General features: G+C 47.6%; 426 protein-coding genes, 10 tRNA genes, 3 rRNA genes, 1 other RNA gene and 4 pseudogenes (2 of these 444 cut by a window edge). 261 read left to right on the plus strand and 183 right to left on the minus strand.

The annotated features are described in order from the left end of the window. From ABXJ76_RS03075 to ABXJ76_RS03085, 3 genes are all read right to left on the minus strand, one after another. Window positions 1-1151: the beginning of a DEAD/DEAH box helicase family protein gene (locus tag ABXJ76_RS03075; protein WP_432743991.1), read on the minus strand. The gene continues 1594 nt to the left of window position 1, outside the view; only the first 1151 of its 2745 coding nucleotides appear in the window; it begins with the start codon at window positions 1149-1151; its stop codon lies off the left edge, out of view. A gap of 43 nt (window positions 1152-1194) precedes the next feature. Beyond that, window positions 1195-1650 (minus strand): DNA polymerase III subunit chi, encoded by a 456-nt coding sequence (locus ABXJ76_RS03080; RefSeq protein WP_432743993.1) that lies wholly within the window; start codon window positions 1648-1650, stop codon window positions 1195-1197. A 128-nt stretch (window positions 1651-1778) separates the two neighbouring features. Then, a complete protein-coding gene (locus tag ABXJ76_RS03085; RefSeq protein ID WP_432743995.1) occupies window positions 1779-3275 on the minus strand; it encodes a leucyl aminopeptidase in 1497 nt (498 codons plus the stop codon). A gap of 616 nt (window positions 3276-3891) precedes the next feature. On the opposite strand from ABXJ76_RS03085, the gene lptF reads away from it, so the two are divergent. From lptF to ABXJ76_RS03100, 3 genes are all read left to right on the plus strand, one after another. Beyond that, window positions 3892-4959 carry an LPS export ABC transporter permease LptF gene (lptF, locus tag ABXJ76_RS03090; protein WP_432746424.1) on the plus strand — a complete coding sequence of 356 codons (1068 nt, stop codon included), beginning with the start codon at window positions 3892-3894 and terminating at the stop codon, window positions 4957-4959. After that, the gene (gene lptG, locus ABXJ76_RS03095; protein ID WP_432743996.1) at window positions 4956-6026 is read left to right on the plus strand and encodes an LPS export ABC transporter permease LptG; all 1071 of its coding nucleotides are present in this window, start codon (window positions 4956-4958) and stop codon (window positions 6024-6026) included. The genes lptF and lptG overlap by 4 nt, the downstream gene beginning before the upstream one ends. Window positions 6027-6200: 174 nt before the next feature. Beyond that, the gene (locus ABXJ76_RS03100) at window positions 6201-6731 is read left to right on the plus strand and encodes a gamma carbonic anhydrase family protein (protein ID WP_432743998.1); all 531 of its coding nucleotides are present in this window, start codon (window positions 6201-6203) and stop codon (window positions 6729-6731) included. Window positions 6732-6754: 23 nt separating this feature from the next. On the opposite strand, the gene aroE is transcribed toward ABXJ76_RS03100, so the two are convergent. Genes aroE through hemB form a run of 3 tightly spaced genes read right to left on the minus strand, consistent with a single transcriptional unit; the run spans window position 6755 to window position 9124 of the window. Further along, window positions 6755-7588 (minus strand): shikimate dehydrogenase, encoded by an 834-nt coding sequence (gene aroE, locus ABXJ76_RS03105; RefSeq protein WP_432744000.1) that lies wholly within the window; start codon window positions 7586-7588, stop codon window positions 6755-6757. Beyond that, complete coding sequence (locus ABXJ76_RS03110) at window positions 7585-8118, minus strand: hypothetical protein (protein WP_432744002.1); 534 nt, start codon at window positions 8116-8118, stop codon at window positions 7585-7587. Before ABXJ76_RS03110 ends, aroE begins: the two co-directional genes overlap by 4 nt. A 46-nt stretch (window positions 8119-8164) precedes the next feature. Next, complete coding sequence (hemB, locus tag ABXJ76_RS03115; RefSeq protein WP_432746425.1) at window positions 8165-9124, minus strand: porphobilinogen synthase; 960 nt, start codon at window positions 9122-9124, stop codon at window positions 8165-8167. A gap of 187 nt (window positions 9125-9311) precedes the next feature. On the opposite strand from hemB, the gene ABXJ76_RS03120 reads away from it, so the two are divergent. From ABXJ76_RS03120 to cmoB, 3 genes are all read left to right on the plus strand, one after another. Next, window positions 9312-9956, plus strand: coding sequence for an MlaC/ttg2D family ABC transporter substrate-binding protein (locus ABXJ76_RS03120; RefSeq protein WP_432744003.1), 645 nt, complete (start codon window positions 9312-9314; stop codon window positions 9954-9956). A gap of 276 nt (window positions 9957-10232) precedes the next feature. Continuing rightward, window positions 10233-10964, plus strand: a complete 732-nt coding sequence (cmoA, locus tag ABXJ76_RS03125; RefSeq protein WP_432744006.1) for a carboxy-S-adenosyl-L-methionine synthase CmoA — start codon at window positions 10233-10235, stop codon at window positions 10962-10964. Continuing rightward, window positions 10961-11968 carry a tRNA 5-methoxyuridine(34)/uridine 5-oxyacetic acid(34) synthase CmoB gene (gene cmoB / locus ABXJ76_RS03130; protein ID WP_432744008.1) on the plus strand — a complete coding sequence of 336 codons (1008 nt, stop codon included), beginning with the start codon at window positions 10961-10963 and terminating at the stop codon, window positions 11966-11968. Before cmoA ends, cmoB begins: the two co-directional genes overlap by 4 nt. Before the next feature lie 369 nt (window positions 11969-12337). Here cmoB and ABXJ76_RS03135 read toward each other — a convergent pair whose 3' ends face one another. From ABXJ76_RS03135 to hslV, 15 genes are all read right to left on the minus strand, one after another. Continuing rightward, a complete protein-coding gene (locus ABXJ76_RS03135; protein ID WP_432744010.1) occupies window positions 12338-15415 on the minus strand; it encodes a PAS domain-containing sensor histidine kinase in 3078 nt (1025 codons plus the stop codon). A 983-nt stretch (window positions 15416-16398) separates the two neighbouring features. Continuing rightward, window positions 16399-17082: a chorismate--pyruvate lyase family protein gene (locus ABXJ76_RS03140; protein WP_432744012.1), complete on the minus strand. Its 684-nt coding sequence runs from the start codon at window positions 17080-17082 to the stop codon at window positions 16399-16401. 5 nt (window positions 17083-17087) lie between these two features. Further along, entirely contained in the window at window positions 17088-19184 is a 2097-nt protein-coding gene (gene recG / locus ABXJ76_RS03145) for an ATP-dependent DNA helicase RecG (protein WP_432744014.1), read from the minus strand. Between the two features lie 23 nt (window positions 19185-19207). Further along, window positions 19208-19612 (minus strand): RidA family protein, encoded by a 405-nt coding sequence (locus tag ABXJ76_RS03150; RefSeq protein WP_432744016.1) that lies wholly within the window; start codon window positions 19610-19612, stop codon window positions 19208-19210. 10 nt (window positions 19613-19622) lie between these two features. Further along, a complete protein-coding gene (locus ABXJ76_RS03155; protein ID WP_432744018.1) occupies window positions 19623-21791 on the minus strand; it encodes a RelA/SpoT family protein in 2169 nt (722 codons plus the stop codon). 12 nt (window positions 21792-21803) lie between these two features. Then, complete coding sequence (rpoZ, locus tag ABXJ76_RS03160) at window positions 21804-22046, minus strand: DNA-directed RNA polymerase subunit omega (RefSeq protein WP_432744020.1); 243 nt, start codon at window positions 22044-22046, stop codon at window positions 21804-21806. A gap of 97 nt (window positions 22047-22143) precedes the next feature. Then, window positions 22144-23316, minus strand: coding sequence for a phosphoglycerate kinase (locus ABXJ76_RS03165; protein WP_432744022.1), 1173 nt, complete (start codon window positions 23314-23316; stop codon window positions 22144-22146). 41 nt (window positions 23317-23357) lie between these two features. Beyond that, the gene (locus tag ABXJ76_RS03170) at window positions 23358-23915 is read right to left on the minus strand and encodes a thioredoxin family protein (RefSeq protein WP_432744024.1); all 558 of its coding nucleotides are present in this window, start codon (window positions 23913-23915) and stop codon (window positions 23358-23360) included. 276 nt (window positions 23916-24191) lie between these two features. After that, window positions 24192-25742 (minus strand): ubiquinone biosynthesis regulatory protein kinase UbiB, encoded by a 1551-nt coding sequence (ubiB, locus tag ABXJ76_RS03175; protein ID WP_432744027.1) that lies wholly within the window; start codon window positions 25740-25742, stop codon window positions 24192-24194. 52 nt (window positions 25743-25794) lie between these two features. Then, window positions 25795-26046, minus strand: a complete 252-nt coding sequence (locus ABXJ76_RS03180; RefSeq protein ID WP_432744030.1) for a DUF1640 domain-containing protein — start codon at window positions 26044-26046, stop codon at window positions 25795-25797. A gap of 52 nt (window positions 26047-26098) precedes the next feature. Next, window positions 26099-26728 carry a ubiquinone biosynthesis accessory factor UbiJ gene (locus ABXJ76_RS03185; RefSeq protein WP_432744031.1) on the minus strand — a complete coding sequence of 210 codons (630 nt, stop codon included), beginning with the start codon at window positions 26726-26728 and terminating at the stop codon, window positions 26099-26101. Between the two features lies 1 nt (window position 26729). After that, window positions 26730-27473: a bifunctional demethylmenaquinone methyltransferase/2-methoxy-6-polyprenyl-1,4-benzoquinol methylase UbiE gene (gene ubiE, locus ABXJ76_RS03190; RefSeq protein ID WP_432744032.1), complete on the minus strand. Its 744-nt coding sequence runs from the start codon at window positions 27471-27473 to the stop codon at window positions 26730-26732. Between the two features lie 99 nt (window positions 27474-27572). Further along, the gene (locus ABXJ76_RS03195) at window positions 27573-27947 is read right to left on the minus strand and encodes a gamma-butyrobetaine hydroxylase-like domain-containing protein (RefSeq protein WP_432744034.1); all 375 of its coding nucleotides are present in this window, start codon (window positions 27945-27947) and stop codon (window positions 27573-27575) included. A gap of 90 nt (window positions 27948-28037) precedes the next feature. Continuing rightward, window positions 28038-29357: an ATP-dependent protease ATPase subunit HslU gene (hslU, locus tag ABXJ76_RS03200; RefSeq protein WP_432744036.1), complete on the minus strand. Its 1320-nt coding sequence runs from the start codon at window positions 29355-29357 to the stop codon at window positions 28038-28040. A gap of 5 nt (window positions 29358-29362) precedes the next feature. Next, the gene (gene hslV, locus ABXJ76_RS03205) at window positions 29363-29911 is read right to left on the minus strand and encodes an ATP-dependent protease subunit HslV (protein WP_432744038.1); all 549 of its coding nucleotides are present in this window, start codon (window positions 29909-29911) and stop codon (window positions 29363-29365) included. 167 nt (window positions 29912-30078) lie between these two features. Between hslV and ABXJ76_RS03210 the strand changes: the two genes are divergently transcribed. From ABXJ76_RS03210 to ABXJ76_RS03225, 4 genes are all read left to right on the plus strand, one after another. Next, complete coding sequence (locus ABXJ76_RS03210) at window positions 30079-30717, plus strand: DUF4126 domain-containing protein (RefSeq protein WP_432744039.1); 639 nt, start codon at window positions 30079-30081, stop codon at window positions 30715-30717. Between the two features lie 61 nt (window positions 30718-30778). Beyond that, window positions 30779-30854: transfer RNA gene (locus ABXJ76_RS03215), tRNA-Phe, on the plus strand. A gap of 29 nt (window positions 30855-30883) precedes the next feature. Then, a tRNA-Phe gene (locus tag ABXJ76_RS03220) sits at window positions 30884-30959 on the plus strand. Window positions 30960-31442: 483 nt separating this feature from the next. After that, window positions 31443-31574, plus strand: a complete 132-nt coding sequence (locus tag ABXJ76_RS03225) for a hypothetical protein (RefSeq protein ID WP_432744041.1) — start codon at window positions 31443-31445, stop codon at window positions 31572-31574. Window positions 31575-31947: 373 nt separating this feature from the next. Here the strand turns inward: ABXJ76_RS03225 and ABXJ76_RS03230 are convergent, their stop codons facing one another. The 3 genes from ABXJ76_RS03230 to ABXJ76_RS03240 all read right to left on the minus strand — a co-directional run bounded on the left by ABXJ76_RS03230 (window position 31948) and on the right by ABXJ76_RS03240 (window position 33866). Continuing rightward, entirely contained in the window at window positions 31948-32832 is an 885-nt protein-coding gene (locus ABXJ76_RS03230) for a poly(3-hydroxybutyrate) depolymerase (RefSeq protein WP_432744042.1), read from the minus strand. After that, window positions 32825-33430 (minus strand): hypothetical protein, encoded by a 606-nt coding sequence (locus ABXJ76_RS03235; protein WP_432744044.1) that lies wholly within the window; start codon window positions 33428-33430, stop codon window positions 32825-32827. The genes ABXJ76_RS03230 and ABXJ76_RS03235 overlap by 8 nt, the downstream gene beginning before the upstream one ends. A 109-nt stretch (window positions 33431-33539) precedes the next feature. Beyond that, window positions 33540-33866, minus strand: coding sequence for an EthD family reductase (locus ABXJ76_RS03240; protein ID WP_432744047.1), 327 nt, complete (start codon window positions 33864-33866; stop codon window positions 33540-33542). A 116-nt stretch (window positions 33867-33982) separates the two neighbouring features. Between ABXJ76_RS03240 and ABXJ76_RS03245 the strand changes: the two genes are divergently transcribed. Continuing rightward, a complete protein-coding gene (locus tag ABXJ76_RS03245; protein WP_432744049.1) occupies window positions 33983-34855 on the plus strand; it encodes a LysR family transcriptional regulator in 873 nt (290 codons plus the stop codon). A gap of 105 nt (window positions 34856-34960) precedes the next feature. On the opposite strand, the gene ABXJ76_RS03250 is transcribed toward ABXJ76_RS03245, so the two are convergent. After that, the gene (locus ABXJ76_RS03250; RefSeq protein ID WP_432744051.1) at window positions 34961-35191 is read right to left on the minus strand and encodes a hypothetical protein; all 231 of its coding nucleotides are present in this window, start codon (window positions 35189-35191) and stop codon (window positions 34961-34963) included. A gap of 113 nt (window positions 35192-35304) precedes the next feature. Between ABXJ76_RS03250 and ABXJ76_RS03255 the strand changes: the two genes are divergently transcribed. From ABXJ76_RS03255 to rluB, 5 genes are all read left to right on the plus strand, one after another. Further along, complete coding sequence (locus ABXJ76_RS03255) at window positions 35305-35925, plus strand: L-threonylcarbamoyladenylate synthase (RefSeq protein ID WP_432744053.1); 621 nt, start codon at window positions 35305-35307, stop codon at window positions 35923-35925. A 13-nt stretch (window positions 35926-35938) separates the two neighbouring features. Beyond that, window positions 35939-36598 carry a site-2 protease family protein gene (locus ABXJ76_RS03260; protein ID WP_432744055.1) on the plus strand — a complete coding sequence of 220 codons (660 nt, stop codon included), beginning with the start codon at window positions 35939-35941 and terminating at the stop codon, window positions 36596-36598. Between the two features lie 140 nt (window positions 36599-36738). Continuing rightward, window positions 36739-37593 (plus strand): segregation and condensation protein A, encoded by an 855-nt coding sequence (locus tag ABXJ76_RS03265; RefSeq protein WP_432744057.1) that lies wholly within the window; start codon window positions 36739-36741, stop codon window positions 37591-37593. 94 nt (window positions 37594-37687) lie between these two features. Next, window positions 37688-38362, plus strand: a complete 675-nt coding sequence (gene scpB / locus ABXJ76_RS03270) for an SMC-Scp complex subunit ScpB (protein WP_432744059.1) — start codon at window positions 37688-37690, stop codon at window positions 38360-38362. 67 nt (window positions 38363-38429) lie between these two features. Beyond that, a complete protein-coding gene (gene rluB, locus ABXJ76_RS03275; RefSeq protein WP_432746427.1) occupies window positions 38430-39215 on the plus strand; it encodes a 23S rRNA pseudouridine(2605) synthase RluB in 786 nt (261 codons plus the stop codon). Between the two features lie 245 nt (window positions 39216-39460). On the opposite strand, the gene ABXJ76_RS03280 is transcribed toward rluB, so the two are convergent. Further along, on the minus strand, window positions 39461-40345 hold the full coding sequence (locus ABXJ76_RS03280) for a GGDEF domain-containing protein (protein WP_432744061.1): 885 nt from the start codon (window positions 40343-40345) through the stop codon (window positions 39461-39463). Window positions 40346-40782: 437 nt separating this feature from the next. Beyond that, window positions 40783-40869, minus strand: a tRNA-Leu gene (locus tag ABXJ76_RS03285). A gap of 243 nt (window positions 40870-41112) precedes the next feature. Here ABXJ76_RS03285 and rnr point away from each other — a divergent pair. The 16 genes from rnr to ABXJ76_RS03365 all read left to right on the plus strand — a co-directional run bounded on the left by rnr (window position 41113) and on the right by ABXJ76_RS03365 (window position 56011). Continuing rightward, window positions 41113-43353 carry a ribonuclease R gene (gene rnr, locus ABXJ76_RS03290; protein WP_432744063.1) on the plus strand — a complete coding sequence of 747 codons (2241 nt, stop codon included), beginning with the start codon at window positions 41113-41115 and terminating at the stop codon, window positions 43351-43353. After that, a complete protein-coding gene (gene rlmB / locus ABXJ76_RS03295) occupies window positions 43350-44096 on the plus strand; it encodes a 23S rRNA (guanosine(2251)-2'-O)-methyltransferase RlmB (RefSeq protein ID WP_432744065.1) in 747 nt (248 codons plus the stop codon). The genes rnr and rlmB overlap by 4 nt, the downstream gene beginning before the upstream one ends. 3 nt (window positions 44097-44099) lie before the next feature. After that, complete coding sequence (gene ccmA, locus ABXJ76_RS03300; RefSeq protein ID WP_432744067.1) at window positions 44100-44723, plus strand: cytochrome c biogenesis heme-transporting ATPase CcmA; 624 nt, start codon at window positions 44100-44102, stop codon at window positions 44721-44723. Then, window positions 44723-45397 (plus strand): heme exporter protein CcmB, encoded by a 675-nt coding sequence (gene ccmB, locus ABXJ76_RS03305; RefSeq protein ID WP_432744069.1) that lies wholly within the window; start codon window positions 44723-44725, stop codon window positions 45395-45397. Before ccmA ends, ccmB begins: the two co-directional genes overlap by 1 nt. 50 nt (window positions 45398-45447) lie before the next feature. Then, window positions 45448-46341 (plus strand): hypothetical protein, encoded by an 894-nt coding sequence (locus ABXJ76_RS03310; protein WP_432744071.1) that lies wholly within the window; start codon window positions 45448-45450, stop codon window positions 46339-46341. 49 nt (window positions 46342-46390) lie between these two features. Further along, a complete protein-coding gene (locus ABXJ76_RS03315; RefSeq protein WP_432744073.1) occupies window positions 46391-47152 on the plus strand; it encodes a heme ABC transporter permease in 762 nt (253 codons plus the stop codon). Further along, window positions 47152-47310: a heme exporter protein CcmD gene (ccmD, locus tag ABXJ76_RS03320; protein WP_432744075.1), complete on the plus strand. Its 159-nt coding sequence runs from the start codon at window positions 47152-47154 to the stop codon at window positions 47308-47310. Before ABXJ76_RS03315 ends, ccmD begins: the two co-directional genes overlap by 1 nt. Window positions 47311-47313: 3 nt before the next feature. Next, window positions 47314-47763: a cytochrome c maturation protein CcmE gene (gene ccmE / locus ABXJ76_RS03325; RefSeq protein ID WP_432744077.1), complete on the plus strand. Its 450-nt coding sequence runs from the start codon at window positions 47314-47316 to the stop codon at window positions 47761-47763. Further along, window positions 47763-49700, plus strand: coding sequence for a heme lyase CcmF/NrfE family subunit (locus ABXJ76_RS03330; protein ID WP_432744079.1), 1938 nt, complete (start codon window positions 47763-47765; stop codon window positions 49698-49700). Before ccmE ends, ABXJ76_RS03330 begins: the two co-directional genes overlap by 1 nt. A 172-nt stretch (window positions 49701-49872) precedes the next feature. After that, window positions 49873-51264, plus strand: coding sequence for an AAA family ATPase (locus tag ABXJ76_RS03335; RefSeq protein ID WP_432744081.1), 1392 nt, complete (start codon window positions 49873-49875; stop codon window positions 51262-51264). After that, entirely contained in the window at window positions 51261-52049 is a 789-nt protein-coding gene (locus tag ABXJ76_RS03340) for a retron system putative HNH endonuclease (RefSeq protein ID WP_432744083.1), read from the plus strand. The genes ABXJ76_RS03335 and ABXJ76_RS03340 overlap by 4 nt, the downstream gene beginning before the upstream one ends. Before the next feature lie 72 nt (window positions 52050-52121). Then, window positions 52122-52652, plus strand: coding sequence for a DsbE family thiol:disulfide interchange protein (locus tag ABXJ76_RS03345; RefSeq protein WP_432744086.1), 531 nt, complete (start codon window positions 52122-52124; stop codon window positions 52650-52652). After that, on the plus strand, window positions 52652-53131 hold the full coding sequence (locus ABXJ76_RS03350) for a cytochrome c-type biogenesis protein (protein ID WP_432744088.1): 480 nt from the start codon (window positions 52652-52654) through the stop codon (window positions 53129-53131). Before ABXJ76_RS03345 ends, ABXJ76_RS03350 begins: the two co-directional genes overlap by 1 nt. Continuing rightward, the gene (ccmI, locus tag ABXJ76_RS03355; RefSeq protein ID WP_432744089.1) at window positions 53128-54417 is read left to right on the plus strand and encodes a c-type cytochrome biogenesis protein CcmI; all 1290 of its coding nucleotides are present in this window, start codon (window positions 53128-53130) and stop codon (window positions 54415-54417) included. The genes ABXJ76_RS03350 and ccmI overlap by 4 nt, the downstream gene beginning before the upstream one ends. Further along, entirely contained in the window at window positions 54417-55796 is a 1380-nt protein-coding gene (gene hemN / locus ABXJ76_RS03360) for an oxygen-independent coproporphyrinogen III oxidase (RefSeq protein WP_432746429.1), read from the plus strand. The genes ccmI and hemN overlap by 1 nt, the downstream gene beginning before the upstream one ends. Before the next feature lie 8 nt (window positions 55797-55804). Continuing rightward, entirely contained in the window at window positions 55805-56011 is a 207-nt protein-coding gene (locus tag ABXJ76_RS03365) for a SlyX family protein (RefSeq protein WP_432744091.1), read from the plus strand. Window positions 56012-56074: 63 nt separating this feature from the next. On the opposite strand, the gene ABXJ76_RS03370 is transcribed toward ABXJ76_RS03365, so the two are convergent. Beyond that, entirely contained in the window at window positions 56075-56626 is a 552-nt protein-coding gene (locus ABXJ76_RS03370; RefSeq protein ID WP_432744093.1) for a Smr/MutS family protein, read from the minus strand. 74 nt (window positions 56627-56700) lie between these two features. Between ABXJ76_RS03370 and surE the strand changes: the two genes are divergently transcribed. The 3 genes from surE to ABXJ76_RS03385 are packed head-to-tail and all read left to right on the plus strand — an operon-like array spanning window position 56701 to window position 58702. Further along, on the plus strand, window positions 56701-57456 hold the full coding sequence (surE, locus tag ABXJ76_RS03375; RefSeq protein ID WP_432744095.1) for a 5'/3'-nucleotidase SurE: 756 nt from the start codon (window positions 56701-56703) through the stop codon (window positions 57454-57456). Then, window positions 57453-58115 (plus strand): protein-L-isoaspartate(D-aspartate) O-methyltransferase, encoded by a 663-nt coding sequence (locus tag ABXJ76_RS03380; protein WP_432744097.1) that lies wholly within the window; start codon window positions 57453-57455, stop codon window positions 58113-58115. The genes surE and ABXJ76_RS03380 overlap by 4 nt, the downstream gene beginning before the upstream one ends. Before the next feature lie 2 nt (window positions 58116-58117). Further along, on the plus strand, window positions 58118-58702 hold the full coding sequence (locus ABXJ76_RS03385) for a YqaA family protein (RefSeq protein ID WP_432744098.1): 585 nt from the start codon (window positions 58118-58120) through the stop codon (window positions 58700-58702). 7 nt (window positions 58703-58709) lie between these two features. On the opposite strand, the gene ABXJ76_RS03390 is transcribed toward ABXJ76_RS03385, so the two are convergent. Both ABXJ76_RS03390 and ABXJ76_RS03395 read right to left on the minus strand, forming a co-directional pair. Then, window positions 58710-60614: a sensor histidine kinase gene (locus tag ABXJ76_RS03390; RefSeq protein ID WP_432744100.1), complete on the minus strand. Its 1905-nt coding sequence runs from the start codon at window positions 60612-60614 to the stop codon at window positions 58710-58712. 2 nt (window positions 60615-60616) lie between these two features. Continuing rightward, window positions 60617-61378: a response regulator transcription factor gene (locus ABXJ76_RS03395; RefSeq protein WP_432744102.1), complete on the minus strand. Its 762-nt coding sequence runs from the start codon at window positions 61376-61378 to the stop codon at window positions 60617-60619. 398 nt (window positions 61379-61776) lie between these two features. On the opposite strand from ABXJ76_RS03395, the gene ABXJ76_RS03400 reads away from it, so the two are divergent. The 16 genes from ABXJ76_RS03400 to ABXJ76_RS03475 are packed head-to-tail and all read left to right on the plus strand — an operon-like array spanning window position 61777 to window position 80823. Next, entirely contained in the window at window positions 61777-62586 is an 810-nt protein-coding gene (locus tag ABXJ76_RS03400) for a type II secretion system protein (RefSeq protein WP_432744104.1), read from the plus strand. A gap of 13 nt (window positions 62587-62599) precedes the next feature. Further along, the gene (locus ABXJ76_RS03405) at window positions 62600-63418 is read left to right on the plus strand and encodes a type II secretion system protein (RefSeq protein WP_432744105.1); all 819 of its coding nucleotides are present in this window, start codon (window positions 62600-62602) and stop codon (window positions 63416-63418) included. 5 nt (window positions 63419-63423) lie between these two features. After that, entirely contained in the window at window positions 63424-63942 is a 519-nt protein-coding gene (locus ABXJ76_RS03410) for a hypothetical protein (RefSeq protein ID WP_432744107.1), read from the plus strand. Then, a complete protein-coding gene (locus tag ABXJ76_RS03415; protein WP_432744109.1) occupies window positions 63942-65252 on the plus strand; it encodes a hypothetical protein in 1311 nt (436 codons plus the stop codon). Before ABXJ76_RS03410 ends, ABXJ76_RS03415 begins: the two co-directional genes overlap by 1 nt. Next, window positions 65237-66055: a hypothetical protein gene (locus ABXJ76_RS03420; protein ID WP_432744111.1), complete on the plus strand. Its 819-nt coding sequence runs from the start codon at window positions 65237-65239 to the stop codon at window positions 66053-66055. The genes ABXJ76_RS03415 and ABXJ76_RS03420 overlap by 16 nt, the downstream gene beginning before the upstream one ends. Before the next feature lie 12 nt (window positions 66056-66067). Continuing rightward, window positions 66068-66727, plus strand: a complete 660-nt coding sequence (locus tag ABXJ76_RS03425) for a hypothetical protein (RefSeq protein ID WP_432744113.1) — start codon at window positions 66068-66070, stop codon at window positions 66725-66727. Between the two features lie 9 nt (window positions 66728-66736). Continuing rightward, window positions 66737-67510, plus strand: coding sequence for a type II secretion system protein (locus ABXJ76_RS03430; protein WP_432744114.1), 774 nt, complete (start codon window positions 66737-66739; stop codon window positions 67508-67510). Window positions 67511-67563: 53 nt separating this feature from the next. Further along, window positions 67564-69396: a pilus (MSHA type) biogenesis protein MshL gene (gene mshL, locus ABXJ76_RS03435; RefSeq protein ID WP_432744116.1), complete on the plus strand. Its 1833-nt coding sequence runs from the start codon at window positions 67564-67566 to the stop codon at window positions 69394-69396. Beyond that, window positions 69393-70592 carry a tetratricopeptide repeat protein gene (locus ABXJ76_RS03440; protein WP_432744118.1) on the plus strand — a complete coding sequence of 400 codons (1200 nt, stop codon included), beginning with the start codon at window positions 69393-69395 and terminating at the stop codon, window positions 70590-70592. The genes mshL and ABXJ76_RS03440 overlap by 4 nt, the downstream gene beginning before the upstream one ends. Before the next feature lies 1 nt (window position 70593). Next, window positions 70594-72039 (plus strand): AAA family ATPase, encoded by a 1446-nt coding sequence (locus tag ABXJ76_RS03445; protein ID WP_432744120.1) that lies wholly within the window; start codon window positions 70594-70596, stop codon window positions 72037-72039. Continuing rightward, on the plus strand, window positions 72036-73691 hold the full coding sequence (locus ABXJ76_RS03450) for a GspE/PulE family protein (RefSeq protein WP_432744121.1): 1656 nt from the start codon (window positions 72036-72038) through the stop codon (window positions 73689-73691). The genes ABXJ76_RS03445 and ABXJ76_RS03450 overlap by 4 nt, the downstream gene beginning before the upstream one ends. Window positions 73692-73709: 18 nt before the next feature. Further along, entirely contained in the window at window positions 73710-74969 is a 1260-nt protein-coding gene (locus ABXJ76_RS03455) for a type II secretion system F family protein (RefSeq protein WP_432744123.1), read from the plus strand. Next, window positions 74966-77656 carry a type II secretion system protein gene (locus tag ABXJ76_RS03460; protein WP_432744125.1) on the plus strand — a complete coding sequence of 897 codons (2691 nt, stop codon included), beginning with the start codon at window positions 74966-74968 and terminating at the stop codon, window positions 77654-77656. The genes ABXJ76_RS03455 and ABXJ76_RS03460 overlap by 4 nt, the downstream gene beginning before the upstream one ends. Then, complete coding sequence (locus tag ABXJ76_RS03465) at window positions 77653-78924, plus strand: type II secretion system protein (protein WP_432744127.1); 1272 nt, start codon at window positions 77653-77655, stop codon at window positions 78922-78924. Before ABXJ76_RS03460 ends, ABXJ76_RS03465 begins: the two co-directional genes overlap by 4 nt. Continuing rightward, the gene (locus ABXJ76_RS03470; RefSeq protein WP_432744129.1) at window positions 78921-80114 is read left to right on the plus strand and encodes a hypothetical protein; all 1194 of its coding nucleotides are present in this window, start codon (window positions 78921-78923) and stop codon (window positions 80112-80114) included. Before ABXJ76_RS03465 ends, ABXJ76_RS03470 begins: the two co-directional genes overlap by 4 nt. Before the next feature lie 16 nt (window positions 80115-80130). Continuing rightward, a complete protein-coding gene (locus ABXJ76_RS03475) occupies window positions 80131-80823 on the plus strand; it encodes a type II secretion system protein (protein WP_432744131.1) in 693 nt (230 codons plus the stop codon). A gap of 410 nt (window positions 80824-81233) precedes the next feature. Here ABXJ76_RS03475 and fusA read toward each other — a convergent pair whose 3' ends face one another. After that, the gene (gene fusA / locus ABXJ76_RS03480) at window positions 81234-83318 is read right to left on the minus strand and encodes an elongation factor G (protein ID WP_432744133.1); all 2085 of its coding nucleotides are present in this window, start codon (window positions 83316-83318) and stop codon (window positions 81234-81236) included. A gap of 425 nt (window positions 83319-83743) precedes the next feature. On the opposite strand from fusA, the gene ABXJ76_RS03485 reads away from it, so the two are divergent. Together ABXJ76_RS03485 and ABXJ76_RS03490 are read left to right on the plus strand one after the other, a co-directional pair. Continuing rightward, on the plus strand, window positions 83744-83989 hold the full coding sequence (locus tag ABXJ76_RS03485) for a CBS domain-containing protein (protein ID WP_432744134.1): 246 nt from the start codon (window positions 83744-83746) through the stop codon (window positions 83987-83989). A gap of 220 nt (window positions 83990-84209) precedes the next feature. After that, window positions 84210-85580 carry an HDOD domain-containing protein gene (locus tag ABXJ76_RS03490; protein ID WP_432744136.1) on the plus strand — a complete coding sequence of 457 codons (1371 nt, stop codon included), beginning with the start codon at window positions 84210-84212 and terminating at the stop codon, window positions 85578-85580. Between the two features lie 10 nt (window positions 85581-85590). Here ABXJ76_RS03490 and aat read toward each other — a convergent pair whose 3' ends face one another. Beyond that, entirely contained in the window at window positions 85591-86286 is a 696-nt protein-coding gene (aat, locus tag ABXJ76_RS03495) for a leucyl/phenylalanyl-tRNA--protein transferase (RefSeq protein ID WP_432744137.1), read from the minus strand. 81 nt (window positions 86287-86367) lie between these two features. Further along, complete coding sequence (gene trxB / locus ABXJ76_RS03500) at window positions 86368-87321, minus strand: thioredoxin-disulfide reductase (protein ID WP_432744139.1); 954 nt, start codon at window positions 87319-87321, stop codon at window positions 86368-86370. Window positions 87322-87714: 393 nt separating this feature from the next. On the opposite strand from trxB, the gene ABXJ76_RS03505 reads away from it, so the two are divergent. After that, window positions 87715-89985, plus strand: a complete 2271-nt coding sequence (locus tag ABXJ76_RS03505; protein WP_432744141.1) for a DNA translocase FtsK — start codon at window positions 87715-87717, stop codon at window positions 89983-89985. Window positions 89986-90179: 194 nt separating this feature from the next. Here the strand turns inward: ABXJ76_RS03505 and ABXJ76_RS03510 are convergent, their stop codons facing one another. The 3 genes from ABXJ76_RS03510 to ABXJ76_RS03520 all read right to left on the minus strand — a co-directional run bounded on the left by ABXJ76_RS03510 (window position 90180) and on the right by ABXJ76_RS03520 (window position 96280). Further along, a complete protein-coding gene (locus tag ABXJ76_RS03510; RefSeq protein ID WP_432744143.1) occupies window positions 90180-93881 on the minus strand; it encodes a pyridine nucleotide-disulfide oxidoreductase in 3702 nt (1233 codons plus the stop codon). A 271-nt stretch (window positions 93882-94152) separates the two neighbouring features. Next, the gene (gene rsgA, locus ABXJ76_RS03515; protein ID WP_432744144.1) at window positions 94153-95040 is read right to left on the minus strand and encodes a ribosome small subunit-dependent GTPase A; all 888 of its coding nucleotides are present in this window, start codon (window positions 95038-95040) and stop codon (window positions 94153-94155) included. Beyond that, a complete protein-coding gene (locus ABXJ76_RS03520; RefSeq protein ID WP_432744146.1) occupies window positions 95033-96280 on the minus strand; it encodes a M48 family metallopeptidase in 1248 nt (415 codons plus the stop codon). The genes rsgA and ABXJ76_RS03520 overlap by 8 nt, the downstream gene beginning before the upstream one ends. Window positions 96281-96369: 89 nt before the next feature. Here ABXJ76_RS03520 and orn point away from each other — a divergent pair, with 89 nt between their 5' ends. The 3 genes from orn to serS all read left to right on the plus strand — a co-directional run bounded on the left by orn (window position 96370) and on the right by serS (window position 99008). Then, on the plus strand, window positions 96370-96915 hold the full coding sequence (gene orn, locus ABXJ76_RS03525) for an oligoribonuclease (RefSeq protein ID WP_432744148.1): 546 nt from the start codon (window positions 96370-96372) through the stop codon (window positions 96913-96915). Between the two features lie 3 nt (window positions 96916-96918). After that, window positions 96919-97626 (plus strand): fluoride efflux transporter CrcB, encoded by a 708-nt coding sequence (gene crcB, locus ABXJ76_RS03530; protein WP_432744150.1) that lies wholly within the window; start codon window positions 96919-96921, stop codon window positions 97624-97626. 107 nt (window positions 97627-97733) lie between these two features. Next, window positions 97734-99008: a serine--tRNA ligase gene (gene serS, locus ABXJ76_RS03535; RefSeq protein WP_432744152.1), complete on the plus strand. Its 1275-nt coding sequence runs from the start codon at window positions 97734-97736 to the stop codon at window positions 99006-99008. A gap of 102 nt (window positions 99009-99110) precedes the next feature. On the opposite strand, the gene ABXJ76_RS03540 is transcribed toward serS, so the two are convergent. The 22 genes from ABXJ76_RS03540 to ABXJ76_RS03645 form a co-directional block, all read right to left on the minus strand. Further along, on the minus strand, window positions 99111-99617 hold the full coding sequence (locus ABXJ76_RS03540; RefSeq protein ID WP_432744154.1) for a hypothetical protein: 507 nt from the start codon (window positions 99615-99617) through the stop codon (window positions 99111-99113). Continuing rightward, window positions 99614-99907: a hypothetical protein gene (locus tag ABXJ76_RS03545; RefSeq protein ID WP_432744156.1), complete on the minus strand. Its 294-nt coding sequence runs from the start codon at window positions 99905-99907 to the stop codon at window positions 99614-99616. Before ABXJ76_RS03545 ends, ABXJ76_RS03540 begins: the two co-directional genes overlap by 4 nt. A gap of 374 nt (window positions 99908-100281) precedes the next feature. Further along, window positions 100282-100839 carry a Sua5/YciO/YrdC/YwlC family protein gene (locus tag ABXJ76_RS03550; RefSeq protein WP_432744158.1) on the minus strand — a complete coding sequence of 186 codons (558 nt, stop codon included), beginning with the start codon at window positions 100837-100839 and terminating at the stop codon, window positions 100282-100284. Window positions 100840-101031: 192 nt separating this feature from the next. After that, on the minus strand, window positions 101032-103359 hold the full coding sequence (gene topA, locus ABXJ76_RS03555) for a type I DNA topoisomerase (protein WP_432744160.1): 2328 nt from the start codon (window positions 103357-103359) through the stop codon (window positions 101032-101034). A 99-nt stretch (window positions 103360-103458) separates the two neighbouring features. Next, the gene (locus tag ABXJ76_RS03560; protein WP_432744161.1) at window positions 103459-103926 is read right to left on the minus strand and encodes a DUF494 family protein; all 468 of its coding nucleotides are present in this window, start codon (window positions 103924-103926) and stop codon (window positions 103459-103461) included. Between the two features lie 14 nt (window positions 103927-103940). Next, window positions 103941-104993 (minus strand): DNA-processing protein DprA, encoded by a 1053-nt coding sequence (dprA, locus tag ABXJ76_RS03565; protein WP_432744163.1) that lies wholly within the window; start codon window positions 104991-104993, stop codon window positions 103941-103943. Between the two features lie 38 nt (window positions 104994-105031). After that, on the minus strand, window positions 105032-106144 hold the full coding sequence (locus ABXJ76_RS03570; protein WP_432744165.1) for a LysM peptidoglycan-binding domain-containing protein: 1113 nt from the start codon (window positions 106142-106144) through the stop codon (window positions 105032-105034). A 1293-nt stretch (window positions 106145-107437) separates the two neighbouring features. Then, window positions 107438-108004 carry a c-type cytochrome gene (locus ABXJ76_RS03575; protein ID WP_432744167.1) on the minus strand — a complete coding sequence of 189 codons (567 nt, stop codon included), beginning with the start codon at window positions 108002-108004 and terminating at the stop codon, window positions 107438-107440. Window positions 108005-108288: 284 nt separating this feature from the next. After that, a complete protein-coding gene (locus tag ABXJ76_RS03580) occupies window positions 108289-108672 on the minus strand; it encodes a ClpXP protease specificity-enhancing factor (protein ID WP_432744168.1) in 384 nt (127 codons plus the stop codon). An 11-nt stretch (window positions 108673-108683) separates the two neighbouring features. Then, the gene (locus ABXJ76_RS03585; protein ID WP_432744170.1) at window positions 108684-109259 is read right to left on the minus strand and encodes a glutathione S-transferase N-terminal domain-containing protein; all 576 of its coding nucleotides are present in this window, start codon (window positions 109257-109259) and stop codon (window positions 108684-108686) included. A gap of 259 nt (window positions 109260-109518) precedes the next feature. Further along, window positions 109519-110241, minus strand: a complete 723-nt coding sequence (locus ABXJ76_RS03590; RefSeq protein WP_432744171.1) for a cytochrome c1 — start codon at window positions 110239-110241, stop codon at window positions 109519-109521. Window position 110242: 1 nt separating this feature from the next. Further along, window positions 110243-111649 carry a cytochrome b gene (locus tag ABXJ76_RS03595; protein ID WP_432744173.1) on the minus strand — a complete coding sequence of 469 codons (1407 nt, stop codon included), beginning with the start codon at window positions 111647-111649 and terminating at the stop codon, window positions 110243-110245. After that, entirely contained in the window at window positions 111646-112245 is a 600-nt protein-coding gene (gene petA / locus ABXJ76_RS03600) for a ubiquinol-cytochrome c reductase iron-sulfur subunit (RefSeq protein WP_432744174.1), read from the minus strand. The genes ABXJ76_RS03595 and petA overlap by 4 nt, the downstream gene beginning before the upstream one ends. A 219-nt stretch (window positions 112246-112464) precedes the next feature. Next, window positions 112465-113553 carry a histidinol-phosphate transaminase gene (hisC, locus tag ABXJ76_RS03605; protein WP_432744176.1) on the minus strand — a complete coding sequence of 363 codons (1089 nt, stop codon included), beginning with the start codon at window positions 113551-113553 and terminating at the stop codon, window positions 112465-112467. 77 nt (window positions 113554-113630) lie between these two features. Further along, the gene (hisD, locus tag ABXJ76_RS03610; RefSeq protein ID WP_432744177.1) at window positions 113631-114935 is read right to left on the minus strand and encodes a histidinol dehydrogenase; all 1305 of its coding nucleotides are present in this window, start codon (window positions 114933-114935) and stop codon (window positions 113631-113633) included. Between the two features lie 73 nt (window positions 114936-115008). Then, window positions 115009-115341: a hypothetical protein gene (locus tag ABXJ76_RS03615; RefSeq protein ID WP_432744179.1), complete on the minus strand. Its 333-nt coding sequence runs from the start codon at window positions 115339-115341 to the stop codon at window positions 115009-115011. 35 nt (window positions 115342-115376) lie between these two features. After that, complete coding sequence (gene hisG / locus ABXJ76_RS03620) at window positions 115377-116015, minus strand: ATP phosphoribosyltransferase (protein ID WP_432744181.1); 639 nt, start codon at window positions 116013-116015, stop codon at window positions 115377-115379. 12 nt (window positions 116016-116027) lie between these two features. Further along, window positions 116028-117293, minus strand: a complete 1266-nt coding sequence (murA, locus tag ABXJ76_RS03625; RefSeq protein WP_432744183.1) for a UDP-N-acetylglucosamine 1-carboxyvinyltransferase — start codon at window positions 117291-117293, stop codon at window positions 116028-116030. Window positions 117294-117349: 56 nt separating this feature from the next. After that, window positions 117350-117697 (minus strand): STAS domain-containing protein, encoded by a 348-nt coding sequence (locus tag ABXJ76_RS03630; RefSeq protein ID WP_432744185.1) that lies wholly within the window; start codon window positions 117695-117697, stop codon window positions 117350-117352. Next, window positions 117694-118161, minus strand: a complete 468-nt coding sequence (gene mlaD, locus ABXJ76_RS03635) for an outer membrane lipid asymmetry maintenance protein MlaD (protein ID WP_432744187.1) — start codon at window positions 118159-118161, stop codon at window positions 117694-117696. Before mlaD ends, ABXJ76_RS03630 begins: the two co-directional genes overlap by 4 nt. A gap of 1 nt (window position 118162) precedes the next feature. Then, complete coding sequence (mlaE, locus tag ABXJ76_RS03640; RefSeq protein WP_432744189.1) at window positions 118163-118945, minus strand: lipid asymmetry maintenance ABC transporter permease subunit MlaE; 783 nt, start codon at window positions 118943-118945, stop codon at window positions 118163-118165. 53 nt (window positions 118946-118998) lie between these two features. After that, on the minus strand, window positions 118999-119826 hold the full coding sequence (locus tag ABXJ76_RS03645; RefSeq protein ID WP_432744191.1) for an ABC transporter ATP-binding protein: 828 nt from the start codon (window positions 119824-119826) through the stop codon (window positions 118999-119001). Window positions 119827-120259: 433 nt separating this feature from the next. On the opposite strand from ABXJ76_RS03645, the gene ABXJ76_RS03650 reads away from it, so the two are divergent. Genes ABXJ76_RS03650 through ABXJ76_RS03660 form a run of 3 tightly spaced genes read left to right on the plus strand, consistent with a single transcriptional unit; the run spans window position 120260 to window position 123669 of the window. Next, window positions 120260-123088, plus strand: coding sequence for an Hsp70 family protein (locus ABXJ76_RS03650; protein WP_432744193.1), 2829 nt, complete (start codon window positions 120260-120262; stop codon window positions 123086-123088). 18 nt (window positions 123089-123106) lie between these two features. Continuing rightward, window positions 123107-123466, plus strand: coding sequence for a hypothetical protein (locus tag ABXJ76_RS03655; RefSeq protein WP_432744195.1), 360 nt, complete (start codon window positions 123107-123109; stop codon window positions 123464-123466). A gap of 50 nt (window positions 123467-123516) precedes the next feature. Then, entirely contained in the window at window positions 123517-123669 is a 153-nt protein-coding gene (locus ABXJ76_RS03660; RefSeq protein ID WP_432744197.1) for a hypothetical protein, read from the plus strand. On the opposite strand, the gene ABXJ76_RS03665 is transcribed toward ABXJ76_RS03660, so the two are convergent. Then, a complete protein-coding gene (locus tag ABXJ76_RS03665; protein ID WP_432744199.1) occupies window positions 123666-123992 on the minus strand; it encodes an EthD family reductase in 327 nt (108 codons plus the stop codon). The genes ABXJ76_RS03660 and ABXJ76_RS03665 overlap by 4 nt on opposite strands. Window positions 123993-124106: 114 nt before the next feature. Between ABXJ76_RS03665 and ABXJ76_RS03670 the strand changes: the two genes are divergently transcribed. Continuing rightward, window positions 124107-124982, plus strand: a complete 876-nt coding sequence (locus ABXJ76_RS03670) for a LysR family transcriptional regulator (RefSeq protein ID WP_432744201.1) — start codon at window positions 124107-124109, stop codon at window positions 124980-124982. Between the two features lie 66 nt (window positions 124983-125048). On the opposite strand, the gene ftsH is transcribed toward ABXJ76_RS03670, so the two are convergent. The 5 genes from ftsH to ABXJ76_RS03695 form a co-directional block, all read right to left on the minus strand. Further along, window positions 125049-127001 carry an ATP-dependent zinc metalloprotease FtsH gene (ftsH, locus tag ABXJ76_RS03675; RefSeq protein WP_432744203.1) on the minus strand — a complete coding sequence of 651 codons (1953 nt, stop codon included), beginning with the start codon at window positions 126999-127001 and terminating at the stop codon, window positions 125049-125051. Continuing rightward, window positions 126994-127728 (minus strand): hypothetical protein, encoded by a 735-nt coding sequence (locus ABXJ76_RS03680; RefSeq protein ID WP_432746431.1) that lies wholly within the window; start codon window positions 127726-127728, stop codon window positions 126994-126996. The genes ftsH and ABXJ76_RS03680 overlap by 8 nt, the downstream gene beginning before the upstream one ends. Window positions 127729-127774: 46 nt before the next feature. After that, window positions 127775-127969: a DUF2934 domain-containing protein gene (locus tag ABXJ76_RS03685; RefSeq protein WP_432744205.1), complete on the minus strand. Its 195-nt coding sequence runs from the start codon at window positions 127967-127969 to the stop codon at window positions 127775-127777. 279 nt (window positions 127970-128248) lie between these two features. Then, window positions 128249-130363 carry a sensor domain-containing protein gene (locus ABXJ76_RS03690; RefSeq protein WP_432744207.1) on the minus strand — a complete coding sequence of 705 codons (2115 nt, stop codon included), beginning with the start codon at window positions 130361-130363 and terminating at the stop codon, window positions 128249-128251. Between the two features lie 319 nt (window positions 130364-130682). Further along, window positions 130683-130871, minus strand: a complete 189-nt coding sequence (locus ABXJ76_RS03695) for a hypothetical protein (RefSeq protein ID WP_432744209.1) — start codon at window positions 130869-130871, stop codon at window positions 130683-130685. Between the two features lie 419 nt (window positions 130872-131290). Here ABXJ76_RS03695 and ABXJ76_RS03700 point away from each other — a divergent pair, with 419 nt between their 5' ends. Together ABXJ76_RS03700 and ABXJ76_RS03705 are read left to right on the plus strand one after the other, a co-directional pair. Then, window positions 131291-133207, plus strand: coding sequence for a PAS domain-containing sensor histidine kinase (locus ABXJ76_RS03700; protein ID WP_432744211.1), 1917 nt, complete (start codon window positions 131291-131293; stop codon window positions 133205-133207). Next, window positions 133194-133844, plus strand: a complete 651-nt coding sequence (locus ABXJ76_RS03705) for a response regulator transcription factor (RefSeq protein WP_432744213.1) — start codon at window positions 133194-133196, stop codon at window positions 133842-133844. Before ABXJ76_RS03700 ends, ABXJ76_RS03705 begins: the two co-directional genes overlap by 14 nt. Before the next feature lie 126 nt (window positions 133845-133970). On the opposite strand, the gene ABXJ76_RS03710 is transcribed toward ABXJ76_RS03705, so the two are convergent. Further along, complete coding sequence (locus ABXJ76_RS03710) at window positions 133971-134723, minus strand: zinc ribbon domain-containing protein (protein WP_432744215.1); 753 nt, start codon at window positions 134721-134723, stop codon at window positions 133971-133973. A 150-nt stretch (window positions 134724-134873) separates the two neighbouring features. On the opposite strand from ABXJ76_RS03710, the gene ABXJ76_RS03715 reads away from it, so the two are divergent. After that, on the plus strand, window positions 134874-135311 hold the full coding sequence (locus ABXJ76_RS03715) for an NUDIX domain-containing protein (RefSeq protein WP_432744217.1): 438 nt from the start codon (window positions 134874-134876) through the stop codon (window positions 135309-135311). Window positions 135312-135359: 48 nt separating this feature from the next. Here the strand turns inward: ABXJ76_RS03715 and ABXJ76_RS03720 are convergent, their stop codons facing one another. From ABXJ76_RS03720 to gcvT, 3 genes are all read right to left on the minus strand, one after another. Next, window positions 135360-135974 (minus strand): Uma2 family endonuclease, encoded by a 615-nt coding sequence (locus ABXJ76_RS03720; RefSeq protein WP_432744219.1) that lies wholly within the window; start codon window positions 135972-135974, stop codon window positions 135360-135362. Between the two features lie 112 nt (window positions 135975-136086). Beyond that, a complete protein-coding gene (gene gcvP / locus ABXJ76_RS03725; protein ID WP_432744220.1) occupies window positions 136087-138978 on the minus strand; it encodes an aminomethyl-transferring glycine dehydrogenase in 2892 nt (963 codons plus the stop codon). Between the two features lie 129 nt (window positions 138979-139107). Then, the gene (gcvT, locus tag ABXJ76_RS03730) at window positions 139108-140190 is read right to left on the minus strand and encodes a glycine cleavage system aminomethyltransferase GcvT (RefSeq protein ID WP_432744222.1); all 1083 of its coding nucleotides are present in this window, start codon (window positions 140188-140190) and stop codon (window positions 139108-139110) included. 258 nt (window positions 140191-140448) lie between these two features. Between gcvT and ychF the strand changes: the two genes are divergently transcribed. From ychF to ABXJ76_RS03745, 3 genes are all read left to right on the plus strand, one after another. Continuing rightward, a complete protein-coding gene (gene ychF, locus ABXJ76_RS03735; protein WP_432744224.1) occupies window positions 140449-141540 on the plus strand; it encodes a redox-regulated ATPase YchF in 1092 nt (363 codons plus the stop codon). 53 nt (window positions 141541-141593) lie between these two features. Beyond that, a tRNA-Met gene (locus tag ABXJ76_RS03740) sits at window positions 141594-141670 on the plus strand. A gap of 362 nt (window positions 141671-142032) precedes the next feature. Next, complete coding sequence (locus ABXJ76_RS03745) at window positions 142033-142797, plus strand: hypothetical protein (protein ID WP_432744226.1); 765 nt, start codon at window positions 142033-142035, stop codon at window positions 142795-142797. A gap of 27 nt (window positions 142798-142824) precedes the next feature. Here the strand turns inward: ABXJ76_RS03745 and ABXJ76_RS03750 are convergent, their stop codons facing one another. Further along, a complete protein-coding gene (locus ABXJ76_RS03750; protein ID WP_432744228.1) occupies window positions 142825-143907 on the minus strand; it encodes a hypothetical protein in 1083 nt (360 codons plus the stop codon). A gap of 160 nt (window positions 143908-144067) precedes the next feature. Between ABXJ76_RS03750 and ABXJ76_RS03755 the strand changes: the two genes are divergently transcribed. Genes ABXJ76_RS03755 through ABXJ76_RS03775 form a run of 5 tightly spaced genes read left to right on the plus strand, consistent with a single transcriptional unit; the run spans window position 144068 to window position 152057 of the window. After that, on the plus strand, window positions 144068-146056 hold the full coding sequence (locus ABXJ76_RS03755) for an N-6 DNA methylase (RefSeq protein WP_432744230.1): 1989 nt from the start codon (window positions 144068-144070) through the stop codon (window positions 146054-146056). Beyond that, entirely contained in the window at window positions 146053-147309 is a 1257-nt protein-coding gene (locus ABXJ76_RS03760; RefSeq protein WP_432744232.1) for a restriction endonuclease subunit S, read from the plus strand. Before ABXJ76_RS03755 ends, ABXJ76_RS03760 begins: the two co-directional genes overlap by 4 nt. Further along, window positions 147309-150485, plus strand: a complete 3177-nt coding sequence (locus ABXJ76_RS03765; protein ID WP_432744234.1) for a type I restriction endonuclease subunit R — start codon at window positions 147309-147311, stop codon at window positions 150483-150485. The genes ABXJ76_RS03760 and ABXJ76_RS03765 overlap by 1 nt, the downstream gene beginning before the upstream one ends. A 34-nt stretch (window positions 150486-150519) precedes the next feature. Beyond that, on the plus strand, window positions 150520-151248 hold the full coding sequence (locus tag ABXJ76_RS03770; RefSeq protein WP_432744236.1) for a HipA family kinase: 729 nt from the start codon (window positions 150520-150522) through the stop codon (window positions 151246-151248). Continuing rightward, window positions 151245-152057: a DUF3037 domain-containing protein gene (locus ABXJ76_RS03775; RefSeq protein ID WP_432744238.1), complete on the plus strand. Its 813-nt coding sequence runs from the start codon at window positions 151245-151247 to the stop codon at window positions 152055-152057. The genes ABXJ76_RS03770 and ABXJ76_RS03775 overlap by 4 nt, the downstream gene beginning before the upstream one ends. Window positions 152058-152156: 99 nt before the next feature. On the opposite strand, the gene ABXJ76_RS03780 is transcribed toward ABXJ76_RS03775, so the two are convergent. The 3 genes from ABXJ76_RS03780 to ABXJ76_RS03790 are packed head-to-tail and all read right to left on the minus strand — an operon-like array spanning window position 152157 to window position 153858. Then, window positions 152157-152987 carry a hypothetical protein gene (locus ABXJ76_RS03780; RefSeq protein WP_432744242.1) on the minus strand — a complete coding sequence of 277 codons (831 nt, stop codon included), beginning with the start codon at window positions 152985-152987 and terminating at the stop codon, window positions 152157-152159. Continuing rightward, window positions 152984-153190 carry a hypothetical protein gene (locus ABXJ76_RS03785; protein WP_432744244.1) on the minus strand — a complete coding sequence of 69 codons (207 nt, stop codon included), beginning with the start codon at window positions 153188-153190 and terminating at the stop codon, window positions 152984-152986. Before ABXJ76_RS03785 ends, ABXJ76_RS03780 begins: the two co-directional genes overlap by 4 nt. Beyond that, on the minus strand, window positions 153187-153858 hold the full coding sequence (locus ABXJ76_RS03790) for a recombinase family protein (RefSeq protein ID WP_432744246.1): 672 nt from the start codon (window positions 153856-153858) through the stop codon (window positions 153187-153189). Before ABXJ76_RS03790 ends, ABXJ76_RS03785 begins: the two co-directional genes overlap by 4 nt. Before the next feature lie 176 nt (window positions 153859-154034). Here ABXJ76_RS03790 and ABXJ76_RS03795 point away from each other — a divergent pair, with 176 nt between their 5' ends. Next, a complete protein-coding gene (locus tag ABXJ76_RS03795) occupies window positions 154035-154511 on the plus strand; it encodes a hypothetical protein (RefSeq protein WP_432744248.1) in 477 nt (158 codons plus the stop codon). On the opposite strand, the gene ABXJ76_RS03800 is transcribed toward ABXJ76_RS03795, so the two are convergent. From ABXJ76_RS03800 to ABXJ76_RS03840, 9 genes are all read right to left on the minus strand, one after another. Next, the gene (locus tag ABXJ76_RS03800) at window positions 154508-155101 is read right to left on the minus strand and encodes a hypothetical protein (protein ID WP_432744250.1); all 594 of its coding nucleotides are present in this window, start codon (window positions 155099-155101) and stop codon (window positions 154508-154510) included. The genes ABXJ76_RS03795 and ABXJ76_RS03800 overlap by 4 nt on opposite strands. Window positions 155102-155428: 327 nt before the next feature. Then, window positions 155429-156544 carry an ISAs1 family transposase gene (locus ABXJ76_RS03805; RefSeq protein ID WP_432744252.1) on the minus strand — a complete coding sequence of 372 codons (1116 nt, stop codon included), beginning with the start codon at window positions 156542-156544 and terminating at the stop codon, window positions 155429-155431. Window positions 156545-157098: 554 nt separating this feature from the next. Then, complete coding sequence (locus ABXJ76_RS03810; RefSeq protein ID WP_432744254.1) at window positions 157099-157350, minus strand: hypothetical protein; 252 nt, start codon at window positions 157348-157350, stop codon at window positions 157099-157101. A gap of 117 nt (window positions 157351-157467) precedes the next feature. After that, complete coding sequence (locus ABXJ76_RS03815) at window positions 157468-158730, minus strand: replicative DNA helicase (protein WP_432744256.1); 1263 nt, start codon at window positions 158728-158730, stop codon at window positions 157468-157470. Continuing rightward, complete coding sequence (locus tag ABXJ76_RS03820) at window positions 158730-159494, minus strand: YdaU family protein (RefSeq protein ID WP_432746433.1); 765 nt, start codon at window positions 159492-159494, stop codon at window positions 158730-158732. The genes ABXJ76_RS03815 and ABXJ76_RS03820 overlap by 1 nt, the downstream gene beginning before the upstream one ends. Continuing rightward, entirely contained in the window at window positions 159421-159624 is a 204-nt protein-coding gene (locus ABXJ76_RS03825) for a hypothetical protein (RefSeq protein ID WP_432746588.1), read from the minus strand. Before ABXJ76_RS03825 ends, ABXJ76_RS03820 begins: the two co-directional genes overlap by 74 nt. Beyond that, complete coding sequence (locus tag ABXJ76_RS03830) at window positions 159624-159875, minus strand: hypothetical protein (protein WP_432744258.1); 252 nt, start codon at window positions 159873-159875, stop codon at window positions 159624-159626. The genes ABXJ76_RS03825 and ABXJ76_RS03830 overlap by 1 nt, the downstream gene beginning before the upstream one ends. A gap of 163 nt (window positions 159876-160038) precedes the next feature. After that, the gene (locus ABXJ76_RS03835; RefSeq protein WP_432744260.1) at window positions 160039-160887 is read right to left on the minus strand and encodes a hypothetical protein; all 849 of its coding nucleotides are present in this window, start codon (window positions 160885-160887) and stop codon (window positions 160039-160041) included. Next, on the minus strand, window positions 160884-161948 hold the full coding sequence (locus tag ABXJ76_RS03840; RefSeq protein ID WP_432744262.1) for a tyrosine-type recombinase/integrase: 1065 nt from the start codon (window positions 161946-161948) through the stop codon (window positions 160884-160886). The genes ABXJ76_RS03835 and ABXJ76_RS03840 overlap by 4 nt, the downstream gene beginning before the upstream one ends. Window positions 161949-162558: 610 nt before the next feature. On the opposite strand from ABXJ76_RS03840, the gene ABXJ76_RS03845 reads away from it, so the two are divergent. Further along, window positions 162559-163746 carry a hypothetical protein gene (locus tag ABXJ76_RS03845; protein WP_432744264.1) on the plus strand — a complete coding sequence of 396 codons (1188 nt, stop codon included), beginning with the start codon at window positions 162559-162561 and terminating at the stop codon, window positions 163744-163746. 117 nt (window positions 163747-163863) lie between these two features. Here the strand turns inward: ABXJ76_RS03845 and ABXJ76_RS03850 are convergent, their stop codons facing one another. From ABXJ76_RS03850 to acs, 7 genes are all read right to left on the minus strand, one after another. Continuing rightward, window positions 163864-165042 carry an NAD(P)/FAD-dependent oxidoreductase gene (locus tag ABXJ76_RS03850; RefSeq protein WP_432744266.1) on the minus strand — a complete coding sequence of 393 codons (1179 nt, stop codon included), beginning with the start codon at window positions 165040-165042 and terminating at the stop codon, window positions 163864-163866. 685 nt (window positions 165043-165727) lie between these two features. Further along, complete coding sequence (locus ABXJ76_RS03855; RefSeq protein WP_432744268.1) at window positions 165728-166132, minus strand: hypothetical protein; 405 nt, start codon at window positions 166130-166132, stop codon at window positions 165728-165730. Between the two features lie 177 nt (window positions 166133-166309). Further along, the gene (locus tag ABXJ76_RS03860) at window positions 166310-166987 is read right to left on the minus strand and encodes an NrdJb (RefSeq protein WP_432744270.1); all 678 of its coding nucleotides are present in this window, start codon (window positions 166985-166987) and stop codon (window positions 166310-166312) included. Window positions 166988-167084: 97 nt separating this feature from the next. Further along, window positions 167085-168077: a fatty acid desaturase family protein gene (locus ABXJ76_RS03865; RefSeq protein ID WP_432744272.1), complete on the minus strand. Its 993-nt coding sequence runs from the start codon at window positions 168075-168077 to the stop codon at window positions 167085-167087. 258 nt (window positions 168078-168335) lie between these two features. After that, window positions 168336-171617 (minus strand): LAGLIDADG family homing endonuclease, encoded by a 3282-nt coding sequence (locus ABXJ76_RS03870; RefSeq protein WP_432744274.1) that lies wholly within the window; start codon window positions 171615-171617, stop codon window positions 168336-168338. A 146-nt stretch (window positions 171618-171763) separates the two neighbouring features. Next, entirely contained in the window at window positions 171764-173518 is a 1755-nt protein-coding gene (locus ABXJ76_RS03875; RefSeq protein ID WP_432744276.1) for an ABC transporter ATP-binding protein, read from the minus strand. Window positions 173519-173659: 141 nt separating this feature from the next. Further along, on the minus strand, window positions 173660-175597 hold the full coding sequence (gene acs / locus ABXJ76_RS03880; RefSeq protein ID WP_432744277.1) for an acetate--CoA ligase: 1938 nt from the start codon (window positions 175595-175597) through the stop codon (window positions 173660-173662). 171 nt (window positions 175598-175768) lie between these two features. Between acs and ABXJ76_RS03885 the strand changes: the two genes are divergently transcribed. The 15 genes and pseudogenes from ABXJ76_RS03885 to ABXJ76_RS03955 all read left to right on the plus strand — a co-directional run. Then, window positions 175769-176047 (plus strand): type II toxin-antitoxin system Phd/YefM family antitoxin, encoded by a 279-nt coding sequence (locus ABXJ76_RS03885; RefSeq protein WP_432744279.1) that lies wholly within the window; start codon window positions 175769-175771, stop codon window positions 176045-176047. Between the two features lie 104 nt (window positions 176048-176151). Further along, complete coding sequence (locus ABXJ76_RS03890) at window positions 176152-176412, plus strand: hypothetical protein (RefSeq protein ID WP_432744281.1); 261 nt, start codon at window positions 176152-176154, stop codon at window positions 176410-176412. Between the two features lie 63 nt (window positions 176413-176475). Continuing rightward, window positions 176476-177843, plus strand: coding sequence for a M16 family metallopeptidase (locus ABXJ76_RS03895; RefSeq protein WP_432744283.1), 1368 nt, complete (start codon window positions 176476-176478; stop codon window positions 177841-177843). Further along, window positions 177843-179156 (plus strand): M16 family metallopeptidase, encoded by a 1314-nt coding sequence (locus ABXJ76_RS03900; protein ID WP_432744285.1) that lies wholly within the window; start codon window positions 177843-177845, stop codon window positions 179154-179156. The genes ABXJ76_RS03895 and ABXJ76_RS03900 overlap by 1 nt, the downstream gene beginning before the upstream one ends. Further along, window positions 179146-179703, plus strand: a complete 558-nt coding sequence (rsmD, locus tag ABXJ76_RS03905; RefSeq protein ID WP_432744287.1) for a 16S rRNA (guanine(966)-N(2))-methyltransferase RsmD — start codon at window positions 179146-179148, stop codon at window positions 179701-179703. The genes ABXJ76_RS03900 and rsmD overlap by 11 nt, the downstream gene beginning before the upstream one ends. 136 nt (window positions 179704-179839) lie before the next feature. After that, a complete protein-coding gene (coaD, locus tag ABXJ76_RS03910; protein WP_432744289.1) occupies window positions 179840-180325 on the plus strand; it encodes a pantetheine-phosphate adenylyltransferase in 486 nt (161 codons plus the stop codon). A 3-nt stretch (window positions 180326-180328) separates the two neighbouring features. Further along, window positions 180329-180559 carry a 4Fe-4S binding protein gene (locus ABXJ76_RS03915; RefSeq protein WP_432744291.1) on the plus strand — a complete coding sequence of 77 codons (231 nt, stop codon included), beginning with the start codon at window positions 180329-180331 and terminating at the stop codon, window positions 180557-180559. A 44-nt stretch (window positions 180560-180603) separates the two neighbouring features. After that, on the plus strand, window positions 180604-180849 hold the full coding sequence (locus tag ABXJ76_RS03920; protein WP_027149348.1) for a YfhL family 4Fe-4S dicluster ferredoxin: 246 nt from the start codon (window positions 180604-180606) through the stop codon (window positions 180847-180849). A gap of 183 nt (window positions 180850-181032) precedes the next feature. Beyond that, window positions 181033-182281 (plus strand): annotated as a pseudogene (locus tag ABXJ76_RS03925) (IS3 family transposase). Window positions 182282-182378: 97 nt separating this feature from the next. Then, complete coding sequence (locus ABXJ76_RS03930) at window positions 182379-182882, plus strand: DUF1566 domain-containing protein (protein ID WP_432744293.1); 504 nt, start codon at window positions 182379-182381, stop codon at window positions 182880-182882. Between the two features lie 803 nt (window positions 182883-183685). Next, window positions 183686-184120, plus strand: coding sequence for a hypothetical protein (locus ABXJ76_RS03935; RefSeq protein WP_432744295.1), 435 nt, complete (start codon window positions 183686-183688; stop codon window positions 184118-184120). A gap of 174 nt (window positions 184121-184294) precedes the next feature. After that, complete coding sequence (locus ABXJ76_RS03940; RefSeq protein WP_432740348.1) at window positions 184295-184825, plus strand: helix-turn-helix domain-containing protein; 531 nt, start codon at window positions 184295-184297, stop codon at window positions 184823-184825. A 10-nt stretch (window positions 184826-184835) separates the two neighbouring features. Further along, on the plus strand, window positions 184836-185414 hold the full coding sequence (locus ABXJ76_RS03945) for a transposase (protein WP_432740349.1): 579 nt from the start codon (window positions 184836-184838) through the stop codon (window positions 185412-185414). Window positions 185415-185443: 29 nt separating this feature from the next. After that, the gene (locus ABXJ76_RS03950; RefSeq protein ID WP_432744296.1) at window positions 185444-185749 is read left to right on the plus strand and encodes a hypothetical protein; all 306 of its coding nucleotides are present in this window, start codon (window positions 185444-185446) and stop codon (window positions 185747-185749) included. Between the two features lie 72 nt (window positions 185750-185821). Next, a pseudogene (locus tag ABXJ76_RS03955) lies at window positions 185822-186058 on the plus strand (hypothetical protein); the annotation flags it as partial. Between the two features lie 523 nt (window positions 186059-186581). On the opposite strand, the gene ABXJ76_RS03960 reads toward ABXJ76_RS03955, so the two are convergent. The 3 genes from ABXJ76_RS03960 to ABXJ76_RS03970 form a co-directional block, all read right to left on the minus strand. Next, window positions 186582-187073: a helix-turn-helix transcriptional regulator gene (locus tag ABXJ76_RS03960; protein WP_432744298.1), complete on the minus strand. Its 492-nt coding sequence runs from the start codon at window positions 187071-187073 to the stop codon at window positions 186582-186584. Between the two features lie 3 nt (window positions 187074-187076). Then, window positions 187077-187331, minus strand: coding sequence for a hypothetical protein (locus ABXJ76_RS03965; RefSeq protein ID WP_432744300.1), 255 nt, complete (start codon window positions 187329-187331; stop codon window positions 187077-187079). A 100-nt stretch (window positions 187332-187431) separates the two neighbouring features. After that, window positions 187432-187986, minus strand: a complete 555-nt coding sequence (locus tag ABXJ76_RS03970; RefSeq protein WP_432744301.1) for a recombinase family protein — start codon at window positions 187984-187986, stop codon at window positions 187432-187434. 328 nt (window positions 187987-188314) lie between these two features. On the opposite strand from ABXJ76_RS03970, the gene ABXJ76_RS03975 reads away from it, so the two are divergent. From ABXJ76_RS03975 to ABXJ76_RS03985, 3 genes are read left to right on the plus strand one after another with little or no spacing between them, the layout of a single operon-like run. Continuing rightward, entirely contained in the window at window positions 188315-188461 is a 147-nt protein-coding gene (locus tag ABXJ76_RS03975) for a hypothetical protein (RefSeq protein WP_432744302.1), read from the plus strand. An 18-nt stretch (window positions 188462-188479) separates the two neighbouring features. Continuing rightward, complete coding sequence (locus ABXJ76_RS03980) at window positions 188480-188638, plus strand: type II toxin-antitoxin system RelE/ParE family toxin (protein WP_432744304.1); 159 nt, start codon at window positions 188480-188482, stop codon at window positions 188636-188638. A gap of 4 nt (window positions 188639-188642) precedes the next feature. Then, window positions 188643-188924, plus strand: a complete 282-nt coding sequence (locus tag ABXJ76_RS03985) for a helix-turn-helix domain-containing protein (RefSeq protein WP_432744306.1) — start codon at window positions 188643-188645, stop codon at window positions 188922-188924. 248 nt (window positions 188925-189172) lie between these two features. Here ABXJ76_RS03985 and ABXJ76_RS03990 read toward each other — a convergent pair whose 3' ends face one another. Both ABXJ76_RS03990 and ABXJ76_RS03995 read right to left on the minus strand, forming a co-directional pair. Then, complete coding sequence (locus tag ABXJ76_RS03990; protein ID WP_432744308.1) at window positions 189173-189943, minus strand: hydroxypyruvate isomerase family protein; 771 nt, start codon at window positions 189941-189943, stop codon at window positions 189173-189175. Next, window positions 189936-190820, minus strand: coding sequence for an NAD(P)-dependent oxidoreductase (locus tag ABXJ76_RS03995; RefSeq protein WP_432744309.1), 885 nt, complete (start codon window positions 190818-190820; stop codon window positions 189936-189938). Before ABXJ76_RS03995 ends, ABXJ76_RS03990 begins: the two co-directional genes overlap by 8 nt. A gap of 358 nt (window positions 190821-191178) precedes the next feature. Here ABXJ76_RS03995 and efpL point away from each other — a divergent pair, with 358 nt between their 5' ends. The 3 genes from efpL (at window position 191179) to glgX (ending at window position 195621) form a co-directional block, all read left to right on the plus strand. Beyond that, the gene (gene efpL / locus ABXJ76_RS04000) at window positions 191179-191745 is read left to right on the plus strand and encodes an elongation factor P-like protein EfpL (protein ID WP_432744310.1); all 567 of its coding nucleotides are present in this window, start codon (window positions 191179-191181) and stop codon (window positions 191743-191745) included. 5 nt (window positions 191746-191750) lie between these two features. After that, window positions 191751-192890, plus strand: coding sequence for a methyltransferase (locus ABXJ76_RS04005; RefSeq protein WP_432744312.1), 1140 nt, complete (start codon window positions 191751-191753; stop codon window positions 192888-192890). A gap of 640 nt (window positions 192891-193530) precedes the next feature. Continuing rightward, window positions 193531-195621, plus strand: a complete 2091-nt coding sequence (gene glgX / locus ABXJ76_RS04010) for a glycogen debranching protein GlgX (RefSeq protein WP_432744314.1) — start codon at window positions 193531-193533, stop codon at window positions 195619-195621. A gap of 54 nt (window positions 195622-195675) precedes the next feature. Here glgX and ABXJ76_RS04015 read toward each other — a convergent pair whose 3' ends face one another. The 4 genes from ABXJ76_RS04015 to ABXJ76_RS04030 form a co-directional block, all read right to left on the minus strand. Continuing rightward, window positions 195676-196548 carry a universal stress protein gene (locus ABXJ76_RS04015; RefSeq protein ID WP_432744315.1) on the minus strand — a complete coding sequence of 291 codons (873 nt, stop codon included), beginning with the start codon at window positions 196546-196548 and terminating at the stop codon, window positions 195676-195678. Then, a complete protein-coding gene (locus tag ABXJ76_RS04020; RefSeq protein ID WP_432744317.1) occupies window positions 196548-198041 on the minus strand; it encodes a SulP family inorganic anion transporter in 1494 nt (497 codons plus the stop codon). The genes ABXJ76_RS04015 and ABXJ76_RS04020 overlap by 1 nt, the downstream gene beginning before the upstream one ends. 381 nt (window positions 198042-198422) lie before the next feature. Further along, a complete protein-coding gene (locus ABXJ76_RS04025; RefSeq protein ID WP_432744319.1) occupies window positions 198423-198845 on the minus strand; it encodes a MarR family winged helix-turn-helix transcriptional regulator in 423 nt (140 codons plus the stop codon). A gap of 498 nt (window positions 198846-199343) precedes the next feature. Then, window positions 199344-200399, minus strand: coding sequence for an IS701 family transposase (locus ABXJ76_RS04030; protein WP_432742714.1), 1056 nt, complete (start codon window positions 200397-200399; stop codon window positions 199344-199346). Between the two features lie 45 nt (window positions 200400-200444). Here ABXJ76_RS04030 and ABXJ76_RS04035 point away from each other — a divergent pair, with 45 nt between their 5' ends. Next, window positions 200445-201299: an ion transporter gene (locus ABXJ76_RS04035; protein ID WP_432744320.1), complete on the plus strand. Its 855-nt coding sequence runs from the start codon at window positions 200445-200447 to the stop codon at window positions 201297-201299. Here the strand turns inward: ABXJ76_RS04035 and ABXJ76_RS04040 are convergent. Further along, window positions 201291-201629, minus strand: a complete 339-nt coding sequence (locus ABXJ76_RS04040; protein ID WP_432744322.1) for a hypothetical protein — start codon at window positions 201627-201629, stop codon at window positions 201291-201293. The two genes, ABXJ76_RS04035 and ABXJ76_RS04040, sit on opposite strands and share 9 nt — an antisense overlap. A 174-nt stretch (window positions 201630-201803) precedes the next feature. Between ABXJ76_RS04040 and ABXJ76_RS04045 the strand changes: the two genes are divergently transcribed. The 5 genes from ABXJ76_RS04045 to ABXJ76_RS04065 all read left to right on the plus strand — a co-directional run bounded on the left by ABXJ76_RS04045 (window position 201804) and on the right by ABXJ76_RS04065 (window position 208996). Continuing rightward, on the plus strand, window positions 201804-202385 hold the full coding sequence (locus ABXJ76_RS04045) for a DUF4912 domain-containing protein (RefSeq protein WP_432744323.1): 582 nt from the start codon (window positions 201804-201806) through the stop codon (window positions 202383-202385). After that, entirely contained in the window at window positions 202382-204034 is a 1653-nt protein-coding gene (locus tag ABXJ76_RS04050; protein ID WP_432744325.1) for a glycoside hydrolase family 57 protein, read from the plus strand. Before ABXJ76_RS04045 ends, ABXJ76_RS04050 begins: the two co-directional genes overlap by 4 nt. Window positions 204035-204254: 220 nt before the next feature. Further along, window positions 204255-205763, plus strand: coding sequence for an endonuclease/exonuclease/phosphatase family protein (locus tag ABXJ76_RS04055; protein ID WP_432744328.1), 1509 nt, complete (start codon window positions 204255-204257; stop codon window positions 205761-205763). A 166-nt stretch (window positions 205764-205929) separates the two neighbouring features. Continuing rightward, window positions 205930-207522, plus strand: coding sequence for a phospholipase D-like domain-containing protein (locus ABXJ76_RS04060; protein ID WP_432744330.1), 1593 nt, complete (start codon window positions 205930-205932; stop codon window positions 207520-207522). A gap of 142 nt (window positions 207523-207664) precedes the next feature. Continuing rightward, window positions 207665-208996 carry a hemolysin family protein gene (locus ABXJ76_RS04065; RefSeq protein WP_432744332.1) on the plus strand — a complete coding sequence of 444 codons (1332 nt, stop codon included), beginning with the start codon at window positions 207665-207667 and terminating at the stop codon, window positions 208994-208996. A gap of 93 nt (window positions 208997-209089) precedes the next feature. Here ABXJ76_RS04065 and ABXJ76_RS04070 read toward each other — a convergent pair whose 3' ends face one another. From ABXJ76_RS04070 to glgB, 3 genes are all read right to left on the minus strand, one after another. Beyond that, entirely contained in the window at window positions 209090-209860 is a 771-nt protein-coding gene (locus ABXJ76_RS04070; protein ID WP_432744334.1) for a polysaccharide deacetylase family protein, read from the minus strand. A gap of 98 nt (window positions 209861-209958) precedes the next feature. Further along, window positions 209959-211392 (minus strand): glycogen synthase GlgA, encoded by a 1434-nt coding sequence (glgA, locus tag ABXJ76_RS04075; RefSeq protein WP_432744336.1) that lies wholly within the window; start codon window positions 211390-211392, stop codon window positions 209959-209961. 308 nt (window positions 211393-211700) lie between these two features. Continuing rightward, a complete protein-coding gene (gene glgB / locus ABXJ76_RS04080; RefSeq protein WP_432746435.1) occupies window positions 211701-213887 on the minus strand; it encodes a 1,4-alpha-glucan branching protein GlgB in 2187 nt (728 codons plus the stop codon). Between the two features lie 188 nt (window positions 213888-214075). Here glgB and glgC point away from each other — a divergent pair, with 188 nt between their 5' ends. The 3 genes from glgC to malQ are packed head-to-tail and all read left to right on the plus strand — an operon-like array spanning window position 214076 to window position 218635. Continuing rightward, window positions 214076-215356 carry a glucose-1-phosphate adenylyltransferase gene (glgC, locus tag ABXJ76_RS04085; protein ID WP_432744339.1) on the plus strand — a complete coding sequence of 427 codons (1281 nt, stop codon included), beginning with the start codon at window positions 214076-214078 and terminating at the stop codon, window positions 215354-215356. 54 nt (window positions 215357-215410) lie between these two features. Further along, entirely contained in the window at window positions 215411-217111 is a 1701-nt protein-coding gene (locus ABXJ76_RS04090; protein ID WP_432744341.1) for a glycoside hydrolase, read from the plus strand. Between the two features lie 54 nt (window positions 217112-217165). Continuing rightward, complete coding sequence (malQ, locus tag ABXJ76_RS04095; protein ID WP_432744344.1) at window positions 217166-218635, plus strand: 4-alpha-glucanotransferase; 1470 nt, start codon at window positions 217166-217168, stop codon at window positions 218633-218635. Between the two features lie 167 nt (window positions 218636-218802). Here the strand turns inward: malQ and ABXJ76_RS04100 are convergent, their stop codons facing one another. The 4 genes from ABXJ76_RS04100 to ABXJ76_RS04115 form a co-directional block, all read right to left on the minus strand. Beyond that, window positions 218803-219672 carry a quinoprotein dehydrogenase-associated putative ABC transporter substrate-binding protein gene (locus tag ABXJ76_RS04100; RefSeq protein ID WP_432744347.1) on the minus strand — a complete coding sequence of 290 codons (870 nt, stop codon included), beginning with the start codon at window positions 219670-219672 and terminating at the stop codon, window positions 218803-218805. A 171-nt stretch (window positions 219673-219843) separates the two neighbouring features. Beyond that, window positions 219844-221700, minus strand: a complete 1857-nt coding sequence (locus tag ABXJ76_RS04105) for a methanol/ethanol family PQQ-dependent dehydrogenase (protein ID WP_432746437.1) — start codon at window positions 221698-221700, stop codon at window positions 219844-219846. A 285-nt stretch (window positions 221701-221985) separates the two neighbouring features. After that, window positions 221986-222711, minus strand: coding sequence for a UDP-2,3-diacylglucosamine diphosphatase (locus ABXJ76_RS04110; protein ID WP_432744350.1), 726 nt, complete (start codon window positions 222709-222711; stop codon window positions 221986-221988). An 89-nt stretch (window positions 222712-222800) separates the two neighbouring features. Continuing rightward, window positions 222801-223313, minus strand: a complete 513-nt coding sequence (locus ABXJ76_RS04115) for a peptidylprolyl isomerase (protein ID WP_432744353.1) — start codon at window positions 223311-223313, stop codon at window positions 222801-222803. A 227-nt stretch (window positions 223314-223540) separates the two neighbouring features. Here ABXJ76_RS04115 and cysS point away from each other — a divergent pair, with 227 nt between their 5' ends. After that, the gene (gene cysS, locus ABXJ76_RS04120; protein WP_432744355.1) at window positions 223541-224926 is read left to right on the plus strand and encodes a cysteine--tRNA ligase; all 1386 of its coding nucleotides are present in this window, start codon (window positions 223541-223543) and stop codon (window positions 224924-224926) included. Between the two features lie 244 nt (window positions 224927-225170). Next, window positions 225171-225830: a DUF2959 domain-containing protein gene (locus ABXJ76_RS04125; protein WP_432744358.1), complete on the plus strand. Its 660-nt coding sequence runs from the start codon at window positions 225171-225173 to the stop codon at window positions 225828-225830. A 2-nt stretch (window positions 225831-225832) separates the two neighbouring features. Here the strand turns inward: ABXJ76_RS04125 and ABXJ76_RS04130 are convergent, their stop codons facing one another. Further along, window positions 225833-226261: a hypothetical protein gene (locus ABXJ76_RS04130; protein ID WP_432744361.1), complete on the minus strand. Its 429-nt coding sequence runs from the start codon at window positions 226259-226261 to the stop codon at window positions 225833-225835. 124 nt (window positions 226262-226385) lie between these two features. On the opposite strand from ABXJ76_RS04130, the gene ABXJ76_RS04135 reads away from it, so the two are divergent. The 18 genes from ABXJ76_RS04135 (at window position 226386) to ABXJ76_RS04220 (ending at window position 240337) form a co-directional block, all read left to right on the plus strand. Further along, window positions 226386-228134 carry a GTPase gene (locus ABXJ76_RS04135; RefSeq protein WP_432744364.1) on the plus strand — a complete coding sequence of 583 codons (1749 nt, stop codon included), beginning with the start codon at window positions 226386-226388 and terminating at the stop codon, window positions 228132-228134. Then, window positions 228115-229737, plus strand: a complete 1623-nt coding sequence (locus ABXJ76_RS04140) for a GTPase (RefSeq protein WP_432744367.1) — start codon at window positions 228115-228117, stop codon at window positions 229735-229737. Before ABXJ76_RS04135 ends, ABXJ76_RS04140 begins: the two co-directional genes overlap by 20 nt. 177 nt (window positions 229738-229914) lie before the next feature. Beyond that, window positions 229915-230355, plus strand: a transfer-messenger RNA (tmRNA) gene (ssrA, locus tag ABXJ76_RS04145). 506 nt (window positions 230356-230861) lie between these two features. Beyond that, a complete protein-coding gene (locus ABXJ76_RS04150) occupies window positions 230862-232058 on the plus strand; it encodes a tyrosine-type recombinase/integrase (RefSeq protein ID WP_432744370.1) in 1197 nt (398 codons plus the stop codon). Window positions 232059-232107: 49 nt separating this feature from the next. Next, window positions 232108-232659, plus strand: coding sequence for a hypothetical protein (locus ABXJ76_RS04155; RefSeq protein ID WP_432744372.1), 552 nt, complete (start codon window positions 232108-232110; stop codon window positions 232657-232659). Between the two features lie 141 nt (window positions 232660-232800). Next, window positions 232801-233007, plus strand: coding sequence for a helix-turn-helix domain-containing protein (locus ABXJ76_RS04160; protein ID WP_432744375.1), 207 nt, complete (start codon window positions 232801-232803; stop codon window positions 233005-233007). Between the two features lie 461 nt (window positions 233008-233468). Further along, window positions 233469-233684: a hypothetical protein gene (locus ABXJ76_RS04165; protein ID WP_432744378.1), complete on the plus strand. Its 216-nt coding sequence runs from the start codon at window positions 233469-233471 to the stop codon at window positions 233682-233684. An 84-nt stretch (window positions 233685-233768) separates the two neighbouring features. Next, window positions 233769-236651, plus strand: a complete 2883-nt coding sequence (locus ABXJ76_RS04170) for a primase-helicase family protein (protein ID WP_432744380.1) — start codon at window positions 233769-233771, stop codon at window positions 236649-236651. A gap of 354 nt (window positions 236652-237005) precedes the next feature. Next, complete coding sequence (locus ABXJ76_RS04175; RefSeq protein WP_432744382.1) at window positions 237006-237383, plus strand: hypothetical protein; 378 nt, start codon at window positions 237006-237008, stop codon at window positions 237381-237383. Then, a complete protein-coding gene (locus ABXJ76_RS04180) occupies window positions 237376-237615 on the plus strand; it encodes a hypothetical protein (RefSeq protein ID WP_432744384.1) in 240 nt (79 codons plus the stop codon). Before ABXJ76_RS04175 ends, ABXJ76_RS04180 begins: the two co-directional genes overlap by 8 nt. 110 nt (window positions 237616-237725) lie before the next feature. Then, window positions 237726-237923, plus strand: a complete 198-nt coding sequence (locus ABXJ76_RS04185; protein ID WP_432744386.1) for a hypothetical protein — start codon at window positions 237726-237728, stop codon at window positions 237921-237923. Beyond that, window positions 237920-238177 (plus strand): hypothetical protein, encoded by a 258-nt coding sequence (locus tag ABXJ76_RS04190; RefSeq protein ID WP_432744389.1) that lies wholly within the window; start codon window positions 237920-237922, stop codon window positions 238175-238177. The genes ABXJ76_RS04185 and ABXJ76_RS04190 overlap by 4 nt, the downstream gene beginning before the upstream one ends. Before the next feature lie 98 nt (window positions 238178-238275). Then, window positions 238276-238689: a DUF5681 domain-containing protein gene (locus ABXJ76_RS04195; protein ID WP_432744391.1), complete on the plus strand. Its 414-nt coding sequence runs from the start codon at window positions 238276-238278 to the stop codon at window positions 238687-238689. Next, window positions 238682-238939 (plus strand): hypothetical protein, encoded by a 258-nt coding sequence (locus ABXJ76_RS04200; RefSeq protein WP_432744394.1) that lies wholly within the window; start codon window positions 238682-238684, stop codon window positions 238937-238939. Before ABXJ76_RS04195 ends, ABXJ76_RS04200 begins: the two co-directional genes overlap by 8 nt. A gap of 156 nt (window positions 238940-239095) precedes the next feature. Then, window positions 239096-239344, plus strand: a complete 249-nt coding sequence (locus tag ABXJ76_RS04205; RefSeq protein ID WP_432744396.1) for a hypothetical protein — start codon at window positions 239096-239098, stop codon at window positions 239342-239344. Further along, window positions 239334-239522 (plus strand): hypothetical protein, encoded by a 189-nt coding sequence (locus ABXJ76_RS04210; protein WP_432744399.1) that lies wholly within the window; start codon window positions 239334-239336, stop codon window positions 239520-239522. The genes ABXJ76_RS04205 and ABXJ76_RS04210 overlap by 11 nt, the downstream gene beginning before the upstream one ends. Further along, window positions 239515-239817: a DUF4326 domain-containing protein gene (locus ABXJ76_RS04215; protein ID WP_432744401.1), complete on the plus strand. Its 303-nt coding sequence runs from the start codon at window positions 239515-239517 to the stop codon at window positions 239815-239817. The genes ABXJ76_RS04210 and ABXJ76_RS04215 overlap by 8 nt, the downstream gene beginning before the upstream one ends. A gap of 187 nt (window positions 239818-240004) precedes the next feature. Then, the gene (locus ABXJ76_RS04220) at window positions 240005-240337 is read left to right on the plus strand and encodes a superinfection immunity protein (protein ID WP_432744404.1); all 333 of its coding nucleotides are present in this window, start codon (window positions 240005-240007) and stop codon (window positions 240335-240337) included. Between the two features lie 586 nt (window positions 240338-240923). Here ABXJ76_RS04220 and ABXJ76_RS04225 read toward each other — a convergent pair. The 12 genes from ABXJ76_RS04225 to ABXJ76_RS04280 all read right to left on the minus strand — a co-directional run bounded on the left by ABXJ76_RS04225 (window position 240924) and on the right by ABXJ76_RS04280 (window position 253187). Next, window positions 240924-241448, minus strand: a complete 525-nt coding sequence (locus tag ABXJ76_RS04225; RefSeq protein WP_432744405.1) for a Panacea domain-containing protein — start codon at window positions 241446-241448, stop codon at window positions 240924-240926. Between the two features lie 272 nt (window positions 241449-241720). Beyond that, complete coding sequence (locus ABXJ76_RS04230) at window positions 241721-241945, minus strand: hypothetical protein (protein WP_432744407.1); 225 nt, start codon at window positions 241943-241945, stop codon at window positions 241721-241723. A gap of 196 nt (window positions 241946-242141) precedes the next feature. Next, window positions 242142-242217: transfer RNA gene (locus ABXJ76_RS04235), tRNA-Thr, on the minus strand. A 46-nt stretch (window positions 242218-242263) separates the two neighbouring features. Beyond that, window positions 242264-244435 carry a YgiQ family radical SAM protein gene (locus ABXJ76_RS04240; protein WP_432744409.1) on the minus strand — a complete coding sequence of 724 codons (2172 nt, stop codon included), beginning with the start codon at window positions 244433-244435 and terminating at the stop codon, window positions 242264-242266. Further along, window positions 244435-245244 carry a spermine synthase gene (locus ABXJ76_RS04245; RefSeq protein WP_432744412.1) on the minus strand — a complete coding sequence of 270 codons (810 nt, stop codon included), beginning with the start codon at window positions 245242-245244 and terminating at the stop codon, window positions 244435-244437. The genes ABXJ76_RS04240 and ABXJ76_RS04245 overlap by 1 nt, the downstream gene beginning before the upstream one ends. Before the next feature lie 314 nt (window positions 245245-245558). Further along, the gene (locus ABXJ76_RS04250; RefSeq protein WP_432744414.1) at window positions 245559-247232 is read right to left on the minus strand and encodes a formate--tetrahydrofolate ligase; all 1674 of its coding nucleotides are present in this window, start codon (window positions 247230-247232) and stop codon (window positions 245559-245561) included. 36 nt (window positions 247233-247268) lie between these two features. Next, window positions 247269-247607, minus strand: coding sequence for a type II toxin-antitoxin system PemK/MazF family toxin (locus tag ABXJ76_RS04255; RefSeq protein ID WP_432744417.1), 339 nt, complete (start codon window positions 247605-247607; stop codon window positions 247269-247271). Next, a complete protein-coding gene (locus tag ABXJ76_RS04260) occupies window positions 247589-247801 on the minus strand; it encodes a DUF2281 domain-containing protein (RefSeq protein WP_432744419.1) in 213 nt (70 codons plus the stop codon). Before ABXJ76_RS04260 ends, ABXJ76_RS04255 begins: the two co-directional genes overlap by 19 nt. An 81-nt stretch (window positions 247802-247882) precedes the next feature. Next, window positions 247883-249571, minus strand: a complete 1689-nt coding sequence (locus tag ABXJ76_RS04265; protein ID WP_432744421.1) for an AIPR family protein — start codon at window positions 249569-249571, stop codon at window positions 247883-247885. Window positions 249572-249676: 105 nt separating this feature from the next. Then, window positions 249677-250930: a serine hydroxymethyltransferase gene (gene glyA / locus ABXJ76_RS04270; protein ID WP_432744424.1), complete on the minus strand. Its 1254-nt coding sequence runs from the start codon at window positions 250928-250930 to the stop codon at window positions 249677-249679. 28 nt (window positions 250931-250958) lie between these two features. Then, the gene (locus tag ABXJ76_RS04275; protein ID WP_432744426.1) at window positions 250959-252311 is read right to left on the minus strand and encodes a glycerate kinase type-2 family protein; all 1353 of its coding nucleotides are present in this window, start codon (window positions 252309-252311) and stop codon (window positions 250959-250961) included. 18 nt (window positions 252312-252329) lie between these two features. Beyond that, the gene (locus tag ABXJ76_RS04280) at window positions 252330-253187 is read right to left on the minus strand and encodes an NADP-dependent methylenetetrahydromethanopterin/methylenetetrahydrofolate dehydrogenase (RefSeq protein ID WP_432744428.1); all 858 of its coding nucleotides are present in this window, start codon (window positions 253185-253187) and stop codon (window positions 252330-252332) included. A 356-nt stretch (window positions 253188-253543) separates the two neighbouring features. Here ABXJ76_RS04280 and ABXJ76_RS04285 point away from each other — a divergent pair, with 356 nt between their 5' ends. The 7 genes from ABXJ76_RS04285 to ABXJ76_RS04315 all read left to right on the plus strand — a co-directional run bounded on the left by ABXJ76_RS04285 (window position 253544) and on the right by ABXJ76_RS04315 (window position 261319). After that, a complete protein-coding gene (locus tag ABXJ76_RS04285) occupies window positions 253544-254524 on the plus strand; it encodes a malate dehydrogenase (protein ID WP_432744430.1) in 981 nt (326 codons plus the stop codon). 169 nt (window positions 254525-254693) lie between these two features. Beyond that, window positions 254694-255815 (plus strand): heat-inducible transcriptional repressor HrcA, encoded by a 1122-nt coding sequence (gene hrcA / locus ABXJ76_RS04290; protein ID WP_432744432.1) that lies wholly within the window; start codon window positions 254694-254696, stop codon window positions 255813-255815. Window positions 255816-255878: 63 nt separating this feature from the next. Further along, the gene (gene grpE / locus ABXJ76_RS04295) at window positions 255879-256487 is read left to right on the plus strand and encodes a nucleotide exchange factor GrpE (protein WP_432744434.1); all 609 of its coding nucleotides are present in this window, start codon (window positions 255879-255881) and stop codon (window positions 256485-256487) included. A gap of 70 nt (window positions 256488-256557) precedes the next feature. Then, window positions 256558-258486, plus strand: a complete 1929-nt coding sequence (gene dnaK / locus ABXJ76_RS04300; RefSeq protein ID WP_432744437.1) for a molecular chaperone DnaK — start codon at window positions 256558-256560, stop codon at window positions 258484-258486. Between the two features lie 210 nt (window positions 258487-258696). Beyond that, window positions 258697-259830 (plus strand): molecular chaperone DnaJ, encoded by a 1134-nt coding sequence (gene dnaJ / locus ABXJ76_RS04305; RefSeq protein ID WP_432744440.1) that lies wholly within the window; start codon window positions 258697-258699, stop codon window positions 259828-259830. A 3-nt stretch (window positions 259831-259833) separates the two neighbouring features. Next, window positions 259834-260637: a 4-hydroxy-tetrahydrodipicolinate reductase gene (dapB, locus tag ABXJ76_RS04310; protein ID WP_432744442.1), complete on the plus strand. Its 804-nt coding sequence runs from the start codon at window positions 259834-259836 to the stop codon at window positions 260635-260637. A 22-nt stretch (window positions 260638-260659) separates the two neighbouring features. Beyond that, a complete protein-coding gene (locus ABXJ76_RS04315) occupies window positions 260660-261319 on the plus strand; it encodes a hypothetical protein (RefSeq protein WP_432744445.1) in 660 nt (219 codons plus the stop codon). A 115-nt stretch (window positions 261320-261434) separates the two neighbouring features. Here the strand turns inward: ABXJ76_RS04315 and lnt are convergent, their stop codons facing one another. The 3 genes from lnt to ABXJ76_RS04330 form a co-directional block, all read right to left on the minus strand. Then, window positions 261435-262997, minus strand: coding sequence for an apolipoprotein N-acyltransferase (lnt, locus tag ABXJ76_RS04320; RefSeq protein ID WP_432744447.1), 1563 nt, complete (start codon window positions 262995-262997; stop codon window positions 261435-261437). Between the two features lie 232 nt (window positions 262998-263229). Further along, window positions 263230-264012 (minus strand): ParA family protein, encoded by a 783-nt coding sequence (locus tag ABXJ76_RS04325; protein ID WP_432744449.1) that lies wholly within the window; start codon window positions 264010-264012, stop codon window positions 263230-263232. A 58-nt stretch (window positions 264013-264070) separates the two neighbouring features. After that, window positions 264071-264556 carry a zinc ribbon-containing protein gene (locus tag ABXJ76_RS04330; protein WP_432744451.1) on the minus strand — a complete coding sequence of 162 codons (486 nt, stop codon included), beginning with the start codon at window positions 264554-264556 and terminating at the stop codon, window positions 264071-264073. 84 nt (window positions 264557-264640) lie between these two features. Here ABXJ76_RS04330 and leuS point away from each other — a divergent pair, with 84 nt between their 5' ends. The 3 genes from leuS to holA all read left to right on the plus strand — a co-directional run bounded on the left by leuS (window position 264641) and on the right by holA (window position 268752). Beyond that, window positions 264641-267094: a leucine--tRNA ligase gene (gene leuS, locus ABXJ76_RS04335; RefSeq protein WP_432744453.1), complete on the plus strand. Its 2454-nt coding sequence runs from the start codon at window positions 264641-264643 to the stop codon at window positions 267092-267094. A 151-nt stretch (window positions 267095-267245) separates the two neighbouring features. Continuing rightward, window positions 267246-267743 carry an LPS assembly lipoprotein LptE gene (lptE, locus tag ABXJ76_RS04340; protein ID WP_432744455.1) on the plus strand — a complete coding sequence of 166 codons (498 nt, stop codon included), beginning with the start codon at window positions 267246-267248 and terminating at the stop codon, window positions 267741-267743. Between the two features lies 1 nt (window position 267744). After that, window positions 267745-268752 carry a DNA polymerase III subunit delta gene (gene holA / locus ABXJ76_RS04345; protein WP_432744456.1) on the plus strand — a complete coding sequence of 336 codons (1008 nt, stop codon included), beginning with the start codon at window positions 267745-267747 and terminating at the stop codon, window positions 268750-268752. A gap of 89 nt (window positions 268753-268841) precedes the next feature. Here holA and ABXJ76_RS04350 read toward each other — a convergent pair whose 3' ends face one another. Further along, window positions 268842-269528: a sensor histidine kinase gene (locus ABXJ76_RS04350; RefSeq protein ID WP_432744458.1), complete on the minus strand. Its 687-nt coding sequence runs from the start codon at window positions 269526-269528 to the stop codon at window positions 268842-268844. Window positions 269529-269537: 9 nt separating this feature from the next. Then, entirely contained in the window at window positions 269538-271160 is a 1623-nt protein-coding gene (locus ABXJ76_RS04355) for a response regulator (protein ID WP_432744461.1), read from the minus strand. Between the two features lie 94 nt (window positions 271161-271254). Between ABXJ76_RS04355 and htpG the strand changes: the two genes are divergently transcribed. Beyond that, the gene (gene htpG, locus ABXJ76_RS04360; RefSeq protein ID WP_432744462.1) at window positions 271255-273189 is read left to right on the plus strand and encodes a molecular chaperone HtpG; all 1935 of its coding nucleotides are present in this window, start codon (window positions 271255-271257) and stop codon (window positions 273187-273189) included. 84 nt (window positions 273190-273273) lie between these two features. Here the strand turns inward: htpG and ABXJ76_RS04365 are convergent, their stop codons facing one another. Next, a complete protein-coding gene (locus ABXJ76_RS04365; protein ID WP_432744465.1) occupies window positions 273274-273870 on the minus strand; it encodes a DUF938 domain-containing protein in 597 nt (198 codons plus the stop codon). Window positions 273871-273922: 52 nt separating this feature from the next. On the opposite strand from ABXJ76_RS04365, the gene ABXJ76_RS04370 reads away from it, so the two are divergent. The 15 genes from ABXJ76_RS04370 to tpx all read left to right on the plus strand — a co-directional run bounded on the left by ABXJ76_RS04370 (window position 273923) and on the right by tpx (window position 290314). Continuing rightward, window positions 273923-275056, plus strand: coding sequence for a GNAT family N-acetyltransferase (locus ABXJ76_RS04370; protein ID WP_432744468.1), 1134 nt, complete (start codon window positions 273923-273925; stop codon window positions 275054-275056). 445 nt (window positions 275057-275501) lie between these two features. Continuing rightward, window positions 275502-276617: a tRNA guanosine(34) transglycosylase Tgt gene (tgt, locus tag ABXJ76_RS04375; protein ID WP_432744470.1), complete on the plus strand. Its 1116-nt coding sequence runs from the start codon at window positions 275502-275504 to the stop codon at window positions 276615-276617. A gap of 52 nt (window positions 276618-276669) precedes the next feature. Then, window positions 276670-277020 (plus strand): preprotein translocase subunit YajC, encoded by a 351-nt coding sequence (yajC, locus tag ABXJ76_RS04380; RefSeq protein ID WP_432744473.1) that lies wholly within the window; start codon window positions 276670-276672, stop codon window positions 277018-277020. A gap of 99 nt (window positions 277021-277119) precedes the next feature. Next, complete coding sequence (gene secD, locus ABXJ76_RS04385; RefSeq protein WP_432744476.1) at window positions 277120-278967, plus strand: protein translocase subunit SecD; 1848 nt, start codon at window positions 277120-277122, stop codon at window positions 278965-278967. 91 nt (window positions 278968-279058) lie between these two features. Continuing rightward, window positions 279059-279961: a protein translocase subunit SecF gene (secF, locus tag ABXJ76_RS04390; protein WP_432744478.1), complete on the plus strand. Its 903-nt coding sequence runs from the start codon at window positions 279059-279061 to the stop codon at window positions 279959-279961. A gap of 86 nt (window positions 279962-280047) precedes the next feature. Beyond that, window positions 280048-280479 (plus strand): nucleoside-diphosphate kinase, encoded by a 432-nt coding sequence (ndk, locus tag ABXJ76_RS04395; protein ID WP_432744481.1) that lies wholly within the window; start codon window positions 280048-280050, stop codon window positions 280477-280479. Beyond that, window positions 280454-281572, plus strand: coding sequence for a 23S rRNA (adenine(2503)-C(2))-methyltransferase RlmN (gene rlmN, locus ABXJ76_RS04400; RefSeq protein ID WP_432744484.1), 1119 nt, complete (start codon window positions 280454-280456; stop codon window positions 281570-281572). The genes ndk and rlmN overlap by 26 nt, the downstream gene beginning before the upstream one ends. Before the next feature lie 13 nt (window positions 281573-281585). Further along, window positions 281586-282323, plus strand: a complete 738-nt coding sequence (gene pilW, locus ABXJ76_RS04405; protein ID WP_432744487.1) for a type IV pilus biogenesis/stability protein PilW — start codon at window positions 281586-281588, stop codon at window positions 282321-282323. Between the two features lie 132 nt (window positions 282324-282455). Next, window positions 282456-283730 (plus strand): histidine--tRNA ligase, encoded by a 1275-nt coding sequence (gene hisS, locus ABXJ76_RS04410; protein WP_432744490.1) that lies wholly within the window; start codon window positions 282456-282458, stop codon window positions 283728-283730. A 107-nt stretch (window positions 283731-283837) separates the two neighbouring features. After that, window positions 283838-284467, plus strand: a complete 630-nt coding sequence (locus ABXJ76_RS04415) for a YfgM family protein (RefSeq protein WP_432746439.1) — start codon at window positions 283838-283840, stop codon at window positions 284465-284467. Window positions 284468-284478: 11 nt separating this feature from the next. Then, window positions 284479-285738: an outer membrane protein assembly factor BamB gene (gene bamB / locus ABXJ76_RS04420; RefSeq protein ID WP_432744492.1), complete on the plus strand. Its 1260-nt coding sequence runs from the start codon at window positions 284479-284481 to the stop codon at window positions 285736-285738. Window positions 285739-285931: 193 nt separating this feature from the next. Further along, a complete protein-coding gene (der, locus tag ABXJ76_RS04425; RefSeq protein WP_432744495.1) occupies window positions 285932-287329 on the plus strand; it encodes a ribosome biogenesis GTPase Der in 1398 nt (465 codons plus the stop codon). Between the two features lie 167 nt (window positions 287330-287496). Then, window positions 287497-288552 carry an IS701 family transposase gene (locus tag ABXJ76_RS04430; RefSeq protein ID WP_432744497.1) on the plus strand — a complete coding sequence of 352 codons (1056 nt, stop codon included), beginning with the start codon at window positions 287497-287499 and terminating at the stop codon, window positions 288550-288552. A 28-nt stretch (window positions 288553-288580) separates the two neighbouring features. Next, complete coding sequence (locus tag ABXJ76_RS04435; RefSeq protein ID WP_432744499.1) at window positions 288581-289771, plus strand: RNA-guided endonuclease InsQ/TnpB family protein; 1191 nt, start codon at window positions 288581-288583, stop codon at window positions 289769-289771. 48 nt (window positions 289772-289819) lie between these two features. After that, window positions 289820-290314, plus strand: a complete 495-nt coding sequence (gene tpx / locus ABXJ76_RS04440; protein ID WP_432744501.1) for a thiol peroxidase — start codon at window positions 289820-289822, stop codon at window positions 290312-290314. A 55-nt stretch (window positions 290315-290369) separates the two neighbouring features. On the opposite strand, the gene ABXJ76_RS04445 is transcribed toward tpx, so the two are convergent. Next, window positions 290370-291197, minus strand: a complete 828-nt coding sequence (locus tag ABXJ76_RS04445; RefSeq protein WP_432744503.1) for an undecaprenyl-diphosphate phosphatase — start codon at window positions 291195-291197, stop codon at window positions 290370-290372. A 330-nt stretch (window positions 291198-291527) separates the two neighbouring features. Here ABXJ76_RS04445 and aceE point away from each other — a divergent pair, with 330 nt between their 5' ends. From aceE to ABXJ76_RS04465, 4 genes are all read left to right on the plus strand, one after another. Further along, window positions 291528-294257 (plus strand): pyruvate dehydrogenase (acetyl-transferring), homodimeric type, encoded by a 2730-nt coding sequence (gene aceE, locus ABXJ76_RS04450; RefSeq protein WP_432744505.1) that lies wholly within the window; start codon window positions 291528-291530, stop codon window positions 294255-294257. 15 nt (window positions 294258-294272) lie between these two features. Continuing rightward, window positions 294273-295559, plus strand: a complete 1287-nt coding sequence (gene aceF / locus ABXJ76_RS04455; protein WP_432744508.1) for a dihydrolipoyllysine-residue acetyltransferase — start codon at window positions 294273-294275, stop codon at window positions 295557-295559. Between the two features lie 21 nt (window positions 295560-295580). Then, window positions 295581-297065 carry a dihydrolipoyl dehydrogenase gene (gene lpdA / locus ABXJ76_RS04460; RefSeq protein ID WP_432744510.1) on the plus strand — a complete coding sequence of 495 codons (1485 nt, stop codon included), beginning with the start codon at window positions 295581-295583 and terminating at the stop codon, window positions 297063-297065. A 118-nt stretch (window positions 297066-297183) separates the two neighbouring features. Then, the gene (locus ABXJ76_RS04465) at window positions 297184-299814 is read left to right on the plus strand and encodes a glycosyltransferase family 2 protein (RefSeq protein ID WP_432744513.1); all 2631 of its coding nucleotides are present in this window, start codon (window positions 297184-297186) and stop codon (window positions 299812-299814) included. 51 nt (window positions 299815-299865) lie between these two features. On the opposite strand, the gene ABXJ76_RS04470 is transcribed toward ABXJ76_RS04465, so the two are convergent. Continuing rightward, a complete protein-coding gene (locus ABXJ76_RS04470) occupies window positions 299866-300519 on the minus strand; it encodes an SOS response-associated peptidase (RefSeq protein WP_432744515.1) in 654 nt (217 codons plus the stop codon). A gap of 2 nt (window positions 300520-300521) precedes the next feature. On the opposite strand from ABXJ76_RS04470, the gene ABXJ76_RS04475 reads away from it, so the two are divergent. The 5 genes from ABXJ76_RS04475 (at window position 300522) to infA (ending at window position 304458) form a co-directional block, all read left to right on the plus strand. After that, window positions 300522-300788, plus strand: coding sequence for a hypothetical protein (locus tag ABXJ76_RS04475; protein ID WP_432744517.1), 267 nt, complete (start codon window positions 300522-300524; stop codon window positions 300786-300788). Then, window positions 300782-301420, plus strand: coding sequence for a 1-aminocyclopropane-1-carboxylate deaminase/D-cysteine desulfhydrase (locus ABXJ76_RS04480; RefSeq protein ID WP_432744520.1), 639 nt, complete (start codon window positions 300782-300784; stop codon window positions 301418-301420). The genes ABXJ76_RS04475 and ABXJ76_RS04480 overlap by 7 nt, the downstream gene beginning before the upstream one ends. Window positions 301421-301536: 116 nt before the next feature. Next, the gene (gene ppk1 / locus ABXJ76_RS04485) at window positions 301537-303624 is read left to right on the plus strand and encodes a polyphosphate kinase 1 (protein ID WP_432744522.1); all 2088 of its coding nucleotides are present in this window, start codon (window positions 301537-301539) and stop codon (window positions 303622-303624) included. Continuing rightward, on the plus strand, window positions 303621-304154 hold the full coding sequence (gene def / locus ABXJ76_RS04490) for a peptide deformylase (RefSeq protein ID WP_432744524.1): 534 nt from the start codon (window positions 303621-303623) through the stop codon (window positions 304152-304154). Before ppk1 ends, def begins: the two co-directional genes overlap by 4 nt. Before the next feature lie 85 nt (window positions 304155-304239). Continuing rightward, window positions 304240-304458: a translation initiation factor IF-1 gene (infA, locus tag ABXJ76_RS04495; RefSeq protein ID WP_243219304.1), complete on the plus strand. Its 219-nt coding sequence runs from the start codon at window positions 304240-304242 to the stop codon at window positions 304456-304458. 153 nt (window positions 304459-304611) lie between these two features. On the opposite strand, the gene clpA is transcribed toward infA, so the two are convergent. Continuing rightward, on the minus strand, window positions 304612-306885 hold the full coding sequence (gene clpA / locus ABXJ76_RS04500; protein ID WP_432744527.1) for an ATP-dependent Clp protease ATP-binding subunit ClpA: 2274 nt from the start codon (window positions 306883-306885) through the stop codon (window positions 304612-304614). 12 nt (window positions 306886-306897) lie between these two features. Beyond that, complete coding sequence (clpS, locus tag ABXJ76_RS04505; protein ID WP_432744529.1) at window positions 306898-307221, minus strand: ATP-dependent Clp protease adapter ClpS; 324 nt, start codon at window positions 307219-307221, stop codon at window positions 306898-306900. A 189-nt stretch (window positions 307222-307410) separates the two neighbouring features. On the opposite strand from clpS, the gene ABXJ76_RS04510 reads away from it, so the two are divergent. From ABXJ76_RS04510 to ABXJ76_RS04530, 5 genes are all read left to right on the plus strand, one after another. After that, window positions 307411-307872: an NUDIX hydrolase gene (locus ABXJ76_RS04510; RefSeq protein WP_432744531.1), complete on the plus strand. Its 462-nt coding sequence runs from the start codon at window positions 307411-307413 to the stop codon at window positions 307870-307872. Beyond that, window positions 307865-308956 carry a tRNA 2-thiouridine(34) synthase MnmA gene (gene mnmA / locus ABXJ76_RS04515; protein WP_432744533.1) on the plus strand — a complete coding sequence of 364 codons (1092 nt, stop codon included), beginning with the start codon at window positions 307865-307867 and terminating at the stop codon, window positions 308954-308956. Before ABXJ76_RS04510 ends, mnmA begins: the two co-directional genes overlap by 8 nt. 30 nt (window positions 308957-308986) lie before the next feature. Next, entirely contained in the window at window positions 308987-310351 is a 1365-nt protein-coding gene (purB, locus tag ABXJ76_RS04520) for an adenylosuccinate lyase (RefSeq protein WP_432744535.1), read from the plus strand. Window positions 310352-310673: 322 nt separating this feature from the next. Further along, a complete protein-coding gene (locus tag ABXJ76_RS04525) occupies window positions 310674-311513 on the plus strand; it encodes a RibD family protein (RefSeq protein ID WP_432744537.1) in 840 nt (279 codons plus the stop codon). A gap of 28 nt (window positions 311514-311541) precedes the next feature. After that, window positions 311542-311913 carry a thiol-disulfide oxidoreductase DCC family protein gene (locus tag ABXJ76_RS04530; protein WP_432744540.1) on the plus strand — a complete coding sequence of 124 codons (372 nt, stop codon included), beginning with the start codon at window positions 311542-311544 and terminating at the stop codon, window positions 311911-311913. On the opposite strand, the gene acnA is transcribed toward ABXJ76_RS04530, so the two are convergent. The 4 genes from acnA to ABXJ76_RS04550 form a co-directional block, all read right to left on the minus strand. Beyond that, window positions 311914-314610, minus strand: coding sequence for an aconitate hydratase AcnA (acnA, locus tag ABXJ76_RS04535; protein WP_432744542.1), 2697 nt, complete (start codon window positions 314608-314610; stop codon window positions 311914-311916). A 444-nt stretch (window positions 314611-315054) separates the two neighbouring features. Continuing rightward, entirely contained in the window at window positions 315055-315411 is a 357-nt protein-coding gene (locus ABXJ76_RS04540; RefSeq protein ID WP_432744544.1) for a DUF5615 family PIN-like protein, read from the minus strand. Next, window positions 315408-315629 (minus strand): DUF433 domain-containing protein, encoded by a 222-nt coding sequence (locus tag ABXJ76_RS04545; RefSeq protein ID WP_432744545.1) that lies wholly within the window; start codon window positions 315627-315629, stop codon window positions 315408-315410. The genes ABXJ76_RS04540 and ABXJ76_RS04545 overlap by 4 nt, the downstream gene beginning before the upstream one ends. Window positions 315630-315916: 287 nt before the next feature. Then, on the minus strand, window positions 315917-316099 hold the full coding sequence (locus tag ABXJ76_RS04550) for a hypothetical protein (RefSeq protein WP_432744547.1): 183 nt from the start codon (window positions 316097-316099) through the stop codon (window positions 315917-315919). On the opposite strand from ABXJ76_RS04550, the gene ABXJ76_RS04555 reads away from it, so the two are divergent. From ABXJ76_RS04555 to ABXJ76_RS04600, 10 genes are all read left to right on the plus strand, one after another. After that, entirely contained in the window at window positions 316086-316382 is a 297-nt protein-coding gene (locus ABXJ76_RS04555; protein WP_432744549.1) for a hypothetical protein, read from the plus strand. The genes ABXJ76_RS04550 and ABXJ76_RS04555 overlap by 14 nt on opposite strands. A gap of 58 nt (window positions 316383-316440) precedes the next feature. Beyond that, a complete protein-coding gene (locus tag ABXJ76_RS04560; RefSeq protein WP_432744551.1) occupies window positions 316441-317073 on the plus strand; it encodes a hypothetical protein in 633 nt (210 codons plus the stop codon). 167 nt (window positions 317074-317240) lie between these two features. Continuing rightward, window positions 317241-319616, plus strand: coding sequence for a hypothetical protein (locus ABXJ76_RS04565; protein ID WP_432744554.1), 2376 nt, complete (start codon window positions 317241-317243; stop codon window positions 319614-319616). Then, window positions 319613-320962: a hypothetical protein gene (locus tag ABXJ76_RS04570; protein WP_432744557.1), complete on the plus strand. Its 1350-nt coding sequence runs from the start codon at window positions 319613-319615 to the stop codon at window positions 320960-320962. Before ABXJ76_RS04565 ends, ABXJ76_RS04570 begins: the two co-directional genes overlap by 4 nt. Window positions 320963-320966: 4 nt before the next feature. Continuing rightward, complete coding sequence (locus ABXJ76_RS04575; RefSeq protein WP_432744560.1) at window positions 320967-321176, plus strand: hypothetical protein; 210 nt, start codon at window positions 320967-320969, stop codon at window positions 321174-321176. A 3-nt stretch (window positions 321177-321179) separates the two neighbouring features. Beyond that, a complete protein-coding gene (locus ABXJ76_RS04580; RefSeq protein WP_432744563.1) occupies window positions 321180-321473 on the plus strand; it encodes a type II toxin-antitoxin system HigB family toxin in 294 nt (97 codons plus the stop codon). Next, window positions 321470-321823, plus strand: coding sequence for a helix-turn-helix domain-containing protein (locus ABXJ76_RS04585; RefSeq protein ID WP_432744565.1), 354 nt, complete (start codon window positions 321470-321472; stop codon window positions 321821-321823). The genes ABXJ76_RS04580 and ABXJ76_RS04585 overlap by 4 nt, the downstream gene beginning before the upstream one ends. Before the next feature lie 2 nt (window positions 321824-321825). After that, complete coding sequence (locus ABXJ76_RS04590; RefSeq protein ID WP_432744568.1) at window positions 321826-323514, plus strand: NUDIX domain-containing protein; 1689 nt, start codon at window positions 321826-321828, stop codon at window positions 323512-323514. Window positions 323515-323641: 127 nt separating this feature from the next. Beyond that, complete coding sequence (fumC, locus tag ABXJ76_RS04595) at window positions 323642-325045, plus strand: class II fumarate hydratase (RefSeq protein ID WP_432744569.1); 1404 nt, start codon at window positions 323642-323644, stop codon at window positions 325043-325045. Window positions 325046-325100: 55 nt separating this feature from the next. Continuing rightward, window positions 325101-325535 carry a GlcG/HbpS family heme-binding protein gene (locus tag ABXJ76_RS04600; RefSeq protein WP_432744572.1) on the plus strand — a complete coding sequence of 145 codons (435 nt, stop codon included), beginning with the start codon at window positions 325101-325103 and terminating at the stop codon, window positions 325533-325535. A 169-nt stretch (window positions 325536-325704) separates the two neighbouring features. Here ABXJ76_RS04600 and ABXJ76_RS04605 read toward each other — a convergent pair whose 3' ends face one another. From ABXJ76_RS04605 to ABXJ76_RS04620, 4 genes are all read right to left on the minus strand, one after another. After that, complete coding sequence (locus ABXJ76_RS04605) at window positions 325705-325911, minus strand: DUF6494 family protein (RefSeq protein WP_432744573.1); 207 nt, start codon at window positions 325909-325911, stop codon at window positions 325705-325707. Between the two features lie 143 nt (window positions 325912-326054). Further along, a complete protein-coding gene (locus ABXJ76_RS04610; protein ID WP_432744575.1) occupies window positions 326055-326798 on the minus strand; it encodes a cytochrome b/b6 domain-containing protein in 744 nt (247 codons plus the stop codon). A 167-nt stretch (window positions 326799-326965) separates the two neighbouring features. Further along, window positions 326966-327058 (minus strand): hypothetical protein, encoded by a 93-nt coding sequence (locus tag ABXJ76_RS04615; protein ID WP_432746441.1) that lies wholly within the window; start codon window positions 327056-327058, stop codon window positions 326966-326968. Between the two features lie 22 nt (window positions 327059-327080). After that, window positions 327081-327836, minus strand: a complete 756-nt coding sequence (locus ABXJ76_RS04620) for an IS5 family transposase (RefSeq protein ID WP_432744577.1) — start codon at window positions 327834-327836, stop codon at window positions 327081-327083. 316 nt (window positions 327837-328152) lie between these two features. On the opposite strand from ABXJ76_RS04620, the gene ABXJ76_RS04625 reads away from it, so the two are divergent. The 6 genes from ABXJ76_RS04625 to ABXJ76_RS04650 all read left to right on the plus strand — a co-directional run bounded on the left by ABXJ76_RS04625 (window position 328153) and on the right by ABXJ76_RS04650 (window position 332237). After that, complete coding sequence (locus tag ABXJ76_RS04625; protein WP_432744578.1) at window positions 328153-328386, plus strand: hypothetical protein; 234 nt, start codon at window positions 328153-328155, stop codon at window positions 328384-328386. 18 nt (window positions 328387-328404) lie between these two features. Beyond that, window positions 328405-328569 carry a hypothetical protein gene (locus ABXJ76_RS04630; protein WP_432744580.1) on the plus strand — a complete coding sequence of 55 codons (165 nt, stop codon included), beginning with the start codon at window positions 328405-328407 and terminating at the stop codon, window positions 328567-328569. 61 nt (window positions 328570-328630) lie between these two features. Beyond that, window positions 328631-330577, plus strand: coding sequence for a heavy metal translocating P-type ATPase (locus tag ABXJ76_RS04635; protein ID WP_432744582.1), 1947 nt, complete (start codon window positions 328631-328633; stop codon window positions 330575-330577). 13 nt (window positions 330578-330590) lie between these two features. Further along, a complete protein-coding gene (locus ABXJ76_RS04640; RefSeq protein ID WP_432744584.1) occupies window positions 330591-331286 on the plus strand; it encodes a VIT1/CCC1 transporter family protein in 696 nt (231 codons plus the stop codon). A gap of 4 nt (window positions 331287-331290) precedes the next feature. Continuing rightward, the gene (locus ABXJ76_RS04645) at window positions 331291-331563 is read left to right on the plus strand and encodes a GIY-YIG nuclease family protein (RefSeq protein WP_432744586.1); all 273 of its coding nucleotides are present in this window, start codon (window positions 331291-331293) and stop codon (window positions 331561-331563) included. 35 nt (window positions 331564-331598) lie between these two features. Beyond that, on the plus strand, window positions 331599-332237 hold the full coding sequence (locus ABXJ76_RS04650; protein ID WP_432744588.1) for a uracil-DNA glycosylase: 639 nt from the start codon (window positions 331599-331601) through the stop codon (window positions 332235-332237). Window positions 332238-332287: 50 nt separating this feature from the next. Here the strand turns inward: ABXJ76_RS04650 and ABXJ76_RS04655 are convergent, their stop codons facing one another. From ABXJ76_RS04655 to ABXJ76_RS04690, 8 genes are all read right to left on the minus strand, one after another. Beyond that, complete coding sequence (locus ABXJ76_RS04655) at window positions 332288-333853, minus strand: alpha-isopropylmalate synthase regulatory domain-containing protein (protein ID WP_432744590.1); 1566 nt, start codon at window positions 333851-333853, stop codon at window positions 332288-332290. A 95-nt stretch (window positions 333854-333948) separates the two neighbouring features. Beyond that, complete coding sequence (locus tag ABXJ76_RS04660) at window positions 333949-334536, minus strand: Fic/DOC family protein (RefSeq protein WP_432744593.1); 588 nt, start codon at window positions 334534-334536, stop codon at window positions 333949-333951. A 1-nt stretch (window position 334537) separates the two neighbouring features. Next, complete coding sequence (locus ABXJ76_RS04665; RefSeq protein ID WP_432744595.1) at window positions 334538-335056, minus strand: YhfG family protein; 519 nt, start codon at window positions 335054-335056, stop codon at window positions 334538-334540. A gap of 88 nt (window positions 335057-335144) precedes the next feature. Continuing rightward, window positions 335145-335756: a 3-isopropylmalate dehydratase small subunit gene (gene leuD, locus ABXJ76_RS04670; protein ID WP_432744597.1), complete on the minus strand. Its 612-nt coding sequence runs from the start codon at window positions 335754-335756 to the stop codon at window positions 335145-335147. Between the two features lie 17 nt (window positions 335757-335773). Further along, complete coding sequence (gene leuC, locus ABXJ76_RS04675; protein WP_432744598.1) at window positions 335774-337171, minus strand: 3-isopropylmalate dehydratase large subunit; 1398 nt, start codon at window positions 337169-337171, stop codon at window positions 335774-335776. Between the two features lie 970 nt (window positions 337172-338141). After that, window positions 338142-338330: a hypothetical protein gene (locus ABXJ76_RS04680; RefSeq protein ID WP_432744600.1), complete on the minus strand. Its 189-nt coding sequence runs from the start codon at window positions 338328-338330 to the stop codon at window positions 338142-338144. A gap of 485 nt (window positions 338331-338815) precedes the next feature. Next, window positions 338816-340225 (minus strand): glutamate--ammonia ligase, encoded by a 1410-nt coding sequence (gene glnA, locus ABXJ76_RS04685; RefSeq protein WP_432744602.1) that lies wholly within the window; start codon window positions 340223-340225, stop codon window positions 338816-338818. A gap of 183 nt (window positions 340226-340408) precedes the next feature. Continuing rightward, on the minus strand, window positions 340409-341611 hold the full coding sequence (locus tag ABXJ76_RS04690; protein ID WP_432744604.1) for a porin: 1203 nt from the start codon (window positions 341609-341611) through the stop codon (window positions 340409-340411). Window positions 341612-342199: 588 nt separating this feature from the next. Between ABXJ76_RS04690 and glnK (ABXJ76_RS04695) the strand changes: the two genes are divergently transcribed. The 8 genes from glnK (ABXJ76_RS04695) to ABXJ76_RS04730 all read left to right on the plus strand — a co-directional run bounded on the left by glnK (ABXJ76_RS04695) (window position 342200) and on the right by ABXJ76_RS04730 (window position 354449). Next, complete coding sequence (gene glnK / locus ABXJ76_RS04695) at window positions 342200-342538, plus strand: P-II family nitrogen regulator (RefSeq protein WP_432744605.1); 339 nt, start codon at window positions 342200-342202, stop codon at window positions 342536-342538. A 15-nt stretch (window positions 342539-342553) separates the two neighbouring features. Then, window positions 342554-344029 (plus strand): ammonium transporter, encoded by a 1476-nt coding sequence (locus tag ABXJ76_RS04700; RefSeq protein WP_432744607.1) that lies wholly within the window; start codon window positions 342554-342556, stop codon window positions 344027-344029. A 207-nt stretch (window positions 344030-344236) separates the two neighbouring features. Beyond that, a complete protein-coding gene (gene glnK / locus ABXJ76_RS04705) occupies window positions 344237-344575 on the plus strand; it encodes a P-II family nitrogen regulator (protein ID WP_432744609.1) in 339 nt (112 codons plus the stop codon). Window positions 344576-344635: 60 nt separating this feature from the next. Further along, window positions 344636-345886: an ammonium transporter gene (locus ABXJ76_RS04710; protein WP_432744611.1), complete on the plus strand. Its 1251-nt coding sequence runs from the start codon at window positions 344636-344638 to the stop codon at window positions 345884-345886. 110 nt (window positions 345887-345996) lie between these two features. Continuing rightward, window positions 345997-349089 (plus strand): DUF748 domain-containing protein, encoded by a 3093-nt coding sequence (locus tag ABXJ76_RS04715; RefSeq protein ID WP_432744613.1) that lies wholly within the window; start codon window positions 345997-345999, stop codon window positions 349087-349089. A gap of 57 nt (window positions 349090-349146) precedes the next feature. Next, the gene (locus tag ABXJ76_RS04720) at window positions 349147-352344 is read left to right on the plus strand and encodes a PAS domain S-box protein (RefSeq protein ID WP_432744615.1); all 3198 of its coding nucleotides are present in this window, start codon (window positions 349147-349149) and stop codon (window positions 352342-352344) included. 120 nt (window positions 352345-352464) lie between these two features. Beyond that, window positions 352465-353673, plus strand: coding sequence for an EAL domain-containing response regulator (locus ABXJ76_RS04725; protein WP_432744617.1), 1209 nt, complete (start codon window positions 352465-352467; stop codon window positions 353671-353673). An 86-nt stretch (window positions 353674-353759) separates the two neighbouring features. After that, window positions 353760-354449 (plus strand): response regulator, encoded by a 690-nt coding sequence (locus tag ABXJ76_RS04730; protein WP_432744619.1) that lies wholly within the window; start codon window positions 353760-353762, stop codon window positions 354447-354449. 305 nt (window positions 354450-354754) lie between these two features. On the opposite strand, the gene ABXJ76_RS04735 is transcribed toward ABXJ76_RS04730, so the two are convergent. Further along, on the minus strand, window positions 354755-354964 hold the full coding sequence (locus ABXJ76_RS04735) for a hypothetical protein (RefSeq protein WP_432744621.1): 210 nt from the start codon (window positions 354962-354964) through the stop codon (window positions 354755-354757). Next, window positions 354952-355509: an IS5 family transposase gene (locus ABXJ76_RS04740; protein ID WP_432744623.1), complete on the minus strand. Its 558-nt coding sequence runs from the start codon at window positions 355507-355509 to the stop codon at window positions 354952-354954. The genes ABXJ76_RS04735 and ABXJ76_RS04740 overlap by 13 nt, the downstream gene beginning before the upstream one ends. Before the next feature lie 127 nt (window positions 355510-355636). Here ABXJ76_RS04740 and ABXJ76_RS04745 point away from each other — a divergent pair, with 127 nt between their 5' ends. The 3 genes from ABXJ76_RS04745 (at window position 355637) to ABXJ76_RS04755 (ending at window position 359061) form a co-directional block, all read left to right on the plus strand. Then, window positions 355637-356353 carry a YebC/PmpR family DNA-binding transcriptional regulator gene (locus ABXJ76_RS04745; protein WP_432744625.1) on the plus strand — a complete coding sequence of 239 codons (717 nt, stop codon included), beginning with the start codon at window positions 355637-355639 and terminating at the stop codon, window positions 356351-356353. A gap of 179 nt (window positions 356354-356532) precedes the next feature. Then, window positions 356533-357042, plus strand: coding sequence for a putative lipoprotein (locus tag ABXJ76_RS04750; protein WP_432744627.1), 510 nt, complete (start codon window positions 356533-356535; stop codon window positions 357040-357042). Between the two features lie 51 nt (window positions 357043-357093). Continuing rightward, window positions 357094-359061 carry a hypothetical protein gene (locus ABXJ76_RS04755; RefSeq protein ID WP_432744630.1) on the plus strand — a complete coding sequence of 656 codons (1968 nt, stop codon included), beginning with the start codon at window positions 357094-357096 and terminating at the stop codon, window positions 359059-359061. Window positions 359062-359832: 771 nt separating this feature from the next. On the opposite strand, the gene nirJ is transcribed toward ABXJ76_RS04755, so the two are convergent. The 12 genes from nirJ to ABXJ76_RS04815 all read right to left on the minus strand — a co-directional run bounded on the left by nirJ (window position 359833) and on the right by ABXJ76_RS04815 (window position 368389). Next, entirely contained in the window at window positions 359833-360969 is a 1137-nt protein-coding gene (nirJ, locus tag ABXJ76_RS04760) for a heme d1 biosynthesis radical SAM protein NirJ (RefSeq protein ID WP_432744632.1), read from the minus strand. Between the two features lie 10 nt (window positions 360970-360979). Further along, on the minus strand, window positions 360980-361483 hold the full coding sequence (ahbB, locus tag ABXJ76_RS04765) for a siroheme decarboxylase subunit beta (RefSeq protein WP_432744634.1): 504 nt from the start codon (window positions 361481-361483) through the stop codon (window positions 360980-360982). Window positions 361484-361485: 2 nt separating this feature from the next. Next, complete coding sequence (locus ABXJ76_RS04770) at window positions 361486-361929, minus strand: Lrp/AsnC family transcriptional regulator (protein ID WP_432744636.1); 444 nt, start codon at window positions 361927-361929, stop codon at window positions 361486-361488. Continuing rightward, window positions 361922-362413: a siroheme decarboxylase subunit beta gene (ahbB, locus tag ABXJ76_RS04775; protein ID WP_432744639.1), complete on the minus strand. Its 492-nt coding sequence runs from the start codon at window positions 362411-362413 to the stop codon at window positions 361922-361924. Before ahbB (ABXJ76_RS04775) ends, ABXJ76_RS04770 begins: the two co-directional genes overlap by 8 nt. Continuing rightward, window positions 362406-362864, minus strand: coding sequence for an Lrp/AsnC family transcriptional regulator (locus ABXJ76_RS04780; RefSeq protein ID WP_432744641.1), 459 nt, complete (start codon window positions 362862-362864; stop codon window positions 362406-362408). Before ABXJ76_RS04780 ends, ahbB (ABXJ76_RS04775) begins: the two co-directional genes overlap by 8 nt. 4 nt (window positions 362865-362868) lie before the next feature. Further along, a complete protein-coding gene (locus ABXJ76_RS04785) occupies window positions 362869-364032 on the minus strand; it encodes a cytochrome D1 domain-containing protein (RefSeq protein WP_432744643.1) in 1164 nt (387 codons plus the stop codon). Between the two features lie 84 nt (window positions 364033-364116). Next, window positions 364117-364836 carry an HNH endonuclease gene (locus ABXJ76_RS04790; RefSeq protein ID WP_432744645.1) on the minus strand — a complete coding sequence of 240 codons (720 nt, stop codon included), beginning with the start codon at window positions 364834-364836 and terminating at the stop codon, window positions 364117-364119. Window positions 364837-364857: 21 nt separating this feature from the next. Beyond that, window positions 364858-365184 (minus strand): c-type cytochrome, encoded by a 327-nt coding sequence (locus ABXJ76_RS04795; protein ID WP_432744647.1) that lies wholly within the window; start codon window positions 365182-365184, stop codon window positions 364858-364860. Between the two features lie 5 nt (window positions 365185-365189). Continuing rightward, window positions 365190-365501, minus strand: coding sequence for a c-type cytochrome (locus tag ABXJ76_RS04800; RefSeq protein ID WP_432744649.1), 312 nt, complete (start codon window positions 365499-365501; stop codon window positions 365190-365192). Beyond that, window positions 365501-367081, minus strand: a complete 1581-nt coding sequence (locus ABXJ76_RS04805; RefSeq protein ID WP_432744650.1) for a cytochrome D1 domain-containing protein — start codon at window positions 367079-367081, stop codon at window positions 365501-365503. Before ABXJ76_RS04805 ends, ABXJ76_RS04800 begins: the two co-directional genes overlap by 1 nt. A gap of 195 nt (window positions 367082-367276) precedes the next feature. Then, window positions 367277-367432: a hypothetical protein gene (locus ABXJ76_RS04810; protein ID WP_432744652.1), complete on the minus strand. Its 156-nt coding sequence runs from the start codon at window positions 367430-367432 to the stop codon at window positions 367277-367279. Between the two features lie 12 nt (window positions 367433-367444). Next, window positions 367445-368389, minus strand: coding sequence for an IS1595 family transposase (locus ABXJ76_RS04815; protein WP_432740442.1), 945 nt, complete (start codon window positions 368387-368389; stop codon window positions 367445-367447). Between the two features lie 250 nt (window positions 368390-368639). Here ABXJ76_RS04815 and ABXJ76_RS04820 point away from each other — a divergent pair, with 250 nt between their 5' ends. Further along, entirely contained in the window at window positions 368640-369584 is a 945-nt protein-coding gene (locus ABXJ76_RS04820; RefSeq protein WP_432741523.1) for an IS1595 family transposase, read from the plus strand. A gap of 152 nt (window positions 369585-369736) precedes the next feature. On the opposite strand, the gene ABXJ76_RS04825 is transcribed toward ABXJ76_RS04820, so the two are convergent. The 4 genes from ABXJ76_RS04825 to ABXJ76_RS04840 form a co-directional block, all read right to left on the minus strand. Further along, entirely contained in the window at window positions 369737-369979 is a 243-nt protein-coding gene (locus ABXJ76_RS04825) for an ISAs1 family transposase (RefSeq protein WP_432746443.1), read from the minus strand. Window positions 369980-370009: 30 nt separating this feature from the next. After that, entirely contained in the window at window positions 370010-370189 is a 180-nt protein-coding gene (locus ABXJ76_RS04830) for a hypothetical protein (protein WP_432744655.1), read from the minus strand. Continuing rightward, entirely contained in the window at window positions 370149-370262 is a 114-nt protein-coding gene (locus ABXJ76_RS04835; protein ID WP_432744657.1) for a hypothetical protein, read from the minus strand. The genes ABXJ76_RS04830 and ABXJ76_RS04835 overlap by 41 nt, the downstream gene beginning before the upstream one ends. 104 nt (window positions 370263-370366) lie before the next feature. After that, window positions 370367-370774 carry an ISAs1 family transposase gene (locus tag ABXJ76_RS04840; protein ID WP_432744659.1) on the minus strand — a complete coding sequence of 136 codons (408 nt, stop codon included), beginning with the start codon at window positions 370772-370774 and terminating at the stop codon, window positions 370367-370369. A 484-nt stretch (window positions 370775-371258) separates the two neighbouring features. On the opposite strand from ABXJ76_RS04840, the gene ABXJ76_RS04845 reads away from it, so the two are divergent. The 5 genes from ABXJ76_RS04845 (at window position 371259) to rrf (ending at window position 376627) form a co-directional block, all read left to right on the plus strand. After that, a 16S ribosomal RNA gene (locus ABXJ76_RS04845) occupies window positions 371259-372793 on the plus strand. Between the two features lie 69 nt (window positions 372794-372862). Continuing rightward, window positions 372863-372939, plus strand: a tRNA-Ile gene (locus tag ABXJ76_RS04850). Window positions 372940-372989: 50 nt separating this feature from the next. Beyond that, window positions 372990-373065, plus strand: a tRNA-Ala gene (locus ABXJ76_RS04855). A 366-nt stretch (window positions 373066-373431) separates the two neighbouring features. Further along, window positions 373432-376324, plus strand: a 23S ribosomal RNA gene (locus ABXJ76_RS04860). 187 nt (window positions 376325-376511) lie between these two features. Next, a 5S ribosomal RNA gene (rrf, locus tag ABXJ76_RS04865) occupies window positions 376512-376627 on the plus strand. Together the 16S, 23S and 5S rRNA genes with 2 tRNA genes alongside form the textbook arrangement of a ribosomal RNA operon. 531 nt (window positions 376628-377158) lie before the next feature. Here rrf and ABXJ76_RS04870 read toward each other — a convergent pair. Beyond that, entirely contained in the window at window positions 377159-377437 is a 279-nt protein-coding gene (locus ABXJ76_RS04870) for an IS30 family transposase (protein ID WP_432744661.1), read from the minus strand. Between the two features lie 539 nt (window positions 377438-377976). Here ABXJ76_RS04870 and ABXJ76_RS04875 point away from each other — a divergent pair. The 7 genes from ABXJ76_RS04875 (at window position 377977) to ABXJ76_RS04905 (ending at window position 382800) form a co-directional block, all read left to right on the plus strand. Continuing rightward, window positions 377977-378597, plus strand: coding sequence for a nucleotidyltransferase family protein (locus ABXJ76_RS04875; protein ID WP_432744664.1), 621 nt, complete (start codon window positions 377977-377979; stop codon window positions 378595-378597). Next, a complete protein-coding gene (locus ABXJ76_RS04880) occupies window positions 378578-379369 on the plus strand; it encodes an XdhC family protein (protein WP_432744666.1) in 792 nt (263 codons plus the stop codon). The genes ABXJ76_RS04875 and ABXJ76_RS04880 overlap by 20 nt, the downstream gene beginning before the upstream one ends. A gap of 148 nt (window positions 379370-379517) precedes the next feature. Beyond that, on the plus strand, window positions 379518-379985 hold the full coding sequence (locus ABXJ76_RS04885; protein WP_432744669.1) for a (2Fe-2S)-binding protein: 468 nt from the start codon (window positions 379518-379520) through the stop codon (window positions 379983-379985). Then, window positions 379982-382342: a molybdopterin cofactor-binding domain-containing protein gene (locus tag ABXJ76_RS04890; RefSeq protein WP_432744671.1), complete on the plus strand. Its 2361-nt coding sequence runs from the start codon at window positions 379982-379984 to the stop codon at window positions 382340-382342. Before ABXJ76_RS04885 ends, ABXJ76_RS04890 begins: the two co-directional genes overlap by 4 nt. A gap of 188 nt (window positions 382343-382530) precedes the next feature. Then, window positions 382531-382607 (plus strand) — tRNA-Pro (locus tag ABXJ76_RS04895). 6 nt (window positions 382608-382613) lie between these two features. Further along, window positions 382614-382690 (plus strand) — tRNA-Arg (locus ABXJ76_RS04900). 34 nt (window positions 382691-382724) lie between these two features. Beyond that, window positions 382725-382800 (plus strand) — tRNA-His (locus ABXJ76_RS04905). 197 nt (window positions 382801-382997) lie between these two features. Here the strand turns inward: ABXJ76_RS04905 and ABXJ76_RS04910 are convergent. The 4 genes from ABXJ76_RS04910 to ABXJ76_RS04925 are packed head-to-tail and all read right to left on the minus strand — an operon-like array spanning window position 382998 to window position 388113. Then, window positions 382998-384155 carry an HlyD family efflux transporter periplasmic adaptor subunit gene (locus tag ABXJ76_RS04910; protein WP_432744672.1) on the minus strand — a complete coding sequence of 386 codons (1158 nt, stop codon included), beginning with the start codon at window positions 384153-384155 and terminating at the stop codon, window positions 382998-383000. 7 nt (window positions 384156-384162) lie between these two features. Further along, window positions 384163-385626, minus strand: a complete 1464-nt coding sequence (locus ABXJ76_RS04915; RefSeq protein WP_432744674.1) for an efflux transporter outer membrane subunit — start codon at window positions 385624-385626, stop codon at window positions 384163-384165. Then, window positions 385626-387206 (minus strand): DHA2 family efflux MFS transporter permease subunit, encoded by a 1581-nt coding sequence (locus ABXJ76_RS04920; protein WP_432744675.1) that lies wholly within the window; start codon window positions 387204-387206, stop codon window positions 385626-385628. Before ABXJ76_RS04920 ends, ABXJ76_RS04915 begins: the two co-directional genes overlap by 1 nt. A gap of 46 nt (window positions 387207-387252) precedes the next feature. Continuing rightward, window positions 387253-388113 (minus strand): hypothetical protein, encoded by an 861-nt coding sequence (locus ABXJ76_RS04925; protein WP_432744676.1) that lies wholly within the window; start codon window positions 388111-388113, stop codon window positions 387253-387255. A gap of 139 nt (window positions 388114-388252) precedes the next feature. Here ABXJ76_RS04925 and ABXJ76_RS04930 point away from each other — a divergent pair, with 139 nt between their 5' ends. The 7 genes from ABXJ76_RS04930 to ABXJ76_RS04960 all read left to right on the plus strand — a co-directional run bounded on the left by ABXJ76_RS04930 (window position 388253) and on the right by ABXJ76_RS04960 (window position 392801). Continuing rightward, the gene (locus ABXJ76_RS04930) at window positions 388253-389110 is read left to right on the plus strand and encodes a LysR family transcriptional regulator (RefSeq protein ID WP_432744677.1); all 858 of its coding nucleotides are present in this window, start codon (window positions 388253-388255) and stop codon (window positions 389108-389110) included. A gap of 583 nt (window positions 389111-389693) precedes the next feature. Next, on the plus strand, window positions 389694-389894 hold the full coding sequence (locus tag ABXJ76_RS04935) for a CsbD family protein (RefSeq protein WP_432744678.1): 201 nt from the start codon (window positions 389694-389696) through the stop codon (window positions 389892-389894). Between the two features lie 279 nt (window positions 389895-390173). Then, entirely contained in the window at window positions 390174-390452 is a 279-nt protein-coding gene (locus ABXJ76_RS04940; protein ID WP_432744680.1) for a CsbD family protein, read from the plus strand. Window positions 390453-390589: 137 nt separating this feature from the next. Continuing rightward, window positions 390590-390997, plus strand: a complete 408-nt coding sequence (locus ABXJ76_RS04945) for a BON domain-containing protein (RefSeq protein WP_432744682.1) — start codon at window positions 390590-390592, stop codon at window positions 390995-390997. Between the two features lie 17 nt (window positions 390998-391014). Then, window positions 391015-391530: a hypothetical protein gene (locus ABXJ76_RS04950; RefSeq protein ID WP_432744684.1), complete on the plus strand. Its 516-nt coding sequence runs from the start codon at window positions 391015-391017 to the stop codon at window positions 391528-391530. A 347-nt stretch (window positions 391531-391877) separates the two neighbouring features. Beyond that, entirely contained in the window at window positions 391878-392066 is a 189-nt protein-coding gene (locus tag ABXJ76_RS04955) for a hypothetical protein (RefSeq protein WP_432744686.1), read from the plus strand. A gap of 522 nt (window positions 392067-392588) precedes the next feature. Next, a complete protein-coding gene (locus ABXJ76_RS04960) occupies window positions 392589-392801 on the plus strand; it encodes a cold-shock protein (RefSeq protein ID WP_340122123.1) in 213 nt (70 codons plus the stop codon). 177 nt (window positions 392802-392978) lie between these two features. On the opposite strand, the pseudogene ABXJ76_RS04965 reads toward ABXJ76_RS04960, so the two are convergent. Next, window positions 392979-394226 (minus strand): annotated as a pseudogene (locus ABXJ76_RS04965) (IS3 family transposase). A gap of 990 nt (window positions 394227-395216) precedes the next feature. Here ABXJ76_RS04965 and ABXJ76_RS04970 point away from each other — a divergent pair. From ABXJ76_RS04970 to ABXJ76_RS05085, 24 genes are all read left to right on the plus strand, one after another. Continuing rightward, window positions 395217-395696 carry a hypothetical protein gene (locus ABXJ76_RS04970; RefSeq protein ID WP_432744688.1) on the plus strand — a complete coding sequence of 160 codons (480 nt, stop codon included), beginning with the start codon at window positions 395217-395219 and terminating at the stop codon, window positions 395694-395696. 104 nt (window positions 395697-395800) lie between these two features. Continuing rightward, window positions 395801-397876 (plus strand): sodium-translocating pyrophosphatase, encoded by a 2076-nt coding sequence (locus tag ABXJ76_RS04975; RefSeq protein ID WP_432744690.1) that lies wholly within the window; start codon window positions 395801-395803, stop codon window positions 397874-397876. 161 nt (window positions 397877-398037) lie between these two features. Further along, the gene (locus ABXJ76_RS04980) at window positions 398038-398643 is read left to right on the plus strand and encodes a LemA family protein (protein WP_432744692.1); all 606 of its coding nucleotides are present in this window, start codon (window positions 398038-398040) and stop codon (window positions 398641-398643) included. 52 nt (window positions 398644-398695) lie between these two features. Next, on the plus strand, window positions 398696-399490 hold the full coding sequence (locus tag ABXJ76_RS04985; RefSeq protein WP_432744693.1) for a TPM domain-containing protein: 795 nt from the start codon (window positions 398696-398698) through the stop codon (window positions 399488-399490). Between the two features lie 50 nt (window positions 399491-399540). Next, window positions 399541-399987, plus strand: a complete 447-nt coding sequence (locus ABXJ76_RS04990) for a TPM domain-containing protein (protein ID WP_432744695.1) — start codon at window positions 399541-399543, stop codon at window positions 399985-399987. Between the two features lie 61 nt (window positions 399988-400048). Continuing rightward, on the plus strand, window positions 400049-400576 hold the full coding sequence (locus ABXJ76_RS04995) for a YceD family protein (RefSeq protein WP_432744697.1): 528 nt from the start codon (window positions 400049-400051) through the stop codon (window positions 400574-400576). Continuing rightward, a complete protein-coding gene (rpmF, locus tag ABXJ76_RS05000) occupies window positions 400576-400758 on the plus strand; it encodes a 50S ribosomal protein L32 (protein ID WP_432744699.1) in 183 nt (60 codons plus the stop codon). The genes ABXJ76_RS04995 and rpmF overlap by 1 nt, the downstream gene beginning before the upstream one ends. A 118-nt stretch (window positions 400759-400876) precedes the next feature. Continuing rightward, complete coding sequence (plsX, locus tag ABXJ76_RS05005) at window positions 400877-401878, plus strand: phosphate acyltransferase PlsX (protein ID WP_432746445.1); 1002 nt, start codon at window positions 400877-400879, stop codon at window positions 401876-401878. Further along, on the plus strand, window positions 401875-402843 hold the full coding sequence (locus ABXJ76_RS05010; RefSeq protein WP_432744701.1) for a beta-ketoacyl-ACP synthase III: 969 nt from the start codon (window positions 401875-401877) through the stop codon (window positions 402841-402843). The genes plsX and ABXJ76_RS05010 overlap by 4 nt, the downstream gene beginning before the upstream one ends. A gap of 12 nt (window positions 402844-402855) precedes the next feature. Further along, window positions 402856-403806: an ACP S-malonyltransferase gene (gene fabD, locus ABXJ76_RS05015; RefSeq protein ID WP_432744704.1), complete on the plus strand. Its 951-nt coding sequence runs from the start codon at window positions 402856-402858 to the stop codon at window positions 403804-403806. Continuing rightward, window positions 403799-404527: a 3-oxoacyl-ACP reductase FabG gene (gene fabG, locus ABXJ76_RS05020; protein ID WP_432744706.1), complete on the plus strand. Its 729-nt coding sequence runs from the start codon at window positions 403799-403801 to the stop codon at window positions 404525-404527. The genes fabD and fabG overlap by 8 nt, the downstream gene beginning before the upstream one ends. A 187-nt stretch (window positions 404528-404714) precedes the next feature. Continuing rightward, window positions 404715-404948, plus strand: a complete 234-nt coding sequence (gene acpP, locus ABXJ76_RS05025; protein WP_340121722.1) for an acyl carrier protein — start codon at window positions 404715-404717, stop codon at window positions 404946-404948. A gap of 72 nt (window positions 404949-405020) precedes the next feature. Beyond that, window positions 405021-405164 (plus strand): hypothetical protein, encoded by a 144-nt coding sequence (locus ABXJ76_RS05030; protein WP_432744708.1) that lies wholly within the window; start codon window positions 405021-405023, stop codon window positions 405162-405164. 6 nt (window positions 405165-405170) lie between these two features. Continuing rightward, entirely contained in the window at window positions 405171-406415 is a 1245-nt protein-coding gene (fabF, locus tag ABXJ76_RS05035; protein WP_432744711.1) for a beta-ketoacyl-ACP synthase II, read from the plus strand. Window positions 406416-406419: 4 nt separating this feature from the next. Continuing rightward, window positions 406420-407283, plus strand: coding sequence for an aminodeoxychorismate lyase (gene pabC, locus ABXJ76_RS05040; protein WP_432744713.1), 864 nt, complete (start codon window positions 406420-406422; stop codon window positions 407281-407283). Next, on the plus strand, window positions 407273-408280 hold the full coding sequence (gene mltG / locus ABXJ76_RS05045) for an endolytic transglycosylase MltG (protein WP_432744716.1): 1008 nt from the start codon (window positions 407273-407275) through the stop codon (window positions 408278-408280). Before pabC ends, mltG begins: the two co-directional genes overlap by 11 nt. Then, window positions 408277-408948 (plus strand): dTMP kinase, encoded by a 672-nt coding sequence (gene tmk, locus ABXJ76_RS05050; RefSeq protein ID WP_432744719.1) that lies wholly within the window; start codon window positions 408277-408279, stop codon window positions 408946-408948. Before mltG ends, tmk begins: the two co-directional genes overlap by 4 nt. Continuing rightward, entirely contained in the window at window positions 408945-409952 is a 1008-nt protein-coding gene (locus tag ABXJ76_RS05055) for a DNA polymerase III subunit delta' (protein WP_432744722.1), read from the plus strand. Before tmk ends, ABXJ76_RS05055 begins: the two co-directional genes overlap by 4 nt. Before the next feature lies 1 nt (window position 409953). Continuing rightward, window positions 409954-410304, plus strand: a complete 351-nt coding sequence (locus ABXJ76_RS05060) for a PilZ domain-containing protein (RefSeq protein WP_432744725.1) — start codon at window positions 409954-409956, stop codon at window positions 410302-410304. A 93-nt stretch (window positions 410305-410397) separates the two neighbouring features. Further along, window positions 410398-411171 carry a TatD family hydrolase gene (locus tag ABXJ76_RS05065; protein ID WP_432744727.1) on the plus strand — a complete coding sequence of 258 codons (774 nt, stop codon included), beginning with the start codon at window positions 410398-410400 and terminating at the stop codon, window positions 411169-411171. Window positions 411172-411209: 38 nt separating this feature from the next. Then, window positions 411210-411716, plus strand: coding sequence for a L,D-transpeptidase family protein (locus ABXJ76_RS05070; RefSeq protein WP_432744730.1), 507 nt, complete (start codon window positions 411210-411212; stop codon window positions 411714-411716). A 48-nt stretch (window positions 411717-411764) separates the two neighbouring features. Then, a complete protein-coding gene (gene truA / locus ABXJ76_RS05075) occupies window positions 411765-412568 on the plus strand; it encodes a tRNA pseudouridine(38-40) synthase TruA (RefSeq protein ID WP_432744732.1) in 804 nt (267 codons plus the stop codon). Between the two features lie 351 nt (window positions 412569-412919). After that, on the plus strand, window positions 412920-414371 hold the full coding sequence (locus ABXJ76_RS05080; protein ID WP_432744734.1) for a sensor histidine kinase: 1452 nt from the start codon (window positions 412920-412922) through the stop codon (window positions 414369-414371). After that, the gene (locus tag ABXJ76_RS05085) at window positions 414368-415894 is read left to right on the plus strand and encodes a sigma-54-dependent transcriptional regulator (RefSeq protein ID WP_432744737.1); all 1527 of its coding nucleotides are present in this window, start codon (window positions 414368-414370) and stop codon (window positions 415892-415894) included. Before ABXJ76_RS05080 ends, ABXJ76_RS05085 begins: the two co-directional genes overlap by 4 nt. A gap of 677 nt (window positions 415895-416571) precedes the next feature. On the opposite strand, the gene ABXJ76_RS05090 is transcribed toward ABXJ76_RS05085, so the two are convergent. Further along, window positions 416572-417255, minus strand: a complete 684-nt coding sequence (locus tag ABXJ76_RS05090; RefSeq protein ID WP_432744740.1) for a J domain-containing protein — start codon at window positions 417253-417255, stop codon at window positions 416572-416574. A 278-nt stretch (window positions 417256-417533) separates the two neighbouring features. After that, the gene (locus tag ABXJ76_RS05095) at window positions 417534-418646 is read right to left on the minus strand and encodes a TIGR00266 family protein (protein ID WP_432744743.1); all 1113 of its coding nucleotides are present in this window, start codon (window positions 418644-418646) and stop codon (window positions 417534-417536) included. A gap of 511 nt (window positions 418647-419157) precedes the next feature. On the opposite strand from ABXJ76_RS05095, the gene ABXJ76_RS05100 reads away from it, so the two are divergent. The 8 genes from ABXJ76_RS05100 (at window position 419158) to ABXJ76_RS05135 (ending at window position 425374) form a co-directional block, all read left to right on the plus strand. Then, the gene (locus ABXJ76_RS05100; protein WP_432744746.1) at window positions 419158-420462 is read left to right on the plus strand and encodes a DUF3422 family protein; all 1305 of its coding nucleotides are present in this window, start codon (window positions 419158-419160) and stop codon (window positions 420460-420462) included. A 235-nt stretch (window positions 420463-420697) separates the two neighbouring features. Next, window positions 420698-421135, plus strand: a complete 438-nt coding sequence (locus ABXJ76_RS05105) for a hypothetical protein (RefSeq protein ID WP_432744748.1) — start codon at window positions 420698-420700, stop codon at window positions 421133-421135. Window positions 421136-421146: 11 nt separating this feature from the next. Then, complete coding sequence (locus tag ABXJ76_RS05110; RefSeq protein WP_432744750.1) at window positions 421147-421704, plus strand: glycine zipper family protein; 558 nt, start codon at window positions 421147-421149, stop codon at window positions 421702-421704. A gap of 375 nt (window positions 421705-422079) precedes the next feature. Continuing rightward, a complete protein-coding gene (locus tag ABXJ76_RS05115; RefSeq protein ID WP_432744753.1) occupies window positions 422080-422457 on the plus strand; it encodes a hypothetical protein in 378 nt (125 codons plus the stop codon). Next, entirely contained in the window at window positions 422454-424145 is a 1692-nt protein-coding gene (locus ABXJ76_RS05120) for a SulP family inorganic anion transporter (protein WP_432744755.1), read from the plus strand. Before ABXJ76_RS05115 ends, ABXJ76_RS05120 begins: the two co-directional genes overlap by 4 nt. Window positions 424146-424160: 15 nt before the next feature. Beyond that, window positions 424161-424697: a hypothetical protein gene (locus ABXJ76_RS05125; protein WP_432744758.1), complete on the plus strand. Its 537-nt coding sequence runs from the start codon at window positions 424161-424163 to the stop codon at window positions 424695-424697. A 53-nt stretch (window positions 424698-424750) separates the two neighbouring features. Further along, on the plus strand, window positions 424751-425203 hold the full coding sequence (locus tag ABXJ76_RS05130) for a DUF1003 domain-containing protein (RefSeq protein ID WP_432744760.1): 453 nt from the start codon (window positions 424751-424753) through the stop codon (window positions 425201-425203). A 33-nt stretch (window positions 425204-425236) separates the two neighbouring features. After that, window positions 425237-425374, plus strand: coding sequence for a hypothetical protein (locus ABXJ76_RS05135; protein ID WP_432744763.1), 138 nt, complete (start codon window positions 425237-425239; stop codon window positions 425372-425374). A gap of 97 nt (window positions 425375-425471) precedes the next feature. On the opposite strand, the gene ABXJ76_RS05140 is transcribed toward ABXJ76_RS05135, so the two are convergent. Further along, complete coding sequence (locus ABXJ76_RS05140; RefSeq protein WP_432744766.1) at window positions 425472-426053, minus strand: DUF2490 domain-containing protein; 582 nt, start codon at window positions 426051-426053, stop codon at window positions 425472-425474. 816 nt (window positions 426054-426869) lie between these two features. On the opposite strand from ABXJ76_RS05140, the gene ABXJ76_RS05145 reads away from it, so the two are divergent. The 8 genes from ABXJ76_RS05145 to ABXJ76_RS05180 all read left to right on the plus strand — a co-directional run bounded on the left by ABXJ76_RS05145 (window position 426870) and on the right by ABXJ76_RS05180 (window position 437320). Next, window positions 426870-427319 carry a hypothetical protein gene (locus tag ABXJ76_RS05145; protein ID WP_432744769.1) on the plus strand — a complete coding sequence of 150 codons (450 nt, stop codon included), beginning with the start codon at window positions 426870-426872 and terminating at the stop codon, window positions 427317-427319. Between the two features lie 96 nt (window positions 427320-427415). Beyond that, window positions 427416-428753, plus strand: a complete 1338-nt coding sequence (locus ABXJ76_RS05150) for a TolC family protein (RefSeq protein ID WP_432744771.1) — start codon at window positions 427416-427418, stop codon at window positions 428751-428753. Next, window positions 428750-430237, plus strand: a complete 1488-nt coding sequence (locus ABXJ76_RS05155) for an efflux RND transporter periplasmic adaptor subunit (protein ID WP_432744774.1) — start codon at window positions 428750-428752, stop codon at window positions 430235-430237. The genes ABXJ76_RS05150 and ABXJ76_RS05155 overlap by 4 nt, the downstream gene beginning before the upstream one ends. A gap of 8 nt (window positions 430238-430245) precedes the next feature. Next, window positions 430246-433386 carry an efflux RND transporter permease subunit gene (locus tag ABXJ76_RS05160; protein ID WP_432744777.1) on the plus strand — a complete coding sequence of 1047 codons (3141 nt, stop codon included), beginning with the start codon at window positions 430246-430248 and terminating at the stop codon, window positions 433384-433386. 21 nt (window positions 433387-433407) lie between these two features. Beyond that, window positions 433408-433728 carry a hypothetical protein gene (locus ABXJ76_RS05165; RefSeq protein ID WP_432744780.1) on the plus strand — a complete coding sequence of 107 codons (321 nt, stop codon included), beginning with the start codon at window positions 433408-433410 and terminating at the stop codon, window positions 433726-433728. A gap of 112 nt (window positions 433729-433840) precedes the next feature. Continuing rightward, window positions 433841-434161, plus strand: a complete 321-nt coding sequence (locus ABXJ76_RS05170; protein ID WP_432744783.1) for a DsrE family protein — start codon at window positions 433841-433843, stop codon at window positions 434159-434161. Window positions 434162-434171: 10 nt separating this feature from the next. Beyond that, on the plus strand, window positions 434172-434786 hold the full coding sequence (locus tag ABXJ76_RS05175) for a class I SAM-dependent methyltransferase (protein WP_432744785.1): 615 nt from the start codon (window positions 434172-434174) through the stop codon (window positions 434784-434786). A 209-nt stretch (window positions 434787-434995) separates the two neighbouring features. Further along, window positions 434996-437320 carry a heavy metal translocating P-type ATPase gene (locus ABXJ76_RS05180; protein WP_432744787.1) on the plus strand — a complete coding sequence of 775 codons (2325 nt, stop codon included), beginning with the start codon at window positions 434996-434998 and terminating at the stop codon, window positions 437318-437320. 125 nt (window positions 437321-437445) lie between these two features. On the opposite strand, the pseudogene ABXJ76_RS05185 reads toward ABXJ76_RS05180, so the two are convergent. Next, window positions 437446-438701, minus strand: a pseudogene (locus tag ABXJ76_RS05185) (IS3 family transposase). Between the two features lie 211 nt (window positions 438702-438912). On the opposite strand from ABXJ76_RS05185, the gene ABXJ76_RS05190 reads away from it, so the two are divergent. From ABXJ76_RS05190 to ABXJ76_RS05220, 7 genes are all read left to right on the plus strand, one after another. Further along, entirely contained in the window at window positions 438913-440655 is a 1743-nt protein-coding gene (locus ABXJ76_RS05190) for a sensor histidine kinase (RefSeq protein ID WP_432744790.1), read from the plus strand. Beyond that, a complete protein-coding gene (locus tag ABXJ76_RS05195; protein ID WP_432744791.1) occupies window positions 440649-442028 on the plus strand; it encodes a sigma-54-dependent transcriptional regulator in 1380 nt (459 codons plus the stop codon). Before ABXJ76_RS05190 ends, ABXJ76_RS05195 begins: the two co-directional genes overlap by 7 nt. Before the next feature lie 118 nt (window positions 442029-442146). Continuing rightward, a complete protein-coding gene (locus ABXJ76_RS05200; RefSeq protein ID WP_432744793.1) occupies window positions 442147-443181 on the plus strand; it encodes a hypothetical protein in 1035 nt (344 codons plus the stop codon). Continuing rightward, window positions 443181-443624: a hypothetical protein gene (locus ABXJ76_RS05205; protein ID WP_432744795.1), complete on the plus strand. Its 444-nt coding sequence runs from the start codon at window positions 443181-443183 to the stop codon at window positions 443622-443624. Before ABXJ76_RS05200 ends, ABXJ76_RS05205 begins: the two co-directional genes overlap by 1 nt. 204 nt (window positions 443625-443828) lie before the next feature. Continuing rightward, on the plus strand, window positions 443829-444440 hold the full coding sequence (locus ABXJ76_RS05210) for a hypothetical protein (protein ID WP_432744797.1): 612 nt from the start codon (window positions 443829-443831) through the stop codon (window positions 444438-444440). A gap of 95 nt (window positions 444441-444535) precedes the next feature. Continuing rightward, entirely contained in the window at window positions 444536-445186 is a 651-nt protein-coding gene (locus ABXJ76_RS05215; protein ID WP_432744799.1) for a hypothetical protein, read from the plus strand. Between the two features lie 224 nt (window positions 445187-445410). Next, window positions 445411-445590, plus strand: coding sequence for a transposase (locus ABXJ76_RS05220; RefSeq protein ID WP_432746447.1), 180 nt, complete (start codon window positions 445411-445413; stop codon window positions 445588-445590). On the opposite strand, the gene ABXJ76_RS05225 is transcribed toward ABXJ76_RS05220, so the two are convergent. Continuing rightward, window positions 445515-445814 carry a hypothetical protein gene (locus ABXJ76_RS05225; protein ID WP_432746590.1) on the minus strand — a complete coding sequence of 100 codons (300 nt, stop codon included), beginning with the start codon at window positions 445812-445814 and terminating at the stop codon, window positions 445515-445517. The genes ABXJ76_RS05220 and ABXJ76_RS05225 overlap by 76 nt on opposite strands. A 22-nt stretch (window positions 445815-445836) precedes the next feature. On the opposite strand from ABXJ76_RS05225, the gene ABXJ76_RS05230 reads away from it, so the two are divergent. After that, entirely contained in the window at window positions 445837-446613 is a 777-nt protein-coding gene (locus ABXJ76_RS05230) for a pentapeptide repeat-containing protein (RefSeq protein ID WP_432744801.1), read from the plus strand. A 24-nt stretch (window positions 446614-446637) separates the two neighbouring features. Here the strand turns inward: ABXJ76_RS05230 and ABXJ76_RS05235 are convergent, their stop codons facing one another. From ABXJ76_RS05235 to ABXJ76_RS05250, 4 genes are all read right to left on the minus strand, one after another. Next, complete coding sequence (locus ABXJ76_RS05235) at window positions 446638-448635, minus strand: putative bifunctional diguanylate cyclase/phosphodiesterase (RefSeq protein WP_432744803.1); 1998 nt, start codon at window positions 448633-448635, stop codon at window positions 446638-446640. Between the two features lie 78 nt (window positions 448636-448713). Further along, window positions 448714-450612: a TonB-dependent receptor gene (locus tag ABXJ76_RS05240; protein WP_432744806.1), complete on the minus strand. Its 1899-nt coding sequence runs from the start codon at window positions 450610-450612 to the stop codon at window positions 448714-448716. 3 nt (window positions 450613-450615) lie between these two features. Further along, a complete protein-coding gene (locus ABXJ76_RS05245; RefSeq protein ID WP_432744808.1) occupies window positions 450616-451716 on the minus strand; it encodes a hypothetical protein in 1101 nt (366 codons plus the stop codon). A gap of 63 nt (window positions 451717-451779) precedes the next feature. Next, window positions 451780-453711 carry an LTA synthase family protein gene (locus tag ABXJ76_RS05250; RefSeq protein WP_432744810.1) on the minus strand — a complete coding sequence of 644 codons (1932 nt, stop codon included), beginning with the start codon at window positions 453709-453711 and terminating at the stop codon, window positions 451780-451782. Between the two features lie 83 nt (window positions 453712-453794). Here ABXJ76_RS05250 and fae point away from each other — a divergent pair, with 83 nt between their 5' ends. Both fae and ABXJ76_RS05260 read left to right on the plus strand, forming a co-directional pair. After that, entirely contained in the window at window positions 453795-454346 is a 552-nt protein-coding gene (fae, locus tag ABXJ76_RS05255) for a formaldehyde-activating enzyme (protein ID WP_432744812.1), read from the plus strand. Window positions 454347-454425: 79 nt separating this feature from the next. Then, a complete protein-coding gene (locus tag ABXJ76_RS05260) occupies window positions 454426-454938 on the plus strand; it encodes a hypothetical protein (RefSeq protein WP_432744814.1) in 513 nt (170 codons plus the stop codon). 234 nt (window positions 454939-455172) lie between these two features. On the opposite strand, the gene ABXJ76_RS05265 is transcribed toward ABXJ76_RS05260, so the two are convergent. The 6 genes from ABXJ76_RS05265 to cysD all read right to left on the minus strand — a co-directional run. Beyond that, window positions 455173-456441 carry a hypothetical protein gene (locus tag ABXJ76_RS05265; RefSeq protein ID WP_432744817.1) on the minus strand — a complete coding sequence of 423 codons (1269 nt, stop codon included), beginning with the start codon at window positions 456439-456441 and terminating at the stop codon, window positions 455173-455175. Then, window positions 456434-457693, minus strand: coding sequence for a hypothetical protein (locus ABXJ76_RS05270; protein ID WP_432744819.1), 1260 nt, complete (start codon window positions 457691-457693; stop codon window positions 456434-456436). The genes ABXJ76_RS05265 and ABXJ76_RS05270 overlap by 8 nt, the downstream gene beginning before the upstream one ends. 273 nt (window positions 457694-457966) lie before the next feature. Further along, window positions 457967-459592 (minus strand): sulfate adenylyltransferase subunit CysN, encoded by a 1626-nt coding sequence (cysN, locus tag ABXJ76_RS05275; protein WP_432744821.1) that lies wholly within the window; start codon window positions 459590-459592, stop codon window positions 457967-457969. Window positions 459593-459705: 113 nt separating this feature from the next. Continuing rightward, on the minus strand, window positions 459706-460053 hold the full coding sequence (locus tag ABXJ76_RS05280) for a hypothetical protein (protein WP_432744822.1): 348 nt from the start codon (window positions 460051-460053) through the stop codon (window positions 459706-459708). Between the two features lie 3 nt (window positions 460054-460056). Then, the gene (locus tag ABXJ76_RS05285; RefSeq protein WP_432744824.1) at window positions 460057-460542 is read right to left on the minus strand and encodes an ImmA/IrrE family metallo-endopeptidase; all 486 of its coding nucleotides are present in this window, start codon (window positions 460540-460542) and stop codon (window positions 460057-460059) included. 61 nt (window positions 460543-460603) lie between these two features. Beyond that, window positions 460604-461373: the 3' portion of a sulfate adenylyltransferase subunit CysD gene (cysD, locus tag ABXJ76_RS05290; protein WP_432744826.1), read on the minus strand. 139 nt of this gene lie beyond the right edge of the window; only the last 770 of its 909 coding nucleotides appear in the window; its start codon lies off the right edge, out of view — the gene reads right to left on this strand; the stop codon is at window positions 460604-460606.

Here is a 461373-nt window from a genome sequence, read left to right on the forward strand (position 1 = left end):
TTATCAAAATGACTGCTGATTAACCAGTACAGTTGCTGGCGGAATATGCCGCCAATATCGCCCTGACGCTGGTTTTGTTCTATTTCCACGCCGTTGCTGAAATGGATTTTCCAGTGCTTATCTCGCAAGCCTTTGTAGATGCGTTCTACGGTAAAATCCTGATAGCTGATATTGTTGGTGATTGCGCCCAAATTATCGCCGACTTTCAGCCATTTGCTGGGTTTAAGCGAAAAGCCGGTTTTGAGATTGTGCCAGAGCTTGAGCTTGGCTTTTGGGTCTTGTCCTGCCTGGGCTTGAATCTCCTGCAACTCTATTTTAAGGGTGGCTTCATCGTTGATTTCTGCCACCGACAACACTTCAATTTTTTTCACCAGACCTTCGGCGTAAGCATCGTAAGGCGTTAAACGATACAGCCGGTTGATGATGCGTTTATGGGTGGCAGAGTAACGAAACATAAACAGCGGCGTCAAGGTAGTCAGGCGTTTTTGTGCCAGTTCGGTATCCATGCCTTCTTGCGGCTCGTCCATGATAATGATGGGCCGGGTTTGTCCCAGGGCTTCCAGATAGCTAAAGCCGCCGATGCTGTCATCCCGGCCGGTTTGGTTGAGGATGCGGTCTTCGGCGGTGAATGCCTGAACGGTGGTCAGCATGATTTGCGGCTGATCGTCGTTGATAAAATGTTTGAGTTGATTCAGGCGTTTGCTGTCGTATTCAAACCAGTGGATGTTGTGTTGATAATAGTCTTTAAGCTGTTCGGCAAAGCTCTCCAGCGTGTTGATGATGCCTTCTTTCACCGCTATGGAAGGCACGAGTATGATGAATTTGGTGTAACCGTATTCTCGATAGAGTTCGTACAAGGTGCGAATATAAACCAGTGTTTTGCCGGTTCCGGTTTCCATTTCGATGCAGATTTGCGGTTCTTCGCTTAAGGCGGCTTCATTTTCTGCAAGGGTATTTAGTTGCAGGATACTAAGTTTATTTTTGTGTAGTTGTTCCAGGCTTAGTAAGCACAGGTTTGGGGCAATATCGGATGCATTAGTTTGTGATAGTAACGGACGTTCAGAGACATTTTTGCTTTGACCGTTGAAAAGCTGAACTGCGCTTTGTATGGCTTTGTTTTGATAGAGCAGGTCTTCAAGCTGAAGTTGCATCGTGTTCCTTGTTTTGCGGTAAGTGTTGAAGATGCGTGCTTGGCTACCAATCTTTATGCGTAGTAATGGTCATGCCTGACTGCTGATAGCGGCGGTAACGGTTTCTGCCGGCTTCTTTGGTCGTTTCGCTATTATCCAGTATTTCAAGAATGCGCTCGGTTTGCGCTCCAAAGTTAGGATAATGCGAAGACAGGTTGAATAAGACTTTTTGCCAGTGTTCCGGCGCGTCCAGCGAGCCGATCAGGATGACTTTTTCTGCGGCATACATGCCATCCTTGGCGATATCGGGCTGTTCGCCGGTATATATCCGGTGCGGGATAAAACTGCCCGCCCTGAAAGTCCAGAGCAGGTCGTCCATAACTTGGCTTTGTTCGGCCGAATCGGCCAGCACATAGCAAAAACACCCGCTGCGATAGGCTTTTTCGATCAGTTTGCAGGCAAACAGATACCGATCTTCTAGCGATTCTGTCGGCAGTATGTAAAAGCTGACTTCAGCCACTTAGGTGATTTCCACTAATGAATCGACTAAAAAAATCGTCCACGAAAAATACGAAAATTCTGATAACACGGTTGCTGTGACTGCTTTTTTCGTGTCTTTCGTGGATAGGGTTTTTTCTGCGGATCACCTTATGCCTTGGGCTGTTGGGCGCGGTCAATCAGGTACTGGCTTAATAACGATACCGGGCGGCCGGTTGCGCCTTTGGTTGGGCCGGTGCGCCAGGCGGTGCCGGCAATATCCAGATGCGCCCAGCGGAATTTTTCGGCAAAACGCGACAGAAAACAGGCGGCAGTGATGGTGCCGGCATCTTTGCCGCCGACATTGGCCATGTCGGCGAAATTGGATTTAAGTTGTTCCTGATATTCTTCCCATAGCGGTAAACGCCAAACGCTGTCGTTGGCGGTTTCGCCGGCCGCGCTCAGGTCATTGCACAAGGCGTCGTCGTTGCCGAGCAGGCCGCTGGTTACGCGGCCTAAAGCGACCAGGCAGGCGCCGGTCAGGGTGGCCAAATCGATCACTACCTCGGGATTGAAACGTTCGGCATACGTTAACGCGTCGCACAGCAGCAGGCGGCCTTCGGCATCGGTATTCAGCACTTCAATGGTTTTGCCGGACATGCTGGTCAAAATATCGCCCGGTTTATTGGCGTCGCCATCCGGCATGTTTTCTGACGAGGGAATCAGGCCGATAATATTCAGCGGCAGCCGCAGCTGCGCCACGGCAAGCAAGGTACCCAGAACAGACGCGCCGCCGCACATGTCGTATTTCATTTCATCCATGCCCGCAGGCTGTTTTAATGAAATGCCGCCGGCATCGAAAGTGAGGCCTTTGCCGATCAGCACGATAGGCTTGGCGTCTTTATCGCCACATTGATAGCTTAGGGTAATGAATTTTGCCGGTTGACGACTGCCGCGCGAGACCGATAGCAAAGCGCCCATGCCCAGTGCAGTCATATCGGATTCTTCCAGGACGTTAACATCCAGGCTGGCGTATTTTTTACTCAGCTCTATCGCTTGTTCGGCAAGATAGGTCGGCGTGCAGATGTTGCCCGGCAAATCGCTCAGGTGTTTGGTCAATTCCATGCCTTCGGCAATAGCTTTGCCTTGCAGCATCCCTGAATGCGCCAAATCCCGTTCGGTTTCGGTGGCGGCGATGCTGATTTTTTGAATCTGGCTTTCTGTTTCTTTATCGGATTTTGTGTGGGTAAATTGATAGGCGGCATCGTTAAAGACTTCGATGATGTGCCGGGATTTCCATTGCCGGTCACGGCCTGCAACATCGCATTCCGCCAGACAGCAGACTACCGATTTTATTTGCGGCTTTTTCACGCTGTTGACGGCGGCGAGCAGCGCTTTTTTGTAGTCTTTGCCGGATAATGGCTTATTTTCGCCCAGTCCGACCAGCAAGATGCGTTCAATCTTGCTGTCTGGAACGGCGTTGATTAACACGGTTTCGCCGTTTTTTCCGCCCAGGTCGCCACGGCTGACGATGGTGTTAATGAGTCCGTGGGTGCTGTTGTTAAGCGCGGTTGCTGACGGACTGAGTTGTTGGTCTTGATAAACGCCGACAATAATACAATCACATTGCAGGTCTTCTAATGGCGCGGTTTCTATTGAATAATCCATAACTTAACTCGTTGATGTGTAAGAGAGCATTATCTTGAACAGGCAGGAGAAATTGTCGCAAGATGAGCCGTTTAGACGCAATTATACAACATAAATATCGATTTTTGATTGAGCTGGTACGGTTGGCGGTAAATTGGATGGTTTAGATTCATCAAATTTCTTCGCTGGTCTGAAACCTACCCCTTCAGGGGGATTATTTGAGTTTGACAACGATGCACTGGCATCGTTATCTTTTTTGGTAACCTCTTCGTTTACGGGGAGGAACAATCCGCCGACCTCTAGCCGTCGGCGGTTGTCACTCGACGGATGAGGTCGGGTGTGGATTGAAACATCATCGAAAACATCAAGACCGGGGCTGCCAGCTTAAGGGCGGACAAGTACCACGGCTTAACTTTTAGGCTGCCCTCATTTAAGTTGGTAGCCAAAACCGGCGTTGTTTCTATAAAATGGCTGATAATTTACCCGTTCAAGGCAGGAGACAGTGCTCTTTTGACCTTGTATCGCGGACTTTCGTTGTACAACACATACGTTTTTGATGGGGAGAATACGCTTGGAAGCAGCTTGGACTAAAGGCTATAAAACGGGGCGGCGCAAGATGGTCACCGTTCTGGATAAAATGGTTGCTTTGGATTTGTTAAGGACGTTGCTGGCGGTTTGGTCGGTGATTGTCGTGATTATCGTCAGTCGGCAGTTTATCAGGATTCTTGATAAGGCCATTGAGGGGCAAGTATCCAATCAAACCCTGATGACCGTTCTAGGTTTGAAAACGATTATTGCCAGCGCGACTTTTTTGCCTGCGGCCTTGTTTATGGCGGTGTTAATGGTACTGGGCAGAATGTACCGGGATCAGGAAATGTCGGCCGTGGCCTCGGCAGGAGGCGGTGCCGGAACGGTCTATCGAGCTATATTCTTGCTGATTTTTCCTGTCACGGTGCTGTCAGTCGGCTTGTCATTTTATGCCTCTCCCTGGGCCGAGGCCATGATGGAGGAGTTGATGCATCAGGATAAGGAATCCGCCGATCTTAGGGGTATTGCCGCCGGAAAATTTAGTGAATACAGCCAGGGAGATCTGGTTTTTTACGTGGAAAATATTGATGCCGATAAAGAAATGCATCAGGTTTTTGTCCAGCACAGACAGGGAAATCGTTTGGCGATTATCAATGCGGAAACAGGTCGGTTGAAAGATTTGCCGGACGGGCGCTATGTTATTCTGGAAAACGGTGAGCGCATACAAGGACAACCGGGGGCGTTAAATTTTGTGCTTGAACAGTTCACTGAATATGCGGTCAGAATAGAGAATAAAGAATCCGTTGCTAGTTTTGGCAAGGAGTCGATTGCCAGTGAGGCCTTAGTGACTTCCGGCCAAATAGCCGATATTGCCGAGTTGCAGCGCCGACTGTCTATTCCTATGGGAATAATATTGCTGAGTTTTATTGCGGTGCCTTTAGCGCAAATGTCGCCTCGCGGAGGTGTATACGGGAATATGCTGGTTGGCTTTATCATTTATTTTAGCTATGGAAATCTTATTCGGGTCAGTGATAGCTGGGTAATGAATCAAACCATTCCCGCCTGGCTCGGTATTGTTGGCGTCAATACCTTATTATTGTTGGTAGGCGGGGTTTTGTTGGCACGGTTATTTGGCTGGCAGTGGTTGCTGATGAAGCTTAGGGAGGTCAATAAGTGAATGTATTAACAGGCTACATCGTCAGGGAAATAATAAAGGGCTCTTTTATTGCCATTTTATTATTATTGACCTTATTTAATTTATTTACTTTTAGCGACCAGCTAAAGGACCTGGGCAAAGGGAGCTACGGTTTAACAGAGATTTTTTATTATCTTGCGCTGACCTCGCCGACCGTTTTTTATGAATTGATGCCTGCCTCGGCATTATTAGGCAGCCTGTTTATATTGGGTGCGATGGGTAATAACCGCGAACTGATTGCGATGCAAGCTGCCGGCTTATCTGTTATGGGAATTATCAGAGCGGTGATGCTGGCGGGTGCTATTTTAGTTTTTATTGCCATATTGGTCGGTGAATTTGTGGCCCCGGTAACCGAACGGACAGCTCGGGTATTGAAAGTTACCGCCCAGAATGAACAGGTTGTTATGGGCGGCGATTACGGACTGTGGCTGCGCGAGGGCAAGAAATTCATTAATGTACGCAAAATACAAGATGACGGAAGCTTAGCCGACATCAGTATTTATGAACTGGACGATCAGCGCCATTTGAGGCAGTCAACGCATGCAGAGAAAGCCTCTTTTCAAGGCAATAAGCAGTGGAAACTAGAGCAAATCAAGCAGTCGGATATTTCAATACAGCAGGTGACGGCAAGCAGTCAAAATGAGCAAGTATGGCAATCGTCTGTTGCCCCGGATTTGTTAAAAATTGTTGTGGTCAATCCGAATAATCTGTCCATGTATGATCTGGCTATGTACATTGATTTTTTAAAGGACAATCATCAAAAATCGCATAGTTTTGAACTGGCTTTCTGGGGGCGGGTGGTGAATCCTCTGATTGTTTTTGTGATGTTGCTGGTGTCTGCACCCTTTGTTATCGGCGTTAAACGCGGGGTTAATGTAGGCGCAAGGATGATGATAGGCATTGTCATTGGCATGGGATTTAATATCGTCGATAAAATAGTCGGGCATATCGGCTTGATTTATGAGATTAATCCGCCGTTAATGGCATTTGCCCCCAGTTTAGCTGTTTTGGCGGTAGCGTTATTTGCTTTGAAACGGGTGCAAGGCTAATTCGACGCGGTGCACGCGGCGTCAAGGGATGAAAATTAACTATACCTTGGATGCTTAAGCTTTCCGTTTTTGCAAGTCATCAAGTCCATGCGGGGCGACTTTAGTCGCCCCGCAATTTGCCGGGTGTTCAACTTATTTGGATTCCATTCCTAACGTGTGTCAACCGAGGTTAGTGTGACCATTAGAAAATTTAACGATAAACAGCCTAAAATCGGCAAATCGGTGTTTATAGACGATAGCGCCGTGGTGATCGGCGACGTTACCTTGGGTGATGATGTCTCTATCTGGCCGACGACGGTGGTCAGAGGCGATGTTGAAACTATCACTATCGGCGATGGCACCAATGTTCAGGACGGTTCTGTATTGCATGTATCGCATTTTGGCAAATTCACCGATAAAGGCCATCCTTTAACCCTAGGAAAGGGCGTCACTATCGGGCATAGAGCGGTGGTTCATGCCTGCACTGTGGGCGATTATTGTCTGATCGGCATAGGGGCGATTATTATGGATGATGCCGTTCTTGAAGATTATGTGATGCTGGGCGCGGGTGCGTTGGTTCCACCGGGCAAAAAACTGGAAAGCGGCTATCTTTATGTCGGCTCGCCCGCCAAACAGGTACGGGCATTAACAGAGACCGAAAAAGAGTTTCTGGAATACTCGTCTCAACATTACATTCAGTTGAAAAATAAATATTTGAAGGTGTAGGGGTGACCGGCGGGTCGCCCATTTCAAGGTTTTCGCTCTGAATTCAACAGCTCAATAACAGGCCGAGTCTTCGGACGAACGCCTCGCCAGATAAAAAAAGCCTCTGCCGCTTGTTCAACCAGCATACCCAGGCCATCCAGGCTTTTTAGCGCATGGTTTTCCTGCCCCCAACGCACAAAAGCGGTTGGCTCGTTGCCGTAGGCGAGATCGTAACACACGCCATTTTTAGCCAGTAAACCGGTCGGCAGTGGCGGCAACTGGCCGCTTAAACTGGCGGATGTCGCGTTTAAAATCAAGTCGAATTGCCGGTTTTTTAAGGCCTCAAAGCCGCAGCCGGCGATTGAGTTGTCGTTGTCAAATTCGGCGGCCAGCTTGACGGCTTTATCAACGGTACGGTTGGCGATAACAAGGGTGTGCGGGGATTGCTCAAGAATCGGGGCTATGATGCCGCGACTGGCGCCGCCTGCGCCCAGAATCAATAGTCGGCTGCCCGATAAGACGATGGCATGATTGGCGATCAAGTCGGTTACCAGGCCGATGCCGTCGGTGTTGTCGCCTAACAGAGAGCCGTCCGCTTGCAGTGCGAGCGTGTTGACGGCTTTGCTCAGTTGAGCGCGTTCGGTTTTACGGTCGGCGCAGTTCCAGGCGAGTTCTTTGAGCGGTACCGTGCAATTTAGGCCTTTGCCGCCTCCAGCAAAAAACGAGTTAACGGCGCTCTGAAATTGTTCAGCGGGAACATCTTGAGTTGTGTATTCCAGTGTTTGTCCGGTTTGTTCGGCAAAAAGTCGATGAATACGGGGTGATTTGCTGTGCTTGATAGGGTGGCCAAATACAGCGTAGCGATCTAGTCGTGTCATGATTGCGCTTTTTTTTCCATGCGTAATTCCCAGAAAACAGTCGCCGTAACGATCAAAATAGCGATACCCAACTCTACCCAGAGAAAGTGCGCCGTATAAACGGAAACAACCGCAGCAACGCCCAGAAAAAGTCCGACCAGACTGAAGCGCCAGCCTACGCGCAGGCCGTCGAGCATGGTTGAAAGCGACAAGATAAGCAGGATAATCAGTCCTGCATCTTCTTCGGCTATCCGTCCGGAATGATGAATTATAAATGCACCGCCAACCACCAGCAACGATGTCGCCCAATGTATGGACTGCTCTCGGAGGATAATCAAAACATCGTCGCTACGATGTTTTGATTGCAGCCAGCCGATAATCATCGCAAACAGGCAAAAGACAAAAACCAAAATCAGCCAGTAAAAATAGCCGTCGGCGGGGGAAAAGTCCATGATGCCGATACCGACCAGCGACAGGATCAGCAGCAAAACCAAAATGGCTTCCTCAATATGGAATCTTCTTTTTTCGGTGATTAAGATATCTTCTGACATGAAACAGGCTCCGCTTTAATGGTAGATTAATAATTATGCGTTCGAATTACTCCTGTAGCCACTGGGCTACAGATTTGGCGTAATAGGTCAAAATGGCATCGCTACCGGCGCGCTTGAAGGCCATTAAAGATTCCAGTACGACGGCTTTTTCATCCAGCCAGCCGTTTAGGGCTGCGGCCTTGAGCATCGCGTATTCGCCGCTGACCTGATAGGCGAAGGTCGGTACGCCATAGTCGTCTTTTACCCGGCGGATAATATCCAGATAGGGCATTCCGGGCTTGATCATGATCATATCTGCGCCTTCTTGCAAATCCAATTGAATTTCGCGCAGGGCTTCATCGGAATTGGCCGGATCCATTTGATAGCTGAATTTATTACTTTTGCCTAAGGTTCCGGCGGAACCGACCGCATCCCTGAAAGGGCCGTAAAAGCTGGAGGCATATTTCGCAGAATAAGCGAGTATCAAGGTATTGATATGATTTTCCGCTTCCAGTGCTTGTCTTATTGCGCCGATGCGACCATCCATCATATCCGACGGCGCCACAATATCGGCCCCGGCTTCAGCATGGGAGAGCGCCTGTCGGGTCAATACGTCGATGGTTTCATCATTCATCACGTAGCCGTCGGCATTGATCAGTCCATCCTGTCCATGCGTGGTAAAGGGATCTAATGCGACATCGGTAATAATGCCCAATTCAGGAATGGCTTTTTTTAAGGCTCTTACGCTGCGCTGAATCAGTCCGTCAGGATTATAGGCCTCGCTCGCCTGCTCCGATTTTTTATCGGCAGACGTCACCGGAAACAGTGCTATCGCGGGAATGCCCAGCTTATAAAGCTGATGCGCTTCTTCAACTAATAAGTCCAGCGAGAGTCTTTCTACTCCGGGCATCGATGAGACGGATGCCCGTTGATTTGAGCCTTCAGTGACAAACATCGGGTAAATCAGGTCGTCGACAGATAGGCTGTTTTCGCGCATTAAACGACGGGAAAAATCGTTGTAACGCATTCTTCTCATGCGTGTTTGAGGGAAGTTGATGTTATTATATGTCATCTTATCTTTAGGCTCTGAGGGTTTGGAAAGATCTTAAATTTCTGTAGAGACTCTACGTACAGAAGATTTATTGTATCAGGGAAATTGCCTCTCTGATATTTGAACAGTGAATGTATTTGTCAGTTTGATTTTTGAGGGTTTTATGAAAGCTAAGCAAGTTTCAATAGTGGGTTTACTCGTGGCATTACTCGGTTTAATGCCTGTCACTAACGTTATCGCAGCTGAGTTATTGCCGCCGCAACAGGCGATCAACGTAGCTTCGATGCAATTGCAGGAAAGGATGCAGGATAAGTCGTTTACCACCGATTTTGCCAAGATTACAGAATTCGTTAACAAGGCCATTTATCCGCATACCGATTTTGACAGGATTGCGGCATTAGTACTCGGAAAGCTCTGGAAAACCGCGACTAATGACGAACGTGAACGTTTTAAACATGAATTCCAAACGCTGTTGGTAAGAACCTATTCCCGTGCTTTTGTGGAATTTAAGGATTGGTCGGTTCGTTTCCTGCCTCTTGACATGGAAGGCGACGCAACAAAAGTGATTGTAAAAACAGAAGTGTTGCAGCCCGGTATCCAACCTATCGGCGTCAATTACCGGATGCTGCTAAGCAACGGCGAATGGAAAGCCTACGATATTATGATTGAAGGTGTGAGCCTGGTGACCAACTATCGCACCACCTTCACCAATGAAGTTCAAAGCAAAGGTTCATTAAACGCCGTTATTGATAGCCTGGCTAAGCGTAATGCTGAAGCATTGGCGGTAAGATCTAAAGTAAGATCCTAACTTTAATAGGAAGTTTGCCCTTCGTAAGGGCGACCGGTTGGTCGCTCTTATTCATTCTCCAGTTATTCCGCCCTGTGCGATTTTCTTGTTAAATTCATGTTTCAATCCACGCCCAACCTCATCCGTCGAATGACACCCGCCGACAGTTAGAGGTCGGTGGATTGTTCCTCTCCGTAAATGAAGAGGTTACCAAAAAGGATAACGATGCCGGTGTATCGATGTCAAATTCACATAATCCCCCTGAAGAGGGAGGTTTCAGACCAGCAAGGAAATTTGATGAATTCCCTCAAAGACTCCATCTATGCCAGTCCCGTTGGCGAAGTCGGCGCTTTTAAGTTTGACGAAACAGTAGCGGGGGTTTTTCCGGACATGATCCAGCGATCCGTTCCCGGTTATAACGCCATTATTTCCGCGATAGGTCTTTTGGCTGGGCGTTTTGCTCGCGAACATAGTGTTTGTTACGACCTGGGCTGCTCTTTAGGTGCGGCGACCTTATCGATGCGCCATCAGATTGAAGCTAAAGGTTGCCGCATTATAGCTGTCGATAATTCTCCGGCGATGGTGACAGGCTTTCAGCAAGCATTGCAAAAAGATCAGGCCACGGTTGCAGTCGATGTCGTGTGCGCCGATATTCGAGAGCTTGCGATAGAAAATGCCTCGGTGGTTGTCTTAAACTTTACCTTGCAGTTTATTCCGCTTGAAGATCGGCTCGATTTTTTGCAAAAAATCTACCGGGGACTATTGCCCGGCGGCATATTAATCTTGTCGGAAAAGCTCAAATTCGATGATGATAGGCAGCAGGAATTGCAGACCCAAATGCATCACGCCTTTAAAAAAGCGCAAGGTTACAGCGACCTGGAAATCAGCCGGAAACGCACCGCGCTGGAAAATGTGCTGATTGCTGAAACCTTTATTCAGCATCAAAACCGCTTGCTCCAAGTCGGATTCAGCAGCGCCGAAGTCTGGTTCCAATATTTCAATTTTGCCTCAATGATTGCCTTGAAATGATCGACTACCAACCCTTATATGATGCATTGATCGACGCCAAGGCCGAGGCTTGGGCAAAAATGCTGCCGCAACAGCTTGAACAGGGCCTTGATCAAAGCAAGCATGGCGATTTGGCGCAGTGGCAGGCTTTAGTCGATAGCGTGCCGCACATACCGACCGCACATCGGGTGCTTGATGCCGATGCAGTGCAAATAGGCCGTTCGGATGAACTGCCGGACGAGTATTGTGGGGGCGACTTTAGTCGCCCTGGGCGACTAAAGTCGCCCCTACAAAGCCAGTTAAAAGCCCTGCGTCCCTGGCGTAAAGGCCCTTACAACCTCTTCGGCATCGATATAGACACCGAATGGCGTTCGGACTGGAAGTGGGATCGGCTAAAAGACCATATCGCGCCGTTAGAGCATCGTTTGGTGCTGGATGTCGGTTGCGGCAACGGCTACCACTGCTGGCGTATGCTGGGCGCCGGAGCAAAAATGGTGGTCGGCATCGACCCCATGCTGCTCAATGTGATGCAATTCCATCTGGTTAGAAAACTGTACGGCGAAGCGCCGGTTTACGTTTTGCCATTGGGCATAGAAGACCTGCCTTATGGTTTGAAGGCATTCGACACGGTATTTTCGATGGGGGTGCTCTACCATCGCCGATCGCCTATCGATCATCTGCTGGAATTAAGAGACTGCCTGAAATCCGGCGGCGAACTGGTACTGGAAACGCTGGTTATTGATGGCGGTTTGGGTGAGGTTTTACTGCCGGAAGATCGTTATGCCAGAATGCGCAACGTCTGGTTCCTGCCCAGCTGCGACACCCTGATCAGCTGGTTAAAACGCTGCGGCTTTAAAAATATCCGCCTGGTCGATGTCACCGTAACCAGCATTGAAGAGCAGCGGACTACGGAATGGATGACCTTCCATTCGCTGAAAGATTTTTTGGATGCAGAAACCCCGCAACTGACTAGCGAAGGCTTGCCCGCCCCGAAACGGGCTATTGTTATTGCAAATTCAGCCTAAATATTGGGTTGCCTGTGGATGCCTAAATTCCGTGGTTATCCGATTTCAAGGATTGACCGTCACCCCGTTTTTTTATTTTCCTTCAATGACAGAACATAAGCGTAATAACTGGCAGTCCTGCGAATCCCGGCAAGGAGGCGAATATTTTTGCCCGTAAAATCCAAAAAAACGAAGCCTATCAGGTTATCGTCGGGTCTTCTAAGAACAAAATGGGAATGAAAGCTGCCGCAAAATAACATCAAAATGGATTTGAAATGGCGAGCCGTTAAAGTCCCGTTTAACTTCGTTGAATGAGGGCGGATTGATAGTCTTTGAGAACGGTTATGGAGATATATACAGCGTGTCGAAATTTGACTCGCGATGGGTATATTAACGCCCATCAGATTTTCTCTGTATGGGTAGAGTGAAATAAAAAGTGGTACCTTTTCCAAAGTGGCTATTGAAATGAAAAGTTCCTTCATGGGCTTCGATAAGTGAGCGAGTGATGGATAGTCCCATGCCCATTCCATCTGCCTTGGTGGTGTAAAAAGGCATCAATATTTTTTGTTGCTGGTCTTCATCAAGCCCCGTTCCATTGTCCTTCACCCTGACCTGTATGCCATTATTGAGAGTCAATTGGCTATGGAGGGTTAACTGGCGTTGCTGTTTTGCGGGTAAGTTTTTTAGGGCATCAACGCTATTTCGGATCAGGTTTATGATGATCTGTTCAATTTGTATCTGATCGACATAGACAGGCGGCAGATTGTTTTCCAGTTCAAACTTTAGCTTTATGCCGTTTTGTTTAAGTTCAGCAGTGCACAGGCCGACAGCTTCCTGAATCAACGTATTAACATCGGCGGTTGAACGATGTTTTGCCTGAGATTTAACAAATTCCCTCATGCGATGAATTATTCGTCCCGCTCTTAAAGCCTGTTGCTGAGTTTTGTATAAGATCTCGGTGAGCTTTACCAGATCAGGATCTTCAGTGTTAATAAGGTTTAAGCAGACTTGCGTATAGCTGGAAATCGCAGATAGGGGTTGGTTGACTTCATGAGCAATACCTGAAGCCATTTCGCCCATCAGTCCCAGGCGAGTGACATGGGCGAGTTCGTCCAGATGTTTCTTGTCTTGCTGCTCTCGGTATTTACGCAAACTCACATCACGTACAATAGCGGTAAAATAGTGCGCATTATCGATTGAATACTCCGCTATGGACAGATCCAGGGGCATCACGGAACCATTTTTGTGAATGCCTCCAATCTCCCGAATTTGACCGTCAAAATGGACTGCCTGGGGGGGCAAGCTATAGCTTGGCGATGACGGCATAAGTGTGCAAACATTGCAACCCACCAGCTCTTCCGGTTTATAGCCAAAAATAGTTTCTACTGCGGCATTAGCGGATACGATGATGTCGGACATGTCATAAGTGATAATACCTTCCACTGACGCATTAAAAATAGCATTGAGTTTAGCTTCAATTTGTTTGCGTTGAGTAATATCGTACAATATCACCAATCGTACCCCCGCAAAATCGTGATAAAACGCAGCGGCAGTCCCCAGCACGGTTTTAATGCTGTTGTTCTTACAGCGAATAGTCAGCTCCAAAGGTGGAATGTCGGTCTGTTCATTTTTTTTGACTTTTTCCAGTGTCGTTTGCCAAGTAGCCTCGATCCACTTCCGATAGTCTGGATCAGGGTAAGCTTTTAGCCGCCAGTCTGCCAGAGTGGGAATATCATCGATGTTGTAACCGAAGGCTTGCACAAACGCCGGATTCAAATAGGTAATGTTCATCTGTTCGTCATGCAACACCAACGGTACGGGGCAAACCTCAATGATCGAACGGAATTTTGCCTCACTGGCTTTTAACTCATCTTCCATGAGTTTGCGCTCGGTGATGTTTTCATGACTGACCACAACCCCGCGGCGAGAACCTTGCAATGGCAATACTGTCATATGAAACCAGCGTTGCTGATTGGGCGAGTGACATGGGTACTCTAAATGGAATATTTTCTGCTGCCCCGCCAGCACCTCCGCAATACCCATTTGAGCAGCGTTTGCCTCATCGCCATAAGGTGGTTGATTAGAGGCAGTTTTACACGTGTCCAGATAGTTAACCCCCAACAAATTCTGACTGGATTCCGGTAAACCATTTTCTTTTGCAAATCGCCGCCATGCGGTGTTGACGGCAATAATAATGCCCTGTGCATCCAGCACGGCGATGTGCGCGGTCAGCGAGTTAAGTATGCTGACATTAAAAGCATCACTGTCGCGCAGTTTTTCCTCCATCTGCTTGCGCTCGGTGATGTCCAATGCCACGCCATGCAGCCCTATAATGGCGCCACTGCTCTCCCGTATCGCTTCCCCGCCTGCCAATATCCGACCGTGCGTCCCGTCTGCCCTGACCATCTCAAGCTCTAGTTCGCAGGGAATCCCCGTTTCCTGTATGAGGGTAAGAGAGGAACTCAACCGTTCCCAGCTCTCAGCAGTGAACAACCGGAAGTGCTCGGTGCAATCAGGCGGTGACAACTCCGGGTTTAAACCCAATATGCGGTAAAGTTCCTCCGACCACACGACATGATTGGTCGTCATATCCACTTGCCAACTGCCCACATGCGCGATTCGCTGTGCTTCTTGCAGATCCTTCTGGCTTTGTCGTAGTGCCTCTTCCGCTTGTTTGCGCGCCGAAATATCTTGATGTGTGCCGATCATGCGCAAGGGCTTGCCGTCTTCGTTACGGCTGACCGCCATGCCTCGGGCCAGAATCCATTTGTAGCTCCCGTCTTTGCAGCGCAAGCGGTATTCAACGACATAAGTTGCCGTTTTTCCAGTCAGGTATGCTTGTGCTACTCCTGCAACATGTGCCTGATCATCGGGATGAATACGATTTATCCATTCTTGGAGATTAGGCAGAAAATCGTTTTCATCATACCCGAGCATCGCCTTCCAGAGATTGGAATACGAGGTCTCATCGGTCTGGATGTCCCAGTCCCATACGCCGTCGCCGGAACCCTCAATGGCAAATTTCCAGCGATATTCGCTTTCCCGCAATGCATCTTCTACTATTTTTCTTTGTTTTATCTCAGCTTGCAGTTGTGCGGCACTGGGTAACGACAAGGCGCGGGGAATAACCCATAGCATAACCATGGCGGTGGCGACCGAAATAATTGCCGTAATGGCTTTAAGCAAGCCGTCCAGCCAATATAAAGGTATCCAGATGGTGATAACCGACAGTAAATGCGTGGTACCGCAAGCGACAATAAATCCGGAAAACATGACAGCCAGCCACGGATAGGGAAAATCTTTACGCTTCCGAATAAAATATATGAAAATCAGTGGGATGGAGTAATAGGCGAGAGTGATCAGCAGATCTGAGATAACGTGTAGCCAAAGTAATACCGGACTCCACGACAGGCAATAGCCATGCGGGATGAAATCGTTAATGCCAAAAAAATCAATGAGTGGCTGCATTTGTCAGGTATAGGATCAATGTGTAAAGGAGTGCCAATCTTAGAATGGCTTAAAACGCCTTTCGTTCCGGGTGAGGTCAAAAAAACGGGAGCCCCAAATGTTTGAGAGTCAATATCCTACCGATCGGCCAGTTTATAATTCCAGATTTCTAGCAGGTCTAAGGTTGCCAGTATTAAAAAAGCCAGAAATGTCCATCTAGGTATACTGAAGCCAAACATTGTCCAGATCCACATTGACGCAATCCACGGTAACAGTGAGTGTTATACCGTCTTTAGGGTAGGTGAGCGTCTTTTTGCTCATACGTATCGATTTAAGGTATAAAATTACGAAGAACACGTAGTTCACGAACGACTTGAACGGAAAGATATTTAGTGCTCGCACACCGCACGCTACTCCTGCGTTGCTCTACTATACGCCATTCATGGCGTTATGCAGATCTGCGTACGTCACATCCATGAAGATTATGCAGGAGAGAACTACACATGGAGCGGAGCGGTTGCAGAGATCACCAAAAGTAGGTGCGTGTTGCAGGAGCAATTGTCGAGAAAAGCCAAGGTAAAAACTTCGTGAGCTGGGTGTTCTTCGTGGCTTATTAAGCCTAAAAAGGTTTGTTTCACAAGTGCCTATAGGATAGAGAGTTCAACTTATTCAATCAATCAGTATTATTACCTAATAGGTGGCTCCGTTATTGAGCTCAATACCTTATATAGCCGGTGTTGCCATCCACAGGTTTTCGGCAAATGCTCCTGCCTTGCTCTACCTCCTGCATAATCCACATGGATGTGGTGAATGCAGATATTGCAGGAGCAAATATCTGTCCATGCAGTCGTGGATCTCGGCAATCCTTGCCGAGATGACGAGTTTTGTAGATACTTATGCTCCTTGACTCTGGATTCCGATTTCCCTGCCGGAATGACGAACTTTCTGTCACTGGTTGAAACATCTTGCTAATCAGGTAAGTTGAAGCATATAAGGCCGCTAACCTAAAAAATCTCCAAAACTTCCGGTAAAAAAAATTCACTCACCAGCATTTGTCGTTGCGCAATGGCGTAGACGGTTCTTCTGCCCCATATCGGCTGGTTGATATTGACTTCATCAATCGCCGACTGTGTCCATGTCGGTAACTGCTCCATGCGTCGCCTAAAGCGCCTGCTTTGGGTGTCTATCTCTTGCATAACCCACAGGGATGGGGGGGGTGCAGATTTTGCATGGAGCGAAATATCTGCCCATGCAGTCGTCGACGGGTCGATCAAGGTGACATCCATTTCGATGCGTTCGAGTTTCGGATAGGAAAAAATCACTTCTCCCAGCGGACGACTGCCTAGGTGAGCCAAGTTGCTTTTAGCAACTTTGATGGTGCTTGCCGGGATGATGGTTCTGGCTAAAATCAGCGGCTTGCCATCGGCATGGAGCAACACTTCACGGATCAAGCTGTACTTGTTTTCGTGTAATTTGAGCAGTCTGCGTTCAGTTAAAAAGGGCACATTCCATTGTTGCAGCAGGATTTTAACGCCAATTGCATCACCGTAATAATCACGCAGACGTTGAGTTAGCGATCCCGGTTCATAGACCCATGACTGGACATTTTCCGGCAGGGTATGACGGGTGCATGACCGGTTTTCAACCCATAAGGGTTCCCGATTAAATAAAAAGCTTTTGCGAGCCAACTGGATTAAACCTCGGAATATTCTGTAGATGCGCCCAGCCAGCGATCACACAAGGGTTGTATGGCCTGGGGCGAGTGGGTGAAAAAGCTGTCGCCGACTTGTTGAACAATATCCAGCGCATCGGAATCCCTGGCCAAATCGGCAATCTTAAAATGCATTTGCCCGGTCTGCCGGGTACCCATGACTTCGCCGGGGCCGCGCAACTCAAGATCTTTTTCGGCGATCACAAAGCCGTCGTTACTGTCCCGTAAAACCCCCAGGCGATGGCGGGCGGTATCGGACAACGGCGCTTGGTACATCAGCAGGCAATAACTGTCGTCATTGCCGCGACCGACCCGGCCGCGCAATTGATGCAGCTGGGACAGGCCTAAGCGTTCCGGGTTTTCGATGATCATTAAACCGGCATTGGGTACGTCGACGCCGACTTCTATGACGGTCGTGGCGACCAGCAAATCAATCCGCTGATTTTTAAAGGCCTGCATGACGGCGTCTTTATCGGCGGACTTCATGCGTCCGTGTATCAGTGCAATGCGCACATGCGGCAAGGCTTCAGTCAGGCGTTCAGCGGTTTTTTCAGCCGCTTCGCATTGCAAAACTTCCGACTCTTCAATCAGCGTACAGACCCAATAGACCTGTTTTTTTTTGGCTACCCAGCCGTTAATCCGGTCGATCACATCGGCGCGGCGTTCGGCGGGAATCACGCTGGTGACAATGGGTTTTCTGCCCGGCGGCAGCTCATCGATAATCGATATGTCCAAGTCGGAATATTGCAGCATGGCCAGGGTGCGGGGAATCGGCGTGGCGGTCATCACTAATTGGTGCGGCCTGATACTGCCCTGTTGGCCTTTTTCCCTTAGCGCCAGCCGCTGGTGTACGCCGAAGCGGTGTTGTTCATCAATAATAATCAGGCCGAGGCGATGAAAGTTTACGCTGTCCTGAAACAAGGCATGAGTGCCGATGATGATTCCGACGGTACCGTCTTCCAGCGCTTCTAAAACGGCTTTCCTGGCGTTGCCTTTAAGTTGTCCGGTTAAGTAGGCTACCTGGGTCTGAAAGCCTTCAAACCAGATGCTGAAGTTGCGCTTATGCTGTTCGGCCAGTAACTCGGTCGGAGCCATTACCGCAACCTGATAGCCTGCGGTTAATGCCAGCAATGCTGCGTAGGCGGAGACCACGGTTTTACCGGAGCCGACATCGCCTTGTACCAGACGCATCATCGGATGTTGTGATTGGCAATCGGCTTCAATTTCTGCAATCACCCGTTGCTGCGCGCCGGTCAGTTTAAACGGCAGCGAGCGGATGAAGTGGTCGGTGGCGATTTTTCCGGTCGCAGTTTCTGAAAATGAGGGCGCTTGCCAGGCTTTGGATTTATTCCGAGTGATTCTCAGACTTAAGTAATGCGCCAGCAATTCTTCAAAAGCCAGCCGTTTTAGCGCAGGTACGCTGCCGTTTTGCAAAGCTTCAATCGACACTGATTCGTCCGGCGCATGTAGGGTCTGGATTGCCTCGGCGAGGCTAGGGTAATGATATTGCGTTAGGATCGATTCGGGTATCCAGTCGGTCAGCAGTTCGGGAAACTGGTTGCACAACTCTAAAGCCTGTTTGACCACCTTGCGTATGACATTCTGGCTGAGGCCTTCGGTCAGCGGATAAACGGGGGTCAAGCGGGTTTCGGTAATGCAATCGTTTGGATTGCCGATGATTTTGTATTCGGGATGAACCATTTCCAGCCCGGCATAGCCATAACGCACTTCGGCAAAACAGCTGATCGTTGTGCCGGGTTTCAGCGTGTTGTGCTGGCTGGCGCTAAAATGGAAAAACTTCAGGTTGATAAAGCCGGTAGGGTCGCCGATTCGGCAGATCAGGCTTTTTCGGCCTCGGGGCGAAACGTCGATAAATTCAACGGTGCCGCTGATCAACGCGGTCATGCCGGGTCTTAGCGAGCCGATAGGATAAACGCGGGTTCGATCTTCGTAACGCAGGGGCAGGTGAAAAATCAAATCCTGAATAACGCAAAGGCCGAGTTTTTGCAATCGGTTTGCGGTTTGAGTCCCTATCCCAGTTAATAGGGCGACGGGTTGATTCAGGATATGAGGGGTCATTAGCGGGCTGTATTAGCCGGCAATCAGGAGGCCGGATATTCCTGCGGCTTTAACACCATGATCGCATCCATTTCCACATCGGCGGCTTTGGGCAAGGCAGTAACACCGACAGCGGCGCGTGCGGGATAGGGTTCTTGGAAATAACGCCCCATGATTTCGTTGACTATCGGAAAGTGCGCCAAATCGGTCAAAAAAACAGTCAATTTGACGATATCCGAAAAATCGCCACCCGCAGCTTCAGCAACGGCTTTTAAGTTTTCGAACACCTGAGTTGTTTGTGCGGAAATGTCGCCCTCAATAAGGACCATGGTTTCAGGTACCAAAGGGATTTGTCCTGAAAGATAAACCGTGCGATCCACTTTAATGGCTTGCGAATAAGTGCCGATGGCTTGCGGCGCTTTATCAGTCTGGATGATGTATTTGGACATGGTTGATCCTTTAGGCTTTAACGCGAGTCAGTTTTAATACGATGGATAGTTCTTTCAAGCGGCGCATGATTTTGGCTAAATGCACGCGATCTTTGACGGTTAAGGTGACTAAGTCGACGCAAATACGATCATCCTGATCGACGACGGTGACGTTTTCAATGTTGGAGTTCAGTTCGGAAATAGTCGAGGCGATGGTCGCCAGCGAGCCGCGTTGATTGAGTATTTCTATGCGAATTTCAACGGGGAAATCGCCGACTGCATCCTCGCTCCATTCAACATCCAACCAGTTGGTTTGTTTTTTTCTGACGATATTGCTGTTACGACATTCGTGATGATGTATGACGATGCCTTTACCGGGATTAAAATAGCCTATGATCGAATCGCCTGGAATTGGCCTGCAACATTTTGCCAGGGTAATGACCATGTCTTCCGTGCCTTTTATCACTAGCGGCCTTTTGTGGGCTTGGTCATTGCCGTCCAATTTGATAGTGGCATGAATATCATCCTGAGTAATGCGCTTGGCGACCAAAAACGGCATTTTATTGCCCAGTCCGATATCTTCAAGCAATTCATCCAGTGATTGTTTAGCGGTGATCTGAAGCAAGGCTTGTATTTTGGTTTCGTCAATATCTTCCAGATGTAAATGCATGACTTGCAGTTCTTTTTCCAGTAAACGACGCCCAAGATCGATGGCTTCCTGCTGTTTAAAATGTTTAAGATAGTTGCGGATACCGGAGCGGGCTTTGGCGGTGATCACATAATTGAGCCAAAGTGGATTGGGTCTGGCCCACAATGCGGTAATAACTTCGACGGTGGAGCCGTTTTCCAGTTGGGTTTGTAGCGGTACCAGTTGTTTGTCGACTCTGGCGGAAACGCAAGCATTGCCCACATCGGTATGCACTGCGTAGGCAAAATCGATAATGGTCGCGCCGTGAGGCATTTTAAGAATCTCGCCCTGTGGCGTGAATACAAATACTTCCTGAGGGAACAAATCCACCTTCAGGTTGTCGATAAATTCCAGCGAATCACCGGCAGATTTTTGGATTTCGAGCAAATCCCTCAGCCACTCGTTGGCGCGATCCTGGAACTTTTTAGTTTTATCGTCATCGGATTTATACAGCCAGTGCGCGGCGATGCCGGATTCAGACATGCGGTGCATTTCATGGGTTCTGATCTGGACCTCAATCGGCACAGTGTAGGGCCCCATTAATATTGAATGCAGGGATTGATAGCCATTAGCCTTGGGCAAGGCGATATAATCTTTGAAACGCCCGGGAATCGGCTTGTATAGGTTATGCATAACGCCCAGGACGCGGTAGCAGGTATCAACGTCATCACAAAAAATCCGGAAGGCATAGACATCAAAAACATCGGCCAGGGAGATTTTTTTGTTGAGCATTTTTTTATAAATGCTGTAAAGATTTTTTTCTCGTCCGGCAACGTCACAGTTTATGCCGACTTCTTGCAAACGATTTTTTATCGTGCTTTCGATGATGTCGACAATTTTACGACGGTTGCCCCGCGCTTTTTTTACCGCATTATTTAACACATTATGCCGCATCGGGTACATCGCTTCAAAACTCAGTGCCTCGAGTTTTTGCCGGATATTGTTCATGCCCAGACGATTGGCAATCGGCGCGTAAATGTCCAAAGTTTCACGGGCAATACGGCGCTTTTTTGCCGCCGGCATGATACCGAGAGTCTGCATGTTGTGCAGTCGGTCTGCGAGTTTGACGATGATGACGCGTAAATCTATAGCCATGGCCAGAAACATTTTGCGGACATTTTCCGCTTGCGTTTCTGCGTGTGATTTATTGTCGATTTTGGTTAATTTGGTAACTCCGTCAACCAATTCTGCGACTTGTGTACCGAACTTGTCAGCCAGTTCTTCTTTGCTGATAGGCGTGTCTTCGATAACATCATGCAGTATGGCTGCCATGATGCCGTTGGCATCCATGCGCATTTCAGCCAGCGTAATGGCGACAGAGATAGGATGGCAAATATAGGCTTCGCCGGTTTTACGAAATTGACCGGAATGGGCGGCTGCGCCAACTTCATAAGCTTGGATACATTGATCGATTTGGGTTTGATCCAGATAGCCGGACAAGGTCGTGCATAAACGCCGAATCAGTTTGTCTTGAGGGCGTTCCCGCTCGATCGTGTCCGCTATTTCCAGCATAGGCTTTATAAATTAGAACATTGGATTATGGTGATCATGGACTTCGCCGACACGATGCAGCAGATCGACATTTTCAGCGGTGACATGGCCTGCCGCAATTTCGCGCAAGGCGACAACCGTATCTTTATCTTTACCGCGCGGGACAAATTCAGTCGCGCCGTGGCTCAGTTGGCGCGCTCTGGTGCTGGCTAATAAAACCAGTTTGAAACGGTTTTCAACATGTTCTAAACAATCTTCGATAGTGACTCTGGCCATTTTTAATCCTGATTTAGTGGGGTAACGACGAAAGGCAAAAGGCAAAAGACACCGGGCAAGAGACTTTTTGTCTTTTGCCCGGTGTCTTTCGCCTTCCTTATGATCGTGATTTTAACACAGAAACAGCGGGAAGTTCTTTACCTTCAAGAAATTCAAGGAATGCGCCGCCGCCGGTCGAGGTGTAAGACACGTCATCGTTAATGCCGTATTTGTCGATGGCTGCCAAGGTATCGCCGCCGCCCGCAATCGAAAAAGCTTTGCTTTCGGCAATCGCTGTCGCCAATGATTTAGTGCCGTTACCGAACTGGTCGATTTCAAAGACGCCGACCGGGCCGTTCCAGACGATGGTGCCGGCGGTTTTTATGATCTCGGCATACTGCTTTGCGGTATCGGGGCCTATATCCAGAATCAAATCATCGTCTTCGACATCGGCCACTTTTTTAACCGTAGCGACGGCGGTTTCTGAAAATTCTTTAGCGCAAACCACGTCGACAGGGATCGGAATGTCAGAGCCGTTGCTTTTGGCTGCTGCAATCAGTCGTCTGGCTTCATCCAGCAGATCGGCTTCGTAGAGCGATTTGCCGACCGGATAGCCTGCAGCCGCAATAAAAGTGTTGGCGATACCGCCGCCGACGATTAACTGATCGACTTTTTCCGACAGGGATTTTAATACCGTTAATTTGGTCGACACTTTAGATCCGCCGACAATGGCAACTAAGGGTTTGGCCGGTGTTTCCAGGGCCTTGCCCAGTGCGTCCAGTTCGCTGGCTAACAATGGCCCGGCGCAAGCAATCGGTGCAAATTTGGCTACGCTGTGGGTTGAAGACTGCGCTCTGTGCGCGGTACCGAAAGCATCCATGACAAACACGTCGCAAAGCGCTGCCATTTTTTTGCCCAGTGCATCGTCATTTTTTTCTTCGCCGATATTAAAACGCACGTTTTCGCAGAGCACGACTTCGCCCGGCGCTATAGTGATGCCGTCGATCCAGTCTTTTTCCAGTCTGACCGGCTTGCCCAATAAGCTGGACAGGCGTTCGGCGACCGGCTTCAACGAAGACTCTTCGTCGTATTGACCTTCAACAGGGCGACCCAGATGCGACATGACCATGACCGCAGCGCCTGCAGCCAAGGCTTTTTCAATAGTGGGGACGCTGGCCTGGATACGAATATCGCTGGTCACTTGGCCGTTTTTTACCGGTACGTTCAGATCCTGACGGATTAATACCCGTTTGCCTGCCAAGTCCAAATCTACCATTTTCTTAATTGACATATTACGCTCTCATAGTGTGGGTTAAAATGCTGAGTTTAGGGTTAATCCTGCTTCCATTTGATCGAGCAACCGATACTGTTGATTTGCTCCTTGGGGCCGTGGCCGGTTTCCGCAACTAGTTTCATCGCCTCAAATAATTCCCGCTTGGCGCCTTCCGGTGCAGTTTCCTTGCGACTGGCATCCAGCCGTCCGCGGTATTGCAGTCCGTAGTCGGCATTATAGCCAAAAAAGTCCGGTGTACAGATAGCGCCGTAAGCCTTGGCGACTTGCTGCGATTCATCAAGCAAATAAGGGAAACTAAAACCTAACTGCTCGGACAATTTTTTCATGTTATCGAATGAATCGGCGGGGTATTCAGCGGTATCGTTGGACATGATTGCCACCGATTCTACGCCCAGCGCTTTAAGTTCCCGCGTATCCCGGATAATCCGATCCTGTACGGCTTTGACATACGGACAATGATTGCAGATAAACATCACCAACAGGCCGTTTTTACCCATGCACTGCTGGAGCGACCAGGTGCGTCCGTCAACGCCGGGCAATTCAAAATCGATCGCTTTTTTGCCGAAATCACAGATAGGGGTTTCCAAAGTTACCATTTTTGCACCTCAACTTTATATGAAAAAACGTAGGGATTATTTACCACGATAGGCGTAGGCCGGAATAAGACCATCCAAGCGCGTAGCGTGAGGTGGCGTTTCCGGCTTACCGGATGGTGATTGCCGGAGAAGCTTTCGCTCCTCGGCAATTGCTCCTGCATGGCTCTACCTCCTGCATCCATGACAGTCGTGCTTACGCCCCTTACCTACATCCATGTAGGTAACGCCGATTCTCGCTCCCGCTCGAACCGGCTTATTCCGGCCTACAAAATTAAACTATTGAAACAACAGCGCCGCACTGATGGCCGCCGCACTGACCAGCATCGCCCAGACCGTTTTGCGGTGATTGTTGTCCATTTGTTGGCGTAACAGCATCAATTCCCTGTTTTGCGTTTCTGCATGTTGCTTTGCGTGAGCGGCATTGTCCAGCGCTTTATAAATCAACGAGGGAATTTCAGGGAATTGCTCGGCAAAGTCGGGAAACTGTTTGATGAGCTTGTCTATTTTGGCTTTGGGGCCGACGCGTTCATGAAACCACTTTTCAAGAAAAGGTTTGGCGGTTTGCCACAAGTCCAGATCGGGATAAAGCTGTCGCCCCAATCCTTCAATGTTGAGCAGGGTTTTTTGCAGCAACACCAGTTGCGGCTGAACGTGCATATCAAAACGCCGCGCAGTCTGGAATAAGCGCAGCAGCAATTGGCCGAAAGAAATGTCTTTCAGCGGTTTTTCAAAGATCGGCTCGCAAACGCTGCGTATCGCCGATTCAAACTCTTCAATTCGGGTTGACCCGGAAACCCAGCCGGATTCAACATGCATTTCGGCTACTTTGCGATAGTCGCGATTGAAAAAAGCCAGAAAATTTTCCGCCAGATAGTGCTGATCCGACAATGACAAGGTGCCGACGATGCCGAAATCGACAGCGATATATTTGGCCGGCAAATCGACGAAAATATTGCCTGGATGCATGTCGGCATGAAAAAAGTTATCCCTGAATACCTGGGTAAAAAAGATTTCCACGCCGCGTTCGGCAAGCAGTTTGAAATCGGCGCCGCCCGCCCTAAGCTCATCGATATTGCCTACCGGTATGCCGTGAATCCGTTCCATAACCATCACTTTCTGGCGCGTTAACGGCCAGTGGATTTCCGGGATGTAGATGATGTCGGAGTTTTCGAAGTTGCGGCGCAATTTGGCGGCATTGGCGGCTTCCCTGACCAGATCGAGTTCATCGAGCGTGGTTCTTTCGAATTCGGCAACGACATCAACAGGGCGTAACCGTCTTGCGTCGGCCCAGAAGCGTTCGGCAAAACGCGCCAGTTCATAAAGCAGTCCTATGTCCGAGCGTATACGGCTTTCTATGTCGGGACGCAGCACTTTAACGACGACACTTTCGCCGCTGTGCAGAACGGCGGTATGAACCTGTGCGACGGATGCCGAGGCCAGCGGTTCGGCATCGAATTCGGCGAACGCCTCGCTGATTGACATGCCGAGCTCTTTTTCAATAATACTGCGGGCAATTTCATTGGCAAAGGGCGGGACTCTGTCTTGTAGTTTGACCAGTTCGTCGGCGATGTCATCGGGCAGCAAATCTTTGCGCGTAGACAAGGCTTGGCCGAATTTGACATAAATAGGCCCCAAATCTTCCAGTGCGCGCCGGATTCTGACGCCACGCGGTTCCTGTTGGCGTTTGAGCCAGTAATTGGGAGAGAAAACCGCTAAATAACGAATGGGTCGGAATAAATGCGTTTTTAAAACGATTTCGTCCAGGCCGTGAAAGACCAGAACCCAGTTGATATGGATCAGGCGCAATAATAATTTAGGGCGGATCACGAGTTACCTTTGTTGTAGAGTTGGTGTGACTTTGGGTGTCTGCCCTATTGGACTATAGTGGGAAAAATGCTTTAAGGATTAACGTTAATACGCCGCCCAATAAGATACCCAGCATCCATTTAATTAAATTAATATCCGCTCGTATAGGGGCAAGTTCAATTTGCAAATCTTTTTTTGAAACCAGATCAGCTTCCCCGGAAGCATCACGAAATGCCTCGGATATGGCCTTGGCTTGTTCATCAGGAATGCCGCCCGCTTTGAGTTTTTCAACAAATTTTAATGTATCAAAAGTGATTGTTGCCATAACTCTGCCCGGTAAATTTTTAAGGTGTCAACAGTATAACAAAGCCGACAGGCTAAAGCTTTTTTAGTCTTGCGCCTAAAATATTTTCCAGCCGCTCAATCTTGCTTTGCAATCGGTCAAAGTCGCTACGTAATTCATCAACCTGGGCAAAATAAATATCCACCTCAGGCGCTGACGGCAAATCGCGGGTTTCTTCCTGCAAAAATTCTGCGGCATTCAGTTGAAAGGTTTCAAGCGACTCTTTGCTCCAATTTTGACCTGCACGGAAAAAATTAGCCACGTTGTGCGCGATAATATCGCCGGTGAATCGCGACAGTTTTTCTTCCAGATCGATGTCCAGTTTGGCGAACAACTCCTGGAATTTGCGGCCGGTTTGCATATCGCCTTCGATTTTCACCTCGCCTGAAAAAACAGAACGCATCGGCGTAGAGCTAAGTCCCATCAAACCCAGTGCCCAAATCGAACCGGTCAAACGGGTGTCCGCTGGCTCAGGGAACTGATCCAGGCATTGAATGGAATCGGTAGTTGGGCATAGGTAAATAGTTTCATCAAACGGTTGAATCGTAACGGCGATGACTTTACCGGCCAGTGGCGTTAAAAAATAGCCGCTGTCCTGATCCAAGGCAAGATATTGATTCAGCGTCGCTTCCAGCGCGCCAATCAGCAAGGGTTTGATGAGCATACTAGATTTTATAACCTCTGTGAACGGCGACGATACCTTGTGACATGTTGAAGTATTCGCAACGTTCAAGGCCTGCGTTTTCCATCATTTTTTTCAGTTCATCCTGCTTGGGGTGCATGCGTATCGATTCGGCAAGATAACGGTAACTGTCTTCATCTTTGGCGACAAATTTGCCGATCTTGGGCAGCAGCTTGAACGAATAAAAATCGTAGACTTTTTCGGTGATTTTATCGACCGGATGCGAAAATTCCAGCACGATAACGCGGCCGCCGGGCTTAAGGACGCGGTACATGGAGCGTAGCGCGGCATCTTTATCGGTGACGTTACGCAAGCCGAAGGCAATGCAGACGCAATCGAAAGTATTGTCTTCAAAAGGCAGGCATTCGGCGTTGACTTGCGCATAACGGATATTGCCGACTAAGCCTCTGTCGATCAGACGATCTCGCCCGGTGCGCAGCATTTCCGAATTAATATCGGCCAACACTATTTGGCCTTCCGGGCCGACGCGTTTTTCGAACAGCGTGGTTAAATCACCGGTGCCGCCGGCCAGATCAAGCACTTGCTCGCCTTTGCGCACATTGCTCAGCTGCACGGCAACGCGTTTCCAGATGCGGTGGATACCCAGCGACATCAGATCATTCATGATGTCGTATTGTCCGGCAACGGAATCGAATACGCCGCGCACCAGATTGACTTTGTCTTCTGTGGCGACTTGTTTAAAGCCGAAATGAGTGGTGTTAGTCATTGGTTGTACCTGTAAGTGGCCATTCCCACGCTCTGCGTGGGAATGCATCTTGCAGCGCTGCAGCGTTGCGTAGTAATAATAAAGTTAGTTTTGTAGCGGTTATTTGCGTTTATGTCCGGCAGCATCCAGTTTATGCAGATAATTAGCCCATAAAGTTTGATATTCGGCACCCAATTTATACAGAAAATCCCAGGTATAAATGCCGCTGTTATGGCCGTCGCTAAATACCGGAGCTATCGCATAATTGCCTATCGGTTTAATTTCCTTAATGGCGACATCTTCCTTGCCGACTTGTAGGACTTCCTGTCCAGGTGCGTGACCTACGGCTTCTGCCGAAGGGGTGCATACGCGCAAATATTCACAGGGCAACTTAAATACACTGCCGTCATCAAAACTGATTTCAATTATGTTGGAAACTTGATGCAGCTTGATTTCAGTTGGGTGGCTGTTGGTAGGTTTTGCAGTTAGACGCATAAACAATATAAAGCGAAAGGCTAAGGACGAAAAGCTGAGGGCGCAAGGTAGAGAGGCAGATTTTTTTGTCTTTAACCTTGCGCCGTGCAGCTACAAAATATAACGACTCAAATCCTCATCTTCTACAAACTCGGCCAAATGGTCATTAACATAAGCCGCATCGATAAGGATGTCTTTTCCACTAAGATCAGGGGCGTTAAAGGAGATGTCTTCGAGTAACCGCTCCAGAACAGTGTGCAATCTTCTGGCGCCGATATTTTCGGTAGTTTCATTCACCTGCCAACCAAATTCTGCAATGCGCTTGATGCCGTCAGTAGAAAACGACAGCGATACGCCTTCGGTGGCCAATAACGCAATATATTGCTCGGTTAATGACGCATCAGGTTCGGTCAGAATACGCACAAAGTCATCGGCCGAAAGTGCGTCCAGTTCAACGCGGATAGGGAATCGGCCTTGCAGTTCGGGGATTAAGTCCGATGGTTTGGACAAATGGAATGCGCCCGATGCGATAAACAAAATATGGTCGGTTTTAATCGCGCCGTATTTGGTGCTGACGGTAGTGCCTTCAACCAACGGTAACAAATCGCGCTGCACGCCCTCGCGGGAGACTTCGCCGCCGCCCAGCTCGGAACGCTTGCAGATCTTGTCGATTTCGTCCAGAAACACGATGCCGTTCTGCTCGACAGATTCTACCGCGCGCAAGCGGATGTCATCTTCATTGACCAGTTTGGCGGCTTCTTCATCCTGTAGGACTTTCAGGGCTTTGTTGATTTTCATTTTGCGGGAGCGGGTTTTGCCCGAGCCTAAATTTTGAAACATGCCTTGTAACTGGTTGGTCATTTCTTCCATGCCGGGAGGTGCCATGATTTCAACGCCCACCGGTGCCAGATGCACATCAATTTCAATTTCCTTGTCATCCAAGTCGCCCTCTCGTAACTTCTTGCGCATTTTTTGACGGGTCGCTTCTTCGGTGTCGGACAGCATGCCGCCATTCGCTCGGGGCAACAGAATATCCAGAATCCGGTCTTCGGCGGCATCGAACGCCTTGTTTTCAACCTTATCCATCTCCGTCGTGCGGGTCAGTTTGACGGCGGTATCGACTAAATCACGGATAATGGAGTCGACATCACGGCCGACGTAGCCGACTTCGGTAAATTTGGTGGCTTCAATTTTAATGAAAGGCGCATTGGCCAGACGTGCCAAGCGACGGGCGATTTCGGTCTTGCCGACGCCGGTAGGGCCGATCATTAAAATATTTTTAGGGGTGATTTCTTCACGCAGAGCAGGGTCAACCTGTTGACGGCGCCAGCGGTCGCGTAGTGCGATCGCGACGGAACGCTTGGCATTGGCTTGACCAACAATATGCTTGTCCAGTTCGCTTACAATTTCTTTTGGAGTCAATTGAGTCATGGTGTTTACTCGTTAGGTTCAGCGTCGAGTTCTTCTATACGCAAGTTGTGGTTGGTATAAATGCAAATGTCAGCGGCTATATTCAAGGACCTTTCGACAATTTCGCGGGCGCTAAGGTTGGTGTTTTCCAGCAATGCACGGGCAGCAGCTTGGGCAAAAGCCCCGCCGGAGCCTATCGCCATTAAATCGAATTCAGGTTCGATCACATCGCCGGTACCTGAAATAATCAACGAGGTTCTTGAATCGGCAATGGTCAGCAACGCTTCCAGTTTGCGCAAAGCGCGGTCGGTACGCCAGTCTTTAGCCATTTCTACGGCAGCACGGGTTAAGTTGCCCCGGTGTTTTTCCAGCTTGCCTTCAAAATGCTCAAATAAAGTGAATGCGTCCGCCGTTGCTCCGGCAAAACCGGCGATAACTTTATCGTGATATAAACGGCGCACCTTGCGGGCATTGCCTTTCATCACCGTATTGCCCAATGTGACCTGTCCATCGCCGCCGATCACAACTTTGTCGCCCCGGCGAACAGAAAGTATTGTTGTTCCTCTAAAACTCACTTCAGCACCCTAAAATTACCAATATAGGGTGCTAATTTTACATGGTATGAATTTAAATGTGCGAAAAAATGAGGGTAGGGACATTATTAATGTAGCGAGTTCGATTTAGTTCAGGTTCAGAAAAATATGCTACGCTGGGCAAAATAGTGAAAAGAGAGGCATTCTAAATGGACGCACTGGACCAAATAACAACAACCCTGGCATTATCAATGGGACTGGCGTGGGCTAGCGGCATAAACCTGTACGCGACACTGTTCACGCTGGGTTATCTTGCCAATACCGGCAATATCGATCTGCCGCCGGATTTGCAAATAGTCGCTAACCCGATGGTCATGGGTGCGGCGGGACTGATGTATTGTGTCGAGTTTTTTGCCGATAAAACGCCGGGCATAGATACCGGTTGGGATGCCATCCACACCTTTATCCGCATTCCGGCAGGAGCGATGCTGGCGGCCGGAGCGATTGGCGATTTGAATCCCGCGGTTGAATTGGCCGCAGCCATCATGGGCGGTAGCCTGGCGGCAGGGTCGCACGCGACTAAGGCAGGGAGCCGGGTGATGATTAACGCCTCGCCGGAACCCTTTAGTAATTGGGTGGCATCGATCAGCGAGGATGTCGCGGTAATCACCGGCGTCTGGGCGTGCATTAATCATCCGGTGCTGTTTTTAATCGCGTTGGCGGGATTTATCGTGTTGATGACCTGGCTGCTGCCGAAAATATGGGTAGGCGTGAAACGGGTATTCGGTTTTATTCTTAACTTATTCAGAGCAGATAATCCGGCGACAGATCAAAGTCCGCCTCAATAAAAAACATTAGGTATTGACTGGCGGCAGATAATCGAGTCTAATGGCGCTCTTTTGTAGTTCCGCCCAGGTAGCTCAGTCGGTAGAGCAGAGGACTGAAAATCCTCGTGTCGACGGTTCGATTCCGCCCCTGGGCACCACTGCAAAAAAAACGCAACACCTCAAAAATGCCCAGGTAGCTCAGTCGGTAGAGCAGAGGACTGAAAATCCTCGTGTCGACGGTTCGATTCCGCCCCTGGGCACCATGAATATTTTTAAAAAAGCCGACCCATGGGTCGGCTTTTTTATGCCCGAAGGTTTTTAGTTCAGTGTCCGGGTTATTTCCTGTACGTAAGGTTAATTGATGTACATCATGTCATAGAGCTGTAATAAACAGGCATGGTTAGTTGTGGTAGGCTGCCTAGACGTAAGAAATCTGTGAAACGCCCTAAATGGATAATGACATCTTAATAAACCAAGCGAGACGTCTTTATGCTGCATTACAGGTTGAGCAACACACGCGAGGCATAGAACAGTTTGATCGTCTTGACCACCTCGTAATGCGTGCTTATTGCCGTTATCAGCGTCGGTTAAATCGCTGTGTTTTATGCTATCAGACTCGGGTAGCTGAATGCGATCGGGAAATTTTAGGGAAGTTTTGTCCTCACAAACATTCGAATACGCCTTCCGCGATTGATGCACTTCACTCTGTATTATTAGAGCAACAACTTGGAAGAAATCCTTAACCGATGAAAATACTCGTCGTCCCGCTGTTAATGCAGCAAGAGGATGACCGGTTCTGGATGATGCGTTATATCGAATCTACTCGAAAAATAGAACCGGATCAGGTGTTTAGGGTTGAGAATATGGGGCGGTATTAACAACAACGGAAAAATAGATCTTATTGCATGATCAACTGAGTATGGCATTAATAAAACAATCCCATTCCCTATTTACGTTAGGGAATGGGATTGTTTAACTTTGTACTTTTACATTTTTTACTATTTTTTAACTATTATCTGATAGTTTTTTAACAAACTTTGCTTGGTCGCCGGACTGAAAATCCTTGTGTCGACGGTTCGATTTCGCCCCTGGGCACCATGAATATCCTTAAAAAAAGCCGACCATTGAGTCGGTTTTTTTATGCCTGAAGGTTTTTAATCTTGTGTCCTGGTTAGAGGTAAAAGCATTAAGCCGTCATGTCGGTAGCGCCATAATCGTCAAAACTTCATCCAGACACTGAGATCGTGACGCTTAACGACCCACTGAAACCAAAAATTCCAGCAAGGTATCATTAATGCCGGGCCACTGCGCATGGAGTTTATCGCCTTCGCAATACCAGGTTTTTACACCTTTAGCGCAACCGGAATATGCCATACAGCCATTGCCAATCTTTTCAGGTATAGGCTCGCATTGATTGCACGCCGCCCACCAGCCGGAAGTCTGCTGACCGTACTTCGGGAATAAATGATCATTCGCGCTGTGCATGATCATCACGGGAATCGGCTCCGGACATTTGTGATCACGTAAATCCTGGTAATCGATTCCTGCGGCGCTGGGTGCAATTGCTTTGGGAATCTGTTTGGTGCCTGACATAAACGCCAAGGCCATTGCAGCAGTGCCACCGTCGGAATGCCCGGTAACAAAAACGCGTTTTTCATCAATACACCATTGCTTAGCCATCAAGCCGGGAATAGTCCCCAATTCGATGGTAGAAGTAGGCGATAAATCAGGATGATCTGCATAAGCGATTATAAATCCGGCGGTCGTCGCTTTCAGCGTGAGGGCCGTGGTTTTCTCGGTTTTTGCCCGGTTTGATCCTGCCGGTGAGTAGACCATCAGCAACGGATGGGCGACAGTGGGATCATAATTCAACGGCGTGCGTACATTGTATTTAATGCCTTCAAGCGTTGATTCGCCATTGAGGGCACCCGATTCCCCGCTGCGCATACCGACAGCGCATTGCTGACTAGCGCTTTGTGCGCCATAAGACGCGCTGCCTATTTGAGCGTGCTCGTCATTATCTTCGCTAAAAAAAACTATCAGCATTATCAAAATAGGCAGCAGGAACAGTAATTTAAAAACGGTGCTCCAGAAAGGCGTAGCCGTTTTTAGTTTATCCAGATAGTCTTCAAACATCGGATGGCCTCGCTGACTGTTTGCCGGCGGCGCGTTTCATTAAGTAAACAACTGCTGCGATAAGCGACACGACGAATAGAGATTTTATCGGCAAATTGTCTGAAGCTTCTGGTCCAAGACCGATCGAAAGCGGAATATGGCTATCGATGCTTTTGTCTTTATGCACTATCGCGACATGGGCCAGATAATTACCTGCACCGAATTTACTGAAATCAACCACGCCATTCACGGTGCCCGATTTTACTTTCGTCGGTTCCAGATAGAAAACCCGTGTACCTTCCGGTTCTTTGGTGACTTCAAATTCGACGGTTAAATTACGCAGGCTTTTGCCTTCATAATCGAATACGAGATTGGTGGAACCCAGGTGCGGAATCGTCTGGCAATACTCTTTGTCATTGCTCAATGCCGGCGTATAAGCGGTAAAGTGTACCCGCTCATGCCCCACCAGGATATTGCAGGCATCGACTTCATTGCTTGCCCCGCGATGCGCATAGACGGCTGACGGCAAAGCGACGGTCAATAACCCGAATAAACCTAAAGCACGACAACCGCAGGCTATCGTATTAATTAATGCGGGCAACAGCATGTTTTTTTTCATGTTCAAAACCTCTCTTTAACTTTGAAAGCAGAGTTATCAACGCACCCTCCGGTACGGGAATTTTTCCAGCATGCAGGATAAGGTATTAATATCCGGATTTGACGGCGTATTAAAAATCAAAACTTTCAACTTCTGCGATTAAAAATAACGGCGCACCACCGGTCGAAATATCAACGGCATGTTGAGCGGTTTCCTGTCCTCCGGGAGAATTTAAACAAGCCTCCAAATCCTGCATAGACGGAAAATAAACTTCGGCAATGCGATGGAACGGCGCTTGTTCCTGACCTACGCTGCTCGTGATCAGCGATGCGACAAAGCGGGTTTTTCCGGCCAGTTTTTCTACCGCCATCGGTACATGCTCCTGCGCATAGCGTTGTTCAAATATTTCGACATCGGCAGGCGTTGGATACATTACAATCAGTTTTGCTGCTTTCATAGCTTTCTCATATGGATTTTCTAAAAGACAGGTAATCGTATAGTGAAAGTTAAGCATTTGGATAATACTGACTTTCTATGGAACAATAGGTTTTTTCTATATCAGGGGTAGCTCTCATGGAAATGCAGCAAATCCGCTATTTTTTGGCAGTCTGCGATCAGGGCACCATCACGCACGCGGCGCAACTCACTTATGTCTCGCAACCGTCTTTGACACAGGCGATAAAAAAACTGGAAGAGGAAATGGGCGGGGCATTGTTTACGCGGACTCGCTCCGGCTGTCAGTTAACGCCGTTAGGTCGTATGGTTGAAATTAATCTGCGCAAGATTTATAAAGACTTACAGGCAACCAAAGCCGAAGCAATTCGTTTTACCCGGTTAAACACCATTCCCTTGCGCATGGGCCTGATGACCACGATAGGTGCGCAACGCCTAAGCCCTTGTCTTGCCTGGTATCAGCAAGAATACCCGAATATCGAATTGGAATTAATCGTTGATAGCGAAGCGGAGTTATTGAAGCAACTGGATTCTGGATTACTGGATTTGGTGATCAGCGCCCCGGCACACGCACCAGCACCACCGTATCAATCGACCTTGCTTTACGAAGAACGCTATGTGGTCGCATTCAGTACTAGCCATCGTTTTAATCAATTGCAAAAAGTCGATTTGAAAGCGATACAGTCAGAGCCTTATTTAGACCGGCTAAACTGTGAATTAAGAGAGGATCTGAAATGCATTTGTCAAAAACAGGAAATCAATCTTTATGCTGCTTACCGCAGTAACAGCGAAGAATGGATTTTGCAGATGGTTAAGGCCGGTATCGGTGTAGCATTAATGCCTGAATATACCCTGTCCAAACAGGCAGCCGACATCAGTTATCGCTATCTGTACGAGCCTGAAATCAGCCGTCAGGTTTATGCGATTCATACGCATCAGGCGTCAACAAAGTCTGAATTGCAGGCATTGATAGCCCATTTGAGCAGTACATAATTGTCAATCAGTATCGAAAAATTTCCAGTAGGCCTTGGCCGATTCAGCGACGTGCCGTATTTCAGCGAAATATTCGCCATCTTTACGGCTATCAGGTTATAAAGTTCAGTATCGGCCATATAGCAGGTTGGCTGCATGTTCATCAGTGCTTTCATCGCCGCTTTGTGCAGCACTGGAGTCGTTTGCGGTGTGTCCAGCATTCCGTCCACGCAGATTTATTCCGGCTTCTGCAAGTTCGACATCCAGCACCTCTTTTACATCATGTGTCGGCAAATCAAAGCCCTGCATCTCCATGGCTTTGCGTCCCGAAGCTATGTCTTTTTGGTATTCTGCCAAGCTCTGAGGTTTAAATGGGCTAAAGCGATCAGGCTGTCCTGATCTTTTCAACTGCAAGCTTAGGTGGATGTACGGTATAATTGCCACAAATCCCACAGCTCAACACTTAATAAATGGCCCAATTTTTTGAAATACACCCGGAAAGTCCACAGTTGCGCTTGATACATCGCGCCGTGGAAATACTTCGCAAGGGTGGTGTTATCGTTTACCCGACCGATTCCTCTTATGCGATTGCCTGTCTGATAGGCGATAAGCAGGCGATGGATAAAATCCGTCGTATCAGGCAGTTGGACGATAAACACGATTTTACGCTGGTGTGCAAAGATCTGGCCCAAGTGTCTATGTTTACCAAAATCAGTAATGATGCTTACCGCTTGATTAAGGCATTAACGCCAGGAGCTTTTACCTTTATTTTGGAAGCTACCCGTGAAGTGCCTCGTCGGATGCAACACCCGAAGAAAAAAACCATCGGTATTCGTATCCCCGATCACCCTATTACCCAATTGCTGGTTCAGGAATTGGGTGAGCCCTTGTTTAGTTCTACGTTGATATTGCCGGGCGAGAACGAGGCCTTGACCGATCCTTATGAGATCAGGGATAAGCTCGAACGCGAACTGGATTTGGTGATTGACGGCGGTATTATCGAGTTTGAACAAACGACTATTATCGAATTTTCCGATAATGGCACTGAGATTATCAGGCAGGGCAAGGGTCTGGCTCCGATGTTGGATTGATGAGGATGTCACTATGATGGATGAATTGACGCTGCTGCAACGTATAGTGGTTTGGATATTGCCGGTGATTTTTGCAATTACTGTGCATGAAGTGGCGCATGGCTGGGTAGCCAAAAAATACGGCGATAACACCGCCGCGATGTTGGGTCGGTTAACCTTAAATCCGATTAAGCATATCGATTTGTTCGGAACCCTTATTATCCCCGGCTTGTTATTGCTCTCTGGTACCGGTTTTATTTTCGGCTGGGCAAAACCGGTGCCTGTCGACGCGCGGAATTTTAAGAATCCACTGCGCGATATGGCGATAGTCGCTTTAGCCGGTCCTGTTGCTAATCTGTTGATGGCTGTCGGTTGGGCATTAATAGCCCGGTTAGGCGTATCGATGCATTCTCAATCAGAAGCTATTGCCTTGCCGCTGATTTATACCGGGATTGCCGGGATTTCTATTAATCTGGTGTTGGCATTGCTTAATTTATTGCCTATTCCGCCGTTGGACGGCAGCCGCATTTTGACGGGTATATTGCCGCGTTATTGGGCGTGGCAATATAATCGCCTGGAGCGCTTCGGCTTTATTATTTTATTGGTGCTGTTATACACGCGTGTTTTAAATTTGATTTTGGAATATCCTTTGTATTTTGCACAGCAAGTGTTTTTTTCAATTGCCGGTTTATAGCTTGTTTTTTGCCCTGGTTTTGGCTGCCGACTTAAGACAGTGCCGTGTTAATAGGCTGCGACAGGCGGAGTGGAAGCTTTGCTTGCAAACAGGCGAAGCCTGTACTCCGGACTTGCCCCGGCTTAAATTTTGTAGCCCTGATGAATCAAAATACGGCTGAAATTTTAGAGCCATCGCCAGTCCTCGCGATGGTTAACGGCGCACCGTTTAATAAGCTGCCGGACGATCTTTATATTCCTCCCGATGCGCTGGAAGTGCTGCTGGACACCTTTGAAGGGCCACTGGATTTATTGCTGTATTTGATACGCAGGCAGAATCTGGATGTGGTTAACATACCGATAGCCAAGATTACCCATCAATATATCGCCTATATTCAGATAATGGGGGTATTGAATCTGGAGTTGGCCGCAGAATATCTGGTGATGGCCGCGCTGCTGGCGGAAATCAAGTCAAGAATGCTGTTGCCCAGGCAGTCGGATATTGAAGCGGACGAGGAAGATCCGCGAGCAACCTTGATTCGCCGGTTGCAGGAATATGAGCTGATTAAAAATGCGGCTGAAGAAATTGATCAGTTGCCTAGAATTGAACGCGATATATTTGAAATCAGCGTCGATGTTTCGGCGCTAAAAAATGTCGAACAAAACTTGCCGGATATCCAGTTAAAAGAAATGCTGCTGGCATTTCAGGATGTACTTAAAAGAGTTGAGCAGCTCAGTCATCATCAAATTACCAAGGAGCCCTTATCTGTCCGTGAACGCATGTCAGCCATTTTGGAAAACCTTAGCGGAGCGGATAGTCTCCTTTTCTCGCAACTATTTAGCCGAAAAGAAGGTCGACACGGAGTCGTTGTCTCGTTTTTGGCCATACTCGAACTCAGCAAAGAACGACTCATCGATATTATCCAGTCAGAACCCTTTGCCGAAATCCGAGTTAGAACCGCCGAAGCCTTTAGCGAAACCTGCACCGACGAAACCCAAGCCAAAGCCAATAGTTGAACCTACGTCACCCTTTTCCGTCACTGAACAACCTGAAATTAACGTGGAAATTAAACGTGTAGTTGAAGCAATTTTATTTGCTGCAAATCGTCCTATGACCTGTAAACAGGTGCAACAGGTTTTCCCTGAAATTGAGCAGCCGGACATACAGGAAATACAGGCGGCAATTGATGCGGTCACAGAAGATTACCGCTTCAGGCCGGTTGAACTAAAACAGGTAGCCAGCGGTTATCGTTTTCAAGTGAGGAAGGAGCTATCGCGCTGGGTATCGCGGTTGTTTGAAGAAAAGCCGCCAAAATATTCCCGAGCATTATTGGAAACGCTGGCCATTATTGCCTATCGTCAACCGGCAACACGCGGCGATATTGAGGATATTCGAGGGGTTGGCGTCAGTTCAAGCATCATTCATACGTTACTTGAACGTGAGTGGATTCGAGTGGTGGCGCACAAAGAGGTGCCGGGCAGACCAGCTTTATACGGTACGACCAAACAATTTTTGGATTATTTTAATATTACATCATTAAGTGAGTTGCCGACATTGCAAGAGATTCAGGAGCTTGGCATATCATTAGATGATCCTTTGTTAGATAATCCGTTGTTAGAAACACAGCAACAACCTATGCAGGCAAAGAGTGAAGATCAAAAAACAATCGAACAGCAAGAAACCACCGAAGACTGCAAGGACGCAGGAGGTAAAGCAACGCAGGGCGCCGAAACTATCGGGCAGGCCACTAAAACCATCGCAAGGATCAGCACAACAACCGAATAATCCTGCGAAGCAATCCCTTCCTGCGCAAAAGGGCTTTGCCGGGAGTCAATCAGCCGATGGCGAGCGCATTCAGAAAGTGCTGGCGCGCGGCGGTGTCGGTTCAAGGCGCGAAATTGAGCGTTGGATAGACGAGGGGCGCTTGAAGATTAACGGTAAGCCTGTCGGCTTGGGTGATCGTCTGAAAGATGGGGATCACCTGCTGATCAATGATCGAGTGGTGCATTGGGAAAAGTTTGTCGAGCAGCCTACTCAAGTGCTGCTTTATCATAAACCTGTCGGTGAAGTGGTTACGCGTCGTGATCCGCAAGGTCGTCCGGTGGTGTTTGCCCAATTACCGAAACTGGCTATTAGTCGCTGGATAGCGGTTGGTCGTCTGGACATCAATACGTCGGGGTTATTATTGGTCACCAATAATGGTGAGCTGGCTAATCGATTAATGCATCCGTCTACGCAAGTCGAGCGCGAATATGCAGTACGTATTTTAGGTGAGGTTTCTGATGCTACCCTGGCAAAACTCAAGCAGGGTGTAGAACTGGAAGACGGCAAAGCCAAGTTTGACGAGATTAAATTTTTCGGCGGTGAAGGCGCCAATAAGTGGTACAACGTTATCGTTGCCGAAGGTCGCAACAGGCTGGTAAGACGTTTGTGGGAATCGCAGGAAGTGACCGTCAGCCGCTTAATGCGGGTGCGCTATGGACCTGTGGTGTTGCCGGAGCGTTTGAAAGCCGGTTCGTTTTATGAGTTGACCGATAAAGAACTGGAATTGCTGTTTGAATTTGCGGGGATGCCAGGCGAAAAACCGGTGTACATCAACAAGCCCGAATTTAAGGCCTATAAATCTGGAAAGCGTTAGCAAAGGCGGTCGGGCCTTCCGCAAAGCTTATGCGTATTGCGCACCAACAATAAGCTCTTTATGACTGCATGGACAGATATTTGCTCCTCGGTAATTGCTCCTGCATGACTCTACTGCACGCCATCCATGGCGTTATGCAAGAGGTACGACCCCAAGGATGGGGGAGGTAGAGCAACGCATGGAGCGGTTGCCGAGAGCGATGCAGAAGCAATTGCCGAGGCGGCCCGACATTGCCGTTGATTTAGTTAGCCGAGACAAACCTGGTTTCTGCCGTTGTGTTTGGCGGTGTACATGGCTTCATCAGCGCGTTTGACGAAAGATTCGCGAGTATCGTTGTCACCTAAGGTGCTAACGCCAAGGCTTGCGGTGATCTTGATGGTGTCCATGCCGTAGGCTATGGTGTGCCGCTCAATTGAGGCGCGAATCCGTTCTGCCAGCAATCTTGCACCGTTGGTGTCTGTGTCGCTTAATAAAATGACGAATTCTTCGCCGCCATAACGAAAAATAATATCACTGTCTCTTAGGCTTTCTTTAATCCATTTTGCACTAGAAGCCAAGGTGATGTCGCCGCAATCGTGACCGTAGGTATCATTGATGGCTTTAAAGTGATCGATGTCAAAGAAAATGAGTGATAATTTTTTGGCATTGCGCGTAGCAAGACTTATTTCCCTATTTATGCAATCATTAAATGACGATCTGTTGTTGGCTTGGGTGAGTGGATCGGTATAAGCCATTTTTAAAGCTTGGTGAAATAAGGTTGCATTTCTCAAGGGATAAATCAAACAGCAAAGCATCGCTTCCAGTAACTGGAGGTCGGCATCGCTGAACCTATGGTTGCTCATCAGTTTTAATTCACCCAGTTGTTGCTGCTCAACTTTAAGTGCATAATTACAGGAATGCCGGGTAAACACCCCGCTTTTTACTTCCAGATCGAATTCTTTATTAATATAAACATAAGCGCTATGAGGAATCTTATTGGCGATTTTGCTACAGAAAATTGCGATCAGCTCAGTAAACTTCAATGTTGTTTGTAAAGCGCTGCTGATGTCATAATTATGAAGGTTAACGGCTTTTGTTGCTTCAAAAGTGTGATTGTTGATAACCGCTAAGTTTGCTGATTTGCCGGCCATGATCGCTTCCTCGTGGATTGAGACTGTTGCTTTGCAATAACTAAAGCGAGGAATGTGCCAATTCATAAAAATAGCCCATAATCAGTATGATGGTAAGGATATTTTATTTTTGGCTCATTGCTGTTATAAGATTGACATGACAAGGTGGCAAGAGATTGCCGGTGGATGGGCTTTTGTTGCCGTTAATTGTCGAAAAGATAGGCAATGGCGTTTTCGGATTTATCCTATAGAAGCGAAATCCGGTAAAATCAAAATTGGATTGGGATGTTGCTTTTTAACGGTTTTGTACGTGCGACTGGCTTGATTGGCAGTCATAATAATAGTATCGAAAAAGCGCTTTTCATGTAAACTGCAGGCAGTTTTTTTTGAAATTTTCCCGATGAATCAAAGGTGTGGAATGATGTCTAGCAAGAATTGCTATATTTTGTGATCACTGATGGTGCCGAGGAGAGGACTTGAACCTCCATGGGGTTGCCCCCACCAGCACCTGAAGCTGGCGTGTCTACCAATTTCACCACCTCGGCAGAGGCTAGCTGTAAAAGCTAAAGTGAGCGCGCACTATACCCATCCATTTTGATTTTGTCAATTAGGTGTGACGTTTTATCCTAAAGTAAGTCAGACAGGATGACGTTACTTTAAACCCGCGGAGAAAAAAGTTTTTTTGCATAAAGGCCAAAAACTTTTCTCTTTCAATTCTAATCGATATACTAAACCTATATACTTAAGATTATGTTTATCGTATCCACCTTTTTTATTTTATTATTTAAATGACATTGAAGTCTAAAAAAGACGTTGATTTTAATTCAACAAAAGATCCATATGCTCAGCGTGAAGCTGAGAAATATGAGAATCCCATTCCCAGCCGCGAATTAATTCTTCAATTCATCGAGCATGCTGGCAAACCTTTGCGTCGTGAAGAACTCGCCGAAGCGTTTACCCTTGAAACCGAAGACCAGCTAGAGGCTTTACGCCGCCGTTTACGGGCAATGGAAAGGGACGGGCAATTATTATTTAATCGGGGCAAGAAATATTGCCTGGTTAATAATGAGGATTTAATTGCCGGGCGCATTATCGGTCATGCGGACGGATTTGGCTTTATTAAGCCGGATGATGGCTCGGACGACCTGTTCTTATCGCCACGAGAAATGAATCCTTTACTGCACAATGATCGGGCGCTGGTACGTATTGCCGGGGTCGATAAAAAAGGCCGCAGGGAAGGGGCTGTTGTTGAAATTCTTCAGAGAAATACGCACCATGTTGTTGGGCGTCTCTATAAAGAAGACGGTTTTACTTACGTGGTGCCGGACAATAAAAATATAGCGCAAACCATTCTGGTTCAAAAAGACGGCACCGGCAAGGCAAAACAAGGACAGATTGTCGTTGCCGAAATCGTTGAGCAGCCGACTAAGCTTCGGCAGCCTATTGGGCGCATTGTTGAGGTCATGGGCGAACACATGGCGCCGGGAATGGAAATCGAAATGGCGATTCGTTCCCATGAGCTGCCTAATCAATGGCCTGATGAATTGCTGGAAGCAATTAAACCGCTTAGCAAGGATGTGCCGGAGTCGGCAAAAGAAGGCCGGGTTGATTTAAGGGACATTCCCTTGGTCACGATTGATGGTGAAGATGCCCGTGATTTTGACGATGCGGTTTATTGCCAGAAAACCCCTAAGGGTTGGAAGTTATTGGTTGCGATCGCCGATGTTTCGCATTATGTGCAGATTAATTCGGAATTAGACAAGGAAGCTCAAAAACGCAGTACGTCGGTCTATTTTCCTGAACAGGTCATACCGATGTTGCCGGAGATTTTGTCCAATGGCTTGTGTTCGCTTAATCCCCATGTGGACCGCCTATGTATGGTGTGCGAGCTATACATAGACCAACAGGGCCAGGTTGTTCGGTCACGTTTTTTTGACGCGGTGATGAGTTCTCATGCCCGACTGACCTACAATGAAGTCGCAGCAATGCTGGTTGATGGCGATGTTGCCTTAGCCGAAAAATATAAAGCCGTGATGCCGCATTTACAGGAGCTATACGCGCTGTACAAGGTGATGCGGGTGAGCCGAGAACAGCGCGGCGCAATGGATTTCGACACGCAGGAAACCCGGATTGTTTTCGGTGCAGAACGTAAAATTGAAAAAATAGTGCCGGTGGTGCGTAACGATGCACACAAATTGATCGAAGAATTTATGATCACCGCGAACATGGCGGCGGCGCGGTTTTTAAATAGTAAAAAAATGCCCAAGTTGTTGCGGATACACGAAGGTCCAAGTGCCGATAAGCTGCTTAATCTGAAAACCTTTATTGGCGAACTGGGCTTGAGTTTAGGCGGCGGGGATAAGCCAACGCCGCTGGATTATATGCATCTGATGGAGTCAATCAAAGATAGGCCTGATGCGCATTTGATTCAGACCGTATTGTTGCGTTCGATGTCGCAGGCGGTCTACAGTCCCGAGTTAAAAGGCCATTTCGGTCTGGCGCTGGAGGCTTACGCGCATTTTACCTCGCCTATTCGCCGTTATCCCGATTTGTTGGTGCATCGTGCAATCAGGCATTGTTTGCAGGGCAAGCCGGTGGAAAGCTTTTTCTATGGCGTTCCCGATATGGTTGTTTTGGGCGAACAATGTTCAGCCCATGAGCGCCGCGCCGATGATGCCACGCGGGATGTGGTGAGCTGGCTCAAATGCGAATATATGATGGATAAGGTTGGCGAGGAATTCCCCGGTATTATTTCAGCGGTCACCTCGTTTGGTTTTTTTGTCGAGCTTGCCGAAATTTATGTTGAAGGCTTGGTTCATATCAGCAATCTGGCTCAGGATTATTTTCATTTCGATGCGACCAGTCACCAGTTAAGAGGCGAACGTACCGGCATTAATTACCGGCTGGGCGATAGTGTCAATATCAGGGTCGTCCGTGTTGATCTGGACGAAAAGAAGATGGATTTTGAACTGGCGGAAAAACAAGTCGTGATGGATACCAAACCTAAAAAAAGACGTCGTAAAAAATGAAATTAAGCAAAATATACGGCATACATTCGGTACAGTCGGCTTTAGATTATTCCCCTAAAAAAATCGGTAAAGCTTGGGTTGACAGCCAACGGCAAGACAAGCGTTTGACGCAGCTGATTGATGATTTATTGGATCTGGGCATAGAGCCGGAAAAAGTCGATCGGAAAAAGCTGGATAAACTGGCCGATAGCAATAATCATCAAAGTATCGTTATCGAAGTTGAAATGCCCGGCGAGTTATCGGAAACCGATCTAAAGGATGCGGTATTAACCTTATCAGGAACGCCTTTATTCCTGGTGCTGGATAATGTGCAGGATCCGCATAATTTCGGCGCATGCCTTAGAACTGCCGACGCTACCGGTGTGCATGGCGTCATTATTACCAAAGATAACGCTACCGGGATTACTCCGACGGTCTGTAAAGTGGCTAGCGGGGCTGCTGAAACGGTGCCGGTTTATCAGGTGACCAATTTGGCCAGAACCTTGCGCTGGCTTAAAGATCAGGGGATATGGGTCATGGGCGCGGCGGGAGAAGCCACTCAAACGGCCTATCAAACCGATTTCACCGTGCCGTTGGCTGTGGTCGTGGGTGCCGAGGGTAAAGGCTTAAGACGCTTGACCAAAGAGCAATGCGATATATTAGTTAAGTTGCCGATGCTGGGGCAGGTAGACAGTCTTAATTTGTCGGTAGCGACCGGTGTGCTGCTTTATGAAGCTGTGCGGCAGCGGTTAGTTGCTGTTTGATCAATGCGAATAACATCAACATACTCTCTCGAAGGCACGGGTTTAAGCTGCATTCGCGATGACCGGGTGTTATTCGAAGAACTGGCTTTTGAGCTGGTTTCAGGACAGATTCTATTGCTGGAAGGCAAAAACGGCAGCGGTAAGACTTCGTTATTGCGTATTTTATGCGGATTCCGGGAGCCCGATTCCGGTAAGATTTGCTGGTGCGGCGACCACGTAAAAGACAGCCAGTTTCATGCGCAGATGGCCTATGTCGGCCACTTGGACGGCATTAAAAAAGAACTGACCGTATTGGAAAACTTAAGAATGTCGGTAGCCTTAAGCAATTCCGGCCGGTATTCCATTCATCAGGCTTTAAGCAAAGTTCATCTGCAAGGTTATGATGATATTCTGGCTCAGGCTTTATCGGCAGGTCAGAAAAGACGGCTGTCGCTAGCCCGGTTGCTGATTACCGAAAATGTGTTGTGGATTCTGGATGAGCCTTTCACCTCATTAGACAAGCAGGGTATTGCCCTGATTGAAACCTTAATGACCGAACATTGCGTTAACGGCGGCATGATTGTCCTCACCTCGCATCATGACATAGACTTGCCTGATGTCGATGTTCTGCGTATTCATTTATCCTGATGTCTTTATCCCGCGCATTTTTTGCCGTTATTCGCCGCGATTTGGTTCTGGCTTTGCGGCGTCGTTCCGAAATAGCCAATCCGCTGCTGTTTTTTATCCTGGTGATAACCCTGTTCCCGTTGGGCATCGGTGCGCAGCCGCATTTATTGCAAGCCATCGCACCGGGTATCATCTGGGTTTCCGCATTGCTGGCGGCCATGCTGTCTCTGGACAGCCTGTTTCGTTCGGATTTTGATGACGGCTCACTGGAACAGATGCTATTAAGCCCCCACCCGACCACGGTGTTAGTCCTGGCTAAGATTATCGCCCACTGGTTGGTGACCGGCTTGCCGCTGCTGATTGTAGCGCCGCTGCTGGCGGTTTTTTTAGGCATGCCCAATCATTCTCTGGGAGCCTTGTTGCTGACCTTGCTGCTGGGAACGCCGGTGTTAAGTCTGATTGGCGCTGTTGGTGTGGCGCTAACCGTAGGACTGCGTCGGGGCGGCATGATTTTGTCGCTGCTGGTTTTACCCTTGTATGTTCCGGTGTTGATATTTGCCGGTAACGCGGTGCAGATGGCCGGCAGCGGCTTGCCGGTTGACGCGCAAATTAATATATTGATTGCCATTTTATTGATGGCTTTAGTATTGGCGCCTTTGCCGGTAGCGGCGGCATTAAAAATGAGTATTCATTGATAATATCTCGTAGAATAATCAATCATATTGACGCTCAGGAATAAATGATTATGGTATCAACTAAATATTTGTCTGTTTTTTCACCGGCTACCGAGCAACAACGAAAAGAAAATTTTGCTAGTTACTGGGAGTTTACCCAGCAGCATGGCGGGAAGTTGTTGGAACAGGACAAGGATTTAGCTAAAAAACGCGATCGACTGAAGCATTTTCAGGATAACCCGGTTAAATTACGGAAGCCACTGGCTGATCCTGACGCTTTTTATCGTAATTATGTCGACATGCAAGATGACCCTAAATCGCTGGATCGCATGACCTTGATGCTGACAGGTATGTACAAGTTTGCCCGACATGAATGGGTAGGTATTAAAGGCGCTTGGGATGCGGTGCCCGATATGGCCAATTCGCATACCGTGGAAGACAAGATCAGTCGCGTGCATTTGGCTGAAGAATTTTGCCATGTGCGCCTGTTTGATGAAATGCTGAAAACTTGCGGTTTGGACAAAGTGGAGTGGGTGCCTTTAGGTCCGGTTAAAGAAAAAATCTACGAGCAGTTTCCCAAGTTACCCGGTTTTTTAATGGACACGCCGGCTTTTGTAACAGAGTTGATGGGGGTGACTTTTTATTGTCATTTATATCGCCTGTTTGATGACGTGCTGGCCGATGAGCCGGAAGTATGCGCCCGTTTAAAAGAGTTGCTGGATGAAATTACCATTGATGAAGTGGCGCATGTCGGGCAGCGAAGGAATTTTATCGGTCCGATAGGCATGAAAGTTTCAAAAGCGCTGGTTAAGCCGTTCTATACGTTGTTCTTTAAGGATATTCCTGAAGTCGGGCAATTGTTTAATGTTGAGCAGATGATTAAAGACGGCATCGCTTTTGATTTTAATGAATTGCCTGAGTATATGCTTGAACGCAGCTGGGTTCCTTCATACTGCAAAGCTTAAAAACAGATCGTTCCTGCATGTTAGTTTTAAACCATTTTTCTGATTGCCTATGTTGTTAATTCCAGATCCCGTCGTTCGCTTCTTCCACCGCATGGCCTCCCCGCCGCATTTTTACGCTTTTACCGGGCGATTGATGCCGTGGCTGGTGGTTATTTTTCTACTGGTAACCGCAGTCGGACTATACGGCGGCCTGTATCTGGCGCCAGCCGATTATCAGCAGGGCGACAGCTATCGCATTATCTATATCCATGTGCCCAGCGCCTGGATGTCGTTATTCATTTATGTGGTCATGGCGGTTGCCGGCGCCATAGGCTTGATTTGGCGGATCAAACTGGCGGAGATAGTGGCGATCAGCAGTGCGCCGATCGGTGCCAGCTTTACCTTTATCGCACTGGTGACCGGTTCCTTGTGGGGCAAGCCGATGTGGGGGACTTGGTGGGTCTGGGATGCGCGTTTAACATCCGAATTGATATTGCTGTTTTTGTATCTTGGCGTTATCGGACTTTACGGCGCGATAGACGATAAGCGTACCGCGTCAAGAGCCGTGGCTATTTTGGCTCTGGTCGGCGTGGTCAATATCCCGATCATTCATTACTCCGTCGAGTGGTGGAACACGCTGCATCAAGGGCCGACCGTCACCAAAATGGATAAACCGTCCATTCATGTCAGCATGTTGATACCGCTGTTACTGATGGCGGTATCGTTTAAATTTTATTATCTGATTGCGATGTTGCAGCGGGCGCGTACTGAATTGTTACTACGTGAACGCAACGCGCAATGGGTTAAGAACATGGTCTCGGAGTCGAAGTAATGACGATGCAGGAATTTTTCGCCATGGGCGGCTATGGCTTTTATGTCTGGACTTCTTACGGCCTGACCTTAATCGTGCTGCTGGCCAATATTATTATCCCGGTGGTGCAGCGCAGACAGTTTTTACGCGCCCTGGCGCTCAAACAAAAACGGCAATAAATCATGAAACCAGCTAGAAAACAGCGTTTAATGCTTATCGGCCTAATGGTTATCGGAGCCGGGCTTGCCACCGCATTCGCGCTTAAGTCCTTTAATGAAAATTTGATGTACTTTTTTTCGACCACCGACGTTATCGAAGGCAAGGCGCCCAAAGACACTTTATTCCGCCTGGGCGGCATGGTGATTAAAGGCTCCGTAGAAAGACCGAATGACGGCTTGATGGTGCGTTTTAAACTGACCGATTACAGCAAAAATGTGACGGTTGAATACACCGGCATCCTGCCGGATTTGTTCAGAGAAGGGCAGGGCATTGTTGCGCACGGTAAGTTAAATGCACAGGGCGTATTTATCGCCGAAGAAGTGTTAGCCAAACATGATGAAAATTATATGCCGCCGGAAGTAAAAGATAGCTTGAAAAATCAGCCGGCACCACTCGTTACAGGTCAAAAATAATGATTGCAGAACTGGGGCATTTTTCGCTGATACTGGCCTTGTGCATGGCTGTTGTTTTAGGAATGCTGCCGATTATCGGCGCCTCCCGATCCATATCCGGCTGGACTAGCGTCGCAAGACCCGCCGCGTATGGCCAATTGTTATTCATGGTCTTGTCTTACGCTTGCCTGACTTATGGCTTTTTGACCCATGATTTTTCGGTCAAATACATTGCCACTAATTCCAATACCGCATTGCCGACTTTGTATTTGGTTTCCGGTGTCTGGGGTGCGCATGAAGGTTCCTTATTATTATGGGGCTTGGTGTTGTCGGTGTGGACGGCTTTAGTGGCACAGTTTAGCAAAACTATTCCTGAGGCTACCGTCGCTCGCGTTTTAGGGGTGATGGGGCTGGTCTCTATCGGTTTTATCCTGTTTTTATTGCTGACGTCCAATCCGTTTGAACGCCTGTTTCCGGCGCCTCTGGAAGGGCGAGACTTAAACCCGTTGTTGCAGGATCTTGGTTTGGCAATACATCCGCCGATGCTGTATATGGGCTATGTCGGCTTTTCGGTCGCCTTTGCTTTTGCCATTGCCGCGTTGCTTGAAGGCCGGGTCGATGCTGCCTGGGCGCGATGGTCAAGACCTTGGACCAATATCGCCTGGATGTTTTTAACCATCGGCATTGCCTTGGGCAGTTGGTGGGCCTATTACGAACTGGGCTGGGGCGGCTGGTGGTTTTGGGACCCTGTCGAAAACGCCTCATTCATGCCCTGGCTGGTCGGCACGGCGCTGATTCATTCTTTGGCCGCCACCGAAAAACGCGGCGTATTTAAAACCTGGACGGTATTGCTGGCGATTTTTGCATTTTCCTTAAGCTTGCTCGGCACATTTCTGGTGCGTTCCGGGGTATTAACCTCGGTACATGCGTTTGCCAGCGATCCGGCAAGAGGCCTGTTCATCCTGATTTTCTTAGCCGTTGTGGTAGGCGGGTCATTATTGCTGTATGCGATAAGAGCGCCTTACGTCAAAAGCAGCGCGACCTTTGAACTGGTGTCCAAAGAGTCGGCGATATTGCTGAACAATGTGCTGTTAGTGGTGACCGCTTCCAGTATCTTGCTGGGCACCTTGTATCCCTTGGTCATTGACGCGCTGGGTTTAGGCAAGATTTCAGTCGGCCCTCCGTATTTTAACGCGGTGTTCATTCCGCTGATGGCGCCGCTGGCGATTGCGGTAGGCTTGGGCATGCTGTTGCGCTGGAAAAGAGACAATATCAACGTGATTGCCTTGCGGGTGCGCTGGATTGTTTTGGCTTGCGTCGCGATCGGTTTGCTGATTCCGTTGGCTATGCCGTTTTATTCCTGGGCTGCAGTATTGGGATTAACCTTGGCGTTGTGGACGGTTGCGATTACTGCGCTGTCTTTTATTGACCGGATGGGGCCGCAGGGATTTTCACTGCAACGACTGCACACCGTACCGGCCGGTTTTTACGGCATGACCGTGGCTCATCTGGGCATTGCCGTGTTCGTGGTCGGCATTACCCTGACCTCGGTTTACAGCGTCGAAAAAGATGTCCGTATGGCGCCCGGCGATGCTTTGGATATGTCCGGCTATATTTTTGAATTTCACGGCGTCAAGCAAACCCAAGGGCCTAACTATATTGCAGAGCAGGCTTTTGTCACCGTCAGTCATAACGGCAAAGAGGTCGCCAAGCTCGAACCGCAAAAACGGGTTTATCAGGTGCAAAAAATGCCGATGACCGAAGCGGCTATCGATGCCGGTTTGTTCCGGGATTTGTTTGTGGCGATAGGCGAACCGCTGGGCGATCAAGGCGCGTGGAGCATGAGGGTTTATTACAAGTCGTTCATTCGCTGGATTTGGCTGGGCGCTTTGTTCATGGCGGCAGGCGGCTTAATCGCGGCTTGCGATAGACGGTATCGCGTTGCAAAATTTGCATAGGGCGTGCCATGCGCGCCTTAGCTACTGATCCGAAGGAAAAAATATGATCCACGAAAATCACGAAAGACCCGAAAAAAAATCGAAAGAATTTTGTAGTAGGATTTTTCGTGCTTTTCGTGGACGATTCTTTGGGTAGATTTATTATTGGAAATCACCTTAAGTAACAGCGACAATGAAACTAAAAAAACTTGAGATAACCAATTTTCGTTGCTTTGAATCATTATCTATTGATTTAGATGAACAATTGGCCGTGCTTGTGGCGAAAAACGGGCAAGGGAAATCGTTAGTCCTGGATGCTATTCGCATCGGTTTGTGGTCTTTTGTTGGTGGTTTTGATTTGGCGCACACTGGATATAACGATCCAGCTAATGCTATTAGTGTTGATGATGTGCGAATGTTAAGAAAGCCAGATAGACAAATGGTGCGCCAGCTTCCTTGCAAAATTACTTTGCAAGGTGATGTGGATACCAGTTTGATAGAGCGACAAAATCCTATGCAAGCGCGGACATGGACGCGCTTTCGTGAAAGTGAAGCACCTCGCACAAAAACCAAAGATGATGGGGCTTCTAAAAAAATAAACATCTTGGCATCTATTGTCCAAGATCGAATTAGAGATTCTGAAAGTTCTGATGTTGATTTACCTGTTATAGGTTATTACGGTACGGGACGGCTTTGGAGCCAAAAACGTTTAACAGAAAGGAAAATTAACCAGGGTGCCGATTTCTATATGCGCTTATTTGCTTATCGAGATTGTCTTGATCCTGCTTCTTCATATAAGCATTTTGCAGATTGGTTCACCTGGATTTTTGAAAGTTATAGAGAGGATCAAATTAAACAAACAGAAAAAGGTTTGTCATCTGCGATGAATTCTAAATGGAAAGACACTATTTTTGTGGTTCAACAAGCGATTAACGATGTTCTGCAAGAAGAAACAGGCTGGCATAATTTAGAATACAGTGTGAGTGATGAAAAATCATTAATCCTTAATCATGATAGACATGGAAAACTAAAAGTCGGGCAATTAAGCGACGGTATTCGCGGTGTATTGGCAATGGTGGGCGATATTGCATATCGCTGTATCAAACTAAATCCGCATTTGAGTTTGAATGCTGCGAAAGAATCCAGCGGTATAGTGATGATTGATGAAGTTGAAATGCACCTGCATCCTGCGTGGCAACAGACGATCTTGAGTAACTTGATTAAAGCCTTCCCTAAAATACAGTTTATAGTTACTACTCATAGTCCGCAGGTTATATCAACCGTACCTAGTCATCAAATTAGAATATTGGCGGATAATCGAGTTACTTCAGCCGAAGCCGGAACTCAAGGAGCAGAAGCTTCTCGTATATTAAATGAAGTATTTGGCGTTGAATTACGTGCGCAAAACTTGGAAATAGTTCAAAAACTGAACCGTTATCTTGAGTTAATCGATGATGATAAATGGGATATGGAAGAGGCATTAACATTACGTCAGGCGCTTGATGAATGGAGTCGCGGAAATGAGCCGGAATTAGTAAAGGCAGATATAGACATTCGTATGAAGGAGTTTCAACGGCAATTATGAAAGCGTGTTTAAAAGGAACGATTCCCGCTTTACTTGAGCAATATCAAACTGATAATCCAAGCGCTAACTGGGAGCAATTTAAAAACGAATGCCAACAAGGATACAAAGATGTTCAAGACCAATTGCAATTAGATCAAGGTAACCTTTGTTGCTATTGTGAAATTGATACAAAGCAGGGCTTGGGCATTGGAATAGACGACTTTCGTGTTGAGCATTTTCACCCTAAAAAATCAGATACCGGCAATTCTAGCTATAACTGGGCATTAGATTGGCAGAATATGTTGGGGTGCTGTCATGGTGGATCGGAAAAATATGTAACGGATAATGAAATCCGGTTTGTCCCGAAGCATGCTGAAAGACATTCGGATGTATTAAAAAGTGAGTTTGTTTGGGAAGATGAAATTTTAAATCCGCTTGAAACTCCAGCATTTCCAATACTCTTTCAAGCGAACCGCAGGGATGGAAGTTTATCCGTACACGAAGATCATTGTCGTGATGCTGGGGTTGATATAGAAAAAGCTAACAACTGTTTGCATCCTGAAAAGCTCAATTTAAATTCAGCTCGATTAAATTCCTTAAGAAAAGCTACATTGGACGCGCTTAATGAACAAATTGAAGCGACACTTTCGGCAGGACTAACAATCGAAGAAGCTATATTAAACCTTGCTAAAGCCGAGTTACGAAAAGACAATAGAGAACATTGGCCGCGTTTCTTTACTACGATTAGAAGCTACCTTGGAAAAACCGCTGAAGATTATTTAATCAACATTAATTACACAGGCTGAGAAGCATAAAAGCCAATAATTAAAGTCTGTTATCCTGAATTTAAAAGATAAAATACATTAAAAATTATCATAATGCTTAAATACATTCTCCCCTTAGTATTATTTAGCGTTCTCGCGGTGTTTCTGGCTCTGGGTTTAAATCTTCATCCCAGCGAGATTCCGTCGCCGTTGATAGGCAAACCGGCTCCGGCATTTTCTGCGCCCAAGTTGCAATTACCCGAAGAAAAATTATCGCCAGCCGATTTAAAAGGCCAAGTTTGGCTGTTTAATGTGTGGGCATCCTGGTGTGCCTCGTGCCGCTCCGAGCATCCGATACTGAACCAATTGGCCCGACAAAAAACTGCCATTATCGTCGGCTTGAATTACAAGGACGAACCGGAGGCTGCAAAAGCCTGGCTGGCGCAATTGGGCAATCCTTACGATGTCAGCATCATGGATCAGGATGGCCGCATCGGCATCGACTGGGGCGTTTACGGCGTGCCGGAAACTTTCGTCATCGATAAGCAGGGCGTAGTCCGCTACAAACATACCGGCCCCGTTACGCTGGAAGATGTGCAACAAGTATTCCTGCCTTTGATCACTAAGTTACAAGCTGAAAATTAATGAAGTATTTATCGATTATCTTCCTACTGGGGCTGTCCGGCATCGCTTATGCGGCTGGCGTATCTCCGCAGTTTGCCAACCCTGAGCAACAGGAAGCTTACGAAACCCTGACGTCGGAATTGCGCTGTCTGGTTTGTCAAAACCAGACCATCGCCGATTCCAATGCAGAACTGGCCGCAGATTTGCGCAGGCAAGTGTATGAAATGCTGCAACAGGGAAAATCAAAACAGGACATAGCCCAGTTTATGACCGACCGATACGGCGACTTTGTTTTATACAATCCGCCGTTTAAGCTTAAAACCGGCGTGTTGTGGCTAGGGCCGGTCGCGTTCTTATTGATCGGTTTGGTTATCGTGTTTTTATTTGTGCGGCGTAAAAAGGCTGAAGCAACGATGCCTGCTCACGCAGAACATGGAAACGAAAATGCTGAAAAATTGGCAAAAATCCGCAGCTTGTTAGAAAAAGGTGACCCCTCTTGAATATGCTATTTTTGCTGATCGTCAGCGTAATGACCTTGGCTGCTTTTCTGATTGTGCTGCCGCCATTGTGGCGAAAACATCCGGTTGCAGCAGCGGATCAAGATCAACGCAATATCGCCATAGCCCGTCAACGATTGACTGAGCTTAAAGAGCAGCTGCAAAATGGTGCATTGGGGCAGGCACTTTATGAGGAGCAGCTTGCCGAGCTTGAACAGGCTTTAAGCGATGATCTCGATATACACAGCCATGTAAAAATATCATCGTCGCTCGGCAACCGCTCCCTGCGTTGCTCTACCTCCTGCATCCATGCAGTCGAAGGTAGGTGGATGGCGTGGGTGCTGATGTTGGCAATTCCTTTGGTGGCGGGCTTGCTTTATTGGACATTGGGTAACTATCAGTCATTAAGCCAAGTTGAACAGACAGCGGCAGCGCCAGAGCTGGAACAAATGACCAAAATGGTTGCAGGATTGGCCGAGCGCCTAGAAAAACAACCGGATGATGCGCTGGGCTGGACGATGTTAGGCCGATCCTACAAATACTTGCAGCAAAATGATAAAGCGGTCGACGCCTTTGGACGCGCTTACAAATTGCTAGGCGATCAGCCGGAGATCATGCTGCTTTATGCCGATGCCTTGGCCTTTGCCAACAATGAACAAATGGCCGGAAAGTCCGCGGAGTTGGTATTTAAAGCCTTGGCGATGGAGCCGGATAACCTGACCGGCTTATGGCTCGGCGGCATGGCAAAAGCGCAAACAGGCGATTTTACCGCAGCAATGGATTTGTGGAAAAAACTTGAAGCTTTGTTGCCACCGGGATCGGAAGCCCAGCAGGAAATACAAGTTCTGCTGGCTAAGCTGGCAACCCAAATACCGGAAGGCGCGGCGCAGGCGGAATCAAAACCAGTGCAAGCCAAAGCAACGCCTGCGCCACCGGCTAATGCGGTCGGCATTAATATCCAGGTGAGTTTGGCGCCGGAATTGCAAAAATCGGCGAGTCCAACTGACACCGTATTTATTTACGCTCAGGCCTTATCCGGTCCAAAAATGCCGCTGGCTATCGTGCGTAAACAGGTTGCCGATTTACCGCTAACCGTCGAGTTAACCGATGCGATGGCGATGATGCCAACCATGAAGTTATCGAATTTCGAGCAGGTTAAACTGCTGGCGCGCATTTCCAAATCCGGCGATGCGATGCAACAGTCCGGTGATTTGATCGGCGTTATCGAGCAGGCAACATTAGCCGATAAAAGCCTTAAAAAAATAGTCGTCAACAGTTCAATAAAATGATGGATCAATCGATAAAATTCGATGTAGGCCTGATCAACCGTTACGATAAGGCCGGTCCGCGTTATACCTCTTACCCGACCGCCCTGGAGTTGCACGAAGGTTTCGGCGACAAGGAATATCGTGCGCATATCGCCAAATCGAATGCCGCAGGCGGGCCGCTGTCGCTGTATTTTCATATCCCGTTTTGCGATACCGTCTGTTTTTATTGCGCCTGCAATAAAATCGTCACCAAAAACCGCAAACATGCGGAGCCGTATTTGGCGAACCTGTATAAAGAAATTGCAATGCAGGGTGATTTGTTCGACTCCAGCCGGGTCGTCAATCAGTTGCACTGGGGCGGGGGCACGCCGACGTTCTTAAGTTACGAGCAAATGAAAACCTTGATGGACGTGACCCGCGAGCATTTTCGGTTAAGGGATGACGACCAGGGCGAATATTCGATAGAAGTCGATCCCCGGGAAACCAACGGCCAGACCATGAAACAACTGCGCGCACTGGGTTTTAACCGGGTCAGTTTAGGCTTGCAGGATTTTGATCCTGCGGTACAAAAAGCCGTCAATCGCCTGCAAAGCGAAGAGCAGACTTTCAGCGTTTTAGCCGCCGCCCGTGCCGAGGGTTTTCGCTCGACCAATATTGATTTGATTTACGGCTTGCCGCTGCAAACGGTCGAGTCTTTTGCTCTTACCTTGGATAAAATTCTGGCAGTAGCGCCGGATCGGTTCTCGATTTTTAATTACGCGCACATGCCGGCACGCTTTAAAACCCAGCGCCAGATTAACGATGTCGAACTACCGACGCCCGAGGTGAAGCTGGCCATTTTGCAAATGGTAGGGCAGCGGCTTACCGAAGCGGGTTATGTCTATATCGGCATGGATCATTTCGCCAAGCCCGATGACGAGCTTGCCGTCGCGCAGCGCGAGGGGCATTTGTATCGCAATTTTCAAGGCTACTCCACGCATTCGGATTGCGACCTGGTGGGCTTGGGTATTACTTCCATCGGTAGGGTAGGCGATGCCTATATCCAGAATGTCAAAGAGCTGGACGAGTACGACCGGCTGATCAATCAGGGAAAATTGCCGGTATTTAAAGGCGTAGAACTGGATGATGACGACAAACTACGCCGTGCGGTGATTACTCAACTGATTTGTCATTTTGATTTGAGCTTTGCCGTCATTGAAAAGCAATTTTCGATTCACTTTGCCGATTATTTTGCGCTGGAACTCCAAGCTTTGGTGCCGATGCAAGCCGATGGTTTGCTGCTTTTATCTGTTGACGGCATCAGGGTATTATCCGCTGGCCGTTTATTGATCCGCAATATCTGCATGGTATTCGACAAGTATCTGGCGCAAAAACAACGGCAGTTTTCAAAAGTAATTTAGAGTACCTTATGAATGATGATCGAATAATCGAATTAGAAATAAAAACGGCTTATCAGGAAGATTTGCTGCAAGCGTTGAATCAAATAGTCGGGCAGCAGCAGCAGCAGATAGACCGCTTGGAAGCGACTTGCGGCATACTCAATGAGCGCATTAAAAGTCTGTCTTCGGAAAGTGGCGGCGGCGAAAGCATTGAGGAAGTGCCGCCGCATTATTAGCCGTTGCGTGCCCGGCTAAATATTGCCGGATTGCTATGACAGAAGCCCCGCCTGTGTGAGTCTTTATGCATTATATTTTTCAGACAATTGCAATAATACAAAAACCGCTCCGGTCCCGCCGTCTTTAGGCGGCGTAGAACAAAAGGCCTGAACGTCCTGGTGTTGTCTCAGCCATAAGTTGAGGTTGTTTTTGAGCACGGGATGGTTGTCGGCCGAACGATAGCCTTTGCCATGGACGATGTGTACGCAGCGGCAGCCTTGTTCTACACTGCCGTGCAGGAAATGCAGCAACTGTTGCTTTGCATCGTTGCTATTCAGTCCGTGCAGGTCAATTTCCGCATCCAGCCCAAAATGTCCTTTGCGCAGTTTTTTTAGCACATTATGCTGTAGCCCAGGTGCCGTAAAGCTTAGCGAGTCTTCGATGCCTACTTTTTCAATATCAAAATCAGTTTTGGCGCTTAAATGCTCGTCCACGTTAACGGTCTGAGTTTTTGGATAGGGTTTGGGTTTGTTACCCTCCTTTAATAGCACTTTATCGCTTTTCACGGCGTGTACTTTACCGATAGATTGACGAAACAAATTACTGTCTTCGGAAGTGAGGTTTTTTTTTGCCACGAAAGCTGATTTTGTTGGGTATTGTTGCTAATATGGTTGATTTTATAGCTTAATCGGCTTCAGGGCGATTGATAATGCATATTTTGTTGAGTAATGATGATGGCTACTTGGCTGAAGGGCTGATTGCATTGGCCAAAGCATTGAGCTTGCATGCCGAAATATCGGTGGTGGCTCCGGATAGAAACCGCAGTGCGGCGAGTAATTCTTTAACGCTGGAAATGCCGTTACGCGCGTATGCCATGGACAACGGCTTTATTAAAGTTGATGGCACACCTACAGATTGCGTGCATTTGGCCATAACCGGGTTGCTGGTAAAAGAGCCGGATATGGTTTTTGCCGGGATTAATCATGGCTCCAATTTAGGCGATGATGTACTTTATTCCGGTACGGTCGCTGCGGCAACCGAAGGGCGTTTTTTAGGTTTGCCCGCTGTCGCGATTTCATTAGTGGGCAGTAATCCCATTCATTTTGACACCGCTGCGCATGTCGCAGTGACGTTGTTGCAGCAATTGATTAACAAGCCGTTACCGCAAGATACCATTCTGAATGTCAATGTGCCGGATGTCGCTATTAAGGACTTAAAAGGTTATCGGGCAACCCGACTTGGGCAGCGGCATAAATCGGAGCCGGTCATTAAGAGTAAAGATCCGCGCGGACGCATTATCTATTGGGTAGGGCCGCCGGGAGCGGAACAGGATGCCGGTCCCGGTACTGATTTTTATGCCATCAATACCGGTTTTGTGTCGGTGACCCCGTTACAAGTCGATTTGACCCGGTATGACCGGATCAATGATTTAAACGATTGGCTGCCCAGGGAGTGCGATTTATGATTCAAAGCCTGCAAGGAATAGGCATGACCTCGGCGCGCACCCGTGAGCGGATGATCAACCGGTTAATACAACAGGGTATTTGCAGTCATAAAATTCTGGATGTGATGCGCAATACGCCCCGGCATATTTTTATGGATGAGGCCTTGGCCCATCGGGCTTATGAAGATACAGCCCTGCCGATTGGTTACAACCAGACCATTTCCCAGCCTTATATTGTCGCAAAAATGACCGAACTGCTGTTGGCGGCATCGGCTCGATTAACCTGCGTGTTGGAGATAGGGACAGGTTGCGGTTATCAGACGGCAATTTTGGCGCAGCTGGCCGATCATGTCTATTCTGTTGAAAGAATCGCGCCGTTGCAGAAAAAAGCCAAAGATCGTCTATGGGATTTAAAGCTTAAAAATGTCAGTTATTTGCACAGTGATGGCGGTTGGGGTTGGTCGGATCATGCGCCGTACGATGGTATTTTAGTGGCGGCCGCACCGCCTGAAATACCGGAAATGTTGTTGCAACAAATGGCAGTCGGCGGCGTGATGCTGATCCCGATCGGCAAGGACGACAAACAACAATTACAGAGAGTAACGCGTACAGAAAGCGGCTATGACGTTGAAAAACTTGAGCCGGTTGTTTTTGTGCCTTTTTTATCAGGAAGGAAATAAACATGTTTCAAAAGTTGTATGACAAAGCTTTGCAGTGGTCTAAACACCGGCATGCGGCTAAATATTTGTGTGCGCTAAGTTTTGCCGAATCCTCATTTTTTCCGATACCGCCGGATGTGATGCTGGCACCGATGGCCTTGTCCCAGCCCGATAAAGCCATGCGCTTTGCGCTATTGACCACCGTGGCCTCGGTCTTGGGCGGGATGCTGGGTTATTTGATCGGCTTTTTTATGTTTGACAGTATTTCGCCGTGGCTACAGACCACCCATTTTTGGGAAAATTACTTAATAGCAAAAAGCTGGTTTGAACAATGGGGCTTTTTGGCGGTGTTTGTGGCCGGTTTTTCGCCGATTCCTTACAAGGTTTTTACCATTGCCGCCGGTGCGCTGAGTATGGCGTTTTTGCCTTTTGTGTTAGCCTCCATCATTGGTCGGGGCGGACGGTTTTTTCTGGTGGCTATGTTACTCGCTGCCGGCGGGGAAAAGCTCGAAGCGAAATTGCGCGAATATATGGATAGACTGGGCTGGGCAACCGTAGCCTTAGTCGTTATTGGTGCCGGTATTTATAAGTTCTTGCACCAAGGCTGATTGAATACTAGCTTTCCGTATTGGATTCAAGTTTCGGTAGTAATACTTGGACGGTAAATTCACCGCTTAGACAGTTAAAAGGCGTTAAAGTACCGCCATGCGCCCTTATGATTTCTCGAGAAAAATGAAAACCAAGCCCTACGCCTTTTGTTTCAACTGAGGTGCTGGCCCTAAAATAAGGGGTTCCCAGAAGAGCCAGTTCTTCTTCGCTCAGCGCTTTAGTTTGATTGCTAACGCGCAAGTCAAGTGTATCTGCGGCGATGGTAACCGCAAGACCGACTTTTGTTTTGTTAGTAGAGTACTTCAGTGCGTTGGCAACAAGGTTGCAGATGGCGATATTGATAAGCTTTTTGTCCAACTCAAATGCACCCGCAGGCGGTGTTACTGTTAAATCCACCCGCGCTTTGGCTTCGTAGCCCAGACTGGTGATGATCTCCAGCATAAATGGTTTTACCGGGCAGAGTTCGCGATTTGGCGTTAGAGCTTTATGATCTAACGCTTCCGACAATAAGAAACTATTAACAAACGAGGTTAAATGGGTCACTGAAGCTCGGATATCGGCCAATCTCGCGGCTTCTTGTTGCGATAATGACGAATATTTCGCCTGCAGCAGATTTGCGGTGCGGTCTATTGCGGCCAAGGGGGTAGCAAATTCGTGGGAAAGCATCGCCACAAAGCCCCGTTGCTCGATGGAGCGTTGTTTAAGGATTACCGACTGATGCACAGCGACGTTTTTTTGCTGTTTCAGTTGATATATCCGCCAAGTCAGTCCGAGGCTCATTATTACGATATGAACGAGTGAAGCCGCCTGGTAAATATTGCTGGTAACAAGATTTTGCGGCAACCAGCCGATAGTGATTGAAATTTGTGCGATAGCGCCAAAGGTAGCAATCACACAAGCCAGTAAATAAAACAATAATTCCGTCTGTTTGTATTTCAACCACAGCACTATCAGCAAGCTTAAACTCAAAAAACTGACCGCTAAGCCGAATTGAGATAAAACCAGAATTAATATTTGGTAAAACGGGGTCGTCACCCAGAGTAAGGCGCTTGCTGTGATTAGGCCGCTAGCCAGGTAAAATTGATGAATCCGAGGGAAATGCTGTTTTAGCCGCAGCAGTTGATCCCACATGAATACAGTAGAACATGCTGAGCCAATGGTGCCAATGCCGGTTATCGCATCATTTATCCAGATGGCTTTTGGCGTCACTAATATCGCGCCATAACCGTTTATCCCCAGATACAGAGCCAGCAATGCGGCGATATAGCCGGCATAAGCCAGCATAGCGGTTTGCCCCAGCCAAAGACCGAAACAGACATGAATAAAAATAACAGTGATCAGCACGCCAAAATACAGGCCATGAAATAAATTATACTGAGCCTGATTGACCCAAAAAGCATCCTGTTGCCATAGGGCGGCGTTGAAAACCAGGGAGCTGATGGAGTGTATGCGCACATAGACCTGTACCGGCCGGTCATCGGTTAAGGCAACGGGCAGTGCATTGAGGCGCGAGGGCAAGGGACGCTGCAAAAAAGGCGTATGATCGCCTAATTGATAGTGCTCAAAATGCCCGTCAGCTTGTTCCAGCCAGACTTGTACGTCATCCAAAAAAGGCGCGCCCAGGGCCAGTATCCAATCGCTTGGCGTATTCCCGGTTCCGACCAAGGTAAAATAATACCAGTGCGCATCAGGGGAATAAATGCCTCCAGGAAACCCATCTACCGGTTGATAGTCGGCTAGTCTGGCTTGCTCAAAGGTTGCCGCAGCACTTTTATCGTTATAAAAGTGTAGATGTCCGGCCAGTGACAAATGCTGCGCATTCATATTGACCGGCAAGGGAGGATTTTGCTCTGCATAAGCTGCGGTCATCAGCATCGACAACAGGAAAACCGCTACCGATTGTTTCAGCATGACTACTGATGATCGATGATGCTGCTATTGCCTGCAAAGAGATAGCCAACCGCGTAATTCGTACGAATCGGAATTTCTAAAGCAGATAAGTGCAAAATCTTTTTGCGTAGGCGACTGATGCAGTTATCCAAATTACGCAGGTTTGACAGCGTATCAGGCTTGCCGATGCGCACTAATAAGTTGGCACGGCTAACCGGCGTACTGGTAAATTGAAATAATGTTTCAAGAAAAATCATTTCAGTTTGGTTAACCGACAGTTGATAACCGTTAGGTGTTTCCAGATGCCAGGTTGTCTTGTGTAACAGCCAGGCTTGCGATTTTAATTCCGATAGTCGAATAGGTTCGGCAATCGGAATGAGTTCTAAATTGGGTTTTATCCTGCGCAGAACGCCGTGGCAGGTTGCTTCAATAATTTCCAAGGTAGCGTTCTTGGTTAAATAAGCATCTGCGCCTGCATTCAGGCAAGTAAGCTGGGTGTCGTTATCGGTTAACGCCGTTATGATGATCATACCGGCTTGACTGCGGGTACGCAGCCAAGTCATCACTTCAATGCCGCTCTCGTCCGGTAGGGTAATGTCCAATAAAAATAAATCGAAGTTAGTGTCTAAGAGCGCCTGATAAAGCTTGGCAGCAGAGTTAAAGCCTTGAGCTGAGAAGTTGCGCAGATTGAGAAATTCAACAAGATCGTTACATAAGCGCAGGTCGTCTTCGACTACGGCAATATGGATGTTTTTCGTCGCCATAGAGTCAGGCTGTAATTTCATGATGGGTTTTATCGTGTTTAGGCGTTGCGTAATGACAGGCAGGTTTATATAAAAAAATCCTATGCTTAGCTATATATTCCTGCAAAAGTCTTGCTGTGTTTTTTTAAAAATCGTTAATCTTGGTCTTGTCTGCATACTCAAGTGGCTGATTTAATAGAAAAAATATAAAAATAAAGGGGTAAGTCCTTAAGTCCTATTGTTTAGGGTCGTCGTTTCTGGACATGGCATCGGTGTAGTATTTAACAGAATTCGATAGAAATTAATGTGCGCTTAATCACAAATATCTCGTTTATAGTATTACGTAGAAATACCTAGTACTCAACATAAATGTAGTCGTTGGTTTTTTATCGGTCGTCAATGGCTTTAGCGCTTTGCAATGCTTTACACAGGAGATTTAAGTGAATCAACTCATAAATAAAAAGTCGCAAACAGGTTTTACCCTGGTGGAAATGTCGGTGGTATTGGTCGTTATTGGCCTGATCTTAGGAGCGGTGTCGATCGGTAAAGATGTGCAGCGGAATGCCGAATATACCAAACTCAAGCAGAAGTTTATCGATCAGTGGGCGACTGCCTACAACGAAGCTTATGCCCGAGCCGGCGTGGTATTGGGGGATAGTCAGACAGCGCCCAGGTTTATGGTGAACGGTACTGCTTACGCGGCTACTCCTGGTCTAGCTATTTCAGGACAGAACATGAGCGGAATTACTTCCCCTGGGTTAATTTGTCAAGCAGACAAAAGGGCTAATATGGCCGGAGCGGTAGGAACAACTAATGGCCTTATATTGCATTCCCTGATGGATCGACTGGGCATACGCATGCCGCCCGGACGTGCCGAAGGCTCTGAAGACCGTTATCTTTATCTGGACAGCAACGGCAACCCGCAGGAAGTTCAGGTTTGTTTCCAATGGAATCCACCAACGACAGGTTCCGGTTCCGGTAATGTGATGGTGATTGGCGGGTTAACGCCCGAATTGGCCCGAGAACTGGATCAAATGATCGACGGCAAACCCGATGCCCGGGAAGGGATGTTTAGGCAGGAAGGTATCACTGAAGCAACGCCAGGTGTACCGGGCGTTGAATGGGGGGCAAATAATACTGAAATTTATACCGCAACACCTTTAGTTGCGGGCGGTGGTACCACAGCCGGCGCTAACCTGGATGAAAATCAAGTTATCACCGTAGTTGCCCACTACAAAATGAATCAGTAACCGGAGCAGGCTTATGAGCAAGCGCTTTTTATCCTCTCAGCACGGCTATAGTCTGGTTGAAATATCCATAGTACTGGCGGTTATGGGCTTGCTGGTAGGTTCGGTTTCGGTGGGTAAGGACGTGATTCAGCAGGCTGAGCACTATAAGCTGACAGAGAAATTTGTGATGCCGTGGAAGCAGGCCTACGACCAGTACTATCAACGTACCGGGGTCATGCTCGGCGACAATCAGGTCGCCCCTACTTACATGGTTGCCGGAGCCGAAGCCTATTTAAGTTATGACGACGGTTCGGTTGCCGGTATACCGCAAAATTATTTGCAGACCGGTCGACGCATTTGTCATGGTCAAGGCTATCCGCAAGGCTCTGTAGGTATTGGCGATAGAACCTTGGCTAATCAGGATTTGCATTGGTTGCTTGATCGGGTTGGCATCAGAATGCCTCCAGGGCGAGCCGAAGATAAAGAAGATCGCTACGTTTATGAAGACAGCAATGGCAATCCGGCGGAGATGCAGATTTGTTTCCAGTGGAATCCCGATCGTACTGTCAGCGGTTCCGGCAATGTCATGGTATTGCGCGGATTGACGCCGGATATGGCGCGGATGCTGGATCAGTTTGTTGACGGCAAGCCCGATGCATTAGAAGGTCGGTTCCGGCAGCAGAATAATGACAATAACGACAGGGAGCAAAGCCGGCAAAGACCCGGTCATGAATGGTTGGCAAACAACACTTATGCCATGGGCAATCAAGTGCCTACTGCGTTTAGCCTGGGTGAAAGCCAGGATGAAAATCGCGTCATATTGTTGACTGCGCACTGGATCATGGACCAATAAGCCCTATGCGAGCTCAGGTTCAACAACAGTTTGTCTTGTCATGCCAAAAAACCGCCAGGCAGCGTCTAGCGGTTTTTTCTGTCGGCGTATGCAGTGCGGTGTTATTTCCGCTGCTATGGGTGTCGCTTAATCAAAGCCATCAGCAGCAAGCCGAGCGGGAAAAAACCCTTAACGCGATACAGCTCAGTTTAAGTCAACTGGTTGATGTTGAACGGCTGTACTCGGTTTTTGTCGAGCATAACGCCGAACTGAAGCAGTTATCCTCAGACATTGAGCAGCGTGGTTTAGTACCCGCAGATTGGACTATGCGCCAGATCAAATTAAGCAAACTGGAAGCCACGCGTGCCGAAGCTGAGGTGTACTTGGACAGTATTGCGCAATCACCTACCGTGTATTTCATCCCGGAACGCTTTGAAGCTAAAGTGGCCGATTCGAAAGATGATTTATTCCGCTGGCGACAAGGAAGCAGAGATGCTGTTTTTGTCACCATTCTAGGCCGTTATTACGCCAGGAAGCCGCAGTAATGTATATCAGGCTGCTTGATTTAAATGGTGAATTGTCAACATTGACTGATGTCGGCGCCTTAGTCTTGCCTGGTCTGGATGATGTTCCTGCTCCGGTACGCATGATTACCGATTATGCCGGTAGCGCTTTTGGGGTTGAGGCTTTAAACGCGAGCGTAGACCAGGTCAGCATCGTTCTGGAAAAAAAGTTGCGTGAAAATGGACTGATTGATGGTTTTAGCGAGGTCATCATTCATCAGGTGAGCCGCATTGCCGGACTCAGCGTCGCCTTATATACGGCGGTGTCGGTCGATACTTTTTTGACTTATGGCCGGAGTTGTCAAGCGCATAAAGAACCTTGTCACCCGATTGCATTGGCGCACTGTTTATATCGTTATGCGTTGTCGATAACCGGCGAAAGCACTGCGGTAGTGCTGCAACATGGACGCTGCGTCGATTTTGTTTTGGTCAATAACGGTAATGCCGTGGCTGCGGAACGTCTGCTGGTTTACGCCAGAGACGACGATGGCGACAAAATGGTCGTGCAATTGCTGCAAGCCTTTGCCGCCGTGGAAAAACGCGGTGCAGAGTTACCGGCAAAGGTAGTCTGGCTGGTGCATGATTCAGCCTCTAGCGAGGCTGAATCATGGTTTGCTGAATTCAAACACCGCGCAACCTTTTGTTCGGCGGAACTCGCGGCCGATCTGCCCTTTTATGGTAACGAAACGGTAGGGATAAGTTCGGGCGATCAGCTGTTTAACGCGCTGACAGTCAAGGATGTACTCAGCAATAAAACCGATCAGCGCCTGACCCTGATAGCCGACAGCGTTATGCCCTGGCTGGCAGGATTGGCGGCAACCGCTTGCGCCGTATTATTGGTATGGAATGTAGCGGCTTATTTTCAACTCAGTTCGGTAAAACAAACCGTGAGTCAATTAGAAAGCAGTGCTGAATTTACCAAGATCGGACAATTGCACCAGGCCATGCTTACCGCTGAGGCGGAGCGCTCACCGATGATTACAGAGTCTGCCAAGTTTGCTGCTGAGTTGCAGAAAACCCGAGTTCGGGATGTGCGCCGGGTGATGATGGATATCAGGGCGTCTTTGTCCGACCTGGTCATGATCAGGCGTGTTGAAGTGATCAACAGCGAAGGCGAAAGCCCCTCCATTCTTGTCGAGGGTAAAGGCGTTGAGTTTCCCGGCGCGGTGCGTGGCGAAGAGTTATTAAGCGAGGCCTTGCGCAGTAAAGGTTATGAAGTGAATAAGCGGAGCCTTGAAATTAAAAAAAATGATAACGCTTTCAGCTTCTTATTGAAATGGCGGGAAAATTGATGAAGGCGCTGGGCACTATTATGGCGTTGCTGTTTGTGTTTTCAGCCGTTGTCGCATGGCGATTGAGCGCAACAATGAACACTAAGACAAGCCTTCAGCGTAGCGCAGTCGGCACCGAGTTATTTAACTTACAGTCGCGTCTCAATAATGCTAATCAGACGGCAATGACTGAGCAACAAAGCATTCATTGGCTATTGGCGCAAGTTCCCCGGTATCAGGAAAGTCAGGATGCCAAAGCCGGACTTCCCGGAAAATTTATTATTGACCCCTCGCCTCAGCAAGTGAACACGCAACGGGTTGTTGCAACGCTCACCAATGCACAGGTACAGCCGGTTTTCAGTCAGCAGTCTGACAACAATACGGCTAATGCCCAGCCGCAAGGGGCTTTCAGTCAGCCGCAAAATATAAAAATTAAGGCTGACACTTGGCCGGATTTCGAGTTGCAACGCTGCGACAGCCTGCCTAAAGACAGCGCCGGACAAAGCATTGTTGCCGAGTGTAATAACGTACCGCCCCCTGAAGTCGTGCAAGTGCCCAAGCCTAGACCTAAAAAAAGCCGCGTTAAAGTCGATCCGAACTGGTGGCAGGATTATGTGTTAACGATGGTGTTTCATGGGCCTGGAGCCAAACGTGCCGTTATTAACGGAGCCTTCGTTGTTGAGGGTTACGGCTTAGGCGACGGGATCAGTGTCTATCGAATCAGTGAATCATCGGTGTTTTTGCGCAAGGCAAAAAGCTTGCACCAACTTACCTTAAATAAATACGGCAAAGACGGCGCTTTAACGCCTGTTGTTAATCACTAATCAGGATCGGGCATGAGATTAATTTATGTGGCTTTAGCGGCGGCGGCCATTGCCGCGCTGACCTTTATGTTGCTTTGGGCGCAATCCGAATCGGAAAAAGCGCAATTGCTGAATCAATACGACATGATGCGGGATATTGCGCGGCAGCAACCAACGCCCGCGCCAACAAAAAATGAGTCTGCGCCCCCGTCTAAACATACTAGCGGTGAGTACACTGACAGTGATGCTATCGAAAGCAGTCCAAGCCAAATCGAGTTAAATGCCAAACCGATGCAAGCGCCTGCAAGCCAAGCGCTGCCTAAGCCGCAGATTCAAACGCCGCCCTTGCCGGCCAACTTGCAACCGGAGAATGTAAAAAAACTTCAAGACATTCAACAGCGCTTGCTGGGACTGATGGCAACCGGTAAAGCAGCCAATATAGACGAAGTCGCCAAACTATTGGCTGAATTACAAGGCATGGAGCAAAGCGGGGTTAATTTTCAGGGAATGGATTTTTCGATAGCGCAAAAAAATCTTGAGGTGGCTAAACAGCTTCAAACCGTCAGTGAGGAAATTCAAGCGCTGAGCAAGCACAGCCCGGTCGACAGCAAAAAGCTGAATGCGGCGCTTGACCGGCTCAATAAATTACAGGCACAGATAAAGTCGCCGGTCGGTGTCATTCCGCCTCATTGAGATAGGACGATGCAAGCATTCCGGCGCGAACGCGGTTATTCAATGGTAGAAATGGCGGTTGTGGTTGTCACTACCGGCATCATTACCGCATCAGCGATGTCGGCTTATCGTCCCACCGTCGGCGCTAGCGATGCGGCTTCAAAAACCGGAGAAATGATCAAAGTAAACCAGGCGATTATTGCCTTTGCCCAACGTAACCACCGTTTGCCTTGCGCTGACGATAATGCCGACGGTATTGAAGGCAATGCCGGGGTTTGCACGGCCGGTAGTTATGTGTCGGGCGGCGTGCCTTATGTCACTTTGGGCGTGACGCCACCGGCGGTATTGGGTACCGGCGCCGGCGCTGATCTTGTTTATGCGGTGTATCGCAATAGTGCAGCGAGCCCCAATGCAGACTTGGCTAGCCTGATCGAAAGAAATGATGATGCACCGGCGGCTAACCATTATCGGAATAGCGACGATTTAATGATTGCCTTGGTTTCAGCGGCATCGGCAGCGGTCAGTTCATCTTATTTGAATATGACCGGCGATGGCGCGGCGACTGGCGTCAGCAATTGTGCGACTAACACGGTCGCGAATGTCGCGTTTGCGCTAATTTCCGGAGGCAGTGTTGATATGGATAAAAACAATTCGATTTTTGACGGCCCTCATAACGGTGTGAGCTTGCCGACCGGCAGCAGTGTTAAATGTTTTGCTCCGCCGACCTTGTCGGCGTCGTCGAACTACGATGATAAGGTCATTGTAACGACCTTTGAACAATTGATTTCTTTCCTGAAACAATAGCTAAAAATTCAGATCAACCCGCGTTTTAACCTTTTTATAGCAGACAAAAAATAATGATGAAACCACCTTTTTCAAAAAAATTTCAAGGCTTATTTAAGGTTGCCATGATGGGTTCGCTTGCTGTTTCTTGCAGCCTTGATCCTTCACTGCCTAATAAACGCAACATTGAACAAACCAACCAACAGTCGCTGCCTCTTATCGGTAAAAGCGTTGCCGCTGAATCGAATAAATACGCAGAGGAACAGGATGAGTTAAGCCGTCGAGTGGAAAAAATAAACCCGGCTGCCGAATTAATGCCAATGGAGCCTTCTTTTGATCCTTTGGAAGCAATTACTGTATCCGTTGATGTCGATAACGAAGATGCGCAGAATATTTTTTATGTGATTGCCGATCAGGCCAAAATGAATGTCATTCTTGCGCCTGAGTTAGCTGAAATGAAGCAAAGAATTACCCTGCATCTAAAAGATCTGCCGGCCAATCAGGTGTTTTATCAAGTGCTGCGCATGCTCGATATGGACGGTGAAATCAAAGACAATGTGATGATGGTGCGACCGCTGAAAGAACAGGTGTTCGATCTTGAGTTTCTACAAACCATGACCTCGGTTGACTTTAGAGCGGGTGGCGACGTTTTTGGCTCCGGTATGAGCGCTTCCGGCAGTGGCGGCGGCGGTACGGGTGGCGGCGGTACGGGTGGCGGCGGCGGTATGGGCGGTGGCGGCATGGGTGGCGGCGGCGGTATGGGCGGCGGTGGCGGTAGCTCCAATAACGGTATGCAAAGCGCCTTTAATTTGAAAGGTAAAAATATCAGCGAAGATGACCCGTATAAAGAAATCGAGGAGATGTTTAAAACCATCACCGGAGGGGATCATCTTAAAGTAGAGACGGGCTCTGAAAAAACAGCATCGAGCGAGACCACGGATAGCGAAACTGGCCAGAACAAAAAAACAGACAAAATTTCAGCCAATCCTGTTTATGTGCTTAATAAATCGACGGGTACCTTATTTGTTCGCGCCAGACCCTCTCAGATGACGGTGATCAGTCAACTGGTTGAGCACTATAAGGAAGTACAAGAGCGACAAGTGATCATTGAAGCGCAGATTATCGATATTCAGCTGAATGATGATTTTCAACTCGGAGTTGACTGGACTTTGCTGAAAAATCGCCTGGCGGCCTCAAGTGGCAGCGGCGTAGGTCTGGACTTGTCGTCAGGCAACACCACGTTTCCCGGCTCCAGTTTTGACGGTGGACGCACATTAACCATCCCCGCTGCCGCACTGGGTGGACCGATCGGTTTAGGCGCTGCTTATGTAGCGGGTCCTGTAGCGGCTGCAGTTGACATCATGAAAACATTCGGCACGATCAAAGTGCTGTCGAATCCGTCAATACGGGTGAAAAACTCACAACCGGCTATCGTCAGCGTGGGTCGAACTGAACGCTATATATCGCAAACCATGTCCAACGTCTCCAACGCTGGCGGCGGTCAATCGACGGTATCGTCTAACGTGATAACCGGCAATATCTTTGATGGTATTGTCCTGGGCGTCATTCCGTTTGTGACCAATCATAAAACGATCAATTTAACGATTAATCCGATGCAAACTAAGGTGCTGCCCGGCAGTACCACCCCGATCAATGTAGGTGGCAGTGAAAATCCTATTTTGGTGTCCCTGCCCAAAACTGACTTTAAAGGTTTAACAACATCGTTAAGTATCGGTGATGGCGACGTAGTGATATTAGGGGGGCTGATTAGCGAAAGTTATGGCGACAGTGGTCATGGCATTCCACTTTTATCGGATATTCCGTACTTGGGCGCTTTATTTGGCGGGCGCGGACATACGGCGCATGCGCGTGAATTTGTCTTGATATTGCGGGTGCGTCAAATATGAGTCTAGTCTATAAAGCCTTAGAAAATGCCAAAAGCAAAAATGCGCAATTGGCGGTTAAAGAATCGGGACGCGAAGGTCATACTGAAGAGCAAGGCCCGTCTCGGCTTAACGCCAAGATGAAATGGATCTGGGGCATCACCGCATTAACCGTCGGTGGCGGCTTAATGCTGGTAAACGCAGGGCAATTTGGCATAAATGAGCGTGTTGCGTCTAGCCAAGCCAATGTTAAGGTAAAACCGGTACCCACACCGGCGGCTATGTCGGCAGTGATTGATGGCGCTGCCGCAGAGGCGACAGCGCCGCCTGTTTTAGCGGTTGCGCCAAGCGTCGCTGAGATTAAGGTGCCGGTAGTAGCCAGCGTTGCCGTTGAAAAACCGTTTGAGCCAACCTTTTCGTCTAAAGCCTTAGCCCGCCCCACTGAAGTTGTCGCCATTATGCCGGTCACCGTTGCTCAGATCGATAAGCCTGCAGTATCCCAGCTTAATGACACGGTCATCATGTCCAATCCATCGGAAATTTTACCGATCGATACGCCTGCAAGGTCCCAGCTTAATGATAAGGCGGCAGCTAAATCGCCTAAAATCACGTTCGCTGTCCCTTTGGCGGAAGCAAAAATAGTCCAGTTGCCGACGACTGCGGTGTTAACCGCAACGCCGCGCGAGCAGGTCACGATTGATACCCGGGTGCAGTCCGAAAATCAGCCTAAACGATTTGCCAAAACCATCGTTGCAAGCGACAGGCGGTCGCAACGATCACAAGCTGCTATACACACCAAACAGCCGTATGACGTTAATTTATCCGACAATAGTGGCTCGGTTAGCGCCAATAAACCCCAGAGACATGCTGCTCTTGAGCATATTATCTCAAGCGCAAAGCAGGCTATTCGAAGCAAGGATTTCACCACGGCTGAAATAAAATTACAGTCGCTCGGCGATATTGCCGGTACTGAAAGCATGGTTTACAAAAGATTATCCGCTTATTACTTAAGCGTAATAGGCGATAAGGAAGCCGCCGCTACCGCTTACAAAAATATTATCGCAATGGCGCCCAACGATTTGGAAGCGGGTTATAACCTGGCCTTACTTGAATCTCAGTTGGGTCGCTTGGAACAGGCGAAAAATCGGGTACGTTTTTTAAAAGAGCAATTCCCTCAGTCAGGCGCTGTTGATAAATTAGCAAAATCAATCAATAAATGACATGGCTATTGCAGTAACATCTCGTTATCAACCGCTGTATATGGAGTCACTCGGATTCGATAAAATTCCGTTTCCAGTCACGCCAAACCCGGAGCGTTATTACGCCCCGCTACGATTGTTAGCGCATGTTGACGAGATTTTGCATTTCCTTGAAATCCGCAAGGGTTTTTTGCTGGTCACCGGTGATGTCGGTATCGGTAAGACCACGTTAGTACGAAAAATAATCAAAGAGTTGGATCATAGTAAAGTCAGCATAGCTTTATTGTTTAATACGTTTTTACAGGGTTCGGCATTGATTGAAAGCATCAATCAAGACTTGGGTATCCAGTCAAAAAAACCCGGTTTGATTCATCAGCTGGAAGCGCTGAATCATTTTTTGTTGGCGGAGTTTTCCAAGGGCAAAAATTGCATCATTATCATTGATGACGCGCAAAACCTTTCCATTGAGAGTCTCGAGTTAGTACGTCAGCTTTCTAACCTCGAAACCAACGAGGATAAGCTGATACAAATTCTTCTGGTGGCTCAGCCCGAAATTTTAACCACCTTGGCAAGACCCGAAATCAGGCAATTAAGAAGTCGAATTGCCTTGCACTGCAAATTAAAGCCTTTCTCTCAGCAGGAAGTCAGTGACTATATTGATCGTTGTTTAACGGTTACCGGCCAACCGGTTGGTATTCAATTAACCGGTGCCGCTCTTCGTCTGATTACCCAATACAGCGGCGGCTATCCGCGTATTATCAATCTATTGATGGATCGCTGTTTGTATGGCTTGTTAGCCTACAAGCGCAGAACTATCAGTGCCAGTCTGGTCCGGGAAGCGGCTAAAGACCTGAGTTTATTGCCCCAAAAGAAGCGCAATAGAGTAAAGATCACCTCGGTTATCGCGCTCTGCGGGCTGTTATTAGGCGGTTATCTTTTGATGCCGACCTTATCAACGATGTTAGCTAAGCGCGTTCTTATCACCGCCGTTGCCGAACCTGCTCCTGCTCCGAGTCAAAAATGGCAGCTGTTTCTCGCCGCTTACGGATTGGATCATTATCTGCAGGCATTTCCGCTACCCAATGTCGATGCCATCAACCGGTTGCGCTATACCTTATTACAAGAAACAGACATCAAGCTGGCTTTGATCAGTACGGCTGCAACAACAACTTGTGCCGGTCTGCCGGTTTTTGAATGGCGCGATGGCCTGAAGCTGGTGCTCTATCGTTCTCCTATCAGTGGAACCCCATTACCCTTTTCCACGCCATCCGAAGACACCCGTATCGTTCAGCATATTTTGGTCACTCAAGGCTTACTGGCAGCAACGGCTGCCGATGGCATCATGGGTCAATGGACGCAGCAGGCGCTAAGTGCGTTTCAACAACGCTCAGGCCGGGTGATGACCGGCCAGATGGACGACGGTACGGCTTATGATTTGTCGTGCGCAATCAGGCCGGATGATTTATGAGTCATAAATTGCGCTTGGGCGATCATTTGCTGGCATCCAAAGTGATTACCCGTTTGCAGCTTGATTATGCCTTGCAAAAACAAAAAGTCACCCAGGAGCATTTAGGTGAATTATTGATCCGTTTGGGTGTGGTTTCTGAGGCAATCATTGCTCAGGCGCTGGCCGATCATCACGGCATTGACTATCATCGCTCAGGTCTTGAGCTAAGTCCTGATCCGGAGGTGCTGGCTCAATTTAGCCATGACCTGTGCCGCCGGCAAGCGTTTTTGCCGTTACGTCGGAACGGCCATTATATTGAAGCGCTGGTTGGCAATGCCAACCACGGACTGGTCAGAAAAACCATACACCGTAGCTGCGGACTTGAGCTGATGCCTATTCAAGCCGAGTTCAGCGCTGTGCTCGATGAGATCAGCAGCGCATACAGTCATGAACCTATACAGCTTGAGGCCTTGCTGGACAAGGAAATTCAAAAACTCAGCGCAGACACCGATCAGGTTTTATCCAATGATGAGTTGCTGCGTTGCATTCTGATGTTGGCGATCTCGGAAAGAGCAACCGACGTTCATTTACAGCCTGACCACAAAACCATACATATCAGTTTTCGCGTCGATAGCGTCTTGCGCCCGGTTTTGGCCTTAGAAAAACAATTACGCCGCCTGATAGTGTCCATCAAAGTTCGTTCCAATATGGATATTTCCGACAATCTCAGGCCTCAGGATGGCCGTTTTTCGTTACAGTTGCAGCAAGCCCAATACGATATTCGGGTATCCACCACCATCACCCGGTTCGGCGAAAATGTAGTGATGCGGCTGTTGCCCAGCGGTTCGCATGTTAAATCATTTCTGGAACTCGGTTTTTTGGCAGAAGACCTGGACAAATTGAATTACTTTTTTGCCCAGCCTCACGGCATTGTTTTGTTTGTCGGCCCGACCGGCTCAGGCAAAACCACCAGCATGTTTGCCGGTATTAAGAAACAGGCTTTAGGCGGCAAAAATATTTTATCGATAGAAGACCCGATAGAGTATGAAATGCCGGTTATCGTACAAACACAGGTCAACCGCAAGGCTGACTTTCAGTTCGATAAAGCCATCATCCACTTTTTGCGGCACGATCCCGATGTCATTTTAGTCGGCGAAATACGCGATTCCGAAACGGCAAGGGCAGCGATTCAAGCCGCCGAAACCGGGCATCTGGTATTGTCCACGCTGCACGCGAACAGCGCTTTTGGTGTGCTGCCAAGGCTTAATGGCCTGGAGGTGTCGTCGCGCATCATTGCGGGAGCGTTAATCGGCGTGATCAATCAGCGTTTGGTGCGCACCGTGTGTACCCAGTGCAAACAACCCGACGATACCGAGATAGACCTGCCGCAATGGCTGGACATCACCGAAGGCATCACTTTTTACCGGGGTGCCGGTTGCCGGCACTGCCGTTGGACGGGTTACCACGGTCGCGTGCCTATCTACGAAATACTGCTGGTTGATAGCAGTTTTGCCGATGCCATCGCTCGGGAGGGTACCTTGAGCGAATTGACAGCGGCGGCCCGCGAATGCGGTTATGTCGCGATGGAAGATGTTGCCAAAAAGCGTTTAATTCACGGCGAAACCACCGTTGCTGAACTGGTGCGGGTCATGGGCCACGGTTCTTGGCGCTAAGGCAATGGAGACTAACTGATGGCAACGGCTAAGCCGGTGATGAATTTGTTTTACTACAGCGCCATAGAAAATGCGCGCAGGCATGGCCGTGCCTTTATCAAGCTACCTTATGAAAGCAAATATTCAGCGCGCGCTTATCTTGAACAACGTTTTACCGGCGCGGCTATTGAGGTCACCCAGTTGCCCTTGTGGATACTCTATCTGTACAACGCTATCGAATGGATCAGAGGTCGGCAACTGCAAGATGAAGACCTTGCCGAACTGTTGCACAGTTTAGGGCTCATGTTAAAAAGCGGCTTGCCCATTATCGAAGCATTGACCGAACTGGCAGACGATGGCGGTTTGAATGCAGGCAGCCTTTTAGCCCTGGATTTACGCGACTCTATCCGTTCCGGCATGAGCGTAACCGAAGCGATAGACCGGTACGGTAAAAATATTCCGCCTACGGTGCGTTATTTAATCAAAATTGGCGAAAGCTCCGGCACGCTGGATCGCACCCTGTTGGACTCGGCGGCGCACTTAAAGCGTATCGTGCTGCTAAAGCAGGATACTTATAAAGTGATGATCTATCCGGCATTTATTATCGCCACTACCGCCGCTACCGCCTGGTTTTGGGCGGTGTATGTGTTGCCCAATGTGTTTGATATGTTCCGGCAGATGCATGTCCAATTGCCGGCAACTACCGTCGCGGTGATGAAGGCAATACACGCCTATAACCAACATGCAGTGCTGTACACCGAGTTAATTCTTTTTATCGTCTTGCTAACCGTGCTGACGGTCAGACAAAGCGAATGGTTGCGTTACAACCTGTACCGCTTGGCCTACCATGCGCCGGTAACCAAAATCCTGGTTCGCGCCTCGGCCATGGCATTTATCACCGAATATTTGAGCTTGCTGATCGCGTCCGGCATTAATCTGGCGGAGTGCCTGGAGATCATGGCGCAATCACTGGAAAACCGGATGTACCGGCAAAAAATAAAAGACATTCGTGCCGGGGTACTGCGCGGCAACACCCTAAGCAATGGTTTGCGTGAATCCGGCGTGTTCCCCGGTCTGGTGGTGCGCCTAGTCAAAGTCGGCGAGCAAAGCGGTAACCTGGATTATCAATTACGGGTACTCGCTGAAGAATTCGGCAGACGCTTTAATTACACTATCAGCACCATTACTGAAATCGTCAAACCGCTGGTGATTTTGATTGCCGGTGCATTTTTTATTTTTATGGTGGTGGTGTTTTTACTGCCGATTTACGATTTAATTAAGCAGGTCTCAGCCCGATGAAACAACCACCGCTGACAACCAAACAACAGGGTTTCTCCTTGTTTGAACTGGCCATAGTGCTAACCGTGGCAGCGGGCTTAGGCGTTGCCTTGTTCTCAGTAACCACCAACCATTTTACGCAGCTTCAACAGCAAAGAAATGCCGATGCCCTGGCCGTTGCCGATCGCCAGCTGTTGCATTATGCCGCTATTCACGGGCGCCTGCCTTGTCCCGATAGCACTAACGATGGCGTGGAAGATTGTGGCGGCAGCGCCAAAGGCAGTTTGCCTTATCTGACTATCGGCTTGATTGCCAAAGCGTATGCGGCCGGAGAAATCCCGTTGCGTTATGGCGTGTATCGTAAAGCCGATGCCGTATTAAGCAACGATGCCGATTTGGCCGCACCGGACAATAAAAATCGCTTCGAGCCGACCAGCAGCGATAACTGTTCCTACGATACCAATAAGGACAATGTTGTCGTCACTGATAGCGCCGCTCCGGTGTGTCCCGGGGTGACATTAAATAACCATCAAGACGCGGGTTTATTGAGGCACGGCACGCTGGATTTATGTCTGGCGTTAAAAAACGGCAGCACCCACGCGGCAAGCGCGTCGTACACTTTTACCCAGCCGCCTGCCGGTGCCGACAATCCGGTCGCCTACGCGCTGGCGGCAGCGGGAGCGAACGGTGTGTTTGACGATGTAAACAATTCCTCTTCGTTCGGTTTCAACAGTCCTGCCACGCCTGCGCAAACCACCTATGATGACCAGACCCTGGCGCGCAGTTTTGCCGAGGTGTATCAGCATTTGCGTTGCGAAGTCGCCATGCAGAGTTTGCATATATTGGCCGACACGGTTGCGGTAGACGATGAAGTCAAGGCGCAGCAGCAGGCCATGAAAGATCAAGCTGAGCAGGCGGTACAAGACTCCATTATGGGCGCCATCTCGGCCGGTCTTTCAGTGGCGCTGGCCATTGCCGCCGTGGTTGAGGCCACGGAATTGTCAACCGCCGCCTCCGTGGCGCTTGCTCTGCATACCGGTCTTTGCGCTGCGACCCTGGGGTTGAATGTAGTGTCTTGCGCGGCGATTCCGCTTGCGGCCGCAGCGCTTGGTTCGGCGGGCACCGCCTTAGGTTTGGCTTATGCTGCCGTGGCACTGAATACAGCGGCGATGGCGGCGCAAATTGCAGCGGCTATTTTATTTGACCAAGTTGCCCAAAAGGCCGGGGCGGCAATCGGTGCACCTAGCCCTGATTTAATTGCATCTCAACAGCAACAGTTGGCCAGTGCGGTTGACAACAGAGATGACTCTTACCAAGGCTATTTAACTGAACTGATTGCAGCGAATGCCGCGCGTATCGAAGCAAATGCTTTGATAAATCAAGCGACAGTGGCTTATAACACGGCCATAACTACGACCGGTGATGCGGTCAGAACCGCGATTATTAACGCGGCCAATGCCACCATAGCGTCAATGGCAACTATAACGGGTTCATCGAACAGCACAATTCCGGGCACCACGGTAACGGCGGCACAAATTACTGCCATTACCAATGCCAATAACGCGATTATTACGGCTAATAATGACAGTATTGCCGCTTATTCCGGTATTGCTACGCCCAATAAAGCAACTATTACCATGGCCAACAACAATATAACGGCGAAGACAGCGGCGATTGCCGGTTTTATAAATGACTTGAGTTCACCAACACCATCGGTAGTAAGTACCGCTATCAGCAATATTAATGCCGCCAATAGCGCCATTACTGGTTATGCGGCTTCCGCCACTGCGGCGGCCAATGCGGATATTACCGGGGCTAATGCAACTTTTACGACCGCCAAAGCCGCTCTGGATACAGCGATAAGCGCTCTAGGCAGCTATGAAAGTGCTTATGCAAATTGGGCAAGCCTGCAAACGGCGGCGGATGCCAAAAAATTAGAATGCAGCCAAGATACGGCTTGCGCCACTACGCAAACGACGACGCCTTACGCAATCAGCTACACAACATCAAATGTAAAATACATTGCCTGGCAAAGCGCCCAAACGACAGCCGATAATACGCTAACATCGCTGAATACCGTGAAGACCACTACGGTCAATCAATGGGCTGCTGCGGTTCAGGCAGGAAAGGACTGGGATGTCGCTACTTACGGCGGTAATGATGCAGCCACGTGTACTTCAAACCCGGCTATAAATCTTATCGGTTCGGCTAGTTTGTTATATTGGTGGCCGACTTACACCATCGATCCTGATTGTACCTTGGCCGGGCAATTCCAGAATGCACTAATGCTTAAACAACAGCAGCTGGCAAAAGAACGCGAGGCGAGCCGATTGGAATCGTCGGCCATCCAAAAATTCAGTAACTGGAAAAGTGCAGCCGCTATGGTCGAGCAAACCGTATGCGGCCAGCAAAAAAAGACCTATGGCGCGGCAGCGGGTGGCGACCCTAGCGATATACGTTTGGCGGTGGTGCCCGAATGGCCGACGGTTTCCCCGCCATTAATACTGAATAAGATTGCGGCCACGGCACCGGAAACGGGAACGGTGCCGGCCAATCCGGCTACTTATACGCGTGCCGGTTCTGGCGCGGCTTACAGCTGGTGGGGCAGTTGCTCAGATATTCCCGGTGGCAGCGGCACATTGATTAGCATTACTCCCGGTGCGCGACCTATTCTCAATCAGGCGGATCAATTGGGGCTTACGCAATGAGTCCTTCATCTAAACAGCATGTTCGTGGCTTTAGCTTAACCGAGCTGGCGGTATCGCTGGCGGTCTTGGGCGTATTGGTGTTTGCCTTGCCTCCGCTGATACCGCAGGTCAGGCAGATGCTGTCAGGCCAGCAAAGCTTGAGCGCAGAGGATGCCGGCGAGGCGTTAATGGGCTTTGTGGTGGCGCATAATCGCTTGCCCTGTCCTGATACCGGTACCGATGGACAGGAAGACTGCGGCGTGAGCAATGATATAGGCTTACTGCCCTGGCGCACCATGGGGCTTTCAGCGCCGTTGCGCAATACTCACGGTCTGGATTTCCGTTACGGCGTGTACCGGAACAGCCATGTTACTCTCAAGCTGGATGCTGACTTGGCGGTGCTTGCCAATCGTTTTGAACCGTATTTGCCGCCTGCGGTGAAAGGCTCTGTCACCCATACCAAGCCCTCTGCGCCTGATATTTACAATCTGACCAGTATGACTATGCCGGTATTGCCGCCCACGCCCGCTGCACTGACCAGTCCCAATACGGAAGCTTTAGCAGGCCACAGTAACGGTCTGGATTTTTGTCTTGCGTTGCGCAACGCCACGCAAGCTGCAGTTGGGTCGACAAAAGTCAATACAGGCTTAAATGCGGCCTTTGTTGTTGTCGATCCCGGCGTGGCTGATAAAGATCAGGACGGCAACCTGTTCGACGGGCAAAACTCCCCCTTGACCCAGACATTCGCCTCGCCAGACATTCCGTTGTCGGATCGCTACGATGACCAAGTGTTGGCCATGGGCTTTGCCGAGCTGGCCGGTGCCTTAGGCTGTCCGGCAGCAGTGGCTAATGTTAATGCGGCGGCACGCGATGCCTGGGCCGCTTACGACGAGTATCGGGTGGCGGTTTTTTATGCCTATTTACGCGATTTTATGTACGTTGTCAGGCAGACTAATGTGCAAATCAATGAGTTTCAATTTGTGTTCAGCACCATCAGCTTGGCCATTACCGCCGGCCAATTGGCGACCGACTTGGCGCTGGCAGCGGGCAGTTTCTCCGGGATTGGTGCCTCAACTGTTATTGGTATTACGATTGGCGTCTACAGCACAGTGACGGCTGTTCAGCAATTGCAAGCCGCTAATGAGGCAAAAACATTACTCGGAAAACAATTAGAGGCTTCCTGGATACAGGTACAAAACGCCGTGAGCAGAGAGGAATCGATACGCGTATTTACCCAAACGCAATTAACAACGGCCATTGCCAGCGATAACCGGGGGTGGTTTCAATGAGTATTCAACGACAATCTCAATTGGGTTACTCTTTTCCTGAACTTGCTTTGGTGATTGTGGTACTGGGTTTATTGGTCATTGCCGCCACCACGGTGATCCGCGACACCCAAAAAGTGACCGATAGCGTAGAAGCGCAAGCCTTGTTTCAGCGTGCCGATAACGCCTTAAGTGGGTTTATTTATGCCAATGGGCGCTTGCCTTGTCCGGCAGCGGCAGGCGGAGCGGGTGTTGAAAATTGCAGCTTAACCAATGGCGTGTTGCCTTATCAAACTTTGGGTAGGGCGGCACAGCTGCGTAATCAGGAAGGCCTGGAATTTCGTTATGCGGTGTTTGCTAAAACCGGAGCGACAACGCTAGATGCGCAATTAAATAAAAAATTAGATCGTATCCAGCCTTTTTATACGACTGCCGCGCCTTTATCGTCAGCATCGCAAAACTTGGCGAATGCCAGCGATATGGACTTGTGCCGGGCGCTGTCGAATGGCTGGGATGCTACGGCGAATTCGACTTATGCACATACTACCGATGGCACCACTTTGCACCATATCGCTTACGTTCTGGCGGATCCCGGCGCAATTGATGCCGATCAGGATGGCAATCTGTTTGATGGTTATAATGTGGCGGGCGTTAAGTTTGGATTGCCGAATCGCGGAATTTCCGCCAACTACGACGATCAGGTTCACGCGGTGTATTTTGATGAAATATGGGAGTGGATGAGCTGTAGCGGTATCTTGTCTGCTGTCGTTCATGCGCATCCGAATGCGAAAAGTACCACGGCCATTTATCGGCAGGCATTGGTGGACTATAAAGTGCAATTAGAACTGGCCGTTGAGTTTGCCGAGGCCGGCAGGGCAACTGCAGCAGCGCAGCTATTGCAGGCTTCGGCAGGGCTGGCGACTGCGGCGTCGTTGATTCCAGCAGGCACGGCGACAACGTTGTTAATACCCCCGGTGGGGCCTTATGTGACGGGACCTGTGGCCGTGGGCTTGGCGGTTGCGGCGGTTGCTGTGAATGTGTTGGGGGTGACGGCTGCCACTTTAGGGCTATCTTATTTAGAGGTGAATTTAATTCCACTGACTAAAAAAATGGTTAGCTTAATCGATACGGTGAGTCCTATTTTAACGACACTGGATGCTTCAGTGGAAACCAATGTCAAGGCAGCTGATCAGGCGGGTATTTATGAACGATAAACAACGGAATAAATGTATGTCTACTCCTTTAAAACAACAGGGCTTTAGTCTGTTAGAACTGACGCTGGTCATTATCGCCATCGGCATTCTGATCTCGGCAACCAGCGTTGGCAGCAATTTGCAACGTAGCGCGTCTTATCAAAAGCTTGCGTCATCGTTTGTGCGGGCCTGGGAACTGGCTTATCTGGCTCATTTTAACGGTACCGGCATTGTGATTCGCGATAGCTCAACAACCCCGACGACCAAAGTTAATCAGGGAGGCGCTGCTGTATGTGATACTGAGCTGCGTACCGCGATGATGGCGGCCGGGGTTCAAATGCCCAATGGTCGGGCCAACGGCTACGAAACGCATTATTCCTATTTGGATAGCAATGGCAACCCTCAGGATAGCTCGGTCTGTTTTCAGAACGTGAGCTGGACTGTCAACGGTGCCGCGCCGGGTGTTTATGTGCAGCAACTGAAGAACGTGATGATTATTGATCGGCTGACGCCTGATTTAGCGAGGATGCTGGATAGCATGATAGACGGCAGTTCTGATGCAAGTTTTGGCTCATTTCGACAATCTACCATCGCCGCAGCAGCGAGTCCTGTAGCGGCGGAATGGAGTAAAGACAATACCTGGCAATATGGTAGTGGCGCCGCTACCAATCCGCCCTTAGACGAATCTCAGGTAGACGTAGTCACCGCCTACTGGCTGATGAATCCTTGATATGCTCCGCGCCCTAAAGGCATGGGTATCTATATAATAAGCTTGACAGTTTTCCATCGTTACGACTTATTGCAACGGGAGTGCAAGCTTTGCTTGCGCTTGGACGCCACCCGCGAGGGTACGAGGAAATGTTTTTTTCTTAAATGGGTGCGTGGGCAGCCAGTCCAGCCAGGATGTAGTGACTTGTGTAGATAGCTATGCCTGAAGGAAGGGGCTTTACGCGTTTTTCTGCTAAAGAAGAGAGTTTGTGATCTGAACGAAGGTACTGCAGTCGATACGAACACGATGTGTATGCACGAGAGGGGATAGGGCAGGGTATGGAGCCGCTGTTGTTGAGCGAGCCGCTAGACAATCGTCTGTCAATGGGTTGGGTTGCCAAAACAGGCAACCCAACCTACCGGATTTACAGCTTATTTCTTTTTGTTGCGTTCGTTCACTTCTTTGATAACTTCATCCGCCACGTTTTTCGGGCACGGTAAATAGTGCGAGAATTCCATGGAGAACTGGCCGCGACCGGAGGTCATGGTGCGCAAGTCGCCGATGTAACCGAACATTTCGCTCAGCGGTACATCTGACTTGATACGAACGCCTGTTGCCGCAGCGTCTTGAGACTTGATCATGCCGCGACGACGGTTAAGGTCGCCGATAACATCACCGACATGGTCGGATGGCGTGAACGTATCCACTTTCATGATCGGTTCGATCAGTTGCGGCCCTGCTTTGGGAATCGATTGGCGGAACGCCGCTTTTGCAGCAATTTCGAATGCAATCGCAGAGGAGTCAACCGCGTGGAAACCGCCGTCAGTCAGAATAACTTTAAAGTCCAGGCAAGGGAATCCGGCCAGAACGCCTTTATCCAGCATGCTTTTAAAGCCTTTTTCAACCGCAGGCCAGTATTCGCGGGGTACGTTACCGCCGGTAACCGCTGATTGAAAGACAAAGCCGGAACCTGGCTCGCCTGGCTCGATGATGTAGTTGATCTTGCCGTATTGGCCTGATCCGCCTGATTGCTTTTTGTGGGTATATTCGTCTTCAACCGATTTGGTAATGGTTTCGCGGTAGGCCACTTGGGGTTTACCGACGACAACGTCAACGCCATGAGTACGTCTTAAGATGTCGACTTTAATGTCAAGATGCAACTCGCCCATGCCTTTAAGAATGGTTTCGCCACTGTCTTCATCAGTCTCAACGTGGAAAGAGGGATCTTCCTGGATCATTTTACCCAGCGCGATACCCATTTTTTCGGAAGCGGCTTTATCTTTCGGTGAAATCGCGAGTGAGATAACGGGATCAGGGAAAACCATCGGCTCCAATGTGGCCGGGAATTTCGGGTCGCATAGGGTATGGCCGGTTTGCACGTTCTTCATGCCCAGTACCGCAACAATATCACCCGCTTGGGCAGAATCAAGCTCTGCACGCATGTCGGCATGCATTTCCACGATACGGCCGATACGCTCGGTTTTGCCGGTGAAGGTATTCAGTACCGACGTGCCTTTTTCCAGTTTGCCGGAGTAGATGCGCAGGAAGGTCAACGCGCCAAAACGGTCATCCATGATTTTGAATGCCAGTGCGCGTAACGGCTTGTTCTCATCGACGATAGCAAAGGTGCCGGTTGGAACGCCTTCCAGATCGACTTCAGGCTGTGGTTTAACTTCTGTTGGGCAAGGCAGGTAATCGATAACGCCGTCCAGTACCAACTGTACGCCTTTGTTTTTGAAAGACGAACCGCAGAAAGTCGGGAAGAAATCCAGATTAATTGTACCCTTACGGATACAACGTTTGATGGTGTCGATATCGGGTTCTTCGCCTTCAAGATATTTTTCCATCACGTCGTCATACTGATCGGCAACTTCGTCGATCAATTTTTCACGCCATTTTTCGGTATCAGCGACCATGTCGGCAGGAATGTCTTGGATAGTGTAGTTTAATGGGTCGCCAGACTCATCCCATATCCATGCCTTGCGCGTTAACACGTCTACTACGCCGGAGAACTGGTCTTCGGTACCGATAGGCAAAGTCATGACCAGTGGGTGAGCGCCCAGTACTTCTTCAACCTGCTTAACCACGCGGTAGAAGTCAGCGCCGATGCGATCCAACTTGTTGATATAGATAACTCGGGCAACTTCAGAGTCATTCGCATAACGCCAGTTGGTTTCCGATTGGGGCTCTACACCGCCTGAGCCGCAGAAAACACCGATACCGCCATCAAGAACTTTCAGTGAACGATAAACTTCGATAGTAAAGTCAACGTGTCCTGGGGTGTCGATAATATTAAAACGATAGTCTTTCCAGAAACAGGTCGTTGCCGCAGACTGAATGGTGATACCGCGCTCCTGCTCCTGTTCCATGAAGTCTGTGGTTGCCGCGCCATCGTGAACTTCACCGATTTTGTGGATTTTACCGGTAAGCTTTAAAATCCGCTCGGTAGTCGTTGTTTTACCGGCATCGACGTGAGCGAAGATGCCGATGTTTCTGTAATGCGCTAAATCTGTCATGTTTTTACTCTAAAGTTGGGCATAAAAAACTTTTTTGGTGACCTCACTCAATAAGCATTCAAAATATTGAGTGCTTATTGAGTGCTCGTACCGGGGCGGTGGACTACATGCCATAACCGCAGTCACTCAGCCTAAAGACTGCGGTGGCTATAGCCATCGGAGTGGATGAAATGCGTCGGATACAGGCAGGTAGCTCAAAGCCGAGTGGGGTGCGTTTATTTGGGTCACCATCGCTACTCACTCGTCCCGCTTCGAAAGTCGGCTATTTTAACCTAAAAACTTTGTAAAAACATAGAAAACCCATGCGTTATTTGTAGTAACGCTAAAATGGCTTAATCTATTGCGTCATTTGGCGTTGGTATAGTGAATAAGGCCAAGCCTTGAGTCGTAAAAAGCCGCTATATTGACTGACCTGTTGGGGTAATATGTGCGATTCAAAACCGGGAGAGTTTCAGATTATGATTGTCGCTGATATTATGAGCGCCAATCCCGTTACGATTAACATGGATACGGCGCTATGGTTGATAAAGGAAATTTTCGATCACGTCTATTTTCATCATTTGTTGGTTGAAGGCGAATCCGACAAAATTTTTGTCGGGGTCATTTCAGATCGTGGCTTATTCAAAGTTTTAAATTCAGCGTCATCTGCGGTTGATTTTTCTAACGGCTGAGTAGTGACGAATATCCTTTATAGTAAAACATGATTTGCGCGAGATGCCCGCAAAGATAGATGCTTTGGCAAGACCTACGGTATGACAGGTAAAAAATTAAATGACATCGAAAAACGAGCTTCTTAGTCTCAATATAATGGAAATGGAAGTTGCCTCTCCTAAAATCATAGCGGAGCCGCTTTCTCTTAATGGATGGACATATGTGCTATGTAATGAGGAAATGCCGATATTTTCTAATACGGCATTAAGTATTCATGATATTTTGAGCGATGATAGAAAAGGCGCTATGGAGTTGGCCGCTGTTATTTTGCAGGATCCGAATCTGACGGTTAAATTATTAAAAATCAGCAACACCCCCCATTACAATCCCTCTCGCCAGAAAATGGTTACGGTGTCGCGGGCCATTATTATGATTGGTTCTGAGGTTATTCGTGAATTAACGCTGGTTTGCTCTTTTTTGGAAAGTATTTTATCTTCGACCAACAAACAACAGGCTAATGAAGAAATAGCTCAAGCCATTCACGCCGCAGTACACGCAAAAGCCATAGCGATTGCGATCAATGATGCATCGCCGGAAGAAGTGTTTATTGCCACGTTACTTAACCATATTGGCAGTATTTCTTTTTGGTGTTTTTGCGGTGAACAGGGAGAGCGCATTCAAGCACTGATAAAAGATGAAAATTACAGTCGCGAAGACGCCGAGAAAAAAGTGCTGGGCTTTAAGTTAATAGACTTGGGCGCTTCTTTAAGCAAAGCTTGGAAATTAGGCAATTTGGTTGAAGAATCGATCAAGCCAAAGGCATTGAACAAAAATCCCCGTGTCGGCTTGGTTCAATTAGGTTATGAAATTACCGAGGCGTTAAAAGAAGGTACCGGTTCAAAAAAATATGAGGCTTGTATCAGAAAAATTGAAGTGCTTACCCATCAATCGCAAAAAGTTATTACTGAAAAGCTTCGAGATAATACCAGTACTGCGTTCGATATTGCCTGCCAATTTGGGGCCACTGACGCGGCAATGCTTATTCAAAGTCGCCTCAATCACTCTATCGATTTTGAAGAATTGTTGCCGGCTTTTGATAAAAAACAACTGCAATTTCAGATTTCACAGGATATAACGTCAATAATAAGTGATCGGTTTGATATTAACTTGTTACTGGAGACGGTGCTTGAGGGGATTCATCGGGGTGTCGGTATGGATCGAACCATTTTTTCCCTGTTAGTTGCAGATAAGCAGTCCCTTAAAGAAAAACTGTCATTGGGCTGGCGCAAAGACAGCTATGAGCACAAGGTCATTTTTCATGTCATGGAAACACCTGCCAATATTTTTTTTCACACGTTGTCTGGCACCCAAGCTTTCTGGGCTAAACCTTCGGTTAATGTCAAGATGTACACGCTACGGGATATTAATGCGGTTGGAAAAAACGAATGTTTTATGATGCCTATTTTTTTCAATAAAATACCGATTGGTTTGATTTATGCGGATCGCGGGTTGAGTAGAGAACCGTTAAACGACGAAGATTTCACTGGCTTTAAATATTTTACTCAACAGGCAAACATAGGTCTGACACTTTATCGATTACAGCGCGGTTAATGGTGCACAGTTATTGAGCTTGCCAGGCCGATGACAGGACAGGGGCATCACAGTGCTGATCGAGTAATGTGGTAAAAGAATCTCGACTAATTTCCTCGGCACCCAAGCTTTCCAAATGATTGGTGCGCACTTGACAGTCTATCAACTGGTAGCCCCAGGCGTTAAGCTGTTTAACCAGGCTGGCGAAGGCCACTTTGGAGGCATCGGTTCTGGTGCGAAACATCGACTCGCCGAAAAAAACCTGCCCGATAGCGACGCCGTATAATCCTCCAACCAGTTCATCGTCTAGCCAGGCTTCAACCGAATGGGCAAATCCGGCTTGGTGCAGTTGATTGTACGCTGCATTGATTTCGTCTGTTATCCAGGTGCCGGCAGCGTCTTTACGGGGATCTGCGCAGGCCGCAATAACGTCATTAAAAGCTCGGTCAAAGGTGACTGAAAAGATATTTTTACGCAGGGTTTTGTGCAAACTGCGAGAAATAACCAGTTTATCGGGAAATAAAACTAAGCGCGGGTCAGGCGACCACCACAGGATAGGTTCGCCGGGGTTATACCAGGGGAATATGCCATGCCGGTAGGCGGTTAACAGTCGATGTTGGGACAGGCAGCCACCGACTGCAAGCAAGCCGTCCGGTTCTTGGAGGGCTTTGCTTACCAAGGGAAAATCCTGGTCAGGGTTGTTGGGGTCGAGAACAGTTAGTCGCATTTAGGAATGGGGATATGGCTAAAGCCAGCTTGATTTAGCGGCTGGTCTTTGCGCCGTGGGCCTTTTGTTTTTTGCCAGATTTTAAGCCAATTCATCAAGGAATTTTTCTGCGTCCAGCGCTGCCATACAGCCTGCACCAGCTGAAGTAATAGCCTGTTTATAAACGGAATCCATCACATCGCCTGCAGCAAATACGCCTTCAACGCTGGTTGCGGTGGCGTTTCCGTGGATGCCGCTTTTGACTTTAATATAGCCGTGATCCATATCCAGTTGACCCTCAAAAATACCGGTGTTGGGGGTGTGACCGATGGCTATGAATACGCCATGCGCCTCCAAATCTTTGGTCGAGCCGTCCAGGGTATTTTTAATTCTAAGACCGGTAACGCCCATGTCGTCGCCCAGTACCTCATCAAGCTGATAATTCCATTCGATAATGACATTGCCGTTTTTCGACTTTTCAATCAGCTTGTCAGAGAGGATTTTTTCGGAGCGAAATTTGTCGCGGCGGTGTACCACAATGACCTTGGATGCAATATTGGCTAAATAAAGCGCCTCTTCAACGGCGGTACTGCCGCCGCCAATGACCGCAACAGGTTTGTTTTTGTAGAAAAAACCGTCGCAGGTGGCGCAAGCGGAAACACCTTTGCCTTTGAAGGCTTCTTCAGATTCCAGGCCCAAATATCGCGCTGAAGCACCGGTCGAAATAATCAGCGCATCACAGGTGTAAGTGCCGGAATCGCCGGTTAAGGTAAAAGGTCTGGCGGATAAGTCAGCCGTGTGTATGTGATCGAAAATAATCTCAGTAGCAAAGCGTTCGGCGTGTTTAAGCATTCTTTCCATCAGTTCCGGCCCTTGCAAGCCTTCAACGTCGCCCGGCCAGTTATCAACTTCGGTTGTCGTCGTTAACTGACCGCCTTGTTGCATGCCCGTAATGATAACCGGCTTCAGGTTGGCGCGTGCGGCATAGATTGCAGCGGTATAACCGGCGGGGCCGGAGCCGAGAATCAAAAGGCGGTAATGTTTGGAATCACTCATTAAAAATCCTGTGCAGGGGAAAGGCGGGAAAAAAATTAATTATGTTTCAATCCACACCCGACCTCATCCGTCGAGTGACGACCGCCGACGGATAGAGGTCGGCGGATTTTCCTACCCGTGAACGAGGAGGATGCCAAAAAGGATAACGATGCAATGCATCGTTGTCAAACTCAAATAATCCCCCTGAAGGGCGAGGTTTCAGATCAGCGAAGAAATTTGATGAAGACGAAAGCGTGTTTCATAAACTGTTTTATCGGCATGGCCGGTGAATGATTGTAGGCGTGTGTGCCGGAGTTTATCTGGGGCATTATTAATGTGAAACATCTCATTATTGATCTATAATTATGTTTTGTTAGTAATTTATGTGACGAGTTATTGAATATGGCTGCAGTAATGGAAGAGAAAACTTTTCGTGGTTTACGTGAAATCGCTTTATTAGGTTTCATCGCAGTCGCATTATTTTTTTTAATTTCGTTGATCACCTTTAGTAACGAAGATGCGGGTTGGACGCATAGCGGGTCAGTGCAAACCATCTCTAACGCTTGCGGTATTTTTGGTGCGTGGCTCTCTGATATCATGCTTAGCTGTTTTGGTTTGGTTGCTTATTTATTCCCCGTTATTATTTTCTGGCAAGGTTATTTGCTCTACACTCGCGGCAGACATGACCGCGAAAAAATGATTATCGCGCTGCAATGGATAGGATCAATAGCGACCATTATTTCGAGCGCTGCGCTATTGAATTTGTATCTGCTAAGAATAGGTATTGAATTGCCCAGCAATACCGGAGGTATTTTAGGTCAGGAAACCGGCAATGTATTGTTGCGAATGCTAGGCAATTCGGGAGCGACATTGCTGTTGTTAGTGGTTTTATTGGCCGGGGTTACCTTGGTTACCGGATTGTCGTGGGTAGCGTTGCTGGATTTTATCGGTAAATATACCGTGTCTATTTGTCGATTTCTTAGAAGCAGTATTCTGACTTTGTTGCAGGGACATTCGGTTAAACCCATTGAAACGCTGGTTAATAATCCCGAAAAGTCGGTGTTTAAAAGAAAAGTCAGTGCTAAAGCTATACCTATAGCCAATATCGAAAAGCCTGTAGAAAATCCGGCAAAAAACAGTCGTCCACTCAAAAAACAGTCGGCTATTAAATATGATTCCAGCAAAGGTGTTTTACCGTCTCTGGATTTGCTCGATCTTCGTGATACCCGCGTTATCGGTTATTCGCAAACCGATTTGGAAGAAATGTCGCGCTTGGTAGAAGATATTCTGGCCGATTTTAACGTTGCCGTTACCGTGGTCGGCTTTCACCCTGGTCCGGTTATTACTCGTTTTGAGTTACAACCTGCAGCAGGCGTTAAGGTCAGTCGTATCAGCACCCTGTCCAAGGATTTGGCCAGAGCGTTGTCGGTTACCAGTGTTCGTATCGTTGAAATTATCCCCGGTAAATCGGTAGTCGGTCTTGAAATTCCCAATCGGGAACGGGAAATGGTGACCTTGCGCGAGTTATTGGTGTCAGCGCCGTTCGAGAAATCCAAATCCATGTTGACCCTGGCGATGGGCAAGGATATTTCCGGCACACCGATGGTTGCCGATCTGGGCAAAATGCCTCATGCACTGGTCGCAGGCACTACCGGCTCCGGTAAGTCGGTTGCCATCAATACCATGATTCTCAGTCTGCTTTATAAGGCCACGCCGGAGCAGGTGCGCTTGATCATGATCGATCCGAAGATGTTGGAATTATCGGTTTATGAAGGCATTCCGCATTTATTGACCCCGGTCGTTACCGATATGAAAGAAGCCAGCAACGCACTACGCTGGGCGGTTGCTGAAATGGAAAGGCGCTATAAGTTAATGTCCAAAATGGGCGTCAGAAATCTCGCCGGATTTAATCAGCTGATAGAAGACGCGACGGCAAGAGGCGAGAGCGTCAGGGATCCGATGTTTCAAATGATCAACCCGCTGGAAGAAGGCGAAGACTATCCCAGCTTAAATACCTTGCCCAGCATCGTCATTGTTATCGATGAATTAGCCGATATGATGATGATCGTCGGTAAAAAAGTCGAAGAACTGATCGCCCGTCTGGCGCAAAAAGCCCGAGCGGCCGGTATCCATTTAGTCCTGGCCACGCAGCGTCCCTCGGTAGACGTATTGACCGGCCTGATCAAAGCCAACGTACCGACCCGGATTTCATTCCAGGTGTCATCACGCATCGATTCGCGCACTATACTCGATCAAGGCGGTGCGGAAACCTTGCTAGGCAATGGCGATATGCTGTTTTTACCCTCAGGCACCAGTATTCCGATACGTGCTCACGGTGCATTTGTCGATGATCACGAAGTGCATCGCGTAGTTGAATTTTTAAAACAAACCGCGCCGCCCAATTATCTGGAAGACATCACCCGGGAATCGTCTGATTCAAATGATGGCTATAGCATGAGCGGTGGCAATGGCGGCGATTCCGAAAGCGATGCCTTATATGATGACGCAGTGCAATTTGTCACAGAAACGCGCAAAGCCTCAATATCCAGCGTGCAAAGACGCTTTAAAGTCGGCTATAACCGTGCCGCAACCATGATTGAAGATATGGAAGCGGCCGGCGTTGTCAGTTCGCCAGAAAGCAATGGTTCAAGAGTCGTGCTGGCGCCTGCACCGGTAAGAGATTAATAACGAATCGGAGTCGCTATGGCTCTGATTGCGACTCTGGGCAGTTGCTTATATGTGTATTCTTACTTTTCCCTACGTTTTTTCTTGTCATCGGGCGATGACTCGACTTCCACCCATTAGCTGACTACCCTACCAGGCGCACCGCGCCGGACGGTGCCTATAATGCCCGTCCGGCTTTGGGTGGTATATTGTCTTTACTTCTGCTGCTGTTTTTCTAACAAATAATCCAGCCAAAGATTAGACAGTTTTTCCTGCACGGTATTTTGTCGCAACCTGGCATTCAAGTGAGGGAAATCAACCTTGTCCAAATCCTGATCCTGGTTGTAGCAGGAATACACAAAGTACTCCTTGCCGGTATCGGCATCGATATGTTTGCACAAGCACTGGGCGCAAATGCCTTTCATCATGCACTGCATCGGCGAATTAATGGAGCCGATGGCGTGATGCGCTTTGTTTAAATAAGGCTTCAACACATCGAAGCGCGCGCTTTTTACCGCCGCCATCATGCGATCCGAGCCGATTACGATCAGATGGTCGACATCGCTAAGCGAAATCGGCTGTTCACCTAATTCGCCTTGGGCGTAAGCCAGCATACATTCCAGGATATTGCCGACAAAGGTCTTGTCTTGAGGGCGTGTTGGGGTAAAGGCTTCAACACCTTCGCCTTTGTCGACCGACCAGATGATAATGTCGGCGGCGGCTTCAACATCCTCGACTTTAAAGCGGTCTTGCGCGTATTTGTAGCCGGCAAAATAAATCACCTTGTTGCCCGCCGCTCTTAAGGCCTTGCCGATGGAGAACAGCACCGCATTGCCCAAGCCGCCGCCGAGCAACAACACGGTTTTTCCGGTCGGTATGTCGGTCGGGGTGCCGGTTACGCCCATGATCACCAGCGGGTCGCCGACTTTCCAGGTGGCGCACAGACGCGATGATGAACCCATTTCCAGCGCAATCAGCGAAATCGTGCCGTTTTCCTTATCGACTTCGGCGCCGGTCAGCGCTAAGCCTTCGGCAGCCAGCACCGTGCCTTCGACCACAGGCGCAAAGGCTTCGTAGTTTTGCACGCGATAGAATTGTCCGGGATGGAATTTTTCCGCCGCCATCGGCGCTTTGACCACGACTTCGATAATCGTGGGTGTCAGGCGGTTAATGGCTACGATAGTGGCTTTAAACGACTCATCCAGCTGGGCAAACAAGGCTTTTAATGCCGCATCGCGTTTCGGCTGTTGGGCAGGATTTAATTCTGCCAATTCCTGCTCGAACAGTTTGACCACGTAAGGATAACCATTTTTTGCACTGGCCATGGCTTTAACCACGTTGCCTGCGTAAACGGGATGGTTGTCGCCGTAAAAACTGATAAATTTGCCGTCTTTTTGATAAGACGTCAGCGGCGCGGGTTTGCCGAGCTTGGGCATGGTGTCATCGCTCATCGGCACCAATTCGACCGAGTCATTGGTCCATTCAGGCTGATAACGCTGGAAAAACCATTTGTCCATCACAAAGGTGTCGGGATATTCGCTTTGGTAAATAGTGTTCGGCGAGGTGCCGGCGGCAACGTATAAGCTGCGCAACGGCACCTTGACTGACTGCCCCGAGTTGTTCCAGCGACCCTCTTCCAGCACCAGTTTGTCAAACTCAACCGCGTTTAAATGTCCGTATTGGTCGGCAAGGGCGGCGATTGGACTCATGCCTTCAGCCAAGGCAATGCCTTCTTCCAGCGCTTTGGCGATTTCTTCGTGATTTTGGCGGTACGCGGGCGCATCGCTTATGCCTTTGCGATAAAACAGGGTGACGCCGCCCCACGATTCGACCAGTGGTTGAAAATCTGGCAGTTCTTCCTCTGCTTCGGCGCGTTGGCGTTCGGCGACGATGGCTTTGCCGTGCCCCAGGAATTCATCGAGGATGATGGTTTCTTCCTGATCGTAACGACCGCGAACGCTTTGCTCGCTATAGACGTTAACCAGCGTTTGATAGCGGTGCAGGGTTTTTTCCACCTGCACCGGATAATACGCCATCAATTCGGTTGCGGTATCCATCGCGGTCAAGCCGCCGCCGATAACGCCTGCCGGTAAACGCACCTGCAAATTTGCCAGCGAAGAAGCCTTGGCGGCTCCGGTCAATTGCAAGGCCATCAGGAAATCAGAGGCCTTGCGTATGCCGCGCATCAGGTTGTTCTTCATGTCGATAACCGTCGGTTTACCGGCACCCGAGGCGATGCAAATATGGTCAAAGCCCATAGTCCACGCGTCTTCAATAGTGATGGTGCCGCCAAAACGCACGCCGCCGTAAGCGCGAAACGCCTCGCGTCGTTGCAAGGTCAGGTAAATGACTTTCAGGAAGTTCTTGTCCCAGCGCACGGTGATGCCGTATTCGGCGACGCCGCCGAAACCGGCCAGGATACGCTGGTCCAGATCTTCGTACAGGTCTTGGAAATGCTCAATCGGCGCAGGCAGGTTGTCGCTGTCGCCGGTCAATGCCACCGGCAACGGCTCCAGTTTTAAGCCGTCGATTCCGGCGACACCGAAACCTTCATTCAATAAATAATGGCTCATCGTATAACCGGCGGGGCCTAAACCCACGACCAGCGCGTTTTTGCCGTTGTAAGGCAGCATATACGGACGCTTGACGTTTAGCGGATTCCAGCGGGTCAGTAAGCTGTATATCTCAAAGCCGTAAGGCATGAACAAGACATCGGTCAGTACATTGGTTTCAATTTGCGGAATATCGACCGGATCGGTTTTTTGGTAGATACAGCCTTTCATGCACTCGTTGCAAATACGATGCCCGGTGCCCGGACACATTGGGTTGTCGATGATAATCATCGCCAGTGCGCCGATATTGTCGCCGCCGCGTTTAACCAGATGCATTTCCGATATTTTTTCATCCAGCGGGCAGCCGATGGTGGTCACGCCCAATGGATCAACCTTGAAGGTATTGGTTTTTTTGTTGCGCATGCCCTTGGAGCAGGAATCGGTGTCGCGCTCGTGGCAGTAAATGCAGTGATTGACTTCGGACAATACCTGGCGTTGATTAAAGCGCGAGTCGGTTAGCTTGAAACCGTCCCGGCGGCGGCGGTGTTCCTGCTCGCCCATCCAGGCTTTAAATTCGCCGCGATCAACCAGTTCATGGGCAACCAGGTTATCGAAATCGCGTTTTTGCGGAAGTTTAAAACTCGGCCAGTTCGCAACCACATCGTTATCTTGTTGGGCGACAAAACTCCAGCGCTGAACGATGTCTATCAGGCCGTTGATAAATTCAGCGGGATCTTGCAGGCTGAGGATGTCGTTAAATTCGGTTGCCGCTTCGTCATGTGCGGCGAGTTTGGCGCGCAGAGCCTCGGCGACCCAATCGGCATTTTCGTAATCGCTGTCTTTGCCTTTGGCAATCAGCTTGTAATGGCTGCACAGCAGTCCGATAGCCGCGCCGACTCGTGCTATGCGGTGTTCGGGATCATTATCCTGATTGGCCTCGGGAAAACCCGCGTCGATCAGCAGGTCAAAGCGGTTCAGGATGGCGGGAATTGCCCAATCGCTGGCATCCTGTCCTTTAAAGGTGAAAGCCAGCTTGTCGACTATTTCATTTTTATAGGTAAAAATGCTGTCGATCTCGTCCTTGATGGTTGCGGACTGAGCTTGATGCTGTTCGGAAACATTAAAAATCTTGGCGACAAACTGACCGACATAAGGCCCCATGCGCACCAGCAGATCGGAAACCGTTTCAGGTGACAAATCTATACCCTGATTCTGGCGGTAAGCCTTGAATTCATTATGCAGCTGCGAATCATGACGTTCAACCGACGCATCAAACACCTCCAGCAGCTCTTTCAGACGCGCAGAATCGTATAAATCGGGGTAGTTAAAGCCGGGAATGCCAAGTGTAAGGTTGTTCTGTTCCATAGTTCTCGTGTTTGATTAGTTCGATTGTTCATACCGCCAGCATAAAAAGCAGGCTTTATCTGCGCTTACATGGTTACCGACAAATTCGTCTGGAGCGAATTTGCACAGTCAACGGCTGGCTCGAAGGGTGACATACTGGGATGTATTTCATAAAAGACAAAATTCAACCGCGTATTGTAAGTAGATATGACTTTGTTTGCCACCGATAATCTTTGTTATGGCGAGCCGTAACAAGTTCAGAGTCTGCCAGTCACTTTTTGCTAATGACGCTTCAGACATAGGTTGTTGGCATTTTTTCTCTCAGTTTTAAAAACCGCTGATACCGGGTCATTGAAATATCGCCGTTTTCGGCAGCTGGACGCACTGCGCAACCCTTATCAACCAGATGACGGCAGTTCTTAAACTGGCATTGTTCAATCAACGGCTGAAATTCACGGTAACCGTAAGCCAATTGTTGCTCGGATAGACCGGCCAGCCCGAAAATGGCAACGCCGGGGCTGTCGATTAAATCGCCGCCTTCATCCATGTGGTACAGCGTTGCGGCAGTGGTGGTATGCCGCCCATGTTTGGTGGTTGCCGAGACGGTGTTGGTTTTCAGTTCCTTATCGGGAATGATCGCATTGGTTAACGATGACTTACCGACGCCGGATTGCCCCGCTAAAATACTGACTTGATCTTTTAGCGCCAGTTTGAGTTCATCCAGACCCGACGCCGCTGTGGCACTGACCCGGTACAGCGCATAGCCTAGATCTTTGTAGGCCATCAGTTCTTTTTCAATGTCGGCAGATTGCGGCAGATCGGTTTTATTCAACACCAGTGCCGCATCGATATTGCGATTCTCGCAAATCGCCAGATACTGGTCTATCAGCAAAAAATCGCAGAAAGGCTCGATCGCAAAGACCACAAACACGGTGTCGATATTGGCCGCAACCGGACGGGTTTTGCCGTTTCTGGACGGACGCATCAATAACGAACGCCGGGGCAGGATTTCTTCTATGCGGCCTTGATCGGGCGAGGATTGCGTCCATAAAACCCGGTCGCCCACGGCGACGGTTTCAAGCTTCCTCAGAGTTTGGCACAGCATAATCTTGCCGTCATGTTCAACTGCAATACCCTGACCTAAATGGGAAATAACCAGGCCTTCAAGTAACTCAGACACGTATTTTAGATTCCAAATTGGCAATACGAATAGCCGCCGGCGGGTGGCTGTAATGGAACGCTGAATACAAAGGGTCTGGCGTCAAAGTGCTGGCGTTTTCTTCGTATAACTTAACCAGCGAGCTGATCAGTTTTTCGGCCTTGGCATGGCTGGAGGCAAAATCATCGGCTTCGAATTCAAATTTGCGTTGAAAATAGGCGCTGATCGGCTGCATAAAAAAGGTAAACGACGATGACACCAGCATGAATAACAACAGGGCGGCGGCATGCGACGGCTGTGCTACGCCGAGTCCGTTGTAGAACCATGGCTGATCGATCAGCCAGCCTAAAATAGCAAAACTGATCAGGCTCATAATCGCAGTGGCAACCATCATTTTGATCGTGTGTTTGCACTTGAAATGTCCCAGTTCGTGGGCCAGTATCGCTTCCAGTTCTTCATCGTCCAACGAGCTGATCAAAGTGTCGAAAAAGACGATGCGCTTGTTGTTGCCAAGGCCGGTGAAATAGGCGTTGCCGTGACCCGAGCGCTTGGAGCCGTCCATAATGAAGATGCCGTTGCTGTTAAAGCCGCAACGGCTAAGCAAGCCCTGAATCCGGTCTTTTAACGAGCCGTCTTCCATCGGAGTGAATTTATTGAATAACGGCGCGATCACGGTAGGAAATAGCCAGCTCATCAGCAGCGAAAAACTGATCAGTATGCCCCAGGCCCATAACCACCACAGCGAACCTATGCTGTCCATGACCCATAGGATTAAAGCCAGTAACGGCATGCCGATAGCGGCAACTAGAGCCAGTTGCAACAGTTGATCCTTGATGAAGCGTTGCGGGGTGCTTTTGTTAAAGCCAAACTTTTCTTCAATCACAAAGGTTTGGTAGACACTGGTAGGGATTTCAACCAGGGTCATAAACAGAAAAACGCTGGCTACTGCGGCCAATCCCGCTAGCAATGGGTTGGCAATGGAGGATGCCCAAAATTCGAAAGCTAAATTAATGCCGCCGCCGAGGGTCAGCAGCAATAGAAAAATAATGCCGACGATGCTGTCTATATTGCCCAGCTTGCTCTTTTCCAGCGTGTAGTCAGCCGCTTTTTGGTGAGCTTCCAGCGAGACGGTATTTTTAAAGGCTTCAGGCACGGCAAAGCGGTGCTTAGCAACGTAAGCGGCGTGCCGTTGAGCCAGCCAAAACTGCACTGAAAAAGAAAGCGTTAGCGCGATTAAAAAGACGATGGTAAAGCTATTCATAAGCGGAATTTCTTCAAAGTTTAAGAGTTAGACGTACAGATTAGCCAATGCTACACTAACCGCCCCCTTCTATACAACGGAATCAATAAATGGCGCAGGACTCCACGCATCTTATCTGGATAGATCTTGAAATGACCGGACTTAATCCTGACAGTGATTCGATTATTGAGATTGCTACGATTGTTACCGATCAAAATTTGAATATTCTGGCGCAAGGCCCTGTGCTTGCTGTACATCAATCCGATGCGGCATTGGCAGCCATGGACGACTGGAATCAGCACCATCACGGGCAATCCGGCTTGATCGAGCGCGTCAAGGCTTCCGCTATCGATACAGCGGAAGCCGAACGGCAAACGCTAGCATTTTTAAAGCAGTGGGTGCCGGAAAATACCTCACCGATTTGCGGCAACAGCATCGGCCAGGACAGGCGCTTTTTGTATCGCTATATGCCCAAACTGGAAGCGTATTTTCATTATCGCAATATCGATGTATCAACGCTAAAAGAGCTGGCGGCCAGATGGGCGCCCGAAGTCAAAGACGGCTTTAAAAAACAGTCCACGCATCAGGCTTTGGCCGATATTGTCGAATCTATCGAAGAATTGCGTTATTACCGCGAGCACTTCATCAGGTTCTAGCTTATGAATCAAATTCTTGCAATTGCGCTGGGCGGATCATTCGGTGCGGTGGTGCGGTTTCTGGTGTCATCGGGTGTTGCTCAATGGCTGGGGCGCGGATTTCCTTATGGGACTTTGGTCGTCAACGTGATCGGTTCGTTTATGATCGGTTTGCTGGCCGAAACGCTGATTCTGCAACGCGTCACTATCACCTTTGAATACAGGGCGGCCATTTTGGTCGGCTTTATAGGCTCCCTGACAACCTTCTCCACTTTTTCCCTGGATACTTTTTATCTGATAGAGCAGGGCAATTTAAGCAAAGCGGCGGTGAATATATTCGCCAGCATTACGACCTGTGTCTTTGCCGTCTGGATTGGCTTGCTGTGCGGCAGAGGCCTGTTTTATTATTCGAACGGTGTCATTCAGTGGTCGGGAGGCGTGATTCCTTATGCGTTGATGAGCATTAACGCGATAGGCGCTTTTCTGATCAGCATCATCGCGACTATTTTGTTGCAGAAAGTGGCGCTGTCCGAGGAATACCGAGTCGTACTGACGGTGATCATGGTCGGTGTTTTTCTGACTCTGTCCGGTTTATATTTACTGTTGTATTTGGTAGAGCATGGTTATTCATTCGACACCCATTTGAATTTAATGCTCGGTACATTTGTCGGCAATGGCCTGATCTGTATCTTGGTGATTTGGATGGGCTTGCTGGTTGGCAGGCAGGTTTGATAGACAAAAGGCGAAAGGCGAAGAGTGAAGGAATCATGCTTTTTTTGCCCTTAGCCTTTAGCCTTTTGTCTCATATATATTTTTAATTTTAAGGTAATCATTTAATCATGTTAGATCCCCGCTTATTCAGAACCGAGTTAGCTTTTGTTAAGGAACAGCTCAACAGGCGCTCATTCGATTTTAATCCGGAGTATTACTCCGAGCTGGAAGTCCGGCGCAAAGACATCCAGGTTAAAACCCAGGAATTGCAGAATGCACGTAACAGCAGCTCAAAAGCTATCGGCATCGCCAAAGCCAAAGGCGAAGACGTGCAACCGCTGTTGGATCAGGTTCAGCATCTGGGCGACGAGCTGAAAGCGGCGGAAACCGAATTGTCCGACATTCAGGAAAAAATGACCGCCTTGATGGAAGGCATCCCCAACCTGCTTGATGAGTCCGTGCCGAACGGCAAGAGCGAAGACGACAATCTCGAAATCAGCCGCTGGGGCGACATTCCGACTTTTGATTTTGAGCCCAAAGACCATGTCGATTTAGGCGCAATCAACAAAGGCATGGATTTCGAGCTGGGTGCAAAAATCGCCAGCGCCCGCTTTGTGGTATTAAACGGGCCGCTGGCACGCCTGCAACGGGCCATTATTCAGCTGATGCTCGACACCCATACCACCGAACACGGTTACAGTGAAACTTACGTGCCGTTTTTAGTCAATGCCGACAGCTTGCGCGGCACCGGGCAGTTGCCTAAGTTTGAAGCCGATCTGTTCAAGGCCAACGACGATCCTGCCTTATATCTGATTCCGACCGCCGAAGTGCCGGTCACAAACATCGTCAGAGACGTGATTATCGAGGCCAAAGACCTGCCGCTTAAATTCGTCTGTCACAGTCCCTGTTTCCGTAGCGAGGCCGGCGCTTACGGTCGCGATGTCAGAGGTATGATCCGTCAGCATCAATTTGAAAAAGTCGAGATCGTACAAATCGTAAAGCCTGAGGATTCGGCTGCGGCACATGAAACGCTAACCCATCACGCGGAAGCTATCCTGAAAAAACTCAACCTGCCTTATCGCAAGATGTTGCTATGCGCAGGGGATACCGGCTTTTCATCGACCAAAACTTACGATCTGGAAGTCTGGCTACCGGGGCAGGGCACTTATCGGGAAATATCGTCGTGCAGCAACTTCAAAGACTTTCAGGCTCGTCGTCTGCAAGCGCGTTGGCGCAACCCTGTCACCTCCAAACCCGAGTTGGTGCATACCCTGAACGGCTCCGGTCTGGCGGCGGGCAGAACGCTGATTGCGGTGATGGAAAATTATCAGGATGCAGCAGGGCGCATTCGTATTCCTGACGCGTTGCGGCCCTATATGGGCGGCTTGGAAGTTATTGGCTAGGGCATACCCGCTCGCCATAGGGAGAGCTGTGATGTTGGGCGTCGATTTAATCTCAAGCTGCGTGGAAAGTGCGCGGCACGCCCTTCTCGGCTGTATTAATAATCAAGGCGTTCTTTGCTGAACGGGTGGGCTGATATTTGCTGGAATCTGATTAGATATAGCCTGTGCTTGACTTGGCACTAAACTGCTTTGTGGTGGGGAATATCTCTGAATAGCAAATACTAAGCCTATTGCTGCTAACAATATGCCAATCATCCAGCGGGTTTGGACTAAATTTGCGCTAGCAATTTCGGCTTTTATACTTGAAATATCGGTTTTAATCTCTGTTTTTAGACCAGCAATATCTGTTTTCAGATCAGAAATGTCTATTTTTGAAGCATAATTGGACTTAATAACGGCGGTATCCGTCACAAGCGTGTTCAAATTATCACGAATAGCACGAACATCCGTCTCCAAAATGCCTACACGTCTTTCAAGGTCTGACATATTTCCTCCACCACCGCCTTGGCGACTTACCTCTTCGGCTATTGCTTCTTGCATCCTTGTTAAATGAGGATGGTCGCTTACCGGGGAAACTTGCGCAACAGACGCGGGAACCTCATCGCTCATTGTTGTTCAAGCCTAGTTTTAAGCCATTCCCACATATCTGTGGGACCGCGTCCATAGTATGCTGAAACCGGAACTATAATTGCTGAGCCTATAGGTGAAAGCTCTCCTTGCGCTTGCCCTGTAAGACCGATATGGTTAGATAATTCAACTGAAGTTCCGTCGAATTTGATTAGCCAGCCACGATCTGACTGCAATTGATAGCGATCTGTTGCCGACGCAATACTCCGCACAACTGCATCATTTAATGCAGAGCTAGTTGGTGTTAGAGGGACAGCTATATAGATTGCCATAGTGGTGAAAGTTTATCGTTGATTGCAAATTGGTGAAAATTAAATATAAAACTTAAGCATAAAATTCAGTATAGCCTATTCAATTTTTCTTTGCCAAAAACTACCCCGGCGGTTGTTCACGTATGCTATTGATGCGTAGATGAACCTTGCCCTGAGCGCAACTCTACTTAGCAATTTTCTCCGCTTGATACACAACCCGCCAGAAGCTCACCTGCACGTATATTGAAGTCATACGGCGTTGTATTAAAATATTTTTCTCGTTCCCACGCGCAGTATTGAGTGGCATAACGCAGTATGGATCGCATGAGTCTTACGCTGCGCGTGGGAACCCGATAATGGTATATGACGCTGTTTTTATGTCTGAATTTTTATCATCAACGCAACCGCTTTCCGCTTACCGCATCATAAATAGCGGTTTCCTGTGCCAGTTCCCCGACTTTGCCGTGAACGATAAAAATATCGGCATTGGCAAAGGTTTTGAGCAATTTTCTTGATTCCTTGATGGCGGGTCGGGTCGTCGGGTTGGCGCTGGTGGATACCAGCGGGCTGCCGAATTGGGCGCATAAGTCGTGGGCTACCGGGTGATGGGTTACTCTGACGGCCAGTGATGAATGTTCGCCGGTCAGCCATTTTGGCACCCAAGGTTGGGCCGGAATAACCCATGTGACAGGGCCGGGCCAGGTGGGGGTTATGCGGTCGATAATGGCTTGATCTAAATCGAGGTAGGGACGCAGTTGCTCCAGTGACGAGGCGATAAGAATCAGGCCTTTTGCTATCGGGCGCTGTTTGATGTCGAGCAGGGCCATCGCCGCAGCTTCGTTGAGCGGGTCGCAGCCTAAGCCGTAGACGGCTTCTGTGGGATAAGCAATCACCGCTCCGGCTTTGAGCTGACGGACGGCGTTTTTTATTTTGAACAGGGAGTGATAAGGCATTTTTAAGTTTATGGAGAGAGTTTCAGCTCCTGCTGGATTATCTATGTGGGCGCGAATTCATTCGCGTTTTTTAACCTACTCCGCGAATGAATTCGCGCCCGCAACATTCAACCCTAACTATTTTTAGCCAAATGTGGGCGCTTTAAAAGTTTGTTAAACATATAGGGCCCCCAAAGGTGAATGAATCCGTCCCTACAATACACCAGGTTCTTTAGGTCCCTGCACATCGGCAGGGTCGCCTTCATACGGCGTTACGTATTTGCAGTCTTTTTGCGGACAAACTTTTTCCACGCCGCGTCTTTTGGTTTCTTTGACGGTCAAAATAGGCCACGCACATTCCGGGCAGCTTTCTTTTATCGGCGCGTTCCATAATGCGTAGTCGCATTTTGGGTATTCAGAGCAGGAATAGAATATTTTGCTGTTCCGCGATTTGCGTTTGAGGATGTTGCCTTTTTTGCATTGCGGGCACTCAACGCCGGTGTCCATCGGCTTTTCCAAAGGTTCGATATGCTTGCATTTGGGATAACCGCTGCAACCGATAAATTTGCCGTAGCGTCCGGCCTTGATCACTAAAGGCGATTCGCATTTGGGGCAGGTTCGGCCTTCAACAATTTCGGGTTCGTCGGTAGCGCCGGCATCATCGTTCAGGTTCCGGGTGTAGGAGCATTCCGGATAATTGGTACAGCCGATAAACCGGCCATTTCGGCCTAAACGAATGGACAGCGGGCTGCCGCAATCGGGACATTTTTCGTCGATGGCTTCCTGGGTGACATCTTTGCGCTGGACGCTTTCCTCTTTTTCATGAATCAGGGCGGTGAAAGGTTTCCAAAAATCATGCATCAATGGAACCCAGTCTTTTTCTCCCCGCGACACCGCATCCAGTTCATCTTCCAGGTTCGCGGTAAAATCGTAATCGACGTATTTGGTGAAATGTTCGGTCAGGAATTTATTGACGATTCTGCCGACATCGGTCGGGTAGAAGCGCTTGCTGTCCAGGGTGACATATTCGCGGTTTTGCAAGGTCGAAATAATCGACGCATAGGTCGATGGCCTGCCGATACCGTGTTCTTCCAGGGATTTTACCAGACTGGCTTCGCCGTAGCGTGGCGGCGGCTCGGTGAAGTGCTGTGCGGCATTGATGTCGTTGAGCTGGACGGGGCGGCCTTCTTCCATCGGCGGCAGAAAGTTTTCCTTGTCGTCGCTCTCGTTGCTGTCATCTTTGCCTTCCAGATAAGCCGCCATGAATCCGGGCGAGGCAATCGTGGAGCCGGTTGCCCGGAATACGTGCTTGCCGTCGGCGCAGCTTAGATCGACGCCGACCACATTGAGCGTGGCATGAATCATCTGGCAGGCGATGGTGCGCTTCCAGATCAGTTCATAGAGTTTGAACTGTTCAATGCTCAGTTGGTTTTTTATCTGGCTGGGCAAGTACCGAGGGTTTGTTGGGCGTATGGCTTCGTGCGCTTCTTGTGCGTTTTTGGACTTGGTTTTAAACAGCCGGGGTTCTTTAGGCACATTTTCAGCGCCATAGCTTTCGGCAATCAGCGCGCGGATTTCTTCGACGGCGTCAGCCGACAGGTTAACCGAGTCGGTACGCATGTAGGTAATCAAACCGGCGGTTTCGCCGCCTATATCGATGCCTTCATAAAGTTGCTGGGCAACTATCATGGTGCGCTTAGTGGTGAAATTCAGTTTGCGCGAGGCTTCCTGTTGCAGTGTCGAAGTGATAAAAGGCGGGGCCGGGTTGCGTTTTTGCTGTTTCTTTTCCAGCTTGGCAACCATTAATTGGCCGTCAGCGGCATCCAGCAAGGTTTGCTTGGTTTTTTCGGCCAGCGCTTCATCGGTAATGCTAAATTGACTGATTTTTTCGCCGTCAAGCTGCGTCAATTTGGCTTTGAAGGCTTGATCGTGCGCCGTCAATGCGGCATCAATTGTCCAGTATTCGCGGGTTTTAAAGGCCTCGATTTCCAGTTCGCGCTCGACGATCATACGCAAGGCGGGGCTTTGTACACGACCTGCCGACAGACCACGGCGGATTTTTTTCCATAATAGCGGCGACAGGTTGAAACCGACCAGATAATCCAAAGCGCGGCGCGCCTGTTGGGCGTTGACCAAGTTGATGGCTAGTTGTTCTGGATTGGCAATGGCTGCGGTGACGGCTTTTTTGGTGATTTCATGGAACACGACCCGATGCACCGGCTTGTCTTTGAGCAGTTTTTTTTCTTTCAGCAGTTCAAGCAAATGCCAGGAAATAGCTTCTCCTTCTCTATCAGGGTCAGTCGCCAGATATAAGGTGTCTGCGGTCTTAAGGGCTTTGGCTATAGCTTGTACATGTTTTTGGTTGCGATCAATAACTTCATATTTCATGGCGAAGTCGTTGTTCGGGTCAACTGCGCCCTCTTTGGGGATCAGGTCGCGCACATGCCCATAAGAGGCTAAAACCTGAAAGTCCTTGCCCAAATATTTTTCGATGGTTTTGGCTTTTGCGGGCGATTCTACAATGACGAGATTCTTGCTCATTTATTCTTAAAAGAGGTGAAAGGTTCAAGGTGAAAGGTGAGGTTCAAGGAGCAAGGTGAAAGCTGTGTGTTTTCAACCTTGAACCTTGCTCCTTGAATCTTAGTGTAAATACGATGGAATAAGGTCATAAACAATATCTTCCATTCTGGAGAAAGCGATTTCCTCATCCGGCTGACTGAGTAATACCATCAGCACTATCCATTTCAGTTTTTCCATCGATATTTCTTCATTTTCCAGCGCCATGGCCCGGTCGATGACGATTTCCCGGTTGGCTGAACTTAGGATGCCGCTATTCTCAAGGAACATAAGTAAATTGCGGCATTCAAGATCCAGTTTAACTTTCTCCTGATTGCAAAAAATACGGAATACAGGCGTTGCGGATGTTTTTATTGCACGTTGCAGGCTAAGCGACTCTAGCCAGTCGAAAGCTTTATTGACTTCGATTTGTTCAAAGCCGGCTTCCAGCAATTCTGTTCTGACGACATCACTGTCTGGAAGTATTTCAATTTCATCTTCCATATAGTTTTCGAATAAGTACATCAGGACATCAAAAATATTTTCTTTCATGGTCTCTTGGTTGTTTATTGGATTCGAGTATAGCAACCGCCGGGGGTTGCTTCTATGTAACCTTGCAGTTCAAGAATCAGCAGCATTGACGAAATAACTTCGACGGATTCGTTGGCATTTTCAACCAGAGTATCGATAGAAGTTGGGCTAAACATGACGAGATTCAATAATGTTTGCTGCTCCAGGTCAAGCGTTGATTGCATTGTTGCCGGGGAGAAAATTACATCTTGTTGATTATATTGATTTAGTTCCTCAAGAATATCTTGGGTTGTTTCGACAAGTTTTGCGCCTTCGCGGATTAGCGCGTTGCAACCTCGGGCCAGCGGGTTATGAATGGAGCCGGGAATCGCAAAAACTTCGCGGTTTTGCTCCAGGGCCATGCGCGCAGTAATCAGCGAACCGCTTTGTTTGGCGGCTTCAACCACCAACAAGCCTTGGCACAGGCCGCTGATGATGCGGTTGCGCCGGGGAAAGTGGTTGGCTTTGGCGGTAGTGCCCGGCGGAAATTCCGAGACCATTGCACCGGAATTGACAATTTCAGTGGCCAGGTCTTTATGCCGAGCCGGATAAACACGATCCAGCCCGGTTCCGGCTACTGCAATCGTATAACCTTTGGCCTTTAATGCGCCCTGATGGCTGGCGGCATCGATACCCAAGGCCAGTCCGCTGGTAATGGTAAAGCCGCAATGACTCAAGGTCTTGGCGAAGTTGAAGGCGATTTCCAGGCCTGATGTCGACGGATTACGGCTGCCCACTATCGCAATTTGCGGCAGAGATAACAGTTCGGGGTTACCGCGTACAAACAAAAGTGGCGGAGGGTCGGCAATTTCTTTTAACAGCGGCGGATAGTTGGGGTCATTAAGGGTGATAACGCTGTTATTCTCCTGACTGAGCCAGCACAAATCATAGTCGATCAGTGCCCAATCAGGATTTTTGATCGCATTAACGATATCGCTTTTTAAGCCCAAGGCGCTCAGTGCGGAGGATGATTCTGCAAATAACTGCGCCGGGGTATGGCTGCTCAGTAAACGGAGAAATGTCCTGCAACCGACGCCTGGCGTGCGCAATAGCGCAAGCCAGTAGTTAATGTCTTGCTCGGGAATGTTCAGGGGGTTTTAACTTTGTCTAAAATATGAAGGGCCTGAGTCGCTTTCATGACCAGAGCATAACTGACACGCTCAAACGGTCGAAAAACCATCAGGGTACCGGCCATTTCATCCGGAAGGTTAACCTGATCGTTTTTAACCGAACTGTACGAATCTTTGACAATATTGCCGCGTTGATAGATGTCCAGTTCATGCCCAGCTAAAATCCCGTCAGTCGTGCCTTTGTCTATGACCACCACGTTATACCTGCCGATTTGAGAAACGCCGCCAAGTACGCTGATAATACTGCCGTTGATGCGTTGTTCTGGCGGACGGGGAAAATAATTTAATACAAGGTCCTGTTCAGCATTGAGCATAATCCGATCACCGATACGAATTTCCTGGACGGATTTGGTTATGGCTAATGTCGCCGGATCGCCGGGTTGTTGTAATGAGGTGCCGGCAATGTATTGCGCCTCATAGCCCAAAATTTCTCCGCTTTCCGGACTGATATAAGCGTTACCCGGCCGGTAAATCGTGTAGGACTGGCTTTTCGGTTCGGTTATCGAACGTACATAAGCACGATCGCCAGTGCCTGCAAGCAGATGTTCGCCGACAAAGTCAACGACATATGGCGCCTTGCCCAGTTCATTTTCATCCACCACTTTGGGGGATGACAGGAAGCTGGTTATGGTTTCGGTAGGGATTAATCTAATGGCCTGTTTCAGCTCGGTTACTCGAATACAAGGCAGTACTTTGCCATCTTCGGAGACGGCAAAGTCTTTGCGTCCTTGCTTATAGTCTTCTTCCTGAAGAATGCAGGGAGAATTGGCGGTGGCCAAGGGGATTTCGCTACGGGAAAGGCTCAGTTGAGGGTTGCCATCGACGATTGAAAAATAAAGCGTATCGCCGGGATAAATCAGGTGAGGATTCTTGATTTGAGCATTACGGCTCCATAATTTAGGCCATTGCCAAGGGTGGATTAAAAATTTACCGGATAGTTCCCATAGAGTATCGCCTTTGACGACGGTATATTGATCGGGATGGGATGGGTTTATTTGTATTTCATCGGCCCATACGCTGGTGCTGATGAGCAGAGAAACTATCAATCCGGTGAATGTTCGAAAAGCCATGTTTGGGTTCCTGTCGAGCCTTTTTGTGCGATCTGGATCCAAAGTTTAGATGAATTCAGATGGTTTTACCAATTATACGGGAAACTCAACGTTATTAAGGCTTGCAGGCTTAAGCTATTGCGGCGTCACATTGTAGACCCTGATACACCATAAGGGCGAAAGTATGGGAAGCACAGATTTTATCCATTTTGCCCGTAAAATCCTTCCTTCAGGCATAGCTATCTACACAAGTCACTACATCCTGACTGGGCTGGCTACCCATGCACCCATTAAAAAAACATTTCCTCGTTCCCTCGCGGGTGGCGTCACCGCCATTAGGTTAAGGGCTTGGCATTAGGTGGACGCGAATAAATTCGCGCCCACAATGTTCAGTCATCACTGTCTTTTCAGTCTAACTTAATGGCAGTGCCACGGGAAAGCCAATAAGTTGTGTAGATACCTATATCCTTCAGATGGGGGATGCCCTTGATTTTGCCTTTGCATCCGTGTACGATTTTTCTCGTGCTGATAATTTAGCCTGCCGGAGGGAATATCCGGTACTGCCAGTCGAGGGACTTTAGACTCCGCATTATGCCGAGCATCGCCCCGTTGAAGCTGGAAGCTCTTTCCTTTAGGTCAAAGCTATCTACACATCTTTACAGCTAATTGATTTTATTGAAATTTATTAAAGATGGCTTTTAACAAAATCTCATTAATATCAATTTGTTACCATATTTGTGTAGATAGATTTGCCTTTAGGTAAGCGTAATTCACGTGCAAGAATAGACGCGGGACATATTCCGCAAGATTCATTATTCCCAAATATCTGCAATTACATTTTTAATAAATCACTAAATTAAAGAGCATATGATTAATAAATCACTACAACTATCCTCAATATTTTTCCTGTTCGCTACATTACTTCTGTCCGGTTGTGTGCCAACTCAGTATCAGAAATCAATTTCTGTAACCAAAGATGCAAATGGAAAGGTCGTCTCAACAACCACAACAGAAAGTATTGTCCAACCTAACCAACATGGTCACCCTGTAAAATTTGAACTTCTGAATGGCATCCAGTTAAATTAAGACTAACTTGTAACGCAAACCAAATCAATTAAAGCCGCATAAAACCGGCTTTTTTTTAGATCAAAATAAAAAATCACGTTATCCCTGATAACAGCATCTTTATAAGCTGTAAATGACCGATATGGGTTAATTTATAAATTTTATTATACTTACATATGAGCGGTGTTGGATGGGACTTTTTCATTCCATCCAGCAGGCTTTTTATGTGGGGTATAGATGATTTCTTTCTTACAACGAGCCAAAATAAGCCGCTAATGCTTTAAAATCAGCCTCGGATAGATTGGCGGTAATAGCCTGCATCGGTCCGCCTTTACGAGAGCCCTCTTTAAAAGCTTTTAATTGTTGTTCAAGGTATTCAGGATGTTGTCCTGCAAGCCTTGGGAACTGGCCGTTACCTTGAGCAGTGGAACCATGGCATCCCAGACACATAGCGGCTTTGGCTTCGCCTGCTTTTGCCAATGCCGGGTCGCCGCCTGCTTTGGCGGGTTTCTGGCTGGAAAAATAAGCAGCAAGGTTGTTGATGTCTTCATTGCTCAGGTTGGCGGTCATTGATTGCATCATGATATTGATGCGGTCTCCGGCCTTGAATGTTTTGAGTTGGTTGACCAGATAGGTAGGTTGTTGTGCTGCCAAGTTGGGCCATTGTGCGCTGCTGCTGTTACCATTTTGGCCATGGCAGCTGACACAGGAGCTTGCTTTTTGTTCTCCGGCCGCACTATCTGCGGCTAAAACCGGCAATGTAAAAAAAACAGCCAGCAAGGAAGATAAGATAAGGGATTGTTGTAGTGAGTTCATGGTTCACCTCATAGGATAGGGTTGGCTATCTATTAGGCGGGCTATTGAAAGAAGCTGCCTTTTCAGATAGGAGCTTCACTATACAACCAAAAAGATTAACTGATAATAAAAAGTTGGGTGGATCGTGAGGTTTTTTTGCGGAAAAGTTCAATCGTCGTTGTGTCGACAGAAGAGAAGTTGAGGATAGGCTTTTTGGAAAGGAGGTGAAATGTCTAAGTGTTGTACAGGAGCAGAGACCCAAGGATTGCTATGTCCAGGACTCCTGAACATAGCAAGAATTGCTGTTACTTTACGATGCGTAAAGTGGGTTTGGCTGTCGGTTTTTTTACTGGCGGTGGTGGTTCATCGTCACCGTCGTTGTCTTCCTGATCGAAGATCATGCCTTTGCCGTTCTCTTTAGCGTAGATTGCCAATACTGCGGTTATTGGTGTGGCAATGTGCATGGGTTTTCCGCTAAACCGGGCATTGAACTCAATTTCATCGTTGCCGAGAGAAAGACCCTGTATAGCTTCCGGCCTGATATTCAAAACGATTTTTCCGTCTTCAATAAATTCGGTCGGTAAAATGGCGCGGGTATCTTGTGCATCCACAAGCAGATGCGGTGTCAGGTTGTTGTCAATAATCCATTCGTAAATTGAACGAATTAAATAAGGCTTTAGAGAGGTCATGTTGCTAAGGTTTATTTTAAAGGCTCGATCATTTCTTTTTCGGCTTCGCTCAGGCTGCGTTTAAATGCGGCTCTGTTGAATATGCGCTGGGCATAATTGGTGATGACTTCACTGGGTGTTGATATGTCAATACCTATGCTCGGTAGACGCCATAATAAGGGCGCGATGACGCAGTCTATCAGTGAAAATTCATCACTCATAAAATAGGGTCTGGCGGCAAAAATAGGCTCGGCAGCCAAGATTCCCTCTCTGAGCATTTTCTTGGCGCGGGCTGATTTTTTCTCGCCGGAAAATAAAATTTCATCCAGTAACTGATACCAGTCCTGGTCGATACGCTTGATCAGCATTCTGGCGTTTGCCCGTGAAACCGGATCCATTTGGTGCAATGGGGGGTGCGGAAAACGTTCGTCCAGATATTCCATAATGATGCGCGAGTCATAGAGAACTAGGTCGCGTTCAATCAGTGTTGGCGACGTGCCGTTGGGATTTAGCTCTAGTAAATCCTCAGGCGGCTCAGTCGGGTCGTAATATTCTATGTCTGCGACAACTCCTTTCTCGTGCAAAACAAAGCGGGCGCAGTGGCTCATCGCGCATGTTGGAGATGAGAAAAGCGTCATTACAGATTTACGAGTAATATTTGTCACGAATAACAACCTCTTTAAGACGTGTAGGGCGGTAAAAAAAAGGCATTATAACATGGTTGTCGAGGTTTTTATTTGCAGATGTTAGGGTAGGCAAACAGCTTCGCCTCGGCAATGGCTCCTGCATTGCTCTACCTCCTGCATTCATGCAGTCGTAAAGCGGCCACTGTTGGTGCCGTTTGCCTACCCTATAAGATTTTGAGAATTAATGGATGTTCTTCCAATATTCTTTTTTCAGCAGATAAGCTAAAACTAAAAACATTAAAATAAAAAATAGCACATATTTTCCGAGACGTTGTCTTTCAAGCTGCACCGGCTCACCGACATACACCAAGAAATTAACCAAGTCATTGACGAAAATTCCAAACTCTCCTTCAGACAAGGTACCGGGTTCTTTAAGAACTAAGTTGGTATATTCATGACCCCATATATTTTTTCTAGGTTCTGCATACTGTTCACCTTGCAATTGCCAGAGCGGGTTAGGCATAGCGGTATCCTCGAAAATCAGGTTATTTACCCCTCTAGGACTTTTTGGATCAATATAGTAACTTTTTAAATAGCTGTACAGCCAATCCGCACCACGCGATCTGGCAATTAACGACAAGTCGGGCGGTTGTGTACCAAACCATTTTTCAGCATCATGCGCATTCATAGCGCTGTGCATTTGATCGTAGATATTGGCTCCTTCCGGTGCAATGTCTTTTAACACTTTTTTAGGGTCGACATCGACATCAAGGGCAATACGCAAGTAACGGATATGTTTGATTGAATGGCAGCCCAAGCAATAGGTGACAAAGTGTTTTGCACCACGCTGCAATGAAGCATTATTGGAAAGATCAATATTCGCTTTTTGCAGCTCAATACTTTCCGAGGCGACAACCCCAAAAGAGAGTGATAACAATAAAAGCAATGCTGTTAAATTTTTCATATCAATCCAGACTCCCTTTTGCATTTTTTACTAACCGACTGATAAGGTTTCTTATGCCTTTGGGATTAGGTCTTATGGCAAAAAAAGAGCTTTTAAAAGCAGAGTGACCAATTTCAGTAGATCCTTGTTTTATTTGGGTTATTTCCTCAATTAACGCAGGCAGTTGCTCCTCAAGGCTATGTATTGTGGTTAAGCGTTTTGGCACCGGCTTGGTTTTTTCCCAGCGGGTATATAACGGCATCAACAAGAAGAAGCCGAAATAAATCGCAGTAAAAAATCGCGCGACGATTGTCGCTGTAGGTGTCGCAGGTTGTGTGCCTAAATAGCCTAACGCTATAAAACTGATAACAAATAGCACCAAGGCTTTTTTGTAGATGCCGCCGCGATAACGAATCGATTTGACCGGGCTGCGATCCAGCCAAGGCAGCAGAAACAGCACGACAATCGCGCCGCCCATACCGATAACGCCGGCAAATTTATCGGGAATGGCTCTTAAAATGGCATAGAAAGGCGTGAAATACCATACTGGAGCTATGTGTTCCGGGGTTTTCATCGGGTCTGCAGGGATAAAATTGGCTGGCTCGAGAAAATAACCGCCCATTTCCGGCATGTAAAAAATAACCGTGGCGAAAAATAACATAAATACGCCGACACCGACCAGATCTTTGACCGTGTAATAAGGATGGAACGGAATGCCGTCCACAGGATGACCCCAAGGGTCTTTGGAATCTTTGATTTCAATGCCGTCGGGGTTATTTGAACCGACTTCATGCAAGGCTACGATATGCAGGAATACCAGCATGACCAAAGCCAGCGGCACAGCAATTACATGAAAGGCGAAGAACCGGTTCAGGGTTGCATCGGAAACCACATAGTCGCCTCTGAGCCAGAGGGACAGATCATCGCCGATTACTGGAATGGCGCTGAACAGCGAGATAATCACCTGAGCGCCCCAGTAGGACATTTGTCCCCAAGGCAATAGATAGCCCATAAAGGCTTCGGCCATCAAAGCGACAAATAACAACATACCGAAAATCCAGACCAGTTCACGGGGATGCTTGAACGAGCCGTAAAGCAAGCCCCTGAACATGTGCAGATAAACCACGATAAAAAATGCCGATGAACCGGTCGAGTGCATGTAGCGAATCAGCCAGCCCCAGTTCACGTCGCGCATGATGTATTCTACGGAATCGAATGCCAATTTGGCGTCCGGTTTGTAGTTCATGGTCAGGAAAATACCGGTCAGGATCTGGTTGACCAGTACCAGCAAAGCCAGTGAACCGAAGAAATACCAGAAATTGAAGTTCTTGGGCGCGTAATAATGCGCCATGTGTTCATTCCAGAGCTTGGTCAGCGGAAAGCGTTCCAAAAACCAATCATTACATTCAGTTACGCGATTACGTTTCATGCGCTTTCTTCCTCTGGAGCTTCACCAATAATCAGCTGGGTATCAGTAATATAGCGGTAAGGAGGGATTTCCAGGTTAGTTGGCGCCGGTACTCCGCGATAAACGCGACCAGCCAGATCAAACCAGGAGCCATGGCACGGACAGAAAAAACCGCCTTTCCATTTTTCGCCAAGATCATTGGGGGCTATTTCAGGACGAAATGTGGGTGAACAGCCTAAGTGGGTACATAAACCGACGGCTACAAAGACTTCCGGCTTAATAGAGCGTACTGGGTTTTTGCTGGAATCCGGTTGTATGGATTCCAGAGAAAGAGGATCTCTGAGTTCAGAGTCCAGTGTTATCAGGGTTTCAAGAACCTGAGGAGTTCTGTTGAGTATCCATACCGGTTTTCCTCGCCATGCGACTCTGATTAATTGGCCGGATTCCATTTTGCTGATGTCAACTTCAACAGGAGCGCCAGCGGCCATGGTCTTGGCACTAGGTTGCATTTGAGCAAGAAAAGGAACAGCTAAATAGCCAGTGCCGACTGCGCCAACCACGGTCAAGGCCGTGGTTAAAAATTGGCGTTTGGACTGATCGACGCCTTCGTTATTCATTATAGAACTCTCCTGATTAAGTCTGTGCTTCTTTAAGGGCACATTATTTTCTGGCGTCAATATACCATTAGAACTTATAAGATTTGAAGTGCTTATGCTGTTGGTTTAGGTATTTGTTTTTTTTAAAAAAATGCTTGGTAGGTGATGCGAAGCACAACTATATGATATTACAACATATTGTTGTTTTTAAAGGCGTAATAATGGCGTTAGTTTTTTTATTTATGGGGCGCCTAGACATTTTGTTAGTGCGGTAATAAACGCTGTATTTTCTTCAGGTTTACCGATGGTTACGCGCAGGCAATCGGTCAGCAAGCCGCCTTGAGCGCTAAGGTTTTTAATTAAAACACCTTGTTGTTTTATCGATGCAAAGATGTCGTTGGCCCGGTTTTCGGGTGTTTTGAATAGGATAAAATTGGCGGCGCTGGCATAGGCGGTAATACCGTTCAGCGCATTAAGCTGGCTAAAAACGAGTGACCGTTCAGTGCAAATCTGTTGCGTTTGTTGATCGAACAAGGCTTTGTTGGACAGGGCAAAGTCTGCGCTGATCTGGGTTAGGCTGTTGATGTTGTAGGGCAGGCGAATTTTATGCAGTTGTTCGATGATGTCCGGCGTGCCTGCGATGTAGCCGAGGCGTAAACCCGCCAAGCCCAATTTCGATACGGTACGCATCACTAACAGGTTGTCATATTGTCCCAGACTGCTGATAAAGCTGGCGTCGGCAAAAGGGGAGTAGGCCTCATCAATCACCACCAAGCCGTTGGCAATTTTTATGATGTCTCTAATCGACGCTTCGGAAAATAGATTTCCGGTAGGGTTGTTGGGGTAGGCCAGAAAAATAACCGAAGGCTGGTGTTTTTCTATGGCAGCCAGCATGGCGGGTAAATCCAGGTCGAAGCTGTCTGCCAGCAACGGAATGCCGTGGTAGTTGAGGCCCAGGCACAGGCTCAGCTGTTTATACATCACAAAACTGGGATCCGGCGCCAACACGCAGGCACTGGCAGGCAGCGCCATTAACAGTAATTGAATGATTTCATCGGAACCATTGCCTAGTAGCACATCGAACTGGTCGGGTATTTGATTCAGGTGTTTGATGGTTGCCGTCAGCTGTCTGGCTTCAGGATCCGGATAGCGGTTTAACGGACAGTCTTTCAAGGTTTCCAGCCAGTTTGTCTTGATGTCTTCAGGCCAGCTGTAGGGGTTTTCCATCGCATCCAGTTTGATCAAACCGGTGGCATCGGCCACTTTGTAAGTGGACATTGCCAGGACTTCTTTGCGGAAGATGGAGGAAAGTAGATTGGATTGTGTCATGTGCAAATTCTAAAGCTGTAGGGGCGATCGGTTGGTCGCATTGGGCATAAAAAGGGCGACCGACCGGTCGCCGCTACTTATTTAATTCTGTATTCCGCAGAGCGCGCATGGGCGGTCAGGCTTTCGCCCCGCGCCAATATCGATGCGGTTTTACCCAGCGTATCGGCACCGACTTGGGAACAGTTGATTAAACTGGAGCGTTTTTGGAAATCGTAAACACCCAACGGTGAAGAAAAACGTGCGGTGCTGGAGGTCGGTAACACATGGTTAGGCCCTGCACAGTAATCGCCTAAAGCTTCAGCGGTATAGCGGCCCATAAAAATGGCTCCCGCGTGGCGAATGTTTTCACATAAGGCTTCCGGGTCTTCAACGGAGAGTTCCAGATGTTCAGGCGCAATAATATTGGCCACATCAACGGCGGCATTTAAGTCGCTAACTTTGATCAGTGCGCCGCGTGTCGTTAGCGATGCCCTAATAATCCCGGCGCGTTCCATGGTCGGCAATAGTTTGTTGATGCTTAGCTCAACAGCGTCCAGAAAAGCTATGTCAGTACTGATCAATATGGACTGAGCATTTTCGTCATGTTCCGCCTGTGAAAACAGATCCATCGCAATCCAGTCGGGATTGGTTTTGCCGTCGCAGATAATCAGTATTTCCGAAGGCCCTGCAATCATGTCGATGCCGACTTGCCCGAATACCAGTTTTTTCGCGGTAGCGACATAGATATTGCCGGGTCCGACAATTTTTGCCACAGCAGGAATGGTTTCGGTGCCGTAAGCCAGCGCGGCAACCGCCTGCGCCCCACCTATGGTAAATACGCGGTCTACACCGGCCAGATAAGCGGCGGCCAGCACCAGTTGATTGGTTTCGCCGCTAGGCGCGGGCACGACCATGATTAATTCGCTGACACCCGCGACTTTAGCGGGTATTGCGTTCATCAACACCGAAGACGGGTAGGCGGCTTTACCGCCCGGTACGTAAAGGCCGACGCGATCCAATGGGGTGATTTTTTGCCCGAGTACGGTGCCGTCAGCCTCGGTGTATTGCCACGATTCCATTTTCTGGTGTTCGGCATAAGCGCGAATACGGTCTGCGGCGGTTTGCAGTGCCTGGGCTTGCTCAGCGGGTAAGTCATGCCAGGCCGATTTCAGGGTTTCCGGCGATAATTCCAGTTCGGAGGCTTCTGTGACCGCGCGATGATCAAAGCGGTTGGTGTACTCAATAACCGCTTTGTCGCCGTTGTTGCGGACATCGGCAATGATAGCCAGAACGCGCTGATGAATTTCCAGATCGTCGGCATCATCAAAGGCCAGCAAATTTTGTAATTGCCGGTTGAAATCGGCTGATGAGGCATCGAGTTTTAGAAGAGTTATATCAGACATGGGCTAATGATGATGGTTTGGTGAGTTTAAATAAAAAAACCGCATTGTAACCACGTTCTGGTTGAGTGTAGTGTTAAGCATTTGACTCGTCCAAAGTCGGTGGGTAATCAAGGGCTACTTTCACCACTAGTGCGACATTGTTTTTTGTGATGTTCTTTTTTTTGCAATAACTAGAATTTAGCCAGTCAGTAAGAAGTTTTGCGCCCTTGCTTGCGTTGCACGACGTACAGCATCTTGCAATATTTTCAAGGGAAATTATTCTTGCATCGTTGACAATATGTTCCCATGTTGGTTTTGATTTTCGTGATTCGTTTGATAGTACAAATTCAATTCCACAGTAGACACAATGCGCATCTCTTTCAATTACGTCACGTTCTAGGAAATCAGGAATGTTCCATCTATTCATTAAATGTTGCCTCGTTTTTTATGCCTAATGTAATGTCACTTCGGGTAACTTCTTTTCGCCAGCGTCTTTTCAAACTGATCGAGCAAGGATTGAATCGCCTGATGCTTCATTTTCATCGCCGCTTTGTTGACCACCAGCCTGGAGCTGATATGCATAATCAGGTCTCGCGGCTCCAGGTCATTGGCTTTTAGGGTGTTGCCGGTATCGACCAGGTCGACAATGCAATCGGCAAGACCGACCAGCGGCGCCAGTTCCATTGATCCGTACAGTTTAATGATTTCAGCCTGTATACCCAGGCTGGCAAAATAACGCTGGGTTATTTTGACGTATTTGGTCGCAACGCGAACGCGGCCGGCAATCGGCGGCGCGTCTTTATGCGCTGCGGTCATTAACCGGCAACAGGCGATGTTCAAGTCCAGCGGTTCATACAGGCTTTCTGCGCCATGCTCCAGCAGGATGTCTTTTCCGGCAATGCCCATGTCGGCGGCACCATATTCAACAAAGGTAGGCACGTCGGTGGCGCGGATGATGACCAGCTGTACGTCATCCCGGGTGGTGCGTAAAATCAGTTTACGGCAGGTAAGCGGGTCGTCAATCGGCGTAATGCCGGCTTCTGCCAATAACGGCAGGGCATCTTCATAAATCCGGCCTTTGGATACGGCTATGGTTATCATAATAATAAAACCTTATCTTGGGACGCGGCGTATGGTTGCACCGAGTTGGGATAGTTTTTCTTCGATGTGATCATAGCCCCGGTCGATATGATAAATACGATCGACCAAGGTATCGCCTTCGGCCACCAGAGCGGCAATAACAAGGCTGGCCGAAGCCCTTAAATCGGTCGCCATAACCGGTGCGCCGGTTAATTTTTTAACGCCGGTGACGATGGCGGTATTGGATTCCAGCCTAATGTCGGCACCCATGCGCTGCAATTCCTGAACATGCATGAAGCGATTTTCAAAAACCGTTTCAGTGATAATGCCCACGCCGTCGGCAATAGCATTCATGGCGGTGAACTGTGCCTGCATATCGGTCGGAAAAGCCGGATAAGGCGAAGTACGCACCGAAACGGCTTTGGGTTTTTTGCCGTGCATATCCAGTTTGATCCAGTCTTTACCGGTGCTGATGTCAGCGCCGGCTTCAACCAGTTTTTCCAGAACAGCGTCCAGAATATCCGGACGGGTATTTTTCAGTTTGATACTGCCGCCGGTAATGGCGGCGGCAATCAAATAGGTGCCGGTTTCGATCCGGTCGGGAAGAATGTCGTAGTGAATGCTGTCAACACCCAGTTTTTCCACGCCTTCAATAACCAGTACATCGGTGCCGATGCCGGTTATTTTGGCACCCATTTTGTTAAGAAAGTGAGCCAGGTCGGTGACTTCAGGTTCCTTGGCGGCATTTTCAATAATCGTAGTGCCTTCGGCCAAGGTGGCTGCCATCAGCAGATTCTCGGTGCCGGTAACGGTGATTTGTTCCAGAACCAGGCGGCAGCCTTGAAGTCGGCTTGCTTTGGCATGGATAAAACCGTTTTCGACGGTAATGTCAGCGCCCATCTTTATCAGACCGTTAAGGTGAATGTCGACAGGACGTGAGCCGATAGCGCAGCCGCCGGGCAATGACACATGGGCTTCGCCGAATCGGGCCACTAAAGGGCCTAATACCAGTATTGAGGCACGCATGGTTCTGACCAGTTCGTAAGGCGCGACAAAGCTGTTGATGGTGCTGGAATCGACTTCGATATTCATTTTCTCGTCGACAGTGAGATCAAGACCCATGCGCCCCAGTAATTCCATGGTGGTGGTGATGTCATGGAGATGCGGTATGTTGCCGACGCTAACCGGAGCTTCCGACAGTAAGGTGGCAGCCAGAATCGGTAAAGCGGCATTTTTGGCGCCGGAGATGCGTAATTCTCCAGAGAGTCGTGCGCCGCCGGTAATAATGAGTTTGTCCATGAGTTAAAGGATGTGAGATTAAGGGTTAAAAGGCTAAAGGCGAAAGGCGAAAAAAGCTAAGTATTGATATCTAAGCTTTCGTCTTGAATTTTTTCCTTTGAACCTTCATTAAAATGGCTAGATTGATCAAAGCCGCTGAGTTTGGCAAGGTTGAGCAATTGTTCGGGAATGTTTTTGAATATTATATGCGTTCTATTGTGCTGGGAATATCTTATCCATTCAATCATTAGCGCCAATCCGGCACTGTCTGTAGAGGAGACGCCCCCCAGATCCAGGGTGATTTCTTTTGCCGACTTTAGGAAAGAAAATGATTTTAGGGTCTGTTTGTCGATGGTAGCAAAAGTTAAATCACCATCAATAATAAAGTTTCCAGGCCCCTCTTTAGTGATATTCAATTGGCTCATTTTTTTTCTGAGGCTGATTTAAATAGAAATTGACCGATCGCTTTTTCCAAAATAATGGCGGATTGGGTGATTTCAATGTTGCCACCATCTTTTAAGAGCTCATCCGAACCGCCCGCTTCCAGGTTGACGTATTGTTCGCCTAACAGACCGGCGGTAAACACGCTGGCGGTGGTGTCTTCGGGCAGGGTATTGTATTGCGCATCAATATTCAACTGCACAACGGATTGATAGGTTGTGGTATCGAAGCTAATAGCGCTGACCCGGCCGATTTTAACGCCAGCCGATGAAACCGGCGATTTAACCTTCAAACCGCCGGAGTTCTCAAAACGAGCCGTAATCGTATAACCATCATGCTCGGTAAAAGAGCCTAGGTTACTGACTTGCATCGCAAGAAAAAACAAGCCGACTATGCCTGACGCGACAAAGAGTCCGACAAGTGTGTCCTGAGTACGGGTATGTTGCATGTTAATTATCTCCAAACATGAGTGCGGTCAAAATAAAATCAAGACCTAAAATACTAAAAGCTGAATTAACGACGGTACGGGTGGTGGCTCGACTGACCCCTTCAGATGTAGGGATGGCGTCATAACCTTCAAACAGTGCTATCCATGAAGCGACAAAGCCAAACACGATGCTTTTGATAACGCCATTGATAATGTCATCTTGAAAATCCAGTTTGGTTTGCATTTGCGCCCAGTAAGCGCCTTCATCAACGCCTAATAAGCCTGAGCCAACCATTTGTCCGCCAATAATACCGACAGCGCTAAAGAGAGCTGCAAGTAACGGCATGGACAAGAATCCGGCCAAAAAGCGCGGAGTAATAATGCGTTTAATGGGGTCGACGGCCATCATTTCCATACCCGATAGCTGTTCTGTCGCTTTCATCAGACCAATTTCCGCCGTTAACGCAGAACCGGCCCGGCCTGCGAATAACAGCGCCGCAACCACGGGACCGAGTTCCCTGACTAAGGAGGCTGCAACCATGACCCCTAGCGTTTCTTCTGCGCCAAAATCAGAGAGTATGTAATAGCCTTGCAGACCCAGAACCATACCGACAAATAACCCTGAAATAGTGATAATCAGAAAAGAGAGTACGCCGACTGAATACATCTGGTTAAGCAGCAGTCTGGGGCGAGTCAACACACTGAGTATGCCGGAAAGAGTTTGTAGCAGGAAAAATGTGCCGCGCCCAAGTTTGGTAAAGCTGGTGCGGGTGTTTTCGCCCAAATGCTGTAGAAATTCAATCATTTTAAAGTAAGGTGCAAGATGCAAGGTAAAAGGTGCAAGGTAAAAATTGAATCTTAATAACGTTTTCCAGTCGACAATAAGTCATCGATATAATCTTTTGCCGGATAATGAAAATGCGCCGGACCATCGGCAGCGCCGGTCATGAATTGCTGCACCCAGTCCGATTCGGATTGTTGAATTTCCTTAGGGCTGCCTTGCCCGACAATTTTACCTTCTGAGATCACATAAATATAATCGGCTATAGCCGCTGTTTCATGAACATCATGAGAGACAACGATACTGGTCAGTCCCAAAATAGTATTCAACGATTTGATCAGATGAACCAATGCCCCTTTGGAAATCGGATCCTGGCCGGTAAAAGGTTCATCGTACATGATCATCATCGGATCCAGTGCAATGGCCCTGGCCAACGCAATACGCCTGGCCATGCCGCCGGAAAGTTCGTTAGGCATTAAGTTACGCGCCCCTCTCAAACCGACTGCCTGCAATTTCATCAGCACCAAGGTGCGAATCATCGACTCGGGAAGGTGGGTATGTTCGCGTAACGGAAAAGCCACATTATCAAAGACATTCATGTCGGTTAATAACGCGCCGCTTTGGAATAACATGCCCATGCGCTTACGCAGATTGTACAGCTCGGAACGGCGTAGGCGGTGGACATTGTTACCATCGACGCTAACCGTGCCTTGCGCAGGAAACAGCTGTCCGCCGATCAGTTTTAACAGCGTCGTTTTGCCGGTGCCGCTAGGTCCCATGATGGCAGTAATTTTGCCGCGCTCAAATTCCAGCGAAATATCGTCAAATATTTTCTTGTTGCCGCGAGAAAACGACAAGTTTTTAACAGAGACCAGACTGCTTTGCGGGGAAACGCTGTTATCCATGCGTAGTTAACGTTAATGTGGAAATTAAGCGGACTATTTTCTATGACTACTCCCTGTTAAGTCAATCTATTGTGCAGTTAGTCTGCATTGTAGGGGCGACCGGTCGGTCGGCCATTACGTAAATGTTGAGTTTGCTTGGGCTTTGGATGTATGAGCACCATCTTTGTCAGAATTGTCGGTATATTTGCTGTAGCAGCGATCATCGACAGCCATTATCAATATAGACAGTGATGTAAATCTAAAATATTTCGTGTATCCTTTTTTAGTAACCAAGCTGCCCATGAGGTCATGAAGTTGCTAAGTGCTTCTCTATACAGTTATCGGCTTATTTATCTGATAGAAGACAATAAAATCCTATTGTCGCCGTTATTCATGGAAAGAGATGATTGATAATATCTTGGACCGTTTAGTCTCATAGAACTGCAATATTATTGTGAAAAAACTTACCCAAAGCTATCTAGTCGGCATCGACCTGGGCACAACACATACCGTTGTTGCTTACGCTAAAGCCGATAATAAAAGTCAAGAAATACAAATCTTCCAAATTGAACAATTGGTCGCTCCCGGCCAAGTTGCCGCAAGGCCGTTATTGCCGTCGGTGCGCTATCATCCGGCAAACGGCGAATTGTCCGAGGACGACTTGTCGTTTCCCGGCGGTGCGTCGGACTCCGAGCAAACCGCTGTGATTGGCGAGGCCGCACGCCTTTTGGGTGCTAAAAGCAAGGGACGTTTTGTCACCAGCGCTAAAAGCTGGTTATCGCATCCGTCGGTGGATCACGCTGCTGACATTCTGCCGTGGGGCAGCAGCGATGACGTCGCTAAGGTTTCGCCTATCATTGCCAGTGCCAGCTATTTGGCTCATATTCGCACCGTCTGGGGACATCAATTTCCCGATGCACCGCTGGAAAAACAGGATATTGTGATTACCGTCCCGGCTTCGTTCGATGAGGCGGCGCGATCTTTGACGCTTGAAGCGGCACGGCTTGCAGGTTTGCATAATATCCGGCTGCTGGAAGAACCCCAGGCGGTTTGTTATGACTGGTTAAGACGCCATAGCCATACCGCAACCCTTAAACAGGCGCTGGCGAATGTGCATTTATTACTAGTGTGCGATGTCGGCGGTGGCACTACCGATTTGACGCTGATTAAAGTAGAGCAGGGCGAGCTGGAACCTAAATTAACTCGCATTGGGGTCGGCGACCATTTGATGCTGGGCGGCGACAATATCGATCTGGCTTTGGCGCATCTTGTTGAAAGCCGCCTGGGTAGCCGTGAAAAACGCCTGTCTGCAGCGGATTTGTCGCAACTGATCGAACAATGCCGGATTGCCAAAGAGCACCTGTTGGCAGGCGATGCGCCGGAGCAAATCAATGTCACCTTGCTGGGCGGAGGTTCTAAACTGATAGGCAGCTCCCGTTCTGTTCCTCTGTCTAAGGATGAAGTCAGGGAAATTGCGCTGGACGGTTTTTTCCCCTTGTCGGGTCTTGATGAATTGCCGGACAGAAAACGTAGCGGCGTGGTCGAGTTTGGCTTGCCGTATGCAGCAGAACCGGCGGTCAGCAAACATATCGCCGCGTTTTTAAAGCTGCACAGCGGCGCATCCCGCGAGGCCTTCGCCGCGCCGGTTCCTGACCAGCCTGCGGCATACACGCCATCCCTGGCGATAACAGGGGAGGACAGCGTGCCGGATGGACTGTTGCTTAACGGCGGCGTATTTCGCAGTCAGCCGATTACTCAGCGCATGGTCGATTTAATCGGGTCGTGGCGTTCCAGTCCGCCGGTATTGCTGGAAAACAAGTATCCTGAATTGTCGGTGGCTTTTGGCGCCGTCAGTTATGCGCTTGCGCGGCGGGACAAAAAACTTAAGATTGGCGGGGGCGCGGCGCGCAGTTATTTCCTGCTGGTCGATACTGACAATTCCACCCAGCAGCAAGGCATTTGTATCTTGCCTAAAGGCAGTGAAGAAGGCGATGAAATTGTCTTGAAAGACCGGCGTTTTGCTTTGCGCTTAGGCGTGCCAGTGCGTTTTCATCTGGTTTCATTGTCCGGTGATGGCGACTTCAAACCGGGCGATGTGACCGATATTACTGACTTGTTTCATTCCCTGCCACCGCTGGCTGTGGCGTTTGAAGGCGATGACAGCAAGCCGAATACCGAGGTCATTGTCGAACTGGCAGTTACCCAAACTGAAGTGGGTACACTTAAGATTCAATGCATTGCTGTTGAAGAAGACGGTAGCCAGCGTTGGAATGTAGAGTTTCAAATCAGGAAAAAAACAGCCGGTTTGCAAATAGATGCAACTTTACCCGCAAATTTTAACCAAATTGCCGAACGGATACAGGCTGTTTTTGGCGCTAAATCCAGGCAGATTGACCCCAAAGCGGTAAAAAACCTGCGCGCCGATCTGGAAAAACTCATCGGTGTAGCCCGTACCGAATGGACGACGCCGTTGCTAAGAGCCATGTTCACGGTCTTGCTGGAGGGAGGGAAATACCAACGTCGCTCCGAAAATCATGAACGCGTCTGGCTGAGTCTGGCCGGTTTTTGTTTGCGTCCCGGATTCGGTTATCCGCTGGATGACTGGCGCGTCGAGCAGCTGTGGAAAAACTATCCGCAAGGCATCCAGTTTGTTAACGAAACCCAAAACTGGACGGAATGGTGGACGCTGTGGCGACGGATTGCGGGCGGCCTGGATGCGGCGGCGCAGGAACGGATTTTTACCGATATTGCAAAATTTTTGAACCCATCAGCGGCAAGACAACCCGGCGTTATCAAGCAAATAAAGAATCGCGGTTACGACGATATGGTCAGGCTGGCGGCGGTTTTGGAGCGTCTTCCGGTTGCCAAGAAAATACAACTGGGCGAATGGCTGTTAAAGCGTCTGAAAAAATCCAGCGAACCCAACCAGACCTGGTGGGCCGTGGGACGCATTGGGGCAAGAATGCCGTTTCACGGCAGCAGTCATAATGTGATTCCTGCCGACACCGTTTGTCTGTGGCTCACGCAGATATTGGCGGCAGACTGGAAGAAAATTCCGCAGGCGGGTTTTGCTGCTACACTCATTGCGCGTATGAGCGGCGACAGGGCGCGCGATATTGACGAACCTATGCGCCTGCAAATCATCGAAAAACTAAAGTTGAGTAAAGCGCCTGTATCCTGGATAGACATGGTCGAGCAATTGAAAGAGCTGGATGAAAAGGAAGAAAAACAGATCTTTGGCGAAGCATTGCCGCCGGGATTAAAGCTTATCAATGAAGCGTAGCATTTAAAGAAGGTCACAATGAAGTTAGTCACTATCGTCATTATCGTAGGGTTTATCCTGCTGTATTTTATAGATTCGGCCTTTAAACTTAATCCATTTAATGTGGAAATGTTAATTCATAGTGGTCTGAGGTTTCTTACCGGCTGTTTGGTTTTCGGCATCGGGGTTTTTTATGCCCATCAAATCAAACTCAAATATGCAGTGGGTCTGGTATTGCTACTTGCTTTGGCTGATGACATTTGGGATTACACCAGAGATGTCAACAGCTTTAGCTTTGAAGTCTTGTTACATAGCATATATATGTTGGCATGGGGAGCCTTGACAGGTTATTTGCTGATGAAGCAATTGACGAATGAGGGGCGTAGCCCAGAATCCTGAGTCCTTCGACTTTGCTCTCAGGAGAGTGTTGTCGAACGGCGTGGCGCGAGATGGCGTTTTCGAGTGTTACCCCGGAAACGCCTGTTTCCGTCGATTCGGCTATCGGCTATCACGACCGGCAGAAACAAAAAAACTCGATAGTGTTTGTTGCAGGCACGGCTTTTTCGTCAATGTCCGTGTCCGACGACAAAGAATCCGCTTAGAAGTCAAAAGTCTCAACTTCTGCAATTAAAAACAAGGGTGCGCCGCCGCTTGAAATTTCCACGGCATGGTTGGCGGTTTCCTGGCCGCCTTCCGAATTTAAACAGGCTTCAAGGTCTGTCATGGAGGGAAAATAAACTTCGGCAATACGATGAAACGGCGACAGCTCATTATTGATGTTTGCCGTAATCAATGAGGCGATAAACCGGGTTTTTCCGGCCAGCTTTTCTACTGCCATCGGCACATGTTCGTTGGCATAACGCTGTTCAAAAAGCTGCACGTCTGTTGATGTTGGATACATGACAATCAATTTTGCTTGTTTCATAGTCTTTTCATATCGGTTATTAGCAGGAGTGCTTATCTAAAGCTTATTTGTAAGGTTTGTAAAATACCGGTTTTCTATGAAACAATAGGCTTTGCCTATTAATAAGGGGTTCTTATGGAAATGCATCAAATTCGCTACTTCCTGGCTGTTTGCGATAAAGGGGCGTTTACGCGCGCGGCGCAATTCGTCTATGTATCCCAGCCTTCTTTGACCCAAGCGATTAAGAAACTTGAAAATGAACTGGGTGGTGAGTTGTTTAAGCGGGGCAGGGCGGGCTGTCAGCTAACTTCATTAGGCCGCTTGGTTGAGCCCAATCTTAGGCAGATATTTCGGGAAACGCAGGCGGTCAAAGCTGAGGCGGTACGTTTTACCCGATTAAATACCGTGCCCTTGCGGATTGGTTTGATGGCAACCATAGGCGGACAGCGTTTGAGTCCGTTCTTGGCAGATTACCAGCAGGATTGCCCACATATTGAAATGGAATTGATTGTCGATAGTGAAAGCAGTTTGCTAAAACAACTCGACGAAGACCAGCTTGATCTGGTCATCAGTGCGCCAACAACATCCTTGGGAGCATCTTATCAACTGTCGTTGTTGTATGAAGAGCGTTATGTGGTAGTTTTCAGTCGGAAGCATCGCTTTAATCAGTTTGAACGGATCGATCTGAAAGCTATACAGGCAGAACCCTATCTGGATCGACTCAATTGTGAATTGCGCGAAAAGCTAAAAAGCGTTTGCCAGGATCAGGGAATCAACTTGTATGCGGCTTACCGCAGTAATAACGAAGAATGGATATTGAATATGGTACGCGCTGGCATTGGCATTGCGCTGATGCCTGAATTTACGCTGCAATTAGATGACCATAAGGTAAAATATCGTCATCTGACCGGGCCTGAAATTAGTCGTAAGATCTACGCGATTTACAGGCAGCCGACATCGACAAAACCTGAGCTGCAGGTATTGATCTCAAAATTGGGTCTAGGGGTTTAGTCGTCGGCGTGACTAACAGCTGATTGAAGAACGGCAATGGTTGGTTGAGTTATGCCGGTCATGAGCTCAACTCCCAAGCAATGCAAGCATTTCGTCCCGACTAATGACCTCTTTCTCTTGTAACAACTCGGCCAGTTTTTCCAATGCCGACCTGTTGGCAATGATGATTTCACGCGCACGTGTTTCAGCTTCTTCAACCAGGGCTATTATTTCCGTATCGATAAGGCGGGCGGTCACATCGGAGTAATTACGATACTCTGTAACTTCTGTTTCCAAAAACTGAAGCTGTTGGCGTTTGCCGTAGGTCAATGGCCCCATTTTTTTGCTCATGCCCAGATTACAAACCATGTTGCGGACAATCTCACTGGCCTTTTCCAAGTCATTCTGGGCGCCGGTTGAGATACTGCCCAAAACAATTTCCTCGGCCATGCGTCCACCCAGCAATATGGCTATTTGATCTTTCAGTTCATCTTCGGTCGATAAGAACTTTTCTTCTACAGGTAATTGCAAAGTGAAACCTAATCCCGCCACGCCTCGGGGAATAATGGAGATTTTGTGCACCGGCTGTCCGGTTGGGACATGTTCGGCAACCATTGCGTGTCCTGCTTCATGAAAAGCCACTCTGCGTTTTTCATTGGGGTTCAAAACCCGATTTTTCTTTTCCGGTCCGGCCAATATTCTATCGATAGCCGACTCGAAGTCTTCTTTTTCGACTTGATTGTGATTGACCCGTATCGCCATTATCGCGGCTTCATTGGCTATGTTGGCAAGGTCTGCACCGACCAGTCCCGGCGTACGCCTGGCAATGATCGACAGATCGATATTTTCAGCCAGCGTCAGTGCTTTGGTATGCAATTTAAGAATCTCAATACGGTCTTGCAAATCCGGTTTATCGACAACAATTTGGCGGTCGAAACGTCCAGAGCGCAACAGCGCTTTATCCAGCACTTCAGGGCGATTAGTTGCTGCCATAACCACTACGCCGACCGAGGTATCGAAACCGTCCATTTCGGTCAGCAGCTGGTTCAAAGTCTGTTCGCGCTCGTCATGCCCTCCGATCATCACCGGGCCGCCACGGCTACGACCAATGGCGTCAAGCTCATCAATAAAGATGATACAGGGCGCTTGGTTCCGCGCCTGCACAAAAAGCTCACGCACGCGGGCTGCGCCAACGCCGACAAATAGCTCAATAAATTCTGATCCGCTGATGTTAAAAAAGGGTACCTGCGCTTCGCCGGACACCGCGCGCGCCAGCAGCGTTTTTCCGGTTCCGGGCGGTCCAACCAGCAACACGCCTTTGGGCATGCGTCCGCCTAATCGCTGGAATTTTTCCGGCGTTTTTAGAAAATCGATGGACTCTTTAAGTTCCTGTTTAGCGCTATCGGCACCGGCGACATCGTCAAAGGTGATTTTAGCTTGAGTGTCCTGATGAATGTGAATTTTGTCGCCTAAATTAAGAAAAGACTGTGCACCGCCGGCTGTGGTACGGCGCATGACCCACGACCAAATAAGCACCAGGATTAACATCGGGATAATCCAGTTGAAAAAAAGATTGCTTAACCAGTTCTCGCTGCTTCTGACGACAAAATCAACCTTGTTTACGGCCAACATTTCAGCAAGATCGGTTTGCCACAACGGAATGGTCATAAAGTTTTTGGCAGGCTGCTTGGCGTCATCCGACTTGATAACACCGGTGATAAACCGCTCGGTTACTATCGCTTTATCAATTTTGGCCTCTTTGACCAGATTAATAAATTGACTGTAAGGGATTTCATCGCGTTGTACTTCCTGAGCACTATTCAATAAGGTCAGCAGCACGATGAATAGCAACGCAAAGTAAATAATTTTTCGTTGTCTGGAGCCGGTGGTTTTTTTATCTAAAGGTTTATTCAGTTCCCGCTCCGGTGCCTGTTTGGATAGATAAGCCAAACCCGATAGTAATAATTTTTTCAGATAGACGAATACATTGCCCAGCAAGGTGAGCACAGTCTTAATAATACTGTTCTTTGATTCATCCATAATGGTGATGCCTAACCTTGGTTCTCCGATTTTGAAAATGTTCTACCGATTGATCAAGCATTGAAACAACTTCTTCGCAGCCAATAATATTTCTACTGCTATTAAAAATATAAGCAGCCAGATGGTTGATTGCCGCCCAGTTTGCATCATTATTGACAAAATCAAATGCTACAGTAAACAACTCGTTTAGCTTTTTATCTTTTTGTTGGTTATCGGTAGAGAAGCTGTGTAAATAGTCGTTAGCTAAAGCAAGATCGGAGCTGCCGCCATAATTTTTTAGTGCTTTTAGATTGACTAACTGATGGTTAAATAGCTCGTCATCAGTATCTGCGACATGTTTAGCTTCAGCCAAGGGGCCGATGAGTAGATTAATAATATCCGCCTCAAAGGCTAACATATAATCCTTTACCAATTGCACCGTCGTCTCACTGTGTTCAGTTAATTCGTTGATCAAGCCGTCAATAGAAGAGGGCAATAATTCAATTAATCGGCCGCCTTCGACGCGAGCAATGCAATCATCATGGGTTGTTTGATAAGCCATGATTTCTGTATCTGTGGTGCTGCTCATTTCTTTGAAAATGATTTTAAAAAAAACCGGCGGCAGTTGCCTGGCTTTGTTATTTAAATGAATACCCGCTGCATGCCCAGCCTCATGATAAGCAATGCGTTGTTTATGCGCTATTAATTTATCCTGGTCGAAAGTTTCAACCATTTTATTTCGTTTCATAATAAACACCGTTCCTTTACGTTAAAAAATAGGGTGAAATAAAAAATTACTCAACATCCTGGAACCAGTAGAAGTATTGATTTTTAATTTCCCATTCGGCTTCAAGCCAGTCTTCCATCTCATGCCCGGCAACAAAGCCCCTTTTTTCGGATTTACAGTAAGCGCGCTCGGCAATCATTTTTTGAAACCTATCTTCGTTAATGTCCTCCTTATTTATTTTCCGCCCTACGATTTTGGCCACAATCCACCCCCTTATGCATTTCGAAGGAATGTCCTTCATTGTGCATTTTATGTGCAAAGGGAATGGCTCAACAATTCGTATGAATACGTAGTATATAATTAAGTCTAACATGAAAAATTAGGTGAAATAAATCGTATAAATACCTATACCTCTCTATTTTTAGACGCTCAGGCAGTCATCAATCTGTTTAAATCTGGAAAAGCAGCGCTTACTTTTAAGGGTTAAAAATTAAATAACTCATGCCTTTGCGCAATGGGCGAGCAACCCGACCCGCTTAATTTATTTAGGTTTCATGCCTAATTTTTGAAAAATAGTTGACCAGGGTAAGACAGGAGAACTGTATAAATAACCTTGCCCTTCATCGCAGCCTAAGTTCACTAAGCAATTTTGCTGGTCTTTCGATTCAATCCCCATCGCAATAACCTGTAAATGCAAGCCATGACCTAAAGCTATCACCGCACGGGTAATGGTCTCATTGTTGATGTTAGTCAATACATCGACTATAAATGAACTATTAATTTTCAATTTTTTGATCGGAATACGTTTTAAGTTATTAAACGAAAAACAACCCACGCCAAAATCATCAATGGTCAAATCTATTCCTGCTGCAACCAGCTGATTGAGCGCCTTGATGGTTTGTTCGGAATTATCCATAAAACTGCCGCCGGTAAGTTCCAGTTCAAGATAAGACGGAGCTAGTTTAGTCGACTGTAATGTCTGTTCAACCGTTGCCACAAAATCGGAGCGTGCAAACTGCACTGCAGATACATTAACGGCCATTTTATTGATGTTCAAGCCCTCATCCAACCAGCGGCGCATCTGCATGCAAGCGTTTTGCAATACCCATTCACCCAATGCCACAATAAACCCGCTTTCCTCGGCTAGGGGTATAAATTGTCTGGGTGACATCAATCCCAGTGTTGGATGCATCCAACGCACCAAGGATTCAACTCCCACCAGTTTACCGGTTTTAAGGCAGACTTGTGGTTGGTAATATAAAATTAATTCATGTCGCTCTAGCGACTGACGTAACGCCGATTCCATCGATATTTTTTCGGAAGCCTCGGTGGTTAACTCCTGGCTATAATATTGAAAGTTATTACGTCCTTCTTTTTTGGCACGGTACATAGCGGCATCGGCATTCTTAATTAACGTATCTGTATCCTTGCCGTTCTGTGGAAACAGGCTTATGCCGACACTGGTCGATATTTTCAATCGATAGCCTTTAATATAGGCTGGAGTATTAAAGGTATCTATCAGCTTTTGTGCGAGTTTTGCCGGACTTTTAGCGTCGGGAATATTTTCCATAAACACCACAAACTCATCACCGGCGTAGCGTGAAACGGTGTCTTCTTTTCTGACCAAGTTTTTTATGCGTTTTGCGGTTTCCCTTAGTAAACCATCACCGACAGCATGCCCGTAAGTATCATTAATGCCCTTAAAACGATCAATGTCGAGGAATAATACCGCAGCTTGCGAACCTTCCCGCAGTGCGTTTTGTAATGAGTGGTCAATACGATCTTTCAATAACAGTCGGTTTGGCAATTTAGTCAATGGATCATGATAGGCCAAAAAACCCAGATGATCCTGAGTCTTCTTAAAATGGGTTATGTCCATAAATACATGGACATAATGAGTTGCATCGCCGCTTGAATTCTTTACCTCGCTAACGGTGGTCCATGATGGGAAATCCATGCTGATTTTATGACGACGCCATATCTCACCCTGCCAGCTATTTACCCCCTCTGTACCCTTGTTTAATTCATCATCAATTTTTAGGTTGTTTTTCTTTGAGTGTAAAAAATGAGCGCTTTTCCCGTAAACATCCTGCTGGGTAAAACCGGTTATTGCAGTAAATGCCTCATTAACCGAAATTATCTTTTTGTCTTTATCGGTAACAAATATACCTTCCCCTATATTATTAAAAATGACCGATGCCATGGTCAGCTTGCCTTCAGACTGCTTTTGCCGGGTAATATCGGTTAATGTCATTAATACCTGATGAGGCTGGTGTTCGCCCACCCTGAATTCAGGTACTGAATGAACGGCAACCCAGAGATAACTTTGCCGCTCAGTATTAAATAGCCCCATAACCACACCTTCCACAGACTTTCCAGTACGTAAGGACAACAGCGATGGCTGTTGTCCTTCGGGGAAATCTGAACCATCTTCCTTGATAACGTTAAAACAGGAATCAATGAACTTACGCCCTATAAGCATGTCGCGAGGCAGACCAAGAAGTTGTTCGGCTGCCTGATTGACGGCCATTACCATACCCGTCGTATCCAGATAAATGACGCTTTGATCAATGTTTTCGAATAGACTGCGATATTTAGCCTCGCTAATTCGTAAGGTATCAATGGCCAGCTTGCTCTTCGTTAATTGCAGTATCATAAAAAAAAACGAAGCCAATAGTCGAAGATCTTCCTTAGGTTTTTCGAGTATTGCATGTCTACTCCTTGGATAATAAAAAATTCAGCATTTGACGGGTAATTTCTAAGGGCGTAGCTTAGATTGCATTTTTCGTAGTCCAGGCGACTGGAGAACACAGGTGCTGGCAGCGAAGACTTCACCAAAGAAGCCTATTACTTTGGCTAAAATAATTTGAAAAATAGGTATAATTAAGTTTTTTATGGCTACTGTAGTCATCCTGAGTCGTCTGCTGCCTGGATTTTCTCTTTACGGAAATACTTTACCCTGGCTCATTTACTGCTCAGCGAGAAAACTTGGGTTTCTTGTTTTCCGCATGTGAATTTTTCTTTGATTTAATTTTTACCTCCTTGTAATATTCAAGATCGTCATGCATAAACTGCTTTTCTTTTAGTTCAATATCAATCCTGGGAATTTTGTATGGGTAGTTTTTATCCAACTGTTGCCCCTCATCGTCTATCCAAGTTTCCATATTACTCTCCACGTTTTCTATCATTCAGGTTTTGTAAAAATTGACCAGAATCATTTTGATTTTTAGAAAATTACCGTTAACATCTATAGCTGTTGAAAATTCGAACTTAACTACGCCATCAAATTTTAATTAAAGTGTATAGCAAAAAAATAACGGTAAAATTCGTACGTATACCTAAGTAGTTTTACTTATGTATTTTTACTTATTAATGTCGTACTTTATTGATGAGTCGCTGCTCTATACATAATGTATTGATGTTTTTTAAGGGAGTTCATTGATGCTAGGTAAATTAATCTGAATGACAAGTTAAGCGTTATGGTCTATTTTTGAAAAGGTAAGATATTGATACTGCGAGAGAATATCCTGTGTATTTTTCAGTGCCAGCTTATTTCCGCGACACGAAAAAACAGATAGTAGTTATGAGTAAATCACCTAATGGACACTTGATGACTGAAAGTTTTGACGGAAAAGAAGAGGCCTTCTTGGATAAACACCGTGAAACTATCCGAAAACAGGCCGAAATCATGCTGGCTCACTCCGGCGCTGATATTGCCCGAATGTCTACTGAAGACATTCAAAAATTGCTGTTTGAATTTCAGGTTCACCAAATAGAACTGGAAATGCAAAATGAGGAGTTAAACCGGGCGCATCAGGAATTGATTGAGTCTCGTGATAGCTATGCGCAACTTTATGATGCATCGCCAATCGGTTATCTGACGTTAAATGAAGCAGGGATCATCCAAAAAGCCAATGTTGCTGCGGCAAGCCTGTTGGGTTGTCTAAAAGAAGAGCTTATCAACAAACGCTTGTCGCAGTTTATTGACCCTCCGGATCAGGATAATTATTCTTTGTTTCTACATGGCCTTTTAAGCCAAAAAACCGAGCAAGTCCTTAGTGCCAAAATCAGGAAGTCATGTGGCTCGTCGACCCCTCCAGAATATCAGTACATTCAATTATGTGAGGAGACGCGTTGGTCTCAACCCTGCGATAAAAACAACAAGGTAACGTATATTGAATGCTGCGCAAAAGTTGTTTACAACGATAACAATGTGTCGCAGATATGCCTGGTTATTCATGACGTAACCGAACGTAAGCAAGCACAAGAAACCATTGCCTGCCTTAATGATAAACTGGAACAAAAGATTCGCAGACAGACCAGCGAACTGACCTTAACTAACCTGAGTTTAGTGAAGAAAATTGAAGAGCTCCGCTGCTCCAAGCATCAATTACTGGAACGGGAAGCCAAACTCAACTCTATTTTTAATGCGTCAGTAGAGGGCATTATTACCATTGACATGACCGACATCATCGTATCGGCTAATGCCGCAGTGGAAACTATTTTTGGCTATAAACCGGAAGAGTTGATAGGATGCCACATTAACAAGCTCATGCCGTCATCACCCAGAGAAAAGAATCATTGCAACGCGTCCCGTACAGTAAAAATGGCCAGCCAAATTCGAGAGATTGAAGGCATACGCAAAAATAGTTCTATAGTGCCACTGGATTTGTCCGTAGCCGAATTTTCAATCGATAATACGCACTATTTTACCAATATTGTCCGTGATATAAGTTTACGTAAATACCAGGAGTTACAAGACAAGGCGCATTTAGACGAACTTGCCCATGTCACTCGTCTTGGACTGATGGGGGAAATGGCCTCGGGCATTGCCCATGAGGTCAATCAACCCCTGGCAGCCATTTCCAGCTATACGCAAGCCAGTCTAAATCTTATGCGCAGTGAAAATCCTGATGTGATAAAGCTCACCGAGATCTTATCCAAAACTCAGCAACAGGCTTTAAGGGCAGGGCGGATCATTCATCGCATGAGGGAATTTGTTAAATCGCATGCAAAACATCGATCAACTGCCGACCTTAATACGTTGATTCATAATGCTACCGACTTATGTATTGCTGAGCTTAAACAAAACGGCATAAAACTGACACTTAAACTGGAAAACAATTTGCCGCCGATCGATGTCGATCATATACAAATTGAGCAAGTCCTCATAAACCTGATCAGGAATAGTGTTGACGCCTTAAAAAGCTTACCCGCAAATCAGCAGCGCCAGTTATCTATCTGTAGCGAATTAATTCCCGACAATGGCATACAGGTCAGGGTAAAGGATAATGGGCCGGGACTTGATGAGGAGCAACAACAAAAAATATTGACGCCTTTTTACACAACTAAGGCAGACGGTATGGGCATGGGATTGTCTATCAGTCGTTCGCTTATCTCAGCCCATGACGGTAACTTGCATTTCAATAGCCAGTCCGGCAAAGGCACCACTTTTTATTTCACTCTACCCGTACGGAGAAAGTCTAATGAGCGTAATTGACTCAACACCTCTCGTTTATTTAGTTGACGATGAATTTGCAATACGTGACTCGTTAACGCTGTTGATTGAATCAACAGGACAAAAAGTTAGAAGCTTTGAATCTGCCGAGGCGTTTTTGCATAATTACAACGCTGAACAGCCAGGGTGCCTGCTCCTGGATGTTAGAATGCCGTTAATGACCGGTCATGAACTTCAGGCTGAATTATTGAACAGAGGTATCAGTATTCCCATCATTTTTATCAGCGGCCATGCCGATATTCCAGACTCGGCAAAAGCATTCAGGGCTGGTGCGATCGATTTTCTGGAAAAACCGTTCGATAACGACATGTTGCTGGAACGCATCAAAGAAGCGATTAAAAAGGATATTGCATTCAGGGAAGAATTTGTCAAAAAACGCCGGATACAAGACCGCATCAATCATTTAACAACGAGAGAAAAAGAAGTGCTGGGCCTGATAGTTAAAAGTCACTCCAACAAGGAATCAGCAAAAATACTCAATATCAGCAATCGCACCGTAGACGTACACCGGGCAAGCATCATGGAAAAAATGCAGGCTGAAAATGTCGCCGAACTGATAACGATGGTCATGTATTGTGAAGCGCCGAACAGCAGTTCACTGGAAGAAAGGTTTCATTAATAATCTTATTACTCCTGCCGGAAATTTTATATTTCTCACGGTTATCGATCAGGTATCCGGACTAATTCGCGCTAAGCCCCATTCGACAAGCTCATGACAGGCTCTCCTGAGCTTGTCGAATGGGGCTCAGCAAGGACGATTTATGCCCTTATATCGTTTAACCAGCAAAAGTCCACCCCATAGCAACGACAGCACCATGATTGCGGAACCGATCGCAAAGACCGCCTTAGCCAGGGAATGGTCGTATTGCAAAAGACCGGACTCGGTCAAAAGATACTGCCAATCGTGAAAACTATAGGGTGCCGAATGACCGAAATTACCGCCCAATAGCGGCAACTGCCCTGCTCGCGCATCGTTCATATACGGCGCAATATCCAGAAAATTCTCGCCGACCCACCATAATGCGACCGATGCGCCGAACGGATCGCGTGTTTTAAGCAATAACACGCCCGTGCAAATCGACGGCATTAACAGCTGTCCCAGCGTTCCGCCTAATGAAGTAATCAATGCGCCGAACGGCCTGAAAATAATATGTCCCGCCTCATGGAAAGGCAGGTTGACCCGATGTAAAAAAGAGTTTCCAATCGCATTGCTCTCGATAGAGGCGCTGATAAGCTGCCAGCTCCAAATAATGAGACCGGCTAAAATAATTGCCCTGCCTATAAAATCAGCCAACGTGGTTTGTTGCATCTCGTGAAACAGAATTTGTGACAGCGGCTTGGTGTCATCGTCTTCATAAAGCGTCACCATGGGCGGCTGGACATCTTGTCGAGCCGACTGTTCAGGATGATATTTCAGATACTTCTCGAATACGATGCCGCAATGAGGACAAATTTCACTTTGTACCTGCAGCTCATTTAGGCATTTGGGACAGTTCATGGATTCTTGGATAGGTTAAGGTTAAGCAGATCATTCCGGTGTAATCGTTCGTGGCGAAAAAACGCCCTTAAGAGTTCCTGTGGTATATTTCATCGGCGATTCGTTCAGCTTAAGATTTTAACCATTTACACCCTATTTTCAGGAGATAACATGCCGAACCCCGTCACCCCTTTGTTGGCAGCCGATATTTTAATCGAACTGATCGACCAACCCGACCGGCCGTTTGTGCTGATCGAACGCGCCTATCCGCCTTACGGCTGGGCAGTGCCGGGCGGTTTTGTCGATGTTGGCGAAACCGTGGAACATGCCGCGATTCGCGAGGCCAAGGAGGAAACCTGCCTGGATATTACGCTGACGGCTTTGCTGGGACTCTATTCGAATCCCGAACGCGACCCCCGCAATCATACCGTCACCGCCGTCTATATTGCCGAGGCCGCCGGAATGCCGCGGGCCGCGGACGATGCAAAAAATTTCGGCCTTTTTACCTTTAACAATCTTCCTGCTGTGCTGGCATTCGACCATGCCCAGGTTGTGGAGGATTACCGGAATTACCGCATGACAGGAAAAGTTACTCCGTTGCGTGTGTGAATAAGCAGTTGCTCTGCATAAGGTGGGCAAAAAACTTGTCCACCCTCTCTATTCATCACCAAACGATTCAAATACTTCGCTTAAATCAATTGTTAGTTCAGGAAATAAATGCGGTATTGCCATGCCGTTATTTGCATACATATCTTTTAATTGATAACGCCCATTATCGTCTAAGACAAACTGATAGACTGCCTGCTCATAAGGGTAAACCAGCCAGTATTCAGTTACCCCACTTTCGGCATACAATCCATACTTGATCTGCATTTCTTTTTTAGAATTGCCTTTCGATAAAATTTCAATAATCCAGTCCGGCGCACCGTTACAACCTTGTTCATCCAATTTTTGGGTATCGCAAATCACACACAAATCAGGTTGTACAACCGTGTGAATTTCTTTATTAGCCAAGATAGATTTTTTGCGGTCATATAAGCGCACATCAAACGGCGCGGCATAAACACGGCATTTTTTATGTTTGAAGAAAACTGATAATGACCGTGTCAGGTTCATAGAAATGTCTTGATGCTTCACATTCGGCGCGGGCGACATCAACATGATTTTGCCTTTGATGAGCTCTACAGTCTCATCAAATTGCCATGTCAAGTAGTCGGCATAACTGTAGGTTTTATTTAAATCTAATTGGGAAAGATGGGTGATTTTTGGCATGGGAATAAACTCAAAATGAATTTAATACAGTGGTCGAGATAATAACACAAGCAGCCCCGTAGATATCCTGTTCAAAGTCATATGGGTGGGCAAAGCTTCCTGCCCACCATGCCTACCTATCCATCACCGGCGGACAGCTGCAAAACACATGTCTATCGCCATAAACATTATCGATACGCCCGACCGGCGGCCAATATTTGTCGTCATGCTGATCGTTATTAGGAAAAAACGCCTGTTGTTTTGAATAGGGAAGATTCCATTCTTCCAACAATAAGCGGTGAGTATGCGGCGCATTATGCAGCAAGTTGTTTTCAGCATCGGCAGCGCCGGTTTCTATGGCCTTGATTTCCTCACGGATAGCGATTAGCGCGGCACAAAAACGGTCAATCTCGGCTTTGTCTTCGCTTTCGGTAGGCTCTATCATCAAAGTGTCGGCGACCGGGAACGACACGGTGGGCGCATGAAAACCATAGTCGATCAAGCGTTTGGCGATGTCTTCGACGGTGACATTGCAGGTCTTTTTAAAGGCATGGCAATCGATAATGCATTCATGCGCGACCCAGCCGTTTTTGCCGGTATATAAAATCGGGTAATACGGCGCCAAACGTTTGGCGATGTAATTGGCGTTCAGGATCGCGGTCAATGTCGCGCGTTTTAAACCGGCTGCGCCCATCATCGCGATATACGCCCAGGAAATAGTGTAGATGCTGGCCGATCCCCAAGGCGCGGCGGACACCGCACCGATAGTGCCGTGCTCGCCTTTGGCCGGGTTGACGCCTTCAACAACCGGATGGTCGGGCAGGAACGGAGCCAAATGCGCGCCCACGCCTATCGGGCCGACGCCGGGACCGCCGCCGCCATGCGGAATGCAGAAGGTTTTATGCAGGTTAAGATGGGCGACATCGGCGCCGATTTTACCGGGACGGCTCAAGCCTACCAGCGCATTAAAGTTGGCACCGTCCAGGTAAACCTGTCCGCCGTGCCGGTGGATCAGGTCGCAGATTTCCCGGAACGCCTGTTCGAACACGCCATGCGTGGACGGATAGGTAATCATTAACGCGGCCAGGGTGTGTTGATATTCAACCACTTTGGCGCGCAAATCATCCAGGCTGACGTTACCGTTATCATCGCAGGCGACTACCACGACTTTAAGCCCGGCCATCGTAGCGCTGGCCGGATTGGTGCCGTGCGCGGAAGCGGGAATCAGGCAGATGTTGCGCTGCGCCTGGCCCCTGACTTCATGGTATTTGCGGATCACCAACAGACCGGTGTACTCGCCTTGGGAACCGGCGTTGGGTTGCAGGGAAAAAGCGTCAAAGCCGGTCAGGTCGCACAACATATCTTCCAGCTCGGCAAACATCTGTTGGTAACCGTGAGTCTGGTACAGCGGCGCGAACGGATGCAGCGCGTTAAATTCATAATAGGAAATAGTCTGCATTTCCGTCGCGGCATTGAGCTTCATGGTGCAGGAACCCAGCGGTATCATCGAGCGATCCAGCGCTATGTCGCGCCGGGCCAAGCGGCGCATATAGCGCATCATTTCGGTTTCGGAATGGTAGCGGTCGAACACCGGATGTTGCAGGATTCGATCATTGCGCAACAAGGCTTCCGGGATGCATTCGCCCACTGTCGCATCCAAGCCGTTGATATCGGGCAGATCGGCGGTGGCGGAGGCAAAAACCTGCCAGACATCCCTTAAGTTTTCCCGCGTCGTGGTTTCGTCCAACGATATGCCGATATGATCCGCATCGATAACACGCAGGTTGATATTGGCTTCCGTGGCTTGGGCGGCAATGCGTTTCGCCCGGTTCGGGGTGCTGACCACCAAGGTATCGAAATAACACTCGCTCAACACTTGATGGCCCAGTTGGGTAATGCCCGCGGCCAGGATTTGCGTGTAGCGATGCACCCGTCCGGCAATCAGGCGCAAGCCTTCCGAGCCGTGATAAACCGCATAAAATCCGGCGATCACGGCAAGCAACACCTGGGATGTGCAGATATTGCTGGTGGCCTTGTCCCGGCGGATATGTTGCTCTCGGGTTTGCAGCGCCATGCGTAACGCAAGCTGTCCGTGGCTGTCTTTGGACACGCCGATAATGCGGCCCGGAACCGAGCGCTTGTATTCGTCTTTGGTCGCAAAATACGCGGCATGCGGACCGCCGTAGCCCATCGGCACGCCAAATCGCTGGGAGTTGCCGACCACAATATCGACGCCGAATTCGGCAGGCGGTTTCAGCAGCACCAGCGCCAGCAAATCCGCGGCGACCGCGACCAGCGCCGATTTGACCTGAGCGATGGCGGTGACTGCGGCCAGGTCTTTTATTTCGCCGTTACAGCCCGGATATTGCACCAGCAACGCAAAAAAATCGTATTGCTCCAGATCCTGGTAAGGGTCGGCAACGATAACTTCATAGCCCAGGGAGCGGGCGCGGGTCTTGATTACCGCTATAGTTTGCGGATGACAGTCCTGATCCACGACTATGCTGTTGGCTGTGCTTTTGGACAAGCGCCGCGACATGGTCATCGCTTCCGCCGCCGCCGTGGCCTCATCCAGCAGCGAGGCATTGGCGAGCGCCATGCCGGTTAAGTCTATAATGACTTGCTGAAAGTTAAGCAACGCTTCCAGCCTCCCCTGGCTGACTTCGGCCTGATAAGGCGTGTAAGCCGTATACCAGGCGGGATTTTCCAGCACATTGCGCTTAATTACCGCAGGCATGATAGTGTCGTAATAACCCATGCCGATCATTGAAGTGAACACTTTATTGCGTTCGCGCATTTTGTGCAGATACTTGATCACCGCGCGTTCGCTGACCGTTTCGGTCAGCTTTAGCGGTTCATGATTCAGGATATTGGCTGGAATGGCCAGCTCGATAATATCTTCCAGTTCGCTGATGCCCAGCTCTGCCAGCATGTCTTGGGTCTGCTGCGGATTGGGGCCGATATGGCGGTTGATGAAATTACCGCGCATTTCCAGTTGAGCCAAGCTAGGGCGAGATGGGGGCATGGTTTGTACCTACTCGGTAATTAGAAAAAAACATTGTCCACGAAAGACACGAAAAAAATATAGGTAAAAGGCGACGGGCGAAGGGCGAAAAACTAGACTTCAACATGGCCAATCTTCGCCTTGCGCCCGTCATTTATAGTAGCGGTGGGGGACAAAGGGTAATGGGGTCACGGTAACCGCGATTCGGTGGCCACGAACCTTGGCGTATAGCGTATTGCCCAAGTTGGCAGCAGTCCGAGCCAGTAATGCCATCGCAATCGGCCGCCTCAACGTGGGAGAAAAACCGCCGCTGGTAACACGGCCTACGGCAACATCCTCATTGTTGAAAATTTCACTGCCATCCCGAACCGGTATTTTGCCTTGCACCAGCAAACCTGCGCGGGTTTTTTCTGAACCTTGCTGCCGCTGAGCCAGGTTTTTTTCGGCTCCGGGGAAATGGTCATGACTTTTTTTAAACAACCATTGGAGACCGGCTTCTATCGGCGTAATCGATTCATCGATTTCATGGCCGTACAGGCATAGACCCGCTTCCAGGCGCAAGGTGTCTCTGGCCGCTAAACCTATAGGCTCAACACCGTCTTCAGCCAACAGCAGACGGGCAAGTTGTTCCGCGTAATGATGGTCTACCAAAATCTCAAAACCGTCTTCGCCGGTATAGCCGCTACGACTAATATTGCACTTTATGCCTTTGATGTAGGTGCCGCAGGCTTGCATAAAGGAGAGTTCAGAGGCTTGCACAGAAAACTTTTCCATGATTGCGGCGGCGGCAGGTCCCTGTAAGGCGAATAAAGCCTGCCCGGTCAGTTCATTGAAACAACACCGGCCGGATATTTGCTTATACAGATAGTTGAAATCTTTGTCTTTGCAGGCGGCATTCACAATAATCATCACCCCCGACTCGATACGGGTAATGATGATGTCGTCCATAATCCCGCCATCGTTGTTGGTTAATACCGTGTATTTTTGCTCGCCGGGTTTAAGCTTGGCAATATCGCTGGGTATCAGTTGTCCAAGTTCCTTAACGGCATCGTCGCCCAGAATCAGACACTGCCCCATGTGGGAAATGTCAAAGAAACCAGCGTGGCTGCGACAGTGCAGATGTTCGTGCAGCGTGCCGTTACCGTATTGTAGCGGCATAAGGTAACCGGCAAAGGGCACCATTTTGGCACCCAGTTCAAGATGGAGATTATAAAGTGGAGTCTGTTTTAACATGTCCGTATTGATTTTGGCGGGTAAGCTTAAGATGACAGTGTAGCTAGTTATTCGATTATTTGCCACGAACAGCGTGAACAAAAAAGCTAAAAACCGGGTGCTCTTTTTCACACCGATTAGGCAAAAAATCATACAGGTTAGCCGCCCATAACTTGCTTTTAGTTTTTTAGATTAAGGCCATAGCTTGTATAATCTCTGCTTTGTTTCGGCTTGATTCGTCATGCTGCATTCACTTCTTCTAAAATCTCAGGGAACTCTATGGCGCTGTATTGTGGAATCGTTGGCTTACCCAACGTTGGAAAATCGACCTTATTTAATGCATTAACCCGCGCGAAAATCGCGGCCGAGAATTACCCCTTCTGCACTATCGACCCCAATGTAGGCGTCGTTCCCGTGCCTGACCCTAGAATGGACAAGCTGGCCGAGATTGTAAAACCCGAGCGCGTGTTTCCTACCACGATTGAATTTGTAGACATCGCAGGTTTAGTTGCCGGCGCATCGAAAGGAGAGGGCTTGGGCAATCAGTTTTTAGCCAATATTCGCGAGACGGATGCCATTGCTCATGTGGTGCGTTGCTTTCATGATGATAATGTCATCCACGTCGCCGGAAAAATCGATCCGCTTTCCGACATTGAAATCATTAATACCGAATTAGCCTTGGCCGATATGGCTTCTGTTGAAAAAGCCCTGTTACGTGCGAGTAAGGCGGCCAGAACCGGCAACAAAGATGAACAAGCTAAAAAAGATGTGCTGGAAAAGGTGTTCAAGCAATTGGACTTAGGAGAACCCGCACGAGCGCTGCCTTTAACCGAGGATGAAAAAGCCTTAATTAGAGACCTGTGCTTGATGACGCTCAAACCGGCTATGTACATTGCCAATGTTCAGGATGACGGTTTTGAGAACAATCCCTTGCTGGATAAAGTACAAGCCCTGGCCGACAAAGAAGGTGCGATGGTCGTACCGATCTGCGCCGCCATAGAGGCGGAAATAGCCCAGCTGGATGAAGCAGAAAAAAAGGAATTCCTGGACGATCTGGGACTGGAAGAACCCGGCTTGAATCGCGTCGTAAGAGCCGGATATGAACTACTGAATCTGGCGACCTATTTTACTGCAGGAGTAAAAGAAGTCAGGGCCTGGACTATTCCGGTCGGTGCGACCGCACCCCAAGCGGCTGGTGTGATTCACAGCGACTTTGAAAAAGGCTTTATTCGCGCCGAAGTCATCGCTTACCAGGACTTTATCGACTATAAAGGCGAGCAGGGCGCAAAAGACGCCGGAAAATGGCGATTAGAAGGCAAAGATTATATCGTTAAAGACGGCGACGTCGTTCATTTCAGATTCAACGTTTGACAAAGGAAGAGCGGGTACTTATAATTCCCGCTCTTCAAAAGAGCCGTTTACATGGCGATGTAGCTCAGCTGGTTAGAGCACGGGATTCATAACCCCGGGGTCGGTGGTTCAAGTCCACCTATCGCCACCAAACAAATCAAGTCCTTACGTTTAGACGAAGGGCTTTTTTTATGCCTAAAATAATCTACGTACCACTCACGTACCAAGTGAAAATAAAAAAACCACAAAACACAGCAACATTTGCCAGCTTATTTTGACAAATAAGTCAGTATTACCCGACTGAATAGATTTGTTTTTTATTACCGTGAAAGATCACTCCCGTGAGGGAGCCGAATCCCCCTGACCACAAAAGTTTGTAAAAGGTACGTAATCTCAAGAGTGCTTATGCAAGATCTAGTAAGCCGTATTCAGTCTAGCTGTTGAGGGGAAAGGATCGTGTCTGGCATGACAATCGCCGCATAGCGGCAGAACAAAACAAATTTGGATAGAAAAATGTGGCTACAAACAACTTTCGGTAGTTTCAGCATTAACCAGACAGAAGTCGACCGATCGGTAGGCATGCTGACTATTTCTTCGTATAGTCGCCACGATATTGATGCGTTCGTCTCCCGATTCATGCCACATGGCTTTGTCCAGTACGCTGATGAGTCAGCGGAATTTCAGTTCTTTGTTCGTGCACCGCAAGCAAACGTAGCTGTCTCAATAGCAGCGGCAGTCTCGGACATCTACTACAGCGATTTCATTGGCGCAGTACAACAAACCCAAGGCGATTCACCACGTACTAAATGCTATTACGGGGTGGCGTCTCAACTATCCTCTATTCAGCACGAAAACAATGAATACGGCCTTGGCAACCAAGATCCAAAAGGGATTGAGCCAGAGAAAATCCTGGAGATTGGTTGCGAAGGAGGTTCATTTACGCTTTGGCGATACCCAAATAGAGGTGAGCGAGGATTTATTGTTAATACATTTGATTGTTGTAGTGATTTCCTTAGCAAAGAAGATCAAATTGATGATTCTAAGGCGCTCCAGAGAAATGCCGGCTTGCGACAAGATACCAATAATTACTTACAAGAATGGGATGAAGCCATACTTAAATTACCTGAAAGCTGGGCGCTAATGTACCCCGTTTACATCTCAGAAGCATACTGGCCTTTTATTTTCAAGGAACTGAGACTCCGTGGAGTTGAGCCAACCCAAGGAGGCGGTTGGATATACGCTCTCAAGGAGTCTCAAGACAAGTATGCAAAAAAATAGCAGCCGACCAAACATTTAGCCGCCTGATCAACTGACGCCAACAACCGGCAGAATACTCAAGTTGTGCTGTACAGTAATCCTTAGATCATTATGTCGCACGACAGCTGCCCAATTCTGGTATTTGGCTGGTGGGTCGTAGGTGTTGCTTACCAGATTGTACTGACCTTGGATACTTGTCATGGCTGCCATGGAACTGGTCGCAGCGGCTTTGACGCCATCGTCGGTTGCACGCGAACCACCATAAAAATCATTGCCTGGCCAGGAGACGTGATCCCAAGCCACAACACTATAAAGCAGGCAATCACTGTAGTCATCGCCATCCTCTGCATAACGGGTCGGCTCACAGAGTTGCGGTTTATCCTGGTTGCCTTGCGTCAGTGGCCTGACGAACAATGATAATGCGCCGAATTCGATGCGTTCATTCTGGCATTCGTTGAAAGGGTCATAGTACACGGCCCCTACACAGGCTAGGTGCGCTGTATGTTTCTGGAGTAATGCAACTATAGCGTCCTTGAGATACGTTCCCATCCTGCCGATAAATGGCCCCGCAAACTGGCCACAGCCGAGTCCTGGAATAGTGATCAACGCCTTCCTGCCTTCAGCTTTTGCTTGATCGTTGGCGTATATCAATAGTGGTAACAGTCGCCGCTCGTAAAGCGCCTGATAGGCGGTCGGGTCGATTTGACCATCCCACGTGACCTCGTCCCAGTCGGCGGGTACATTGCCGGTGCCATTTCTCAATAAAGCTCCAGGGATGTAAAGCAGCGTCGCCAGAAAAGGTGTCGCATGGACCTTCGGGTTGAAATGCTTGCCATCGTCGTAGACCTGGACGCGAGTAGCCACACCGATATCGCCGAGTATCGATAATTCAGTTTGATTCCAATCCCTGCCATCACCGTAAACGGAACTTTCCGCGAAGATCAGCGGTGGCTTGGTTGCGACGAGGTGTTCGATGAAGGCTTCGGTGCTAAGGCTAGATATATCCTTGCCCAGCAATTCACTCTGCAAGTACGAACCTGCCAGCGATAAAAAATGGGTCGCAAGTTCGATACGATAGGCTTCGGCATTTTTGTAGGCTTCAGGATGCATGAGGATGTGATAAGACGTCATTTGGTTTTCCTGGTTGGTTAGGTTTAGTGATGGACTGCCACCGTAATCGACTAAATCTGAATAAGCATCATAAGCCGGAATGCATTCACGTCAGCATGAAACAGTAAAATCATTATAATAGCCAGCTAACCTCATTCATGTATAACAAGGGATTGCCTCAATGGCTGAACAGCTAAAAACCAGTAACAGCACTACGCTTTCAGACTTTATCTGGAAAAATGCCGAGGATTTATGGGGCGATTTTAGGCATACCGAGTTTGCCCGCATCATGCTGCCTTTATTGCTGTTACGGCGGCTGGAATGCGTATTGGAACCGACCCAACAGGCAGTGATTGCCAAATATCAGCAAGAAAAAGACAGTGGCATGGATCTTGGTTTAATTCTGCCGCATATTTCCGGTTATTCCTTTTATAACACCAGCAGCTACTCTTTGGCGACACTGGGCGCCACCGACACCCGCGCCAACCTGGAAGATTATATCCGGCAATTTTCCCCCAATGTCCGGGTTATTTTTGATGAATTTGGTTTTGCCAATACCCTGGTTAAACTGGATAAAGCCAAATTGCTCTACCGTATCGTGAAAAACTTTGCTGAGATGGACTTGCATCCCGATGTGGTCTCAGAACGGGTGATGAGTAATGTCTATGAACATTTGATCCGCAAGTTCGGCGCTTCAGTCAACGAAAAGGCCGGGGAGTTCATGACGCCCAGCGATGTGGTGCGCTTTGTTACCAAGCTGGTGCTGCATACCGATGAAGACATTTTTACCAAAAAAGGCGTGATCCGCACTATTTATGACTCGGCTTGCGGTATCGGCGGCTTTTTGTCCGATGCGATCAAGCAAATCAAGGAATTTAATCCGCAAGCAAAAATTGTCCCGTTTGGGCAGGAATTAGACCCGGAAACGCATGCGATGGCGATGATCTCCATGTTGATTCAGGGCTTTGAAACCGACAATATTAAGCAAGGCAGTACCTTGTCGAACGATCAACTGCCGGGTAAGCGCTTTCATTATGGCTTGGCCAATCCGCCGTTTGGTTTTAAATGGGAAAAAGATCAAACTGCCGTACTCAAAGAACGTCAGGAACTGGGTTTTGCCGGTCGTTTTGGTGCCGGTTTGCCGCGAATCAGCGATGGCTCGATGCTGTTTTTACAGACGCTGGTGTCAAAAATGGAAGCCCCGGAACATGGCGGCGGTCGTGTCGGTATTGTGTTGTCCGGTTCGCCGTTATTTAATGGCGGTGCCGGTTCCGGTGAATCGGAAATCCGTCGCTGGCTGTTGGAACAGGATTTTGTCGAAGCCATCTTTTCGCTGCCCAATGATATGTTCTTCAACACCGGCATTGGCACTTATGTGTGGCTGTTGAGCAATAAAAAAGCCCCCGAGCGAAAAGGTAAAGTGCAACTGCTTAATCTCAGCAACACCTGGACGGCGATGCGCAAATCAGAAGGCAGTAAACGCCGCTATTTGTCTGATGAACAGATTGACGACAGCTTGCGCGAATATGATGCCTTTTCCGAGTCCAGCATCAGTAAGATTTTTGACAGCACCGCCTTTGGTTATCGACGTATCACCGTGGAACGTCCGTACCGGTTTATGTTTGATGGCGATGAACAGTTAATCGACCAACTTAGAGAAGATAAAGGTTTTAAGCGCTGGGAGGAAGACCTGCGCCGGGCAGTTGTAAAGGTTTTATTAGGCATGGCTGAATTTCAAAATAGGGGTGAATTCCGCAAGGCTTTACTTGATGGCTGCGCAAAGTCCGTCGATGTTAATAAAATCAAAGCCCAGCAGTTAAAATTGATTGAAAAGTACGTCCGTAAACCCTCGGAAGACGCCGATATTTGTTATGACAAACAAGGCAGGCCGGAAGCTGATACTGATTTACGCGATTATGAAAATGTGCCACTGTCGGAAAATATTAACGATTACTTTCAACGCGAAGTGCTGCCGCATGTGCCGGATGCCTGGATTGATGAAACGAAATGTGATGACAAAGACGGCAAGGTGGGCATAGTCGGTTATGAGATTAACTTTAACCGCTATTTTTATCAGTACACACCGCCTCGTGCTTTGCATGACATTGATGCCGACCTAAAAGCCAGCGAAGCGAGGATTGCCGCTATGTTGGCTGAGGTCGCGGAATGAAGTTTCAACCGTATCCACGTTATAAGGATTCCGGCATTGAGTGGTTGGGAGACGTGCCGGAGCATTGGGTAATTAGCTCTCTAAAATATAAAATAAGGTTACGTTATGGAGATTCCTTGGCAAGCGAAATTCGTGAGGATGGAGAAGTTGAAGTCTTTGGTTCAAATGGCCCCGTTGGTTTACATTGTGTCGCAAATACAAAAGCCCCTGCAATTGTAGTTGGTCGGAAAGGTTCATATGGGAAAATTGTATGGGCGGAAAATGGCGGTTTTGTTATTGACACTGCTTACTCAATCGATTCTGATACTACAAACTTAAATCTTCGTTGGGTTTACTATGAATTACAGCCATTAGGACTTGACTCATTATCGCAAGATACTGGTGTACCAGGGTTGGCAAGAGAAAATGCTTATGGAATAAGAATCGCGGTTCCATTATTCACAGAACAAACCACCATCGCCAATTTTCTGGATCGTGAAACCCTGCGTATTGATGCGCTGGTCGAAGAAAAAAACCACTTTATCGAATTACTTAAAGAAAAACGCCAAGCCTTAATTAGTCATGTGGTGACAAAAGGTTTAGATCCGACCGTTAAAATGAAGGAATCAGGGGTTGATTGGTTGGGGAAAGTACCTGAGCATTGGATAATGAGTTATCTAAAATTTGTCACTTATAAAATTATTGATACTGAACATAAAACAGCGACTTTTTATGAAGATGGTGAATATCATGTCGTAAGAACATCGGATGTAAAAAATGGGAGATTGATTTTTACATCTGCAAAATACACAAATCATGAGGTATATCTGGAATGGACAGCGAGAGGAACACCAGAAGCAGGTGATATTCTTTTTACTAGAGAAGCTCCAGCAGGAGAAGCATGTATAGTCCCAACAAATTCGCAAATATGTTTAGGCCAACGGATGGTGCTTTTTAAGGTAAACCATAAAAAAATATTGCCTATGTTTTTACTGTATTCCTTGTATGGCGGGCTTTCTGATGATTTTATTCGTCAACTTTCACAAGGAAGCACGGTAATTCATCTTAATATGGCAGATATAAAAAATATTCCGTTATTTGAAATTCCTATTGATGAACAGCAATCTATTGTGCGGCACCTCGAACAACAAACCACCAAAATAGACGCACTTTTAACCGAAACCCAAAAATCCATTGCCTTACTCACAGAGCACCGCACTGCCTTAATCAGCGCAGCAGTCACCGGAAAAATTGATGTCAGAGAAGCGGCCTGATGAATAAATCTCATCATGAAGTCCATCTGGAAAACTACATCACCCAAAAATTAGTCGCTCAAGGCTGGCTGGAAGGTCAGCCTGGTCATTATGATCAACAACGTGCCCTGTATCCTGAAGATATTGACGCCTGGGTTAAAGCGACTCAACCGACTGTCTGGGAAAAACTGGTCAAATTGAATGGCGATAATACACAAACTGTGCTGTTGAATGCCATAGCAAAAGCACTGGATGCTACTATCGGTGGAACCCTCCATGTCTTACGTCATGGCATTCAGATTGCTGGTGTGGGACAGATTGATTTAAGCCAGAAACAACCGGAGGATCAGCGCAATGCAACATTATTGCAGAACTATCAGGAAAACCGCTTACGTGTAGTGCGCCAATTAAAATATTGCCCGACCCGGGAATGGTCGATTGATCTGGTATTTTTTATCAATGGCATTCCTGTCGCCACGGTGGAATTAAAAACCGACTTTACCCAGGATGTAGAATCGGCCATGCGCCAATACCGGGAAGACCGTTTGCCGATTGACCCCACCACCAAACGCAAAGAGCCGCTGTTGACCTATAAGCGCGGTGCGGTGGTGCATTTTGCGGTATCGGACAGCGACATACGCATGACTACCCGACTGGCCGGTGAGAACACCTATTTTCTGCCGTTTAATCAGGGCAATAACGGTCATGCCGGAAATCCTGCAAGAGCCGATGGCGAATACCCGGTGGCGTATTTTTGGGAAGACGTATTGCAACCGCAAACTTGGTTACGGGTCTTTCATAGTTTTGTTTATGAAGAAAAACAGGACAAGGTTAATGCCCAAGGCAAGGCTTATATCAGTAGAACACTGATATTCCCTCGCTTTCATCAGTTGCAAGCGGTCAATAGCATGATTGCCGATGCTAAAGCCAACGGCGCCGGTCAGCAATATTTATGCGAACACAGCGCAGGTTCCGGTAAAACCAGCACCATTGCCTGGATGTCGCATGATTTGATTTGTTTGCGCAGTAGCGAGGGCAAAGCGGTTTTTGATTCGGTGATTATTGTCACGGATAGAAATGTTCTGGATGCCCAGTTACAAGAGGCGGTACAGCAAATTGATCATCAAATGGGCGTTATTTGTGCGATAGACCGTGAGCAATCGTCGTTGCCGAAAAGCCAGCAATTGGCGAAGGCGCTGGTGACCGGTACGCCGATTATTGTGGTGACCATTCAAACCTTTCCTTTTGCGATGGAAGCGATTTTGACCGAGAAATCGTTGGCTGCGCGCAGTTTTGCAGTGATTGTTGATGAAGCGCATACCTCGCAAACCGGCAGCACGGCGCAGGGTTTACGGGCGGTGTTGGCGATGGAGTCGAAACAGAAAATGGATGAAATGACCGTCGAGGATTTATTGCTGGAAGTGCAAAAATCCCGCGTCAGACCCAACAACGTCAGCTATTTTGCTTTTACTGCCACCCCAAAACACAGTACCTTTAGTCTGTTCGGGCGTATCGACCCCAGCGATAATCTGCCAAAATCATTTCATCGCTACACGATGCGCCAGGCCATTGAAGAAGGTTTTATTCTCGATGTGCTGGAAAATTACACGCCGTATTCCGTCGCTTATAATCTGAAAAAGATGATTGAAGATGACAAGCGGGTCGATAAAAAATATGCCCGTCGTGCGCTGGCAAAATGGCTGTCTTTGCATCCAACCAATGTGACGCAGAAAGTCGATTTTATTCTGCAACACTTTATTGAAAATGTGGCGCATTTACTGAATGGTGAAGCCAAAGCGATGGTGGTGACCGGCAGTCGTGCCGCGGCGGTAAAGTATAAGCTGGCTTTTGATAAGGTGATTAAGGAAAGCCCCAATTTGCAGGGTATTCGTGCTTTGGTGGCTTTTTCCGGCAAAGTGAAAGGTACGGAATTAGGCGACGATGATGGTTTTAACATTGACCCCAACGCGGATTATTCTGAAAGCAACATGAATCCTGAAATAGGTTCGCTGGATTTACGCAAAGCCTTTGAGCAGAAAGAATACCGTGTATTGCTGGCCGCTAATAAGTTTCAGACCGGTTTTAATCAGCCCAAATTAGTGGCGATGTATCTGGATAAGAAAGTCAGCGGAGTAGAAGCCGTACAAACCTTGTCTAGGCTGAACAGAACCTATCCTGGCAAGGATAAAACCTTTGTCATCGATTTTGTAAATGATCCTGCTGTAATACTCAGTGCCTTTGCTCAATATGATGACGGCGCAAAATTGGAGGAAATTCAGGACTTGGATGTGGTCTATGAGCTGAAACAGCAACTGGATGCGCAAGGCATTTATAACCTGCATGACCTGGAAGTGTATAAAAAGGCGCGAGCTAGATCGGTGCTGAAAGGTCAGGCTGATGATTCAGTCCATAAGGTCTTGTATGCCGCCACACAACGCTCCACGGATATTTTTAATACTCAATTAAAAAGTCTGGTTGAAAGTATTAAGCAATGGGAAGGCACTTTCCAAAAGGCGAGTCAGGCAGGTGATGAGCTTGCCCAGCAACAAGCAGAACATCAACGCAGTGAATACACAAAAGCGCGTGAAGCACTGATGCTGTTCAAAACCCGTTTGGGACGTTTTGTCAGGGTCTATAACTATATTGCCCAACTCATCTTTTTTGATGACGCAGAACTGGAAAACTTCGCCTCATTTGCCAAGCTGCTAGCTAAACGCTTACAAGGCGTCGCGCCGGAACAAATTGATTTATCCGCACTGATGATGATTGGTTATGAAATCAAACCGGAAACTGTGCCGGACGGTGTAAAAGAAGAGATACCTTTAGAACCGATTAAACCAGATGATGGAACCGGCAACGATAGGGAAAAAGAATTTTTAAAAGAAATCATTAAGCGCATTAATGATCTTTTTGGTGACATTGCACCGATTGTTGATCAAAAGCATTTTGCCGCGCAGATTGCCCAAAAAACGCAGGCAAACGATTTGGTCAATGAACAAATCAACCAAAACACCAAAGCACAGGCCATGACCGGAGATTTACCTAGTATCGTAACGCAATCGGTGATTCAGGCAATGGCTTCGCATGATGCTATTGCCAGAACGTTGTTAAAAGACCAACAAAGCATGAAAGATTTTGTCGGGATAGTTTACGATCTGGTTAAGGCGAGGAATGGGAATGATATGTTGGGGCTGTAGTGCTGCTGTATAAGAATAAAGGTGGCGCATAATCATGCTGGAAATCGTAGAGTTGATTAGACCTGCTGATCAAGGGCGAACGACACCTTTTTTATGTAATGCGTCCGATGGCAACGCTTACTATGTCAAAGGCTATCCCGCTACAGTTGCTGGATTAATGAAAGAGTGGTTGGGTGCTAATTTAGCCTTGGCTTTTGGGTTGCCAGTGCCACCTTTTAAAATAGCCTTCTTGGATACTAGGCTTACTGATAACTACGACGGCGAGGCTGCTTCTGAACTCAAGGGTGGTTATGTTTTTGCATCAAAACAAGTGTCTTCGGTAACCGAATTAAAGTTTGAAACGGTAAAGAAAATTGATGCTCAACTAAAATTAAGCGTATTGATTTTTGACCTTTGGGTTGAAAACCAAGACCGTACTTTGACAGAGAAAGGTGGAAATCCTAATTTACTTTGGAAAACGGACGAATCAGGATTATATGTAATTGATCACAATTTGATTTTTGATGATGAGTTTAATAAAGCTGATTTTTGGAGTACCCATCCTTTTAAATCTGTACTCATCAATAAACAAGACGATGCTGTGGAAATACTCGATTTTGAGGCAAAAATGAAAAAAACACTTGCCTGCTGGCAATCAGCGTGGAGTAAGATACCACCAGAATGGATTGAAATTAATGATGAGACACAATGTTTTGATCCTGAAAAACACCTGCAACGCCTTAGTAATGAAGCAAACGGAGAGATTTGGTTAAAACTGCCATGAACAAGCAAATTTGTAAGTACAGCATTATTCGTTTTCAGCCGTATCCTGAAACGGAAGAGTTTGCCAATATCGGTATTGTGCTTTATGCCACTGCCTCTAAGCGACTGGAATTCAGGTTACTGGACGGTAAACAGCATGCAAGGATCACTGGTTTTTTTGACCCCATGTGCAAAGATGTTTTTGTGCAAACGAGCAAAATAATTCGGGCTGAAATTGATCGGATTAAGCATTTTTTAGAAGAGACAGTGGGGGGCGATATTGATCTTTATGCGGAATTAATCCGTTGTCGTGAAGATATTATTCGTTTCAGCAATAGCCGGGTTTTATTCTGCACAGATCCAGTGGCGACTGTCGATAAACTGTTTGATCATTATATTCATCGTAGTTTTATCCATGAGCCCGGCCATGAAGATAAAATGAAAAAGCAGGTGCGCGACTTGCTTGATCGTTCCAACTTAGGCGAAAAATACAAGGAAGGCACTATTGGCGAACAGGATAAATATGAGGTTCGGTTTCCTTTCGTTTGCCAAAATACTAAGAAAACGGTCATTAAGCCTATTCACTTTAAACATGAAAAACCCAGTCAGTTGATTGACCACGGTCTTTCATGGCTAGCAAAAATTCAGCAATTGGAAAAATATCGTTTTATACGGCCTGATGAAATTTTATTTACCTATGATGCACCGGATAACAGTCAAAGTAATCTCTTTGCAGCGTTCAATGAAATTAAAAAGCAAATTGAAAGCGAAGGGATTCTAATGGCTGATATAAAACGTATTGATGATATTGTTAAATTTGCTGCAGCATAAAAGGCATTTTACCGAGCAGTTTGCCTACATTTCAGCAAGAGTTCATTTCTGCACTATAAATCGATGGTGAAGGCTGCGATCGATTGCTGCAACGATCTATCAGTTCATGGAAAGACAAGCTCGCATGGTGTTGTCGTGTATATCAAGAACAGGACGAATTGTCCCCTGCTCATCATGCTGATAGCCGCCAGCAAGATTCCAGGCAATTGGTAAGCCAATATCAATTGCAGTCTCAAAAACAATCTGGTCACGCATCCTAAGTTCTTCTGTAGTCAACCACCCACCCAATGGGTCATTAATGTGAGGATCAGCACCTGCCTGATAAAGCAAAACATCACAATCGGAAAACGACGTAACCAGTGAGGATAATTTGTCAAAAAAAGCATTTGGCTTAATTGATCTTTCACCTACCGAATGGTGACGAACAACATTACGCACACCCAGTTTGTCGATAATATCGTCGGTTCCATTGCCGTAATGCTGGTCACAATCCAGAATACCAACCTTCTTAGCCAACCTACCCTTAAGCAATGACATGGCGGTAACCATCAAGCCATTAAACGTGCAGTATCCACCAGCATGACCCCATGTAGCGTGATGAAACCCGGACGCTGGAGCACAGGCAAAGCCACCCGTTGAAATGGCGTGTTGTGCAGCAGCAAGCATAGCTCCGGTCGTGTGAGGTAAAGAATCAGCCACATCCTTATTTTTGTTTCCAAATCCATTGCTAATGCGGCAACTTAGAATGTTATGTACAAAATCCTTGTCATGCGCCAAGTATAACTGCTCAATAGATACAGGGTCAGGAATAGCTATATCGATAGCAAAACCATTTTTAATCCACGAAGCTACAGCCTGAGAAGGCTTTCCGGCAGAAGGTGAAAACGAATTTGAATTGGCGACCATCTGGTCAGAGAAAAATACTTTCATCGGTTAATATCCTTTTTATCTATGAATCTAGCTGGTAGTGCCGACAGATTGACCTCGCCCTTCTTGCGGAGCACCGGAGCCCGATCCAATAGTTTGTTTTCCAAGAGCTTCTTTACCGCCGGATTACTGCTCACCTCCTCGTTCGCCAATAATTCCTTGCAAGCCTTCTTGGCATGGCTTGATAAATTGTCCGGCATAGTCATGCCACATCCTGCGCCAAAATGAACTTTATTGTTTGTGGGTAAAATTCTTTTCCGCGTGGTTTAAAGCCCAATGTAAGCAGGCCTGACGCTATCTGGCGTAATGAACACCCCTGGGCCTTAAGTTTCTTTGCAGCGCACACCAAGCCAGCCTCGGTCTCGTTATGTATCAAGTGAATGCCGTCGTCGGCCAGGCTTGACCCATAAGGAACAAATCCAACAAGTTCACCCTTGCTTTTTTTGTGCTGCAAGGCGAAGGATGTGCGTTCAGAAATTTGATCGCGTTCGAACTCGGACATGACCGCCAATAACCTGAAGATCATCTTTCCAGACGCGCTCGTGGTGTCAATTTTTTCAGACAGTGAAACAAGGTCACAGCCTTTTTTGGTTAACAGATCCGATAACTCAATCGTGTCGCGTGTTGACCGAGCGAGTCTGCTTAGTGAGTACACGACCAGGACATTATCATTTCCGCATGCCAATAATGCGTTTTGTAAGCCAGGTCGATTATCTGCCCGTCCTCCAGAAAGTCCAGCGTCGACAAAAACATCTTTCACCAGATAATCATTCAAAGAACACCAAGTCCGCGCCTTTTCCTCTTGAGCAGCCAAAGAAACACCTTCTTCCGCCTGACCTGACGTTGACACTCGCAGATAGATAATTGCTTGCATGGACGAACCCTCAATAATGTTAGCAAGGGCACATAGTGCTCCATGTAGCGTTAAAAACAAGTCATTCTGTAATCCAGTGACCGGCGGTAGACAGTTCACCAATAGAGTTAATTATTCAGCACGATTAGCCTACAATGAATTAGCGTGTCCTGCCTTCAATCAACCGAGAGATGATCATGGAAAACCACGACGATATTTGTGCCATGTGCCACAAACCATTAACCGACCATCAAGTACTGTTCGATCAGCGTATCGAGCGCATGGAATATTTACCGGTGGGACCAGGCTTCCAGGCAATGGCATTCGTTTTGTATGCCGACGACATAGGATGTTATTGCAGCACGACCTGCGCTGACGTTGGCATTACAAAAGGCTTGCAGGAGCTTGGCATCGCTAGGGCTGAAACCAGCATTGGCCCCATAACAAATTGTGGCAAATGCGGTTCAATCATCGATATGATCCAGCCACATGTGCATTACGTGCAGATGGGCGTAACCCTGAGCGAAACTCCGTCGCAGAAAACCATGACCGTGACTCACGACTCAGGCTTGGGGTATGTCTGCGCAAACTGCGATCCTGATGCAGTCCTGCTGGCCGCATCTGAGCAAGAGCAACCGATTACACAGGAAGAAACCAGTCTTGCCCGTGCTTAGTGTGGCATTTTCCCAGCAATCAGATCTTGCAACTGAGCGTCGCTCAACTTAGTCACATCAACGGCAATATCATCCAGTCCCCAAGCACGACGCTCACCATCCTGCTGGATTTTGGTGAGCTCAGCATTTATCTTGGCAAGTTTAGACATTTCAAACGATTTCTTGTGATCGACTTTCCGGTCAACAAGTGCCTCTTGCCTGAGTAAAAGCACGATATTCCACTCGCGTCGATGGCGAGCAATAACGGCCGCACGTAAGTCCTCCGATTCATCGCGTCCGGCTTGCTCTTTTTTGGCCGAAATGGCGTTCAGCTTTTCGTTCATTTTTGTAGGCTCATCGTCAGAATTGACCAAGTGATCAGCCTTACGATGCGCAGCAGAGACTATCCCGGTCATGGTTCCACGTCGCACCCAGGGTACGCCAGCCTTAGCATCATTTCCCATATGCAATGATAAAGTGCCTTTCGGCGGTGGCTTGAAACCGAACTTCGCGCCTGCACGTTCAGAAGCGACGGTCATAGATGGTTGATCAGAATCGAATTCCCAAACATCACGAACTGCCTGCCAATTTTTTTGTGTTAATCTGGCCATTATTTCCCCTATATATTTTAAAAATGACTCGTGAGTACTTTGACTCAAGCCTCTACCAACAAATTACCGACACCCCGGCAATATTGGAAAAACCCAGGCTGGCAGTAAACCAACCTCCAGCCTGAAACAATCGATCATTCGCCTCATAATTATTGTAGCAAAATGCTCTTTAACCTTTGCCGTGTCTACTATAATCAACGGTAAAATGTGGTGCTGGCAACGCCAGTAATAAAATTTCCACAATCTTTGCGAGGTCCGGCTCTATTAGTAGGACCGACCGCTCAGCTTCGGCATTACTTAAAACTTTTTTAACCAGGGCAATCGCGCTTAAATCATCCCGATGACACGAAGTAAATAATCATTATCCCATCCGGCCTTTAACCGCTTGATCTTGATGCCTACCTTAGATGTTTTTTCAGTCTTGATCAGATTCAGGGCAATATGCCGGATGACAGCCAGGTTCGCAGCACTATGTCCCTTGCGAGTACGATTGCTATCTTCATCAAAGGCTATATCAAGAACCCAGTGAAGATTGTTTTCTATAGCCCAATGCGCTCGCACCACATGCTCTAATCGCTTCGGATCATTAGCCCCCAGGCTACTGATAAAATAGCGTGTTTCCTCAGTAACCTTGTCGCCGATTTCTCTTTTGGCAGTGACGGCGATAATGCTTTGTAGGCTGTTCCAGTCATGCCGCTCTCGCAGCCAGGCTATATCGGCTGTCGCACGAATGGTGCGGGTTTCAATGCGACCATGATCACCATCATAGCTAACAGAGGCAACTGCCGGAGATAAAGACGAAGTAAAAAATGTTTTAACATCGTCATGCAGGTTGCCCTGATTGCCTTTCAGGCTAAAGACATAGTCACCGCCTTGCTGCTTAATCTGTTCGGCAATTTTCTTTTGGCAACCCATCGCATCGATAGTAATCACGGCTCCCGCTATATCAAGCCGTGACAGTAACTTTGGGATGGCCGTGATTTCATTCGATTTATCATCGACTTTAACCTGACCTAAAACCAGGTTGTTTTGTTGCGCCCAAGCGCTGACCATATAAATAGCGGCTCTTTTTGAAGCTTTGTCTATGCTGCGCCTTAAGCACTTGCCATCTATCGCAATCACTTCCCCTTCGGTTATGTTGGCTAAATCAGCAACCCAGCGGGAAAAGCAGACACTAAAATGGTCGGTATCAATGGCTGCATAAACTGCGCCGAAGGTGTCGTGCGAGGGTATGCCATGCTCTAAGCCAAGCAATTCAGTGAACCACTCCTCTTTAGCTAGGCCAAATTCTTCAACAGCAACCCAGTTATCAGCTCCACAAATCATAGCGCAGATACTGATAAAGAAAATATCTTGCAGTTGATGCTTCTTTTGCCTGTTTACTCTGGGGTCTTCAATGCTTGAAAAGTGATGAATAATAGAAGGTGTTGGTTTTGCTATCATTGAAAATCAAAATGATAGGATTATTACCCCATCTAAATTCTATTTTCAAGTATTTTTAAGCCCGATTGCCCTGCTTTTTTAACTTGTCGTTCTTTGATCTCACCGCTCAGCGTTATATATGTGACACTGGCGTGAAAATAATGACGAACGAGCTTAAGAGGGTGTCCTCGTTTATTTAGTCCGCATGCATTTTCCGCCTCCCGATTGTAGCAGCTGACGCATACCACACCCCTAACTAGCCGAAGTGATTGTCTTTTACAGCGAGCGCAGACCTTTGATTTATAAAGAACTGAGCGTTGAACGTATTGGTCACTACCCAGACTTTCAGCACCAATAGGGCAGTAGCGGCATTTAGTTCTGTACATTGTCGCAATGCCGTCTGAGCTATTCGCCTTTACGTGAGATGCTGCACAGAAACTTTTACTAAAAACAGCAGAATATCTTAAACAAGAAACCGTTTCGACCATTACACGCAACCAAAAAAATTGAGTTGCGTTTAGTTTTTTGTCACCACCGTTTTACTTCAAGCCGCCATTTTATGCCTGGTGTTTTGTTTAATTGATAGTTACTTTTGTGAAGGCGGTTTTGAGCCGACCATCCATTGCAAAATCAGTCGTCACCGTTAATAATGCCAAAAAAGTAGCCCGGTCGAGATCATTACTAAACTTAATTCTTCCCTCGTCCAGTGCATTAATTAATTCAATACTGCACGCGCTGAAGGCCGCTTTTAAATCATCTTGGTTATTTATGTCGATGGGTAATGTTTCTGATAACTCATGCAATTGCACTAGCGTCGGGCTAATCATTGATTTTCCTCGCCGCCTTAATTTGCAATGTTGATTCTATGTTCATTTTTTTATTTCCTTGCCGGTTAGGGCTGTATCAATGCCTGGTGTATCAGGCTATTTTTAATAAAGTGAATGTCAATCCGCAAACGATGACCATTCCATAATTTCCGGATTAAATACGCATCTGACAATGCCGCATTCACCATGACGGTTTTTTTCAATTATCACTTCAGGACAATTATCATTATCTTCATCGGGGCGGTAGAGCATAAGTACTTGGTCGGCCTCTTGCTCGATAACCCCTGAATCGCGCAAATCTGACATGATGGGACGCTTGTCTTTTCTTGCTGCGCCTGACCTGTTCAACTGAGCCAACACCATGATCGGAATATTTAGATTCCGAGCAAGATTTTTTAATCCGGTAACGATAAGACCGATATCAATGTTTTGATTGAACCCGACTTTATCAGGATGCAGTCTGGTCAAATAATCCACGACTATGAAATCAATTCCACCGTCTGCCATCCACGCCCTTGCTTGCATTGACAATTCGCCAATGGTTATAGCTGGCTTATCGCAGATATTAATTCCCATTTGCGAGATAACACTGGTTGCCGCTGTTAGCCGGGTGAAGTCCATTTCGTCAAGATCGGCATGGCGTAACTTGTGAGCGTTAATGTTCGCTTCCATTGCCGTAAATCGGCTCATTACCTGGAACACAGACATTTCAGTCGAGAAAAAGCCTACTTTCTTGCCTGATTTAGCTACGTTTCTAAGCACTGACACGGCGAAAGCCGTTTTCCCAACTCCTGGCCTCGCTCCAACAATTGTCATGTCTGATGGGTGTATACCGCCCATTGAATTATCAAGAGCTGCAATTCCTGTTTTTAGGCCAGTGCCGCCGGTGTCTCTTGCGTCAAATATCTCGGACAGCTTATCGACAAAAACATTCATCGACTCTTTGGCATCGTAGACAAATTTCTTGCCGTCTAAGCTTGCCATCTTCATTGATTCTGAAATCAGTCCAGATAGAACCTCGCTTGGCTTCTCTCCCGCACCTATGTCGTGGTGAGCTTTCTTTATCGCCGCTTGAATAGATTTTGCTTCAAAGATTCTGCGTAACTGGTCAACGTAGTTTGAATAATTGTGTTTTGAGCCGAAAACATTCCGCTGAATATCTACAACTAAACCTAAGTTGCTATCACCGCCAAGCCGATCAGAAACGCTGAAAGCATCAACGGTAACTCCTGTTGCTGCTAAATGCTGCATAGCATCAATAATGCGCCGGTGTTGTGTGAACCAGCGAGACTCAAGGTGCTGCGTTAATATCTGCTCTGGATCATTGAGCAAAACGCTGATAATGATTTCTTCGATATTTCTTGATTTGTTATCGTTCATCAGTTCAGCGCCTTGTATTTGCGTTCACCTTCAAGTAAAGCTGGTGCCGGATTAATTTCCGTTACCTCATCCTTCCAGCGTCGCCCGTTCAAATACGCCTGCGGATTTGGAATATATTTTTTATCGATCCATGCGGAATCATTCAGTACTCGATTTTTCACATCATCAATTATCAATAACTTCGTTTCGTAATCGATCTTTTGCCATGCCTTCTCGGCATCTGATTTTTTGACTTTCTTTGGATAGACAGAGTAAAAGTCATCGAACGATATATCTTTTATTGGTTTATGGTTAATGGTTAATGGTTCTTGGTTAGGGTTTGATTCGCTTTCAGTTGGGTTATCATTCGCTAACCGTTCACTAACCGTTTGGGTTTTTTTGGGTTTTTTTGGCCTACCTCCAAGCTTGCCGTTGACTCGATTAACCTCTGCTTTATTGCGGTATTCGCATATTTCACTATCAATACGCCTGTGCCTCCAACCGTTTTCACCCAAAACAAAAAAATCATTAAGGACGTTCTCCAAGTTAGGAACCATGTCAGAACCCAAAGATAACCGACGGATAACCACTTGGGTTTCTTTCGGTATTTGGGTTTCATTCAAGAAATACCAATCAATTAATGTTCTGTAAATGTAATGCTCGATTGGCGTTAAATGTGCAGTATCTCTGCGGTAATCGCCTATATGGAAACTATAATAATTCACTGCAATCCACCACTTCGACCGCGCAATTAACATTGTGTTTACCGGGTTTAGGTAGCACATTTGATAGCTTATGAAGAACCTTTTTGGCATCATCAACCATGCCATGCGAAAGCAAATATTCTGCCTTGGTAACTCGACTGGCAACCGCCTTCAAAACCTCAGTATTTTCTTGGTTTTTGTTGGCGTCCATTAGGCACCAACTTTGTTCTGAGACTCTACCCACGAAAAAAACTTAGCTTCATCAATCAAAACTTTTCGACCAATGCGAACGATGGCGCCGGACTTGGCTAGGCCATTGCTGGGGGCGTTGAAGATAAGGGAGCGCATACCGCCAAGGGTGAAAGCTGGTTGTTTTGCGGTGAATTGATTTACTGTTGATAGTGTTGGCATTTGATTATTCCAATAAGAAAGTTTTGTTATCCTGTTTTGCAGGCTTTCCACAAAATTGCTCTTGTGTTGAAATAAATTGTAAGGTTTTATTTTTTATATAAAAATTAGGAAATATGGTAATTTCCTACATTTCCTATTTTTCCTAAAAGCTAACCCATTGCTTTTTATGGGACAAAAAAAGGGGCTTAATGCCCCTTGTTTGTTTTGCTGTAATTTAACCCGCTTGCCTTGCCTCTCGTTTCAGCCTGTCGAGTAACTTTTTTGCTGGTATCCCCTCGCTGGTTTGTAACCACTTGTTAAAAGTTTGTTCGTTACTCCCCCATAAATCAGGCTTGGCGCGTCTCAATTCATCTTGAAGCCAATAATGAGTTCGTTTTCCGTCATAATTAGTTCGGCTTGCCCATTCGATAAAATGCTCGGTTCTTGATCTGTCAGCTTCGCCCTTTTGCTTTTTTGCCTTTTTCTTATCACTACCCGTGCCAGCATCACCCACGGTTTCAGCTTGACTGTCCTTACCATCATTCCGTTTGGCTTCGGCCTGCCCATCAAATTCAAGTTCTCTAATAGCATTGCTGAAATTCCGCCGCTTAATTGCGGCCTGATGCGCTTCCAGCTTCTCATATTCGCTCCTCAAAATTAGCAGTTTTCCGTAACTAATGACCACACCAAGACCTGTTGAAACCTCGTCACGATGCACACTTAAACTACCATCGACCATAAGTTTCTCTTTCTGTTCGCTCGATAACTCGTGATTATTGTCAAACATAGCAATTTCAAAACACCCAAGATCCCATATAAAATCGTCAGGTCGATCCAATGAAGTAAACATAAAACTTTCTTCACCCCTAACCAGCTTTTCTAATAGCGATGGATCATCAACCAAAACGGGTTCAGTAATTGGAGTTTGAACACCGTCATCATCAACAAAAACTAAATTTGTTGGATCAATAAATATCCTTAAGCTTGTTTTATTACATAAATCAATAAAGGCACCCTCTGCACAATTTATATTTTTTGCCTCAAGGTTCAACGATAGGTAATCCCAATTTGTCGCCATAATCATCCCGCCCCACCAAAAATCTTTTCATTCATGCTGGCAACTACATTGCTTACATGACCATCTGATAAGTGAGCGTAACGCTTAACCATGCTTAAGGTCTTGTGCCCAAGAACCTCGGCTATTTCGGCCAGTGACGCGCCATTCATCGCCAGATAAGAAGCTGTACAGTGCCTTAAATCGTGCCATGTAAAATCCGTTACCCCGGCGTTTTTCCTTGCCGTCTCCCACGGCTGCTGTAAATCAATTGGGTTCAATGGATTTTTAATACCCGGGAAGAGCAGGGGAGTATCAAGCCGCCGGACTTTGGCGTGTTCTTGTAATAGATCCAGCACATGGCCGGACAATGGGACGCGTCGCCGTTCGCCGTTCTTGGTTTCGTGCAGGATTAAATAACGCTCTTTCAGGTTTACGACTGACCATTTAAGGCCGAATAGTTCAGCCTGCCTCATGCCGGTACTGATTGCCAGAATCACGCACAAATAGAGCTGTTTGTTTCTGGACTCCTTGCAAGCAATTAAAAGGCGTTCGCGTTCGTCATCATCCAAGAACCGGACACGCCCACGGGCTGCTGTAGGCTTTTTGATGTTCTTCATGGGTGAATCTTCCAACCATGCCCAATCCCGAACGGCTGTAGTAAAAACCGTACTCAGTGAGGCCATGTACCTTAATACAGTGGTCGGGCTGCGTGGCTTGCCTCTAAATTCCTCGTTAAGTAATTTCTCCTTAACCAAGGTAATTGCATCGACGTTCACATCGGCCAGCAACATATAACCTATTTCCTCTTTCCAGCGTCTTAGGTGTAGGCCGGTATGGTCATCTTGAACTTTGGTAAGTTTTGCGCCGGATAGGTAGCGGTCAATCATTTCATCAACCGTGTGTTTTTTGGCTTCGGCTGTTTTGAAGTGCCGTCCCTCTCTAATTGCGCTCTCGGTGTCCTGCGCCCATTTTTTGGCATCAGTGAGCCGCTTAAATGTTTCTGTTTGCGCTGGATACCCTTTTATTCTGACTCGTACTGTGTAGTAAGGTTTTCCATCTGCGGTAAGACGTTTATTAATGGTTGCCAATTTTACTGCTCCTATCGGATAGCAAGCGGCTTTGGTATAATGCTTTAGCCATTTGCTTAACCCTATCTGTTAAGTAAGTCGGTAAGGCCTTATGGGTGGTGAAACACCTGCAAGGTCTCTTCGTTTCTAGGGTTTCAGTATACTCTTACGTACCACTCACGTACCAATTGATTATAAAACAAGGTAATAAATGGCAATAATTGATAACAAAAAAAATAGATAACATACTGAATTGTTTATTACTATTTGCTTTGGTGTGTTGTGGCTTTTATGGTTTTTGGGATTCATAACCCCGGGGTCGGTGGTTCAAGTCCACCTATCGCCACCATACACTCCGTACTGATTATTCAGCACCATCCGTACTCAATGCCTACCCAATTGTTGTAGGTGTTTTGTCGGAATCAAGCACAGCAATACCCATCCCCAACTCAAGCCAGAAACCCTACAAATACAGCAACTTTCACCGGTAAACAAAAGTTGAATCAGTGGTAAACTGAGCCTGAAATTAACAAAAAACTTTTGAAGCATTTGTACTGGGTCTGACAAATATCAGCATCGTAAGCAGCGCTCCTAGTACAATATAGAACAGTCTTATTATTGAGGAACTCCCATGCAAACCTATCTGCCCTTTATCAAAGCGCTTCTTTCCGAATGGTATCTTTTGACCCTGAACAATCCGTTGTATGCTGCGGCATTAGCGTCAGCCGTCTGGCTGCTGACCGCTTTGCTTTACAGTATTCGAATTGCCTCGATAAAAAGAGCAAAAGTTGCCGGTGAAAAGGCGGGTATCGAAAAGCTTAATGCCGCACAACAACAGTTACAGCACAACCAGGAGGAATTGGCGGAGGCTGTTATGCACAGGGAAAAAGCCCAATCGGCAGCTCAAGGTGAAACACAGCGGGCTTTAGCGCTGGAGCAGTTGCTTTATCAACGCAACCAGCAGATTGCCGGAATTATTCAGACACTGGCGACAAGCTTCGATCTTGGTGAGCGACCATTACTGGCCAGTGAAGATGTTAAGGCGGATTCATTGTGGCAGCAGCATGATAAGGTCATTACGCAATTAACCGAGCGTCTGCGTACCGAGCAGCAAGCAAAAATAGAGTTACAACAAGCCTGTCAGGCGGAGGCGATAAAACTGGTCGAAAAGGATGTGCTGATTAAGGCTCTGCAAACGACGTTAGATAACCACACCAGTCAGCTTTCCAGGCTAGAGGTGGCGTTTGAAGAACAAAAAACCATGCTGCAACAGCAGCAGCATAATGCTCACCAGGTTTTATCCGACACCCTGAAAAAATACCAGGCGGATATGACTCGCCCGGTAGAACCGGAACAGGAAACGATTAAGACCGTTACTACTTCGCAACAACCCATAAGCTTGGCAGAAAGCCCGATTATTGAAGAGTCCCCGATTGCACAGCCAAAGCCGGATAGCCCGGTTATTCAAGTCAGTGACGTATCGCATGCAGCGGTTAGTTGGCAGAAAGAAGCGCCGATTGAAGAAGCGCTTGCGCCAATGCCGTCAGAAATAAAGCCTCAAGCGGTATTTGAAGAAGCGCCTGCTGTAGCAGCGGACATCGATCCGCAACCGGTTATTGCTGCTAAAGGATCGCTGGGGAAATTTAAAAACCTGTTCGGTAATAAGCAACAGCCGATTAAAACAGAGCCGCAGTGGGTAGACGCAAAATTGGAGGAGCCGCTGTTATTGGATGAGGAACAACAGTCTGAAAAGGAAGTCAAAAAAGAGTCGGGAAAACTGAAAGGCTTTTATAGTAAATTCAGATCGAAAGGTAAATAAGCGGCTTCAGCACGGGACAGTTTAAGGTGATTTTCGTGGATTCATTATTCGAAATCACCTAATCCTTGCCCGTGTCCCGTCTTAAGCTGGAAGCCAAAAAGGGGCAGGGGATTCAAATCAACAGTATTGCCCTGCACACCACGCTGACGACCAGGCCCATTGAAAATTATAACCGCCCAGCCAGCCGGTCACATCCAGTACTTCACCGATAAAATAAAGTCCTGGCACTTGCTTGCTTTCCATGGTCTTGGATGAAATAGCATCGCAGTCAACCCCGCCGGAAGTCACTTCAGCGGTACGATAGCCTTCAGTACCATTGGGTTTAATCGTCCAGTTATTAAACTGATCCGCAACCCGCTGAATCTGTTTGTCCGACAAATCCTGCAATGACGCATCCAGCAAATCTTCAGGCAGAAAACTAGCGATCAGCCGCTTTGGCAAATAGCCTTCCAAGATCGTTTTTAACTTGTTTTTAAGCTTTTGTTGGCGCTTTGATTTTAGCTCCGCTTCCAGATTTAGCTGCGGCAACACGTTAATCACAACATCCTCACCGGCCTGCCAATAGGATGAAATCTGCAAAATCGCCGGGCCGCTTAAGCCGCGATGCGTAAACAAGACGTTTTCACTAAAACTCTGCCGTTTGCTGCTGACCGCACAAGGCACGGCAATACCCGATAACGCCGAGAATTTTTCTTTATCTTCCGGCTGCAAGGTAAACGGGACCAGACCTGCGCGGGTAGGCAGCACATTAATGCCGAATTGCTGGGCTATTTTATAGCCCAAAGGCGTCGCACCCATTTTGGGTATCGACAAGCCGCCGGTCGCAACCACTAATGACTGGCAGCTAAAATTGCCCTGTTTGGTTTTAACAGAGAAACGGTTATCTAGCCGTTCAATTGAATCAATGTCGGTGCTCAATTGCACCATTACGCCTGCCTTGGCGCACTCTGCCAACAACATATTGAGAATATCCCTAGCGCTTTCATTGCAAAACAATTGCCCGTGATCTCTTTCATGAAAAACAATCTGGTATTTCCCGATTAACGCCAGAAAATCCCATTGGCTATAGCGGCTCAGCGCCGACTTGCAAAAATGCGGGTTGTGCGAAATAAAGTTATCCGGTTCAATAGAATAATTGGTGAAATTGCAACGACCGCCGCCGGACATCAGAATTTTTTTCCCCGCCTTATTGGCATGATCCAGAACCAGCACCTTACGCCCGCGCTTGCCCGCCTCAATGGCGCACATCAGACCCGACGCTCCGGCCCCAATAATAATGATGTCGACCTCAGTCATGGTTTTCCTTTAAAACGCTGTTAGGCAAAGCTTGTTTAGATAAATTAGTTTTTGTCATATGGGTCTCGTCGTCATGTCCTGTGCCGAGAGTTGTGGCTAATGTCTGGGAATACAGATCTTGCAGTATGAGACGCGCTGCGTCCCATACTGCGTTCCTTCGTAGCACGTCACTGATATTAAGTTAAGGATTTAATGCGTCGTGGGCGCGAATTTATGTGCGCATTTTAATTCCTATCGCGCGAATAAATTCGCGCCCACGGCATTCAGTTATAATTATTTTCGGCTTAATTTAATCGCAGTAACGTAGCACGTGAGAACGAGGGCAAGTTTTAGTTTTAGGTCTTGGAGGATGTCGATGGGGCCGTCGATAATTTAAGTAATGCCAGCCACTTAGCAGGGCTATTTAACGGTTCAAAGTGTTTTACTTTTGGGGACGTAAAAGCCTTAAACTTTTTTTTATGTCGTGTTCGAAATTGAACTATCACCTACCGGTATCACCTTTGCCCCTGAGTTGAGCAATTAAATTGATAAAAAATGCACAATGCAAAAGCTAATTCCTTGATGTTATTTTAGTACCGCTTATCGATATACCTCGTCATGGCTTCCAACATCCAGCAGGATGATTTCTTGATCCGAAAGCAGTAGGGTTAGGCTAAGACGATAGCTTGAGGTGCTTGCACACCTTTTAGTTTGCCGCCAAGCTTATGGCACCGGAGGTGCGGCTGAAATGGATCGCGCTCCAGATAACCGAGAATCGCAGCAAATTTCCGGGTGCTGCTTGATAAATTTCCCGGCCGTACGGGTAAAGCCTGAGGTCCAGACGAGGGTGTACATGTACGTCTAATTCTTTGAGTAGCTCAGCCGCTGTGCCGCGTTGTATCCGGCCTGTATGCAGATCTTCCAGTGATGCCAGCACCCGTGCCGTGTACGCTTCATCTTCTGCTTCCAGTAATGCCTGATGGCGAGCCTCGGCAAGCACCGCGTATTGCGGCTGATTGTTTCGGATCACATGGACATCGCCCTTGGCAAGGAGATCATCCACTGCGGCAGTTCCGCGGCGCTTAATCTCCTGACCAGGGATAGTATTCATCTTTGAACTCCTTTGGGTACTTGATTAGGTGCGAAAATAGCATGCCAAGTATTAGAAGACAACAAACGCAAGAAATAATGCTCAACTGCCAGCTTGTTCGACGACGGTATCGACTTGCTCCTGCGACAAAAATCCAGTGTGACGTACACTAACTATTGATGGTTAAAGAAACTTCCATCACCCACACTTACTCTCCCCACAATTCAAACAAGTCATACAGCCATCCATCAATACCATCGCCTTGGTGCTGCATTTGTTGCACAGCACGGCTTTTTCGGGAAACGACTGGTCTGCCGACTCGCCGTGCTGGGCTTCAAATTCTTTACGCTTTTCGTTAAGAAACTTTTTTTGGTGATCGGTCATCGCTTCCGGCTTGATCATGCCGATGTGTTTCATGTGCGATTCGATAGCGTAGCCGATTTCGGCGACCAGCGACGGCATGAACACGCCGCCTTTTTTGAAGTAGCCGCCGTGCGGGTCGAATACTGCTTTCATCTCTTCGACCAGGAAGCAGGAGTCGCCGCCTTTGCGGAACACCGCCGAGATTAGCCGGGTCAGCGCCAACACCCACTGGAAATGTTCCATGTTTTTGGAATTGATGAAAATTTCGTAAGGCCGGCGCTCTTCATGGGGGGTGCCGGGGTTGAGGATCATGTCGTTGATGGTGATGTATAAGGCATGTTCCGACTGCGGAGTCTTGATTTTGTAGGTGGAGCCGAGCAGCACTTCCGGGCGCGTAAGGTTTTCGTTCATGCTTTCCAGCGATGGCTGTTCTGGCACTGGCTTAACCGCTTCGACATCGTCTTTGGTCAGGACTTTGTAGCTGATGATTTTTTTGGCGATTTTATGGGGCATGTTTGTAGTCTCGAGCAATGGGGTAGTGGCCTTTTTTCAAGGCATTAATCAGGTTAAGGGATGATAGGAACTCTGCCGCTCATCTCTGTTGAGGGTCTTAACTCAAGTGAGTTTTTATCGGTGGTCTCGATAATTCCAAATCATTAATCACCGGCTTGGGGTTGTAAAAAACACTGATCACTTTTAGCCACGAAGACAGCATGCCGAGCGTGGTATGGGAGTAGCCATTAAAGTCGCAAAACTCTTTAACCAGTTTGCTTAACTCCGGCAGCTTGGTGTAACACACGCCGACAAATAGATGATGTTCGATTTGATAGTCCAAGCCCGACATCAGGAAGTTGCCGTACCCGTTGGTGTGGATATTGATGGTGGTGGCGGTTTGTTTTAAAAAGAAGTCGGCCGAACTCTGATCGTTAGTGGCAAAAACCGCTTCGGGAACCAAATGAGAGGCACCCAGAGTAAAGAACAAGGCATAGGACAACAGCATGTTTCTTAGCAGGTAAAACAGCAGTACGTCGGTCATTTCAAACCACAAGCTGGGCAGGGCTATCCATAGAAAAACATGAAGGATGTGGCAGCCTAAATCAACATAATATCTTATGTTGGTTTTGTCTTTGCGCATCTTGCCCAACAGGTAGACGAGCCCTTGGCGTTGTATGTCGAACGCCAGAAAGCCAATCGCAACCGGAAAAATAATGCCTTGCAGGTATTGATAATAAAAGCCGTGTAAGCCCGGCGTATTGTCTTTTTCGCTCTTGATGACTGAGAAGAACGGTGCAAAATCAAAATCGAAATCGTGACCGACGATGTTAGGGTTTTTATGGTGGACAATATTATGTTTATATTGCCAATAATTAATTGAAAAACCTAATATCACAACGTTGCCGAAATAAGATAGCAAGTCATCCAGTTTCTTGCTGTTGGTGCTGGCATAGTGCGCCGAATTATGGGTATGCGTGCCTATCCCTAGCAATCCGACAAGCAATAAAGCCGTGGCTAACAGGGTCAGCAATAAATGGGTGGATAGTATAAATAGGGTTATCCCGGCGGCGGTAAAAATACAATGCGCGCACAGGTGTAATAAAACCATTTTGGTATCTTTTTTATAAAGTCCGCGTGCTTTTATTTCTTTTTTTAATGCGGATATGCTGCTTAGGTAATGCTTGTGCGGTGAAATTACACTAGTACTTTGTGTTGTTGTTTCCATCTAAATTCGGTGGTTTATCAGTGATTAAAGTTGGAGCTGGAGGGTTGTCTGGCTCGATGGGTTGGGGATAGTGGTGTGCACCCTAACACAATGCTTGTTGATGCGTCGATGTTAGGATGACTTGCTTCAATTCAATCTAGTTTAGAACTTTCCGTAGTAGCCTTCTTTCAAGGCATCAAACAGGTTAGCGGCACTGTGGATTTCGCCGTCGTATTCTACGTCTTCGTTGCCTTTAAATTCCATGACGTGACCGTCTTCAAGGGTGAATTGGTAGGTGGTGTTTTCCAGGTCCGATTCTTTAACTAACACACCCTGGAATACTTCAGGATTAAAGCGGAAGGTGGTGCAGCCTTTTAAGCCTTTGTCATAGGCATATTCATAAATAGACTTGAAATCTTCGTAGGGATAATCGGTAGGCACGTTAGCGGTTTTTGAAATCGACGAATCGATCCATTTTTGCGCCGCCGCTTGAACATCGACGTGCTGTGTCGGGTTGACGTCATCCGCCGAGATAAAGTAATCCGGCAGTTGCTTGTCGGGATCTTCGCTGTAAGGCATCGCATCGCTATTGATCATTTCCCGGTAAGCCAATAGTTCAAAAGAAAATACGTCGATTTTTTCTTTTGACTTTTTACCGGCGCGGATCACGTTGCGCGAATAATGATGCGCAAAGCTCGGCTCTATACCGTTGCTGGCATTGTTGGCCAGCGACAGGGAAATAGTGCCGGTCGGCGCGATAGAGCTGTGATGGCTAAAGCGGGCGCCGGTTTCAATCAGTTCGGCTAACAATTCAGGCTCTTCATTGCCTAGTTGCTGCATATAGCGGCTGTACTTGGCATGCAACAGTTTTCCGGGTACCCGGTCGCCGATTTTATGGCCATCGGCAACCATTTCCGGGCGTTTATGCAGCATTTCGCCGGTGACGCTAAACATCTGCTCCATAATCGGCGCCGGACCTTTTTCTTTGGCCAGCGCCAGTCCCGCTTTCCAGCCTTCCACGGCCAGTACCTTGGTCACTTCTTCGGTGAATTCCAGCGACCCGGCATCGCCGTATTTCATGCCCATCATGGTGACGGTTGAGCCCAATCCCAGATAACCCATGCCGTGACGACGCTTGCTGGTAATTTCTTCACGCTGTTGAGCTAAGGGCAGGCCGTTGATTTCAACCACATTGTCCAGCATACGGGTGAAGATCTTGATGGTTTTACGGTAGTTGTCCCAGTCGAAATGCGCATCGGTGGTGAACGGTTTTTTAACGAAGCGGGTCAGGTTGATCGAGCCTAGAAGGCATGAACCGTAAGGCGGAAGAGGCTGTTCGCCACATTGTCCGGTTACTAGACCATTAAAAATAACGGTATTGTGGTCAACCTGAGTGGTATCAAAAACAGCTTCTTTTCCTATGTAGCTGATTTCTGAAATTTCACTCAAATAGTCTTGTTTTTTTAGTAACTGTTTATCGATTTTCCAGTCATGGTATTTTTGATTTTTTTCGTCACCTAGAAAACCAATTTCCTGCATAAATTGTTCACGCGCTTGCCCGTCAATAATAAGTTCATAATCGGCTTGGCAAGAATAGGCTTTTTGTCCGCCTTTGCCATCAGGCAGCATTCTAAAAGAAGCATTGCGGCGCTTATAAATTCTTGAGAGCACCCCAAAATTGCTTAATAGAATTTGTATGTCTTTGAGTAATGGTGTGTGCGAAGAGGCTAATCTTATTGAGCAAGATTGGCTATTTCCTGAGACATTGACGGTTCCATCAGCCTGAAATAAAGCATTTAAATAACCTTTTACACAGGCTTCATTGCCTTGCCAAATGACTTCAGGAACACGGAGTTTGCTGTCTTTATTAAAACCATAAAACGCCAACACTCTCGCCAACAGTACTGAGCGGATCATAATCATATTACGATCCGGCACAGCTACTGCGGAAACCGCGTAACTTCTGAACGTGTTGTGTGACAACGCCGTTGAGACTATTAATTGATTAATATAAGCGACTAATTTGGGCGCAAAATCACGATCACCGTTCCATAAATTAATCACCGCAGCCTGTTGCTGTTTACCTCGATTGGTGAAATGGCCATCACCGGTAATTAAGCCCAGTAACACGCCAAAATTATTATCGCCCTGTTGTCCAAATTGACCTTTACCGGATTGAATCCGTAATTTATCGCCTAACTTCAACTCTTTTAATTTGATTTTGCCACGCTGAGTATAAAAATCATGCCAGGCAGTGGCTTTAATTTCATAACCATCACGCGTGGTTACCCGATAAACCTCTGCCGAGGCGGCCGTCATAAAAGCAGGTTTGGCAGGTCGGATAGTCGTTCCTTTATCTTCCAAGCCGAGTGCGCGATGATCGACGGTCACATTTAATGGGGAGCCGCTGGCGTAAAGGTCGCCGATTTTTACCATGCCATGTTGCGTATGTAGGCGAGTATCTGCAGTTACGCATGGATTAGTCGCACGAATTTTCTCGCAAAACCAGTTGTTGTTCATCTCGTTGACCTTGTCGATCAGGATGAATCCCGGTTCGGCATAGTCGTAAGTGGAACTCATGATGATGTCCCACAGACGACGTGCGGGCATGGTTTTGCTTATTTTGCAGGCGACCATGCCGTCGTCGTTAAGGATATAGCCGTCTGTGTAGGGCAGGTCGCGCCAGATGATTTGTGTGCTGTCAGCCAAATCCAGATTATCCAGTTTGACTTCTTTTGCGGTGACCGGAAATGATAGCGACCAAGGCAAGTCGTTTTTTACCGCTTCGACAAACTCGGCAGTAATCAGCAGCGACAGGTTGAATTGGCGCAGCCGTCCGTCTTCGCGTTTGGCGCGGATAAATTCGACGACATCGGGATGGCCGACATCGAAAGTCGCCATTTGTGCGCCGCGTCTGCCGCCTGCGGACGACACGGTAAAACACATCTTGTCATAGATGTCCATGAACGATAACGGGCCGGAAGTATAAGCGCCTGCACCGGAAACATAAGCGTCTTTAGGTCTTAAGGTTGAAAATTCATACCCGATACCGCAACCGGCTTTTAGGGTCAATCCGGCTTCATGCACCTTGCCCAGAATATCGTCCATGGAATCGGCGATGGTGCCGGATACCGTGCAATTGATAGTCGATGTTGCCGGTTTATGTTCGAGGGCGCCGGCATTGGAGGTAATTCGCCCGGCCGGAATAGCGCCTTGACGCAAGGCCCACAAAAATTCTTTGTAATATTGCTCCTGCTTGGCTTTGCCTTTTTCTACCTCGGAAAGCGCTTTGGCAACCCGTTGGTAGGTTTCGTCGATGGAGCCGTCAATAGCATCGCCATCTTTGGTTTTTAAACGGTATTTGGTATCCCAAATATCCATTGAGGCGTCTTGGAAAGGTATTTCGGTCACGGTGTTTGGGATGACGTGTAGCTTTGCCGGCATTAGGATGTCTCTGCGAGTAGTGGAAATTTAAAGACTGGCCGACTTAGGTTCGGCAATCGATATGTAGTGATTTTTTTTCAGAATAGCACGATATGTAGTGGTTTAGCGAGAAAATAAAAACAATGCGGTGAAACTTGCAATGGCTTCTATTCAACCAGAAAACCGCCGCTTTGATGTTGCCACATGGCGTAGTATTTGCCTTGTTTAGCCAGCAACTGCTGATGGGTGCCTTGCTCTATGATCTTGCCTTTTTCGAGCACGACAATCCGATCCATTGTTAAAATAGTGGAAAGGCGATGGGCAATAACCAGCGTCGTTTTATGTTTAATCAACTCGAAAATAGCGGTTTGGAGTTGTTGTTCGGTCAGTGAATCCAGCGCGCTGGTGGCTTCATCCAGCACCACAATCGGCGCATCTTCCAGAAAGGCGCGGGCTATCGCGATGCGCTGCCTTTCGCCGCCGGAAAGCTTGACGCCGCGCTCGCCGACCAGCGTGTCGAATTGGTCGGGCAAATCCTGGATAAACTCAAGGCAGTGGGATTTTGCGGCGACATCAAGCAGCCGTTCCTCTGAAATGTCAGCGCCTAAGGTGATATTGTCCCGTATCGAACGATGAAACAGATCCGGTTGCTGCGGCACCATGGAGATTTGTTGGCGCAACGAATTCAGCGTAAAGGCTTTTGCATCCAAGCCGTCAAAGCTGATGCTGCCTTTTTGGGGATCGAGAAAGCGGAACAACAGTTTGGTTAACGACGATTTGCCGGAGCCGGATTGGCCGACCAGTGCGACTTTTTCACCGGCTTTGATGTTCAGGGAGAAGTTCTCAAACAGTCGGGTTTGACGCGAGTTGGCTTCATTATAGGTGAAGCAGATGTTATTAAAGTCGATGGCGCCGTGGGTGATGGCCAGTGCTTGGGCATGGTCGGGATCGACTTCGACATCTTCCTGTCTGAACACCTCGGCCATTTCGGAGGCATCGGCCAGGGCGGTGAAAAAGTTCCTGAAATTGCGCCCGAACTCCCATAAACGCTGGATCAGCATGATCATGATCGATTGAAACAAAACAAACTCGCCGACCTGAAAGTTGCCGGTTTTCCACTTTTGGATCATCAAATAAACCAGCAGCAATTCAATACCGAAAGTCATCAAGCCTTGCACGGCAAAGGAAAAAAACATTAATACCCAGGCGATTTTTTTCTTCCGGTACACAAAATCCGAGGCCTGATTGATGCGCGCCTGTTCGGCGGCTTCCAGGGCAAAGCTTTTGACGATGAAAATATTGCTGACCGCATCCGAATACACGCCGCCGACGGTTGAGTCGGCCTGGGCTACGGCCTTATCAAAGCGCAGTTTCCATATCGAGTAGACAACAGTCCAGGTGACGAAGAGTACGACCCAGGCAAGAAAATAGCCCGCGAATTCCGGCTGTTGTTGGTAGAAGATCGCAAAGGCAATGCCTATTGCCACGATATTCATGAAAAACTGGAACAGAAACCAGTCCATGATGATTTCAAAAGAACGCGAGAAGCGGTTGGCCTGCTTGATTAAGCTGCCGGAAAAACTGTTTTCGAAAAAGACATATTTTTGTTTTTTGAGCACCTCGAAACAGCGCTTTTCCAGCAGATTAACGCCGCCGCCATCGAGCGGGATAATAGCGATTTCAAGCAACCGCCATGACAACCAGATGCCCGCATAAATAATTCCGACCTGTTTCAGGTTGTCCAGCATTAGTGCCAGGGTTGCATCCGAATAAGGCGCAGCCAGTCCGTTGGCAATGTTTTTGTAATAAATCGGCGCTGATAAATCCAGGGTCATGGCGGAGGCCAACGCGAATAGGGCCAGCAGGAAAAGCCATTTTTTCTGCCAGACAACCCGGCTGTATTCTTTAAAGATGATATTCATTGGCCGTTTTTTTGTAATGGCTCAGGCGTAGGGCGCGCCGTGCTAGCCTTCAGGGCTTCGGTGCTGCTCTGGCGCGCGCGGCACGCCCTACTTAACCCCATTAAAATACGTAATCTGCGTATACAGAGGGTTATTAAACGATCACTTATTAGCCCGATGCGCAATAATATCGTCAACTACGGCCGGGTCGGCAAGCGTGGAGGTGTCGCCCAGGCTGTTAATCTCATTGGAGGCCACTTTACGCAAAATACGGCGCATGATTTTACCGGAACGGGTTTTGGGTAAACCCGGCGCCCATTGGATAACATCCGGGTGGGCAATGGGGCCGATTTCTTTTCTGACCAGCTCGATTAGTTCTTGTCGCAGTTCTTCAGAAGGCTCAATGCCGACATTTAAGGTCACGTAGGCGTAGATGCCTTGCCCCTTAATATCATGGGGATAGCCGACTACCGCCGCTTCGGCGACATGTTCATGCAGTACCAGAGCGCTTTCGATTTCCGCCGTGCCCATGCGGTGACCGGATACATTGATCACATCGTCAACCCGTCCGGTAATCCAGAAATAGCCGTCCTGATCGCGGCGCGCACCGTCGCCGGTAAAATAATAACCGGGGTAGTTTTTAAAATAGGTATCGATAAAACGTTGATGATCGCCGTAAACGGTACGCGCTTGTCCCGGCCAGGATCGACTTATGACTAAAATGCCTTCGGCTAGACCTTCCATAATTTGGCCGGAGTTGTCCATGATCTCAGGCTTGATGCCAAAGAAGGGCAGGGTGGCGGAACCCGGTTTTAAAGCTATCGCACCGGGCAACGGGGTGATTAATATGCCGCCGGTTTCGGTTTGCCACCAGGTATCGACGATAGGGCAGCGACCGTCGCCGACGACATGGTAATACCACTCCCAGGCTTCCGGATTAATGGGCTCGCCGACACTGCCGAGAATTCTTAAACTGCGGCGTGAGCTGCGGGTAACAAATTCATTGCCTTGTGCCATCAGTGCGCGAATGGCGGTCGGTGCGGTGTAGAAGATATTGACTTGGTGTTTGTCGATCACTTGCCAAAAGCGGCTGGCATCGGGATAGGTCGGTACGCCTTCAAACATCAAGGTGGTGGCTCCGTTGCATAACGGGCCGTAGATCATGTAGGAATGGCCGGTTACCCAGCCTACATCGGCGGTACACCAGTAAATGTCGCCATCATGGTAATCGAAGACATATTTGTGGGTCATGGCCGTGTACAACAAATAACCGCCGGTAGTATGCAAAACCCCTTTAGGTTTGCCGGTGGAACCTGAGGTGTACAGGATAAATAACGGATCTTCGGCATCCATTTTCTCTGCCGGGCAATCGGGGGTAGCCGTCGCCATCGCTTCGTGATACCAGACATCGCGCTGTTCGTGCCAGTCTATCGGATTGCCGGTATTTTTGATGACGATGACTTTTTCAAGGCTGGGGCAGGCGGCAGCGGCTTCATCGACGTTGGCTTTAATGGGTACGGTTTTGCCGCCACGGTGGCCTTCGTCGGCGCAGACCAGAAACCGGCAATCGGCATCCAGAATCCGGTCTTTTAACGCCTCGGCGGAAAACCCGCCGAACACGATGGAATGCACCGCGCCGATACGGGTGCAGGCCAGCATTACCGCTGCCGCCTCGCTGATCATCGGCAGGTAGATGCAAACGCGGTCGCCTTTTTTGACGCCCTGCGCTTTTAACACATTGGCAAACTTGCAGACTTGTTCGTGCAATTGCCGGTAAGTGATTTTTTTGTCCTGCGCCGGGTTGTCGCCTTCCCAGATAATGGCAACTTGATCGGCGCGCGTGGCTAGATGGCGATCCAGGCAATTGACGCTGACGTTGAGTTTTCCTCCTTCAAACCAGCGGATATGGCCGGTCAAAAAATCGCAGTCCATGATTTTATCCCAAGGCTTGCTCCAGTCCAGGAACAGCTCGGCCTGTTCAGCCCAGAAAACTTCCGGTTCGGCTATGGAGCGCTGATACAGGGTTTTATAAGTTTCAGCGGTAATGTGTGCCTTGGCCGCTATTTCCGGCTTTATGTCATAAATTTTAACGTCTGACATGCGTTAATCCTTGGGTTCGGTTGAAAGTTTATTATCCAGCGTGGAATGGCGGTTATCTCAAATTTTAAGTTTATGCAGTATACACAAAAACCATTTTTCTAAACGTTGACAAGTCAACAACACGGATATACATTAACGTAACCATTAAAAGATTAGTTAAAGGCGGTTATTATGGCATTCTCCAGTGAAGATATTATCCCTTTCGGTCAAGTCAGGGCACGGTTTACCGAACTCGCTGAAAATGTTTGTGCCGGTGCGGAAAAAATTATCACCCGTAATGGCGAAAGTTACATTGCTTTGGTTGCAGCAAAAAAACTGGATTATTATCACAGGCTTGAACAGGAACATATTCACCTATTGCTTATGCAGGAAGTAGAGCAAGGTTTAAATGACCGTGACGCAAACCGATTGCTTGACGTACATGCCCTCCAAGAAAAATATGGCCGGTGAAGATGTCGGTGCAGTTCAAGATAAGGGTAGCTGCGAATTTTGAACGTAACCTTGATGAAATCGAATGTTTTTTTAAAAAAATTGAGCAACCAAGGCAATTCGAAGTGTTGTTAGATCAGCTTTTTGACACCATCATTCCCAATTTGCAGCACTTCCCTTTGTTGGGCAAAGACTTTCTTGCAGAACCGCAGGGTTCTGTCGAAAGCTCTATGCTGCTACAGAAAATTAAATCCGGAACTCCTGAAGATGCCAGTATCCGGCAGTACCTGAGCAAAGACTACCTTGTGCTGTATTGGCTGGATAGTCAGGAAATAGTGCTGCTCAGCATAAAACATCATCGACAGCTTAATTTTAATATTCAGTAACAGCTCGGCGTTAGAAAATTAGCATCTACATCCATTCCTTAACATTGACCCAAGAGGGAGTTTATGAACAATCGATTACTATGCGTCGCATTATTGTGGCTACCGGTTTTTGCGAGCAGCGCCGCCCCGACTAAAGTGTCGGAGCATGTGCTAGGGAACGGGTTGAAAGTGCTGGTTAAGGAGGATCATCGTTCTCCGGTTGCAGTGTCTCAAGTCTGGTACAAGGTGGGTTCCAGTTATGAGCCGGGCGGTATTACCGGCATTTCTCATATGCTTGAACACATGATGTTTAAAGGTACTGACAAGCATCCCGCCGGTGAATTTTCGCGGATTGTCGCCGAAAATGGCGGCGACGAGAATGCCTTTACCGGGTCGGATTACACCGCTTATTTTCAAACCATGGAGGCGTCAAGGCTGGCCGTCAGTTTTGAACTGGAAGCCGATAGAATGCGCAATTTGCATCTGTTGGCCGATGAATTGAAAAAAGAATTAGAGGTAGTGACCGAAGAACGCCGAATGCGCACCGACGATAATCCGCAGGCAAAAATGCAGGAACATTTTATGGCGATGGCTCATACCAACAGCCCTTATAGAAACCCTGTGATCGGCTGGCCTTCAGACATTGCCAATTATAAAGTTGAAGATTTGCAAGCCTGGTACCAGCGTTGGTATGCGCCCAATAATGCTACCCTGGTCGTAGCGGGCGACGTGGAGCCTAAAGCAGTGTTCGCGCTGGCGGAAAAATATTTTGCCTCGCTTAAACCCAGCGAAGTTAAAGCCGTCAAACCGCAGGATGAAGTCGAACAGCTCGGCGTGCGCAAGATGACGGTTAAGTTACCGGCAAAATTGCCGTATCTGTTAATGGGCTACAAAGTACCGGTATTGAAGACAGCGGAACACGAGTGGGAAGCTTATGCGTTGGAGGTTTTGGCCGGTGTGCTCGATGGCGGCAGCAGTGCCAGGTTGTCTTCGGGACTGGTGCGCGGCAAGCAACTGGCCGTTTCTGCCGGTGCCAGTTATGGCTTGGCTTCGAGGTTGCCGGGATTGTTTACGCTGGAAGCGACTCCTGCGGCCGGGAAAACCGTGTGGGACTTGGAAACTGCGTTAAAAAACGAGATTACCGATTTGCAAATCAAGCCGGTCGAGAAGGATGAATTACAGCGCATTAAGGCGCAGGTTTTAGCGGCGGCAGTCTACGAGCGGGATTCCAATTTTTATCAGGCCATGCAGTTGGGTATGCTGGAGACGGTCGGTCTGGGTTGGCAAAAAGCCGATGAATATGTGACCAAGGTCAATCAGGTTACCGCAGAACAGGTGCGCGACGTGGCGCGTAAATATCTGATCGAAGATAAATTGAGTGTCGCTTATTTGGAACCTTTACCGATCAATGAAAGCGCTACCGATACCAACACTGAAAAAGGAGCTAAATAATGCGCATCCATCTGTTAAGCCTTGTTTTTTTATTGTTTAGCCAGTCTGTTTGGGCCGTTGCAAAAATCGAGCACTGGCAAACGCCGCAAGGCAGCCGGGTTTATTATGTGCATACCGAAGGCCTGCCGATGGTGGACATACAGGTTGCTTTCGATGCCGGCAGTGCGCGTGACGGCTACCAGTTCGGCCTGTCCGCATTAACCTCCGCGTTGCTTGATACCGGTGCCGGGCAGTGGAATGCCGATGACATTGCCCAGCGCTTTGAGAGTGTCGGAGCGAAATTCGGTTCCAGTGTTTCCAGCGACATGGCTTCTGTTTCATTGCGCACTTTAATTGATAAACCTTTATTCGATAAAGCGCTGGAGACTATGCAGGTCATTTTGGCTAGTCCACGTTTCAATGAAGCCGATTTTCAACGGGAAAAAAACCGGACCTTGGCCGGTTTAAAGCAACAGGAAGAATCGCCTGCCGAATTGGCCAGCATCGCTTTTTATAAGGCTTTGTACGGCGATCATCCTTACGGGCATCCGAGTTCCGGTTCGATTATCACGGTGTCAGGCTTTGAAGCAGCGGATTTGCGCAGCTTCTATCAGCAATATTATGTCGCCGCCAATGCGATAGTGGTGATTGTCGGCGACTTGTCCAGAAAACAGGCCGAGCTTACCGCCGAGACCTTGCTCTCCGGTTTGCCGACAGGATCAAAGCCGGAACCCGTGCCGGAAGTGGTTATGCCGGTAAAAGCAGACCGGCAGCATATCGAATTTCCCTCTTCGCAAACGCATGTTCTGGTCGGGATGCCCGGCACTTACCGCAAGGATCCCGATTATTTCAATTTGTATGTCGGCAATCATATTCTGGGTGGCGGCGGACTGGTGTCAAAGCTGTTTGAGGAAGTCCGGGAAAAACGCGGCTTGGCGTATAGCGCACGCAGTTCGTTTGTGCCAATGTCCAGGAAAGGGCCGTTCACGGTCAGCTTGCAAACTCGCAACGATCAAACCGGGCAAGCGCTGGACGTACTGAATAAAACCCTGAGCGATTTTATCGAGCAAGGGCCGACAGAAGCCGAGCTGATTGCCGCAAAGAAAAACATCACCGGCGGTTTTGCGATGCGTTTCGATACCAATAAAGAACTGGCCAGCTACGTGTCGATGATCGGTTTTTATGACATGCCGCTGGATTATCTGGATACCTTTCGGCAACACGTCGAGCAGGTGACGGTAGCCTCGATAAAAGACGCTTTCAAGCAGCGCGTTGATCCGCAGTTGATGCAAACTATCACCGTAGGCGGGAGCGAGAATAAGCGTGAAAAATAAGCTCAGAATTATCGGCGGGGACTGGCGCAGTCGGCAGTTAAATTTTGTCGATGCGCCGGGCTTAAGGCCCACGCCGGCCAGAGTCAGGGAAACCGTATTCAACTGGTTGCGCTATGAAATTTCCGGCAAACAGTGCCTGGATTTGTATTCCGGGAGCGGCGCTTTGGGCTTTGAAGCCGCTTCCAGAGGCGCAAAATTGGTCGTTCAGGTAGAAAATAATATTCAGGCCTGTCGCAGTTTAAAGGACAATATCGTTGCGCTGTCTGCGACTCAGATAAAAACAGTGCAAAGCGATGTATTGCGCTATCTGGCCGGGGACGCACAAGTCTTCGATGTGGTGTTTCTCGATCCGCCATTCGGGTTGTCTCTGGTGATTCAAACGTGTCAACTGTTGGAACAAAACGCTTGGCTGGCTAAACATGCCAAGATTTATGTTGAAACGGAACGACATTTTGATTTTTTTGGAATGCCCGAAAATTGGCGGCTGCTGAAAAGCAAGAGCGCGGGCGAGGTTGGTTATCATTTGTTTGAACGGGCGGAAGTTTGAGGATAAGGTGAAAGACGAAAAAACAAGGCTCCAGGTTGCGCCGCCTTGAATCCTGAATCTTGAACTCCAAATTAAATGAGTATTTAAAACCAGCCTCTTGGTATAGAATTGCCGATTTTTTTGAAAATAACACGCTATGCAAACCACTGCAATTTATCCGGGTACCTTTGATCCGATTACCAATGGACATCTGGATCTGATTGCCAGAGCGTCCAGGCTTTATCATAAAGTAGTGGTCGCAGTCGCGGTCAATAGGGGTAAAACGCCGTTATTTTCTCTGGACGAGCGGGTGGCTTTGGCTAAAGCGGTCACCTCGGAATTTCCCAATGTGCTGGTGATCGGCTTTGATAACCTGCTGGTTGAGTGCGCTAAACAGCAGGGAGCCAATGTGATCTTACGGGGCTTGCGCGCGGTATCCGATTTTGAATACGAGTTTCAATTGGCCGGAATGAACCGGCGTCTGGCCCCGGAACTGGAAACCGTGTTTCTAACCCCGGCCGAACAATATGAATTCATTTCTTCGAGCATGATCAGGGAAATTGCCCAGCTGAACGGCGATGTGTCCTGTTTTGTCCCCGACCTTGTTCACCAATGTTTGATTGACAAATTCAGGTCCGAGTAAAGTATGGCCCTGGTTATTAATGAAGATAAATGCGCCCGCTGCGGCGTTTGCGAGTCCGAGTGTCCGAATGAGGCTATTTTTCAGACTGAGGATGCTTATGTTATAAATCCCGCCTTGTGTACCGAATGCAGGGAACGATATGGCAAACCCTTATGTGAAGCGGTTTGCCCCAATGAGGGTATCCATGAAGTCAAAGGCAGTTTGTATAAGAAGTGTTTGAGTTTATTTGGTTGAGCAAGATTAATTGCTCATCCGTGTTGTAGTGTGTAGGAGTTTGTATGGCCCTTATTATTAATGAAGAATGCATCAATTGTGATGTTTGCGAGCCGGAATGCCCGAATGGTGCGATTTCTCAAGGCGATGATATTTATATCATTAATCCTGACTTGTGTACCGAGTGCGTAGGCCATCATGATCTGCCGCAATGCATGGAAGTTTGTCCGGTCGATTGCATCGATAAAGATGCCAAGCATGTTGAGGACAAGGAAAGTCTGTATCAGAAGTATTTGAAATTGATAGCCTAGGCTTTTTGGCTTGCGTAGGGCGCGCCGCGCGCACCGTTATTCAATCAGCAAAGCGGTATGGTATTTTTAACTGCCATTATTTTGTCTAATGTTTGGGGATTTTGATGCCCTTGGAAGTATAGTGGACCCCGAAAACCGGACAATAGTTTAAGCTATGCTCTGTCGATAAATGAGAAGCAGGAAATGAGCGAAAGCAAACGGAAGATTTATACAGGGGCGCAAAAAGCCAAGATCGCCTTGGAAGCGGTTCGAGGCATAAAGACCATCAATGAGATTGCCCAGGATAACAACGTCCATCCGACTCAGGTTAGTCAATGGAAAAAGGAATTGATGGACAATGCAGGCAGCCTGTTTGATGGTAAGCGGGGACCGAAGCCTACCGATGCACAGAGCGATCCGGATCGGCTGTATGCCAAAATCGGGCAATTGAACATGGAATTGGACTGGCTTAAAAAAAAGTCTGGACTCAGCCTATAGATGAGCGGCAATCGTGGATAGCACCGGATAATACACTGGCGCTATCCCTGCAATGCAAACTGCTCCAGGTTACGCGCTCGGTCGTCTATGCCCATAAAAAGCGTTTACTGAAAGCCGTTGATGAAGATGAATGCCTGTTGTTGCAGTTGCTCGATGAAGAGTATACGCGGCACCCCTTTTATGGCTCACGGCGTATGACGAAATACTTATGCGGACTTGGGCACAGGGTTAATCGCAAACGAGTTCAGCGCTTGATGCAAACGCTAGGCCTGGCTGGGATGACCCCTGGCCCCAATACCGGTAAGCCGCATCCGCAACATAAGATTTATCCCTATCTGTTAAGGGGCATCGACATCATTCGCCCCAATCAGGTATGGAGCACTGATATTACTTATATCCGGCTACCGCGCGGCTTCGTTTATTTGGTGGCAATCATCGACTGGTATAGCCGCAAAATACTTTCCTGGCGGTTGTCGAACACCATGGATGCGGGATTCTGTGTCGACTGTTTGGAAGAAGCCATCAAGGCCTACGGGATGCCTGAGATCTTCAATAGTGACCAGGGATCACAATTCACCAGCGATGCTTTTACTGGCGTGCTGCTCAACAGCGGCATCACGATCAGCATGGATGGGCGTGGTCGCGCACTGGACAATATTTTTGTCGAGCGGCTCTGCTCTGGAGAACGGTGAAATATGAAGAAGTCTATTTGAAGCAGCATGACAGTGTACAGAGCTTGCTGATGGGATTGACCGACTACTTCATGTTTTATAATGAAGAGCGGCGTCATCAATCATTGGGCTATGAAACACCCAGTGTGGTTTACCAAACAGCTAGGGGTGGCGGTGCAATGATCGTGGATAAATACGGGGCGGCAGAAATATCAGTTCCCGTATCAAAAAATTGGGACAGCGCCATTCAGCTGGAGTGTGAACAGGCCTCTATCTTAAATTAAGGCATTATTTGCCTGGACAATGGGGTCCACTATACAACTATCACTTTTAAAAGGCCTATTTAAATGAAGCACCATCACTTTTAAAAGGCCTATTTAAATGAAGCACCATCAATTTTTTACTTTATCTATTATCGGAACTATGTTCGCAATGCTGCTGGCCATGACAAGTGCGTCAGCTGATCAGCCGTCTTATACGCCCTATACTATAGGCGAGGAAGGCCCGGGTGGCGGTATAGTGTTCTATCTCGATCACACGGGAGTACATGGGTTAGAAGCTAAAAGAAAAGACGAAGTCAATCAGGCCAATGTAAGAAACAACAAGGTTGGTGTTTTATTTTATTGGGGTGACGCTAAGGCTGCTGCCAGTGCTTATGGATCGGATTGGCACTTACCAACAAAGAACGAGTTAGACCTGTTACATAAACAAAAGGATGTTGTAGGTGGTTTTAAATATACATCCTATTGGACATCATCTACTGAGGGCCTCAACGACCCATTCTACGCCGCATGGCGCCAAAACTTCTTCACCGACGATGATGGCATCCAGGCCAAAGCATGGGCGAAAGGTATGCACGCGGCTCGTGCTGTTCGGGCTTTTTAACCATTTAACCCTTTACGGACGTTTATGTGACAAAGTCATGTGAATAGAATATTTTAATATCGGAATTATAGATGACAGATAAAATACTTAAATTCAATAGCTTGAATTACTAAAAACTCCTTAACGGGGTATTCGCTCCGAATTCCGTGTCGCCCCCTGTCCATCATATGAAGTAGCCTACTGTGGGATGGGGTTTGTAGTCTCGTCCCACACGTTTACTGCCGTTACCGACAAAACACACACGAAACGGAATTTTGCGTACGCTAAGCCATTTTTTACGGCTTTCGCAAGTTGTCCCAATTAAACCCCTCTCCGCAAAATAGCCATGGAACCCGCATTCCATCGTGGCAAAATAGTGGTTCATTTATAGATAGCTTTAAATGGGACATATTTGATGTCTGGCAGTACTCTTTCAAAGACTAGATAAAATATGTGAGCTAGCGTAAGAGAATCAAGATCATACGATCATTTAAATACTTAGCGTACGTAAAATTCCGTTTCGTGTGTTGTCCTCCGTTACAGCTACTTAAAACGGCAACAGCCCCTAGTAAGTGATTAAAAAACCAATTTGTTGTAAAATTACATTATATATTTGGCCTAAGTGCATGTTTTAAAAGTCCGAGTACTGCGTCATCAACTTAAAATGATTTCAATTACTTGTTGAATTAAAATAAGTTCGTAAAAATACAATTTCATTTTAAATCAATGGATTATAAAGTCATGTGTAAGGAGAAGGGTAAGAACAGATCCTGGACTTTTAAAACACACACTAAGCTGTTTTTTATCTAAAAACGAGCAATTTCATGAAAATTTTACTATTTATAATAGCCTTAGGGTTGTCGGTTTCTGCATTCGGTGAGTCTATAGAAGATATGATTAGGCGAACACAAGAACTAGCGAAGCCAGGTCAGGAACAGATGCTGCAACTGCAGAAAAATAATTGTGGAAAACTCAAGAATAGTTATGAGCAGCAATTAAATGAGTATGCAAAACTACCAAATGATATAGGTAAGGCTGTAATGATGAAAGATTTACAAAATGGTTTAATTGAATATAAACAGTTATGCAGACAGTTTGGAGAAGTATCAAGTAGTGGAAGAAGCATAGATTTAAACTCTAAACAGTCAGAGAAAACGAGCTCGAATACTGTTGCCAATGAAGATAGATTTTCTGCATTCTTGGTTTTAGGTATTACTTTATTTTTATTGTGGCGCAAAGGCCAACTTAGATTGAAATAATGAAAATAGAAATCACCAACCTATAAAATAATACCGGAGTATTTTCTATGCAGGGATTATCATATGAGCATTTTTAAAGTTGTAATAAAAGGACAAAAAAGTGACGCTACTCCCATTTGATTAAAAAATGGTCTATCTTTAAGTTAGTGAAACAGCCAAATTTAAGGGGGAGGTATGATTCGCAGAATACGCCTTCAGCGCCTAGCGCCTCAAGACAGGAAAGCTTGGCAAAAGCAGTACTATGAACATCAAAAGCAATGGCAGCGCAGGCGGCTTTTGGCACTGAAAGCCATTTGGGATGGGCAGAACTTGTCCGAAGTTTGCAGTGAGCAAAAGGTACGTTGGCAGACGCTGGTTTATTGGCTCGACAGCTATTTACACGGCGGCTTTGATAAATTGCTTAAAAAAGCACCTGTGCATCGGAAGCAGCTTTTGTCTGAACAGCGACAACGTATCGTGCGCTATATAATGTTACATAAAACACCAGCAGATTATGGCATTGACAGTTATCAATGGACTGCTGATCGGATGCGCACAGTGATTGAGCAGAAGTGGCAGATCAAGATAAGCAATGCTCGCCTGTATCAATTGTTCGACCAATGGGGTCTATCGTTACAAAAAGCGCACCGCGATTATGGTCCTACCCATCCCTGTGAACAGGCTCAATTCATAGCTGACTTAAAAAAAAACGGTACAGCTCAATGAAGAGAGTGCGTTGATTGCTTTCGATGAATTTGCTTTACAGAGCTTACCTTACACCCATTACGCTTGGGCCAAGAAAAATACCAAGCCGAGAATACCGAGCGATGAGCGTCACCGGCAAAAACTCAACGGGTTTCTAACCGTCGATGTGCAACGAGGAACTACTCGTGTTGATTTTAACCAGAATAGTACAACAGAAGAAGCGGTAATGGTCGTTGTACTTACTGTATTGGTTTATCTACAAAAAGGACTCAATCAGTTAACTTTTTTGCTTGATAATGCCAGAATTCACGGCAAACGAATGGAAGTCGGTGTACATGAATTGCTTACCGAAATCGCACAGCATGTGGAGTTACCAGCGTTTAGTCTTAGCTTTTGGCACACGCCTAGCTATTCGCCTCAACTTAATCCTGCTGAATACCTTATTCACGAAGTACGGCGAAATGGTTTATATAACGTGCCTTGTACATTAACAGTACACGAAAAGGCTGAGCGTATTCAGAATCAGCTAGCACGAGGTTCGCCCATGACCGATTTGCAAATGCGCAAGCTACTTGACTTCATAGCTCGCTCTAAAGTTAAACGGTTTTAGAGTAAGACGGGAGTAAAACCGATGATGTTTTGAATAACCTTGCAAAGTTATTTAAAACCACTCCGGAACGTATTCGTCCTCATCTGATGTCTAAGAATTTAATCGTTAAAAACTCAACAGACATAGAGACTGCTAAAAAATATAAAAAAGCCCTTGAAAATATTGGATGCATTGTCGAAATTGAATCAGAATTAAGTTTTGATATTCCCGAAATAGTACCAGTACAAAGTTCGAATAAAAATAAAACAACGATTGAAAATGCCATTATTGCTAACGAAAGCGTAAAAGATAACACATTAAGCCAATCAGATTTAAAAGATAAAACCGTTCATTGATTTTTTGTTAAAAAGTTTGACTTATTTGATGCAGAAGATAATGAGTTTAAACCAACATTTAACGGATACGCATTATTTTTTAACATTATATGGTATTATTATAAAGGGTTGTGGGGAAAAGCAGGATTTATGCTGTCTATTTTTTTATTATTTAATAAAAGCTCTCCTTGGACCGCACTGATTTTAGCAATTTACTGCTGCATTGCTGGAAATTATGATTATTATCTTTTAAAAACAAAAAACACCCAGCTCTGGATGAAGAATCGCGTTCCACGCGGCTTATTATTGCTAACTATTTTTTTATTTTAATATTTTCGACTGGAAAACCTTTTTCACCATTTATTGATTACTAGAAGACGGACTGGATAGAAAAATTCGCTAAGGACGATTCTTATTGCGTCTTTTTTGCGGTCATTGCGTCATCGATTACTTACGGCGTTTTTTGTTTTTGCGCTTCTTCAGGGCCACTGTTGCGCACCGTGCAGCAACCGAAAAATCTGCACAATGCCGCCTTGGATGCGGTAGACGGCAATAAACGGCGTGCGGTTCACATCTAACGACATTTGAATGTCTATGTTGGGTCGTGTACCGACGTTGAGATTCTAACGGTTTTTATCGTTCCCTCAAAACCATTTGACATAACACTCGTTATTTGAAAATCTTGGGTGGTTGATAGGAGTCAGCAATTGCGCATATTGCAGACGTTGGTTGATCGTAACCATCGGGCAGGAATTGGCCGTTTGGCGACCGTCATCTTGTTAAAAATATTACAATTCTGAATGACAGGTATTGAGATTGTCTTTTTGAAACTGTTATCCCTCTATGACCAATTCTAGGCTGCTTCCAAAACTTGTCGATCAAGGTTTATTTTCATGTTGGTTTCCGAAACTTCAAGCAAACTGTCTTCTACCTTGTAATTTTCTTTCTCCTTGAACCAAGAAAGCACTTTAGCGAGATGCCAAATTGTTATGCTTCCCTCATGGATAGGCGAGGGAAAGGTTGACTGATATTTGATATAAATATTTCTGATATTTTGACGGCTGCATCCCAAAATATCAGCAATATCGGTTAAGCCAACAAAATCGGGCGTGGCTTCGATTAACTTTGCTTGAGGGATTACTTTATTAACATCTCTTAGCGCGCTTGATACTGCTTCTGATGCCGACCTGGCTTCTCTTGTGAAATTCAGAGCGATTCGCCCTGGCCGTCCAATCCCGATAATGGCATCATCACATCCTGCCTCATAAAATTGATCTAACAGGGATTCCGGTTCGCACTCAAGGGAAGTAATATCAAACTTCAGCGTAAAATCATAATCAGTCATCGCTTATTCCTCACCAATTTCTGTGTGTTTTTGCATAATGCAGTTGTCAACGATACGTCTAATTTGCTTGGCGTGGTTTCCTGGATTTTTTGGTGTACTCCAGATGCTTGCCCTGCAAAATTCACCGCACCTACATTCTTTATCGTTGTAAGGGCAATACATTTGCCCCCATGCATGAGATCCACCTTCTACAATCCGCCATCCCTTACTTGAGGCATATTCTAAAGCGGCTGCAATCTCTTTTTTCTGATGGGGCATTATTGATCTCGAAAATTTTCCTACATGGTAGTATTGCCGTATGACGTTGTCAAATGACAATTATTGGCTTGCTTCTATTTTTAGCATGTTATGGCATGGATCAGCTGTCGTAGGCTTTTAATAAGGTATAGATGGTTTGCCGGGTGACGTTAAAATGTCTGGCAATCGCTATCTTGGTAGCGCCACCGTTAAACATCGCCAAGGCCATATTTTTATCTGGCTCATTAAGCGCTTGCGGCCGACCAAACCGGGTGCCTTTCTTTTTGGCGGCTGCCAGTCCGGCTTTAACCCGCTCCTGGATCAAGCCGCGCTCGAATTCAGCGAGCGAGCCAAAAATATGAAAGATCAGTTTCCCGGTTGGACTGGTGGTATCGATATTTTCTGTCAGTGATTGAAAGCCAATCTGGCGATTTTCGAGATCCGCGATTACTTCAATTAAATGTTGCAAACTCCGGCCCAGGCGATCGAGTTTCCAGACGATTAAACTATCCCCTGCTCTGAGCGATTTTAGACACTGTTGTAATTCCAGGCGATCCTGTTTGACCCCGGACTGTTTTTCTTGATAAATGCGTTCGCAGCCGGCGGCATTGAGCGCATCCAGTTGCAGTTGCGTATCCTGGTCGTTCGTCGAAAGCCTGGCGTACCCCATTTTCATATCAGTTGCCACCGTGATGAATAATCGACAGCACTGATTTCTGGTGCAGAAACGCTAACTGTGGTGGATATTTCAGATTTTGGGTTCGGCATCGTTGTTTCGCTTATTTTTACCTATGATTTTTTAACTATAACATGCATTTACTTTTTTTACTTAGTTTTTTAACGTTTTTGGAGGCTTTTTTGTTTTTAAAACCCTTTTTGAGCGGCCAAAAAATAACGTTAAAAAAACACTTGTTTGTTTAACGTTTGTAACAAGGCCTTTTCCACCGATAAATTGACATCTATTAGGCTTTGCATTTTTATATCCAATTTGATATATTCAGGCCATGAAGAAAATACAATTTCTTGGCGACTCGCTCAAGAGCTTGAGGGAGTTTCCAGAGGATGCCAAGCACGATGTCGGCTACCAACTTGATAAAGTGCAGCGAGGAGAGCAGCCCGATGATTTTAAGCCGATGCCTTCCATTGGATAGGGCGTTGAAGAAATCCGGGTGCGGGACGATTCTGGTATTTATCGAGTAATCTACACTGCCAGACTGGCCGATGCGGTCTACGTGTTGCATGCTTTTCAGAAAAAAACACAGACTACGTCCAAACGTGACATCGCGCTTGCCAGTAAGAGATACGCTGAACTAATGATAGGGGCTTAAGATCATGACCAATACCGAAACTTTTAACAGTGTGTGGGACGCGATTGCCAACACGCCAGAACAAGCTGCCAATCTTCAGGCACGAGCCGAACTGATGCAACAAATCACAGCCATCATCAAGGCAAATGATTGGAAACAAGCTGACGCAGCGATTCATTGCAGAGTCACCCAACCTCGCATCAACGACCTGTTACGTGGCCGCGTGTCACGGTTTTCGTTGGATGCTCTGGTAAATATAGCCGCAGCCTTAGGCCAGCGTGTGCATGTGGAGTTGAAAGCGGCTTAATCAATCGAACCTAGCTTGATCGTTTTCAATCAACATCCAACACACATTGCTTAAAACTGTCTCCTAAATCGATTAATGGATGAATTGTTTATTAATGTACTGAAAAACGATTTTATAGACAGTTAATTCCAATGCAATTATCAAGTTCACAAACTTATAGATTAATTAACCGCGAAGACACGAAGAACACGAAGTTTTTACCTTGGTTTTTCTTCGTGTTTTCGTGGTTTTATGTTTTTAGTTGACGCTTACGGCGTTAACCAATCTAAACTTTCAGCCGTAGCGCCAACCGGTTTATATTCCGCACCGACCCATCCCGAATAAGCCGATGTTTCAATGGCTGAAAACACCCGGTCGAAATCAATTTGGCCGTTACCGGGTTGCCCCCGTCCGGGGCAATCGGCAAACTGAATGTGACCGATTTTCTGGATATGTTCAGCAATAAATGCTTCGGGTTTTTCGCCCATCATTTGCATATGATAAATATCGTACTGCATAAACAGATTCGGGCGGTTTAGTTGATGCAATACCTCAAGCATTTGCGCTCCGCTATCGATGATAAATCCTGGCATATCCTGAGTATTGACGGCTTCAAAAACCGTTTTAATGTTCAGCGGCGAAAAGGCCTCGACGGCGCAACACAGGTTTTCTTTAAAGGTTGCCAGATAGTGCTCCAGGCGGCTGTTATCCAGACAGCGCCCCGGCAGCACATTGATGACTTCCGGTTTTAACTGCTTGGCGTATTCGATGGTTTGGGCAACGGCCTGCCTGAATTGATCGCGTTTTTCAGGCACACAGGCAAGTCCCTCGCCGCCTTGTAATAAATCGTCGGCGTCTACGTTAAACAAAACCAGTTTTAAGTCATGCGCGTCCAGTTGGTTTTTTATCGCGGCTGCACTTAACTCGTAAGGAAATTGAATTTCTACGGCGTTAAAGCCCGCTTGTTTAGCAGCCTTAAATCGATCAATCAAGGGTGCTTCGGTAAATAACAGGCTTAGATTGGCGGTAAAATTAAGCATCGGTTTTCGTGTACAGTTTGATTAAAGTGGCCGGGTCTTGTTCCCGATAACCTTGACTGCCGTGCAGTTGCATCAGTTGCGAGGCCAGAGCGGACATGGGGACGGCAGTGCCCTGTTTGGCGGACAAATCAACCGCCATGTTCAAATCCTTCAGCAGGGTTTTAACCCGCCATTTGACCGGCTCAAAGGTTCCTGTCGCCATTTCGGCGCCGACAATTTGCAAGGGCTTGGAGTCGGCAAAACCTCCTGCCAGCGCGACAGGTATTTTCTGGGCGTCAACACCGGCTTGTCTGGCCAGCGCCATCATTTCGGCGATAACCAGCACATTGCAACTGACGATCATCTGGTTGCAGATCTTGGTGATCTGGCCGCTGCCCACCTCGCCCATGTGGGTTAATTGTTGATAAAGAGGCGCGAGAACGAGTCGGGCAATATCGATATGTTCTAAGTTTCCGCCCGCCATAATCGCCAGATTGCCCTGTTCTGCACCGGTAACGCCGCCGGAAACCGGTGCGTCAACCCAGTCCATCGCGCATTGTTGATGCAATAGTGCCGCTAATTGCCGGGTGTTTTCCGGGTGAATGCTGGATAAGTCAATCAGCAACTTGCCTGCGGTACCGTTGGTGGCAATATCGTTGCGGACAATGGATTCGACCACAGCGGTGTCGGCCAGGCATAAGATAATGACCTCGGAGGCCCGGACTAATTCGGCAACGGATGAGCAGGCTGTAGCGCCGGCATCGGTGACCGGTCGGAGCTTTTCAGTTGTACGGTTCCAGACATTGACGCTAAAGCCTGCATCCAGCAAGCGCAATGTCATCGGCTTGCCCATCAGGCCGATACCGATGAAACCGAGAGTGGGTTTTTTATCTGACATGATTTAATTGTTCACTGATGTTTCAATCCACACCCGACCTCTATCCGTCGAGTGACACCCGCCGACGGGTAGAGGTCGGTGGATTGTTCCCTCCCCGTAAACGAGCAGGTTACCAAAAAGGATAACGATACCCATGCATCGTTGTCAAACTTGCATAATCGACCTGAAGGGGGCGGTTTCAGACCAGCGAAGAAATTTGATGAATGGTTAAGATTGAAGCGCCATAAAATAGCTTTCCGATAGCAGGCGGTTTTAAGTATAAATTTTACGATATAATGGCGTCTGATGGTGGCTTAGCTCACTTAACTATAAACCCTTGCTGCATGTTGTCGGCAAGTTTAATCGAGAAGAGGTTTGCGTGGCAAAAGCGAGTGATTTAAAAAGAGGCATGGTGGTTGAAATAAACGGCATACCGCATGCGGTTAAGCAGGTCGATGCAAAAAGTCCATCGTCCCGTGGCGCGTCGACTCTGTACAAGATTCGTTTTACCAACCTTAAAACCGGTCAAAAACTGGATGAGTCCTTAAAAGGGGATGATTTCTTTAAGGATGCCGATCTGGTGCGAGCCAAGGTGCAGTTTTCTTATATAGACGGCGATAATTATATCTTCATGAATATGGAAGATTATACCCAGTACACCTTGAGTAATGCGGATTTGGAAGGCCAAATCGACTATTTGACCGAAGGGCTTGAAGGCATTGTGGCCTTGTTGATAGACGATGCAGTGCTGGGTATTGAATTGCCCAGTTCCGTGGTGTTGGCGATAGTGGAGACGGCTCCGGCCATTAAGGGAGCGACGGCGTCAGGGCGTACCAAAACGGCCAGGCTGACCACCGGATTGGAGGTTCAGGTGCCCGAATATCTGGAGCCTGAGGAATTGATTAAGATTAATACCGACAGCGGAAAATTCATGTCACGCGCTTAACCGTCATGTCTAATCGTTTAAGCGTTGCTCAAGGCGAGTTTGAACTCAACCGGCTGCCAAAACGGCCGCGAGAGTTGCTGCGCGCCTGGGATGCGGCGGACGAGTATCTGCTTAACACGCTGGCAGAAGAACTGAATCCGCCCGATGCCGCGCAGATTCTGATCGTGAATGATGGTTTTGGCGCGCTGGCTGTGGCCTTGAATGCTTTCCGGCCGGATGCGATGTCGGATTCCTATCTGTCTCAGCAGGCCACGCGGCTCAATCTTGCCGCAAACGGCTTGCCTGAGCAAAGCGTCAGCTTGCTGCATAGTCTTGAGCCGTTGGAGGGTGTCTTTGACCGGGTATTGATTAAGGTGCCGAAGACGCTGGCGTTATTGGAAGACCAGTTGATACGCCTGCGTCCGCATTTGACACCGTCAACCCGGATCATTGTAGCGGGCATGATCAAAACCCTGCCGCCTTCGGTTTGGAAGTTGCTGGAGCGTTTGGTCGGGCCGACGACGACCTCGCTGGCAAGAAAGAAGGCGCGGCTGATTTTTGCATCCCTTGATACCGGGCTGATTGTGCCGCCTAGTCCCTATCCGGCCAGTTATCGGCTTGAAAATACCGATTACCTGATTAGTAACCACGCCAACGTGTTTTCGCGAGACAGTCTCGATATAGGGACGCGCTTTTTTCTTCAGCATCTCCCTTCTCGGCAGGATGCCTGCGACATTATCGATTTGGGTTGCGGTAACGGCTTGGTCGGCTTAATCGCCGCCGAACGCAATCCAGAGGCGACATTGCATTTTGTCGACGAGTCTTTTATGGCTGTGGCATCGGCCAGGGACAATTTTTATCGTGTATTTGGACAGCAGCGCGCGGCGACTTTTTGCGTCGGTGATGGCTTGATGAATTTCGAGTCCGAGTCGGCCGACCTGATTCTTTGCAATCCGCCGTTTCATCAGCAAAATACGGTAGGCGACCAGATTGCTGTCAGCTTATTTAAACAGTCGCACAGGGTATTGCGTCAAGGCGGCGAATTGTGGGTGATTGGTAATCGGCATCTGGATTATCACAGCTACCTGGCCCGTCTTTTTGGAGCGCATTCGGTCGTTGCAACCAATTCCAAATTCGTTATCGTGAAGACGGTGTTGATGAGGTAACTTGCAAAACCGGCAAAAAATTCAGGCAAAAAAAACTCCCGGTGCTAATACACGCGCCGGGAGAAAAGTCAAACAGGAGAGAGTCTGCTTGAGGTAGGATATCAAGAGGTGGTAAAAACTTAGTTGCGCAGCCTGGGACTTAACAACATATTGCTAAATAGGGCGGCCGATCCGAACATAATAGTTGAAACAATGAATTCGCCGGAAATAAAGCCTAAAATACCAACGACAAACATGAGTCCTATTAGTATATCTCTTTTAAAAGCAGTCATTTTAAAGCTCCTTTGCTATTTTATGGGAAGGAATTAATCAGTGTTAGCTATACTATACATATGCGCTTATTCGTTGACAATGCCTGTAATTATTGATTAATAATTTCTTATTTATATATAATTGGTTTTTAGACGCGGTTTATTTCATCGCTAAATAGGGAAGAAACTAGCCTGGAATGCCTTAACTGAGAGAAGCCACAGGATTGAAGCTGGTTTTCCGCGAGTATTTGTAGTGATCTTGCTATAGGCTTTGCATTGCCTTGCAGCCTCTGGCTTTGGATAATAGCAAGTATGACTTCCTGTTTTCAGTAGAAAACAACCCAAACGAGTTAATTAAGCTTTGTCATGACAAAGCGCGAGACGAGGATATGCAAAAAGAATACCAGTTAAGTCCGGGTAATCCTTACCCTTCGGGCTCCAGAGCTAAAAACAAGGGAGTCAATTTCTCCATTTTCAGCCGCTATGCGACGCATGTGGAACTGTTGCTTTTTGATACGTCAGACTGCGATGAACCCTTTCAAACCATCGTGTTGCAGGAAGAAATCCACCGAACTTTTTTTTCCTGGCACGTTTATGTGGCCGAATTGCCGACGGGCACATGGTATGCGTGGCGCATGGACGGGCCTAATCAAGTCCGTGAAGCGGGATTGCATTTTGATAAAGACAAGCAATTGATCGACCCTTGGGCGCGCGCCGTCAGTGATAAGCGCTGGAGTCGCAAGGCGGCGTGTATGCCGGGTGACAATAAACTTACCGCGATGCGTTGCGTTGTCACTGACGATCATTATGATTGGGAAGGCGATGTGCCGCTACGCATTCGCAGCGAAAGGGCTATTGTTTACGAACTGCATGTAGGCGGTTTTACCCGACATCCTTCTTCGAAAGTGGATCATCCGGGTACTTTTTCCGGGTTGATTGAAAAAATTCCTTACCTGAAAGCACTCGGCATTACTCACGTTGAACTATTGCCGGTGATGGCTTTCGATGAACAGGATGTCCCTAAGAACACCGCCGATATGGGGCTGAAGAATTACTGGGGTTACAGTACCCACAGTTTTTTTAGTCCGCATCCAGGTTACTGCGTCACCCCGGAACAAGGCACTCATGTACAGGAGTTTCGCGATCTGGTCAAAGCGCTGCACCAGGCCGGCATCGGCGTTATTATGGATGTGGTGTTTAACCATACTGCAGAGGCGGGTGCCGATGGCCCGATCATAAATTTTAGGGGCATAGGCGATGATATTTTTTATCATCATGATGAGAATAATAAGAGCATTCTTCATGATTATACCGGCTGCGGCAACACGGTAAACGCCAATCATCCCCTGGTGGCCAACTTTATTATTAAGTGCCTGGAATATTGGGTCAGGGAAATGCATGTCGATGGTTTCCGCTTTGATTTGGCCAGCGCCTTAGCCCGGGGGGAGGGGGGTAAAGTTCTGCATGATCCGCCTTTGCTGTGGGGTATTGAGCTCTCCGCGCGGCTGGCCAAAACCAAATTGATTGCCGAGGCCTGGGATGCGGTAGGTCTGTATCAGGTCGGCAGTTTTCCCGGTTATCGCTGGGCTGAATGGAACGGTAGATACCGGGACGTGATCCGGCGCTTTGTACGCGGCGATAATGGCTTGATCAACGAGCTTGCAACCCGTCTTTGCGGCAGTAACGATTTGTATGAAGACAAGGGTCGGCTGCCTATTAACAGCATTAACTTTGTCACCTGTCACGACGGCTTCACCTTGTACGATTTGTTCGGTTACAACGAAAAACACAATGAGGCTAACGGCGAAAATAATCAGGATGGCTGTAATAATAATTTAAGTTTTAATTACGGCATTGAGGGTGAAACCGACGACGCAAGTATTCTGGCGTTGCGCAGAAAACAGGCGAAAAATGTCTTCGCCATGTTGCTACTCAGCCATGGCGTTCCGATGCTACTGGCGGGCGACGAGTTATTACATAGCCAGGGCGGAAATAATAATTGTTACTGCCAGGATAATGAATTGTCCTGGATAGACTGGAGTATGGCGGAAAAAAATGCCGATATGCTGCGCTTTGTTCAGTTGATGATAGCGTTGCGCAAAAGACACCCGGCCATCATGCGGCGGCGGTTTTTGACCGGCAAGGCTGTCAATGGCCGAGGCATGGCCGAAATTCAATGGCATGGCACCGAACTGAACAAGCCGTTATGGGGTGATCCGGAAGCCAGGGTTCTGGCTTTTACTCTGGCAGGTGTAGAAAGTAACGAACCCGACCTGCATGTCGTGATGAATATGTCAGCTCAACAAGCGACCATTGAATTGCCGGATATTGCCGGTCGCTTATGGTGCCTGTCTTTGGACACATCGTTGCCGTCACCGCAGGATATTGTGGACTCGCAACAGCAGAAACCAGTGCGCGAAAATTGCTATCAGGTCAATACCCGGGCTGTCGTGGTCTTTGAGAATTGGATTGTTGAATAGCGTGTAATTGGCGGGTAAGAGGCTCTTTTGACGAGCCTCTTTATTTCTTCAGTTTTACCGCAGCAACAGCAACGGCTTTTGGGTGTGCATCAGCATCTTGACAGTAAAGCTGCCTAGCAATAGATCATGAATGCGGGCGTGGCTAAACGCGCCCATCACGGTCAGATCAATAGCGTGTTTGTCCTGATATGCACAAAGCGCTTGATCGGGCTTGCCGGGTAATATTTTAGTGATCACTTCAATGCCGCCCGCCTTTGTCAGTTTACTGGCGGCCGCTTCAAGCAACGGCTCTATTGTTGTATTGTCGTTACTGACGCAGACCAGGTGGCAGGTCAGGCCTTTATAAAGCGGACTAGTGGCGACCATGTCGACCGCTTTTTCTGCCGCTTTGCTGCCGTCATAGGCGATCATGATGCGTTGCGGCACCTTAAAAGCTGCATTGACCACCAGAATGGGTTTATGCAATGAACGGATGATGGATTCAAGTTTGGCGCCTATCTGGTCAGGCTGGTTTTCGTGTATTTTTCCGCGTAGGCCGATGACCAGGACGCGGATGCTATCTTCAAGTTCTATCAGCGACTCTATCAGGCTGCCATGGCGCTGATTGGTGATAGGGTCCGCGATACCTGCTTGGATCGCACGGTCTTTTGCCGCCTGTAATATCAATTTTCCTCGCTGTAATAGTAACTTGCTGCGCTGCTGTTCGACGGCGACAAGCTCTTCGAGTAAAGATTCCTGGCTGCCCAAGCCGATATTGCCGGATAAGTCGAATATGGCAGCGGTCTCATGGTGATGATCGATGCTGTGCAGCAGTTTTAGCGGCGCATCGACGTGTTGTGCTATCCAGGCGGCGTAATCGCAGACGGCTTCTGTCAATGACGAACCGTCAATGCACGCCAGTACCAAATTTGTAGTAGTGTTGTTCATTAGTGACTTCCCATGATTTTTTCAATTTCTTTCGGTTTATCGTGTATGCCGAAACGGTCGACAATCGTCGAACTGGCTTCGTTCAAGCCGATTAATTCCACCTCGGCGCCTTCTCTTCGGAACTTTATCACGACTTTATCCAAGGCGGTTACCGAGGATATATCCCAGAAATGCGCACGATGCAGGTCTATCACCACCTTTTCTACCGCTTCTTTAAAGTCAAAGGCAGTGGCAAGTTTGTCTGCCGAGTTAAAGAAGACTTGTCCGACAACATGATAAGTTCTGGTGTTCGATTCCTCGTCCAAGTCAGATTCGACAGCCATAAAGTGACCGATTTTATTGGCGAAGAACAACGATGCCAGCAACACCCCGGTCACTACACCAAACGCCAGATTATGTGTCCAGACAACAACAATCACGGTCGTTACCATCACCACATTGGTGGATAACGGATGCTCTTTCAGTTTGACGATAGAACTCCAACTGAAGGTGCCGATCGAGACCATGATCATCACCGCCACCAGCGCGGCCATCGGGATTTTAGACAGCCACTCGCCCAGGAATACCACCATGATCAGCAGGAACACACCCGCGCATAGCGTCGATAAACGTCCACGTCCGCCCGATTTGATATTGATTACAGACTGGCCGATCATCGCGCACCCGGCCATGCCACCCAATAAGCCCGCACCGATATTAGCCAGGCCCTGACCTTTGCATTCGCGGTTTTTGTTGCTGGTCGTATCGGTTAGATCATCGATTATAGTGGCGGTCATTAACGATTCCAGCATACCCACTACGGCCAATCCCACCGAATAAGGCAAAATGATCTGCAAGGTCTCCAAGGTCAACGGCACTTCGGGCCAGAGGAATATAGGCAAGGTATCCGGTAGTTGTCCCATATCACCGACGGTGCGGATATCCAGGTGTAAATACATCGCTATGCCGGTCAAAGCCACAATGCAAACCAGCGGCGAAGGCAGGGTTTTGCCGATCCAGGGAATGTACGGAAACAGATAGATAATCGCCAATCCGCCCGCCGTCATCGCATAGACATGCCAGGTGACGTGAGTCAGTTCCGGCAATTGCGCCATAAAGATCAATATTGCCAGTGCATTGACAAAACCGGTGACCACCGAGCGGGAAACAAAGCTCATCAAGCTGCCGAGTTTCAGGTAACCGGAAATGATTTGTAACACACCGGTTAACACGGTTGCCGCTAACAAATACTGTAGCCCGTGATCCTTGACCAAAGTCACCATCAATAACGCCATGGCTCCTGTCGCCGCTGAAATCATGCCCGGTCTGCCGCCGACAAAAGCAGTAATCACCGCAATACAGAAGGATGCATAGAGCCCGATTTTGGGGTCGACACCGGCGATGATGGAGAAGGCAATCGCTTCAGGGATCAGGGCAAGGGCAACGACAATACCGGACAGTAAATCGCTGCGGATGTTGCCGAGCCAGTCCTGTTTTTTTGATAAAAAGAGCATGTCAATCCTATAAATTTAAAAAAGGCTATGCCAAAACATAGCTAAAGAAGCAAAAAAATTATTCGAGCGATGGCAGGGAATGCTAAGGAGGCATTGTTTGGGCGGCTTTGAGGCTGTGTTCGAGAATTTCTTCAATGAATCCTTCTATAAGCTCAAAAAGCAGATGCATTCATTCAAAAATAGAATGCAGTGTTCCGAGTAGTAAATCGAGAAGATCATCAGACAAGGTAATGATAAGCAATAAAATGACGAACTCGGGTCAGCATTTGCCGGTCGGTTTCATTAGCCTGTTCGCAGCACAATCCGCCGTTGATCAGCTTCGTGAAAAAACGGATTATCCGCTTAGGTTTATGCAAGCTTTTCACTATCCAATTTCATTAATCAGACAGTTTCGCTCATGCTGGTTTTAATGCGCTCCAGCAGCGCGGTCATCTGTTGTTGTTCTTGTGGTGTTAAGGTTTTAAGCACCTCCGCTTCCACTGCATCGGCGATTTTCCAGAGTTCCTGCATGACGGCGTGCGCCTTGGGCATGAGTTCCAGACGATAAGCGCGCCGGTCCTCACTGTCCTTATTACGTCGAACCAGCCCCGCCTCTTCCAGCAAGTCGATCTGCCTTACCAGCGTAATCGGTTTGATTTCGAGGATGTCGGCCAGATCAATTTGGCGGCAGTTTTCGTTGTTGGACAGATGTACCAAAGCTCGCCATTGGGCATGAGTCAAGCCGATATTTTCCGCTTCCTTGTTAAAGCGCTGACGAATGACGTGGCTGATTTCGTAGCTTAAAAAACCGAATTTAGAATGCATAAGAAAAATATAATAAGCAAAAGGTATAGTATCAATATTTTTGCATTTATCCTAATCAGAAGAGTGCTGCAAGCTGGATTCACCGCTAGGGCAATCCTCCGATGCTAGATCACAATCACCTGAATCAATTTTTTCACCCAAGGTTATCAATCAGTCCTTGGTGATAATAATCGGCAAAATCCCGGAAAAACGGGCAGTACTCAGGCGCACCAAAATTATGCGTGACTGTCGCCAATTGTACGCAGGTCAGAACGAACGGCCGGGCTGCCCAATACTTAGCTATCTGGCCGGTGCGTCGCTCCCACTCGACGGTCTTAACTGTCCCGGTTTAAGTCAGCAGCCGTGAATCCGCAATAACATGCGATAACCTACCCGTCAAAAAACGCAGCGATTATACTGTGCTAATTTCACGCCAAAAGCCCAAAAAGCACCCGAGAAACCAAACCGGTAGAATGTCAGGCCAAATTCACAGGAGGAATTATTACTTATGAGCTGATGTTACGCAGCCAGTAATTTTTGCAACTCTTCATAAGCTATCTGGTTCGCTTTGATAAACAGCTTAGTTCTTAGCGCAAAATGATTGGCCTTGTGTTTTATCTTCAGACATTCCAGCTTGAACACCGCATAGATCGACATGAAGACATGGTTGTTCTGGGTAGTGACCGTACGGGTTGGTGATTTTGCCAACCCCGCATTGGATTTTAATGACTTGTGGAACTCCTCAACTTTCCACCGTTTTTGGTAGATCGTGGCGGCTTGTTCGCCATTGCACGCTAAATCACTGCATACCAGATTCAATAGGCCGATGCTGCCGTCTTTGTTTGTAAAGACCCGGCGGACGAAAAGCACTTCCTGTTGAAAGCCTTTCATCCAACCGCGCACCGCCTGCTGATCCGCCAATTCCAGCTGACTGATTCGTACAAAACGGCCTTCTTTCTTGTCTTCTTCTGTTAAAGCCACCAAGCGGTTATCCTTTAGGGCGCTGATGAAGTGCTTGCCTTTCTTCAGGATAAACTCAAAGTTCTCCTTGCTGGCAAACCAACTGTCCGTCAACACATAGCGGAACTTGATGGCATTCGCCACACTGGTCGCTATCATCTCCCGCATCAGCTCATTTTTGGTGAACTCACTGGCCCGCTTGACCTTGCGGGTCTTCACATCACTGAACTGGTAAGGCTTGCGCACCACTTCAAAGGCGACGGGAATTGAAACTTCCCCACTATAGTATAGGGCGTTCAGCAAATTGATTCCTTTGACCGAACGCCCTTTGCAGTGATCATAGTGCCAGCACATGATTTCGTTCTCATCCGTCCAGGTCTTCTCCTGAATGGTATCGTCAAATATCAAGCAACCATCTTCCCGTTCTATCTGGCGTACTGTCGCTTTAACTTGCCCCCACAGGTCTTTGGAGGTAAATGCTTTCGATGCCAGAAAACGCGTCATCTGGTCATGGCTTATATCCCCTTCCATCATTGCCGACAATCCGGTCGCCGTCGCAAACCCGTTATTGCAGATCAGGTAGTCTGTGTATAATTCTAGTTTTATTTTTTCCATCCCGAAATAATACGCTTTTTGAGGGGTGGGTGCGTAACATCAGTTATGAGTACGCGCACACGTATAGAGACATTCCGGCAGACGTTGTACCAGACTATTTATCAGGCCAATACCCCGGCGGGGAAGGGCTTCGATATTGCGCTGATGATCTTAATTCTGATCAGTGTTTTAACCATTATCTTGGACAGTGTCGCCGACATTAGCCAGCGGTATGGGGAGCAACTGGCTACCGCAGAATGGGTATTCACGACTTTATTCACTGTCGAGTATATTCTTCGTATTTTCTGCATACACAGGCCAATCAAATACATCATCAGCTTCTACGGCCTCATCGATTTATTGGCTATCGTTCCTTCCTATCTCGGTATTTTTATATCCGATTCACATTACCTCCAAGTCATCCGCATCCTGAGAGTTTTACGGATATTTCGGGTGTTGAAGCTGGTCCGTTTTATCAATCAGTCCAATCTGCTAATCAACGCCTTGATGGCCAGTCGGCTCAAAATCACTATATTTATGTTCACTATTTCCACGCTGGTGGTGATTTTCGGGTCGGCCATGTATTTGATCGAAGGCCCGGAACATGGCTTTGCCAACATACCGGTAAGCATTTACTGGGCGGTGGTGACCTTGACCACGGTGGGTTTTGGCGATATCACGCCTCAAACCGATCTGGGGCGTGCCATCTCGGCAGTGGTTATGATAAGCGGTTACGCTATCATCGCGGTGCCCACCGGTATATTCACGGCGGAATTATCCCAGGAAATGAAGCGGCAGAATACGGGTGCTGACGAAAGGGTTTGTTCGAAATGCCGAAAAATCGGGCATGAAATGGAAGCAAACTATTGTCGTATTTGTGGAACGGAGTTACCCCGGTTGGCCGGAAAAAAATCAGGCTAGTGTAGGTATTTTCTGCAGTTGTTTGGTGTCTATGCGTTGTGTATGATTTATTTGTGTTTGCGCCTTTCGTTTTGCCGGCAATAACGGCCATTTTCTACCTTTTAGCGGATTTTTCAGTTGGTTATTAGGTTTTTGCCATTGCCGCAAGAGGAAGCGCCAAGAGCCTATGTGACCGATGTCCAATACGAAAAGGACTTTCAGACCGATGCCGTTACCCGTGTAACCGGGGCATTGCCAGCGCATCGCCTTAACCAAAAAAATCAATTGACCCACGAAAACCAAAAGTAGATGCCTCCCAAGCTGTGCAACACCGCTAATTGTGGGGCTCATACAGTACTAGACCCTGTGGAATTTACTCCGTATACTTAAATGCGCTTAACTTCCAAGGTCGCCTATAAACAGATAGCCTAATAATGCTTAAGTGTATGAAAGAATTTTAGTATAGGGTAATCGTAACGTTTAAGGCTGATGATGACGTTTTTGCATTCAGAGTACAATTTCAACGTGAATCTGTCGGCGAAAGACATGCTTGAAATCAGTCAGGAAATTAGTCGGGATTTTACTCCGTGTTTTTCAAACCCGGTGCCGGAACTTGACGAAAAAATCAGGCTTTCGCCCAGGGAACTATTGGATATTGGCGAGGAAATCGGTCGGGATTTTGCACCAAAACCGTTCGGCAACGCTCCCGAATTGATGCTTTTGCCGGTCGATCCCGGACACCTTTATGCCTATTGGAATTTGGGAAAGGATAGGGATATGTCTATGTCTGATAATGAGCAAATCACCTTACGAATTTATTCGCAATCCGACGACGAAGAGGCAGCTGCCGAGACGGCATCATGGTTCGACGTCGCCATCGATAACCCGATGACTCAACAACAAGTGTCTTTACCCAGTCCTGTTGATGAAACGGCTTATTCAGCCGCCATAGGTAAATGGGGTGCAGATGACGGTTTTATCGCTATTGCCCATTCGAGCATTATTCATGCTCCGCTTGGACGAACGGCTTGGTATCAAGATCATCAAGACTTCAGCTATTGCCAGGGCAAAAATGCCTCTGGCTTAGGCATCAACAAACAAGTATGACAACAAGTTTACCGCGTTCCGGGCAAGGACTCCTGAGCATTATTCTGCACGCGCATCTTCCCTATGTGCGCCATCCTGAACATGACAGTTTTTTTGAGGAAAACTGGCTGTTCGAAGCCATGACCGAATGCTATCTGCCGCTGATCGGTGTACTCGACCGTTTACACGCGGATAACGTCGATTACCGGCTGACGATGTCGTTGTCGCCGACGCTGATATCTATGTTGCGCGACGACTTGTTGCAAACGCGCTATCTGAGCTATTTGCACAGTCGACTGGAACTGGCTGAAAAGGAAATTACCCGAACCCGCAAGCAGCCGGAGTATCAAAAATTAGCGCGACTCTATCGCCGCTTTTATCTACATACGTTAAGCACTTATCAAGATCGCTATCAAGGCGATTTATTGGCGGCTTTTAAAAAACACCAAAGCACCGGTAAGCTTGAGCTGATTACCACAGCCGCGACTCACGGTTTCTTGCCGCTGTTGAATGTCAGCGAAACTGCAGTCCGCAATCAGGTCAATACCGGTATCGCAATGTTTAAAGCGGCAACGGGCAGTGCTCCGAGCGGTTTTTGGCTGCCTGAATGCGCCTATTATCCGGGTCTTGAGACGGTGCTGGCCGATGCCGGTATCGCGTATTTTTTTGTCGATAGCCACGGTATTATGGATGCCAGTTCACCACCTCGTCATGGCGTTTATGCGCCGATAGCCTGCGGCAATGGTGTCGCGGCATTTGCACGCGACCCGGAATCATCGCGGCAGGTTTGGAGCGCTAAAGAGGGCTATCCGGGGGATTTCGACTACCGCGAATACTATAGCGATATCGGTTTTGAGCGGGAGTTGGATTATATTGCGCCTTATATTCTCGACGGAAAAACCCGTATCAACACCGGCATTAAATACCATCGGGTGACCGGCGATAATCGGCCTAAGGAAATTTACAATCCGAGACAGGCATTAGCAAAAGCGCGTGAACATGCCCAGGATTTTGTCGATAAACGCCAGCGTCAAATCGATCGGCTTGGCGCTACGATGGACGATGGTCGGCAACCGATTATCGTTGCGCCTTACGATGCGGAACTGTTTGGTCATTGGTGGTTCGAAGGGGCTTATTGGCTGGAATGGGTGCTGAGATTGGCAAGCGAAAGCGCCGGCGGCGTTCAACTAAGCAGTTGCGGAGATTATTTAAAGCAACAGCCGTCACCGCAGGTAGCTACACCCGCCGCATCAACTTGGGGCGATCAAGGCTATTCCAGTTACTGGATCAATGAAACCAATGCCTGGATTTACCCCTTGCTGCACAAGGCCGAATTGCAGATGGAAAAACTCGCGCACGATGTTCAGGGCTTAACGCTGACTCCGATACAGACGCGGGCCTTGAACCAGGCTGCTAGATCGATTTTGCTGGCGCAAGCTTCCGATTGGCCGTTTATCATGAAATCGGGGACGACCGTCGACTATGCGAATAAACGCGTTACCGATCATCTGGCCAGATTTAACTATTTACATGACTGTTTTCGCAAGAATAGGCTCAATGAGCGTTATTTGACGGCGCTGGAGATCATGGATAATATTTTTCCGGATATTGATTTTCGGGATTACAATCCCTCAAATGTAAGGGTGGGTTTTAAACCTGCCCGGTCTTAAGATGTTGCGTCGTTCCTTTGCTATGACGTCGCTACCAAATAGTTATGGTTGAATGCTGTGGGCGCGAATTTATTCGCGCAATAGGTGTTCAAAAGCGCGAATAACTTAATGGCAGTGACGCTCCGACGTCCGGCGGTACATAGGGTACGCACGGCATACCCTAAATCCTATATCTTTCCTTTTGACCTGAGTTTCAGGGTAGCAATAACGGAGACAAAATTTGGCCAAAATCCAACTGCTGTATGTTGAAAATGTGATTACCCGTAAAAAAACCAACGTTCAACAGACGCTGGATTTTTTTATGCGGGTGGAAAACGTCAGTTACGATAAACGGATCGATGTGCTCTGGTCGGGTGAAGACGGCATATGGCAAACCCTGCCTGCCAGTTTTCATAGCAAACTGGAACATGATCAGGAATGCTGGCGGGCGCAAATCCATTTCCAGCTCAGTCCGGCTCATTCGCTACCCGGCAATATCCGATTTGGATTACGCTACCAGAGTTCCGGGAGTGAGTATTGGGATAACCGGCAGGGCGCAAATTATTCCAGTCAAGCTGATTCAGGTATCAAGGTAGTTTGCTCTGCGCCAGTTTTAAACATCGGCTTTGCGACTCAACTGGATGGCGAACAAAAAAACATTCCGGTCACGGTGGCGGTGGATAAATTCAACGATGCCGACAAGGTAACCGTACACTGGACGACCGATAACTGGCAGCATAGCCATAAAACCGCCTGCCATTTTAAAAGAAACTACTGGGACAAAGAGGCGCTCAGCAATGCCAGAAATCCCAATCAGTACGGTGTTGCAATTTGGAAAGGCTGGCTTAGGATCAGCCGGGCTTTTCGCTTGCAATACAGCATCTCCGTTGAACGCAACGGCCAGGTTTTTTGGGACAATAACTACGGCAAAAACTACTCGCTTAGCCACGAGCCGCTGAAAGTGTTGATTCTTAATCTGCATTGTTATCAGGAAGATAATCAGGATGATAAGTTTTCCCAAATAGCCAAGGCGATTAATGACCTGGCTATTGACGTTGTCTGTCTACAGGAAGTGGCTGAACTTTGGAATGACGGGGCGGGGGACTGGGAGTCCAATTCCGCCAAAATCATCAATGATCGCTTGGCTGCGCCCTATCATATCCATACCGACTGGGCGCATCTGGGCTTTGCCAAGTACCGCGAAGGCGTTGCCATTTTAAGCAAATACCCGCTGCTCAAACAGGAAGCCCAGTATGTGTCGGATAGCCATGACGTTTACAGTATTCATTCCAGAAAAGTCGTCATGGCACAAATCAAGGTGCCTTATGTCGGGCGGGTTAATGTTTTTTCGGCGCATTTAAGCTGGTGGGAAGACGGCTTTGCCGAGCAGTTTAATCGATTGTGCGAGTGGGCCAAGGCTAAACAGACGGCGCAGGTTTGCGCCACGCTGCTGTGCGGCGATTTTAATATTACTGCCGGATCGACAGGCTATCATCTGGTTGCCGATGCCCACCAATATGACGATCAGTATCTGGCGGCCAATTCGCAGGGCGTGTTTGAAAAGATCTTCAGAGTTAACGATCCTTACTGGCAAGATTATCTGAGCGATGATTATCGTATTGATTATATATTTTTGAATAAAACCAGCGAGCTGCATGTCACGTCGGCGACGGTTTTGTTTACCGAGCAGGATTATGGCCGGGTTTCCGATCATTGCGGGTATTTGATGACCTTTGAGCCTAATGTGTAAGGTGAAAGGCTTCGCCTAAAGCGCCTGGTTTTGGTGCTTGCATAGCAGGCGAAGCCTGCACTCTTGCTGCACTTTCACGTTTTATATATGTAAATATTACGGACGGGGTTTCAAATCCCGTCCGGCATGAGGTAAATAATAATACCTTTACCATGGAGATAAACCTATGCAGATAGCTGAACATTACGCCGCGCCCACTCATGGAAACCTGGGCGGCTCTTTTCAAAGAGTGAACGACTTCAACGACAAATTCTATATCCGCTGGGGAAAAATAGATTTCGATGTGTTTTACGGCGTTCAGGCCAATGTAAAAGTTATCCTAAAGGTCTATCGCGATGCGATCTGCGAAACGTATATAGTCGATACCGACGCCTATGATATTCACTGGAATCATCACAAACGTTGCACCCGGGATTTTTATATCCATCCGTTTTCCAGCAACTTCGGCCAGATCAACTGCGTTAAGTTCGCCTTTATTGTGCATCTGGACGAGCGCTCCATTGCTTCCCGGAACGAGTATATCTTTATGGACTGGCAGCAGCTTCAGGGCGACTATCCGCAGTACCGAAGGATTGCCGGCGATTGGGTGACGACCAACAATTATCGCAGCTACGAACTGAATGCCGGCGAATTGCAGAGCGATGCGGATTGGTATAACCATCATTTCGACGCCTTGCAACTGGTACCCAAATTCACCAAAGGACAGCAGCACCATCCTTATCATCCCAAGCGTTATATTCACGACCTGATCGACAAGGTTATCCGCTGCAAGCACCAGAATCCCGAGCGCTTATGCACCATAAAAGTCAGCGTGGATTGCATCGACGACCACGATTTTACCACCCATTTGCTAGCCGCCAGCGAGCAGGGGGTTTTGGTTCAGTGCATTGTCGATTGGCGAAAAATGACCCTGACCAACAGCCAAAACTATGCGCGCTTGAAGCATTCCCGGATTGAATTGATCGGCGTGTTTTGCAGTCCCAAACATCACCTGATCGAAGTGGAACCGGATATGCACACCAAATTCATTATTTTTAATGATGAGGACAGTATATTGGGTTCATTCAATATCACTTTCGATCGCTGGTGGGCTAATTGGGAATCGGGGATGACCTTTCATTCCAAAGGCATCTGTCGGTTGCTGGATAACATCTTTCAAAGCCAGCGGGGCGGCGTCAATCAAAAATACGGCATCGACCCGTTGAGCCATTTCAACCTGCTCTATACCTTCGGTCGGCACGTTATGCTGAACGGCAAGCCCTATCTTCCGCATCATGCGATATTGGCCGAGATTAACCGCGCCAGACATTCGATTAAGGTGTCGTTATTCCTGATCGGCGATTTGCTGGGCGATCATCATGACAGCGTGGTCAATGCGCTGATCAATGCCAAAAACCGGGGCGTTCATGTCCATATTTTGCTTAATGGGCACTTGGCGAGGCAGGGTCGTATCGGTGTAGAACGGCCGATGGGGGAAGAGTTGAGCCGTCCGTTGTTGCCGACGGTAGATCGGTTAAAGCATGCCGGTATTGCTGTAGGTTTGGTTTACGGGCAGGACGATCATCCGGTGCCTTATTCCCCGATACATTCCAAGTATTGCATTATTGATGATTACATTGTTATAGAAGGCAGTTTCAACTGGTACAACACCTCGGTTTTTTCCCATGATTTATTGGTCGTGGCGGCCAATTACGAAGTCGCGCAGCCTTATCTGTATGAGTTTGAACAAATACAGCGGTCGTTCAGGGTGTATTATTGAACGCATCATCTATTTTGCATGCTATTTCAATAACGCGTAGGTTTAGGCTATTGCCTAATTCAACGGCACTGCTCTGAATCGTGGGCACCCTCAATTGATAGACAGCGTCAATACTCTTTCCCATTAAAATTTAAAGTGTTATATGAATAATGTTTTTCTAATCAGTGTGGCGATGTTATTAGTCGCACTCAATGGTTTTTTTGTAGCCGCAGAGTTCGGTCTCGTCAAACTGCGACAAACGCGCATCCGCTCGATTGTTAAAACACAAGGTTGGCGCGGACGTATTTTGGGGAAGGTACACGCAAAACTCGATGCCTATTTATCGGCCTGCCAGCTGGGCATTACGCTTGCTTCGCTCGGCCTGGGCTGGATTGGCGAGCCGGCATTTGTCAGCCTGCTGGAACCTGTGTTCGGCAGAATCGGTGTTACATCGCCAGAACTGATACACGGCATCTCATTCGCGTTCGCTTTTTCGATGATCTCGTTTCTGCACATCGTAGTCGGGGAGCTTGCGCCAAAGTCGATGGCGATTCGTAATCCTGAAAAAATCGGCTTATGGAGCGCCGCGCCGCTCTACGGATTCTATTGGCTGATGTATCCTGCGATCTGGTTACTCAATTCCAGTGCCAATTTGGTATTGCGCCTGTTTGGTTTGGGTAATGTTCATGGCCACGATGCGCACTACTCGGCCGACGAACTTAAACTTATTTTGCGCAGCAACTGTCCTGATGACCGCTTTACCCGCGATGAATGGAATATTCTGGCGAAAACGCTCGATTTCAGCGAACTCGAAGTGTCCGACTTGATGCGTCCGATCCATGAGATCACTGCATTGCATCGTAACGAGTCATTGCAAAAAAACCTGCAAACCGTATCTCAAAAACGCTTCAGTCGTTATCCCTATTTCGACACTAATGGCGTTGATGTGTTAGGCGTGATTCATTTGAAAGATCTGTTTTTCGCTCAGCAAGAAGGCAAAGCGATTGAGGATTTGAATAATTATCTGCGGCCAATTCAATATATCTCGCCGCACGCCTCCGCACTGGAATTATTCCGTCATTTCCGTACGGGGGTATCACATTTTGCGATCATTGGACAAAAAGGGCGAAAGCCGCAAGGCTTCATTACGCTGGATAATTTGTTAAGTGCGATGGTCGGTGAGATACGCGATGAATTTCGTCAAAACAACAATGACTGGACAAGGCTCGATGACGACACTTTGATCGGCAAGGGCAGTTTGCCGATATTCTCGTTGGAACGGATTCTGGGCATAGACATCGAGAACGAAGAACTTGAATTGGAAGATGAGGTCTCGATTGGCGGCCTCATCATGGCCAAACTGCGTGATATTCCAGTAGAAGGCCAGAAAATTGAATTCAACCAATTCGATGTCGTGGTCAGAAAAATGAATGGGTCGCGCATTGTCTTTGTCCAGATTTACCCCAATGAAATGATTGATCTGGGGCATCAATAGGAATGCTACGGATTGCTGGCGGCGCTGGGGGGGCGGCTATCGTATTTACTCAGCGGTACCAATAGGGCGGGAGCCCATGTCATCACCGTTGGGTTATTCATAAGCCTCAATCTTCAAAAGCTGCTCTACACTGACTATTTTATAGCCATTTTCTTTTGCAAAATTAAGCGTTTGTTTTAATACTTGGATGGTTTTATCCGACGTATCATGAAACAGGATAATAGCACCCGGTTTTATTTGTGTTTGTACGCGCCGGGTTATGGTTTGTGCGCTGTCGGCCGTTGTATCTAACGAGCGGACGTTCCAGCCGATGATGTTGTAGCTCAAACCATTTGAGGCTTTGGCAAGATTGGGTGTGGTGACTCCATAGGGCGGCCGGAATAATTTCATCCGTTTGCCTATGACGTTAAAGACGCTCTCGGCTGTCTGGTTTAATTCATGGTTAAAGCCTTGCAAGCTTTTAAAATCGATAAAAAAAGAGTGCGTGTAGCTGTGGTTGCCAATGCTGTGTCCTTCTACATCCATTTGTTTCAAAACACTTTCATTGCCCCGGATGTTTTTCCCGATCACAAAAAAAGTTGCCGGTGCATGGTACTGAGCTAATATTGAGAGCACCTGTGGGGTGTATTTCCGGTTTGGTCCATCGTCAAACGACAGGGCAATTTCTTTTTCTGCAATATCTGCATGACAGTAGACTGGGGCGTAGAAGTTGGATTGAATGCTTGCCGAGCCGTAAATGAGTAATGCTAGATAAACTGCGCTTGGCAATAGCAGCCACCCTAGACTGAACCCAAAAAATGCGTGCAACAAACCGATGGCGCTGATGGCGATGAGGAAGCTGTTGCGGGTTGATTTAAATGTCATTTGCTAGGGTTGCTGGCGAGTGGGTAGGATGGGTAGAACAACGCGACTTGTAAAGCACGAACTGAAACCCATCGCATGGGTGATTCGTTATGACGGGTTTACAGATGACTGTATAAGGTCATGTATTGTTGGGCGCTTTTTATCCAAGAGTAGTCTTTTTGCATGCCGTTGATTTGTAATTTTTTCCATGTTTTAGGGTGGTCGTACAAAATCAATGCGCGTTTAATGGCTTCCATTAACGCGCCGGGACTGGCTTCGTTGAAAACAAGACCGGTTGCGGTGTTATTGCTCAAGGTTTCAGGAACGGTATCGACGACAGTATCGGCTAGGCCGCCGGTTTTTCTGACGATGGGCACGGTGCCGTAGCGTTGGCTGTAGATCTGATTTAAGCCGCAGGGTTCAAAACGCGAGGGCATCAGAAATATATCTGCTCCCGCTTCAATCATATGTGCCAGCGTTTCGTCATAACCTATGGTGATCGATACTTTATCGGGGTGGCTATCAACAAAATTATATAAGTGCTGTTCAAAACTCTTGTCACCGTTGCCGAGCAAGACAACTTGCAGCGGATGGGTCAGCATTTCGGGGAGACATTTCAGTATCAGATCAATGCCTTTTTGTTCTACCAAACGACTGATAAGTCCGATCACGGGAATGTTTTTGTCTACAGGCAGGGATAATCTTTCCTGTAGCGCTGTTTTATTGAGCGGTTTTTTGTTTAGCGTTAAGCGGTTAAATGTTTGGGGGATGTTGGGGTCGGTTTCGGGGTTCCAGTAGTCGACATCTATGCCGTTGATAATGCCGCTTAGAAAATCTTTTCGATAACTTAACAGTCCTTCCAGTCCATAACCGAACTCGGCAGTTTGAATTTCCTCGGCATAGGTTGGGCTTACGGTGGTGATACGATCCGAATAGACCAGACCGCCTTTAATAAACGACAGCATGTCATGAAACTCTATGCCGTAAGGATGCCAAAGCTGTCCCGGCAAATTTAAAGACAGGTAAGTCGCGTTAGGGAATAATCCCTGATAAGCCATGTTATGTATGGTAAAAATGGTAGCGGGTCGGCTATATTCCAGTGATAAGAGGGCAGGTACCAGTCCACTTTGCCAGTCGTTGCAGTGGACGATGTCGGGTTTCCAATCCAGATAACTGCGGTTCATCGCAACTTCTACGGCGACGCGACAAAATAGGGCAAAGCGTGCGGCACTGTTAGTCCAGGGATTGCCGTGTTCATCAAGATAGGGATTGCCGGGGAAATTAAAGTGCTCCGGAGAATCTACCAGCCATACGATGACGTCGGTACCCGGAAGCCGGGTTTCCAGAATATTCACCGCGTAATTATTCACATAGACGGTGCTGAGGTAACGAACTTCTTCGGTCGTTTTGATGTCCTGGTAATTGGGCATGATAATCCGCACATCTTCACCTAATTCGACCAACGCCTTGGGCAGACTGCCGGATACATCGGCTAGACCCCCGGTTTTAATCAGGGGGTGGGCTTCACTGGTGACAAAAAGTATTTTTTTCATTATGTGGGTTTTTATCATAGGTAATTGCTTCGCAGATGTTGGATTTGTCATGGAATACGGACGGACGGTATTTTCAAGGCGAAAGCCTAAGTACGTATGTTAGGTTACGATTGCATGGACAGATATTTGCTCCTCGGTAATTATTCCTATATTACTCTACTACACCCATTTATGGCGTTATGCAGGAGGTAGGGCAATGCAGGGGCAGCGTAAGCGGTGTGCCGAGCGTGGCGTAATTCGACAAACTAATGCCGCCCCCGTTGGGTTACGGCGCAAAAAACACGCGCCCAACCCAACCAACCTACGACCTATAATTTCAAAATCACGGCTCCCAACGGCGGTAAGGTAAGGCTGATAGAATGTGGCAGATTCATCCACGCGGTCGGTTCTGATAAGGCTGCGCCATTGCCTACGTTACTGCCGCTGTAATATCCGGAATCGGAATTGAATATTTCGGTATAAGTACCTGCCGCAGGCACACCGATCCGGTATTGCTCACGAGCTACCGGGGTAAAGTTGAGCACGATGATCAAATCTTCATGCTCGGTTTTCCGACGATAACTGATGATGGATTGTTGTGAATCATGGCAATCAATCCAGTCAAATCCCTGATAATCGAAATCATGCTGATATAACGCCGGGTGTTTTTTATAAAGATGATTTAGGTCTTTTACCAGCGCTTTCAGGCCTTGGTGATGCGGGTACTCGAGAACATACCAGTCCAAGGCTTTGTTGAAATTCCATTCGGTGCCTTGCCCGAATTCACAGCCCATGAACAGCAGCTTTTTACCGGGATAAGTGTACATGAAGGTGTACAGCAGACGAAGATTGGCAAAGCGCTGCCATTCATCCCCCGGCATACCGTTGAGCAGCGAGCCTTTGCCATGTACGACTTCATCGTGGGAAAAGGGTAGGCAGAAGTTTTCGGTAAAGGCATAGAGCATCCCGAAAGTAAGCTGGTCATGATGATATTTGCGGTGTATCGGCTCCTGACGCATATAAGACAGTATGTCATGCATCCAGCCCATGTTCCATTTCATCGAAAAACCTAAGCCGCCGGTCCAGGTCGGGCGGGTAACTTGCGGCCAGGAGGTCGATTCTTCAGCCATCATCACCGTGCCGGGATGCTGGTCATGGGTGACGGTATTGAGATCCCTCAGAAAATCTATCGCTTCCAGGTTTTCGTTACCGCCATACATGTTGGGAATCCAGTCATTCTGTTCGCGGGAATAATCTAAGTAAAGCATTGAGGCCACGGCATCGACCCGCAAGCCGTCAAGATGGAATTCCTCCAGCCAGAAAATGGCGCTGGACAGTAAAAAGTTTTTAACCTCATTGCGGCCAAAGTTATAAATTAAGGTGCCCCAATCGCGGTGTTCACCCTTGCGCGGGTCTTCGTGTTCATACAGCGCGCTGCCGTCAAAACGAGCCAGAGCAAAGCTGTCTTTGGGGAAATGCGCGGGCACCCAATCCAGAATCACGCCGATACCGTTTTGATGGCAGGTGTCGATAAAATAGCGAAAATCGTCCGGTGTGCCGTGACGGCTGGTCGGGGCAAAATAGCCGGTGGTTTGATAACCCCAGGAGGCATCCAGCGGATGCTCGGTCACCGGCAATAATTCAATATGGGTAAAGCCCATTTCCTTGACATAGTCGACCAGTTGTACAGCCAATTCACGATAATTGAGAAAATTGCCCAGATTGTCGCGTTTCCAGGAACCTAAGTGAACCTCGTAGATAGACATAGGCTCATGCAGCCAATTGTGGCGGACACGTTGATCCATCCATGGCTGATCCTGCCAAACATAGCTTTTTTCCTGGATCACAATGGACGAGGTATTGGGACGGAACTCAAACTGTTGGCCGTATGGATCTGTTTTTAACAAGATCTCGTTGGTATTGCGGTTTAAGATCTCGAATTTATAGTAACAACCGGCTTGCAAATCCGGCATGAACAGTTCCCAGATGCCACTACCACCCAGGCTGCGCATGGGATTGCAGCGGCCATCCCATTGATTGAAATCACCCACCACGCTGACTCGCCCGGCATTAGGCGCCCAGACCGCAAATAAAACCCCAGCAAGACCATCGGCTTTATGCAGATGTCCGCCCAGTTTTTGGTAAATATGCCAATGCTTGCCTTCGCCGAATAAATGCTGATCAAACTCCGGAAATTGGGTGCCGAAATCATACGGGTCATAGTTTTCGTGGCTGTAGCCAGACTTATCGGTCCAGGACAAACGATAATGCGCTGGCAATTGCTCATTTTTTTGGGCGTTATATTCAAAAAAATCGGTATCGGGAACCCGGTTTAAAGCAGCGCCGTTATGACTAAAGCTCACTGTTTCTGCGTAAGGTAGATACAATTTAATCTGAACGTTATGAACGTTATTATTCTTGATATGACGACCCAAAACTGAAAAAGGATCATGATGTCTGGCTTCCGTGATTTTTATCATATCTGCGTCAAGTGCGACGTTAGATTGTTTTTGCATATTGCCGGGCAGTACGTCTGAAGAAGGGATCACATCTGAGTCAAGTGCGTTGTTAGCTTGTTTTTGCACGATGACATTTTTAGATTGCTTTTTCACTATGAATAGCCTCGGAGTAGTGGAATAATGGTTGCGGTCAATATTACCAAACACATCAAGAGTTGTCAGTCTATTCCACATGGAGATGAAAAATGTCAGCATCAAGTAATCAAAAACATGATCATAATGTCGGTCATTTAACTCGTAATACTATTGCATTAATACTGGCTGGCGGTCGCGGTTCACGGTTAATGAATATGACCGATTGGCGCGCGAAGCCGGCGGTACCTTTTGGCGGCAAGTTCCGGATCATCGATTTTCCTCTGTCGAACTGTATGAATTCCGGTATACGCAAGATAGGTGTTTTGACCCAGTACAAGTCGGATTCACTGATCCGTCATATTCAGCAGGGCTGGGGATTTTTGCGTGGTGAATTTGGCGAATATGTCGACTTGATGCCTGCTCAACAACGGCACGATGAGAATTCCTGGTATCAAGGAACCGCTGACGCTGTTTTTCAGAATATCGATATTCTGCGCAGTCGCCGTCCTGAACATATTTTGGTGCTGGCCGGCGATCATATTTATAAAATGGATTACGGCGCGATGCTTGCCGATCATGTTGAAAAAAATGCTGATTTAACAATAGGCTGTATCGAGGTTTCGTTGCAAGATGCAACGGCCTTTGGTGTCATGGATGTCGATGAGAATCGGCGGGTCAGGGCTTTTGTAGAAAAGCCGGAGCATCCTCCGCTGATGCCGGGTAGAACAGATACAGCGTTAGCGTCGATGGGCATTTATATTTTTAATGCCGAGTTTCTATTTGAGCAATTACTGAAAGATGCGGACACTCCAGGCTCGACGCGTGATTTTGGCAGAGATATTATTCCTGCCGTTATCGATAAATATTTAGCCAATGCGTATCCCTTTTTGGATTTGCAAAGCGGGGAACAAAGTTACTGGCGCGATGTAGGCACTATTGATGCCTACTGGTCTGCCAATATGGAATTGATTGGCGTAAAACCGGATTTAAATTTATATGATAAAACTTGGCCTATATGGACTTATCAGGCGCAAACGCCTCCGGCCAAATTTGTTTTTGATAGCGATAAAAGACGAGGCCAGGCTGTGGACTCTATGGTTTCAGGAGGGTGTGTAATTTCCGGAGCAAAAGTCAGGCATTCGCTGTTATTTTCGAATGTTCGTGTCAACTCGTATACGACCTTGCAAGATACCATTGTTTTGCCTGAAGTTAATATCGGTCGCCATTGTCGTATTACTAGGGCGATTATAGAAAAAGGCTGTGAAATTCCGGAAGGCACCATTATCGGTGAGGATAGAGCCGAAGATGAAAAAAGATTTCATGTGAGCCCCGGCGGAGTTGTTTTGGTTACCACAGATATGCTGGGACAAAATAGACACTATGTCAGATAAAAGTGGTGAAGTTCTATAAGAAATTATTGCCGTGGGAATGGAAAATAAAACACTATGCCAGATAAAATCAAATTGAGATTAGTCTTGTGCTGGCATATGCATCAGCCCGAATATAGGGATTTACAGACAGGGGAATTTAAGCTGCCGTGGACATATCTGCATGTTATTAAAGACTATGTAGATATGGTGGCGCATTTGGAAGCCGTGCCGAATGCCAAGGCGGTCGTTAATTTTGCCCCTATCCTGCTGGAGCAAATTGAGGAATATGCCCGGCAAGTCAACGGCTATTTGCATGATCGCATTTCGATTACCGATCCCTTGTTAGCGGCACTGGTCGATCCCAGTATTCCGGCAGATCCTGAAGAACGCATGAAGCTGGTTAAAGCCTGCATGCGAGCGAACCGGGACAGGCAAATAAATCGCTATCCGAGTTTTCAACGATTGATTGAAATGGCCGACTGGCTTGAGCATCATTATGATTCGTTAAATTATGTTAATTCTCAATTTATCAGCGATATTCTAGCTTGGTATCATCTGATATGGATGGGGGAAACCCTAAAGTTGACGGACAGCCGAGTGAAGCGCCTGTTAGAGAAAGGCTCCGGTTATACGCTGCACGACAGGATCGAGATTGTAGAAGTCATTGCCGAGCAATTGACCGGTGTTATCTGCCGGTATAAGGCATTGGCCAGAAAAGGGCAGCTCGAGCTTTCTATATCGCCTTATGCTCATCCGATCATACCGTTGTTGCTGGACTTGAACTCCGCTCATGAGGCGATGCCGGAGGCTCCTTTGCCGGAGTTGGATAGCTATCCGGGCGGAGCCGATCGAGTGGCGTGGCATCTTGAAAAGGGTGTGCAGACCTTTAAGCGACTATTCGGCTTTAAACCGAAAGGATGCTGGCCTTCGGAAGGCGGCGTCAGCGATCAGACCTTGAAAATATTAGGTGATTTCGGCTTTGACTGGACGGCAAGCGGCGGTTCTGTGCTTGCCAATAGTTTACATCTTCCTGAAAATACCAAACAAGCAGGCATTCATCATCCTTTTAAGCTGGCCAAAACCGATATAGCCTGTTTTTTTCGGGATGATGGTTTATCCGATCTTATCGGCTTTGAGTATTCAAAATGGCATGCCGATGATGCGGTCGGCGATTTGATCCACCATTTAGAAAATATTGCTGATCATGAGCGTGGCGACAAGGTAGTTTCAATTATCATGGATGGCGAAAATGCCTGGGAGTATTATCCAGATAATGGCTATCACTTTCTCAGTGCTTTATATCAACGGTTGGCCAGTCATCCAGGTATTGAATTAACGACTTTTTCGGAATGTTTGCAAAATAAGGTTGAGGTTAAACCGCTGGCGAAAATGGTTGCGGGCAGCTGGGTTTATGGTACCTTTTCAACCTGGATAGGCGATACCGACAAAAATCGTGGCTGGGATATGCTAGGCGATGCTAAACGGGCCTTTGACAAGGTGATTTCAGCCGACGGATTAACGGATAAGCAAGTGCAGCAGGCTGAACTTCAGCTGTCCGTTTGTGAAGGTTCTGATTGGTTTTGGTGGTTTGGTGATTATAATCCCGGAGAAGCTGTCAGTAACTTCGAGAAACAATTTCGGCTTAATTTAGCTAATTTGTATAGACTGTTGGGTGAGGAGGCGCCAGCTTATCTGGCGATGACGTTTACTCAGGGTTCCGGTGCCCCGGCTATGGGTGGTGCAATGCGTCCAGGTGTAGAGCTACCTAGTGGATAGTTATTTCCCCGCTATTATTAAACATCTAAAAACTTAAACAAGAGATCACTGCGTGTGAATGACATCTTAAAGAAACGCCGCGCCGGCATTCTGTTGCACATTACCTCGTTACCGGGTTCGGGTAGTCAGGGCGATTTGGGGCAGGAAGCTTATCATTTTGTAAAATTCCTGCACGATTCCGGGGTTAGCGTATGGCAAGTCTTGCCTTTAGGCATGACCCATGCGGATGGTTCGCCCTATCAGTGTCTGTCTGCCCACGCAGGTAATCCGGCGTTAATTAATCTTGATTGGCTAGTGACGCAGGGCTGGCTACAGCGTTCTGATAAATGCGATGAATGTCCCGGTCATCATGAAAAGTCGTGCTTGATAACAAAGGCTTATTTTGGGTTTTTGGAGTGCGCCGAGCAACAGGATAAGGAGGGTTTTACGCAATTTTGTCAGGAAAAAGCGTTCTGGCTTGATGATTTCGCCTTGTTTTTGGCTCTTAGAATTGAATTTAATCAGCAATGTTGGAATCAGTGGCCGGAGCATTTTAAGGAAAGAGATGAAAAAGCCATAAAAGAAGCGCGTCGCCGCTTAAAAACACAAATCGAATGTATTCAATTTGAGCAATATGTGTTTTTTCGGCAGTGGCTGGAATTAAAAGCCTACGCCAACCAGCATGGCGTATCTTTATTCGGGGACATTCCTATTTTTGTGTCTTATGACAGCGCTGATGTCTGGACTCATCGCGATGTTTTTAAGCTCGATAAAACAGGTGAAATGTTAGTTGTCGCAGGTGTGCCGCCTGATTATTTTTCTGAAACAGGTCAGCGTTGGGGAAATCCGCACTATAACTGGACTTATCTGAAGAAAACCGGCTTTCATTGGTGGGTTAAAAGAATGAAAACGCAGATTGAGCTGTTTGATATTATTCGGATCGACCATTTTCGTGGGCTTGAAGCCGCCTGGGAAATACCGGCAAATGAAGATACCGCGATTAATGGGATATGGGTTAAGGCGCCCGGCAAAGCATTATTGAATGCCTTGAAAGCAGAATATGGGTCGATTCCACTGGTTGCTGAAGACTTGGGTATTATTACACCCGAAGTCGAGGCGTTAAGAGACGAGTTTGACTTGCCCGGCATGAAAATTTTGCAGTTTGCCTTTGGCGATGATCCGGGTAATCCTTATTTGCCTGATAATTATGAAAAAAACTGCGTTGTTTATACCGGTACTCATGATAATGACACGACTTTGGGCTGGTTGCAGGGTATTAGCGATGATCAGAAAAACTACATTTACAATTACCTTGGCAATCCGACATTGTCATTGCATTGTGCGCTAATTCATGCGGCATTGGCATCGGTTGCCAACCTTGCGGTCATTCCGATGCAGGATATTCTGGAGTTGGGTTCTGAGCATCGTATGAATACTCCAGGTACGACTCAGGGTAACTGGAAATGGCGTTTTCAGTGGGACCAGTTATCAGATAAGCGGGCCGTGCGGTTTGCCTATCTGGTTGGGTTGTTTAATCGTAAGTAAGTGATGTTACGCCGTCTGATGGGTGATTCATAAAACCAAAAGAGGCAGCTTTAGGCGATACCAAAACCACGAAATGGATGGATTGCTCTTTCGTGCCTGTGGTGGCTTTCGTGGTCAGTGTGTAACATCAAATACATAAGGAGGGAAGTTAGTTCTCTGGATAGCGGTTAATCATCATCGCTACGAATAGCTTGCTTAGAGATCGGCAGTAAAGGGATGTTGTAATTGCTTATGATGGCTCGAATTTCACCGGCTTTATCAGCTATCAGTTTGTTAAGGACTTCTTTTCTTGCGTTATCACCTTTACGAACGCCCATCGCCATTGCAAAATCAAACTTTATGTTCGGGGTTGATTTCATCGGAATCATTGAATAACTGTTTTTTGGGCTTTGTGTAGTGATATAGCCAGCCATAGGTCCCCAAAGAATAACCATATCAATTTTCTTCGCTTTAAGATCCTTTTCTATCTGCATCGCCACATTATTTTCATGATCGCCTGACATCGATTGATAGGAGATGCCCACGTCAAGTAAACCGTTTTTTTGTAACCAAGTCGTTCCTGGCCCACGGTCGAACATCGCAATTTTCAATGATTCCTGTCTTTGCAAAGGCAGATTAACTAATTGGGTTGCCTCGGTAATATCATCCCAGCCGCGCCCTTTGGCGATTAACAGCACATAAGTTGATTGATAGTAGGGATTGGTGGTTAAGGTAATGTCGTAACCAGCAGGAACGCCCATAACGACATCGCATTTATAGTCGTTACTTTCCACATCGCTGTCTTTTAACGGTGCATTTAAGGTGTTTCGGATAAAGCCGAGACGTTGGGGAAGCCAGGTGTACTCAACAGTTTGCCCCAGTTCTTTGGCAAACAGTTCGGCAATTTTGTTTTCAAAGCCGTCTTGTTTTTTTGTGGAATAAGGCGGATTCAGCGGGTCGGCACAGACCTTGAATTTCTCTTCGGATGAGGCGTTAAAACTGAAGGTGGTTAGGAACAGGATGGCAAGAGTGGCGTTAATGTGAGGTAAAGTCCTCATTAAGATCTCCTTGGGTGTATCAAGCAATTAAGATACATAGTTTACTGGATAAAGCGCAAAAAAAAAGCCCCGATTGAGTTATCAACCGGGGCTTTTTACTCAATCTAAAAAATCAGGTTGATTTAGTATTCCAATTCACTCCCCGTAGTAGCGAGGAAATCCATTGAATACTTAGTTGCTAGGCAATGCAAATACAGTCAATGTACCGCCCAGTTTAGTGAAAGAACTCAAGCTTCTATATGCGCCCACAGCTCCCAAACCTTCTGAGTTTGAACCTTCGTCACCGCTGTCAAGACCGGCAGCGATACCGATACCTGCCCAGCCGCCGATACCGGAAAGAACGCCAACATATTGCTTGCCGTCATATTTCCAAGTATTCACGTTACCGATGATGCCGGAAGGTGTTTTGAACTTATACAGTTCTTTGCCTGTTTTAGCGTCAACGGCTTTCAGGTAGCCTTCCAGAGTGCCGTAGAATACTATCCCGCCCTCTGTTGCCAAAGAACCAGACCAAACAGAGAATTGTTCTTTGTTAGACCAGGCAATTTTACCGGTTTTAGCATCGAAAGCAGTGAATTGACCCAGGTTGGTTGTTCCGTCCGGTTTTCCGGTCAGAACGTCTGCGCCAGCTGGCATCATGGTTAAAGTAGCGCCAACGTAAGGTTGACCCGCTGTGTATGAAACTTCGAATGGTTCGTAGTCCATGCACAAATGGTTGCCAGAGATATAGAACAAGCCGGTTTGTGGAGAGTAAGAAACCGGTTGTTGGTTTTTACTGCCTAACGCAGCAGGGCAGATACCTGTTGAATTGACATCTTCACCGTTTTGCTCAGTACTATATTTGGCTACAACTTGTGGACGACCTGTTTTCATGTCGACATGTGTCGCCCAGTTAACTGATTTGTCGAATTTTTCAGCAACAAGCAATTCACCCGTTTCACGATCTAAAGTGTAGCCAAAACCGTTGCGGTCAAAATGCACGATAGTCTTGTGCATTTTGCCTTTCACTTCCTGATCAACCAGAACAGTTTCGTTGATACCATCAAAATCCCATTCATCGTGCGGAGTCATTTGGTAAACCCATTTAACCGCACCGGTGTCAGCGTCACGAGCCCATAAAGACATGGACCACTTGTTGTCGCCTGGACGTTGTGTCGGGTTCCATGTCGATGGGTTGCCGGATCCGTAATAAATCAGGTTTGACTTAGGGTCGTAGCTAGTCCAACCCCAAGTAGTACCGCCGCCGATTTTCCATTGGTCGCCTTCCCAAGTGCTTAAGCTTGAGTCTGGGCCAACAGGAGTCACTTTGCCGTCTTTCCAAGTAGTTGTTTTCTTGGCGTCAATCAGGGTGTCTTTGTCTGGACCCATGCTGTAGCCTTTCCAAGCCAACTCGCCGGTGTTGATGTCATAAGCGGCTAAAAAGCCGCGAACACCAAATTCACCGCCAGAAATACCGGTTAGAACTTTATCGTTAACAACTAATGGCGCGGCGGTGTTGGTCATGCCCAACTTAGGATCGCCGTTTTGTACGCTCCAAATACGTTTACCGGTTTTAGCGTCTAAAGCGGTTAGAACGGTATCAGCTTGTTGCAGGAATATTTTGCCGTCGCCGTAAGCCAAGCCACGGTTGACAGTATCGCAACACATAACCGGAATAGTTACGTCAGCATCTTGTACTGGCGTGAATTCCCAGATGACCGATTGAGTTTTTTGGTCAATCGCGTAAACAGTGTTAGGGAAAGGAGTATGGATGTAGAGAATATCATCTACAACCAATGGACCGCCTTCATGACCACGCAGGACGCCTGTAGAAAAAGACCATGCAGGTTGCAGATTTTTTACGTTAGTGGTGTTGATTTCACTGAGTTTGCTGTAACGAGTACCGGCGTAATCACCACCCCATGTTGCCCAGTTAGCCGGGTTTTGAGTGAGTTTTTCAACATCGCTGTTAGCTGTTGAAACCGCTGGTGCAGCTAATAAAGCAGCCACACTGGAAGCAAGCAGCCAACTTTTCAAAGGCTTCTTCATATTATATTTCTCCTGGTATCCTGTTAATTTGACAGAATAGTGGTTATGTTTTTTAGGACTAATATTAGTTTTTAGGGTGGTTTTCATGTTCCATGGAGACAGGAAATTTTCACTCTAGGGGCCTAAATTTAATGATTTTGCCCCAAAAGTCAACATTTATAGGCATCGGTATAAATTGATTTTTGTAACGTTTTGATAACACACAGGGTGTTTTGATTAAGACGAAAGGCGAAAGGCGAAAGTTATAAGATGAAACATCATCAACATTTTTGTCTTGAATCTGAGTTAAAGGGGCTCAATGTGATAACCGTTGTTGTTCCAGCATAATACTTCAGCTGTATGCATGCCCCATGCGGCAAGTACAAAGCGCTGGGCAGTTTGGCCGTCTATGGTAAAGTTATGGATGGCAGGACGGTGCGTATGACCATGAATTAAACGGAGGCAATGCCGTTCACGCATGATGTTAATGACCGTGTGCTGGTTAACATCCATAATCTCCCTAGATTTTTTACGTTTGTGGAAATAACTGCGGATACGATACCAGCGTGCTGCCAGTAGACGTAAAAATAAGGGTTTGGATAGCACCGATTGTTGCCATTCTGGGGTATGTGATTTGACGCGAAATGCCTGATAGGGCAGGTCGTCTGTACACAGTAAGTCACCGTGGGTGAGCAGCGTGGGGGTGCCATGCAAATCGATGACAGTGTACTCATCGATAAGGGTAACGCCGGTATCTTTGGAAAATTGTTTGCCCAGCAGGAAATCGCGGTTACCTTGCTGCAAATAAACCGGTGTGCCCGAACCGGTCAGTTGTTTAAGCTGTTTTCGGATCTTATTGTTAGGCGGGGTAAAGTCATCGTCGCCTATCCAGGCATCGAAAAGATCGCCCAAGATATAAACGGCGGCAGCTTTGGGCGCTCTATCGCTCAGGAATGATAGAAACCGACGGGTGATTTCAGGCTTTTCCAGGGAAATGTGCAGGTCTGAGATGAAGAGGATTTCTTGATTCAAGGGGGCACGAGGGTTGAAAGGCTAAGGGCGTGGGGGCAAAAGGCTAAGGGTGTGATCGATTCTTTCGCCTTTCGCCTTGTGTCTTTCGTCTATTCTATAACTTCGGCTTTTTCGACGATGATGTCGGTTTTAGGCACGTCCTGATGTCCGCCACGGTTACCGGTAGGTTGTTTAGCCATTGCATCGACAATGTCCATGCCTTCAATGACTTCGCCAAATACGGCATAGCCCCAGTCACTGGAGGTTGGGCTGGTATGATTCAGCGAGGCGTTATCTTTATAGTTGATGAAAAACTGGGCAGTTGCCGAATCGGGAACGTTGGTGCGCGCCATCGCTATGGAGCCGCGTTTGTTAGCCAATCCGTTATCGGCTTCGTTTTTGATCGGGTCGTGTACCGCTTTTTGGTTGAAATCAGTATCAAAACCGCCGCCTTGCGCCATAAATCCGGGGATTATGCGATGGAAAATGGTGTTGTTGTAAAAGCCTTCAGTCACATAAGTTAGAAAATTGGCTGATGAAATAGGCGCTTTTTCAGGATTCAGCTGAATAATAATTTCACCCAGAGACGTAGTTAATTTAACTTTTGATGGTGTATCAGACATAAGGTTTTCCGTTGCAAATGAGAGTGTTGTAGTTAAAATCAGCATCATGGAGACAATGAAAGTGCGCATGGTTTTTCCTTAGAGAGTGATGCAAAGGACAGATTTTAAGTGTTTTTGTCTTGAAAGAGAAGCATGTGCTTGCTAGATTGTACGGTTTTGTTTAACCTGCCTCGACTTGATCGGCCCTGTTTACGGGCAAACGGACTTAACTGAATAATTTAAATAACATGTTGAAAATATATAACACTCTGACCCGAAAAAAAGAATTGTTTCAGCCGCGCGTAGCAGGCAAAGTCGGCCTGTATGTCTGCGGCATGACGGTTTACGATTACTGTCATATCGGTCATGCGCGGGTCATGGTGGTGTTTGATACGGTTGCGCGTTATTTTCGCCATCAGGGTTACGAACTGACCTATGTGCGCAACATTACCGATATTGATGACAAAATCATTCAGCGCGCCATCGAAAACGGCGAAGACTACGGCAAGCTGACCGAGCGCTTTATCGACGCGATGCACGAAGATGAACGGGCGCTGGCCGTTTTGCCGCCAGACCTTGAGCCGAGGGCAACGCAATCTATCGACGCTATTATTGCGATGATTAAAATCCTGGTAACCAAAGACTTGGCTTATGTCGGCAGCAATGGCGATGTGTTTTATGCGGTGAACCAATTTAAGGGTTATGGCCAGTTATCGGGTAAAAACCTAGACGATTTGCAAGCCGGCGAGCGCGTTGACGTCGATATGGCCAAGCGCAACCCGATGGATTTCGTGTTGTGGAAGATGGCCAAGGCCAATGAGCCAGCCTGGGATTCGCCGTGGGGCTTGGGTCGTCCCGGCTGGCATATCGAATGTTCGGCGATGTCTACCTGTTGCCTGGGCAATCATTTCGACATTCATGGCGGCGGCATGGATTTGCAGTTTCCGCACCATGAAAATGAGATCGCCCAGTCGGAAGGCGCGACCGGCGAGAAGTTTGTCAACGTGTGGATGCATAACGGCTTTGTACGCGTCGATGATGAGAAAATGTCCAAGTCATTGGGTAATTTCTTTACCGTGCGCGAAGTGTTGAAGCAGTATCGGCCGGAGATCATACGTTTTTTCATCCTGTCCAGTCATTACCGCAGTCCATTGAACTATTCCGATGAATCGCTGAGCGACGCAAAAGCGGCGTTAACCCGCCTGTACACTGCCTTGCGTGGTGCGAAATCGGTAGCCGATGCGCTGGTCGAAGAGGATTATAAAGTCCGTTTTGAACAGGCGATGGATGACGATTTTAATACACCGGTTGCACTGTCAGTGTTATTCGATTTGGCCAGAGAGTTGAATAAGGCTAAAGAAACCGATCAGCAGAAAGCCAGCGCGTTGGTGGCTACGCTGAAACAGCTAAGTAGCTTGCTGGGAATATTGCAGGACGATCCTGATGCTTTTCTTCAAGATAGCGGGGAAGCTGAATCCGGGGAAGAAAAAATTGAACCACAAATCCAGGCGCGTATTGCTGCAAAACAAGCCAAAGACTGGGCTTTGGCCGATAAGATCCGTAACGACTTGAAAGGCCAAGGCGTGATTCTGGAAGATTCGCCTGACGGCACAACCAGCTGGCGGCGCGAATAGTCGCCTATTGCCACTGCCATTAAGTTAATATGGACGTGATTGTGGGGGCGACTTTAGTCGCCGATTAAGCAATAAATTATTGACTGACTGGGCGACTAAAGTCGCCCCCACATCAGCAATTATTTTGTCGTGTCACTTGACTTAATGGCGGTGACGCCGGAGCGCGGGAACTATATAAAGATGAAATTCAAACAAACACTCCAAGATTTTCATGGCCGATCATAACAAACCGCCAGCAAATGATATGGCACAAAAAACATTAAATTTAATCAGCGGGTTTCTGTCGAGAAAAATCCGTACCGTTTATTACAATGCCAGAGAATCCATTGGCGAGCATAAGCGCGATATGGTTGTTGCTCATGTTGAACAGGCCTGCCTAGGCTTGCAGGAAACCCGAGATGAGTTTGAAGATGCACTGGAACGGTTTAAGACCTTGGTCTGCGTCAATGAAACCACGCTGGATCATAAATACCATCTGCTCAACAGACAATATCAGTTTTGCTGTGCTAAATCCGATACGGTAAGCAACAGAATCAAAGCGATTGAGCAGGTTAGCGAAGCGCTGTTTGTCGAATGGGAACACGAACTCAGCGAATATACTAATCGGAACTTGCGTGCCCACAGTAAGCAGCAGTTAAAGCTGGCCAGACAAAACTATGCCCGGTTGATCAAATCTATGCAACGGGCGGAGGCTAAAATCCAGCCGGTACTGGCGGCATTTAAAGATCAGGTGTTATATTTGAAACATAACCTTAATGCTCAGGCTATCGCGGCATTAAGGCCTGAATTTATTGAAATCGGCATTGATATTTCACAGCTTATCCAGGCGATGGAACTGACGATCGCTGAGGCAAGTCAATTTGTTGCAGCGCTAACGCATCAAAAAGCCTTGCCCAGTCGGTGATCCTAGAGCTTGTACAAAACTTCGTTAGCTTTGTCTTTAGGATCCGCTTTGTTTTTATCTTTATGGCTATCTTGATCGATTCTTTCCTTGCTGAATTTGGCTATCATATCTTCCCAATTGGCGTACTTTTCATAGCCTGCAAAGCCGGTATTTTTCCGTTGTTGGTAGAGCTCTTTACCCAGTTCGATGATTTCTTCAGGTTTTTTGCCGTCAACCGTGTTAAGAAATTCTTTGTTATCTTTAATGGAATCGCGAAGCGTCCAGAAAGAGACTTCAAACTCAATGCGAGCATCGGGAGATAAACGGTTTTTTAGTGCTTTGACTGATCTATAGGCAGTATTGATAGTATGGCCGTTAATTTGTTGTCCCTTGCTACAGGCAATTAACGATGTGCAGCAGAGAATGAGCAGAAGAGTCGGTAGTTTCTTCATAAAGATAACCTCAAGTTTAAGTGGGGACAAATGTCGTGGTATTTACCGGGTTTGCGATCGTTATCACGTCAGATCGCCAAACAACGTAAAATAGCCAGTTATTATAATCCTGAGCTAGCTTTTCATGCTGGAATTTATCCAATTATTAAAACAACGTTATCAGGCGGTTTTGGCCCAGCAGGGTAATGAGGCTGTCAAAGCAAGCTATCAACAGCGGATCGATCAGCTTATCTTGGCTGAAGCCTTCATACGCAAAGGGCAGCTGATTGATGCGTCGCCGGAGCCGTTGTTGCACATGGCCGTGGTGGGGCCGACGCAGGCCGGAAAAAGTTCGCTGGCCAACGTGTTATTAAACAGTCATGCCGCTGGAGTCAGTCCTTTGGCAGGTTATACCATTCACCCCCAGGGTTTTTGCAATGGCGTCAGTGTTGCAGATTGCACCGGGCTGCAACATTATTTCGGTCGTTTTCAGCAGTTGCAACAAACGCAGCTGAGTAAAGACCGGCACGATTGCTATTCGTTAACGCAAAACACCACCGATTCAACGCTCTTGCCGCATGGCGTTTTGTGGGATACGCCCGATTTCGATTCGATAGATTCAGCGACTTACCGTGAAGGTGTTATCAGGGCGATTGCCTTAGCGGATATGGTTATTCTGGTGATTAGCAAGGAAAAATATGCGGATCAATCAGTCTGGGACATCATGGCCGCTGTTGAAGCGCTGCATCAACCGACGGTTATTTGCCTGAATAAATTGGTTGAAGGTTCAGAGTCGATCATTATCCAATCATTAAAAGAAAAGTGGCAGCGAGCCAGAGCCGATGAATTTCCCGAGGTCGTTTCGTTGTATTACCAAAAACCGGGTGGGCTGCCCGTGTGGCCGGAGTCCAGGCAGCAGTTGCTTAATCAACTGGCGAATAAAGTAAGCCTTACAAAGCATGCGCGTTTTGAACAGGAGTTATTGAAACGACATTGGCAAAGCTGGCTGGAACCGATTTTTGCCGAACATCAGGCGTTAACTGATTGGGCTGAATTAGTCGACCTCATGATCAAACAAGCGATGGAAAGCTATCAGCGCGATTATCTTAGTCATCCGCATCATTATGAAACCTTTCAGCTTGCGATGACCGAATTGCTGAATTTAATGGAAATACCCGGATTAGCCCGCATTCTGGCAGGCACCCGCAAGATTCTGACTTGGCCGGTCAGGCAGATCATGAAGCTGGGACGCAAAAGACTGCATATTGCAGACAGCAGTTACGAAATAGCCTTGTTAAATCAAATAGCCGAACATACGCTAATTCAACTGGCAGACAAACTGCTGGATAAGGTCGAGCAAGGTCATCAGGGTCAGCAGAGTCAGTGGTGGCGGCAACTAAACAGCGTATTACGGAATCGGCGGCAGGATGCCTTGCAGGATTTTGCTCAGGCGACAAAAAATTATCATCTGTCGTTTCAGCAAGATGTGGAAAGCGCCGCGCATCAATTATATGGCAAGCTGCAACAACAGCCGATGGTTTTAAACGGTTTGCGGGCAACCCGAGCGACTGCCGATGCCGCAGTGATTGCGTTGACTTTACAAATGGGCGGAATAGGACTGCATGATTTGGTTATTGCCCCGGCGATGGTGACACTGACTTCGTTGTTGGCTGAAAGTGCAGTCGGCGGCTATATGCACAAAGTGGAAGCCGAGTTAAAACAAAACCAATTCAATACCGTCAAACAGACATTATTTATCGATAGTCTGCGCAATAAACTGTTGCAGTTGCCTGAGCAATTATCGATATCGACTCATTTTAATATATCCCCTGACCAGCTGCGTGCGGCAGAGCTTCAACTCACAGAAAAGCGCCATGGCTTACGATTACTCTAGTTTGGTACAAACAACAAAACGCTGGGCGGAGCAGGCGCTGGCAGTCGGCTGGATTAATGCCGACGTCGCGCAGCAGTTAAACGATGTCGATGCCAGATCGCCCGACACCCTGTTTAACCATAACGGCTCCAGGCCGCTGATTGTGGCATTCATGGGCGGCACTGGCGTGGGCAAAAGTTCCTTGCTGAACCGTCTGGCAGGCAAAGCCATCGCCAGAGCCGGAGTTGAGCGCCCCACTTCGCGGGAAGTCACGCTTTATCATCACCATAGCGTTGCGATAAAGCATTTGCCGGAACAACTGCCGCTGGCGCAAATCAAAATCGCCGAGCATGACAACGAGTCCAGGAAACATGTCATCTGGATCGATATGCCCGATTTCGACAGCACCGAGCAAAGCAACAAACATCAGGTGTTGGAATGGCTGCCGCATATCGATGTGCTGATCTATGTGGTCAGTCCCGAACGCTATCGCGATGAAAAAGCTTGGCGTTTGCTGCTTGCAGAAGGCGGCAGACATGCCTGGCTGTTTGTCCTGAACCAATGGGACAGAGGCCAGACCGAGCAGTATGAAGATTTCAAACAGCAACTGCATAAAGCGGGCTTTGCCGAGCCGATCATCTTCAAGACCGCCTGCGCCGAAGGCCTGCAAGCTGACGAGTTTGCAGCATTGGAATCGACCATTAGCTCGTTGGCGACCGAGCACATCATTAAACAGCTGGAGCAAAGAAGCTCCCGTATTAAGAAAGACGAATTAAGGCAAAGTCTGCAAAACACCAAGCCGTTACTGGGTTCCCCATCGGCTTTTCAACAACTGCCGACGCTGTGGCGGCAGCAATGGCAACGGTCGGTGCTAGTGTTGCAACAGGGTTTTGCATGGCCTGTCCAGCAATTGGCGAGGCACTATGCCGACCACTCGGCCAATTTATTAAGCCATCCTGCAACCGCCAGGTATGCAACAAGCGGCGTTAAATTCAACTTATGGGATGACTGGGCCGAAGCCCGTTTTGATGATGCCTTGGATGAATTTGTCAGCAATGCCGACCAGCTTGGCATTCCGGTGAGTCCGCTTAAAAAACAGCTGTCCGCGCTACGCGAAAAAGCGCCAAAAATTATTCAGGCGCAAAGCGAATTGGCCGCCAGGCACGCATTGGCGAATCCCGGCAACGTATTGCATCGCGCCTTTTTAAAGCTGATGCGCTTATGTGAAATCATCCTGCCGCTTGCTGCCATTTGCTGGGTCGGCTATCAGGTTTTTATCGGCTATTACACCAGCAACATGACCGACGCAAATTATTTGGGCGTGGATTTTGCCGTACATAGCAGCTTGTTAATCGCTATCACCTGGCTGACGCCGTTTTTCATCCTGAAAAAATTAAAGCCGTCGTTGGAAAAAAGCGCCTTAAGAGGGCTAAGCAAAGGTTTGAGCAATGCAATCAGCATGATAGATGGCGAGGTGCTGCTGGCAATAGAAAACGTCGGCAATCAACATGCCGAGCAGACCAAGCAGCTAGCCGGGATTATTAAACTTTGCAGTGTTGCCGATGCCGGTCGGCAACCAGCAATAGACAGCAACAGTCCGTTAGCCCGGATGCTTATCGATTAACGCAGGTGTTTTTTCGTCGTTATTCAGGGGATTGCCGGGATGACAAGTCGAGACTATCGTGCAGACACTTAGGCGTAGCGACGAGGGTTGCCAGCTATTTAATCTGAAAGTCGGATAAATACGGGTCAAAAAAATAATTGTACAAATTTTGGTCAATTCGTATAATATACACATCACGGGGGCGACATGGCTTCGACGTGGGTAGCAAAACCTTAAGTGCATGCCGAGGACAGTACACCTCGTAAAATCTACTGAAACTAAAGTATTCGCAAATGACGAAAACTACTCAATGGCTTTAGCTGCTTAAACACAGCACCATTCCTTTGACCATCTGTGCTTATGCGGGTGGAGTTTTTAGTACCTTTGTCGCATCGGTTCCTACCGATTGCGACACTTCCGCCATCCGTGGCAGTCGTAGGTATGAGAGGCGCTCAGAGGTCATCTACATAAGATCGCGCTGAAGTCTGTCCGGTATGGATGCGCTAAAACCTTACGGAATCGCTGGTGATTTTCTTGGCCCGACGGGTAGTCACTAGCTAAATTAAAGAGCGGGATAAGCATGTAGACCTTGTGGCGGAGTACTTGCGGACGGGGGTTCAATTCCCCCCGCCTCCACCAATTACTAAATCGATAAGATATAAGAAGATATAGAAACCCGCAAGTCGAAAGGCTTGGCGGGTTTTTTATTGCGCAGAGAAGGGTAATAAAAGGCATGTCGCAAATCAAAGGGGGGGTAGTCAGCTTGATTTAAAATCTTAGCTTTGTATTGATGAAGCTGGGCTTTTTTCCAGTGGCGTCCATAAATAGTCTCACTATAGCTACAATGCTTACTGGGACTAAATCGTGATAATAAAGTGACAGGCATAAAAAAAAGCCTAGGTGAAAAACACCTAAGCCTTTGATATATTTGGAGCTGGCGATGGGAATCGAACCCGCGACCGGCTGATTACAAATTACCCGGTCTTATGTTTTGTAGCTATTGATATTGCTGAGTGTTGATAGCGCAGGCCTTGTTATTACTGGGTTTCAATAATTCTGTACATTACTCAAGATTTCTTTAAAATACTAAATACACGGTTTAAAGGTTGCCCCGAGGTTGCCCCGGATTTTTAGGATAAAAGGCCATGACAGAATTAATCAACTTCACTCAAGATAGAATCAGGAACCTATCCGCACCCACAGATAAAGATCGAGCCGACTATTATGACTTAGGTTGTCCAAAGCTAATATGTAGGCTTAGCAGCACAGGGAATAAATCTTTTGTCGTTCTCAAGAAAACAGCAGACGGAAAAACCAGACGAATTACTCTAGGTCGGTTTCCTGATTTATCAGTAAGTGAAGCCCGAAAACTGGCGCAGGCGGCTTTGACTGATTTAGCCAATGGCATTAACCCAACCGAAGAAAAACGCAAGCAGCGATTTAGGAATATTACACTTGCAGATTTGTTTGATAGGTATCTGGCGGATAAGTCAGAACTCAGGGAAGCATCGGTAAAAGACTACACCAAAATAATGAACTCGCCTTATGGCTTCTCCGATTGGTTAAAAAAGCCTATTAATGAAATTACCCGTGATATGGTGCTGGCGCGCCGGAAACAGTTTACCGGTGGCGCTGATAATAAAATGCGCGTGTTACGACTCTTGATGAATTATGCCATTGCCTTAAAAGCCATTGATGAAAATCCGGTCGATGTTATGCGCGATGGCAGTCTATGGGCAAAACCAACACGCAGGAAGCGCATGATACCCAGCGATAATTTAAGAGATTGGTATAACGCAGTTTTGCATCTGGAGAATGAGCAGGCCAAAGTCTATTTATTGCTTTTGTTGCATACCGGTTTGCGAGATCAGGACGTTCGTTATCTGGAATGGAAGGACGTAGATTTTAAAAACGATTGCTTCATTGCCAGAGACACAAAAAACCATAGTGACTTTACTGCATACATTGCACCACAGATCAAACCGTATTTAAGAGCCTTACAGGATAAAACCGGCAAGGGGCGCATTGTCTTTCCTGGCGGAAATGTAGATGGCGTTATGGATGTTCCGCGCAAGCCGATAGCGCAAATCTGCAAAAAGACAGGTGTTACATTCAGTAGCCACGATTTAAAACGCACATTCTTGACTATTGGTGAAGCGGCGATGATACCGTTTAGCTTGCTCAAAGCATTGGCAAATCATCAAACTGATGGCGACGTTACCGGCGGCTATTTGAACCCGGAAGCTAACACAATGAAAGCAGCAACTTTTAAAATTGCTAATGAGATTCAAGATCGCACTAAGCCTGACGATGAAAATATCCAGTCATTAAAAATTGGTTGATGACATATCCCTTAATATAATGATTTTTCACTTTAGATAAGGCGTTACATTGCAAATAACAAACGAACAAAAAACTATCGAACTACATCATAATGTCATGCTCTGGATTCATGGCAATAGGCACTTATCCTTTGAAGAAATAACGTCAACGGTACAGCGCATGCTCAAAGGTGCAGAGCCGACAGTATTACTGCGTTATGCTGCCTATTCATTCGTATTTCAGGACTTGCTCACTCAAAAAATAGAAGCCGACGACGAGGTATCTAGCGCTCATAGCGAACTGGAGATTCACCGCAAGGCCGAGGACAAAGAAAGGCGTGTGAAAGATTTAATCACTGAAAAAATGGTCGAAGTAACTATGGATTATTTTAAAATAGTAGCAATGCAACGAAAAAATGCTACTGGTAAACGTGGTGAAAATTTTAAGATTGTCGAAAGCAAGTTGAAACAGCATTGGCAAAATCATATCAACCACGACAAAAAAGCGACAGAGGCGGCTATTCTGCTAGAAAAGACAGGCATTTATAAAGAATCTAAACCCCAGCCTAAACGGGCGACATTAGAAAAATACGTCCGTGAATGGCAAGCAGAGCAAAAATGACTTCTCATTTTACGGCGTAAAATATGACTTTACGCCGCAAAACAACTATATCTTTGTTATTCAACAAGTTATCGTATTATATTCCTCAAACAAGCCAGATAATGATCGCACTTTCTACAACAAGAGCAGGAATTATCAAAAATGGCACAACAAACCTTATCTTTTAGCGACGACGTATTAGCCACTCCAGCAGAAGCCGCAACCCTAATCAGAATCAATGCAGCGACGCTCCAGAAATGGCGGTCAACTGGCGAGAACAACATCCCCTATATAAAGATAGGTCGTAGCGTTCGTTATCGTGTAAGCGATTTACGCGCTTATGTTGAGCGTCATGTTGTTGGAGGCTGAGATGCCTACATTTGATTGTTGCTATTTTGTTCATGCACTGTCAATAAATAGTGGACAATGCAGGTAAAACGCGGCTTGCCCCTTTGTTTTACTGGGCTGAATGAAAAAATAAAAATAACTGTTGACATCAGTCTCGTTGTGTGACTTGACAGCTAGGTTTTTGATGATGTAGAATAGTCCTGTGTTCTGGGATATATTCAGAACGCAAAAAAAACCCCATAAGAGATTTCTCAGGATCTCAAACAGGGTTTTTTAGAATCATTTTTTACTTTAACAAAACAACCATTCGACGGGTTTTAGAGTTTTGATAAAGTGGTGCTGATCGTATTATATCAAATCAGTCAGCGTTATTCTAGTGCATGTATTTTGTCATGTACAGTAATATTTTTTATTGCCTGAATAATACATCACCCGCTTAATTCAATACTTTGAAAATCCTGAACAAAACAGGAATTATTCAAATGTCAAATGTTACAACAGAAAAACCACTATTAATTATTCCCGCTGCATTGCTAGCTGGAAGCGCCGAACTCACTGTAAGGCGGGCGGTGCATATGCAAAAAATCAAAGCACAACTTGAAAAGATCAATGGAAAACCGACTTGGGTTTTAGATCGCCAGAGTTTTGATGATTGGCTGGCGAAAAGAAAAAACCGTAAAATTCAAGGCGGTATCTGATGCCCGCGTTATTTTTATACGCGCATGAAGTTGTATATATAGCCGAAGTTGCAGCGATGTTGATTCTGATGATTGGGGCAATTTATGCTTAATGCCACAGCAAAAAAAACCCGTGGGCGGGAAGCTAAAACATTCGAACCATCAGAGTTAATCGAATCGGATGCTTTAATAAATTCCTTAAAACAATATAAACCGCATTTTACCAAAGGTCAGTTTGCCAAAGCCGCTGGAGTGCAGTTCGCTTCATTCTACCGTAAGCGACCATTACCAGCTAAGCCTACAGCAGCCATTCAGGAAAAAATTAAAAGCATACAGGCAACTAACAATGTTGTCGCATTGTTCGTACCTGATGCAGCGGTTGAATCGGTCGAAGTCGAAGCCCCTGATGCAACGAATCAAGTTAAAGCTGGATTGCTGGCTGTTTGTGAAGATCCATTGGTAAGCTTTACACATATAAAGAGCAAAACCCCCGTATCAAAACGCTACTACATTGAAAATCGCGTTATCAAAAAAGTAGCGGCTGCACAATGTTGCAACGGCTCGGCCAAGCGAGTGACTATACCTTTTTCTGACTTTGCAAAGCAATTGCCGATATATGGTTCAAATGAAGCAATAAGCATTGGCGTACCGCTTCCACAATATCCCGATAAAGTCGGCCTTGATCTCAAAGGAAAGGAACGACCAGACCGGAACATTATATCGCGCTCAAAAGACTGTTTTTGCTTTAGTGCCAACGCGCTTGCTTTATTAGATTATGACCCAAGCGAATACGCGCCACGGCCATACACGCAAGAAAGTTTTATCAATGCTTTGGTGTCTGTCCACCCTGAAATCAGGCAGGCGGCGCAGGTTATACGTGGATCGCTATCCGCTGGCGTTCACCTTGAAGGCGAACCACCCAGAGAAGGAACAGGGTTTCATTTAAACATGCCGTGCGTGAATGGCGAACAGTTGCGTGAATATACCGATATTCTGGCTAAGCGTCTGTATATTGCCGGACACGGTTATATCGCATTGTCGAACAATGGCAGCTGTTTGGTGCGTACCTGCATCGATGCCAGCGTGAGCAGTCCTGAACGGCTAGTCTTTGAAGGTAAGCCAGAATTAGGTGAAGGCTTACAGTACACACCGCCTGTAATTACCTACACGGCAGGCACATCGTTAGATTTAGCTACCCTCAAGCCGTTATCCGATGCAGAAGAAGCTCAATTTGCAATGATGGTCACGATGAACAAGGCGGCGATAGCAGCACAAAGCATTGAAAAGCGCAAGGTCTGGGCAGACAACCGCATAAGCGATATGGTCGCAAAAGGTACAGCACCGGAAAAGGCCAAACAGATCATTGAGCAGATGGTTGCCGGTGGCTTTAAGGACTTGTACGGCGATTTTTTGTTAGATTTTGGTAATGAAGTGGTCACTGTTAGCGAAGTGCTTAGATCCCAAAAGAAATACGACGGGCGGTCTTTGGCTGATCCCATCGAAGGGGCTGAGTATGGTACTACTACAGCGATATTCTACTCCAATAAAGAAGCAAAGCCTCAGATCCATTCGCAAGCACACGGCATTGGCACTACGTATTTTTTGCACCATTCCAAAAGCATCAATGCCATCAATGGCGAACTGGAAACCCGCGAAGATTATGAGATTGCATTAGAGATACACGTTGAAAAGTTCAACCAGAATCAAGCTTCTGTCTTATACGGCGGCCACAACATGGTTTGCCGTCGTTCAAAAGACAAAGGCGACAATGGTCACCATGCGCTGGATTTTATACCGATGAATCAATTTAAAAGTGTTTACGAAAACACTTTGATTCAAACCGGATATAACCTGTACGGCGAACCAGTATTCAAGTCTCATGCGGTCGCATGGCATAAACACTTCAATTCATTATCGTATGTTGGCGGCGTATGTTTTGAACCAGAAAAAACCGTTAGTCCTGACAAATTGAACTTGTGGCAAGGCTTTACCGTTGAACCAGTCGAAAACGATGCGCTGCTTGAAGTGCTGAAATATCACATGCTTGAGGTTGTCTGTTCGGGCAATGCTGAACTCTATGACTACCTTGTGCGCTGGATAGCCTACACCTTTCAAAACCCAGCAGAGCCAGCAGGTGCAGCGGTTGTTCTAATAGGTGAAAAGGGCATTGGGAAAAGTTTATTGGGGCAGTTTCTAAAGTCATTATGGGGCAGCCACGGCCTGCAAATAACTTCACCGGGGCTATTGACCGGAAAGCACAATGCTCACCTTCAAAACGTATGCTTTTTATTTGCGGATGAAGCGTTTTTTTCAGGCGATAAAGCAGCGGAAGGCCAGTTAAAAGGATTGATAACTGAGCCTTCATTTACGGTCGAGCCTAAAGGCGTCAATGCCTTCGTGCAGCAAAATTATTTGAAGGTAATGATGGCGACAAATAATACATTTGCCGTGCCAGCGAGTCGAGATGAACGGCGCTATTGTGTTTTTGATGTCAGCAGTAAGCACAGAGGCGACCAGCCTTATTTCAATTCGTTACATGCTTCCTTATCTGCTAAAGAAACAAAACAAGCGTTCCTGCATTGGATGAAGAATGTAGATTTGACCGGATGGCGTACGTCAATGATTCCCGACAGCATTGGTCTACGGTCGCAACGTTATCAATCTATGGGCACGATACAGAAGTGGATTGTTGATGGCTTGCTGAATGGTTCATTCGGCACTCAAGGGCATGGCGATTATTGGCAGACAGAATTGGGCAGCAATGAACTGTTTGCTCAATATGTTACATGGTGTGACACGGCAAAAGTCAGCGAGTACAAGCGGAATGCTCAATGCGTATTAAGCAGTTATTTAGGCAAAGTGTTTGCAAAGAAAATCCACGTCGATGGTGTACGGGGGAAACGTGGTTTTGTGTTCGGTACGTTAGCCGATGCTATAGAAGCTTTTGAGACTTACGAGAAAGTTTCATTATCCGAGCTGGATGATTAGACCTGATACACATGATACAGACTTGATACACTTAAAGCATTGATTTATAAGTAATGTATCACTGTATCAAGTGTATCAGGTAATTATTAATAGAAGAAAAAGAAAAAACTTTTTATAAAAGAATGATTATTTATAAATTAATAATAATCGGATTATGTTTTTTTTGTTTCACTTTTTTTTCTATACGTTTTTTACCCTGATACACCTGATACACCTGATACATTCTTTAATTATCAATGAGTTATTGCTCTTTAACCTGATACATAACCCGATACATGCACAGGTTGCTTGATACAGAAGCCCAGCATTGAACCAATTACCGCCCCCAATACCGGGGCAAAGAGAATATAAACCATGAATAATTTAGAAATAGAAAACCCAGAATCTAATAAACAATTAACAACCATCAGTGACCGCATACTTGCACTTAAAGCCAAAGCAGAGCAGTCAGTAACGCTATGGGATGCAGCACCCGGCTCAACTATTTGCGGGCAATTGTTCAGCAAAAGACAGGTTCAAACTCAATACGCCTTGCAGGATCAATTTATACTAAAAGACGAATCAGGCAATCTCATTGCTTATTGGCTATCAAAATTTATTGAACAGCAGTTGCGTTCTCAATCCGCTAATTATGGCGACCTGATCGCGATTTCATCGCATGGCAAAGCCAAGACAGCGGCAGGCAAAGAATATAACTCTTTTAGTGTTCTAGTGGATCGCGTCAATGGTTGATATTACCGAAGCCCTACGTACTTTGGCCGAAGTTGATAACGACTTCCGGCATCCGGTTAATAATCCCTTGAACCCAGCGCATCGCCTGGCTAAAAAATACTATGCTGAGCTTGCCGATTACGTTTTTAGCGAACTATCAAAACGGCGTGGAGGTCGTGATTACTCAGTATCAAGAAACGCACCCAATCCACCGCGATTGATCGAAACTAGGCCGGGTTTTAAGCCCCCGTAAGCGGCTTAGTTTGAGAGTTGCATAACTATAGATATGCAATCCGTCAGCTTCGATAGCATCGTTAATAAGCTGGTATAATAGCTTAACAAATTGATTTTTAAGGAGATTCTATGCAATCAGCAAGATATAGGCTCAACCAGTACCACAAAGCGGAAAAAGTAAAAATAGGCGTTGCTTATTTTTCAAAACCGCCGGAACCCGTGCAGGAACCGATAGCCATAGATACGGCCGTCACAGCCATGGAACAAACCGCCCAAGCATTTTGGGAGTTGTCACAAATTTATAAAGAAAGAGGATTAAAGTTATGAATAATCAAGATTTATCACATCTTCCAGTTATCGAACGGCTCACAGCCGCTCGAAAACTACAAAGCCCAGTCCTGGACACCAAGAAAAAACCCTCCAAAGTTATTTTGGAACGACTAAACCCTAATAGTCCGACAGACAGATTAACGGCAGCCAGAATGGGGCACGTTTTAAAGCCAGTTCAGCCCAAACAGGCCGAAGAAGTGGCAGGAGCAGGCGGGTTTTTCGATGGTATTGGCTTTGTATCATTCGATTAACCAATAGCATTGCATCAATAACCCCCTAACACGTCGTCACGGGCATGTTAATGGGCTTGTTGGTCTGTTTTAAGCAGAGAATTAGCAGGACACACAACATGAATAAAAATACTAAATTCCTACCCGGACAGTCGGGTAATCCATCAGGCCGAAAGCCGGGAAATGCCAAGGTCTCACGACTACGCGAATTGATAGCCGCCGATATTCCGGCAATCATTGCCAAATTAACAGAATTGGCCTTGGCGGGCGATGTATCGGCGGCAAAGGTTCTGATCGAGCGAACAATCCCTGCACTACGACCGCAAGCCGCGACATTTACACTGGACACAATACCCAGCGACAGCACAGCGACAATCGGCAGGCTAATTATTGATTCTGCATTGAGGGCAGATATTCCAGCAGATGCGGCGAATATGTTACTTTCTGGATTGGCTAGTCAGGTTCGTATCGAGGAATATACAGAATTGACTGAACGCATTGCCGCGCTGGAAGCCGGGGGCTCGCATGGTTAGTTCTACATTGGCGAAACGCATAAAATCATTGGAATTATTGGCAAATCCGAAAGAACCAATGCTTATTTTGCATTGCTGGGAGCAGCCAAGCATTGAACAACTGGCACAAATAGAAGCCGCTGAACGCACAGGACGTAGAGTTATTATGTTTGGCGGTCGGTATGCTTGGGCGTGGGTGAGCGGTTCTGATGACAAGCCGTGGCTTTGTGATAATTCAGACTATGATTTTATCGGGAAGGTAGCGGCGTGAAGAATATATCGCTTCGCTTGCTGAAATTAGAGCAGGCACAACCACAAAGCCAAACATGTATGCCGCTAAATTATTTCTACGGACAACCTGCAAGTCCAGTTAGGCTAATTACAGGCCAGACGTTGAGCGACTTCTATAACCAACACAGGAAAACAAATGGGTAGCCTTCAATCAAGAATTAAAGTATTAGAGACTCGATTATCGCCAAAAATATCAAAACCGATATTAATTTTCGATGCGACAAGCGATGAATGCGAAGTGTTCGATGAAATCTTGACTCGTGGAGATGGCGAGTCAAGAGCCGACTTCTACGAAAGAATTACAGCTGTTTATGATGCTGCTCCCGGCTTGGGCTTGGTTATCGCTATCCATGCAGCAGAGGAATATTCCGACGATGGCTTATAAATCTTTAGCCTATCGGCTTGCCGGTCTGGAAAGCAAGATGAAAAGGGTATTATTGCCTTTGGTGATTATTTATCGTGGTAGTTCGGGATTAAGCCAAGAGCAACAATGTCGCATCGACGCAGCCAAAGCAGAAAACAGACCAGTTAGGCTAATAAAAACGTGTATCGTTAATGAATAATTTCCCGCGAGTATTAAACGCCCATATAGACGAGATCCCGCCCGGCGCTGTCTGGGTTGATCGCCGTAGTCCATACGGGAATCCATTCAAACTTGGCATTGACGGCGACTTCGAACAGGTCAAAGAGTTGTATATTAATTATCTGCTTGCTAACCCTGCCTTGATCGCGGATATTCGACAGAATCTTAAGGGAAAGTCGCTTGTCTGTTGGTGTGTTCCAGATCAGCGTTGCCACGCTGAAATCTTAATCCTCATAGCAGGTGATCCGAACTTCAAACTGGATTCACTACTATGAGGACAGCAACTACTTTTAGATCGACAGCCTTTTGTACGCTTCGCCGACTACCAATATGGCGGCGTATGTTTTATTCTAACGGTCAAATCAATATAAGGATGAACTGCATAAACTAAACAGACTTAGAATCAACCTGTAAAATATTAAGGACATTTCATGAGAAAAAACACATTTGTTGAGGAATATAGTGAATAGCGATTACAGCATAGGGTGGATGTTTCTGTTCTTGGCGATAGCAGTCATTGTTTATTTCATACCAAATTGGATTGCTTGCGCTAGAAAACATCATAATGCCAATGCAATATTTGTAACAAACTTGCTACTCGGTTGGACAGTCCTCGGTTGGGTTGCGGCATTGATATGGTCATTAACTTCAGTAACAGCCGAAACGTCGAAAAATACTGAAAAACGATCAGAATCAAAGCAATGCCCATTTTGTGCGGAAACGATTAAACAAGAAGCGATAATATGTAGGTACTGCAATAAAGAATTAACAGAGCTAAGAACAAATTCATCATAACTCGATAAATACTTCGCTGTTTTTCATAACTGCAATAATCAAAGCCGGTTTAACACCGGCTTTTTTGCGTTTAAAGACCAGGCAATAAAAAACCCGCTCGGGGCGGGTGCGTGGTATGCATTAAGAATCTATTTCTCTAATGACGAAATAATGAGGTTCTTTTTATCATTGTCTATGGTCTTAGCAATTTTTACAGCCGCCTTAATTTGATCCTTAATAGCTGATGAGATATTTCCCTTAATGGCGGCTGGGTCAGCCATTAGCTCTTTAATTACGTCCTCGCGCTTTATCGAAAAAATCTCATGACAGGCAATATGTGAGTCATGATGCAGGAAGTTATGACTGTCAGAATCAATAGATACTTGGCATTGTAGAAGATGAGGCCTTTTCAAGATGAAGGGATTGATTTCTGAATTTACCAAGAAAGATAAATATTCTGGATCGTCAGTTGCAACAAGGACAAGAAATTTCGGTTTAGTTATGCTGCTTAGCTTTACCTCGAGCCTAACTACGCAGCCGGGTTTAAGAGCGCCCTCGATAATAGGGCGCGTTAACTCAAGCGGAAGGCATGATCCGAAAGAAGCCACTAATGTGCATGAATGTAATTAGATACTTCTTCATAGTTGTGTAGCGTAGAAACTATGTCATCAATACTTATGGTGTCGTTTCTATTTGACGCTTTCCAAGCGGCATCATGTGTAATGTCGGTAAGCTCACCAAAGCTTTTATCCCCATATTCATAAATAGCTTGCTTGATACATTCAACTTCTGATTCTGATAGCAAGTCCATATTACAATTACGCTTGGCTTCTATGACCCACCCGTTAACGCCAATGGCTTCTTGAATCATCTCATCCCAGTCAACATCAATCGACACACGCTTATCGGGAACCTTCATCATGTCATAAATTGCTGACGGTACTGGCCCGTATTGCATAGCGATATATCGATCACCACAAATGAGACGACCATAATCTTGCAGGTGCAGTTTGTCCGCCAAGTAAAGCATTTTTGATATGCTATGACGAGTTGCGTCAGGTAAGCTACTTGCTATAAAAACAATAACTTCCAAAGCTTTATCGCGGTCAAAATGTTTTATATGGACTGACATTGTATTCTCCTGTCTAAGTCTATTGTGCCTACTTAGTATAGCCTATTCAATTTCTCTCTGCCAAAAACAACCCACATAGAAATTCACTGCTATAGGCTCACATAAGAGTTGTTAAGTTTTGTGAGTCTATAGCAGAAAGTGAAAGTCAGGCAGTTTTCACCGCCTGTACTCTATTGAACGGCATAATAAAACCGGGCGGGTAACACTGGCTTTTTTATGTAGCACATTATATTTGAGGGCTTTTTGGCTCAATCAGCTTACCAATTGCATTATTATTGGTTTTTAAATTTCTTTGGTGGAATTTGGCATTTTTCAATATCGCCTCCACATCTAAGTATAGTTGCACCGCCTACTACCCACGCACTAGAGATTGGTGAGTCTTCATGGGTACACCAGTATGTTGTTAGAATTTGGTAATCCGATTGCTGTTGATTTGAGTTTATCTCGTTACTCGGCATACCTTTGCTGTCTTTGTTAAAGAAAGGACATTTGCTCATTAGCTTTAGCTCCTCGATTTTTTGGTTGCATGATGCTTTGGTGACCGGCAATCGTTGCGGTCAGTTTTAATAAAGATTCTTACTTGTCATTACTGGAGAATACTTTAGATTGAGTTTCAAAGTTGCCCAGAGGTTGACCCAAAAATAACAGGCAATAAAAAAGGCCTTAGATTTGCATCTAAGGCCTTGATATTCTTGGAGCTGGCGATGGGAATCGAACCCGCGACCGGCTGATTACAAATCAGCTGCTCTACCGACTGAGCTACACCAGCTAAGAAGCGAGTATTATACACAATAATTTTGCTTTGCCTAGTCCTTTTAAGGATTATTTTTGTTTTTTCCCTGTTTATTTTTGTTGATCGAATACGATTTGCTTTTTCCCTCGCGATTATTGTCCAGTCCGGTGTATTTGGTCTTAAAGCGTTGAATCTTTTCAGGCGTTTCTAGCGTGCCTTTGGGCTGAAAAGTGGGAATCAAATGCTGTTTGCCATTGCCGATTAAATCGCTACGACCCATGTTTTTTAAAGCTTCGCGCAACAACGGCCAGTTCTTGGGGTCGTGATAACGCAGGAAGGCTTTGTGCAGACGGCGTTGCTTGAAGCTTTTGGGTATGGCGATGTCTTTAGCATTTCGGCTGACTTTACGCAAAGTGTCTTTGCCGGAGTGATACATGGCGGTGGCGATGGACATGGGCGAAGGCAAAAATGCCTGCACCTGGTCGGCTCTGAAACCATTACGCTTTAGCCATAACGCCAGATTAAGCATGTCGGTATCGGTAGTGCCGGGATGCGCGGCGATAAAGTAGGGAATCAGGTATTGCTCTTTGCCGGCTTCCTTGGAATACTTGTCGAACATCTCCTTGAAGCGGTCATAAGTACCCATGCCCGGCTTCATCATTTTGGATAGCACGCCTTGCTCGGTATGTTCCGGGGCGATTTTAAGATAGCCGCCGACATGATGGGTGACCAGTTCTTTGACATATTCCGGCGATTCTACGGCTAAGTCGTAACGCAGGCCGGAGGCGATGAAGATTTTCTTAATGCCGGGCAAGGCTCGGGCTCTGCGGTAGAGTTTAATCAGCGGCGTATGATCGGTATTCAAATTAGGACAAATGCCGGGGTAAACGCAGGAGGGCAAACGGCAAGCGGACTCAATTTTTGGATCTTTGCAGGCCAGTCGATACATGTTGGCGGTAGGTCCGCCTAAATCTGAAATATGGCCGGTAAACGCGGGCGAAGTGTCGCGGATGGCTTCAATTTCCCTGATGATGGAATCTTCGGAACGGCTTTGAATAATGCGGCCTTCATGCTCGGTGATCGAGCAGAAGGTGCAGCCGCCAAAACAGCCGCGCATGATGTTGACTGAATGCTGGATCATTTCAAAGGCGGGCACGTTAGCGTTGCCGTATTCTTTATGCGGCACTCGGGAATAGGGCAGGTCAAAGACGCCGTCCATTTCTTTGGTGGTCAGCGGAATCGGGGGCGGATTAATCCACACCTGCCGGGTTCCGTGCAGCTGAATCAACGGGCGCGCATTGCCGGGGTTGGTTTCGCCGTGCATGACTCGCGAGGCGTGGGCATACAGTATTGGGTCGTCCTTTACCGTTTCGTAGGCAGGCAGGCGGATAACGGTTTGTGAGCGCTGCTTTCTGAGCAACAATTTATCAAACTGAATGACTTTTTCGTTGGCATCGCTTTGCTCCGGTTTTTTATCGCAGGCAGGCTGTTCCTGGTACGGGTCGATAGGCACCATCGCCGCGCCCGGTTTATCAATATCGGTGGAATCTTTAACCGCCCAGCCCTCGGGTATTTGTTTGACGAAATGTACGGTGCCGCGTATGCCTTTTAGTTCTGATATAGCTTCGCCGTTAGCCAGGCGGTGGGCGATTTCGACGACTTGGCGCTCGGCATTGCCGTAAACCAGCAGGTCGGCTTTGGAATCGAGCAGCACCGATTTTCTAACCTTGTCCGACCAGTAATCATAATGCGCGATGCGGCGTAAACTGGCTTCGATACCGCCGATGATAATCGGCACGTCTTTGTAGGCTTCGCGGCAGCGGTGCGAATAGACGTTGACCGCGCGGTCAGGACGTTTACCCGCCGCGCCGTCCGGGGTGTAGGCATCATTGGAGCGGATTTTTTTGTCCGAGGTATAACGGTTGACCATGGAATCCATGTTGCCGCCGGTTACGCCAAAAAACAGGTTTGGGCGGCCCAGTTTGCCGAAATCTTTGGCGCTGGCCCAGTCGGGCTGGGAGATGATGCCCACCCTGAATCCCTGAGCTTCAAGCAGTCGTCCAATCAGTGCCATGCCGAAGCTGGGATGATCGATATAGGCATCGCCGGTCACCAGGATCACGTCGCAGGCATCCCAGCCGAGTTCGTCCATTTCGGTTTTGCTCATCGGCAAAACAGGGGCAATGCCGAAGCGTTGCGCCCAGTATTTGCGGTAGCTAAAAAGGTTGGGTTCGGTTGCTAAGGCGGTAGACATTATTTTTGTATCGAGTTGTTGATGACGCTGGAATTGTGTTTGGCGAGCTCTTTTAAATAAGAGATAAATTCAATCTGGTAAAGTTGCTCAAGAATGATGGCTCGGGTTCTTAAATCTTTGATGGAATAAAGTGGAGCCTCTTTGTTAAAGGCCAAGCCAATAATATTACCTCGATCTTTGACCGGAAGAAATAGAATCCGCCAATCGAAAGTTTGTCCCAGCCACAGGGCAACTTGCCGGAATAAGGGTTTATTAACGCCGCCCCAAAGGTTGATGACCAGCATGCCGTCTTTTTTTAATAAAGCTTTGCAGGCATCAAAAAACGCATGATTACAGATGGATGAGGCCATGCCGTCGTGGTCGAACGCATCGATAAACATAAGGCTGTATTGTTCGCTTTGGCTCTCGGTGCGTTGGCGGACATATTTTGCACCATCATCGATGATCACTTTCAGGCGCGGGTCGAGAGGCAGGCCAAAATGGCTGCGCGCTATTTTAACCACGCTTGCCCGGTATTCTATAGCTTTTAAGCGGCATTCCGGGAAATGATGCAGTAGATGCTTGGTTAATGAGCCGCCGCCCAAGCCGATAATCAAGGCGTCGTCATCAAGCGTGGGTTTGAATAATAGCCAGCTGGTCATGGCCTGCACATAATTCAGATGCAGTTTGTCCGGTTCGGCCAGCAGCATGCTGCTCTGCCGGGGGGGCGAGCCGAAGTGTAGCGACCTGACGCCATCCTGCTCGACAACCTCTAAAATGCCGTCATCATCGTGGCTTTCGTGGATAACTCGGCCCTCATATCTATACATAAAGTATGGTAGTTTCTCAAAAGATCAGTAAACCATTATACCGGAGAATAAGGCTTAACTGGTGTGCGTTGATTGGGGCGCTGAGAGGAGTCAGCGAATATGGCGTGATGGAAGCAATTTATTGGTTGTAAAATTGGGTCGATTTTTAAGCTGGAATTGGGTAATAAGCGGAACGGATGTGGCTAATAAGGCGGCTTCTTTCGGAGCGTTTCATTGCCATAGACTTACTCGGTCGTTGTTGTTAATAAGGCTGATGCTGTCTTGGATAAAAGGAGATAAGGCAGGGGTTCAAGAGATTGAACCCCGGCTTGAGGCTAAAACAATCCGGTGATTTTACCGTTATCATCAATATCGATTCTTTCCGCCGCAGGAACTTTGGGCAAGCCGGGCATCGTCATCATGTCGCCGGCAATCGCGACAATAAAGCCAGCACCGTTTGCCAGACGAACATCGCTGATTTCAATGACATGGCCGGAAGGCGCGCCCTTGGCATTCGGGTTGGTTGAAAACGACATTTGGGTTTTCGCCATGCAAATGGGGAACTTGCCGTAATCTACATTCCATGCCGCCAGTTGCGCTTTGACTTTAGGATTTGCGGTGACACTGCCGGCCCCGTACAGCTTGGTAGCGATGGCTTCGATTTTTTCCCAGAGACTCAGGTTTTCGTCGTAGACATAATTAAATTCCGGTTCGCGGTTGTCGACGATGTCGCTGACCACTTCAGCCAGTTCTTCAGCACCGGCGCCGCCTTGCGCCCAATGTTTGGAAACTACGCATGTTGCGCCCAAGTCTGTGCATTTTTGTTGTAACAAGGCGATTTCTGCGTCGGTATCAAAGGTGAAATGATTGACGCACACCACACAAGGCAGCCCGTAATGGTGGGTGATGTTGTGATAATGGCGCTCAAGATTGGTAAAGCCTTGATCCAGTGCGGCCAGATTTTCCTGATTTAATGCTTCTTTAGCCACGCCGCCGTGGAATTTAAGCGCCCTGACCGTAGCCACCAGCACCACGGCAGAGGGTTTAAGTCCTGACATCCGGCATTTAATATCGATAAATTTTTCAGCGCCCAAATCGGCCCCGAAACCGGCTTCGGTCACCACATAATCGGCCAGTTTCAGCGCGGTTTTGGTGGCGGTTACGGTGTTGCAGCCGTGGGCGATATTGGCGAACGGACCGCCATGAATAATCGCGATATTGTTTTCCAGCGTTTGCACCAGATTCGGTTTTATCGCATCTTTTAACAAGGCCGCCATCGAGCCTTGCGCATTCAGGTCGCGGGCGTAAACCGGCGTTACCCGGTCGGATTTATAGCCGATCACGATGCGGCCCAAACGATCTTTAAGGTCTGCCCGGCCGGTCGCCAGACATAAAATCGCCATGACTTCGGAAGCCACCACGATGTCGTAGCCGTCCTCGCGCAAATAGCCGTTGGCAGGGCCGCCCATGCCGACCACGATGTTACGCAGCGCGCGGTCGTTCATATCGACAACGCGTTTCCATTGGATGCGCCGTGGGTCGATATCCAGATCGTTGCCGTGATTGATGTGATTGTCGATCAACGCCGACAGCAGGTTATGCGCCACGCCGATCGCGTGAAAATCGCCGGTAAAATGCAGGTTGATGTCTTCCATCGGCACCACTTGCGAGTACCCGCCGCCCGCCGCGCCGCCTTTTACGCCAAAGCAGGGGCCTAATGAAGGTTCGCGCAGGCACATCATGGTTTTTTTGCCGATGCGGTTCATCGCATCGCCCAGGCCCACGGTGGTCGTGGTTTTGCCTTCACCGGCCGGAGTAGGGCTGATTGCGGTCACCAGTATCAGTTTGCCGTCTTCTTTATCGGACAGGCTGTTGACATACTCAAGAGACATCTTGGCTTTGTAATGACCGTAAGGGTCAAGATGTTCGGCATCGATGCCGTATTGTTCTTTAACCAAGCCGATGATCGGTTTCATGTTGGCTTGTTGGGCGATTTCTATGTCTGACATTGTTTGTTTTTAAAAAAAGAGTTGGTTGAATGTTGGTTACTGACCATCTTTTAGTATTTGCAGGATGGTGCTTATTACTTTTTCATGTGAAGTATTTGTAAGTGCGGCTACGTTTTTATTGATCAGCGCTACATTGGCAGTGAATAGTTTTCCGGGTCGAACAAAACTGACCAGATTCAGGCCACCGTTTTTATAATCAGTCTCATCAATACGTATAGCCTTGTTGTCGTTATACGATTTACTGGTGATTTGGCACAATATCCAATCGTTTCGCTGGGCATAGGCTAGCACTAAAGCAGGTCTTAATTTCGCGTGACTTAAATCCGAAAATGGAAATGAGACAAAAACAATATCAGCTACTGATAACTCGCCCATGCCTCATCCTCTTCAGGCCGATTCCAGTCGGCGGCTAATGCTTGTTCACTTAACAAGGCAGGTTCATGTTTGGACGGCAATACTTGGCGAGCTACTTTGGCTTGCATGAACTCAATAAAATCGAACACTTCTTGCTGCATAGGTTCAGGGAGGGCGTTGATTTTTGCGGTTATTTCTTGGATAGAATGTGTCATCATTTATACCTGCTCAAATCATTGGATGTGTAAGGTTGGGTTAGCGAGTTCACTTCTTATGATCTGGAATAAATTGCTAGATTATCTGTAGGCATCTAGACAGCTTTTAACAAAATCCCTTGATTTCGATAAATCAGTATTTTCAAGATTAGGGCCAATAGTATCAATTTTATAAATAACTTTTTTAATTGCTATTTCGAGCTCTTTTTCATTATTAATAGATGATAACAGAGCTTCACAATATTTCTTGGATTTTGAGCTTTCGAATGGACTGCAATTTATAGAATTTAATTCATGTCTGAGCATCATTAATATATGGTATTTAATTTTTCTATATTTCTTATTTATTATGCCGCTTTTGAAAAGTCCTTCAATTTTAAACATTGCATAGGTAGCAGTGTAATACGGCTCCATTTCGTGATTGTCCTTAAACAGCCTATCCTTGAATTCATTAAATAAGGCACCGAAGTAACGGGTTGCCATTTCCGGTTTATCAAAGAACATGCTGGCAACAGCCTTAATTTGCATTGTTTTATCAACAATTTTTTTACGCTCAATACTTTTGTTATTGTATTGTTTTGAACGTCGCTCATAATAAAGTCTAGAAGACTCAGGAAATGAAGCGTAGTAGCTTTCCAGTCGTTTTTGAAAGTCGGTATAAGCAATAAGATCTTGTTCTTTTACTTCCGTTTGCCTATTTGTTGACCTTATAACTTTTGAAATAAGATTTTCATCAGAGCTTACAATTAATTTCAGTGGAACTTTTACATCACTAGTTAAAACATTTCTATTTTCGAATAAAACATGGGATGTTTGACAGCCATTGATTATTTGATAGTTGCTTATTGTTAGCAAGTTTCTTGATATGTTAATTTTCTCTGCGACTACTGTTATTCCGTTGTTTAGTATAACGAAAGCGTCTTTTCCATCGGTTGAAAGAGTGTTGGCAATTTCTTTATTTACATTGTTACCACCTTGGTAATCTCTTACATTATCGTAAAATATGCTTGATAATAGACCCCCGCTTTCATTAGTCATCATTTCTACAATTGTTGAAGCATCAACAATGCCTATATATGACTCATCAACTCCGATTAATTCGGGAAGCACAATTTTGGACTCAAAATTTATTGTGACTTCGTGTGATTGACCAATTTTTTTGTATTCAGATTGAACTTCTGAAGCCCCCCAAAGTTCGACTTTTACAGAGGAAAATATATGTTCATCACCTATGGTGCTCTCAATTGATTCCCTCTTAGCCTCAATATTCTGATCCTTTTCATTTCTTCCTAACGTAACATAAAACATGTAACACGCAGGGTTATCTTTAAGTTCACTTGTCCTTTCGATTAATCTATTCAGCATTCTAATCGAGGGAATTGCTGTGCTGCTCCATTTAAGTTTTTGGTTTTCAGAAATAAAGTCCTGAACTGCAAACTCAAAATTGCCAATGTCTTTTAATTCAAATTTTGGAGATGTTTTTGTTTGGACGAAAATAACTTCGGCAATGCATTTCTTGTGCTCGTCGATAAAATCATTTAGTTCATCTTCGTTTTGAATAATTTGATGATTGAGAAGGATAGCAAAGCCATCTATACCAATGGTTCCGTTGCCCCCGATATTTAAAGATTCGATGTCATAACTTTCTTCAGAGTACTTTTCAACAATAGTGTCATTGACCATGTGCTCAAATAGCTTAGCGTCATCACCTTCATCAATTCCTGTACGAGTTTTAAAGTCATTTAAATAGCTTTTTGTTATTCGGTCCAATTGATATCTCCATTTAGGTGCTGTTGGCTGGAGGAGGTACACCCCCCAATACTATGATGCTTTGGTTATATTGCCCCAAAGTGCATAAGGGTCATCCCAACTCGTTTAACTATAAACCGGAAACCGCGCACAAAGATTACTGACCTTGTCGCGTACCGTTGCAATGACGTTTTCGTCGTCCATATTCTCCATCACATCGCACATCATATGGGCAATATCAATCATTTCCGCTTCCTTAAAGCCGCGTGTGGTCGGCGCCGGTGTGCCGACACGAATGCCGCTGGTCACAAATGGCGATTGCGGGTCGTTAGGCACGGCGTTTTTGTTAACGGTGATATGCGCTTTGCTCAGCGCCGCATCTGCCGCTTTGCCGGTGATACCTTTGGCAATCAACGAAACCAACATTAAATGATCGTCTGTGCCGCCTGAAACCACGTCGAAACCGCGTTTCATGAATACTGCGGCCATGGCTTGGGCGTTTTTAATAACTTGTTGCTGATAAACGCGAAACTCCGGTTGCATGGCTTCTTTAAAGGCAACGGCTTTGGCTGCGATCACATGCATTAACGGGCCGCCCTGAATGCCGGGGAAGATATTGGAGTCGAATTTTTTCTCCAGTTCCGGGTTGCTTTTGCACAAAATCAGGCCGCCGCGCGGGCCGCGCAAGGATTTGTGCGTGGTGCTGGTGACTACGTCGGCAATCGGCACGGGGTTCGGATATAAACCTGCGGCAACCAGGCCTGCGACATGGGCCATATCGACAAACAGGTAAGCGCCCACTTTGTCGGCGATGTCGCGGAATCGTTGCCAATCCCAAATGCGCGAGTAGGCGGAAAAACCGGCAACCAGCACTTTAGGTTTGTGTTCCAGCGCCAGCGCTTCAACTTGCGCATAATCGATTTCGCCGGTTTCAGGGTGCAAACCGTATTGAATTGCGTGGTAGATTTTGCCTGAAAAGTTGGGTTTGGCGCCGTGCGTTAAGTGGCCGCCGTCGGCAAGGCTCAGGCCCAGGATGGTGTCGCCCGGTTGGATCAAAGCCATGAATACAGCCATATTGGCTTGCGAGCCGGAATGCGGTTGGACGTTGGCGTAATCGGCGCCGAATAATTCTTTGGCTCGGTCGATGGCTAATTGCTCTGCCTTGTCGACGAATTCACAGCCGCCGTAGTAACGTTTGCCGGGATAGCCTTCGGCGTACTTGTTGGTTAACTGCGAGCCTTGCGCTTCCATGACCCGTGGGCTGCAATAGTTTTCGGAAGCGATCAGTTCGATGTGATCTTCTTGGCGTTGACGTTCTTCTTCCATTGCCTGGAATAATTCATCATCGAAGCCTTTGATAGTCATTGATTTTTTAAACATAGTGTTCTCCTGGATTAATATTTTTTGTTTAAGGTGCAGGCTGGATCAGCAGTATTTGCAGATCGGCGACATTGGTGCCTGTCGCGCCGGTATTCACTAGGTCGCCAGACGCTTTTAAAGCGGTATATGAGTCATTATTTTCAAGCAACTCGATTGGGTTTACGCCTGCTTGAACCATGCGTTTTATCGTGTTTCGGTCAACGATGCCGCCAGCCGCATCGGTGGGGCCGTCACGGCCGTCGGTGCCGCCGCTAAGGAATACCCAATTGCCGGTTAAACCGTGTTGTTCTACGGCAATTGCAAAAGCCAGCGCCATTTCCTGATTGCGGCCGCCGCGTCCATTACCTTTTAAGGTGACCGTGGTTTCGCCGCCCGCCAACAGGGCTATGGGTTTGTTTTGCAGGGAGACTTCGCCTAAAGCGCCTGCTTTTGGCAGTCGCCTTTCAACACACTGGGCAACTAAAGTCGCCGCTACAGTCCTGGCCTCGCCGCATAAATGATCGCTGTACAGCTCAGTCTCGTAGTCGAGATTCTTAGCCGCTTGCAGCATTGCATTGACGCTGATGGTATTGCTGCCGATCAGGGTATGTCCGGTATTTTTAAAAATATAATCGCCAGGCTTCGGTGTTTCGGCAATATTGCCCAGCTTACCTTGTTCCAGATGTTTCCGGACATTGATTGGCACTTGCTCCCAAACGCCTTTGACTTTAAAAACCTCAATTGCATCGGCGTAAGTGCTGTTGTCAGCAACAGTGGGGCCGCTGGCAATGGCGCTTAAATCGTCGCCCAATACATCGGATAAAATCAGCGCGTGCACATGAGCAGGAGCGGCTAGTCTAGCCAAGCCGCCGCCTTTGAGTTGCGACAAATGTTTGCGTACACAGTTGATCTGGTTAATGGTTGCGCCAGAGGCCAGCAGCAAATCGGTGGTGATAATCTTTTCCTGCAAGGTAATCTGGCCCGCAGGGTAGGGAATCAGCGCCGAGCCGCCGCCGCTCACCAGTACCAGTACCAGTTCATTCTGTTGAGCATTTTGCACACGATCGGCAATGATAAGCGCGCCATTAAGCCCGGCTGCATCAGGCAGCGGATGCGCTGCGCCGATCACCTCGACATTATCGATACGGGTTACATTTTCATAATTGGTAACGGCTATGCCTTTACCAGCCAGCCTGTCGGCAGGAATAATTTCCTGTGCTGCCTGAGCCATTGCGCAGGCAGCCTTGCCGAAAGCGATAAGATGAACTTTTGAATAATTGCCAAGCAGTTCCGGGGCAAGGTAGCGTTTAACAGCCTGATAAGGATCGGCTGCGGTTATGCCTGCCTGAAAAATGCTGACGGCATCTTGTCTCATTAATGCCGGATCGGGTAAAGGACTCATATCAGATTCTGTTGCTGTTTATGCCATGTCTTTAGCTAGCGCAAAGATATTTTCGGCATCGAAAACCTGCTTGTTGTCGTCAAATAGTTTTGCGATACAGGCGCGGTGTAAGGCCAGTTTTAGTGAGCCGAAACCGATAGCGCCCCAGATGATTTTGCCGTTGCGCAGGTTGCCTTTGTCCATCACATCAGTGCCGCCGATGCCAAGAGGTGGAGTGGCGTTGGCATCGGCTATCATTTCGATATGGGGGTTATGCTGCCATTGGTCTGTCGAAAGAAGCTCTACGCCAGCGGCGCCGGTTGCAAAAACGATGTTTGCATGTTCAATGGCTTTGGCTCTTGCATCATTATCGAATGCTTCAACAGGAGTCAGGTTTACGCCAAAGCGTGCTTTCATGTTGTCGCAGGCGAGTGCGACACGCTCCATTTTACGACCGGTTATGGAAACATCCGCACCTTCCATAGCCAACATCGCCGCAGCACGTTGTCCTACCGGGCCTGTACCTGCCAGTACCACCGCTTTTTTTCCGGCCAGGGTTCCACTGGTTGCAAGTTTGGCAACAGCGGCGGCGGCTGTGGTGTTGCTGCCGTTACTGTCGAGCATGACGGAAACCTGAAAGCCGGGGAAAAAGTGTTTTTGCACAGCAATAAATAATGCTTGACCGGCAATCATGTCGCTGCCGCCGACAAAAATGGCCGTATTTTTCTTGTCCTTGGGCGCACGAGTAAATATGGTGCCTTCTACCAGAGCCGTGATGTTTTCAGGCGTCAATCCTCCATGCCCGATGACATGATCTGCACCGCCATCATAGGCTACAACCGTATCGAAAACTGAAGGGTGAGTGTCTGTATCGAATTGGAATAACAGTTTTTTCATTAACTTGCCCGTAATAGGTTGGTCTGGTGTGCGTGAATACGATTATTAAACCGGCTTATTATACTCGATAAACAAAACACTGCCTTATTTAGCCCGATTCCCGCTTAGACGCCGCTTGCAATCTGATGCGCGTTTTTTTGATATGCTTGCTAGGAGAGGCTTATCTTCGTTATTATCTGTAAAAAAGGAATTATGTTGTGGTTGTTAGGTGTGATCAGTACATCGCGAGACTGTTTCTGCTTAAGCTATTGGGATGAGTGGAATGCAGTTGTTGGGAATGGGGGTTCGTTGCAATATTTTCAGGTTATCTTGCTAGCTTTATCGAAAAAAAATTATAAAAATTAAAGGAAAAACAGATGAAAACACCCGTTCACATTGCTGTAACAGGCGCCGCAGGACAAATTAGTTATTCTTTGCTGTTTCGATTAGCTGCTGGTGCGTTGTTAGGCCCTGACCAGCCGGTTGTCTTGCATCTGCTTGAAATAACCCCGGCAATGAATGCCTTGCAAGGCGTAGTCATGGAGTTAAAAGATTGCGCTTTCCCTTTACTGCATCGCATTGAAGTCACAGACGATCCCAAAGTGGCCTTCAAAAATGTCGATTATGCCTTTTTGGTTGGCGCAAGGCCAAGAGGAACGGGCATGGAGCGCAAAGATTTATTGGAAGTGAATGCAGAAATTTTTGCGGTTCAAGGTAAAGCCTTGAATGAAGTCGCAAACAGAAAGATAAAGGTCTTGGTCACCGGTAATCCAGCCAACACCAATGCTCTGATTGCGTTGAATAATGCGCCGGACTTGAAGGCGGAAAATTTTTCTGCAATGTCGAGATTGGATCATAATCGAGCGTTAAGCCAATTAGCGGAGAAATGCGGTGTTTTACCGGCTGATGTAAAAAACATGACTGTCTGGGGTAATCACTCGACTACGCAGTATCCTGATATTCATCATGCTAGGGTCAAAGGGCAGAATGCCTTGTCTTTGGTTGATAATGATTGGTATGTCAATGAGTTTATTCCTATCGTTCAGCAGCGTGGGGCAGAAATTATTAAGGCAAGGGGACAATCCAGCGCTGCATCGGCTGCAAATGCAGCGATAGGCCAGATGAAAACGTGGGCTTTGGGTACCGAGCCAGGCGACTGGGTGAGCATGGGGGTAGTATCGGACGGCAATTATGGCATTGAATCCGGGTTGGTTTATTCTTTCCCGGTAACGGTAGTTAACGGCGAGTTTACTATAGTAAGAGGTCTGGATATTAACGAGTTTAGCCTGCACAGAATGCGGATTAGTGAAGCTGAATTAAAAGAAGAAAGAGACGCGGTGAAGCATTTGTTGAGATAAAAGGATGGCTTAACTCTCTATGTTGAAAGCTATGTTGTCATTTCTAATGGCCTGTAATGGAGTAGCGCTGCCGGTTTTTTAGGTTTATTGACAATAGCCCGGTGAGCTGATACTTTGCCTCGCTGGCACTCGTCTTAATGGAGTGCTAAATTTAGTCGCAGAGGTTAGTGTGGGTAATCAGGTTTTAAATGCGCGATCGCTACAGCTATTGAAAGCGTTGGTCGAGCGTTATATTAGTGATGGCCAGCCGGTGGGTTCACGGGCGTTAGCAAAAGATTTGGGTGTAAAGTTAAGTCCGGCAACGATTCGCAATGTCATGGCCGATCTGGAAGATCTGGGGTTGTTGCATTCGCCGCATACGTCGGCGGGACGGGTGCCTACGGTTAGCGGTTATCGCTTGTTTGTCGATACCTTGTTGACGGTTAAACCGTTGGAAGCGAAAGATTTAACCCGGTTGTATCAAGGCTTGTCGGTAAGTGATGACAACAGTGATATGATCGGCGTCGCGTCGCGTCTACTGTCAGAATTAACGCAGATGGCCGGGGTGGTGACTCTGCCCAAAAGAGAGCGGGTGTGTTTGCGGCATATCGAGTTCTTGTCTTTATCTAATACCCGTGTGTTGGTCATTTTTGTGACCAATGAGCAGGAAGTTCATAATAAAATCATTCATACCTCTAAAGTATTTAGTCCTGCCGAATTACAGCAGGCAGCCAATTATTTAAATTCAATTTATTCCGGTCGCAGTTTGGATGCGGTGCGTAAAGCGGTTTTAAACGAGTTGCAGGAAGATCAGGAACGCATGACAAAGCTGTCTGGAACAGATTTGCATTTACCCGAAGGGTGTCGGGCAGGAAAGCCTGACATGAATAAAGGCCTGTTGGATGCAGTCAAGATGGCACAACTGGCTTTCGATCAGGACAATGACAAGGACAAAGACGATTATGTGCTGACCGGCGAAACCAATTTGATGGGTTTTTCCGAGTTATCCGATATGGATAGACTAAAACAACTGTTTGAAGCGTTTAGTCAAAAGCAGGGCGTGATCCATTTGCTGGATCAGTGTATGAAAGCCGATGGCGTGCAAATCTTTATTGGCGAAGAATCCGGCTATCGGGCTTTTGATCATTGTAGCCTAGTGACGTCATCGTATTCGGTCGATGATCAAGTAGTCGGAGTGCTGGGCGTTATCGGGCCGACGCGTATGGCCTACGAGAAAATCATCCCTTTTGTCGATGTGACGGCAAAATTGTTGGGTGCCGCCTTGAATCCAAAATCAAAGGCCCCACTATAAATAACATCTGTTTTTGTGCCGTGTGGCATGGATATTAATTTCAATGTTAAGGAGCTATAAATAATGAGTACTGATCAGGAAGCGCCTGAATCTCAGGTTGAAACTGAAAGCGAAACGGTTGCAGAGCCGCATACTGAGTTAACCGAACATGAGTTTACGGTTGACGAGTTAAAGCAGGCCTTGGCCCAAGCTGAGCAAAAAGCCCAGGAAAACTGGGACAAAGCGGTTCGTATACAGGCGGAAATGGAAAACCTGAAAAGAAGAACCCAAAAGGATCTGGAAGATGCGCATAAATTTGCTTTAACCGGCTTTGCCAAAGAGTTATTGTCGGTATTAGATAGCTTGGTGTTGGGCTTGCAGGCTGCAACCGGCGATAGCGAAGACGTGAAAAAGTTCCGTGAAGGCAGCGAATTAACGATTAAACAGTTCGAATCAGCCTTTGCAAAATTCAAAATTGAAGCGATTGATCCGATCGGTCAGCCGTTTAATGCCGAACTGCATCAGGCCATGGCGATGCAGGTCGTCGAAGACGCGGAGCCGAATACGGTGGTTAACGTTTTCCAAAAAGGTTATGTGTTAAACGGGCGCTTGCTTCGCCCCGCCATGGTTTTGGTTGCCAAAGCGGCCGAAAAAAAGCCGACGGATAGTCCTAGCATTGATGAGCAGGCTTGAAATCAAATAAAGCAACCTCATATTTGTAACAACTTTTACTTTTTAAATATATTCAAGTCTGGAGAACTCAATGGCTAAAATAATCGGCATAGATTTAGGAACAACAAACTCGTGTGTTGCAGTATTGGAAAACGGCGTAGCAAGAGTAATTGAAAACAGCGAAGGTGCACGTACTACACCTTCCATTATCGCTTTTACCAGCGACGATGAAGTATTGGTTGGACAGTCGGCAAAACGTCAGGCGGTTACCAATCCAAAAAATACCGTATTTGCGATTAAGCGTTTGATCGGTCGTCGTTTTAAAGACGATGTTGTACAAAAAGACATCAAAATGGTGCCTTATAAAATCGTCGAAGCTGAAAATGGCGATGCGTGGGTTGAAGTCCACGGCAAAAAAATGGCGTCTCCCGAGATTTCAGCGCGTATTTTGATGAAGCTGAAAAAAGACGCTGAAGCTTATTTAGGCGAAGAAGTCACCGAAGCGGTTATTACCGTACCGGCTTATTTTAACGACTCACAACGCCAGGCCACTAAAGATGCCGGTCGTATTGCCGGTCTTGAAGTTAAACGTATTATCAATGAGCCGACTGCGTCTGCACTGGCTTTTGGTATGGATAAGCCTAAAGGCGACACCAAAATTGCGGTGTATGATCTGGGCGGCGGTACCTTTGATATTTCCATTATTGAAATTGCCGAGATAGAAGGCGAGCATCAGTTCGAAGTGCTATCGACTAACGGCGATACCTTCCTGGGCGGTGAAGATTTCGACTCAAGAATCATTGAATTTTTGGCCTCGGAATTCAAAAAAGAAAGCGGCGTTGATGTGCATAACGATCCATTAGCCTTGCAACGCTTGAAAGAAGCGGCGGAAAAAGCCAAGATCGAATTGTCTTCAAGCCAACAAACCGACGTGAATCTGCCTTACATTACCGCAGACGCGTCAGGTCCCAAGCATTTGAATGTTAAATTGACCCGCGCCAAATTGGAATCGCTGGTTGAAGAGCTGATTAACCGCACTAAAGGCCCTTGCGAAATGGCGCTGAAAGACGCGAAGTTAAAGGCGTCGGATATTAATGACGTGATTTTGGTAGGCGGTCAAACCCGTATGCCGAAAGTTCAGGAAATGGTAAAAGCCATTTTCGGCAAAGAGCCGCGCAAAGACGTTAACCCTGACGAAGCGGTTGCTTTAGGCGCGGCGATCCAGGCGGGTGTTTTGGCCGGCGACGTTAAAGATGTGTTGCTTCTCGATGTTATCCCGTTATCGCTGGGTATCGAGACGATGGGCGGTGTCATGACCAAGCTGATTGAGAAAAACACTACGATCCCAACCAATGCATCGCAGGTTTTTTCTACCGCAGATGACAACCAAACGGCAGTGACCGTTCATGTATTGCAAGGTGAGCGCGAAGTCGCAGCGGCAAATAAATCGCTGGGGCGTTTTGATCTGGCCGATATTCCGCCTGCGTCGCGCGGCGTTCCGCAAATTGAAGTCGCATTCGACATTGATGCTAACGGTATTTTGAATGTGTCAGCCAAAGACAAGGCGACCGGAAAAAAACAATCCATCGTGATTAAAGCTTCCAGCGGTTTGTCCGATGAGGAAGTTGATCGCATGGTTAAAGATGCCGAAGCCCATGCCGATGAAGATCGCAAATTAACTGAATTGGTTCACGCTCGCAACCATGCGGACGGTATGATTCATGCGACTGAAAAATCACTGAAAGAATTGGGTGATCAAGTAGCCGATGATGAAAAAACCGGCATCGAACATGCGATTGAAGCATTGAAAACTGCGGCTAAAGGCGATGATAAAGCGGAAATCGAAGCCAAAACCAATGACTTAACCGAGTTATCAGGTAAGCTGGCTGAACGCGTTTACGCACAAAAATCGGCATCGGAAGAACACGCGTCCGGTGCTCATGCTTCTTCAGAGCATGCTGCGGATGACGGTGTTGTCGATGCCGAGTTTGAAGAAGTTAAAGACGACGACAAGAAATAAAGTGTAGCTGGTGGGGCGTATTCCTTACCCCACATAGGCATTAACTTAAGGCATGAAACCACGAAGAACACGAAGCTCGCGAAGAAAAAACTTCGCGTCCCTTCGTGTTCTTTTTGTGGTTTAGTCATCAGTCTCTTATCCTCTTACGGGGTATCTCGGACAAAACCAGACGATGATAATCATCAAAATCCAACAATAGACTATTGAACCATGGCAAAAGAAGATTTTTACAAGCTTCTCGGTGTAGACAGAAACGCCAGTGATGCAGAGATTAAGAAAAGCTATCGCAGCAAGGCGATGAAGCATCACCCTGACAGGAACAAAGACAATCAGGTAGAAGCTGAGGCCAAGTTTAAGCAGATTAAAGAAGCTTACGAAGTTTTATCGGATCCTAAAAAACGCTCCGCTTATGATCAGTTCGGCCATGCCGGGATTGATCCTTCGATGGGCGGCGGGCGTTCCGGCGGTTTTGGCGGCGGCGAAAGTTTCAGTGATATTTTCGGCGACATTTTTGGCGGCGGAAGACAGCAACAGCAGCGGAGCAACGTTCAGCGCGGCTCGGACCTGCGCTACAACCTGGAATTATCGTTGGAAGAAGCCGTATTCGGTACCGATGCTAAAATTCGTGTGCCGGTGTTGGTTGCCTGTGGGGTGTGTAACGGTTCCGGTGCTAAAAAAGGTTCTAGTCCTGTCACTTGCTCAACTTGTCACGGCCACGGTCAAGTCAGGATGCAACAAGGTTTCTTTTCAGTTCAACAAACTTGCCCAACCTGTCATGGTTCCGGCAAACAGATAAAAGATCCTTGCGGTTCATGCCATGGACAGGGTCGTGTCCAGGAAAATAAAATCTTGTCGGCAAAAATCCCGGCAGGCGTCGATACCGGCGATCGCATACGCTTGGCTGGAGAAGGCGAGGCCGGAGAATTTGGCGGCCCGGCCGGCGATCTTTATGTTCAGGTTCAGGTAAAAGAACATGCGATTTTTACTCGCGATGGTGCGAATTTGTATTGTGAAGTGCCGATCAGTTTTCCTACAGCCTGTTTGGGCGGTGAACTGGAAGTGCCTACCTTGAATGGCAAAGTGCTGTTGAAAATTCCCGCTGAAACGCAAACCGGAAAATTATTCAGATTGCGCGGCAAAGGCGTCAAGCTGGTCAGGGGCGGACCGGTCGGCGATTTGTTATGCAAGGTACAGATCGAAACGCCTGTGCATCTGACCAAAGAACAAAAAGCCTTGGTTGAGCAGCTCAGCGAGTCCTTATCCGGCGGCGGTAAGCATCATAGTCCGCAGGAGTCTTCATGGACCGATGGCGTAAAAAGCTTTTTCGATAAACTAACAGGATAAGTCATGATGCGTATTGCTGTAGTAGGTGCGTCCGGCCGCATGGGGCTTTGCTTGATTAAAGCGGCGGCGCTGGCAAAAAATGCCGAATTGGCCGCTGCCGTTTCCCGTCCGGAAAGTCTCGCAATAGGTCGTGATGCTGGTGAACTGGCCGGTATCAGCGTGGTCGGCGTTAAAGTCGTCGATGATTTGGCGTCGATTGTCGATCAATTCGACGTATTGATCGATTTTACCCGCCCCGATGCCTCAATGGCTTTTATCGAGATTTGTCGGCAGGCCGGCAAAAAGCTGGTCATCGGCACCACCGGTTACAGCGATGCGCAAAAGGCGCTGATCAGCGAAGCCGCTAAAGACGTGGCGATAGTGATGGCGCCCAACATGAGTGTCGGCGTCAATTTGTCGCTTAAGTTACTGGAGATGACCGCCAAAGTCATGGGCGATTACACCGACATTGAAGTGATCGAAGCCCATCATCGGCATAAAGTCGATGCGCCGTCCGGCACCGCATTGCGCATGGGCGAAGTCATAGCCGATGCCTTAGGTCGGGATTTAAAAGACTGCGCGGTTTACGGCAGGGAAGGCCATACCGGCGAACGCGACCGGAAAACCATCGGTTTTTCAACCATTAGAGCCGGTGACATCGTCGGCGAGCATACCGTGATGTTTGCCGACGACGGCGAGCGGGTCGAAATTACCCATAAAGCCAGCAGTCGCATGACCTTTGCCAATGGCGCGGTCAGGGCGGCGATTTGGTTGGCCGATAAGGACAGCGGTTTGTATGATATGCAGGATGTTCTGGGGCTTTCTTAAATGATTGGGTGTTAGCATCTTAATGTCCGCTTTTATCAAGTACCCGATAGCGGTTCTTGCGCTGTTTTCCATGGTCATGACGGTGGACGCCAAGAACATCCAGCAAAACCCAACAACAGAGCAGCCACCTGCTGGGGTGTTATTTGATATTCCGAAGCTGGCGGGAAAAACCCAAGCGGAAGTTGAGGTGTTACTGGGTGAGCCTATTTTCTGTGCCAAGTCAGAATCAGCGCTGAACTGCTCATTTCAGGAAGATGAAATTGAAATTGTATTCATTGACGGAAAAGCAGACTGGATTACCGTAAACGGGGCGTTCCGCAGCCCCGCCTACAGTCAGAAGGTTGAAGGTAAAACCAAAGCGGAGGCATTAGCGTTACTGGGCGATCCCGTTTTCTGCGTCAAGGAACAATCCGCCTTGCACTGTTCATTCAAGGACGGTGATGTCAGTGTCAGCGTTGAATTTATCGACGGAAAGGTTAGTGAAACTACCGTAAAAGGGAGTCTGGCTAATGCGCCATACAGCAAAGAGACTTTGGCAATGCTTGGGCTCGCGGTAAAGGATGCGAGTTTTAGTAATGAACATGTGATGCGCTGGGATAATATTCCAGGACTGCTGAGCGTCATGTTGCATTCCGAAGGCAAAGCCGTGTCTGTTGCCACCATAAAGGTGAAAACCAAGTAAGGTCGTAATTTGGGGTGGTTTCGTCACGCAAACCGTCAATCAACCACGACACCGATTACAGTCTGCCCGACGTTGCGCGGTGGATTGTCATGCTACGAATCTACTCCCACAGGGCTTAATTATTATCCAGGCGCTTTACCATCCCAATGCCTAATAATAAAACCAACGCTCCCCATAATAAACCCGGCACCAGCCAGAACCAGTTCTGATAAAAGGTGGCTGGCGGGTTCTTCAGATAAGGCACGTCGTATAAGCCAGTCCAGGCTTGATGTACCGGCGAGCGTTCCAGGATTTCTCCGGATGCCAGCGATACCGTGGAAATGCCGGTGTTGGTGACGCGTAATACCGGACGGCGAAATTCCACGCCGCGTGCCAAGGTCATGTACATGTGCTGGTAGGGTTCCTGCCAGGTGCCGTACCAGGAATCATTGGTGACATTGACGATGAACTGGGCGCCAAGCTCCGCCAGCGAGCGAGTAAATCCGGGGAACAGGCTTTCGTAGCATATTTGGGCACCCATTTTATAGCCGTTCCAGTTCAGCAAGTTAGTTGGGCCGTGGCCTCGGGCAAAATGCCCTGTGGGCGGCAGCCAGTTGCGGATTTCAGGGAAAAATTGTTCGCCGGGGATGTATTCGCCAAAAGCCAGCAAGATCGATTTGCTGTAATGCGGCGGCACGATATCGCCGTCCTTATTCAACACAAATAACGAATTGGTAATCAGGCGGGAGGGTTCATCGACGCTATAAGCGCCGGTAATCAGCGGCAGTTGCCGCTCTTGGAGAAATTGCGCCAGCGCTACGGGGTAGCCGTCGGCTTTAAATTGCTCGCCCAGCAAGGCCGGAAAGGCGGTTTCAGGCCACAGGGCGAAGTCGATTTTGGCATTTTGATGGGCTTTGAGTGCGTTATCGGTCAGGGTGATATAGCGGTTGAATATTTCCTTGCCAAAGCCCTGGCCTAGCTCTGCGGCCAGTTTTTCTGCATTGTCGATATAAGCCTGAACCAGCAGGGTTTTAAATGATGCGTCCGGTTGCGGCAGTCTGTTTTTAAGCCACAGGCCACCGATATTCAGTAGCAAAAAACCGGTAACGACAGTCGCTAAGATAATCTTGCCGGTGTTTTGTGTGCGCTTTTCCCAGGCAATATAAAGCGGCAGATTGCACAGCAGAGTTGCGGCGCTGAGTCCGCTAAAGCCGATCACTTCAGCCCAATGGTAAACGGGAATATTTGAGCCATACCAAGAGTAACCAAAGTTCCAGTCGAACAGAGTCAGGGAGTAGGCTTCACACAGCGTGGTGATCAGTGCCATCAGTCCCAGCGAAAGCCGCTTTGACCAGTTGAATCTTTGTTGTCCCCAAAACCACAGTACACCGGCCAGCGGCACAAACAAATGGGCGATCAAACCATAGATCACCATGCCGACGGCCGCTACCGGCCAGTCCAGATGGGCAAATTCATGTAGCAGGTAAGTGACCCAGTTAAAGCCGATCAAGGTGAATACGAAAGAGGTGATCATGCCGCCAATAAAAACGTTTTTTAAGCGGGTTTGCTGACTCCAGAAAATCCACAATGGCACAAAACAGAATAAAGAGGCCCAGGGCGGGAAGGGGATATAACTGGTGCCGATGAAAACGCCGGACAGGATGGGGAGTAGCCAAGGCTTGAGTGTGAGACTGTTCATAATATAGGGGGATGTCGTGTTATTGCTAGTTCCCCAACTCAAGCTTGGGAATTTGGTGTTGGAAGCTCCAGCTTCCTGTCTCACAAAGCTGGAGCTTCGCTTTCGATGATCCCAATATCCAGAAGGGAGCCAGCAAGTTTTCTTGGATGTTTTTACGGTCTACTTTGTGTCCCGCACCGCTGAAGGGGTACAGGATGCGTTTCCACGCCGGAGCGTGGGAACGTGTGGCTACCTAACTGCCATGAAGCTCTGCATGTAACGCCCGGTATTCGTCGGTCAATTTATGGTTGGGCACATAATGCACCAGCGGTTTTGATTCTGAGTGCGATTCCCTGACCTTGACCGATGGCGAGATCATTGCAGCCAGTACCGGCAGTCCTTCGGCAATCAGTTCTTCGACTAATTGGCGGGGCAGGTTAGCCTGTCGTTGAAACTGGTTGACGATGATACCTTCAATCTCAAGATTTTGATTATGGTCGGCCTTAATCTCAGCTACCACCTGCATCAGCGAATACAGGGCATCCCGGGCAAAGGTGTCGCAATCGAAAGGGATTAAGCATTTGTCGGCGGCGATTAAGGCAGACTGGCTGTAAAAGTTCAGGATAGGCGGGGTATCCATATAGATGGCATCAAAGCCCTCTAGTTTTTCCAGCGCCTCTTTTAATTTAAATATTTTCATCCGCGATTCCAAGCGGCCTTGCAACGGTTCAAGCTCGGGGTGGGATGGAATTACAAACAGGTTGGGGAATGGAGTCTGATGGATAGCACTTTCAAGACCGGAACCTGATGAGCCGCCGCCAAACAGGGACAGGCTCAGGCAATCTTTAAAGAAGCGGGCAATCGTTTTATCGCTATCGCTGATTTTATTGCCGAGCAGGTATTGTGTTGAATTGCCCTGGACATCGAGATCGATCACTAAGGTACGCTTGCCTTCAACAGCACTGATAGCGGCTAAATTGCACGTAATAGTAGATTTGCCGACGCCGCCTTTCTGGTTGAAAATGACTCTGCGCATGTTATTCCCGTTAAATCAAATAGTTAAGGTTCGCATTATAAGGCTTAGGCCGTTAATATCAAATGCGGATAAAGGTTTTACCATGGCATTGCGGGCATTCAGGGATTTCACTGGGTGTTTTAAACGCAATTTCCTTGCCGCAGTCGTCACAGACAAAAGTGCCCGGTATGGTAATGTCGCCGCTATGATAAGTGTGCGCTTCCGCTAATTGTTCAAGTTTTGCCAGTTCCAGGCGGGTTTTATCGGCAAGGCTTAAAAAAGCATCCAGAGCGAAGTTTTCAATCAATTCAATATCGAATTTAAACCACTCGGACAGCGAGTCGTTATCTTCTTTAGGTGACAAGCCGTGTGCTGCATGTTCAATATCACGTTGAACAAACTCTGAAACCTTGTCCAGTTCGTCGCTGGTCAAGTCACTGTCTTTGCGAGTTTTTTCTTTTGATATTTCCAGCGCTTCGGCAAAAGAATGCAGCGTATCTTCCATGGTTTCATGGAGATGCTTCATAAAATCGGTATAGGCGGCGACTAGTTTGTTTTTATTCATAAGGTTCAACTCCTGAAAATGGCGCTTTAGATTTAAGTAACTGTACGGTATTCTAACGCTTTTGACTGGTAAAAGACGAGAAGGATGCAAGAAAATTATAAGCCGTTGGCAATCGAGCAAGAAGTACAGGCCGCCTGGGAAGTTTCAGGCGTATTTAATGTGTCGGAATCATCGACGCAACCTAAGTATTATTGCTTGGCCATGTTCCCTTATCCCAGCGGTAAATTACACATGGGGCATGTCCGTAATTATACTATTGGCGACGTTATCAGCCGCTATCAGCGTATGTTGGGCAAAAATGTTATGCAGCCTATGGGTTGGGATGCGTTTGGCCTGCCGGCAGAAAATGCCGCAATGCAGCACGGCGTACATCCTGCCGACTGGACCTACAGCAACATCGACTATATGCGCGACCAGCTCAAACGGCTGGGTTTCGGCTATGACTGGAACCGCGAATTAGCCACTTGCGATCCGCAATATTACAAGTGGGAGCAATGGTTTTTTCTGAAGTTGCTGAACAAAGGCCTGGTTTATAAAAAAACCGCACCGGTCAATTGGTGTCCGCATGATAAAACCGTTCTGGCTAATGAACAGGTCATTGATGGTTGTTGCTGGCGTTGCGACACGCAGGTTGAGCGCAAAGAAATCGCCCAATGGTTCTTGAAAATCACCGCCTATGCGGATGAATTGCTCAGCTCCCTGGAAGCCTTGGATGGCTGGCCGGAACAGGTCAAAACCATGCAGGCCAACTGGATAGGCCGTTCCGAAGGCGTGGAGATGAGTTTTCCGGTGCCTGAGTCGGAGCAGCCTTTGAGCATCTACACCACGCGCCCCGACACATTGATGGGCGTGACCTATCTTGCCGTGGCTGCGGAACATCCACTGGCGTTGAAAGCCGCAGAAACCGATGCTGAAATCAGCGCATTTATTGATGACTGCAAGATGATGGAAACCTCGGAAGCGGCCATGGAAACCATGGAAAAACGCGGTATTGATTCCGGTATTAAAGCGCTGCATCCGATCACCGGCGAACCCGTTCCGGTATGGATTGCCAATTTCGTGTTGATGGGTTACGGCACCGGTGCGGTGATGTCTGTTCCTGCTCATGACCAACGCGATTTCGAGTTCGCGCTTAAGTACGGTATCGCGATCAAACAGGTGGTTTTTGCCAAAGACGGTGAAGTCGCCGACGATTGTTCAGAGCAGGCTTATACCGTAAAAGGCGTGTTAAAGAATTCTGGCGAGTTTGACGGTTTGACCTCGGAACAGGCTTTTGCCGCGATTGCCGAAGTACTGGAAAAAGACCAAAAAGGCCAACGCAAGACCAATTTCCGCCTACGCGACTGGGGCGTTTCCCGTCAGCGTTACTGGGGTGCGCCGATCCCGGTTATTTATTGCGACGACTGCGGTACGGTTCCTGTTCCTGAACAAGACCTGCCGGTAGAGTTGCCTAAAGATGTGGTGCTGGACGGCTCGCAATCGCCGCTGGTCGGACATCCGACTTTTTCTCATGTGGCTTGTCCGTCATGCGGCAAAGATGCGCATCGGGAAACCGATACCTTCGATACCTTTATGGAGTCGTCCTGGTATTTCGCGCGCTTTGCCGGCAATAACCCGGATGCTATGCTCGATGAAAGCGCCAAATACTGGCTGCCGGTCGACCATTATATCGGCGGTATCGAACACGCTATTTTGCATTTGTTGTATGCGCGGTTTTACACCAAATTATTGCGCGATGAAGGCTTGCTGGTTTGCGATGAGCCGTTCAAAAAGCTGTTGACTCAAGGCATGGTGCTCAAAGACGGCAGCAAAATGTCCAAATCCAAGGGCAATACTGTCGATCCGCAAGGCCTGATCGATCAATACGGCGCAGATACCGTGCGGCTGTTTATCATGTTTGCAGCGCCTCCGGAGCAATCGCTGGAATGGTCTGACAGTGGCGTAGAGGGCGCATTCAGATTCCTGAAACGGCTGTGGAAACAGGCTTATCAGCATAGCGAGACCGGCGGTTCTACGGTGCCGCTCGATAAACAGGCATTAACCGAACAGCAACAGACAGTACGTCGATCACTGCATCTGACTATCCAGAAAGTGACCGACGATTTCGGTCGGCGCTATACCTTTAATACCGTTATTGCCTCGAATATGGAGCTGATCAACACCTTGGCTAAATTTGTCGATGACTCCGATAATGCCAAGGCGATTCGGCAGGAGGCATTGGAAGCCATTGTGTTGATGTTGTCGCCGATCGTGCCGCATATTTGCCATCAATTGTGGCTGGATTTGGGGCATCAGCAAGCCGTAGTTAGCGCATCATGGCCAGAAGTTGATATGACGGCTTTGGCGCAGGATACTTTGGAGTTGGTGCTACAGGTTAACGGTAAATTGCGCAGCAAGATCAAGGTTTCGGTTACTGCGACTAAAGATGAAATAGAGGCAATGGCGTTGAATGATGAACAGGTTAAGCGCTTTATTGAAGGCAAGCCGGTTAGGAAGGTGATAGTGGTGCCTAATAAATTGGTCAATATTGTTGTTTAGGCGAAGAGCGATGGGCGAACAAACCTAAATTTCAGGTTCCGTCGCCTTTAGCCTTGAATCTTGTTCTATTCATCTACCGACCTCTATCCGTCGGCGGTTGTCACTCGATGCATGAGATCGGGTGTGGATTGAAACATTTAAGGGGAAACCAGTGTTAACAAAAAAAGCAGTCATCTTAGGTTTAGCTTTGTTATTGAGCGCTTGCGGCTATCATTTGCGGGGCGCTTTTCAATTGCCTGAAAATATGAAAAATGTCTATGTAGAGGGTGGGTCCGGGCCGTTACATGAGCAATTTAGTCAGGTCATGAAGTCATCTTCCGGCCAGCTTGCCAGTTCTCGTCAGGGAGCGGGCATTGTTATCAAAATATTTAACGAAGAGTTTACTCGGCGCGTCTTATCTTTGAGTGCTCGCGGCAAGTCTAACGAGTTTGAGCTTAACTATCGCCTGGACTATGAATTGGCCAATGCCGGTGACGCGCTGTTAATGGAACGGCAGACGGTTGACATCAGGCGTGCATATTACAATGATCAGCAATTTGTTATTGCCAAAGATAATGAAGAAGCCATGATCCGTAATGAAATGTATCTGCAGGCAGTCAATACCATCGTTAATCGTGCCAGGGTCGTATTAGGGTCAGGCGCAAAATAATATGCGGCTCAAGCCAGATCAAATAGCGGCAGCTTTGCCAAAGGGCTTGTCGCCAATTTATTTTATTAGCGGCGATGAGCCTTTGCAGCTGGGCGAGATAGCCGATGCGATCAGGGTTGCGGCACGAAAAGCAGGTTACGATACCCGCGAGGTCCTGGTTGCGGATGCCGGGTTTTTATGGCATGACTTAACCGAGTCGGCAGGTTCTTTATCCATTTTTGCCGATAAGAAAATCATCGATTTAAGGTTGCCCGCCGGTACGCCGGGTGCCGAGGGTTCTAAGGCTTTAATCGCTTATTGTGAACGCCTGCCGGAAGATACGCTGCTGCTGATCACTGCCGCAAAGATGGCCGGTGCCTCATTAAAATCGCGCTGGTTTCAGGCTTTGGATAAGGCCGGGTGTGTTATTCAGGTCTGGCCGTTAGAAGGCCAGGACTTGATGCGCTGGTTGCAGCAAAGAATGCTGCGACGCGGACTGCAGGCTGAAGCAGAAGGCATAAAGATACTGGCTTCCCGAATTGAAGGCAATCTGTTGGCGGCCGCTCAGGAAATAGAAAAGCTTTACGTGTTGTACGGTGAAGGACACCTTAGCAAACAGCAAATTTTTGACGTGGTGGCCGACAGTTCCAGGTTCGATGTGTTCAAGCTGATGGATAGCGTACTGGCAGCTAAAGTCGGGCGGATCTTAAAGATATTGTCCGGCTTGCAGGCGGAAGGCGTTGCGGCTCCGGTGGTATTGTGGGCCTTAACGCGGGAGGCTCGGGTATTCATCAGGATTAAACAGGCGTTAGCTCAGGGGCAAAATAAAGCGCTGGTTTTCAAAAATAACCAAATCTGGGACAAGCGCCAGCAGCTGGTCGGTGACGCGTTGAGCCGGTTGGGTGAACGCGATCTCAACAGCATATTGCTGTTGAGTGCAAAGGCGGATCGGCAGATTAAAGGTCAGCAGCAAGGAGATTCCTGGGAAACGCTGCTAGCGGTTTGTCTGATGTTTGCGCAAAAGGCTTGAACATACGATAAATTGTAGGGGGCGACTGGCCGGTCGCCCCCTTAAGCAAAGGGTTGGGTTATTTAATTTCTATTTCTTAGCCTTTAGCCTTATGGCAAGTACAGTTTAAATCGGGCTCCGCCAAGCTGGCTATGGTTGTCGGTGGTAATAAATCCCCGATTGGGGCCTTTGACATGTAATTGTGCAATGGTCTCGGTAAAAAACAATCCTAAGCCGGTGTTGCCATTCGCTAGATCAATTTGGGGGAGTTGTTGGTGCTCGGACGGCATCAGGTTTTCAGGGTAACCCTTGCCATCATCTTCTATGCAAAAAACAATATAATCATCTTCCTTGCTTACAGAAAGCAGAATTTTACTTTTGCAATAGCGCTGCGCATTATTGACCAGTGTACAGAGGGCGTTGCTGATCAGGGTGTTGTCGCAATAACACAACAGGTCGTCATCGCATTGGGTAATGAGTTGATTGTTGCCTAAGGATAATAAGGTGGATTGCTGGGCGGCAACATCCTCCACTATGTCTGCGGCACTATGCTCGTCTATAGCCAGATTAAATTGGGATAAATCAATTTTATAAAGCGTCAGTAACTGCATGAGGCTATTGTTCATGCGATTGGTTTCAAATTCTAATTGCTTAAATTCAGTAGGCTTCGGATCTTGATGGCTATTTTCTAGCTGGCCGATCAGTACCCGAAGAGTCGTCAGTGAATTCTTTATATCATGCACTGAAGAAGCCAGGATGGCCGGAAAACCGATTGCAAGTGTAGGCGTATTAAACATTTTGGCGGGTTATGGATGCGTTTTATATTGAATGGTATTCAGCTCTGTTTGAAGTCCGCTGATTTGATTATGGGATATGCCTACTTGAATGGCCTTGTTGATATAGGATTGGGCGCTCATGATTTTTTCAGGATCAGGTTTAGAGGTCTTAATATCATGAATAATGATTTTTATCATATTTAAAATAATCGTTTGATTATCAGGTATTTTTATTATGGCTTGTTCAAAAACCGCCAGAGCCCCCTTAATGTTACCTTCCTGAAACAGGCGGACGCCTGTATTGTTGATGTCGACCAATTCTTTTTTTATCTGTTGAAGCAGCGTTTCCGCATAGTTTTCGCCGATAATGGTGTCGCATAGAGTGACGATATTTTTGATAAAAAGATTGTCATCAATATTGGTTTTAATTAAATCATTAAGGATTTCATCGCAAATCCCGTTGTTCCCGTTCAGATAAAAAGTTTTTGCCATTTCCAGGCGCAATTCTTTGGATAGCTGCTTGTCAAACTGCTCGTTGAGTTTAAATGCTCTTCCATAGGCTTGCTGAGCCATAGTCTTGTTGCCTTTTGCCTGATGAATTTCGATTTCTAACAGGGCCGACCTAAGTTTAGCCTCAGGATCATCGCGAAACTGCTGGTTCAACTCATACAATATTTTTAGCGCTTCATTAGCAGCGTTACTTTTCAGGTAAATATTGGCCAAGCCTGAATAGTCGCTGGATGACCGGTGTATGGAGTTTTTTCCCAGTTTAATGGTGGCTGTGTAAGCTTTTTTTGCAACAGGGAGATTCTCAGTTTTTTCAGCTAGCAAGGCCAGTTTTTTTTGCCTTAAGATAGACAAAGGTGAAAGCGTAACGGCCGAATTAAGTGAAGACACGGCATGTTCATGATTACCCATCAATTCGTAGGTTTTTACCAACCAATCATAAGCCTCCATCATCACCGGATGCTGTTCGATCAGCGCCTGAAAAGTCTTAACAGCTTGATCATGATAGCCGAGAAAAAAAGCGGTAGTTCCTAATCCCAGTCTGGCCCAGGGCAGTTCTCTTTCTTCCAGGATATCCTGATAAATGGCCTCGGCCGTCTTAAAGTCGCCAACCTTAAGGGCCAGTTCGGCATGCAGTTTTAATAAGGGCAAACGCATTTTTTTATCATTCTGTTGGAGTAGCTGTTTGCAACACTGTATGGCTTGGTAAAGATTGCCGTTGTCCATTTCATTTTCTATGCCGGCCAAGTATTGCTTGCGGGCATGGCATCTTTGAATGCGGCTTAATAATTGCTGCGGGTTAAAAGGTTTAATCAGATAGTCGTCGGGTTTGTTGTCGATGGCGCTAAGCACCATCTGCTGGCTTTGTTCGCATGTGACCATGATAAAGATGGCATGAACCGGTAACAACTTAAGATATTTGGCCTCTTCAAGAACCTGCTGGCCGTTTTTCCCCCTGAGCAGATTGTAATCGCAGAGCACAATATCAAACCGGTCTATTCGCATAGCAGTCATTGCGCTGATACCGGATTCCGCCTCAACAATAAATCGGGCGCCAAATGAACCTAGTATATGCTTAAAGGTTTCGCGCATGATCGCTTGATCGTCAACGACCAATATTTTTTTTGAAGCAAGGTTTATTGCCATAAGGGGTAAACCTTAACCTTATATTTTGGGCTTGAAAAAACCCAATGCGTCCCCACATCGGCGTATATCTTATAATTAATCAGGATTAGTAAAAATGACTGTTGAAGCAAAAAAAGAAACCTTAGGCTTTGAAACTGAAGTAAAACACCTGCTGCATTTAATGATTCATTCATTATACAGTAACAAGGAAATCTTCTTACGGGAACTGATTTCCAATGCGTCGGATGCGGCGGACAAACTGCGCTTTGAGGCGCTGTCTAATGATGGCTTGTATGAAGGCGATAGCGAGCTGAAAATTCGTCTGGAATACGATAAAGAAAAACGCACCATTACCGTTATCGATAACGGTATCGGCATGACCCGGGCCGAAGTCCAGGAGCATATCGGCACCATTGCCAAATCAGGCACCAAACAGTTTTTTCAAGCCTTAACCGGCGATCAAGCCAAAGACAGCGAATTGATCGGCCAGTTCGGCGTGGGTTTTTATTCGGCGTTTATCGTTGCCGATAAAGTGACTTTAACCACCCGCAAGGCCGGTGCCGACAAGAGTGCCGGCGTACGCTGGGAATCGGCTGGCGAAGGCGATTACACGCTGGAATCGGTAGAAAAAGCCCAACGCGGCACCGAAATCGTCCTGCATATGAAAGAGTCCGAAAGCGAGTTCATGGACGGCTATCGCATCCGCTCTATCGTCAGAAAATTCTCCGATCATATTTCCTTGCCTATCGTGATGGACAAAGAAGTCATGCCGTCTATGGGTGCTGAAGAAGGCGAAGAAGAGGAAAAGCCGGTAGAAATCGTCGAAGAGACGGTTAACTCGGCGTCGGCCTTATGGACCAAAGCCCGTCAGGAGATTTCCGATGAGGCGTATAACGAATTTTACAAGCATGTAGGGCACGATTTTCAAGACCCGTTAACCCATGTGCACAGCAAAGTCGAAGGTTCCAATGAATACGCTTTGCTGCTTTATGTGCCGTCGCGTGCGCCGTTCGATATGTGGGACAGAGACACCAAACACGGCGTAAAGCTGTACATACGCAAAGTGTTTATTACCGATGATGCCGAGCAGTTAATGCCGCGCTACCTGCGCTTTATCAGAGGGATTATCGACGCCAACTCCCTGCCGCTGAACGTATCGCGGGAAATCCTGCAACAAAGCAAGCAGATCAGCACCATCAAATCGGGCGCCGTTAAAAAAGTACTGGGTATGCTGGAAGACCTGGCCAAGACCGAACCGGAAAAATACGAGACTTTCTGGGCTCAGTTTGGTCAAGTCATTAAAGAAGGCCCGATTGAAGATCATGGCAATAAAGCGCGCATCGCCAAATTGCTGCGTTTTGCTTCAACCCATGCCGATACCGACAAGCAGGAAGTTTCGCTGGAAACTTATGTCAGTCGGATGAAAGAAGGGCAGGACAAGATTTATTATGTCACCGCAGACAGTTTCTCGGCGGCAAAAAACAGCCCGCATTTGGAGATTTTCCGCAAGAAAGGTATTGAAGTTCTATTGTTATCGGATCGTATCGACGAATGGCTGGTGTCTAATCTTGACGAATTTGACGACAAGCATCTACAGTCTGTCGCTAAAGGCGATCTGGACTTGGGTGTTTTGGATGCCGAAGAAGACAAAGCGGCCCAGGAAGAAGTGAATAAGGACTTTGAAGCGGTACTCAAGCAGATTAAAGACGTGCTGGCCGATAAAGTCAGCGAAGTGCGCTTGAGCCATCGCTTGACCGAATCGCCCGCCTGTCTGGTTGCCGATGTTTACGGCATGAGCCTGAACATGGAAAGAATCATGAAGGATGCCGGACAAGGTATGGGCATGGGAATGGGCAGAAAGCCGATTTTCGAACTTAACCCGACCCACCCTTTAGTGGTCCGTATGAAAGAAGAGCAAGATGATGCGCGTTTTGCCGATCTGACCCATATCCTGTTCGATCAAGCCATCCTCAGTGAAGGCGGACAACTGGATGATCCGGCGGCCTTCGTGCATAAATTGAACGGATTATTGCAGGGCTTGCTGCACTAAGCGTTAACAAACGAAAAAGGCTGGAGAATATTCAGCCTTTTTTTTGCGTGATGGGTTTGTTGGCCGCATTATGTGTGCCTGCTCTCAGCTGTTTTGTAAAACAAGCAAGCGATTGTTGGCAGGCATCGCAATATCATTCATTAGGTTAAAGCCTCTGGATGTCGCTAAAAACAAGATATCTTCAATATTTTTAATGCCGCTTAAGGTATTTCGGATTTTAAGCCATTGATCAAATTGGGCATTACTGGCACTGGTATAGGCGCCGTTATAGTTGAACGGGCCGTAAATACACACTAAGGCTTTGGGCTTGAGGTACGCCGCCAGGCGATCAAAGAATATATGCACCTCATCCCCGCTCATGATGTGCAGCGTATTAGCGGTAAATAAGGCATCAATTGATTCACCTGGCCACACCGCATCGGTGACATCGAGCGGTAATGCCGGTTTCAAATTGGCTAGTTGCGCTTCTTGTTGCCACAAACAGATGCCGGGAATATTTTCAGGCTTATCGGTAGGTTGCCATTCAACATGCGGGAGGTGTTTGGCAAAATAACAGGCATGTTGCCCGGTACCGCTGCCGATTTCCCAAACAGTGGTTGGCTGACAAAAAACGGTGCTAATGGCCTGTAAAATGGGGTCTTTATTGTTTTCACAGGCTTGAGAAAAAGGTTTCTGGGTCATTGGTTTGATAGATTGATGATATTCTGTCGTTTTCACTGTACTGTTTTTAAAAATGGAAGTAAAACAAATCCATAGCATGGCTCAAGTTGATGGTGGGGACTGGAACCGCCTTGCCGGTGACGCTTATCCTTTTTTGCGTCATGAATTTTTATTGGCGCTGGAGCAAAGTGGTTCTGTCTGCGAACAAACAGGTTGGTTGCCGGCGCATTTGTTGGTAATGGATCAAGATAAACTGCTGGCTTTTATGCCGCTGTATCTTAAGCAGCATTCCTACGGTGAATATGTGTTTGATCATCAATGGGCCCAGGCTTATCAGCAACAGGGGATCGATTATTATCCAAAATGGTTGACTGCTATCCCGCTGACGCCTTGCCAGGGAGCCCGTATTGTTATTCAAGCGGAAGGGATAGATCCGTTGGAAGTTACTCAAGTATTGCTGGCTTTTATCCAGCAGCGTTCGGAGCAGTTGGGCATTTCTTCATGGCATTGCTTGTTTCCTGAGCCACAACAGGCAGAACAGTTACGCTCACTGGGCTTAAGTATTCGTGAAGGCGTGCAATTTCACTGGTTTAACCAAGGTTACCGTGATTTCAATGATTTTTTGCACACCTTAAATGCCAGTAAACGCAAAATGCTCAGGCGTGAACGCCGCCGAGTCAGCGAGCAGGGTGTGCATTTATTGCGGATTGCCGGGCCAGATGTCAGTGAGCTGCAATGGCAGGCATTTTTTCAGTTTTACACGATGACCTATTTAAAAAAAGACTCTCAGCCTTATCTGAATCTGGCGTTCTTTCACCAAATAGCCGCAACCATGGGTGAGCACTTGCTGCTGGTGTTGGCGATTAAAGACGATATCGCTATTGCGGCGGCATTAAGTTTTGTAGGTGGCGATACCTTGTATGGTCGCTATTGGGGCTGTTATGAAGCATATAACAGCCTGCATTTTGAAACCTGTTATTACCAGGGACTGGACTATTGTATTGAACAGGGCTTAAAGCGGTTTGATTCGGGCGCTCAAGGAGAGCATAAAATTTCGCGTGGTTTTGAGCCTGTCACCACCTATTCTGCGCACTGGATCAAAGATGCCCGGTTTGCCAAAGCGATCGAACATTTTTTAGCCAGAGAACAACAAGCCGTGCAGCATTATAAGCAGGATGCGGCCACTTATCTGCCATTCAAGCAGTAAACCGTTGATGGGCTATAACTTTAGCTAAGCCGCTGTGGTTGTGCGAGCGTCAATAGCTAATTCAATAAAAATAGAGGGTTAGGAGTTATTTATGAAAATGAAGGTAATTATGTATGTCTGTGTTTTGGTGTTAATTATTTCAGGATGTGACGATATGAAAATGGATCGAAAAGTAGCGCAACAAACCGCCTTGTTACAGTAATGCTGTAAGAGGAAAAGTATGATCGTCAGTTCGGCGCTTCAGTCGGGCTGTACTGTTTTGTATGCGGAAGATAGGCTGCATGGTTAAGAAATCGAGGCTCAATTGATGGTTATAAATTCTTTTTTGGGTCATTAAGAGAGTCAGCGTCCTGAGCCGGGTGAGAGCAAAAGTCTTTTATTCGCATATACATTGATTTAAAAAGCCGGGATAATTCCCAGCCTTAATCAATGTACTCAAGTTTTTATGGACTTCAAATTAATCAATACGGACGGTCATGCGCGGCGTGGTCAACTTACCTTTGCCCGCGGCATCGTGGAAACGCCCATTTTCATGCCGGTCGGCACTTATGGGACGGTTAAGGCGCTGTCGCCCGAAGAACTGACCGGTATCGGCGCGCAAATTATTCTGGGCAATACCTTTCACTTGATGTTAAGACCGGGTACCGATGTCGTCAAGGCGCATGGCGATTTGCATGGTTTTATGCATTGGGATAAGCCCATCCTGACCGATTCCGGCGGCTTTCAGGTATTCAGTCTGGGCGCGTTACGAAAAATCACCGAACAAGGCGTGACCTTCAAATCGCCTATCAACGGCAGTTCCATTTTTATGGGGCCGGAAGAATCAATGCAGGTGCAACGCGATTTGGGTTCGGACATCGTGATGATTTTCGATGAATGCACCCCGTATCCGGCGACGGTACATGAGGCGGCCGATTCGATGCGCTTATCGTTGCGTTGGGCGGCGCGCAGTAAGGCGGCTCACGAGGGCAATGCGTCGGCTTTATTCGGCATTGTGCAGGGCGGGATGTATGAACATCTGCGCCAGGAGTCGATAGCCGGTTTAGTGGATATCGGTTTTGACGGTTACGCGATCGGCGGCTTGTCGGTCGGCGAACCTAAAGAAGAAATGATGGCGACGCTGGATGTGGTGCATAGCAAAATGCCGGTCGATAAGCCCCGCTATTTGATGGGAGTGGGTACGCCGGAAGATTTGGTAGAAGGAGTCAGGCGCGGTATCGATATGTTCGATTGCGTGATGCCGACCCGTAATGCCCGCAACGGCCATCTTTTTACCAGCTTCGGCGTAGTCAAAATCAGGAACAGTCAGTATGAGTTCGATACCGGGCCATTAGATGAATCCTGCGACTGTTACACCTGCCAAAATTATTCCAGGGCCTATCTGCGTCATCTGGATAAATGTAAGGAAATGTTAGGCTCCCGACTCAATACCATACACAATCTGTATTATTATCTGAGCCTGATGCAAAGCTTGCGCGACGCGATTGAAAGACGAGAACTGGATATTTTTGTCAAGCAATTTTACCAACAACGAGGAAAATCCATGCCGACTGTGGCATAATGACGGACTTTTTTTACAACGCTTTAATTATAATAAATCACCGAGGATAACCATGAGTTTTTTTATTTCTGATGCTGTAGCCGCAGCCGATTCCGCCACCCAATCACCCGGCATTGAAGGCATGCTGTTTCCACTGGGTATATTGGTGTTTTTTTACTTTTTGTTTTTGCGTCCGCAATCCAAGCGAGCCAAAGAAAAGAAGGACATGGTTGCTGCCATAAATAAAGGCTCTGAAGTGGTTACTTCGGGCGGTATTTTGGGAAAAGTTATTGATCTTGATGATAATTTTGTAAAAATTGAAATCTGCGACAATACTTTTATTCAAGTACAGCGTCACAGTATTGAAAGCATGATGCCGAAAGGAACTTACAAGGCGATCACTAAAAAAGTCGCTAAAGTTTAATGCTGTGGGCGCGAATTTATTCGCGCCTTTTAACCTACTGCGCGAATAAGTTCGTGTCCGCAACGTCTCTACGACATAGTTGAATTGTTGGAATAGCATATGCAAAACAGTTTCCCACTTTGGAAAAACCTACTGGTTCTGATCGTTTTTTTGGTCGGGGTTATTTATGCGTTGCCGAACTTGTACGGCGACGATCCTTCTGTTCAAGTGTCATCGACACACCCTGCCAAATTGGTGCAGGAACAGGCAAATCAGATCGAGACTGTCATTAAGACGGCCGGATTTAATATAAAGGCATTTGAGTTTAAAGACGGCCATATTTTAGCCCGGTTTAACAGCGCCGATGATCAACTGAAAGCGGCGGATTTGCTCAGGGATAAAATGGGCGACGATTATAACGTTGCACTAAATCTGGCGCCTACGACGCCCGCTTGGCTAAGAGCTTTGGGGGCAGAGGCTATGTATCTGGGTCTGGACTTACGCGGCGGGGTGCATTTCCTGCTGGAAGTGGACATGGATGCGGCCGTTAAACAGGCGGACGACCGTTACAACGATGATGTGCGGCTGGCGCTAAGAAACGAAAAATTACGTTATCAATCGGTTTCGAAAGACAGCGGCTTCATTAAGGTTAAGCTGAATTCGGCTGACGACAAACCTGCGCTGTTGAAGGTGCTGGGTAAAGATTTTCGCGCGCTGGAGGTTACCGAACCCAAAGAGCAGGATCAAGTCTGGCTGAAGCTTGCTGAAAAAGAAGTGCGGGATATTAAGAAATTTGCCGTAGCGCAAAATATGACCACCTTGCGTAATCGCGTCAACGAATTAGGTGTTGCGGAACCGGTGATTCAGCAACAGGGTGAAAACCGTATCATGGTTCAGTTGCCCGGCGTACAGGATACCAACCGTGCCAAGGAAATTTTGGGCACAACGGCGACTCTCGAATACCGTCTGGTTGATGTGGAACACGATGTGCAAAAAGCGGTCGAAGGCCATGTTCCGGTCGGCAGTCGTTTGTATTATGAAAGAAACGGCAATCCGATCCTGCTGGATCGCCGGGTTATCGTAACCGGCGATCAAATCGTCGATTCCTCTTCCGGCGTTGATCAGGACGGCAGACCTTCGGTGAATATTTCCCTGAACGGCATTGGCGCAGCCAAAATGGGTAAATTGACCCAGGCTAATATTGGCAAGCCGATGGCGGTGGTATTCATTGAATATAAAGTTGAAACCAAAGTAGTGAACGGCCAAAAAGTCCGTCATAAACAGAAGGTTGAAAAAGTTATCAACGTGGCGACCATCCAGGGTGTTTTCAGTCATCGCTTTCAAACAACCGGTTTAGACAGCCCTGAAGAAGCTCGCAACCTGTCATTATTGCTAAGAGCCGGCGCGCTGGCAGCTCCTGTTGATATTGTCGAGGAACGCACCGTGGGGCCAAGTTTAGGTCAGGATAACATCGACAAAGGCATGCTGTCTTTTGTAGTGGGCTTTGCTCTGGTAGTGCTGTTTATGGCGGTTTATTACCGGCTATTCGGCATGATCGCCAACTTTGCGCTGGCGTTTAACGTGGTGATTGTGGTGGCGATTTTGTCGATGTTGCAAGCAACCTTAACGCTGCCGGGCATTGCCGGGATTATTTTGACCGTGGGTATGTCGGTTGACGCCAACGTATTGATCTTCGAGCGGATTAAAGAAGAACTCAAAAATGGAAATACGCCGCAAGCCGCTATATTTATCGGCTATGAGAAAGCCTTTGCCACCATTCTGGACTCCCACTTCACCAATCTTGTGGTGGCGGTGGTGTTGTTTGCTTACGGAACCGGCTCCGTTAAAGGTTTTGCGGTGACGCTGATTATCGGGATTTTGTCATCGATGTTTACGGCAATTACCGGTACGCGGATGGTTATTAACTGGATGTATGGTAACCGCAGGGTTGAGAAGTTATCTATTTAGTAAAAATGCCGGGTGACACGCTTTTGGCTGATCCCGGCCACCATGACTTTTACATAGAAGATCAAATATGTTTAAAAAAGATATAAATTTTATGGGGAACCGAAACATAGCGCTGATATTTTCCGCTGTGTTGACGATTCTTTCGATAGTGTCGATTGCCGTACACGGTTTTCAGATGGGCATCGATTTTACCGGCGGTACACTAATCGAAGTGGGCTATCAAAAACCTGCCGATTTAACCGTGCTGCGCAACACGTTGGATACTGAAGGTTTTAGCGATGCCACGGTGCAGAATTTCGGCACCGCAACAGACGTCCTGATTCGCCTGAAGCCGCAAGAAGGGGTCAGCAGCGCCGAATTAAGCGCTAAAGTACTTGAGGCTATCAACAAAAATACCGCAGAACCAGCCAGCGTACGCCGCGTTGAATTTGTCGGTCCCCAGGTCGGTGACGATCTGGCTGAGGACGGTTTTTTGGCGATGTTGTATTCAACGATATGCATTTTGATTTACATTGCCTGGCGTTTTGAATGGAAGTTCTCGGTCGGTGCGATCATAGCGACGTTGCATGATGTCATTGTGACGCTGGGATTATTTTCTGTGTTAGGACTGGAGTTTGATCTGACGGTATTGGCCGCAGTTCTTGCGCTGATCGGTTATTCGCTGAACGATACCATCGTGGTTTATGACCGTATCCGCGAAAACTTCCGGGCCTTAAGAAATAAATCGACCGAGGACATCATGAATATTTCGATTAATGTCACCTTAAGCCGAACCATCATGACTTCGGTGACAGTATTGCTGGTACTGGTTTCGTTGTTCTTTTTGGGTGGAGAAGTAATACATAACTTTGCCATTGTGCTGCTGTTCGGCGTATTTTTCGGGACGTATTCTTCTATTTTTATCGCCAGTCCTGCGGCATTGCTGTTGGGTCTCAGTCCAGAGGATTTGATGATCCCGGTAAAAGAAGGCGCAGAACTGGATAACAGGCCTTAACCGGATCAGGTATTTTTAAAATACAGCGGCTGATCAGGTATAATCGGCCGCTTAACAACATTTATTCACAATTGGAGCTTTAAAAAATGGCGATAGAACGCACTTTCTCAATCATTAAACCTGACGCAGTAGCAAAAAACGTAATCGGCGAAATTTACAGTCGTTTTGAAAAGAACGATTTAAAGATCGTTGCCGCAAAAATGCTGCATTTGACTAAAGAACAAGCCGAAGGTTTTTACGCAGAACACAGCGAGCGCGGTTTTTTTAATGATTTGGTTGCATTTATGATTTCAGGTCCTGTGATCATGCAAGTGCTGGAAGGCGAAAACGCGGTTCTTAAGCATCGCGACATCATGGGCGCTACCAACCCGAAAGAAGCCGCTGCGGGTACTATCCGCGCCGATTTCGCCAGCAGTATCGATGAAAACGCTGTACACGGATCCGATGCAGTCGAAACCGCCCAAAGGGAAATTGCTTACTTTTTCTCAGACAATGAACTCTGTGCTAGAACCCGTTAATACCAAAACCATTAATTTGCTCGATTTCGACAGAAAAGGCCTTGCGGCCTTTTTTGTCGGCTTAGGCGAAAAACCGTTCCGGGCGACCCAATTGCTCAAATGGATCTATCAGGAAGGGGTCGAAGACTTCGAGCTGATGACCAATTTGAGCAAGTCGTTGCGTACTTATTTAAGCGAAAATTGTTATATTGCCACGCCGGAAATCGTGCTGGAAAAAATCGCCACAGACGGTACGCGTAAATGGGTGGTTCAAACCCATTGCGGCAACCGGATAGAAACGGTTTTTATTCCGGAAGAAGGGCGCGGCACCTTATGCGTCTCCTCGCAAATCGGTTGTGCATTAGCTTGTACCTTTTGTTCTACGGCTCAGCAAGGCTTTAATCGTAACCTGAGCACATCAGAAATTATCGGGCAGTTAATCGTTGCGCAAAAACGTTTGGGCGCAGAAAAACGCATCACTAATGTTGTGATGATGGGCATGGGCGAACCGCTGCTTAATTTTAACAATGCAGTCGCGGCGATGAATCTGATGATGGATGATTTCACCTTCGGGCTGTCCAAGCGCCGGGTGACCGTCAGCACCTCGGGCGTAGTGCCTGCCATGTACCGGTTAACTCAGGAATGCGATGTCAGCCTTGCGGTGTCGTTACATGCAGTGACCGATGAATTAAGGGATGAGCTGGTTCCTATCAATAAAAAATACCCATTGAAGGAATTAATGGAGGCGTGCCGGGATAATGCCAAGATAGCGCCGCGCCGCACCGTCACCTTTGAATACGTGATGCTGGATGGCATTAATGACTCGCTGCAGGATGCACGGGGATTGATCAAACTGTTAAAAACGGTGCCGTCAAAAGTCAATTTAATACCGTTTAACCCGTTTCCCTCATCGTCTTACCGCTGTTCAAACAGTGAAACGATCAACCGGTTTAAAACGCTGTTAACTGACGCCGGTATAATCACCACGGTCAGAAAGACGCGAGGCGAAGATATTGATGCGGCCTGCGGTCAGCTGGTAGGGCAAGTTCAGGATAAAAGTCGGAGGCACTTAAAACTCCATGCGGTAGGTTCCGAACGTGCAGGTGCAGCTTGAGGCATCAAAAAAGTTGAATCGATTTACACCGGTCCTGCTTGCTGTGATGTTGGTTGCCTGTGGTTCGGCGAGCAACGCTAAGCACGATGATGCCGGCGATATACATTTGCAGTTGGGGGTGCGCTATCTCAGCATGAATAAGCTGGAGCTGGCCAAGGAAAATTTGCTGCTTGCATTAAAAAATAACTCGGATAATGCACAGGCGCATAATGCCCTGGCTTTTTTGTATGAAAAATTAAATCAACCCGATAAAGCCAAAGATCATTATGAGATGGCCCTGAATTTGACGCCTGATGACTTGGCGGTGAAAAATAATTTGGGTCGTTTTCTCTGTGAACATGGTGAGCTTGAAGACGGCATGGCGTTATTGTCTGAGGCGGGTTCAAATCCACTAAACGATAGACAATGGTTAGCATTAACCAATGCCGGACGTTGCCAACTGGGCATGGGGCAAAAACAGCAAGCCGAGAATTATTTCAGGCAAGCATTGCAATTTAATAAAACCTACGCGCCGGCATTAGCGGAAATGCAGAAAATGGCTTATGAAAAAAGCGATTTTTGGGCGGCAAAAGGTTTTTTGCAGCGCTATTTGGGTGTTGCGGAACATACCTCGGAAACCTTATGGTTTGCTGCGCAAGCCGAACGGGCACTGGGCAATAAAGAGCTGTCCAAGCAATATAAAAACTTGTTACTGGAAAAATTCCCGCTTTCAACTGAAGCAAAGAAAATTTTAGAACTTAACGGTTTTTAATTAAAAGACGAAAGGCAAGGGGCGAAGGCTGTGTTTTTTTGCCTTTCGTCTTTTGCCTCGTTTTGTTTTTTGTAGGTTTACCTCTTATTAATGAGAAGTTATTTAAATCCGTGACATCAACCCTATTTAAATATGGCCGATAATATTCAAGCAATTCGCGGGATGCACGATGTGCTTCCTGAACAGACACCGCTCTGGCAATATATAGAACTTTGCATCAGAGACATACTCGGCGCTTATGGTTACAGTGAAATACGGCTGCCTATCGTCGAAAAAACTGAACTTTTCAAGCGTTCAATCGGCGAAGTAACCGACATCGTCGAAAAAGAAATGTATACCTTTGATGATCGGAACGGCGACTCCTTAACCTTGCGGCCCGAAGGTACTGCCGGTTGTCTTAGAGCCTGTCTTGAACACGGTTTGTTACACAATCAGGTACACCGGTTATGGTATTACGGCCCAATGTATCGACATGAGCGCCCGCAAAAAGGCCGTTATCGCCAGTTTTTTCAACTCGGCGTCGAAACCTACGGCATGGCAGGTCCCGATATTGATGCGGAATTGATTTTGCTGATGGATCGGCTGTGGAAAAAGCTGGGCATCCGCGATAAGGTGCGTCTACAGCTTAATTCCTTGGGCACTATGCCTGAGCGCATGGTATATCGCGAAACGCTGGTTAACTATTTTCAAGGCCATTTGGAACAGTTGGATGAAGACAGTTTGCGTCGACTAAAGACGAATCCGCTGCGAATTCTGGATACCAAAAATCCGGCGATGCAGCGGCTTGTCGCCAACGCACCGGAATTGACCGATTATCTGGGCGATGACAGCCGCCAGCATTTTAACGCGATCACCACGATATTGGATGATTTAGGCATAAGCTACGAGCTTAACTCCCGATTAGTACGCGGCCTGGATTATTACAGCAAGACTGTTTTTGAATGGGTCACCGACGAACTGGGATCTCAAGGCACTGTCTGCGCCGGCGGGCGTTATGACGGACTGATAGAACAACTGGGCGGCAAGCCGAATCATGCGGTCGGTTTTGCGATGGGTATTGAGCGCTTATTGGCGTTGATGGAAACATTGGCTAATGTGCAGCTTGCAAGCCCCGTCGATGTGTATATGATCCGTGTCGGCGAAGCCGCTGAACAAGAAGGCATGCGTTTTGCCGAGGCTATCAGGGATGAAATACCCGGTTTGAAATTGCAGGTGAATTGCGGCGGAGGCAGTTTTAAAAGTCAGTTTAAAAAAGCCGACAAAAGCGGTGCCGAATTTGCGATCATTCTTGGCGACGATGAAGTCAGCCGCGGTGAGGTCAGCGTCAAACCGCTACGTAATAATGAGCAAGAACAGCAGAATATGACTCAGCAGCAGGCGGTTGAGTTTTTGATAGAACACCGATAACATGGGTTTAAAAGGCGAAAAGCAAAGGGCAAAAAATTGTACCTTTCGCCCTTTGCTTTTCGCCTTTCGCCATTTTTAAACATCAAACAAGAGAAAAACAAGTGGAAATGTACGATACAGAAGAAGAACAGGTTGAAGCCTTAAAAAGATGGTGGAAAGAAAACTCAATCTCTATCATCGTCGGTTTGGTTATGGGTATTGTCATTATTCTGGGTTGGAATTATTGGCAGGATCATAAAAAAGAGCAGGCGGCGCAAGCTTCCGTAGCTTATAGTCAATTACTAAAAGCACTGGACGAGGGTAAAAAAGACACAGTGGACAAACTGGCTGAAAGTATGCGGGAGCAATTTAAAGGTTCCGAATATGCGGCATTCAGTAGTTTATTGCAGGCCAAATTAAAGTCCGAGCAAGGTGATTTCGCCGCAGCAAAGCAAATTTTGAAAACGGTTGCGGCAGAGTCGAATAAGCATCTGAGTAATGTCGCCAAGATAAGGCTGGTACGCCTAATGCTTGCTACCGGTGAATATGAACAGGGTTTACAGATAATTAATGATGTCGATGCCAAAACGGCAGTTAGCTATTCAGCTAATTATGATGAATTAGTCGGTGATTTGTACGTAGCTCTGGATCGCTTGGATGAGGCCCGTACTTCGTATCAGAATGCCTTAAGAGCTGGCCAACAGTCACCGTTGTTACAGTTCAAAATCGATGATCTGACCGCTCAAGAAAAGCTATAAACTTAAAAATAATGAGTAACTATTCAAGCTATGTGAGTCAGGCGAAAGGCAAAAGGCGCAAGACGAAAGGTTTTTTCGCCTTTTGCTTTCTGCCCTGTGCCTTCGTTGCTATCACCGTATTAACTGGCTGTACGGCTATTGATACCTTGGGTGAATCTATTTCCGGCATTACCGATTACTTTAGCGGCGGTGAAGATAATACGGCACCTCCGAGTCTCCTGGTGGAGTACGCCCCTGAAATTCAGATCGATGTCATCTGGAAGGAATCGGTGGGGGTAGGTGCTGACGAGCAATCGTTAAAATTGATACCCGTCATCGGCAGCGGAAAAATACTGGCGGCGGATCGTGAGGGCGTGGTGCAAGCCAGAAGCCTGACGACCGGTGATTTGCTTTGGGAGACTGAAACCGAGGTGCCTTTTTCCGGTGGACCGGGGCTGGGCGAAGGCACCGTGATTTTGGGCTCCAGCGATGCCGAAGTCGTTGCCTTAAATATTGAAACCGGAGCGGTATTGTGGCAAGTCGCAGTATCCAGCGAAGTGCTTTCGGTGCCGGTTATCGCCAATCATATTGTTATAGTGCGCACCACGGATGGCGCGGTGATCGCTCTTGATGAAAAGGCCGGCGGCAAGCTGTGGAGTTATGAGCACGCCGTACCTGCATTAAGTGTACGCGGAACCGGATCGCCGTTGATTGTTGAAGATAAGGTAATCGGCGGTTACGACAGCGGAAAACTCATGGCTTTGCGCCTGATTGACGGCAAATATGCGTGGGAAACCAGCATTGCCATTCCCAAGGGGCGGTCTGAGATTGAACGGCTGGTTGATCTGGATGTCGATCCTATCGCCATTAACGGGGTGATTTACGTTGCCAGTTATCAGGGCGGCATAGCCGCTATTTCGGAAGTCGATGGCGATGTGCTGTGGCGCAATGAAAGCATTTCGTCGCATTCCGGTTTGAGTAACGACTATCGGTACTTGTACCTGGCAGATTCCCAAAGTCATGTCATGCAACTGGATCAGCGTAGCGGTGCATCCTTGTGGAAACAAAAGGATTTACATCAAAGAAGATTAACCGCTCCCGCCGTCTATGAAAATTATGTGGTAGTGGGCGATCTTGAAGGTTATGTGCATTGGTTGTCCAGTGCCGATGGCAGGCAACTAGGTCGCGTACAAGTGACCGACGGCCCAATTGATGCCCAGCCAATCGTGGTAGATAATACTATTTATGTTTATGCAAAAGACGGCACCCTGGCCGCTTTAAAAGTCCGATAAAAAAATACCAATTTTATACTGGAACGCGGATGATACGGATTTAAACGGATAAAAAAGGCGAAGGGCAAAGGGCGAAAAAACCATCTTTCGCCCTTTGCCTTTCGCATTGTTCCTCTGTGTTATTTCTATTTTATCTGTGTTTATCCTATTCATCTGCGTCATCCACGTTCAATTTTTTAACTTTTGAGTTGATATGTTACCTGTAATAGCCCTAGTAGGGCGACCCAATGTGGGCAAGTCCACATTATTTAATTATTTAACGCGCAGCCGCGATGCTCTGGTTGCGGATTTTTCAGGATTAACCCGGGATCGGCAATACGGTCGGGTAAAGCTGGGCGATCGTCCCTGCCTAGTCGTCGATACCGGCGGTATAGCCGATGACGCCGAAGGCATAGAAAGCTTTGCCAGAAAACAGGTGCAGGTCGCGCTGGAAGAGGCGGACATCGTATTCTTTATGGTTGACGCACGAGAAGGCCTGAGCGCTTCCGACAAGGTCATTGCCGATACCCTGAGAAAGCTGCAAAAGCCGATTATATTGGTCACCAACAAGGTTGACGGCCTTGATGCCAGTCTCGCTAGCACCGATTTTTATTCGCTGGCGTTGGGCGAACCGGTACAAATCGCCGCCTCCCACGGCAGAGGCATACCTGAATTGCTGCAAAAAGTTAACGAACTGTTGCCGCCGGACGCTAGTGACGAGGAAGAGCAACATGGGGGAATCGGCATCGCTGTGGTCGGAAGACCCAATGTCGGCAAATCAACCCTGGTCAATCGCCTGTTGGGCGAAGAACGGGTTATCGTCTATGATGAACCGGGCACGACGCGCGACAGTATCTACATCCCTTTTGAGCGCAATGGCAAGCTGTTCACCTTGGTCGATACCGCCGGAATGCGCAGAAGATCCAAAATATCCGAGACTATTGAAAAATTCAGCGTCATTAAATCGCTGCAGGCGATTGAAAAATCCAATGTCGTCATCTACCTGATTGATGCCCAAGAAGGTATCACCGATCAGGACGCGCATTTATTAGGTCTGGTATTGGAAGCCGGAAGAGCCTTGATTATCGGCCTGAACAAATGGGACGGCATCACTGCCGAGCAAAAAGTTACCATTAACCGGCAACTCGATATCAAACTGTCTTTTCTTGAGTTTGCGGAAAAACACCCGATTTCTGCGTTGCATGGCAGTGGTGTCGGCAAAATGTTTGATGTCGTGCAGCAATTGTATGCAGCGGCAATGCTCGATATGTCTACGCCGGTGTTGACCCGAATCTTAAAAGAAGCGACAACCGCGCATCAACCGCCGATAGTGAATACGCGGCGTATTAAGCTCAAATACGCCCATCAGGGCGGCAGAAATCCGCCTGTTGTGGTGATTCATGGCGTACAAACCGATGTCCTGCCCGAGTCTTACAAACGCTATTTAATGAACTACTACCGTGACAAAATGAGTTTGGTCGGCACGCCGATACGCTTAGTGTTCAAATCGCCGGTTAATCCCTTTCACGGGCAAAAGAGAAAAATGACCGAATGGCAGGTAAAGAAGCGTGAGCGCTTGATGAAGCGGGCAAAAAGCAAGAAGAAGGATTAAAATGCAAGGCAAAGGGTGAGGGCTGTGTTTTTTGCCTTTCGTCCTTTGCCTGTTATCAGTTTGCACGTAAAACCCCTTCCTTCAGGTGGGGGGTAAGCTTGCCCTTGACTTTAAGGTTATATAACTGATGTTACGCACCCACCCTTCAAAAAGCGTATTATTTCGGGATGGAAAAAATAAAACTAGAATTATACACAGACTACCTGATCTGCAATAACGGGTTTGCGACGGCGACCGGATTGTCGGCAATGATGGAAGGGGATATAAGCCATGACCAGATGACGCGTTTTCTGGCATCGAAAGCATTTACCTCCAAAGACCTGTGGGGGCAAGTTAAAGCGACAGTACGCCAGATAGAACAGGAAGATGGTTGCCTGATATTTGACGATACCATTCAGGAGAAGGCCTGGACGGATGAGAACGAAATCATGTGCTGGCACTTTGATCACTGCAAAGGGCGTTCGGTCAAAGGAATCAATTTGCTGAACGCCCTATACTATAGTGGGGAAGTTTCAATTCCCGTCGCCTTTGAAGTGGTGCGCAAGCCTTACCAGTTCAGTGATGTGAAGACCCGCAAGGTCAAGCGGACCAGTGAGTTCACCAAAAATGAGCTGATGCGGGAGATGATAGCGACCAGTGTGGCGAATGCCATCAAGTTCCGCTATGTGTTGACAGACAGTTGGTTTGCCAGCAAGGAAAACTTTGAGTTCATCCTGAAAAAAGACAAGCACTTCATCAGCGCCCTAAAGGATAACCGCTTGGTGGCTTTAACAGAAGACGACAAGAAAGAAGGCCGTTTTGTACGGATCAGTCAGCTGGAATTGGCGGATCAGCAGGCGGTGCGCGGTTGGATGAAAGGTTTTCCTCATGAGGTGCTTTTCGTCCGCCGGGTCTTTACAAACAAAGACGGCAGCATCGGCCTATTGAATCTGGTATGCAGTGATTTAGCGTGCAATGGCGAACAAGCCGCCACGATCTACCAAAAACGGTGGAAAGTTGAGGAGTTCCACAAGTCATTAAAATCCAATGCGGGGTTGGCAAAGTCACCAACCCGTACGGTCACTACCCAGAACAACCATGTCTTCATGTCGATCTATGCGGTGTTCAAGCTGGAATGTCTGAAGATAAAACACAAGGCCAATCATTTTGCGCTAAGAACTAAGCTGTTTATCAAAGCGAACCAGATAGCTTATGAAGAGTTGCAAAAATTACTGGCTGCGTAACATCAGTTATATAATTTACTGCAGAGACATGATAGCAGCCACTAAAATACGCCTTTATCCAGACACCAAGCAAGCTGAAAAACTGGCTAAAGCGTTCGGTTGTGCGCGGTGGTTGTGGAATAACAGTCTCAACGAAAGCCAGAAAACTTACCAAGAGACGGGTAAAGGCTTGGGGCATTTTGCTTTGAACAATAGGTTACCCGCACTCAAACAAACGGTTGACTGGCTGGGTGAAACCCATAGCCAAGTCTTGCAAGCTGTCTGCTTGAACCTGTCCCGCGCCTTCGTGAACTTCTTTGAGCGTCGTGCAGCGTACCCAACTTTCAAGTCCAAGCACGACAAGCAAACCATCCAATACCCGCAAGGCGTGAGGATCGTCGAGGGTAGAAAAATTTTCCTGCCCAAGATCGGCCACGTCAAAGCCGTTGTGCATCGTGAAATTGTTGGAACAATAAAAACGGTCACCCTCAGTAAAACGCCAACGGGAAAATACTTTGCCTCTATCCTGACTGAAAACGGACTGGATGCACGGCCGATTTCTTTCGACGGCAACATAGTGGGCATTGATATCGGCTTGACGCATCTCGCTATTACCAGTGACGGTTCTAAGTTCGATAATCCGAAGCATGTAGCCAAAGCACAAAAGAACCTGAAACGGAAGCAGCAAAAGCTTTCGCTCAAGGTAAAAGGCAGCAACACCCGGAAAAAAGCGCGATTGCTGGTAGCAAAAGCGCATGAGCGGGTAGCAAACGCCCGCAAAGACTATCTGCATAAACTTTCCCGTCGGCTGGTGAACGAAAACCAAGTGATCGCCGTCGAGGATTTGCATGTCAATGGTATGATGAGGAATCATTGTTTGGCTAAAGCCATCGGTGATGCAGGTTGGGGAGTATTCACCACGATGCTCAAATACAAGGCTGAACAAGCAGGCAAGGGATACATAGAAGTCAATCGCTTCTTTCCGAGCTCTAAAGCTTGCTCGTGTTGCCTGCATGTTCAATCCTCAATGCCTTTGGCTATCCACTCATGGCGGTGTGATCAGTGCGGTTCCCTGCATGACAGGGATATAAACGCCGCCCAGAACATTCGCAATGAAGCGCAACGAATGATAGCGGCGGGAATCGCCGGTACTGCTAACCGAGGCACTGTTAGCCAAGTCAGGGGACGTAACTCCTTTGTTCTTGCTCGTGCCGTTGACGTTAGAAGCCCCGTCCTTTAGGTCGGGGTAATTCACTAAGGTATTAAACCAAGACTATAGGAAATCACCATGACTACCATTACATTTCAAGGTAAACCGCTAAATACATCCGCAGAATTACCTGCGGTAGGCAGCGATGCACCCGCATTCTCTCTGACCAGTCGCGAGTTAGTCGATGTCACCTTGGCAAGCTATGCCGGGAAAAGAAAAGTACTGAATATTGTCCCCAGTCTGGACACGCCAACTTGCGCCGCATCAACGCGTAAATTCAACCAGAAAGCCTCGCATCTGGACAACACTGTGGTGTTAGCCGTTTCTGCCGACCTGCCTTTTGCCCAAAGCCGTTTTTGCGAATCGGAAGGCTTAACAGACGTTATCCCGCTGTCTACCTTCCGCTCCAGTTTCGCCGATGATTACGGCGTAACTATTGTTGATACCTTCCTTCGCGGTTTGACCGCCCGTGCCATCGTCATTATCGATGAGCATGACAAGGTGATATACACGCAATTGGTGGGTGAAATCGCTAACGAACCTGATTATGAAAGCGCATTGGCGGTGTTGTAAAACGGATTTTCGCTTGGCCACGCGGAACCTGTTCAGTTGTCCTGCCCAAGTTGTATTAATCAACCGTCCATTGCACTAGGCCGCTGTATGACGTGGCAATAACAATCAAGCCAAAGGCTATGCGGTACCAGGCGAAAACAATGAAGTCATGATGACTGATATAGCGCAATAACGCCTTGATGGCCAATAGCGCACTGAGGAATGCGGTGATCAGGCCAGCGATAAAATAGGGTGCGTCGACTGCCAAGTCTAATAAATCGCGATGTTTATACAAATCATAAATACTGGCCGCAATCAGCGTGGGAATCGCTAAAAAAAACGAAAATTCAGTTGCGGCTTTGCGCGATAGGCCGAATAACAAACCGCCGATGATGGTTGAGCCGGATCGTGACGCTCCCGGAATCAGAGCGACAGCCTGCGCGATGCCGAGTTTTAATGCATCCAGTGGGCTCAAATCTTCGATTTCGTGAATGCGGATTTTATGTTCCCTTTTCTCTGCCCAGATAATCACGAAAGCGCCGACAATAAACGCCAGAGCCACCGGAATGGGCTTGAACAATACGGCTTTAATGTATTTTCCGAACAATAAGCCCAGGATCGCTAACGGCATGAATGCAATCATCAGGTTAACGACGAATTTTCGCGCCTGCGTCGAGTTGGGCAGGCCTCTGATAACTTCGGCGATTTTGGCGCGATATTCCCAGCACACTGCCAGGATGGCGCCGACCTGAATAACAATTGAAAACAACTTGCCCTTGTCATCATTAAAATCCAGCAAGTCGCCAACCAGGATTAAATGTCCGGTACTGGAAATCGGTAGAAATTCGGTCAGGCCTTCAACAATGCCCAGAATAATAGCTTTAAGCGTTAATATTAAGTCCATGATTTATTAGTAAGATGAGTGATGGGGGGTGAAGAATTCGTCTGCCCTGATCGTAGGGTAACTTGGTCTATGATAAACCGTCATGTCGTAAAAAAACAAACATCCGGCCTGCGAAACTCAAATGGGTCGTCTTGTTTCAATATCGAAATGACTAAAACGGGTGCATTGTCCCCTCTGCATTGTTTATACTGTGCGCAATAAATAGAGCGTTTCTGGCCTTATTTTTACTATTTCAGTAAAATGCCGTGTTACTTTACGTTCTTGCGCCCTTTAGGTAAAACTAACTCACAATTTTTAATCCATGCATACCCGTCGTAACAGGATCAATCAATGACCAACAGTTTAATCTCAAAAATCACCGGACAGAATGACATCGATCCAGCAGAAACCAGGGAGTGGGTTGAAGCGTTGCAAGCCGTGTTGGAACACGACGGCAGCGAACGTGTACACTTCCTGATTGAGCGGTTGGTTGAGGTTACTCGACATGCGGGCTTCGATATTCCTTTCAGCGCCAATACCGCCTATATCAATACGATTCCTGTTGCACAACAGGCGCAGTTTCCCGGCGACGTTAATATAGAACACAAAATTCGCGCTTATGTGCGCTGGAATGCGATGATGATGGTGTTAAGGGCGAATAAGCACACCAACGTTGGTGGGCATATTGCCAGTTTTGCATCGGCAGCTACTCTATATGACGTAGGTTACAATCATTTCTGGCATGCGCCTTCAGATCAACATGGCGGTGATTTAATTTTTACTCAAGGTCACTTAACGCCGGGCGATTATGCCCGTGCGTTTCTGCTGGGGCGATTATCGCTGGAACAGATGGATAACTTTCGCCAGGAAGTGAACGGCAACGGTTTGCCGTCTTATCCTCATCCCTGGCTGATGCCGGATTTCTGGCAATTTCCCACGGTTTCTATGGGTCTTGGCCCGATTATGGCTATTTATCAGGCACGATTTATGCGCTATTTGCAGGATCGGGGTTTTGCCGATACTTCAGAGCGTAAGGTTTGGAGCTTTCTGGGTGACGGAGAAACTGATGAGCCGGAATCATTAGGCGCCATCGGTATGGCTGGACGGGAAAAGCTGGATAATCTTATTTTTGTGATCAACTGCAATCTGCAACGTCTGGATGGACCGGTGCGCGGTAATGGCAAGATTATTCAAGAACTGGAAAGCGAGTTTCGCGGCGCCGGTTGGAATGTCATCAAACTGGTTTGGGGGCAGCGCTGGGATGCCTTGCTGGCACGCGATAAAGACGGGTTGCTGGCGGCGCGAATGATGTCCTGTGTCGATGGCGATTATCAAACCTTTAAGGCTAAAGACGGTGCCTACGTGCGTGAACATTTCTTTAATACTCCGGAATTAAAAGCCATGGTTTCCGACTGGTCGGATCGTGATATCTATGAGCTTAATCGCGGCGGACATGATCCGGTTAAAGTTTTTGCCGCTTTCCATACGGCGGTAAACCATAAAGGCCAGCCTACAGTCATTCTGGCTAAAACCATTAAAGGTTATGGCATGGGCGAATCGGGAGAAGCTCAAAATATCTCTCATCAACAGAAAAAAATGAGCCCCAGTTCGTTAAGCAACTTCCGGAGCCGTTATGCGTTGCCGGTGACTGACGAAGAGCTGCACGAGTTGCCTTATCTGAGCTTTGCCGAAGGTTCAAAAGAACTGGCCTACATGAAGAAACGCCGCAACGAACTGGGCGGTCATTTGCCCGCCAGAAGGGTGAAATCTTATGCCTTGGATGTGCCGGTATTGAGCGATTTCAAGCCATTGCTGGAAGCCAGCGGTGAAGGTCGTGAAACTTCTACGACCATGGCTTTCGTGCGTCTGCTTAATATTCTGACTAAAGATAAAAATATCGGCAAACGCGTCGTGCCGATTGTTCCTGACGAATCCAGAACGTTTGGCATGGAAGGCATGTTCCGGCAGTTGGGCATCTGGTCGCAGGTCGGTCAGTTGTATACTCCGCAAGATGCCGATCAGCTGATGTTCTACAAGGAAGACAAACACGGACAGGTCTTGCAGGAAGGTATCAATGAAGCGGGCGGTTTGTGCGACTGGATTGCGGCGGGTACTTCGTATTCGACCCATAACGTGCCGATGATTCCGTTCTTTATTTATTATTCGATGTTCGGCTTTCAGCGAGTCGGCGATTTAATCTGGGCGGCCGCCGACCAACGCACCCGCGGTTTTTTAATGGGTGGCACCGCAGGCAGAACCACGCTGAACGGCGAAGGTCTGCAACATGAAGACGGACACAGTCATTTGATGGCGGCAACCGTACCCAACTGCGTGTCTTACGATCCGACTTATGCCTATGAAGTAGCGGTGATTATCCAAGACGGTTTACGACGCATGTATGTCGATCAGGAAGATGTTTTTTATTACATCACCGTGATGAACGAAAATTACGCCCATCCTGCGATGCCTAAAGGCGTGGAATTGGACATACTCAAAGGTATGTATAGCTTTAAGAAAGGGGCTAATGCCGTGGCTGTTCCCGACAGCTCTGCGGCATACACTCCATCCTTGGAGATAAAGAAAGCCCCTAGAGTTCAATTGCTGGGCTCAGGCACGATTTTCCGCGAAGTCGAAGCGGCGGCTGAATTATTAAGTAATGATTGGGGCGTTGACGCCGATTTATGGAGCTGCACCAGCTTTACCGAACTGGCCAGAAACGGCCAATCCTGTGAGCGCTGGAATCGCCTCCATCCCACTGAAACGCCTAAGCAATCTCATGTCGCGAGTTGTCTAGCCAGTGCGCAAGGCCCGGTGATCGCCGCTAGCGACTACACCCGCGCCTTTGCCGAACAGATTCGCAGCCTTATTTCCGCGCCTTATACCGTGCTGGGCACCGATGGTTTCGGCCGTTCCGATACCCGCGAAAACCTGCGCCGGTTTTTTGAGGTAGACCGTTACCACGTCACCATTGCGGCACTAAAAAGCTTGGTAGACCTGGGGCAGTTCGATGCCGCTAAGGTGGATGTGGCTATTGCCAAGTACGGCATAAACCCTGATGTAACATCTCCCTGGCTAATTTAACGGAAGGAATTGAACATGGCTGCTCTAATTGAAATTAAGGTTCCTGATGTCGGCAATGTCGCTGATATTGATGTCGTCGACGTATTGGTTAAGCCCGGTGACACGGTAAAGCTGGAACAAATCCTGGCGATACTTGAAACCGACAAGGCCAGCATGGATTTACCGGCCAGTGCAGCCGGTATTGTGCAGGAGGTTTTCATCAAATCCGGCGATAAAGTCTCCGAAGGGACGCTGGTGGTGACGCTATTGCCAAGTACCGAAGCAGTGACTCCGAGCGTAGTCGAAGAAGAGGTTAGTATTGCGCCACAGGAACAACCGGTACAGCAAGCAGTTGCAGCTGCAGTTTCACCGGTTGAAGCTGTCGTTGTTAAGCCTGAATCCTTGGCTGGCATGGATGCGGCAAGAGCGGCTCATGCTACACCGGCGGTTCGGCTTTTTGCCCGCGAATTGGGCGTCGATATACAAAAAATAACGGCCGGCAGCGGCCGCAAAGGACGCATCTTAAAAGACGATGTGAAAAATTTCGTCAAGAAGGCCATGACCGAAGCTGTCGTACAAAACGGCAGTGGAATTCCTGTAATGCCGAGTATCGACTTTTCCAAATTTGGCGAGATAGAAGAACAAAAGCTGAGTAAAATTAAACGGCTAACTGGACAGAATTTGAATCGCGTGTGGCTGAATCTGCCTATGGTCACCTACCACGACGAAGCGGATATTACCGAAATGGAAGCATTCCGCATTGCGCTGAATGCCGAAAAATCCAAGGATGACATTAAAATCACTGGCCTGCTATTTATCATCAAGGCGCTGGTAGCTGCTATGGAACAGTTTCCGCAATTTAACGCATCATTGTCTGCCGATGGCGAAAAACTGATATTCAAGAAATATTTAAATATCGGTATCGCGGTCGATACGCCCAACGGTTTAGTGGTTCCGGTGTTACGCGATGTCAACCGTAAAGGCATCAACGAATTGTCCGCCGAATTGGCTGAGAAAAGTAATAAAGCCCGATTGGGTAAGCTGATGCCTGCCGATATGCAAGGCGGGTGCATCACTATTTCCAGTCTTGGCAGTATCGGCGGCACCGCTTTTACGCCTATCGTCAATGCTCCGGAAGTGGCGATACTCGGCGTTACCCGCGCCAAAATGCAACCGGTCTGGAATGGCAAGGAATTTTTGCCGCGTCTGCTGTTGCCGCTCGACCTGACTTACGATCATCGCGTGATTGATGGAGCGGAAGGCGCGCGTTTCATGGCTGCCGTCAAACAGTATTTGGGCGATATTCGCCGCTTATTACTTTAAGTTTTTAATCAGGGGAATAATATGGATGCTAATCCAGCGGTTAATGAGTCGGTGCTGCATGCTGAAGTTCTGGTATTGGGCGGCGGTCCTGGCGGTTACACGGCAGCATTTCGCGCTGCCGATTTAGGCAAGCAAGTGGTGTTGATTGAGCGCTATTCGGTTCTTGGCGGCGTGTGTCTTAATGTCGGCTGCATTCCGTCTAAAGCGCTGTTGCATACAGCACAGGTCATTCATGAAGCGGATGAATTTGAGCAACACGGCGTCATTTTTGGCAAGCCAACGCTCGATATAGATAAGATTCGCTCATGGAAACAAAGCGTTAGCGCAGGCTTGAATGACGGGCTTGCCCGTTTGGTAAAACAGCGCAAAATAATGTTAATTCAAGGTACAGGGCGTTTTACTTCATCGAATACAGTCGAAGTGCAAACCGAAACGGGGGTAACTACCGTCAGTTTCGAGCAGGCGGTTATTGCTGCAGGATCGCATCCCACTAAAATACCCAGTTTTCCGCATGACGATCCGCGTTTATGGGATTCGACCGACGCACTGGAATTAACAGAGATTCCGAAAAAACTGTTGATCGTCGGCGGCGGCATTATCGGTTTGGAAATGGCTACGGTTTATCATGCGCTCGGTTCCGAAATCAGCGTAGTCGAACTGATGGATCAGATCATTCCCGGTTGCGATAACGATTTGGTGACGCCGCTGTATCGGCGCATTAAAAAGCAGTACAAAAACATCTGGCTGAGTACACGGGTCAACTCGATTGAAGCCGACAACGAAGGCTTGAAAGTCACATTCGGCCGTGCCGACTCCCAGCCGACTGACGGCATACCCACCATCCCTGGCGATAACGGTAAAGGCGCACCGGAATCAGAATTGTTCGATGCGGTTTTAGTCGCTGTAGGACGTAGACCTAACGGTAAGCTGATCGGTGCGGAGTTGGCAGGGGTTAATGTCGATGAACTCGGTTTCATCGCAGCCGACAAGCAGCAGCGTACCAATGTCCCGCATATCTTTGCGATAGGCGATATCGTCGGTAATCCGATGCTGGCTCACAAAGCGGTACATGAAGGCAAGGTAGCCGCCGAGGTGGCTGCCGGACATAAGGCCGGTTTTGATGCTTTAACCATTCCTTCTGTTGCCTATACCGATCCCGAAATAGCATGGATGGGGCTGACTGAAAACCAGGCCAAGCAACAGGGCATAGACTATGACAAAGCGGCTTTTCCGTGGGCGGCCAGCGGACGCTCATTGAGTATTGGCCGCAAAGAAGGCTTGACCAAAATACTTTGCGACAAACAGACCGGCAGGATACTCGGCGCAGGCATGGTCGGCACCAATGCCGGTGAATTAATTGCCGAGGCGGTACTGGCGCTGGAAATGGGTGCTGATGCAGAAGATATCGGTTTGACTATTCATCCGCATCCGACGCTGTCAGAGACCTTTGGTTTTGCCGCTGAAATGATCACCGGCTCAATTACCGATCTTTATATAAAAAAATAGTACTCAAACGCTATTCATTCATGCATATAGCTACAGAAATGTAGGGAATAAACTGTTGCTTTAAATGCACAATCAAACAAATATTTTTCTCAGTTCAGCGGAATACTCGAGCAACTAAATGAAAACCAAGATAGTTACTGTCATTGCACTCGCACTACTCGTCTTTATTAATTTCAGCATTTGGAGTTATGTTAATAACCCCTTGCAATTGCAACCTTGGACTAAAACCACAATGGGCGTCACTTTCGACCCCATGAGAAAGCAGGATACACAAACAAGCAATACTTATCCCAGCGAAGCCGATATTGATCGCGACTTGAGTTTGCTAGCCAATAAAGTCCACGCCGTTCGTACTTACAGTGTGCTTAAAGGTCTGGACAAGATTCCTGAGCTGGCCGCCAAGCATAATCTGAATACCACGGTGGGCGCCTGGATTGATGGCAATCTTGAAAAGAATCGGCAAGAAATCGAAACCTTAATTAATGTTAGCCGACAGAATAATCCGAACATCGTTCGTATTATGGTGGGCAACGAGGTTTTACTCCGTGCCGATATGACTTCGGAACAACTGATCGAATATATCCGCGAAGTCAAAAAAAATACCTGGCGGCCGGTGAGCACTTCGGAAACCTGGGATGTCTGGCTTAAACATCCTGAACTGGTTGTAGAAGTCGATTTTATAGGCGTCCATATTCTGCCTTATTGGGAAGGTATTGCGGCGGAAGATGCCGTCGATTATGTTTTCGACCGTTATCATGCTGTGCAACAGGCTTATCCTAATAAACCTATTGTCATTACCGAGGTCGGTTGGCCTTCAGACGGACAACCGTTTAAACATGCGACGGCATCGGTGTCCAATCAGGCAAAGTTCCTGCGCAACTTCCTCAATCGAGCCGATACTGAAAAAGTTAATTATTATATTGTAGAGGCGTTCGATCAGCCTTGGAAAATGTCGTTGGAAGGCTCGGCGGGTGCTTATTGGGGTATTTTTAATGCGGATCGGCAACCCAAATACCCTATGGATAGCGATGTTATTGCGATGCCTAACTGGGAGCATTGGGCAGTCGGGGCGGCTATTTTCAGCGTCGTTTTAATGGTTTTGTTTTTATTTACCCGTAGCAGCTTAAAGCTGCCTGGTTTGTTGTTTTTCGGGCTGATAGCCAATCTTGCCGCATCAACAATTTTCTGGTCTGTATCGATAGGCGCTCAGCAATACCAAACCAATATTACCATGGTGTTTTGGGCTATTCTTATCTTGATGCAGGTGATGGCTGCAGTCATTTTATTAATAGAAAGTCTGGAAATAGCCGAAGTCGTCTGGCACCGAAACACGGCCAGGACTTTTCAGCCGCTTAAGCCATCCCCTGAGTTTAAATATCCCAAGGTATCGTTGCACTTGCCGATCCATAATGAGCCGCCCGATATGGTACGGATGACCTTGGAGGCTCTGGACAAGGTCGATTATCCCAATATGGAAGTGTTGGTGATGGATAACAATACCAAAGACCCTGCGGTCTGGGAGCCGGTGCGTGACGATTGCGAACGCCTGGGGCCGAAATTTAGGTTTTTCCATCTGGAAAACTGGCCGGGCTTTAAAGCCGGTGCAATCAATCATGCGCTTGAACAAACGGCTCCCGATGCCGAGATTATCGCGGTTATCGACAGCGATTACATGTTGTCGCCCGATTGGCTTAATGCCATGGTGCCTTATTTCGATAATGAAAATGTCGGATTTATCCAATCGCCTCAGGATTATCGCGATCGCGACCAAAGCGCCTTTAAATCTTTTTGTTACTGGGAATATGCCGGATTTTTTAATATCGGCATGGTGCAAAGAAACGAATACAACGCCATTATTCAGCACGGCACCATGACGATGATCAGAAAGTCTGCGTTGCTGGAGGTGGGCAAATGGTCGGAATGGTGTATCTGTGAAGACAGTGAGTTGGGTTTGCGTCTGTATGAGGCGGGTTATGATTCGGTTTACGTCAAGGATTCGTTTGGCAAAGGTGTTATGCCCGATACCATGTCCGGCTACATGACCCAACGTTATCGCTGGGTTTATGGCGCGATGCAAATTATCAAGGCGCATTGGCGCAGCTTTTTGCCCGCTAAAGAACCTAAGCTGACACCCGCCCAGAAGTATTATTTTATTGCCGGTTGGCTGCCGTGGTTTTCGGATGCGCTGGCGTTGGTCTTTACCATGACCAGCTTGATTCTGACTGCAGTGATTCTTTACGATCCGATACACAGCGAACTTCCGGCCAATGCCTTTTTATTACCGACTGTGGGTATATTCAGCTTTAAAATTATCCGGGGCTTATGGTTGTACCAGGCGCGTGTTCCGTGTTCCGTGTGGCAATCATTAGGTGCATCATTATCTGGATTGGCCTTAACCCATACCGTTGCCAAAGGTACCATGCAGGGCTTGTTTACCTCGGGTAAACCGTTTATGCGCACCCCCAAGTTTGAACAGCACGGTGCTTTATTTGTCGGCTTGGTCACCATACGGGAAGAGTTACTTTTGTTGATATTATTGAGTGTCGGTATCGGTATGATGGCGTCTCTAGAACATTTTGATAATTTTAGCGGCAAGCTATGGATAGCCATTCTTTCGGTACAGGCAGTTCCTTATCTTGCAGCCTTGTTAACATTATTGATCAGCATAGCGCCGGATTATAAGTCTTATAAACCTGATTTTATTGTAGAAACACCGGCTACCACGCCTACGTCCAAAAAGAAAAAGTAGGCGGGAATAAGCCTGTTCGAGTGCGAGCGAGAACAGGCGTTTACGGCGCTGCTATTTTAAACAACTTTCATCGTTATGCAGCGGATTGTTGACCCGTGCGCTGATCGGAGTAACCAGCATGCTGCGGTAGGCGTCGGCGGCTAAAAAATCGGCCATCTCGACAGCTGCGGTTTTTTTGGTCAGCCAGCGATGGTAATCACCCGGTGCGATAATAACCGGCATTCGCTGATGAATGGGCGTTATTTTGTCGTTGGCAACGGTGGTAATAATCGTGCATGAATAAACCGTTTCCTGGTCGTGTTCCCAATGCTCCCAAATGCCTGCCATAGCGAACAAGGCATGATCCGGTTGGTGTATATGGTAGGGGATTTTACCGGCATCGGTAGCCTGCCACTCAAAAAAACCGGTAGCTGGAATCAAACAACGTCGATGCTGGTAAGCATTTTTAAATGACGGTTTTTCAGTCAGGGTTTCCGCTCTGGCATTGATCAAGTGACTGGAAATTGCTTGGTCCTTTGACCATGATGGAATCAATCCCCAGTGCAAGTTAACGGCTCTGTTGCTGCCGTCTTCCAGTTCGACGATGGCGAGAATTTTTTGCCCCGGCGGAATGTTGTAGTCAGGACGGTGCGCGGGTAAACTCAGCAGACTGAAACAATCCATAATCTGCTGCCCGGTTGCGATCAAGTTATAACGTCCACACATACATGCACCCCGAACTGATAAAGCTGGAAAAAACTTTCAAGTCATCGATTCTAACAAAGATCGATGATCCGATGCTTGCGCAATATCAAATCGAGTTGTGGATGAAGCGTGACGATTTGCTGCATCCGGTGATTTCCGGTAACAAATGGCGCAAACTTAAATACAGTCTTGATCATGCCTTGTCGTTAGGCACGGATACTATCATCAGTATGGGCGCGGCGCTTATTCTAATCATTTGCATGCTTTGGCTTATGTGGGTAAGGTGTTAGGATTAAAAACTATCGGGCTTGTTCGCGGTGAGCAACCGGTCACATTGACGCCGACGTTGTCGGACATCAAAGCTTGGGGTATGGAGCTGAGGTTTGTATCTCGTGCCGATTACCGATTGCTCAGGCAATACAAAAACCATCGGGCGTTGCCTGGGTTGCAGTCGGGGCAATACTGGTTGACAGAGGGCGGGGCGCACGCATTGGCGTTGAAAGGTGTGGCCGAGCTGGTTAACGAGATAGAAATTCCATACGACACGCTTTGCGTACCTTGTGGAACCGGGACGACTTTGGCGGGTATTATTGATGCAGCTCAGGAACAGGTGTCGGTACTAGGGTTTGCGGCATTAAAAAACGCAGGTTTTTTACTGGGGGAGGTTGAGGCTATGTTGTCACAATCACGCAATAACTGGCATATAAACTTGGGTTATCATTTTGGTGGTTTTGCCAAAATCAATGCGGAATTAAGCGCATTTACCGATGACTTCGAGTTGAAAACCGGCATTCCTCTTGAGCCGGTCTATACCGGAAAAATGATGTATGCGGTTTACGATTTAATCACAAAACACTACTTCAAGCCTGGTGAGCGCATTATTGCGTTACATACCGGCGGCTTGCAGGGAAAAAGGCACTAGGTTAAAGATGACAGGCGAAGGGCGAAAAAAAGCTGGCATTGAGGTTTACGATTTTTTTTTCAATGTTTAGCCTTTAGCCTAAAATAATACCAACCGATTTTAAATCTGAGCGCAACATGGACATAAACGAAATAGAAGAAATCATCGATCTTCAAAAACCGGAACTTTATATTAATCGGGAGTTGAGCTTACTGGAGTTCAATAAGCGAGTTTTGGCGCAGGCGAAAGATGAAAAAGTGCCGCTGCTTGAACGGCTTAATTATTTGTGCATCTCTTGTTCCAATCTTGATGAGTTTTTCGAGGTTCGTGTGTCCAGTGTTATCCAGATGGCGGCTATCGATCCTAAAGCTATTGGTCAAGACGGTTTAACGCCTAGCGAGCAGCTGGATCTGATTGCTGTTCATGCGCACCAGCTGGTTGACGAGCAATATCAAGTTCTTAACGAGATTCTGATTCCCAAGCTGGCTGAGGAAAATATTCGTTTTATTCGCCGTAAGGAATGGACTGAAGCGCAGCTTAAATGGCTGGAAGCCTATTTTAATGATGAATTGTTGCCGATTTTAACGCCGGTTGGGCTGGATTCTGCGCACCCTTTTCCGCGCATACTCAACAAGAGTTTGAATTTTATTATTTCCCTGACCGGAAAAGATGCCTTCGGCAGAAACAGCGGCCGAGCTATTTTACAAGCACCAAGAGCCTTGCCGCGCATCATTCAATTACCTGCCGAGGATACCGCTAGCGGAGCGGCGGATTTTGTATTTTTATCGTCGATTATTCATGCATTTGTCGATCAGTTATTTAACGGTATGAATGTTAAAGGCTGTTATCAATTCAGGGTCACCCGAAATAGTGATTTTTTTGTCGATGACGATGCCATTGATGACTTATTGCTTGCCGTGGAAGGTGAGTTGGCTATGCGTAATTACGGCGATGAGGTTCGTTTGGAGGTTGACGCCAAATGCCCGGACGAAACCGTAACCTTTCTGCTGGATCGTTTTGAAATGACCAGGGGACGTTTGTTTTTGGTTGACGGGCCGGTTAATCTCAACAGAATTCAGGAGATTAATGATTTGGTCGGTCGACCCGATCTTAAATTTCCACCCTTCAAGCCGGCGGTTCCACAACAACTGGAACGTAGCAAAGATATCTTTGCGGCGATTAAGCGCCACGATATTTTACTGCATCACCCGTTTGAGTCTTTTTCGCCGGTTGTTGAATTTATTCGTCAGGCGGCGGTTTCCCCTGACGTGCTGGCTATCAAGCAAACGCTGTATCGTACCGGAGCCGATTCGCCTATCGTCAGCGCCTTAATCACGGCGGCGAAAGCCGGTAAGGTCGTGACGGTGGTTATCGAGTTGAGGGCGCGGTTTGATGAAAAGGCCAATATCGATTTGGCCGCCAAACTGCAAGAGGCTGCCGTGCACGTGGTTTATGGCGTGGTAGGCTATAAAACCCACGCCAAAATGTGCCTGGTATTAAGAAGGGAAGGCAAGCAATTGCGTAATTATGTGCATTTGGGTACCGGGAATTATCATCCGAAAACGGCGCAGATTTACACCGATTATGGCTTGTTTTCCTGCGATAAGGAATTGGGTGAAGATGTCCGGCGAGTATTTGCCCAGCTGACCAGTTTGGGTAAAGTAACTCGATTGAATAAGCTGTTGCAGTCGCCGTTCACCTTGCATAGTGGCTTGATGGATAAAATTGAACGGGAAATACGCCATGCCAAAAACGGAAAACCGGCAAAAATAATTATTCAAGTGAATGCTGTTGTTGAAGAGCAGTCTATTCGGGCGCTTTACCGCGCAGCACAGGCCGGGGTTGAGGTTAAATTGATTGTCAGGGGTGTGTGCTGTTTGCGGCCGGGCGTTCCGGGCGTCTCTGAGAATATAGAAGTACGCTCTATTATCGGGCGATTTTTAGAGCATGCCCGGGTTTATGCGTTTGAAAATGGCGGCGACTGGGAGGTTTACGCCTCTAGTGCTGATTTAATGAATCGCAATATGTTCCGGCGCGTTGAAATTTGTTTTCCGGTCGAAAATAAAAAATTGCAAAGCCGAATTTTGCAGGATCTGAATTTGTACTTAAACGATAATACTCAAGCGTGGATATTACAGTCCGACGGCAGTTATCAACGGTTGCAAAAAGCCGACGATGAAGAACCGATTCAGGCACAGGCCGTGCTTATGCATGATTTGCAATGACAAGGGTGTGTGAAATTGCCCAGTTAGGCGATCCGGCGCTCAGACAAAAAGCCCAGATCGTTGCCGATGTACATGAGGGTGAAATTTTACAGATCATCAAGGCGATGCAGGCTACCTTGGCGGCGACTTCAGGCGTAGGTATTGCAGCGCCACAGATCAGTCAATCAAAACAGATTATCATTATGGCCTCACGACCTACGCCTCGTTATCCGTCGGCGCCATTGATGGCGCCGACGGTAATGATTAATCCTCGCTTTGATGTCTTGTCGGAAATACAAGAAAAGGACTGGGAGGGCTGTTTGAGTATTCCGGGAATACGCGCCTTAGTGCCGAGGTATCGAGACATTATGATCCGCTATACAGATCAACAGGGCGGCTTGGTCGAGGCTAAGCTAAGCGGGTTTGTGGCAAGAATATTTCAACATGAAGTTGACCACTTGGAGGGTAAAACTTATCTGGATAGAGTTGAGAATAATGCAGATATTTTCGCAGAAAGTGAATTTGTTAAGTTGATTGGTAGCGCAGGTTAATAGGCCGTTAAGAAAACAAATGTACTGTTGTTAAAAATGCGTTTATGTTATTATTGGCGGTTTTAAATACCAAGGATTATTATAAATGGCCAAAGAAGATCAAATTGAAATGGAAGGGAAGGTAATTGACACGCTTCCTAATACCATGTTTCGCGTCGAATTAGAAAACGGTCATGTTGTGACTGCGCATATCTCAGGAAAAATGCGTAAGCATTACATCCGTATTCTTACCGGGGACAGCGTTAAAGTTGAAATGACCCCCTATGATTTAAGTAAAGGTCGTATCACTTTCCGTATGCGTTAATCCTGTATCAGCAGGATTAACGTCAGGCTATCCTGCCTGACGCCCTTCGGGTAAATGCAAATTTGTTCCAGACAAATTTGTAACGCAAGTTTGTTGAATAATTATACGGCTCGACCGCCGTATTAAAAACCAGTTGCGGATGCGGCCGCCGCATTAAAAATTGGCTTCAGGAACAATCAACTCAGCGCTTTCTATAGCGAAGTTCAGATCATTATCCTTCACGTAAATTCGCACATGCCCACCGTGCGCCAACTCGCCAAACAGCAAATCATTAGCCAGAGGTTTCTTGATTTTCTCTTGAATTAGTCGCGCCATCGGTCTGGCTCCCATTTTTGGGTCGCAGCCGTGTTCAGCCAACCATAAGCGGGCATCGCTATCCAATGCCAGCGTTACGTGCTTGTCTGTCAGCAAGGCTTCCAATTCAAAGATGAATTTATCAACCACATGCCCGATAATCGAAATATCCAAGGGTTTAAATTGAATGATGGCATCCAGACGGTTACGAAATTCTGGCGAAAAGCCTTTTTCGATAACCTTTAAGCTGTCGGTAGCATGATCCTGATGGGTAAAACCGATAGAGGCGCGGCTGCTTTCTTCCGCTCCTGCGTTGGTGGTCATTACTAGAATGATGTTGCGGAAATCCGCCTTGCGCCCGTTATTGTCGGTCAATGAGCCGTGATCCATTACTTGCAATAACAGGTTAAAGACATCAGGATGGGCTTTTTCCAATTCATCCAAGAGTAATACCGCATGGGGATGCTTGTTTACCTGTTCGGTTAATAAGCCGCCCTGGTCAAAGCCTACATAGCCTGGAGGCGCGCCTATCAGCCTGGAAACGGCATGCCGCTCCATGTACTCGGACATATCAAAGCGAATCAACTCTACGCCCAGTACCTTAGCCAGTTGCCGTGTCACTTCGGTTTTACCTACGCCTGTCGGTCCGGCAAACAGAAATGAACCGATAGTTTTCTGGGTGTCCCTAAGTCCTGCGCGGGATAATTTTATCGCCGATGCCAGCTCGGAAATTGCCTCATTTTGACCAAAGACCAGCATTTTCAGGTTTTTTTCCAGATTACTCAGCTTGTCGATATCGTTGGATGATACTGATTTTGCGGGCACTCTGGCTATTTTGGAAACGATGTCTTCTATTTCGGCAACGTCAATAAGCTGTTTGCGGTCAGCCTCGGCCGTCATACGCTGTTTTGCACCGGCTTCATCGATAACATCGATGGCTTTATCGGGCAAATGCCGGTCGGTAATATAGCGATCCGATAATTCCGCCGCGACACGTAATGCTTCCGCGGAATATTTAACGTTATGATGTTCTTCAAAGCGTGATTTAATTCCTTTTAAAATGAGGATAGTGTCTTCAACGGAAGGCTCAAGTACATCGACTTTTTGGAATCTTCTCGCTAGGGCATGATCTTTTTCAAAAATGCTGCGATACTCTTGATAGGTGGTAGAACCTATGCAACGCAACTGGCCGGAAGCCAGAGCCGGTTTAATCAAATTGGACGCATCCATTACTCCGCCGGAAGCTGACCCAGCTCCGATAATGGTGTGAATTTCATCAATAAACAGAATCGAATCAGGCTCCTTGTTGAGTTGATTTAACAGCGCTTTAAGCCGCTTTTCAAAGTCCCCCCGGTATTTGGTGCCGGCAACCAGGGCGCCCAAATCCAGCGAATAAATCACACTGTTCATCAGAACGTCCGGCACTTGCTCCTCAACAATTCGTTTCGCCAAGCCTTCTGCGATAGCCGTTTTTCCTACACCGGCTTCGCCGACCAGCAAAGGATTGTTTTTGCGACGGCGGCAAAGCGTCTGAATAGTGCGTTCAACCTCCGCTTCTCTGCCGATTAAAGGGTCAATTCGACCTTTTAGCGCTTCTTCGTTGAGATTGGTGGCGTACTTGTCCAACGGGCTGCCCGAAGTTTCGGCATCGGGATTGCCGGATTCTTGAGAAGGGATATTTGGCGAATCATTTTCAGGGTCAATTTTTGAAATGCCGTGAGCCAGGTAATTGACCACATCCAGCCGTGAAATATCCTGTTTATTTAACAGATAAACCGCGTGGGAATCCTGTTCGCTGAATAAGGCCACAAATAAATTGGCACCGGAAACTTCCTTCTTGTCAGATGCCTGCACATGAAAAACAGCACGTTGCAACACTCGCTGAAATCCTAAGGTAGGCTGGGTTTCCCGCTGGATACCGACCGGAATTAGCGATGTGGTTTCATCAATGAACTGGGTCAACTGGTTGCGTAGCGTCTTAATATCGCAGCCGCAGGCGATTAAAATCGGTTGTGCCGATGCATTTTCGAGCAATGCCAGCAGCAAATGTTCAACCGTGATAAATTCATGGCGTTTATCATGCGCATTTTTAAAGGCATTATTCAACGTAATTTCAAGTTCTTTACTTAACATAAGCTCTCCAACCTACACTTCTTCCATCGAACACATCAACGGATGGTGATGCTCTCGGGAATAGTCGTTAACTACATAGACTTTGGTTTCTGCAACATCTTTAGAATACGTACCGCACACACCAACCCCTTGCGTATGTACTTGCAGCATCACCTGAGTTGCTTTTTCTTCAGGCATGGCAAAAAAATCCATCAAAATTTCAATGACAAAATCCATCGGCGTGAAATCATCATTTAACAAGATAACCTTGTATAAAGGCGGTCTTTTTAACTTGGGCTTGGCTTCCTGAATAGCCAAGTCGCCATCTTTATCTTTGTACGGATCAAAATCGGGCATAATTGAAATAGTAAAATATTACAAGTTACTAACATAGTGCTAATCCTGGCGAATTTCAACTCTTAATATTTGCAACAAAATTAACAAGACCTGTTATGAAGGGTTGGTATCATTACCCGGAATCTTTTTTACCAGCATAATATCTCCAGATCTAGTAAAATGTAAGCTTTTATAGCCCGGAATTTTGCAATGGTTTGGAAGCCGCACGTTACAGTTGCCGCAGTTATTGAGCAAGACCGACGTTTTTTGCTCGTAGAAGAAGAAACCACTAGCGGGCTCCAATTCAATCAACCTGCCGGGCATCTTGAAGCAGGCGAGGATCTGATTACCGCAGTAAAGCGCGAAGTACTGGAAGAAACGGCCTGGCAATTTGAACCTGAGCGCATCATATCTATCCAGCTTTGGCGAAAAAATCCCGATTTTCCGAGCTTTGTCAGAGTGTGCTTTTCAGGCAGCTGTCATTCACATAACCCGGCGCAAGCACTGGATGACGGCATAATTGCCACACACTGGTTGACGCGCGATCAAGTCGAAGCCGAACGCCATCGTTTGCGCAGTCCGTTAGTGCTTGTCAGTATAGACGAATATCTCAGCGGGCAACGCCACCCCTTATCCTTGCTTAAATCATTTATCGATCTTGACCATGAGTAAAAAAATAATCGTCGGCATGTCCGGCGGTGTCGATTCTTCGGTAACCGCTTTGCTGCTGTTAGAGCAAGGTCATCAAGTCACCGGTTTGTTTATGAAAAACTGGGAAGAGGATGATGGCACCGAACAATGTACTGCGATGGAAGATCTCGCTGACGCCCAACAGGTTTGCGATAAATTGGGCATTGAATTAAAAACCGTCAATTTTGCCGCCGAATATTGGGATGAGGTATTTGAAGTATTCCTGGCCGAATTTAAAGCAGGTCGCACACCGAACCCGGATATTCTGTGCAACAAACATGTTAAATTCAAAGCCTTTTTAAATTATGCGATAGAAGATTTGGGGGCGGAATATATTGCCACCGGGCACTATGCGCAAGTAGCCGAGAACGACGGTGAGTTCTTTTTATTAAAAGGCTTGGATCCCAATAAAGAGCAAAGCTATTTTCTGTGCACGCTGGGACAAAAACAATTATCGCGCACCCTGTTTCCGATAGGTCATTTGCATAAACCGGAAATTCGGGCCATGGCCGATAAAGCCGGTTTTGCCAACAGCCGCAAAAAAGACAGCACCGGCATTTGTTTTATCGGCGAGCGCAAATTCACCGAATTTTTGCAACGCTATCTGCCGACCCAGCCCGGCGAAATGCGCACCCCTGAAGGGCAGATTATCGGCAAGCATCATGGCTTGATGTATTACACCTTCGGCCAACGCCAGGGCTTAGGCATAGGCGGCGTTAAAAATGCGCCGGATGAGCCGTGGTATGTACTGGAAAAAGACTTGGAAAACAATATCCTGATCGTCGGCCAGGGTCACGATCATCCGTTGATGTTGCATAACACATTGGAGGCCAGCCAACTGGATTGGTGCAGCAACCGGCCGCTGACAGAAGCCCGGCGCTGTACCGCTAAAACCCGCTATCGTCAGGCAGATCAGGCTTGTTATTTGGAACCGATCGGCGACGACCGATGCAAGGCTACATTCGACCAGCCGCAAAGAGCCATTACACCCGGGCAATCCGTCGTTTTTTACGATGGCGACATATGCCTCGGCGGCGGGATTATTGAATCCAAATATAACGAATAACAACATACCCTTAAATACTCGGATAATCCTATGACTAATTTCGCCCTCACCGCTATTTCCCCTATCGACGGCCGCTACGCCGACAAAGTGGCTGGATTGCGGCCTATTTTCAGTGAATACGGTCTGATTCGTTTTCGAGTCCTCGTGGAAGTTCGCTGGCTGCAAGCCTTGGCCGATCATCCGCTGATTACCGAAGTCAGTCCGTTCAGCGACACGGCAACGCAACGGCTAAATGACATTTTCAACGATTTTTCAGAAGCCGATGCGCAACGCGTTAAAGATATCGAAAAAGCCACCAATCACGATGTCAAAGCGGTTGAATACCTTCTGAAAGAAAAAATAACCGGTTGCGCAGAACTGGAAAAAGTCAGCGAATTCATTCATTTTTCCTGCACCTCGGAAGACATCAATAACCTGTCTTACGCGTTAATGCTCAAAGAAGGCCGTGTCGTCATCCTGAGGCAAATCCTCGACTGCATTGAGGGAATTAAAGACATTGCTCGGCAAACGGCAGGCCAGCCGATGCTGTCGCGCACCCACGGCCAATCGGCGACGCCGACCACCACGGGCAAAGAATTTGCCAACGTCGCTGCTCGTATGCAACGCCAGTATGACCAACTGCAAGCTGTAGAATTATTAGGCAAAATAAACGGCGCCGTGGGTAATTATAATGCGCACTGTGTGGCTTATCCCGATGTGGATTGGGCGGAATTTGCCCAAAACTTTGTCGAATCTTTAGGCCTGCAATTCAACCCCTACACCATCCAGATTGAACCGCACGATTATATTGCCGAATATTTTCATGCACTGTCCCGTTTCAACACCATTTTGCTGGATTTCGACCGCGACATCTGGGGCTATATTTCGCTGGGTTATTTCAAACAAAGAACCATTGCCGGAGAAATCGGCTCCTCGACGATGCCGCACAAAGTCAACCCGATCGATTTTGAAAACTCGGAAGGCAATTTAGGCTTAGCCAACGCGATATTCGGTTTTCTGGCCGAAAAACTGCCGGTATCACGCTGGCAGCGGGATTTGACCGATTCAACCGTGTTGAGAAATATCGGCGTCGGCATCGCCCATACGTCTATTGCCATTCAGGCCAGCTTAAAAGGCATATCCAAATTACAGATCAATGTCGATGCGATTGAGGCTGATCTCAATGCCAACTGGGAAGTGTTGGCGGAACCGATACAAACCGTAATGCGTCGCTACGGCATTGAAAAACCTTATGAAAAACTAAAAGAACTCACCCGGGGTCAGCGCATTACTCCCGAACAAATGCAGGCGTTTATTGAGAAACTGGACATTCCGGCTGAAGCCAAAACCATTTTGCTGGAATTGACGCCGCGCAATTACACCGGTTACGCTGAAAGACTCGCTAAAGGAATTTAGGGCGTCTGTAGGCGTAGCGACTTCACCTGCCGAAGCAGCTCTGAGCCTATTAAATAACACCGCTACAGCTTCGGCTTTGGCTTTGGCTTAAAAAAGGGGGATATTTCCACCCCTTTTTTAAGCATCGATTACAGACCAGGATAGAGTTCAATTCCTTAAGATCACGCGACAAAGATTTGCTGGCCATTTTTCCAGTCTGATTGATATACTCAGCGCACATCAAAATTCGGCAGTTGGGTGATAGGGATGTTGGTTTCTAACCGGAGCGGCTAATTTTACATTGGGCTAAAACCGGGTTTTCAAGCGCAAAGGGTATAGGTCTATGCACTCAAAACTATTACGGTTTTATCCCGATCCTTGCAAAAAAGTCTCCCTTAAAGGTCTTTACCTTAACCATCGATTACATGAACTGGGAACGGCTGGATGTCCGTTTGTTTATGCCAATTTCCTGTCGAGCCTGGACGGACGCATTGCGTTGGAAGATACCGCTCAGCAAAGCACCTATATCCCCAAACATATAACAACAGCTTCCGACTTTGGCCTGTTTATGGAACTGCATGCTCAGGCGGACTGCCTTATTACTCATGGCGGCTATATGCGGGCCTTGGGCGAAGGACGGTTAGGCAATATTTTGCAGGTCAGGAACAAGGATCTGGTTGAATGGCGCCGGAACCATGGTTTACAGCTTCAGCCTGCCGTGATCATCGCCAGCGCCAGCCTGAATTTTCCGCTGCACGACAGTCTCAAAGAACATGGGCAAGACGTTTATATAGCCACAGGAATAAATGCCGCACCTGATCGCATCCGTTACTGGCAGGACTTGGGGTATCCCCTACTTTTTACCGGTGAGGACAACATGGTTCACGGCGCGCCTTTGATCGATGCGTTAAGCGGACTGGGTTACAAGACTATTTACCTTATTGCCGGACCGCAAATGCTGGACACTGTCATCCGGGAACAGCAGTTATCAAGGTTATACCTGACCATGACCCACCAGCTAATCGGCGGCAAAGACTTCCGTAGCTTATTGACCGGATCAACGCTTGGACCGGAAGGCAACCTGATACTGGAAGCAATGTACTACGAACAGGACTCGCCGCCCGGATCCGGCCAGTTTTTCATGCAATTCGGCCAGGAGCGATCGACAAGCACTGACAGCTAAACTTAATTGCTCATCGGAGGTAATAAATATGAATCAGGATAAAGCAAAAATTAACGTTTATTACGATGGCGCCTGTCCAAAATGCGTCAAAGACAGGTCGACCTATGAAAAACTCGCCGGAAAAGCGGGCGAAAATGTCTGCTGGATCGACATCACCGGCCGGGAAGAGCAACTGCGTCTTATCGGCATCGACCCTCACAAGGCGCTAACCGAACTGCATATTCAGGACGAAAATCAGCGGATTCTGTCCGAGATGGATGCGTATATCCTGCTAATGAGCAAAGTGCCTGTATTGAAACCTCTGGCTTGGCTGATCGGGTTGCCGCTGATTCGTCCGTTGCTCGCCAGGGTCTATCATTGGCAGGTTAACCGAAGGCTGCGGCGCAGCGGGCGGTTATGATTAATTGACCAGTTTTTTCAACACCGTGCGCAGAATGCCGCCATCCCGATAATATTGGATTTCAATCGGCGTATCGATGCGGCTTACGGCCTTAAAGGCTGTGACGGTTCCATCAGGCGCGGTCGCCGAAACATTAATTTGCTGTTGCGGTACCATTGCATCGGAAATATCGATCGCAAATGTTTCCTTTCCGGTTAACTTCAAGTTTGTAGCCGATTCGCCGTCGATAAATTGCAGCGGCAAAATACCCATGCCGATCAGATTGCTGCGGTGAATCCTTTCGTAACTCTCGGCGATGACCGCTTTTACGCCTTGGATAAACGGGCCTTTCGCCGCCCAGTCGCGGGATGAGCCGGAACCGTATTCCTTGCCGGCAAGAATGCACAGCGGTGTGGCCTTATCTTTATACTTCATCGCGGCATCGAAAAACGTCATCCGTTCACCGGTTGGATGATAAATCGTAACATTGCCTTCAACGCCCGGAACCAGCAGGTTATGAATGCGAATATTAGCGAAGGTGCCTCGACTCATCACCTGATCATTGCCCCGGCGCGAACCGTAACTGTTCCAGTCTTTTTGTTCTATGCCTTTCTCTAAAAGGTATAACGCCGCAGGAGAGCCAGGGGCGATTTGACCGGCCGGTGAAATATGATCGGTGGTAACTGAGTCGCCGAACAGGGCCAGCACCTGCATGCCGGTAAGCGCTTGTATCTGTTGCCGACCTGTTGTCAACCCTTCGAAGAACGGCGGTTTCCTGATGTAGGTCGAATTCTCGTCCCAGGCATACAATTCGGTTCCGGTAACCTCAACCTTCTGCCATGCTTTGGTGCCGGTGAAAACATCCGCATAGCGCTCCCGGAACATCTCCGGCGTTACAAATTGCCGGATGGCCTCAGCCACTTCCCAGGGCGTAGGCCAGATGTCTTTCAGGTAAACCGGCTTGCCGTCCTTATCTTCGCCCAGCGGTTCGCGGGTAATATCCAGCGCCGTTGAACCGGCCAGCGCATAGGCGACGACCAGCGGCGGCGAGGCGAGATAATTGGTCTTGGTCAAGGGATGCACACGGCCTTCGAAATTCCTGTTGCCGGACAGCACCGCTGATACGACCAGATCGTTGTCCACTATCGCTTTTTCAACCGCTTCATCCAGCGGGCCGGAGTTGCCGATGCAGGTAGTGCAGCCGTAGCCGACCAGATAGAAGCCGAGTTGTTCCAGAAAGCCGAGCAATCCCGACTGCTTTAAATACTCCGTTACCACCAATGAGCCGGGGGCCAGAGAGGTTTTTACATAGTTTTTAACTTTCAAGCCCCGCTCCACCGCTTTCTTGGCAACCAAGCCCGCTGCCAACATAACCGATGGATTGCTGGTGTTGGTGCAGGAGGTGATCGCCGCGATCGCGACCGCGCCGTGGGTGATTTTCTCATGCGCATCGTTCCTCGACACGATGCCGCTGCGTTCCAGATCCTGCTCGGACAGCCCCATGCCCTTGATACCTACCGGTGCGGTCAGTGTTTGCCGGTATGTCGGCCCTACCTGACTGAGGGAAATGCGATCTTGCGGACGCTTCGGGCCTGCCAGCGAGGGTTCAATGGTGCCTAGATCGACTTCCATGATCTGGGTAAATTCGGGGGCCGGCGTATTGTCGGTGCGAAACAGTCCCTGTTCTTTGGCATAACGTTCGGTCAGATCGATTAGCTCCGCATGACGCCCGGTGAAACGCATGTAGCTGAGCGTCTCGTCGTCGATAGGGAAAAAACTCACTGTCGAACCTTGCTCCGGCGCCATATTGCTGAGCGTGGCCCGGTCCGGAATACTCAAGTTGGTCAGCCCGGAACCGTAAAACTCGATGAACTTCCCGACCACGCCAAAGTTCCGGCAAAGCTCGGTAATGCGCAGCACCAGGTCCGTCGCGGTCACGCCGGGAGGCAGCATTCCGGTCAATTTAATGCCGACCACGTCGGGAACCAGCATATAGATGGGCTGGTCCAGCATCACCGCTTCAGCCTCAATGCCGCCGACGCCCCAGCCGAGTACGCCCAGACCGTTAATCATCGGCGTATGCGAGTCGGTGCCGACGCAGCTATCGGGATAACAGACGTTTTTGTCCTTATTATGGAACACGACCGGAGCAAGGTACTCAAGGTTTACCTGATGCACGATGCCGGTCGAAGGAGGGACCACGCGGAGATTTTGGAACGCCGACTGCCCCCATTTAAGGAACTCATAGCGTTCGGCATTTCTTTCAAATTCGATGGTTTCGTTTAATAGCAGCGCATTGGCCTTGCCGAAATAATCCACCTGTACCGAGTGATCGATCACCAAGTCGCAGGGAATAAAAGGATTGATTTTTTTTGGATCGCCGCCCAGTTGTTTCATCGCATCCCGCATCGCGGCCAGATCTACGAGCGCCGGAACGCCGGTAAAATCCTGCAATATCACCCGGGCCGGTTTGAAGGGGATTTCATATCGTGTGCCTTGCGGCTGCCAATTGGCGACGCTCAAGACATGATCCTGGGTAATTATGTCGTTGTCGCAGTTACGCAATAATGATTCAAGCAGGATTTTTATCGTGTGCGGCAGTCGTGAGACATTGACAGCGCCGGTATTTTCAAGTTGGGGCAGGGAATAATACGAGACCGAGCCGATGCTATCGGTTTTCAGTTGTTGATGGGTACCAAATGGATCGTGGTTAATCATGATAGAAACCTCCGTGATAGGCATTTGGGCTTTCAATTTAACATGGGCAGTTTAAGGTTAAGCCGTTCGTGATGAGCCCTTCGATAAACTCAGGAGAGCCTTGTCGAACCCTGTACGGCTTAACCATCCACCCTTCGACAGGCTCAGGGCGAACGGTTAAGCCTTGCGTCTGTCCCGTCTTAAGTGAGAAACCGAAAAATGATAATAACTTAAACAGCTTTTACCCGCATCTGTAGTTACGTCAAGGATTTTGATTTTATCTTGAGGTAATCGAGAGCTTGATTTTGGTTTAACAATGCATACGGAATGTCGGTCAATACTGTTGACATAAGCCCCCGCCCGTTCGTCCTGAACTTGTCGAACGCCTTATGTCAACAACATTGGAAATATCGGATCACCCTATTCATAAGATAGTTGATACGGCCAATGTCCTATTTATCAGTATCATGAGGTTTTCGTAGTTTCAAGGTCGGTTATTTCTATAACGGCTTCGCCTTTGACCAGTAATTCCTGAGCGCGAGGAAATACCTGAATCAAAATGTTTTGCAAGCGGCGATTCGTGACGTTGCCGCAAGTGACCCAAAGTAGTTGCGGAGGAGCGCCCAAGCGCAACATCATCTCGACGAAATCACTGTCCTTATTGATAATGACGATACCTTGCTGACGCGCTCTTTGAAAAATTTGTTCATCTTCGGCATCGCGTAATTGCTGGTCACGCAAGGCATAGGCTTCCACGTTAAAAGTCTGGCTAAGCCAGCTTGGCAATTGCAGCGGCAGTTGCTCATCAATCCAGTAAATCATGCCGCCAAGCGTTCCAAATTCGCCCGGCGAGCAGCGTACAACAGGCAAGCTTGAATATCTTGCGGTTCCAAATCAGGGAAATCCTGCAAAATTTCTTCGCTGCTTACGCCTTCGCCCAACATTTGCAAAATATCGCTGACGCGGATTCTCATGCCGCGAACACAAGGTTTGCCGCCGCACTGAAGTGGGTTATGGGTGATTCTTGTTTCTAAATTCATGGTCATGACTCCTCTTTAATCAATGTTATCATCCTAGCATAAATCTTTTTGGTCAATTTGGCATCCATTCGCGCGCGAAAGACCGGCAAGTCATGGCGAGATTCGCCATGTGTGGGCGGACTTTTACAACTTTATTTCACTCCTCTACCAACACTCTATTCGTTCGCACTGAGCCCTTTGGTTAAGCTCAGGACTAAAGGCCTTGTCGAAGGACTCAGCGCGAACGGCAATGGTTCATTGATAGAATCAAAAAACTCCCACAGTTCTCCCATTACAGCTTAATTTCATTACCCGATAATATACAACATGCCGCAGAGAGTGGCTTCACGGTTAAGTATTTCAACATCGGAAAAATAGAATGCTGATGCAGGATTAACCGAGTTTTGCACATAACCGCATTTTGAAATTAACAAGGTATTACGAGCAAATGGCGCATCAAAAATCAGGAGAAGTCTAATGCCAACTGTCATCAAATTTTCTACATGTTTGCCGGGAGATATTTATCGCAAACTGGCAGAAGCCATCCGAACTCCCTACAGTGCCGCACCTGAAGGAACGTTTGATAAAGGGGCAATGGCTAACTGGGTACAACGCTCAGCGATTGCTACCATCGAAGGCAAGGCAAAACAGGATGCGATGAGGCAATTTGTTATCGCCAAAGGACTGCTATCGGAATTCGAACAATTTAATGAGCAACTTCAACAAGACGCTTTAGCGCAGCTATTGGGTTATTCAAGTACTGAAAACGAATAATCATAGCGCCATAGAATTACAGAACATCCCAGACTCAACCGGCTACGAGGACACTGTCATGATTGATGAAAACCAAAAAAATGCAAAAATGGAAAAACCTGTTGTAATGCAGGATGACAGTATCCGTGATTTCGGCAAGAGAGGCCAAATTCAAAAAGAAACAACTTTTAACGACAACGGTTTTCATATTAAATTTTTCCTGATAACTGGAAAAATTCTGGAGGTTGTCATTGACCGGAGCAGTCCTATCTATGATCTACTGGCTTCGCGTGGTGCTATTGAATATGTTGGCAACAGTGTGGCCGGTGTTTACATTGATAAAGAAGGGCTACACCCGGAAGATTTTGAACTGGGTATTGAAAACGCCTTGGCGCAACTGGCCCGCGCTCAACTGAATACGCGCAAAGTCGCTGATAATCTGAAAGGATACGGAGATTTGATTCGTGCCATACAGCATTTGCGTCCGTTACAACTAGATAAAGATGGCCGACGTAAGTTTTCTGATGAGGAATGTAGCTACGAAACCGTAAAAGCCTCCGTATTGAACAGTGATGAAGAAACCAACAAGACTCGTATGGGCAATGAAGCGATCAAAGCGTTGATTGAAGAGTATAAGCTTGAACGGCAACGGGCCAGAACGGAAAAAGCCAAAGCGCGTTCAGCCGAAAGCAACCTGGATGGCTTGCTTTAAAAAACGTAGCAATCGGTGTACTGGACGCCCGTTATCGGTGGGCAGCATTCCCATAGTGCTCCCATTACAGGCCAAACCCGCCAAGGCAAAATGGCTAACAGAAAAAACAACAAGCGTTGATCGACAACGTCAAACTTACCCAGACAACTCAACAGGCAGGTCAAACCATGCAACAAAATTCAACTACTTCAACCGCTGCTTTACAACAACTGGCCGACAATGGCGATGCACAAGCGCAATTCGATCTTGCTTATCGCTATGCCTGCGGCATTGAGGTTGTACCGGATTTGGAGCAAGCTATGCGTTGGCTGAACCAATCGGCAGAACAAGGCTTGGTTGAGGCGCAGTTGTTTTTGGGGAGTCACCATGCAACATTGAACGGCCTTTACTGTCTACTTTTTCCCTTAGAAACAGACAAGTATCAGCTAATTTATAACTGGGTTACCACCAAAAAACAGGGTTTTACTGAGCCTAATGACACTTTGTATCGTGATCTTGAATCTTGTTTTAGTAGTGAACCTTCGCTCTGTGAGCAACAGGCTTCAGCTTTTAATTGGTTCAGCAAAGCCGCTGAGCAAGGCTGTGCCGAAGCGCAATACTGGTTGGCGCGTTGTTATGTGTCTGGTTTGGGCTGCGAGCAAAGCGATAAACGTGCCTTTGATTGGTTTAAAAAAGCAGCGGAACAAGGTTTTGCTGAAGCTTATTATTACTTGGCTTGCTGTTATCGTGACGGTAAAGGGGTAGAGCAAAACCAACATTTGGCTTTTGAGTGGATAACAAAAGCGGTTGAATTGGCCGATGCTTATTTTGCGGAAGCCACAACCCGGACTAAATATATCAGCCAGGTAGCCGAAGTGTATTACTTCTTGGGCGATCTATATGAGCAGGGCAAAGGTATTATGCAGGACGATGAACAAGCGTTCAACTTCTATAGACTTGCAGCGAATCGTGGCGTTGCCCGTGCTTTGCTCTTAGTGGGCAATTTAGCGGCTCAAGACAAAGGGTGTGAAAAAAATGAAGAATTAGCGTTTAGAGCTTATAAATTGGCAGCTGAACGCGATGAGGATAATCAAGCTGATGCGGCATGTCGTCTAGCACTATGCTATTTACATGGACTAGGCACTGAGCAAAATTATAAATTTGCTGATGAATGGTTTAAATCTGCTGCTCAAGGAAAGGCGGAAGCTTCCTATTGGTTAGGTTATATGAGTGAGCATGGATTTGATCCTTACCTTGGGAATGAAGAAGACTTGGATTCTCAGGCTTTCGAGTATTACCTCACTGCTGTTGATCGGTTTGAGCAATCCCAAGAAGAAAGCGAAATAAAATATCGTGCTTTTAAAGCTTTAGCTGATTTCTTTGAGGCAGGTAGAGTTACTTGGAGATACCAACAGGAAGGCAATAATTCTGCTGATTTCAAACAAAAAGCGAAGCAACTTTATCAAAAAATAGGTCGAGAAAAATTGGCTCAACTCAATGAAGAAGAAATTCTTACTATTTCACCGCACTCCCGAAAAGCGATTGAACTTTTACATCAAAGGATTGCAATCCATATTTCAAAAGGAGAGTTTGACTTGGCAAAACAATTTGTTGAAGAAGTATTCGTAAATTCGGATTACAAAGAAACAAGCATGAAAGAAATTTCTCTGACAACGATTAAAAAAGCAGAGGAAAATATGTCGCTTTACAAAGCACTGCATGAAAAAGAAAAGGAAATGCTGTCTTTCTTTACCCATACCATGCGTAACGCTTTAGCGACTGCGCCGGAATCGCTCAGACAAGCCATTCATCTATTAGGTAGCGAGGTCTATGAAAAAGACACCAAGCACTATCAAGCAATCAACAAAATTGCTGCCTTATTTTCCACTCTGTCGTTAACCGATTGCTTAATTGATACCTTTAAGCAGTCAATCAGCGATCCGCAGGAATTTAAACAATCCTGGCAAAAAGATCATACAGGCAAAGCAACGCCTAAGTGGGTTATTGCTTCGGCATTACGGCAATCGTTAAATCGCATCATTTTCATGAGCGACACCAGCGAATTAAGAAAGCTGCTAAATAACCCGGAAACTGCGTTAATTAAGGCAACGCGCAAGTCGTTTATCGAAGAAGTTTTGCCGCTTAATGTCGATAGTCAAGGCGTTGATGTATTCTATGCTTGGACGCTTAAACATATTCCGGCGATTGAAGTGTCCATAGCAGACAGCGACAAGCTAAATTTCGGTGTTAATCAAATCCGCTTTTCTTTGCTGTTTGCCATCACGTCTGAGCTTATTTTGAATGCTTTGAAATATTGGGATGGCGAGAACCGCATTCAAATTAGCTGGCAGTTGGCAGGGCAAGACAACTATGTGTTTTCGGTTAGAAACCATTGCAAAGCCAATGCGACCAGCAATTTAGCCGGAACCCATAAAGGCTTGGCATTTATCAAACGGCTGGTGGAATTGTTAGGCGAACAAGCACAATTTGCCTGCAAAAGTGAAGAACAGCTTTTTACAGCCGAGTTAATTTTAAATAAAGCCTTATTTGACGGGGAATCATGAATATTTTGTGGATTGAAGATTTTGGCGGCGCTTTGCCCACAGGTACCGGCACATTAAGTTCGATGTTTCTGGATTTAATCAGTTTTGACAACTGGGATGAAGATGAGCTTAGTTTGTTGAGTCGTCCGAACGACTTGGAAAACTTTTGTAAAGAAAATTCGGTTTTGCATTGTGTTTTCTTATGCCGTCATTATTTTGATTATGCCGAATTCAAGGTAAATAATGAATTAGCCAAAAGAATTGATGCAGTCATTATCGATATTCGCTTGGACAATAACGTCGATTTTAGTTTACCCATTCCTAGCCGCTCTCACACCACAGCAAAATTTCATGAGGAAGCTGGTTTTTATATTTTCAATGACTTGGTGCATTTAGGCATCCCAGCGGAAAAAATGTGTTTTATGACCGGAGAAAAAAATTCTTTTAGTGGTTTTAAAAAACAATGCGATGACATTTATATTCCAGAAGTCGTAGGTTTTGAAAAAAGCGATGCTGAGTATGGGAAATTAAGGCAATGGATTAAAGAACGAGAATCTGATTATGCGATTTTAAGGCGGGGGATTATTGAAGGCTGTAATTTTTTAAAATCCCATATTGAAAAAGACGACGGTAATATTCAATTTAGGGACTTTATAAAAATAGAAAATAATCAACCAGTTATTGAAATACCAAGAACTGACATAAAAAATTATCTTGATGCCTTATCGCAGTTTTTAGCGGTCAAACAACCGAATGACCCATTTGCCGCAAACATTCAATATCGCTTATTTTTAAGAACGCTTGTCCATGAATGGGAAGAAAATATTGACCCCAACAGCTTTAAAGAAAAGCATGGAAATGACTTGAGTAAAATCCGCGATATTTATACCTTTGCATGGATTATGAAAATGACCCGTAATTGGGTGTCTCATGCTAATTTACTTGAGCCATTAAATCCTCAGATTATTGGTTTTTTATTCTTGGTCAACATGCGAGCCATGTTTAAATTACCAAAAGCAATACAGCCTTACGAAAGGATTTTGTTACGTTGTGTTTCGTTGTCACCTTGCAATGCTATTAATAGCCAAACTTTAAATGGCGATATTAACTATGCAGAACAAAATATTGATGGAGTTTTAGCGGCTTTGAATATCAATGAATCGGGGCATTTTGGCAGTAAAGTTAATTCAATTTATCGCCAAAACACAGGAAATCCAGACGCTGAGGATCACGACTTTAAAGGCTTTTTATTGCAGTATTTCTGGGTTAATCAGAAGCCCGATTTAAGAAGTCTGACAGTCGCTTCGAATGATTTTTTACCAACGTTGGCTCGGCATATCTACAGCCGTAGTTTCTTACAGAATTAAAATCATGAAAACCCTACAATTCACCACTCACATAGAAAACAATGCCCAGCTCCACTTAACTCTTCCATCTGAATATGCCAATCAAGACGTCGAACTGGTTGTGATTATTCAACCGCGTAAAGAAACGATGGAACGGCAGAATTGGCTGGCGTTTATCAATCAGAGCTATGGCTGTTTAGCCGATGATCCTTTAGAGCAATCAGAACAGTATTAAACCATGCGAATCATCGCCAAAAAAGCACTACGCGATTTTTGGGAACAATACCCCGATGCACAAGAGCCGCTGGAAGCATGGTATTACGAAACCTTAAAAGCCGACTGGTCAAATCCACAACAGATAAAAAACCAGTTCCGTAACGCCAGTATCATTGCCGATAATCGCGTAATATTTAACATCAAAGGCAACGATTACCGGCTTATCGTAAAAATCAATTACCCGTATCGCGTGGTTTATATCCGCTTTATCGGCACACACAAACAATATGACGCTATTGAGGTAAACACAATATGAACATTTTCCCGATAAAAAATGACTCAGATTATCAAATGGCATTAGCAGAAATTGATAAGCTCATGGATGCAGAAATTAACACCCCTGAAGGTGATGCGCTGGATATTTGGGTGACCTTGGTTGAAAGCTACGAAGCCAAACAGTTTCCTATTTCCGCGCCCCATTCAATTAACGCCATAAAATTCAGAATGGAGCAGCAAGGGCTGGGATTAAATGACTTAACCGTTTATTTCGGCACAATCGAAAAAGTAAAAGCGTTTTTTGACGGTAAATTACAACTCACTTTAAAAACCATCAAAAAATTACATCACGGCTTAAATATTCCTTTAGAAAGTCTAATTAATGGATAAAAATGTCTGCTAATCTGATCCAAACGCTAATTTCTCATCTTCCCCTTTATGCCGAAGAAGAGGGCGATTTTTACAGCGTTCCGCGTAAAGCATTAATCATCGCCCTTTGTCGTCAGCACCAACTTGAGCGCGCGATCGCTGAAAACACTGTTAATGTAATAGAAGCCCTGCTCGATACCTTGGCTGTGTTAAATGCCGCCTATTTACAAAAAGACGAATGGTGTTTTGTTTCATTTCCCGCGCAATTGTTGGCAACGTCGTTATTAACTGCGATGAGCGACAATGAATCACGCTTTTTTGCCGATAATTTTTGGAATACGCAAGGCATAGCCGATGCTAAGAAAAATCAGCAACGCGAGGTGTTGAGTGTTGTTGAAAACAGACGCTATGAACATCACTCAATCCATAACGCTAAACCTATCCGTTACATTTATGTGGCCTGGGGCATTATTAAGCTGGACGGCAATATTTTGTTTTATCAACGCGAAGATACTCAAAAGCGTTTTGATAAAAAAGCAGGGGATTACGGCTTGATCGGCGGGCGGTTGAATCAGCATGATGTGCCGGGTGATATGGATATGCCTGTTTTACTCGTTGAGTTGCAATCGGCAAATTCCGCTTTAATTAAACAAGCCTTGCCGGAGACATTAAAACGGGAAATATCCGAAGAGGTGGGTTTGGTTTTTGAACAGCATTATCGTTTTAAGCCCTGGCGTAGCCTGAAGCCTTACCGACAGGTTCAAGGCTCAGCGCCTAATCATGCGTTAACCGAATATTATCTGGATATTTTTCAGATTGAATTAACGCTGGAAGGCTATTTATTTCTGCAACAGCAAATAAAGCATGATGACCGTCTGGTCTGGTTTGCAATTGATGACGTAGCAAAAGGCGAATCAGTTGACGGCAAGATTGCTTATATCAAAGCCTTGGTTGATGATTTTGATAAGGACCGATTGACGCTAAAAATAGAGCTGTTGGCTTTACCTGATAGTTTTGCTGCGGGTTATTTATTCGATCAGCCTAAATCAAAATACGGTTTGACGTTGCTTATTGATGCTGAAAAGCCGCTGTGGGTCGGCGCTTTAGGCAAGGAAAAACCGCTTGATGTGGCTTTAACGTCCAGGCAATTAAGTGTTTTATTGGGGTTGGCGGCACATGGTCGTGGTTTTGAATTTGCGACAATTGAACAAAACATTATCTTTCATCCTTATGGCTGGATTGATGTTAAAAATAATCCAACGCTGCAAGCGGAATTAAATCAGCTGGCTGAATTGTTTAAAGGCACTGATTTAATTATTGAAAACCACCATGATGTATTGTTCCGCTTGTCGATCAACCCTGATGTGGTTTATTTTGATGAAACGTTGTTTACTTATTCGGTGCATAAAGCCGATCTAATCGGCACCAAAACAAAAATACCTGTGAGCATTGAAAGAAAAGCCTTTGCTACAGCATTAGGCATGACTCAAGTCAAAGCGGAAGCATTTAAACTGCCTCGTGGACTTGCGAAGCAATTACAGCGATTATCTGAGAAGCAATTTGGGTCACACGAGGAAGAGGGTGTAAGAATCGAAGACGCTTATAAAAAAGGTTTACATAGAGAACCCAAGTTTTTGGCATTGGGTTTAAGAGGTTTGATACGCAGAGAAGTGGGCGTTATAAAGTTTTGTTGTAAGTTAGATGTGTTATAAAGGGCTGGAGTGTGCAAGGGTATAGTCAGTTATAGCAACAGCAAGAAAAACCGTTATAACCAGCTTTGGTAAACCCAGTCTCGCTCGGAGCCTGTCCATGTCGTAACTTAACCACAGAGGGCAACGCATGAAAACAAACACCATCCATACCCGCACCGAAACCGACTCCTTCGGCCCCATACAAGTGCCCGCCGACAAATACTGGGGCGCGCAAACCCAGCGCTCGTTGCTTAATTTCAAAATCGGCGATGAGCGGATACCGAGGCCTTTGATCCGCGCGCTGGGCATCGTCAAGCATTGCGCCGCATTATCGAATATCGCGCTGAACAATATTGATGACAAAATCGGCTACGCCATAGCGGTTGCGGCTCAGGAAGTTATCAACGGCAATCTCGATGACAATTTTCCGCTGGTGGTTTGGCAGACCGGCTCCGGCACCCAGTCCAACATGAACGCCAACGAGGTGATTGCCAATCTGGCTATCGAGCGGCTTGGCGGCGCTATGGGATCTAAAACGCCGGTGCATCCGAACGATCACTGCAACCGCAGCCAGTCCTCGAATGATGCTTTTCCGACGGCCATGCATATCGCTACGGTCGAGCAGTTGCACCATTTGCTGATTCCCTCTCTCCAGCATTTGCACCGCGCGCTGTCTGACAAATCCCAGTCATGGAACGACATAATCAAGATTGGGCGAACGCACTTGCAGGACGCGACACCCCTTACATTGGGTCAGGAGTTTTCCGGTTACGCAGCTCAGGTACAACTGGGCATCGAGCGGATTAACGACAGCCTAAAGCGGCTTTATCCCCTGGCGCAAGGCGGTACTGCAGTGGGCACCGGCCTGAATTCGAAACCGGGTTTTGGCGAACAGTTTGCCGAAGAAGTTGCGAAATTTACCCAGTTGCCTTTCGTCTCTGCTTCCAATAAATTCGAGGCGCTGGCGGCGCACGACGCCATGGTGGAAATCTCCGGGGTGTTAAACACCATCGCGGTCAGCCTCACTAAAATAGCCAACGATATTCGCCTGTTGAGTTCAGGCCCGCGCTCCGGCATCGGTGAACTGTCGCTGCCTGAAAATGAACCCGGCTCTTCGATCATGCCGGGCAAGGTGAATCCGACCCAATGCGAGGCCATGACCATGGTTTGCGCGCAGGTCATGGGCAATCACACCACCGTTACCTTTGCCGGGGCGCAAGGGCATTTGGAACTCAATGTTTTCAAGCCGGTCATTATTTATAACGTGCTCCAGTCGATCCGGCTTATCGGCGACGCGGCGGTCAGTTTCACCGATCATTGCGTTGTCGGCATTGAGCCGAATATCGACCGTATTGCCGAGCTGATGGAACGTTCGCTGATGCTGGTAACCGCCTTGGCTCCGCGCATCGGTTACGACAATGCGGCAAAAATAGCTAAACTGGCTTTTAAAAATCATAGCACGCTACGTGAAGAGGCGGTTTCCGGCGGTTTCGTGACCGAAGCGGAATTCGATGATCTCGTCCGCCCGGAACAAATGATTTTTTCAAAATAAAGTCAAAAAGGAATACCATTAGGCTCTTTTGATAAAAAATAGAGGAGCGTAGACCATGCATGTAACATACGAACTGGCCGAACAGGCAATGGCTGCGGCGATTGCCGAGTCAAAAAAAATCGGTACGCAGATGTGTATCGCCGTAGTGGATTCCGGCGCTGACTTAAAGGCATTTGTGAGAATGGACAATGCCTGGGTAGGCAGCGTGGACATTGCCATCAAGAAAGCCAAGACGGCCTGTTTCTTCGCGATGAACACCGGACAAATCGGTCAGCTATCGCAACCGGGCGGGCCGCTTTACGGGATTGAACATTCTAACGACGGACTGATTACCTTTCCTGGCGGTGTTCCTATCGTTGACAAGGATGGCGTCCTGATCGGCGCTATCGGGGTCAGCGGCAGCGCGGTAGAAAACGATCATAAAGTTGCTAAAGCTGGGGCTGAAGCCATTGGCGTTTCTGATTTGCCGGAACACCCGTGGCGAACCTGAGTCCAGGATAATCTCCAGATTGTTCCGATAAAGAAACCTTTTCAAATGCAGGTTAGGCGTTTGGCGAAGTCTTTGATTGTTTCAAAGACTTCGCCGATAATAATCTGCTCAATTTTTCGTCCAGCCTGAATGGCTTGTAACAACAAGGCTTCCGCTTCAATCAGCGTTGCTATTCAAGCGCTATTTTTCCCTTGATGCAATGACTGATGCCAACAGCAGGAGCTTCCAGCGTCATTTTAATCTCTAGGGTTTCGGAGCCGTTCAATTTTCCTGCTTCAACCGCTTTGAGAACAGCATGTTCGATTTCACGCTGTGATGTGACCCCAACAATTTTGAGATATTTTCTGATTTCCATGTTAAATGTATCTTCATTCATTTTGACCTCCTAAAGGCAAAGTTTGTGCATTCCATGACAGGTACGATGGAATTCGATTGTTGGCCTGAAAACTACCACCCTATTCAGGAAGCCGTCAACAAGTTACTCAGGCGTTTAACAAAATTCAGGCTTAATCAGAACGTTCAGTCATGGCTGCTGTAGTCTTCATCTATTGGACGTCCCCTAAGGGTTTTGCGTCCTGTGAACATGGCAGAAATAATGCTGCCACCTTCTCGTATATCCGTCATTATCACCGCTGCAACGTGCAATACAATGGTGGCAATCAGAAAATAAAAGTTATACACATGGGTCACGGAAAAAAGCTTTCGGAAAGCACGCATGCTCTGGTAAGCCGTTTCATCATACATGGCTGGCGCATAGGGGACTAAGGTATCGGGCGCGATACCCGGTGCGGCCACCCACTGCGCTATCCAATGCCCGAAAGGCGGCAGAAATAAATCGGTGCCTGCGAGTACCAATCCGGTGACTGCCTGAATGGTGATCAGGAGAAACAGCAGGACGGCTCCCAAGCGTCCTACCGGATTGTGGCCGATATACTGTTCCGGGTGGCCGGAGAAAAATGCGACGACATAGCTGCGCAACGCGTGCAAGTATCCTTTGCCGCCCGGAAGCACCGCGCTTAACTTCGCGTAGCGATTACCCAAAAAGGCCCAAATAAAACGCCAAATTAAATTGATGGTAAACACGTAGCCGATCGACGCGTGGACGGTTTTGAGTTTTATTTTTCCTGCATTTGAGATGTCAAGACTGCCCGCATTTAGGATAACCAGACCGGCAGCCATAAGCGCAACAACACACAGCACATTAATCCAATGAAACCAACGGGTACCTGCATCCCAAACTGGGTGCGATTTAAGATCTGGCATAAGGGTGTTCCTTGAAAATTTTAAAATGTTACCTGCGGCTAATGAGAAGTTACGATCCGCATGTTTTTCAGTATAGTTTAGCAGCAATCCAGGAATTACCGCTTAAGCTTGCGACTCAAAACCGGACAACATGAATTTTAAGCATGATAACCGCACGGATTGAAGGATTATTGGGGCTGTGCATTCAGAATTTGTATTAACTCAGCGGCGATACTGACGGCAATTTTGGCCGGTGTATGGCTTTTTATCGGTAAACCGATCGGTCTAGGTTCTGTTGACGTTTCATCTCAGCCACAAAAGTACCGAGGAAAATGACAGCATCCCCATGTAATTGATAGCCTTTTTCTCGTATCGAGTAGCAATTCTGCGGTAATGCTTGAGCTTGCCGAACATGCATTCGACCGCATGCCGCTCCTTATAATGCCAATAATCGCATTCAATTTCTTCTTTCCGGTTCGATTTTGGCGGGATGACGGCTTTTATTCCCCGACATTCCAGCCACTCCCTCAACTCGTTTGTGTCGTAAGCTTTGTCCGCCCAAACGGCTGAGGCATTAACGTTTTCCAGCAAGGGTATCGCTCGCTTGCATTCAGCCTCTTGCCCACCTGTCAGGATGTACTTAATCGGCATGCCCAAGGCATCACAGAGCGCGTGAACCTTGCAGCCAAAACCACCTTTGGAACGTCCCAGTGCTTCATTCTCGGCGGAGCTATTTGCCGCCCCAGCCGCACAGGCATGCGCTCTAATCACCGAGCCATCCATAGAAACATCCTGTAAATCAGCCACTTCAGAAAAATGACTTAAGAGCTTCTCCCATGCGCCATTGGTGCACCAGCGTGAAAATCGCTTGAAGATGCTATTCCACTTACCCTGCGTTGGCGGCAAAATCCGCCACTGCGCTCCCGAACGTAATATCCATAAGCAGGCACTAATAAATTGTCTGCAAGTATCTGGCTGACCGATACGAATGCCTGTCAATTTCTTTAAGTTTGCCAATATACGCGCCCACTCTTCATCGCTTAAATTTATCCGGCTCATGTTACCAAAAATAACAAATTCTACCTGATTGGCGAAACGTCAATAGAACCTAAGGGATTATTGCGTCCAACACAGTGAAAATAAGGCAATTATTCTTGGGTGCGCATAGAATAATGTCGACTAATGCTCCGTAATGCGGCTAATCCGGAGCCCAACTGGAGCATGGCTATAAAGATGCGGAATAGTGGGCTAACTAATCCAAATGAAATTTAAAGTACTGACCATTTTTTTAAAAAACGCCGGGGTATTTATAGGGAAAGTTGGTGTTTTGTATTCTTTCTCAGTCTCGTTCGCTTATCCGACCTACGAAAAAATAATGTCTAATTATCGACGCAATCGGGTTCCGGGTGAGACTTACTTTTTTACGGTTAACTTGCTGGAACGCCATTCACAATCGTGTTTACTGGTCAATCATGTTGATGTTTTGCGCGAAGCGGTGCGGGTTACTAAGTGTCATGCCCTGTTTCATATTGATGCTTGGGTGGTCTTGCCGGAACATATGCATTCGACATGGACAGATATTTGCACCTCGGTAATTGCTCCTGCATGACTCTACTACATGCCATCCATGGCGTTATGCAATATCTGCATTCACCACATCCATGTCGATCATGCAGGAGGTACGACCCCACGGATGGGGGAGGTAGAATCGCGTCTGGAACAGCGATTGAGAGCAATGCATGAGCAATTTGCCGAGGCGAAGCTTGCACTTCTCCGCTTATACGAAAAATAGTTTCAACATTTTTCCGTCCATTCGATAAACTGGGACATACAAAAACTGAGAGCCTGAAACCATGACCGATAAGCAAGCAAGCAAGCCGCGCGCAACATCCGAAAACAGCATTGCTGTTTTAAGTCTACTCGGCATCGGCGGCTATCTGGTGATGCGCTATGGGCTTGATATAGGGCATGAGGTTTATACGTTTTCATTGAATGCCGCATTAAGCTCGGCGGCTGCCGAACTCTATCATGGGCAAGTCGTTGTCCCGATTGAACTGGTGTCTGTGCCTCTGCTTGCGGTACTGGTGTTGGGCGGCATTCCGCTGGTTTACCAGCTGATCGTGAAATTGGGGCGGGGCGATTGGGGGGCGGATTTGCTGGCAGGCATATCCATAGTGACGGCGGTGATGCTGGACGAATATCTGGCCGGAAGTTTGGTGGTATTGATGCTGTCCGGCGGCGTGGTGCTGGAATCCTACGCAGTGCGCAAGGCCTCGTCGGTGCTTGAGGCATTGGCCAAGCGGATGCCGTCGGTTGCGCATAGAAAATCGGGCGATGACCTCGCCGACATCACCACCGAGCAGGTTAATATCGGCGATACCTTATTGATACTGCCGCATGAAATCTGCCCGGTTGACGGCACGGTGCTGGAAGGCTCAAGCACTATGGACGAATCCTATCTGACCGGCGAGCCGTATATGATGTCGAAAGTCAGCGGCTCCCAGGTCATGTCCGGCGCGATCAACGGCGATTCGGCGCTGACTATACGCGCGGACAAATTGGCTGTCGATTCCCGCTATGCCAAGATCATGGAGGTGATGAAGTCTTCCGAACAGTATCGCCCCAATATCAGGCGACTGGGCGACCAATTGGGCGCGCTGTACACGCCGCTGGCTGTCATCATTGCGCTGAGTGCCTGGGCTGTCAGCGGCGATGTGGTTCGTTTTCTGGCCGTATTGGTCATCGCCACGCCATGCCCGTTGTTGATCGGCATACCGGTCACCATCATCAGCTCGATTTCGCTGGCCGCGCGGCGGGAAATCATCATCAAGAATCCGGCCATACTGGAAACCATCGGCACGTGTCGCACGGCAATTTTCGACAAGACCGGCACCCTGACTTATGGCCGCCCATCGTTGACGGCGCTGATTCCAGGCGGGGGGTATAACGAGCAGGAAGTGTTAATGCTAATCGCCAGTCTGGAACGCTATTCCAAGCACCCGCTCTCCCGCGCCATCGTGGCAGCGGCGGAAAAATCGGCGCTATCTTTATTAAGCGTGACCAATATCACCGAGTTGCCGGGGGAGGGGCTTAAAGGCAATGTGGCCGGAAAGCAGATTCAGATTACCAGCCGCAAAAAATTTGTCGAACAGCACCCGGATGTTGCCGAGGCGTTGCCGCCCATCACCGGCGGTCTGGAATGCGTGGTACTGATTGACGATGCTTACGCGGCGACCCTGCAATTTCGGGATGAGGTGCGCACCGATAGTTCATCATTCATCAACCACCTGAAACCCAGTCATTTGTTTGACAAGGTGATGCTGGTGTCCGGCGACAGGGAATCGGAAGTGCGTTTCCTGGCCGACCAAGTCGGCATTAAACACGTTTATTTCAGCCAAAGCCCCGAGCAGAAACTGGAACTGGTGCGCAATGAAACCCAAGCGGCAAAAACCGTGTTTCTGGGCGATGGCATCAATGACGCACCGGCGCTGACTGCCGCGACTATCGGCATAGCCTTCGGCCAGAACAGCGACATTACCGGCGAATCGGCGGATGCGGTGATCATGGACAGTTCGTTGTTAAAAGTCGACGAGCTGTTTCATATTGGTCAACGGATGCGTAAAATTGCCCTGCAAAGCGCGGTGGGCGGCATGGCGCTGAGTTTGATAGGTATGGTATTTGCAGGATTGGGTTATTTGACTCCGGTAGCCGGAGCCATAACCCAGGAAATCATCGACGTGCTCGCGGTCTTGAATGCTTTGCGGGCCGCTATTCCGCCGAAAACGCTGTCGGATTTTTAAAAAAGGAAACCCAATGTTACCTCATCATCACGAAACACACCGGACTCATCGCATCGGCTGGCTGCGCGCGGCCGTGCTGGGCGCAAACGACGGCATCGTGTCCACGGCCAGTTTAATCGTCGGTATTGCCGCCTCTCATGCGACGCACAACGATATAGTCTTGGCCGGTGTTGCCGGCCTGGTTGCCGGAGCGATGTCGATGGCGGCGGGCGAATATGTATCGGTCAGTTCGCAAGCCGATACCGAACAGGCCGATTTAAAGCGTGAACGTAAAGAACTGGATGAAGATGGGGATCATGAGCAAAAAGAGCTGGCAGCCATCTATGTGTCGCGCGGACTTGATCCGCTATTGGCCGAGCAGGTTGCCGAGCAGTTAATGAATCATGACGCCTTGGGCGCACATGCCCGAGACGAACTGGGTATTTCTGCAACAGGCACGGCAAGACCCATACAGGCGGCATTGACGTCGGCCGCCACTTTCGCCGTTGGCGCCGCGTTGCCTTTATTGATCGTCCTAGTTGCTGCGGATGCCGATTTAATCGTACTGGTGTCATCGGCATCCTTGCTGTTTTTAACGCTACTGGGCGTCCTGGCGGCTTATACCGGAGGCTCTAGTGTTTTGATAGGCGCTGCTCGCGTCGTCTTCTGGGGCGCACTGGCTATGGGACTGACCGCAGCCGTCGGTTCCTTTTTCGGCACCGTTGTGTAACGCCGTGAATTGGCAGGTTTACATGATACTTTGCACCGATGACACGCTTTATACCGGCATTACTATCGATGTCGCCCGGCGCTTTAGTCAGCATGCAGACAAACAGGGCGCTAAATATTTTCGCGGCAGGCAACCCAAACAGCTGGTTTATGTCGAAACCGGGCATGACCGAAGTACGGCGAGCAAACGGGAAATCGTCATAAAAAAACTGCCCAGGCTTGAAAAGTTTCAGTTGTTGGCTTCTGAGATAAATAAGGTCGGCGATTTTCCGCTATGAACATCACCAAAACCACAGGCCAACCTTAACAAACCATGCATTCAAAACAACTATTCGATCAAGATTGCAGGCAGTGTCGACGGCTGGATGATTTTCTGTGTGAAGTTAAACAAAAACATCCCGGCTATCATGCGCGTCCGGTTGCGCCGTTCGGCGACAGTGCGGCCCGATTACTGGTAGTCGGACTGGCGCCCGGCATGCATGGAGCCAATGCCACCGGCAGGCCGTTTACCGGCGACTATGCAGGGCTATTGCTGTATGAGGCGCTTTACGAGTTCGGCTACAGTAATCAACCAACATCCGAGTCGCTGACCGACGGCTTGGTGCTTAAAAACTGCCGTATTACCAATGCCGTTAAATGCCTGCCGCCGCAAAACAAACCGACCTCTGCCGAAATCAACCAGTGCAATGCTTATTTGGCCGCAGAATTAAAAACCTTGCCGGAACAGGCGGTTATATTGGCGTTAGGTTTGGTCGCGCATCAGGCGGTATTAAAAGCCTACGGCCTGAAATTGAGCAGCGCCAAATTTGCGCATAATGTCCGGCATACCTTGCCGGACGGTCGCATACTGGTGGATTCTTATCATAGCAGTCGCTACAACGTACAGACCAAGCGACTGACTAAAGCAATGTTTGCCGATGTTTTTCGTACCATTGGGTTGCTGCTGGAATGATGCGCTATCTTTGATAGCTTTTAGCCCTACGCTACGCACTGTAATACTTTTTAACCCTGAGTTAAACCCAGTTCGTGCAATTGCATGTTAATGATTTTAAGTGCGGCCAAGACACCGGCAAAAACCTGATTGGAATGCACGGCACGGGTTTTACGCAGTTCGCTTCCGCAATTCCAGGTGATCACGCACTCGGTTAAGGCGCTGGTATGGCCGCCTCTCGGTATGCGTATTTCATAATCCGCCAGTGCGGGCAAGGTGTAGTTATGTTGCTGCATGACCTTGTTAATCGCGTCGACAAACGCGTCAAAGCCGCCGTTACCGGAGCCTGAGGCCACATGCATGACCCCGTTTACTTTGACCCGCAAACTGGAGGTCGACTCTAAATCAAGACCACTGGTAATCGAGCAGTTAAGCAATTTGATATGCTGATAATTTTTGCTCTCCAGTACGTCGGCAATGATGAAGGGCAGGTCGTCGGTGGTGATGGTCTGTTTTGAATCGCCGAGACTGACGATCCGGGCCAGCACTTTTTTCTGGTTTTCTTCCGACAGGTCAAGCTCCAGCATTTCCAGGTTTTTTTTCAGCGATGCTTTGCCGCTCATCTTGCCCAAGGCGTAGCTTCGGGTGCGGGAGAAACGCTCCGGCCCCAATTTGGTTTTGTACAGTCCGCCTTTGTGATCGCCGTCGGCATGGATGCCTGCGGTCTGAGTAAAAACATCGGCGCCGACTATCGGCGCATTGGCGGCGATGCGTTTGCCGGAAAAGTTTTCAACCATCGCGCTGATGCGCACGATATGGCTTTCGTCGACAGACAGTTGCATATGCATTTTGTCGCGCAATACCACCGCCACTTCTGCCATTGAGGCATTGCCTGCGCGTTCGCCGAGGCAGTTGACGGTGCAGTGTATGGCGTTGACGCCGGCGCGAACCGCTGCCATCACATTGGCGGTCGCCAGACCGTAGTCGTTGTGCGGATGAAAGTCGAATTGCAGCTTCGGGTAGCGGTTGCACATATCGCTGAAGTTTACGAAGACTTCGTCAGGCGACAACACGCCAAGGGTATCGGGCAGCATGAAATGGCTGATGCCCGCGTCCTGCAAGTTGTCCATCAAACCGTAAACATAGTCCGGATCGTCGTGATAACCGTTCGACCAGTCTTCCAGGTAGACGTTCACTTTCAGGCCTTGTTCCAGCGCGTAGTTAACGGTTTGCAATACATCTTCGGTATGTTGGGCGAGTGTTTTGCCCAGTTGTACGCGGCAATGTTTTTCGCTGCCTTTGATCAGCAGGTTGATAACCCCGCCGCCGGTTTCCAGTATCCAGTCGACACTGCGCGTATGGTCGACGAAGCCCAGAACTTCGACGCGTCCGGCAAAACCTCCCTGTTTCGCCCACGCATTAATGCTGGTGACCGCCTCTTTTTCGCCCAGAGAAACGCGGGCGGAGGCGACCTCAATCCTGTCCACCCGTAGCGATTGCAACAGGGCTTTGGCGATACTGACTTTTTCCACCGGCGTGAACGAAACGCCTTGGGTTTGTTCGCCATCGCGTAACGTGGTGTCCATCAGCTGGATGTGTCTGGATTCGGTGGACATGATTGTCGCCTGTGTTTTCATTTCGGTTTGTTGGTTTCAGTGCCGTAAGGGGTAGTCATGTGGGATACGCAGTGCGCACCGTTGAATACTGAAAGGATGATGCATAGCTTGCGAGTTTAACGAACCTTCAGTACCCTTTCGAAAATATCTGCTAGAGGTTGATATTCAACATAAAAGCCATCAATGTTAGCTTTAATCCAATCGGCTTGAGAAATGGAGTCCCAATCTAGCTCGAAGCCATTAAAGGCAGCCAAATGCGCAAAAAACAAACGTTGAACGCGCCCATTGCCCTCTCGAAAGGGATGTATCATGTTAAATTCAGCGTAATACTCTGCAAGTTTCATTACGAAGTCATGATATGAAAGATTTTGTAAATAGTTTTCATCTTCCAGTCTCTTGAATAACTTCCCAATCTCTGGAGTGATGCGGGGAGCAATACAAAATGATGTGCCGCCTTTTGAAATATTTACATCACGAATTTGTCCTGCCCAATCGTATAACTCGGAAAACAAAGTAGCATGAATGTGCTGAAGATACTGTAAACGGTACGGTGGTTTGGCGCCTTTAATGTTATGGGCTGATATTTTTGTTATTTCCCGCTCCGCTTCTTCAAAAGTTTTTTCATCCTTTATCTCTAACTTATTTTTCAATACTGCCGTATTTGGATAACAATAATGGTCATTGCCGACATCGTATTTATCCATTTTATTGTTTCACCCGATATTTATTGATGACATCGGTCATTTTTGAAGCTGGCGTATCGCTTATTTGTATGCCTTCCAGCCTGGAGCTATGGATGAAATTTCTGATTTTATTTTTCTCAAAAATTGCCGATGGATCAATCGCATCAGGATTTCTAAACGCCACAACGATGGATTTTAGGTTTCTTTCCAATTGCTTCCAACCACTTGCCTTGATTTGAAATGCTAACAGTGTAGATATTTTTTTCTTCGCTTCGGGAAATGGACCAAGTTCTTTAAGATGCTTGATTTCGTCAAGAAGAAAAATCAATTGCTCAATATTGTTGTTCACTACAAGCGATAAGTCATTAATCCTTTTTAATAGCTGCTTCCAACTGTTAGTTTTGAGAGAAACGCCGATTCTTTTTTCAACTCTAGATTTTACTTCGGTATAGCTGCCAAAAGATTTCAGGGTTTCGAGATCTTTAATTTTATTAAGATCTGGGATTTTTGAGCTTATGTTCTTAATGATTTTTTTTTGCATATTTACTAATCCGGCCAACCATTAAATATAGCTCTGCAAACGATTTGGATTGGGTTGGCAGCAACCGACCCAATCCGCGAAAATAATTCTAAGCCCAAAGCCAAGGATAATCTTTCTTATGTTGCTGTTCATACTGGGCGATCTTGTCGACATGCTTTAAGGTCAAGCCGATATCATCCAGTCCGCTCAGCAGATTGCTTTTGCGGAACGGGTCGATCTCAAAGCTAAAGCCATTGCCGCCGGGCGTGGTGACCTGCTGGTTTTCAAGATCAACGACAAAACGCACGCCTTCGTTGGCGGCAATCTCGGCCATCAATTTGTCGAGCTGGTCTTTATCGACTTTTATCGCCAGAATGCCGTTTTTAAAACAGTTGTTGTAAAAAATGTCGGCATAGCTGGTCGATATGATGGTGTTAAAACCATAATCGGCAATCGCCCAAGGCGCATGTTCCCTGGACGATCCGCAACCGAAGTTGTCGCCGGCCACCAGGATTTTAGCGCCTTTGAATGCGGGCTTGTTCAACTCGAATTCCGCGTTATCGCTGCCGTCGTCATTAAATCGCCAGTCGTGAAAAAGATGCACGCCAAAGCCGCTGCGTTCGACTCTTTTCAAGAACTGCTTGGGGATGATCTGGTCGGTATCGACATTGCTGCGATTCATCAATGCCGCGATGCTTTCATGTTTTTTGTACGGTTCCATACTATTTCCGAGATATGTTAAAGGTTGCGAATATCGACAAAATGGCCTGCCGATGCTGCGGCCGCCGCCATTGCTGGCGAAACCAGATGCGTGCGTCCGCCTTTGCCCTGACGACCTTCAAAATTGCGGTTTGAAGTCGATGCGCTGCGTTGGCCTTTGGTCAGTTCGTCGCCATTCATCGCCAGACACATCGAGCATCCGGGATCGCGCCATTCCCAACCGGCATCGATAAAGATTTTATCCAGGCCTTCATCTTCGGCTTGTTGCTTGACGTGATAGGAGCCGGGGACTGCAATCGCGGTGACGCCTTTGGCAACTTGGGTGCCTTTTGCCATTTCGGCGGCGATTCTAAAATCTTCGATACGGCCATTGGTGCATGAGCCGATAAAAACAAGATCTATCGCAATGTCGGTGATTTTGGTATTTGGCGTTAAGCCCATATAGGCCAAGGCGTTTTCACAAGCTTGGCGTTTTATTTCGTCAGTAAAACTTTCCGGCGCAGGCACGCAACCATCGACCCCAACCACTTGTTCCGGTGAGGTTCCCCAGGAAACTTGCGGCGCAATATCGGCGGCATCCAGCGTGACGGTTGCATCATACATCGCGCCTTCATCGCTGGGCAGAGTCTTCCAGTAAGCCAGCGCCTGATCCCAGTGTTGAGCGGATGGCGCAAATTCACGGCCTTTAAGATAGTCGTAGGTTTTTTCGTCAGGAGCGACAAGGCCTGCTCTGGCTCCGGCTTCAATCGCCATGTTGCACAGCGTCATCCGGCCTTCCATCGACAGTTCCCTGATCGCCGAGCCGGTATATTCGATCACATAGCCGGTGCCGCCCGCTGTGCCGATTTTGCCGGTAATCGCCAAGGCAATATCTTTTGCGGAGGCGTATTTGGACAACTTGCCGTTAACGGCCACTTGCATGGTTTTGGATTTCTTTTGCGGCAGCGTTTGGGTTGCCATCACATGCTCGACCTCGGAAGTGCCGATGCCGAAGGCCAGTGCGCCGAAAGCGCCATGCGTCGCGGTATGGCTGTCGCCGCAAACGACCACCATGCCGGGATGGACGAAACCATGCTCGGGTACAACCACATGAATCACACCGTTATTGGGGTCGGTCATGTCGTACAAATTCAAACCGTTCACGCGGCAGTTTTCAGCCATCGTTTCGATCTGTTTTTTGGCAATAGGGTCGGCAATCGGCAGGTTGCGATTTTTGGTCGGTACGCAGTGATCCATGGTGGCAAGAATGCTGTGCGGATTGCGCACTTTGCGACCGGACAAACGCAGACCTTCAAAGGCCTGTGGACTGGTGACTTCATGCATCAAATGTCGGTCAACATAAAGCAAAGGAGCCTGTCCTGTCTCATCGACGACAAGGTGGCTGTCCCAGATTTTTTCGTACATTGTCTTTTTCATGGCGTATTCCAAAGCTTGCATATCGGCTCTACATCGAGCGTATGACGAGTTACAGGTTCAATCAAAAACATAGTCAAGCTATGCGTAGCTGCATATTATCCTCTAAAAGAGACATTGTTTGCAATTTGGCAGGAGTGCTCTTGTGTCAGGGGGCATAGTTGAATTAGAAACGTTTCCATTGCAGAACGTTTTTGAATCTGCAGTAAAGACTGGCCGATAAGTTGCTATCAAGCTGTCGAGACGGAAATATAAGAAAAAAACACCCAGACCTCCGAGTTTAATGGCATTGAATTAATTGGGTTATTTTCTTGATATTCTCTGTGTTGAAGGTTTTTTGGTCTGACTTTTACTGACGTTGTGGCTTGCTGAAAAATAAGTGGAAGGCCTCTCAGCTATAACCTTGGCGTAAACAGGCTTCTAATCGCCGTTTGTATCTTTTATAAGCTCGTTGCGATAAAAGATACAATTTGGTTTTTCGTCTAATATTGCGCCGTCCCGAATATCCGGTTATAAGCTCCACATCTTTACGATTTCGACGCTCCTGTTTTCGACGCTCCCGAGCAAGATCAAGATCGATTAATTTTTGATATAAGAGCCATGCTTGTGTTGCTAATTCTCCTGATGACATCATGCTAAGCCTCGCCGCAAGTGGATGCTCTCCATGATGGCACTTTAAGCTAAACGGTTAATCATCGGTATATCGCTGAATACCTAGAGATAGGTTTTATTAGATTGCTGTGGCGTTTGGACTGGATAATTTCAACAGGAAATAACATCGGTCTTTCTTGATCTTTAATATCCTTCCCAGTCTTGGTTTTGGTGGACTGGTGCTATTTAAATAGTGTCGGTTTTTATCCGGCATAGGTAAAAGTACTTATTTATTTTTACAGATCAGAAATTATAATAAGCAGAAGTGCTATCAATTTCCGAGGAGGGCCGATAGCTCTAGTTCGTTAAATTGAATGATGATTTAATGAGCGCCACGATGCTCCAGATTTAAAAAAACAAAAATTGATTTGGGGCTTCGTTGTTTATAGGTTTTTGCAATCGCCGGTAGACCGGACATTATCCCTCGCCAATCTTTATATCTTTCAGCTATAACTTCTAAGCTTAAAAAAGCAGGTAAATTGTTGACATAACCAAGCAATGCAGGCTTCATTCTTTGTTGAAATCAAAGGGAATTGCCGTGTGTAAAAACGAGTGGTTTTGGAGGGGTTTTGGTTGGGCGTTTCGTATGCAGGGACTTTTGATGGGTGGTCTTATAACTGATTGTTCTATCAATTAGGCGGATTCAACTCCGAATACAATTCCAGTTATCATGCGGCTTCTTGCTCTTGTACTGCACCTTAACCCGTCAATGTAAGCGCTGGTAATGCCTATTCCGCACTGTCTTTTTAAACCGGTTCCCTAAAAGTTGCCTGTATCACTGTTCGTCCAGTCATAACCGTATCAAGAAAATTAACCCTTAAAAAACGCTTTGAAGCCGTTGTGAACGATGATTTCAGCAGAGTCTTATTTTCCTCTTGGACTGACATTTATATGTGCTTGCCTTGAGGCATAAGTCGCGGGTTTCGCGTGGGAACGTCTGGGCATAAAAAACCCCGCTAAGCCAGATAACTTGCGGGGTCTTGGGTCAGTCTGAGCCTACAAGCTGTAGTACATGTCGTATTCTACAGGGTGTGTGCTCATACGAATACGAGTGACTTCTTCCATTTTCAGAGCAATATAGCCATCAATTGCGTCGTCAGTGAAAACGCCGCCGCGTGTCAAGAATTCACGATCATTGTCCAGCGCGTCTAATGCTTGGTCAAATGAGTGACAAACTTGTGGGATGTTTTTGGCTTCTTCGGCAGGTAAGTCGTACAAATCTTTATCCATTGCGTCGCCAGGATGGATTTTATTTTGAATGCCGTCCAAGCCTGCCATCAACATTGCTGAGAATGCCAAATAAGGGTTTGCAGTGGAGTCTGGGAAACGAACTTCAATGCGGCGTCCTTTAGGGTTAATAACATAAGGAATACGGATGGAAGCTGAACGGTTGCGTGCAGAGTAAGCCAGCATAACCGGTGCTTCAAAGCCTGGTACCAGACGTTTGTAGCTGTTGGTTGAGGCGTTGGTGAACGCATTCAATGCTTTGGCGTGTTTAATGATGCCGCCGATGTAAAACAATGCTGTTTCAGACAGGCCGCCGTATAAGTCACCGGTAAACAGGTTAACGCCATTTTTAGCTAAAGACTGGTGGACGTGCATACCGCTGCCGTTATCGCCTACTAAAGGTTTTGGCATGAATGTCGCTGTTTTGCCATAAGCATGGGCTATATTGGCGATGACATATTTCAGTTCCAGAACTTCGTCGGCTTTTTTAACCAAGGTGTTAAATCTGACGCCGATTTCGCACTGGCCAGCGGTTGCAACTTCGTGATGGTGAACTTCTGTCACTTGACCCATTTCTTCCAAGGTCAAACACATCGCAGAACGCATGTCTTGAAGTGAATCGACTGGAGGTACAGGGAAGTAGCCGCCTTTAACGCCTGGGCGATGACCGGTGTTGCCGTCTGGATAGACTTTTTCTGAATTCCAGCCCGCTTCTTCTGAGTCGACTTTGTAGAAAGAGCCGCTCATATCGGTGCCCCAACGAACATCGTCAAAAATGAAGAATTCGTTTTCAGGGCCAAAGAATGCGGTATCTGCAATGCCGGTCGATTTTAAATAGTCTTCTGCGCGTTTAGCGATAGAACGTGGGTCGCGTTGGTAACCCTGCATGTTGTTTGGCTCAATGATGTCGCAACGCAAGATTAAGGTGTTGTCATCAAAGAAAGGATCCATCACCGCTGTAGAAGGGTCTGGCATTAAAATCATGTCTGATTCGTTGATGCCTTTCCAGCCCGCGACTGAAGAGCCGTCAAACATGTTGCCTTCTTCAAAGGTGTCTTCGTCAATTGAATGAGCAGGGAAAGTTACATGTTGCTCTTTACCACGGGTGTCACAAAAACGGAAATCGACGAATTTTACGTCGTTTTCTTTGATCAATTTAAGTACTTTTGCTGCAGACATTTATGTTGTCTCCTAAGGATGGGTTATGTGGAATCAGCGTTTTATGCCAAACGGCGTAACGATACCATTTTTTTTATCGAATTAGCTACTAAAAAAGCGCTCTGAATAAGCGCTATATTGGGGAGTGGGTTGAAATTTGGCGCACGAGGATGTAGGCCAAATTTCTGGTCAGATAAAAAGTATTTAGAAGCGAACTGTGGCATCCGCTGAAATCAGCAGTTGATCATTGCTTAAACCAGCGTTATACGCATTGTTTTCGGTTGAATGGTCATATCTGACTTCAGGTCGCAAAGTCAACCAGGATATCGGCGAATAGTTTAATCCGGCTGTTGCCGCCAGGTAATGGTTTTGACCGCCCGGCATCATGTTGCCATTGCCGATTGCGCCGACTCGTGCGCCGTCTTCATCGCGGAACCATTCAAGACGAAGGCCGGCGCCCAGTTTGTCATTGATGTCATAAGTCAGGTATTGGTTGATGCCATACCATTTGGCCGAGTCGGCACTAGTCGATTTTTCTTCTATGCCTAAGTCATGTTGCAGTTTGTAGTGCAGGGTGTCGGTAATATCATGGCTTAATACGACGCTGTACATGGTCCGGTTGTGTTTATCCAGTTTTTGGACATCACCGGTGATCATCGAAAATGCCAACGAGGTGTTTTTGTTATCGGTCGTAAAAGTAGCGCCGCCAAGGAAATTAGCCGGTTCCTGGAAGAAAGAATCCCATCCTGATACGACGCCGCCAGTCAGGCTGATGTTGTCGTTGACCGGGTATGAAGAGATTATCCCTGTGTGGGTGAACGGTTCGCCATACTGCATGGTATAGGCGTGCGAGAAGAAGAAGTTATCCGGTGCAGTAACCACTTCATTGCCGATGATGGTGTAAAAATGCCCGATTTTGGTGGTGATGCCGTTACCTATTGGTGCGAATACGGTCGCATAGACTTGTGGAAAGGCCAGCTTATAAAAACGGGAATCGCTATCCAGGATCAATTTGTTATCGAAGTTGGCCTGGGTCGTGAAGCGGGCATCCGTGCCATACAAAATATCGGCGCGGAAACCCAAGTCCCATTTCTTGGCTTCGGTATCTACGGCTCTTTCGATATAGCCGTTCAGTTGTTGCATATGGAATTCGTTGGCGCGATCGCCAAACGTTACCGGTCCGTTGAAACGGTCTTCAGGTGAGTCAATATTGCCGGAAACACCCGATGAAACCCAGCCGCCCACATTAATACCTAGGTCTTTCAAGGGCGCTGTTTCGTTAATATTAAATCCTGTCAGGCTTTCTACTGCACCTTTATTATCATCAGCTTGCGCCAGTGAGGAGCAGAGGACTGCGCTACACAGAGTAAGTTGCAAAACGGCATTTTTTCTTAAATGAGATTTCATAAGTAGGCCCTTTATATTAAATGGTTGTAAAAAATTATTTGGAAGCTGTAATCCAGTAAGCGAAGCTGATTTTGCAATTAATCGGTAGAAAGACTGAATTTTTGCAAAATAGAATAGCTTGCTGTTGTTTATAAGACAAATTGTTGTGTTATTAAGACATTCTGGTATTTTAAAAGCAATTTAAGTGCCAGAATTAGCAAATATAGATAAAGTCGCTATTTGGGTAATGCAAAGAGTCGTTTTAGGGTGCAATTAATGAACTTTTTGCTCAAAAATAGTGCGTAAAAAAGAAAAGAGATCAGTGATGGTGCATTTTTTTTGAAAACCCTGTTATTCCTTAAATTGAAAATAACGAAAAATTTATCTTCGCCCTAATTTGTTTTTTGTAGGCATAGCAAAAGTTATTCTTCATAAAATCAAGCATTATTTTGGTGCATAAAAAGAAAATAGCGGCTTAATGTGGTGCGAATTAGTCTGAGGTCGCTTGATATATCTGGGGTAAGTCACGGCGTATTATGATGATTTTAGCTTGGCATGTTATGTGCTTTGATCAAAACTGAATATAACTTTAAAGCAAGAGGTCTTAGTATGAAACTGATAACCGCTATTGTTAAACCCTTCAAGCTGGATGATGTCCGTGAGGCTCTTTCGGATATAGGGGTTTCGGGGGTAACTGTAACTGAAGTAAAGGGCTTTGGTCGCCAAAAGGGGCATACCGAACTTTATCGGGGTGCCGAGTATGTGGTTGATTTTTTACCCAAGGCCAAAATTGAAGTGGCGGTGGCTGACTCAATGTTGGATCAGGCTGTAGAGGCCATTACCAAAGCCGCCAATACCAGCAAAATAGGCGACGGTAAAATTTTTGTAACCAATTTAGAGCAAGTTGTCCGGATTCGTACCGGAGAAACTGGCGAAGAAGCACTTTAATTTTAAGGAGGAACTATGAAATATCTTTTAACTACCTTCATGCTGTTTTCGTTGCTGGGTTTTGCGGAGTTTTCTTTTGCGGAGTCTTCCACGACAGCTGCGGAAACCGCAACACTGGCAAATCCAGTAACAGCCGCAGTAGATGTAATATCTGCAATTGCTTCGGCAGCAACTCCAACACCTAGTGCCAATAAAGGCGATACCGCGTGGATGATGATCGCGACCGTACTGGTTATCCTGATGGTCATTCCCGGTTTGGCACTGTTTTACGGCGGTATGGTGCGCGCCAAGAACATGCTGTCCGTGTTGATGCAAGTGTTCGTGATTTTTTCGTTGATGGCATTATTGTGGGCTATTTACGGTTACAGCATCGCGTTTACCGAAGGTAATGCCTTCTTTGGCGGGATAAGTAAGCTGTTTCTTAAAGGCATAACTCCTGACTCGCTTGCGGCTACCTTCAGCAAGGGCGTTTACGTACCCGAATATATTTACGTTGCTTTTCAGCTGACCTTCGCCGCCATTACTCCCGCGTTGATCGTCGGTGCCTTTGCCGAGCGGGTTAAGTTTTCAGCGGTATTGCTGTTTACGGTACTGTGGTTTACGTTTTCCTACCTGCCGATGGCGCATATGGTCTGGTATTGGACCGGTCCTGATGCCTATACTGACGCTTCGGCAGCGGAAGCGGCGACTGCTACGGCAGGATTTTTGTTCCAAAAAGGCGCGCTGGATTTTGCCGGCGGCACAGTCGTGCATATCAACGCCGGTATTGCCGGATTGATGGGCTGTTTGTTGATAGGTAAACGTATCGGTTACGGAAAAGAATCGCTGGCACCGCATAGTGTCACGATGACCATGATCGGCGCATCCTTGTTATGGGTAGGCTGGTTTGGTTTTAACGTCGGCTCCAATCTGGAAGCAAACGGCCTTGCCGCTTTAGTCTTTGTCAATACGCTACTGGCCAGCGCGGCGGCGACACTTGCATGGATAGGCGCGGAATGGCTGTTGCGCGGTAAACCCAGCATGTTGGGTGGCGCTTCCGGCGCGATTGCAGGTCTGGTTGCGATTACACCTGCTTGTGGCTGGGCAGGGCCTATGGGAGCCATTTTCTTAGGACTCGTCGCCGGTGCAGTTTGTTTTTGGGCGGTTACTATGCTGAAAAGTGCGCTGGGTTATGACGACTCTCTGGATGCTTTCGGTGTCCACGGTATTGGTGGAATTATCGGTGCGTTGGGTACCGGTATCGTTGCAAATCCATCGTTGGGCGGAACCGGCGTTTGGGATTACGTCACCAACGGGGTGGCTGAATACAGCATGATCGGTCAACTCACGAGTCAGGCCTGGGGAGTGGGGGTCTGTATCATCTGGTCCGGTGTGGTCTCCTTTATTGCGTACAAGATCGTGGACATGGCGATCGGACTCCGGGTTAGCGAAGAGATCGAGCGTGTAGGTCTTGATGTTTCCGAACATGGCGAAACGGCTTATCACATTTAATTAAATGGTGAACTTTCCTTAAAGGTCAATCTTTTCGGAGACGGGCGCGCAATGCGCCCGTTTTTACGTTTGAGGAACGGCAATAATGTAGAAACAAACGCACCAGTCCGTGTTTATATAGGGTCTATTAATTGTATGTTGATGGATAATTTACTATGATTGCAGCCTATGTTGCCAACACTTTTTGCTAGCTAACCGAGAGAAAATATGAAATTAATAACAGCAATCATTAAACCGTTCAAGATGGATGATGTCAGAGAAGCGTTATCTGAAATTGGGGTTGCGGGTGTCACTGCAACTGAAGTCAAAGGCTTTGGTCGTCAGAAAGGTCACACTGAGTTGTACCGGGGGGCTGAGTATGTGGTCGATTTTCTGCCTAAAGTTAAATTAGAAATTGCTGTCGCTGACGATGTGGTCGATAAAGCTGTCGAAACTATTGTTAAAGCAGCCAATACCGGAAAAATCGGCGATGGGAAAATATTTGTCTCCAATTTGGAGCAGGTTATTCGTATTAGAACCGGTGAAACCGGAGAAGAAGCCATTTAGGCGCAAGGAAAAAGAATGTTGTTGAAAATAATAAGTAGAAGGCTGTTTTTAGGTCTCATAATGTTCCCCGGTCTTGCTGTGGCGGATCAATTAAACCAGGCCAATACGGCCTGGGTGTTAACATCGACTGCTCTGGTTTTGTTTATGACCATACCTGGTTTGTCATTGTTTTATGCCGGATTGGTTAGAAGCAAAAACGTGCTGTCGGTATTAATGCAGTGCTTTGCGATTACCTGTCTGGTTTCGATACTTTGGCTGGCAGGGATTTACAGTTTTATTTTTGCCGACGGCGGAGAGTTGCAAAAGCTGATCGGCGGTGCGTCCAAAGTGTTTTTGCCTGACATCGGCGTTGAATCGTTAATAGGTGATATTCCTGAAACGGTTTACTTCATGTTTCAGATGACCTTTGCGATTATCACTCCGGCGTTGATCGTCGGCGGTTTTGCCGAGCGGATGAAATTTTCGGCGATGCTGTGGTTTAGCGGCTTATGGTTGATCATGGTTTATATGCCGATCTGTCACTGGATGTGGGGCGGCGGTTGGTTGGCCGATTTGGGGGCAATGGATTTTGCCGGCGGTATTGTTATTCATGTGAATGCCGGTGTTGCCGCTTTGGTGTCTGCGCTGGTGTTAGGCAAAAGGAAAGGTTTTCCCAACACGGCTATGCCGCCGCATAACATGACCATGGTGGTTACCGGTGCAGGCATGTTGTGGGTCGGTTGGTTCGGTTTTAATGCCGGCAGTGCTTTGACTGCAGATGGGCATGCCGGTATGGCGATGCTGGTAACCCATATCGGCGCGGCATCCGGGGCTTTAACCTGGATGTTTATAGAATGGAAACGGTTCAGCAAACCCAGCGTATTGGGCATTGTGACCGGCATGGTCGCAGGTTTGGGTACCATCACACCGGCATCCGGTTTTGTCGGTCCTGCGGGTGCTTTGGTGATTGGCATTACCGCCGGTTGCGTGTGTTTTTATGCGACCCAATATATAAAGCGTACCCTAAAAATCGATGATTCCCTGGACGTGTTTTCCGTTCATGGCGTAGGCGGTGTGACCGGCTCATTATTGACCGGCGTTTTTGCAGCCGGCAGCTTGGGCGGACTCGGTTTGGCTGAGGGCGTTTCCATTATGGATCAGGTCGGCGTTCAGGCGTTGGCGATTGTGGTGACGGCGGCTTGGAGTGCATTATTCAGTTATCTGATTTTGAAAGCTTTAGACAAATTGATCGGCTTGCGGGTGACGTCCGATGAAGAAGTGCAGGGACTGGATAACGCTCTGCATGAAGAGACCGGTTATCTCGATTTGTAGCTTGGATCGATAGTATCGTTCAGCCACAAAAGGCGGCTCCTCAGTAACTTGAGAGCCGCCTTTTGTGCTTATAATGGCAGTCATTAAAGCAGATTAGGTTACTGGATTTTATGCAAATTCGACACATAGCATCAAAAGTAAAAATAGCTATTTTCATCGTAGCCAGTCTTGCGGCTATCTATGCCGGGTTGGGTTTCTATGGTTTGCCGATGCTGCTTAAGTCGAAACTGCCAACATTCATTCAGCAGGAAACGGGCAGGCAAGCCTCGGTTGCAACGGTTCAGTTCGATCCCTTTTCGCTACAATTAAGCCTGCATGGATTTGAGCTGCAAGAGCCTAACGGACAGCTGTTTGTCGGTTTTGATGATTTTCTTGTCAAGATCAATGCATGGCAATCCCTTAAACAGCAGGCTTTGGTTATTGATGAAATGTTGCTGAGTAAGCCGGATGTTCGTATCGCCAAAGATAAAAATGGCGCGTTCAATTTTAAAGATCTGCTCAAGGATAACAACGAAAGCCAACAGCAGAACGCTAAGGTTTTTCCGGTAAACATCGTCAAGCTGTCGATAGTCGAAGGAAAGCTGGACTGGGAAGATGCGCAGCTTAAAAGTCCCATAAAGGAGACTATTTATCCGATCAAACTCGATATCGAAAACTTTAGCACTCAGCCGGATAAACCGGCCGGCTTGGGTTTATCCCTGACTATAAAGTCAGGCGGTAAGCTGGATTGGCAAGGCTCTGTTAGCCTCAATCCGCTGTCTTCATCCGGGCATATTAAGTTGGATAACATGCAGCTGCCGAGAATCCGGGCGCTGGCCTTGCAAGAGCTTGTGCAATTGGACTTACAGGGTTATGAACTGTTCGAGGCCGATTACAAGACCGATTATATCAAGGGTAAATTTAATCTTAACCTTACGCAGGGCAAGTTTGAATTGCGCGATATGCAGATTTCAGAAAATGCACAGCAACAAACGCGGCTTGGTATTCCCCAGATTGCCGTATCCGGCATTGATTTTAACCTTGAAAAACAGATGCTGGCGATCGAATCGGTTTTAGCCAAAAATACCAATTTTAACGCACGGATAAAGGCCGCCGCTGATGCTCAGGTTTCAGAAAATGCGCAGCCACAAACGCTGTTTAACATTCCCCAGATAGCCGTATCCGGCATTCATTTTGATATTGGAAAACAGGTGTTAGCGATCGAATCGGTTTTAGCCCAGGATGCCTATTTTAAGGCATGGCTGAATGCTGATGGTGTGATTAATTATCAAACTTTATTGCCAGTCAGTGATAAAGCTGCCGAAACTACCGTTATTGAGTCCGAACAAACGCCGTGGGCTATTAAAATCAATACTATCGCACTCAATAATTTTGGGCTTATTTTTGAAGATCAGACCTTAAAAAAGCCGGTCACCATGACCGCCAAGCCTATCGATTTTAAGCTCGATAATTTCAGCAATAAAGCCGGTGCAAGCCTGCCTTTTCAACTGAGTATCAGGCTTAACGAAACCGGTTCGATAAAACTGGACGGCAACACCGTTATCGAACCTTTATCCGCGCAAATAGCCGTTGCTGTCAACGGTATTGGGCTGGAAAAATTCCAGGCTTATGTCGATAAATATGCGCGACTGGATGTCATCGACGGGACGCTGTCTGTTGACGGCAAGGTCTTAGTCGCCAAATCAGCAGCAGATAAACTGGATGTTAAGTTTAGCGGCAATAGCCAAATCGCCCGGTTATTAACCCGCGATCAGCTAAAGAACAAGGATTTTGTCAAATGGGAAAATTTAGCGCTTAACGGCATCGATGTTGATTTTCCGGCAAATCGATACAGCGCAGGAACACTAAAGCTTGATAAACCTTATGCCAGAGTTATCATCAAAAAAGACAAGACCGTCAATTTTGGCGACATTATGATTGCCGATAAAAGCAAGCCGAAAGTCGCTGTTAAAGTCGCTAAAAATAAAGAGACTGAAGCGCAGAAACCTAAATTCAAACTGGGCAAGATGCAAATCATTGACGGCTCATCCGATTTTGCCGATCTTTCCCTGATCTTACCGTTCGCCGCGCCCATCAAAAGTCTGAGCGGCGGTGCCAGCGGCATATCCTCAGAACAAAAATCAATCATCAAGGTTGATTTAAAAGGTAATACCTATGATTTGTCACCCGTTGATATTAAGGGCGAAATCAGTCCTTATCTGGGTGATTACAATGTTACTGTCAATTTTACCGGCATGCCGATGCCGTTGATTTCGCCTTATATGGTACAATTTGCCGGTTATAAAGTTGAAAAAGGCAAAATATCGCTGGGGCTTAATTACAAAGTGGAGAACAAGGTGCTCACTGCATCCAATAGTATCTTGATAGATCAGTTCGAACTGGGCGAGAAAGTCGAAAATCCCAATGCGGTATCATTGCCGCTGGAACTGGCGGTGGCCTTGATGAAGGATTCTGATGGCAAGATAAAAATTGACGTACCCATTTCCGGCAGCCTGGAAGACCCCCAGTTCAGTATCAGTCATATCATTGTCGATGCGTTGATCAACTCGATCAGCAAGGTGATCACCTCGCCTTTCCGTGCGCTAGCCTCGCTGATAGGTAGTGAAGCAGATTTAAGTACGATCAGTTTTACGGCGGGCGAGGCGACATTAAATAAGTCTGAAATCAGCAAGCTGGATGCCCTGGCCAAAGCGTTAACAGCACGTCCGGTTTTAAAGCTGGAAATTAAAGGCGCGGCTTTCCAGGAGCAGGATTGGCCTGCGGTCAGCGACGATGCTTTATACGATCAGCTTAAAAGAATCAAAGCCGCCGAAATGAATAAACAGGGCGGCAGAAAAATACGCGCAGAACATGTGGTGATTTCGGACCAGGATTACCGGGGTTTGATGGAGCAGCTATTTATTGAAAAGTTTCCTCTGATGGTGGAAAAACCGTTGCTGGGCAGGCTGCGCCTGATCGGTAGTCAGGCCGATACGACAACAGACGAGTTTTATGCGGTCGCCAAGCAGAAACTGTCGGCCATTATTAAGCCGGAACCGCAGCGACTGGAAAGTTTGGCCGCAGAAAGGGCGCGAGCGATTGCCAGTTATCTCGTGCAACAAGGCGGCATAGCCAACGAACGGGTATTTATACTGAATACGGTGATTGACCCGAAAAGGGAAGATGACGGGATAGTGAGTATGTTGTCTATAAAGGCAGATTAACGGTTTAGTCCTGTTCTCAGGTGTTGGCTCAAGTTTTTTACGGTAAGGTTTTTTAAGATGCACAGAAGATTAGAAAAAAAAATTGATCGCTTATTGGATAGCATTGCTCTGCTTCGGTATGGCGCAGTGATCAACTACCTGATTGCGTTAGTTCTGGTCCTTGTTGCCTTCTTGGTCAGACTTGCCATTGCGCCCGTGGAAGCCGGGCTGCCTTTCCTGGCTTTCTTCCCTGCAGTTACGCTAGCCGTCGTATTCGGTGGCATCGGCCCCGGTCTATTTTCTCTGATCATTAGCTCCATTCTGCTGAGTTACCTATTTATTCCTCCTTACAAGTCATTCGCATGGCTGGTTAACTTCGAAGTCATCTGGTCGAATGCCGTGTTTTTCTCGGCAGGAATGCTCGTGATCTTGGTGATTGATGCGCTGTATCGTCAACGCAAAAACTATATCAACAGCGCCAAGCAGGTTGATGAGATGCAAGAGGCGCAGCAGGCATTGCGCATTGCCGCCATCGCCTTCGAGACGCGAGAAGGCATCATCATTACCGACAGCAACAATACCATCATCCGCACCAACCGGGCCGTCACCGATATATACGGCTATAGTCCAGAAGAAATGGTTGGCCAGAATCCGTCGATGCTTACAGCGGGTCGCCATGATCGCACGTTTTATCAAGCCATGTGGCAGAGTCTACTGCGTGACAAGCAGTGGTCGGGGGAAATCTGGGACAAGCGCAAGAACGGTGAGGTTTTCCTGGTCTGGCTGGTGATTTCCGTCGTCACTGATGCAGCTGGCGACGTTACCCATTATGTCAGTACTTTTTCCGACATCACCGAGTACAAGCGTAGTAGTGATGAGTTGCAAATGCACCGCGAGCATCTGCAGGAGCTGGTCGATGTGCAGACCATCAATCTGCGCAACCATGTCGCACGCACCCAAGCCATCCTCGATAACGTGGTGGATGGCATCATCACCATCAACACGCATGGCATCATCGAGACCTTTAATAAAGCCGCCGAGCGCATTTTCGATTATACCGCCGCCGAGGTGGTCGAGCGCCACATCTGCCGGTTGATGCCCGAGCCTTATTATGATCAGTGCAATGATGACATTGACAATGACCTTGTTAGCGAGCACTTCAACGAGGGGCGCCGCAAGGATGGCAGCTTGTTCCCGGTGGAAATGACGATGAGCAATATACAGTCCGGCATAGGTGCTTTTTTCATCGTCTTTGTGCGCGACATTTCCGAGCGCAGTCAATATGAGCTAGCACTCATTAGCGCTAAAAACGAGGCAGAGCGGGCCAATCAGGCCAAGTCAGATTTTCTCTCTGCCATGAGTCACGAGATTCGTACCCCCATGAACGGCGTGATCGGCATGGTGGATGTGCTGCATCAGACCAGCCTCAATGGTTATCAGGTGGAAATGGTCAATATCATCCGGAACTCGGCGTTTTCACTGCTGGCCGTTATTGAGGACATTCTTGATTTTTCCAAGATCGAGGCCGGTAAGCTGAAGATTGAGTGGGTGCCCGCAAAGCTGGAAGAGATAACCGAGAGTGTCTGCCTGATGTTGCAGCACTTGGCCGAAAAGAAAAAAGTGGAACTGATGCTATTTATCGATCCGAGGATTCCCGCAGTTGTCTCAGCTGATGCTCATCGACTGCGCCAGATTTTGATCAATCTTGTCAGTAACGCCATCAAGTTTTCTAGCGGGCAAGAGGGCATGGGGCTCGTGTCGGTACAGGTCTTGCTGGTAGAACCGACTGCGCTGGAAATTCGTGTGATCGACAACGGCATTGGCATGGATGAAAAAAGCCAAGCGCAGTTGTTTACCCCTTTTACCCAGGCTGAATCCTCAACAACGCGACGCTTTGGCGGCACTGGTCTGGGGCTGAGCATTGCCTACAATCTGGTGCAACTCATGGGCGGCGAGATTGCGGTACAGAGCATATTGGGCCAAGGTTCTACTTTCACCGTACGCCTGCCTTTAGTTACGGTACAGGAGCAAGCCGATGTCAGTGCTGCGCAAGCGCTGGTCACGGGGATTTCTTGTCTAGTGATAGGGGGCACTGGTGGACTGGCCGATCATCTGGTCGCCTATTTGGCATCCGCAGGCGTGGTGGTTGAGCAGACGCCCACCCTTGCGGCTGCGGCAGTACGTGAACGGCCAGCTATTTCGGGTCCATGGGTATGGCTGATTGATGTTGGTAACACGCCACGCGTGTCGGACGAACTGCGTGCCATTATCAATGTCCAAACGAGCCAGGATGTACACTTCGTTGTTGTCGGGCGAGGGCGACGTCGTTCTCCTCGGTGGAATGATACTGATCAGGTGGTCGAAGTGGATGGTAATGTCTTGACGCGGCAAACCCTCTTTCAGGCGGTAGCCATCGCTGCTGGGCGGATGCCGGTCGACATGGATGCGCAGCCGTCCTACAGCGACGCAGCCGCTTTCATCGCACCAGCGCGTATCATTGCACAACAGCAGGGCAAGCTGATTCTGGTGGCGGAAGACAATGAGACCAACCAGCAGGTAATCCAGCGGCAGCTCAACTTACTCGGGTTTGCTGTCGATATCGCCAGTGACGGCCAAGCAGCGCTGGAACGCTGGCGTAGTGGCGATTACGCACTGGTGTTGACCGATCTACACATGCCGGTAATGGACGGCTATGCACTGACCCGCGCCATTCGTGCTGAAGAAAATAACGCTCATCGGCACACCGTGATCATAGCCCTGACTGCGAGTGTCCGTAAGGGTGAAGACCGGCGCTGTAGCGCTGGCGGTATGGACGACTACCTCAGCAAACCGACACCTTTGGAAAAGCTGAATAAGACCCTGAATAAATGGCTACCGGATCTGCAGTCAGCCGATGCAACAACCTTATCTGAGGCTTCAATGACGTCTGCAATACAGGGTGCCGTGTTAAAGCCGTTGGATGTGAGTGTGTTAGAGGCGCTGGTAGGCGATAACCCGGAGCTGATTCGAGCATTCCTGCATGATTTTCATAGCAGCGCAACACAGATTGCGGCAGTGTTGAAGAGCGCCTATGAGATGGATCAGACGGAGCAGGTGGGTGCGCAGGCGCACAAACTCAAGTCTTCGGCACGTTCGGTGGGAGCGCTGGAGCTAGGCGAATTGTGCGCACAGATCGAACGGGCAAGCCAGGCTGGCGAGATCGAGGCGATGAACGCGCTGGTACCCCGTTTTGAAGTGGAAATGGCCGCTATAAGCGAATATCTGGATATGGGATAACAATCAGAGTGAGCTCATTTAAAAATAATAAGTAATTCAAATTCATATAGGCAAAGGCTTTAAATAATAAGCAATTGATTTTTCGTTAAATTAACAAGTCAAATATTATCATTTTAAAATATGGTTGAAATATCTGCACGCAGGATTCTCGTCATTGATGACGATCCTTTTATGCTCAAGCTGATGAGCCACCTGCTGGGCCATCTGGGATTCATTCAGGTGACGACCTGCGACAACGGACGCGATGCGCTAGAAAAGATGGATTGTCAGAACAGCCTGCCGGATCTGATCCTATTGGATCTCTGCATGCCGGAAATGGACGGGATCGAATTTTTGCGCCACTTGGTCGAGCGGAGCTATACCGGTTCTGTCATCCTAGTGAGCGGTGAGGATGAACGTATGTTGCAATGTGTCGAAAAACTGGTGCAGGAGCATAAAATACCAGCGCTCGGGTACCTACACAAGCCTTTCAATTCAGAGGATTTGTTCGCGTTACTGGAGAAGTGGGAGTGCCCAAAACTGAACAAGCTTTGGTCAGCGAAGAAAACATACAATGTCGATGAGGTGCGTGCAGCCATCGTCAATGGCGAACTGGTGAATTACTACCAGCCCAAAGTGGTCGTGGCGACCGGCAAGGTAGTGGGCGTCGAATCCTTGGTGCGTTGGTACCACCCCCAAGACGGAATGGTGTTTCCCGACCATTTCATCGGAGTGGCGGAAAAGCATGGGCTGATCGACGATCTGACACGGGCAGTCATCGGCGAAGCCTTTGCTCAGACCAAGACTTGGCAGGATGATGGCTTGCATCTGCGTGTGGCCATTAATATATCCATGGATAACCTTGCCTCGCTGGAGTTTGCGGATTATGTGGCCGCCGCAGCTTCCGCTGCGGACATTGAGCCAGACTGCATTGTGCTGGAAGTGACTGAAAGTCGACTGATGAAGGAGCTATCTGGGCCTCTGGAAACTCTTACCCGTTTGCGGTTGAAGCATTTCAGTCTGTCGATTGACGATTTTGGCACCGGCCATTCTTCCTTCATCCAGGTGTGCGACATCCCCTTTAACGAACTCAAGGTGGATAAAAGGTTTGTGCATGGCGCGGCCAGCAATGCCACGCTACGTGCCATTTATGGCACTAGCTTGAGTCTGGCACAACAACTGGGAATGAAAACGGTAGCCGAAGGTGTCGAAGACCGGGCAGATTGGGATTTACTGCGCAGTACAGGTTGCGATCTGGCCCAAGGCTATTTCATCGCGAAACCTATGCCTGCGGGTGACATTCCTGCCTGGATCACCGCATGGGAAGCCAATATTGAAAATATCTTATAATTCTTATCATGCGTCTTAAACGCGTGGACTCAGGAACTCGGAAAAAATGGGATGCTTATTTTAAATCTGCTTGAGCCTTGAAAATCATGAAAGAGAAAGTACCTGCTACTATTTTGGTGGTGGATGACGACGAGTGGTCACGTAACTTACTTCTAACCATCCTCACTCAGGAAAACTATGAACCGATATCTGCTTCCGGCGGCATTGAGGCAATTAACCTGTTACACCGGCTACACCAGTCCAAGCGGGATCCAAGCCTGATCCTGATGGATATGATGATGCCGCAGATGAACGGAATGGAAACAACACTCCGTATAAAAGCTATCGAACGATTTTCTGCTATTCCTATCATTATGGTGACAGGTAATAGCGATAAAAATGTCATCATCAACTGTTTGACGGCTGGCGCAGCGGACTTTTTGGTAAAACCTTTCAATCGTGATACTTTGCTCGATAGGATATGCAAATCCCTTAAATACAGCGCGGTTGAAGTGAATCCCTTTGTGCTTGATAAGTCATGGCGGAACAGTGACTTAATTGATTTATCAGATGCCGCACGTAATAAGCACCTTGTTGAAATTTCATGGCTGCAACTGAAAGCCGGTATGAAGGTGGTAAGTATCCATTTTGATGCTAAACCTTATCTTAGGAACTGTATTTTAGACCAAAAAAAAATTGATATGATCAATAAACTAAGAGAAAACAGCGGTTATAATCCGGTCATTAAGATTCTATCGTTCAGCTTGTTCAACTTGCTCGACTTGCCAAACAAATAAAGTTAGCTGGAACCGCTGGGAGTGAATAATGTAATCGATCCGGGAACCCTTATTGGGGTTAATTAACCGTTGCGGTCTGGCAATGCTGCATAAACTAGCGGGTGTGAATCCCGTCCAGGTAAGCGCTAGCCACGAGCCTGGTATCGAGCTTTGCAGGCATATCGGTAACGATGTACTTGATGCGTAGGCACGAAAGGAAGCGAGGCGCAAAGGTAACAGGTGATGCTGACCCTGAAAGATAGAGTCCCGAAATAACCGCATCGGATAAGGCCGATAGCTTGGTTAAGCTAGGTTCTGTTGACGTTTCATCTCAGCCACAAAAGTACCGAGGAAAATGACAGCATCCCCATGTAATTGATAGCCTTTTTCTCGTATCGAGTAGCAATTCTGCGGTAATGCTTGAGCTTGCCGAACATGCATTCGACCGCATGCCGCTCCTTATCATGCCAATAATCGCATTCAATTTCTTCTTTCCGGTTCGATTTTGGCAGGATGACGGCTTTTATCCCCGACATTCCAGCCACTCCCTCAACTCGTTTGTGTCGTAAGCTTTGTCCGCCAAAACGGCTGAGGCATTAACGTTTTCCAGCAAGGGTATCGCTCGCTTGCATTCAGCCTCTTGCCCACCTGTCAGGATGTACTTAATCGGCATGCCCAAGGCATCACAGAGCGCGTGAACCTTGCAGCCAAAACCACCTTTGGAACGTCCCAGTGCTTCATTCTCGGCGGAGCTATTTGCCGCCCCAGCCGCACAGGCATGCGCTCTAATCACCGAGCCATCCATAGAAACATCTTGTAAATCAGCTACTTCAGAAAAATGACTTAAGAGCTTCTCCCATGCGCCATTGGCGCACCAGCGTGAAAATCGCTTGAAGATGCTATTCCACTTACCCTGCGTTGGCGGCAAAATCCGCCACTGCGCTCCCGAACGTAATATCCATAAGCAGGCACTAATAAATTGTCTGCAAGTATCTGGCTGACCGATACGAATGCCTGTCAATTTCTTTAAGTTTGCCAATATACGCGCCCACTCTTCATCGCTTAAATTTATCCTACTCATGTTACCAAAAATAACAAATTCTACCTGATTGGCGAAACGTCAACAGAACCTAGCCAATTCATCAGTTTCTTATGCAAACACTTATCTGTAAAATCTGCGGCTTTATCATCATTGGAGCAACAGCAAAATGGGTAGAGCCTATCAAAACCGTAAAGTGTCTATGGCCAAAACATCCGATGCCAAGGCAAAGGTTTACAGCAAATATGGCCGGGAAATCTATGTAAGCGCTAAATCGGGAGGCGTCGACCCGACTGGGAATTTAGCGTTGCGGGGCTTGATTGAGCGGGCCAAGAAAGACCAAGTCCCTACCCATGTTATTGAGAAAGCCATCGACAAGGCTAAAGGCGGCGGCGGCGAGGATTTTGCGCCTGCGCGCTATGAAGGCTATGGCCCCGGTGGCTGCATGGTGATAGTCGATTGCCTGACCGATAACCCTAACCGTACTTTTGGCGATGTGCGTCAGTGTTTTACCAAAACAAAATGTAAAATCGGCACGCAAGGCACGGTCAGTCACATGTTCGATCATGCCGCTATCCTGGCATTTAAACATGCCGATGAGGACGCTGTTCTTGATGTGTTGCTCTCGGCCGATGTCGACGTGACCGATATTGAAAGCGACGATGGCAAAGTCACTGTGTTCACGCCTCAGACTGACTATTTCAAAGCCAAACAGGCTTTACTGGACACGTTGGGCGAGATTGACTTTGAGGTGGACGAGATTCAATTTCTGCCCAAAAGCGTGACCCCGATTAGCGGCGATGACATTGCGCTGTTTGAAAGGTTTTTAGATCTGTGTAATGATCTGGACGACGTGCAGAATGTTTATCACGATGCCGAGTTTTGAGGTCACGCCGGCTTTATCGGCAGTCCAGTTTGCTGAGCTTAAGGTTTATGCCGTTTTGATGTTGGCAAAGCTTGAATGCAATCAGGATAGCTGATCGAACAAGTCGTTATGGCCTAGGTACAATCAATGGTGTTGAGCGATGACGCTCAACACGACTTATTTTAAGAGGGAGATAGTTAATGATGCATTCCAATTCAGGACGCTTTAATCATAACGGGTTCAAGGCTGTGATTCTGGTACTTCCGCTGATAGTCGTCGGCTGTTCTTTATCGGATAGCTCCGGAAGTTTTTCAGACAGCTCCGGAAGTTTTTCAGACAGCTCCGGGAGTATTTCAGACAGTGTAGGGAGTCTATCCGAATCATCCGGTTCTATTGCCAGCAGTAAGTCGTCACAGTCGAATAAAGACAGGAAATACGAAAATGAAGTGTCGGACTACACAATGGCTTATGTGAAATCCTCCCATGCGGATGCCGATTACAATGGTTATCTTAAAGGCCTGAGCGATATTGCCGCGAAGATCGGTATCGTTAACTGGGATCAGGAGCCAAAAACCTACAGAGCGATCGGCAAAGGCTTGAAGAAAGCCGGGATCGAAGGCGTCGCTTACGAAACCTATAGAAAGAACTTTGCCGACTCCGATACAGAGAACATGCAAAATATTCAAAAAGGTTACGAGTCGGAAAAATAATCCCCTTACAGACTCTTTGATCATTCGTCTTCAAGGCCGGTCATCCTGATCATGATGCGTTCGAGTTTGCACACCGTCGGCATTCATGCGCTGATGGCGGTCTTAGTTATGCTGCCGTCCGCCGCTGCGGCAGTCGGCTTTAACTACCTGTATATAGAAGCCAGCGAAGGGAATTCGAGCGGGGGACATAGCGCCATACAATTCGGCGATGACATTTATCATTATCAACATGTCGATTCCGGCCTGATTCGCCTGTTCAGGCAAGAAAAAACCGGATTCCATTTTACCTACCGGTACTTGCAGAATCGCCCGATGCATCTAAGCCGTATCGAGGTCAGCGAAGACACCTTTGATCTGCTTAAAGACCAATTCAAGTGGCAGTTTTTGACCCAGGAAAGGCAGTTCAAACGGCTCGACGATCTGCATAAAGAGCGGATTTTTATCCGGCACTTGTTGCAGAAAGCAACAGCCGGTCAGGCCATTGTTGACGCCGATGGGGCTTCGGTTCTGCGATTAAAAGGCGTCGGGCTTTTTTATCCTGAACCGGGCCATCAGCTCCAACACACGGACAGCAAATTAACAAAACAGGAGTCGCTAAGCGCTCAAAACTTGCGCCAAAAAGTGGAGCAGCGCTATGGCCCGGACTTTTTGCAGAGCCGCCGTGCCATGATCGAATCGCAAATTAAGACCTTATCGCCCAGCCATTGGCCTGCGATAAATCCGGATTCGACCGGTGAAAAATTTCCTGCCGCTATCTATTCGTTCACAGAACGATACTCGGACTATCTGACCGCATTATTTGCGATCAAAGCCCTAATAGAAGCGCCGCCGTTGCAAGCCGATGCCCTGTTGCTGACAACTCAGCCAGCCTTCAAAGTTTCCGAAACGGAAAGACCGGTATTGCAGGAGCTGCGCAATGATTTGGAAATCAGCCTGGTCAAAGCGCTCGATTCGAACCGGCCGGACTGGGGCTATGCCGTTTTAGTCAATATGGCCCGGTATATCGCGATCGACGCCTCATTGCAGTCCGGCTATTGGGTTTTTATTGACGATTTTGCCGAAAACAGCGAACGGGTCGAGCCGGATCAATACCTTAAACATAGCGCCCAGATACGGATTCTGACTGGCGACGCCAAGACGGCCCTGAATCAAGTCCGGCTGTCGGCAGCGTCCCGCCAACGGTTGAGCGAGGCCGAATACAGCCAAATCGAGATGGCGGCCAATGGCTATATCGAACTGCTTAACGGCGAACAGCATCATGATTTCCGTTATAACGGCGAGAAAGCCCTGCCTACAAAGAGCATCGGTTTTCCGGGGGGGCCGGTTCCGAATCTGACACCGGAACAATTAACCACGGCGCTGTCCGCATTGGATAACATTGAAAACAGCCTGTTGGAAACACTGAAACAAAGCTATCGCTATGACCTGCTGAGCCGCAATTGCGTCACCGAACTGTTCAGAACCATCAACCAGGCTTTGTTAAAACCCTACCGTTTCGGCGAAAAAATTGCGGACCTGGAAGTTTTAACGATAAAGGAATCCGAACAACGTCTGGGGGGATATGTCGAGATACCCTATAACTTCGTTCCGTTTGTCGCCTACCAATCGGTACTGGATCGTTACCGTGTAACGCAGAGCCGTGACCTGGATTCTTACCGGGGTCTTGAACTGGCAAAGCTGACCGCCAGTCAAAGCGATCCGATAACGGCATTGAGGGAATCGAATATCCTCAGTAGCCGCTTATACCAGTACAATCCCGACGACGCGTTATTTGTGTTTTTTACCGACGACCATGTGCTGTTGAGGCCCGTGTTCGGTCTGGTCAACGCTGTCGCCGGGATCGGCCAAAGCGTTTACGGTGTTTTCAGCTGGCCGCTGGATTCGGGAAAAAATTTGCAGTCGGGCGCAACCGGTATTTTAATGAGCCTGCCCGAATTGTTTTTTTTCAATATGCGCAAGGGCAGTTACAAGTATTTACCCTTCAATCAATTGATCCATGCGGACTTGCTGGAGGATTGAGCTTTTAATTTCTTCCAATTGAAACCTAACGAGAGGAATGCAGGCATGAACGATAGATTTTTCGAAAGGGCGGACAGCCTTGCTATCGTCGCCTGCCTCATGTCGGATGCCACTATTAATAGATAGTGTGCCAAAATTCTGAATAAATATTGATGCAATTAATGAAAAATCTACCGGCTGTCAGCGGCGAATATCGGCAATCGGCCAATTTGCGACATTCGCGAAGTTCACTGTGTTCTTCATACCTATTTCACGGGCTTTTTTATGTCTGCGATTTAATGAAACAGGACTATATTATGCAATTGATAAACATACTTTTAGCATCTCAAAAAAACAGACAAGAGAAAGAAAAATGATAGCGGTCTCCATCGGTGCCAGAATCAAATGTGCCCTAGTTTTTATTATCTTCATGTTGATACCTCTACTTCCCATCACCGGTACGATAGGATTGTTTATACTGATCTTTCGACCTATCTGGTTTAAAAAGCTTATTGATAATGTGTATGCCGATAAAAACGACCGCTAGCCCACCAGGAATCTGATGTTTTCCAATTAACAATGTGCTTAAACCTTAAGGTCGTAGGTTTGGCTGAATGCAATGAAGCCCAACAATCAAAGCTGTCTTCTCCTGAAAAGCCTATTTATTGGGTTACGGCTAACGCCTAACCCAACCTACACTGAATGACTGCTTTGGGTCGAAAACAGGCGGATGATGTTCACCAAACAGACGTTATTAGAACACTCTCACCCGAAAGGCATGCACAGCATACCCTACGCTATTTCACTATCCGTCAAATAGCAGCCCGGATCTTCAGCCCAAAAATTTCCGGTAGTTTGCGCGGCCCTGACGCGGGTGTTGCCGTTGCATATTTCTTGGTAATGGCACCTTGCACAGCGCCCTTCGAGTGGTCTGGGATGTTGCTTAAGACCCGCCATCAACGGGTCGCTCGTATCCAGCCATATTTCCGAAAAAGGCCGCTCTTTGACATTGCCCAGCTCGTAATGCCACCAGAATGTGTCGGGATGAACATTGCCCAAGTTGTCGATGTTGGCGACATTGACGCCGGAGGCATTGCCGCCCCATTGTTCCAGCCTGGCTTTGATATGCCCGGCTTTATCAGGAAAATGCCTGGCTACCCAGTGCAAGAAATAAACCGCGTCGGCATCGTTATTGCCGGTGACGAATTCCCGGTCTTTACCCGCTTTAAGCCAGTCATAACTGGTTTCAAACAGCAAATCCATCGCGTCTCGGGTCATCGAAAAATGGGCGTCGTCTTTGCGGTTTTTATTGCCGCGGCCGCCGTAATTCAAATGCGATAAATAGAATTTGTCGATATCGTGGTCATCCATTAACTGCAACAAGGCCGGAAAATCATGGGCATTATCCTGCGTTAAGGTAAAGCGCAAGCCGACTTTGATGCCTTTTTCCAGGCACAAATGGATGCCGTGTAAGGCCTGGTCAAAAGAGCCTTTTACCCGCCGGAACTGGTCATGGGTATCTTTGATGCCGTCCAGACTGACGCCGATATATTGATAATTTATGGCGGCGATTTCGTCGATATTATCCACGGAAATTTTAGTGCCGTTGGTGGATAACGCGACATAAAAGCCCATGTTCTTGGCGCGGCGGGAAATGTTGAAGATGTCGGGATGCAGCAACGGTTCGCCGCCCGATAAAATCAGCACCGGTACTTTAAAGGCTTTCAGGTCATCCATGACCGTATAGATTTCCTGCGTGCTCAATTCGTTGGGGAAATTAATATCGGTGGATGTCGTGTAGCAATGCTTGCAGGTGAGGTTGCAGCGACGGATTAGATTCCAGATAACCACCGGAGCCGCCGGTTTGTGCGCCGGTTTTAAGGGAGTCGGGTCTATCAGTTCCCGCATGTATTGGCTTAGTCTAAACATAATCAGTTTCCTAATCAGTAACGGGCTGCGCCCTAGTATTTTTCGCTGCACGAAAACCGGTTTTTTTCAGGATTCTTGTGCTGTATAAAACATCGCAGCCCAAATTATAGTCGCCAAGCAGATCGGAAATCTGTTGAATTTGTTTATCGACAGCTTCCTGGGTTTTACCATGCACCATCGCAAACAGGTTGTACATCCATTCGGGCGGATGCCTGGGGCGATGATAGCAATGGCTGACAAACTCCAGTTGTCCGACTTTTTGCCCCAGCTCGTCGATGGCTTCATCCGGGATATTCCAGACGGTCATGCCGTTAAAGCGATAGCCCAGTTTGTAGTGGTTGGGCACTGCGCCGATGCGGCGAATGATGCCGCTGTTTTGCATGGCTGACAGACGCATCATAACATCATCCGCAGTAAGTCCGAGTTGTTCTGCAATAGCCTGATAGGGCTGGGGCGTTAACGGTAAACCGGCTTGTGTTGCCTGGATGATTTTGCGGTCTGTTTCATCGAGCATGGTCAGGCTTCCAGTTTCAGGTTGACAAAATACTCTTGGTTTTTCGGCATGTTGTAGACGGTTAATCCGGTTTGTTGCTCTATTGCGTTGATAGTTTGCTGGATTTGTTCGGGCGTTTCGGTGGCAATCACAAACCACATATTCAGCTCATGGCTGCGCGCGTAATTATGCGCAACTTCGGGAAAGTCGTTGATGATGTCGGTGATTTCATCGAAACGCTGTTCCGGCGCTTTAACGGCTGCCAGGGTTAAGGCACCGCCCATTTGTTCGGCATTATACAACGGGCCGAAGCGGGTGAGGGTGCCGTTATCCAGCAGTGCTTTTAACCGGTTTATCAGTTCCTGTTCGGTCAATCCCAGTTGCATGGCAACTTGTCGATAAGGCGCGTCGCAGATCGGAAAGCCGTCTTGCAGGGCGTTGATAATTTTCTTGTCTATGTCATCCATGAGTTACAGTCGTATTTTTATAAATAGCGCCGCGTTGTTTAAAACAGCGGTTGCTGAACAGGATTTCTTGGTCAAAACCGTCTAAGCCGCAAGCGTCAATGAGCTGTTCCAGTTGCTTCAAAACGGTGGCTCTGTCTTTGCCGTGAATCATGCAATACAGATTATACGGCCATTCAGGCTGTTTGGGGCGTTGATAACACAGGGTTACAAACGGAAACCGGCCGATATGTCCACCCAGCTGTTTGATAAGAGTATCCGGTACATTCCAAACGACCATCGCATTGGCGCGGTAACCCAGTTGCCGGTGTTTGACGATAACGCCCATGCGTTTGATCAGGCCTTGCTGTTTAAGCCGAGTTAAACGTTCGATGACTTCGGTTTCGGGCATATCGCACAACCGCCCGATTTCGGCATAGGGTTTTGAGCAAACCGGCAGTCCCAGTTGAATATGTTCAAGCAGTTGACGATCTCTGGCTTCAATCATTGTTCAGATCCAGCTTAAAGCCCAAATCAATGAAAAAATCATCCAGCATCGGCAGCAGCATGGCTGGGTATGATGTTTCCTGTTCTATGACGTCGATCACGGCGCATAAGTGTTCGGTGTCGGCAGCGATGACCACAAACCAGAGGTTAAACCGGTGTTCGCGTTCGTAGTTATGATTGACTTCGGGGTGGGCGCTGATTTTATCGGCAACTGTTTGCAGATGCTGTTCGGGCACGGACATCGCGATCAGGGCGCTGACGCCGATATGATTGGGCGGAATAACCGGGCCGATGCGGCTGATGAAATTATTATCGTTAAGCTCGGTAAATGCCGATAAAACGTCGGCTTCGGTCACGCCCAACGCATCAGCGATGTCCTGATAAGGCCTGGGCGATAGCGGAAAATTGTGCTGATAGTCGTTTAGCAGCTGTTTGTGTAAGGTCGTCAGCATGGGTTTATAAGCCGATTTTATGCGCACGGGAGCTAAAGAAAATACCGTTGGGTTTGTTGGCGGGCAGGCGAGTGATTTCCTGCAAGGTTTCCGTGTCGTAAACCACCAGCTGGTTATCATCTCTTACTGCGACCCAGACTTGTTCGCCGCGCGGGGTGAATTCCATGTGCAGAACGGCTTTTCCAGGCGTCAAGGTTTTGCTAAGAGACAGGTCTTTGACATCGATAATCTGCAATTGATTATTATCGGGAAAGGCAAAGTTAACCCAGACTTGCCGCGCATCGGGTCTGGCCATCACAAAAACCGGTTGTCCGACGACTGCTATGGTGTCATGCAGTTCCCAGGTGTTTTTGTCGATGACCAGGACCTTGTGTTGGCCTATCGCGGGTGCAAACAAGTAATCACCGGCTATCGCCCAGCCTTCAAGATGCGGCATTTTATAAACGGGTAATTTTTCATCGTCTTTGCCGTAGTCGGACAATATGCGTTTAACTCCGGCTTCGGTATTCCATAAATCCAGCAGCGCCAAGCCGGGTTCGCCAAACAGTCCGGCTATATAATAGTGTCCATCCGGCGATATTAACGCATCGTAAGGTTGTTTGCCGATGTTCGGGAATTTTTTAATAACAGGCGCTTTGGGATTTTTGAAGTCGGCGATCCAAATTTCACCGGCATCGAACAGGCTGAATATAAAGCGCTGTCCGGGTGCATCTACCAGGCCGACCACTTTAGAACGCAGTCCATCGCCATAGTCGGAAGGAATATCGGCAACAAGTTCCAGCGTGTCCGAGGAAAAAACTTTGACGCCGCCCGGCGTGTAGTTGGACACGGCAATTAATTTACCGTCCTGGGAAATCGCCCCGCCGATGCTGTTGCCTGCCTGGATGATGCGCTTGTCTATGATGTCCTTGAGCATGTCGATTTTGGTCAAACCGCCGTCCCTGCCGAAAACATAGGCGTAACGTTGATCGCGGGAGAAAACTACCGATGCATGGGACAAGTCGCCCAGCTTTTCGATCTTGGACAGGCGCTTATGCTCGGTGGTGTTGATGATCAGCGCATTGCCGTCTTCCCGCTCGATAACGATGCCTAAGTCACCGGTGGCGCGTAGCTCTGCGATGGCGTTGAAGGAGAATAGCAATGCTAAAAAAGAGAGTAGCTTGGTCATAAATATTTGTGTGTAATTTCGGCGAATTCGGGTGGTGTTTGCCGGAAACGCCAGTCCTCGCTGTCGCTCGAACAGGCTTATAGGCTAACGGTTGGCCGTTTGGTCGATAATGTTTTTTAATTCGTCAATCGTCAACAGAGGTTCTTGTCTGTGAAGCATGGAATGGCAATTTGGACAAACCGGCCTTAGGTCATTAATTGGATCAACTTGATATGTTTTTCCAACTTGCGCCACAGGTATCAGGTGGTGAACATGAATAAAACCATTACCTAATTCACCATAAGTTTTTTCAAAATCAAATTCGCAAACCGCACAAATAGCTTTCCAATGTTTGACACATAACTCTCTTGCTTTTGGATTTCGTTCGTATGAGTTAACAGTTATTGTTCGCTTAATACCTTCTAATAAAGGGTATGTCGTATCGGTAGGCAATTCATTGGGGAAGGGTTGGTCACCAGTCAATCCAGTCACTTCTAATGCCTCAACTAATTCAGGGCGTAGCTGCCAAACGAATTTAATACCGTCTTCCCAACCCTTGAAAAACAAATCCCAAAATTTGTATTTCTTTTCGCTCCTTGCTGTAAAGTTTATGTCGTAATGCTCTGCGATACGTTTAGCATATCTACCAACTTCAAAATTTAGCGAACCATGATGAGTTCCTAATATAAGTCCAACTTGGCTCGCGTAGGCTTTGTGATCTTCGAACGTGTAGAGCGATTGAAACATGGCGAGATCAAATTCTTTTGTTAACTCACTATTTTGTAAAATTTCTACCCATTGCTTTGGTGTTAATTCCGTTGCCATTGTTGTTCACTATATATCCGTTTATTTATCGTTTCCATACTTGCGTAAAATCCCAAGCAACCAAGCCGCCTCATCATGACTGATAAACGGCTGCCAAGGCGGCATGGCGGTGCCTGGGCGTCCGTTAATAATAGTTGAAATTAAAAAATCATCAGGCTTTCCGGCTAGCGCTTCGGGCAATAGAGCAGGGCCTAGGCCGCCTTTTAAGGTCAGGCCATGACACGCTCCGCAATCATGTTTGAGCATGTTGCGGAGCGTGATTTTCCTGTCCTGCGATGGTTCGCCAGCCATACTGGTACTGGCAAAAATAGCAGGAATAATCAGCATTAAAAGCAGCGATTTTTTCATGAATGTTACGGTTTTAACCTGGCATAGTAGGTTGCCACATTGCTGATGTCGCTGTCGCTTAAAGAGCCGACAATAGCATTCATAATGTCGGATTTTCGGGTTTTGTCACGGTACTGTTTTAACGTCGTTTTTAAATAGTCCGCATCGCGCCCGGCTAAAGGTGGAAAAGGCGCATCGGCTGAAGGCGTTTTAATACCGTGACATTGCGAACAAACCGCCGCCGCTGTGGCATGGCCTGCATAAATGCTCGCTGCATTAACGCCTTGGGAAGACATTAACCCCAGTAGCAACAATCCTGAAAGAGCAATTAATCTCATTATTTTGCCCCTTTCATTTCGTCAGGTGAAAGTCCGCGTGTCATGTATTTAACCCGGCCGTGAGAGAAGATACCGGCTGGGCTTTCCATCGCAATTGAGGCCACTTTTTCTAAAGAAGTCGAATCGTAAACGACCACTTCATCACCGCTGTAGCCCGCACTGACATACAGGAATTTACCATCGGCACTGTATTCAGGAAAATAGGCATGACCGCCTACATCCAGGGTTTTAACCACTTCAAGGGTTTTTTTGTCGATCAGTTGAACGGTGCGCGCGCGTCTGTCCTTAGATATAATATCTACCGCGACATACGGTGCATTGGCATGGGCAGCAGGCGACTCGGTACCGCCAGAGACGGGAACCTGTTTAACCACTTCCATTTTGTCCAGATCCCAGACGCTGACCACCATTTTGTCGCAGTCGCCGAAGTTGGTGCCGAACCCTAAGGTGCGACCGTCTACTTCAACAGCAGCGCCGCCGCCAACGTGGGGTACGCAACCGGCCTCGAGTTTTTTGATGATTTTGCGCTCTTTTAAATCAATCGCGGTGACGATGCTGTCGTCATAAGAGGCAACCATCAACTTGCTGCCGCCATGGGTTAAAAAGGCGTCATGCAGATGGCGGCCCACATTTTCGATTTTAGTGACCGGAAAGCCTTCTTTTAAATCGACTACCCAGACTTGACCGGCATTTTCCAGTGCGATGGCAAAGATATCAGCAAACGGGGTACCGATGACCATACCGGAATCGGAGCTGACCATTTTACCGTCAGGATCTATACCTTCCAGTTCAAAAGTTTTTAGGGGTTCCAGGGTGGCTGCATCAAGAATGACGGCGTTGTGCGGTACATAAGAACCCGCCATTATATATTTGCCGTCGCGGGAAACGCCCAGGCCCGGACCGTTGAATCCGGTTTTAACGCTACGCACAACTTGCATGGAATACAGATCGACTTTAAATATTTCAGCGGTATCATTTTTTACATAAGCCCAGCGCGGGTTGGCGGGGTCATAGTCGATAATATGTGCGGCAGTGCCTGTAGCAATTTCGCCGATTTGTTTATGGGTAACGCTGTTGATGAACACGGCTTTTGAACCTGACCCGCGCCCGTATTTACCGCGTGCAGCTACACCGATAATATTATCCATGCTGTCGATTTCATAGGTGGGCTTGGCTGGCAAGGTGCTTTCATCGTTAATATAGACTTTTACTGATGCTTTAATGTCATCAATGGTCCAAGCCGGATTGGCAAGTTTTGGTGTGGCTTGTAGATGTTTAACCAAGCCGCGAATTTCGTCATCCGATAAGCGACCGAAGAACGGAGGCATCAAGGTGTCGAAACTGCCGGCCATGATAATCGTGCGTAACGCCGTAGGACTGCGGCCTTTCAGTGATTCTGAGTTTAACCCGGGGGCAATAAATCCGCCATGGTCTGAGCCGTGACAACTGGCACAATTGTCCTCGTATAATTTGTGCATGTCTTTGCCTGTATCGGAGGTCGCCTGCGCTCCAAGCGGCAAAATGATAGCGGCTAAGCCGATAAGGACTGATTTAGGTAGGTGTTTTTTTGTTGTTTTCATTATGTTGGGCTCCAATATAGTATTGAATCAATATTATCGTGTATGGTTGAAAAGCTCAAGTTTGATTTTGGTGAGTTATTAGTGCAGTTATTAGTGCCAAGCGTTAACCTAACAGAAAAATGCGGGTGAGTTGGGTTTAAAAATCAGTGTAATTGCAGGATGTAACGGTATTTTATGGAAAGAATGTGCATGGTTTTAGCGCGATAAAAAACTCATTGTTTCTGCAATTTGTTGTTTTTCATCATGCAGTATCTGTAGAGACATTTCCGGCGTTAAAGGTTGGTTTTCCAGTTTTTGAAAAGCAGGCAAGGGTCTCGATCTATCGAGGAAAGAGCAAGATCCGTAATGCATAGAAGTACCTGATTACCCATAATCCTCAGCCATCTTCAGTAGCCGCATAGGCATAGGTGGCGTTCTGGCTGCAACGTAACATAGGCGGGGCAGCATATCCTCAAGGACAAATCGCCGATTGAAGCGATAACAAAACTCTGCCAAATAGCGTGGAAGGTGTTTGTGATTGATAGCGTGATACGCCCCGTCAATCGACCTTTTGACATTACCTATCATGGTGTTTACCCAAGTGAAAGACTCCAGTGAGACACATTCAGGGCCGCCACCGGTTACGATGTAGGTGTGCTGGCATCCTGTATCCTTAACAGCGGCGAAGCAGGCCAGTCCGTCCGAGACCACGTGACTGTCGGTGCTAAGGTGGCGCTTAGCCCAACGAGCGATTTCTTTGGAGCGGAACCCCTTGACCACAGTCATGCTCATGGCAATAGGATGCCCTTTTTCGTTGACCGACACCGCCGCCACAAAAGGTGTTTTGTTGGGGGAACCCCGTCCACGCTTGCCTCCCCGGTGTTCGCCGCCCCAATACACGTCATCCAGCTGGATGACGCCGGATAATAGCTTACTATCATCACGCTCCTTCATTACCTGCATCAGCTTCTGTTTGATGCTCCAGGCGGTATTGTATGAAACACCCAATTGGCGGCGCAGTGAAAGGGCAGAAACGCCAGTTTTTGCCTGTGTGGTCAAGTGGATCGCGAGAAACCAAATCGTTAACGGGAGTTTCGTCGCAGAAAAAATGGTACCACTAATGAGGGAATGTTGATGGTGGCAGCGATTGCACTGATAAACCGCTCGTGTTTTCAGGGTGCAGTAGCTTTGCCCGCCGCATTCAGGACAAACATAGCCTTGAGGCCAGCGCCACTGAAACAAGGCTTTTCGGCATTGATCTTCACTCCCATAATTTTTCATGAACTCGCCTAGGCTATAGCCTTTTTGAAATTGAACTTTGTTTTTCATGACGTTATCCCATTTATATGTAGATACTGCATATGTAGATACTGTCAGTATAGACATTTTTGTAACATTGGCTGTTCTTTATGGGTAATCAGGTAGAAGTAAGCGCGCGATTATATATTCTATATGATGATTAAGCGTGTTTATACGATTCAGTGATGTCTTTAACTTTTTCCTGATTACCCATAAAGAACAGCCAATGTTACAAGAATGTCTATACTGACAGTATCTACCATACGGATGGGATAACGTCATGAAAAACAAAGTTCAATTTCAAAAAGGCTATAGCCTGGGCGAGTTCATGAAAAATTATGGGAGTGAAGGGCAATGCCGAAAAGCCTTGTTTCATTGGCGCTGGCCTCAAGGCTATGTTTGCCCTGAATGCGGTGGGCAAAGCTACTGCTCCCTGAAAACACGAGTGGTTTATCAGTGCAATCACTGCCACCATCAACATTCCCTCATTAGTGGCACCATTTTTTCTGCGACGAAACTCCCGTTAACAACTTGGTTTCTCGCGATCCACTTGACCACACAAGCAAAAACTGGCGTTTCTGCCCTTTCACTGCGCCGTCAATTAGGTGTTTCATACAATACCGCCTGGAGCATCAAACAGAAGCTGATGCAGGTAATGAAGGAGCGTGATGATAGTAAGCCGTTATCCGGCGTCATCCAACTGGATGACGTGTATTGGGGCGGCGAACATCGGGGAGGCAAGCGTGGACGGGGTTCACCCAACAAAACACCTTTTGTGGCGGCTGTGTCGGTCAACGAAAAAGGACATCCTATTGCCATGAACATGACTGTGGTCAACGGGTTCCGCTCCAAAGAAATCACTCGTTGGGCGAAGCGCCATCTTAGCACCGACAGTCACGTGGTCTCGGACGGACTGGCCTGTTTTGCCGCTGTTACCAAGGCAGGATGCCAGCATACCAGCATCGTAACCGGTGGAGGCCCTGAATGTGTCTCGCTGGAACCCTTCACTTGGGTCAATACGATGATAGGTAATGTCAAAAGGTCGATTGACGGGACTTATCACGCTATCAATCATAAACACCTTCCGCGCTATTTGGCAGAATTTTGTTATCGCTTCAATCGGCGATTTGTCCTTGAGGATATGCTGCCCCGCCTATGTTACGTTGCAGTCAGAACACCACCTATGCCTATGCGGCTACTGAAGATGGCTGAGGATTATGGGTAATCAGGTACTTTTTTAAAAGAGCTTATTGTGTCAGGGCAACCTCATTAAAAAAAACTGAGCCAAAATATCTGTTAAGAGAGAATCATCGCAGTTAGCTGCTTTACATATATGTTTGATGGGCACCGGTTTCTTTTGTGCTTGTCGTATCATGTTCAATGCCGCATGGCGGATAATAGCGGCATTGGTTGGGCATTGTCTTTGCGTATGCGACTTTGATCTTCGCCGAAAGACGTGTCCAGCACCCAATGTAACTGGTTTTCGATACCCCAGTGCAAACGCACGGAGACTAACATCTGCGTTGCGGAGGTCAGCGAACTGCTGATGCAATAGCGAGTTTCTTGGGTCGTCACATCACCGATGAGTCGCTCACTGTCAATCGCGACAATACTATTCAGGTTTTTCCACTCAGGGTGACGTACCCTAAGTCAGTCAATATCGGTATTCACCCGGTATTGCCGGACTTCGATGCGCCCGTGGCCTTTATCAACACTTTCAGCGCGGGTCATCCGGGCAAGCGACGCAGGGGCGGGTTGTTCAAAATGCAGACGAACATCATCATGCAGGCTACTTTGGTTGCGCTTTAAGCGCCAATAGGTAATCGCCATCTTTATCGATAATTTTCTTGGCGATGGCTTTTTGGCAGCCCATGGCATCAATGGTCACAATGGCTCCGTGCACATCCAGCCACTTCAATAGCTCAGGAATTGCAGTAATCCCATTAGATTTTCACGGGTTTTAACCTGCCCTAAGACGATCCCCGCTTCGCCGGTAAACGCTGATACTCAATGTATCGGCGATTGTTCGCCATCATGGCTGCCGCGTAGTGTTTTACTGCCAATAGCCACCACTTTACCCGCCACTTCAGGACTCAACCAGGCTCGAATCCATGCCACAAACAACCGCTGGAACTGTGTTGTGTCGATGGCGCGAAAAAATCGCCGTAACGTGTCATCGCTCGGGATGCCATTTTCATATGGAAGATATTGACGCAAAAAATCCAACTTGGACTGGCCAAACATCTCTATGCCATCCCAGCTTTCTGCGCCACAAATGACTGCGCACAACGTCAATAGCAGTATTTCGGGCATGGGGTGCAGCTTTTTCCGATCAATTCGGGGATCGTTGAGTTGTCCAAAAATATCTAAAAAGTCCATTTCTTTCGGTTCCTTGAACGTGGACTGGTTTGTCATTACCCTAAGTTCTGTTTGTTTAAAAGATATTTTTTAATTAGGTAGTTCTGCTTATTGTGTCATCACTGCTTGACCTTATGAAAAGGCGTTGTATAATACGCAGCTCTTCCGGGGTAACCGCCCTGGCAGAGACGCAGCAAGAAATAAAAGTTAACAGGATGTTGACAAGCGGACGGGATAGGTTACAATGGTCGGCTTCTTCGGGGTTCGGTAAACGACTTCGACAAGGACGGCAAGAGAAATAAAATCAACAAAGTGTTGACAAACTGAATTGGATCTGTATAATTGTCCAGCTCAACCGGGGTTTACTCCGACGCTCTTTAAAAATATGATCAAAATAATTTGTGTGGGTGCTTGTGACGAGCTATTTACGTTTGTAATAAATAGTCGACATGAGAACTTACGTAGATAAGAAATTATAAACGTTTGAATCTGTAGTCGAGCCAAGATTGGCTACTCATCTTATTGAGTGGCAAAATGATATAAACTGAAGAGTTTGATCATGGCTCAGATTGAACGCTGGCGGTATGCTTAACACATGCAAGTCGAACGGTAACAGGCCTTCGGGCGCTGACGAGTGGCGGACGGGTGAGTAACGCGTAGGAATCTGCCTCATAGTGGGGGACAACGTGGGGAAACCCACGCTAATACCGCATACGCCCTACGGGGGAAAGGAGGGGATCTTCGGACCTTTCGCTATGAGATGAGCCTGCGTTAGATTAGCTAGTTGGTAGGGTAAAGGCCTACCAAGGCGACGATCTATAGCTGGTCTGAGAGGACGATCAGCCACACTGGGACTGAGACACGGCCCAGACTCCTACGGGAGGCAGCAGTGGGGAATATTGGACAATGGGCGCAAGCCTGATCCAGCAATACCGCGTGTGTGAAGAAGGCCTTAGGGTTGTAAAGCACTTTCAATTGGGAGGAAAACAGGCAGGTCAATACCCTGTCTCTTGACATTACCTTTAGAAGAAGCACCGGCTAACTCCGTGCCAGCAGCCGCGGTAATACGGAGGGTGCGAGCGTTAATCGGAATTACTGGGCGTAAAGCGTGCGTAGGCGGTTCGTTAAGTCAGATGTGAAAGCCCTGGGCTCAACCTGGGAACTGCATTTGAAACTGGCGGACTAGAGTTTAGTAGAGGGGAGTGGAATTTCAGGTGTAGCGGTGAAATGCGTAGATATCTGAAGGAACACCAGTGGCGAAGGCGACTCCCTGGACTAGAACTGACGCTGAGGTACGAAAGCGTGGGTAGCAAACAGGATTAGATACCCTGGTAGTCCACGCCGTAAACGATGTCGACTAGCCGTTGGGCCTATATACAGGTTTAGTGGCGCAGCTAACGCATTAAGTCGACCGCCTGGGGAGTACGGCCGCAAGGTTAAAACTCAAATGAATTGACGGGGGCCCGCACAAGCGGTGGAGCATGTGGTTTAATTCGATGCAACGCGAAGAACCTTACCTACCCTTGACATCCAGAGAATCTGTTAGAGATAGTAGAGTGCCTTCGGGAGCTCTGAGACAGGTGCTGCATGGCTGTCGTCAGCTCGTGTCGTGAGATGTTGGGTTAAGTCCCGTAACGAGCGCAACCCTTGTCCTTAGTTGCCAGCGGGTAATGCCGGGAACTCTAGGGAGACTGCCGGTGATAAACCGGAGGAAGGTGGGGACGACGTCAAGTCATCATGGCCCTTATGGGTAGGGCTACACACGTGCTACAATGGCCGGTACAGAGGGCTGCGAACTTGCGAAAGTAAGCAAATCCCAGAAAGCCGGTCCTAGTCCGGATTGGAGTCTGCAACTCGACTCCATGAAGTCGGAATCGCTAGTAATCGCGAATCAGAATGTCGCGGTGAATACGTTCCCGGGCCTTGTACACACCGCCCGTCACACCATGGGAGTGGGTTGCAAAAGAAGTGGGTAGTCTAACCTTCGGGAGGGCGCTCACCACTTTGTGATTCATGACTGGGGTGAAGTCGTAACAAGGTAGCCCTAGGGGAACCTGGGGCTGGATCACCTCCTTACAAATTGCAACTGAATGTTGTCATGAGTACTCACAACAAATTATTTTGATCACACGCAGTATGAGCCTAGGGCCTGTAGCTCAGTTGGTTAGAGCGCACCCCTGATAAGGGTGAGGTCGGTGGTTCGAGTCCACCCAGGCCCACCACCTTGCCGTGATGGCAAACGTGATGTGGCTAAGGGGACTCAGCAAACACTGGGGCTATAGCTCAGCTGGGAGAGCACCTGCCTTGCACGCAGGGGGTCAGCGGTTCGATCCCGCTTAGCTCCACCAATTCTATAACGTCTCGATTCTAAAAAAGAATCGGCAGAGACCTTATAGAATTGGTGCATGAAATTGCATTAATAGCTCTTTAACAAAATGGAAATCTGTAACAAAGAAACTTCATGGAATAAAACCATGAGGCGACTTAAAACGAGTTCGAGTCAACCGAGGTTACAACAAAAAGCAAGCGAAGTCGATAGTGCCAAGCAATTAGCAAAGAACACCGAGTCAGCAAAAATGTTGAAACCGAAGTAAACAAGAATGAGTTCTCAAAAGCAGAAAAAAGCGATTAAGAAAGCTGATCGATATAACACAAGACATCTCTTAATCATTATTCAAACGAATAGTGAAAAAGCAGACTTATTGGGGTTATATGGTCAAGTGAATAAGCGCATACGGTGGATGCCTAGGCAGTGAGAGGCGATGAAGGACGTTGTAGCATGCGATAAGTTTCGGGGAGCTTGCAAACTAGCTTTGATCCGAAAATTTCCGAATGGGGAAACCCGGCCCACATCAGTGGGTCACATTACAGTGAATACATAGCTGTATTGAGCGAACCTGGGGAACTGAAACATCTAAGTACCCAGAGGAAAAGAAATCAACCGAGATTCCCTTAGTAGCGGCGAGCGAACGGGGATTAGCCCTTAAGTTGTACAGTTGTTAGTGGAACAGTCTGGAAAGTCTGGCGATACAGGGTGATAGCCCCGTACACGAAAACGCTGTGCAGTGAAATCGAGTAGGTCGGAGCACGTGAAACTTTGACTGAACATGGGGGGACCATCCTCCAAGGCTAAATACTCCTTACTGACCGATAGTGAACCAGTACCGTGAGGGAAAGGCGAAAAGAACCCCGGAGAGGGGAGTGAAATAGATCCTGAAACCGTATGCGTACAAGCAGTGGGAGCATACTTGTTATGTGACTGCGTACCTTTTGTATAATGGGTCAGCGACTTAATCTCAGTGGCAAGCTTAACCGAATAGGGGAGGCGTAGCGAAAGCGAGTCTTAATAGGGCGTTTAGTCGCTGGGATTAGACCCGAAACCGGGCGATCTATCCATGGCCAGGCTGAAGGTGGGGTAATACTTACTGGAGGGCCGAACCCACTTATGTTGAAAAATGAGGGGATGAGCTGTGGATCGGAGTGAAAGGCTAATCAAGCTCGGAGATAGCTGGTTCTCCTCGAAAGCTATTTAGGTAGCGCCTCGTGTATAACTGTTGGGGGTAGAGCACTGTTTCGGCTAGGGGGTCATCTCGACTTACCAACCCGATGCAAACTCCGAATACCAACAAGTTTGAGCACGGGAGACACACGGCGGGTGATAAGGTCCGTCGTGGAAAGGGAAACAGCCCAGACCGTCAGCTAAGGTCCCAAAATCTATGCTCAGTGGGAAACGATGTGGAAAGGCACAGACAGCCAGGAGGTTGGCTTAGAAGCAGCCATCCTTTAAAGAAAGCGTAATAGCTCACTGGTCGAGTCGGTCTGCGCGGAAGATTTACCGGGGCTAAGCATAGTACCGAAGCTACGGGTCACACTTTTAGTGTGGCGGTAGAGGAGCGTTCTGTACGCCTGCGAAGGTTCATTGAGAAGTGGGCTGGAGGTATCAGAAGTGCGAATGCTGACATGAGTAACGATAATGGGGGTGAAAAACCCCCACGCCGAAAATCCAAGGTTTCCTGCGCAACGCTAATCGACGCAGGGTTAGTCGGTACCTAAGGCGAGGCCGAAAGGCGTAGTCGATGGAAAGCAGGTTAATATTCCTGCACCAGTGGTAACTGCGATGGGGTGACGGAGAAGGCTAGGTCAGCTGTCTGTTGGAATAGGCAGTTTAAGCGAGTAGGGAGGGTTCTTAGGCAAATCCGGGAACCTATATTCTGAGACGTGATGACGAGTTGTTCTTAGGAACGACGAAGTGATTGATGCCATGCTTCCAAGAAAAACCTCTAAGCTTCAGGTTACCAGTGGCCGTACCCCAAACCGACACAGGTGGATGGGATGAGAATTCTAAGGCGCTTGAGAGAACTCGGCTGAAGGAACTAGGCAAAATGGTACCGTAACTTCGGGAGAAGGTACACCCCAAGTAGGTGAAGGCACTTGCTGCTGGAGCTGAACGGGGTTGCAATAAATTGGTGGCTGCGACTGTTTAGCAAAAACATAGCACTCTGCAAACTCGAAAGAGGAAGTATAGGGTGTGACGCCTGCCCGGTGCTGGAAGGTTAATTGATGGGGTCATCTTCGGAGAAGCTCTTGATCGAAGCCCCAGTAAACGGCGGCCGTAACTATAACGGTCCTAAGGTAGCGAAATTCCTTGTCGGGTAAGTTCCGACCTGCACGAATGGCGTAACGATGGCCACACTGTCTCCAGCCGAGACTCAGTGAAATTGAAATTGCGGTGAAGATGCCGTATACCCGCGGCTAGACGGAAAGACCCCGTGAACCTTTACTATAGCTTTGCACTGGACTTTGAACCTATTTGTGTAGGATAGGTGGGAGGCTTCGAAGCAGGAACGCCAGTTCTTGTGGAGCCAACCTTGAAATACCACCCTGGTATGTTCGAAGTTCTAACCTAGGTCCGTTATCCGGATTGGGGACAGTGTATGGTGGGTAGTTTGACTGGGGCGGTCTCCTCCTAAAGAGTAACGGAGGAGCACGAAGGTACCCTCAGCCTGGTCGGAAATCAGGCGATGAGTGCAATGGCATAAGGGTGCTTGACTGCGAGACGGACAAGTCGAGCAGGTACGAAAGTAGGTCATAGTGATCCGGTGGTTCTGTATGGAAGGGCCATCGCTCAACGGATAAAAGGTACTCCGGGGATAACAGGCTGATACCGCCCAAGAGTTCATATCGACGGCGGTGTTTGGCACCTCGATGTCGGCTCATCACATCCTGGGGCTGAAGCAGGTCCCAAGGGTATGGCTGTTCGCCATTTAAAGTGGTACGCGAGCTGGGTTCAGAACGTCGTGAGACAGTTCGGTCCCTATCTGCCGTGGGCGTTTGAGATTTGAGGGAAGCTGCTCCTAGTACGAGAGGACCGGAGTGGACGAACCTCTGGTGTTCCGGTTGTCACGCCAGTGGCATCGCCGGGTAGCTATGTTCGGACAGGATAACCGCTGAAAGCATCTAAGCGGGAAGCCCCTCCCAAGATGAGATCTCACTGGGACTATAAGTCCCCTGAAGGGCTGTTGAAGACTACAACGTTGATAGGCACGGTGTGGAAGCGCAGTAATGTGTGAAGCTAACGTGTACTAATTGCCCGTGAGGCTTGACCATATAACACCCAATCAGTTTGACGGTGTTATCAACTAAGCAAGACTTAGTGACAGCTGATAATCGCAAAACGTAAAGAAGTTATAGATTTCCATAAAAGCAGGAGCAAGACGCAAGGCAACAGGCTGAAAAGCCGCCGAGTGTTACCCCTGTTGCATGACAGTTGGTGCAAACCGACTACACCAGTTTGCTTGGTGACCATAGCGAATGTGAACCACCCGATCCCATCCCGAACTCGGAAGTGAAACCATTTAGCGCCGATGATAGTGTGGCAGTTTGCCATGCGAAAGTAGGGAATTGCCAAGCGCTTAAATTAAAAACCCAAGTCTCTGCACTTGGGTTTTTTTTTGCCTGAAATTGCTCTCTACTTGTTGCCGAATTATTTTAATCAATCTTTCTTGTTGGTTTAAACCTCGGCCTTTAGGCGGAAAGGAGCGCCCCGCAACAAGCGAAGCGATGTTGCTTTATCGGGCGCGGATTGGGCAGGGGATGCATATCCCTTAAAGCCGATATATTTTAGATCGTATATAAAATTGTATTTAGGCATAGCCTTATCTGACGCTGTTTATGCACAAATTAATTTTTTACAATAAATGTTAGATCAAGTTAAGTATATCTAGCTTGCTTATTAATGTCATGAAAATATAATACATTGATTTTCATTAAAATAAATTGCTTTATAAGGGTGTCACAATTTAACTAAGTCGCGGGTTTTATCGAATATGAATAGTGTTATCTAGTTCTTATGCACAGAGTTATACACAGGGCTTGTGGAAAGGTTTCAAGCGTTAGATTGTTAGATTACGTGGATTCAACTCCGAAATACGATCCTAGTCATCATGCAGTTTTTTGCGCAGATTCAGCAAAAAATATTGTATGGGGTGTTTTTCGTGGACGATGATTAAGTTTATGCATGACCGCTTCAGCCTCATCATCAATTATGCTCTCAAAACCGTTACCTTTGGTAAAGTACTGCCTGATCAAGCCGTTGATATTCTCGATTAAGTCGCGTTCCCAGGAATAATAAGGATGCACGAAATAGACATCAGCGTTTAGCCGCTCCTTGATTTTTTCGTGTCCGGCAAACTCTTTGCCGTTATCCACGGTTATCGTCAACGTCTTATCCAGATAGGGCTGTAACAGGATAATGGTTGCTAGGTGTGTAAAAATTTCCGTGTAACCGCCGTTAAAAAATCTCTGGAAATCGATCCTTGTAGAGAATCACAAACTGAAACTGATTCAGAGCGAGCTTCCAGTCACGGATCGGCATCGACCATTTTTTGGCAGCCTGTTCGATAGCCAAATACATAACCTTCAAGACGTATATGTAAAGATGCCAGTAAAGTTTTGTGTGTCATGAAGAAAGCATGTGAAGATTTCGCGATCCCTGTGTAAGGTTTATCGTTGTGGCTTGGAAATTATTTATCTGAAAGTGTATAAGAAGCTATGGTTATGTGCGAAGAGTCACATTGAGAGAGGTGCTTACCTTGGGCATGGTCTTCCCGTTCCCGTGCCTTCCAAACTTTTACGCCAGCCGGCTGAAGAATCTTGCTAATCAAGGAGGGCGATGCTAATGTTCCTAGTCCTGATTCAGACGATCCCATATAAGCCATGATTATCTATACATTGCCCGCCCTAAGAGTCCTCCACCGGTTGTGTTTAGGCTGGTGGGCTTGATTATTGGTATCTTGCTGGCTGCTGGAACCAGTCGGCGCTTCGGCGCCGACAAGCTCACCCATCTTTTGCCCGATGGTGACAGGGTGGCGGTGCGTGCGTGCCGCAACCTATTGGCCAGCACCGATGGGGTGTTGGCGGTGGTAAGACCGGGCAGCGAGGAGTTGACTGCTTTATTGCAGGCCGAAGGCGCGGAAGTCCAGATCTGCGCCGATGCCAAACAAGGCATGGGCGCGAGTCTTGTTTTCGGTGTCCGCGCGCGACCAGAAGCTGCTGGCTGGCTGATCGCCCTTGCAGATATGCCGTGGATAGCGCCAACGACCATCCGTAAAGTGGCGGATGCGCTTCGCTCGGGCGCGACCATTGCTGCGCCCTGTTGGCAAGGTCGACGAGGACACCCGGTAGGCTTTTCACGCGTCTTAGGCCCAGACCTGGCGGCATTGAGCGGCGATGTCGGCGCGAAAGCAGTGATTCAAGCCTATCTTGAATTAATTCACATCGTTGACTGTGATGATCCCGGCATACTTCAGGATATCGACAAACAGGAAGATTTGAATTTCTTAAAAAAACTAAAAAGCCATCATGATTCGCGATATTATTGAACTCCAACTGGAGCTACACAAAAAACGATGCCCTTATGCTCTAGCTACCGTAGTAGAAATACTAGGCTCATCCTCAGCCAAACCTGCGGCTAAGGCGTTGATCGGGCTCTCTGGAAAGGTTATTGTCGGCTGGGTCGGCGGCGGTTGTGCGCAATCCATGGTGTCCAATGCGGCGCTTAAGTGTCTTGAAACCGGAGAACCTCGCGTGATTGAAATCGACCTGAACGACGAGGTTTTCGGCGCGGGTATGCCGTGTGGCGGCAGCATGCGGGTATATGTGGAACCGATCTTGCCCAAACCGTTACTCTGGCTCATGGGGCATGGGCGCATCGTAGAAAGTCTTTGCGAATTCGCCTACCGATTAGGATTCGAGGTGGTTGTCAATGATCCGCAGGCCACGACGGAGTGCTTTCCCTTTGCCCACAGTGTCATTAACGACGACAGCCGTTATCAACAATTGCGGCCACAGCCTGGCGATTTCGTGGTGATAGCCACTCATCACAAGGGCGACTATGACTCCCTCGTTCGTACACTCCAATCCGAAGCGTTGTATATCGCGCTGGTCTCCAGCCGCAAGCGAGCTAAACTGGTAGTGGAGCGATTGGAAAAGGAAGGTTTTTCCGAGTCCAGCCTTGCCAAGGTCCGCGCTCCCGCCGGTCTGGATCTAGGCGCGAAGTTGCCGGAGGAAATCGCCTTGTCCATTGTCAGTGAGATGGTGCTGGTAAGGCGGGGGGGACTCGGCGGAGTATTAAGTAAAGGAGCTAAATATTAATTAGCCGATTCAAACCGTCACGCACTTCTGTCCCGGTGCCTTTACTGGCCGATGGAGGCCGTGTAAGATTGGGTCCAATGAACTGCGCCCAGTTACATAATACGATGCTGGTGCCTTGTACTTCTGATGACAGGAGGGAGAAATCCCCATGATTACGCTCAATATCAACGGCAAGCCCCGTCAGATCGACTTATCGACGGATACTCCCCTCCTTTGGGTCTTACGCGATCACCTAGGTCTGACTGGAACCAAATTCGGCTGCGGTATTTCTTTGTGTGGGGCTTGTACGGTACACCTAGATGGAAAGCCCACTCGCGCTTGCGTGACGCCCATCTCGGATGGCATTGGCAAGAAAATCGTGACGATCGAAGCCATCAACCAGGACGCAACAGGGCAAAAAGTCCAGGAAGCTTGGTTAGCGCTACGCGTACCGCAATGCGGTTATTGCCAGTCCGGCCAGATAATGACTGCGACAGCGCTGCTCAAACAAAATCCCAAGCCCACCGATACTGATATCGATACGGCAATGAGCGGCAATATCTGCCGGTGCGGGACCTATTGCCGTATACGCGCCGCGATCAAGCAGGTCGCTGGGTTAACGGAGGTCAGGTCATGAAGAAAAAACCACTGGATTGCCCTGAATTAAACGCTGACACCTGGAACTCAGGCGATAGCCTACATATTGTCAACATCAGTCGACGTACTTTTCTCAAGGATCTGGCCCTTACCGGATTCGTACTGGCTGCAGGATTCCCTGCTCTGATTAGAGCAGACGAAACTGCCATGCCCTCAGAAAAGGAGAAGTATGGCGCCGATGCCATGCCGCACGGCTGGGTAGATAACCCGCTGGTGTTCGTCGCAATAGCGGGCGACGGCACGGTAACCATCATTTGCCACCGTTCGGAAATGGGACAAGGCGTACGTACCAGTCTGCCGATGGTGGTGGCCGACGAACTCGAAGCCAACTGGCTGCATGTACGGGTCGAGCAAGCGCCCGGCGACGAACGGCGTTACGGCAACCAGGATACCGATGGCTCTCGTAGCATGCGTCATTTCTTCATGCCTATGCGCCGGGTCGGTGCTGCCGCCCGCACCATGCTGGAATCGGCGGCGGCTGCACAATGGCAAGTGCCGATAGAGGAAGTCCATGCCGAGCAACACCAAATCCTTCATCCTGCCACCGGCAGAACACTCGGCTACGGGGAGCTGGCCGAAGCAGCGGCAAAACTACCGGTACCTGCTCGGGAAAGCTTGCGTCTGAAGAATCCAGCGGATTTTCGCTACATAGGCAAGGGATCGCTCAGGATTTATGACGGACAGGATATAGTCACGGGCTTAGCACAGTACGGCATCGATACCCGTCTCAAAGACATGCTTTACGCAGTCGTGGCGCGTCCGCCGGTATTTGGCGGCAAGGTCTTGAGTTACGATACCAAGGATGCCCTTAAGGTACCGGGCGTGGTTAAGGTTATCGAGCTACCGAGCAGTCCTCCGCCTGCCGACTTCAACCCGCTAGGAGGCATAGCTGTGATTGCCTGCAATACCTGGGCGGCCATCCAGGGACGCAAGGCACTTAAGATTGAATGGGATAAAGGGCCTCATGGAAACTACGATTCTGTAGCATACAAAGCCGAACTCGAAGCTGCCGCACGCAAACCCGGTAAAGTTGTTCGCAACGACGGAGACATTGATGCCGCCTTGCAAGGTGCGGTTAAACGCGTGGTAGCTGAATATTACGCCCCGCATCTCGCTCAGGCCCCAATGGAGCCACCGGCAGCGACAGCCCATATTGTTAACGGAGGATGCGAAATTTGGACCTGTACACAGGCCCCACAGGTGTCTCGCGAGCGCGTGGCCAAATGGCTCAAGCTGCCGGAGGACAAAGTCACGGTACATGTCACTCTGTTAGGTGGCGGTTTCGGGCGTAAATCCAAACCTGATTACGTCATTGAAGCAGCGCTATTGTCGCAAGCCATGAATGGTAGGCCAGTCAAGTTGACTTGGACGCGCGAGGATGATCTGCATCATTCTTATTTTCACACGGTTTCAGTCGAGCGGCTGGAAGCGGGTCTGGATACTCAAGGCAAACCTGTAGCCTGGCTGCACCGAACGGTAGCACCAACTATTTCATCTACTTTCGCTCTCGGCAGCAAGCATCAGATGCTGGCTGAGCTGGGTATGGGCGTCATCAATGTGCCCTTTGCCATTGCCAATTTGCGCATCGAAAATCCGGAAGCAGAAGCGCATACTCGTATTGGCTGGTTTCGTTCGGTGTCCAATATCCCACACGCCTTCGCCATTCAGTCTTTCGTAGCTGAATTGGCCGCTGCGTCAGGGCGCGATCCTAAGGATTTTCTGCTTGATCTGATCGGCTCGCCACGCCATATTGATCCCCGTACCCTTCGAGATACCTGGAATCAGGGCGAATCACCCGAGATATATCCTGTAGACACGGGGCGCCTGCGCCGGGTAATTGAGGCAGTTAGCCGTGAAGCTAACTGGGGTCGCGTACTGCCGAATGGTCGAGGATTGGGCTTGGCGGCCCATTATAGCTTTGTCACTTATGTCGCCGTCGTCGTGGAGGTGGCTGTTGACGAGCGCGGTAAGCTCAGCATACCCCGAATCGATATCGCCGTGGATTGCGGGCCGCAGGTCAATCCGGAGCGCATCCGTTCGCAACTTGAGGGGGCCTGTATTATGGGGGTCAGCCTGGCTACTCTGGGGGAAATCAGCTTTAAGGAGGGCGCGGTGATGCAGGATAACTTCCATACCTACCAACTCACCCGCATGGATGATGCGCCCCGTGAAATCCGAATTCATCTACTGTCCACGACCGAGTTCGATATACCACTGGGTGGGGTCGGTGAACCAGGTTTACCTCCCATTGCGCCGGCATTGTGCAACGCGATTTTTGCCGCTACCGGTCAACGCATCCGCCAACTGCCTATCAGGGATCAGTTACGGAAAGACTGAACAGTTGTCAGTCTTGCGTAGCAAATTAGCCTCATATTAAGTCGATGTAGGTTGAGCTGGTTGTAGCCGCCTTGGTGAATTATCAGGCATAGCAAAAAAAATATTGACGATAGGGCGATCTATCGTTATCATATGCAGCTCTTCAAGGGTGGTTTTAAAGTTTAACAAGCCATTAAAAAGAAGATTATCGGGGTATAGCGCAGTTTGGTAGCGCGCCTGCTTTGGGAGCAGGATGTCGGGAGTTCGAATCTCTCTACCCCGACCAAATTTAGCGCTTGTAGCTCAACCGGATAGAGCACCGGCCTTCTAAGCCGGGGGTCGCAGGTTCGAGTCCTGCCAAGCGCACCATTATAGAATATCCTCGTAACACCGCCATATTATGGTGAGCGTAGCTCAGTTGGTAGAGTCCCGGATTGTGATTCCGGTTGTCGCGGGTTCGAGCCCCGTCGCCCACCCCATTAAATTAGTAGCTGCCGTCATTTTTAAGCGAAAAAAAAAGATTAAGCTTTCTCTTCAAAATACAGTAGCCATCATCAGCAAAGCATTTCCCTCCGAAAAAGATTTCTCAGTTTCGATCAAGGCAATTCCTTGTGAAATTCTAAACTCCCTTAGTCCCTGATTTTATTAAGCCGCAACACATTTGAACATTTATGCTTTACCGCTTGTTCGAGGTAATGATCTGCCGGATACGTTGATCCACACCGTCTAATTCGTGATCGTAAATATCGGTTCGATAGGCGTCGCCATCGGCATGAACTAAGGACGATAGCAACGATTGCCCTTGCTCACTGATATTGATGCGGGTGAATGTAGAAAGTCCCGGTTGCAAGGGATTGTCCCTCAGCTCTTTGGGGTCCAGCCCAATACGCACCTGCACACGTTCGGCGATATGAATAAAGTTGCCGGTTGCATTATCGGTCGGCAACAGCGCAAAGGTGCTGCCGGTGCCAGGAGTGATGCCTTGCACGTTGCCGTGATAGATCAGCTCATCGCCATAGGCATCGACCCTGATTTCGGCCGATTGTCCCGGACGGATTCCGGCGATCTGGGTTTCCAGAAAGTTGGCGTCTATCCATAGGTCGTCCAGCGGCACAATCGCCAGCAGAGGCGTGCCCGCCTTGACATTGTCACCTATTTGAACGTTGCGTTTGGCGACATAACCCGATACCGGTGCGATGATGTTGCGGCGTTGGTAATTCAAAAAGGCGGTGAGAATCCGACTCTTGGCTTTTTCGATAGCAGGATGGTTGTCGATCGCAGTGCCGCGTATTTGGGCTTCAACGCCGGTTTTTTCGGCCTGGGTTTCGCCAATGACAGCTTCGAGTTCACGGATTTTATCCTGGGTATTTTGTACCTGTTGATTCGATACGGCACCGTCATGTGCCGCCTCTTTAAAGCGGACAAGATCGTGACGAACCTGATTCAGCGCGGCTTCCTTGGCGATAATGCGCTGTTTAAAGGTATCGGCTTTCGCCGTCAAACTGACAATATTGCGCACTGTTTCGCCTAATTCGGCCTCGGCTTGTTGCAAGGCAATTTCCGCGTGGGTGCCGTCCAGCTTGATCAGCACGTCACCTTTTTGCACATGCTGGGTGTTTTCCGTCAGAATTTCGACGACAGTGCCCTCGGTCTGTGCTTTCAAAGTAATCAGATGTCCCATTACAAAGGCATCGTCGGTGCTAACCCGACCACGGTTAAGCGTCCACCAGTAGCCGGAATATCCCAAGCACACCAATATTATCGACAGCGTCACCCCTATTAGCCGTCGATTGCGTTGATGAATGATTTCCTTGGGACGAATGTTATTTTGCATAGTGGTTTTATTGAGGTTTAGCGCTGATTTCGTTAAAGCCCCCGCCCAGTGCCTGGATGACCTGCACAGCAGTTTTAAAATGCTCGCCTTTCAGCGTTGCCAGTCGAAAGCGTTGTTGGTGTGCGGCTACGCACGCCAGCATTAATTCGTTGCGGTCGTTGAGGCCGGTGCGATTGAGACTATCCGCGAGGCGTTCAGCTTCGGCAGCGTCGGCAACAGTTTGTTGTTGTTCGGCGATGCGCGTGTCAGTCTCGCGCCATCGGCTAAGGGCATCGGCCACTTCCTGAACTGCATGCACAAGACTGCCGTTATAACGTTCCACGGCGACGTCATAACCGGCTTGCTGATAGGTCAGATTGGCACGCAAGCGACCGCCTTCAAAGATTGGAAACTCGATTGATGGGCCGACTGCATAGGCAAGACTGGAACCCTGCAGCAATACATCGGTCAGGCTGACGCTGTGCAGACCGGTGAAAGCAATCAGGTTGACGTCTGGATAGAATGCGGTTTCAGCGACCTTGATTTCCTGGGCGGCGGCTTGTGCATGCAGTCGCGCGGCGGTGACGTCAGGCCGGTGTGCCAACAGGCGCAGCGGCAAGTCAGCGGGTAAAGCCAGATGTTTGGGGAAAACACCGCTTGCGATCACGATACTGCGGCCCCAGTCGGGGCCTTTTCCGGCGAGCGCGGCCAACAGGTTTTTTTGCAAATCGACCTCGGCACGCACGCCGGCTTCGGTTTGTCGTGCCGCATTGAGCGCCATCTTTGCTTGCAGCACCGGCGCAGCAGTCACCAGGCCGGTTGCCAGACGCACTTGTTGCAGCGCTAACAAAGCTTTTCGGTCGGTCACAATTTTTTCCGCAATCGTCAGTTTTTCGCTGGACGCTACCAGATCGAAATAACGGCCGGCAACTGCCGAAGCCAGCAACAATTTGGCATCGGCCAGCTCGGTTGCAACCGCAAGCGACCTGCCGACGGCAGCTTCCAGTGCCGCTTGGTCACGCCCCCAGAAATCCAGGTGATAACGTAATACCAACGGATTGATCAGCAACTGCCGGAAATTTTCCCCGGCAAGCTTGGCCTGGGTGCTGTTGGCTGAGAAACGCTGGGCGCTGAAACTGACATTGGCATCGACGGTGGGATAAAGCTCTGCTGCCTGAGCATCGACCATGGCTTGGGATTGCCGCAAACGTGCCGCCGCTGCCTTGAAATTGGGATTGTCAGCCAATGCCGCAGCTATTAGCCGGTTCAACGCCGGGGTTTCGAAGACCTCCCACCATGCGGGTTGCGGCCATGGCGCATTGGCAGACAACGATGGGCGGGCTGAGGCCAGCGATTGCGACATTTCCGGCACGGACATCATCTTTGCGCGTTTGCTTTCATCGCCAAACCAGGCACAACCGGGCAACGAGATCAGTAAGGCAGCCAAGCTGATCCAAAAAACTAAAAATCGGTATCTGAGACCAGTTTGCATCAAGGTTCCTCCATCAGTATTTCTTGAGCTTCACGACGCTGGGCCTGGCTTAATGTGCGCTTGGCAGGCTGCTTGGTCGGGTTCGCAAACCAAACCACTATCGCCAAGCCGACAAAGATGCAACCTGCCATCCAGAAAGCATCATTCATGCCGTGAATCATCGAGTTTCGGCCGGCCAATTTGGCGAGCTTGGCGACAGCTGCCGATTCGCTAAAACCGGTCACAATCAAGGTATCCAGGATTTGCTCAAAGCTTGAATCGAAAGCGGTGTGGGTCTCGGCGAACCGGGTCATATGCAACGGCGTCCGTCGATAAAGCACAATGCCTTGCAGTGCAATGCCGATGGCGCCGGCGGCAATACGCATAAGGCTTGCCAATTCCACCGCCCGCCATTGACGCTCCGGGGGCAGTCCATGCAACAGCAAGGCGGTCAGCGGCACGAAGAAACTGCCCAGGCAGGCGCCTTCCAGTAACTTGGGCCAGAACAGTTGTGCGAAAGCATCCTGACCGTCGAACCGGCTCAGCCAGAAATAGGTTGCCGCAAAACCCAGACAATTAATCGAGGCGAGCAAGCGGGCGTCGAAGCGTTTGACGATTTCATGAAACACGCCGGCCATCGGTTTGGCGAAAATCGCCATCGGCAGAAACACCAAGCCTGCCAATAACGATGAATAACCGAGGGACAGTTGCAACTGCACTATCAGCATCGATAACAGCCCCTGAAACAACAAAAAACCCACGAATAAAATGACCGCGCCAATCGTAAAATTCCGCTGCGCGAACAAACTTATATCCAGAAAAGGGCGGCGCAGGCTCAATTCCCAGATCACCCAATAAATCAGCGTGACGACGATGAAAATAATCAGGCTGTTGATATACAAGGAATTATTCCAGTCCAGGTCGTTACCTTGGTTGAGCAAGGTTTGAAAGCCGAACAGTGTCAGGGTAATCAGCACAAAACCAAGGCTATCGAAACGATGCCGGAGTCGTTTACTGCCACGTTGATAAAGCAAGGCGCCGACGATACCGCCGATGGCCAACGCTATCGGAATATTGAACCAAAATAGCCAGCGCCAACCCAGCGTGTCGGCTATCCAGCCTCCTATAGGCGGCCCGAAGGTAAACGGTGTTAAGGTAAACACACTCCAAACGCCGATGCCGATCGATTTTCGTTTATCCGGATATTCCTTGATCAGCAGCGATTGTCCCAACGGCAGCGTCAAGCCGCCGGCAAACCCCAGCAAAATGCGTCCGGCCAGATAGCCATAAAACGAGGTCGCAGTGGCGCAGATAACCGATGCCAGTGCAAACACAAAAAAGGCCGCAACAAAAGGACGATATTCACCCATCCGCCGCGACAACCAGCCGCCCACCGGAAAGGCGAGGGCCAGTCCGATCATGTAATCGGTCTGCGTCCAGGTAGCAAAACTGGGCGGAATACCCAGGTCCGCGGCAACCCGCGGCAGCATCGCGATATACGCCCCGGCATTGAATATCACCAGTGCATGGCTCAGGCCCAAGCAGATATTGAATAAAACAAATCGCCATCCTTGGAGCTGTTTATCGTAGATGATAGTCATCGTTCCTCTTCAATCAGGATGCTGTTTGCCCTGGTCTGTCGGCAAGTTATTGCAGTCGCCAGCCAATATCATTCAACCCTTGCTTGACAAGGTGCAAACTCATTTCCGATACCAACTGTTTAAATGGTTCGCTGTCCCGATTAAGAGTAGCTTGTCCGGCCCCTTCGACAGTAAAAGTCTCGGCGCGAGTTCGGGCAATGACTCGCCGGGTGTGAGGATCAATCAACTTCATCAGCACTTGTACCGAAGTCTGTCCTTCAAAAACTCTGTAGTTTCCGAACCCCAGCTCTAATACCGCATCGATTCCGGCATATTGTTGATAATCAACAGTCGTCACATTCTGTCCATACCATTCCGAAATAGCGTCATGCCAATGCGTTAACTGAGCGTTGCGATCTGTATCTGCCATGGGTAGACGATAATAATAGCGATTCAATATAACTTTAATGTTGTTCTCGGTCAATTGAGTTGCCGCCTGCTGCGCCAAAACAAGCGTTGGCGTCCAGATCTGTTCAGACCCTGCAGCGATCGCCAGGATCGGTGACGTTTGTTCGTCCTGGATGGTTAAATCCTGGTCGTCGTCCTCGCTGACTAAACCGGCAATGATGACGCCTCCTGACGTTCGGTAGAGTTTTTTCGGCAATGAAAAATCCACCGACATGTTTCGGTAATGCCTGTACACCGGTATACGCTCTTCCAATGGATCGGGTATGATTTCAAGAGGTGGCGCTTCGACCGGAACGACCAGTATGGTGCTGAGCTTGTTGATTTCAGAAACGGGCGGTTTGATTGCCGGCGCCCAACAGCCGCTGACTAGCAAGGCCAGCGCAACAGCAACGCTTTTATTTATTATCGGCTGATAAACAGAATTTTCTTTATGAATGGTTGCTTTGAATGATGTTTGCATCAGTGATCTCCCGCAGGATTATGCGCATCGCTTCTACACGGATCGGCGATTCATAGTGCAAACAACTATAAAAACAAAGTTAATATAAGACAAACGATTTTTATTAAACATTAATATTGACAAGTCCGATACTAACGCTATGGACATTGATCAGATCAGAACATTTTTGAGTGTCGCCGCCAACGGCAGCTTTCTAGAGGCCGCCGGTAGACTGTATGTGACTCAATCGACAGTGAGCACACGCATACAGCGTCTGGAAGCGTATTTGGGTGTTTCCCTATTTGTGCGTAATCGTTCCGGTGCCACGTTAACGCTGCCGGGGCGGCGGTTTTTACGTCACGCCAAATCACTGTTATTAATGCTCGAACAGGCGCGGCATGACATTGGCCTGCCCAGCCGCTACCGCGCCAGTATTACCATTGGAGCGCGGATTGCCTTGTGGGAAGCCTTGCTGCCGGAATGGATTGGCAGCATACGCGTACAGGTACCGGATATTTCAATACGCAGCGATATCGGTTTTGAAGAGGATTTAATGCGCAGTCTTATCGAAGGCTCGATGGACATAGGGATGATGTACACGCCGCAACATAGTCCGGGACTGCAGATTGAACATTTATTCGATGAAACCTTGTTGTTGATGACCACCGATCCCGGTAAGTCATGGCCCAATGATGATTACATCTATGTCGACTGGGGGCCGGGATTTTACGCTGAGCACAGTAACAGTTATCCTAACCTCGAACGCTCGGCCCAAGTGGTCAATATCGGCTGGCTGGCGGTGCAGTTAATTCTCAGTAATGGCGGTTCTGGCTTTTTGCCGATACGTATTGCCGAACCGTTGATTAAAACTCAAAAACTGTTTCATGTGCCCGATAATCCGCAATTCAAATTACCGGCTTATATGGTTTCTCCGCGTGATAGCGATTCCGTCATATTACAACAGGTGCTCGATCATTTAAGGTCGTTAGCCGCGATTGAGCGACAAAAGACCTATTGATGACATCCTGCTCAAAAGGTCGCGACTTACCGACAGAAAATCCATTGGAATAAGCGTTTTTACAAACTTATTTTTAGTGCGCTCGCAGAAGCGCCTGGGCTTAGATCTTAAATTTCTGTGGTTGGGCCGACTTCCGCAGTAGCTGATCCGTTTTGTCATGTTGTTTTCTAAGCGTTCATCGCCCGCTGAGACGAGAGCGTTATTACTTCCATAAAATATCTGAGCGGCTGCTTTAGGTCTTGGAACAGACTGTCGATCAGGGCAGTGACGAATGTCGCTTGCGGGTCAGTTTCAGCTCAACGTTGATGCGGGTATTTATTTGCTATCGCCGAATAATTACGCGTGTTTTGCCCAATTATTTCAGAAATACCACGGTTACGTTAAATGCGAGCATGATTGGTTTTAAGTGCAAGCCGTTACAAGTAAGGGCTGAATTATTATGTGTGTTACCGTACAGATATCTTCTGGTCCAGATGCTAAATTATTTTTAAGCTTATAGCGAAAAGTATAACTGTTAGCCTTTAAGCTTAGTTTGTCTGTTAGGAGAAGTTTAACTTTTTATACACAGTAAGGGGGAATAGACATGAACTGGGATCAAGTAGCGGGTAACTGGAAACAATTCACGGGTAAGGTCAAAGAGCAATGGGGTGATTTGACCGATGATGAACTCGATCAAATCGCAGGAAAACGCGATATTCTCGTTGGTAAGGTCCAAGAGAAATATGGGATGGTAAAAGAGGAAGCCGAAAAGCAGGTCAAGGACTGGGAGAAGACTCAACGTTGATGATTGTTTTTTATGATTCTGACTTAACGCTGTTGTCAAGGGCTCCTGCAGTATGGCTATGCCAATAACCTTCGGACGGCCAAAGGTAAGGTTAAGAAGGTCACTTTCAAGATGCAGGATGACGATGAGGTGAAGCTGGAAGAACATGTCCAAAAAACGTTGGTAAAGTCATAGCGGGCTTTGGTGATTTCAATGAAAATATCAAGAAAGACACATAAAACGAGCGCTACTGCACGACGGCAATGAGATACTCACAAATATTTCTTACAGGAAATAAACATGAAATTGACTAACGTAAAACTCCCTGGTTTAGGGGCGATCATCGTTTTAACATTCTGCTCGTTTGGCGCTTATGCCGCAGAAAGTCAAGACGCTGCACCTATAAACAAAGATCAAGTAGAAGGCCGAGTCGATGAAGCCAAAGGTAAAGTAAAGGAAGCGACCGGCGTGATATTGGACGACAAAAAAATGCAGGTAGAGGGCAATGCCCAAAAGAATATTGGTAAGGTTCAGAAGGGCTATGGTGATCTCAAACAGGATATTAAGAAAGGCAACTAAAATGAGCCTATGTCGGCGAAACCATAGAGGCTTTCAATTATCTGAAAGCCTTGCAATAAAAGGCCATCAGCTTCGGTTCGACGTGGATGTAGTTGAAATTTTATTAAAAATAAATGCTTACTATTAAGGATATTATTATGTTTACACGATTATTGTTAGTTATGTTCGCATTAACAAGCAGCTTACTACTGATGACAGGCGTTGTTCGAGCCGAACAAAATACGGCTATTTATTTAACGGCTGACTCAGCATTGGAAAATACCGAGCTTAATGTTCGCGACAAGGACAACGCTACCTTAACTCCGGAAGACCAAAAGGAGACCAAAAAGGATATTGAAATCACAGCTAAGATACGTCAAGCCGTGGTTAGAGATAAATCCTTATCAGTCAATGCGCAGAATGTAAAAATCATCACGCGTAATGGCGTGGTGACTTTACGTGGGCCTGTTGCAAGTGAAGCTGAAAGCACGAAACTGCAAAAAATCGCCGAGAAAATGCCTGGTGTAGTGCAGGTAGATAATCAACTTGAAAATAAAGCGCCTTAAAGGTTTAGGAGAATCACATGAAGAAAGCAGTTTTTTGTATCGCCAAAAATCTCGAGCAGACAGAGAGCATTGTTAATAACCTGAAAACAGCCGGTTTTTTAACTGATGATATATCGGTGCTATTTCCTGACAAAACCACCACCAAGGATTTTGCTTATGAGAAGCACACCAAAGCGCCGGAAGGTGCGGCTATCGGTGGGGCAGTGGGTTTAGGTACTGGCGCCGTGGTCGGATTGTTAGCCGGGATTGGCGCGCTGGCTATTCCAGGCGTCGGTCCGTTAATCGCCGCAGGGCCTATTATGGGTGCATTAAGTGGTGCGGCAGTAGGCGCCGCCTCTGGAGGTTTGGCTGGAGCCTTAATTGGATTAGGTATTCCGGAGTATGAAGCCAAACGCTATGAAGGAAAAATTGAGGGAGGAAGTGCCTTGATTTCTGTACATACGGATAGCAGCGAAGAGCGTGATCAGGCAAAAGAAATTTTCAAAAATGCTCAGGCAGAGGATATTTCCTCGACTGGGGAAGCATCTGTTTAATTAAAACGAGGCGCATGATTTATAAATGACGCACCTCGTTCGTCAGGTGAGATCCTACACGGCCGAATTGCACATAATCAGGTAATAATTGCAGAGGCGTTTTGTTATGTATCATATTGAATAATTGACATATTGCTGAAAGCTACATTATCATCAAAATAGGACGTAAGCCCAAAGCCCATAAATCTTAAAATACCTTATAATCTTGTTTACTTATTGGAAGGTGATAAGCTATCTTTAATAAATGGAAGGAAAGTTAAGTCTATAATTTATAGCGTTTTTCTGGGTTTTAACTTACAGCCTCGGATAAAGAAATCGTCTAATAAAACTTATAATAGGATCATACTATGAAAACTAAAGAAATTATTGCTGCTGGTTTAGTTACTTTGGCGTTATTGGCTGGCTGTAGCAAAGAAACGGAATCCACCTCTACCACCACCAAAAGCGTTACAACACCAGCCCCGGCTCCGGCTGAAGAACCAATTACAATTAAAGAATCGACCTCTACCACTACAACCGATACAAAAGACAAATAATATAAGATTTTCCGGTTCTTAATTGCTTGATTGAGAACCGGATTTTGTATAACTCGAAAGGAGCAGCGCCAATCTGCTGTATCGGAATCGATACCTTCTTAATCGTGATAAAATATTGTCTGGGCAATGGGATTCACTTTAAGTACTGAATCCTACCGCGTCACTTGAAAAAAACACGATAGTAGACCAGCTCTGAATATTGGAGTTTTAAAAAACTCTACTGCAGCTTGGTCTCTTTGTTTAAACGTGGATTACACCGCCTAATGACCTACCTCTGCCGGTATTTTGTGGGGTCATGAGAAACTGATAGGTGTTAAGGCTATAGAAAAATATACCTTGACATAATTGAAATCAAAAGCTTATACTAGTTCTAACTTAGAAATAAGATTTACCCTCTGCTTACCATTTCGATGTATCTTCTGTAGTTCTTCGTCCTGTTTTTCATTTTGTAATTTCCAAATTTACCGGCTCAATCTGCCTTTTTTTAAGGCTTTATATACTCAAATTTTTACAGGACTCATTATGTCTACAATAACTACTGGCATCGTTAAATGGTTTAATTCAGATAAAGGCTTTGGCTTTATCGAACAAGCATCAGGCCCCGACGTATTCGTACATTTTCAACAAATCAATAACTCCGGCGGCTACAAATCGCTGGATGAAGGCCAAAAAGTACAGTTCAGCGTAGCGCAAGGCCAAAAAGGCCCGCAAGCTGAAAACGTAACGGTCATCTAAGTACGAAACGCCCGCAGCAGCATGCGGGCGGGAGGCGGGAGAATTTTCCTTGCCTCCACAAAATCCTAAGAACCGGCAGATTCCCCAAAAGGACTGCCGGTTTTTTTATGTCTGTCGATTTTTGACGGATGCATTAGCAACTCTATAGTGGAGCCCATTGTCCAGGCAAATAATGCCTTAATTTAAGATAGAGGCCTGTTCACACTCCAGCTGAATGGCGCTGTCCCAATTTTTTGATACGGGAACTGATATTTCTGCCGCCCCGTATTTATCCACGATCATTGCACCGCCACCCCTAGCTGTTTGGTAAACCACACTGGGTGTTTCATAGCCCAATGATTGATGACGCCGCTCTTCATTATAAAACATGAAGTAGTCGGTCAATCCCATCAGCAAGCTCTGTACACTGTCATGCTGCTTCAAATAGACTTCTTCATATTTCACCGTTCTCCAGAGCCGCTCGACAAAAATATTGTCCAGTGCGCGACCACGCCCATCCATGCTGATCGTGATGCCGCTGTTGAGCAGCACGCCAGTAAAAGCATCGCTGGTGAATTGCGATCCCTGGTCACTATTGAAGATCTCAGGCATCCCGTAGGCCTTGATGGCTTCTTCCAAACAGTCGACACAGAATCCCGCATCCATGGTGTTCGACAACCGTCAGGAAAGTATTTTGCGGCTATACCAGTCGATGATTGCCACCAAATAAACGAAGCCGCGCGGTAGCCGGATATAAGTAATATCAGTGCTCCATACTTGATTGGGGCGAATGATGTCGATGCCCCTTAACAGATAGGGATAAATCTTATGTTGCGGATGCGGCTTACCGGTATTGGGGCCAGGGGTCATCCCAGCCAGGCCTAGCGTTTGCATCAAGCGCTGAACTCGTTTGCGATTAACCCTGTGCCCAAGTCCGCATAAGTATTTCGTCATACGCCGTGAGCCATAAAAGGGGTGCCGCGTATACTCTTCATCGAGCAACTGCAACAACAGGCATTCATCTTCATCAACGGCTTTCAGTAAACGCTTTTTATGGGCATAGACGACCGAGCGCGTAACCTGGAGCAGCTTGCATTGCAGGGATAGCGCCAGTGTATTATCCGGTGCTATCCACGATTGCCACTCATCTATAGGCTGAGTCCAGACTTTTTTTTAAGCCAGTCCAATTCCATGTTCAATTGCCCGATTTTGGCATACAGCCGATCCGGATCGCTCTGTGCATCGGTAGGCTTCGGTCCCCGCTTACCATCAAACAGGCTGCCTGCCTGCATTGTCCATCAATTCCTTTTTCCATTGACTAACCTGAGTCGGATGGACGTTGTTATCCTGGGCAATCTCATTGATGGCCTTTATGCCTCGAACCGCTTCCAAGGCGATCTTGGCTTTTTGCGCCCCTGTATAAATCTTCCGTTTGCTTTCGCTCATTTCCTGCTTCTCATTTATCGACAGAGCATAGCTTAAACTATTGTCCGGTTTTCGGGGTCCACTATAGTCTGCAGCAGGGAGTTGTGGTGTTGGCTTAATGATGCCTTCGTTCACGATGGCCATTGCCGCGATGTCTATCGCCATCGCCATCGCGATAGTGACCGCCATGACCGTGACCTCCGTCATAAAAATGATGTGGATATACGCAAGCGCTGACTAACAGTATCAACCCGCAGAGCATAATTCTTCTTGTTATTAATGCCATTACCGTATCCCTTATGTAAATAATGATAAGAAAGAATAACCGGTGATTGCTGAATAACGCATGAATCAACTTTATTAGCCATGATATGCCACAGGCACACAGCTGAGCCACGACGCTGTTCTTTGGATTGGGAAAGTCGAGGCGGCATAAGCATGGATGATTGTATTATATAGCTAAGGATGGCTTTGATTGTCCTTGGGTCGCCAGTGAGTTAAGCAGTTCGGGAGATAGCATTTAAAGGCTTGCGCTTTAAGTTGATCGGGTGACTTGCGGATTATGCTGGAGTTATTAGCGCTAATATTCTAATTTTTTGCGTAATTTACGAATAATCATCCCAGAATCCTCATTAACGGTTTTCTGTGGCTTGGAATTAATCAATCTTCCTTGCTGGTTTAAACCTCGGCTTTTAGGTCGAAAGGAGCGCCCCGCAACAAGCGAAGCGATGTTGCTTTATCGGGCGCGGATTGGGCAGGGGATGCATGCCCCTTCCCAATCTTTGGCTTCATCCCAAAGGGATGTTTTAACCAATAACTTGCTGTAAGGCAGGGAGGTGAGGGGAAAATGTCGGTTAAGGATATGATGGGGCCGATTAAGGATGTCGATTATTGAGGTGAAAGGCGCAAGGAGAGAAAAATATCCATTATTATTCACCAACGGTGGTTTACACTGTTTCTTGACATAGGCTAGTGCCAGTTGGTACTACACACTGCAACAGGTGAGCAAGAATGCGCAAAACAATAATCAATCAGGCCGGTGAAAACACCCCATCTTCCGATCTGGATTTTCTGGATCTGGAGCATTTAGCCCAAGTAGAGTTTACCTCGGAGTGTCTGGAACATCCTGTCGAGTCGGCCTTAGTATTGACGGCGGATTCTGTGTCAGGATGGCAGGCGGCAATTGCCGGTGAACAAATAATTCGTGTTGTTTTTGATCAACCCCGGACTATCGAGCATATTGTTCTTATGTTTGAGGAGCGACAGCAGTCGCGCACTCAAGAATTTGTGCTGCTTTGGCTGATGGATAATGAGGACGCTTACCACGAGATTTTGCGTCAGCAATATCACTTTAGTCCGCCAAATACCACCTGCGAAATTGAGCATTATGAGGTCAGGCTTAATCAATTAAAGGCACTGGAATTAAGAATAATTCCTGAGATCAATGGGGGTGATGCTTGTGCCACACTTAAACAGTTGCGTCTTGCGTAAATGCCGCTTCTAATGGCTATGGCTGTTCATATTTGTGTGATAACTAAAAAATAATAAAAAATTGTGTTTGGTTTAACCAAGCCAACCAAAGAGGAGAGGAAGCTATGATGTTTACAGCATCTGAATCAGTTCTTATTGCATTATTGATGGGCTTAGTCGGGAGTTTATTCGTGATTCGAGAGTTGCGACGTGTTCTTGCCTATGACCGGGGTAATGAAACCATGCAAGCCATTGCCAAGGCTATTCAAGAAGGATCTACGGCTTTTTTGTCGCGAGAATATCGAGTCATTGCGATTTTTGTTGCGATTGTCGCTACGGTTATTGCTTCGTTTTTACATTGGCAGACTGCGCTTTGTTTTGTGGTCGGTGCGATTGCATCGGCAAGTGCGGGCTACTTGGGGATGTATGTGGCAGTTCGCGCCAACGTCCGAACCGCAGCGGCGGCCAGTCGAAGCCTGCATGAAGGCTTGCGCGTTGCCTTTGGCAGCGGCTCGATTATGGGCATGGCGGTGGTCAGTTTTAGTTTGATCGGCATGACGGTTCTGTTTTTGATATTTAACGGCAATCCGAATCAATTGATCTATATTACCGGTTTTGGTTTCGGCGCCAGCAGTATTGCGCTGTTTGCCAGGGTCGGCGGCGGCATTTATACCAAAGCCGCCGATGTGGGTGCAGATTTGGTCGGTAAGGTCGAGCAAGGCATTCCGGAAGACGATCCGCGCAATCCCGCCGTCATTGCCGATAATGTGGGCGATAATGTCGGTGACGTTGCCGGCATGGGGGCCGACTTGTTTGAAAGTTATACGGGTTCAATTATTGCTGCGGCTACTCTAGGTGCGGCGTTGGGTGCAAAATCTCCGGCTTTTATCGGACTGCCTTTTCTGGTTGCCGCAGTAGGCATAATTGCCAGTTTGTTCGGTATTTATATGGTGACCGGCAGGAAGTTAACATCCGCAAAAAATACAAAGGACGCCAAAGCCCCCAGTTTGGATGAGTTGTTGAAAGTGTTGCGTCGTTCAGTTTGGGGGGCTTCAATGCTTATTTTGGCGCTTTCTTTACTTGTTATATATTACTCGGGTGTCAATTATAATTATGGGTTGGTTATCCTGGTCGGTTTGGTGGCAGGTAACGCCATTGCTTATGTGACTGAATATTACACAGCCTACTCGGAAAAACCCACGCAAGGCATTGCTTATACTACACAAACAGGCGCTGCAACCACCATTATTCAAGGCTTGGCGGTAGGCATGATGAGTACCGTATTTCCGGTATTGATAGTCGCGACGGCTATCTTGTTGAGTATATGGCTGGGGCATAAGGCCGACGGCACGATGGCCGCCGGTCTTTACGCAGTTGCTTTGGCGGGTGTGGGCATGCTTAGCACCTTGGGTGTTACCTTGGCGACCGATGCTTACGGCCCGGTTGCCGATAATGCGGGCGGCATTGCTGAAATGAGTCACCTGCCCAGTGAAGTGCGGCTCCGTACTGATGCGCTGGATAGCTTAGGCAACACCACTGCCGCTACCGGTAAAGGTTTTGCGATCGGCTCGGCAGTGTTAACGGCGCTGGCTCTATTAGCCGCTTATGTGACCGCCGCAAAAATCGACAATTTGAATATTCTGGGGCCTACTGTGCTGCCGGGACTCCTGATTGGCGCGATGATGCCTTATCTGTTTTCCGCGCTGACCATGCTGGCTGTCGGTAAAGCGGCTCACGAGATTGTTGTTGAAGTGCGTCGTCAGTTTCGTGAAATTCCGGGCTTGATGGACGGCACAGGAAAGCCTGATTACGCGGCCTGTGTCGGTATCAGCACCGAAAGCGCTTTGCGTGAAATGATCTTGCCTGGCGCATTGGCGGTCATTGTGCCAATAGTTGTAGGGCATGTTTTGGGTAAAGAGGCCCTCGCGGGTATGCTCGTCGGCACGATGTCGTCCGGATTTTTGCTGGCGGTGATGATGGCGAATGCGGGTGGTGCCTGGGACAATGCGAAAAAATGGATTGAAACAGGGCAATACGGCGGCAAGGGTTCCGCTTCTCACAAAGCTGCGGTGGTGGGCGATACGGTAGGCGATCCGTTTAAAGACACCAGCGGCCCGTCTTTAAATATCTTAATCAAGCTGATGACTATAGTCAGTCTTGTTTTTGCGACTTCATTCGGTTCGGGGTGGCTTAATTTTTAAAGAAGCACGCGAAATTTTGTAATTATCCCGCAAACGCAGGTTTTTATTTTTGCTTTTCTTCATGCTCTTCGCGTCTTTGTGGTAAAAGTATTTTTTTAATTGAATAGGCTTAAGCGATGTGTATGACCGCTAAGTTTTAAAGCCTAACTTACGGGGTTGATATGTTTAAACAGCTGATTGTTTTGTTGATGATGATGGTTTTGTCCGGTTGCGGTTATAACACGCTACAGTCTGGTGATGAGGGTATTAAAGCTGCATGGGCGGAGGTGCTAAACCAGTATCAGCGCCGCGCCGATCTGGTGCCTAATCTGGTGAATGTGGTGAAAGGCTACGCGGCTCACGAAAAGGATGTGCTGGTCGAAGTGACTGAGGCTCGCGCCAAAGTCGGGGCGTTGCAGGCCACACCCGAATTGGTTAATGATGAGCAGGCGTTCCAAAAGTTTATCGCCGCTCAGGGGCAAATGACCAGTGCGATTTCACGGCTGTTGGCGGTGGCGGAAAGCTATCCGCAACTGAAAGCCGATGGTCTGTTTCGTGATTTACAGGCTCAATTGGAAGGCACCGAAAATCGTATCACCGTCGCACGCAATCGTTATATTGCTGCGGTCAAGGAATACAACATTACCGTGCGTTCTTTCCCTTCCAACTTGACTGCGATGATGTTCGGTTACCGGACCAAGCCAAGCTTTACGGTAGAAAATGAACAAGCCATTGCGGTTCCGCCCAAAGTGGATTTTGGTGCTCCTGCAACGGTGAATAGTCATTAATATGTCGTCTTTGATGTTTCCCCGAGTTCGCTACGGACTCGGATTTTTCTTGTTGTCATTTTGCATAACGGCTTGGGCCGTGGTTGGCGTTCCCAAGCTGGCACAGCGGGTCACCGATCTCACCTCTACACTCAGCGCCGAACAGGTTAATGCGTTGGAGGCTAAGCTGACTGCGTTTGAAGCGAAAAAAGGCAGCCAGATTGCGGTGTTAATCGTCCCGACCACGCAACCTAAAGATATAGCCGAGTTTGGTATAGAGGTTGCGGATTTATGGCAAACCGGCCGTAAAGGTGTCGATGACGGCGTTATCCTGATCGTTGCCAAGGATGACCGCAAGCTGCGGTTGGAAGTTGGCTATGGTTTGGAAGGCATTATTCCCGATGCGGTTGCCAAGCGGGTAATTGCCGAAACTATTACGCCGTTTTTTAAGGCGGGTGATTATGCGGGCGGCATCGATGCTGGGGTTGTGCAATTAATTAAGCTGATCGAAGGCGAGAATTTGCCTGCGCCATCTGAAAATTCGACTGAAAAACTGGGTGAGGGGGCTTTCGTTTTCATTTTGATGGGTGGCTTAATCGCAGGTTTTATGCTGTCAGCCGTGGTGGGCCGAGTCATGGCCGGCATGCTGGCGGGATTGGGTGGTGGCATCGTGGCCGTATTGGTTTTAGGCTTAGCTTTTTCGGTAGCGATATTTGTCGGGATAATGATTTTTTTTATTATCAGTGTCCGTTTAACGGGTGGGCGCGGATTGTCTAACGGAGGCGGCTTTGGCGGGAGTGGTGGTGGAGGCTCATGGAGTGGCGGCGGCGGTGGCTTTGGCGGAGGAGGCGCATCAGGATCATGGTAAATATTAAGCGTTGGTTTCGGCATGCTCTTATGCCGCCATGGTGCTGGCGCGTGTCGTTTCCTAAGGTTGTGTTGGCCGAGATAGAGCACGCAGTACAGCAGTCCGAGCTTCAGCATCGTGGCGAGCTTCGTTTTGCCGTTGAAAATACGCTGGCATTGGCTAGGGTTTGGCGTGGCATATCGGCTCGGCAGCGCGCGATAGAGGTGTTCTCAAATTTACGGGTCTGGGATACCGAAGGGAACAGCGGTGTGTTGATTTATCTGTTGCTGGCGGATCGGGAAGTTCATATTATCGCAGACCGGGGGATTGCCAAGCGCGTGGCGCAAGCGGAGTGGGATGCGACAGCCGAGGCTATGCAGAAAGAATTCAAGCAGGGTGATTTTTTGCATGGCTCGATACGAGGCATCGAGCGTATTACGCTGTTGTTGGCAGCGCATTTTCCGCCCGGTACAAATAACCCTAATGAACTTGCCAATAAGCCTGTTATTGTTAAATAATGATAAAGATACTGCACACAGATTTGACGAATTTGTTGTTTCCATATAACATTGCTCGGTTATGTTAGCTCGATTACCTGAATATATAGATCCCTTGCACCTCGCTGATAAGCGTGGTGAATTGAAGGGGCAAATACCCGTAAGTAGCTTGGATCGTTTGGCAGATTTACTGTTTGACGAGACAGGAGCTGTAACTGTGGATCTTTTTTTTGGTCGGGAGGGAAGGTTGGCCAAAATTGAGGGGTACATGGAAGCAGTTCTGGAGCTTGAATGTCAAAATTGCCTACAGGCAGTGCCGTGGCCTGTCAAGCATACCATTAAGCTAGGTATTGTTACTTCAATAGATCAAGCAGATAGATTACCCGAGGATTACGAGCCACTGTTAGTTGTTGAGGGTAAAATGCCTTTAAAAAACATTGTCGAAGACGAATTATTGCTTATTTTGCCTGCATTCCCTAGGCACTCGCACAATTGTCTCGCTCATAAGTCTGGTAATAAAGAGGCGGATTTTGCACTTAATGAGCAGCAGCCGCCCACCAAAAATCCTTTTTCCATCTTAGCCAAATTTAAAAACACTGGAGATTTATAATGGCCGTACAAAAAAGTAAAGTATCGCGTTCAAGACGTGGTCAACGTCGTTCACACGATGCGTTAACAGGTAGAACCTTATCTCAGGATCCAATCACGGGTGAAACTCATATTCGCCATCACATGACTCCAGACGGTTTCTTTAAAGGTCGTCAAATTGTAAGCAATGGCAGCGAAGATTAATCAATCTTCTGTTCTTGTAGCATAATGATATGCCGAAGCTGATCAGATCAGCTTCGGCTTCTTTGTAATAACTCAGGAGTTATCCGTAAGCGTGAGCCTAACAATTTCGATTGATGCAATGGGCGGGGATCACGGTCCTGAAGTTACCATACCGGCATCATTGGATTGTTTAAAGAACAATCCAGACTTAAAACTAATTTTAGTGGGTGACGAAACTGTTCTCAAGCAACAGTTGGCGCAGGCATTAATTAATTATCAAGATAGGCTTACCATTCAGCACGCATCCCAATGCGTTGAAATGGATGAGTCTCCGTCCAAAGCGCTAAAAAATAAAAAAGACTCGTCTATGCGGGTTGCCATCAACCTAGTTCATGACGGTCGTGCAGATGCCTGCGTTAGTGCCGGAAATACCGGGGCTTTAATGGCGACTGCCCGATTTGTACTTAAAATGATCCCCGGTATCAGTCGTCCAGCTATTATTTCGACGTTGCCGTCAATTAGCGGGCATACCCATGTGCTTGATTTGGGAGCAAATGTGGATTGTACGGCAGAACACCTTTTTCAATTTGCGGTGATGGGTGCGGAACTGGTTAAAGCGGTTGAAAATATTGATAATCCCAGGGTGGGCTTGTTAAATATTGGTGAAGAAGATATGAAAGGTAATGAGCAGGTTAAAGCGGCTGCAAAATTACTGGAAAATTCGTCGTTAAACTATATAGGTTATGTGGAAGGTAATTCTTTAAATGCAGGCCATGTTCAGGTTGATTTGATTGTTACCGATGGTTTTGTTGGTAATGTTGCGCTCAAGGCTATTGAAGGTGCGGCAAAAATGATAGGTACTGCGTTAAAAGAGGCTTTTGGCAAAAATATTTTTACCAAATTGGCAGGATTGCTGGTCTATCCGGTGCTTAAATCCTTTAAAAAGCGTATCGATCCGCGCTTGTATAATGGTGCAAGCTTTTTAGGCTTACGCGGGTTAGTCATTAAAAGTCATGGCGGCGCTGATGTGCTGGCGTTTAAAACAGCTATTCATCTTGCTGAGATTGAAGTCAAAAAAGACGTTATCAAAAAAATAAGCGAACAAGTCGAAAAAACCTTGGCCCTGAGAGAGAATGCATGACGCGATATTCAAAAGTAATCGGTACCGGTGGTTATTTACCGGAAGAAGTTCGCACCAATGAACAAATATCACAAACTGTTGATACTTCCGATAGCTGGATTTTTGAGCGTACCGGCATTAAAAGTCGTCGCATTGCAGGCGCTGACGAAACAGCCTCAAGCATGGCTGAAATCGCGGCAAGACAGGCTATAGCAGCTGCCGCATGTGATCCCGAAGACATCGACTTGATCATCGTTGCGACCGGGACGCCTGATCGTGTTTACCCCAGTACCGGCTGTTTATTGCAGCGGCGTTTGGGTATTAAAAACTGCGTTGCCTTTGATGTGCAGGCCGCATGTTCAGGTTCGATTTTTGCGTTGAGTATTGCCGATCAATATATAAAATCAGGTGCTGCCAAGATGGTTCTTGTCGTGGGCTCTGAAATCTGTTCGCGCGTTGTTGACTGGACGGACCGGGGAACTTGTATTTTATTTGGTGATGGTGCGGGCGCGGTATTGCTGAGTGCATCGGATAATGCCGGTGTTTTGTCGACGCATATTCATTCTGATGGCGAATATGAAGACCTATTGTATTGTCCAAACCCTCAGGCGGCTACCGAGGCGAATAAAGATGAAGCAGGTTACATCAACATGCGCGGCAACGAAGTGTTCAAGGTGGCTGTCAACACGCTGGGGCGCATAGTCGATGAAACGCTGGCTGCAAATAACATGCAGCAATCCGATATTGACTGGTTGGTTCCTCATCAGGCGAACACGAGGATTATAGCGGCGACAGCAAAAAAATTAAAAATGTCCATGGATCATGTTATTTTGACTCTTGAGACTCAGGGGAATACTTCATCTGCTTCCGTGCTGCTCGCCCTCAATGAAGGTGTTCGGGATGGTCGGATTCAACGCGGACAAGTCGTGTTGCTTGAAGCGTTTGGCGCAGGATTCACTTGGGGTTCTGCATTAATTAAATACTAAAAGCGTATTAAAATGAATAACCAAACTTATAATTTAGCTTTTGTTTTTCCAGGACAAGGGTCGCAATCGGTCGGCATGTTAACGGATTTGGCCGCCAGTTATCCTGAGGTAAAACATACTTTCGAACGGGCATCCGATGCGCTGGGCAAAGATTTATGGTCTATTGTTGCCCAAGGCCCTGAGGAAGAACTTAATCAAACCCATAATACCCAGCCTGCCATGCTGGCTGCCGGTGTGGCCGTTTGGGAAGCCTGGTGTAAACACAGTAGTGTTCGTCCCGCATGGATGGCTGGGCATAGTCTAGGAGAATATACCGCCTTGGTTTGTTCGGAGGCTCTGTCATTTGAAGATGGCATAAGGCTGGTTGCTGCAAGAGGGCGTTTGATGCAGGAAGCCGTGCCTCCCGGTGTCGGCGCGATGGCGGCAATTTTGGGCCTTGAAGATCATCAAGTTGTTAAGGTTTGCATCGATACAGCTGAGGATGAAATCGTTTCTGCGGTTAACTTTAATTCGCCGGGGCAGGTGGTTATTGCAGGCAATGTTGCCGCCGTAGAAAGAGCCATGTTGGCGGCAAAAGCGACGGGGGCCAAAAAAGTCGTACTGTTGTCGGTCAGCGTGCCTTCGCATTGTGCATTAATGGAGTCGGCAGCTAAAAAGCTGGATCAACAACTGCAGAATACGGTTATTGATACGCCAAAAATGACGCTGATTCATAACGTAGATGTCGCGTCGCACAGCGCCCCTGAAGTCATCCGTAACGCATTAAAAGAACAACTCTATAAGCCGGTGCGTTGGGCTGACAGTATCAAGTTTATGCATGATCAGGGTGTTACCTGTTTTGTTGAATGTGGTCCCGGCAAGGCATTAATCGGATTGAATAAACGTATCGCCAAGGATGCCGAGCATAGATCCATGTATGATTCGGGATCATTCAATATACTATTGGAGCAACTCAATGGCTAAAAAAATAGCTTTAGTGACGGGCGCCAGTCGCGGTATCGGTCGAGCAATCGCAGCCAGATTGGCTCAGGATGGTTTTTTTGTTATTGGTACTGCCACTACCGATAACGGCGCCGATTCAATTTCTGTCTATCTGGGTGAGCAGGGCAGGGGCTTGAAGCTTGATGTCGCTAATCCGGAATCTATCGCAGAAGTTATGAAAATGGTTAATGACGGGTTTGGGGCGCCTGCGGTATTAGTTAATAATGCCGGCATCACTCGTGATAATTTGTTGATGCGTATGAAAGATGAAGAGTGGGATGATATTATCAACACTAACCTGACTTCGGTTTTTCGTATGAGCAAAGCAGTACTGCGAGGCATGATGAAAGCCAAAACAGGCCGTATTATCAATATTTCATCGGTTGTCGGTGCAACCGGTAATGCAGGGCAGGCAAATTATGCCGCCGCAAAGGCCGGTATGGTTGGGTTTGCCAAATCCATGGCCAAAGAAGTGGGGTCGCGCAATATTACTATCAATACGGTGTCGCCTGGATTTATTGATACCGATATGACTAAGGAGCTGGGTGATGATATTAAGAATGCCCTACTGTCATCTATTCCTCTGTCTCGTTTGGGTAAGGCAGAAGAGATCGCCCATACAGTTTCATTCCTGGCTTCTGATGGTGCAGCGTATATCACCGGTGAAAATATTCATGTCAATGGTGGCATGTTCATGCCGTAAGAGGTGTCGCCTATAGGTCATAACAGTACGTTCATGCCTTATTATTGTGACATTATTGCAATATAAAGTATAATTCCCCCGCCGTCTGGAATTTCCGGAGACGGGATTTCAAATAAAATTAATAACAATACTATTGTAGGTTTCAGGCTAGACCCTGGTGAACTTACAGTGTTTGAGGATAATAACTATGAGTAACATTGAAGAACGAGTAAAAAAGATTGTTGCAGAACAATTGGGTGTTAAAGAAGATATTGCTACTGATGCTTCATTTGTAGATGATCTTGGTGCTGATTCTCTTGATACAGTTGAACTCGTCATGGCTCTTGAAGAAGAATTCGAATGCGAAATTCCAGACGATGAAGCTGAAAAAATCACAACTGTTCAGCAAGCTATCGATTACGTAGTAAAAAACGCTTCTTAAAAACTGATTTTTGTAGGTTGGGTTACGACCTCCCAAGGATGGGGGATCAAGCGACGCATGGAGCACAAACCGATGACTGCATGGATGCAGGAGGTAGAGCAATCAGGAGAAATTGCCGAGCGTAGCGTAACCCAAGGTAGTGCTTCGATTGCAGTGTTACGTTGCACTATCGACCTATCTAATCCTTTATTCCCGCCTTTATTTTTCTTACGGTAAATCACATTGAGCAAACGCCGAGTTGTCATAACTGGATTAGGCGCAATCACGCCTTTAGCTAATACGGTCTCAGAAACATGGGATGGGATTATTAATGGTAAAAGCGGTATAAGCCCAATTGATTCTTTCGACATTTCTTCTTTTGCCACCACCTTTGGCGGCGTCATAAGAAATTTTGACATCAGTCAGTATATTCCCGAAAAAGATGCCAAACGCATGGATGGATTTATCCATTATGGTATTGCCGCTGGCTGCCAGGCTATTGAAGATTCAGGTATTGAAGTCACCGAAGCGAATGCCGAGCGCATCGGCGTTGCTATCGGATCGGGTATCGGTGGTATTACCGGTATTGAAGAATGCTATGCGACCTATGATAAAAGCGGCCCGCGACGTATTTCGCCGTTCTTTGTCCCAGGCAACATTATCAACATGATTTCAGGCAACCTTTCAATCAAATACGGATTAAAAGGACCTAACTATGCCATTGTTACCGCCTGTTCTACCGGTACGCACAACATTGGCGATGCTGCACGATTGATTAAATATGGCGATGCCGATGTGATGATTGCAGGCGGCGCAGAGCGCTGCACAACATCACCGACAGCGATGGGCGGCTTTGCCTCGGCAAAAGCCTTGTCACGCCGCAATGACAATCCACAGGCCGCTAGTCGTCCTTGGGATAAAGATCGAGACGGCTTTGTATTAAGTGATGGTGCCGGCGTTGTAGTTCTCGAAGAATTGGAACATGCCAAAGCGCGTGGCGCAAAAATTTATGCTGAATTAGTGGGCTTTGGCATGAGCGGTGACGCTTACCATATGACCACGCCTTCAGTCGGTGGCGAAGGCGCAGCGCGCTGCATGAAAAATGCACTGCGTGATGCCGGTTTAAATGCGGATGCCGTCGATTACATCAATGCCCATGGTACATCAACGCCGGCCGGTGATATTGGCGAAACTCAGGCGATGAAAGCCGCATTGGGCGCTCACGCCTATAAAGTTGCGGTCAGCTCAACAAAGTCCATGATCGGTCATTTATTGGGTGCTGCGGGCGGTATTGAAGCGGTATTGACTGCCTTAAGCATCAAAAACCAAATTGCTCCGCCGACCATTAACCTGGAAAATCAAGATCCTGAATGCGATCTTGATTTTGTGCCGAATACCGCAAGAAATATGAAAATCGATGTAGCCATGTCCAATTCTTTCGGCTTTGGCGGCACTAACGGTTCGTTGATTTTTAAACGGTACGAGTAGTAGGGTGGGCAGCGCTTTTCTGCCCACTATTTATCTCGTCAATGGTGAAAGCAAGGAGCATATCGAAATATCCGACCGCGGTTTTCAATACGGCGATGGATTATTCGAAACCATTGAAGTGAGAGGCGGACAGGTTGTTTGTCTGCAGCGGCATTTAGACCGGTTAAATTCAGGTTGTCTTCGGCTTCATATCCCTTTTCCCGGTGCAGAATTAATTAGTCTTGAAGCTGAAAAACTTTGCCGCAGTATGCCTTCCAACCGGGCTGTGCTTAAAATTATAGTCACACGCGGCTCAGGTGGACGTGGTTATCGGCCACCTGATGTCATTCAAGCTACTCGCGTATTAAGTCTCCATCCTTACCCCGACTACCCGACAAACTATTCAGAGCAGGGGATAGTCGCGCGATTTTGCGCAACTCGGCTAGGCTTGAACCCTATCTTAGCGGGCATTAAGCATTTGAACCGGCTTGAACAGGTCATGGCGAGAGCAGAATGGACTGATGCAGCGATTCAGGAAGGGCTAATGCTGGATATCAATGATTATGTTATTGAGGGAACAATGACTAATCTGTTCTACATTAAAAATAATAATCTTTATACCGCAGCACTCGAGCAATCAGGCATTGCGGGTATTATGCGCAGCATTATAATGATGCGTTCAGTTGAACAAGGTCTTTCCGTCGTTGAACATAGGTTTACCAGCGACCAGCTGTTATCAGCCGATGAAGTATTCGTTTGTAATTCAATTATTGGCATCTGGCCTATCAAGCAAATCGCAACGACGCATTTCTCAGTCGGTCCGATAACCCAGAGCATTCAAATCCAACTGAGCGAGTTTACCAGTAGAGGTATCAACAATGAACAATAAAATCATTGGCTTTGTCTTGCTGATTTTAAGTTTTGTAGGCGGTTGGCTATGGATGGACTACCAGAGTGCGTTAACTAAACCGGTGCTGGTCGGCGAAACGGTTTATATAGAAATTGAAAAAGGCGACTCGATTAACCGGATTATCGACAAGCTTGTTGCCCAAAAAATAGCGGTTAAACCCTTTTGGTTTAAAGTCGTTGCCTTGCAGGAAAATGCACTCAAAAAACTGAAAACAGGGGAATATGAGCTAACTTCCGAGCTGACTTTGCCTGAAATATTAGCCTTATTCGTTCAAGGGAAGACCAAGCAGCACACGATTACTTTTCCTGAAGGTTGGAGCTTTAAGGAAATTCTGCTCGAAATTGAGAAAAATCCCCATATCGAGCACACCTTAAATAGCGTTGATTTTAAAAGCATCATGAGCAAACTTGAGTCAGAAGCGATTGCTCCTGTATCGCCTGAAGGCTTGATTTTCCCCGACACTTATTTTTTCGAAAAACATACGCCCGATGTATCTGTATTAAAACGAGCTTACGATAAAATGCAGCAGGTATTGCAACAAGAATGGCTCAATAAAGAAGAAAATCTACCGTTTAAAACGCCTTATGAAGCTCTGACTCTTGCTTCGATTGTAGAAAAGGAAACCGGGGTCGCTGCTGAAAGACCCTTAATCGCCGGCGTATTTATCCGTAGGCTGGAACGGAATATGTTGTTGCAAACTGATCCTACCGTCATTTACGGGATAGGCGAAAGTTATCAGGGTGATATTCGATCTAAAGATCTAACGACAGCTACACCTTACAATACTTATGTTATTAGCGGTTTACCGCCAACGCCGATTGCGATGCCCGGACGTGATGCACTTCATGCGGTCTTGCATCCTGCGAAGGACGACAGCCTTTATTTTGTAGCTCGTGGTGACGGTACGCATGTGTTTTCAGCAACTTTAAAAGACCACAACTCTGCCGTTGATGAATTCCAAAGGAACAAGAAATGATCCGAGGCAAGTTTATTACTCTGGAAGGCGGTGAGGGGGTAGGCAAAACCACCAATATGGCTTTTATAAAAGATTACTTACAACAACATGATATTTCTGTTGTGGTGACGCGTGAACCCGGCGGCACCGAGTTGGCCGAAAAAATACGTCAATTATTGCTGGATAACGACAGCGAGGCCATTTCAGAACAGGCCGAATTATTGCTGATGTTTGCGGCAAGAGCCCAACATATAAAGCATGTGATTGAGCCGGCTTTGGCGCATGGAAAATGGGTGCTTTGCGATCGTTTTACCGATGCCACCTACGCCTATCAGGGCGGAGGCCGGAACATGAAAATTAGCACCATACAGTGGCTGGAAAATCTGGTGCAAGGCACATTAAGGCCTGATTTAACCCTGTTATTGGATGCGCCGGTTGACATAGGTATAGAGCGAGTCAGAAAACGCGGTGCTTTTGATCGTTTTGAGTCAGAAAAAATCAGTTTTTTTGAAAACGTTAGGCGCGCTTATTTATTGCAGGCTGAACTGTACCCGGAGCGCATCAAACTTATAAAAGCCAATCAACCGTTAGCCGATGTGCAAAGAGCCATTACTGATGTCATTCGTATTTTGTTGGGATTGTACACCTTGAATTGTCCGACTTCCCCCAGGCACGGCAGCGCAAAATGACGTTGCCGAACCGGTTATTACCCTGGCAACAGCATCAGTGGAAGTATTTGTGCAGTTATATCGCGCAAAAACGTATTCCTCAGGCTTTACTCATTACCGGCAATAAAGGCTTGGGCAAGCAGCAATTAGCTCATCAGTTCGCCGCTGCCCTGCTTTGTGCAACACCGCAGGCCAGCGGTACGGCTTGCGGGCATTGCAGCAGCTGTTTGCTGGTTAATGCGGATACACATCCCGATTTTATCCAGATACAGCCCGAGGAACCGGGTAAAGGCATTGGTATCGGGCAGATACGTAGCCTGATTAGCCGCTTAACCTTAAAGCCCCAGTTTGAGACTCAGCGTGTTGTTATTGTCAATCCCGCCGACAAGATGAATAATGCAGCGGCTAATGCCTTCTTGAAATGCCTTGAAGAGCCGACCGAACGCACCAGTATTATCTTGATTACCGAAAAACCGGCTAAATTGCCTGCAACTATAATCAGCCGTTGTCAGAAACTGGCGGTAGCCACACCGGATCAGGAAGTCGCGGTTAAGTGGCTGGCAGAAATATTGCGATGTGATGCAGCTACTAATAAGACGTTGCCGCTCAACGTCTCTTTAGCGCAGGGAGCGCCTTTACTGGCACTGGAATATGCCAATGATCAAACATTAACCTTGCGTAATGAATGTTTCGACACATGGATGGCGATAGCGAAACAGCTTAAATCTCCGGTTATTATTGCCGAAGATTGGCACAAGCTACCGGCATCGCCGTTAATATTCTGGATGACATCCTGGGTTATCGATTTGATTAAGTGTTTTTACCAAGCTCAGGTTACCAATTTATATAATCCAGATTTGAATGAGCCATTGCAGGAACTGTCACGGAGACTAGACGTAAAAGGGCTTTATAAATTGTATGATTTATTATTGTCAGACCGGCAGCGACTGGATACCCAAATAAACAAGCAGTTATTGTTTGAAGAAATTTTAATCCAATGGCACGAACTTAACCGGAGCAAATGACATGGCAGATGCAGCGCCAGGACAAGGCATATTGTCCCTTTCCATTAAAGATAAAAATGCGTTGTACGCAGCCTACATGCCTTTTATTACCAATGGAGGCCTGTTTATTCCTACCAACCGTGAATATGAAATGGGGCAGGAAGTATTCATGTTGCTCAATTTGATGGACGAAACCGAACGGCTGCCGATAGCCGGTAAAATAATCTGGATAACCCCTCCCGGCTCGGAAGGCTATAGAGCCAGCGGCGTCGGCGTACAATTTAGCGATCAGGACGGCGGACTAGCCCGCAACAAAATTGAAAACTATCTGGCCGGTTCTTTAGAAAATGACCGTTCGACGCATACTATGTGAGGTTCAAGGATCAAGGTTCAAGGGCGTGTTGAACTTAGATTTTTCGCCTTGTTCCTTTCACCTTGAACCTTGAACCTTGAACCTTAATTTTTCATGTTAATAGATTCCCATTGTCACCTGGATCGTATCGATCTGGCACCCTATCAAAATGATTTTGCCTGTTTTATGCGCGAAGCGGAAAATAGCCAAATTGAACACCTGTTATGTATTGCGATAGATTTGGAAGCCTATCCGGCAATGCTGGATTTGGTGTCTGCTTATGCGCAAATATCCGTGACCGTAGGGGTGCATCCCAATGTTCAGGATGGCCAAGACCCCGGTGTCGAAGAGCTTATTGCTTTAGGGCGCCCCGATAAAGTCATCGGCATAGGTGAAACCGGTTTGGATTATTTTCGTAGTGAAGGCGATGTAGACTGGCAACGCCAACGCTTCAGAAACCATATTAATGCCGCAAAAGCGTTGCATAAACCGTTGATTATCCACACCCGAGAAGCCAAAGACGATACCCTGCGTATCCTGGAAGAAGAGGGCGCTGGTGAAGTAGGGGGGGTTATCCATTGTTTTACCGAAGACTGGGAATTTGCTAAAAAAGCCTTGGATTTGAATTTTTATATCTCCTTTTCAGGTATAGTCACTTTTAACAACGCCAAGGAAATCAAAGCAGTCGCCAAAAAAGTACCCGCCGATCGCTTCCTTATCGAAACCGATTCGCCCTATCTGGCTCCAGTACCCTTCCGCGGCAGACCCAACTATCCAACCTACGTACGCTATGTTGCAGAACACGTAGCAGAATTGCGTGGCACCACGATCAATAAAATCGCAGAGTTATCGACTGAAAATTTTTATCGATTATTCAAGTTCGCCTAAGCTATAAATTGTTGTAAGGGGTTTTTGTTTCAGCGCTTATGAAAAATGATGAGACAGGCAAAGTACAAAATTGTCTGGATATTGGTATCGCCAGTCAACAATTGACTCTCTATGCGGATGGCAACCCGGTGCAGGTTTATCCGGTTTCCACGGCTAAAAAAGGCGCAGGCGAACTCATGGGCAGCCAATGTACGCCCACTGGCTGGCATAATATCAGAGCTAAAATTGGCGCGGGTCAGCGGTTAAACTCGGTTTTTGTCGGCAGACGGGCGACCGGTGAAATATACAGCGCTGGCCTGGGTAGGCAATATCCGCAACGAGACTGGATATTAACCCGGATTCTGTGGCTGGGTGGACTGGAACCGCATAAAAATCGTTACGGCAAAGTCGATACGACCTGGCGATATATTTATATACACGGGTGTCCTGATCAACTGATGCACGGCAGCCCTGAATCGCACGGCTGTATTCGTATGAAAAATGCCGATGTATTGGATTTGTTTAATCGGGTAGAAGTTGGAGTTAAGGTTTACATTCATGAATAATTGTTTTTCAGTCAAGGTAAAGTTTGATTGTGTCCAAAAGAGGCCTACATGACACGCATCATTCTAGGTATTGAATATGATGGCAGCGGTTTTTGCGGTTGGCAGTGGCAAACGAATCAGCGCAGTGTTCAGCAGGTGCTTGAACAGGCTTTGTCGAGAGTTGCTAATCATAAGGTCACCGTACAGTGTGCGGGAAGAACCGATACCGGTGTACATGCGCTTGAGCAGGTGGTGCATTTTGAGCCAAAAATAGAGCGCGAACTTCATGCCTGGATGTTGGGCGGCAACAGTAATTTGCCGGATGATGTCAGAATTACCTGGGTAAAGCAGGCCGTAGGCGATTTTCATGCCAGATACAGCGCCATTGCCCGTTTTTATCGCTATGTTATTCTTAATCGGCCCATAAAATCGGCATTATTACGCAAGCAGGTGACTTGGCATCATAACCCGCTGGATGTCGATAAAATGCACCGGGCGGCGCAACATCTGATCGGCAAGCATGATTTTTCTTCGTTCAGGGCGCAAGGTTGTCAATCGAAAAGTCCTTGTCGGCAGATGTATTTTATTCATGTTTATCGGGAGGATGACAAGGTCATTATTGATATTTCCGCCAATGCTTTTTTGCATCACATGGTCAGGAATATTGCCGGAGTATTGATGGACATAGGGGCCGGAAAGCAGGAGATAAACTGGACTCTGGAGCTGCTTGAGGTTAAAAGCCGCAAGCTGGGTGGAGTGACTGCACCGCCTGACGGCTTGTATCTGGGGGCGGTTTATTATCCGGAGCATTACGGCATTGGTAAGCATCCGATATTTGATAAATTGCCGGATGATGCCAAGCGGCATGATTAACGATTAGTCCACGAAAAGCACGAAAAAAAGGCGAAGGGCGAAAAAACAATAGACACCATCAGTCCGGTTTCGATCAAAACCTTGCGTTTGCGTGCCTGAGTTGGACCTTCAGCAAAAGCTTCGGGCTGAAGCGGGCTATCTTAACCCGTATCTGGATGACGCCAGCCACACCAATAACCCCCTGTATCACTTGATTATGGGGGCGTTATTTATCAACTTTTAATTCTATCCTGTAACTCATTGATAAATAATCTATGGGGCTGTTGATTCTCAATCCGGTCAATAGGATAGAACGTATCTTGACAGATGATGCGATAATTAGAAACTTTAAGTCGTTCCAAAGAGAGCTCAATGAAACCAATCTTTTACCGTCCTGCCCAGCTGCGTGGCCTGGCCTTCTTGGGTTTATTGTTGATGGCTCTTGCCATACTCGGCGGCATGATCTGGCGGAATGTGCATCATTTTGAAACGGTTTTTTCTTATGTCAATTATTCGCACCGTATTCAAAATGTTTCAGTGGGCTTACAGCAATCGTTGATTGAATATTTGACCGAAACGGCGTCGGATTCACATTCAGAGGCACTGACCAAAACGCTGGATGAGATGGAGGCGTTGATGGCAGACAATCGCTATTTATCAACCGCGACCAGAACGAGTCTGGAAACGGTCCGGACTATGCTGGCTGATTTGCCCGCATTACAAAAACAAGAACAGCACAATCGTCTGTTAGCGACGCTTAAATTGATGAGCGAAACGCTGGATAACGAAGCCTTGCAGCGCGAAGAATTATTGGAGGACATTAGCCGGGGCACCCAAACCGAATTGTATATAGCCCTAGCTATTTTTCTGGCAATATTGGTTGTAGCGCTATTATTTTTTCGTTTCAGAATCCTGCATCCGTTAAATGATTTGAGGGAGTTGCTGCAGCATTTGACCGAAGAAAATTTTACCCCGATTACCACCGATCATCTCGATCCGCTGCTGTTACCTGTGTTTGACAGTTATAACGAGATGGTTAACCATCTCGCGGAATTGGAAGATAGCAATCGCTTGCATGCACAATCACTGCAACATGAGGTCAGGCTAGCGACGCAAGCCTTATTGGAACAGCAATACAGCTTGGCGAGAGCTGACCGGTTAGCGGCAATAGGAGAAGTAGCCGCAGAATTAGCGCACGAAATACGAAATCCGCTAGCCGGAGTTCAAATGGCGGTTAGCAATTTACGCCGTGAAATTGACGACAAAGACCAACTGGAAAGGCTGGATTTGATTAATGCAGAACTAAAACGGATGGCACGACTGCTTAATGACATGCTCGATCAGAGCCGTCATTCGCCGGAAGAAGCCACCACTTTGGATGTAAGGACGTTAATTCGGGATTTGGTGGCGTTGACCCGTTATCAGGTTGCCGAAGACATACGCCTGGAAATAGAGGCTCCCTGCGCCTTGCCGGTGCATTTGCCTGAGAGCGGGATACGGCAAGCCTTGTTGAATTTGATACTGAATGCAGCCGATGCGCTTGAAGGTAATCCCGGAACTATCCATATTAAGGCACGCACCAGCAAGCAGGGATTACGCATCGACGTACAGGATGACGGCATCGGTTTTTCCCGGGATATGCTGGAGCATGGCATCCGACCCTTTCGCACCAGTCGTCAACGCGGCACCGGGTTAGGCTTGGCAATGGTGCAACGCTTTGTAAAAGATGTGGGTGGTACTATCCGTCTAAGCAATCAACCGACTCATGGCGCATGCGTATCCATATTGTTGCCCAATGAATGCATAATCAGAGATAGATCATGATAAAAACTCTGCTCATTATTGAAGATGAAAAACTGTTAGGTTCCGAGTTGTCCCGCCATTATCGACAGTCCGGTTGGGAAGTGGCGCTGGCTACCAATCTGGCCGAAGCTAGAGAATTATTGCTGAATAAGAAACTAGAACCGCTATTAATTCTTTCCGATATGAATTTGCCGGATGGTAATGCGTTGGATTTCATGGAAAAGATCAAAAAAGAGACGGGCAATACCGACGACTCCAAGGATGGAAAAGGTACGACCCCAGGGAAGGGGGAGGTAGGGCAACTCAAGGAGCAGTTGCCGACGACTGCACGGATGCAGGAGGTAGAGCAACGCAAGGAGCAGTTGCCGAGAGCAATGCCTGGAGCGATTGCCGAGTGGTTGTTTTTAACCGGCTACGGCAATGTGCCTGATTCTGTCAGGGCACTACGTCTGGGCGCTTATGATTTCCTGGAAAAGCCTTGCGATCTGGATCGCCTTGATCTGATCGTCGCCAGTGCTGCCCGTAGTGCGTCCATCCAACGAAGGGTTGTCGATCAAACTAAGCAAGGACACCGGCGTTACTCGCCGGATGCTTACGTCGGCCACAGTCAACAGGCGCAGGGCATGCGACAGCTATTGGCCAAGCTGACGCAAGTGCCGTTCAGCGCCCTGATTATCGGCGGAGAGAGCGGCACCGGAAAAGGTTTGGCCGCACGCATTTTGCATTATGGCAGTTCGCGCGCCCAACAGCCGATGATTGAAGTGAACTGCGCGGCTCTGCCACGGGAATTGCTGGAATCGGAATTATTCGGTCATGAACCCGGCGCATTTACCGGCGCCGCAGGGCGGCATCGCGGCTTGCTCGAACAGGCTGATGGCGGCACCCTGTTCATGGACGAAATCGGCGAAATGCCGCTGGATTTGCAGGCCAAACTGCTCAAGGTCATTGAAGATCACAAAGTCCGGCGCTTAGGTGGGGAAAAAGAAATTCAGGTTGATGTACAGATTGTTGCGGCGAGTAATCGTGATCTGGAAAAAATGTCCCGGGACGGCAGTTTTCGCGCCGATTTATATCATCGTTTAAGTGTGTTCAAACTGATCTTGCCGCCGTTACGCGAAGCGGTGGAAGACCTCGATGAGCTGGTGCCGTTATTTGTTGCCGAATACAACGCTAAAGCCGGACGGCAGGTTAAAGAGATACCCGATGCCGTTTGGAACAAGCTAAAAGCGCATTACTGGCCGGGTAATGTCAGGGAGTTACGTAACGTCATTGAGCGTTGCGTATTATTTTCCGAGGGCTCGACCTTTCCCGGACAATGGCTGCAATTGCCTGGACAACTTTCCCCTGAGGCAGCGCAAACCGAGCAAGGCATTTGGTTACCCTTAGATGGCAGCATGGCGCTGGATGATATGGATTGCTTTATTATCAAGACCGCCCTGGAGCGAGCGGATAATAATCTGACTGCCGCAGCCAGAGACCTTGGAGCCACCCGGGAAACACTACGCTATCGGGTGCGGAAATATCATTTGAAAATTGCTGATTGATTTTGGTGCGAAAAAATGAATTCCTTGGCTCAGTTGAACACATAGGGTAAAAAATGAGTGTCCACCGATGCGTTAGGTTTTAGGTATTCAAATTAACCAGAATAAGCAACACGGATGTATTCAAGCGAAGCCAGAACGGACCCAAGCATCCCTTCGCCGTTCGTATCTACAATAGGCTCGTTCTGCTAATGTAAACCGTTTATCAATGTCATTGCTTAGAAAGTCGGCGGTGTACTGTTTGAGTTTTAAGATTTTTAAATACAAAATCCAAGCATCACCTGTTAGTTGCCTCAGCATTATTCACCTCATATATATGACTTTTATCTAAAGGCTAACAGTAACGCATATACATGACGGTATTATGACATCGCCTAAGTAACCCAATAGCATTGAAGTACTTAGAAAACTAGGCAACTAAATACAGCGTAAGAAATTGGATGAGTGCCATTGTCGGCTTACGGCTAATTGTTCAGCGACAATTAGCCTGTTCGGTTGACCAATATGTAGGGGCAAGGAAGATTTTAATTTTATTTTCGATCCTCGGTTGCTTCGGGTCTGGCGGACTACAATCTTGATTCAGTCACTATAACCCTGGTCGCGTGAGTGTCAATCACGATAGGGTGACGCAAGGCAATCGCGCTTAAATGCGGTGATAGGCTCAGTTTTTTTAACCGCTACTATGATGCTTTTTCATTGCCTTGTTCTGCTGCTTTGCGATACCAATAAGCAGCTTTGGTCTGGTTCTGGAGTACACCTTGACCAGATTGGTATTTAATGGCGCAACTGTATTGCGCATTCGAATTGCCTTGCTCTGCTGCTTTGAGATACCAAGAGAGCGCTTGGGCATAATTCTGGGTGGCGCATTGACCCAGGTCGTACATAACGCCTAATTTGAACTGAGCTTTTGCATCGCCTTGTTCTGCCAAGTATTGATAAAGCGGCAAAGCCTCTGCATACCGGCCTTGGTCGTGCAAATCATGTGCACGTTGAAATATATCTTTTTCGCTATTCGTGCTTGATGGGGGTGGCTGAGTGTATTCCTGTTGTGTATTTTGTTTTTGATCGTGCTGATGTTCAGGCGCTTTGCCGGTGTCGCCGAACTGTGACTTTTCACTCCGTTGCTTGGCTTTAGCTTCTTGCTCTCGAATCCAGGTGTTATGTAATGCGCGCTTAGCCGGATCTATTAATACGGCATAGGAAGCATTGACAAGCTTCATGACTCTTTCGGCTTCTTCATTGTTACCCTGGAATTTATCGGGGTGAAAAGTTTGACAAAGGGCTTTATAGGCCGCTCTGATGACACTGGCAGGCGCGTCTTTTGTAACCTTTAGGTTATCGTAATGGGTTCGAGTCTTAGCCATAAAACGTAATATTTTTCTGTAAGTGAAAGTCGTTAGAATTATAACCGTTTTCTGTTGCCGCATTAACCGCAAAAAACGCATACATACCGCTGATGTACGAGTATGACAGGGGTAAGTTTTGTTAATAACGGATTAAACCTCGCCGTAATATTCTGTAGGCTTAAATCACTAGCAACCATTGACGGCTGTCCGCATACGAAACAACGTCATTAAAACGGGCAAAGAAACCGCTGAAAATCTGAAAGCAAAAGGGGGGCGCGCAGTTCAGGTAACCCGCATCAATCACCATCGAGTAAATTACCCAAGCCACCCAGAATTGAACCTTCGCCTTGATGCTTGCCGCCGCCTTGTGGCGCAGCTGCAAGCATTCTTCCCGCCAAACGTGAGAACGGCAGACTTTGCAACCAAACGGTACCTGGGCCGGTTAATCGGGCAAAAAATAAGCCCTCGCCGCCAAATAACATGGTTTTAATGCCACCTGCCTGTTGAATGTCAAAATCGACGCTACCGGTCATCGCTGCCAAGCATCCCGTATCGACATGCAGCGTTTCACCGACGGCAAGTTCTATTTTTTGCAGACAGCCGCCGGCATGAACAAATACCCAGCCATCGCCTTCCAGTTTTTGCATGATATAACCTTCACCGCCAAACAGGCCGGTTAAAATACGGCGTTGAAAGTGAATTCCAATCTGTACGCCTTTGGCTGCCGCCAAAAAACTGTCTTTTTGACAAATCAGTTTCCGGTCGTAGTCTTTCAAATTTAACGCCAGAATGGTTCCCGGAAAAGGTGCGGCGAACGCCACTTTACCTTTGCGTTGAGCGCTTTGCGTAAATACGGTAATAAACAGGCTTTCGTTAGTCAGCAGGCGCTTACCGGCTCCCAGCAATAGCCCCATAATGCCGGCTTGTTGAGCCGTTGAGCCGTCACCGAAAACAGTTTCCATTTTCACATCCGCGCTTTTGTACATCATCGCCCCCGCTTCTGCGACTACGCTCTCTTGTGGATCCAGTTCGATTTCCACAAACTGCATTTCATGACCGTAGATTTTATAATCGATACCCGCAGTGACGGTTTGTTGGCCAAAACCACTGGAAGACTGGGCATCGATAACGGAAGATTGCATAGTAACCGGAGTAACCGGATTAACCGACTGCGCGGCCGGCAATACGGTTGGTTTGGGTGACATCATATAAGCGGGCGGCGGCGGAAAAGGCGTGACGCCATCTTTCTTCATCGGCCTGATTTCAGTCGCCTCATAAATGGGAATCCAGTCAGGAAAATGCTGGCACCAACAATAAGCGCCCTGGTGTTCGCGGGCAAAAGTTTTTGCATAGTCGGGCGTATAGGGGCCGCTGGTTGCATTTTCAAAAGAAAAAAACCATTCGTTCATAGTGTTAGCCTTGATCGTTAGGGGATGTAGAAATAGTCTGTGCAGTATAAACCACTCTGATTTTTGATATGGCTGATCATAGGACCGTTGCTGATTTTTTGGTGACCGACAGCAACAATGAACGTTACCGATTACGGTTTTTTCCTGATCAAAGTCTCCAAATAAATCTTCTCGGGTTTTACCCGCTGATCAATCGGTACGGTTTGATGCTGTTCATCAGATCAATCAGTGTCGAAAATTCACCGCCAAACAGCGCCAAAACTGACCGCGTAAATTTTTACCGCCTTGTTTATTAAAACTTTACGTGAATATAACGCGGGTAAAATCAGCGCTGGTTTACACCTTGAAGACATAAAATCCCGCTTCATGTCTTGTTCCTCAGAAATATGAAATCAGGCTCCTTGGGCTTTGTGCTGAATTTACAATTTTAATGGATGGGCAATAATAGCCAAGCTCAACTGCATTTTTTAGGTAAAATTGACTCCATTCATCATTTTATTCTAAAAAAACCGTGGCAACTTTATTTCCCATTCCTGAAAATCATCCACAACGCTTTGTACTTCACAACGAGGTCCATGCCCGGGCACCGTTTAATCTCAATTTGCCGGTTAGAGCCAGTCATCTTGCGCTATTGCTGTCTAATGACGAAAAAATGCAAGAACGCAAGCATTTGATAACGCTTTGTGAACGATTTGGCGTGGCCCCGCCTGAAAAAGAAGTCGATCACTTTAGCGCCACTTTTAATTCCTTTCAAATACGCTGGGAACAACACGGCGAGTTTAGTACTTACAGCTTTTATGTGCATGATTCGCCTGAAAATCCTTTTGCGGATGTTGCCCTAAAAAAAGTTCCGGTAGATTGGATGTCGCAATTAACCGGGCAAGTCATTGTTGCCGCTCATGCAACCATAGTCTCCGCTGCCGATATTCATTATGATGAAAATACTGATTTAGCGTCTCTCTCGACTTACTTTGCAGACAATCCGGTCATCGGCTCTAAAGTCACCGGCGGTGCGGCCTCGGTATTTACCGATTTTCGCATTCATGTTGATGGTTTTAGCCGTTTTTTAATTATTAACAACGACTTAAGGGCGGAGCAGGCAGGGCGTTTATTGCAGCGGCTGTTTGAAATTGAAGTGTATCGGGTTATGGCGTTGCTGGCTTTTCCGATTGCACGCAAATTGTATCCGGCCTTGAAAAAGTCCGATCGGCAACTGTATACCATCACCAACTCAATGACGCTGCCTGACAATAATGATGGCGAGTTACTGGATGAGTTAACCACACTGGCCGCTGAAGTTGAAAATTACATCTCCAGCAATCACTTTCGCTTTGCGGCCGCCAGCGCCTATTATCAACTGGTGGAGCAACGGGTAAACGATTTGCGCGAAGTCCGGATTCAAGGCATTCAGACCTTGGGTGAATTTATCAAGCGGCGACTGGAACCGGCGATTAATACCTGCGAATCCATTTCTCACCGCTTTACCCTGCTTTCCGAACGCGTCAGTAACGCCAGTCAATTACTGCGTACCCGTGTCGACATTATTATTGAGAAACAAAACCAGGGTTTGCTCACATCAATGGCCTTACGGGCAAAAATGCAACTGCGGATGCAACAAATGGTTGAAAGCATCTCGATGGTCGCTATTACTTATTATGCAGCCAGTCTTATCGGTAAATTAGCTGAAATGCTGCATATCATGGGCTGGAAAGTCAATCCGGACGTCATTGAAGGCATTTCTATTCCGTTTATTTTGATTATTATCGCTATCAGTAGTAAACGCATTCATAAAATTATTGCCAATACCACCGAATAACGAGATCGGACAATGGCGGTATTGTTGATGAAAAATGCAGGCGACCGGGAATTCCTGTGTTTTACGGACGGATGCTTGCGCCCAGCCAATCTCATCTTGTAACGTTTTCAGTATGCCCTTATTTAGCAAATGATTTGGTTTGCTTAACGGATTAAACTGGCTCAAACTGTCCTTTTGACGGTATTTTGTTAAATTAAAATTGAAGAATCCCGCTAGGTGTGGGAGGGAAACGACTATGAAACAGATCAAAGTGGCAGGTTTGGTTATCGTCCTGATAGGAGCAATGACCAGCAACTCCGTATGGGCGAGAGGAGGGTATGGTGGCGGTCACTATGGTGGGAGGCATTATGGTGGTGGCTGGAGATATGGAGGCTACTATAGCGGCATCGGTTTGGGATTGGGCCTAGGTTATGGCTTAGGCTATTATGGTAGGACTTACCCTTTCCCCTATTATGATAGATCGTACTATTCCCCTTATTATGCTTATCCGCCCGCCGTGATCGCCGTACCAGTAACACCGCCGGTTTACATCCAGCAAGCTCCACCTGTTACTCAACAATACGCACCCGGTTACTGGTATTACTGCAATAACCCCGAAGGTTATTACCCTTATATCAAGCAATGTCCAGTCGGGTGGCTACAAGTTGCACCGACCCCCGCTGCACCTCGCTAAGGAGTACGAATATGTCACGTTTTACCCTAATGCTTTCGAGCACCGTTATACTAGCAGCATCCGGTTGTGTCAGCTTACCCAGCGGTCCCAGCGTCATGGTGCTGCCCGGTACCGGTCTTTCTTTTGATCAGTTTCGTAATGACGATGCTATCTGTCAGCAATACGCTTCGTTCCAAGTCGGCGGCACTACAGCGAATCAAGCGGCAGTGAATAGCGGCGTCACTAGCGCCGCAGTCGGCACAGCACTTGGTGCGGCAGCCGGCGCAGCCATCGGGGGCGGACGCGGTGCCGCCATCGGAGCCGGTAGCGGTTTGGTCGGCGGCAGTCTGGTTGGCACCGGCGCTGCCAGCAGCTCCATGTACGGGGTGCAACAGCATTACGATATAGCTTATATTCAGTGCATGTATGCCAAAGGCCACCAGGTCCCCGTGTCGGGACAGTTCTCTGGCGCAATATCTCAGCCTCAAGTTGTGCCGCCAGCCTCGTATATTCAGCCTTCTCCTGAGTCGACACCGCCCACGTATATTCCACCGCCACCGCCCGGTCTGCCACCGGCTCCACCACAATAACAGCACGATGAACAAAACTTACCCGCTCCTCAGGTTCACTAAAAATATTATCCCCTTGGGGGGCAACATTCATTTAGCCAATAGACTGCCAAACAACAAAGCCACCGCCAAAATAAAGCCGATTCCCGACGCCAAGGATGTACCAGAAAAATTCGATGTCTTGGTGTGCGCGTGCCGATAAGTGTTATCTCACCCTATGCGAAAAAACTATGTATCGCGCATGATGTACGATCACAGCTCTATCTTGCGTTTTGTGTAGGCGCGATTGCTTAACCAGTGCGAGGACACTGCGAAGCCCATTACACTAATGAGGTCGCAATGGAAAAATAAAGTGCTGATAATTAAAAAACCGGCTTTACCGACAGAGGCAACTATATGGCTAAAGATAAATTGAAAGAAATCAACTGGCTGTCTGATGTTGAGGAGCATGATTACCCGGCGGCTGAATCCTATCTCACGATCCTCTTCAGCGAAGCAAGGGTTGCCGAAATGATGGCTAGATTTAGACGCACTGCGATTGTGCGCTTCAAAGCTAAGGACATTTTTAGAGCGTCTCAGCTGTCTTTATTGGGCGTGAGCAACTCACACGTCGATAAAGACCGGGACAAGATCCTGAAGGGGAAGAGTCTTTCGCCGCTACTCTTGGTCAGGGACGAACAAAACAGCAAGGTAATCATCGCGGATGGCTACCATCGCCTGTGCGCCATTTACGCGTTTAACGAAGATGCCTTTATTCAATGCAAAATTATTTGAGCATTAAAACTCGGTTATCGGGGGCATGCCTGCGCTTGCCGCTCGCCGATGCCGTTGCAGGGTTATCGGTTGCCTTTATTTTGTTGCCAGAGGCAGTGGCTTATGCAGCCATTGCGCATCTTCCGATTCAACACGCTATCACTGCCGCCTTAGTGGGTTTAATCTGTTATGCCTGGTTAGGGAAAAGTCATTTTGCTATTGTTGCGCCCACTTCATCCGCTGCCGCACTGCTTGCTGCAGTCGTCTTATCATTGCATCCCGTTGATGGCAATACCGCCGAAGGCTTAGGCTTTGCGTTAGTCATATTAACGGGTGCCGGCTTAATCCTATTTGCCAAAGCCGGACTTGGGCGGCTGTCTGCATTCGTTTCGCGCCCTGTCCTGCATGGTTTTTCGTTTGCTTTGGCAGTCACCATCATCATTAAACAATTGCCCATCATGTTGGGCAGCAAAGTCAGTGCTGCCGATCCTTTTAGCATCGTTGTTGAGCTAATTCACCAGGTCCATGAGTGGGCTTTCTGGAGTGCAGTCATTGGTTTTGGCGCATTGATTTTGTTATGGGGACTAAAAAAGCGTTGGCCCGCTGTACCCGGCGCTTTTGTGGTATTGGCATTGGGTATCTGGTTAAGTCACTTGCTGAATCTTGCCGAGCTGCATGTGGCTACCATCGGGCCGGTGTTGATCAGGCCGCCAGGTTTTAGTTTACCCCTATTGCCTTTGGAAAAATGGCTTCGATTAGCGGAGCTGGCTTGTGGTTTACTGGTTATCATTGTTGCTGAATCTTGGGGTAGCATTCGAAGTCTTGCGCTGATTCACGGCAATGACGTCGAGCCCAATCGCGAGCTGTTGGCGCTGGGAACCGCCAATCTAGTTTCAGGTTTACTCCAGGGTATGCCGGTCGGAGCAGGATTTTCAGTGAGTTCTGCGAATGAGGGCGCGGGAGCAAAAAGTAAATTTGCCGGTGTCATTGCTGCACTATTTTTGCTGTTAATGGCGGCTTTTGGCAAAGCATGGATAGCGCTTATTCCAGAACCCATTGTGGCAGCGGCAGTTATCAATGCCTTGAGCCATGCCTTAAACCCTAAAGCACTACTTTATCTCTGGCGAATAAATCGTGATCAATATCTGGCATTGGCCGCGATCTTAGCCGTATTAGCTTTTGGGGTGCTACATGGCATGTTGATTGCGGTTGGATTGTCATTAGCCGCAGCAATACGTACCTTCAGTCAGCCGGTGGTTAGAGAATTGGCTGAGCTTGGACATTCACGCGATTATGTGGATAGAGAAAATCACCCCAAGGCGATAACGCACGCAAACTTGTTAATTCTTCGACCAGAAGAGCCGTTATTTTTTGCCAGCGTCGAAGGTATTCTGGCTGAAGTTCAGCGACGTTTTACTCGCAGCAAGGATGTGCATATTCTTATCATCAGTCTTGAACAAAGTGCTAATCTGGATAGCACGGCGGCTGAATGCTTGATTGAACTTGCCAATGAACTTAAACGGCAAAATAAAGTGCTTTTATTGGCGCGTGTCAAAGATCCGATCAGGCAATTATTACTCAAACTGGCCGAGGCGCAATTTAAGGACAAGCTTTTTTGGAGCGTAGAGGACGCAGTGGTTAGTGTGTGCAAAAACTCACACGAAGGCATGTTAATCAATGAAAATAATCCACTTAATTTAACAAGGTAGCATTAGGAAAACACTATGAATCTACACAACCGATTCGAACGACTAAAAAATACCTTTGCCGAAGGCAAAAAAACCGTGCGATTTGATGGTTATATTTTTGCGGGGCTGATGTTTTTATCAGTATTGGGGGTCAGTATTGCCGATGCTTTTGAAGGTTTAAGCCAATGGTACTGGGTGGCAATGGTGCCGGTTTTTTTCGGAGCCTGCCTTTATCTTGAATGGCAATCCTCGCTGGATTCAGGCGTGTCTGCCAAAACAATTTTTTTAAAGCAATTTCAACATTGGTTAGGCTTGTTGGTCACGTTCTACCTCACTTTTTTTCTCAGAAAAATCGGCAGTCTCGATAATCAAACCACCGGTTTGATATTGCTGTTATTGTTGGCGCACAGCACTTTTCTTGCCGGCATAACGATGGGCTGGCTGTTCCGTTTACTGGGTATCTTTCTGGCCATTTGCTTGGTATTAGTCGCCTATATGGAACATTTTCTGGGATTTGTTATTGGTATTTCTGTCTTGATGCTGCTTGTCTATCGCTTCGTGGTTAGACCTTAGACCGGTTGACGAAAAAAAGCCCCATCTACGGCACCGATACCCAATAAACTCGGATGCACTTCGTACGATTAACGCACACACACATTTTAATTAAGCGTAGTACTTTTGGTGAGCGCGCTTCAGATGCTATTGCCGCTTTTGGCGGCTCTTGGACATTTATCCTGATATTTTTTGCCGCCCTTGTTTTTGGACTATGGTCAATACTGAAATACTCGGCCCGCTCCATGAGGTGTTCGATCCTTATCCCTATATATTTCTCAATCAATCTCATGTTATCCATCCTTGCCGCTATTCAGGCACCGATTATCATGCTGTCGCAGAATCGGCAAAGCGCCCAAGATCGTCTTGATACTGCAATTGATCGCAGTGTTAATGTGCGCGCTGAACTCTCCATTCAAGAGATTAGCGAACGCTTAAACAGAATTGAAAAAATGCTTGCTGTAACCGCCTTTGAAGGGGCACGGCAACAAGAACATCATTCTGACGAGACCAAGATTGTCGATTGAAAAAGGGCTGTCAGGTAACTTAGAAAATCAAGAATGCCTTCCGCCCACCGCTCCAAATTGGCGGTGGAGCGCTCTACGCGAATCGATAAAAATAAAAGCAGTGCGCTGATGGTGAACAACAAGCTAATCGATAGCCAGCGCTTTATCTATCGGATAACTCACCCTATCTGAAGGCTGACTTTTGACGATACCCAACTATTTTGTCTGTCATTCGCCACGGCGAATGACAGCTACTTGCTACCGAAGAGCATCGCTAGCGTGTTATGGCTCAAAAATTGACAAAAACCGAGACTATGCCCAAATGATGCAGGGTGGCATTGATATGGTTTTTATCATCAATGTATTGATTTAAATAACCCAATTCGGTCCTGACATGGGGATTAAAGGTCCAGCCTAGGCCGGCGAAGGCTCGGTTTTGATCAAAACCGGATTTGCCACCCCAATTGGTGGTATTTACCCGGTAAAAAGCCTCATCCCAAGTGATAAAGCTCAAGCGATCCTCGAAAGCAAACGGATGCATGAACTTGATCATTTGTCGCGGTCTTTCCCTCACTTGTGAGCCAAGCCCAAAATTGGTTTCCCACAGGGCTCTAAACGTAAATGTGCCAATTTCAGTAGGCAAAACATAACGGAATGCCGGCCAAACGTCCTGTTGCGAAATGTGCGGTTTACCGATGTTTTGCGTAGGCACCCAAGTGTAGCCTACCCAGACGGTAGCACGGTCACTCAAAGAATAACCAACAGCGGTACGCACCATGCCTTGGTACCAATGATCCCAGTTGCCATCGAATCGACTTTGTCCTTCCAGCCAGATCCGGCCTTTTGCCAGTGCAGGGTCAACAAACTTCAAGCTACCTTCTCCCGCGGTCTGCATCCACCCACCGCTATCCTCAACCAATTCCCCTGCCTGAATAGTGTGAAACCCAATTGCCAAATTAAAAAATACGATTGATTGGCTTAGAAAATGTTTAAGTGATTTACGCATTTTTCAAAGAACCGTGTATTCAGTAGGTATCATTAATCGCTTATTCGATTGATAAAACTTGCATTTATTCATGGCAGTTTTTTCGCCTCCCGTAGATACTGGATTATTTGTGACGAGGTTGTTGCTCCATTGCATCAAGCTCAATAAGTCGCTCTGGTATAAGAACCGTTTGAAGACGACTTTGTTCAGCGGGGTCTATTTACCAAGATACAGGCATTTCATGTGCCACAATGCAAAAGACAAAATAACTTGAATAAAATCAATAAGAAGATTCAAATTACAGGAGGTTGGCTAGAAGTATTTCGAGCGTAAATAGGTTGAAATCAACCAAGCAATACGGTTGTTTTCAACCAGGAATTTTGGTTTATTTGAACCATCCCTCACTCTAATTGCAATGATTTCCATGGATTTAGCCAGTGCAATTTAAGCGCTTCGGTATGAACTATACTTTAGGTGAAATAGCCGGGTAGGGTGGACGACGCTTTTTTGCCCACGCGCTTAAACGCATAATCTGTATTTTGATGTGTCAACACTTTTCAGGGCATTCAAATCATCAAATGCACAAGTAGCAACAGTCACGTAAATTAAACAGTTTTCAGTACAAGCTACTTAAATAGATGATCTACATTCTCTACACAAAAAATTGTATGTTTTTTGGCAAGATGGTGTTAATTTAAAATAATGAATAATACGCCACGCCACTTCAAAACTTGGTTCTCTTTTGTGCTGATGCTCGCGGTTCTCTGTCATTTCAACTTGGGCCATAGCGACGTTTCGACGTATGTATTGTGTTTCGGAGCGGATGGTCATGTGGCCGTGGAGCGTGCCGATCATGATCATAGAATCAATGCAGATAAAGTCTCCCTGACCAAGACCGAGACCGGTGTTTATTTCACGAACGGGGATTTACCTTGTAACGATATTCCCGTGGTCGGCGATAATCACGGCGCTCATGTTCCTCTATCGGCTTTATCCAAAGTATCCGTTGATCTTGGGTTTTTGCCCCTGATTTTCCTGGTTTTTCTGCTTATCCCCTACGCCAGGGTCATTACACGGCGACCTTTTTTCCCTGATCCACTGTTCACCGATTCCCGCCTGCTTGGCCTACGCAGTACTGTTCTTCTGATTTAGCCCGCTCTTCATAGCCGTAACCCGACAGTCGATGATGTAGGCTTAGAGCCTGCTTGTCTGCTGCGTTCGTTTATTCATGCTACGGAGAGACTATCCATGTGCTCAAATTATGCGCTGCCACTCGGCATCGCGCTCAGTGTAATACTTACAAGTGGTCCGGTCGGCGCTAATCCGACAGACCAGAAAATGCCGCGTGTCCACCAGGAATACCAGAACCCGGCGGAACGTGCTTCAAACCCGTCCGTCGAACCGACCGGATCTCTCATTTTGCCTCAAGTACTGGCTTTAACGTTGACCCGGAACCCGAATTTAGCGGCTTTTTCCGAGGAAATTCGCGCACAAGAAGCGGCTGAACTGCAAGCGGGTCTATTGCCGAATCCGGTGTTTGATGCAAATGCGGCCAATTTTGGCAACGGGGCCGTTAGGGGATTTGATGGCGATGTCGTGACACTCGCGTTGAGTCAATTAATCGAACTGGGCGGTAAACGTGCCGCCCGTATTCAGGTCGCACAGATCGGTCGCGAAGTTGCGGACTGGGATTATGAAATCCAGCGTGTGACGGTATTGGCTGGCGTGGCGCAAGCTTTTATCGATGTGCTCGGTGCCCAGGCCCATACCGAACTGGTGAAGCATTCGCTGGAGCTTGCGGAAAAAGTCGTCCAAACCGTCAGTAACCAGGTTAAGGCCGGAAAAGTGTCTCCGGTCGAAGCGACCCGCGTTGAAGTTGCTTTAGCAACAGCAAAAAGCGAAATGATGCGCACCGAACGGGAACTGGAAGTGTCCAGGAGAAAGCTTGCCGCGTTCTGGGGCAGTACGTCACCGCAATTTTTAAACGTACAGGGCGACCTCGAAGCTATTCAAACACTGCCTTCATTGCAGTCGCTGACTGATCGGCTGAAGCAGAGTCCTGAACTTGTCCGCTGGACATCCGAACTGTCCAGGCGACAAGCGTTATTGGATCAGGAAAAAGCCAAGGCCGTACCCGATTTGACCGTGACCCTCGGCGGCAGCAATTATTTGGACGCCCAAGATTATGTCATGAACGCGGGATTTTCTATGCCGCTGCCGGTTTTCGACCGGAATCAGGGCAATATTCAGCAAGCCGAGCGGCGGCGCAGCAAAGCTGAGAACGAACAGGAGGCAACCCAAGCCAAAATCGGCACCGAACTCAATGCGGCGTATCTGAACCTTGATGCAATCCATGCTGAAATCGAGAACTACCGCTCTACTATTCTGCCAGGAGCCGAGAGCGCGTATCAGGCCGTGCAAAAAGGCTACCAGTTAGGAAAGTTTGCCTTATTGGATGTGCTGGATACCCAACGAACCTTATTTAATGCCAAAGGCCAATATCTGCGTGCCTTGACCGCCTATCATCAAGGCATCGCCGACATTGAACGACTCATGGGCGGCGCTATCAGCGAGGACTCAAAATGAACAAAAAAACGTTAATAATCTTAAGTAGCTTAATAATTATCGGCATCGTGCTGGCCGGTCTGATTCTCACCTTGAAGGTATCTACCGTTACCGATGAAGAACATGCCGAGTCCGCCGAACACAATGAAGCATTTCCGCGTGGGCCGCATCGCGGCAGGCTGTTGACTAAGGACGGCTTTGCGCTGGAGGTCACGATCTACGAAACGGGCGTTCCGCCCCAGTTTCGCGTTTATGCCTACCGGAACGATAAACCCGTCTCGCCTGAACAGGTGCAACTGGACATTACCCTGCATCGTTTCGGTGGACGGATCGAGCAGATTCGGTTTAAACCGGAAGCCGACTATCTACTTGGAGATGCGGTTATTGAAGAACCGCATTCGTTTGATGTGAACATCAATGCCGGTTTTGATGGAAAGATTTTCCCATTCACTTATTCGCAAGTGGAAGGACGGATTCAATTGAATGCCGCATCACTGCAAAGTGCCGGTATCACAATCGATATGGCGGGGCCAGCTCGTATCGAAAGCGTGTTGAAATTGCCTGGCACCATTGAGTTTGATCAGAACCGGCTGGCTCATGTTGTCCCTCGGGTCAGCGGCGTAGTAGTGGACGTCCGTAAAAAACTGGGGGAATCCGTTGGACAGGGAGAAGTACTCGCAGTCCTGGAAAGCCGCGAACTGGCGGATTTAAAAAGCCGCTTGGCAACCGCGCGTAAACGCTTGGAACTTGCTCGTTCGTTGCACCAGCGGGAAGAGCGCTTGTGGCGTGAAAAGATTTCCGCCGAGCAGGATTATTTGAACGCCCGCACACAACTGGCTGAAGCCGAGATTGCCGTCACCACGGCTAACGACCAGTTGGAAGTTTTGGGTATGCAAGCGGATAAAGGCGCACACGGTATCAGTCTGGCTCGCTACGAACTGCGTTCGCCGCTAAAGGGAACCGTGGTTGAAAAACATCTGGTCGTCGGAGAATCCGTTCAGGCCGATACGAAAGTGATGGTCATTGCCGATTTGACCCAGGTTTGGGGCGATTTCAGTGTGCCTGCCAAAGATTTGAACCAAGTTAAAGCCGGACAACAGGTACGCGTTAAAGCGCCTGAGTTGGGCCTGGAAACCGAGGCAACCATTGAATATCTGGGCGCCTTGGTTGGCGAGAAAACGCGTTCGGCACCTGCCCACGTTCATATCGATAATCCTGAGCAACGCTGGCGGCCCGGCTTGTTCGTCAGCATCGAGGTGGTCGAAGCGGTAGTCACCGTGCCGGTAACGGTCGCTCTCGAAGGGCTACAGAACTGGCGTGATTTCGATGCGGTGTTTGTTCAGGTTGGTGATCAATTTGAAGTGCGTCCATTGCAACTGGGGCGGCGGGATGCCAATCGGGCAGAGGTTCTACAAGGACTTGCTCCAGGAGAACATTATGCAGCAGCCAATAGTTTCGTGTTGAAAGCGGAATTGGGTAAGGCCAACGCGACTCACGATCATTAGGAGGCATCATGTTCGAACGAATTCTAAAATTATCTATTCAAAACCGTTGGTCCATTATGCTGGCCACCTTAGCAGTGGCAGCGCTGGGGGTCTACAATTTCCAGCGCCTGCCGATCGATGCGGTGCCGGACATCACCAATGTTCAGGTACAGATCAACACCGCCGCATCCGGTTATTCTCCGTTAGAGACGGAACAGCGCATCACCTTTCCGATTGAAACGGTTATGGCAGGGCTTCCGGGTCTGGAACAGACGCGGTCGCTGTCCCGCTATGGTCTGTCCCAGGTGACCGTTATTTTTAAAGATGGAACCGACATCTATTTTGCCCGGCAACTGGTCAGTCAACGCATTCAAGAGGCAAAAAGCCAACTGCCGCCGGGACTGGAACCCGCTATGGGACCGATAGCCACCGGCCTCGGCGAGATTTTTATGTGGACGGTGACAGCAGGGGCCGATGCGCGCAAAGCCGATGGCAGCCCCTACAATGAAACCGATCTGCGGACATTGGAAGACTGGGTGGTGCGCCCGCAGATGCGCACGGTGCCCGGCGTCACCGATGTCAACGGCATAGGCGGTTATGTTAAGCAATACCACGTTACGCCCGATCCGGCAAAACTGATCGCTTACGGACTGAGCCTGCGAGACGTAATCACCGCGTTGACCCTTAATAATGACAATGTCGGTGCCGGTTACATCGAACATCACGGCGAACAATACCTGATCCGGGTGCCTGGCCAGGTAAAAAACCTTGAGGAAATCGGGCGCATTATCATTGGCAATCACCAGGGGACGCCGATCTTCATCAGGGATGTGGCCGATGTGTTGATCGGCAAGGAACTGCGCACCGGCGCCGCCACCGAAAATGGCCGTGAAACCGTGCTCGGCACGGTGTTTATGCTGGTGGGTGAAAACAGCCGCGCGGTTTCTCAACTGACCGGTGACAAACTGGAGGTCATCAACCGCAGTTTGCCGGACGGCGTTAAGGCTACGCCAGTCTATAACCGGCGCATTCTAGTCGATAAAACCATCGCAACGGTCAAAAACAATCTGCTGGAAGGCGCTATTCTGGTTATTGTCGTGTTGTTTTTGTTTTTGGGCAATCTGCGTGCCGCTTTGATTACTGCGCTGGTGATTCCGCTGGCGATGCTGTTTACCTTCACCGGCATGGTCGCGCAAGGCGTCAGCGCCAATTTGATGAGTCTGGGCGCACTGGATTTCGGCATTATTGTTGATGGCGCTGTGGTCATCGTGGAAAACTGTGTCCGTCGCCTGTCTATCGAACAACACCGCTTGCAGCGTCCATTGTCCTTGACTGAGCGGCTTGAAACGGTGTTCAGTGCGTCCCATGAGGCAAGACGGGCGTTACTGTTCGGTCAGGCCATTATTATGACCGTGTATTTACCGATATTCACCTTGTCAGGCGTCGAAGGCAAAATGTTTCAGCCGATGGCGTTTACCGTTGTAACCGCCTTGTTGGGTGCAATGTTGCTGTCCATCACCTTTATCCCCGCCGCGCTCGCAATCTTTATCGGCGAACGGGTGAGCGAAAAGGAAAGTCCGCTGATGCGTTCCGCACATAAAATCTATCAGCCGCTGTTGGATCGGGCCTTGGCAAATGTTCCGGTGGTTTTGACGGGCGCTGCGGTATTGGTTGTCTTGAGTTTGCTGTTGTCCACGCGCATGGGATCGGAATTCATGCCCACGTTGGATGAAGGCGATATCGCCCTGCATGCCTTGCGTATTCCGGGAACCAGTTTATCGCAGGCGGTTGAGATGCAGCGCACGCTGGAGCAGAAAATTACTACCTTTCCGGAAGTTGAACGGGTGTTCGCCAAGATCGGCACCGCCGAGATCGCGACCGACCCGATGCCGCCCAGTGTGGCAGACACGTTAATTATGCTGAAGGAACACTCTGAATGGCCCGATCCAGGCCGTTCCAAGGCCGACCTGCTGACGGCGCTGGAACACGCGGTCAAGGAAGTGCCGGGCAACAACTATGAATTTACCCAGCCGATCAAAATGCGCTTTAACGAATTGATAGCCGGTGTTCGAGCCGATGTCGCGGTCAAAGTGTTTGGCGATGATCTGGAGAATCTCCTTGAAATTGCCGGGCAAATGAGCAAGGTTCTGGAAAAGGTGCCGGGAGCTTCGGATGTTAAAGTCGAACAGGCAACCGGATTGCCGTTATTGACGGTGCAGATTAAACAGGACATGCTGGCACGCTTCGGTTTGAATACCGCCGATGTTCAGGCCGCCGTTCAAGCGGCGATGGGCGGGGCCAGCGCCGGTGAGATTTTTGAAGGCGACCGGCGTTTCGAGCTGTTGGTGCGCCTGCCGGAAAAACTGCGCAGCGACCCTGAGACGATGCGGCAAATCCCCATACCGTTGCCGACTCAGCAACAGGCTCCGATACAACAAGCTTTTATTCCGCTCGGCACGGTAGCGGACTTTGAATTGACTCAGGGGCCTAATCAAATCAGCCGAGAAAATGGTAAAAGGCGGATTGTTCTGACCGCTAATGTGCGAGGCCGGGATTTAGGCTCCTTCGTGGCGGAAGCCCAGAAAAAAATTAGCACCGAGGTGAAAGTACCCGCCGGATACTGGATTGCCTGGGGCGGCCAATTCGAGCAGATGATTGCCGCCACCGAGCGGCTGCAAATCGTGGTTCCGTTAGCGTTGCTGATAATTTTCCTGCTGTTGTACGCCACTTTCGGTAATTTCCGCGACGGCCTTTTGGTGTTCACTGGTGTACCGTTCGCGTTGACCGGAGGTATCGTTGCACTGTGGCTGCGGGATATTCCCTTGTCGATTTCGGCGGCAGTCGGGTTTATTGCGCTTTCCGGCGTGGCGGTGCTCAATGGTCTGGTGTTGATTACCTTTATCAATAAATTGCGCCAGGATGGTTTAGCGCTGGCACAGGCAATCCGCGAGGGGGCGATGGTTCGGTTAAGGCCGGTATTGATGACGGCGTTAGTGGCGTCATTCGGTTTCGTGCCGATGGCGATTGCCACGGGAACCGGAGCCGAGGTACAGCGTCCCCTGGCGACCGTAGTCATCGGCGGCATCCTGTCGTCAACGATGCTGACTTTGTTGGTGTTACCGATTCTCTATTGGTTCGCACATTACAAAGATGAGCATATCGATCTATAACCGACTTCTTGAGTAAGTCCGATGAAAACAAAATTACTGATGACACTCTTTCTGGTTTGTTTACTGCCAGCGTGCAGCAATATGAATTCGCACGCGATGGATGTCGATTTAACCGTGCAGCATGAAGCGCTAATACGGCATTTTGAGGAGGAAGCGAAGCAAGTACAAATTATGATTGATAAACACAAAAAAATTCTCAGCCAATTTAAGTCCAACAGCTATGTTTACGGCAGACACGCTGAAGACCTTAAAACGCATAGCGAAGAAGTGATTAATCTCTATGAAAAAGCCGTTGTTACTAACCGGGAAATGGCTGATATGTTTCGGGATATGGAGTACTAATATGGGCTGAAATCCAACTGGTGTTATCCAGTAAACAAAAGCTGAACACCCTATAAACTATGTAGAGCTAGACAATAATTTGTTTAGCTTTACAAATTACGAGGATCACATTATGAAACTAGGAATAATTATCTATTCGAATGATTCGGAAACCGTATGGAATGCTTTCAGGCTATCGTCTTTTTCACTTAAAAAAAGCGATGAAGTTGAGGTTTTTCTGCTCGGGAAAGGCGTAGAAAGCGAAACGCTTGATACACACAAGTTTAATGTTTCTGCGGAAATGAAGCAATTTATCGAAGCAGGTGGAAAAATTTACGCCTGTGGTACCTGCCTTAAGCTGAGGGAGCTTGAAGAGACAGAAATATGTCCGGTTTCAACGTTGTTTGACCTCCATAAGATTATCAGTGAATCAGATAAGATACTTACTTTTTAATGGGATCAAAATGAACAGAAAAGAACATTGGGAAGCTATTTATAAAAGTAAATCTCCTGTTGAGGTGAGTTGGTATCAACAGAAACCGACGATCTCCCTTGAGTTAATCGCAAAATGTTTATTATCAACCGCTGATTCAATCATTGATGTGGGCGGAGGTTCGTCAACACTCTGTGATAATCTCTTAGAAAGAGGTTATAACCATTTGACCGTTTTAGATTTATCCGCTAACGCCCTTGAACATTCAAAACAGCGGTTAGGTGATAAAGCGAGTTTAATAGAATGGCAAGTCGAGGACGTAACGAAGTTTTCCGCCCCTGAATACTATGACATTTGGCATGACCGTGCGGTATTTCATTTTTTAACTGACGAAAGCGACCGCAAAAAATATAAAGACGTGTTAAATGCTTCAGTTAAGGTAGGTGGTCACATTATTATTGCCGCTTTTTCTATTGGCGGCCCTACAAAGTGCAGTGGGTTAAGCATCGTTCAATACGATGAAACCAAGTTAAAAACCGAATTAGGAAAGAATTTCACACTTGTTCAACAACGCGCTGAAGAACATATTACGCCAACCGGTAACGCGCAGGTATTTGGGTATTATCTGTTTGTAAAAAATGCTTAGGTGATTGCCAAGAATAAATATACCCAAATGGCGCAGGATTTTTGTTCATCTACAAGGCGTAAAAATGGGCGCATAGCAAGCTATGCAACCATTTTTGCAACGCAGGAGATGGACAAAAAGACCAGTCAGTTGGGTTTATTACGCTGTTGCCCGACCTGGCTGCATCAATACAGGTGAATCGCCACACCTGTTTTTACGGTACAAGAATTATGAATTCATGCAATCAAGCTAAAAAATCCTGCGGTTGTGCAGGAGAGAAACCGGATGCCAGTCAGCCAACCGTATCCATGCCTGCGAGTGGCATGACTTTCAAGATAGAAGGCCTGGACTGCACTGAAGAAGTCGCCATTTTAAAAAGCGCGATAGGCTCATTAGTGGGTGGCAGTGACAAGCTGGTTTTTGATATTTTAAATGGGCGAATGACACTTTTGCCTGATGCGGAGCCGGTGACTGAAAAAACTATCATTAAAGCGGTTACCTTAACCGGCATGAAGGCGGCTCGCTGGCAAGCGGGTCAGGCGCAAGCTGATGAAAAGCAACTACACCGTTCGAAAACTGTTTATACCACACTCAGCGGTATGTTTATCATTGTCGGCATGTTGATTCATATCGCTATGGCCGGTGGGTTTACTGATGCGCAAACTTTTCTCAGCCACCCTGAAAATTGGTCACTACACTGGGCGGTTATCACTGACTATCTCACTAGCTTAGCTAACGCACATGCTCAGCAAGCGATGCCTTTACCTGAAAAAATCGCGTTTGGCCTGGCGGTAATCTTCGGTGCTCGGCATGTGATGGTTAAAGCTTTTTATGCGCTGAAACGGTTGCGTGCCGATATGAATTTGTTGATGATGGTTGCCGTTATCGGTGCCATATTCATTGATGAATGGTTTGAAGCGGCCACCGTGAGTTTTTTATTTTCCCTGTCCCTGGCGATTGAAAGCTGGAGCATTGGCCGTGCCCGTCATGCGGTAGAGGCTTTACTGGATTTGGCACCCTCTACGGTTACAATCAAGGATGAAAGCGGACAGGAACGCAGGGTACCTGCCGCAGAAGTCAGTATCGGCAGCCGTTTTATAGTAGCGCCTGGCGATAAAATCCCCTTGGATGGCGATGTGATTAGCGGCTTCAGTCCGGTCAATCAGGCACCGATTACAGGTGAAAGCATGCCTGTTGCCAAGCAAGTTGACGATGAAGTGTTTGCCGGAAGTATCAATGGTGAAGGAACACTGGAGATCAAATCCTCAAAACTCGCCTCGGATACCACCCTGGCGCATATCATTCGTCTGGTGGGAGAAGCCCATAGCAAGCGAGCGGAAGCCGAGCAATGGGTGGAAAAATTTGCGCGCATTTATACCCCGGCGGTGATGATCTTAGCGCTGGCTGTGTTTATCATCCCACCGTTGTTTTTAGAAGGCAGCTGGAACGAGTGGTTTTACCGTGCCTTGGTGTTACTGGTGATTGCCTGCCCTTGTGCGTTGGTCATTTCAACGCCGGTCAGTATTGTCGCGGCATTGGCTAGCGCAGCCAGGCAAGGTATTCTGATCAAAGGCGGCATTTATATTGAAGCACCTGCCCATCTTAATGCGATTGCCTTTGATAAAACCGGAACGCTGACCGCTGGTGATCCAATAGTCACCGGAATTTATCCTTTTAATGGTCATAGCGAAGAAGAACTGTTAAGTCGTGCTGCTGCACTGGAAGCGCGAAGCAATCATCCGCTGGCTAAAGCCATTTTACAGTACACAGAAAATCGGGGTATCGGTATTGCCAGTGCTGACAATGTGACGATTCTGCCTGGTAAAGGGGTAACCGGACTATTTAATGGCGCTGATTTCTGGTTGGGATCGCGTCGCTATCTATTAGAGCGTAGTCAGGAAGTTCCGGAAATCAGTGAAAAAGCGATTGCCCTTGAACAAACCGGCCAAACCGTTATTGCTATTGGCAATGACCGGCACATTTGCGGCTTGATTGCCGTCGCCGATCAGCCCCGTGCTCAAATCAAAGCGATTTTACAATCCCTCAGAGAAAAGGGAATCAAGCACCTGGTTATGTTGACCGGCGATAATCGGGTTACGGCTAATAACATCGCGGCTCAAATCGGTATTGATGAAGTGCATGCTGAATTGTTGCCTGCCGATAAAGTTGAGATCGTTAGTCAAATGATCGAAAAATACGGACAGGTTGCGATGATCGGCGATGGCGTTAATGATGCACCGGCGCTGGGGCGGGCCAATTTGGGTATTGCTATGGGCGTATTGGGTTCGGATGCGGCGATAGAAATCGCGGATATTGCCTTAATGGGTGACGACCTCTCCAAACTCCCTTGGTTAATCGGTCATTCCAAAAGAACACTGGCGATTATCCGGCAAAATATTATCTTTGCACTCACTATCAAAGCCGCTTTCGCACTGTTAGCTTTTGCAGGGCTTGCAACGTTATGGGAAGCCATTGCGGCCGATACGGGGGCTTCTTTAGTGGTTGTTGCAAACGGATTGAGGCTACTCCGTCCTGGCAATGTTTCTGCTAAATAATCTGAACAACGTTTGAAATTTTTTCAAATGAGCTTCACATCGAAATTCACCTTAATTTATGCTACTTTAAACAATAGTAGCGCATATGCCCGACATGATGTGTCAACACTTTTCCGGACACAAAGTTAAGCAGATTTTAGCTGCATTTTGTAGTCCACTGGCGACAAATAGTCATTGGCCGAATGAAGTCGTTCATGGTTATAAAACACCTCGATATATTCGAATATATCCTGCTTAGCTTCCGCTCTGGTTTGATAGCGCTGATGATGAACCAGTTCGGTTTTCAGCGTATGAAAGAAGCTTTCTGAGACGGCATTATCCCAGCAGTTGCCTTTGCGGCTCATGCTCTGGATGATGCTATGTTGCTGCAACAGTGTGCGATGACTGACAGAGGCGTATTGACTGCTTCTGTCGGTGTGCCAAATCAAGCCTTTGCCGGGTTTGCGCTTCCAAACTGCCATCGATAACGCCTCGTTCACCAATTTAGCCGGCAAGTGCTCGGCCATTGACCAGCCGACTACTTGCCGCGAATACAAATCGATAACGACAGCCAAGTACAGCCAGCCTTCCTGAGTATGAATATAAGTGATGTCGCCGACATAAGCTTGATTCGGTTGCGCTACCGTGAATTGCCGATCCAGATGATTGGGCGCAATGGGTAAGTTGTGCTTGGAATTCGTGGTCGCTTTGAATTTGCGTTTGGTTTTACAGGCCAAACCCGCCGCATCCATTAGCCGTCCAATACGACGACTGACCTGCTGATCCCGTTTGATTAAGGCTTCCTTGAGGCAGCGCGTCCCATAGTTTTTTCGGCTCTTTTTGAACAGGGTCTTTATGACCTCAACCAGCTTAACATCGTCTTTTTCAATGGCTGTCTGAGGGCGCTCTTGCCAAGCATAGTAGGCACTACGAGAAACGCTCATGAATTGACACATCGATTTAACTGAAAATTGGCTCTCATGTTGTTTAATCCAGGCGTACTTCTCGGTAACCGCTCCTGCGTTGCTCTACCTCCTGTATGACCCACAGGGATGTGGGGAATGCAGAGAAATGAATGGATTATTTCCTGTCCATGCAGTCGACCGTTGCTCCTTGGCAAAGTACGCCGCTGCTTTTTTTAACAGGTCACGTTCCTCTATTAACCGGGCGACTTCCTTCTTCAACCGCTTCAACTCTTCGTATAGATGCTCATCGGTTCGCACGATTTTGTTGTGCTCCTAGGCTGGCTATATTTGTTGATCCAGGTATGGAGCGTATTGGGATTAACGCCTAAATCCTTTGCTATCTGGGTAATCGGCTTATCCGAACCTATCGCCAGTTTCACCGAGGATTCTCTAAATTCTGCACTATATATTTTTGGTTTTGATTTTTCTTGATCCATTTTCGACACTCTCTAATTTCAGATTATTTTAGATTGTGTGTCCGGTTAGTGTAGCCACTTCAGTGAGTATTTTGGCGGGAGCTATGCTACCGTGAGTCGAGCAGTGAAACCGGCGGGAAAAAGAGCGTAAAATGTAAAGCCTGACCTCTATTAATGCTATTAATGTCTCATGCACATTCACCGGATATTATTAATCTCTTTTCTTTTACTGTTGCTTTTAGCCACAGTGCCTATAGTTGTCCTTTCCTTTTATGCCTCACGAGTTGCTTTAGAAGCGGAAATTGGTCGAAGTCTTAACAATGACGCGGCCTTGTTGATGGAACAAATCGACATGATGATCTTCGAACGCTTACAAAATGTCCATTCATGGAGTCACCTGGACATTATTCAAGAAGGCCGCATCGGTGATGTGGATAAACGTCTGGCGCAATTTTTGGCGGAATTGGAACACGGTTATCCCGGGGTATACCGAAGCCTGTTTTATCTGAATAGAGAAAGCCGGATTGTCGCCGCTGGCGATCCGGCCTTGATCAGGCGCTCTTTTCAGCCGCAAGCGGATTGGATACGCGCGCAAGTACCACACGGTGAAGTTTTTCTGGAAGCCTTGCAGTTACAACCGCCCTATGAACAGGCGGATCTGTTAATCCGTGCCCCGGTACCTGATAACTACGCTACCGGGGACATTGGACAGCTGTATGGGATATTTGATCTTCGGCAGATTTTCCGGTTATTCGATCAGGCCAGTCATGCTGACTCAGGCGAGCGCTTTGTTATTCTACTGGATGCTGAGGGTAGGACGATAGCCGCCTCAGCAGCAGCACGTGCTCAAAATCTGCTATTGACCGATACTTTTGCAAGCTGGAAGCGCAAGGAACAAAATGGCCTCGCCGTCCATACCGGTAAACCGTTGACTAATTCATCGGTATTGGTGGGTTATGCTGTCTCCAAAGGTTATCAAGGCTACGCCAATATGGGCTGGTCATTGCTGGTTATTCAGTCTACGCAACAGGCATTTCAACCCATCTGGGCTTTGTGGTGGCTATTTTGCAGCGTTTTTATCGTAGCAGGTTTGATCGCTATCGGCGTCGCTCAATGGGTGTCCGGACGTATCGCCAAGCCTCTGCTGGATTTAACCGCGTGGGTTAGGCGCTTCCAAAAAGCATCGGATTGTATGAGTCCCCCTGTATCCGGCGTGCAAGAAGTACGCGAATTGAGTGTAGCCTTTGGGCAACTCACGGAAGATTTACAGCGATCCCGCCAACAGGTTATCCACGCGGCTAAATTGGCCGTTGTTGGCGAAATGGCTGCTATCATGGCTCATGAAGTACGTACTCCATTAGGCATTTTGCAAACCACCGCACAAATGTTGCAATGGGAAACGGCCTTAAGCCCAGATGGTCAGGAAATGACGCGCATGATTGTTGAAGAAAGTGCCCGGCTCAATCGTTTGATCTCCACCTTGCTAGACTGCGCTAGCCCGCGTCTGCCAAATATGCAACCGCAAGATCTGCATATAATTATACAGCGAGTTATTGATCTGCTTGCCACGCAGGCACAAAAAAAAGCTATACGGGTTGACTGGCTAATACCTGAAAAGGCCGCAATCATCGAATGCGATGAGGAATTATTAGTACAGGTTTTTCTAAACCTGATTTTAAATGCCATTCAAATCGTTCCTAAAGGCGGGCGAATACGGATACGTACAGATTGTTCAGAGACTACAGCCATTAAAATAACGGTAGCGGATGATGGCCCAGGCATCCCGCCGGAAAATTATAGCCGCTTGTTCGATCCATTTTTTACCACCCGGGAGGGCGGGATTGGCCTTGGCTTAACAGTCACACAGCAGATTATCACCGTCCACGGAGGCCATCTTGCCGCGGACAAAAGCGATTTGGGCGGTGCGTGTTTTACGCTGTTATTACCCTTTCATCAGGGACAAAAACTATGTTGAACGGATCTCGTGTTTTAGTGGCCGACGATGAACCCAATGCGCGGCGCATACTGGAAATTTTATTGCGTAGATTGGGCTGTGAGGTGTTTTCAGCTGCCGATGGGAAAGCGGCGCTTGCGATACTGCGCGAAACACCTATGGATTTATTGATCACCGATCTCAATATGCCGGGTATGGGGGGACTGGAATTATTAGCGGCTTTGCGCAGCGACGGACACGCTTTGCCCGTCATTGTGGTGACCGCCTACGGCACTGTGGAAAATGCGGTTGCCGCTATGAAACAAGGCGCCTTCGATTTTATTATCCGCCCCCTGGATGTCGAACAGGTGGAAATGGTGATTCATCGCGCACTGAATGTGCAAAGAATACACCAGGAAAATGAATTTCTGCGCGATGAAATGAACAAAGACTGGGGCGAATTCGTCGGTCAATGTCCTGCTATGCAGAAAATTTATGAACTGATTCGGCAAGCCGGACCCAGTAAGGCCAGCATATTTATTATTGGTGAAACCGGAACCGGAAAAGAGTTAGTCGCACGAGCCATCCATAGCAATTCAGGGCGACGCGGCTTATTCGTACCCATCAACTGCGCGGCTATTCCCGCCGATATTCTGGAAAGCGAGTTGTTTGGCTACGTTCGTGGTGCTTTCACGGGTGCCCACAAGGATCGGGTCGGTAAATTTGAATTGGCGCACGAAGGTACCTTGTTTCTGGATGAGATTACCGAAATGAACCCGTCTATTCAAGCCAAGCTGCTGCGAGTACTCCAGGAAAGTCGCATTGATCGTTTGGGAAGTAATCACAGCATTGAAGTCGATATCCGCATTATCGCCGCAACTAACCGTGATCCCTTGGGCGCTGTTCGTTTGGGCCGGTTACGCGAAGACCTTTACTATCGCATCAATGTTTTAGGTATTCAGTTACCCCCTTTGCGCGAGCGCCGAGAGGATATTCCTTTATTGGCACGTCATTTTCTCGAAAAATACCGGCGCTCACTCGGCGGAGACTCCTTTAAATTGTCGGGGGAAGTAGCCCAGGCATTAATGGCATACGCATGGCCGGGCAATGTACGCGAACTTGAAAATATGATGGAACGGGCGGTTGTTTTAAGCCAAGGCTTGGAGGTTGGCCTTAGGCATTTGCCACAGGAAATGCTGTTAACGGAATCTCCCGTAATATTGATGTCTTCCATCGGTAATGAAGATATGGATCTGGAAGCCAGCGTGGCAAAACTGGAAAAGAATTTATTGAATAAAGCCCTCGCGGAATCTGCCGGTAACAAAGCAAAAGCCGCGCGTATTCTAAAAATCAGTGAGCGCACACTTTGGTATAAGCTCAAAAAATATGACTTAAAAGCGGGGAGTCCGGAATAATCAGCAAAAAAGAACAGCAGAATATATATTGAACGTCTTTCCATCATATAGCGCGTTGTCCGCCAATCTTTTAATCCGATGATCTCTCAGCCGTGTTCTTTCAGCAGTCTCTTAATCTATGCGCGTTCTTACTTTTTTTAATGTAGTTGTGGCTGCGTTGTCGATGGGATCGATACTTGCAGAAGCAGCTGATGATGATGTCGAAAGCATTTATCGACTGGGTAGTGGCTATCCAGTGAGCGAAACCGGGTTACGTATTGGCGGCTATGCCACTACAAAAATAGGCCTGCCCCGTGCAGACCCCTGGTATTTCGATGTCAGTGATCTCAGCCTTTTTCTGACCTGGGATAATGGTTCGCGACTGCGTTTTTTCTCAGAATTGGAAGTCGGCGATGTCCTGAGCGCAGGTGAGCATCAATCGCTGGGAACACAGAAAGCCCATTTCGAATTTGAACGGTTTTATATCGACGGTCTGGTGAACAACAATCTGACTATACGGCTAGGAAAGTTTCTTACCCCAGTCGGTCAATGGAACCTGATTCATGCAGCTCCGCTGGTTTGGACTAGCTCTCGCCCGGTAGCGACTGAAAACCTATTCTCTACCCATGCTTCAGGACTCATGCTGCACGGCTCTGTCTCCGTTGCTAACCGTCAGCTGGAATATAGTGTGTATGGTGATATCAGTGAGAGCATCGACCCGTACCGATCAAAAAAACCTTTTGAAAATGCACTGGGGGCTCATTTACGTTACCCCCTCACCGACACCCTGCAGATAGGCGCTTCTTTTGCCAATTTTGTCCTGAATGATCTGCCGCCCACGCGCTATAATTTGGCCGGACTTGAGGTTGCGTGGTCTTATCAGAAGTATGAACTCAGCAGCGAAATAGTTTACCGCACTAGCGACCATACCAATATAAAAAGCACCTGGCAGAGTTTTGTACAGAGCGTGATCCCGCTTAGTCAATATTGGTTCGTCGTAGGGCGATACGAATTTTTTGAACAGCCGCAGGATAAACCTGGACAAGTCGGGTTACTAGGGCTTGCCTACCGGCCGTTACCGCCCATTATCTGGAAATTGGAATATCGACTGGGGACAAACAATGAAACGCTAGCCGCAGACGGCCTAGCAGCGTCCTTTGCTATACTATTCTAATGGCCATGCGCATAGCTTACGCGTTACTTGTCGCTATCTTGTTACCCTGGTTTTCTGCACGCGCTGCCGAACCTTTAGCGATCATAATCGCTGCGGCCAACCCGCTGGATACGCTCTCGCTTGATGACTTAAAACTCGTTTATCTGCGCAAAAGTCAAATGGACACGGAAGGCAATCGCTGGCTTCCATTAAACATGCCCGTCACCGATTCCTTACGGCGCGATTTCTCACTCGCGCTTTTCTCACTGTTGCCGGAAGAGCAGGAAGACTATTGGAGTGTCCAATATTTCAACGGCATCAGTCCTCCCAAGGTAATGGCTTCTGAAGAAGCCATATTGCGCTTTGTGGCATCGACAACCGGATCGATCGGTTATGTCCGCAAACAAAAAGTGGACAACCGGGTAAAGGTGTTACTGCTCATTACCCTACCCACGGCAAAATAAGCATATTGTCCATCAACAGCCATTTTCATACCAAAATTGCAGACTTTATTTGCGTGGACTGCAAAAATGAGTGCTTAATTTTCTGCCTATTGATATTAAAATCAAATTAAATCGGCATGTTAAAGTTTGGCATGAATGGTGCTTTATAGATTGTGTAGGCGAATAAAATATTCGTCACCTAACCTTAAACCTGGATTTACTCTTATGAACAAAAAAACTAATCCACTACAATTAAAAACCCTCGCCATTTCCATTTGCCTGACTTTTACGGCTTCAGCCTACGCAAGCAATGATCACGGCAGCAATCATGTTGAAAATTCTCATCATGATAGCAACCATGGAAATTCGGCTTCCGGCGGCAGCGAAAGCAAACTCAAGAGCTATTTAATAGCGGTTAACGAACCTTTGGCTCAAGGTGAAGTTAAATTGGAACAAAAGACCAGCAAAACCGAATTTTCGGCGGAAGTTAAAATACCGGTGCCTAGCACCGCACTGAACGTAGCTGATATCACCGCTGCAACTGATGCGACGCTGACCTTGGTTTTACGCGACAACTTGGGTGCGGATTATGCGGAATGCAATGTAGACCTGAACAAAATCAAAACAGTGGCCAACAGAAGAGTATCCATCCTGACTGCCGAGTATAAAGTCAAAATCACTGACCGTAACGGTTTTCTGCAAGCAAATGGTGGCGTTTGCGATATTGATTTAAACGCGTCTGGCATTCAGAGCGGCGTTCCTATGATTCAAATCGGTGACACGGCTGAAATAACGATTGACACCAACGGTGCGACTATTGGAACCGGCAGCTTCTAACGCGACACCTGACCAGACACCCTGTTAAGTTTTCGGCTTTGTTTTGACCGGGCCGTTTCTTTAAAATGCACAACCTTATTAATTTGGAGAACACAATGCACAAATTCAATTTACTTTCATTTGCGATTCTATCGGCTTTAATTTCATTAAGTTTTAATGCATCGGCTGATATATCAACTGATAGAGCGGTTATTAGTAATAATGGCAGCGAACAGGTAACCGCAAGGGTTAGGTTTCAAACTCCTGTCAATGGTGACTTATATATCGCCGTACAAGTTAACGGAGAATTATTGTTTTTGGCTGACGAAGGTGCCAATTTTACTACAGCCATTACGCCGTTCCGCTCGAACAGCCATTTTTCTGGCAGCATCGATGCGCTTAATATATCCGGTCTAGGCATAGCTCCGGGACGTTATCTGCTTTACCAAGTAGTAACAGAACCGGGTTCAGATCCGTTAAATTTTATGAATTGGATGGGTGGTTTAGGTGGGTTAAGCACAATCAATTTTAGTATTGGCTTGCCTGCTAATTCAACCGGTGATTTTGATAACAATGGTTTTCCTGACGATGATAACAACCATGACGGTTATCATGATGATGATTCTAACCATAACGGATTTCATGATGACGATCAGAATCATGATGGTTTCCATGACGATGACGTTAATCGGGATGGCTTACATGATGACCAAGAAAATGAACGGGTTAACGACCATGGCAAGCACGTGAATGATTCTAATGATTGATAATGCATATCCTGGAGGACTCAAGCCACTATTGCAAGCAGTGTCGCGGCTATTAGTTCGAGCAAGGTAATCGGTTAATCATCGATAACGAGAATACTATAGGTAGTATGGACTTGACTCAAGTGCACCTGTTACAGAAGGTTGATTAGACGTATCTTGAGCGTCAATAAGTTGAAATCAACCAAATAATACGGTTGCTTTCAACCTATGGCGATACAGGAGGGGTGTGCTTACATTTTCTTCCACCTTGCAGCCCTGAGCTGAACCTGATCGAAATACTCTGGCGTAAAGTTAAGTACGAATGGTTGCCGCTTGATGCCTATCAAAGTTACCGCCACTTGAAAAAATGGGTGTTGGAAATCCTGAGTGACATCGGTGAAAAATTCCGAATAACTTTTGCGTAACTACTTAGGCCATATTGCGCATTGGCTGCCGACCCAAGAGCCGAGCAATGTGGGCGTGATGCCATCATCGCGACGAGGGCGTCGCTCCCATAAGGGTGTCGCGCGAAGCGAATCCCTGCCGTATCGTTTGTGTTGACCGGGTACAGCCAACAATCTTCATTCCCCGGTTGCAATAGTACGAAACTGTCGATAAAGTTCAGCTGACTATTTTGATCTGATTCCATAAACCCACCAGAAGGTATGCACATGAAAATCCATTTTTACGCTCTGGGCTTGTTAGCCGCATTGTTTTGTCTGCCAGTATCAGCGGCCGACTTTGATCGGTCGGCAGTGCAGCAGCTGTTAGCCAAGGCGGATCGGAACCACCCGGCACAGCTACGTCGAAAAGATCTTACCGGACTGGATTTGTCCGGCCTGGATTTCAGGAATGCCGACTTGTGGGGGTCGGATTTACGTAACGCCAATTTAAGCAACAGCGATTTGTCCGGTCTTAATCTGGATTTGACGGTGATGTCAAAAATCAATCTTTCCGGCGCTAACCTGTCCAATACCAGCATTTTCGGCGTACATATGGGCGGCGCTAATTTGAGCAACGCCAATCTGACCGGCAGCCGGTTTATTGCCAATCTGGATCGCTCCAACCTTAGCCATGCCAATCTTTCCCATGCCGACTGGGGCGTCGATATGAAGAATCAGCCGATGGGTTTAATGCGGGTCAGCTTGAATAATGTCAATTTATCGGGCGCCAATCTGGCCGATGCCAACCTTAATCGGGCGTTGATGCGCCATGCCAATCTTTCCGGCAGCGTGCTGAAAAACACGGTGTTATTTGGCGTTGATCTGTCCGGGGCCGATTTAACCGATGCCGATTTATCGGGAGCGGATTTGTCTGAAAGCAAATTGGAGGATGCCGATTTTACCGGCGCTAACCTGGCAGGCACGCGATTTGGTGTCGTGAATAATAAAGCCGTTTTGAAGCGCTTAAATGCGGCCAAAAATCTGGATGCGGCGATTTTTGATTGATGGCGCGCATTGGCTTGCTCACGCCTAAACCGCCGCCATTTCTTCATGTTGTGCCTGCAATAACTCAGTAAAATCCTCCGCCGGTACCGGCTTGCTGGTGAAATAACCTTGGTAGGCATCGCAACCTTTCTCCCGTAAAAAGTCTAACTGTTCCTGGGTTTCTACGCCTTCCGCAAGGACTTTAAAGCCCAGAATATGCCCCATCGCAATAATGGTGGCGGTGATTTCCATGTCATCTTGAAGATGCGGAATATCGTCGATAAAGCTTTTGTCGATTTTCAGCACGTCAACCGGGAAGCGTTTCAGGTAAGCCAGCGACGAATAACCGGTGCCGAAGTCGTCAATGGCAAGACGAATGCCTTGGTTACGCAGGTTATTGAGCACTTCCACCACTTTATCCTGATTTTCCATTAATCCGCTTTCGGTCATTTCCAATTCCAATTGTCCGGCCGGAAAACCGGTTTCGGCCAGTACTTCGGCAACCAGCGCGTTAATATCGCAACGGCGAAACTGTTGCGGCGATACGTTGACCGCCAGAGTTAGCGGCAAAAAGCCATCGGCCAGCCAACGCTGGCCTTGTCGGCAAGTTTCGCGCAGCACCCATTCGCCAATGGCGATAATCAGGCCGGTTTCTTCGGCAATAGGGATAAAGTGAATCGGCGCAATCAGCCCTTCGGTTGGGCATTGCCAGCGTATCAGCGCTTCGGCGCCGATAATCCGGTTGCTGGCAATATCTATCTGCGGTTGATAAAAAACGCGCAGTTCCTGCTGTTCAATAGCGTGGCGCAGGCGGTCTTCGAGATCGATACGTTGGCGGACGGCAATGGTGAGCTCTTCGGAAAAATAGGCATAGCAGCCGCGTCCGGCCTGTTTAGCTTCATACATGGCGGTATCGGCCTGTTCCATCAGCAGTTCCGCGCTATCGGCATGTTGCGGATACAGGCTGATGCCGATGCTGGCGCCGATCTGTACCTCCCGGCCCGGTTCATGGTCGGCTTCATCGCTGCGGAGTAATTGAAACGGTCTGCTTAAATCGGCGACTATTTCTTCTGCTACCCGTGCGGCATCTTCGGAGTGCGCAATATCTTTCAGCAGCACGATAAATTCATCGCCGCCCAAACGCGCCACCGTATCCGCCTCGCGCAACCGGGACTGGATACGCCCCGCGACCTGTTGCAGCAGTTCATCCCCGGCGGTATGCCCCAATTTGTCATTAACAGATTTAAAATGATCCAAATCAAGCATCAGCAACGCCATTTGCTTACCGTTGCGCCGTTCCCTGTTTATGCCATGCTTTAGGCGTTGCAGCAGCAAACGCCGGTTTGGCAGTTGTGTTAACGGGTCCAGAGATGCCAGTTGATTGAGTTCGTCTTGCAGTCTAGCGCTGACCAGGGTAACTAAAATAAGCAGCTGGATGGTGCTGAGCATAAAGAACACGATGAAAAATAATTTATCCGGTTGATCTTGTCCCAGCAGATAACTGTCTGTAGATACGGGTACTATCATCAGGGTGGTTATGCGGATAAAATGAATGACTATCTCGGTGCCAACGAAGCCGATGAACAGATTGGTTTCCATGATCAGGGCAAAGCTGCGCTGCAGGTAAACGTCGCGAATTATGAACAAGCTTATCAGTATGGGAAACACCGACATGATTATCTGTCGCGCCGGTATGGATGGCCAGACGGTCATGAATAAGCTGAGCAACACGGTACCCGGCAGCACAAACAGGGCAAACATCGACCAGCGCCAGCGAAGCCCGAAAAAGCGGCGGATGCCTGTCCAAAGAAAAACGCTGCCGGTTAGAATCAGGGAGTTTGCGACGACAATGGATAGGATGTCAGGAATAACGTCACGTAGACCAAGCCCCAGAAATCCGCTAAAAAACATCAGGCAGGCGGCAAGCCAATGATGCGGACCGTCAAGATTAGGGTGCCGACGCGCCGTTATCGCAAAAGCAATGGCAAAAACCATATAGACGATAAGAAGATTGATCAGTGAGGTGAATATATCGAATTTCATCGGACAAGGTTATTTTTAATCGGTCTGATCATCAGGCTTCACAGAATAAGTTGAACACGGCGCAACATATCCTGTCGGCTAAAAACCGGTACGTAAGCCCACATACACCGCCGCGCCATTAAAGCTAAAGTCGCGAAGCTCGATTGTGCGTTCATCGGTGAGGTTTTCGCCGCGTAAATATACCTCCGTCTTCGGCGTTAACCGGTAGTTTAACAGGGCATTGATACGCGGTGCGGTCTGGGCTCTGAATCTGTTGGCCACATCAAACCAGTAACCGCTATGGACAGTAAACTCCAGCCGCAACGTTAAGGGTTGCAGCAATTGAACTTCATTCCAGAATACGCTTTGGTGCTCGGGTCGAGCCGGTATGCGCAACTGCGTCAGCGGATTTTTGGCATGCATATAGCTGTAGTTCAGACCGCTCTGCCAAATGCTCGACCAACGGTGCTGCGACTGCATTTCTGCGCCCAAAACATCGGCTTTCTGTACGTTACCGGCCCTGGAGATACCGGTTTTTGAATCCAATTGCAGGGTAATCATTTGCCGATAGTGTTGATAATAGCCGCTGATCTTGACTTCGCTTTCAGGTAATGGCTGCCAGCGCCAACCAAGTTCGCCACCGGCACTGTGTTCCCCGTTCAACGTCTGATTGCCGAATACGGGATGCGTTAATTCACTGACGCCAGGTTGACGATAACCGGTGCCGCCGTTAGCCCATACGCTCATATTTTGCGGCAATGACCGGTTCACGCCCAGCGTAAACACCTGATGGTTGCCATAGGTGTCGCCCTGATCGAAACGGGTATCGGCGCTCCATTGCCAGGCACCCAGGATTAATTCTCCGCGCATATTCGGGCTGATCACGGTTTGTTTGGCCGGTAAATTCAGACCCTGCTGGTGCTGGGTATTGACGCCCCACACCAGCAGCGCCTGATTTTGATGATCCGCGCTCAGCGGCAGGCGATGGGTGTTTTTCCAGTCCAGCATCAATAACTGGCTGGTCAGCGAAAACGGCCTGATCGCGGCGGATTGCATTTGTTGCCGGTCTTGGGTAAAACCGAATTGCAGTGAGCTGTTCCAATACGCCGCCAGATCGTACTGGCCGCGCAACTGCGCCACCCAGGTCTCATCGGAAAACCGGCCGCGTTTGTCGTCCACCCAGCCTATCGTGCGTCTGGGCAACTTCAAACCGGGGCCGTCGATGTCTTCGTTAGTGCGCACAAAATACAACGACGCATCCAGGCCGCCCCGACTGAATTCTTTAAACCAGTTGGCCGATGCATGGGTCATGCCGAAGTCATCGCGTTCAGCGCCGCCTTGCGCCTGGCTGATGCCGCTAAAAATATCGCTACGCCCGACCACGGCAGAAAAATCCCCTGCACGGGTAGACAAGCCGCCACCGGCAGTGCTGCGTACCGTGTCATAGCTGCCGCCTTCAACATGAAAAAAACGTTCCTTGTCTGCAATATGCCGGGTTTGTAAATGAATGGCGCCGCCGAGCGAACGGCTGCCGTAGCGCTCGCCGCCCGGGCCTCGCGTCACCGTTACCCGGTCTAAAGCATCCAGTGCGTAGTGGCTCAAGGAGTAAAACCCGGCAAAATTGGCAAACAAGGGGACGCCGTCCAACGTAAGCAGGCCCTGGCCGCCACCGCCGGCGCCGCGCAAGCTGATGCCGGTCATCATCTGGCCGCTGCCCTGATTGAGCATTAAGCCGCCCTGACTTTTTAAGATGCCATTAACATCGGTCATGCCGCTGGCCTGTAACGCATCCCGGTCTATCCGGTTGCGCATACGCGGCGGTTCGATTAATTCAGGGTAAGTCCGGTCATCGTAGATTGTCACCGGCGTTAGCGAAATTTTGTCGTCAACGGCTATGGCAGCGGCCGACAGGCATAATAAAACCGCCGCAGAGAGTGGATATTTTTTGTCGCAGGATTTGCTTTGCCGAGATCGGGCATGGATAGTTGTCGAGATCATCGGTTACGGCAATTGTTGTTCTTGTTTGCCTGCTATCAGAATTCGCCCCAGTCTACGCAGTCCATCGGATGAAATATCCAGGCCGAACGGTGCGCCCAGTTTTTCAAGTTCGTAAATGACATCGGTTGCCGCGATAAAGGTTAGATAGCGTAAACCCTGTATACCGGGCAATTCTTTGGCGATGGTTTTTAATGCCGGAGCCAGGCGCTCCCAGGTATCGGCAAAAAATACCCGTACCGGATCGGCGCTATCGGCATCATGATTTTGTAAGCCTGCCTGAAAGGCCGTACGGGAATCCATCAAAATGCCCATCAGGGTTTCACGCAGTTCCGGTGATTGGGTATCGCGGCTGGCCTGTTCGATAGCTGAGCTCAAAAACACATCCCATTGCTGCCAGGCGGATTGCCATTGTTGTTGTTCGGACTCGCTAAAGGCAGCGGCAGGCTCGGCAACAACTCTTTTGGCCGGGGCATTAAAATCGAGCTTAATGCCGATGCCATTGTCTCCGGCCATGATGCTGTTGAATTTGAGCGACTTGAGTATCTCTTTGACTTCTGCCGCATTATCCTTGGGTAAAAAATGCGCCAGCGTTTGTTCAATGTTGCCGCGAGATTGGTTTAAATCAATTTTTACCGAGGCAAGCTTGGGTTCGGCAACGCGTTTGATCAACTCCTGAAGTTTGTTGATGGTCAAATGATGGCCGTCACGATCATAGGCGGTCACGCGGGTGATTGGAAAACTTAGCACTGAATGCGCTGAGTCGAGCGTCGGTTGCTGAAAGGTTTCCAGTATGCCGGACCATTCCAAAACCGTTAAACATTGTCCGCCCAGGCCGGTTCCGAAGCGTGCCTGAACCTGGTTTAACAGCTGGATTTGGCCGTTTTTGCCGTTAATCTCGGGATTGGACAGTTTTAAATAACTGCATCCTTGCTGGTCATTCCACAGTTCGGCGGTCGTATTTTTTCCGGTATACAGTTGGGAGACCAATACTTTTTTAATCAGACTGTAATCAATTTGTACGGGAACGCTGAGCTGATCGGCTGCGCCGTTTTTTGCAAACAGCAGCAATAGGCCGAAAACGGTCGTTATGAAACTTTTATGCATAAATTTTCTCCGGGTTGGCTTACACGCCAATAAGGGTGATGGTACAAGTAATGCTGATTATATTTAATTTGTCCCGGTAGCGGCTTGCGGAATAACCGCCTCTGTTGGTACCGGTTCCGGCTGTTTTTCGGGTATGTATTTGGGGCGGGTAAACTGGCGGCCCATGAATAAGTCATTACTGACGATGGCTATATTCTCCAGCCAGCGGGACGATAACTGGCAGGTTTCCGAATAAGGCGGCTCTTTGCATAGTTCCACCGTCCCGTTAGCCGACACATTAAAATGCAGGCCCGGTAATGGTCGCACCCGCATGTCAGGTAACGGTTGGGTGTAATCCATGATGCTCGGTTCATTGAAGTTGAGCAGATCGAGCAACAGCTTGGGTACTTGATAAAGCGGCAGGCTGCCGAACTTAATGGGTCCGCGTTTGCCGTCGATAATCAGCATCGGTGTGCTCACATAGGCTTTGAACATGGCCGGCGTAAAGTCGCTCCGATTGGTCGACAGTACACCTGATTCAACATAGCCTGCAAAATTCTCACCCAGAAAAGGCAGGTGATCGCCGAACACTACAATAATGCCTTCCGGATCGCGTTTGCGCACTTCCTTGATAAAGTCCATTAATTCACGGGACTTATAATAAATGGTATTGGCGTAGGCCGTTACTTCATCCACTTCGGAGCGCGAGCTGATTTTATCGGGGCGGCTTTCACTTAATGGATAATTCCAGTGGCCGAAATAGGTTACGATATAATCCAGAACCGGTTGCTTGGCCGCTAGCGGCCCGGATATTTTTTCCAGTACCTGGCGATATAAGGTGCTGTCGGACATGAAATTCCGATTCATGTCATCCTGAACAAAATCCTTCAATGACCAGTAGGTTTCGAAGCCCATGCGTCTGTAAGCATTAACACGGTTCCAGAACACCGGCACATTGGGATGGGAGGCGATGGTGCGGTAGCCCTTGTCGGCAAGAAGATGCGGCAAACAAGGGGCATCATTCAGAAATTGACGTTCAAATTTGACGGTGTTTTTCATCGCCGGAAACCCGCATAACACCTCAAATTCGGAATTGGCGGTAAAGCCGCCGAATACCGGATCCAGCGCCTGCGAGTATCCGGCGCTCTTCCATAATTCCCGGAACTCGGGTGCAAGTGGATTTTGTTTAAACTTGGCTTTCTTTAGCGCATTGGGATCCCAGAAAGACTCCAGCAAGACAATATGTACATTGCGCGGGGTAAATTCTTTGGCGATGGCTTGTTTTTTAGCTGGGGAATCGGTGAGGTCGACTGCCAGCAAGTTATCGGCGGCTTCCTGAGCCGTATCGGTATCGGGAATCACATCGGCTGCCGCAAAATAACGTGCAGTTTCCAATAGCGTGTAGAGTGTCGCTCCGCGCCACACGTAATTGGAGCGTTGATCCCACACCGAGTTCCCGAAATAACCATCCAGAGGCGTTAGCAGGGTATTTGGCTTATAAACGACGGTGATGCCAAGCAAAATGACCATCAGGCTGGCAAGATAAGCGCTCCAATGGCGCATGCTGAAATTGAATAGCAATAGGCTGGCAATGGCAGCTAGCGGTATAGCGGCGGCAAAAAATCGCCAACCGTCGAGTATCAACAGCAGCGATTGCAGGGCAAAAATATCATCCGGCATAAGCGGGCCGCCAAAAAACGATATTTTTACCGCGTTACCTGTGTATAACACCCCCATTAGCAGAGTATGAATTACCAGAAAGATCCATGCCTTTCGCGATAAGGCATACAGCATGTAAGCAACGACCAGTTGCAGCAGATAATCGTAAGGTACCGATGCAGGCAATATTTGCACATCGAATTTTAAGGCGCTGATCAGGTAAAACAACGCATAAAGCACTGTGGTGGACAGCAGGGGCAATAATTTCAATAGCATTGTGATAAGCGGAAGATCTGTTTCGGGAATTAAGCTTATATTATCATGAAACTTATTGCGTCCCGCTACGCCCCAGTTCACGGCTGATCCTGGCCTTGAAGCTTGCGTCTTTCGCCTCATCCAGCATAGAATGCGGTTTTTTGTTATTCTTTTTGGGGTAGGTAATGTCAGAGGCAATTTGGTTTAGAACCGGCGAAGCAACGGTGTTTTCCAGCGATGGACAAGGCACAGACGCGATGCCGGAAATATTGATAGGCAGCGTAAAAGGCCCGGCCGGCAATGCTTTTGCCAACCTGATGGGGCAAACCGCAGGTCATACTAGAATGTTCGCTATTCGAGCCTGTAATCAGCAAGTGAAGCCTGCGACGATCATGGTGCCGAAAGTCACAATCAAATCGACTGCTTATGTGGAATTATTTGGCGGTCCCGTGCAGTCGGCGGTGGCTGATGCCGTTTTGGATAGTGTGATTGCCGGTGTTATTCCTGCCGATCAGGCCAACGATCTGTGCATCATTGCGATGCTCTGGATTGCTCCGGAATGTGCCGCCAATCCCGATCTGGACCGTAAAGATTTATATCGCACCAACTATGAAGCGATGAAGCTGGCCATTTCCCGCGCAATGAGCAATTCACCCAGCATTGAAGAGTTAATCGCCAATCGGCACAAAATTGTCCATGAAATGTACGATCCTGAAACCGGCGAGTCTCAGTGGTAAAAAAAACCGACGCTGAGCCGGAGTCGGTTATCGACCCCGGTAATAGTCAAGCTTTTTATGGATTACAAAGACAGTTATCATGAGTTTATTAATTAAATACCTTTCGCTGTGCTGGTTCAGAAACAACCCGGCTGAGTTTGTACCCACAAAATCGTTTATGTGGAAAACTGTGGGCTTTTACCTGATTTCAGGGATTATTGTTGAAAGCCTGATTGCCGACCCTGCCGACGGCACGCTGGAGGTTTCGCTACGAACCGTGATGGCTTTTTCATCAATCGCTACGTTATTGTTGATACTTAGAAAATGGTCGTATTTTAATCAACTGTTCACGGCTATTTTTGTCTGTGAAAACTTTATTATGACCTTGGCGATTTTGACCGAAGTGCTGTATTTTGTGATGGTAAGGGAGCATGTCGAATACGCTGAAGAAATATCAATCGGTATTGGTGCAATGCTGCTTTGTTGGTATTTGGCGATAGTCGGTTATCTTTTACGACAATTTTTTTCGTATACAACGAGCGTCAGCGTTATTTTAGCGGTTAGCTATTTTGTTTTAACCTACGGCATTCCGATGCTGTTTATGGATATTTAAAAACGACTGGGTCGAACGGCCAACTCAACGGGCAGTTGAGACAATATCTGGATTCTCGCCTCGAAGAGACGGTGAAAGTAAAGGGTAGGGGCGACTTGCGTCTCCCCTACACCGCGTGGATTGCCAAATATCAACTTCTTAAATTCACACTGAATAGTTTTACTCGATAGGTTAATGTAATGGCGGCGATGCCATTAAATCTTACAGGGTTGTCTTGGCTTAAATGGACGCCCACTATTTGTCTTCCCCCTGTTTTTTCGCGGCCTTTATCGCCAGTTGCAGCTCCAGGCGTTGTTTTTCAAGTGCGAGTAATTCGATTTCCCGGCGAAGATAAATATCGGATTCCTTGTTTTTGTTATAGCTTTGTTGCTGTAATTCCAAGCGCTGTTGTTCCCGGTGTTTTTGGGACTCGACATCGGCATCGAATTCCAATTGTTTTTGGCGTTTTTCAATGGCGAGTTGTTGGCTATGGATTGTGTTCTTGGATTCCCTCCATTTGGCCTGCTGGAGTTCATATTTGGCAATGTCGGCTTCCAGTTCTTGGGCTTTTAATTTGGCCTGGTGTGCCAATGATTCCAGGTGAGCTTGTTGTTCTGCCATTCTCAGGCGGGATTCCTGTTTTTGCTGTTTCTGAAGATTCGCTTCCAGAGTTATTTCCTTAAGGCTATTATCATGCTTAACTTGTTCGGCATGGAGGCGTCTTTCAATGTCAAACTGTTCCTGTAGCTGATGTTGTTTTTCTTCAAATAAGCGCTTTTTATTGAATGCGTCCTGGGCTTGCTTTAAGCGTTCCAGTTCAGCATCGCGGTTTAGTTGATCGAGCTGTTTTTGTTTATGTTCCAATTGTTGCTGTTCAATTTCTTGTTCCTGACGAAATAATTCCTCTCTTTTTGCCTCATCAACCTCAAAGCTTTTTTTAAGGACGCATAAATAAACATGTTCTTTGGGCAATTGTACGTTGGGGAATTCTTCAAATGAGGGTTTTAAAGTGCATAATATTTGCGATTGGATATTTTGCAATATCAGCATTTCACTGGCGGCCAAAGAAATCTTCTTTTCAATGTCGGCTACGCCTTTTTGTACCCAGGCGCCATCCGATAAATTAACTAACTCTTTATTTATCAGATTAATAAGCAAATCTTCATAGGCGGTTTTGATATGCTTATTGATGTCAGACAAAATATCCATATTGCTGAGAGCATATTTCAAGCTAGCCTGAAAGCGAATGTCCAGCGCTACATCAATGGTACAAAAGCCGTCGTAAAGCTTGATTTGCTGGGTAATGCGCCAGTTTTCAACCGGTAATGGATAAACATGGTGATAAAAGCGTTTAACAAATCCTTCGGGGCGTAAAAATAATTTCGAATAAGGGCCGATTTTGGTATGGACAAGCTGGCGATCAACATCAAAAACGGGTTCCCATAGCTCTGACAGCCCGAGCTCATCGCTTGCTAAGCTGCCGTCAATAAACCATTTGTCGATTTCAGTTCTGGAACTATTCATCAGCATTTGCTTGTTTGCTCAGGATCGACTCGGCTTTTAATCGGCTAATTTTATCGCCCATTTTCTCGGCAATCAATGGATAAAGATTAGGCGCGAACTCGACGGTTTTGTCATCGATTTTTCTTAAGAAACCCCGGTTTAATAATAAACCTACGGCAAACATTCTTGACCAGTCGGAGTAACGTCTGGCTCGTTCCAGTTCGGTTTTCTCGATAATCATTTCAAGTTCGTCGTTTTTATTGATCCGGAACTCGGTAAACTGTCGTAAGCATTCAAAAACCAGCTCCTCTTCCTCGGCGGTTAATGGGCCGGGAGCCGTAAACTCGAGGCGGTATGACAGTAATACGGTGAAAAAATCAACCATCGCCGCACAAACAAAAGCGAACAATGAAAACTCGGACCACATCGCGGCCGAAGGCTGGACATCGGCGGTGAATTGCTTGTAAGTCATCAACAAAGGCGCTTCCGGTAAGGACTGCCCGATATTGCCGGATAACAGGTTGATCTTTAACTGGACACTCTGGAAGTTTTTCAGCATCGCATAGTAGGCATTTTCAATGTTCGCCGCGACATCGAGGTCATTGATACTGGCTTGCAGTTTTTGAATGTCTTTGTCCAATGCAGAAAAATCATCATCGAATTTGGCCTGTTGCTGTTTTTTCTCCAGGTAAATCTGGTTGTAATGCTTCCAGAACGGCCCTTCGCCGACTTGCTGCTTGTAGCCTTCAACAATTTGCGGGTGCGTGCCAAAATAGGCTTGTGATACTTCAAGCGAGGCTTTTTCCATATCGGCGCGTTGTTGCTTTAAAACCTCGGCTTTAATGGTCAAGACACGGTCTACATAGGTTTTTATATCGGTTCTGATTTGATTTAAGCGGTTAATGTGCTGAGTGTCGTGCTCGGAAATTTCATAAAACTTGAAATAAGAGAATGAAACCGAAGCGCTCAGCGCAATGAACAGCGAACAAACCACCGCAAAATAGCGCATCCGGTTGGCCTGCCAATGAATTCCGGCAATTTCCAGCGAACAAATAACGATGATAGATTGGATGGCAATGGTAATGACCAGTGCAATCCACGGAGTAATAAAATGGGATAAGCCGTAGTAGGTGGTAAAACCTGAAGCGACGCTCAACATCAATACAATGGGGATCGTCCATATTCTGAGCATGCCGACAAATAAAGTCTGGATGCTATTAATCAGATAGCCCACGCCGGAAGCTCTTATTTTGGAAAATTCGGAAGTTTTCATCAAATTTCTTTGTTAGTTTGAGAACTCTCCCTTCAGGGAGATTCGTTCAACGTTGACAACGCTGCTTTAGTATCGTTATCCTTTCAGGTAACCTCGTCGTTTACGGCCAGGCAATTCACCGACCTCTATCTGTCGATGGATTGTCGTAAGACAAGTCATTTGACAGATGAGGTCGAATGTGGATTGAAACATTTTAATGTGATGGGTTTCAAGCGTGCGGGATTGATAAGAGTATTGTGCAGGGGCGAATTCATTCGCCCCTGCAGGCTGTCGTTAATAGATAACTTTTCGGTCTTTCAGCGCACTGTAAATAGTGTCAATATCGACTGCATCGCTATCAAAACTAATATCCGCCAGATTGGCGCTGTAATTAACGCATAAACAAAGCAGTCCGGCATTTTTAACGGCGACTATCAGCGATGTATTTTGCGTTTCTAAAACGGTCGTTGCATGACCGTTATCAAATAGTTTCCTCTCCAGTTGATAGGCGATTTCTTTAGCATTTGAGCCGGTCAAAGCAATCGCTGTCGCCGTTTGACTAAAACGTGCGGCGCGTTCTTCGGGGCTGACCGGATTCAGGTTTTCCTGATCAATGCCGCCGGTAATCATGCCTGCGCCGACGGTGCTGTTGGTCAAGCGGTCTATGATAATGAAAGAACCGGTGCCTTTATGGGTAAGGTAGGGATCGAACACGACCGGCGCGTTGACTGAAACCGTACAGGAACCGATCTCATTCAAGTGCAGTTCGACAGCATCATGGTGTTCCAGCGTATTGACGTCGATTCTATGGTGAATCATCGCGATAGACCCGGATACGCTACGCGTCGCCAGTTTAATCACGTATTGTTTACCGGGTGTCAGGGCATTTTCAGCCATCCAGACGATAGTGGCCTTAAATTTGTCCGAGACGGTCGCCGGGTTTTGTTCTGCGCCGATCAGCATGTCGCCGCGGCTAATATCGATCTCGTCTTCCAGCGTCAAGGTGACCGCCATCGGCGCAAAAGCTTGCTCCAGTTCGCCGTCGTAAGTCACGATGGACTTGATTTTGCTGATTTTTCCGGAGGGCAGGGCGGTGATCTTGTCGCCTTTTTTGAAAATGCCGGAAGCGACCGTGCCGCAAAAACCGCGAAAATCGAGATTGGGGCGGTTGACGTACTGCACCGGAAAACGGGCATCGTCAAAATTGCGGTCATTGGCGATTTCGATGCTGTTCAGCGCTTCCATTAACGGCATGCCGGTAAACCAGGGCATGTGTTCGCTGGGATTGACCACGTTATCGCCGTCCAGCGCCGACATCGGGATAAAAGTGATGTCCTGCAAAGCCAGCGACTGAGTAAAATCCAGATAGTCCTGTTTGATTTTATTAAACGTGGCTTCGCGGTACTCAATCAAGTCCATTTTATTGATCGCGACGATGATGTGATGAATGCCCAGTAACGACGCGATAAAGCTGTGCCGTTTGGTCTGGGTCTGCACGCCGTAACGGGCATCGATCAGGATAATCGCCAAATCGCAGGTTGAAGCGCCGGTCGCCATGTTGCGGGTGTACTGCTCGTGTCCCGGGGTGTCGGCAATAATGAATTTGCGCGTGGCGGTAGAGAAATAACGATACGCCACATCAATGGTGATGCCTTGTTCGCGCTCGGCTTGCAGGCCGTCAACCAGCAACGCCAGGTCGATTTTGCCGGCGCCGGTGGTGCCTGATTTGACGCTGTCGGCCTGAACTGCAGCCAGTTGATCTTCATAGATCATTTTGGAGTCGTGCAGCAGGCGGCCGATCAGCGTACTTTTGCCGTCATCGACATTGCCGCAGGTTAAAAAACGCAATAATTCCTTGCGTTCGTGTTGCGCCAAATAGGCGTCTATATCGGTACTGATTAAATCGGATTGGTGGGACATGAGGAAGGAGTTACCTTAAATTTTAAGTTGAATTTAATTGCTAGATCTGTAAAGGAGAAACAATCGGAGCATTTTTATTGAGTAAAGCAATCAACATCAAGTAGGTTTTCAAATTATTTTTTTGAAAACAAATAGCGAGTGATAACGAGTACAACACCAAACACTTCTGCTAAAGTCCCTCCCATAAATAAGTTAAGATGTGTTGGGTCTTGGAAATGTAAATAATCAATGCCTGTTGCTATAAAAATAGCATTCATAGCGACCAGTTGACCGATTAGTATCCAAATAAACCAATTAGCATATCGTTTTTTGAGCTCGGTATCTGCAACTTGATCATCGACTTTAGCCTGAGTTAAAGGATCAAGGCTTTTTAACTCAATTGTTTGGTCTTTGGCTTCTAATGCTAAGCGTAGTTTTTTAGTTACTTCCGCTATATCAGTGGATTGTTGTTTAATGCTCATCAATTAAGAACTTAAGCCAAGATTTTTTAATCGAAACCGGACCGCATCATCGGATACGCCAAAGTGTTGGGCTATTAAAAATGCAGGGAGTCCTTGAGTATTGAGAGATTGAACTTCCTTTGCAGGCATGAGTAACTCGGCTGCAAATTGATTTGCATAAATTTCTTCAGAATCATTGCCTGTTGCGGAAAGTTCATTGCGAAAATCGATATACTCGTAATGAGCGCCATTAGTTGCCAATCGATAGACGTAGTGACCTATTTCATGAGCGCAGCTAAAACGTTTTCTGTTTTTACTGTCAGAGTTACAAAGAAGAATAACTGGGTCTCTTCCCTCATCTTTTATCAAGGCGCCTGAAACATTGTCTGGGAGCATGGTTTCGACAACATCAATGCCCAGCTCCCAGGCTATCTGAACCGGGTCAACAGGCAAAGGCCGACCGCTCCACATTGTTGTTAGAAGTTCTGACGCATCTGTTTGCGGATTCACATTTATGCTCCTCATCTAACTAGTTCAATATCACATATACAGCATAACGGGAAGAATATCATTAAAAATACCCTTCTCGTTTCTTTTGCTCCATAGAACCCGATTGGTCATGGTCTATTAACCGTCCCTGACGTTCTGAAGTTGTGGTTAACAGCATTTCCTGGATGATTTCCGGCAGCGTGGTGGCGGTTGATTCGACTGCGCCGGTCAACGGGTAGCAGCCTAAAGTACGGAATCTCACCATTTTCATTTCAACTTTTTCATCGGGGCCGATTGGCATACGCTCATCATCAACCATGATTAACATGCCGTCACGCTCAACAACCGGGCGCTCCTTGGCGAAATACAACGGCACGATGGGAATATTTTCCAGGTGGATGTATTGCCAGATGTCCAGCTCCGTCCAGTTGGACAGCGGAAATACCCTGATGCTTTCGCCTTTGTCGATTTTGCCGTTATAGATATTCCATAATTCGGGGCGCTGGTTTTTAGGATCCCAGCGGTGATTCTTGTCGCGGAACGAATACACCCGTTCCTTGGCGCGTGATTTTTCCTCGTCACGTCGAGCACCGCCAAAAGCCGCGTCAAACTGGTATTTATTCAGCGCCTGTTTAAGGCCGTCGGTTTTCATCACGTCGGTGTGTTTTTTACTGCCGTGGGTAAAAGGCCCTATGCCCTGATCGACGCCATCCTGATTGATATGAATCAGCAACTCAAGCCCCAGCTGCTTGATCATCTGATCGCGAAACTCGATCATTTCCTTGAACTTCCAGGTGGTGTCCACATGCAGCAACGGAAACGGCGGTTTGCCTGGATAGAAGGCTTTCATGG

The organism is Methylobacter arcticus (assembly GCF_050917435.1).
GTDB lineage: Bacteria > Pseudomonadota > Gammaproteobacteria > Methylococcales > Methylomonadaceae > Methylobacter_A > Methylobacter_A titanis.

Bases quoted from the DNA above. Each gene is read 5' to 3' on its own strand.
- ABXJ76_RS04770 (WP_432744636.1), bottom strand. From the start codon at position 361,929: ATGGATGACATAGACAAGAAAATTATCAACGCCCTGCAAGACGGCTTT.
- ABXJ76_RS03420 (WP_432744111.1), top strand. From the start codon at position 65,237: ATGGCGGGAAAATTGATGAAGGCGCTGGGCACTATTATGGCGTTGCTG.
- ABXJ76_RS04125 (WP_432744358.1), top strand. From the start codon at position 225,171: ATGGCACAAAAAACATTAAATTTAATCAGCGGGTTTCTGTCGAGAAAA.
- ABXJ76_RS04240 (WP_432744409.1), bottom strand. From the start codon at position 244,435: ATGTCTACCGCCTTAGCAACCGAACCCAACCTTTTTAGCTACCGCAAA.
- ABXJ76_RS04630 (WP_432744580.1), top strand. From the start codon at position 328,405: ATGGCGTTATGCAATATCTGCATTCACCACATCCATGTCGATCATGCA.
- ABXJ76_RS05065 (WP_432744727.1), top strand. From the start codon at position 410,398: ATGTTAATAGATTCCCATTGTCACCTGGATCGTATCGATCTGGCACCC.
- ABXJ76_RS03990 (WP_432744308.1), bottom strand. From the start codon at position 189,943: ATGCTTAATTTTACCGCCAATCTAAGCCTGTTATTTACCGAAGCACCC.
- ABXJ76_RS04840 (WP_432744659.1), bottom strand. From the start codon at position 370,774: ATGACAAACCAGTCCACGTTCAAGGAACCGAAAGAAATGGACTTTTTA.
- ABXJ76_RS03745 (WP_432744226.1), top strand. From the start codon at position 142,033: ATGTGGCTACAAACAACTTTCGGTAGTTTCAGCATTAACCAGACAGAA.
- ABXJ76_RS04650 (WP_432744588.1), top strand. From the start codon at position 331,599: ATGCATTCAAAACAACTATTCGATCAAGATTGCAGGCAGTGTCGACGG.
- ABXJ76_RS04025 (WP_432744319.1), bottom strand. From the start codon at position 198,845: ATGCATTCTAAATTCGGTTTTTTAAGCTACGAAATCAGCCACGTCATT.
- ABXJ76_RS04005 (WP_432744312.1), top strand. From the start codon at position 191,751: ATGTCTAATCGTTTAAGCGTTGCTCAAGGCGAGTTTGAACTCAACCGG.
- ABXJ76_RS03795 (WP_432744248.1), top strand. From the start codon at position 154,035: ATGGAAAACCACGACGATATTTGTGCCATGTGCCACAAACCATTAACC.
- ABXJ76_RS03820 (WP_432746433.1), bottom strand. From the start codon at position 159,494: ATGTGCTACCTAAACCCGGTAAACACAATGTTAATTGCGCGGTCGAAG.
- ABXJ76_RS04105 (WP_432746437.1), bottom strand. From the start codon at position 221,700: ATGAAGAAGCCTTTGAAAAGTTGGCTGCTTGCTTCCAGTGTGGCTGCT.
- ABXJ76_RS04255 (WP_432744417.1), bottom strand. From the start codon at position 247,607: ATGGGCGAGTTATCAGTAGCTGATATTGTTTTTGTCTCATTTCCATTT.
- ABXJ76_RS03760 (WP_432744232.1), top strand. From the start codon at position 146,053: ATGAAGTTTCAACCGTATCCACGTTATAAGGATTCCGGCATTGAGTGG.
- ABXJ76_RS03505 (WP_432744141.1), top strand. From the start codon at position 87,715: ATGGAAGAGAAAACTTTTCGTGGTTTACGTGAAATCGCTTTATTAGGT.
- ABXJ76_RS03885 (WP_432744279.1), top strand. From the start codon at position 175,769: ATGGCATTCTCCAGTGAAGATATTATCCCTTTCGGTCAAGTCAGGGCA.
- ABXJ76_RS04745 (WP_432744625.1), top strand. From the start codon at position 355,637: ATGGGTAGAGCCTATCAAAACCGTAAAGTGTCTATGGCCAAAACATCC.
- ABXJ76_RS04065 (WP_432744332.1), top strand. From the start codon at position 207,665: ATGAATAATGTTTTTCTAATCAGTGTGGCGATGTTATTAGTCGCACTC.
- nirJ (WP_432744632.1), bottom strand. From the start codon at position 360,969: ATGTTTAGACTAAGCCAATACATGCGGGAACTGATAGACCCGACTCCC.
- ABXJ76_RS03440 (WP_432744118.1), top strand. From the start codon at position 69,393: ATGAGTCTAGTCTATAAAGCCTTAGAAAATGCCAAAAGCAAAAATGCG.
- mlaE (WP_432744189.1), bottom strand. From the start codon at position 118,945: ATGATTGAATTTCTACAGCATTTGGGCGAAAACACCCGCACCAGCTTT.
- ABXJ76_RS04445 (WP_432744503.1), bottom strand. From the start codon at position 291,197: ATGGACTTAATATTAACGCTTAAAGCTATTATTCTGGGCATTGTTGAA.
- ABXJ76_RS04910 (WP_432744672.1), bottom strand. From the start codon at position 384,155: ATGCAAAATAACATTCGTCCCAAGGAAATCATTCATCAACGCAATCGA.
- ABXJ76_RS03690 (WP_432744207.1), bottom strand. From the start codon at position 130,363: ATGATACTGCAATTAACGAAGAGCAAGCTGGCCATTGATACCTTACGA.
- ABXJ76_RS03655 (WP_432744195.1), top strand. From the start codon at position 123,107: ATGAAGTTAGTCACTATCGTCATTATCGTAGGGTTTATCCTGCTGTAT.
- ABXJ76_RS03410 (WP_432744107.1), top strand. From the start codon at position 63,424: ATGCGAGCTCAGGTTCAACAACAGTTTGTCTTGTCATGCCAAAAAACC.
- ABXJ76_RS03315 (WP_432744073.1), top strand. From the start codon at position 46,391: ATGTTGTTAATTCCAGATCCCGTCGTTCGCTTCTTCCACCGCATGGCC.
- ABXJ76_RS05110 (WP_432744750.1), top strand. From the start codon at position 421,147: ATGTCACGTTTTACCCTAATGCTTTCGAGCACCGTTATACTAGCAGCA.
- ABXJ76_RS04885 (WP_432744669.1), top strand. From the start codon at position 379,518: ATGATTACGCTCAATATCAACGGCAAGCCCCGTCAGATCGACTTATCG.
- fae (WP_432744812.1), top strand. From the start codon at position 453,795: ATGTCAGAGGCAATTTGGTTTAGAACCGGCGAAGCAACGGTGTTTTCC.
- hisD (WP_432744177.1), bottom strand. From the start codon at position 114,935: ATGTCTGATATAACTCTTCTAAAACTCGATGCCTCATCAGCCGATTTC.
- ABXJ76_RS03475 (WP_432744131.1), top strand. From the start codon at position 80,131: ATGTCTACTCCTTTAAAACAACAGGGCTTTAGTCTGTTAGAACTGACG.
- ABXJ76_RS04915 (WP_432744674.1), bottom strand. From the start codon at position 385,626: ATGCAAACTGGTCTCAGATACCGATTTTTAGTTTTTTGGATCAGCTTG.
- glgB (WP_432746435.1), bottom strand. From the start codon at position 213,887: ATGCAAAAACAATCTAACGTCGCACTTGACGCAGATATGATAAAAATC.
- cmoA (WP_432744006.1), top strand. From the start codon at position 10,233: ATGAATTCCCTCAAAGACTCCATCTATGCCAGTCCCGTTGGCGAAGTC.
- ccmB (WP_432744069.1), top strand. From the start codon at position 44,723: ATGTCTTTATCCCGCGCATTTTTTGCCGTTATTCGCCGCGATTTGGTT.
- aroE (WP_432744000.1), bottom strand. From the start codon at position 7,588: ATGACACGACTAGATCGCTACGCTGTATTTGGCCACCCTATCAAGCAC.
- ABXJ76_RS03560 (WP_432744161.1), bottom strand. From the start codon at position 103,926: ATGAAAGAAAATATTTTTGATGTCCTGATGTACTTATTCGAAAACTAT.
- ABXJ76_RS03670 (WP_432744201.1), top strand. From the start codon at position 124,107: ATGGAAATGCATCAAATTCGCTACTTCCTGGCTGTTTGCGATAAAGGG.
- ABXJ76_RS04545 (WP_432744545.1), bottom strand. From the start codon at position 315,629: ATGAATTTAGAAACAAGAATCACCCATAACCCACTTCAGTGCGGCGGC.
- ABXJ76_RS03150 (WP_432744016.1), bottom strand. From the start codon at position 19,612: ATGTCCAAATACATCATCCAGACTGATAAAGCGCCGCAAGCCATCGGC.
- ABXJ76_RS03575 (WP_432744167.1), bottom strand. From the start codon at position 108,004: ATGAACTCACTACAACAATCCCTTATCTTATCTTCCTTGCTGGCTGTT.
- ABXJ76_RS04580 (WP_432744563.1), top strand. From the start codon at position 321,180: ATGCGAATCATCGCCAAAAAAGCACTACGCGATTTTTGGGAACAATAC.
- ABXJ76_RS03940 (WP_432740348.1), top strand. From the start codon at position 184,295: ATGATTCGCAGAATACGCCTTCAGCGCCTAGCGCCTCAAGACAGGAAA.
- ABXJ76_RS05175 (WP_432744785.1), top strand. From the start codon at position 434,172: ATGAACAGAAAAGAACATTGGGAAGCTATTTATAAAAGTAAATCTCCT.
- ABXJ76_RS05200 (WP_432744793.1), top strand. From the start codon at position 442,147: ATGCGCGTTCTTACTTTTTTTAATGTAGTTGTGGCTGCGTTGTCGATG.
- ABXJ76_RS04030 (WP_432742714.1), bottom strand. From the start codon at position 200,399: ATGGAAAAAATAAAACTAGAATTATACACAGACTACCTGATCTGCAAT.
- ABXJ76_RS04070 (WP_432744334.1), bottom strand. From the start codon at position 209,860: ATGACATTTAAATCAACCCGCAACAGCTTCCTCATCGCCATCAGCGCC.
- ABXJ76_RS05170 (WP_432744783.1), top strand. From the start codon at position 433,841: ATGAAACTAGGAATAATTATCTATTCGAATGATTCGGAAACCGTATGG.
- ABXJ76_RS04140 (WP_432744367.1), top strand. From the start codon at position 228,115: ATGGCTTACGATTACTCTAGTTTGGTACAAACAACAAAACGCTGGGCG.
- ABXJ76_RS03865 (WP_432744272.1), bottom strand. From the start codon at position 168,077: ATGGTTTTATTACACCTGTGCGCGCATTGTATTTTTACCGCCGCCGGG.
- ABXJ76_RS03340 (WP_432744083.1), top strand. From the start codon at position 51,261: ATGAAAGCGTGTTTAAAAGGAACGATTCCCGCTTTACTTGAGCAATAT.
- ABXJ76_RS03195 (WP_432744034.1), bottom strand. From the start codon at position 27,947: ATGCGTCTAACTGCAAAACCTACCAACAGCCACCCAACTGAAATCAAG.
- ABXJ76_RS03995 (WP_432744309.1), bottom strand. From the start codon at position 190,820: ATGTCAGATAAAAAACCCACTCTCGGTTTCATCGGTATCGGCCTGATG.
- mshL (WP_432744116.1), top strand. From the start codon at position 67,564: ATGATGAAACCACCTTTTTCAAAAAAATTTCAAGGCTTATTTAAGGTT.
- ABXJ76_RS03920 (WP_027149348.1), top strand. From the start codon at position 180,604: ATGGCCCTTATTATTAATGAAGAATGCATCAATTGTGATGTTTGCGAG.
- ABXJ76_RS04815 (WP_432740442.1), bottom strand. From the start codon at position 368,389: ATGAAAAACAAAGTTCAATTTCAAAAAGGCTATAGCCTAGGCGAGTTC.
- ABXJ76_RS03165 (WP_432744022.1), bottom strand. From the start codon at position 23,316: ATGTCAATTAAGAAAATGGTAGATTTGGACTTGGCAGGCAAACGGGTA.
- ABXJ76_RS03445 (WP_432744120.1), top strand. From the start codon at position 70,594: ATGGCTATTGCAGTAACATCTCGTTATCAACCGCTGTATATGGAGTCA.
- ABXJ76_RS04975 (WP_432744690.1), top strand. From the start codon at position 395,801: ATGATGTTTACAGCATCTGAATCAGTTCTTATTGCATTATTGATGGGC.
- ABXJ76_RS03485 (WP_432744134.1), top strand. From the start codon at position 83,744: ATGTGCGATTCAAAACCGGGAGAGTTTCAGATTATGATTGTCGCTGAT.
- ppk1 (WP_432744522.1), top strand. From the start codon at position 301,537: ATGGACATAAACGAAATAGAAGAAATCATCGATCTTCAAAAACCGGAA.
- mltG (WP_432744716.1), top strand. From the start codon at position 407,273: ATGAACAATAAAATCATTGGCTTTGTCTTGCTGATTTTAAGTTTTGTA.
- cmoB (WP_432744008.1), top strand. From the start codon at position 10,961: ATGATCGACTACCAACCCTTATATGATGCATTGATCGACGCCAAGGCC.
- ABXJ76_RS05010 (WP_432744701.1), top strand. From the start codon at position 401,875: ATGACGCGATATTCAAAAGTAATCGGTACCGGTGGTTATTTACCGGAA.
- glgC (WP_432744339.1), top strand. From the start codon at position 214,076: ATGTCAGCATCAAGTAATCAAAAACATGATCATAATGTCGGTCATTTA.
- ABXJ76_RS04730 (WP_432744619.1), top strand. From the start codon at position 353,760: ATGAAAGAGAAAGTACCTGCTACTATTTTGGTGGTGGATGACGACGAG.
- ABXJ76_RS05070 (WP_432744730.1), top strand. From the start codon at position 411,210: ATGAAAAATGATGAGACAGGCAAAGTACAAAATTGTCTGGATATTGGT.
- gcvP (WP_432744220.1), bottom strand. From the start codon at position 138,978: ATGCCCCCATCTCGCCCTAGCTTGGCTCAACTGGAAATGCGCGGTAAT.
- ABXJ76_RS03240 (WP_432744047.1), bottom strand. From the start codon at position 33,866: ATGAAAGCAGCAAAACTGATTGTAATGTATCCAACGCCTGCCGATGTC.
- ABXJ76_RS03870 (WP_432744274.1), bottom strand. From the start codon at position 171,617: ATGCCGGCAAAGCTACACGTCATCCCAAACACCGTGACCGAAATACCT.
- yajC (WP_432744473.1), top strand. From the start codon at position 276,670: ATGAGTTTTTTTATTTCTGATGCTGTAGCCGCAGCCGATTCCGCCACC.
- ABXJ76_RS05150 (WP_432744771.1), top strand. From the start codon at position 427,416: ATGTGCTCAAATTATGCGCTGCCACTCGGCATCGCGCTCAGTGTAATA.
- ABXJ76_RS04955 (WP_432744686.1), top strand. From the start codon at position 391,878: ATGAAAACTAAAGAAATTATTGCTGCTGGTTTAGTTACTTTGGCGTTA.
- ABXJ76_RS04050 (WP_432744325.1), top strand. From the start codon at position 202,382: ATGACAACAAGTTTACCGCGTTCCGGGCAAGGACTCCTGAGCATTATT.
- secF (WP_432744478.1), top strand. From the start codon at position 279,059: ATGGGGAACCGAAACATAGCGCTGATATTTTCCGCTGTGTTGACGATT.
- ABXJ76_RS04195 (WP_432744391.1), top strand. From the start codon at position 238,276: ATGAATAAAAATACTAAATTCCTACCCGGACAGTCGGGTAATCCATCA.
- hslU (WP_432744036.1), bottom strand. From the start codon at position 29,357: ATGACTCAATTGACTCCAAAAGAAATTGTAAGCGAACTGGACAAGCAT.
- ABXJ76_RS03135 (WP_432744010.1), bottom strand. From the start codon at position 15,415: ATGCAGCCACTCATTGATTTTTTTGGCATTAACGATTTCATCCCGCAT.
- leuS (WP_432744453.1), top strand. From the start codon at position 264,641: ATGCAAGAAAATTATAAGCCGTTGGCAATCGAGCAAGAAGTACAGGCC.
- ABXJ76_RS04620 (WP_432744577.1), bottom strand. From the start codon at position 327,836: ATGAGCCGGATAAATTTAAGCGATGAAGAGTGGGCGCGTATATTGGCA.
- secD (WP_432744476.1), top strand. From the start codon at position 277,120: ATGCAAAACAGTTTCCCACTTTGGAAAAACCTACTGGTTCTGATCGTT.
- rlmN (WP_432744484.1), top strand. From the start codon at position 280,454: ATGAACTCTGTGCTAGAACCCGTTAATACCAAAACCATTAATTTGCTC.
- ABXJ76_RS03450 (WP_432744121.1), top strand. From the start codon at position 72,036: ATGAGTCATAAATTGCGCTTGGGCGATCATTTGCTGGCATCCAAAGTG.
- ABXJ76_RS03700 (WP_432744211.1), top strand. From the start codon at position 131,291: ATGAGTAAATCACCTAATGGACACTTGATGACTGAAAGTTTTGACGGA.
- ABXJ76_RS04800 (WP_432744649.1), bottom strand. From the start codon at position 365,501: ATGAGATTAATTGCTCTTTCAGGATTGTTGCTACTGGGGTTAATGTCT.
- ABXJ76_RS04355 (WP_432744461.1), bottom strand. From the start codon at position 271,160: ATGGCAATAAACCTTGCTTCAAAAAAAATATTGGTCGTTGACGATCAA.
- ABXJ76_RS04780 (WP_432744641.1), bottom strand. From the start codon at position 362,864: ATGCTGACGACCTTACACAAACAGCTGCTAAACGACTATCAGCACAAT.
- ABXJ76_RS03310 (WP_432744071.1), top strand. From the start codon at position 45,448: ATGGTATCAACTAAATATTTGTCTGTTTTTTCACCGGCTACCGAGCAA.
- glgA (WP_432744336.1), bottom strand. From the start codon at position 211,392: ATGAAAAAAATACTTTTTGTCACCAGTGAAGCCCACCCCCTGATTAAA.
- ABXJ76_RS03430 (WP_432744114.1), top strand. From the start codon at position 66,737: ATGCAAGCATTCCGGCGCGAACGCGGTTATTCAATGGTAGAAATGGCG.
- ABXJ76_RS04655 (WP_432744590.1), bottom strand. From the start codon at position 333,853: ATGAAAACACAGGCGACAATCATGTCCACCGAATCCAGACACATCCAG.
- ABXJ76_RS03390 (WP_432744100.1), bottom strand. From the start codon at position 60,614: ATGCTGAAACAATCGGTAGCGGTTTTCCTGTTGTCGATGCTGATGACC.
- ABXJ76_RS04115 (WP_432744353.1), bottom strand. From the start codon at position 223,313: ATGTCTGATACACCATCAAAAGTTAAATTAACTACGTCTCTGGGTGAA.
- rpoZ (WP_432744020.1), bottom strand. From the start codon at position 22,046: ATGGCCAGAGTCACTATCGAAGATTGTTTAGAACATGTTGAAAACCGT.
- acs (WP_432744277.1), bottom strand. From the start codon at position 175,597: ATGTCAGACGTTAAAATTTATGACATAAAGCCGGAAATAGCGGCCAAG.
- ABXJ76_RS04660 (WP_432744593.1), bottom strand. From the start codon at position 334,536: ATGGATAAATACGATGTCGGCAATGACCATTATTGTTATCCAAATACG.
- ABXJ76_RS04210 (WP_432744399.1), top strand. From the start codon at position 239,334: ATGGCTTATAAATCTTTAGCCTATCGGCTTGCCGGTCTGGAAAGCAAG.
- serS (WP_432744152.1), top strand. From the start codon at position 97,734: ATGTTAGATCCCCGCTTATTCAGAACCGAGTTAGCTTTTGTTAAGGAA.
- aat (WP_432744137.1), bottom strand. From the start codon at position 86,286: ATGCGACTAACTGTTCTCGACCCCAACAACCCTGACCAGGATTTTCCC.
- ABXJ76_RS04190 (WP_432744389.1), top strand. From the start codon at position 237,920: ATGAATAATCAAGATTTATCACATCTTCCAGTTATCGAACGGCTCACA.
- ABXJ76_RS04330 (WP_432744451.1), bottom strand. From the start codon at position 264,556: ATGAATAAAAACAAACTAGTCGCCGCCTATACCGATTTTATGAAGCAT.
- lptF (WP_432746424.1), top strand. From the start codon at position 3,892: ATGGTTGCTTTGGATTTGTTAAGGACGTTGCTGGCGGTTTGGTCGGTG.
- ABXJ76_RS04665 (WP_432744595.1), bottom strand. From the start codon at position 335,056: ATGCAAAAAAAAATCATTAAGAACATAAGCTCAAAAATCCCAGATCTT.
- ABXJ76_RS04510 (WP_432744531.1), top strand. From the start codon at position 307,411: ATGGTTTGGAAGCCGCACGTTACAGTTGCCGCAGTTATTGAGCAAGAC.
- ychF (WP_432744224.1), top strand. From the start codon at position 140,449: ATGGCGCTGTATTGTGGAATCGTTGGCTTACCCAACGTTGGAAAATCG.
- ABXJ76_RS04090 (WP_432744341.1), top strand. From the start codon at position 215,411: ATGCCAGATAAAATCAAATTGAGATTAGTCTTGTGCTGGCATATGCAT.
- ABXJ76_RS04175 (WP_432744382.1), top strand. From the start codon at position 237,006: ATGAATAATTTAGAAATAGAAAACCCAGAATCTAATAAACAATTAACA.
- ABXJ76_RS04945 (WP_432744682.1), top strand. From the start codon at position 390,590: ATGTTTACACGATTATTGTTAGTTATGTTCGCATTAACAAGCAGCTTA.
- ABXJ76_RS04880 (WP_432744666.1), top strand. From the start codon at position 378,578: ATGATTCGCGATATTATTGAACTCCAACTGGAGCTACACAAAAAACGA.
- ABXJ76_RS03815 (WP_432744256.1), bottom strand. From the start codon at position 158,730: ATGAACGATAACAAATCAAGAAATATCGAAGAAATCATTATCAGCGTT.
- ABXJ76_RS04230 (WP_432744407.1), bottom strand. From the start codon at position 241,945: ATGAGCAAATGTCCTTTCTTTAACAAAGACAGCAAAGGTATGCCGAGT.
- ABXJ76_RS03365 (WP_432744091.1), top strand. From the start codon at position 55,805: ATGAATGATGATCGAATAATCGAATTAGAAATAAAAACGGCTTATCAG.
- ABXJ76_RS04890 (WP_432744671.1), top strand. From the start codon at position 379,982: ATGAAGAAAAAACCACTGGATTGCCCTGAATTAAACGCTGACACCTGG.
- bamB (WP_432744492.1), top strand. From the start codon at position 284,479: ATGAGTAACTATTCAAGCTATGTGAGTCAGGCGAAAGGCAAAAGGCGC.
- ABXJ76_RS04805 (WP_432744650.1), bottom strand. From the start codon at position 367,081: ATGAAAACAACAAAAAAACACCTACCTAAATCAGTCCTTATCGGCTTA.
- ABXJ76_RS03665 (WP_432744199.1), bottom strand. From the start codon at position 123,992: ATGAAACAAGCAAAATTGATTGTCATGTATCCAACATCAACAGACGTG.
- rpmF (WP_432744699.1), top strand. From the start codon at position 400,576: ATGGCCGTACAAAAAAGTAAAGTATCGCGTTCAAGACGTGGTCAACGT.
- ABXJ76_RS05260 (WP_432744814.1), top strand. From the start codon at position 454,426: ATGAGTTTATTAATTAAATACCTTTCGCTGTGCTGGTTCAGAAACAAC.
- ABXJ76_RS04680 (WP_432744600.1), bottom strand. From the start codon at position 338,330: ATGAAGCCTGCATTGCTTGGTTATGTCAACAATTTACCTGCTTTTTTA.
- ABXJ76_RS03850 (WP_432744266.1), bottom strand. From the start codon at position 165,042: ATGACTGAGGTCGACATCATTATTATTGGGGCCGGAGCGTCGGGTCTG.
- ABXJ76_RS05130 (WP_432744760.1), top strand. From the start codon at position 424,751: ATGCACTTCGTACGATTAACGCACACACACATTTTAATTAAGCGTAGT.
- tmk (WP_432744719.1), top strand. From the start codon at position 408,277: ATGATCCGAGGCAAGTTTATTACTCTGGAAGGCGGTGAGGGGGTAGGC.
- ABXJ76_RS05135 (WP_432744763.1), top strand. From the start codon at position 425,237: ATGCCTTCCGCCCACCGCTCCAAATTGGCGGTGGAGCGCTCTACGCGA.
- dnaJ (WP_432744440.1), top strand. From the start codon at position 258,697: ATGGCAAAAGAAGATTTTTACAAGCTTCTCGGTGTAGACAGAAACGCC.
- ABXJ76_RS03460 (WP_432744125.1), top strand. From the start codon at position 74,966: ATGAAACAACCACCGCTGACAACCAAACAACAGGGTTTCTCCTTGTTT.
- ABXJ76_RS03180 (WP_432744030.1), bottom strand. From the start codon at position 26,046: ATGGCAACAATCACTTTTGATACATTAAAATTTGTTGAAAAACTCAAA.
- glnA (WP_432744602.1), bottom strand. From the start codon at position 340,225: ATGTCTGCAGCAAAAGTACTTAAATTGATCAAAGAAAACGACGTAAAA.
- ABXJ76_RS05215 (WP_432744799.1), top strand. From the start codon at position 444,536: ATGCACAAATTCAATTTACTTTCATTTGCGATTCTATCGGCTTTAATT.
- ABXJ76_RS03120 (WP_432744003.1), top strand. From the start codon at position 9,312: ATGAAAGCTAAGCAAGTTTCAATAGTGGGTTTACTCGTGGCATTACTC.
- ABXJ76_RS03385 (WP_432744098.1), top strand. From the start codon at position 58,118: ATGTTTCAAAAGTTGTATGACAAAGCTTTGCAGTGGTCTAAACACCGG.
- ABXJ76_RS05155 (WP_432744774.1), top strand. From the start codon at position 428,750: ATGAACAAAAAAACGTTAATAATCTTAAGTAGCTTAATAATTATCGGC.
- glgX (WP_432744314.1), top strand. From the start codon at position 193,531: ATGCAAAAAGAATACCAGTTAAGTCCGGGTAATCCTTACCCTTCGGGC.
- ABXJ76_RS05210 (WP_432744797.1), top strand. From the start codon at position 443,829: ATGAACAAAAAAACTAATCCACTACAATTAAAAACCCTCGCCATTTCC.
- ABXJ76_RS04610 (WP_432744575.1), bottom strand. From the start codon at position 326,798: ATGCCAGATCTTAAATCGCACCCAGTTTGGGATGCAGGTACCCGTTGG.
- ABXJ76_RS03550 (WP_432744158.1), bottom strand. From the start codon at position 100,839: ATGCCTTATCACTCCCTGTTCAAAATAAAAAACGCCGTCCGTCAGCTC.
- ABXJ76_RS03835 (WP_432744260.1), bottom strand. From the start codon at position 160,887: ATGATTATGGCGACAAATTGGGATTACCTATCGTTGAACCTTGAGGCA.
- ABXJ76_RS03770 (WP_432744236.1), top strand. From the start codon at position 150,520: ATGCTGGAAATCGTAGAGTTGATTAGACCTGCTGATCAAGGGCGAACG.
- ABXJ76_RS04100 (WP_432744347.1), bottom strand. From the start codon at position 219,672: ATGAGGACTTTACCTCACATTAACGCCACTCTTGCCATCCTGTTCCTA.
- ABXJ76_RS03810 (WP_432744254.1), bottom strand. From the start codon at position 157,350: ATGATTAGCCCGACGCTAGTGCAATTGCATGAGTTATCAGAAACATTA.
- ABXJ76_RS03895 (WP_432744283.1), top strand. From the start codon at position 176,476: ATGAACAATCGATTACTATGCGTCGCATTATTGTGGCTACCGGTTTTT.
- ABXJ76_RS03645 (WP_432744191.1), bottom strand. From the start codon at position 119,826: ATGGATAACAGCGTTTCCCCGCAAAGCAGTCTGGTCTCTGTTAAAAAC.
- ahbB (WP_432744639.1), bottom strand. From the start codon at position 362,413: ATGATTGAAGCCAGAGATCGTCAACTGCTTGAACATATTCAACTGGGA.
- ABXJ76_RS03170 (WP_432744024.1), bottom strand. From the start codon at position 23,915: ATGGTAACTTTGGAAACCCCTATCTGTGATTTCGGCAAAAAAGCGATC.
- murA (WP_432744183.1), bottom strand. From the start codon at position 117,293: ATGGACAAACTCATTATTACCGGCGGCGCACGACTCTCTGGAGAATTA.
- coaD (WP_432744289.1), top strand. From the start codon at position 179,840: ATGCAAACCACTGCAATTTATCCGGGTACCTTTGATCCGATTACCAAT.
- ABXJ76_RS04935 (WP_432744678.1), top strand. From the start codon at position 389,694: ATGAACTGGGATCAAGTAGCGGGTAACTGGAAACAATTCACGGGTAAG.
- ABXJ76_RS04930 (WP_432744677.1), top strand. From the start codon at position 388,253: ATGGACATTGATCAGATCAGAACATTTTTGAGTGTCGCCGCCAACGGC.
- der (WP_432744495.1), top strand. From the start codon at position 285,932: ATGTTACCTGTAATAGCCCTAGTAGGGCGACCCAATGTGGGCAAGTCC.
- hisS (WP_432744490.1), top strand. From the start codon at position 282,456: ATGGCCGATAATATTCAAGCAATTCGCGGGATGCACGATGTGCTTCCT.
- hisG (WP_432744181.1), bottom strand. From the start codon at position 116,015: ATGATAACCATAGCCGTATCCAAAGGCCGGATTTATGAAGATGCCCTG.
- hisC (WP_432744176.1), bottom strand. From the start codon at position 113,553: ATGACACAATCCAATCTACTTTCCTCCATCTTCCGCAAAGAAGTCCTG.
- ABXJ76_RS03785 (WP_432744244.1), bottom strand. From the start codon at position 153,190: ATGACTATGCCGGACAATTTATCAAGCCATGCCAAGAAGGCTTGCAAG.
- aceE (WP_432744505.1), top strand. From the start codon at position 291,528: ATGACCAACAGTTTAATCTCAAAAATCACCGGACAGAATGACATCGAT.
- ABXJ76_RS04555 (WP_432744549.1), top strand. From the start codon at position 316,086: ATGCCAACTGTCATCAAATTTTCTACATGTTTGCCGGGAGATATTTAT.
- ABXJ76_RS04275 (WP_432744426.1), bottom strand. From the start codon at position 252,311: ATGAGTCCTTTACCCGATCCGGCATTAATGAGACAAGATGCCGTCAGC.
- ABXJ76_RS04720 (WP_432744615.1), top strand. From the start codon at position 349,147: ATGCACAGAAGATTAGAAAAAAAAATTGATCGCTTATTGGATAGCATT.
- ABXJ76_RS04755 (WP_432744630.1), top strand. From the start codon at position 357,094: ATGATGCGTTCGAGTTTGCACACCGTCGGCATTCATGCGCTGATGGCG.
- lnt (WP_432744447.1), bottom strand. From the start codon at position 262,997: ATGAACAGTCTCACACTCAAGCCTTGGCTACTCCCCATCCTGTCCGGC.
- mnmA (WP_432744533.1), top strand. From the start codon at position 307,865: ATGAGTAAAAAAATAATCGTCGGCATGTCCGGCGGTGTCGATTCTTCG.
- ABXJ76_RS03255 (WP_432744053.1), top strand. From the start codon at position 35,305: ATGGCCCAATTTTTTGAAATACACCCGGAAAGTCCACAGTTGCGCTTG.
- ABXJ76_RS03935 (WP_432744295.1), top strand. From the start codon at position 183,686: ATGAAAATTTTACTATTTATAATAGCCTTAGGGTTGTCGGTTTCTGCA.
- ABXJ76_RS05235 (WP_432744803.1), bottom strand. From the start codon at position 448,635: ATGAAATTCGATATATTCACCTCACTGATCAATCTTCTTATCGTCTAT.
- ABXJ76_RS04365 (WP_432744465.1), bottom strand. From the start codon at position 273,870: ATGACCCAGAAACCTTTTTCTCAAGCCTGTGAAAACAATAAAGACCCC.
- ndk (WP_432744481.1), top strand. From the start codon at position 280,048: ATGGCGATAGAACGCACTTTCTCAATCATTAAACCTGACGCAGTAGCA.
- ABXJ76_RS04735 (WP_432744621.1), bottom strand. From the start codon at position 354,964: ATGTCGGGGATAAAAGCCGTCATCCTGCCAAAATCGAACCGGAAAGAA.
- ABXJ76_RS04585 (WP_432744565.1), top strand. From the start codon at position 321,470: ATGAACATTTTCCCGATAAAAAATGACTCAGATTATCAAATGGCATTA.
- ABXJ76_RS04470 (WP_432744515.1), bottom strand. From the start codon at position 300,519: ATGTGTGGACGTTATAACTTGATCGCAACCGGGCAGCAGATTATGGAT.
- ABXJ76_RS04810 (WP_432744652.1), bottom strand. From the start codon at position 367,432: ATGCATTACGGATCTTGCTCTTTCCTCGATAGATCGAGACCCTTGCCT.
- ABXJ76_RS03705 (WP_432744213.1), top strand. From the start codon at position 133,194: ATGAGCGTAATTGACTCAACACCTCTCGTTTATTTAGTTGACGATGAA.
- ABXJ76_RS05165 (WP_432744780.1), top strand. From the start codon at position 433,408: ATGAAAACAAAATTACTGATGACACTCTTTCTGGTTTGTTTACTGCCA.
- ABXJ76_RS03680 (WP_432746431.1), bottom strand. From the start codon at position 127,728: ATGAAACGAAATAAAATGGTTGAAACTTTCGACCAGGATAAATTAATA.
- ABXJ76_RS05060 (WP_432744725.1), top strand. From the start codon at position 409,954: ATGGCAGATGCAGCGCCAGGACAAGGCATATTGTCCCTTTCCATTAAA.
- ABXJ76_RS03715 (WP_432744217.1), top strand. From the start codon at position 134,874: ATGCCGAACCCCGTCACCCCTTTGTTGGCAGCCGATATTTTAATCGAA.
- grpE (WP_432744434.1), top strand. From the start codon at position 255,879: ATGAGTACTGATCAGGAAGCGCCTGAATCTCAGGTTGAAACTGAAAGC.
- ABXJ76_RS04690 (WP_432744604.1), bottom strand. From the start codon at position 341,611: ATGAAATCTCATTTAAGAAAAAATGCCGTTTTGCAACTTACTCTGTGT.
- ABXJ76_RS04565 (WP_432744554.1), top strand. From the start codon at position 317,241: ATGCAACAAAATTCAACTACTTCAACCGCTGCTTTACAACAACTGGCC.
- ABXJ76_RS03845 (WP_432744264.1), top strand. From the start codon at position 162,559: ATGCAAACCTATCTGCCCTTTATCAAAGCGCTTCTTTCCGAATGGTAT.
- ABXJ76_RS04575 (WP_432744560.1), top strand. From the start codon at position 320,967: ATGAAAACCCTACAATTCACCACTCACATAGAAAACAATGCCCAGCTC.
- ABXJ76_RS03490 (WP_432744136.1), top strand. From the start codon at position 84,210: ATGCCGATATTTTCTAATACGGCATTAAGTATTCATGATATTTTGAGC.
- hemB (WP_432746425.1), bottom strand. From the start codon at position 9,124: ATGCGTTACAACGATTTTTCCCGTCGTTTAATGCGCGAAAACAGCCTA.
- ABXJ76_RS03345 (WP_432744086.1), top strand. From the start codon at position 52,122: ATGCTTAAATACATTCTCCCCTTAGTATTATTTAGCGTTCTCGCGGTG.
- clpS (WP_432744529.1), bottom strand. From the start codon at position 307,221: ATGCCCGATTTTGATCCGTACAAAGATAAAGATGGCGACTTGGCTATT.
- ABXJ76_RS04280 (WP_432744428.1), bottom strand. From the start codon at position 253,187: ATGAAAAAACTGTTATTCCAATTCGATACAGACACTCACCCTTCAGTT.
- glyA (WP_432744424.1), bottom strand. From the start codon at position 250,930: ATGTTTAAAAAATCAATGACTATCAAAGGCTTCGATGATGAATTATTC.
- ABXJ76_RS05115 (WP_432744753.1), top strand. From the start codon at position 422,080: ATGGCTAAAGATAAATTGAAAGAAATCAACTGGCTGTCTGATGTTGAG.
- ABXJ76_RS04525 (WP_432744537.1), top strand. From the start codon at position 310,674: ATGCACTCAAAACTATTACGGTTTTATCCCGATCCTTGCAAAAAAGTC.
- ABXJ76_RS03395 (WP_432744102.1), bottom strand. From the start codon at position 61,378: ATGAAATTACAGCCTGACTCTATGGCGACGAAAAACATCCATATTGCC.
- ccmE (WP_432744077.1), top strand. From the start codon at position 47,314: ATGAAACCAGCTAGAAAACAGCGTTTAATGCTTATCGGCCTAATGGTT.
- ABXJ76_RS03595 (WP_432744173.1), bottom strand. From the start codon at position 111,649: ATGAAACGTAATCGCGTAACTGAATGTAATGATTGGTTTTTGGAACGC.
- acnA (WP_432744542.1), bottom strand. From the start codon at position 314,610: ATGATTAACCACGATCCATTTGGTACCCATCAACAACTGAAAACCGAT.
- ABXJ76_RS03765 (WP_432744234.1), top strand. From the start codon at position 147,309: ATGAATAAATCTCATCATGAAGTCCATCTGGAAAACTACATCACCCAA.
- fabG (WP_432744706.1), top strand. From the start codon at position 403,799: ATGGCTAAAAAAATAGCTTTAGTGACGGGCGCCAGTCGCGGTATCGGT.
- trxB (WP_432744139.1), bottom strand. From the start codon at position 87,321: ATGAGTGATTCCAAACATTACCGCCTTTTGATTCTCGGCTCCGGCCCC.
- ABXJ76_RS03210 (WP_432744039.1), top strand. From the start codon at position 30,079: ATGGACGCACTGGACCAAATAACAACAACCCTGGCATTATCAATGGGA.
- recG (WP_432744014.1), bottom strand. From the start codon at position 19,184: ATGACCCCTCATATCCTGAATCAACCCGTCGCCCTATTAACTGGGATA.
- ABXJ76_RS04415 (WP_432746439.1), top strand. From the start codon at position 283,838: ATGTACGATACAGAAGAAGAACAGGTTGAAGCCTTAAAAAGATGGTGG.
- ABXJ76_RS04605 (WP_432744573.1), bottom strand. From the start codon at position 325,911: ATGAATGAAGATACATTTAACATGGAAATCAGAAAATATCTCAAAATT.
- ABXJ76_RS03585 (WP_432744170.1), bottom strand. From the start codon at position 109,259: ATGAGCCACTGCGCCCGCTTTGTTTTGCACGAGAAAGGAGTTGTCGCA.
- ABXJ76_RS03540 (WP_432744154.1), bottom strand. From the start codon at position 99,617: ATGAGCGATGAGGTTCCCGCGTCTGTTGCGCAAGTTTCCCCGGTAAGC.
- glnK (WP_432744605.1), top strand. From the start codon at position 342,200: ATGAAACTGATAACCGCTATTGTTAAACCCTTCAAGCTGGATGATGTC.
- ABXJ76_RS05245 (WP_432744808.1), bottom strand. From the start codon at position 451,716: ATGCATAAAAGTTTCATAACGACCGTTTTCGGCCTATTGCTGCTGTTT.
- ABXJ76_RS05270 (WP_432744819.1), bottom strand. From the start codon at position 457,693: ATGAAAACTTCCGAATTTTCCAAAATAAGAGCTTCCGGCGTGGGCTAT.
- ABXJ76_RS05265 (WP_432744817.1), bottom strand. From the start codon at position 456,441: ATGAATAGTTCCAGAACTGAAATCGACAAATGGTTTATTGACGGCAGC.
- ABXJ76_RS03985 (WP_432744306.1), top strand. From the start codon at position 188,643: ATGACCAATACCGAAACTTTTAACAGTGTGTGGGACGCGATTGCCAAC.
- ABXJ76_RS03405 (WP_432744105.1), top strand. From the start codon at position 62,600: ATGAGCAAGCGCTTTTTATCCTCTCAGCACGGCTATAGTCTGGTTGAA.
- ABXJ76_RS03330 (WP_432744079.1), top strand. From the start codon at position 47,763: ATGATTGCAGAACTGGGGCATTTTTCGCTGATACTGGCCTTGTGCATG.
- ABXJ76_RS04205 (WP_432744396.1), top strand. From the start codon at position 239,096: ATGGGTAGCCTTCAATCAAGAATTAAAGTATTAGAGACTCGATTATCG.
- ABXJ76_RS04590 (WP_432744568.1), top strand. From the start codon at position 321,826: ATGTCTGCTAATCTGATCCAAACGCTAATTTCTCATCTTCCCCTTTAT.
- ABXJ76_RS04260 (WP_432744419.1), bottom strand. From the start codon at position 247,801: ATGACACATTCTATCCAAGAAATAACCGCAAAAATCAACGCCCTCCCT.
- ABXJ76_RS04950 (WP_432744684.1), top strand. From the start codon at position 391,015: ATGAAGAAAGCAGTTTTTTGTATCGCCAAAAATCTCGAGCAGACAGAG.
- fabD (WP_432744704.1), top strand. From the start codon at position 402,856: ATGAATAACCAAACTTATAATTTAGCTTTTGTTTTTCCAGGACAAGGG.
- ABXJ76_RS04570 (WP_432744557.1), top strand. From the start codon at position 319,613: ATGAATATTTTGTGGATTGAAGATTTTGGCGGCGCTTTGCCCACAGGT.
- ABXJ76_RS03720 (WP_432744219.1), bottom strand. From the start codon at position 135,974: ATGCCAAAAATCACCCATCTTTCCCAATTAGATTTAAATAAAACCTAC.
- ABXJ76_RS04700 (WP_432744607.1), top strand. From the start codon at position 342,554: ATGAAATATCTTTTAACTACCTTCATGCTGTTTTCGTTGCTGGGTTTT.
- ABXJ76_RS03510 (WP_432744143.1), bottom strand. From the start codon at position 93,881: ATGGAACAGAACAACCTTACACTTGGCATTCCCGGCTTTAACTACCCC.
- ABXJ76_RS03545 (WP_432744156.1), bottom strand. From the start codon at position 99,907: ATGGCAATCTATATAGCTGTCCCTCTAACACCAACTAGCTCTGCATTA.
- surE (WP_432744095.1), top strand. From the start codon at position 56,701: ATGCATATTTTGTTGAGTAATGATGATGGCTACTTGGCTGAAGGGCTG.
- ABXJ76_RS03900 (WP_432744285.1), top strand. From the start codon at position 177,843: ATGCGCATCCATCTGTTAAGCCTTGTTTTTTTATTGTTTAGCCAGTCT.
- ABXJ76_RS05145 (WP_432744769.1), top strand. From the start codon at position 426,870: ATGAATAATACGCCACGCCACTTCAAAACTTGGTTCTCTTTTGTGCTG.
- ABXJ76_RS04200 (WP_432744394.1), top strand. From the start codon at position 238,682: ATGGTTAGTTCTACATTGGCGAAACGCATAAAATCATTGGAATTATTG.
- ABXJ76_RS04035 (WP_432744320.1), top strand. From the start codon at position 200,445: ATGAGTACGCGCACACGTATAGAGACATTCCGGCAGACGTTGTACCAG.
- purB (WP_432744535.1), top strand. From the start codon at position 308,987: ATGACTAATTTCGCCCTCACCGCTATTTCCCCTATCGACGGCCGCTAC.
- ABXJ76_RS04790 (WP_432744645.1), bottom strand. From the start codon at position 364,836: ATGGCAACGGAATTAACACCAAAGCAATGGGTAGAAATTTTACAAAAT.
- fumC (WP_432744569.1), top strand. From the start codon at position 323,642: ATGAAAACAAACACCATCCATACCCGCACCGAAACCGACTCCTTCGGC.
- gcvT (WP_432744222.1), bottom strand. From the start codon at position 140,190: ATGTTAAAACAGACTCCACTTTATAATCTCCATCTTGAACTGGGTGCC.
- ABXJ76_RS04160 (WP_432744375.1), top strand. From the start codon at position 232,801: ATGGCACAACAAACCTTATCTTTTAGCGACGACGTATTAGCCACTCCA.
- ABXJ76_RS03580 (WP_432744168.1), bottom strand. From the start codon at position 108,672: ATGACCTCTCTAAAGCCTTATTTAATTCGTTCAATTTACGAATGGATT.
- ABXJ76_RS04710 (WP_432744611.1), top strand. From the start codon at position 344,636: ATGTTCCCCGGTCTTGCTGTGGCGGATCAATTAAACCAGGCCAATACG.
- ahbB (WP_432744634.1), bottom strand. From the start codon at position 361,483: ATGCTCGATGAAACAGACCGCAAAATCATCCAGGCAACACAAGCCGGT.
- ABXJ76_RS05105 (WP_432744748.1), top strand. From the start codon at position 420,698: ATGAAACAGATCAAAGTGGCAGGTTTGGTTATCGTCCTGATAGGAGCA.
- acpP (WP_340121722.1), top strand. From the start codon at position 404,715: ATGAGTAACATTGAAGAACGAGTAAAAAAGATTGTTGCAGAACAATTG.
- ABXJ76_RS04130 (WP_432744361.1), bottom strand. From the start codon at position 226,261: ATGAAGAAACTACCGACTCTTCTGCTCATTCTCTGCTGCACATCGTTA.
- ABXJ76_RS05180 (WP_432744787.1), top strand. From the start codon at position 434,996: ATGAATTCATGCAATCAAGCTAAAAAATCCTGCGGTTGTGCAGGAGAG.
- ABXJ76_RS03155 (WP_432744018.1), bottom strand. From the start codon at position 21,791: ATGCTGGAAATAGCGGACACGATCGAGCGGGAACGCCCTCAAGACAAA.
- ABXJ76_RS04820 (WP_432741523.1), top strand. From the start codon at position 368,640: ATGAAAAACAAAGTTCAATTTCAAAAAGGCTATAGCCTGGGCGAGTTC.
- ABXJ76_RS04180 (WP_432744384.1), top strand. From the start codon at position 237,376: ATGGTTGATATTACCGAAGCCCTACGTACTTTGGCCGAAGTTGATAAC.
- ABXJ76_RS04465 (WP_432744513.1), top strand. From the start codon at position 297,184: ATGAAAACCAAGATAGTTACTGTCATTGCACTCGCACTACTCGTCTTT.
- ABXJ76_RS03855 (WP_432744268.1), bottom strand. From the start codon at position 166,132: ATGAATACTATCCCTGGTCAGGAGATTAAGCGCCGCGGAACTGCCGCA.
- ABXJ76_RS04225 (WP_432744405.1), bottom strand. From the start codon at position 241,448: ATGTCAGTCCATATAAAACATTTTGACCGCGATAAAGCTTTGGAAGTT.
- ABXJ76_RS04550 (WP_432744547.1), bottom strand. From the start codon at position 316,099: ATGACAGTTGGCATTAGACTTCTCCTGATTTTTGATGCGCCATTTGCT.
- ABXJ76_RS04165 (WP_432744378.1), top strand. From the start codon at position 233,469: ATGTCAAATGTTACAACAGAAAAACCACTATTAATTATTCCCGCTGCA.
- ABXJ76_RS04795 (WP_432744647.1), bottom strand. From the start codon at position 365,184: ATGAAAAAATCGCTGCTTTTAATGCTGATTATTCCTGCTATTTTTGCC.
- ABXJ76_RS05125 (WP_432744758.1), top strand. From the start codon at position 424,161: ATGAATCTACACAACCGATTCGAACGACTAAAAAATACCTTTGCCGAA.
- ABXJ76_RS05280 (WP_432744822.1), bottom strand. From the start codon at position 460,053: ATGAGCATTAAACAACAATCCACTGATATAGCGGAAGTAACTAAAAAA.
- ccmA (WP_432744067.1), top strand. From the start codon at position 44,100: ATGCGAATAACATCAACATACTCTCTCGAAGGCACGGGTTTAAGCTGC.
- ABXJ76_RS03800 (WP_432744250.1), bottom strand. From the start codon at position 155,101: ATGGCCAGATTAACACAAAAAAATTGGCAGGCAGTTCGTGATGTTTGG.
- truA (WP_432744732.1), top strand. From the start codon at position 411,765: ATGACACGCATCATTCTAGGTATTGAATATGATGGCAGCGGTTTTTGC.
- ABXJ76_RS04015 (WP_432744315.1), bottom strand. From the start codon at position 196,548: ATGAACAACACTACTACAAATTTGGTACTGGCGTGCATTGACGGTTCG.
- ABXJ76_RS04640 (WP_432744584.1), top strand. From the start codon at position 330,591: ATGTTACCTCATCATCACGAAACACACCGGACTCATCGCATCGGCTGG.
- ABXJ76_RS04285 (WP_432744430.1), top strand. From the start codon at position 253,544: ATGAAAACACCCGTTCACATTGCTGTAACAGGCGCCGCAGGACAAATT.
- ABXJ76_RS04920 (WP_432744675.1), bottom strand. From the start codon at position 387,206: ATGACTATCATCTACGATAAACAGCTCCAAGGATGGCGATTTGTTTTA.
- ABXJ76_RS04430 (WP_432744497.1), top strand. From the start codon at position 287,497: ATGGAAAAAATAAAACTAGAATTATACACAGACTACCTGATCTGCAAT.
- ABXJ76_RS03470 (WP_432744129.1), top strand. From the start codon at position 78,921: ATGAGTATTCAACGACAATCTCAATTGGGTTACTCTTTTCCTGAACTT.
- ABXJ76_RS04250 (WP_432744414.1), bottom strand. From the start codon at position 247,232: ATGTCAGACATAGAAATCGCCCAACAAGCCAACATGAAACCGATCATC.
- ABXJ76_RS05240 (WP_432744806.1), bottom strand. From the start codon at position 450,612: ATGATCTCGACAACTATCCATGCCCGATCTCGGCAAAGCAAATCCTGC.
- ABXJ76_RS04600 (WP_432744572.1), top strand. From the start codon at position 325,101: ATGCATGTAACATACGAACTGGCCGAACAGGCAATGGCTGCGGCGATT.
- cysS (WP_432744355.1), top strand. From the start codon at position 223,541: ATGTTGAAAATATATAACACTCTGACCCGAAAAAAAGAATTGTTTCAG.
- ABXJ76_RS04635 (WP_432744582.1), top strand. From the start codon at position 328,631: ATGACCGATAAGCAAGCAAGCAAGCCGCGCGCAACATCCGAAAACAGC.
- def (WP_432744524.1), top strand. From the start codon at position 303,621: ATGACAAGGGTGTGTGAAATTGCCCAGTTAGGCGATCCGGCGCTCAGA.
- dapB (WP_432744442.1), top strand. From the start codon at position 259,834: ATGATGCGTATTGCTGTAGTAGGTGCGTCCGGCCGCATGGGGCTTTGC.
- ABXJ76_RS05090 (WP_432744740.1), bottom strand. From the start codon at position 417,255: ATGGCTAAGACTCGAACCCATTACGATAACCTAAAGGTTACAAAAGAC.
- ABXJ76_RS04960 (WP_340122123.1), top strand. From the start codon at position 392,589: ATGTCTACAATAACTACTGGCATCGTTAAATGGTTTAATTCAGATAAA.
- ABXJ76_RS04560 (WP_432744551.1), top strand. From the start codon at position 316,441: ATGATTGATGAAAACCAAAAAAATGCAAAAATGGAAAAACCTGTTGTA.
- ABXJ76_RS03805 (WP_432744252.1), bottom strand. From the start codon at position 156,544: ATGATAGCAAAACCAACACCTTCTATTATTCATCACTTTTCAAGCATT.
- ABXJ76_RS03230 (WP_432744042.1), bottom strand. From the start codon at position 32,832: ATGTTTGAAGACTATCTGGATAAACTAAAAACGGCTACGCCTTTCTGG.
- ABXJ76_RS03660 (WP_432744197.1), top strand. From the start codon at position 123,517: ATGGCGTTTTCGAGTGTTACCCCGGAAACGCCTGTTTCCGTCGATTCG.
- ABXJ76_RS03465 (WP_432744127.1), top strand. From the start codon at position 77,653: ATGAGTCCTTCATCTAAACAGCATGTTCGTGGCTTTAGCTTAACCGAG.
- ABXJ76_RS03965 (WP_432744300.1), bottom strand. From the start codon at position 187,331: ATGCCCCATCAGAAAAAAGAGATTGCAGCCGCTTTAGAATATGCCTCA.
- topA (WP_432744160.1), bottom strand. From the start codon at position 103,359: ATGAGCAAGAATCTCGTCATTGTAGAATCGCCCGCAAAAGCCAAAACC.
- ABXJ76_RS03790 (WP_432744246.1), bottom strand. From the start codon at position 153,858: ATGCAAGCAATTATCTATCTGCGAGTGTCAACGTCAGGTCAGGCGGAA.
- ABXJ76_RS04315 (WP_432744445.1), top strand. From the start codon at position 260,660: ATGTCCGCTTTTATCAAGTACCCGATAGCGGTTCTTGCGCTGTTTTCC.
- ABXJ76_RS04370 (WP_432744468.1), top strand. From the start codon at position 273,923: ATGGAAGTAAAACAAATCCATAGCATGGCTCAAGTTGATGGTGGGGAC.
- ABXJ76_RS03930 (WP_432744293.1), top strand. From the start codon at position 182,379: ATGAAGCACCATCAATTTTTTACTTTATCTATTATCGGAACTATGTTC.
- ABXJ76_RS03335 (WP_432744081.1), top strand. From the start codon at position 49,873: ATGAAACTAAAAAAACTTGAGATAACCAATTTTCGTTGCTTTGAATCA.
- ABXJ76_RS04040 (WP_432744322.1), bottom strand. From the start codon at position 201,629: ATGAGCCCCACAATTAGCGGTGTTGCACAGCTTGGGAGGCATCTACTT.
- ABXJ76_RS04540 (WP_432744544.1), bottom strand. From the start codon at position 315,411: ATGATTTACTGGATTGATGAGCAACTGCCGCTGCAATTGCCAAGCTGG.
- ABXJ76_RS04135 (WP_432744364.1), top strand. From the start codon at position 226,386: ATGCTGGAATTTATCCAATTATTAAAACAACGTTATCAGGCGGTTTTG.
- ccmD (WP_432744075.1), top strand. From the start codon at position 47,152: ATGACGATGCAGGAATTTTTCGCCATGGGCGGCTATGGCTTTTATGTC.
- ABXJ76_RS04980 (WP_432744692.1), top strand. From the start codon at position 398,038: ATGTTTAAACAGCTGATTGTTTTGTTGATGATGATGGTTTTGTCCGGT.
- ABXJ76_RS03380 (WP_432744097.1), top strand. From the start codon at position 57,453: ATGATTCAAAGCCTGCAAGGAATAGGCATGACCTCGGCGCGCACCCGT.
- ABXJ76_RS03615 (WP_432744179.1), bottom strand. From the start codon at position 115,341: ATGAATAGATGGAACATTCCTGATTTCCTAGAACGTGACGTAATTGAA.
- ABXJ76_RS04970 (WP_432744688.1), top strand. From the start codon at position 395,217: ATGCGCAAAACAATAATCAATCAGGCCGGTGAAAACACCCCATCTTCC.
- ABXJ76_RS05195 (WP_432744791.1), top strand. From the start codon at position 440,649: ATGTTGAACGGATCTCGTGTTTTAGTGGCCGACGATGAACCCAATGCG.
- ABXJ76_RS04625 (WP_432744578.1), top strand. From the start codon at position 328,153: ATGTCTAATTATCGACGCAATCGGGTTCCGGGTGAGACTTACTTTTTT.
- rlmB (WP_432744065.1), top strand. From the start codon at position 43,350: ATGAAATTAAGCAAAATATACGGCATACATTCGGTACAGTCGGCTTTA.
- fusA (WP_432744133.1), bottom strand. From the start codon at position 83,318: ATGACAGATTTAGCGCATTACAGAAACATCGGCATCTTCGCTCACGTC.
- ABXJ76_RS05225 (WP_432746590.1), bottom strand. From the start codon at position 445,814: ATGGAATCAGATCAAAATAGTCAGCTGAACTTTATCGACAGTTTCGTA.
- ABXJ76_RS04245 (WP_432744412.1), bottom strand. From the start codon at position 245,244: ATGTATAGATATGAGGGCCGAGTTATCCACGAAAGCCACGATGATGAC.
- rnr (WP_432744063.1), top strand. From the start codon at position 41,113: ATGACATTGAAGTCTAAAAAAGACGTTGATTTTAATTCAACAAAAGAT.
- ABXJ76_RS04940 (WP_432744680.1), top strand. From the start codon at position 390,174: ATGAAATTGACTAACGTAAAACTCCCTGGTTTAGGGGCGATCATCGTT.
- ABXJ76_RS03570 (WP_432744165.1), bottom strand. From the start codon at position 106,144: ATGGCTTTTCGAACATTCACCGGATTGATAGTTTCTCTGCTCATCAGC.
- ABXJ76_RS03425 (WP_432744113.1), top strand. From the start codon at position 66,068: ATGAGATTAATTTATGTGGCTTTAGCGGCGGCGGCCATTGCCGCGCTG.
- lpdA (WP_432744510.1), top strand. From the start codon at position 295,581: ATGGATGCTAATCCAGCGGTTAATGAGTCGGTGCTGCATGCTGAAGTT.
- ABXJ76_RS04060 (WP_432744330.1), top strand. From the start codon at position 205,930: ATGCAGATAGCTGAACATTACGCCGCGCCCACTCATGGAAACCTGGGC.
- orn (WP_432744148.1), top strand. From the start codon at position 96,370: ATGGCGCAGGACTCCACGCATCTTATCTGGATAGATCTTGAAATGACC.
- aceF (WP_432744508.1), top strand. From the start codon at position 294,273: ATGGCTGCTCTAATTGAAATTAAGGTTCCTGATGTCGGCAATGTCGCT.
- ABXJ76_RS04150 (WP_432744370.1), top strand. From the start codon at position 230,862: ATGACAGAATTAATCAACTTCACTCAAGATAGAATCAGGAACCTATCC.
- ABXJ76_RS04925 (WP_432744676.1), bottom strand. From the start codon at position 388,113: ATGCAAACATCATTCAAAGCAACCATTCATAAAGAAAATTCTGTTTAT.
- ABXJ76_RS04740 (WP_432744623.1), bottom strand. From the start codon at position 355,509: ATGAGTAGGATAAATTTAAGCGATGAAGAGTGGGCGCGTATATTGGCA.
- ABXJ76_RS05230 (WP_432744801.1), top strand. From the start codon at position 445,837: ATGAAAATCCATTTTTACGCTCTGGGCTTGTTAGCCGCATTGTTTTGT.
- ABXJ76_RS04350 (WP_432744458.1), bottom strand. From the start codon at position 269,528: ATGTTTAATACGCCTACACTTGCAATCGGTTTTCCGGCCATCCTGGCT.
- ABXJ76_RS04785 (WP_432744643.1), bottom strand. From the start codon at position 364,032: ATGACCAAGCTACTCTCTTTTTTAGCATTGCTATTCTCCTTCAACGCC.
- tgt (WP_432744470.1), top strand. From the start codon at position 275,502: ATGGACTTCAAATTAATCAATACGGACGGTCATGCGCGGCGTGGTCAA.
- ABXJ76_RS04185 (WP_432744386.1), top strand. From the start codon at position 237,726: ATGCAATCAGCAAGATATAGGCTCAACCAGTACCACAAAGCGGAAAAA.
- ABXJ76_RS04020 (WP_432744317.1), bottom strand. From the start codon at position 198,041: ATGCTCTTTTTATCAAAAAAACAGGACTGGCTCGGCAACATCCGCAGC.
- ABXJ76_RS04435 (WP_432744499.1), top strand. From the start codon at position 288,581: ATGATAGCAGCCACTAAAATACGCCTTTATCCAGACACCAAGCAAGCT.
- ABXJ76_RS05080 (WP_432744734.1), top strand. From the start codon at position 412,920: ATGAAACCAATCTTTTACCGTCCTGCCCAGCTGCGTGGCCTGGCCTTC.
- ABXJ76_RS05030 (WP_432744708.1), top strand. From the start codon at position 405,021: ATGACTGCATGGATGCAGGAGGTAGAGCAATCAGGAGAAATTGCCGAG.
- ABXJ76_RS03960 (WP_432744298.1), bottom strand. From the start codon at position 187,073: ATGACTGATTATGATTTTACGCTGAAGTTTGATATTACTTCCCTTGAG.
- ABXJ76_RS04830 (WP_432744655.1), bottom strand. From the start codon at position 370,189: ATGGCGATTACCTATTGGCGCTTAAAGCGCAACCAAAGTAGCCTGCAT.
- ftsH (WP_432744203.1), bottom strand. From the start codon at position 127,001: ATGGATGAATCAAAGAACAGTATTATTAAGACTGTGCTCACCTTGCTG.
- ABXJ76_RS03110 (WP_432744002.1), bottom strand. From the start codon at position 8,118: ATGTCAGAAGATATCTTAATCACCGAAAAAAGAAGATTCCATATTGAG.
- ABXJ76_RS04530 (WP_432744540.1), top strand. From the start codon at position 311,542: ATGAATCAGGATAAAGCAAAAATTAACGTTTATTACGATGGCGCCTGT.
- ABXJ76_RS05085 (WP_432744737.1), top strand. From the start codon at position 414,368: ATGATAAAAACTCTGCTCATTATTGAAGATGAAAAACTGTTAGGTTCC.
- ABXJ76_RS03415 (WP_432744109.1), top strand. From the start codon at position 63,942: ATGTATATCAGGCTGCTTGATTTAAATGGTGAATTGTCAACATTGACT.
- ABXJ76_RS03235 (WP_432744044.1), bottom strand. From the start codon at position 33,430: ATGAAAAAAAACATGCTGTTGCCCGCATTAATTAATACGATAGCCTGC.
- ABXJ76_RS03085 (WP_432743995.1), bottom strand. From the start codon at position 3,275: ATGGATTATTCAATAGAAACCGCGCCATTAGAAGACCTGCAATGTGAT.
- ABXJ76_RS03710 (WP_432744215.1), bottom strand. From the start codon at position 134,723: ATGAACTGTCCCAAATGCCTAAATGAGCTGCAGGTACAAAGTGAAATT.
- ABXJ76_RS03975 (WP_432744302.1), top strand. From the start codon at position 188,315: ATGAAGAAAATACAATTTCTTGGCGACTCGCTCAAGAGCTTGAGGGAG.
- holA (WP_432744456.1), top strand. From the start codon at position 267,745: ATGCGGCTCAAGCCAGATCAAATAGCGGCAGCTTTGCCAAAGGGCTTG.
- ABXJ76_RS03860 (WP_432744270.1), bottom strand. From the start codon at position 166,987: ATGCCCCATAAAATCGCCAAAAAAATCATCAGCTACAAAGTCCTGACC.
- plsX (WP_432746445.1), top strand. From the start codon at position 400,877: ATGGGCGGGGATCACGGTCCTGAAGTTACCATACCGGCATCATTGGAT.
- cysN (WP_432744821.1), bottom strand. From the start codon at position 459,592: ATGTCCCACCAATCCGATTTAATCAGTACCGATATAGACGCCTATTTG.
- infA (WP_243219304.1), top strand. From the start codon at position 304,240: ATGGCCAAAGAAGATCAAATTGAAATGGAAGGGAAGGTAATTGACACG.
- ABXJ76_RS03590 (WP_432744171.1), bottom strand. From the start codon at position 110,241: ATGAAAAATTTAACAGCATTGCTTTTATTGTTATCACTCTCTTTTGGG.
- ABXJ76_RS04325 (WP_432744449.1), bottom strand. From the start codon at position 264,012: ATGCGCAGAGTCATTTTCAACCAGAAAGGCGGCGTCGGCAAATCTACT.
- ABXJ76_RS05055 (WP_432744722.1), top strand. From the start codon at position 408,945: ATGACGTTGCCGAACCGGTTATTACCCTGGCAACAGCATCAGTGGAAG.
- ABXJ76_RS05095 (WP_432744743.1), bottom strand. From the start codon at position 418,646: ATGAACGAATGGTTTTTTTCTTTTGAAAATGCAACCAGCGGCCCCTAT.
- tpx (WP_432744501.1), top strand. From the start codon at position 289,820: ATGACTACCATTACATTTCAAGGTAAACCGCTAAATACATCCGCAGAA.
- ABXJ76_RS03695 (WP_432744209.1), bottom strand. From the start codon at position 130,871: ATGGAAACTTGGATAGACGATGAGGGGCAACAGTTGGATAAAAACTAC.
- ABXJ76_RS04725 (WP_432744617.1), top strand. From the start codon at position 352,465: ATGGTTGAAATATCTGCACGCAGGATTCTCGTCATTGATGACGATCCT.
- ABXJ76_RS03260 (WP_432744055.1), top strand. From the start codon at position 35,939: ATGATGGATGAATTGACGCTGCTGCAACGTATAGTGGTTTGGATATTG.
- scpB (WP_432744059.1), top strand. From the start codon at position 37,688: ATGACCTGTAAACAGGTGCAACAGGTTTTCCCTGAAATTGAGCAGCCG.
- htpG (WP_432744462.1), top strand. From the start codon at position 271,255: ATGACTGTTGAAGCAAAAAAAGAAACCTTAGGCTTTGAAACTGAAGTA.
- dnaK (WP_432744437.1), top strand. From the start codon at position 256,558: ATGGCTAAAATAATCGGCATAGATTTAGGAACAACAAACTCGTGTGTT.
- ABXJ76_RS03520 (WP_432744146.1), bottom strand. From the start codon at position 96,280: ATGAATAGCTTTACCATCGTCTTTTTAATCGCGCTAACGCTTTCTTTT.
- ABXJ76_RS04715 (WP_432744613.1), top strand. From the start codon at position 345,997: ATGCAAATTCGACACATAGCATCAAAAGTAAAAATAGCTATTTTCATC.
- ABXJ76_RS03780 (WP_432744242.1), bottom strand. From the start codon at position 152,987: ATGAAAGTATTTTTCTCTGACCAGATGGTCGCCAATTCAAATTCGTTT.
- ABXJ76_RS04170 (WP_432744380.1), top strand. From the start codon at position 233,769: ATGCTTAATGCCACAGCAAAAAAAACCCGTGGGCGGGAAGCTAAAACA.
- ABXJ76_RS03265 (WP_432744057.1), top strand. From the start codon at position 36,739: ATGAATCAAAATACGGCTGAAATTTTAGAGCCATCGCCAGTCCTCGCG.
- ABXJ76_RS03350 (WP_432744088.1), top strand. From the start codon at position 52,652: ATGAAGTATTTATCGATTATCTTCCTACTGGGGCTGTCCGGCATCGCT.
- ABXJ76_RS05205 (WP_432744795.1), top strand. From the start codon at position 443,181: ATGGCCATGCGCATAGCTTACGCGTTACTTGTCGCTATCTTGTTACCC.
- glnK (WP_432744609.1), top strand. From the start codon at position 344,237: ATGAAATTAATAACAGCAATCATTAAACCGTTCAAGATGGATGATGTC.
- ABXJ76_RS03825 (WP_432746588.1), bottom strand. From the start codon at position 159,624: ATGGACGCCAACAAAAACCAAGAAAATACTGAGGTTTTGAAGGCGGTT.
- ABXJ76_RS03630 (WP_432744185.1), bottom strand. From the start codon at position 117,697: ATGAGCCAATTGAATATCACTAAAGAGGGGCCTGGAAACTTTATTATT.
- leuC (WP_432744598.1), bottom strand. From the start codon at position 337,171: ATGAAAAAGACAATGTACGAAAAAATCTGGGACAGCCACCTTGTCGTC.
- ABXJ76_RS03970 (WP_432744301.1), bottom strand. From the start codon at position 187,986: ATGAAAATGGGGTACGCCAGGCTTTCGACGAACGACCAGGATACGCAA.
- ABXJ76_RS03875 (WP_432744276.1), bottom strand. From the start codon at position 173,518: ATGAATATCATCTTTAAAGAATACAGCCGGGTTGTCTGGCAGAAAAAA.
- ABXJ76_RS03455 (WP_432744123.1), top strand. From the start codon at position 73,710: ATGGCAACGGCTAAGCCGGTGATGAATTTGTTTTACTACAGCGCCATA.
- ubiE (WP_432744032.1), bottom strand. From the start codon at position 27,473: ATGACTAACACCACTCATTTCGGCTTTAAACAAGTCGCCACAGAAGAC.
- ABXJ76_RS04995 (WP_432744697.1), top strand. From the start codon at position 400,049: ATGTTAGCTCGATTACCTGAATATATAGATCCCTTGCACCTCGCTGAT.
- ABXJ76_RS03775 (WP_432744238.1), top strand. From the start codon at position 151,245: ATGAACAAGCAAATTTGTAAGTACAGCATTATTCGTTTTCAGCCGTAT.
- ABXJ76_RS03280 (WP_432744061.1), bottom strand. From the start codon at position 40,345: ATGGCCGGCAAATCAGCAAACTTAGCGGTTATCAACAATCACACTTTT.
- ABXJ76_RS04750 (WP_432744627.1), top strand. From the start codon at position 356,533: ATGATGCATTCCAATTCAGGACGCTTTAATCATAACGGGTTCAAGGCT.
- ABXJ76_RS04475 (WP_432744517.1), top strand. From the start codon at position 300,522: ATGCACCCCGAACTGATAAAGCTGGAAAAAACTTTCAAGTCATCGATT.
- ABXJ76_RS03750 (WP_432744228.1), bottom strand. From the start codon at position 143,907: ATGACGTCTTATCACATCCTCATGCATCCTGAAGCCTACAAAAATGCC.
- clpA (WP_432744527.1), bottom strand. From the start codon at position 306,885: ATGTTAAGTAAAGAACTTGAAATTACGTTGAATAATGCCTTTAAAAAT.
- leuD (WP_432744597.1), bottom strand. From the start codon at position 335,756: ATGGAACCGTACAAAAAACATGAAAGCATCGCGGCATTGATGAATCGC.
- ABXJ76_RS03225 (WP_432744041.1), top strand. From the start codon at position 31,443: ATGAAAATACTCGTCGTCCCGCTGTTAATGCAGCAAGAGGATGACCGG.
- petA (WP_432744174.1), bottom strand. From the start codon at position 112,245: ATGAATAACGAAGGCGTCGATCAGTCCAAACGCCAATTTTTAACCACG.
- ABXJ76_RS03245 (WP_432744049.1), top strand. From the start codon at position 33,983: ATGGAAATGCAGCAAATCCGCTATTTTTTGGCAGTCTGCGATCAGGGC.
- ABXJ76_RS04215 (WP_432744401.1), top strand. From the start codon at position 239,515: ATGAATAATTTCCCGCGAGTATTAAACGCCCATATAGACGAGATCCCG.
- ABXJ76_RS03755 (WP_432744230.1), top strand. From the start codon at position 144,068: ATGGCTGAACAGCTAAAAACCAGTAACAGCACTACGCTTTCAGACTTT.
- crcB (WP_432744150.1), top strand. From the start codon at position 96,919: ATGAATCAAATTCTTGCAATTGCGCTGGGCGGATCATTCGGTGCGGTG.
- ABXJ76_RS03185 (WP_432744031.1), bottom strand. From the start codon at position 26,728: ATGCTCATCAAACCCTTGCTGATTGGCGCGCTGGAAGCGACGCTGAAT.
- mlaD (WP_432744187.1), bottom strand. From the start codon at position 118,161: ATGCAACATACCCGTACTCAGGACACACTTGTCGGACTCTTTGTCGCG.
- ABXJ76_RS03915 (WP_432744291.1), top strand. From the start codon at position 180,329: ATGGCCCTGGTTATTAATGAAGATAAATGCGCCCGCTGCGGCGTTTGC.
- hemN (WP_432746429.1), top strand. From the start codon at position 54,417: ATGGATCAATCGATAAAATTCGATGTAGGCCTGATCAACCGTTACGAT.
- ABXJ76_RS05160 (WP_432744777.1), top strand. From the start codon at position 430,246: ATGTTCGAACGAATTCTAAAATTATCTATTCAAAACCGTTGGTCCATT.